General features: G+C 65.0%; 388 protein-coding genes, 13 pseudogenes and 2 riboswitches (1 of these 403 cut by a window edge). Of the genes and pseudogenes, 187 read left to right on the forward strand and 214 right to left on the reverse strand.

Annotated features, from left to right (window positions below):
* The first annotated feature begins 5 nt into the window (after positions 1-5).
* The 6 genes and pseudogenes from paaE to K5H97_RS14330 all read left to right on the forward strand — a co-directional run bounded on the left by paaE (position 6) and on the right by K5H97_RS14330 (position 7,081).
* Positions 6-1,082 (forward strand): 1,2-phenylacetyl-CoA epoxidase subunit PaaE, encoded by a 1,077-nt coding sequence (gene paaE, locus K5H97_RS14305; protein WP_028688888.1) that lies wholly within the window; start codon positions 6-8, stop codon positions 1,080-1,082.
* A gap of 205 nt (positions 1,083-1,287) precedes the next feature.
* The gene (locus K5H97_RS14310) at positions 1,288-1,596 is read left to right on the forward strand and encodes a DUF485 domain-containing protein (RefSeq protein WP_028688889.1); all 309 of its coding nucleotides are present in this window, start codon (positions 1,288-1,290) and stop codon (positions 1,594-1,596) included.
* Positions 1,587-3,155 (forward strand): annotated as a pseudogene (locus K5H97_RS14315) (cation acetate symporter); the annotation flags it as partial. The gene K5H97_RS14310 and the pseudogene K5H97_RS14315, both read left to right, overlap by 10 nt.
* Positions 3,156-3,190: 35 nt before the next feature.
* Positions 3,191-4,423 (forward strand): OprD family porin, encoded by a 1,233-nt coding sequence (locus K5H97_RS14320; RefSeq protein WP_028688891.1) that lies wholly within the window; start codon positions 3,191-3,193, stop codon positions 4,421-4,423.
* Positions 4,424-4,448: 25 nt separating this feature from the next.
* Complete coding sequence (paaZ, locus tag K5H97_RS14325) at positions 4,449-6,497, forward strand: phenylacetic acid degradation bifunctional protein PaaZ (RefSeq protein ID WP_028688892.1); 2,049 nt, start codon at positions 4,449-4,451, stop codon at positions 6,495-6,497.
* Between the two features lie 272 nt (positions 6,498-6,769).
* Complete coding sequence (locus tag K5H97_RS14330) at positions 6,770-7,081, forward strand: hypothetical protein (RefSeq protein WP_051555612.1); 312 nt, start codon at positions 6,770-6,772, stop codon at positions 7,079-7,081.
* Between the two features lie 3 nt (positions 7,082-7,084).
* Here the strand turns inward: K5H97_RS14330 and K5H97_RS14335 are convergent, their stop codons facing one another.
* Positions 7,085-8,716, reverse strand: coding sequence for an ATP-binding response regulator (locus K5H97_RS14335; protein ID WP_028688894.1), 1,632 nt, complete (start codon positions 8,714-8,716; stop codon positions 7,085-7,087).
* A gap of 107 nt (positions 8,717-8,823) precedes the next feature.
* On the opposite strand from K5H97_RS14335, the gene K5H97_RS14340 reads away from it, so the two are divergent.
* Both K5H97_RS14340 and K5H97_RS14345 read left to right on the forward strand, forming a co-directional pair.
* Positions 8,824-9,438, forward strand: coding sequence for a LuxR C-terminal-related transcriptional regulator (locus K5H97_RS14340; RefSeq protein WP_028688895.1), 615 nt, complete (start codon positions 8,824-8,826; stop codon positions 9,436-9,438).
* A 111-nt stretch (positions 9,439-9,549) separates the two neighbouring features.
* Positions 9,550-9,723, forward strand: a complete 174-nt coding sequence (locus tag K5H97_RS14345) for a hypothetical protein (RefSeq protein WP_155952653.1) — start codon at positions 9,550-9,552, stop codon at positions 9,721-9,723.
* Between the two features lie 56 nt (positions 9,724-9,779).
* Here the strand turns inward: K5H97_RS14345 and K5H97_RS14350 are convergent, their stop codons facing one another.
* The gene (locus K5H97_RS14350; RefSeq protein WP_028688896.1) at positions 9,780-10,001 is read right to left on the reverse strand and encodes a DUF6555 family protein; all 222 of its coding nucleotides are present in this window, start codon (positions 9,999-10,001) and stop codon (positions 9,780-9,782) included.
* 331 nt (positions 10,002-10,332) lie between these two features.
* On the opposite strand from K5H97_RS14350, the gene K5H97_RS14355 reads away from it, so the two are divergent.
* Both K5H97_RS14355 and K5H97_RS14360 read left to right on the forward strand, forming a co-directional pair.
* Positions 10,333-10,563, forward strand: a complete 231-nt coding sequence (locus K5H97_RS14355) for a hypothetical protein (RefSeq protein ID WP_051555613.1) — start codon at positions 10,333-10,335, stop codon at positions 10,561-10,563.
* Between the two features lie 76 nt (positions 10,564-10,639).
* Positions 10,640-14,764 carry a CheR family methyltransferase gene (locus K5H97_RS14360; RefSeq protein ID WP_028688897.1) on the forward strand — a complete coding sequence of 1,375 codons (4,125 nt, stop codon included), beginning with the start codon at positions 10,640-10,642 and terminating at the stop codon, positions 14,762-14,764.
* 52 nt (positions 14,765-14,816) lie between these two features.
* On the opposite strand, the gene K5H97_RS14365 is transcribed toward K5H97_RS14360, so the two are convergent.
* The 3 genes from K5H97_RS14365 to K5H97_RS14375 are packed head-to-tail and all read right to left on the reverse strand — an operon-like array spanning position 14,817 to position 15,924.
* Complete coding sequence (locus tag K5H97_RS14365) at positions 14,817-15,368, reverse strand: ATP-dependent Clp protease proteolytic subunit (protein ID WP_028688898.1); 552 nt, start codon at positions 15,366-15,368, stop codon at positions 14,817-14,819.
* Between the two features lie 14 nt (positions 15,369-15,382).
* A complete protein-coding gene (locus K5H97_RS14370; protein ID WP_028688899.1) occupies positions 15,383-15,778 on the reverse strand; it encodes a low affinity iron permease family protein in 396 nt (131 codons plus the stop codon).
* Entirely contained in the window at positions 15,775-15,924 is a 150-nt protein-coding gene (locus tag K5H97_RS14375; protein ID WP_155952654.1) for a hypothetical protein, read from the reverse strand. The genes K5H97_RS14370 and K5H97_RS14375 overlap by 4 nt, the downstream gene beginning before the upstream one ends.
* Before the next feature lie 231 nt (positions 15,925-16,155).
* On the opposite strand from K5H97_RS14375, the gene K5H97_RS14380 reads away from it, so the two are divergent.
* The 8 genes from K5H97_RS14380 to K5H97_RS14415 all read left to right on the forward strand — a co-directional run bounded on the left by K5H97_RS14380 (position 16,156) and on the right by K5H97_RS14415 (position 22,564).
* Positions 16,156-16,440 carry a hypothetical protein gene (locus tag K5H97_RS14380; RefSeq protein WP_028688900.1) on the forward strand — a complete coding sequence of 95 codons (285 nt, stop codon included), beginning with the start codon at positions 16,156-16,158 and terminating at the stop codon, positions 16,438-16,440.
* A 323-nt stretch (positions 16,441-16,763) separates the two neighbouring features.
* Positions 16,764-17,306: a type 1 glutamine amidotransferase domain-containing protein gene (locus tag K5H97_RS14385; RefSeq protein WP_028688902.1), complete on the forward strand. Its 543-nt coding sequence runs from the start codon at positions 16,764-16,766 to the stop codon at positions 17,304-17,306.
* 561 nt (positions 17,307-17,867) lie between these two features.
* Positions 17,868-18,785, forward strand: a complete 918-nt coding sequence (locus K5H97_RS14390; RefSeq protein ID WP_028688903.1) for a DUF72 domain-containing protein — start codon at positions 17,868-17,870, stop codon at positions 18,783-18,785.
* Positions 18,782-19,555 carry an endonuclease/exonuclease/phosphatase family protein gene (locus K5H97_RS14395; RefSeq protein ID WP_028688904.1) on the forward strand — a complete coding sequence of 258 codons (774 nt, stop codon included), beginning with the start codon at positions 18,782-18,784 and terminating at the stop codon, positions 19,553-19,555. The genes K5H97_RS14390 and K5H97_RS14395 overlap by 4 nt, the downstream gene beginning before the upstream one ends.
* Positions 19,552-20,754 (forward strand): cardiolipin synthase ClsB, encoded by a 1,203-nt coding sequence (gene clsB, locus K5H97_RS14400; protein WP_028688905.1) that lies wholly within the window; start codon positions 19,552-19,554, stop codon positions 20,752-20,754. The genes K5H97_RS14395 and clsB overlap by 4 nt, the downstream gene beginning before the upstream one ends.
* Positions 20,754-21,713, forward strand: a complete 960-nt coding sequence (locus tag K5H97_RS14405) for a lysylphosphatidylglycerol synthase domain-containing protein (protein WP_028688906.1) — start codon at positions 20,754-20,756, stop codon at positions 21,711-21,713. Before clsB ends, K5H97_RS14405 begins: the two co-directional genes overlap by 1 nt.
* Before the next feature lie 27 nt (positions 21,714-21,740).
* Positions 21,741-22,169: a hypothetical protein gene (locus K5H97_RS14410; protein WP_028688907.1), complete on the forward strand. Its 429-nt coding sequence runs from the start codon at positions 21,741-21,743 to the stop codon at positions 22,167-22,169.
* 17 nt (positions 22,170-22,186) lie between these two features.
* A complete protein-coding gene (locus tag K5H97_RS14415; RefSeq protein ID WP_028688908.1) occupies positions 22,187-22,564 on the forward strand; it encodes a Rho termination factor N-terminal domain-containing protein in 378 nt (125 codons plus the stop codon).
* Positions 22,565-23,463: 899 nt separating this feature from the next.
* On the opposite strand, the gene K5H97_RS14420 is transcribed toward K5H97_RS14415, so the two are convergent.
* Together K5H97_RS14420 and K5H97_RS14425 are read right to left on the reverse strand one after the other, a co-directional pair.
* Complete coding sequence (locus K5H97_RS14420; protein ID WP_081791518.1) at positions 23,464-23,694, reverse strand: metallothionein; 231 nt, start codon at positions 23,692-23,694, stop codon at positions 23,464-23,466.
* The gene (locus K5H97_RS14425) at positions 23,694-24,155 is read right to left on the reverse strand and encodes a hypothetical protein (protein ID WP_028688909.1); all 462 of its coding nucleotides are present in this window, start codon (positions 24,153-24,155) and stop codon (positions 23,694-23,696) included. The genes K5H97_RS14420 and K5H97_RS14425 overlap by 1 nt, the downstream gene beginning before the upstream one ends.
* Positions 24,156-24,311: 156 nt before the next feature.
* Here K5H97_RS14425 and ligD point away from each other — a divergent pair, with 156 nt between their 5' ends.
* Genes ligD through K5H97_RS14450 form a run of 5 tightly spaced genes read left to right on the forward strand, consistent with a single transcriptional unit; the run spans position 24,312 to position 29,824 of the window.
* Positions 24,312-26,780, forward strand: coding sequence for a DNA ligase D (ligD, locus tag K5H97_RS14430; RefSeq protein ID WP_028688910.1), 2,469 nt, complete (start codon positions 24,312-24,314; stop codon positions 26,778-26,780).
* Positions 26,780-27,802 carry an acyl-CoA/acyl-ACP dehydrogenase gene (locus tag K5H97_RS14435; RefSeq protein ID WP_028688911.1) on the forward strand — a complete coding sequence of 341 codons (1,023 nt, stop codon included), beginning with the start codon at positions 26,780-26,782 and terminating at the stop codon, positions 27,800-27,802. Before ligD ends, K5H97_RS14435 begins: the two co-directional genes overlap by 1 nt.
* A complete protein-coding gene (locus tag K5H97_RS14440) occupies positions 27,799-28,569 on the forward strand; it encodes a PIG-L deacetylase family protein (protein ID WP_028688912.1) in 771 nt (256 codons plus the stop codon). The genes K5H97_RS14435 and K5H97_RS14440 overlap by 4 nt, the downstream gene beginning before the upstream one ends.
* Positions 28,566-29,165, forward strand: coding sequence for a class I SAM-dependent methyltransferase (locus tag K5H97_RS14445; RefSeq protein WP_028688913.1), 600 nt, complete (start codon positions 28,566-28,568; stop codon positions 29,163-29,165). Before K5H97_RS14440 ends, K5H97_RS14445 begins: the two co-directional genes overlap by 4 nt.
* Entirely contained in the window at positions 29,162-29,824 is a 663-nt protein-coding gene (locus tag K5H97_RS14450; RefSeq protein ID WP_028688914.1) for a glycosyltransferase, read from the forward strand. Before K5H97_RS14445 ends, K5H97_RS14450 begins: the two co-directional genes overlap by 4 nt.
* 16 nt (positions 29,825-29,840) lie before the next feature.
* Here K5H97_RS14450 and ku read toward each other — a convergent pair whose 3' ends face one another.
* The 5 genes and pseudogenes from ku to K5H97_RS14480 form a co-directional block, all read right to left on the reverse strand.
* Positions 29,841-30,677 carry a non-homologous end joining protein Ku gene (gene ku, locus K5H97_RS14455; protein WP_028688915.1) on the reverse strand — a complete coding sequence of 279 codons (837 nt, stop codon included), beginning with the start codon at positions 30,675-30,677 and terminating at the stop codon, positions 29,841-29,843.
* Between the two features lie 9 nt (positions 30,678-30,686).
* The gene (locus tag K5H97_RS14460; RefSeq protein ID WP_169740496.1) at positions 30,687-30,824 is read right to left on the reverse strand and encodes a PSPA7_2676 family Cys-rich small protein; all 138 of its coding nucleotides are present in this window, start codon (positions 30,822-30,824) and stop codon (positions 30,687-30,689) included.
* 82 nt (positions 30,825-30,906) lie between these two features.
* Positions 30,907-31,812, reverse strand: a complete 906-nt coding sequence (locus tag K5H97_RS14465; protein WP_028688916.1) for an SDR family oxidoreductase — start codon at positions 31,810-31,812, stop codon at positions 30,907-30,909.
* A gap of 97 nt (positions 31,813-31,909) precedes the next feature.
* Positions 31,910-32,221: pseudogene (locus K5H97_RS14470) on the reverse strand (carboxylate-amine ligase); the annotation flags it as partial.
* A 465-nt stretch (positions 32,222-32,686) separates the two neighbouring features.
* Positions 32,687-32,878, reverse strand: coding sequence for a con-10 family general stress protein (locus tag K5H97_RS14480; protein WP_028688918.1), 192 nt, complete (start codon positions 32,876-32,878; stop codon positions 32,687-32,689).
* Positions 32,879-33,119: 241 nt separating this feature from the next.
* Between K5H97_RS14480 and K5H97_RS14485 the strand changes: the two genes are divergently transcribed.
* Both K5H97_RS14485 and K5H97_RS14490 read left to right on the forward strand, forming a co-directional pair.
* Positions 33,120-34,331, forward strand: coding sequence for a multidrug effflux MFS transporter (locus tag K5H97_RS14485; RefSeq protein WP_028688919.1), 1,212 nt, complete (start codon positions 33,120-33,122; stop codon positions 34,329-34,331).
* Between the two features lie 5 nt (positions 34,332-34,336).
* On the forward strand, positions 34,337-34,933 hold the full coding sequence (locus K5H97_RS14490) for a TetR/AcrR family transcriptional regulator (protein ID WP_028688920.1): 597 nt from the start codon (positions 34,337-34,339) through the stop codon (positions 34,931-34,933).
* Positions 34,934-34,990: 57 nt separating this feature from the next.
* Here K5H97_RS14490 and hpaR read toward each other — a convergent pair whose 3' ends face one another.
* Together hpaR and hpaA are read right to left on the reverse strand one after the other, a co-directional pair.
* Positions 34,991-35,413: a homoprotocatechuate degradation operon regulator HpaR gene (hpaR, locus tag K5H97_RS14495; RefSeq protein ID WP_028688921.1), complete on the reverse strand. Its 423-nt coding sequence runs from the start codon at positions 35,411-35,413 to the stop codon at positions 34,991-34,993.
* A 171-nt stretch (positions 35,414-35,584) separates the two neighbouring features.
* Positions 35,585-36,487, reverse strand: coding sequence for a 4-hydroxyphenylacetate catabolism regulatory protein HpaA (hpaA, locus tag K5H97_RS14500; RefSeq protein WP_028688922.1), 903 nt, complete (start codon positions 36,485-36,487; stop codon positions 35,585-35,587).
* Positions 36,488-36,627: 140 nt separating this feature from the next.
* On the opposite strand from hpaA, the gene K5H97_RS14505 reads away from it, so the two are divergent.
* The 8 genes from K5H97_RS14505 to K5H97_RS14540 all read left to right on the forward strand — a co-directional run bounded on the left by K5H97_RS14505 (position 36,628) and on the right by K5H97_RS14540 (position 43,648).
* Entirely contained in the window at positions 36,628-37,302 is a 675-nt protein-coding gene (locus K5H97_RS14505) for a fumarylacetoacetate hydrolase family protein (RefSeq protein ID WP_028688923.1), read from the forward strand.
* On the forward strand, positions 37,299-38,078 hold the full coding sequence (locus K5H97_RS14510; protein WP_028688924.1) for a fumarylacetoacetate hydrolase family protein: 780 nt from the start codon (positions 37,299-37,301) through the stop codon (positions 38,076-38,078). Before K5H97_RS14505 ends, K5H97_RS14510 begins: the two co-directional genes overlap by 4 nt.
* Positions 38,075-39,535 (forward strand): 5-carboxymethyl-2-hydroxymuconate semialdehyde dehydrogenase, encoded by a 1,461-nt coding sequence (hpaE, locus tag K5H97_RS14515; protein WP_028688925.1) that lies wholly within the window; start codon positions 38,075-38,077, stop codon positions 39,533-39,535. The genes K5H97_RS14510 and hpaE overlap by 4 nt, the downstream gene beginning before the upstream one ends.
* A gap of 66 nt (positions 39,536-39,601) precedes the next feature.
* Positions 39,602-40,525 (forward strand): 3,4-dihydroxyphenylacetate 2,3-dioxygenase, encoded by a 924-nt coding sequence (hpaD, locus tag K5H97_RS14520; RefSeq protein ID WP_028688926.1) that lies wholly within the window; start codon positions 39,602-39,604, stop codon positions 40,523-40,525.
* 9 nt (positions 40,526-40,534) lie between these two features.
* A complete protein-coding gene (locus tag K5H97_RS14525; protein WP_028688927.1) occupies positions 40,535-40,945 on the forward strand; it encodes a 5-carboxymethyl-2-hydroxymuconate Delta-isomerase in 411 nt (136 codons plus the stop codon).
* A 7-nt stretch (positions 40,946-40,952) separates the two neighbouring features.
* Complete coding sequence (gene hpaH, locus K5H97_RS14530; protein WP_028688928.1) at positions 40,953-41,756, forward strand: 2-oxo-hept-4-ene-1,7-dioate hydratase; 804 nt, start codon at positions 40,953-40,955, stop codon at positions 41,754-41,756.
* Positions 41,757-41,765: 9 nt separating this feature from the next.
* The gene (hpaI, locus tag K5H97_RS14535) at positions 41,766-42,566 is read left to right on the forward strand and encodes a 4-hydroxy-2-oxoheptanedioate aldolase (protein WP_028688929.1); all 801 of its coding nucleotides are present in this window, start codon (positions 41,766-41,768) and stop codon (positions 42,564-42,566) included.
* Positions 42,567-42,688: 122 nt separating this feature from the next.
* Positions 42,689-43,648 (forward strand): ribonuclease Z, encoded by a 960-nt coding sequence (locus K5H97_RS14540; protein ID WP_028688930.1) that lies wholly within the window; start codon positions 42,689-42,691, stop codon positions 43,646-43,648.
* A 64-nt stretch (positions 43,649-43,712) separates the two neighbouring features.
* Here K5H97_RS14540 and K5H97_RS14545 read toward each other — a convergent pair whose 3' ends face one another.
* Positions 43,713-45,281 carry a sensor domain-containing diguanylate cyclase gene (locus tag K5H97_RS14545; protein WP_028688931.1) on the reverse strand — a complete coding sequence of 523 codons (1,569 nt, stop codon included), beginning with the start codon at positions 45,279-45,281 and terminating at the stop codon, positions 43,713-43,715.
* Positions 45,282-45,364: 83 nt separating this feature from the next.
* Entirely contained in the window at positions 45,365-46,243 is an 879-nt protein-coding gene (locus K5H97_RS14550) for a LysR family transcriptional regulator (protein WP_028688932.1), read from the reverse strand.
* Between the two features lie 108 nt (positions 46,244-46,351).
* On the opposite strand from K5H97_RS14550, the gene K5H97_RS14555 reads away from it, so the two are divergent.
* Complete coding sequence (locus K5H97_RS14555; protein ID WP_028688933.1) at positions 46,352-47,326, forward strand: polysaccharide deacetylase family protein; 975 nt, start codon at positions 46,352-46,354, stop codon at positions 47,324-47,326.
* Between the two features lie 9 nt (positions 47,327-47,335).
* On the opposite strand, the pseudogene K5H97_RS14560 reads toward K5H97_RS14555, so the two are convergent.
* Positions 47,336-47,641, reverse strand: a pseudogene (locus K5H97_RS14560) (ester cyclase); the annotation flags it as partial.
* 30 nt (positions 47,642-47,671) lie between these two features.
* Between K5H97_RS14560 and K5H97_RS29670 the strand changes: the two are divergent.
* Entirely contained in the window at positions 47,672-47,908 is a 237-nt protein-coding gene (locus tag K5H97_RS29670; RefSeq protein ID WP_232853805.1) for a winged helix-turn-helix transcriptional regulator, read from the forward strand.
* A gap of 15 nt (positions 47,909-47,923) precedes the next feature.
* On the opposite strand, the gene K5H97_RS14570 is transcribed toward K5H97_RS29670, so the two are convergent.
* The 19 genes from K5H97_RS14570 to mnxG all read right to left on the reverse strand — a co-directional run bounded on the left by K5H97_RS14570 (position 47,924) and on the right by mnxG (position 69,418).
* Positions 47,924-48,775 (reverse strand): CsgG/HfaB family protein, encoded by an 852-nt coding sequence (locus K5H97_RS14570; protein WP_028688934.1) that lies wholly within the window; start codon positions 48,773-48,775, stop codon positions 47,924-47,926.
* A 32-nt stretch (positions 48,776-48,807) separates the two neighbouring features.
* Positions 48,808-49,227 carry a curli assembly protein CsgF gene (locus tag K5H97_RS14575; protein ID WP_028688935.1) on the reverse strand — a complete coding sequence of 140 codons (420 nt, stop codon included), beginning with the start codon at positions 49,225-49,227 and terminating at the stop codon, positions 48,808-48,810.
* Positions 49,224-49,619 (reverse strand): curli production assembly/transport protein CsgE, encoded by a 396-nt coding sequence (gene csgE, locus K5H97_RS14580; RefSeq protein ID WP_028688936.1) that lies wholly within the window; start codon positions 49,617-49,619, stop codon positions 49,224-49,226. Before csgE ends, K5H97_RS14575 begins: the two co-directional genes overlap by 4 nt.
* On the reverse strand, positions 49,616-50,134 hold the full coding sequence (locus tag K5H97_RS14585) for a type II secretion system protein (protein ID WP_028688937.1): 519 nt from the start codon (positions 50,132-50,134) through the stop codon (positions 49,616-49,618). The genes csgE and K5H97_RS14585 overlap by 4 nt, the downstream gene beginning before the upstream one ends.
* Entirely contained in the window at positions 50,109-50,483 is a 375-nt protein-coding gene (locus tag K5H97_RS14590; RefSeq protein ID WP_028688938.1) for a type II secretion system protein, read from the reverse strand. The genes K5H97_RS14585 and K5H97_RS14590 overlap by 26 nt, the downstream gene beginning before the upstream one ends.
* Before the next feature lie 5 nt (positions 50,484-50,488).
* On the reverse strand, positions 50,489-50,962 hold the full coding sequence (locus K5H97_RS14595) for a type II secretion system protein (RefSeq protein WP_028688939.1): 474 nt from the start codon (positions 50,960-50,962) through the stop codon (positions 50,489-50,491).
* On the reverse strand, positions 50,959-52,836 hold the full coding sequence (locus K5H97_RS14600) for a secretin N-terminal domain-containing protein (RefSeq protein ID WP_028688940.1): 1,878 nt from the start codon (positions 52,834-52,836) through the stop codon (positions 50,959-50,961). Before K5H97_RS14600 ends, K5H97_RS14595 begins: the two co-directional genes overlap by 4 nt.
* Complete coding sequence (locus tag K5H97_RS14605; protein WP_028688941.1) at positions 52,833-53,327, reverse strand: hypothetical protein; 495 nt, start codon at positions 53,325-53,327, stop codon at positions 52,833-52,835. Before K5H97_RS14605 ends, K5H97_RS14600 begins: the two co-directional genes overlap by 4 nt.
* Entirely contained in the window at positions 53,327-53,878 is a 552-nt protein-coding gene (pilO, locus tag K5H97_RS14610; protein WP_028688942.1) for a type 4a pilus biogenesis protein PilO, read from the reverse strand. Before pilO ends, K5H97_RS14605 begins: the two co-directional genes overlap by 1 nt.
* The gene (locus tag K5H97_RS14615; protein WP_028688943.1) at positions 53,865-54,407 is read right to left on the reverse strand and encodes a PilN domain-containing protein; all 543 of its coding nucleotides are present in this window, start codon (positions 54,405-54,407) and stop codon (positions 53,865-53,867) included. The genes pilO and K5H97_RS14615 overlap by 14 nt, the downstream gene beginning before the upstream one ends.
* 1 nt (position 54,408) lies before the next feature.
* Complete coding sequence (locus tag K5H97_RS14620; RefSeq protein ID WP_028688944.1) at positions 54,409-55,191, reverse strand: hypothetical protein; 783 nt, start codon at positions 55,189-55,191, stop codon at positions 54,409-54,411.
* Positions 55,172-56,863 carry a GspE/PulE family protein gene (locus K5H97_RS14625; RefSeq protein WP_028688945.1) on the reverse strand — a complete coding sequence of 564 codons (1,692 nt, stop codon included), beginning with the start codon at positions 56,861-56,863 and terminating at the stop codon, positions 55,172-55,174. The genes K5H97_RS14620 and K5H97_RS14625 overlap by 20 nt, the downstream gene beginning before the upstream one ends.
* Before the next feature lie 54 nt (positions 56,864-56,917).
* Positions 56,918-57,451 carry a response regulator gene (locus tag K5H97_RS14630; RefSeq protein WP_028688946.1) on the reverse strand — a complete coding sequence of 178 codons (534 nt, stop codon included), beginning with the start codon at positions 57,449-57,451 and terminating at the stop codon, positions 56,918-56,920.
* Between the two features lie 239 nt (positions 57,452-57,690).
* The gene (locus K5H97_RS14635) at positions 57,691-58,332 is read right to left on the reverse strand and encodes a SurA N-terminal domain-containing protein (RefSeq protein ID WP_028688947.1); all 642 of its coding nucleotides are present in this window, start codon (positions 58,330-58,332) and stop codon (positions 57,691-57,693) included.
* 21 nt (positions 58,333-58,353) lie between these two features.
* Positions 58,354-59,841, reverse strand: a complete 1,488-nt coding sequence (locus tag K5H97_RS14640; RefSeq protein WP_028688948.1) for a cytochrome c/ABC transporter substrate-binding protein — start codon at positions 59,839-59,841, stop codon at positions 58,354-58,356.
* A 37-nt stretch (positions 59,842-59,878) separates the two neighbouring features.
* Positions 59,879-60,535, reverse strand: coding sequence for an SCO family protein (locus K5H97_RS14645; RefSeq protein ID WP_028688949.1), 657 nt, complete (start codon positions 60,533-60,535; stop codon positions 59,879-59,881).
* Positions 60,532-61,185 (reverse strand): SCO family protein, encoded by a 654-nt coding sequence (locus K5H97_RS14650; RefSeq protein WP_028688950.1) that lies wholly within the window; start codon positions 61,183-61,185, stop codon positions 60,532-60,534. Before K5H97_RS14650 ends, K5H97_RS14645 begins: the two co-directional genes overlap by 4 nt.
* Positions 61,182-63,161: a cytochrome D1 domain-containing protein gene (locus K5H97_RS14655; protein WP_028688951.1), complete on the reverse strand. Its 1,980-nt coding sequence runs from the start codon at positions 63,159-63,161 to the stop codon at positions 61,182-61,184. The genes K5H97_RS14650 and K5H97_RS14655 overlap by 4 nt, the downstream gene beginning before the upstream one ends.
* A 404-nt stretch (positions 63,162-63,565) precedes the next feature.
* The gene (mnxG, locus tag K5H97_RS14660; RefSeq protein WP_028688952.1) at positions 63,566-69,418 is read right to left on the reverse strand and encodes a manganese-oxidizing multicopper oxidase MnxG; all 5,853 of its coding nucleotides are present in this window, start codon (positions 69,416-69,418) and stop codon (positions 63,566-63,568) included.
* Positions 69,419-70,161: 743 nt separating this feature from the next.
* Here mnxG and K5H97_RS14665 point away from each other — a divergent pair.
* From K5H97_RS14665 to K5H97_RS14710, 10 genes are all read left to right on the forward strand, one after another.
* Positions 70,162-71,223 (forward strand): 3-deoxy-7-phosphoheptulonate synthase, encoded by a 1,062-nt coding sequence (locus tag K5H97_RS14665; RefSeq protein WP_028688953.1) that lies wholly within the window; start codon positions 70,162-70,164, stop codon positions 71,221-71,223.
* A gap of 79 nt (positions 71,224-71,302) precedes the next feature.
* Positions 71,303-71,584 (forward strand): peptidylprolyl isomerase, encoded by a 282-nt coding sequence (locus K5H97_RS14670; RefSeq protein ID WP_028688954.1) that lies wholly within the window; start codon positions 71,303-71,305, stop codon positions 71,582-71,584.
* A 13-nt stretch (positions 71,585-71,597) separates the two neighbouring features.
* A complete protein-coding gene (locus K5H97_RS14675; protein ID WP_028688955.1) occupies positions 71,598-73,523 on the forward strand; it encodes an extracellular solute-binding protein in 1,926 nt (641 codons plus the stop codon).
* Entirely contained in the window at positions 73,520-74,578 is a 1,059-nt protein-coding gene (locus K5H97_RS14680; protein ID WP_028688956.1) for a microcin C ABC transporter permease YejB, read from the forward strand. Before K5H97_RS14675 ends, K5H97_RS14680 begins: the two co-directional genes overlap by 4 nt.
* Positions 74,578-75,594, forward strand: a complete 1,017-nt coding sequence (locus K5H97_RS14685; RefSeq protein ID WP_028688957.1) for an ABC transporter permease — start codon at positions 74,578-74,580, stop codon at positions 75,592-75,594. Before K5H97_RS14680 ends, K5H97_RS14685 begins: the two co-directional genes overlap by 1 nt.
* A gap of 91 nt (positions 75,595-75,685) precedes the next feature.
* Entirely contained in the window at positions 75,686-77,071 is a 1,386-nt protein-coding gene (locus tag K5H97_RS14690; protein ID WP_028688958.1) for a sigma-54 interaction domain-containing protein, read from the forward strand.
* A 264-nt stretch (positions 77,072-77,335) separates the two neighbouring features.
* Entirely contained in the window at positions 77,336-78,727 is a 1,392-nt protein-coding gene (locus tag K5H97_RS14695; protein ID WP_028688959.1) for a GntP family permease, read from the forward strand.
* An 11-nt stretch (positions 78,728-78,738) separates the two neighbouring features.
* Positions 78,739-79,509, forward strand: coding sequence for a 3-hydroxybutyrate dehydrogenase (gene hbdH / locus K5H97_RS14700; RefSeq protein WP_028688960.1), 771 nt, complete (start codon positions 78,739-78,741; stop codon positions 79,507-79,509).
* 191 nt (positions 79,510-79,700) lie between these two features.
* The gene (locus K5H97_RS14705) at positions 79,701-81,650 is read left to right on the forward strand and encodes an acetoacetate--CoA ligase (protein WP_028688961.1); all 1,950 of its coding nucleotides are present in this window, start codon (positions 79,701-79,703) and stop codon (positions 81,648-81,650) included.
* Between the two features lie 53 nt (positions 81,651-81,703).
* Positions 81,704-81,979, forward strand: coding sequence for a peptidylprolyl isomerase (locus tag K5H97_RS14710; RefSeq protein WP_008095636.1), 276 nt, complete (start codon positions 81,704-81,706; stop codon positions 81,977-81,979).
* Here K5H97_RS14710 and K5H97_RS30015 read toward each other — a convergent pair.
* From K5H97_RS30015 to K5H97_RS14720, 3 genes and pseudogenes are all read right to left on the reverse strand, one after another.
* Entirely contained in the window at positions 81,967-82,425 is a 459-nt protein-coding gene (locus tag K5H97_RS30015; protein WP_371349964.1) for a CZB domain-containing protein, read from the reverse strand. The two genes, K5H97_RS14710 and K5H97_RS30015, sit on opposite strands and share 13 nt — an antisense overlap.
* Positions 82,426-82,461: 36 nt before the next feature.
* A pseudogene (locus tag K5H97_RS30020) lies at positions 82,462-82,701 on the reverse strand (methyl-accepting chemotaxis protein); the annotation flags it as partial.
* A 523-nt stretch (positions 82,702-83,224) separates the two neighbouring features.
* Positions 83,225-83,848, reverse strand: coding sequence for a LysE family translocator (locus K5H97_RS14720; RefSeq protein WP_028688962.1), 624 nt, complete (start codon positions 83,846-83,848; stop codon positions 83,225-83,227).
* A 136-nt stretch (positions 83,849-83,984) separates the two neighbouring features.
* On the opposite strand from K5H97_RS14720, the gene K5H97_RS14725 reads away from it, so the two are divergent.
* On the forward strand, positions 83,985-84,800 hold the full coding sequence (locus tag K5H97_RS14725; RefSeq protein WP_028688963.1) for an AraC family transcriptional regulator: 816 nt from the start codon (positions 83,985-83,987) through the stop codon (positions 84,798-84,800).
* A 63-nt stretch (positions 84,801-84,863) separates the two neighbouring features.
* Positions 84,864-85,484: a LysE family translocator gene (locus tag K5H97_RS14730; RefSeq protein WP_028688964.1), complete on the forward strand. Its 621-nt coding sequence runs from the start codon at positions 84,864-84,866 to the stop codon at positions 85,482-85,484.
* Here the strand turns inward: K5H97_RS14730 and K5H97_RS14735 are convergent.
* Positions 85,462-86,157 carry a metallophosphoesterase gene (locus K5H97_RS14735; RefSeq protein WP_028688965.1) on the reverse strand — a complete coding sequence of 232 codons (696 nt, stop codon included), beginning with the start codon at positions 86,155-86,157 and terminating at the stop codon, positions 85,462-85,464. The two genes, K5H97_RS14730 and K5H97_RS14735, sit on opposite strands and share 23 nt — an antisense overlap.
* 74 nt (positions 86,158-86,231) lie before the next feature.
* Between K5H97_RS14735 and K5H97_RS14740 the strand changes: the two genes are divergently transcribed.
* On the forward strand, positions 86,232-86,738 hold the full coding sequence (locus K5H97_RS14740; protein ID WP_028688966.1) for a DUF3016 domain-containing protein: 507 nt from the start codon (positions 86,232-86,234) through the stop codon (positions 86,736-86,738).
* A gap of 3 nt (positions 86,739-86,741) precedes the next feature.
* Here the strand turns inward: K5H97_RS14740 and K5H97_RS14745 are convergent, their stop codons facing one another.
* The gene (locus K5H97_RS14745) at positions 86,742-87,251 is read right to left on the reverse strand and encodes a DUF2867 domain-containing protein (RefSeq protein ID WP_028688967.1); all 510 of its coding nucleotides are present in this window, start codon (positions 87,249-87,251) and stop codon (positions 86,742-86,744) included.
* A 156-nt stretch (positions 87,252-87,407) separates the two neighbouring features.
* On the opposite strand from K5H97_RS14745, the gene K5H97_RS14750 reads away from it, so the two are divergent.
* Positions 87,408-87,650: a hypothetical protein gene (locus K5H97_RS14750; protein ID WP_028688968.1), complete on the forward strand. Its 243-nt coding sequence runs from the start codon at positions 87,408-87,410 to the stop codon at positions 87,648-87,650.
* 3 nt (positions 87,651-87,653) lie between these two features.
* Here K5H97_RS14750 and K5H97_RS14755 read toward each other — a convergent pair whose 3' ends face one another.
* A complete protein-coding gene (locus K5H97_RS14755; RefSeq protein WP_028688969.1) occupies positions 87,654-88,154 on the reverse strand; it encodes a methylated-DNA--[protein]-cysteine S-methyltransferase in 501 nt (166 codons plus the stop codon).
* Positions 88,155-88,304: 150 nt separating this feature from the next.
* On the opposite strand from K5H97_RS14755, the gene K5H97_RS14760 reads away from it, so the two are divergent.
* A complete protein-coding gene (locus K5H97_RS14760) occupies positions 88,305-88,814 on the forward strand; it encodes a GNAT family N-acetyltransferase (protein WP_028688970.1) in 510 nt (169 codons plus the stop codon).
* Here K5H97_RS14760 and fos read toward each other — a convergent pair.
* The 4 genes from fos to K5H97_RS14780 form a co-directional block, all read right to left on the reverse strand.
* Positions 88,805-89,215, reverse strand: coding sequence for a fosfomycin resistance glutathione transferase (gene fos, locus K5H97_RS14765; RefSeq protein WP_028688971.1), 411 nt, complete (start codon positions 89,213-89,215; stop codon positions 88,805-88,807). The genes K5H97_RS14760 and fos overlap by 10 nt on opposite strands.
* Before the next feature lie 78 nt (positions 89,216-89,293).
* Entirely contained in the window at positions 89,294-89,641 is a 348-nt protein-coding gene (locus K5H97_RS14770) for a hypothetical protein (protein ID WP_232108862.1), read from the reverse strand.
* Positions 89,642-89,778: 137 nt separating this feature from the next.
* Positions 89,779-90,318 (reverse strand): GNAT family N-acetyltransferase, encoded by a 540-nt coding sequence (locus tag K5H97_RS14775; RefSeq protein WP_036985747.1) that lies wholly within the window; start codon positions 90,316-90,318, stop codon positions 89,779-89,781.
* Between the two features lie 942 nt (positions 90,319-91,260).
* A complete protein-coding gene (locus tag K5H97_RS14780) occupies positions 91,261-91,500 on the reverse strand; it encodes a YceK/YidQ family lipoprotein (protein ID WP_028688974.1) in 240 nt (79 codons plus the stop codon).
* Between the two features lie 103 nt (positions 91,501-91,603).
* On the opposite strand from K5H97_RS14780, the pseudogene K5H97_RS29685 reads away from it, so the two are divergent.
* Positions 91,604-91,817 (forward strand): annotated as a pseudogene (locus K5H97_RS29685) (site-specific integrase); the annotation flags it as partial.
* Between the two features lie 194 nt (positions 91,818-92,011).
* On the opposite strand, the gene K5H97_RS14785 reads toward K5H97_RS29685, so the two are convergent.
* Positions 92,012-92,865 (reverse strand): IS5 family transposase gene (locus K5H97_RS14785; protein WP_155952655.1). Its coding sequence is split into 2 segments (ribosomal slippage): positions 92,012-92,521 and positions 92,524-92,865, totalling 852 coding nucleotides; the frame shifts between segments, so codons are not numbered across the junction.
* A 221-nt stretch (positions 92,866-93,086) separates the two neighbouring features.
* Between K5H97_RS14785 and K5H97_RS14790 the strand changes: the two genes are divergently transcribed.
* Complete coding sequence (locus K5H97_RS14790; RefSeq protein ID WP_028688977.1) at positions 93,087-93,305, forward strand: hypothetical protein; 219 nt, start codon at positions 93,087-93,089, stop codon at positions 93,303-93,305.
* A gap of 24 nt (positions 93,306-93,329) precedes the next feature.
* On the opposite strand, the gene K5H97_RS14795 is transcribed toward K5H97_RS14790, so the two are convergent.
* Positions 93,330-93,626 (reverse strand): hypothetical protein, encoded by a 297-nt coding sequence (locus K5H97_RS14795; RefSeq protein WP_028688978.1) that lies wholly within the window; start codon positions 93,624-93,626, stop codon positions 93,330-93,332.
* Between the two features lie 870 nt (positions 93,627-94,496).
* A complete protein-coding gene (locus K5H97_RS14800; protein ID WP_028688980.1) occupies positions 94,497-94,826 on the reverse strand; it encodes a hypothetical protein in 330 nt (109 codons plus the stop codon).
* Positions 94,827-95,241: 415 nt separating this feature from the next.
* On the opposite strand from K5H97_RS14800, the gene K5H97_RS14805 reads away from it, so the two are divergent.
* Positions 95,242-95,970, forward strand: a complete 729-nt coding sequence (locus tag K5H97_RS14805) for a site-specific integrase (RefSeq protein ID WP_081791522.1) — start codon at positions 95,242-95,244, stop codon at positions 95,968-95,970.
* Positions 95,971-96,125: 155 nt separating this feature from the next.
* Here K5H97_RS14805 and K5H97_RS14815 read toward each other — a convergent pair whose 3' ends face one another.
* From K5H97_RS14815 to K5H97_RS14890, 16 genes are all read right to left on the reverse strand, one after another.
* Positions 96,126-96,437 (reverse strand): hypothetical protein, encoded by a 312-nt coding sequence (locus tag K5H97_RS14815; protein ID WP_248691133.1) that lies wholly within the window; start codon positions 96,435-96,437, stop codon positions 96,126-96,128.
* Positions 96,427-96,720, reverse strand: a complete 294-nt coding sequence (locus tag K5H97_RS14820) for a hypothetical protein (RefSeq protein ID WP_028688982.1) — start codon at positions 96,718-96,720, stop codon at positions 96,427-96,429. The genes K5H97_RS14815 and K5H97_RS14820 overlap by 11 nt, the downstream gene beginning before the upstream one ends.
* Positions 96,721-96,794: 74 nt before the next feature.
* Entirely contained in the window at positions 96,795-96,983 is a 189-nt protein-coding gene (locus K5H97_RS14825; RefSeq protein ID WP_028688983.1) for a hypothetical protein, read from the reverse strand.
* 25 nt (positions 96,984-97,008) lie between these two features.
* A complete protein-coding gene (locus K5H97_RS14830) occupies positions 97,009-97,515 on the reverse strand; it encodes a DUF2514 domain-containing protein (protein WP_081791523.1) in 507 nt (168 codons plus the stop codon).
* A complete protein-coding gene (locus K5H97_RS14835; RefSeq protein ID WP_028688984.1) occupies positions 97,512-98,150 on the reverse strand; it encodes a glycoside hydrolase family 19 protein in 639 nt (212 codons plus the stop codon). The genes K5H97_RS14830 and K5H97_RS14835 overlap by 4 nt, the downstream gene beginning before the upstream one ends.
* A gap of 58 nt (positions 98,151-98,208) precedes the next feature.
* Positions 98,209-98,805, reverse strand: a complete 597-nt coding sequence (locus K5H97_RS14840; RefSeq protein ID WP_282718687.1) for a tail fiber assembly protein — start codon at positions 98,803-98,805, stop codon at positions 98,209-98,211.
* Positions 98,805-99,659: a hypothetical protein gene (locus K5H97_RS14845; protein WP_028688985.1), complete on the reverse strand. Its 855-nt coding sequence runs from the start codon at positions 99,657-99,659 to the stop codon at positions 98,805-98,807. Before K5H97_RS14845 ends, K5H97_RS14840 begins: the two co-directional genes overlap by 1 nt.
* Positions 99,660-99,671: 12 nt before the next feature.
* Complete coding sequence (locus tag K5H97_RS14850) at positions 99,672-100,496, reverse strand: hypothetical protein (RefSeq protein ID WP_051555615.1); 825 nt, start codon at positions 100,494-100,496, stop codon at positions 99,672-99,674.
* Positions 100,497-100,505: 9 nt separating this feature from the next.
* Positions 100,506-100,811, reverse strand: coding sequence for a hypothetical protein (locus K5H97_RS14855; RefSeq protein ID WP_028688986.1), 306 nt, complete (start codon positions 100,809-100,811; stop codon positions 100,506-100,508).
* A 12-nt stretch (positions 100,812-100,823) separates the two neighbouring features.
* Positions 100,824-104,297, reverse strand: coding sequence for a host specificity protein J (locus K5H97_RS14860; RefSeq protein ID WP_028688987.1), 3,474 nt, complete (start codon positions 104,295-104,297; stop codon positions 100,824-100,826).
* 56 nt (positions 104,298-104,353) lie between these two features.
* Entirely contained in the window at positions 104,354-104,974 is a 621-nt protein-coding gene (locus tag K5H97_RS14865) for a tail assembly protein (protein WP_028688988.1), read from the reverse strand.
* Entirely contained in the window at positions 104,971-105,726 is a 756-nt protein-coding gene (locus tag K5H97_RS14870; protein WP_028688989.1) for a C40 family peptidase, read from the reverse strand. The genes K5H97_RS14865 and K5H97_RS14870 overlap by 4 nt, the downstream gene beginning before the upstream one ends.
* A gap of 2 nt (positions 105,727-105,728) precedes the next feature.
* On the reverse strand, positions 105,729-106,478 hold the full coding sequence (locus K5H97_RS14875; RefSeq protein WP_028688990.1) for a phage minor tail protein L: 750 nt from the start codon (positions 106,476-106,478) through the stop codon (positions 105,729-105,731).
* A 9-nt stretch (positions 106,479-106,487) separates the two neighbouring features.
* Positions 106,488-106,826: a phage tail protein gene (locus tag K5H97_RS14880; protein WP_028688991.1), complete on the reverse strand. Its 339-nt coding sequence runs from the start codon at positions 106,824-106,826 to the stop codon at positions 106,488-106,490.
* Positions 106,826-110,245, reverse strand: a complete 3,420-nt coding sequence (locus K5H97_RS14885; RefSeq protein WP_028688992.1) for a phage tail tape measure protein — start codon at positions 110,243-110,245, stop codon at positions 106,826-106,828. The genes K5H97_RS14880 and K5H97_RS14885 overlap by 1 nt, the downstream gene beginning before the upstream one ends.
* A gap of 61 nt (positions 110,246-110,306) precedes the next feature.
* Complete coding sequence (locus tag K5H97_RS14890) at positions 110,307-110,741, reverse strand: superinfection immunity protein (RefSeq protein ID WP_036985749.1); 435 nt, start codon at positions 110,739-110,741, stop codon at positions 110,307-110,309.
* 306 nt (positions 110,742-111,047) lie between these two features.
* Between K5H97_RS14890 and K5H97_RS14895 the strand changes: the two genes are divergently transcribed.
* The gene (locus tag K5H97_RS14895) at positions 111,048-111,242 is read left to right on the forward strand and encodes a hypothetical protein (RefSeq protein WP_028688993.1); all 195 of its coding nucleotides are present in this window, start codon (positions 111,048-111,050) and stop codon (positions 111,240-111,242) included.
* 41 nt (positions 111,243-111,283) lie between these two features.
* Here the strand turns inward: K5H97_RS14895 and K5H97_RS14900 are convergent, their stop codons facing one another.
* Positions 111,284-111,565, reverse strand: coding sequence for a DUF4236 domain-containing protein (locus K5H97_RS14900; RefSeq protein ID WP_028688994.1), 282 nt, complete (start codon positions 111,563-111,565; stop codon positions 111,284-111,286).
* A gap of 200 nt (positions 111,566-111,765) precedes the next feature.
* On the opposite strand from K5H97_RS14900, the gene K5H97_RS14905 reads away from it, so the two are divergent.
* Positions 111,766-112,029, forward strand: a complete 264-nt coding sequence (locus K5H97_RS14905) for a hypothetical protein (RefSeq protein WP_028688995.1) — start codon at positions 111,766-111,768, stop codon at positions 112,027-112,029.
* Between the two features lie 134 nt (positions 112,030-112,163).
* On the opposite strand, the gene K5H97_RS14910 is transcribed toward K5H97_RS14905, so the two are convergent.
* From K5H97_RS14910 to K5H97_RS15055, 31 genes are all read right to left on the reverse strand, one after another.
* Complete coding sequence (locus K5H97_RS14910) at positions 112,164-112,550, reverse strand: DUF1799 domain-containing protein (RefSeq protein WP_390898244.1); 387 nt, start codon at positions 112,548-112,550, stop codon at positions 112,164-112,166.
* Entirely contained in the window at positions 112,478-112,861 is a 384-nt protein-coding gene (locus K5H97_RS14915) for a phage tail assembly chaperone (protein ID WP_222577987.1), read from the reverse strand. Before K5H97_RS14915 ends, K5H97_RS14910 begins: the two co-directional genes overlap by 73 nt.
* Before the next feature lie 9 nt (positions 112,862-112,870).
* Positions 112,871-113,524, reverse strand: a complete 654-nt coding sequence (locus K5H97_RS14920) for a phage tail protein (protein WP_094011945.1) — start codon at positions 113,522-113,524, stop codon at positions 112,871-112,873.
* 36 nt (positions 113,525-113,560) lie between these two features.
* Positions 113,561-113,989, reverse strand: coding sequence for a phage tail terminator-like protein (locus K5H97_RS14925; protein ID WP_222577988.1), 429 nt, complete (start codon positions 113,987-113,989; stop codon positions 113,561-113,563).
* Positions 113,986-114,639, reverse strand: a complete 654-nt coding sequence (locus K5H97_RS14930; protein WP_248691163.1) for a hypothetical protein — start codon at positions 114,637-114,639, stop codon at positions 113,986-113,988. Before K5H97_RS14930 ends, K5H97_RS14925 begins: the two co-directional genes overlap by 4 nt.
* Positions 114,640-114,659: 20 nt before the next feature.
* Positions 114,660-115,046 carry a hypothetical protein gene (locus K5H97_RS14935; protein WP_028692263.1) on the reverse strand — a complete coding sequence of 129 codons (387 nt, stop codon included), beginning with the start codon at positions 115,044-115,046 and terminating at the stop codon, positions 114,660-114,662.
* Between the two features lies 1 nt (position 115,047).
* Complete coding sequence (locus K5H97_RS14940) at positions 115,048-115,416, reverse strand: hypothetical protein (RefSeq protein ID WP_028692264.1); 369 nt, start codon at positions 115,414-115,416, stop codon at positions 115,048-115,050.
* Entirely contained in the window at positions 115,416-115,712 is a 297-nt protein-coding gene (locus tag K5H97_RS14945; RefSeq protein ID WP_028692265.1) for a hypothetical protein, read from the reverse strand. The genes K5H97_RS14940 and K5H97_RS14945 overlap by 1 nt, the downstream gene beginning before the upstream one ends.
* A gap of 42 nt (positions 115,713-115,754) precedes the next feature.
* Positions 115,755-116,723 (reverse strand): major capsid protein, encoded by a 969-nt coding sequence (locus tag K5H97_RS14950; RefSeq protein WP_222577989.1) that lies wholly within the window; start codon positions 116,721-116,723, stop codon positions 115,755-115,757.
* Positions 116,724-116,732: 9 nt separating this feature from the next.
* A complete protein-coding gene (locus tag K5H97_RS14955) occupies positions 116,733-117,656 on the reverse strand; it encodes a DUF6651 domain-containing protein (protein WP_261401118.1) in 924 nt (307 codons plus the stop codon).
* Positions 117,631-118,707: a hypothetical protein gene (locus K5H97_RS14960; protein ID WP_036986369.1), complete on the reverse strand. Its 1,077-nt coding sequence runs from the start codon at positions 118,705-118,707 to the stop codon at positions 117,631-117,633. The genes K5H97_RS14955 and K5H97_RS14960 overlap by 26 nt, the downstream gene beginning before the upstream one ends.
* Positions 118,707-120,113, reverse strand: a complete 1,407-nt coding sequence (locus K5H97_RS14965) for a DUF4055 domain-containing protein (RefSeq protein ID WP_036986367.1) — start codon at positions 120,111-120,113, stop codon at positions 118,707-118,709. The genes K5H97_RS14960 and K5H97_RS14965 overlap by 1 nt, the downstream gene beginning before the upstream one ends.
* Positions 120,114-120,115: 2 nt before the next feature.
* A complete protein-coding gene (locus tag K5H97_RS14970; RefSeq protein WP_028691918.1) occupies positions 120,116-121,414 on the reverse strand; it encodes a terminase large subunit domain-containing protein in 1,299 nt (432 codons plus the stop codon).
* Entirely contained in the window at positions 121,401-121,862 is a 462-nt protein-coding gene (locus K5H97_RS14975) for a DUF2280 domain-containing protein (protein WP_028691917.1), read from the reverse strand. The genes K5H97_RS14970 and K5H97_RS14975 overlap by 14 nt, the downstream gene beginning before the upstream one ends.
* A 31-nt stretch (positions 121,863-121,893) precedes the next feature.
* Complete coding sequence (locus K5H97_RS14980; protein WP_028691916.1) at positions 121,894-122,502, reverse strand: putative metallopeptidase; 609 nt, start codon at positions 122,500-122,502, stop codon at positions 121,894-121,896.
* 47 nt (positions 122,503-122,549) lie between these two features.
* Positions 122,550-122,852, reverse strand: a complete 303-nt coding sequence (locus K5H97_RS14985; RefSeq protein WP_023379912.1) for a phage holin family protein — start codon at positions 122,850-122,852, stop codon at positions 122,550-122,552.
* Complete coding sequence (locus K5H97_RS14990; protein WP_051555722.1) at positions 122,849-123,238, reverse strand: putative holin; 390 nt, start codon at positions 123,236-123,238, stop codon at positions 122,849-122,851. Before K5H97_RS14990 ends, K5H97_RS14985 begins: the two co-directional genes overlap by 4 nt.
* Before the next feature lie 10 nt (positions 123,239-123,248).
* Positions 123,249-123,638, reverse strand: coding sequence for a hypothetical protein (locus tag K5H97_RS14995; protein WP_028691915.1), 390 nt, complete (start codon positions 123,636-123,638; stop codon positions 123,249-123,251).
* The gene (locus K5H97_RS15000) at positions 123,628-124,317 is read right to left on the reverse strand and encodes a hypothetical protein (protein WP_028691914.1); all 690 of its coding nucleotides are present in this window, start codon (positions 124,315-124,317) and stop codon (positions 123,628-123,630) included. The genes K5H97_RS14995 and K5H97_RS15000 overlap by 11 nt, the downstream gene beginning before the upstream one ends.
* Positions 124,314-124,436, reverse strand: a complete 123-nt coding sequence (locus K5H97_RS29690) for a hypothetical protein (protein WP_261401119.1) — start codon at positions 124,434-124,436, stop codon at positions 124,314-124,316. The genes K5H97_RS15000 and K5H97_RS29690 overlap by 4 nt, the downstream gene beginning before the upstream one ends.
* The gene (locus K5H97_RS15005) at positions 124,433-125,035 is read right to left on the reverse strand and encodes a recombination protein NinG (protein ID WP_028691913.1); all 603 of its coding nucleotides are present in this window, start codon (positions 125,033-125,035) and stop codon (positions 124,433-124,435) included. The genes K5H97_RS29690 and K5H97_RS15005 overlap by 4 nt, the downstream gene beginning before the upstream one ends.
* The gene (locus K5H97_RS15010; RefSeq protein WP_028691912.1) at positions 125,017-125,367 is read right to left on the reverse strand and encodes a hypothetical protein; all 351 of its coding nucleotides are present in this window, start codon (positions 125,365-125,367) and stop codon (positions 125,017-125,019) included. Before K5H97_RS15010 ends, K5H97_RS15005 begins: the two co-directional genes overlap by 19 nt.
* Positions 125,364-125,834 (reverse strand): hypothetical protein, encoded by a 471-nt coding sequence (locus K5H97_RS15015; RefSeq protein ID WP_028691911.1) that lies wholly within the window; start codon positions 125,832-125,834, stop codon positions 125,364-125,366. Before K5H97_RS15015 ends, K5H97_RS15010 begins: the two co-directional genes overlap by 4 nt.
* The gene (locus tag K5H97_RS15020; RefSeq protein ID WP_028691910.1) at positions 125,827-126,048 is read right to left on the reverse strand and encodes a hypothetical protein; all 222 of its coding nucleotides are present in this window, start codon (positions 126,046-126,048) and stop codon (positions 125,827-125,829) included. Before K5H97_RS15020 ends, K5H97_RS15015 begins: the two co-directional genes overlap by 8 nt.
* Positions 126,045-126,806 (reverse strand): replication protein P, encoded by a 762-nt coding sequence (locus K5H97_RS15025; protein WP_028691909.1) that lies wholly within the window; start codon positions 126,804-126,806, stop codon positions 126,045-126,047. Before K5H97_RS15025 ends, K5H97_RS15020 begins: the two co-directional genes overlap by 4 nt.
* Positions 126,803-127,558 (reverse strand): hypothetical protein, encoded by a 756-nt coding sequence (locus tag K5H97_RS15030; RefSeq protein WP_028691908.1) that lies wholly within the window; start codon positions 127,556-127,558, stop codon positions 126,803-126,805. Before K5H97_RS15030 ends, K5H97_RS15025 begins: the two co-directional genes overlap by 4 nt.
* Positions 127,555-127,908, reverse strand: coding sequence for an HNH endonuclease (locus tag K5H97_RS15035; RefSeq protein WP_036986364.1), 354 nt, complete (start codon positions 127,906-127,908; stop codon positions 127,555-127,557). The genes K5H97_RS15030 and K5H97_RS15035 overlap by 4 nt, the downstream gene beginning before the upstream one ends.
* Entirely contained in the window at positions 127,905-128,582 is a 678-nt protein-coding gene (locus K5H97_RS15040) for a hypothetical protein (protein ID WP_028691907.1), read from the reverse strand. Before K5H97_RS15040 ends, K5H97_RS15035 begins: the two co-directional genes overlap by 4 nt.
* On the reverse strand, positions 128,579-129,370 hold the full coding sequence (locus K5H97_RS15045; RefSeq protein WP_028691906.1) for a Rha family transcriptional regulator: 792 nt from the start codon (positions 129,368-129,370) through the stop codon (positions 128,579-128,581). Before K5H97_RS15045 ends, K5H97_RS15040 begins: the two co-directional genes overlap by 4 nt.
* A gap of 302 nt (positions 129,371-129,672) precedes the next feature.
* The gene (locus K5H97_RS15050) at positions 129,673-129,873 is read right to left on the reverse strand and encodes a hypothetical protein (protein WP_028691904.1); all 201 of its coding nucleotides are present in this window, start codon (positions 129,871-129,873) and stop codon (positions 129,673-129,675) included.
* A gap of 14 nt (positions 129,874-129,887) precedes the next feature.
* On the reverse strand, positions 129,888-130,091 hold the full coding sequence (locus tag K5H97_RS15055) for a transcriptional regulator (RefSeq protein ID WP_081791610.1): 204 nt from the start codon (positions 130,089-130,091) through the stop codon (positions 129,888-129,890).
* Positions 130,092-130,213: 122 nt separating this feature from the next.
* Here K5H97_RS15055 and K5H97_RS15060 point away from each other — a divergent pair, with 122 nt between their 5' ends.
* From K5H97_RS15060 to K5H97_RS15125, 14 genes are all read left to right on the forward strand, one after another.
* Complete coding sequence (locus K5H97_RS15060) at positions 130,214-130,891, forward strand: LexA family transcriptional regulator (RefSeq protein WP_248691157.1); 678 nt, start codon at positions 130,214-130,216, stop codon at positions 130,889-130,891.
* 718 nt (positions 130,892-131,609) lie between these two features.
* Entirely contained in the window at positions 131,610-131,882 is a 273-nt protein-coding gene (locus tag K5H97_RS15065; protein ID WP_169740509.1) for a hypothetical protein, read from the forward strand.
* Positions 131,883-132,213: 331 nt separating this feature from the next.
* A complete protein-coding gene (locus K5H97_RS15070; RefSeq protein WP_028691901.1) occupies positions 132,214-132,453 on the forward strand; it encodes a hypothetical protein in 240 nt (79 codons plus the stop codon).
* Positions 132,450-132,752, forward strand: coding sequence for a hypothetical protein (locus K5H97_RS15075; protein WP_028691900.1), 303 nt, complete (start codon positions 132,450-132,452; stop codon positions 132,750-132,752). The genes K5H97_RS15070 and K5H97_RS15075 overlap by 4 nt, the downstream gene beginning before the upstream one ends.
* Positions 132,749-133,000: a hypothetical protein gene (locus tag K5H97_RS15080; RefSeq protein WP_248691156.1), complete on the forward strand. Its 252-nt coding sequence runs from the start codon at positions 132,749-132,751 to the stop codon at positions 132,998-133,000. The genes K5H97_RS15075 and K5H97_RS15080 overlap by 4 nt, the downstream gene beginning before the upstream one ends.
* Positions 132,997-133,248, forward strand: a complete 252-nt coding sequence (locus tag K5H97_RS15085) for a DUF551 domain-containing protein (RefSeq protein WP_036986362.1) — start codon at positions 132,997-132,999, stop codon at positions 133,246-133,248. The genes K5H97_RS15080 and K5H97_RS15085 overlap by 4 nt, the downstream gene beginning before the upstream one ends.
* A gap of 95 nt (positions 133,249-133,343) precedes the next feature.
* On the forward strand, positions 133,344-133,526 hold the full coding sequence (locus K5H97_RS15090) for a hypothetical protein (RefSeq protein WP_248691158.1): 183 nt from the start codon (positions 133,344-133,346) through the stop codon (positions 133,524-133,526).
* Complete coding sequence (locus K5H97_RS15095; RefSeq protein ID WP_028691897.1) at positions 133,519-133,965, forward strand: hypothetical protein; 447 nt, start codon at positions 133,519-133,521, stop codon at positions 133,963-133,965. The genes K5H97_RS15090 and K5H97_RS15095 overlap by 8 nt, the downstream gene beginning before the upstream one ends.
* A 262-nt stretch (positions 133,966-134,227) precedes the next feature.
* Positions 134,228-135,352, forward strand: a complete 1,125-nt coding sequence (locus K5H97_RS15100) for a hypothetical protein (RefSeq protein WP_028691896.1) — start codon at positions 134,228-134,230, stop codon at positions 135,350-135,352.
* Between the two features lie 7 nt (positions 135,353-135,359).
* Entirely contained in the window at positions 135,360-136,136 is a 777-nt protein-coding gene (locus tag K5H97_RS15105) for an ERF family protein (protein ID WP_028691895.1), read from the forward strand.
* Positions 136,120-136,737, forward strand: a complete 618-nt coding sequence (locus K5H97_RS15110; RefSeq protein WP_028691894.1) for a lambda exonuclease family protein — start codon at positions 136,120-136,122, stop codon at positions 136,735-136,737. The genes K5H97_RS15105 and K5H97_RS15110 overlap by 17 nt, the downstream gene beginning before the upstream one ends.
* A 14-nt stretch (positions 136,738-136,751) precedes the next feature.
* Positions 136,752-137,240 carry a single-stranded DNA-binding protein gene (gene ssb, locus K5H97_RS15115; protein WP_028691893.1) on the forward strand — a complete coding sequence of 163 codons (489 nt, stop codon included), beginning with the start codon at positions 136,752-136,754 and terminating at the stop codon, positions 137,238-137,240.
* 2 nt (positions 137,241-137,242) lie between these two features.
* Positions 137,243-137,443, forward strand: coding sequence for a hypothetical protein (locus K5H97_RS15120; protein ID WP_036986357.1), 201 nt, complete (start codon positions 137,243-137,245; stop codon positions 137,441-137,443).
* A gap of 50 nt (positions 137,444-137,493) precedes the next feature.
* Entirely contained in the window at positions 137,494-138,006 is a 513-nt protein-coding gene (locus K5H97_RS15125) for a hypothetical protein (RefSeq protein ID WP_028691892.1), read from the forward strand.
* Positions 138,007-138,022: 16 nt separating this feature from the next.
* Here K5H97_RS15125 and K5H97_RS15130 read toward each other — a convergent pair whose 3' ends face one another.
* Both K5H97_RS15130 and K5H97_RS15135 read right to left on the reverse strand, forming a co-directional pair.
* Positions 138,023-138,211, reverse strand: coding sequence for a hypothetical protein (locus K5H97_RS15130; RefSeq protein WP_028691891.1), 189 nt, complete (start codon positions 138,209-138,211; stop codon positions 138,023-138,025).
* Between the two features lie 108 nt (positions 138,212-138,319).
* Complete coding sequence (locus K5H97_RS15135; protein WP_028691890.1) at positions 138,320-138,523, reverse strand: hypothetical protein; 204 nt, start codon at positions 138,521-138,523, stop codon at positions 138,320-138,322.
* Positions 138,524-138,638: 115 nt separating this feature from the next.
* Here K5H97_RS15135 and K5H97_RS15140 point away from each other — a divergent pair, with 115 nt between their 5' ends.
* Together K5H97_RS15140 and K5H97_RS15145 are read left to right on the forward strand one after the other, a co-directional pair.
* On the forward strand, positions 138,639-138,884 hold the full coding sequence (locus K5H97_RS15140) for a hypothetical protein (RefSeq protein ID WP_028691889.1): 246 nt from the start codon (positions 138,639-138,641) through the stop codon (positions 138,882-138,884).
* Positions 138,881-139,606 (forward strand): hypothetical protein, encoded by a 726-nt coding sequence (locus tag K5H97_RS15145; RefSeq protein WP_028691888.1) that lies wholly within the window; start codon positions 138,881-138,883, stop codon positions 139,604-139,606. Before K5H97_RS15140 ends, K5H97_RS15145 begins: the two co-directional genes overlap by 4 nt.
* Here K5H97_RS15145 and K5H97_RS15150 read toward each other — a convergent pair.
* Entirely contained in the window at positions 139,603-139,794 is a 192-nt protein-coding gene (locus K5H97_RS15150; RefSeq protein ID WP_028691887.1) for a hypothetical protein, read from the reverse strand. The two genes, K5H97_RS15145 and K5H97_RS15150, sit on opposite strands and share 4 nt — an antisense overlap.
* Positions 139,795-139,870: 76 nt before the next feature.
* Here K5H97_RS15150 and K5H97_RS15155 point away from each other — a divergent pair, with 76 nt between their 5' ends.
* The 13 genes from K5H97_RS15155 to K5H97_RS15215 all read left to right on the forward strand — a co-directional run bounded on the left by K5H97_RS15155 (position 139,871) and on the right by K5H97_RS15215 (position 148,569).
* The gene (locus tag K5H97_RS15155) at positions 139,871-140,143 is read left to right on the forward strand and encodes a hypothetical protein (RefSeq protein WP_036986355.1); all 273 of its coding nucleotides are present in this window, start codon (positions 139,871-139,873) and stop codon (positions 140,141-140,143) included.
* Positions 140,140-141,057 (forward strand): Lar family restriction alleviation protein, encoded by a 918-nt coding sequence (locus K5H97_RS15160; RefSeq protein WP_028691885.1) that lies wholly within the window; start codon positions 140,140-140,142, stop codon positions 141,055-141,057. Before K5H97_RS15155 ends, K5H97_RS15160 begins: the two co-directional genes overlap by 4 nt.
* Positions 141,054-141,206, forward strand: a complete 153-nt coding sequence (locus K5H97_RS15165; RefSeq protein ID WP_155952711.1) for a hypothetical protein — start codon at positions 141,054-141,056, stop codon at positions 141,204-141,206. The genes K5H97_RS15160 and K5H97_RS15165 overlap by 4 nt, the downstream gene beginning before the upstream one ends.
* 49 nt (positions 141,207-141,255) lie before the next feature.
* Positions 141,256-141,582: a hypothetical protein gene (locus tag K5H97_RS15170; protein ID WP_028691884.1), complete on the forward strand. Its 327-nt coding sequence runs from the start codon at positions 141,256-141,258 to the stop codon at positions 141,580-141,582.
* Positions 141,579-141,788, forward strand: a complete 210-nt coding sequence (locus K5H97_RS15175; protein ID WP_036986353.1) for a hypothetical protein — start codon at positions 141,579-141,581, stop codon at positions 141,786-141,788. Before K5H97_RS15170 ends, K5H97_RS15175 begins: the two co-directional genes overlap by 4 nt.
* The gene (locus K5H97_RS15180) at positions 141,788-142,273 is read left to right on the forward strand and encodes a hypothetical protein (RefSeq protein WP_051555721.1); all 486 of its coding nucleotides are present in this window, start codon (positions 141,788-141,790) and stop codon (positions 142,271-142,273) included. Before K5H97_RS15175 ends, K5H97_RS15180 begins: the two co-directional genes overlap by 1 nt.
* Complete coding sequence (locus K5H97_RS15185; RefSeq protein WP_028691883.1) at positions 142,270-142,563, forward strand: hypothetical protein; 294 nt, start codon at positions 142,270-142,272, stop codon at positions 142,561-142,563. Before K5H97_RS15180 ends, K5H97_RS15185 begins: the two co-directional genes overlap by 4 nt.
* Positions 142,560-142,943, forward strand: coding sequence for a phage protein NinX family protein (locus tag K5H97_RS15190; protein WP_028691882.1), 384 nt, complete (start codon positions 142,560-142,562; stop codon positions 142,941-142,943). The genes K5H97_RS15185 and K5H97_RS15190 overlap by 4 nt, the downstream gene beginning before the upstream one ends.
* A gap of 43 nt (positions 142,944-142,986) precedes the next feature.
* Positions 142,987-143,760, forward strand: coding sequence for a DNA-methyltransferase (locus K5H97_RS15195; protein WP_028691881.1), 774 nt, complete (start codon positions 142,987-142,989; stop codon positions 143,758-143,760).
* A 214-nt stretch (positions 143,761-143,974) separates the two neighbouring features.
* Positions 143,975-144,163 carry a hypothetical protein gene (locus K5H97_RS15200; protein ID WP_155952710.1) on the forward strand — a complete coding sequence of 63 codons (189 nt, stop codon included), beginning with the start codon at positions 143,975-143,977 and terminating at the stop codon, positions 144,161-144,163.
* 252 nt (positions 144,164-144,415) lie between these two features.
* Positions 144,416-145,630 carry a tyrosine-type recombinase/integrase gene (locus tag K5H97_RS15205; protein ID WP_028691880.1) on the forward strand — a complete coding sequence of 405 codons (1,215 nt, stop codon included), beginning with the start codon at positions 144,416-144,418 and terminating at the stop codon, positions 145,628-145,630.
* 32 nt (positions 145,631-145,662) lie between these two features.
* Entirely contained in the window at positions 145,663-147,249 is a 1,587-nt protein-coding gene (locus K5H97_RS15210) for an ABC-F family ATPase (protein WP_028691879.1), read from the forward strand.
* A 153-nt stretch (positions 147,250-147,402) separates the two neighbouring features.
* Positions 147,403-148,569 (forward strand): MFS transporter, encoded by a 1,167-nt coding sequence (locus tag K5H97_RS15215; protein ID WP_028691878.1) that lies wholly within the window; start codon positions 147,403-147,405, stop codon positions 148,567-148,569.
* Here K5H97_RS15215 and K5H97_RS15220 read toward each other — a convergent pair.
* Both K5H97_RS15220 and K5H97_RS15225 read right to left on the reverse strand, forming a co-directional pair.
* On the reverse strand, positions 148,528-149,577 hold the full coding sequence (locus K5H97_RS15220) for an alpha/beta hydrolase family protein (protein WP_028691877.1): 1,050 nt from the start codon (positions 149,575-149,577) through the stop codon (positions 148,528-148,530). The genes K5H97_RS15215 and K5H97_RS15220 overlap by 42 nt on opposite strands.
* Positions 149,578-149,725: 148 nt before the next feature.
* Positions 149,726-150,337 carry an FMN-dependent NADH-azoreductase gene (locus tag K5H97_RS15225; RefSeq protein ID WP_028691876.1) on the reverse strand — a complete coding sequence of 204 codons (612 nt, stop codon included), beginning with the start codon at positions 150,335-150,337 and terminating at the stop codon, positions 149,726-149,728.
* Between the two features lie 133 nt (positions 150,338-150,470).
* On the opposite strand from K5H97_RS15225, the gene K5H97_RS15230 reads away from it, so the two are divergent.
* Complete coding sequence (locus K5H97_RS15230) at positions 150,471-151,373, forward strand: LysR substrate-binding domain-containing protein (RefSeq protein WP_028691875.1); 903 nt, start codon at positions 150,471-150,473, stop codon at positions 151,371-151,373.
* Positions 151,366-151,737 (forward strand): MmcQ/YjbR family DNA-binding protein, encoded by a 372-nt coding sequence (locus K5H97_RS15235; protein ID WP_028691874.1) that lies wholly within the window; start codon positions 151,366-151,368, stop codon positions 151,735-151,737. Before K5H97_RS15230 ends, K5H97_RS15235 begins: the two co-directional genes overlap by 8 nt.
* An 18-nt stretch (positions 151,738-151,755) precedes the next feature.
* On the opposite strand, the gene K5H97_RS15240 is transcribed toward K5H97_RS15235, so the two are convergent.
* The gene (locus tag K5H97_RS15240) at positions 151,756-152,172 is read right to left on the reverse strand and encodes a VOC family protein (RefSeq protein WP_028691873.1); all 417 of its coding nucleotides are present in this window, start codon (positions 152,170-152,172) and stop codon (positions 151,756-151,758) included.
* Between the two features lie 222 nt (positions 152,173-152,394).
* Between K5H97_RS15240 and K5H97_RS15245 the strand changes: the two genes are divergently transcribed.
* Positions 152,395-157,422, forward strand: a complete 5,028-nt coding sequence (locus K5H97_RS15245; protein WP_028691872.1) for a dermonecrotic toxin domain-containing protein — start codon at positions 152,395-152,397, stop codon at positions 157,420-157,422.
* Between the two features lie 2 nt (positions 157,423-157,424).
* On the opposite strand, the gene K5H97_RS15250 is transcribed toward K5H97_RS15245, so the two are convergent.
* The gene (locus K5H97_RS15250; protein ID WP_028691871.1) at positions 157,425-159,929 is read right to left on the reverse strand and encodes a UvrD-helicase domain-containing protein; all 2,505 of its coding nucleotides are present in this window, start codon (positions 159,927-159,929) and stop codon (positions 157,425-157,427) included.
* 187 nt (positions 159,930-160,116) lie between these two features.
* Here K5H97_RS15250 and K5H97_RS15255 point away from each other — a divergent pair, with 187 nt between their 5' ends.
* Entirely contained in the window at positions 160,117-160,815 is a 699-nt protein-coding gene (locus K5H97_RS15255; RefSeq protein WP_028691870.1) for a pirin family protein, read from the forward strand.
* 131 nt (positions 160,816-160,946) lie between these two features.
* Entirely contained in the window at positions 160,947-161,681 is a 735-nt protein-coding gene (locus K5H97_RS15260) for a hypothetical protein (protein ID WP_028691869.1), read from the forward strand.
* An 82-nt stretch (positions 161,682-161,763) separates the two neighbouring features.
* Here the strand turns inward: K5H97_RS15260 and gntR are convergent, their stop codons facing one another.
* Entirely contained in the window at positions 161,764-162,783 is a 1,020-nt protein-coding gene (gntR, locus tag K5H97_RS15265; protein WP_028691868.1) for an HTH-type transcriptional regulator GntR, read from the reverse strand.
* Between the two features lie 207 nt (positions 162,784-162,990).
* On the opposite strand from gntR, the gene K5H97_RS15270 reads away from it, so the two are divergent.
* The 4 genes from K5H97_RS15270 to K5H97_RS15285 all read left to right on the forward strand — a co-directional run bounded on the left by K5H97_RS15270 (position 162,991) and on the right by K5H97_RS15285 (position 166,348).
* The gene (locus K5H97_RS15270; RefSeq protein ID WP_028691867.1) at positions 162,991-163,530 is read left to right on the forward strand and encodes a gluconokinase; all 540 of its coding nucleotides are present in this window, start codon (positions 162,991-162,993) and stop codon (positions 163,528-163,530) included.
* A 114-nt stretch (positions 163,531-163,644) separates the two neighbouring features.
* Entirely contained in the window at positions 163,645-164,997 is a 1,353-nt protein-coding gene (locus K5H97_RS15275; RefSeq protein WP_028691866.1) for a GntP family permease, read from the forward strand.
* Positions 164,998-165,102: 105 nt separating this feature from the next.
* Positions 165,103-165,399, forward strand: a complete 297-nt coding sequence (locus K5H97_RS15280; protein WP_028691865.1) for a hypothetical protein — start codon at positions 165,103-165,105, stop codon at positions 165,397-165,399.
* An 85-nt stretch (positions 165,400-165,484) separates the two neighbouring features.
* Complete coding sequence (locus tag K5H97_RS15285) at positions 165,485-166,348, forward strand: RHS repeat-associated core domain-containing protein (protein WP_169740508.1); 864 nt, start codon at positions 165,485-165,487, stop codon at positions 166,346-166,348.
* A gap of 140 nt (positions 166,349-166,488) precedes the next feature.
* Here K5H97_RS15285 and K5H97_RS15290 read toward each other — a convergent pair whose 3' ends face one another.
* From K5H97_RS15290 to K5H97_RS15305, 4 genes are all read right to left on the reverse strand, one after another.
* A complete protein-coding gene (locus tag K5H97_RS15290; RefSeq protein ID WP_028691864.1) occupies positions 166,489-167,916 on the reverse strand; it encodes a sigma-54-dependent transcriptional regulator in 1,428 nt (475 codons plus the stop codon).
* Positions 167,885-169,378 (reverse strand): sensor histidine kinase, encoded by a 1,494-nt coding sequence (locus K5H97_RS15295; RefSeq protein WP_028691863.1) that lies wholly within the window; start codon positions 169,376-169,378, stop codon positions 167,885-167,887. Before K5H97_RS15295 ends, K5H97_RS15290 begins: the two co-directional genes overlap by 32 nt.
* 289 nt (positions 169,379-169,667) lie before the next feature.
* The gene (locus tag K5H97_RS15300) at positions 169,668-171,113 is read right to left on the reverse strand and encodes a sensor histidine kinase (RefSeq protein WP_028691862.1); all 1,446 of its coding nucleotides are present in this window, start codon (positions 171,111-171,113) and stop codon (positions 169,668-169,670) included.
* A gap of 147 nt (positions 171,114-171,260) precedes the next feature.
* A complete protein-coding gene (locus tag K5H97_RS15305; protein WP_028691861.1) occupies positions 171,261-171,860 on the reverse strand; it encodes a lytic transglycosylase domain-containing protein in 600 nt (199 codons plus the stop codon).
* A gap of 185 nt (positions 171,861-172,045) precedes the next feature.
* On the opposite strand from K5H97_RS15305, the gene gspG reads away from it, so the two are divergent.
* The 3 genes from gspG (at position 172,046) to K5H97_RS15320 (ending at position 174,884) form a co-directional block, all read left to right on the forward strand.
* Positions 172,046-172,471 (forward strand): type II secretion system major pseudopilin GspG, encoded by a 426-nt coding sequence (gene gspG / locus K5H97_RS15310; RefSeq protein WP_028691860.1) that lies wholly within the window; start codon positions 172,046-172,048, stop codon positions 172,469-172,471.
* An 11-nt stretch (positions 172,472-172,482) separates the two neighbouring features.
* Entirely contained in the window at positions 172,483-173,661 is a 1,179-nt protein-coding gene (locus tag K5H97_RS15315; protein WP_028691859.1) for a type II secretion system F family protein, read from the forward strand.
* Positions 173,662-173,726: 65 nt separating this feature from the next.
* On the forward strand, positions 173,727-174,884 hold the full coding sequence (locus K5H97_RS15320) for a GGDEF domain-containing protein (RefSeq protein ID WP_028691858.1): 1,158 nt from the start codon (positions 173,727-173,729) through the stop codon (positions 174,882-174,884).
* A gap of 15 nt (positions 174,885-174,899) precedes the next feature.
* Here K5H97_RS15320 and K5H97_RS15325 read toward each other — a convergent pair whose 3' ends face one another.
* Complete coding sequence (locus tag K5H97_RS15325; protein ID WP_028691857.1) at positions 174,900-175,814, reverse strand: site-specific integrase; 915 nt, start codon at positions 175,812-175,814, stop codon at positions 174,900-174,902.
* 215 nt (positions 175,815-176,029) lie between these two features.
* On the opposite strand from K5H97_RS15325, the gene K5H97_RS15330 reads away from it, so the two are divergent.
* The 3 genes from K5H97_RS15330 (at position 176,030) to K5H97_RS15340 (ending at position 179,308) form a co-directional block, all read left to right on the forward strand.
* The gene (locus K5H97_RS15330) at positions 176,030-177,211 is read left to right on the forward strand and encodes an NnrS family protein (RefSeq protein WP_051555723.1); all 1,182 of its coding nucleotides are present in this window, start codon (positions 176,030-176,032) and stop codon (positions 177,209-177,211) included.
* Positions 177,212-177,280: 69 nt separating this feature from the next.
* Positions 177,281-178,528: an IS256 family transposase gene (locus tag K5H97_RS15335; protein WP_060489951.1), complete on the forward strand. Its 1,248-nt coding sequence runs from the start codon at positions 177,281-177,283 to the stop codon at positions 178,526-178,528.
* Positions 178,529-178,660: 132 nt separating this feature from the next.
* Positions 178,661-179,308 (forward strand): DUF1345 domain-containing protein, encoded by a 648-nt coding sequence (locus tag K5H97_RS15340; RefSeq protein WP_028691500.1) that lies wholly within the window; start codon positions 178,661-178,663, stop codon positions 179,306-179,308.
* Here the strand turns inward: K5H97_RS15340 and K5H97_RS15345 are convergent.
* Positions 179,234-180,463: a pyridoxal phosphate-dependent aminotransferase gene (locus K5H97_RS15345; RefSeq protein ID WP_028691501.1), complete on the reverse strand. Its 1,230-nt coding sequence runs from the start codon at positions 180,461-180,463 to the stop codon at positions 179,234-179,236. The genes K5H97_RS15340 and K5H97_RS15345 overlap by 75 nt on opposite strands.
* Before the next feature lie 298 nt (positions 180,464-180,761).
* Between K5H97_RS15345 and K5H97_RS15350 the strand changes: the two genes are divergently transcribed.
* On the forward strand, positions 180,762-181,025 hold the full coding sequence (locus tag K5H97_RS15350; RefSeq protein ID WP_028691502.1) for a DUF1652 domain-containing protein: 264 nt from the start codon (positions 180,762-180,764) through the stop codon (positions 181,023-181,025).
* Here the strand turns inward: K5H97_RS15350 and K5H97_RS15355 are convergent.
* On the reverse strand, positions 181,022-183,109 hold the full coding sequence (locus K5H97_RS15355; protein ID WP_028691503.1) for a putative bifunctional diguanylate cyclase/phosphodiesterase: 2,088 nt from the start codon (positions 183,107-183,109) through the stop codon (positions 181,022-181,024). The genes K5H97_RS15350 and K5H97_RS15355 overlap by 4 nt on opposite strands.
* A 284-nt stretch (positions 183,110-183,393) precedes the next feature.
* Between K5H97_RS15355 and K5H97_RS15360 the strand changes: the two genes are divergently transcribed.
* On the forward strand, positions 183,394-183,675 hold the full coding sequence (locus K5H97_RS15360; RefSeq protein ID WP_028691504.1) for a hypothetical protein: 282 nt from the start codon (positions 183,394-183,396) through the stop codon (positions 183,673-183,675).
* 55 nt (positions 183,676-183,730) lie between these two features.
* On the opposite strand, the gene K5H97_RS15365 is transcribed toward K5H97_RS15360, so the two are convergent.
* The 5 genes from K5H97_RS15365 to K5H97_RS15385 form a co-directional block, all read right to left on the reverse strand.
* Complete coding sequence (locus K5H97_RS15365) at positions 183,731-184,540, reverse strand: substrate-binding periplasmic protein (RefSeq protein WP_028691505.1); 810 nt, start codon at positions 184,538-184,540, stop codon at positions 183,731-183,733.
* 124 nt (positions 184,541-184,664) lie between these two features.
* Positions 184,665-186,668, reverse strand: a complete 2,004-nt coding sequence (locus tag K5H97_RS15370) for a MacB family efflux pump subunit (RefSeq protein ID WP_051555702.1) — start codon at positions 186,666-186,668, stop codon at positions 184,665-184,667.
* Positions 186,669-186,670: 2 nt separating this feature from the next.
* Entirely contained in the window at positions 186,671-187,825 is a 1,155-nt protein-coding gene (gene macA / locus K5H97_RS15375; protein ID WP_028691507.1) for a macrolide transporter subunit MacA, read from the reverse strand.
* A gap of 66 nt (positions 187,826-187,891) precedes the next feature.
* Positions 187,892-202,414 (reverse strand): non-ribosomal peptide synthetase, encoded by a 14,523-nt coding sequence (locus K5H97_RS15380; protein ID WP_028691508.1) that lies wholly within the window; start codon positions 202,412-202,414, stop codon positions 187,892-187,894.
* Positions 202,411-227,868, reverse strand: a complete 25,458-nt coding sequence (locus K5H97_RS15385; protein ID WP_222577990.1) for a non-ribosomal peptide synthase/polyketide synthase — start codon at positions 227,866-227,868, stop codon at positions 202,411-202,413. The genes K5H97_RS15380 and K5H97_RS15385 overlap by 4 nt, the downstream gene beginning before the upstream one ends.
* A 208-nt stretch (positions 227,869-228,076) precedes the next feature.
* Here K5H97_RS15385 and K5H97_RS15390 point away from each other — a divergent pair, with 208 nt between their 5' ends.
* On the forward strand, positions 228,077-229,132 hold the full coding sequence (locus K5H97_RS15390; RefSeq protein WP_028691509.1) for a tetratricopeptide repeat protein: 1,056 nt from the start codon (positions 228,077-228,079) through the stop codon (positions 229,130-229,132).
* An 8-nt stretch (positions 229,133-229,140) separates the two neighbouring features.
* On the opposite strand, the gene K5H97_RS15395 is transcribed toward K5H97_RS15390, so the two are convergent.
* Both K5H97_RS15395 and K5H97_RS15400 read right to left on the reverse strand, forming a co-directional pair.
* Positions 229,141-231,123 carry an ATP-binding protein gene (locus K5H97_RS15395; protein WP_081791597.1) on the reverse strand — a complete coding sequence of 661 codons (1,983 nt, stop codon included), beginning with the start codon at positions 231,121-231,123 and terminating at the stop codon, positions 229,141-229,143.
* Positions 231,124-231,190: 67 nt separating this feature from the next.
* Entirely contained in the window at positions 231,191-231,640 is a 450-nt protein-coding gene (locus K5H97_RS15400) for a nucleoside deaminase (RefSeq protein ID WP_036986263.1), read from the reverse strand.
* 145 nt (positions 231,641-231,785) lie between these two features.
* Between K5H97_RS15400 and K5H97_RS15405 the strand changes: the two genes are divergently transcribed.
* On the forward strand, positions 231,786-232,472 hold the full coding sequence (locus tag K5H97_RS15405) for a type 1 glutamine amidotransferase domain-containing protein (protein WP_028691512.1): 687 nt from the start codon (positions 231,786-231,788) through the stop codon (positions 232,470-232,472).
* A gap of 93 nt (positions 232,473-232,565) precedes the next feature.
* Here the strand turns inward: K5H97_RS15405 and hppD are convergent, their stop codons facing one another.
* Positions 232,566-233,642, reverse strand: a complete 1,077-nt coding sequence (gene hppD, locus K5H97_RS15410; protein ID WP_028691513.1) for a 4-hydroxyphenylpyruvate dioxygenase — start codon at positions 233,640-233,642, stop codon at positions 232,566-232,568.
* 314 nt (positions 233,643-233,956) lie between these two features.
* On the opposite strand from hppD, the gene K5H97_RS15415 reads away from it, so the two are divergent.
* Positions 233,957-235,552, forward strand: coding sequence for an EAL domain-containing protein (locus K5H97_RS15415; RefSeq protein WP_028691514.1), 1,596 nt, complete (start codon positions 233,957-233,959; stop codon positions 235,550-235,552).
* Positions 235,553-235,586: 34 nt separating this feature from the next.
* Entirely contained in the window at positions 235,587-236,474 is an 888-nt protein-coding gene (rarD, locus tag K5H97_RS15420; RefSeq protein WP_028691515.1) for an EamA family transporter RarD, read from the forward strand.
* On the opposite strand, the gene K5H97_RS15425 is transcribed toward rarD, so the two are convergent.
* Positions 236,437-238,008, reverse strand: a complete 1,572-nt coding sequence (locus K5H97_RS15425; RefSeq protein WP_028691516.1) for a TerC family protein — start codon at positions 238,006-238,008, stop codon at positions 236,437-236,439. The two genes, rarD and K5H97_RS15425, sit on opposite strands and share 38 nt — an antisense overlap.
* A gap of 260 nt (positions 238,009-238,268) precedes the next feature.
* Between K5H97_RS15425 and K5H97_RS15430 the strand changes: the two genes are divergently transcribed.
* Complete coding sequence (locus K5H97_RS15430) at positions 238,269-238,850, forward strand: LysE family translocator (RefSeq protein WP_028691517.1); 582 nt, start codon at positions 238,269-238,271, stop codon at positions 238,848-238,850.
* Between the two features lie 9 nt (positions 238,851-238,859).
* On the opposite strand, the gene K5H97_RS15435 is transcribed toward K5H97_RS15430, so the two are convergent.
* Positions 238,860-239,636: an AraC family transcriptional regulator gene (locus K5H97_RS15435; protein ID WP_028691518.1), complete on the reverse strand. Its 777-nt coding sequence runs from the start codon at positions 239,634-239,636 to the stop codon at positions 238,860-238,862.
* Positions 239,637-239,646: 10 nt separating this feature from the next.
* Positions 239,647-240,189, reverse strand: a complete 543-nt coding sequence (locus tag K5H97_RS15440; RefSeq protein WP_028691519.1) for a helix-turn-helix domain-containing protein — start codon at positions 240,187-240,189, stop codon at positions 239,647-239,649.
* Positions 240,190-240,343: 154 nt separating this feature from the next.
* Between K5H97_RS15440 and K5H97_RS15445 the strand changes: the two genes are divergently transcribed.
* The 3 genes from K5H97_RS15445 (at position 240,344) to K5H97_RS15455 (ending at position 242,728) form a co-directional block, all read left to right on the forward strand.
* A complete protein-coding gene (locus tag K5H97_RS15445; RefSeq protein ID WP_028691520.1) occupies positions 240,344-241,126 on the forward strand; it encodes an aldolase in 783 nt (260 codons plus the stop codon).
* Between the two features lie 33 nt (positions 241,127-241,159).
* Positions 241,160-242,050, forward strand: a complete 891-nt coding sequence (locus K5H97_RS15450; RefSeq protein ID WP_028691521.1) for a dihydrodipicolinate synthase family protein — start codon at positions 241,160-241,162, stop codon at positions 242,048-242,050.
* A 123-nt stretch (positions 242,051-242,173) separates the two neighbouring features.
* Positions 242,174-242,728, forward strand: coding sequence for an RNA 2'-phosphotransferase (locus K5H97_RS15455; RefSeq protein ID WP_028691522.1), 555 nt, complete (start codon positions 242,174-242,176; stop codon positions 242,726-242,728).
* 129 nt (positions 242,729-242,857) lie between these two features.
* Here K5H97_RS15455 and K5H97_RS15460 read toward each other — a convergent pair whose 3' ends face one another.
* The 5 genes from K5H97_RS15460 to K5H97_RS15480 all read right to left on the reverse strand — a co-directional run bounded on the left by K5H97_RS15460 (position 242,858) and on the right by K5H97_RS15480 (position 246,743).
* On the reverse strand, positions 242,858-243,130 hold the full coding sequence (locus K5H97_RS15460) for a DUF3077 domain-containing protein (RefSeq protein WP_028691523.1): 273 nt from the start codon (positions 243,128-243,130) through the stop codon (positions 242,858-242,860).
* Between the two features lie 27 nt (positions 243,131-243,157).
* Positions 243,158-243,421, reverse strand: a complete 264-nt coding sequence (locus K5H97_RS15465) for a hypothetical protein (protein WP_028691524.1) — start codon at positions 243,419-243,421, stop codon at positions 243,158-243,160.
* Positions 243,422-243,783: 362 nt separating this feature from the next.
* Entirely contained in the window at positions 243,784-244,242 is a 459-nt protein-coding gene (locus K5H97_RS15470) for an Imm42 family immunity protein (RefSeq protein ID WP_028691525.1), read from the reverse strand.
* Positions 244,243-244,402: 160 nt separating this feature from the next.
* Positions 244,403-245,788 (reverse strand): IS4-like element ISPen1 family transposase, encoded by a 1,386-nt coding sequence (locus K5H97_RS15475; protein WP_028691526.1) that lies wholly within the window; start codon positions 245,786-245,788, stop codon positions 244,403-244,405.
* Between the two features lie 101 nt (positions 245,789-245,889).
* A protein-coding gene (locus K5H97_RS15480) for an IS5-like element ISPsp10 family transposase (protein WP_155952702.1) occupies positions 245,890-246,743 on the reverse strand; the annotation gives its coding sequence in 2 pieces (ribosomal slippage) (positions 245,890-246,399 and positions 246,402-246,743; 852 coding nt in all).
* A 170-nt stretch (positions 246,744-246,913) separates the two neighbouring features.
* On the opposite strand from K5H97_RS15480, the pseudogene K5H97_RS15485 reads away from it, so the two are divergent.
* Positions 246,914-247,129 (forward strand): annotated as a pseudogene (locus K5H97_RS15485) (RNA 2'-phosphotransferase); the annotation flags it as partial.
* A 162-nt stretch (positions 247,130-247,291) separates the two neighbouring features.
* Here the strand turns inward: K5H97_RS15485 and K5H97_RS15490 are convergent.
* The 15 genes and pseudogenes from K5H97_RS15490 to K5H97_RS15550 form a co-directional block, all read right to left on the reverse strand.
* Positions 247,292-247,411: pseudogene (locus tag K5H97_RS15490) on the reverse strand (DUF3077 domain-containing protein); the annotation flags it as partial.
* A 64-nt stretch (positions 247,412-247,475) separates the two neighbouring features.
* On the reverse strand, positions 247,476-247,754 hold the full coding sequence (locus K5H97_RS15495; RefSeq protein WP_162175268.1) for a colicin immunity domain-containing protein: 279 nt from the start codon (positions 247,752-247,754) through the stop codon (positions 247,476-247,478).
* 107 nt (positions 247,755-247,861) lie between these two features.
* Positions 247,862-248,152: a contact-dependent growth inhibition system immunity protein gene (locus tag K5H97_RS15500; protein WP_051555704.1), complete on the reverse strand. Its 291-nt coding sequence runs from the start codon at positions 248,150-248,152 to the stop codon at positions 247,862-247,864.
* A gap of 216 nt (positions 248,153-248,368) precedes the next feature.
* Positions 248,369-248,764, reverse strand: coding sequence for a barstar family protein (locus K5H97_RS15505; protein WP_036986265.1), 396 nt, complete (start codon positions 248,762-248,764; stop codon positions 248,369-248,371).
* A 2-nt stretch (positions 248,765-248,766) separates the two neighbouring features.
* Positions 248,767-249,168, reverse strand: a complete 402-nt coding sequence (locus K5H97_RS15510) for a hypothetical protein (RefSeq protein ID WP_036986266.1) — start codon at positions 249,166-249,168, stop codon at positions 248,767-248,769.
* A 575-nt stretch (positions 249,169-249,743) separates the two neighbouring features.
* Positions 249,744-250,076, reverse strand: coding sequence for a hypothetical protein (locus K5H97_RS15515; protein ID WP_028691533.1), 333 nt, complete (start codon positions 250,074-250,076; stop codon positions 249,744-249,746).
* Between the two features lie 274 nt (positions 250,077-250,350).
* Positions 250,351-250,707, reverse strand: coding sequence for a hypothetical protein (locus tag K5H97_RS15520; RefSeq protein WP_028691534.1), 357 nt, complete (start codon positions 250,705-250,707; stop codon positions 250,351-250,353).
* Complete coding sequence (locus tag K5H97_RS30160) at positions 250,704-252,512, reverse strand: DUF637 domain-containing protein (RefSeq protein ID WP_456291301.1); 1,809 nt, start codon at positions 252,510-252,512, stop codon at positions 250,704-250,706. The genes K5H97_RS15520 and K5H97_RS30160 overlap by 4 nt, the downstream gene beginning before the upstream one ends.
* Positions 252,513-252,521: 9 nt before the next feature.
* Positions 252,522-254,210: pseudogene (locus K5H97_RS30165) on the reverse strand (hemagglutinin repeat-containing protein); the annotation flags it as partial.
* A gap of 1,593 nt (positions 254,211-255,803) precedes the next feature.
* Positions 255,804-262,661: pseudogene (locus K5H97_RS30170) on the reverse strand (hypothetical protein); the annotation flags it as partial.
* A 78-nt stretch (positions 262,662-262,739) separates the two neighbouring features.
* Positions 262,740-264,392 (reverse strand): annotated as a pseudogene (locus K5H97_RS30175) (two-partner secretion domain-containing protein); the annotation flags it as partial.
* A 23-nt stretch (positions 264,393-264,415) separates the two neighbouring features.
* The gene (locus K5H97_RS15535) at positions 264,416-266,125 is read right to left on the reverse strand and encodes a ShlB/FhaC/HecB family hemolysin secretion/activation protein (protein WP_028691536.1); all 1,710 of its coding nucleotides are present in this window, start codon (positions 266,123-266,125) and stop codon (positions 264,416-264,418) included.
* Positions 266,126-266,331: 206 nt separating this feature from the next.
* A complete protein-coding gene (locus K5H97_RS15540; RefSeq protein ID WP_028691537.1) occupies positions 266,332-267,750 on the reverse strand; it encodes a short-chain fatty acid transporter in 1,419 nt (472 codons plus the stop codon).
* Between the two features lie 137 nt (positions 267,751-267,887).
* Positions 267,888-268,544: a CoA transferase subunit B gene (locus tag K5H97_RS15545; RefSeq protein ID WP_028691538.1), complete on the reverse strand. Its 657-nt coding sequence runs from the start codon at positions 268,542-268,544 to the stop codon at positions 267,888-267,890.
* 35 nt (positions 268,545-268,579) lie between these two features.
* Positions 268,580-269,278, reverse strand: coding sequence for a CoA transferase subunit A (locus K5H97_RS15550; RefSeq protein WP_028691539.1), 699 nt, complete (start codon positions 269,276-269,278; stop codon positions 268,580-268,582).
* A 119-nt stretch (positions 269,279-269,397) separates the two neighbouring features.
* On the opposite strand from K5H97_RS15550, the gene K5H97_RS15555 reads away from it, so the two are divergent.
* Both K5H97_RS15555 and K5H97_RS15560 read left to right on the forward strand, forming a co-directional pair.
* Positions 269,398-270,303, forward strand: a complete 906-nt coding sequence (locus K5H97_RS15555) for a LysR family transcriptional regulator (RefSeq protein WP_028691540.1) — start codon at positions 269,398-269,400, stop codon at positions 270,301-270,303.
* Positions 270,291-271,112, forward strand: a complete 822-nt coding sequence (locus tag K5H97_RS15560) for an aldo/keto reductase (RefSeq protein WP_028691541.1) — start codon at positions 270,291-270,293, stop codon at positions 271,110-271,112. Before K5H97_RS15555 ends, K5H97_RS15560 begins: the two co-directional genes overlap by 13 nt.
* 90 nt (positions 271,113-271,202) lie before the next feature.
* On the opposite strand, the gene K5H97_RS15565 is transcribed toward K5H97_RS15560, so the two are convergent.
* The 8 genes from K5H97_RS15565 to K5H97_RS15600 all read right to left on the reverse strand — a co-directional run bounded on the left by K5H97_RS15565 (position 271,203) and on the right by K5H97_RS15600 (position 280,729).
* A complete protein-coding gene (locus K5H97_RS15565) occupies positions 271,203-274,277 on the reverse strand; it encodes an error-prone DNA polymerase (RefSeq protein ID WP_028691542.1) in 3,075 nt (1,024 codons plus the stop codon).
* Entirely contained in the window at positions 274,274-275,692 is a 1,419-nt protein-coding gene (locus K5H97_RS15570; RefSeq protein ID WP_028691543.1) for a Y-family DNA polymerase, read from the reverse strand. The genes K5H97_RS15565 and K5H97_RS15570 overlap by 4 nt, the downstream gene beginning before the upstream one ends.
* 6 nt (positions 275,693-275,698) lie before the next feature.
* Positions 275,699-276,319 carry a translesion DNA synthesis-associated protein ImuA gene (imuA, locus tag K5H97_RS15575; protein ID WP_028691544.1) on the reverse strand — a complete coding sequence of 207 codons (621 nt, stop codon included), beginning with the start codon at positions 276,317-276,319 and terminating at the stop codon, positions 275,699-275,701.
* The gene (gene lexA, locus K5H97_RS15580) at positions 276,319-276,927 is read right to left on the reverse strand and encodes a transcriptional repressor LexA (protein ID WP_081791599.1); all 609 of its coding nucleotides are present in this window, start codon (positions 276,925-276,927) and stop codon (positions 276,319-276,321) included. Before lexA ends, imuA begins: the two co-directional genes overlap by 1 nt.
* Before the next feature lie 70 nt (positions 276,928-276,997).
* Positions 276,998-278,596, reverse strand: coding sequence for a hypothetical protein (locus K5H97_RS15585; RefSeq protein ID WP_028691546.1), 1,599 nt, complete (start codon positions 278,594-278,596; stop codon positions 276,998-277,000).
* A 3-nt stretch (positions 278,597-278,599) separates the two neighbouring features.
* Positions 278,600-279,361: a hypothetical protein gene (locus K5H97_RS15590; protein WP_028691547.1), complete on the reverse strand. Its 762-nt coding sequence runs from the start codon at positions 279,359-279,361 to the stop codon at positions 278,600-278,602.
* 160 nt (positions 279,362-279,521) lie between these two features.
* Positions 279,522-280,049 (reverse strand): thioesterase family protein, encoded by a 528-nt coding sequence (locus tag K5H97_RS15595; RefSeq protein ID WP_051555706.1) that lies wholly within the window; start codon positions 280,047-280,049, stop codon positions 279,522-279,524.
* 269 nt (positions 280,050-280,318) lie between these two features.
* Complete coding sequence (locus tag K5H97_RS15600; RefSeq protein WP_028691548.1) at positions 280,319-280,729, reverse strand: acyl-CoA thioesterase; 411 nt, start codon at positions 280,727-280,729, stop codon at positions 280,319-280,321.
* A 159-nt stretch (positions 280,730-280,888) separates the two neighbouring features.
* Between K5H97_RS15600 and K5H97_RS15605 the strand changes: the two genes are divergently transcribed.
* Positions 280,889-281,557: an HAD family hydrolase gene (locus tag K5H97_RS15605; protein ID WP_028691549.1), complete on the forward strand. Its 669-nt coding sequence runs from the start codon at positions 280,889-280,891 to the stop codon at positions 281,555-281,557.
* Positions 281,558-281,569: 12 nt separating this feature from the next.
* Here the strand turns inward: K5H97_RS15605 and K5H97_RS15610 are convergent, their stop codons facing one another.
* Together K5H97_RS15610 and K5H97_RS15615 are read right to left on the reverse strand one after the other, a co-directional pair.
* Positions 281,570-281,989, reverse strand: coding sequence for a DUF1294 domain-containing protein (locus K5H97_RS15610; protein ID WP_028691550.1), 420 nt, complete (start codon positions 281,987-281,989; stop codon positions 281,570-281,572).
* A gap of 1 nt (position 281,990) precedes the next feature.
* A complete protein-coding gene (locus tag K5H97_RS15615) occupies positions 281,991-282,821 on the reverse strand; it encodes an undecaprenyl-diphosphate phosphatase (RefSeq protein ID WP_028691551.1) in 831 nt (276 codons plus the stop codon).
* Between the two features lie 390 nt (positions 282,822-283,211).
* On the opposite strand from K5H97_RS15615, the pseudogene K5H97_RS30025 reads away from it, so the two are divergent.
* From K5H97_RS30025 to K5H97_RS15670, 12 genes and pseudogenes are all read left to right on the forward strand, one after another.
* Positions 283,212-283,883: pseudogene (locus K5H97_RS30025) on the forward strand (cache domain-containing protein); the annotation flags it as partial.
* Between the two features lie 138 nt (positions 283,884-284,021).
* The gene (locus tag K5H97_RS30030) at positions 284,022-284,756 is read left to right on the forward strand and encodes a methyl-accepting chemotaxis protein (RefSeq protein ID WP_371877800.1); all 735 of its coding nucleotides are present in this window, start codon (positions 284,022-284,024) and stop codon (positions 284,754-284,756) included.
* Between the two features lie 95 nt (positions 284,757-284,851).
* On the forward strand, positions 284,852-285,418 hold the full coding sequence (pnuC, locus tag K5H97_RS15625; RefSeq protein ID WP_028691553.1) for a nicotinamide riboside transporter PnuC: 567 nt from the start codon (positions 284,852-284,854) through the stop codon (positions 285,416-285,418).
* Positions 285,415-285,966 carry an AAA family ATPase gene (locus K5H97_RS15630; protein ID WP_028691554.1) on the forward strand — a complete coding sequence of 184 codons (552 nt, stop codon included), beginning with the start codon at positions 285,415-285,417 and terminating at the stop codon, positions 285,964-285,966. Before pnuC ends, K5H97_RS15630 begins: the two co-directional genes overlap by 4 nt.
* Positions 285,967-286,264: 298 nt before the next feature.
* Positions 286,265-286,708 carry a hypothetical protein gene (locus K5H97_RS15635; protein ID WP_028691555.1) on the forward strand — a complete coding sequence of 148 codons (444 nt, stop codon included), beginning with the start codon at positions 286,265-286,267 and terminating at the stop codon, positions 286,706-286,708.
* A gap of 1 nt (position 286,709) precedes the next feature.
* A complete protein-coding gene (locus tag K5H97_RS15640; protein WP_028691556.1) occupies positions 286,710-287,282 on the forward strand; it encodes a hypothetical protein in 573 nt (190 codons plus the stop codon).
* A 136-nt stretch (positions 287,283-287,418) separates the two neighbouring features.
* Positions 287,419-288,621 (forward strand): ISL3 family transposase, encoded by a 1,203-nt coding sequence (locus tag K5H97_RS15645; RefSeq protein ID WP_003464938.1) that lies wholly within the window; start codon positions 287,419-287,421, stop codon positions 288,619-288,621.
* Between the two features lie 26 nt (positions 288,622-288,647).
* Positions 288,648-289,961, forward strand: a complete 1,314-nt coding sequence (locus K5H97_RS15650; RefSeq protein ID WP_028690808.1) for a hypothetical protein — start codon at positions 288,648-288,650, stop codon at positions 289,959-289,961.
* A gap of 63 nt (positions 289,962-290,024) precedes the next feature.
* On the forward strand, positions 290,025-290,705 hold the full coding sequence (locus tag K5H97_RS15655; protein ID WP_028690807.1) for a C39 family peptidase: 681 nt from the start codon (positions 290,025-290,027) through the stop codon (positions 290,703-290,705).
* 33 nt (positions 290,706-290,738) lie between these two features.
* Entirely contained in the window at positions 290,739-291,476 is a 738-nt protein-coding gene (locus K5H97_RS15660; protein WP_028690806.1) for a hypothetical protein, read from the forward strand.
* A gap of 45 nt (positions 291,477-291,521) precedes the next feature.
* Complete coding sequence (locus K5H97_RS15665; protein WP_028690805.1) at positions 291,522-292,802, forward strand: hypothetical protein; 1,281 nt, start codon at positions 291,522-291,524, stop codon at positions 292,800-292,802.
* 129 nt (positions 292,803-292,931) lie between these two features.
* The gene (locus K5H97_RS15670) at positions 292,932-295,127 is read left to right on the forward strand and encodes an LTA synthase family protein (RefSeq protein WP_028690804.1); all 2,196 of its coding nucleotides are present in this window, start codon (positions 292,932-292,934) and stop codon (positions 295,125-295,127) included.
* A gap of 6 nt (positions 295,128-295,133) precedes the next feature.
* Here K5H97_RS15670 and K5H97_RS15675 read toward each other — a convergent pair whose 3' ends face one another.
* Positions 295,134-296,459 carry a sigma-54 dependent transcriptional regulator gene (locus K5H97_RS15675; RefSeq protein ID WP_028690803.1) on the reverse strand — a complete coding sequence of 442 codons (1,326 nt, stop codon included), beginning with the start codon at positions 296,457-296,459 and terminating at the stop codon, positions 295,134-295,136.
* 333 nt (positions 296,460-296,792) lie between these two features.
* On the opposite strand from K5H97_RS15675, the gene K5H97_RS15680 reads away from it, so the two are divergent.
* A complete protein-coding gene (locus K5H97_RS15680) occupies positions 296,793-297,059 on the forward strand; it encodes a hypothetical protein (protein WP_028690802.1) in 267 nt (88 codons plus the stop codon).
* A 103-nt stretch (positions 297,060-297,162) separates the two neighbouring features.
* Here K5H97_RS15680 and K5H97_RS15685 read toward each other — a convergent pair whose 3' ends face one another.
* The 4 genes from K5H97_RS15685 to cobW form a co-directional block, all read right to left on the reverse strand.
* Positions 297,163-297,729 (reverse strand): vWA domain-containing protein, encoded by a 567-nt coding sequence (locus tag K5H97_RS15685; protein ID WP_028690801.1) that lies wholly within the window; start codon positions 297,727-297,729, stop codon positions 297,163-297,165.
* A gap of 101 nt (positions 297,730-297,830) precedes the next feature.
* A complete protein-coding gene (locus K5H97_RS15690) occupies positions 297,831-298,829 on the reverse strand; it encodes an ATP-binding protein (RefSeq protein WP_028690800.1) in 999 nt (332 codons plus the stop codon).
* A gap of 2 nt (positions 298,830-298,831) precedes the next feature.
* Positions 298,832-302,593, reverse strand: a complete 3,762-nt coding sequence (gene cobN / locus K5H97_RS15695) for a cobaltochelatase subunit CobN (RefSeq protein ID WP_028690799.1) — start codon at positions 302,591-302,593, stop codon at positions 298,832-298,834.
* A 3-nt stretch (positions 302,594-302,596) separates the two neighbouring features.
* A complete protein-coding gene (cobW, locus tag K5H97_RS15700; protein WP_028690798.1) occupies positions 302,597-303,664 on the reverse strand; it encodes a cobalamin biosynthesis protein CobW in 1,068 nt (355 codons plus the stop codon).
* Positions 303,665-303,764: 100 nt separating this feature from the next.
* A riboswitch (cobalamin riboswitch) is annotated at positions 303,765-303,964 on the reverse strand.
* Between the two features lie 61 nt (positions 303,965-304,025).
* Positions 304,026-304,247, forward strand: a riboswitch (cobalamin riboswitch).
* Positions 304,248-304,349: 102 nt separating this feature from the next.
* On the opposite strand from cobW, the gene K5H97_RS15705 reads away from it, so the two are divergent.
* The 7 genes from K5H97_RS15705 (at position 304,350) to K5H97_RS15735 (ending at position 310,801) form a co-directional block, all read left to right on the forward strand.
* Complete coding sequence (locus K5H97_RS15705) at positions 304,350-304,535, forward strand: CbtB domain-containing protein (protein WP_028690797.1); 186 nt, start codon at positions 304,350-304,352, stop codon at positions 304,533-304,535.
* Between the two features lie 10 nt (positions 304,536-304,545).
* Positions 304,546-305,241, forward strand: a complete 696-nt coding sequence (locus tag K5H97_RS15710) for a CbtA family protein (RefSeq protein WP_028690796.1) — start codon at positions 304,546-304,548, stop codon at positions 305,239-305,241.
* A complete protein-coding gene (locus K5H97_RS15715; protein ID WP_028690795.1) occupies positions 305,241-305,642 on the forward strand; it encodes a cobalamin biosynthesis protein in 402 nt (133 codons plus the stop codon). The genes K5H97_RS15710 and K5H97_RS15715 overlap by 1 nt, the downstream gene beginning before the upstream one ends.
* A gap of 29 nt (positions 305,643-305,671) precedes the next feature.
* Positions 305,672-306,424 carry a precorrin-4 C(11)-methyltransferase gene (cobM, locus tag K5H97_RS15720; protein ID WP_028690794.1) on the forward strand — a complete coding sequence of 251 codons (753 nt, stop codon included), beginning with the start codon at positions 305,672-305,674 and terminating at the stop codon, positions 306,422-306,424.
* A 64-nt stretch (positions 306,425-306,488) separates the two neighbouring features.
* A complete protein-coding gene (locus tag K5H97_RS15725) occupies positions 306,489-306,731 on the forward strand; it encodes a DUF1272 domain-containing protein (RefSeq protein WP_028690793.1) in 243 nt (80 codons plus the stop codon).
* Positions 306,732-306,904: 173 nt separating this feature from the next.
* Positions 306,905-307,519: a response regulator transcription factor gene (locus tag K5H97_RS15730; protein ID WP_028690792.1), complete on the forward strand. Its 615-nt coding sequence runs from the start codon at positions 306,905-306,907 to the stop codon at positions 307,517-307,519.
* A 3-nt stretch (positions 307,520-307,522) separates the two neighbouring features.
* Positions 307,523-310,801, forward strand: coding sequence for a transporter substrate-binding domain-containing protein (locus tag K5H97_RS15735; protein WP_028690791.1), 3,279 nt, complete (start codon positions 307,523-307,525; stop codon positions 310,799-310,801).
* Here the strand turns inward: K5H97_RS15735 and K5H97_RS30035 are convergent.
* Together K5H97_RS30035 and K5H97_RS30040 are read right to left on the reverse strand one after the other, a co-directional pair.
* The gene (locus K5H97_RS30035) at positions 310,776-311,270 is read right to left on the reverse strand and encodes a methyl-accepting chemotaxis protein (protein ID WP_371349979.1); all 495 of its coding nucleotides are present in this window, start codon (positions 311,268-311,270) and stop codon (positions 310,776-310,778) included. The genes K5H97_RS15735 and K5H97_RS30035 overlap by 26 nt on opposite strands.
* A gap of 42 nt (positions 311,271-311,312) precedes the next feature.
* A pseudogene (locus K5H97_RS30040) lies at positions 311,313-312,152 on the reverse strand (PAS domain-containing protein); the annotation flags it as partial.
* Positions 312,153-312,578: 426 nt separating this feature from the next.
* Here K5H97_RS30040 and K5H97_RS15745 point away from each other — a divergent pair.
* On the forward strand, positions 312,579-312,965 hold the full coding sequence (locus K5H97_RS15745) for a VOC family protein (RefSeq protein WP_028690789.1): 387 nt from the start codon (positions 312,579-312,581) through the stop codon (positions 312,963-312,965).
* Between the two features lie 91 nt (positions 312,966-313,056).
* The gene (locus tag K5H97_RS15750) at positions 313,057-313,626 is read left to right on the forward strand and encodes a hypothetical protein (RefSeq protein ID WP_028690788.1); all 570 of its coding nucleotides are present in this window, start codon (positions 313,057-313,059) and stop codon (positions 313,624-313,626) included.
* Positions 313,627-313,671: 45 nt separating this feature from the next.
* On the opposite strand, the gene K5H97_RS15755 is transcribed toward K5H97_RS15750, so the two are convergent.
* Positions 313,672-315,351 carry an MFS transporter gene (locus tag K5H97_RS15755; protein ID WP_028690787.1) on the reverse strand — a complete coding sequence of 560 codons (1,680 nt, stop codon included), beginning with the start codon at positions 315,349-315,351 and terminating at the stop codon, positions 313,672-313,674.
* 204 nt (positions 315,352-315,555) lie between these two features.
* Between K5H97_RS15755 and K5H97_RS15760 the strand changes: the two genes are divergently transcribed.
* Positions 315,556-316,242 (forward strand): helix-turn-helix domain-containing protein, encoded by a 687-nt coding sequence (locus tag K5H97_RS15760; protein WP_028690786.1) that lies wholly within the window; start codon positions 315,556-315,558, stop codon positions 316,240-316,242.
* On the opposite strand, the gene K5H97_RS15765 is transcribed toward K5H97_RS15760, so the two are convergent.
* The gene (locus K5H97_RS15765) at positions 316,225-317,118 is read right to left on the reverse strand and encodes a sterol desaturase family protein (protein ID WP_028690785.1); all 894 of its coding nucleotides are present in this window, start codon (positions 317,116-317,118) and stop codon (positions 316,225-316,227) included. The genes K5H97_RS15760 and K5H97_RS15765 overlap by 18 nt on opposite strands.
* A gap of 104 nt (positions 317,119-317,222) precedes the next feature.
* The gene (locus K5H97_RS15770) at positions 317,223-318,032 is read right to left on the reverse strand and encodes a DNA-binding protein (RefSeq protein ID WP_051555682.1); all 810 of its coding nucleotides are present in this window, start codon (positions 318,030-318,032) and stop codon (positions 317,223-317,225) included.
* 265 nt (positions 318,033-318,297) lie between these two features.
* Between K5H97_RS15770 and K5H97_RS15775 the strand changes: the two genes are divergently transcribed.
* The gene (locus K5H97_RS15775; protein WP_028690784.1) at positions 318,298-319,086 is read left to right on the forward strand and encodes a formate/nitrite transporter family protein; all 789 of its coding nucleotides are present in this window, start codon (positions 318,298-318,300) and stop codon (positions 319,084-319,086) included.
* A 56-nt stretch (positions 319,087-319,142) separates the two neighbouring features.
* Here the strand turns inward: K5H97_RS15775 and K5H97_RS15780 are convergent, their stop codons facing one another.
* The 5 genes from K5H97_RS15780 to K5H97_RS15800 form a co-directional block, all read right to left on the reverse strand.
* On the reverse strand, positions 319,143-319,439 hold the full coding sequence (locus K5H97_RS15780; RefSeq protein WP_028690783.1) for a DUF3144 domain-containing protein: 297 nt from the start codon (positions 319,437-319,439) through the stop codon (positions 319,143-319,145).
* Between the two features lie 28 nt (positions 319,440-319,467).
* Positions 319,468-320,103, reverse strand: a complete 636-nt coding sequence (locus K5H97_RS15785) for a LysE family translocator (RefSeq protein ID WP_028690782.1) — start codon at positions 320,101-320,103, stop codon at positions 319,468-319,470.
* Positions 320,104-320,193: 90 nt separating this feature from the next.
* Positions 320,194-321,531, reverse strand: a complete 1,338-nt coding sequence (locus tag K5H97_RS15790) for an MFS transporter (RefSeq protein WP_051555681.1) — start codon at positions 321,529-321,531, stop codon at positions 320,194-320,196.
* Positions 321,532-321,574: 43 nt separating this feature from the next.
* Positions 321,575-323,116, reverse strand: a complete 1,542-nt coding sequence (locus tag K5H97_RS15795) for a class I adenylate-forming enzyme family protein (RefSeq protein WP_028690781.1) — start codon at positions 323,114-323,116, stop codon at positions 321,575-321,577.
* Positions 323,117-323,118: 2 nt separating this feature from the next.
* Positions 323,119-324,297 (reverse strand): acetyl-CoA acetyltransferase, encoded by a 1,179-nt coding sequence (locus tag K5H97_RS15800; protein WP_028690780.1) that lies wholly within the window; start codon positions 324,295-324,297, stop codon positions 323,119-323,121.
* Between the two features lie 141 nt (positions 324,298-324,438).
* Here K5H97_RS15800 and K5H97_RS15805 point away from each other — a divergent pair, with 141 nt between their 5' ends.
* From K5H97_RS15805 to K5H97_RS15820, 4 genes are all read left to right on the forward strand, one after another.
* On the forward strand, positions 324,439-325,011 hold the full coding sequence (locus K5H97_RS15805; RefSeq protein WP_028690779.1) for a LuxR C-terminal-related transcriptional regulator: 573 nt from the start codon (positions 324,439-324,441) through the stop codon (positions 325,009-325,011).
* A gap of 129 nt (positions 325,012-325,140) precedes the next feature.
* Positions 325,141-325,641: a sigma-70 family RNA polymerase sigma factor gene (locus K5H97_RS15810; protein WP_028690778.1), complete on the forward strand. Its 501-nt coding sequence runs from the start codon at positions 325,141-325,143 to the stop codon at positions 325,639-325,641.
* Between the two features lie 10 nt (positions 325,642-325,651).
* On the forward strand, positions 325,652-326,587 hold the full coding sequence (locus K5H97_RS15815; RefSeq protein ID WP_028690777.1) for a FecR domain-containing protein: 936 nt from the start codon (positions 325,652-325,654) through the stop codon (positions 326,585-326,587).
* 111 nt (positions 326,588-326,698) lie between these two features.
* Positions 326,699-329,182: a TonB-dependent siderophore receptor gene (locus tag K5H97_RS15820; protein ID WP_028690776.1), complete on the forward strand. Its 2,484-nt coding sequence runs from the start codon at positions 326,699-326,701 to the stop codon at positions 329,180-329,182.
* 136 nt (positions 329,183-329,318) lie between these two features.
* On the opposite strand, the gene K5H97_RS15825 is transcribed toward K5H97_RS15820, so the two are convergent.
* The 5 genes from K5H97_RS15825 to K5H97_RS15845 form a co-directional block, all read right to left on the reverse strand.
* The gene (locus K5H97_RS15825; protein ID WP_028690775.1) at positions 329,319-330,242 is read right to left on the reverse strand and encodes an alpha/beta fold hydrolase; all 924 of its coding nucleotides are present in this window, start codon (positions 330,240-330,242) and stop codon (positions 329,319-329,321) included.
* A 163-nt stretch (positions 330,243-330,405) separates the two neighbouring features.
* Positions 330,406-330,693: a DUF3077 domain-containing protein gene (locus tag K5H97_RS15830; RefSeq protein WP_028690774.1), complete on the reverse strand. Its 288-nt coding sequence runs from the start codon at positions 330,691-330,693 to the stop codon at positions 330,406-330,408.
* Positions 330,694-330,833: 140 nt separating this feature from the next.
* Complete coding sequence (locus tag K5H97_RS15835) at positions 330,834-331,091, reverse strand: hypothetical protein (protein WP_028690773.1); 258 nt, start codon at positions 331,089-331,091, stop codon at positions 330,834-330,836.
* Between the two features lie 658 nt (positions 331,092-331,749).
* Entirely contained in the window at positions 331,750-332,463 is a 714-nt protein-coding gene (locus K5H97_RS15840; protein ID WP_028690772.1) for a tellurite resistance TerB family protein, read from the reverse strand.
* A 166-nt stretch (positions 332,464-332,629) separates the two neighbouring features.
* Positions 332,630-333,025, reverse strand: a complete 396-nt coding sequence (locus K5H97_RS15845) for a RidA family protein (protein ID WP_028690771.1) — start codon at positions 333,023-333,025, stop codon at positions 332,630-332,632.
* A gap of 140 nt (positions 333,026-333,165) precedes the next feature.
* Here K5H97_RS15845 and K5H97_RS15850 point away from each other — a divergent pair, with 140 nt between their 5' ends.
* Complete coding sequence (locus K5H97_RS15850; RefSeq protein WP_028690770.1) at positions 333,166-334,080, forward strand: LysR family transcriptional regulator; 915 nt, start codon at positions 333,166-333,168, stop codon at positions 334,078-334,080.
* A gap of 226 nt (positions 334,081-334,306) precedes the next feature.
* Here the strand turns inward: K5H97_RS15850 and K5H97_RS15855 are convergent, their stop codons facing one another.
* Both K5H97_RS15855 and K5H97_RS15860 read right to left on the reverse strand, forming a co-directional pair.
* Positions 334,307-335,341, reverse strand: a complete 1,035-nt coding sequence (locus K5H97_RS15855) for a GNAT family N-acetyltransferase (RefSeq protein WP_028690769.1) — start codon at positions 335,339-335,341, stop codon at positions 334,307-334,309.
* Between the two features lie 226 nt (positions 335,342-335,567).
* Entirely contained in the window at positions 335,568-335,996 is a 429-nt protein-coding gene (locus tag K5H97_RS15860) for a hypothetical protein (protein ID WP_028690768.1), read from the reverse strand.
* Between the two features lie 339 nt (positions 335,997-336,335).
* Here K5H97_RS15860 and K5H97_RS15865 point away from each other — a divergent pair, with 339 nt between their 5' ends.
* Positions 336,336-336,893 carry a GNAT family N-acetyltransferase gene (locus K5H97_RS15865; RefSeq protein WP_028690767.1) on the forward strand — a complete coding sequence of 186 codons (558 nt, stop codon included), beginning with the start codon at positions 336,336-336,338 and terminating at the stop codon, positions 336,891-336,893.
* A 76-nt stretch (positions 336,894-336,969) separates the two neighbouring features.
* On the opposite strand, the gene K5H97_RS15870 is transcribed toward K5H97_RS15865, so the two are convergent.
* From K5H97_RS15870 to K5H97_RS15890, 5 genes are all read right to left on the reverse strand, one after another.
* Positions 336,970-337,944, reverse strand: coding sequence for a 5-oxoprolinase subunit C family protein (locus K5H97_RS15870; RefSeq protein WP_028690766.1), 975 nt, complete (start codon positions 337,942-337,944; stop codon positions 336,970-336,972).
* Positions 337,941-338,813 carry a 5-oxoprolinase subunit B family protein gene (locus K5H97_RS15875; protein WP_028690765.1) on the reverse strand — a complete coding sequence of 291 codons (873 nt, stop codon included), beginning with the start codon at positions 338,811-338,813 and terminating at the stop codon, positions 337,941-337,943. Before K5H97_RS15875 ends, K5H97_RS15870 begins: the two co-directional genes overlap by 4 nt.
* Positions 338,810-340,183: an acetyl-CoA carboxylase biotin carboxylase subunit gene (locus tag K5H97_RS15880; RefSeq protein ID WP_028690764.1), complete on the reverse strand. Its 1,374-nt coding sequence runs from the start codon at positions 340,181-340,183 to the stop codon at positions 338,810-338,812. Before K5H97_RS15880 ends, K5H97_RS15875 begins: the two co-directional genes overlap by 4 nt.
* 10 nt (positions 340,184-340,193) lie before the next feature.
* Positions 340,194-340,439, reverse strand: a complete 246-nt coding sequence (locus K5H97_RS15885; protein ID WP_023629552.1) for an acetyl-CoA carboxylase — start codon at positions 340,437-340,439, stop codon at positions 340,194-340,196.
* A 94-nt stretch (positions 340,440-340,533) separates the two neighbouring features.
* Complete coding sequence (locus K5H97_RS15890; RefSeq protein WP_028690763.1) at positions 340,534-341,292, reverse strand: 5-oxoprolinase subunit PxpA; 759 nt, start codon at positions 341,290-341,292, stop codon at positions 340,534-340,536.
* Positions 341,293-341,417: 125 nt separating this feature from the next.
* Here K5H97_RS15890 and K5H97_RS15895 point away from each other — a divergent pair, with 125 nt between their 5' ends.
* The 4 genes from K5H97_RS15895 (at position 341,418) to K5H97_RS15910 (ending at position 346,449) form a co-directional block, all read left to right on the forward strand.
* Positions 341,418-342,335, forward strand: a complete 918-nt coding sequence (locus tag K5H97_RS15895; protein WP_028690762.1) for a LysR family transcriptional regulator — start codon at positions 341,418-341,420, stop codon at positions 342,333-342,335.
* A gap of 122 nt (positions 342,336-342,457) precedes the next feature.
* Positions 342,458-342,961, forward strand: coding sequence for a sigma-70 family RNA polymerase sigma factor (locus tag K5H97_RS15900; protein ID WP_028690761.1), 504 nt, complete (start codon positions 342,458-342,460; stop codon positions 342,959-342,961).
* Positions 342,961-343,959 carry a FecR domain-containing protein gene (locus K5H97_RS15905; RefSeq protein WP_051555680.1) on the forward strand — a complete coding sequence of 333 codons (999 nt, stop codon included), beginning with the start codon at positions 342,961-342,963 and terminating at the stop codon, positions 343,957-343,959. Before K5H97_RS15900 ends, K5H97_RS15905 begins: the two co-directional genes overlap by 1 nt.
* Positions 343,960-344,040: 81 nt before the next feature.
* Positions 344,041-346,449 carry a TonB-dependent siderophore receptor gene (locus K5H97_RS15910; RefSeq protein ID WP_028690760.1) on the forward strand — a complete coding sequence of 803 codons (2,409 nt, stop codon included), beginning with the start codon at positions 344,041-344,043 and terminating at the stop codon, positions 346,447-346,449.
* A 250-nt stretch (positions 346,450-346,699) separates the two neighbouring features.
* On the opposite strand, the gene K5H97_RS15915 is transcribed toward K5H97_RS15910, so the two are convergent.
* Positions 346,700-347,764 (reverse strand): SDR family oxidoreductase, encoded by a 1,065-nt coding sequence (locus K5H97_RS15915; RefSeq protein ID WP_028690759.1) that lies wholly within the window; start codon positions 347,762-347,764, stop codon positions 346,700-346,702.
* 73 nt (positions 347,765-347,837) lie between these two features.
* Between K5H97_RS15915 and K5H97_RS15920 the strand changes: the two genes are divergently transcribed.
* Positions 347,838-348,248, forward strand: coding sequence for a MerR family transcriptional regulator (locus tag K5H97_RS15920; protein WP_028690758.1), 411 nt, complete (start codon positions 347,838-347,840; stop codon positions 348,246-348,248).
* A 141-nt stretch (positions 348,249-348,389) separates the two neighbouring features.
* On the opposite strand, the gene K5H97_RS15925 is transcribed toward K5H97_RS15920, so the two are convergent.
* The 6 genes from K5H97_RS15925 to K5H97_RS15950 form a co-directional block, all read right to left on the reverse strand.
* Positions 348,390-348,899 carry a GrpB family protein gene (locus tag K5H97_RS15925; protein WP_028690757.1) on the reverse strand — a complete coding sequence of 170 codons (510 nt, stop codon included), beginning with the start codon at positions 348,897-348,899 and terminating at the stop codon, positions 348,390-348,392.
* Between the two features lie 89 nt (positions 348,900-348,988).
* The gene (locus K5H97_RS15930) at positions 348,989-349,507 is read right to left on the reverse strand and encodes an AAA family ATPase (RefSeq protein ID WP_028690756.1); all 519 of its coding nucleotides are present in this window, start codon (positions 349,505-349,507) and stop codon (positions 348,989-348,991) included.
* A 131-nt stretch (positions 349,508-349,638) separates the two neighbouring features.
* Complete coding sequence (locus tag K5H97_RS15935; protein ID WP_028690755.1) at positions 349,639-350,013, reverse strand: MerR family transcriptional regulator; 375 nt, start codon at positions 350,011-350,013, stop codon at positions 349,639-349,641.
* A 72-nt stretch (positions 350,014-350,085) separates the two neighbouring features.
* Positions 350,086-350,661 (reverse strand): NAD(P)H-dependent oxidoreductase, encoded by a 576-nt coding sequence (locus tag K5H97_RS15940; RefSeq protein ID WP_036986114.1) that lies wholly within the window; start codon positions 350,659-350,661, stop codon positions 350,086-350,088.
* A 244-nt stretch (positions 350,662-350,905) separates the two neighbouring features.
* Positions 350,906-351,292, reverse strand: a complete 387-nt coding sequence (locus K5H97_RS15945; protein ID WP_028690753.1) for a cupin domain-containing protein — start codon at positions 351,290-351,292, stop codon at positions 350,906-350,908.
* A 72-nt stretch (positions 351,293-351,364) separates the two neighbouring features.
* Complete coding sequence (locus tag K5H97_RS15950) at positions 351,365-352,186, reverse strand: AraC family transcriptional regulator (protein ID WP_028690752.1); 822 nt, start codon at positions 352,184-352,186, stop codon at positions 351,365-351,367.
* A 479-nt stretch (positions 352,187-352,665) separates the two neighbouring features.
* Here K5H97_RS15950 and K5H97_RS15955 point away from each other — a divergent pair, with 479 nt between their 5' ends.
* The 3 genes and pseudogenes from K5H97_RS15955 to K5H97_RS15965 all read left to right on the forward strand — a co-directional run bounded on the left by K5H97_RS15955 (position 352,666) and on the right by K5H97_RS15965 (position 358,151).
* Positions 352,666-355,389 (forward strand): AAA domain-containing protein, encoded by a 2,724-nt coding sequence (locus K5H97_RS15955; RefSeq protein ID WP_028690751.1) that lies wholly within the window; start codon positions 352,666-352,668, stop codon positions 355,387-355,389.
* Between the two features lie 281 nt (positions 355,390-355,670).
* Positions 355,671-356,993: an FAD-binding oxidoreductase gene (locus tag K5H97_RS15960; protein ID WP_236179858.1), complete on the forward strand. Its 1,323-nt coding sequence runs from the start codon at positions 355,671-355,673 to the stop codon at positions 356,991-356,993.
* 113 nt (positions 356,994-357,106) lie between these two features.
* A pseudogene (locus K5H97_RS15965) lies at positions 357,107-358,151 on the forward strand (GGDEF domain-containing protein).
* A 31-nt stretch (positions 358,152-358,182) separates the two neighbouring features.
* Here K5H97_RS15965 and K5H97_RS15970 read toward each other — a convergent pair.
* Positions 358,183-359,073 (reverse strand): serine hydrolase domain-containing protein, encoded by an 891-nt coding sequence (locus K5H97_RS15970; protein WP_028690749.1) that lies wholly within the window; start codon positions 359,071-359,073, stop codon positions 358,183-358,185.
* Between the two features lie 78 nt (positions 359,074-359,151).
* A complete protein-coding gene (locus K5H97_RS15975) occupies positions 359,152-359,553 on the reverse strand; it encodes a GFA family protein (RefSeq protein ID WP_081791567.1) in 402 nt (133 codons plus the stop codon).
* Positions 359,554-359,751: 198 nt separating this feature from the next.
* Here K5H97_RS15975 and K5H97_RS15980 point away from each other — a divergent pair, with 198 nt between their 5' ends.
* The 5 genes from K5H97_RS15980 to K5H97_RS16000 all read left to right on the forward strand — a co-directional run bounded on the left by K5H97_RS15980 (position 359,752) and on the right by K5H97_RS16000 (position 366,246).
* The gene (locus tag K5H97_RS15980; RefSeq protein ID WP_028690748.1) at positions 359,752-360,978 is read left to right on the forward strand and encodes an MFS transporter; all 1,227 of its coding nucleotides are present in this window, start codon (positions 359,752-359,754) and stop codon (positions 360,976-360,978) included.
* A 326-nt stretch (positions 360,979-361,304) separates the two neighbouring features.
* Positions 361,305-362,912, forward strand: a complete 1,608-nt coding sequence (locus K5H97_RS15985) for an ATP-binding cassette domain-containing protein (protein ID WP_028690747.1) — start codon at positions 361,305-361,307, stop codon at positions 362,910-362,912.
* Positions 362,913-363,029: 117 nt separating this feature from the next.
* Positions 363,030-364,049 carry a branched-chain amino acid aminotransferase gene (locus K5H97_RS15990; RefSeq protein ID WP_028690746.1) on the forward strand — a complete coding sequence of 340 codons (1,020 nt, stop codon included), beginning with the start codon at positions 363,030-363,032 and terminating at the stop codon, positions 364,047-364,049.
* A 156-nt stretch (positions 364,050-364,205) separates the two neighbouring features.
* Complete coding sequence (locus K5H97_RS15995; protein WP_028690745.1) at positions 364,206-364,886, forward strand: response regulator transcription factor; 681 nt, start codon at positions 364,206-364,208, stop codon at positions 364,884-364,886.
* Positions 364,864-366,246: a sensor histidine kinase gene (locus tag K5H97_RS16000; protein WP_028690744.1), complete on the forward strand. Its 1,383-nt coding sequence runs from the start codon at positions 364,864-364,866 to the stop codon at positions 366,244-366,246. Before K5H97_RS15995 ends, K5H97_RS16000 begins: the two co-directional genes overlap by 23 nt.
* A 70-nt stretch (positions 366,247-366,316) precedes the next feature.
* Here K5H97_RS16000 and cysS read toward each other — a convergent pair whose 3' ends face one another.
* Both cysS and K5H97_RS16010 read right to left on the reverse strand, forming a co-directional pair.
* The gene (gene cysS, locus K5H97_RS16005) at positions 366,317-367,699 is read right to left on the reverse strand and encodes a cysteine--tRNA ligase (protein ID WP_028690743.1); all 1,383 of its coding nucleotides are present in this window, start codon (positions 367,697-367,699) and stop codon (positions 366,317-366,319) included.
* Positions 367,700-367,708: 9 nt separating this feature from the next.
* Positions 367,709-369,412, reverse strand: a complete 1,704-nt coding sequence (locus tag K5H97_RS16010; protein WP_028690742.1) for a glutamine--tRNA ligase/YqeY domain fusion protein — start codon at positions 369,410-369,412, stop codon at positions 367,709-367,711.
* Positions 369,413-369,660: 248 nt separating this feature from the next.
* Here K5H97_RS16010 and K5H97_RS16015 point away from each other — a divergent pair, with 248 nt between their 5' ends.
* Together K5H97_RS16015 and K5H97_RS16020 are read left to right on the forward strand one after the other, a co-directional pair.
* Positions 369,661-370,161 (forward strand): peptidylprolyl isomerase, encoded by a 501-nt coding sequence (locus K5H97_RS16015; protein WP_028690741.1) that lies wholly within the window; start codon positions 369,661-369,663, stop codon positions 370,159-370,161.
* Complete coding sequence (locus tag K5H97_RS16020) at positions 370,158-370,880, forward strand: UDP-2,3-diacylglucosamine diphosphatase (RefSeq protein WP_028690740.1); 723 nt, start codon at positions 370,158-370,160, stop codon at positions 370,878-370,880. Before K5H97_RS16015 ends, K5H97_RS16020 begins: the two co-directional genes overlap by 4 nt.
* A gap of 177 nt (positions 370,881-371,057) precedes the next feature.
* Here the strand turns inward: K5H97_RS16020 and pvdQ are convergent, their stop codons facing one another.
* Complete coding sequence (pvdQ, locus tag K5H97_RS16025; RefSeq protein WP_390898226.1) at positions 371,058-373,364, reverse strand: bifunctional acylase PvdQ; 2,307 nt, start codon at positions 373,362-373,364, stop codon at positions 371,058-371,060.
* 198 nt (positions 373,365-373,562) lie between these two features.
* Between pvdQ and K5H97_RS16030 the strand changes: the two genes are divergently transcribed.
* Entirely contained in the window at positions 373,563-373,925 is a 363-nt protein-coding gene (locus K5H97_RS16030; RefSeq protein WP_028690738.1) for a fe2+ zn2+ uptake regulation protein, read from the forward strand.
* A 36-nt stretch (positions 373,926-373,961) separates the two neighbouring features.
* Here K5H97_RS16030 and K5H97_RS16035 read toward each other — a convergent pair whose 3' ends face one another.
* Complete coding sequence (locus tag K5H97_RS16035; protein ID WP_011533313.1) at positions 373,962-374,150, reverse strand: hypothetical protein; 189 nt, start codon at positions 374,148-374,150, stop codon at positions 373,962-373,964.
* Between the two features lie 443 nt (positions 374,151-374,593).
* On the opposite strand from K5H97_RS16035, the gene K5H97_RS16040 reads away from it, so the two are divergent.
* Positions 374,594-374,974: a Mor transcription activator family protein gene (locus K5H97_RS16040; RefSeq protein ID WP_028690737.1), complete on the forward strand. Its 381-nt coding sequence runs from the start codon at positions 374,594-374,596 to the stop codon at positions 374,972-374,974.
* Positions 374,975-374,992: 18 nt separating this feature from the next.
* Here the strand turns inward: K5H97_RS16040 and K5H97_RS16045 are convergent, their stop codons facing one another.
* From K5H97_RS16045 to K5H97_RS16055, 3 genes are read right to left on the reverse strand one after another with little or no spacing between them, the layout of a single operon-like run.
* Positions 374,993-378,667, reverse strand: a complete 3,675-nt coding sequence (locus K5H97_RS16045; RefSeq protein WP_028690736.1) for a translocation/assembly module TamB domain-containing protein — start codon at positions 378,665-378,667, stop codon at positions 374,993-374,995.
* The gene (locus K5H97_RS16050; protein WP_028690735.1) at positions 378,664-380,406 is read right to left on the reverse strand and encodes an autotransporter assembly complex protein TamA; all 1,743 of its coding nucleotides are present in this window, start codon (positions 380,404-380,406) and stop codon (positions 378,664-378,666) included. Before K5H97_RS16050 ends, K5H97_RS16045 begins: the two co-directional genes overlap by 4 nt.
* Positions 380,407-380,459: 53 nt before the next feature.
* A complete protein-coding gene (locus K5H97_RS16055; RefSeq protein WP_028690734.1) occupies positions 380,460-381,110 on the reverse strand; it encodes a GNAT family N-acetyltransferase in 651 nt (216 codons plus the stop codon).
* Positions 381,111-381,274: 164 nt separating this feature from the next.
* Here K5H97_RS16055 and xthA point away from each other — a divergent pair, with 164 nt between their 5' ends.
* The 5 genes from xthA (at position 381,275) to K5H97_RS16080 (ending at position 388,766) form a co-directional block, all read left to right on the forward strand.
* Positions 381,275-382,087: an exodeoxyribonuclease III gene (xthA, locus tag K5H97_RS16060; protein ID WP_028690733.1), complete on the forward strand. Its 813-nt coding sequence runs from the start codon at positions 381,275-381,277 to the stop codon at positions 382,085-382,087.
* Between the two features lie 196 nt (positions 382,088-382,283).
* Positions 382,284-383,162 (forward strand): formylglycine-generating enzyme family protein, encoded by an 879-nt coding sequence (locus K5H97_RS16065; protein ID WP_028690732.1) that lies wholly within the window; start codon positions 382,284-382,286, stop codon positions 383,160-383,162.
* Between the two features lie 130 nt (positions 383,163-383,292).
* On the forward strand, positions 383,293-384,957 hold the full coding sequence (locus K5H97_RS16070) for a cyclic peptide export ABC transporter (RefSeq protein ID WP_028690731.1): 1,665 nt from the start codon (positions 383,293-383,295) through the stop codon (positions 384,955-384,957).
* Positions 384,958-385,183: 226 nt separating this feature from the next.
* Complete coding sequence (locus K5H97_RS16075) at positions 385,184-387,628, forward strand: TonB-dependent siderophore receptor (RefSeq protein WP_028690730.1); 2,445 nt, start codon at positions 385,184-385,186, stop codon at positions 387,626-387,628.
* Between the two features lie 130 nt (positions 387,629-387,758).
* The gene (locus K5H97_RS16080; protein WP_028690729.1) at positions 387,759-388,766 is read left to right on the forward strand and encodes a GlxA family transcriptional regulator; all 1,008 of its coding nucleotides are present in this window, start codon (positions 387,759-387,761) and stop codon (positions 388,764-388,766) included.
* A 35-nt stretch (positions 388,767-388,801) separates the two neighbouring features.
* On the opposite strand, the gene K5H97_RS16085 is transcribed toward K5H97_RS16080, so the two are convergent.
* Positions 388,802-389,317: a thioredoxin family protein gene (locus K5H97_RS16085; protein ID WP_028690728.1), complete on the reverse strand. Its 516-nt coding sequence runs from the start codon at positions 389,315-389,317 to the stop codon at positions 388,802-388,804.
* Positions 389,318-389,336: 19 nt separating this feature from the next.
* Positions 389,337-389,612, reverse strand: a complete 276-nt coding sequence (locus K5H97_RS16090) for a DUF2790 domain-containing protein (RefSeq protein WP_028690727.1) — start codon at positions 389,610-389,612, stop codon at positions 389,337-389,339.
* 219 nt (positions 389,613-389,831) lie between these two features.
* Between K5H97_RS16090 and K5H97_RS16095 the strand changes: the two genes are divergently transcribed.
* The 5 genes from K5H97_RS16095 (at position 389,832) to K5H97_RS16115 (ending at position 393,825) form a co-directional block, all read left to right on the forward strand.
* Entirely contained in the window at positions 389,832-390,572 is a 741-nt protein-coding gene (locus K5H97_RS16095) for a response regulator (protein WP_028690726.1), read from the forward strand.
* Complete coding sequence (locus K5H97_RS16100) at positions 390,569-391,855, forward strand: sensor histidine kinase (RefSeq protein WP_028690725.1); 1,287 nt, start codon at positions 390,569-390,571, stop codon at positions 391,853-391,855. Before K5H97_RS16095 ends, K5H97_RS16100 begins: the two co-directional genes overlap by 4 nt.
* A gap of 130 nt (positions 391,856-391,985) precedes the next feature.
* A complete protein-coding gene (locus K5H97_RS16105; RefSeq protein ID WP_028690724.1) occupies positions 391,986-392,684 on the forward strand; it encodes an AzlC family ABC transporter permease in 699 nt (232 codons plus the stop codon).
* Positions 392,681-392,995, forward strand: coding sequence for an AzlD domain-containing protein (locus K5H97_RS16110; protein WP_028690723.1), 315 nt, complete (start codon positions 392,681-392,683; stop codon positions 392,993-392,995). The genes K5H97_RS16105 and K5H97_RS16110 overlap by 4 nt, the downstream gene beginning before the upstream one ends.
* On the forward strand, positions 392,992-393,825 hold the full coding sequence (locus K5H97_RS16115; protein WP_028690722.1) for an AraC family transcriptional regulator: 834 nt from the start codon (positions 392,992-392,994) through the stop codon (positions 393,823-393,825). The genes K5H97_RS16110 and K5H97_RS16115 overlap by 4 nt, the downstream gene beginning before the upstream one ends.
* Here K5H97_RS16115 and K5H97_RS16120 read toward each other — a convergent pair.
* Positions 393,785-394,594, reverse strand: coding sequence for an AraC family transcriptional regulator (locus tag K5H97_RS16120; protein WP_051555678.1), 810 nt, complete (start codon positions 394,592-394,594; stop codon positions 393,785-393,787). The genes K5H97_RS16115 and K5H97_RS16120 overlap by 41 nt on opposite strands.
* Before the next feature lie 108 nt (positions 394,595-394,702).
* On the opposite strand from K5H97_RS16120, the gene K5H97_RS16125 reads away from it, so the two are divergent.
* Together K5H97_RS16125 and K5H97_RS16130 are read left to right on the forward strand one after the other, a co-directional pair.
* Positions 394,703-395,854, forward strand: coding sequence for an MFS transporter (locus K5H97_RS16125; protein ID WP_028690721.1), 1,152 nt, complete (start codon positions 394,703-394,705; stop codon positions 395,852-395,854).
* 15 nt (positions 395,855-395,869) lie between these two features.
* Positions 395,870-396,097, forward strand: coding sequence for a hypothetical protein (locus K5H97_RS16130; protein ID WP_023630605.1), 228 nt, complete (start codon positions 395,870-395,872; stop codon positions 396,095-396,097).
* Positions 396,098-396,174: 77 nt separating this feature from the next.
* On the opposite strand, the gene K5H97_RS16135 is transcribed toward K5H97_RS16130, so the two are convergent.
* The 5 genes from K5H97_RS16135 to K5H97_RS16155 form a co-directional block, all read right to left on the reverse strand.
* Positions 396,175-396,657: a copper chaperone PCu(A)C gene (locus tag K5H97_RS16135; RefSeq protein WP_028690720.1), complete on the reverse strand. Its 483-nt coding sequence runs from the start codon at positions 396,655-396,657 to the stop codon at positions 396,175-396,177.
* On the reverse strand, positions 396,658-397,266 hold the full coding sequence (locus K5H97_RS16140) for an SCO family protein (RefSeq protein ID WP_028690719.1): 609 nt from the start codon (positions 397,264-397,266) through the stop codon (positions 396,658-396,660).
* 290 nt (positions 397,267-397,556) lie between these two features.
* Positions 397,557-398,141 (reverse strand): Fe-S biogenesis protein NfuA, encoded by a 585-nt coding sequence (nfuA, locus tag K5H97_RS16145; protein WP_023630602.1) that lies wholly within the window; start codon positions 398,139-398,141, stop codon positions 397,557-397,559.
* Positions 398,142-398,198: 57 nt separating this feature from the next.
* Positions 398,199-399,233 carry an acyltransferase family protein gene (locus tag K5H97_RS16150; protein WP_028690718.1) on the reverse strand — a complete coding sequence of 345 codons (1,035 nt, stop codon included), beginning with the start codon at positions 399,231-399,233 and terminating at the stop codon, positions 398,199-398,201.
* A gap of 190 nt (positions 399,234-399,423) precedes the next feature.
* Positions 399,424-401,724 (reverse strand): fatty acid cis/trans isomerase, encoded by a 2,301-nt coding sequence (locus K5H97_RS16155; protein ID WP_028690717.1) that lies wholly within the window; start codon positions 401,722-401,724, stop codon positions 399,424-399,426.
* Between the two features lie 175 nt (positions 401,725-401,899).
* Between K5H97_RS16155 and metH the strand changes: the two genes are divergently transcribed.
* The 5 genes from metH to K5H97_RS16180 all read left to right on the forward strand — a co-directional run bounded on the left by metH (position 401,900) and on the right by K5H97_RS16180 (position 409,835).
* On the forward strand, positions 401,900-405,607 hold the full coding sequence (gene metH, locus K5H97_RS16160) for a methionine synthase (protein WP_028690716.1): 3,708 nt from the start codon (positions 401,900-401,902) through the stop codon (positions 405,605-405,607).
* A 181-nt stretch (positions 405,608-405,788) separates the two neighbouring features.
* Positions 405,789-406,901, forward strand: a complete 1,113-nt coding sequence (locus K5H97_RS16165) for a saccharopine dehydrogenase family protein (RefSeq protein WP_028690715.1) — start codon at positions 405,789-405,791, stop codon at positions 406,899-406,901.
* 1 nt (position 406,902) lies between these two features.
* Positions 406,903-407,382, forward strand: a complete 480-nt coding sequence (locus K5H97_RS16170; protein ID WP_028690714.1) for a DUF2269 family protein — start codon at positions 406,903-406,905, stop codon at positions 407,380-407,382.
* 164 nt (positions 407,383-407,546) lie between these two features.
* Positions 407,547-408,701 (forward strand): cysteine desulfurase family protein, encoded by a 1,155-nt coding sequence (locus K5H97_RS16175; protein WP_028690713.1) that lies wholly within the window; start codon positions 407,547-407,549, stop codon positions 408,699-408,701.
* 276 nt (positions 408,702-408,977) lie between these two features.
* On the forward strand, positions 408,978-409,835 hold the full coding sequence (locus K5H97_RS16180; RefSeq protein WP_028690712.1) for a CAP domain-containing protein: 858 nt from the start codon (positions 408,978-408,980) through the stop codon (positions 409,833-409,835).
* Positions 409,836-409,873: 38 nt separating this feature from the next.
* Here the strand turns inward: K5H97_RS16180 and K5H97_RS16185 are convergent, their stop codons facing one another.
* Positions 409,874-410,875 (reverse strand): GlxA family transcriptional regulator, encoded by a 1,002-nt coding sequence (locus K5H97_RS16185; RefSeq protein WP_051555677.1) that lies wholly within the window; start codon positions 410,873-410,875, stop codon positions 409,874-409,876.
* A gap of 100 nt (positions 410,876-410,975) precedes the next feature.
* Between K5H97_RS16185 and K5H97_RS16190 the strand changes: the two genes are divergently transcribed.
* Positions 410,976-411,587, forward strand: a complete 612-nt coding sequence (locus tag K5H97_RS16190; protein ID WP_028690711.1) for a LysE family translocator — start codon at positions 410,976-410,978, stop codon at positions 411,585-411,587.
* A 12-nt stretch (positions 411,588-411,599) separates the two neighbouring features.
* Here the strand turns inward: K5H97_RS16190 and K5H97_RS16195 are convergent, their stop codons facing one another.
* The gene (locus tag K5H97_RS16195; RefSeq protein WP_028690710.1) at positions 411,600-412,796 is read right to left on the reverse strand and encodes an MFS transporter; all 1,197 of its coding nucleotides are present in this window, start codon (positions 412,794-412,796) and stop codon (positions 411,600-411,602) included.
* Positions 412,797-412,903: 107 nt separating this feature from the next.
* Positions 412,904-413,803, reverse strand: a complete 900-nt coding sequence (locus tag K5H97_RS16200) for a LysR family transcriptional regulator (protein WP_028690709.1) — start codon at positions 413,801-413,803, stop codon at positions 412,904-412,906.
* Between the two features lie 73 nt (positions 413,804-413,876).
* Between K5H97_RS16200 and K5H97_RS16205 the strand changes: the two genes are divergently transcribed.
* Positions 413,877-414,206, forward strand: coding sequence for a cupin domain-containing protein (locus K5H97_RS16205; protein ID WP_028690708.1), 330 nt, complete (start codon positions 413,877-413,879; stop codon positions 414,204-414,206).
* On the opposite strand, the gene K5H97_RS16210 is transcribed toward K5H97_RS16205, so the two are convergent.
* Complete coding sequence (locus tag K5H97_RS16210) at positions 414,197-415,564, reverse strand: MATE family efflux transporter (RefSeq protein WP_051555676.1); 1,368 nt, start codon at positions 415,562-415,564, stop codon at positions 414,197-414,199. The genes K5H97_RS16205 and K5H97_RS16210 overlap by 10 nt on opposite strands.
* Before the next feature lie 103 nt (positions 415,565-415,667).
* On the opposite strand from K5H97_RS16210, the gene K5H97_RS16215 reads away from it, so the two are divergent.
* The 4 genes from K5H97_RS16215 (at position 415,668) to K5H97_RS16230 (ending at position 421,783) form a co-directional block, all read left to right on the forward strand.
* Positions 415,668-416,261 (forward strand): TetR/AcrR family transcriptional regulator, encoded by a 594-nt coding sequence (locus K5H97_RS16215; protein WP_036986112.1) that lies wholly within the window; start codon positions 415,668-415,670, stop codon positions 416,259-416,261.
* Between the two features lie 232 nt (positions 416,262-416,493).
* Complete coding sequence (locus tag K5H97_RS16220) at positions 416,494-418,899, forward strand: glucose/quinate/shikimate family membrane-bound PQQ-dependent dehydrogenase (RefSeq protein ID WP_028690705.1); 2,406 nt, start codon at positions 416,494-416,496, stop codon at positions 418,897-418,899.
* Positions 418,900-419,007: 108 nt separating this feature from the next.
* Positions 419,008-420,258 (forward strand): carbohydrate porin, encoded by a 1,251-nt coding sequence (locus tag K5H97_RS16225; RefSeq protein WP_028690704.1) that lies wholly within the window; start codon positions 419,008-419,010, stop codon positions 420,256-420,258.
* Positions 420,259-420,391: 133 nt separating this feature from the next.
* Complete coding sequence (locus tag K5H97_RS16230; protein ID WP_036986111.1) at positions 420,392-421,783, forward strand: APC family permease; 1,392 nt, start codon at positions 420,392-420,394, stop codon at positions 421,781-421,783.
* A gap of 24 nt (positions 421,784-421,807) precedes the next feature.
* Here K5H97_RS16230 and K5H97_RS16235 read toward each other — a convergent pair whose 3' ends face one another.
* A complete protein-coding gene (locus tag K5H97_RS16235; RefSeq protein ID WP_028690702.1) occupies positions 421,808-422,821 on the reverse strand; it encodes an AraC family transcriptional regulator in 1,014 nt (337 codons plus the stop codon).
* Between the two features lie 172 nt (positions 422,822-422,993).
* On the opposite strand from K5H97_RS16235, the gene K5H97_RS16240 reads away from it, so the two are divergent.
* From K5H97_RS16240 to K5H97_RS16250, 3 genes are read left to right on the forward strand one after another with little or no spacing between them, the layout of a single operon-like run.
* Positions 422,994-424,178, forward strand: coding sequence for an acetyl-CoA C-acyltransferase family protein (locus K5H97_RS16240; RefSeq protein WP_028690701.1), 1,185 nt, complete (start codon positions 422,994-422,996; stop codon positions 424,176-424,178).
* Between the two features lie 14 nt (positions 424,179-424,192).
* Entirely contained in the window at positions 424,193-425,041 is an 849-nt protein-coding gene (locus K5H97_RS16245; protein ID WP_028690700.1) for a 3-hydroxybutyryl-CoA dehydrogenase, read from the forward strand.
* Between the two features lie 12 nt (positions 425,042-425,053).
* Positions 425,054-425,641, forward strand: a complete 588-nt coding sequence (locus tag K5H97_RS16250) for a TetR/AcrR family transcriptional regulator (RefSeq protein ID WP_028690699.1) — start codon at positions 425,054-425,056, stop codon at positions 425,639-425,641.
* 1,123 nt (positions 425,642-426,764) lie between these two features.
* Here the strand turns inward: K5H97_RS16250 and K5H97_RS16255 are convergent.
* The 5 genes from K5H97_RS16255 to K5H97_RS16275 form a co-directional block, all read right to left on the reverse strand.
* Complete coding sequence (locus K5H97_RS16255) at positions 426,765-435,407, reverse strand: amino acid adenylation domain-containing protein (RefSeq protein ID WP_028690698.1); 8,643 nt, start codon at positions 435,405-435,407, stop codon at positions 426,765-426,767.
* Between the two features lies 1 nt (position 435,408).
* Positions 435,409-445,107 carry a non-ribosomal peptide synthetase gene (locus tag K5H97_RS16260; RefSeq protein WP_222577991.1) on the reverse strand — a complete coding sequence of 3,233 codons (9,699 nt, stop codon included), beginning with the start codon at positions 445,105-445,107 and terminating at the stop codon, positions 435,409-435,411.
* Between the two features lie 15 nt (positions 445,108-445,122).
* Entirely contained in the window at positions 445,123-456,075 is a 10,953-nt protein-coding gene (locus K5H97_RS16265) for a non-ribosomal peptide synthetase (RefSeq protein WP_222577992.1), read from the reverse strand.
* Positions 456,072-459,476: a non-ribosomal peptide synthetase gene (locus K5H97_RS16270; protein ID WP_028692200.1), complete on the reverse strand. Its 3,405-nt coding sequence runs from the start codon at positions 459,474-459,476 to the stop codon at positions 456,072-456,074. Before K5H97_RS16270 ends, K5H97_RS16265 begins: the two co-directional genes overlap by 4 nt.
* Before the next feature lie 214 nt (positions 459,477-459,690).
* Positions 459,691-460,674, reverse strand: a complete 984-nt coding sequence (locus K5H97_RS16275; protein WP_028692199.1) for a TauD/TfdA family dioxygenase — start codon at positions 460,672-460,674, stop codon at positions 459,691-459,693.
* A 238-nt stretch (positions 460,675-460,912) separates the two neighbouring features.
* Between K5H97_RS16275 and K5H97_RS16280 the strand changes: the two genes are divergently transcribed.
* Positions 460,913-461,373, forward strand: partial view of a PepSY-associated TM helix domain-containing protein gene (locus K5H97_RS16280; RefSeq protein ID WP_028692198.1) — the beginning only. The gene runs 733 nt beyond the window's last position; only the first 461 of its 1,194 coding nucleotides appear in the window; it begins with the start codon at positions 460,913-460,915; its stop codon lies off the right edge, out of view.

Genomic DNA, 461,373 nt, shown 5'->3' on the forward strand with positions numbered 1-461,373 from the left:
ACGCCATGAGCCAGTTTCACAGCCTGACCGTCCGGCAAGTGCGCCAGGAGACCCGCGACGCGGTGTCCATCGCCTTCGACGTGCCCGCGCACCTGCGCGAAGAGTTCCGCTTCACCCAGGGCCAGTACCTGGTCATGCGCACCCGACTGGATGACCAAGAGGTACGCCGCTCCTACTCGATCTGCAGCGCGGTGCAGGACGGCGAATTGCGCGTGGCGGTCAAACGCGTGCCGGGCGGTCGTTTCTCGGCCTTCGCCAACGAAGTGCTCAAGGCCGGCCAGCAGTTGGAGGTGATGCCGCCATCGGGCAGCTTCTTCGTGCCGCTGGACCCGGCGCGCCGGGGTCATTACCTGGGCGTGGCCGCCGGCAGCGGCATCACCCCCATCCTGTCGTTGGTCGCCACTACCCTGGCCAGCGAGCCCCGCAGCCGCTTCACCTTGCTGTACGGCAACCGCGCCAGCAACAGCGCGCTGTTCCGCGATCGCCTGGAAGACCTGAAGAACCAGTACCTCGACCGCCTCAACCTGATCTTCGTGTTCAGCCGCGAGCAGCAGGACGTCGACCTGTACAACGGCCGCATCGACGCCGACAAGTGCGACCAGCTGTTCGCCCGCTGGCTCGACGTGCAGTCACTCGACGCGGCGTTCATCTGCGGCCCGCAGGCGATGACCGAGACCGTGCGCGACAGCCTGCAGGCCAACGGCCTGGCCAGGGAGCGCATCCACTTCGAGCTGTTTGCCGCCGCCGGTGTCGAGGCCCGTCGCGAAGCTCGCGAGGCGGCGCGCCAGGTGGATTCGGCGGTCAGCCACGTGACCGTGATCAGCGATGGCCGCGCCCTGGCCTTCGACCTGCCGCGCAACACCCGCAGCGTGCTCGAGGCCGGCAATGCCATCGGCGCCGAACTGCCCTGGTCGTGCAAGGCCGGGGTGTGCTCGACCTGCAAGTGCAAGGTGATCGAGGGTGAAGTGGAGATGGACAGCAACCATGCCCTGGAGGACTACGAAGTGGCGGCCGGGTATGTGCTGTCGTGCCAGACCTACCCGCTGAGCGACAAGGTGGTGCTCGATTTCGATCAGCTTTGAGATCGAGGCGCCTGCATCCCTGTAGGAGCGGCCTTGCGTCGCGAAAGGACCGCAAAGCGGTCCTCGGGATCTGCAACATTGCAAAGATTGCCGGGGCTGCTGCGCAGCCCTTTCGCGACACAAGGCCGCTCCTACAGGGACGGTGCAAGCAGCAATACCGCGTGACCTGAAAAAACAATTACAACAGCCAGAGAGAACGCTCCCCATGACACCCGAACACCTCGAATCCATCAGCAAGCACCCCGCCTTCGTGCAACTGATCCAGCGCAAGCGCCGCCTCAATGGCTCGCTGACCCTGACCATGCTCGTTGCTTACTACGGCTTCGTCCTGCTGGTGGCCTTCGCCCCCGGCGTGCTCGGCCAGTCCCTCAGCGGCGGGGTGACCAGCGTCGGCATGCTGGTGGGCGTGCTGATGGTGCTGCTGTCCTTCGCCCTCACCGGCGTCTACATGCACCGCGCCAACCGCGTCATCGACCCGCTCAACGAAGTGGTCAAGCAGGAGTGCGCGCGATGAACTGGACTGCCATCTCGATGTTCCTGGTGTTCGTCTGTTTCACCCTGCTGGTGACCCGCTGGGCCGCCCTGCGCACCCGTTCGGCCAGCGACTTCTACACCGCCGGCGGCGGCCTGACCGGCATGCAGAACGGCCTGGCGATCGCCGGCGACATGATCAGCGCCGCGTCCTTCCTCGGCATCTCGGCGATGATGTTCATGAACGGCTACGACGGCCTGCTCTACGCCCTGGGTGTGCTGGCCGGCTGGCCGATCATCCTGTTCCTGATCGCCGAGCGCCTGCGCAACCTGGGCAAGTACACCTTCGCCGACGTGGTGTCCTACCGCCTGGCCCAGGCCCCGGTGCGCCTGACCTCGGCCTTCGGCACCCTGGCCGTGGCGCTGATGTACCTGGTGGCGCAGATGGTCGGCGCCGGCAAGCTGATCGAGCTGCTGTTCGGCATCAGCTACCTGTACGCGGTGATGCTGGTGGGCGTGCTGATGGTGCTGTACGTCACCTTCGGCGGCATGCTCGCCACCACCTGGGTGCAGATCATCAAGGCGGTGATGCTGCTGTCGGGCACCACCTTCATGGCCTTCATGGTGCTCAGGCACTTCGGTTTCAGCACCGAGGCGATGTTCGCCAGCGCCGTGGCCGTGCATGCCAAGGGCCAGGCGATCATGGCGCCGGGGGCGCTGCTGTCCAACCCGGTGGACGCCATCTCCCTGGGCCTGGGCATGATGTTCGGCACGGCCGGCCTGCCGCATATCCTCATGCGTTTCTTCACCGTCAGCGACGCCAAGGAAGCGCGCAAGAGCGTGTTCTACGCCACCGGTTTCATCGGCTACTTCTACCTGCTGCTGATCGTCATCGGCTTCGGCGCCATCGTCATGGTCGGCACCGAGCCGTCCTACCGCGATGCCAGCGGGGCGATCATCGGCGGCGGCAACATGGTCGCGGTGCACCTGGCCCAGGCTGTGGGCGGCAACCTGTTCCTCGGCTTCATCTCGGCGGTGGCCTTCGCCACCATCCTCGCCGTGGTTGCAGGCCTGGCGCTGTCCGGCGCCTCGGCGGTGTCCCACGACCTGTACGCCTGCGTGGTGCGCAAGGGCCAGGCCAGCGAGCAGCAAGAGATGCGCGTGTCGCGCCTGGCCACGCTGGGGATCGGCCTGTTCGCGGTGCTGCTGGGGTTGCTGTTCGAGTCGCAGAACATCGCCTTCCTTTCCGGCCTGGTGCTGGCGGTGGCCGCCTCGGTCAACTTCCCGGTGCTGCTGCTCTCGATGTTCTGGAAAGGCCTGACCACCCGCGGCGCGGTGGGCGGCAGCCTGGCCGGGCTGGTCTCGGCGATCGTCCTGGTGGTGCTGGGCCCGGCGGTGTGGGTCAACGTGCTGCACAACGAGCGGGCGCTGTTCCCCTACAGCAACCCGGCGCTGTTCTCCATGTCGCTGGCCTTCCTCGCGGCCTGGGCCTTCTCGGTCACAGACAGCTCGGAGCGGGCGCGCGAAGAACGTGGGCGCTACCTGGCCCAGTTCATCCGCTCGATGACCGGTATCGGCGCCGCTGGCGCCAGCAAGCACTGACCTAAAGAACAATAACAATGTCGGGTACAACCACAATGAACCGCACGCACCTCACGTCAGCCGCCTGGCTGGCCACCCTTGCCCTGCCCTTGCCAGCCATGGCGGACTTTATCGCTGACAGCCACGCACGCCTGGAACTGCGCAACCACTACATCAACCGCGACTTCCGCCAGGGCAACGCCCCGCAGAGCAAGGCCGAGGAATGGGGCCAGGGCTTCACCGCACGCTTCGAATCGGGTTTCACCGAGGGGCCGGTCGGTGTCGGGGTGGACGCCATGGGCCAACTGGGCATCAAGCTCGACTCCAGCCGCGACCGACGCAACACCGGCCTGCTGCCTTACGGGCCGCGTAGCCTGGAGCCGGTGGACGACTACAGCGAACTGGGCCTGACCGGCAAACTGCGGGTGTCCAAGAGCACCCTGCGCCTGGGCACCTTGCAGCCGGTTTTGCCGGTGGTGGTGTACAACGACACCCGCCTGCTGGCCTCGACCTTCCAGGGCGGCCTGCTGACCAGCCAGGAGCTGGACGGCCTGACCTTCAACGGCGGCCGCCTGACCAAGGCCAATCTGCGCGACTCTTCCGGGCGCGACGACATCGGCTACGGCGCCGCCAGCAGCGACCACTTCGATTTCGGTGGCGGCAGCTACGCCATCACCCCGCAGGCCAGCGTCAGCTACTACTACGCAAAGCTCGAGGACATCTACCGCCAGCAATACCTCGGTTTTCTGCATACCCAACCCTTGGCCGAAGGTGTCAGCCTGCGCAGCGACCTGCGCTACTTCGACAGCCGCGGCGACGGCGCCGAGCGCGCCGGGCGCATCGACAACCGCAACTTCAACGCCATGTTCACCCTGGGCGTGAAGGCCCACAAGTTCACCGCCACCTGGCAGCAGATGTCCGGTGACAGCGCCTTCCCGTTCCTCAATGGCGGCGATCCCTACACCGTCAACCTGGTCACCTACAACACCTTCACCCGCGCCGGGCTCGACTCCTGGCAGGTGCGCTACGACTACGACTTCGTGGCGATGGGCATCCCCGGACTGAGCTTCATGACCCGCTACACCGACGGCCGCCACGCCGAAACCGCCACGCTCAGCAACGGCCGCGAGCGCGAGCGCGACACCGACATCACCTACGTCATCCAGAGCGGCCCGTTCAAGGACGTCAGCCTGCGCTGGCGCAACGTCACCTTCCGTTCCGGCAACGGCCTGACCAACGCCGTGGACGAGAACCGCCTGATCATCGGCTACACCCTGGCGCTCTGGTAACCGCGCCCCTTTATAGGAGAACAGCATGTCCGCCGCCCCTACCCTGCAAAGCTTCATCGCCGGCCGCTGGATCGGCCAGCACGGCGCCCAGGCCCTGCGCAGCGCCCTCGACGGCCAGGTCCTGGCCTATAGCCACGAAGAGCGCCCGGACTTCGCCGAAGCCGTGGATTTCGCCCGGGCCCAGGGCCTCAAGCAGCTGCTGGCCATGGATTTCCAGCAGCGCGCCGCCCGGCTCAAGGCCCTGGCGCTGTACCTGGCCGAGCGCAAGGAGCAGCTCTACGCCCTGTCCCGCCATTCCGGCGCCACCCGCGCCGACAGCTGGATCGACATCGAGGGCGGCAACGCCACGCTGTTCGCCTATTCGAGCATGGGCCGGCGCGAGCTGCCGTCGGGCAACCTGGTGCATGAAGGGCCGGCGATCCCGTTGGGCAAGCAAGGCCACTTCGCCGGCAGCCATATCCTGGTGCCGCGCACAGGCGTGGCCGTGCATATCAACGCCTTCAACTTTCCGATCTGGGGCATGCTGGAGAAGTTCGCCCCGACCTTCCTCGCCGGCATGCCGTGCATCGTCAAGCCCGCTACCGCGACCAGCTACCTGACCGAAGCCGTGGTGCGCCTGATGAACGAATCGGGCCTGTTGCCGGCCGGCAGCCTGCAACTGGTGATCGGCAGCACGGGCGATCTGCTCGACCGCCTGCAGGGCCAGGACGTGGTGACCTTCACCGGCTCCGCCGACACGGCGGCCAAGCTGCGCGTGACCCCGAACCTGATCCGCCATTCGGTGCCCTTCACCGCCGAGGCCGACTCGCTGAACTGCGCCATCCTCGGCCCGGACGTCAGCCCCGACAGCGAGGAGTTCGAGCTGTACATCAAGGAAGTGGCGCGGGAGATGACCACCAAGGCCGGGCAGAAATGCACGGCGATCCGCCGCGCCATCGTCCCGGCCAGACACCTCGACGCGGTGGCCAGCCGCTTGCGCGAGCGCCTGCGCAAGGTGGTGGTGGGCGACCCTGCGGTCGAGGGCGTACGCATGGGCGCGCTGGCCTCCCACGACCAGCAGCGCGATGTCGGCGAGCGCGTGCGCCAGTTGCTGGACAGCTGCGACCAGTTGCTGGGCGCCAGTGACGGCTTCACCCCGGTCGGCGATGGCGTGGCCGAGGGCGCGTTCTTCGCCCCGACCCTGCTGCTGGCCCGCGACCCGCATGCCAAAGGCGGCGCCCATGACATCGAGGCGTTTGGCCCGGTGAGCACGCTGATGGCCTACGACGACCTCGACGAGGCCCTGGCCCTGGCCGCGCGAGGCAAGGGCAGCCTGGTGGCATCGCTGGTGACCGCTGACCGCTCTGTAGCGGCCAAGGCCATCCCGGTGGCGGCGGCCTGGCACGGGCGGCTGCTGGTGCTCGACAGCGAGGCAGCCAAGGAATCCACCGGGCATGGCTCGCCATTGCCGCAGCTCAAGCACGGCGGCCCCGGCCGAGCGGGTGGCGGCGAGGAGCTGGGTGGCCTGCGCGCGGTCAAGCACTACCTGCAACGCGCCGCCGTGCAAGGCTCGCCAAGCATGCTGATGGCGGTGACCGGTGAATACGTGCGCGGCGCCGAGGTGATCGAGACCGAGGTGCACCCGTTCCGTCGCCATTTCGACGACCTGCGCATCGGCGAATCGCTGCTGACCCACCGCCGCACCGTGACCGAGGCCGACCTGGTCAACTTCGGCTGCCTGTCGGGCGATCACTTCTACATGCACTTCGACGAGATCGCGGCGAAGCAGTCGCAGTTCGGCAAGCGCATTGCCCACGGTTACTTCGTGCTGTCGGCGGCGGCCGGGTTGTTCGTCAGCCCGGGCGAAGGGCCGGTGCTGGCCAACTATGGCCTGGACACGCTGCGCTTCATCACCCCGGTGGGGATCGGCGACACCATCCAGGCGCGCTTGACCTGCAAGCGCAAGATCGACCAGGGCAAGACCAGCCCGCAAGGGCAGGCGCAAGGGGTGGTGGCCTGGGATGTGGAGGTGACCAACCAACTGGGTGAGCTGGTGGCCAGTTATGACATCTTGACGTTGGTGTTGAAGCGGTAAGCGAGATTGGGTGGCGATTCGCGCTCCCTGAGCGGCCTTGCCGGGGCGCCGGACCGGTCGGAAAGGGCTGCAAAGCAGCCCCGGCATGTCCAAGCCTGACGTCACTACTCAACACATTGAATGACCCGACACTAAAGGCAATATGCCACCTCGCACATCCGCCCTACATCGTGCAACGCCCCTCGGCGCTATAGTCGCCCCACCGCCCCACCGCCAGCCCCCTTCCTGGCGGTGGGTGCGCCGTACCGAGAACAATGCCAAGGAAGCCCGCGATGATTTCCATGTCCCTCCCCTTCAAGTCCCTGTTCCTGCTCGCCGGCCTCGCCGCCCTGACCGGTTGCCAGACCGCCAGCCCCAGCGCCGACACCCTCAAGCAGCGCGCCGAAGTCACCCTTGGCGTGCCGGTGAACAAGGTCAGCAACCTGCGCAGCGACTCCAACACCACCTACTTCAGCGCCAGCACCGCCAAGGGCCAGTATGACTGCCAGGTGGCCAGCGGAGGCCTGGTCGCGGTCGCTGGCATGGGCCTTATCACCCCGTCACCGACCTGCTGGAAAGAAGGCCAAGCCCCCGTCTTCCAGTGACGCTCAGGCATCAGCCTGAACCACCGGTGCCGTTCCCCTCTCGCGCAGGGCGCGCAACGCCGCGCGCAACTCGGCAGGTCGCACCGGCTTGGCCAGCACCGCGATGCCCCGTGCCTGCAAGGCGCCCTGCAGCCTGTCGATGTCGTGACCGGTCATGATCAGCGCCGGCACATCGGCGCCGCGCTGCGCGCGTAGCTGGTCGATACAGTCGATGCCGGTGGCCTGCGGGCCCAGGTCGTAGTCGGCGACGATCACATCGCAGTCACTGATCAGGCCAAAGGGCGAACACTCGGCCTGCACCTCGCATCCCCAGCGCTGCAGCAAGGCGCTAGTGGCCTGCAGCACGTTGTCGTCATCCTCCACCAGGCACACCCGCAGCCCCGTGAGCAGGCCCGCCTGCACGGCCTGGTCGACCGTGGCCCGCGACACCTGCGCGCAGGCTCTGGACAGCCCCTTCAAGGTCACGCAGGTGCCATGCCCCAGGCGCGAGCGCAGGCTGACCTCCAGGCCCATCAACCGCCCCAGCCGCTTGACGATGGCCAGGCCGAGGCCAACGCCCTCAACATCCTTGTCGCGCACTTCGCGCACCCGGTAGAACTCCTCGAACACTCGGCCCTGGTGCTCCTCGGCGATCCCTCTGCCCTGGTCGCAGACGACAATGGCCAGGCCCTGGCCGCGAGGCCGCACGCCGATCAGCAGCGGGCGTCCGGCGGCGTACTTGAAGCTGTTGGACAGCACGTTCTGCACCATGGTCGCCAGCATGCCCGGGTCGGCGCGAATCCAGTGATGGCTGGGCACCAGGCGCATCTCGACCCCGGCCCAGCGCGCCGCCTCGCTGTTCTGGCGCAGCAGTTCGCGCAGAAAGCCGTCCACCGCGAAAGCCTCCCACTTCGGCTGCACCCGGCCGTTGTCCAGGGTGTACAGGTCGAGGATCGAGCGGAACAGCTGCGAGACATTGAGCAGCGAACGGTCGATGCTGTCCACCAGGCGCCGCTCCTCCTCACCCAGGCGCGCCTCGCGCAGGCAGGCGGTGAACAGGCCGATGGAGTGGATCGGCTGGCGCAGGTCATGGCTGGCCTGGGCCAGGAAGCGGGATTTCTCGCGGGTCGCGGCCTCGGCCAGGGCCGTGGCCTTGCGCGTGCGCTCCAGTAGCAGGTGGGCGTAGAACGGGATCAAGGTGCTGGTGGTCAGCAGCATCGGCAGCAGGAACGGCTGTTCCTGCCAGTAAGGCGTCAGCCGCCACACCACCAGCAACGCGGCCAGGGCCAGCACCGTGGCGATGGCCAGGTAGCGCGAGCCGAAGCGCATGCCATTGCCCAGGTTGATCCATACCATCACCGCATACAGCGGCAATGCGGTCTCGCCGCCGACCACCAGGCCGAAGCAGGTACCGGTGTAGTCGCCGAGCATGCCGAAGATCCGCCGCGCCGGGTAATGCCCCGGCCAGCGCTTGATGGCCTGGCGCATGCCGATCGACACCACTACAAAACCTGCGTAGTAGAGCAGTACCGGCAGGTAGGTGGCCGGCGAGCGTCCCGGCAGGAAGCCCAACAGCGCCACGTAGCTGATCGCGCAGGAGGCGACGATGATGCGCAGGTTGGCCTGGTCCAGTTCGTTGTTCTTCTCGAACCTCATGGGGTAACGTCCTTGTGCGCCAGTCGGCATTTGCGGCATGCATCATAAGAAAATGCCGCAGTTGACTGCTAAATTAGCATGTGCCGGACGACAGGGAGTTCCTCGACGTGAGTTGCCGCATCATCGTGGCGGATGACCATCCGCTGTTCAGGGAAGCCATGGTCAACACCGTGCGACGCATCCTGCCCGACGCCCGGTTGGAGGAAGCCGGCAGCCTGGCCGATGTGCTGCGCCTGGCCACACTGGGCGAGACGCCCGACACCCTGATCCTCGACCTGCGCTTTCCCGGCCTGACCTGCATCGGTCGCCTCGCCGAGCTGCGCCTGCAGTTGCCGCGCACCACGCTGATCGTGGTGTCGATGGTCGATGACCCGCAGGTCATCTGCGAAGTCATGGCTGCGGGTGTCGATGGCTTTATCGGCAAGAGCGTAAGCCCTGGGGAAATCGGCGCGGCCATCCTCGCCATTCGCGCCGGCGAGGTGGTGGTCAACTATGTGCCCAGCGGCCTGCTGCCGCAACGGGAGGCCTCCAGCGAACTGGAACAGCTCACCGACCGCCAGCAGGACGTGCTGCGCCTGATTGCCCAGGGCAAGACCAACAAGGAGATCGCACGGGCGCTGGATATCTCGCCGTTTACCGTACGCATCCATGTGTCGTCCCTGCTCAAGACCCTCAACGTACCGACCCGCACGGCGGCGGCCGTGAAGTATTCCGAAAACTGAACGACCGCTTGTCGCCAAGCAAGGGATGAGATAGACCTTCCCACCCCCCTGCACGATCCCAATGCATGAGCAGCGAATGTTCCGCCGCACGCGTTGAGGGAGGATGCCGGCATGAACGAGAAACACGGGATGGGTTGTGGTGACGTGCAGAGCGACTGGCCGGAACTGGAGCCAGACCGACGCAACGACCAGCCCGATCCCGATGATGCGGATGCCGCCCCTGACCTTACCGAGGAAGAAAACCGCCCCGGCGTGCCGGCCAGCGATCCGGAATCCGGGGCCTAGGGCCTGGCGCGGACTTGCCCGCTGGCCAAGGGCATGTGCACTATCAAGGGCGCGAATCAGACCCGCCAGTGCACATCGGTGATGCCGTGCCGCTCGGCCAGCGGTCGGCTGACCTTTTTGATCTTTTCCCGCCCGAACTTCGGAATGATCCCCAACCCCGCATCGCAACTGGCCCAGTGCCAGGCTTCGGCATTGTCCATGTGTTCCTGGCGGATGATGAACCGCCGTGGCTCTCCGTGCAGCCGGTATTCAATGGTGTACAGCTGGGGACTAGGCATCGCCGCAGGCCCTCCTCTTCTCCATGGATGACTCTTTGACTGATCGTGGTGCGCCATGAAAATTCAAAAAAAATGCCAGACACGGTGAAGGAAGGGCCAGCCCATTACGCATCGCCGCCGCCCCATGGCTGGGTTGGAGGTGGAGGCCGTGTCACCGTGCAACCGTTTTGAGCCGTCGCAATCCGCCACAGCGCACCCATTGTTGCCCTGCTCTGGCCAACGTTAACCAGCGTGCGGGGTGCATGGGCTCGACACCGGGCAAATCATTTGCACTTATTCGCGTGGCCGGCGGTCACACCACTGAATGCCCACTTCGCACAACGGAGCTCCCATGCCCATGATACACAGCTGCCAGGCGCTCGCGCTTGAGCAGAATCGCCGGCTGTTCGCCAGCGCCTACCAACTCGAGCATGCCGCCATTGTCCTGCTCGAAGGAGATGGGCTCGACGCCAATCGCTTCGACCATTATCATCAGAAACTACGACGCAAGGCTGCTGTACGCTATCAGGAAGCCATCGAACACCTTGCACTGATTCAAGGTACCCGCTCGTCGCCAAAGTGAGCGGCAGCCTATAATCTGCGCCCAGTGCCCGGCGATTCACCCTGGGCCATTTCCAGGTCCGTACAAGGCTGATGCCATGAAGTCGTCCAGCAAATCGCCCCTCGCCTCGCCGCACAATCCGGCGCTCAGCCCCAGCCACCTGGACTTCCCCGTGGTCGGCATCGGTGCCTCGGCCGGCGGCCTGGAGGCGATCCGCCGGTTCTTCCAGCACACCCCGGACAATTCCGGCATGGCGTTCGTCGTCGTGCTGCACCTGTCCCCGGACCACCAGAGCCAAGCCGACCGGATCATCCAGGCCGTCACCCGCATGCCGGTGCGCCAGGTCAGCGAGCCGGTGCCGATCGAACGCAACCATGTCTACGTGATCTCGCCGGCCAATCGCCTGTCGACCAACGACGGCTACCTGCGGGTCAGCCCGGCCAAGCGCAACCGCGGCGATCATGTGGCCATCGACCTGTTCTTCCGCGACCTGGCCGACGTGCACAAGGATCACGCTTTCTGCGTGGTGCTCTCGGGAACCGGCAGCGACGGCGCCGTAGGCCTGTCGCGCATCAAGGAGCAAGGTGGCCTGACCCTGGTGCAGGCACCCGAGGATGCCGAATACCCCGACATGCCCCGTGCGGCGCTGGCCACCGGCATGGTCGACCTGCTGCTGCCGGTGGATGAAATGCCTGCGCGCCTGGTCGAGTTGTGGCGTACGGCGCGCCAGGTGAAGTTACCGGAAATCGAAGACGACAGCCTGCCGCCACCACTGGGAGAGCGAGAGGGCGACCCGGCGGCGAGTGACCCGCTGCTGGATGAGATCCTGCTGACGTTGCAAGGCGAGACCGGCCACGACTTCAGCCATTACAAGCGTGCCACCGTGCTGCGTCGCCTGGAGCGCCGGCTGCATGTGACCGGCCAGACAGACCTGGCCGGCTATCTCGATTTCCTGCAATGCCACCCTGAGGAATCGCGGGCGCTGCTGGCCGACATGCTGATCGGGGTGACCAACTTCTTCCGCGACCGCGAGGCGTTCGAAGCGTTGCAGCGCCATGTGATGCCCGGCCTGGTCAACATGGATGCCATTGAAGAGGCGGCGCACGAAGTGCGCATCTGGTCGGCGGGCTGCTCTACCGGCGAGGAGGCCTACAGTTTGGCGATGCTGGTGGCCGAACAGTTGGCGGTGGAGCAGCGTAGCGTCCAGGTGCAGGTATTCGCGACCGACCTCGACGAACGCGCCATCGGCCTCGGCCGTGCCGGGCAGTATCCAGACGCCATCGCCACCGACGTGTCGGCGGCGCGCCTGCGCCAGTTCTTCATCAAGGAGGATCAGCACTTCCGGGTGCGCAAGGAAATCCGGGAAAAGGTTCTGTTCGCCCGTCATAACCTGCTATCCGATCCACCGTTCTCCCAACTCGACCTGATCGTTTGCCGCAACCTGCTGATCTACCTGGACCGCGATGTGCAACGCGACATCCTGCGCCTGTTCCATTTCGCCCTGCGTCCAGGCGGCCATCTGTTCCTGGGCAGCTCCGAGTCGACGGACCTTGCGGCCGACCTGTTCGTCGCCGTGGACAAACGCAACCGCATCTTCCGCGCCCGGGAGGTGCAGACCACCAGCCATCCGGCGCGCCTGCAGGCCCCGGAACCTGCGCTCGCGTCACCTGCCCGGGCACGTAGCAGTCGCCGCTTGTCCTACGCCGAGATCCATCACCGTGCCCTCGCCCGCTGCACGCCGCCCAGCCTGGTGGTCGATACCGAGGGCAATATCCTGCACATGAGCGAAGGCGTCGGACGCTTCCTGCGTCACGCGGGTGGCGAGCTCAGCCACAACCTGCTCAACCTGGTCATCGCCCCGTTACGGCCCGCCCTGCGCAGCACCTTGCTGCAAGCGCAAGGCAGCGGCCAGGCGGTGACCTCGCGCAGGGTCGAGGTCAACCTCGACGAATACTCGACCTCGGTGCAGATCCTGATCCAACCCCACCAGGATGACCCCAGTGGCACCGACTGCCTTCTGGTGGTGTTCCAGAGCATCGAAGTCGACGGCAATGCAGGCCCCAGCCCTGCTCTCGAGCAGAGCGAAGGCATGTTGTTGACCAACCTGGAGCGCGAACTGCATCGCACACGGCTGCAATTGCAGGAAACCATCGAGCAATCGGAGTTTTCCAGCCAGGAGCTGACCGCTTCCAACGAGGAAATGCAGGCGATCAACGAGGAGCTGCGCTCGGCCAGCGAGGAGCTGGAAACCAGCAAGGAAGAGCTGCAGTCGATCAACGAAGAGCTGCTGACGGTCAACTACGAGCTCAAGACCAAGGTCGAGGAAACCGACAAGGTCAACGACTACCTGAGCAACCTGATCGCCTCGACCGACATCGCCACGGTGTTCGTCGACCGCAACCTGTGCATCCGCTGGTTCACCCCCCGGGCCACCGACATCTTCAGCATGTTGCCGGTGGACACCGGCCGTTCGCTGCTCGACATCACCCATCGCCTGGACTACCCAGGCCTGGCTGACGATGCCCGTGCGGTGGTCGAACGCGAGACCACCATCGAACGCGAAGTGCTCGGCCACAACCAGCACTGGTACCTGGCCCGCCTGCTGCCCTACCGGGCCAGCGAGCGCCACGTCGACGGCACCGTACTGACCTTCATCGACATCAGCCAGAGCCGCGCCGCGGAGGAACGCCTGCGCCAGGGCGAGGAACGCATGCGCCTGGTGGCGGAAAGCACCCATGACTTCGCCATCATCCTGCTTGACGAACAAGGCCTGATCACCGACTGGAACACGGGGGCCGCGCTGATTTTCGGCTATGGCAAGGACGAGGTCCTCGGCCGCCACTACCAGCTGATCTTCACCGAACAGGACCAGGCCAGCGGCGTGCCGGAGCGTGAACTGCGCAGCGCCCGCCTCCATGGTCGTGGTCAGGACGAGCGCTGGCACGTACGCAAGGATGGCAGCCGTTTCTATTGCAGCGGCGAGGTGTCGCGCCTCAAGGGCAGCAGCTTGCGGGGCTACGTCAAGATCGCCCGCGACCTCACCGGCCACAAGCGCCTGCACGACGAGCAGAGCAAGCAACTGGCCGAGTCGCAGAGCACCAGTCACATGAAGGACGAGTTTTTCGCCGTCATGTCCCATGAACTCAAGCACCCGCTGAACCTGATCCAGCTCAACGCCGAGATCCTGCGGCGGTCGCCGTCGGTGAAAGCCGCCAGCGCTGCCAGCAAGGCCATCGGCGTTATCTGCGACGCGGTCTCCAGTCAAGCGCGGATCATCGACGATCTGCTTGATGTCGCTCGCATCCGCACCGGCAAACTCAAGCTCAAGACCCAGGTGATCGACCTGGGCACGGTACTTCAGGGGATCCATGCTGTGGTGCTTAACGAACAGCATCTTTGCGCCGTGCGCCTGGCACTGCCTGCGGATGGCGCGCCTGTTCACGTGGAGGCCGATGGCACGCGGCTCGAGCAGATCATCTGGAATCTGCTGAACAACGCATTGAAATTCAGCCCCGCAGGCAGCGAGATTCGCGTGGTACTCGCCAGACAGGACGCCCATGCCCGCCTGGAGGTGATCGATCAGGGTGTCGGCCTGACCGAGGACAGCCTGGAGAGCGTTTTCGACCTGTTCACCCAGGCCGCCCCACAGCTGTCCGGCAACCGCGACGGCCTGGGTATCGGCCTGTCACTGGTGCGCCAGCTGGTCGAGGCCCATGGCGGGACGGTGGCGGCGTATTCCCCGGGGCTGGGTTGCGGCACGACCTTCACGGTCTGCCTGCCACTGTGCGCGCCCGGGCGTCAGGCCCCGAACGAGGCATCCGGGCAGACCAGCGACGGCCGCCTGGACGGCGTCAAGGTGCTGCTGGTGGACGACTCGGTGGAAATACTCGAGGTCATGCAGCAGTTGCTGGAGATGGAAGGCGCGCAAGTCGAGGCCTATAGCTATCCGCAAGCGGCGCTGGAGGCCGCCGCCAGCGGGCGCTACGATATCATCCTGTCCGATATCGGCATGCCGGTGATGGACGGCCACGCCCTGATCAAGGCGCTGCGTGCCCTGGGGCACCTGCGCTACACGCCGGCCATTGCCCTGACCGGCTATGGTGCCAGCGCCGACCAGTACCGCTCACGCCAATCAGGCTTCGACCGGCACCTGAGCAAACCGGTGGGGTACGACGACCTGGTCGAGGCCATAGAGACATTGTGCGGATCGGAGCCCTATTGAGCTTGGGCTGGCACAGCGTCGTCAAGACGCATTCCATCGCCCCCTGCCCCACTCATGCATGCACGCTCCATTGCACCGCATCCGCAGCGATGGGCAATTCGTCGATGGCGTGGATCATCCCGCTGACCAGGGCCTCCTCCGGCCCCAGGATACGCGGATAGGCCATCAAGTAACGCGGCACGTCCAGCACGTCGCTGGCGCCTTCGGTTCGTTCGGCGACGATCTGCGCATACAGGCGCAGGTCGTAGTCCAGGCTCATGGCGTATTCGGCCATGCGCGCATGGTCCACCGAGCCGTGCAAGGTCCAGTGGAAGGGATGGAACAGGAACTTGCTGCAGGCACAGGCGGTACGGTGAACACCGGCCAGAAACAGGATGTTGCCCATCGACTCGACCGTGCCCAGGTTGTGGGTATGCACCGGCACCGGCAAGGCGCGCAGGAAGTTGTACAGGGTAAAGCCGTAGCTGCATTCGCCGCCCATGGTGGCGATGTTCACTTGCAACAGCTCGGCGCCCTGCTGCAGGGCCTTGGAGCAGGTATTGATCAGATTGCCGCAGGTCGCGGAGTTGATCGGGCCGGTGTAGTGGATGATATGTCTGGCCATGTCGTCCTCCAGGGTCAGTCAGGCGTGTGCTTTTGCGCAAGGTCACTGCCCGGCGCCGCCAGGTCGTGCTCGCCGATCTGCTGGTAATGCTTGCGCAGCGCATGCAGTTCGGCCGGCCCCATGTCTTCGAGGTCGAGCAGGGCCTTGTGCGCCCGCTTGGTGGTGCGCAGCAGCTCGTCGATCTTGATGTGCAGCTCATCGTTGTCGCGGTTCTGGGTGTTCTGGATCAGGAACACCATGAGGAAGGTGATGATCGTGGTCGAGGTATTGATCACCAGTTGCCAGGTGTCGTTGAAGTGGAACAATGGCCCGCTGACGCCCCAGGCGATGATCAGCATCAATGCGATGACGAAGGTCACCGGGCGTCCACTGTGGCTGGCCAGCCATTGGGCAAACCGGTCGAATTTCATGCGTTGGGTCTACTCCAGGCCGGTGGCCTGGTTTCACCGGGCAGTCCCTCGATGTCCGGGTCGTCCGGCTGCACTTGCGGTTGTCCCTCACCCGGTTGCACCGTGGCTTGCGGTTGATCGTCGTCAAAAGCATTTTCGCTGTTCATGGCTCACCTCGGTTTGCGCGCCGGCATGCGGTGGAGGCGCGCAAGGCGAGCAAAGTTCCAGTTTTTCTCGCCAACCACGCGCTGTACCGCGGTTGTTCACCCGCTAAATGTTTGCCTCGCAGTCCTTCAGGCAACCGGTCCGAAAATCGGAAAATCATTGCAGTGCGATGACTCACGGCCCAGTCATAACTGAACACAGACCTTCCTGTGTTCGACCAGAGGTAAGCCATCATGGCTAACAATCAAGACAAGGGCGGCGACCGTAGCGCCGACACCAACGTGGGCAACGCCGGCCAGCAAGGGGGCCACGGCTCGGCGGGCGACATGACCGACCGGCAAAAAGGTGGCCAACGACCTGATGACAAGACCGACAAGGAGTGGGCGCAATCCCAGGACACCGGGCGACAAGGCGGGCAATCGCTGGAGCAGCCTGAGGACAAGGAAAACCTCTCCGACACCGGAACAGTCGGCGGCCAACAACGTGACCCAGGCCAACGCATGGACAAGGAACGCTGATTGCAAAGGCGTTCCCCAGGGCGACAGCGTTCGCCCTGGGGAGGTATTGGACAGTTGCGGTACAAGCACGAAGCAAGGCCGCGCTTTAGCTGACGAGGTAAAGCCCATGATAGGCCCCGATCATCCAGATCCTTATGTCGATGAAATACCGCACGACCCCGGCGACAAGGTACCGCCGCCCGATCCGAAACACGAGGCACCCGACTGGCCGGAAGGCCAAGTGGCACCCGAGGAACAATCTGACGGATGACCGCACCTTGACCTTGGGCGGCAGGAGCACAGCCCTTCGCCTCCCAGGGCCCATCGAAAACGGAGATCGAAAAATGACTGCTCAACTGAATGGCAAGCGCGTTGCCTTCCTGGTCACTGATGGTTTTGAACAGGTGGAACTGACGGGGCCTCGCGAAGCGCTCGAAACAAATGGAGCGGTAATCGACATTCTGAGTGACAAGGAGGGAACCGTTCGCGGCTGGAACCATGACAAGCCTGCCGATGAGTTTGCGGTGGACGCCACCTTCGAGAGCGCCCACCTTGATCTTTACGATGCCATTGTGGTGCCGGGGGGCGTACAGAACTCCGATACCATTCGCCTGATGCCTGCAGCGCAGAAATTGGTGAAAAGCCACGACTCGGCAAGCAGACCCTTGGCGGTCATTTGCCATGGCGCTTGGCTGCTGGTATCGAGTGATCTGGCCAAAGGCAGACGGATGACCAGCTACAAGACCTTGCAGGATGATATTCGCAACGCTGGCGGCAACTGGGTAAATGAAGAAGTGGTGGTGGACGGCAATCTGATTACCAGTCGCCAGCCAGACGATATTCCGGCCTTCAACGAGCAGTTGATCAAGGCGCTGGCCGGTAGCTAGGCAGTCCTTCGTTCCGTCAGTGGGAAGCGGCATCGGAAGAGGATTGAGAACAGGCCAGCTCACGCGCCCTGGCAACACCCCATAGCAGGGCGGTCGTCATGGACTGCCCCGGGCGCGTCCCATAGGCTTCTTCGTGGATCAATGCACCGTCCTGGCGATAGATGCCCATGAACAACTGTGTGGTTCCAACACGTGAAAGGCGCACCTGGACATCTATAGTCCAGCCGGTATCAAGTATTTCAGTGTGCGTACGGCAATGTAGCTGCGCATCCATCCAATCCCAATACGTCTGACCTCTTTCTCTCATCACGTTCTCCCACGGTGAGATCTAAGTAAGACACATTGTCGGAAACTAGGCTGACCACCGATCGTTTTTTTGGAACCCTTTCAACACGTTGAGAGGCTGATCGCTGACTTATCAGTCATAGAAAGAACCAAACGGCGGTGCCTTGTCGCCAACAAAGCTCCGCCAGGGCCGCCAGCGCCACTCGTCAATCCTGATGAACCCTCTCGCGCCGCTACCAGTCGCTACTGATAAGTACACGAACACAGGGGGCTCTCGTGAGCGAGATCCGTATTGGTATTTCCGGTTGGCGCTATGGCCCATGGCGCAAGGACTTTTACCCCAAGGGGCTACGCCAGGACGACGAACTGGCCTTCGCCTCGCGAGCGGTCAACAGCATCGAGATCAATGGTTCGTTCTACGCGCTGCAGACACCGGAACGCTATGGTCATTGGCGTGACCAAACACCCCAGGGCTTCGTGTTCTCGGTCAAGGCGCCGCGTTATATCACCCATGTGCGCAGGCTTCGAGAGATCGACGAGCCGCTTGCCAACTTCTTCGCATCGGGCCCGCTAATGCTGGGCGACAAGCTGGGGCCATTCCTGTGGCAGTTTCCGCCGAGCCTGAAATTTGATGCGCAACGCTTCAGCGATTTCCTGGCCAAGCTGCCGCGTGATCGCAACGCTGCCCGCCTCCTTGCCCGCCAGGCGGCCGAGCGCCTGCAAGACAACGGCGGCACGGCCATCCGCGGCAACCAGCGCCTGCGCCACGCCGTGGAAATTCGCCACCCCAGCTTCCTCTGCGACACCTTTATCAACCTGCTGCGCAAGCACAAGATTGCCTTGGTGGTCGCTGACAGCGCGGGCAAATGGCCTTATGTCGAGGAGATCACGGCCGATTTCGTGTACCTGCGCCTGCATGGCGATGTCGAGCTCTACAGCAGCGGCTACACCGCCAGCGCACTGCGCCGCTGGCGCCTGCGCATCCAGGCCTGGGCTGCGGGCGGCCAACCGGAAGATGCCCGGCGCGTCGTACGCCGGGCCCCTGCAAAACGCGCATCCCGTGACGTGTACTGTTACTTCGACAACGACCAGAAAGTGCATGCCCCCTACGATGCCCGCCGCCTGCTGGCCAAGCTCGGCCTTGACGGCGAGCTGGTGACCGAGCCTGGCGTCGAGCCGCAGGAGCCTCTATGAACGGGACCCTGCCCACTCCCCGCTGCATCATCGACAAGGTGACCGCCGTGCACCGCCTGACGGTGCTGACCCTCAACGTGCACAAGGGCTTTACCCTGTTCAATCGCCGTTTCATCCTGCCAGAGCTGCGCGAGGCGGTGCGCGCCACCGGGGCCGACCTGGTGTTCCTGCAAGAGGTGCATGGCAGCCACCACGGGCATGCCGAACGCCACCCGACCTGGCCGACGACGCCTCAGTACGAATTCCTCGCCGACAGCATGTGGCCGCAGTTCGCCTACGGGCGCAACGCGGTCTATCCCCATGGCGACCATGGCAACGCCCTGCTGTCCAAGTTTCCGATCCGCGCCCACGACAACCTCGACGTGACAATCCACGGCAACGAGGAACGCGGCCTGCTGCATTGCCTGCTCGAAGTGCCTGGCCATGAGCAGGTACACGCGATCTGCGTGCACCTGGGGCTGCGCGAGGCCCATCGCCAGCGCCAGGTCGGCCTGCTGCTGGCATTGCTCGACAGCCTGCCGCCGGACGAGCCGGTCATCATCGCCGGTGACTTCAACGACTGGCGCCTGAAAGTGGATTCGCGGCTCTCAGAATACCTGGTCGAGGCCTTTGGCAGGCCGGCGCGCAGCTTTCCCGCCCGCCTGCCGCTGCTGCGCCTGGACCGCATCTACCTGCGCAATGCGCAAGCCTGCCAAGCGCGGGTGTTGTCCCGATACCCCTGGTCACACCTCTCCGACCATGCCCCACTGGTGGCGCAGGTGACGCTATGAAACAGTCCTGGAGCAACGGCAACCGTGTCGAACTGTTGATCAACGGCGAGCAGTACTACCCACGTGTGTTCGAGGCCATGGGCCAGGCACGCGAGGAGATCCTCCTGGAGACCTTCATCATCTATGACGACAAGGTCGGCCAACCTTTGCGCCAGGCCCTGATCGACGCCGCGCGGCGCGGGGTGCGGGTCGAGGTGGCGGTGGACGGCTATGGCACCGCGGACCTGCCCGACGACTTCATCGCCTCGATGACCGAGGCCGGGGTGCGTTTCCATGCGTTCGATCCGCAACCCCGGCTGGCCGGCATGCGCACCAACCTGTTCCGCCGCCTGCACCGCAAGATCCTGGTGATCGATGGGCAGCGCGCGTTCATCGGCGGCATCAATTACAGCGCCGACCATCTCGGCGACTTCGGTCCGCAGGCCAAGCAGGACTACGCCGTGGAGGTCGCCGGCCCGGTGGTTGCCCAGGTACATGCATCCTCCTGCCGCCTGCTTGCACCGGTGCTGGACACCGCCAGCCAGGTCCGGCCGACCGGCATTGATGCGGGCCCGGCCAGCGCCGTGCTGGTGGAGCGCGACAACCGGCGGCATCGCAACGATATCGAGGTCTGTTACCTGCAGGTCTTCCGTGAAGCCAGGCAACGTATCGTCGTGGCCAATGCCTACTTCTTCCCGGGCTACCGTCTGCTGCGCGAGCTGCGCAACGCCGCTCGGCGCGGGGTCGAGGTGACCCTGATCCTCCAGGGGCAGCCCGACATGCGCTGGGTGCGCGCGCTCTCGCGGCTGCTCTACAACTACCTGCTGCGCGATGGCGTGCACATCCACGAGTACTGCCAGCGCCCGCTGCACGGCAAGGTGGCATTGGTGGACGACGAGTGGTCCACCGTAGGCTCGAGCAATCTCGACCCACTGAGCCTGTCGTTCAACCTGGAGGCCAACCTGCTGGTTCGCGACCGTGCGTTCAACGATGTGCTCTACCAACACTTGAGCGAGCTCACCCGCGAACACTGCAAGACCGTGACGCTGGAGCGCATGGTGCGTGGCTACTGGTGGCGCGCACCCTTGATCTTCCTGGGCTTCCACATCACCCGCTATTTCCCGCGTATCGCCGGCTGGTTCCCGGCGCACCGGCAACGCCTGCAGTCGTTGCAAGCCGACAGCGAGGCCCCGGCCGGCTACCACGGGGGTAAGACCTGATGGCCACGCCACGCTGGAAGACCTGGGGCAAACGCCTGCTGACCGTGCTGTTCCTGGTGCTGGTCCCGGTGCTGCTGTTCACCCTGGCGCGTAACCTGGACTGGAACGAAGTCCGCCAGTCGCTGCTGGCCTACCGACCCTCGACCCTGGCCCTGGGGTTGCTGCTGGCCCTGTGCAGCTACCTGGTGTTCGCCAGCTACGACCTGCTCGCCCGGGCCTACACCGGCCATCGCCTGCCGGCCCGCCAGGTGCTGCCGGTGGCGTTCGTGTGTTATGCGTTCAACCTCAACTTCACCACCTGGGTCGGTGGCGTGGCCCTGCGTTATCGCCTGTACGGCAGGCTGGGGCTCGACACGCCAACCATCACCCGCATCCTCACCCTGGGTCTGTTGACCAACTGGATGGGCTACCTGTTGTTGGCCGGCACCGTGTTCGCCCTTGGCATGGTCAAGCTGCCGGAAAACTGGGCGGTGGGGGCTGGGGGTCTGCGCCTGATCGGCGTACTGATGATGGCGGTCGCGTTGACTTACCTGTTCGCCTGCGCCTTCGCCAAGCGGCGAACGTGGGACCTGCGCGGGCACGAAGTCACCCTGCCGGGCCTGCGCCTGGCGCTGTGCCAGGTGGCCCTGGGCGCGAGCAACTGGGCACTGATGGCAGCACTGATCCACCTGCTGCTGCCACCAGACCTGTTCTATCCGTCGGTATTGGGCGTGCTGCTGATCAGCTGCGTGGCGGGCGTGGTCGCCCATATTCCCGCAGGGCTCGGCGTGCTGGAGGCCGTGTTCCTCGCCCTGCTCCATGGCCAGCTCGGTCAGGGCGAGCTGGTCGCCGCGCTGCTGGGTTATCGAACGTTGTACTACCTGATTCCGCTGTTGTTGGCGGTGTTCACCTACCTGATCCTCGAGAAGCGCGCCAAGGCCTTGCGCCAACAGACCGGGCCGGCCCTCGACAAGCGCTGATGGGCCATCGGGCCCGGGAGGTACATCATGCGGTTCATTCTGTACATGGCACTGCTGGGCACCTTGGCCAGCGGGCAGGTGCTGGCCGAAGGCTGTGATGTGGTCACCCGCTCCTCCAGCGAGGCGGTCAAGCCGGTACAGCAGCACACGTGCTACAGCTACGGCAACATGCCGGCCGAAGCGATCGCCTGGTCGTGCAGCAACGAAAGCAAGGAAATGCTCAACAGCCAGAAGCGCCGGGTCGAGCGTTGCGCCGACGGCAGCGTCGGCAGCTGCATCGCGCCGCTGACCCAGGAGACCCTGGCCAACCCCGATGCCGCCGGACGTGGTGGGCCCTCTACCCGCCCAGCCGTGCCCAAGGATGCGCGGATCATCACCTATTACTACGACACCCCGAGCCTGGGCCAGGCGCGCAGCGATTGCGAGCGCAACAACGGGGTCTGGCAGACTCACTGACGCAGAGGAGAACGACCATGCCACGTGGAGACAAAGACAAGTACACCGACAAGCAGAAACGCAAGGCCGAGCACATCGAGCAGAGCTACGAGGACAAGGGCGTGTCCAAGGACGAAGCCGAAGCCCGCGCCTGGGCCACGGTCAACAAGCACTCAGGAGGCGGCGAGCGCAAAGGCGGTTCCGGGCAGAAGAAAAGCCCGGCGGCCAAGGCCCAGGCGCGGGCTTCATCGGCCCGGCGCGCGGTGGCGACCAAGCATGGCGTGCCTCGCCCCGGACAGCGGCTGGAGGACATGACCAAGGCTGAACTGATGGACCGTGCGCGCAAGCGGCACATTGCCGGGCGCTCGAGCATGCGCAAGGGAGAATTGATCGAGGCCTTACGCAAGGTGGCTTGAGACGCGCCGGCGTCCCCCCGAGGCAAGCTCGGCGCTGTGCCGTTGCCGTTGCCGTTGCCGTTGCCGTTGCCGTTGCCGTTGCCGATCAAGAGTCTAGCGCCATAGCCCGCTAGCGACAGCTGCGTCAGCCCAGGCGCCGCCCGTAACTTCGCGACTTCAGGAGGCCGAACGCAGGCCTTGCGAAGGGAGGTGACGGGCATGGATGCCCGTCAAGCGCTGGGGCCCAGGATGGGCCCTGCAGCGCGGTCCTCCCGGGAGCAAGGCCGGAGTGAGGGGACCCGGAGCGAAGCGTAGGGCCGGATGAATGGAGCGAGGATTTTTTGGTTCCTTTTTGATCCTTCAAAAAGGAACTCGCCGTAAGGGCGAAAAGGTGACTTTGCGTCGACATCGCAAATGAATGCACTTACAACTATTAAAACCGACTCCGACCGCATTTGACTTTGACTTTGACTTTGAGAGAGTTTGTTTTGAAAGTTATATGCGCATTCATTTGCGATGGTGACGCAAAGTCACCTTTCCGCCCTTACGGCGGGTAACTTTTTGAAGGATCAAAAAGTCACCAAAAAATCCTCGCTCCATTCATCCGGCCCCTACGCTTCGCTCCGGGGTCCCCTCGCTCCGTTCTTGCTCCCGGGAGGACCGCGCTGAACGCCCCATCCTGGGGCGCAGCGCTTGACGGGCATCCATGCCCGTCACCTCCCTCCGCAAGAACTCCGCTCGGCCTCCTGAAGTCGCAATTGGCGGCGTCTGAACTATTGTGCACTTAGAAGCAAGATCAAGATCAAGATCAAGATCAAGATCAAGATCAAAAGAGCTGCTATTGAATGGTGCGCATGTTGATATAATAACTCCCCTTCACCGGAGATTCTAACGAAACAGCCGTCGAGAATGAAAGAACTTTATGGCGATATAGGATCACTCGCCGGGAATGTTTCATCCAAAGCGTTATCGACATTGCTCTCCTTCGGCTGGGTTATCTCTCCACATTTGCAGTCCGCCATACGACAAGCCTCCCCATTGCTATGCCCCGTCGCGCAGGCTTCGCAGCAATAGGCCTTGCCATCCTGGACCAGGGCATTGGCATCTACGGTGCAGGAACAGTGGTTGCAGGAACAGCGTTGCTCATTCATCACGGCTCTCTCCTGTCGTCATCAGGCACCACCTCATCGGTCCACGGCTCACCGTCCAATGGCGCCGAGCGGGCGAGTTCGGCCTCGTCCAGGCCGATGCCGCCACCGATCTCGTGGGCGTCCACCTGGCGCAGGTCCTGGTCGGCAGGCCCGCCGCCTGTGCCAGGCTCATGCGGGTCGCGAGCGCCGGTTTCATCAAACAGCGTGTCTGGGCTCAAATCGTCGAGGGTGACATTGTCCTCGTGCAGGCTATCGCTCAGGGCCTCGCCGCCGGTCATGCCGCTTTCGGCGACACGTCGGGGCGGGTAATCCTCGGCGATTTCGCGCGCCGGACGCTCGTCGCCGACACGCCCCTGGCGTTCATCGCGGCGCTCGCTGAAATCCAGTTCGTGGACACTGCCCATGCGGTCCTCGGTGTCGTCGATATCAACCTGCGGTCTTGGGTCATCGGGTCTAGGCATGAACGTTCTCCATCAGTGGGCTTCACACGGTCGACTGCCCCCACGAAGCAATAATTCAGAGTTTCTTCACAAAGCACCGCCCCACGCTTTTTTTGAACTCCACGCCGCGCCGCCACCTCCCAATCTTGAGACCCGCGAACCCTCCCGGAGCCCGCCATGGCCAAGCCCCTGCAGGAATACCAGCGCAAGCGCGACTTCAACGCCACGCCCGAGCCGGCTGGCAAGCGCGCCAAGCCACACTCGGCCCACGCGCTGCAGTACTGCATCCAGAAACACGATGCCAGCCACCTGCACTACGACTTCCGCCTGGAACTCGACGGCACCCTCAAGAGCTGGGCGATCCCCAAGGGCCCCTCGCTCGACCCCAAGGTTCGGCGCCTAGCAGTGCACGTGGAGGATCACCCGCTGGACTATGCCAACTTCGAAGGGCACATCCCCGAAGGCCATTACGGCGCCGGTGATGTGATCGTCTGGGACCGGGGTGTCTGGGAGCCCGAGGGCGATCCGCATGAAGCCTATGCCAAGGGCAAGCTGCGCTTTCGCCTGCAGGGCGAAAAACTATCTGGAATCTGGAACCTGTTCCGCACCCACCTGGCCGGCAAGAAAGAGCAGTGGATGCTGGTCAAGTCCCATGACGGACAGGCGCGCAGCGAAACGGACTACCGCATCGTCGAAGCCCTGCCGGACAGCGTGCTGAGCGACCGCACCCTGCCACCACGGCGCCCAGCCAAGGCAACCGCTTCCACGCGCAAGCGCAAGGCCGGTCGCAAGTCCCTGCCGGCGCTTCTTACGCCACAGCTGGCCACGTTGGTCGACTCCCCGCCCAGCGGCGACTGGCGTTACGAAGTCAAATTCGACGGCTACCGGATCCTGGCGCGCATCGACGGTGACGACATACGCCTGTTCACCCGCAATGGCCACGACTGGAGTACTAAGATGCCCCGCCAGGTCGAGGCGCTCAAGGCGCTGGGGCTCGATGCCGCATGGCTGGACGGCGAGATGGTGGTGGTCGACGACAACGGCGTGGCCGACTTCCAGGCCTTGCAGAACGCCTTCGACACCGAGCACGACGAACACATCACCTACTACCTGTTCGACCTGCCCTGGCTGGGCGATGAGGACCTGCGCGAACTGCCGCTACAGGCACGTCGCAACACCCTGGCCAAGCTGCTGGATGACCACGCCTCGCCGCTGCTCAGGTACTCCGCCGATTTCAATGAGCCGATCGATTCGCTACTCGACAGCGCCTGCCAGCTGGAACTCGAGGGGCTGATCGGCAAACGTGCCGACAGCCCCTATGTCGGCCGGCGCAGCAGCGACTGGATCAAACTCAAGTGCAAGCAGCGCCAGGAATTCGTGATCGTCGGCTATACCGACCCAAAGGGTAGCCGCCACGGTTTCGGCGCCCTGCTGCTGGCCCTGCACGACCACGACAGCGGCCAGCTGCGCTACGCCGGCAAGGTCGGCACCGGCTTCAGCGCCGCCACCCTGGACAGCATCCTCGCTCGCCTGAAACCGCTGCAGACCGCCAAGTCGCCCTTGGCCAGCCCCCCCACCGGAGCAGAAGCCCGCGGCGTGCATTGGCTCAAGCCGCAACTGCTGGCGGAAGTCGCCTACGCCCAGATGACCCGCGAAGGCATCGTGCGCCATTCGGTGTTCCACGGTCTGCGCGACGACAAACCCGCCACCGCCATCGACCTGGAGCGAGCGATGCCCGCCAAGCGCGCAGCACAGACACGACCCGAGGGCCTGGTCAACCTGCGCCTGACCCACCCCGAGCGCGTGGTCGACGCGACCACCGGGGCCACCAAGCGCCAGGTCGCTCAGTACTACGCCCAGGTCGCCGACCGGCTGCTGCCGCAGCTCAAGGATCGGCCTGTCGCCCTGGTCCGGGCACCGGATGGCCTGGGCGGCGAGCTGTTCTTCCAGAAGAACGCCGGCCATCTGCACATTCCCCACGTGCTCAGCTACAGCAAGGCCCAGGCTGGCCAGGCGGCCATGGTGCTCAACCGCGCCGACAGCCTGCTGGGCGCGGTGCAGATGAACACGCTCGAATTGCACACCTGGAATGCCACCACCAAGGACTTCGACAAGCCCGACCGCTTCGTCCTCGACCTCGACCCTGATCCCGCACTGCCCTGGAAAGCCATGCTCGAGGCCACCCAACTGACCCTCACCCTGCTCGATGAGCTGGGGCTGAAGGTGTTCCTCAAGACCAGCGGCGGCAAGGGCATGCACCTCGTCGTGCCGTTGACCCGGCGCGCCGGCTGGGACGAAGTGAAGGACTTCAGCCATGCCTTGGTCGAGCACATGGCCGGCCTGTTCCCTGATCGGCTCAGCGCCGTGTCCGGGCCAAAGAACCGGGTCGGGCGGATCTTCATCGACTACCTGCGCAATGGCAAGGGCGCCACCACCGTCGCCGCCTATTCGCTGCGCGCCCGCGAGGGCTTGCCGGTGTCGGTGCCGATCTGGCGTGAGGAACTGACCCAACTCAAAGGCACGAACCAATGGAACATCGGCAACCTCCAGGCCCGGCTTGCCGAGGTGGACGATCCGTGGGCCGACATGGCCAAAACCCGCCAGTCGATCACCGTGCGCATGCGCAAGCAATTGGGGATCGCCTGATGGAACCGACCCCCTTCGATCAACTGCTACACCGGCTATCTACCCGGGCGCAGCCCCTCGAACTCGAACCCTTGCTGCCGGAACTGCTGCAGGCTCTGCAGCGCGAACACCTTGACCTGCTCCCCTTGCCCGGTCAGGGGCGGACCCTGGAGCGCTGGCGGGCCCTGGCGCGGGTCGCTGCTTGCGATCTCAGCCTGGCCAAACTCTACGAGGGCCATACCGACGCCCTGGCGATCCTTGCCGAATGCGGCGCAGCCCATCATGCCGGCGAAGGGACCTGGGGCGTGTGGGCTGCGGAGCCGCCGGATGCCCGCGCCCTCATCGTCGAACGGAACGCCGAGCAGGTTCGCCTGCGAGGCCGCAAGGCCTGGTGTTCGGGAGCGTTGCAGATCGACCGTGCGCTGCTGACCGCCTGGCAAGACGACCAGCCTCAACTGGTGGCCATCGAGCTTGGCCACCCGAGCCAGCGTGTCCAGGCCGACCACTGGCAGGCTGTTGGCATGGCCGCCACCGCCAGTGTCGCCATCGTGTTCGACGATTCGCCCGGGCTGGCCATCGGCGAACCCGGCCAGTACCTGTCCCGCCCAGGTTTCTGGCACGGGGGCGCGGGCATCGCCGCCTGCTGGTACGGCGCGGCCGCAGCCTTGGCGGACTACCTGCGCGAACACTGTCGCAAACCCCGGCCCGACCCACACGCCGACGCACACCTGGGCGCCGTCGATGCGGCCTTGTTCGGAGCCCGCGCCGCCCTGCGAGAATGCGCCGCCTGGATCGACCGCCACCCAGGCGACGATGCCAGTTACGAGGTACGCCGCACCCGCGCCCAGGTCGAGCAGGCGGTCGAGCAGGTCATCCAGCATGTCGGCCGGGCATTGGGCGCAACGCCGTACTGTCGCAACAGCCATTTCGCCCGGCTCAGCGCCGACCTGCCGGTATACCTGCGGCAAAGTCACGCTGAACGCGACCTGGCCGAGCTGGGACGGCAACTGACCGATAGGCCTGAAGGAGCATGGAAACTATGAGCCAGAATCTGATCCAGGCCGCTCACGGCACGCCTTGGAGCGCCTGGCAACAGTCCGCGTACCTGGCCCGTGCAACCTGGCTGACGCCCGACCGACTGTGCCCGCCCGGCAGACGCCTGGTGCTGCTGGCGCCGCATCCGGACGACGAGATCCTCATGGCCGGCGGTCTGTTGGCCAGCTTCCACGGCCGGGAACAGGACCTGGTACTGATTTCCGCCACCAACGGCGAGGCCAGCCATCCTCACTCCAACCAATGGACCGAGCACCGCCTGCGCCATCAGCGCCCTCTGGAGAGCCGCCATGCCCTGCAAAAGCTGGAGCTGGACCTCAACCGCGTCGAATGGCGACGGCTCAACCTCAAGGACGGCGCCCTGCCCCGCGATGAGGCGTTCCTGGTCGCGCACCTGGAGCAATTGCTGCAGCCCGACGACCTGCTGCTGACCACCTGGCGGGGTGATGGGCACTGCGATCATGAAGCGGCCGGCCGCGCCTGCGCCAGGGCGGCGCAATCGTGTCGCGCGCAACTGGCCGAGGTGCCGGTCTGGGCGTGGCACTGGGCCGCACCCGACGATCCTAGGCTGCCGTGGCCCCGGGCACATCGCCTGTCGCTCGACGAGGCGCGTCTGGCGCGCAAACGCGAAGCCCTGGCCGCCCATGCCAGCCAGTTGCAGCCCGATGGCGACCATCCGCCGGTACTGCCCGAACACCTGCAGGCCTGCCTGCTGCAACCCTTCGAACTGGTCTTCCTGTCAATGGAGTCGCCATGAGCCTCGACGCGCAGTATTTTGCCGACCTGTATGCCGACAACGACGACCCATGGGCCTTTCGTACCCGCTGGTATGAACGGCGCAAGCGCGACCTGGCCCTGGCCAGCCTGCCCCGCCAATACTACGAGCGCGTCTTCGAGCCGGCCTGCGCCAACGGTGAACTGAGCATCCTGCTGGCCGAGCGCTGCGCCGAGCTGCTGTGCCAGGACATCGACCCCACCGCCGTGGCCCTGGCCCGCCAGCGGCTGGCGGGCGCGAGCCATGCCCGCGTCGAACAGGGCCACCTCCCGGGTGACTGGCCGGGCGGACAGTTCGACCTGATCGTGCTCAGCGAGATCGGCTACTACCTGGCACCCACCGAGTGGCTGCAGGTGATCGAGCAATCGGTGGCTAGCCTGAGCCATGACGGCGGCCTGCTGGCCTGCCACTGGCGCCATCCCATTGCCGCTTGCCCGCAGGAGGGTGGCGAGGTCCATGCCCTGCTGGCCCGACACCTGCCACTTTACCCGCTGCTGCGCCACGAGGAGGCGGATTTCCTGCTCGAGTACTGGTCGTGCCAGCCCAGCGCCGTGGACCTGAACGAGACCTGCCCATGATCGCCGTCATCATTCCGGCCCACAACGAGGCCCGCCGCCTCGGGCACTGCCTCGCCGCCGTCAAGCTGGCGGTAGCGCGGGCCGAGGCGGCGGGCCTGGTGGTCGAGGTGCTGGTGGTCCTCGATCGCTGCGTCGATGCCAGCGCGCGAATCGCCCGCCGCCATGGCGTGCATACCATGGTGTTGGAGGCCGGCAACGTCGGCATTGCCCGGCGCCTGGGCGCGGCATGGATGATCGACCGCGGCGCCCAGTGGTTGGCGTTTACCGATGCCGACAGCCGCGTACCCGTGCACTGGCTGGTGTCGCAACTGCAATGGCATGCCGACGCGGTCTGCGGCACGGTGCACATCGAGCGCTGGCAACCCTGGCAAGGCGCCGCTCTGCGCCAGTTGTACCGCAGCCGTTACCAGGCCCGGGACGGCCATCGGCATATTCACGGCGCCAACCTGGGCGTCTGCGCCAAGGCCTATGAGCGCGTCGGCGGATTCCAGCCATTGCCGGCCCACGAAGATGTGCAACTGGTGCTGGCCCTCGAGGCCAGTGGCGCGCAGATTGTCTGGACGGCGGCGCACAGCGTGGCCACCAGCAGTCGCCGGGACAGCCGCGCCCGCCAGGGCTTCGGCGACTACCTGAATGGGCTGGAGGGGCAACTACCGTAACCTCTGCGCAACCGCGCTAAGATGCTTTGCGCGGTCGCTTGGCCGCCGGTTTCTTCGCCTTGGTCTTGCCACCCAGGCTGCGCTTGAGCAGCTCGGTGAGGTCGATGATGTCCGCGCCCTTCTCCGCCGGCGCGCCCTCGCCTTTGTCCACGGTCTCGATCTTGCCCTTGCTGGCCTTCTCTTGCACCAGCTCGAGGATGGTCTGGCGAAAGGCATCATGGTACTCGTCGGGCGACCATGGCCCGCTCATGTCTTGCACCAGCTTCCTGGCCATGTCCAGTTCGCGCTTGTCCAGCTTGCTGTCGGTCACGCTCTTGTCCAGTTCCAGCGACGCCAGGCCTCGCACCTCCTCGGGCCAGCGCAGGGTAATCATCACCAGCGCGTCTTGCAGCGGGCGCAGCAGCGCCAGATGCTGGCGGGTGTGCAGCACGACGGTGGCCAGGGCGACCTTGCCGGTACTTTCCAGGGCCTCGCGCAACAAGGCGTAGACCTTGCCGCCGCCGCGGTCGGGGCTCAGGTAATAAGGCGTGTCGAACTGTTGCAGCGGTATCTCCCGGGCATCGACGAACGAGAAGATATTGATGGTCTGGGTCGCCTCGGGCCGGGCCTTGCGAATCTCCTCCTCGCTGATCACCACGTAGCGACCCTTCTCGTACTCCACGCCCTTGACGATGTGTTCCTTGTCGATCTCCTTGCCGGTGACCTTGTTCACCCGTTTGTAACCCACCGGTTCCATGCTGCGCTTGTCGAGCCAGTCGAAATCCACCCGCTCGCTGCGCACGGCGGTATTGAGGGAGACGGGGATGTGCACGAGGCCGAAGCTGATCGCGCCTTTCCAGATTGCCCGGGCCATGGTCAGCTCCTACGCGTCGAACGGTTGGCCGGGCTGGCTGTAGCGCAACGCGCCGCAGCGTTCGCAGCACTGGCAATGGAGCCCGGCGATTTCACGGACCAACAGACTGCGCCATTGGCAGCCACGCAACAGGCAGAAGAGTTTCATCAGCCACCTCCCTGGCCCGCATGAATAGGGGCTCTTACAAGGACTGACTGCGCGGCGCGGCCAAGGTTTATTCGACTTTGCCCTACGGCAGTGGATTCCCCCCCGTGACGCCGAATACCTCCCCAGTGATATAGCTCGACTCCTGGCTGGCCAGCAGCACATACAGCGGCGCGCATTCGGCAGGTTGGCCGGGACGTTTCATCGGTGTGTGCCCACCGAAGTCGGGAATCTTCTCCGGCGGTTGGCCGCCGCTGGGCTGCAACACGGTCCAGATCGGGCCCGGCGCCACTGCGTTGACGCGGATGCCGCGCTCGATCACCTGCTTGGCCAGCGCCTTGGTGAAGGCAACGATCGCCGCCTTGGTGGTGGCGTAGTCGAGCAGCGTCGCCGATGGCTGGTAGGACTGGATCGAGGCAGTGTTGATGATCGTGGCCCCGGCCGGCATCAGCGGCACGGCAGCCTGGCACAACCAGAACAACGCGTAGACGTTGGTCTTGAGGGTGTGATCGAACTGCTCGTGGGTGATCTGGCCAATGTCCTTGCGCGCCACCTGCTTGCCGGCGACGTTGACCAGGATGTCCAGGCCGCCGAGCTGTTCGTGGGCCTGGTCCACCAACTGGCTGCAGAAGCGCGGATCCTTGAGATCGCCAGGAAGTGCCACGGCCTTGCGCCCTTCGGCCTCGATCAGCTGGACCACTTCTCGGGCGTCACGCTCCTCCGTGGGCAGGTAGTTGAGGGCGATGTCGGCGCCCTCGCGGGCGAAGGCGATGGCCACGGCGCGCCCGATTCCCGAGTCGGCGCCGGTGATCAGGGCGCGGCGACCGACCAGGCGGCCGAAGCCTTTATAGGTGGCTTCACCGTGGTCGGGCTTGGGTTGCATGTGGGCATCCAGGCCAGGGGCGGGTTGGCCCTGGGCCGCAAAGGGCGGATGGGGATATTGGGTCAGGGGATTTTGCAGGGTGAATTGGTCCTGGGGCTTGCCGGGCATGGGTGGGGCTCCTTCTGTTTTGGCTGCATGTTGTCGAATTGTGGGGCACACAGCTTTCGAGGCTGGCGACCAGCGAATGGTTTACTCAATGAGTCCCGAGCACCGACAGCTGGTGATCGGCACTGGTGCCGTCGCGCAAGATGCGCCGGGCCTGGATGAAGGCGCGTTCGGCATCGGCGGTGTCGGCCGGGCATTGCAACTGCAGTTGCGTCAGCCAGCCTTCGGCGCTCACCGGCTGTTGCTCGTACACGCCGATGAAGGTGCCTAGGCGGCCCTGACGCAGGGCACGCCAATAGTTTTCCTGGGTGACCCAGCGCATCTCGCGGCTGGCGACGGCCAAGGCATCGTCCAACCGGGGGCAGCCATCGCAGATACGCAGTTCGACTGTCGCAAACCGCCGCGAAGGCCTGCTCCCACTGCCAGCGCGGATCGCCGTCCCCCTGTTCCTCGAGAAAGATGCGGATCAACCCGTGAAAACGCGGTTCCCGCCAATGGCACAGGGCGCCGTGCAACCATGCGCCGTCGACCGCCTTGGTCGGCGCAACCTGTTGCAGGAACCACAAGGCATGGGCCCGGTTGGTGAAGTAGCGGCGCGCGGCCCCTGGCGCCGTTGTTCAAGATAAGCCATGTGTTCACTGGCGACCCGCTGGGCATGGGCGGCTGACCATTCCAGCAATCGCCCGGGATCATCCGGCAGGTCGTCCGCAAGCGTACGCACTTGGCGCAGCGGCTGCTGCAGCCAGGCCTCGCCTAGCGGATCAGGGCCCTTGAGCAGGGCCCGATAGCGATGCTCAAGGCCATCGGTCGCCACGCATGGCGCCTCCTGGGTGGGGTATGCGCGGTGCCAGGCAAGCCCGGCACCGCGTGCCCTCACTTACGTGCGGCCACCCTTGCGGCCAGACTCGGTCTGACGGTGGTCGCCGCCACTGCTCTGACCGCCCTTGCGGCCGGCTTCGGAGGCCTTCTCGCGGTCGTTGGCGAAGTTGCCCGGGTTCTTCGATCCACCCTGGCTGCCGGTCTTGTTGCTGTCCTGGCGACCGGTCATGTTGCTGTCTTTGTTGGCCATGGTTGCAAAACCTCGTGTGGCTAAGGGATGCACGGCTGCATGCCGTACAGGATTGGGAGTACGGCGATAAGGCGGGATTCGGATTATTCCGGGGGGATCGGACCGGTGGCGCTAAACATGCCGCTGCCCTGTATCTGGGACGCAAGCGGACGCGGGCAGGGTTGACCCCTTCAGGCACTCTGGCATAATTCTCGCGACCTACCGGTCGGTAGGCTTATTTTCGTCAACGGATTTCCCAGTCATGCCTGCTTCCCACCTGCGCTTCGCCGCCTCCCTCGCCCTGATCGGCGCCCTCGGCCCTTCGGCCATCGACATGTACCTGGCCAGCCTGCCGGAAATGGCCCGCGACTTCGCCACCGGCTATACCCAGGTGCAGCTGACCCTGACCGTGTTCCTGCTGGCGATGGGTGCCGGCCAGTTGCTGTTCGGCCCCGTGGTCGATGCCCTGGGCCGCCGTCGTCCGCTGCTCGCGGGGTTGGTGGTGTTCAGCCTGGCCTCCCTCGGCGCGGCCGCCGCGTCTTCGTTGGACCTGCTGCTGATCGCACGCCTGGTCCAGGGCCTGGCCAGCGCGCTGACGCTGGTGGTGATCATGAGCATGGTCCGCGACAGCGCCGACGGCGCGCGGGCGGCGCAGATCTTCGCCCTGCTGATGACCATCGAAGGCCTGGCGCCGATCCTCGCCCCGGCGTTGGGCGGGATGATCGACGCGGCCTATGGTTGGCGGGCGATCATGCTGGTGCTGGCCGGTCTGGGCCTGCTGACCTTGCTCAACTCGATGCTGACGCTCGGCGAGACCTTGCCGCCGGGGCAGCGGGTACGCCTGGCGCCGGCCCGCGCATGGCGCACCTATGCGCGCATCGCCGCCGATGGCGCGTTCCTGCGACCGGCCCTGGCGTTGTCGGCGGTGTTCTTCTTCCTGTTCGCCTACATCGCCGGCTCCGCCTACGTGTACCAGCAGCATTTCGGCCTTTCCAGCGCCCACTTCGGCCTGCTGTTCGGGGCCTGCGGCGTGGCCATCCTGCTCGGCGCGGCGCTGTCCGGCTACTGGGTGACGCGCCACGGCGTGGCTCGCGTGGCCTGGTGGGGCGCGCTGTGCATGGGCGGTGGCGCGCTGCTGGCGGTACTTGCCGGGCTGAGCGGCGCGGGCCTGGCGCTGCTGCTGGCGGGCGTCGTGCTGGCGCTGTTCGGCCTGGGCATTTGCGAGGCCACCTTGATGGCCCTGGCGATGTCGTCGCAGCAACGTGACGTCGGCTCCACCGCAGCCCTGCTCGGTGCCCTGCAACTGGTGATTTCATCCAGTGCTACACCCTTGGCCGGGCACCTGGCAACGCTGGGGCCGCTGGCCTGGGCCTGGCTGTTGGCGGCCGCTGCCCTGATCATCGTCGGTTTGACCCGCGCCGCCGTGGCAAAGACAATCAGCGCCTCGCCCTGCCCCAGCGTCAACCCGGAGTGACCGCCTTGAAAGCCCTGACCCCATCCGCCGCGCGCATCTGCGACCATGCCGTCGTGCATTTCGCCGAACATGGCTACGACGGCTCGTCATTGAGCGAGATCGCCGCCTTGGCGGGCATGCGCAAGGCATCGCTTTATGCCCATTTCGCCAACAAGGATGCGTTGTTCGTGCGCGCCTTCGAACGGGCGCTGGCGGACGAAACCGCCTACGTCGAGGCAGGGTTCGGCCACGAGGCGGCGGGCCGCGAGGCGCCGGGGCACTGGCACCCGCTGCACCTGGCCGAGCGCTACGCCGCCTCGGCCAACCTGCGCTTCGTGCTGCGCACGGCGTTCCTGCCGCCGACGCCGATCCGCTCGGTTGTCACCGGCGGCTTCGAGGCCTACCTGGAGCAGATCCGCCTGGGCTTCTGCCAGGCCCTGCGCGAGCGCCACGCCTGGGCCCGCAGCGATGGCAACAAGCTGGAACTGTATGGCGATGCGTACCTGGGGATCATCGACAGCCTGCATGTGGAGCTGCTGTATGCGAACCCGGCTGTGTATGCGCGGCGGGCGGCTTCGTTGCTGAAGATTCTCGATGATTCGCTGTATCTTGCCGGTCTGTAGGGGGACCCTGTACACGATTCAAGGGCCCCGCGATGGCGGTGGTCAGCGCTCGCGGCATCAGGGCCTGACCTTCTTGAGCTCGTTCAACAACTCCATCAACTTCTCCAACTTGTCCTCGCCGAACTGGCGCTGGATCTCCTGGTAATTGCGCTCCATCTCCTCGCTCATGGCCAGGAATGCCTGCTGGCCACGCACGGTCAGGCTGATGAATATCCGCCGCTGATCCTCCGGCGACTTGCGCCGACCCACCAGGCCGTCGCGTTCCAGGCGCTTGAGGACGCCGCTCATGCTCGGTTTGAGGATGCAGGCCATGTCCGCCAACTGGTGGCTTTCCAGCTCGCCCTGCTGGCGCAGGATGCGGATCACCCGCCACTGCTGCTCGGTCAGGTCGTGGGCATTGAGGGCCGGGCGGAAGAACGCCATGGTCGCTTCGCGGGCCTGCAACAGGGTCAACGTCAGGGAAGGTCTTGGATTGGTCATCAGGATAAGCGGCTGGTTTTATTAAGATATTAATAAAGTGAAAACCATTTTCACCGGTGCTGTCCAGCCCCAGTGAAAAGTACCAGCGCTCCCGGCAAACGCGCATTTTCCAAGCAGCGCCTTCGTTGCACGATCAGGTGAAGCCTGCAGCCCGGAGCTGATCGCCTCATGTCAACGCAATCCCGCCTGGCGCTGACGGTACTCCCCCGGCGTCATCTGCGCATGGCGCTGGAAGAAACGGCTGAAATACGCCGGATCCTTGAACCCCAGCCGGTAGCAGATCTCGTTGGCCGAACCGCCGGTGTACAGCAGCAACCGCCGCGCCTCCTGCATCAGCCGTTCGAACACCAGGCGCTTGGACGGCAGGTCGGCCATGCGCCGGCACACATCATTCAGCCGCGCCTCGGTCACCCCCAGCGCCGCCGCGTAGGCCGGCAGCGTCCAGTGGTCGAGGTAGTGGCGCTCGATCAGCTCGTTGAAGCGATGGAACAACTGCAAGTCCTCGTGCCGCGCGGGCGTTGCCTCCAGCGAATTGGCGCCCAGGCGCAGCAGGCTGATCATCACCAGCCGCGCCAGGTCCTGCACGGCGGTGCCCTGCCCGGCCTGGCCATGGCCGATTTCGTCGCCAAGCAGGTCGAACAGCTGCTCCAGGCGCCGTACCTCGCCGGCCGCCGCGCCCTGCAGGTGCCCCAGTGCAACGCAGGCCGGTTGCAGCCGCGGTCCCAACGCCAGCCCGGGCTCGGCCTGCAGCAGTTGCCAGACCAGTTGCTGGCGCACGGTCAGCACATGGCCGTCGGCGTCGGCCTCGGTGACGAAGGCATGGGGAATGGTCGGCGGGGTGAGGAAGAACATCGGCCCGGACTCGTGGTAGCGCTGTTCGTCCAGGTACACCCGCACACTGCCGGTCTTGACGTAGTGCACCTGGAAGAAGCGGTCGTGGCGGTGCACTGGCATGTTGCGACCGAAAAAACCGGCCAGGTTGCCCAGGCGGTCGTAGTGCACCTCGCTGTCGCTGTAGCGCTGGTCATAGACCTGACCGATGTTGATATTGGGGATCGGCTGTCGTTCTTTCATTGTTGTTCTCGCAGCGGTGAAACGCGCCGGGGAAACCATCCTAGCACCACCGGCCAGCGGTGGACGCCTTGACGATCGTTAACATATTAAATATAACGTTAACACATTAACAAAAACACCACGAAGCGCAGGAGAAAAGCATGAGCCGTGCCTTGCACGAGGTCGCCAGCGGCAGCTTGTTCGGCGTCGCCCTGAACTACCATGGCCTGCTGCAGCAGCATCTGGCATCCTTCCATGAAGCGCCGTACCAGCAGCCGCCGGTCAAGCCGGTGCTGTTCATCAAGACCCCGAACACCCGCAACGGGCATGCCCAGCCGGTAACCTACCCCTCGGCAGTCGAGCGCCTGCAACCCGGCCCCGCGCTGGGCGTGGTGATCGGCAAGGACGCCAGCCGCGTCAGCATCGACGACGCCCTCGCGCATGTGGCCGGCTACACCATCGTCAACGAGTTCAGCCTGCCCGAGGACAGCTACTACCGCCCGGCGGTCAAGGCCAAGTGCCGCGACGGCTTCTGCGCCATCGGCCCGCAGCTGGTGCCGGCCGCGCAGGTCGACAACCCCGACGCGCTGGGCATCCGCCTGTGGGTCAACGGCGAGTTGCGCCAGCACAACAACACCGCCAACTGCGTGCGCGGCGTGGCCCGGCTGATCGCCGAGATCAGCGAGTTCATGACCCTGCATGCCGGCGACGTGCTGATCACCGGCACCCCCGAAGGCCGCGTCGATGTGCTGCCCGGCGACCGGGTGACGGTCGAGATCGACGGCCTTGGCCAGCTGACCAACCCCATCGTCGCCGAACAAGGACTCGCCCCATGAAGCACGCCCGTATCCAGTTCGACGGCCAGGTCCATCAGGTCACCGTCGAGGACGACCAGCAACTGCGCCTGGCCGATGGTCGCCTGGTCCAGGCCGACCAGGTTACCTGGCTGCCACCGGCCACCGGCAACATGTTCGCCCTGGGCCTGAACTATGCCGACCACGCCGCCGAGCTGGCCTTCACCCCGCCCACCGAACCGCTGGCGTTCATCAAGTCGCCGGGCACCTACACCGGGCACGAGCAGGTGACCTGGCGCCCGGACAACGTCAAGTACATGCACTACGAGTGCGAGCTGGTGGCGGTGATCGGCAAGCCGGCGCGCAACGTCAGGCGCGAGGACGCCCTCGACTACCTGGCCGGCTACACCGTGTGCAACGACTACGCCATCCGTGACTACCTGGAAAACTACTACCGCCCCAACTTGCGGGTGAAGAATCGCGACGCCACCACCCCGGTAGGCCCGTGGATCGTCGACGTCGCCGACGTGCCGGATCCGTCGAACCTGACGCTGCGCACCTGGATCAACGGCGAGCTGAAACAGCAAGGCAGCACCGCCGACATGATCTTCGACATCCCCTACCTGATCGAATACTTCTCCAGCTTCATGACCCTGCAGCCCGGCGACATGATCGCCACCGGCACCCCGGAAGGCCTTGCCGACGTGGTCCCCGGCGACGAAGTGGTGGTGGAGGTGCAAGGGGTCGGCCGCCTGGTCAACCGAATCGTCAGCGAAGCCGAGTTCTTCGCCCACAAAGCACACGAGGCAACAGCATGATCAAGCACTGGATCAACGGCCGTGAAGTCGAGAGCCGCGACACGTTCATCAACTACAACCCGGCCACCGGTGAAGCCATCGGCGAAGTCGCCAGCGGCGGCGCCGAGGAAGTCGCCCAGGCCGTGGCTGCGGCAAAAGAGGCCTTCCCGAAATGGGCCAACACCCCGGCCAAGGAACGCGCCCGCCTGATGCGCCGCCTCGGCGAGCTGATCGAGCAGAACGTACCGCAGCTGGCCGAACTGGAGACCCTGGACACCGGCCTGCCGATCCACCAGACGCGCAACGTGCTGATTCCCCGCGCATCGCACAACTTCGACTTCTTCGCCGAGGTGTGCACGCGCATGGACGGGCACACCTACCCGGTGGACGACCAGATGCTCAACTACACCCTGTACCAACCGGTGGGCGTGTGCGGGCTGGTGTCGCCCTGGAACGTGCCGTTCATGACCGCCACCTGGAAGACCGCGCCGTGCCTGGCGCTGGGCAACACCGCGGTGCTGAAGATGAGCGAGCTGTCGCCGCTGACCGCCAATGAGCTGGGCCGCCTGGCAGTCGAGGCCGGCATCCCCCATGGCGTGCTCAACGTCATCCAGGGCTACGGCGCCACCGCCGGCGATGCCCTGGTGCGCCACCCGGACGTGCGCGCCATCTCGTTCACCGGCGGCACCGCCACCGGCCGCAAGATCATGCAGACGGCGGGCCTTAAGAAGTACTCCATGGAACTGGGCGGCAAGTCGCCAGTGCTGGTCTTCGAAGACGCCGACCTGGACCGTGCCCTGGACGCCGCGCTGTTCACCATCTTCTCGCTCAACGGCGAGCGCTGCACCGCCGGCAGCCGCATCTTCATCCAGGAAAGCGTGTACCCGCAGTTCGTCGCCGAGTTCGCCGCCCGCGCCAGGCGCCTGATCGTCGGCGACCCGACCGATCCGAAGACCCAGGTGGGCTCGATGATCACCCAGCAGCACTACGACAAGGTCACCGGCTATATCCGCATCGGCCTCGAGGAAGGCGCACGCCTGGTGGCCGGTGGCCTGGAGCGTCCGGCCGGGCTGCCAGCGCACCTGGCCAAGGGGCAGTTCATCCAGCCGACGGTGTTCGCCGACGTGAGCAACACGATGCGCATCGCCCAGGAAGAGATCTTTGGCCCGGTGGTCTGCCTGATCCCGTTCAAGGACGAGGCCGAGGCGCTGCAACTGGCCAACGACACCGAATACGGCCTGGCGTCGTACATCTGGACCCAGGACATCGGCAAGGCCCACCGCCTGGCCCGCGGTATCGAGGCGGGCATGGTGTTCATCAACAGCCAGAACGTGCGTGACCTGCGCCAACCGTTCGGCGGGGTGAAAGGCTCGGGCACCGGGCGCGAGGGTGGGCAATACAGCTTCGAGGTCTTCGCCGAGATCAAGAACGTGTGTATATCCATGGGTAGCCATCACATTCCGCGCTGGGGCGTGTAGAACGGGGCTGCTGCGCAGCTCTCGCCATGGACACCAAGAACAACAACCTTCAACAGGAGACATACCATGGGCAAACTCGCTCTCGCCGCCAAGATCACCCATGTGCCCTCGATGTACCTGTCCGAACTGCCCGGCCCGCGCCAGGGCTTTCGCCAGGCGGCCATCGACGGGCACCACGAGATCGGCCGGCGCTGCCGCGAACTGGGCGTGGACACCATCGTCGTGTTCGACACCCACTGGCTGGTCAACGCCAACTACCACATCAACTGCGCCGCGCACTTCGAAGGCCTGTACACCAGCAACGAACTGCCGCACTTCATCGCCAACATGAACTACGGCTTCCCCGGCAACCCCGAGCTGGGGCGAATCCTCGCGCAAGAATGCAATCGACTGGGCGTGGAGACCATGGCCCACGACGCCACCACCCTGGCCCCGGAATACGGCACCCTGGTGCCGATGCGCTACATGAACGCCGACCGCCACTTCAAGGTGATCTCGGTCTCGGCCCTGTGCACCTCGCACTACCTCAACGACAGCGCGCGCCTGGGCTGGGCCATGCGCAAGGCGGTCGAGGACCACTACGACGGCACCGTGGCTTTCCTCGCCAGCGGCTCGCTGTCACACCGTTTTGCCCAGAACGGCCAGGCCCCGGACTTTGCCACCAAGGTCTGGAGCCCGTTCCTGGAAACCCTCGACCACCGCGTGGTGCGCATGTGGCAGGACGGCGACTGGGCGGACTTCTGCGCGATGCTGCCCGAGTATGCGGTCAAGGGCCATGGCGAAGGCTTCATGCACGACACTGCCATGTTGCTCGGTGCGCTCGGCTGGTCGCGATACGACGGCAAGGCCGAGGTGGTGACACCGTACTTCGGTTCTTCCGGTACCGGCCAGATCAACGCGATCTTCCCGGTCACCCCGCAGGACGGCAGCGCGATCCCCGCAGCCCAGGCCTCGAACCCGGCTGGGATCACCTCCACCAGCCGCCTGTAAGGAGCCCCCATGCCCCATCTGGTCCTGCTCTATAGCCCGGATATAGAAGCCGACGCCGATATGCCCGGCCTGTGCCGCGCCCTGGCCGACTGCATGCTCGCCCAGCGCGACGAACATGATCGCCAGGTGTTCCCCACCGGCGGCACCCGCGTGCTGGCCTACCCGGCAGCCCATGCCGCGATCGCCGATGGTCGTGGCGACTACGGTTTCGTCTACGCCAACCTGCGCATGGGCAGCGGCCGCAGCGCCACGGTGCACCGGCAGGTCGGCGATGCGCTGCTGGCTGTCTTGCGCCAGCACCTGGACGCGCTGCTGGGACGTCGCCCGGTCGGCGTGACCCTGCAGATCGATGAGAGCCAGGCACAGGTGTACGACGCCAAGCACAGCAGCCTGCATCCCCTGTTCACCCGTCAGCCCTGAGGTCTCCATGCTCGACGCCCGCATCATCCAGCAAGCCGCCGCCCGTCTAGACCAGGCCGAACGCACCCGCGAACAGGTCGGCCAGTTCTCCTTGGAACACCCCTCGATCAGCATCGAGGACGCCTACGCCATACAGCGCGCCTGGGTGGCACGCAAGATCGAGGGTGGCCGCAAGCTGGTCGGCCACAAGATCGGCCTGACCTCCAGGGCCATGCAAGTTTCCTCGAACATCACCGAACCGGACTACGGTGCGCTGCTCGACGACATGCTGTTCGACGAAGGCAGCGACATTCCCTTCGAGCGCTTCATCGTGCCCCGGGTCGAGGTGGAGCTGGCGTTCATCCTCGGCAAGCCACTCAAGGGGCCGAACGTGACCCTGTTCGACGTGCTCGACGCCACCGAATGGGTGATTCCGGCCCTGGAGATCATTGATGCGCGCATCCAGCAGGTCGACCCGCACAGCGGCGTGACCCGCAAGGTGTTCGACACCATCTCCGACAACGCAGCCAACGCCGGCGTGGTCATGGGCGGTCGCGCGGTGCGCCCGGGCGACGTCGACCTGCGCAAGGTGCCGGCGGTGCTGTACCGCAACGGCGTGATCGAGGAGTCCGGCGTGTCGGCGGCGGTGCTCAACCACCCGGCCAAGGGCGTCGCCTGGCTGGCCAACAAACTGGCGCCGTACGACGTGGGGCTGGAGACCGGCCAGATCATTCTCGGCGGTTCGTTCACCCGCCCGGTAGCCGCCCGCCCCGGCGACACCTTCCACGTCGACTACGACCAGCTTGGCTCGATCGCCTGCCGATTCGTCTGAGGATCCACCATGGACATGCCCATCAATACCTTCAAGCAACGCCTGCGCACGGGCCAGGCGCAGATCGGCCTGTGGCTCGGCCTGGCCGATCCGTACTGCGCGGAACTGGCGGCCAACGCCGGCTTCGACTGGCTGCTGCTCGACGGTGAGCACGCGCCCAACGACCTGCGTGGCCTGCTCGGCCAGTTACAGGCGGTGGCGCCCTACCCGGCTCAGCCGATCGTGCGCCCGGTGATCGGCGACACCGCGCTGATCAAGCAATTGCTGGATATCGGCGCGCAGACCCTGCTGGTGCCCATGGTCGAAAGCGCCGAGCAGGCACGCCAGTTGGTGCGTGCGATGCGCTACCCGCCCCACGGAGTGCGCGGCGTAGGTAGCGCGCTGGCACGAGCATCGCGCTGGAACAGCGTGCCCGGCTACCTGGACCAGGCTGACGAACAGATGTGCCTGCTGGTACAGGTGGAGAACCGCGAAGGCCTGGCCAACCTCGACGCGATCTGCGCCGTCGAAGGTGTCGATGGCGTGTTCATCGGCCCCGCCGACCTCAGCGCCGACATGGGCCACCGGGGCAACCCGGGGCATCCCGAAGTACAGGCGGCCATCGACGATGCCATCGTGCGCATCGGCCGTGCAGGCAAGGCGGCGGGGATCCTCAGTGCCGACGAAGCGCTGGCGCGCCGGTATATCGAGCTAGGGGCGGCGTTCGTCGCTGTGGGGGTCGACACCACGGTGCTGATGCGCGGCTTGCAGACGTTGGCGGGCAAGTTCAAGGAAGGGGCCGCTACCAGCGCCCAGGGCGGTGTCTACTAGTCCGGCCTGGTAGCGCGTAAGCTCGATGTTGGGAGCGTACTGGCCCCTGCGACAGTGCCATGCTAGCCTCCGCGCGCCCCGCCCTGCGGGGTCGCAACAACATCGAACCAAGGAGTCAGGCAATGGACCTGCAGTTTCTGGGCACCTCTTCCGGTGTGCCCACCAAGGCCCGCAACGTCAGTGCGACTGCGGTCATCGAGGCATCCGGCACTGGGTGGTACCTGGTCGATTGCGGCGAAGGCACCCAGCACCAGCTGCTGCACAGCCCGCTGTCGGTGCGCGACCTGCGCGCCATCCTCATCACCCATGTGCACGGCGACCACTGCTTCGGGTTGCCGGGGCTGCTGGCCAGCGCTGGCATGTCAGGGCGCAAGGAGCCGTTGCAACTGGTGCTGCCGGCCGACCTGCAGACCTGGGTGCGCCAGAGCCTGGCGGTCAGCGATACCTACCTGCCTTTCGAGTTGCAGATGCAGCCGGTCGAGACCTTCACCGGGCTGGAACATGGCAATGTGCAGATCGGCGTGGTCGAGCTGTCGCATCGGGTACCGTCCTACGGTTTCGTGTTCGAGGAACGTGACCCCGAGCCCCGGCTCGACACCCAGCGCCTGCAGGCCGACGGCATCCCCGCCGGGCCGATGTGGGGGCAACTGGCCCGTGGCAGGACTGTCGAGCACGAGGGGCGTCAGCTCGATCCGCAGACTTACCTGCAACCGACACGCCCGGCGCAGCGGATCATCGTCTGCGGCGACAACGACCGCCCGGAGCTATTGAGCACGCTGGCGGCGAATGTGGATGTACTGGTGCATGAGGCCACCTTCACCCAGCCGGTGGTCGAACGTACCCAGGCCACCTTCGGCCACAGCACCGCCGCCGCGGTGGCGCGCTTCGCCGAAACGGCGGGTGTCAGGAACCTGGTGCTGACGCATTTCAGCGCCCGCTACCAATCCGGCGGCGGGCGCGGCGGCTCCATCGAGGAAGTGCGCGAGGAGGCGCAAGCGCACTACAACGGGCACCTGACACTGGCCCGGGACCTGCAGCGTTATCGGCTTGGCCGTGATGGGGTGGTGGTCGAGGTGGAGTAACGCCTAAGGGGGGATCCTGGCATGGGCGCGCAACGCTGGTGATGGCTGAATGATCCCTGGGGCCTCAATGCGCCGGATGCTGCTCCACACTGCCCGCCAGGCAGTAGCGATCCCGCCCCTGGCGCTTGGCTGCATAAAGCGCCGCATCCGCCGCTGCCATCAGGTTCTCCGGGGTCACCGTCTCCAACGTCGGCGCGCCCACCGCGATACCGGCACTGGCCGTGACATGCCCCAACGGGCTGCCGGCATGCTCGATGGCCAGCCGGCGCAACAGCTGCAGGATCTCCTGGACGATCTGGCTGGCACCCTGGACATCGGTATCGGGCAACAACAGGGTGAACTCCTCGCCGCCATAGCGCACCGCCAGGTCTGCGGGGCGCTTGAGCGCCTGACGTAGCAGCTCGGCGAAACGCCGCAGGCACTGGTCGCCCGCCGGGTGGCCGTAGCGGTCGTTGTAGGCCTTGAAGTAGTCCAGGTCGAGCATGACCAGGGCCAGCGGCCGGCCCTGGCGCCGCGCCCGGCGGATCTCCGGCTCGAACACCGCGTCCAGCCGTCGACGGTTGCCCAGTCCGGTCAGGCTGTCGCTCAGGGCCAGCGCCTTGAGGGTCTGGTGGGCCTGGTGCAGCGCGCGCTCGATGGCGATGCGCTCGCGCAACTGGCGCAGGACAATCCAGCCGAAGCCGGCCAGGCCGACCAGCAGCAGAACCAGCACCGCCAACGATTTGATCATGTCACGCCGCCAGGGCCCGACAATCGACTCGAGGGACAAGCCCGCCTGCACCACCAGCGGGTAACTGGACAGCGCGCGGAACGCATACAACCGCGTCGTGCCATCAACCACTGCCACTGCCTCGGTCACCCCTTCATTGGCGTAGGGCAGGTAGTGTCGGAAGATCTCGCTGCCCGCCAGGCTGCGGCCGATGACCTGCTCGACGAAGGGCCGGCGCACGAGGATGGTGCCGTCGCGCTTGGCCAGAACCAGGGCGCCACGCTCATCGATCTTGAAGTCGCCGTAATAGCGCACGAACCAGTCGACCTTGATGGTGCCCAGCAGCACCCCGGCGAAGCGTCCATCGGGCAGGTCCAGACGCCGCGAGATGGGGATGATCAGGTCGCCCGTGGAACGGCTGCGCACCACCGAGCCGATGCGCACCTGGCGGTCGGCATGGGTCTGGTGGTAGAGGAAATAGTCGCGGTCGGCGTTGTTGGCCCCCGGCGGCACGGCATCCTTGTCGGTGACGATCCAGCTGCCATCGGCGCCATAAACGAACAGGCCGTGCAACTGCGGCATTATCTGCGCCTGTTGCTTGAGCAGGGCGTGCAGGCGCGGTCGATCGACGTGGGCAAAACCATCGCCTTCCAAGCGCTCGGCCAGGACGGCGGTGATCGCGTCCACCTGGCGGATGGCGTCCTCGGCGTGCTGGGCCGTAGCTCGGGCCAGGTTGGTGACCGCGTTCTCGGCGTCGCCGAACGCCTGCCGGTAATCGCGCCAGATCCGCCAGCCCTCGATCAGCACGAACGCCAGCATCACCACCGCCATGAAACCCAGCACCAGGCGGAACAACGACACGGCGCGGCCCTCGCCGGTCACCGCGAAGAGGCCGTCATCAGTGTGTTTCCTGGCTGCTGCCATCGAAGTCCCTTGTCGTCACGCACTGGCCGCTCATCACTATAGTTCAGCCAGGCAACTGTCTATCCCCTGTAGGAGCGGCCTGTTCAACCAAGCTGCGCCACGATCGCCTCCATCAGCGCCCGCACCCGCCTCGGTTGCACCCGGGTCGGCGGATAGACGATCTGCAGCGCCACCGGCCCGGCGCTGAAGTCACCCAGCACCTCCACCAGCCTGCCTTCGTCCAGGTCATCCTGCACATCGCGCAGCGACTTCAGGCACAGGCCATGCCCGGCCAGGGCCCAGCGCCGCACCTGCTCGCCGTTGTTGGCGACGCGCCGGCCGCGCACGCTGACCGGATACGCCGCCGCGCCCAGACGGAACGGCCAGACCCGCTCGGTGTGGATGCCGAAGCGCATGACGATGCAGTCGTGCCGCGCCAGGTCGTCCGGGTGCAGCGGTATGCCATGCCGGCGCAGGTAGTCGGGCGCGGCGCACACCACCCGGCGGTTGTCGCCCAGGGGTCTGGCGCGCAGGGAGCTGTCGGCCAATGTGCCGTAGCGGATGGCGAGGTCGATGCCCTGCCCGACAAGGTCGACGTAGCCGTCGGTCAGGTCCAGGTCGATCGACACGTCGGGGTGCTCAGCAAGGAAACGGTCGAGCAGCGGCACGATGCAGTGCTGGCCGAGGTCCACCGGCGCGCTCAGGCGCACCAGCCCGGAGATCTTCTGTTGGCCGTCCTGCAGCTGGCTCTGCAACTCCTCGGCCTCTGCCAGCAGGCGCCGGGCGCCGTCGGCCAGCAGGCGACCGGCGTCGGTCAGGCTGAGCGAGCGGGTGCTGCGGGTCAGCAGCGTCACCCCGTAATGCGCCTCCAGCGCCGACAGGCGCTCGGACACCGTGGCCGGTGACAGCCCGCGGTCACGGCCCGCCGCCGACAGACTGCCCTTTTCGATGATGGTAAGGAACAACGCCAGTTGATCCAACATGGCTTTCGATTTTTCCGAAATATGATTTTGCCTTTAGGCTAATTATTAGCGATTTTTCCGCTAATTACACTGCCCGGTATCGAAACCCACGCACTCAGGAGCGAACCGATGACCAGCAGAAGAGACTTCGTGAAAGGCACCCTCGCCGGCGGCATCGCCGTGGCGGCGGGCGCGGCACTGGCAAGCCAGCCCGGCAGCAGCAACGGGACGACGCCCGGCAACGGCGGTGGCAAGGCGTTCTGGCCCAACGGCGCGCAACTGGTGATCTCGGTGTCGTTGCAGTTCGAATCAGGTGGGCAGCCGGAGCATGCCGAAAGCCCTTTCCCGCCACTGGACCCACGCTACCCCGACACCATAGCCCCCAGCTGGTACCGCTACGGCCCGCTGGAAGGCGTGCCGCGCCTGCTCGCGCTATTCGACCGGCACGGCATCAAAGTCACCTCGCACATGGTCGGCAAGGCTGTTGAAGCCTACCCGGAGCTGGCGGCCGAGGTGGTCCGGCGCGGTCATGAGGCCGCCGGGCACGGCCTGCACTGGGCGCCCCAGTACAGCCTGACGCCCGCAGAGGAACGCCGCCAGTACGAGCAGGCCAGCGCTATCATTGAACGCGTTACCGGGCAGCGTCCGCTGGGCTTCAACGCGTTCTGGATGCGCCACTCCCGCGAGACCCTGAATATCCTCCAGGACCTGGGCTTCCTCTACCACATCGACGACCTGGCCCGTGACGAGCCCTCGATCACCCCGGTGCGCGGCAAGCCGTTCGCCGTGGTGTCCTACACCCTGCGCAACAATGACATCGGCCGCATCGCCGGATCCACGGCGATGACCGGCGCCGCCTTGCTGCAGGAGCTCAAGGACGAGTTCGACGTGCTGTACGCCGAAGGCAGCCAGCGCCGCCGGCTGATGTCACTGTCGGCCCATGACCGCATCGGCGGCACGCCCACCGTGGTGCGGGCGCTGGACCAGTTCTTCGCCTACGCCCGCAGCCATGCCGGGGTGGCCTTCATGCGCAAGGACGACATCGCTCGCTGGACCCTGGCCCAGGACGACGCGCCGGTCAATCCGCCTCGGGGGTTTAGCTGATCACAGGGTTCAACGCCCCACCAGGCCCGCCTGGTGCATGAACGCCAGGTTGTCCTCCAGGTGCCAGTCCTCGGCGATCCGGCCATCGGCAATGCGGTAGATGTCCATGGCGATGAAGTCGATGGCTTGGCCCTGGCCTTGGTGCTCGCCCAGCGTGCCGGTGAAATGGCCGGTGAAGCGCAGCGCCGCGGTGACCCGGTCGCCCGCGACGATCATCTGCAGCACCTCACAGCGCAGGTCCGGCACCGCCGCGCGGAATGCCCGGGAAGCCTTCAGCGGCCCTTCAACGCCCTGCGCCCGCCCCGGCGGCAGGGTCGACGGGATATCGCCGGCGTCTCGCAGAAGGTGCTGTCGCAGACCCTGAAGAAGCTCGAGCGCGATGGCCTGGTGGAACGCCAGGTACACCCGACCGTACCGCCCACCGTCGAATACGCCCTGACCGAACTGGGCGCGACACTGGGTAGCACGGTGGAGCAACTGGCGCATTGGGCGGAGTCGAACATGCCAGCGATTGTTCAGGCTCGGCAACGCTATGATATGAAGCCGGATCCAGGATCCTCACGCAATGCGTTTCCCCTGTAGGAGCGTTACCTCGGCTTACGGCTGCTGATACTGACTCAGATATTTGTCCAGCACCGCCTTGTCCCCCGCCCCATCCCCCGCTACCTGCCACAACCGCCGCTCGATCCCCTGGGCCAGCAGGTGCCCCACCGCGGCTTCGATGGCCGACAGCACGCACAGCTGCGCCGGCTCGTTGGTGGTATAGCCCACCTCGGCTTCGAGCAGCTTCTTGAACTCGATGAACTTGAACACCCCGGCGTTCTGCCCGACCGAGTAGATGGTCTTGCTGGTCATCACATTGGCCAGCACCTGGCCGGTGCGCACGTCCACCGCCCGCAGGTTGACCGTAACCTGGTCGACCCGGTATTCACGGGACAGGCCGATGCCCAGGTAGCGGGCGCCCTCGCCGCCGCTGCGCACGTTGGTGTCGTAGGCGATGATGCCGCCCTCGAGCATCAGGTTGGCCGCCTGCAGCGGCGGCAGCTCGCCCTGGATGTTTTCCGCCACATCGGGTTTCTTCTGCGAGGCGCGGATGATCTTGCGCTCGGTCAGCAGGTTCTGCAGGCCCTCGCGCTCCAGCACCACGAACCAGCCGCTGGCGTTGAGCGCGTCCATCAGCATGCTCGCCGCCCCCTGGGTGACGCTGGTGGAGAACGAGCTGGCCGGGGTCGGCTTGTACTGCCCGGTCTGGTCGCGGAAACCGTACACCACCGCCATCAGCCGACCGCGGGGCCGCGGCATGTTGACCAGGTCATAGTAGGTCGAGGCCCGCGGCGTCAGCGTCGGGGTCTCGGGGTCCTGTTCGGCGGGCATCGGCTCGCGCAGGCCGCAGCCGTGCAGGCTACCCAGGGCGGCGAGGACCAGCAGTGTGCTCAGCAGGCGTTTCATGGCGTTCTCTCCCCAGTAAAGACCCGTCCCTCTCAGGGGTTCAGGCCGCTGACCTCGATGATCGAGACTTCCCCGGTGGCCCGGTCGGTGACCTTGATGCTCAGCGCCCCCGAATCGTCGATGACGTCGATCAGGAAGGCGTCGGTGGACATGCTGCCGGTGTTGCCGTTGCTGATGGTGTCCAGCAGTTGCCCAAGCAAGCGCGATTCGAGCTGGTTGCTGAAGCGCTCCAGGGCCGAGGTCCCGGCGAACGCCGAAGTGCGGTCCTTGAGGTCGGGATCGTCGTAGTCGTTCTGCGCCTGGGCGTTGTTCAACAGCCAGGTGCCATTGATCGGATTGCCGCCGAAGGACGGATTGACCGGGGTGTACACCAGCTCCGTGGCCAAGGCCTGGCCACCGAGGCCGGCAGCCAGCAGGCAGGCGGCGATGCGTCGTGCAAGGTGGGTGCTCATAGCTCGTCCCTCTCAAGATCAGTTGTGTCCTGCAGCAGTCGTTGCAGCTTGCGCTGAACGATCTGTTGCCTGACCAGGTCGGCGGCCGCGATGGCCTCGTCGTTGAGTTGCGTGGTATTGGGCGGCAGGAAACGCCGGTACAGCACCTCGCGCTCGTACTCCACCGTCACCAGGCTGCCCCAGCGGGCATCCGGGCGTTCGCGCACCACCAGGTTGAAGTCGAGCCGGCTGGTGGCGCGCAGCCGGTCGCTGAAGGCGTGATAGAAGTCGTGGCCGATGTGCGAGATGGTGTTGTCGACGATAAATCCCATCATCTCGTCCTCGGCGCCCGCCCGGGCCTGGCCCTGCAGCAGCGCCAGGCACAGGCACAACAACGCGGCCAGGCGTTTCATGGCGCTTCTCCCGGGCCTGCGTGCTGGCGGGCGCCGCCGGCGCTTTCGGCAAACGCCTGCTCGGCGACGAACTGCCAGTCGCTGTAGTGCTCCAGCCCCTCGAAACCGCTCCACTGGGCATCAAAACCGCTGCGTTTGAGCGGCGTGGCCTCGGAGCGGCTGTACACCCCGGTGATGCGGCCATCGGCCGCGCGCAGCAGGCCCCATTCTTCACCGCCGATCGGGTCTGGATAGAGCCTGCGCAAGTGACGCTGCGGTGCCGGGAAACGGTTGTCCTCCACCAGTTCACCCAGGTCATGTGGGTACTGGGCCAAGCCCGGCGAGGCGCGGTAGTAGCTGCGCAAGGCCTGGGCATACTGACCGCCCACCCACAGCAACTGGCGCTCACGCTCGCGCTGCACGCTGGTGGCCCACAGGGTGCCGGTGGCCGCCAGGGCCACGCTGCTGACGGCGATCAGCAGCAGCACGCCCAGGTAGGTGAAGCCGGTTTCACCATTCGGCATAGAGGCTGCCATCACGCGCCCTCCCGCTGGCTCCACTCTTGATGTCGGCCACCCCGCCGGCCACGCCCTCAGGCGGTGGCACCACTTGCCAGGCATCGCGGCGCTCGGTGATCGGGTCGACCGGGGTGTTACGCAGGTAGCGCTGCTCCACCAATTGGTCGAGGGAATCGGGGTAGTGCCCGGTGTCGCCGTAGTAGTGGTCCAGGGCCTCGCGCAGCACCGCCAGGCTCTGGCGCAGGGTGGCCTCGCGGGAGGCCTCCAGGCTGTTGAAGTAGCGCGGCATGGCGATGGTCATCAAGGTGGCGATAATAGCCATCACCACCAGCAGTTCGATGAGGGTGAAGCCTTTGCTCGGTTTCATCGCCGTCACCATTGCCCGTAGGGAACGTTGTTGAGGCCCTTGCCGGCGGCCTTGGAATAGACGTCGAACACGTCCTCGCCCTCGCGCGGATTGTCGGCAGCGCTGTCATAGGCGCGCAGGCCCCAGTCGCCCTGGTCGTCGGCCTTGACCGCGCGCAGCGGATCGTGGGGGATGCGCCGCAGGAAGTAGAACTTCGCGCCCTTGGCGCTGCGCACATCGCGCACGCCGTCTACCAGCACCTGCAGGTTCGGCGGATAGCCACTGGCGTTCAGGCGCTTCTCGATGTAGCCGGCGTCGAAGGCGCGCTTGTAGGCATCGATGGCGTCGCGGATCTGGTACAGGGCCTCGCGCAGCTGCTGCTCCTTGCCCCGTCGCACCACGGTTTCGGTCAGTGGCGCGGCCATGCTGGCGAGCAGCCCGAGCAGCGCCAGGGTCAGCACCACCTCGATCAGGCTGAAGCCCTGCTGGCGGGGTGTCATGGCCGTGGCCTCGGGCTGGCCGGCACTACCGCCATCTGCCCTTCCACCCGTGGCGCCCCCTGCGACTCGTCGTCCGGGGCCTCGGTGGGCACGGCGCTGGCCGGCACCGGCTGGGCCAGCTGGCGCACCTGCAGGGCCGACTCGGTGCCGGTGGCGAACTCCATGTCCGACGGGCTCTGGTACGGCAGGTTGCGCACGATACGCGGGGTGATCGCCAGCACCAGTTCGGACTTGCTCATGTCGTCCTTGTTGCTGCCGAACAGCCGACCCAGGCCGGGAATGTCACCCAGCCCCGGGATCTTGTTGCCGCTGGCGTTGTGGTCGTTGCGCACCAGCCCGGCCAGCACCTGCGTCTCGCCGTCGTGCAGGCGCAGGCTGGTCTGGGCATTGCGGGTGTCGACCTGGACCGGAATGGTGCCCTGGCGGGTCGCTTCCAGGGGCGTGGCGTTGCTCACTTCCAGGGCCACCTTGATCGCCACCTCGTTGTTCAGGTGCACGGTGGGCTGTACTTCGAGCTTGAGGCCGACGTCCAGATAGGTGACGCTTTCGGTGATCACCGGGCCTTGGGTCGAGGGCACCGAGGTGGCGCTGATGATCGGCACCCGCTGGCCGATGTGGATGCGCGCCTGCTCGCGGTTGCTGACCCGGATCACCGGGCTGGCCAGGGTGTTGATGTCCTTGTCCTGGGCATTGATCTTGGCCTGTGGCGCCGGCGAGATGCTGATGCGGCTGGAGTCGATGCCGCGCAGCTGGTCGAGCACGCTCACCGACTTGCCATCGCTGGTCAGCACGCCGAAGGTGTTGGGCCATTGCAGGCCGAGGTCGAGGATGCGCGAGGTGGCCACCTCCATCACCTCCACCTCCAGCACCACCTCGGGGTTGGACTGGTCCTGGGACTGCAGCAGCTTCTCGGCCATGCGCACGGCGTCGGGGGTGTCGCGCATGGTCAGGGTGTTGAGGCGCTCGTCGACGAACACGTCACGGGTCTTGAGCATGGTCTTGACCATGTTCAGCGCGGTATTGGCGTCGATGCTGGTCAGGTAGAAGGTGCGCATGACCAGTTCCTGGTAGTCCTTGGTCTTCTGCGGTGAGTCCGGGTAGACCAGCAGGGTGTTGTCGTTGACGATCTTCTGGCGCAACTGGTTCTGCTCCAGCAACAGGGCCACGGCGTCCTCGATGCGCACCTCGCGCACGAAGATGGTGGCCTTCATGTCCGGGCGCAGGTCCTTGTCGAAGATGAAGTTGATTCCGGCGACCTGGGCCAGCACCTCGAAGATGGTCTTGAGATCGGCATCGCGAAACTCCAGGGTCACCGGGCGCTCCAGCTTGCTGCGCAGCTGCGGGTACGGCGTGGCGGTACGCGCCTGGACGTTCTCGATGTCGCTGCGCAGGGTCTGGCCCTTCTGGTTCTGCGGATCCAGGCGCAGCACTTCGCGCATGTAGCGTTCGGCGCCGAACAGGTCGCCCTGGCGCAACGCCGCCTGGCCGAGGGCGACGCGATCGTCTAGGGTGCGGATCAACTCCAGCTGGCGGATGCCTTCCTGGGCGCGGCGGTTGTTGGCCTCTATGGTCAGCACCCGGCCGTAGCCCATGCGCGCGCCGGCGAAGTCGTGGCGCGCGCGGTCGCTGTCGGCCTGGGTCAGCAGCGCCTCTACCGCCGCCTGACGGCCATGGGCCAGGGCGATGTTCAGTTCGGTGTCGCGCGGGTCCTCGCGCAGGGCCTCCTCCAGGCGGGCGATCCCCGCCTCGTACTGGCCTTCCTTGATCAGTTCCTGGCTGTCCTTGCGCACGGCGCTCGAGCCGCATCCGCCGATGGCCACACACAGGGCCAGGAGCATGAACGGCGCAGGCTTGCACAACTTCGACGATTTCATGGTGCGCTCCCGACAGACAGGGTCTGTGGCTGGTGCAGTGGCAGGTAGACCAGGCCCAGCTCGGTGGCCGAGACGTGGTCCAGACGGTAGGTGTCATCGATCACATCGCCCTGGCGCACGACGTAGAGCTTGTCGCCGCTCTGCAGGAAGATCTGCAGGTCGTCGCGCTCGCCCATGCGGCCGATGAAGCGAAACGGCAGCGTCGGGGCGGTGGGCGCGACGGTCACCGGGGCGGTGACCACGGGTTGTTCGGTGACGGTGGCCAGGGCCTGGGGTGGGGTCCATTGCTGGCTGGGGAACAGGTCGCGTGAGGGGCTTACCGCCTCATCGCGGGGCGAGCCCGCTTCCACATGGGTGGAAGTTGCGAGGAAGCGGGCTTGCCCCGCGATCGGACCAGCCTCCTCCAGGCCGAACCAGTGACCAGGCGCCCACGCCAGCGCGGCGCTCAGCCCCAGGAACCCTGCCCACATCACCGCACGCTGAGTGTTCATCACGACCTCGACAGGTAAAGGGTCATGCGCACACGACCGGTCAGTTCCCGGTCACCGATCCGCTTGCGTTGCAGCTCCAGGTCTTCCAGCACCAGGGTCGGCAATTGGCCGATCAGCGCCTTGAGGAAGCCGCGGATCTGGGGGTAGCTGCCGCGTACCGGCAGGACGATCTGATAGCGCGCCAACTGGGTCTTGGGGTCCACCCCCAGGGCGTATTCACCGCGGGACAGGCTGATGCGCTCGGCGCTGGCCAGGTGGTACAGGCGCTCGATCAGTTCGCTGGCCTGAGGCTGGCCGGGCAGCTGCTGGCGCAGTTCGTCCAGCGCCTGTTGCTCGGGCCGGGCCTGGACCTTCAGCTCGCCACGCGCCAGACGCTGCACCTGGGCGCTGGCGTCGGCCTCGCTGGCGCGCAGCTCGCGCACTGTCTGCCACTGTGGCAGCACCCCGGCCAGGCAGACGGCCAGCGCCAGGACGCCGACCAGCAGTGCGGCCAGCCCTGCCCGGCCCAGGCGCCGCAGCGTTTCATGGACGATCAGGCTAGGGACGCGCATGGCCGGTCTCCCAGGTGGCAGTGAGGTTGAAACGCACCGGATGCTCGGCTTGCCCGGCCAGCACCTCATGGTTGAGCAGCGACACATCGGACAGCTCGCTGCTGCGTTCCAGGCGCTGGTGGTACTGCAGCATCGCTTCGAGGTTGCGCGCCTCGGCACTGATGCGAACCTGGCCCTTGCGCGCGTCAGGGGTGAGGCTGAGCAGCGCCACGTCTTCCTGCGGCATCGCCTCGAGCATGGCAAACAGCTGCTGCCAGGGCCGCTGAAGCTGCTGCGAGACGCTGCGCATCTGTGCCAGGCGCTCGGCCTGCTCGCGGATCACCGCGCTGCTTTGCACGGCAGCGGTGGCCGGGCGCCGGCCGAGCTTGAGTTCGAGCTGATGCACGCGGCCTTCCAGGTCCACCTGCTCGCTCACCAGTTGCTGCTGGGCCAGCAGCAGCACCGCCAGCACGGCACCGCCCAGGGCCAGCAGCGACCAGGCCAGGGGGCTGCTGTGACGGGGCTGGAATTCCAGGTCGAGGCGGCGCATCTCAGGCCACCGCCCGCCACATGGCGCACAGCGGGTCGGCCTCGGCGCTCGGCGCGCACAGCTGCACCGCCACCAGGTGCGAGGCCGTCGTGCGCCCCGGCGCATGCAGGTACACCCGCGGCGGCTGCTCGCCGTACAGCTCGCACGTGCGCTCGATCAGCGCCTGCAGGGCCTGGTCGCTGTCGGCACAGCCCTGGGCCAGCACCTGTTGCCAAGCGCCGCCGGCGGCCAGCAGCAGCACGCTGCGGCGCGGCTCGGCAAGCACGAAGAGGAAGTCGCCCTGGGCCAACTGCGCCGAGCAGCGGTTGTAGGCGGCCATCAGGTAAGGCTGCACCGAGCGCAGGCTCAGGCGGCTTTCCCGGCCCAGGGCCTGCAGGCCCTGAAGGAGCGCCTCGGGCAGCGCGGTGGCGATGCGCGCGGCACCCGCCGGCTCCGGCGACAGCACGATGCGCCAGTCGTCCAGGGCCTGGCCGTAGAGGTGTTCGAAGCAGGCCCGGGCGTAGGTGTCCAGCTCGCCCGGGGTGCCGATGGCGTCGCTCCAGGGCACCAGGCAGAAGCGGCTGTAGCGGGCCGAGAGCAGCACCCGCAGTTGCGCACCGCGTGCCGGGTGCTCGCCGAGCAGGCCGGCCAGGGCCTCCAGGGCCGGGGCCCAGGCGGGTTGGGTGGCGTCGCAACTGAAGGCGCGGCTGCCCAGCCACTGGTGTTGATGACCGTGCCAGCGACCCAGGCCGACACTCTCGGCGCCGAGCACGGCGCAGTACCGATCAGGCGATAAATGTGACACGGTTGATCTCCTCGAGTGTGGTGCGGCCGTCACGGACCAGGTCCAGGGCCGAGGCGCGCAGCTGGCGCAGGCCACGTTGGCAGGCCAGCTGCTTGATCTGCGCGAGCGGGCGGCGTTCGACGATCATCTGCCGCAGGTCGTCGTCCAGGTGCAGCAGCTCGGCGATGGCGTTGCGCCCGCGGTAGCCACTGCTACGGCACTGGCCGCAACCCTGGGCGCGCACGAAGCGCCAGCCGGCCACCGCGTCACGGGCCAGGCCCGAGGCGGCGAGCAGTTCGTCGTCGGGCTCGCAGGGCACCGCGCAATGCACGCAGGCCAGGCGCACCAGACGCTGGGCCAGCACGGCGTTGAGCGCCGAGACAAAGCTATAGGGGTCGACCTGCATCTGGCTGAAACGGCCGATCACGTCGAACACGTTGTTGGCGTGGATGGTGGTGAACACCAGATGCCCGGTGAGCGCCGACTGCACGGCGATCTGCGCGGTGTCCGGGTCACGGATCTCGCCGACCAGGATCTTGTCCGGGTCGTGGCGCAGGATCGAACGCAGGCCGCGGGCGAAGGTCAGGCCCTTCTTCTCGTTGACCGGGATCTGCAGCACGCCGGGCAGCTGGTACTCGACCGGGTCCTCGATGGTGATGATCTTGTCGACGCCGTGGTTGATCTCGCTGAGCATGGCGTACAGCGTGGTGGTCTTGCCGCTGCCGGTGGGCCCGGTGACCAGGATCATGCCGTAGGGCTCGCTGGCCAGCCGGCGCAGGGCGCGCAGGGTGTGTTCCTCGAAACCCAGGGCCTGCAACTGCACGCCGCTGACCTGGTCGGACAGGTCCTGCTTGTCCAGCACCCGCAGCACCGCGTCCTCGCCGAAGATGCTTGGCATGATCGAGACGCGAAAGTCGATCTGCCGCTCGCCGATGGCCACCTTGAAGCGCCCGTCCTGGGGGACGCGCTTTTCGCCGATGTCCAGTTCGGCCATGACCTTGATCCTCGAGATCACCTGCTCGGCGAAGGCACTGCCGCTGGCCTTGCCGGCACCGTTGAGCACGCCGTCGATGCGGTACTTGATGGTCAGGCCCTGGCCGGTCATGCCTAAGTGGATGTCGCTGGCGTGCAGCTTGAGGGCGTCATACAGGGTCGAGTTGACCAGCTTGACCACCCGGCTCTGGTCTTCGCTGATGCTGGTCAGCGACAGGCGCTGCAGCGGGTCGGCCTCGCCGCCGGCCTCCGCGTCGTGGCCGAGGGCGTCGACGGCGTGGAAGCTCTCTTCGTGGCGGGCCAGGAATGCGGCCAGGTCGGCGGCATGGACCAGGTACAGCGGCGCGCCCTGCAGGCAGTCGTCGATCCAGGCCAGGCGGGCGCTGTCGAAGGGGTCGGCGAACACGCCGAGGCGCTCGCCATCGTGCTCGACCAGGGCGAATTCACGCTTCAGGCATTGCGCCAGGCTGACCAGGTCGAAGGCCGGGGCGCAGGCGAACAAGGTCTGGGTGGCGAGCACCGGGTAATGCAGGGTGATGGCCAGGCGCTGGGTGAAGGTGCTGGGCGTGTCGCGGGAGAGCCGCTCCAGGCAGGCCAGCAAGCGCTCTTCGCCGGCTTGCTGGCGGGCCTGGGCCAGGAGGTCACGGGGGTAGCCAGCGATCGTGGGTAGCGATGAATCTGCATCGAATGCCTGGGACATGGCCTGCGACTCCGCTCAGGGGCGGCGCCGCAGGCTGGGGGACCTTGGGCGCCGCTATTCCCCGGTGAGCAGTTGTTCGTCGTCAGGTTCGCCTGGCTTGGCGCCGTTGCGTCGGCGGTCGGCCAGCACCCAGCTGCCATCGTACAACTGCAAGGGGAACGATTCGTTCCTGTTCTGGCGTCGTTCGACGAACCCCGCGGCCGGCTGGTCGGTGCTCCTGCGCTGGCGCTCGATGCCCATCAGGTCGAAGACGGCGCGGGCCAGTTCCATCAGCGGGAACGGCTTGAACAGGACATGGGTCACACCCAGCTCGGCGGCGCGCTCACGGACCTCGGCGGTCGGGTGGGCGGTAATCAGCACGAAATGACACGACCTGTTCCTGCGCACGGTCTCCAGGACCTGAAACCCCTCCATGTCGGGCAAGCGGTAATCCAGCACGATCACGTCCGGTGCCAGTTGCTCGGCCAGTTCGATACCCGCAGTACCGTCGTGGGCGAGATGGACCTCCAGGCCTTGCGCCTGCAGATACGCTTGCAGGTTCTGCGCAAGGGTCTGTTCGTCATCGACTACCAATACTCTGTTCACCAAGGTCCACTCCCATGAACTGCCCGGTTCCCCGGTCTGCGAAGTGCGGCCTTGTAGAGGCTTGAGCAGGCTTCGTGCCAGGCATGAAAAGTCATTGCGCACCGCTTTCAAGTCATTGATATCGTTGTAGCTTTCAATCCATTTCAGGTCGTGCCGGCAGACCTTCCCCCACAACCGGGGAAGCTGATGGCACTTTGCCTTTGGGGCATTCCCCAACAATGGGGAAACGCCTTGGCGTCCCTTCAGTCGGCGCGCTCCACTGTAGCGGAATCACGCAAACGTTGGCGCACTGCTTGCCGCGCCTGGGCCTGCAATTGCGCGACAAGCGCATCCCTGGCCAGGCGCAGGCCGTGTTCAGATGAGACAGAAGTATTATCACTTTGGTTCTGCATCCCTTGCAGTCTTTGCCCATTGGCCTGATGGAAGGCCGCCACCTCGGCTTCGCTGGGCGACGCCACCGCCGTCAAACGGGCGTAGACCTGCTGGGCGGCCATCTCCTGTCGAGTGTAGTCAGCGAAGCTGCGCCGATCGAAGCCCGCCTCCTCCAGCCGCCGCTCGAACACCGCCGGGCTGCCGAAGGCCGCCTCCACCTCGCCGACCCGCGCCGTCACCTGCGCGTCACTGACCTCGATACCCTGGCGCTGGGCCTCCTGCCACAGCAGCTCCTTGTCGATCAGCTCATCCAGGGCCTGCTCGCGCAGACGCTGGTACAGGTTGGGGTTGCGGATGCTCGCCACCGCCCGCCCCTGGGCCTGGAGGTATTCGCTGAAGTAGTGCTCCAGGCGCAGCACGCCGATATCCACGCCATTGACCCGCGCCACTGGCGTGTCGGCGTGGCTTGCCAGGGCAAGCAATGACAGCAGGCAGGCAATCAGTACGCGCATGGTGATCCACTCCTGAAAGGGTCATGGTGTGTCCGGTACCGGACGGTACGGCGCCACCTCGGCAAAGCTCGGCCCCGGCAGGCTCACCGCCACCACATGGGCGCCGGCCATGCCCTGGCGACGTCCGGGGCCGAAGCCCAGCAGCGGTGTCAGGCCGGTGTCGACGTCATGCAACTGTTCCAGGGCGCCGAGCAGTTGTTCGCGGCTGGCGTCGCGTCCCACCTGTTTCAGCGCTTCGACCAGCAACTGCCAGGCGCACAGCGTGCTGACCTGCAATGACGCCTGACGTGGCTCCAGCCCCTGGCGCTGCTGCACGCCGGCCAGGGTCTCCCGGCCACGAGCGGTCCAGTCGCCGGGCACGAACGGATAGGCCAGCAGCACCCGCCGCGACCAAGCCGGTGCCAGCCCCGGCACGGCACCGGCCACCTGGCTCGACGCGGCAAGCAGGTAGGGTTTGCGCCCGCCGGCCTGCAGACTGGCGGCCAGCTCGGCAAACCCCTGGGCGCGCCCCAGGAAGACGATGCCCTCGCCCGCCAGCGCCTGGCCCGTGAACGCTTGCGCGGATACGCCGGTAAAGCCCAACTGGCGCAAACGCTGCTGTACGACCTGCGCCGCCTCGACCTGGTCTTCGCCGGCATAGACCAACTGCACGGCATCGCGGGCCAGGCCAAGGCTATCGCGGGCATGCAGGGCCACGCTGAGCAATTGCTCGGGTACGCCCGGTAAAGGGTCGAATACCTGAGCGCTGCCGCCACTGCGCGGCGTGGCGCCGATCAGCGGCAGGCCCGCCTGTTCCAACTGGCGACTGTCGAGCTGCGGTGCCACGGGCGCAATCAGGGCGAAAACCCGCTCACGCTGGATCAACTGGTCCAGCGCCTGCGCGGTACTGGCCGAATCCGGTCCCGGGTCCAGCGCAATCAGCTGCAAGCGGCGGCCATGGATGCCCCCCGCCTGGTTCAGCTGTGCGACGCCATCCTCCAGCACCGCCCTCACCGTCCGTCCGGTCTCGGCCAGCGGGCCCTGTTCGGGGAGCAAGGTACCCAAGCGCAAGGTGCTCTCCTCCACGCCCGGATCGCGGTCTTCGCCCAAGCGCTTGAGGTAGGCCGCCAGGTTGCGCTGGTCGGCCAGGCTCAGCTCGAAGCGCGGCATGGCCGGGTCCAGCCGATTGCCGGCAGGATCGACCCCACTGCGCACGACCCGCGCCAGGCTGGCTTCGGTATAGGCCGGATAGCGTCGGTTGTTGGCCTCGCGATCGCCCGTGCCGAGGGCCAGGCGCTGCCAGTCCAGGCTCGGCGGGCGCACCCCGCCCTCACTGCGGCCGCGCCCGTCGTTGCCGTGGCAACTGGCACACGGCAGCACGCTGGCCGGCACGCTCATGTCCCCCGGCCCCACCCGGGCCAGCAACTGGGCGTCGCTGCTGGAGACGCCTTCGCGATAGAGGCGCTTGCCGGCGAGTTCCTGTTCGCTCAGTTGCACCGCCCCGCACAGGCACCACCCCATCATGAGCATGACCAACGTGGGAGCGACGGTGCGCCTGTTCATGCGCTCACCGCCCCGCCAGCGGCTGAGCCAGCAGCTGCATGCGCTGGGCAATCGCCGCCGGTGGCGCGTCCGGGCGGATCTTGCTCCAGCGCTTGCCTGCCACGTCGCCGGCGATCAACTGCGTCGAATGCTGCTCGGGGCTGGGCAGGAACTGCCCCAGGCGCCCGAGCACCAGGTCGACGCTGGCCTTGTCGCCGGTCAGGAACAGCCAGTTCGGCCCCTCCACCCCTTGCTTGCGGGCAAACGCCTTGAGCACCTCGGGCGTGTCGTTCAAAGGATCGCTGCTCACCGAGACGAAGGTCACCTGCGCCGCAAGCTCCGGCCCCATGGCCTCGCGCACCTCGCGCAACTTGCGGGTGATCAGCGGGCAGGCGTCGTTGCAGTGGGTGAAGATCACGTTGAGCATCACCACCTTGTCCTTGAGCACATCGCTGTAAAAGCGCAGCTCGCGGCCGTCCTGGTCCTTGAGCACGGTGTCGGTGAACCAGGCCTGCGCATCGCGGGTGCCGCTGCCGCTGACCATCGGCTGCGGCGCGGGTTGCGGTGCCGGCGCGTGACCTTCGTGGGCGAACGCGACCGAGGCGAGGATCCACAGGCAGCCACCAAGCACCAGCCAGTCGAGGCTGCGCATGCCGGCGTGGCGAGAAGTCTGCGCCCTCATGGCTGTGCCTCCTGCCCGGCAATGGCTGTGCTTTTGGCGTGCACCCGGCGTGCGCTCAGGCGGTTGATCTCGCCGATCAGCACGTTGGGGTCGGTGAAGCCGTAGTAACGCGTCCAGTGCCCGCTGCGCCCGTCACCGACCAGGATCAGCGGCGGGTGCTCGCTGAGGTTGGCGCTGAAGCTGCCAAGCCCCTTGAGCGTCTCGCTGATGGCATAGGGCGAGCCGGTCAGCCAGCTCCACCCCGGCCCGTGCTGGAACGCCCGGGCATACCCGGCCAGGCGTTTCGAATCATCGCGCTGCGGATCGATGCTGATCGACACCAGGCGGATCTCCTCGCCCACCCGCCCGCCCAGCTGCTGCTGGACCTTGCTCATGATTGACGAGACCACCGGGCACACCGTGGTGCAACTGGTGTAGATGAAGCCCATGACCACCAGGTGATCCCCCACCAGATCCTTCTCCAGGCGTATCGGCATGCCGTCCTGATCCAGCAGCGCCACGTCGGCGAAGCGCACACTGGCCTTTTCCTGGTGGGCGGCCGGTGGGGCTTCGGGCTGGCCGCCATGGTCGTGGCCGGCATGCGCCAAGGCCAGGTTGCTGGCCAGCAGCAGGCTCAGGCCAAACAGTTTTCCACCCTGCGGACGGTTCATCGCACACTCCTGGGTTCCCCTTGGGAAGCGGTTGGTGCCGTTGCGGCCGGCAGGACGCGCAGGCTGGTGTAGTTGTCTTCTGCGAAGCTGCGCCCGAGGGTGGGCGACTGCACATGCAGGTACCAGGCGCCAGCCGTGGCCAGTTCCAGCGGCGCCTGATAGAGCCCCTCGCCCACCTCGACCAGCGCTACATTGCGCGGCAGCGACGAAGGCGCCAGGAAGTAGCGCAGGCTCAGGTCTTCAAGCCCCTGGCGCGGCTTGCCGTCCTCACCGAGGATGCGCACTTGGGCCATGTAGGGCGCGTGCTGGCGCAACGGCCGGGCGGTGCCGATGAATTCGGCATGGGCCCGCTTGCGCAGGCTCGACTGCGGCAGCGCCGCGACCTCGGTGCTGAAGCAGTGGATGATCTGCGGCTGGTTGAGCAGGAACGCCACGTCGAAGGTGCCGGCCGCCGGCAGCTTGACCGTCGAGCCATATACCCCCGGGGCCACCTCGCGCAGGCTACGGTCGATGACCAACGCGGCGCGGGCCTGGTGGCCGCGGTTGTTGTAGCCCGACATCGGCGCGTTCATGCCCTCGGCGTAGAAGTAGGTGGTGTTGTCCACCGGGTTGACCACGAACACCGAGTTGTCGTCGCGGGAGCTGCTCACGCCCTGGGCCAGCGGCAGATCACCGGCCTGGCGCGGCGCCGCCGGGCCGGCCTCGAAGCCCTGGACGATCGGCGTGCGCCCCTGCCCCAGGCTTGCCAGGTTGATCATGCTCACCTTCGGCGAGGCTAGGCCGCGCACGTAGGCGTAGGCCTTGGTAAAGGTCAGCTGGTAGGGCTCGGCGGCCACCGGGATGCGGTGGATCAGTTGGTCGGTGCTGGCGTCGATCACCAGCGCCTGGTTCTCCAGGGTGTTTAGCACCACGCCGTAGCGGCCATCGTGGCTGAAACGCATCGGCCCCAGGCCCCGCTCGGCCTGGACCGTGTGGCGCAGGCTGAGGCTGCGCGCGTCGATCACCCGCACCGTGCCCTCCTGGCCATCGACCACGTACACCGCCTGTGACAAGGGCGAGTAAGCCACCGATAGCGGATGCGGACCGACCTCAAGCGTCTTCACCAGGCGCATCTGCGCGGTGTCGATGACACTCAGGGTGCCGCCGTCGCGATTGCTGACGAAGGCGAAGCGCGAATCGGCGCTGAAGGCGATCTCGTGGTGGCCAGAGCCGGTGACGAACGACTTGAGCATGGTCCGGCTGGGGACGTCGATCACCGTCACCCCGCCCTTGGCCGGGTCCTGACTGTTGTTGCCCACCCACAGCAGGCGCTGGTCGGGTTGCAGCGCCACCCGCAGCGGCTGCTCGCCGGCCTCCAGGGTGGCCACGCGGGTGAAGGTCTCGGTGTCGATCAGCGCCACCTGGTTGCGATCGGGCATGGACACGAATACTTGCTTGTCATCGCCCGTGGCCACCCAGTCCATGGGCCGTCCCGGCAGGTCGATGCGCGCCAGGGTGCTGGTGACCCCGCCTACCGACACGGTCGGGTCGATCACGGTAAGGCTGGCGTCCTTGTTCAGCACCAGCAGGAAGTAGCTGTTCAGATCGAGCAAAGGACGCGCGCCGATGCTGCTCTTGAGGAACAGCGCCACCCGCGCCTTGCAGCTGCTGTCGCGGTCGCCCACCGGTGCCGACTGCGCGGGGTCGAGCCAGGCGCCGGGAGCCATGCCCGACAGCGGCTGGCCACTGCTCTGGTCGCTGACCTTGAAGCGAATATTGGCAAAGTCGCCCTCGCGCAGTTCGCCGCCGCTTAAGGGGCGCGCCTCGAACTCCACGGTCACGCCGTCGCGGCTGAGGGTGTGCAGGGCCTGGGGATCGGCGGCCTCCTGCAGCAGTTCGCGGGGGTCGCACCAGAGCTTTTCGTAGGCCACGCCGAGGCCGATCAGCGCGGTGCCCAGCAGCAGGCCCAGGTAGGCTGGGCGTAGCTTGCGGTTCATGTCCGTACTCCGTTGGCGGGTATGGGCGCGCACGGGGCAGCGCCTTCGAGCGGGATGACCATGCTGCACCTCCACGGGGCTCAAGGGTTCTGTGGAGGGTGGAAGCAAGCGCTATGCCATCAGTAAAATTGTTTTAAATCAGGGTTTTGGAGAAACAAGCGGAGAGTATTGGGGAGGCTGCCCCAAACACGGGGGCGCTTTGCGCCCCCCTTCATGCTCAATGCGCGATGCGTGTAAGACGAACGCCTTGTAGCGCCTATGAAATCGAGCGCCGCCCGCATGGCGCGTCGCCGGCAAGCTGGCAACGCGCCGTGCGGGCGGCGCTCGATCTCATAGGCGCTGCATCCTTGTCGCCAGAGAGCTGGTGGCCTCCCCCACTCCCAAGCCAGGCCACCAGCCCCCTTTTACTGCGCCGGCGCCGTGGCCGGCGGCGCCTCGTTGGTCACCCGCAGGATGCCCCACAACCCCGAGGTATTTCCGTACGCGGCATAATCCCGGAACAGATAGTCTCCCGGAACCGCATTGGACCCACCGGCGCTGGGCAACATGAAGCTGAAGTGCGCCGCCGGCAACACGCTCTCCTGCGCACCGATGTACATGGCCATAGGGTTGTAGCCGAACCGCACCGAGCCGATGCCTGGCATCCCCATGGGGTAGCCGTCCACATCGCTCTTCTCGGCCTGGTAGTTGTGCAACGGCCACAGGTGCCCGTCCAACTGATAGGTCATGCCGCGGCTGCCGCCACTGGGCATGACGATGTGGTTGCGCACCGGTTGCCCAGGCTTGGCGTACAGCACAGGTGTCTGCGGATCACCGCCGACCAGGGCATTGCTGTAGGCCATGTGCGCGTTGGGGATGTCGGCGAAACCCAAGCCGTCGGCATGGCCGAACGGCGAGTCCGGGGCCATGCCGAAACGCAGCCACAGCGGCTCGGTCTTGTAGTTGACCGCCATGTTGCCGTTGTCCTGCGGATCGCCCGCCGCACCGTTGCCCTCGGTATTGATACCCGCCACCGGCGCGCCGTCGGCCCAGCGCATGTTCAGCGCCCGCTGCCACACGGTGACGAAGTCACGGTAGTCCGCCTGACCACTGACCTTCACCGTGGCCTGGGCACGGCTGGCGGTGTCCTCGGTCCAGGTGGCACTCTGCGGCAAGATGCTCATGGCGCCCACCAGGCCCTTCTGCGGCTGCTTGATGACATCGGCCGGGGTCAGGTTGAGGCCGCCGAACTCGATGGCGGTTGTGTTGATGTTGTCCACTGTACGACCCAGTTGCAGGGTCGGCTTGCCCTCGCGCTCCAGATGCCCGGCGTAGTACTGGTACACCTTGGTCGGATACGCGCCGCTGCCGCCGGTGCGCGGCGGCACGGTCTGCACCGGGTTGAGCCCGACGTTGACGCCGTCCGACTTGGTGATGTCGTACGCCAGCAACTGCGCGTGCAGGCCAACATGACTGGACGGGCGCATCAGGTTGTTGGCGAAGGCCGTGGCGCCTTCACTGGCGAAGCGATCGCGTTTGACCACGTTGTGCATCACCGCAGTGCTGGGCAGGTCGGGCATCACCAGCGGCAGGCGGTTTTCCAGGGTGACGCTGATGCAATCGCCGGCGTTGGCGCGCAGGATCAATGGCTCCACCGGCACGCCTGCCTTGAGCTTGCCGCTGCTTGGGTCGAGATCGGCCTTGCGCACATAGAGGATCGCGGTCGGGTCGTGCAGCGGCGCGCCATGGCCCCCGATGGTGAAGGTCTCGCCATCCTCCGGGTCGACCCCGCTCACCAGCGGGATGCTGGTGCGCCGACTGTTGAACACCAGCGTGCCACCATTGGCCTTGAGCGGGCCGCCGACATGCTGGCCGACGCCGTTCGGGTCGCTGATGGTCACGCTGTTACGGTTCTCGAGGATATCGTTGGCCAGCGCCGCGACCACTTCATAGCTCCGTTTGACCGTTGGCCGTGTGCCGATGCCATTGGCGTTGGCCGTGGTTTTCGGGCAGATGCCGTCGAAGTTCACGGTGTTGCGCATGGCTACCGGCTGCGGGTTGTTGGGCAGCGGGAACAGGTCGGCACGCTGAGCGGTGTAGTTGCGCATGATGCCCCAGATGCCGTTCCAATAGCCCTCAAGTGCCGCGTCCAGCGAATACAGGTAGTCGCCGTTGGTGGCGGCGGAGCTGGAGATCATCGATACCGGTGCCATGAAGCCCAATTGTTCGGAGATGCCGATCATCTGCGACGACTTCCATCCCGAATTGGAACTGTTGCCGAAGCCCGAGCCGTTCTGCAGCCACTTGACCCCGTGCAGGGTGACGTTGTGCTCCTCTTCATGTCCACCGGCATGCATGCGCAGGCGCACGTTGTCGCCTGAATAGGTACGCAGCATGGGTGTGAACGGGTCGCCCGGCTCGCTGCCGGCCTTGTTGATGTGCGGTGGGAACAGCGTGGTGCCGCCGGTGGGACCCACCGCCTGGGTAATCGCCGACGGTGCCAGGTTCATCGCCGGAATGGCACGGTCGGTACGGGTCTGCAAGGCGTAGCCCAGGTCGCCACCTAGGCCGTCGGCCTGCATGCCGCGCTTGCCGTCGGGACCGACCTTGTCAGGATCGAACACCCGCAGCGCCAGGGGCTCGTTGCGGTAGTTGACGACGAACATCCCAGGATCATCCACCGAAATCGCCTGCGGGCATGGCCTGCTCGGACAGCCGGGGTTGATGCCACCGCGTTCCTCGACAATGGCCTCCAGCAGGGTGGACGCCTTGCCCCGCACCGGCGGATTGATGGCATAGCGGAAACTGTCGGCGGTCGGCGGGTACGCCTGGCCATCAGGTACGCCGTTAGGCCCTGCGCCGACATATACACCCGCCTCGTAGGCGTGCTGGAAGCCGCTGTACTCAAGGAAGAACTCGCGATAGCTGTCGTTTTTACCATCGCCGTCGTGGTCACCGGTCTGGATGACCGCCTGCCACGAAGTCGGGCCGCCGTCCTGGCGGGTGGCCGGGTTGTACAGCTGCTCGCCGGTCTCGGCGTGGTACCAGGTGGAACCGGCGGGCTCGGCCAGCACGGTTGCATACAGCCCCAGCTGTTGGTGGGTCGATGGGCCGAGGTGGTCATGGGTGAAGATGGTGCCCAGGCCACGATCGACGTTGTACACGTTCACCAGCGGGTCGGCGAACCAGCGTTGCATGGCGCTGCGCGCGCCGAGCCAATCGGCCCGGCCAAAGCGCCCGAAATACGGATGCTGCTTGGCTTTCGGGCAGGCGGCGGTGCCGTCGCGGGTGTCGCCCTCGGTGCAGTTGTTGAAGCTGCGGATGGCATGCACACGCTCGACCACGCTGCCGGGCGAGAGGATACCGTCCTCGTAGTTCCAGCCGTTGGCAGAGCCGTCGGCGGCAGTCAGGTCCCATTTGGGCAGGTGGATATGCTGGCCGATCACGTCGGTTGGCGTGCGCACCTGGTAGTCGTCCATCTCATAGAACGACGGGATCAGGTTGGTATGCACGTACTGGGTGCAGTCGAAGGTGTTCATGCGCATCACCAGCGGCTCCGGCGGGCGCTGCTTGGTGATCACCGGCCAGGCGTCTTCCCACAGGGCGAGGATGCGCGCCTGCGGGAAGTGGTAGCCAACCTTGTTGTACACCGCGTCGAACTGGATGTTGGCCGCCTTGTAGATGCGCGGGCGGTCGGCGGTGAACGTGGACGAACCGCGGAAACTCATGCCGGTGAGGTTTTCACCGCTGAAGAACTCGCCGACGCCCGAGGACTGGGTCAGGCGCTTGCCGCGGTCGTCCATGCACGGCTCGTAGAACGGCGCGCCCGCCGTGGGCAAGGCGCCGTTGGTGCGAAAGGCCTTGGCCACCGGCGCGCCGCCGGGGATCAGGGCAAAGCTTGGATGTTCGGCCTTGGCGTGGAACTGCATGGCAGCCTGCTCGACCTCGGTGCCCTCCTCGGGCAGGTAGATCGGCTTGGCCTTGTGCACCACCTTGGAGAAATCCAGCTTGGTGGTGGTGGTCACGGCATCGCCACCGGCAGACACACCGTCAAGGGTGTGCCGGCCCAGGCCGCCGTCCCAGCCGTCGACTTGGTTGGGGTCGAGGTTGGCCCACAGCGCCTTGCCGCTGTCCTTGAGCTGGCGGGCCAGGGCCGGGTCGAGCATGTCCAGCGGCGGGGTCGGCGGGCGCTGGCCGACGCTGCTTTCCATGCCGCCAATCCAGAACGGGTAGCCGGGGTTCTTCAGGCTGCCGTCGGCGTTGCGATTGGTCTCGCTGCGGTCAACCAGGGCCAGGGAACCGACGGCGCGCGGGATGGGCGGTTGATCCGGATGGTCATCGCCCTCCTCCTTTTCATCGTCATCTTCATGCCCGGCGACCAGGGTCTCGGACAGCTTGGGCACCACGGTGACCTTGCCCGGCATCGGCGCCATGGCCTTGCCCGGCAACGGCACGATGGCCGGGATCGGCGTGCCGGCGATGATCTCGCCGTCCGGCAGCGCACGGGCGCCCTGGGCCGGCTTGCCATTGCGCAAGGCGAACGGCGTGCTGTGGAAGCCGTTGGCGCCCTCGCCACTGACCTCCAGGCGGGTACCCGGTTCGAACACATCGTGCACCCGCCACATGGCCCACATGCCCTGGGCGAAGTGCGGATAGAAATGGCAGTGATAGATGGCATCGCCCGCCACACGGTTGCGGTTGCCCGAACCGCCGTTGGCGATCTCGTAGGTGTAGCCCACGCCAGGGCCAATGCCCTGGGCGTCGATGTAGTCGGAATTGTCGTCGTTGGGATTGAACAGCCACTGGTGTCCGTGCAGGTGGAAGATGTGCTGCTCGTGGCCGTTGTGGGTGTTGCGGAACTTGGTGAAGTCGCCGATGTAGCTGTGGTGCACGTTGGCAGGCTCGGCCGGGTACAGGGCCATGGTTGCCTTGACCCCGGTGGCGCTGGCCGGCGGCGTTTCGCCAGGACGGATGTGCTCCAGCCCAACGTTGGCCGGGATATCCACCAACGTCCCGACATCGCCGACGGTATGGGCGCTGAGGAAGAATTCCTCGTAGGCGCACGACAGGCAATCGTGCATCGGCCCGACGCCGAGTCGGTTGGCCACCACCTCCGCCCCCATGCCGCCGGAGCCATAGTTGATCATGAACGAATCGCGGGTCGGCTCCAGCACATGCCCCATTACCGGGTCTGCCCAGTAGCCAGGGAATGCCTGGGTGCCTGCCACTTCGTCGGCAAACTGCGAGGCGAAGTCGCGAAACGCCTCGAGCCGGTTGGGCAACGCAGGGTTGCGCTTGCCGACGCTTTCCAGCGGGTAGGTGGCTTTCGGGAAACTGCCGTCGGGATTCGGCCCCATGACGATGGCGTCAGTCTCGCTGTTGAGGATCTCGTTGCCGTCGACCATGGCGATGATCGGCCTGCCGGCCTTGCCCTCGGCGACCCACGGCTGGGCCTGCGGATAGCGCGCCTCGTAGTCGATCACCGGCTGACCGGTGGCGGTGCGGCCAGTGGTGGCCAGGCGCATTTCCTCCTCGGTCAGGGTGTTGCGATAGGTGCGGCCGGCCTTGGGCACCACCACCACCTGGCCGAACAGGCCGTTGGCGACGTTGCCGGCATTACCTTCGCCGCCGAACGGCGCACCGCGACTGGACACGGCGAAGGCACCCTCGCGTTCGGCGTACAACGTGTAACTGCGGGTGCTGCCGGGGGCCACCAGAAAGTTGCCGTTGCGCCCGGTGTTGGCCGAAATATCAGCGATGGTGTTGACCGCCTGCATGCCATTCACCTGGAAGCCCACGTGACGGTCGCGAACCTGTTCGTCGGCAACCAAGTGCTCGCCGCCTTCGTTCTCGACCTCGGCGCCCTCTTCTTCCTCCCCTTCGCCCCCGGTTTCGTCATGGTCGATGCCGTGCTTGTTGGGGTTGGCCTGGTAGGCCAGCAGGTTGGTCAGGTTGACCGTCAGGCAGTCACCGGCGGCCACCCGCAGCACGATCGGCCGCGGGCGCTTGTCCGGGCGCAGGGTGACCTTGCCCGGCACCGCGGCGCCGCCCTTGCCCAAGGGCACCTGGTGCTCATCCACCACGTCCTGGCGCAGGGCGTACATCATGCCGTTGGCGTTCTGCGCGCCGAGGCGGTTGAACATCAGCGGCTGATCCAGCGCCACCACGTTGGCCACCAGCGTGCGCTGGCACTGCACCGCGGCCTCGCTGGAGACCTGCCAGCCCAGCAGGGCCAGCAGGAAAGTGGACAGGACCGGGCCTTTGCGAGGGGTCGACATGGGGCACCTCCGGAAACACAGGAATATGCACAAAGGTGAGCAAGGGCCATGCCAGCCAATTAACTGCTATTTTTCAATAGGTTATGAATTATGACGATGCGATTCGGGGAAAATCACCCAGTGGTATGCCCCGGATCAGGGGCTGCTACGCAGGCCTTTGCCAGCACATTCCCGTGGCAGCCAGCTTGCCGGCGATAAGGCCAGTACAGGAACACAATGACCCCAATAGCATTTAGTGATTGAACGCCAACGCAAAGGTGCAGTAAGCTCGGTCCCAATCACTGGAGAGCAACATGTCGAAACAATCCCGCAACCACGCCAACCACACCGGTCGCTCCGCGCACCGCGTGCTGGCCGTTGCCGGTCGTAACGCCGTTGCCAGCTTTTATTTCGGGTATTGGTTTAGCCACTAGGCGCCGATGACCCATCCGGCGCCCACCTTCGAGGGGCCGCCGAACATGAGAATACTCAAACCCCCGGTCGGCTCCCCGACCGGGGGTTTTGCTTTTCCGGACCCAAGAAACATACCGATTACCTTGAGGACAGCGACATGAACTACACCACCTATTACCGCACTTTCGCATGGCGATTTAGCCAGTTCCGTTCGGGCCAGCCTGCCGCCTCCGTTCGGTCGATTTCCGGTGGCAATGCCCCACAGACACCCCATTTGACGATCAGTCGAACACCTCGATAGGGCCGACGACGCGGGCCATAACCCGCCGTCCGCCCAGGGAAAAAACGCCATGCAAGCCTCGAACCTCGCCCTGCCCCTGACCCAACCGCACGCTGCCAACACCACCGTCAGCCAGCGCCTGCCCAGCCCGCACCTGCTCAAGCAGCAGATGCCGCTGTCCTGCGAACTCACCCAGCAAGTCCACGCTCACCGCCAGGCAATCCGCGCCATCCTCGAAGGCCGCGACGCACGTCTGCTGGTGGTGGTCGGCCCCTGCTCGATCCATGACCCGCGCTCGGCCCTCGAATACGCCGACCGCCTGGCCGCACTCAGCCGTGACGTCGACGACAAGCTGCTGCTGGTGATGCGCGCCTACGTGGAGAAACCGCGCACCACCGTGGGCTGGAAAGGCCTGGCCTACGATCCGCACCTTGATGGCAGCGACGACATGCACGCCGGCATCGCCCTGTCCCGCGGCCTGATGCTGGGCATGCTCGAACGCGGCCTGCCGATCGCCACCGAGCTGCTGCAGCCGATGGCCGCCGGCTACTTCGACGACCTGCTGGGCTGGGCCGCCATCGGCGCGCGCACCACCGAGTCGCAGATCCACCGCGAGATGGTCAGCGGCCTGGAGCTGCCAGTTGGCTTCAAGAACGGCACCGACGGTGGAATCGGCATCGCCTGCGACGCCATGCGCAGTGCCGCCCACCCGCACCGTCACTTCGGCATGGACGTCCAAGGCCACCCGGCGATCATCGAGACCCTGGGCAACCCTGACACCCACCTGGTGCTGCGCGGCGGGCACCAGGGCCCGAACTACGACGCCCAGAGCGTCGCCCTGGCCCGCCAAGGCCTGGCCAAGGCCGGGCTGGCGCCACGGATCATGGTCGACTGCAGCCACGCCAACAGCGGCAAGGACCCGGCTCGCCAGCCGGCGGTGTTCGAGGATGTGCTTGCCCAGCGCCTGGCCGGCGACCGTTCGCTGGTCGGGGTAATGCTCGAAGGGCACCTGTTCGATGGCTGCCAGGCCCTGGGCAAGGGCGCGCTGAAGTACGGCGTGTCGATCACCGACGGCTGCCTGGGCTGGGAGGCGACCGAGGCCTTGCTGCGCGAGGCCGCCGCTCGCCTGTAGGCCTCTATGGCAAGCCTTGCGAGACACGGCACGAACAAGTGCGCTAGGCTTGCCTTTTCGATCCCAAGGAGCAGTACCCATGGCCCGTGCCACCGCCCGCCACATCCTGGTTGCCACCGAAGACAAGTGCAACGAACTCAAAGCACAGATCGAAGGCGGCGCCGACTTCGCCGAAGTCGCCAAGGCCCACTCTACCTGCCCGTCCAGCCGTCAGGGCGGCGACCTGGGTTCGTTCGGCCCGGGCCAGATGGTTCGCGAGTTCGACACCGTGGTCTTCAGCGCGCCGCTGAATGTCGTCCAGGGTCCGGTGAAGACCCAGTTCGGCTACCACCTGCTGGAAGTGACCAGCCGTCAGGACTAAGTCATCGCAGCCGATGACGTACCCTGTGGGAGCGGGTTCACCCGCGAATACGCCGGTCCATGCAACATCGTTGCCTGAGCTGACGCATTCGCGGGTAAACCCGCTCCCACAGTTGTTGTGTGGGTTCATGCTGTTGTGCCTGACTGCCACCTCCCATGCCGCCCCCACCCACGCCCTCACCGTCTACGCCGAAGCCCCGCGCTATCCCGCGAATTTCCACCATTTCGACTACGTCAACCCCGACGCCCCCAAGGGCGGCAGCCTGCGCCGCTCGGCCATCGAGATCGGCCAGTTCGACCATGTCCTGCCCTACATCGACAAAGGCATCGGCGTCAGCCAGGTCGATGGCTGGTTGTACGCACCGCTGGCCGTGCGCTCGCTTGATGAGCCCTACACCGTATACGGCCTTGTCGCCCAGCGCATGGAGCGCGGCCCCGATGACGCCTGGCTGCGCTTCTACCTCGACCCCCGCGCCACCTTCGCCGACGGCAAGCCGGTACGGGCCGAAGACGTACGCTTCAGCTACGAGCTGCTGATGAACCAGGGCAGCCTCAAGTTTCGTACCCAGTTCGCCGATGTCGCCGCGGTCACGGTCGAAGGCCCGCGTCAGGTGCGCTTCGACTTGAAACAGCCCCATGGCCGTACGCTCCCCCTTGAGCTGGCCGGCCTGCCGGTGCTGCCCGAGCACGACTGGCAGCAACGCGACTTCGCCAACGGCGCCGGCTTCGACAAGCCGGTGGGCAGCGGCCCTTACCGCATCAGCAGGATCGACAACGGCCGCAGCATCACCTTCGAGCGCGATGCGACCTGGTGGGCGCGGGATTTGCCGGTCGTCCGCGGGCTGTACAACTTTGACCGCATCGGCGTCGAATTCTTCGGTGACACCGAGGTGGCCCGCCAGGTGCTCAAGGGTGGAGGCTACGACTACAACCGCGAGTATTCCGCCACCGCCTACACCCTCGGCTACAACGGTGCCCCGCTGGATGACGGGCGCCTGCAGCGCGCCCACCTGGCTCCGGCCAAGCCGCAGATCGCCCAGGGCTTCGTGTTCAATCTGGACCAGCCGCAGTTCAAGGACCGCCGCGTGCGCCAGGCCCTGGCCATGCTCTGGGACTTCGAATGGAGCAACCGGCAGATGATGCGCAACATGTACATCCGCCAGCAGAGCCTGTACTCGAACACCCCCCTGGCTGCCCGCGCCCTGCCCGACGCCGAGGAGCTCAAGCTGCTCGAACCGCTGCGCGGCCAGGTGCCGGACCAGGTGTTCAGCCAGGTATTCAACGCACCGGTCACCGATGGCTCCGGCATCATCCGCCAGCAGCAACTGAAGGCCCTGGCCTTGCTGCAGGACGCCGGCTGGCATCCCCAGGGCGATCGACTGGTCAATGCCCAGGGCCAGCCGTTGAGCTTCACCTTCCTCAATGGCCAGTCGGGGATGGAACGCCTGCTGCTGCCGTGGAAGCGCAACCTGGCGCAGATCGGCGTCGAACTGAACATCCGCAACGTCGACTCTGCCCAGTACGTCAACCGGCTGATGGCCCGCGACTACGACATGATCGTCACCGGCTACCCGGTGACCCTGTCGCCGGGCAGCGAGCAGTACAACTACTTCGGTTCCGCCGCAGCCAATGATCCGGGCTCGAACAACCTGATGGTGCTCAAGGACCCGGCGGTGGACCGCCTGCTCGACGGCCTGGTACGCGCCACCAGCCAGGCCGACATGCAGCGCCACGCCCGCGCCCTGGACCGGGTGCTGCAATGGAACTACTACTGGATTCCCAACTACTACCCGCCGGGCAGCTCGACGGTGTGGTGGAACCGCTTCGGCCTGCCCAAGGTACAGCCGGCCTATGACGAAGGCCTGGACACCTGGTGGGAAGTCAGCCCCCGGGCCCTGACCAACCCGCGGATGGCCGAGCGCTTGCGGAGCATGCCATGACCACCTACATCCTGCGCCGCCTGCTGCTGATCATCCCCACCTTGCTGGCCATCCTGCTGGTGAACTTCGCCATCGTCCAGGCCGCGCCCGGCGGGCCGGTGGAACAGGCCGTGGCGCGCCTGCAGGGCATCGGCGGCGGCGCGCCGGGTGCCCGCGTCGAGGCAGTACAGGGCGAGTCCCGCGCCACCCGCGGTCTGGACCCGAAGCTGATCGAGGAGATCAAGCGCCAGTACGGTTTCGACAAGTCCGCGCCCGAACGGCTGTGGCTGATGCTTGGCCAGTATGCACGGCTGGACTTCGGCCAGAGTTTCTTTCGCGGCGCCACGGTCACCGAGCTGATCGTGCAGAAACTGCCGGTGACCCTGTCGCTGGGCTTCTGGGCCACGCTGATCACCTACCTGGTGTCGATCCCGTTGGGCATTCGCAAGGCGGTGCGCCATGGCAGCCGCTTCGACGCCTGGAGCAGCGCGCTGATCGTGATCGGCTACGCCCTGCCCTCGTTCCTGTTCGCCCTGCTGCTGATCGTGCTGTTCGCCGGCGGCACCTCGCTCAACTGGTTCCCGGTGCGCGGCCTGGTGTCGGAGGACTTCGACCAGCTCAGCCTGCTGGGCAAGGTCGCCGACTACTTCTGGCACCTGGTGCTGCCGGTTGGCGCCCTGGTGATCGGCGGTTTCGCCACCCTCACCCTGCTGACCAAGAACGCCTTCCTCGACGAGATCGCCCGCCAGTACGTGGTCACCGCACGGGCCAAGGGCCTGAGCGAGCGCCGGGTGCTGTACGGCCATGTACTGCGCAACGCCATGCTGCTGGTGGTGGCCGGCCTGCCCCAGGCATTGATCACGGTGTTCTTCGCAGGATCGCTGCTGATCGAAGTGATCTTCTCCCTCGACGGCCTCGGGCGCATGAGCTACGAGGCAGCGGTGTCGCGGGACTACCCGGTGGTGTTCGGCACGTTATTCATCTTCACCCTGGCCGGGCTGCTGATCCGCCTGCTGGGCGACCTGTGCTACACGGTGCTCGACCCGCGCATCGACTTCGACGCGAGGGGCCGCTGATGTTCTCGCCCATCGCCCGGCGGCGCCTGCGGCGCTTTCGCGACAACCGCCGCGGCTGGATCTCGCTGTGGCTGTTCGCCGGGCTGTTGCTGTTGAGCCTGGGCGCGGAACTGGTGGCCAATGACAAGCCCTTGCTGCTGGGCTACCAGGGCGAGCTGTACACCCCGGCGCTCAAGCGCTACACCGAGCAGCAGTTCGGCGGGCAGCTGCCGTTCCAGCCCGACTACCGCAGCCAGTACGTGCGCCAGTTGATCGAGGGCCAGGGCGGCTGGATGCTGTTCGCGCCCATCCCGTTCAGCGCCGATACCCCCAACTACGACCTGCAGGTGCCCACCCCCAGCCCGCCCAGCGCGAGCAACTGGCTGGGCACCGACGACCAGGGCCGCGATGTGCTGGCGCGGGTATTGTATGGCACACGGGTTTCGCTGTTGTTCGCCTTCGCCCTGACCCTGCTCAGCGTGCTGATCGGCGTGACGGCCGGTGCCCTGCAGGGCTACCACGGTGGCTGGGTCGACCTGTTCGGCCAGCGCCTGCTGGAAGTGTGGTCGGGATTGCCGGTGCTGTACCTGCTGATCATCCTGTCAGGATTCGTCGAGCCGGATTTCTGGTGGCTGCTGGGGATCATGGCGCTGTTCTCCTGGCTGACCCTGGTCGATGTGGTGCGCGCCGAGTTCCTCCGTGGGCGCAACCTGGAATACGTCAAGGCCGCTCGCGCACTGGGACTGTCCGATACCCAGGTGATGCTGCGGCATATCCTGCCCAACGCCCTCAACGCGACCCTGACCTATGTCCCCTTCATGCTCACCGGGGCGATCACCACCCTCACCGCGCTGGACTTTCTCGGCTTCGGCATGCCCGCCGGCAGCGCTTCGCTGGGCGAGCTGGTGACCCAGGGCAAGCAGCACCTCGAGGCGCCGTGGCTGGGCTTTACCGCGTTCTTTGCCCTGGCGCTGATCCTGTCGTTGCTGGTATTTATCGGCGATGCGCTGCGCGAGGCGTTCGATCCCCGCTCATAGCCTTACCTCGGTCACTGCAGGAGCGGCCCTATCGCGACACAAGGCCGCTCTACAGGGGCGCACGACACTTGTCTCAACGGATACGTCTTCCATGCACGACAACCTCAAGGACTACCCCCAGGTCCGCCAACTGGCCATCCGCTCGCTGTTCGAGATCATCGAGCAATCCAGCGAAGGCACGGTGATCGTCGACCGCCAGGCGCGCATCGTCTGGATGAACGAGCGCTATGCCCGACGGTTCGGCCTGCAGGACGCCGCCAGCGCCATCGGCCAGCCCTGCGAGGCGGTAATCCCCGGCAGCCTGATGCGCGAGGTGGTGAGCAACGGAAAGCCGATCCTGCTGGACATGCTCGACACGCCGAACGAGCCGCTGGTGGTGATGCGCCTGCCGATCCACGACGACCAGGGCGCGCTGATCGGCGCCATTGGCTTTGCCCTGTTCGACGAGCTACGCAGCCTGTCGCCCTTGCTCAAGCGCTATGCCAGCATGCAGCAGGAACTGGCCTCGACCCGCTCGCAACTGCGTGCGCGCCAGGCCCGCTACAGCTTCGCCCAGTTCGTCGGCAGCAGCCCGGCCTGCCTTGAAGCAAAGCGCCGCGCCCGCCGCGGCGCGACCAGCGACTCACCGGTGCTGCTACTCGGCGAGACCGGCACCGGCAAGGAACTGCTGGCCCACGCCATCCACGCCGCCTCGGCGCGCGCGCACAAGGCGTTCGTCAGCATCAACAGCGCGGCGATCCCCGAAGCGTTGCTGGAGGCCGAGTTCTTCGGCACCGCACCCGGGGCCTTCACCGGCGCCGACCGCAAGGGCCGCAGCGGCAAGCTGCAACTGGCCGAAGGCGGCACGCTGTTCCTCGACGAGATCGGCGACATGCCCCTGGCCCTGCAGAGCAAGCTGTTGCGCGTGCTGCAGGAGAAGGAATACGAGCCTGTGGGCAGCAACCAGATGCTGCGCAGCGATGTGCGGATCATCGCCGCCACCTCCATCGACCTGCAGGCGGCGATGGCCCGGGGAGCGTTTCGTACCGACCTGTACTACCGGTTGAATGTGCTGCCGGTGCAGGTGCCGCCGCTGCGCGAACGCCTGGAGGACCTGCCGGCGCTGTGCGAGGCGATTCTTGCCGAATTGGGCAGCCAGTATGAGCTGGAGGCCGAGGCCCAGGCACTGTTGGGGCGCCATGCCTGGCCGGGGAATATCCGAGAGCTGCGTAATGTGCTGGAACGGGCGACCCTGCTGGCCGACCAGCCACGGCTGGGCGTGCATGATCTGACAAACGCGCTGGGACCATTGAGCCCGGTGGCCGAGACGGCACCGCAGTTGGGGTACCGGGAGGCCTGTGCGCAGTTTGAACGCGGGCTGATTGTGCGGGCCTTGGGGCGCACTGGCGGGAATGTGCCGGAGGCAGCGCAGGCATTGGGGCTGGGACGGTCGACCTTGTACAAAAAGATGGTTGCGCTGGATATCGAGTCTCAATAAGGAGATATGTATCTCTTTATTGAGACCAGCGCGATGGTTGCGCCCGCGGCCGCCGACAAGGCGCCTGCCACATGGCGTACCGCAATCCACTGTGGGAGCCGGCTTGCCGGCGATGGGCCGCAACGCGGCCCCACTTTCTCAAATTCGAGACATCGATCTTTATAAATTCAAGATAATTCAATAATTTCAATGACTTAACAAGTTGGCACAATTCCCGCTACTGGTATTCCAACCATAAAAACAACAGTTGGAGATCCCCTTAGGATGACCGTGCTCATCGCCCTCGCTGCCCTGGCCCTGCTGATGCTCGCCGCCTACCGCGGCTACAGCGTGATCCTCTTCGCCCCCATCGCCGCCCTTGGCGCCGTGCTACTCACCGACCCCGCCGCCGTGGCCCCGGCCTTCACCGGGGTGTTCATGGAGAAGATGGTCGGCTTCATCAAGCTCTATTTCCCGGTATTCCTGCTCGGCGCCGTGTTCGGCAAGCTGATCGAGCTGTCGGGCTTCTCACGCTCGATCGTCGCCGCCGCCATTCGCCTGCTCGGCACCCGTCAGGCCATGCTGGTGATCGTGCTGGTCTGCGCCCTGCTTACCTACGGCGGCGTGTCGCTGTTCGTGGTGGTGTTCGCGGTGTACCCGTTCGCCGCCGAGATGTTCCGCCAGAGCGACATTCCCAAGCGGCTGATCCCGGCGACCATCGCCCTGGGCGCGTTCTCCTTCACCATGGACGCCCTGCCCGGCACCCCGCAAATCCAGAACATCATCCCCAGCACCTTCTTCAACACCACCGCCTGGGCCGCGCCCTGGCTGGGGCTGATCGGCACGCTGTTCGTGTTCTGCGCCGGCATGCTCTACCTGCAACGCCAGCGTAACAAGGCCCAGCGCAAGGGCGAAGGCTACGGCAGCAACCTGCGCAACGAGCCGGAAACCGCCGACGACATCGCCCTGCCCAACCCGTGGCTGGCCCTGGCGCCGCTGCTGCTGGTGGGGGTGATGAACCTGCTGTTCACCCACTGGATCCCGCAGTGGTACGGGGCCAGCCACACCCTGCAGTTGCCGGGCATGGCCACGCCAGTGCAGAGCGACGTGGCCAAGCTCACGGCGATCTGGGCGGTGCAGGCGGCCCTGCTGGTGGGCATCCTGATGGTGCTGGTGTGCGCCTTCGGCAGCATTCGCCAGCGCCTGGCCGAAGGCACCAAGAGCGCCGTGAGCGGCGCCCTGCTGGCGGCGATGAACACCGCCTCGGAATACGGTTTCGGCGCAGTGATCGCCTCGCTGCCGGGCTTCCTGGTCTTGGCCGACGCCCTGCGCGGTATCCCCAACCCGCTGGTCAACGAAGCCATTACCGTCACCCTGCTGGCCGGCATCACCGGCTCCGCTTCCGGCGGCATGAGCATCGCCCTGGCGGCCATGAGCGACAGCTTCATCGCCGCCGCCAACGCGGCGAACATCCCGCTGGAGGTGTTGCACCGGGTCGCCGCCATGGCCAGCGGCGGCATGGACACCCTGCCGCACAACGGCGCGGTGATTACCCTGCTGGCGGTGACCGGGCTGACCCACCGCGAGGCCTACAAGGACATTTTCGGAATTACCCTGATCAAGACCCTGGCCGTATTCGTGGTCATCGCCACGTTCTACGCCACCGGCATCGTATGAAGGAGAACAGCATGACGCTCAAAGGCAAGACCGCACTGGTCACCGGTTCCACCAGCGGCATCGGTTTGGGGATAGCCCAGGTGCTGGCCGAGGCCGGTGCCAATATCCTGCTCAACGGCTTTGGCGACCCGGCGGGCGCCATTGCCGAGATCAGGCAGCACGGGGTCAAGGTGGCCCACCACCCCGCCGACCTGTCCGACGTGGCGCAGATCGAGCAGATGTTCGCCTTGGCCGAACGCGAGTTCGGCGCGGTCGACATCCTCGTCAACAACGCCGGCATCCAGCATGTGGCGCCGGTCGAGCAGTTTCCGGTGGAGGCCTGGGACAAGATCATCGCCTTGAACCTGTCGGCGGTGTTCCACGGCAGCCGCCTGGTCCTGCCGGGCATGCGCGCGCGGGGCTGGGGGCGGATCGTCAACATCGCCTCGGTGCACGGCCTGGTGGGCTCCACCGGCAAGGCCGCCTACGTCGCCGCGAAGCACGGCGTGGTCGGCCTGACCAAGGTCATCGGCCTGGAGACCGCCACCAGCAACGTCACCTGCAATGCCATCTGCCCGGGCTGGGTGCTGACCCCGCTGGTGCAGAAGCAGATCGACGACCGCGCCGCCAATGGGGGCGACGCGCAGCAGGCGCAGCACGACCTGCTGGCCGAGAAGCAGCCCTCGCTGGCCTTCGTCACGCCCCGGCATCTCGGCGAGCTGGTGTTGTTCCTGTGCGGCGAGGCCGGTAGCCAGGTGCGTGGCGCCGCCTGGAACGTCGATGGCGGCTGGCTGGCCCAGTAAGCGGCTAAAGTGGAGTAAGGACACCCTGACGCCGGATGATCAGGGTTACACGTTTTTTGTAGCAGCCCCGCCGATTGGTGCGTCAACGCTGAAACCCTGGGGCCGCTGCGCGGCCCTTTCGCGACGCAAGGCCGCTCCAGGGATTGCGCTTGCCTGTTATCAGACCAGTAGCCATTACCGAGGGTCCCGGCATGAACGACGTCCTCTGGCGCCCCTCCACCACCCGCATCGAAGCGAGCCGGATGGAAGCCTTCCGCCGCCGGGTCAACCGGCGCTTCAACCTCCAGCTCGACAGCTACGCCGCCCTGCACCGCTGGAGCATCGAACAGCGCCCACAGTTCTGGCAGGCCCTGGCCGAGTACTTCCATGTGCGCTGGCACACGCCACCGGCAAGCATCCTCGAGGAAGGCGAGCACATGACCGAGGCCCGCTGGTTCCGCGGCGCCACCCTGAATGTCGCCGAGCACCTGCTGCTACGCCGCGACGACCGCCCGGCCGTGGTGGCCCTGCGCGAGGACGGCGCCCGCCACAGCCTCACCCACAATCAACTGGCCGCCCAGGTCGCCGGGCTGCAACAGGCCTTCAGGCACGCCGGCATCCAGCCCGGCGACCGTATCGCCGCAGTGATGCCCAACACCTGGGAAACCCTGGTGGCCATGCTCGCCGCCACCAGCCTCGGCGCGGTCTGGTCCAGTTGTTCACCGGAGTTCGGCACCCATGGCATCATCGACCGTTTCGGCCAGATCGCGCCCAGGCTGCTGGTGGCGTGCGCCGGTTACCAGTACGCCGGAAAGACCATCGACCAGGTGGAGAAGATCAACCAGGTCGCGTCCCAACTCCCCAGTGTCGAGCGGTTGCTGGTAGTGCCCCACACCCGACCGCAGACCCGCGCCGATGAGTTCAGCACCCAGCAGACCGTGCTGTGGGATGACTATTTCACCCCGGGCGGCACCCCGGACTTTACCGCCCTGCCCTTCGACCATCCGCTCTATATCCTTTACTCCAGCGGTACCACCGGCGTGCCCAAGTGCATCGTCCACCGTGCCGGTGGCGTGCTGCTGCAACACCTGAAAGAACACGGTCTGCACAACGACCTCAAGGCCGACGACGTGCTGTTCTACTACACCACCTGCGGCTGGATGATGTGGAACTGGCTGGTCAGCGGCCTGGCGGTCGGCGCCACCCTGGTGCTGTACGACGGCTCGCCGTTTCATCCGGGCCCCGAGCGCCTGATCGACCTGATCGACGCCGAAGGGATCCATGCCTTCGGCACCAGCGCCAAGTACCTTGCCGCACTGGAACAGGCGAGCGTCGAACCGGCAAGCTCCCACCGCCTCGACAGCCTGCGGCTGATCCTCTCCACCGGATCGCCCCTGTCACCACACAGCTACGACTATGTATACGCCAAGGTGAAGCCCGACGTGTGCCTGGCGTCCATGTCCGGTGGCACCGATATCGTCGCCTGCTTCGTGCTCGGCAACCCGCTGCTGCCGGTGCGCCGCGGCGAAATCGCCGGCAAGGGCCTGGGCATGGCGGTGGACGTGTGGAATGAACAGCGGCAATCGATCACTGGCGAGAAAGGCGAGCTGGTCTGTACCCAGCCCTTTCCTTCGATGCCGCTGGGGTTCTGGGGGGACGACGATGGTAGCCGCTACCATGACGCCTATTTCAGCCAGTTCGAGGGTATCTGGTGCCAGGGCGACTATGCCGAGCAGATCCCGGGCGGCGGCCTGGTGATCCACGGCCGCTCCGATGCCGTGCTCAACCCCGGCGGCGTACGCATCGGCACCGCGGAGATCTATCGCCAGGTGGAAAAGGTCGAGGAGGTACTGGAGAGCGTGGCCATCGGCCAGGACTGGCACAACGACGTGCGCGTGGTGCTGTTCGTGCGCCTGCGCGACGGCCTGCAACTGGACGACGCCCTGCGCCAGCGCATCCGCCTGGTGATCCGCCAGTACACCACGCCGCGCCATGTGCCGGCGGTGATCGCCCAGGTCGACGATATCCCGCGCACCCTCAGCGGCAAACTGGTGGAGCTGGCGATCCGCAACGTGGTGCATGGCCTGCCGGTGAAGAACACCGATGCGCTGGCCAACCCCGAGGCGCTGGAGCAGTTCCGCGACAGACCGGAGTTACGCTGATGACGCCATCAGGCATAATGTCGACCTTTTGCCCCCGAAGCACAGGTAAGCCCATGAAAGCCCAAGCCCGCCACATCCTGGTCAAGACCGCTGACGAAGCCGAAAAGCTCAAGCAGCGCATCGCCAACGGCGAGGCCTTCGACGTGCTGGCGAAGAAATTCTCCACCTGTCCGTCCGGCAAGCGCGGCGGCGACCTGGGCGAGGTGCGCCCGGGCCAGCTGGTCGGCGCCATCGACCAGGTGATCTTCAAGAAGCCCCTGCGCGTGGTACACGGGCCGATCAAGAGCAAGTTCGGTTATCACCTGGTGCAGACGTTCTACCGCGACTGAGCCTCATCGGCGCGGCGCCTTTGCAGCAGCGCCGGCGATTGTTCGCCACTGGCGACCACGCGCTCCAAGCCTTCCTGCACGGCCAGGCTGGCGCTTTCCATGTCGGCCACTGCCTTGAGCATCGCTGCGGTATTGCCGCTGGCATGGGCATCAATGGCGTCGAATGCGCAACGGTGCACGGCGGCATGGGGCGCGTCGATGTCCTTGTATCCTGCAAGATGTGCATAGTGCAGGGCCCCGTCCCCCTCGCGATACCACTTGCCCAAGCGGCAAAGGGTATGGTCGGTAAAGTCCGCGCCGCGCTCCTGCGAGACCCCGAACAGCACCTTGTAGACGCGGAACTTGTAGATCAGGTGGTCGAGCTTGGCCAGCTCGCAGAAACTGCGCAGCGCCGACACCGATGCCGAACCCTCCGCCACCGTCGACATGTCCAGCAACTGGCGCATGGTACTGGCCGCCGTCTGGCCAACACCGCTGTACGATGACGAATGCTCGGCCAGGCTGGCGATATGCCCGCGGCTTTGCGCACTGTCGGCTCGAATGGCCGAGACCAGCGTGCCGATTTCGGCAGTGGCGTCCGCCGTGCGCCTGGCCAGGGTCCTGACTTCATCCGCGACCACGGCAAAGCCGCGCCCGGCATCCCCGGCCCGCGCCGCCTCGATGGCCGCATTCAGGGCCAGCAGGTTGGTCTGGTCCGCCACCTCGCGGATGATCTCCAGCACACCACCGACCTGCTGGGCTTGGTGATCGAGCCTGCCAACCTTCTCCGACGCCTCGCCGGAGGCATCGGCCAGTTGCTCAAGATTGGTCGCGATGGCATCAATGCTGGCCTGGTTGCTGCTGGCGATACCCTGGATGCGGATGGCGTACTGCCTTTCCTGCTCCATGCTGTGGGCGAGGCTGGCGAACGAGGTCTGGGTCATTTCCAGGGAATGCGAGAATGCCGAGAGGTTGCCGGCCAGGTGGGCGAACACCTGGTTCTCCCGTGCCAGTTCCGTGGCCTTCGATTCTGCCTCGCGGGCGCGCTGCTCCCACGCCACCAGCTGTGAGCGGCTACGTTCGAGCGCGAGGTTCAGCTCCTTGATCTGCGGGTCTTGCCGACCTGCCTTGCTCCACCACTTCACACCACGCTCCCGGGATAGACCCACCACTTGTCACCCGGCGCAAAAGCGCCGGGCAGAAACAGGGAAAGGTGTCAGCAAGCGCACAGTGCGGCAATACTCAGCTGCACTGAAAAACAGCGGATCAGCGACGAGCCGCGAGCAGGCCAAGCCCCGCGCACCCCAGTAGCGAGGCACTGACCCGGTTGAACAGCCGACGTGGCCCGGGCCGTTCGAACCAGCGCTGCAGGTAGGCGCCGAGCCCGGCGTAGATGGCGATGGCCGCCCACTCCAGCAGCAGGAACAGCACGCCCAGCTGCAGGAACTGCTCGCTCACCGGCGTGGCGCTGCCCACCGAGACGAACTGCGGCAGGAAGGCGGTGAAGATAAGAATGGCCTTGGGGTTGCCCGCCGCCACCCAGAACTCCTGGCGCGCCAGCTTCCAGGTGCCGCGCGGCTGCTCGCCGGCCACCACCGCCTCGCCGACCGGCGCCCGCCACAGCTGCCAGGCGATATAGAACAGGTAGCCAGCGCCCAGCACCTTGATCGCCAGGAACAGGTACTCGCTGGTGTGCAGTACCACGGCCAGGCCCATGGCAGCCAGGGCAATCATGCCGCTGAAGGCCAGCAAGCGCCCGGCGCCGGCCACGCAGGCGGTGCGCAGGCCGTAACGGCTGGCGTTGTGCAGGGACAGCAGGTTGTTGGGGCCCGGCGCCATGTTCAGGGCGAAACAGGCGGGGATGAACAGCAGCAGGCTCGACAGGTCCATTATTCTTCTCCAGCGGTGACCGTCGCAGCGTCGCGCCCGGCGGGCAGGCGCGTCAAGCACAGTGGCACGGTAAATGGCCGGAACAGCAGGCACGCGCTAGACTGGCGCCCTGCGCTCCCCTCCAGGCCCTCTCGCCATGACCCCATCGAGCAGCGAAATCTGGCACGACCCGGCCCTGCCCTACGTCGAGAGCCGACGCGCCTGCCACAGCCGTGCCTGCTACAAGGCCCACAGCCACCCGAGCTTTTCCATTGGTGCGGTGGATGCCGGTCATAGCCGCTTCACCGGGGCCGGCGACGGACAGGTGCGGCTGGCACCCGGCACCTTGGTGTTCGTGCCGGCCCAGCGGGTGCATGCCTGCAACCCCGAAGCCGGACAGGCCTGGAGCTACCAGATGCTGCACCTGGACGCCGATTGGCTGCGTTGCCTGCGCCTGGAGTCGGGGATTGCCGCCGACCAACCCAGCGCGGCGGCCCGGATCAGCCGTTCGGCAGCTCTGTACCGGCGGTTTTGCACACTGAACACCCTGCTGTTTTCCAGGGCGACGGCGTTCGAGAAAGAGGCGGCACTGGTGGCCTTTCTCGGCGACAACGACTTCTCCATCCATCCGCACCTGCCACCTGCGCCGCCCTTGCCACCTTCGACACTCCGCGACCTGCTGGGCCATGCCGAGGAGCAGACGCTGGCCGAACTGAGCCTCGACCGCCTGGCACGGTTGGCCGGCATGGGGCGCTATCAATTGATCCGCGCCTTCAGCCTCGCCACCGGCATGACGCCCCATGCCTACCTGCTCAACGCCCGTGTAAACAAGGCTCGGCAACTGTTGCGCCAGGGCCAGCCGCTGGCTGAAGTCGCCTACGGCCTGGGCTTTGCCGACCAGAGTCACTTCCAGCGGGTGTTCAAGGCGCATGCCGGGGTAACACCGGGGACATACCGCGCAGCCTTGCAATAATCTTCAATACCCGCCCTGTCACCCCGCCACAGACTGCGGCTTCCTCTCCCTGGAAGCCCGACCATGCAACTGTTCCTGCTCATCGCCACCGCCCACTTCCTCGCCCTGCTCTCGCCAGGACCGGACTTCTTCCTGGTGGCCCGAACCTCGGCCAGCGCCGGCTGGCGGGTGGCCAGTGGCGCCTGCGCCGGCATCGCCCTGGCCAATGGCGTGTTCATTGGCGCGGCGTTCGCCGGGGTGTCGTTCCTGCGCGACGGCAGCCCGCTGTTCGTCGCCCTGCAACTGGCCGGCTGCGGCTACCTGCTGTACATCGGGCAACTGTTCCTGCGCCATGCTGGAAAGAGCGGCCTGACGGGTTCCGCCGCCCATGCTTCATCCCACGCCGGCAGTTGGCTGAACAGCCTGGGCATGGGCTTCGCCTCGGGCATCCTCAACCCGAAGAACGCACTGTTCTACGCCAGCCTGGCCAGCATGACCGCCAGCAGCGGCGCCCTGGCCAAGCTGGCCTATGGCATGTGGATGTTCGCCATCGTCCTGGCCTGGGACCTGCTGGTGGCCTTGGCCATCGGCAATCAGCGGGTGCTGCACCGCTTCGCCCGCGCCCTGCCCTGGCTGGAACGGACTTCGGGGGTGATGCTGATCCTGCTCGCCAGCGGCGTGCTCATGCACCTGGCCTTGGGCTGAGCAACGTCAGCCCCCGCAGCTCGAGCAGGCTGAAGTGACCACGGCTCCAGCCGCCGGTGTCCAGGTGCCAGACGTTGCCCAGCACTTTCACCTCCAGCACTGGCGTATGCCCGACCAGCAAGGCACGCAAGCCCTTCACCGGTCGGCTGTCGCCCTCCTTCAGGCGCCGTCGCGACCACTGGCACACCTCCCGCACCTCGGGGTCATCCCCAGCCTGCAGGTTCACGCATAGATGCTCCCAGTCATCGAACGGGCTGTCGGCGTGCAGCAGCCCGACCGGACCGTTGGGTGTATCGATCTGCAACGCGATCGGTAGCCGCTCGAACGCCTCGACGAAACGCGCCTGCTCCGTTTTCGGCAGGTCGAGGAACCAGCCGCCGCCGGCCGCCCGGTACATGTCCAGGTCAACCCGTCCGCCGCGCAGGTGATTGACCGCCAGTGACTCGTGGTTGCCCTGCACCGCGTGGAACCAGGGCTTGGCCAGCCATTCCAACGCCTGCGGGCTGGCCGGCCCGCGGTCGACCAGGTCACCGACGCTGAACAGGCGGTCCACCGCCGGATCGAATTCGACGGCCTCGAGGCATTCCTGCAAGCGTTCGAAGTGCCCGTGAATATCACCCACGGCCAGGTCACGCCCGCGGGTATTGGCGGTCATCCGCCGAAAAGCGCTCATTGCATCAGTCCTCTGCTTATGCCCCGTACCGGCGTAAAATAGGCAGGCAAGCCGCCCCACCCCGGAGGTGCATCATGCGTACCACCCTGGCCAGCGCCCTGTTGCTGGTGCTGGCATTCGACAGCATGGCACAGGGCACCCCGACCGCGCAGGTCGAGGTGCGTTTCGACCACCCGGAAAAATTCCGCGATGCCAGCCTCGACAACCGCGGCTATCCCCAAGGCGCCGACCCGCAAGTGATGAAGGCCCTCACCCAGCACCTGCAGAAGCTCGGCCAGCGCTACCTGCGACCCGGCCAGCAACTGGTCATCGACATCCGCGACATCGACCTGGCCGGGCGCTTCGAGCCCTGGCACAGCCAGGCCTACGATGTGCGCTTCATGCGCGAGGTCACCTGGCCCAGCATCGACCTCGACTACACCCTTCAGCAGCCAGGGCAGGCCGCGCTCAAGGCCCAGGAACACCTGAGCGACAAGATGTACCTCAGCCGCCCCGGCCGCCTGGGCAGTAACGACCGGCTGTATGCGGAAAAGGCCATGCTCGGTGATTGGTTCCGTCAACGCTTCGCGCCGCCGTCCTGATCGTCACCGCGCCAGCCGGCGCAGGGCGATGGGCGCGATCAAGCGATGGAACGGCGCCACCGGCAGCATGTACAGGCGGCCCAGCCAGTTGTGCGTGCGCACCACGGTGCTGACCAGCACCTCGCACCGCCCCGGGGCCGTCGGGCGACGCATCAGGGCGATGTGTACGTCCAGATGATGATCGCGGTCGACCAACAGCACCTCATTCGCGCTGTTGCTGATCAACGTAAAGATGCCCACCCGCTCTCCGGGCTGGTAGCTGTCCGGGGCGCGGGCTGGATCGATGGCGGTCAACCGGCCCAGGTTCTTCAGCCCAAGCAGCCCGACCAGGCGATTGCGTAGGACCATCAGTTCGTCGATCCAGCCGGGCATGCTCGCCATCAGGCGCAGGAAGTGCGCCATGGCGGGCTGCCCGTCGTCCGCCAGGTCGATCGCCCGGCAATGACGGAAGCCCGCCTGCGCGGCGTGGGGGGCGATCAATGAGTCGGCGGGTATGGCTGCGGCATGGGTCATTGCGGTCTCGTCCGTGAAATCGACACATCGGCGCTGGGAGTCAGCGCCCATCGATTGTATCCTCGTCAGCCGACGACATGCCAAGGACGGATGCACCATGAGGAGCCGCATGCTACGACCGGTCTCACCGGCAGGCACTGCCGGGGTATCGCCCCTATGAAGTATGTGCTGGTGATCCTGGCCAGCTATACCAGCGCCTGGTATCTGGTGGGCACCCTGATTCGCGGGCGCTTGGCCGATATTGCCGAAGGCCTGCGCCATCGCCCGGACGCCCCGCCTCCAGGGCAGTACCTGCGAGAAGTCGAAGCCCACGCCCGCCGCGCACACCGCCACTACAGCCTGTTTGCGGGCACGCTGTTGGCCCTCGTGTTGGCGCTGCTCTGTTTCTGGCTCGACTGACGCCTAGAAATCCAGCGCCAGGCTCTGCCGCCCTTCCAGTGCCAACAGGAACTGCTTGGCCGGCAGGCCGCCGGCAAAACCGGTGAGACTGCCCGAGGCTCCGATCACCCGGTGGCACGGTGCGATGATCGAGATCGGGTTGCGTCCGTTGGCCGCGCCTACCGCACGGACCGCATCGGGCTTGCCGATCTGCCGTGCGATATCGCCGTAGCTGCGGGTCTGGCCGAAGGGAATGGTCAACAGCGCCGCCCAGACCTCCCGCTGGAACTCGGTGCCGGCGAAATCCAGTTCCAGCTCGAAACGCTGGCGTTGCCCGGCAAAGTACTCGCCCAGCTGGCGGGCGGTCTCGCGCAGCACGCCGTGCCGGTCGTCGCGGTGCAGGTCGCCCAGGCGCACCCGGTTCTCCCGCTCGTGCTCCCACAGCACGGCGGCCAGCCGCTCGCCCCGCGCCACCAGGGTCAAGGTGCCGACAGGCGATTGCATGAGGGTGAAGGCACAAGACATGACAGGCTCCGGCAAGACGACGATCGCTGCACTCTACCCATCGCGGCACGACGGCGCATCCGCTTTCTTGCCCGGCCATCGCCACTGGCCAGCTTTGGCCTGCGCCTCGTACACTGAGGCGCCACTCGTTTTTCAAAGGATGGAAACACAGTGAACGACCCATCGCCCGACATCGTCATCGAACGTTTTGCCGAGCAGCATCTGCAGGGCATCACTGCGCTCTACAACGAACCTGCCGTGTGCCGCCAGGTACTGCAGATGCCCTATCAGTCCGTCGAAGTCTGGCGTGAGCGCCTGGCCACCTACCATGAGCGACAGGTCCGCCTGGTGGCGGTGCACCAGGGCCAGGTGATCGGTAACATCGGCCTCGACCAGAGCACGCGCATCCGCCAGGCGCACCTGGGCGAGCTGCTCATGGGTGTTGCCCAGGCCTGGCAAGGCAGGGGCGTCGGTTCGCGGCTGATGGCCGCCATCCTCGACATTGCCGACAACTGGATGAACCTGCGCCGGGTCCAGCTCACCGTCTACGCCGACAATGAGCCGGCGCTGGCGCTGTATCGCAAGTTCGGCTTCGAGACCGAAGGCCGGCTGCGCGATTACGGCGTGCGTGACGGGGTGTATGTCGATGCGCTGTGCATGGCGCGGATGCGTCAGCCGTAGAACACCATGCCCGCGTAGGGCTTGGCCCGACAGGCCGCCAGCCGCGACTGCAGATCGCCGACATGGGCTTCGAGCTGGTGGCCGTCCGGGTCGAGGAAGTACAGCGAATCGCCCTCGCTGCTGTCCTGTTTCCAAAGTTGCACGGCATGCTCATGCAAGCGCTGGGCGAATGCCACGAAGTCGGCCTGGCGGATGGAAAATGCGTAGTGCGTGTAGTTGCGCTGTAAGTCGCCTGCCTCGATCTGGTCGACCGACAGGCACAGCCAAAGGTCGCCCAGACTCAGATAGGCACCGCGGTCCCAGCGCGCATCAAGCTTGAAGCCCAGGACCTGCTGATAGAACACGATGCTGTCCGGCAGGCTGGAAACCGCCAGGGTGAGATGGTTGAGTCCGTTCAACATGAGGGGCACCTGAGGTGAAGTGAGGCGGGATCGCTTCACGGAGCGCGATGGAAACGAGCGCGCCCCGCTACGCTGCGATCATACCCGCGAACACATCAGCGCGGCATCGAGCAGACGCCCCTTGTCATACCAGGCATCACGCTGGTACGCCGAGAACTGATGCTGCCCGGCGGCGCCTTGAACCTTGACCAGCCCCTCGGCCTTGTTCGGGTCGGTGCTGGCGACAAACAGCTCCAGGGCGTCCTGGTTCTGCATGACATAGGTCGTGGCCGTATCGGGAAGCTCGGCCTTGACGCAGTTCAGGTACTCCGGCGGGCTTTTCGAGGTCATGCCGAAAGTGTTGTCTCGGCCCGCGCGGATATCGGGATCATGTGCGCAGCCGGCAAGCAACAGGCTGGCCACCACTGCCATCGTCAAACGGCTCATACAGACTCCAACCACCCCAGCAGCAAGCCCTGGACAGGGTCATACACCCACCACCCTTTTTAATAGTCTGCTTACGATCTACAAGACTAGCCCGGGGTGACGGGCACGGTAGGCCGGTTCGCTATATCGCCAGGCTTTCAGGTCGGCTTGTCGATTCGGTAGAGCACATGCGGGCGCAATGCATTGCCTTCAGGCACCGTTGGGTCGGGGAAGTCCTCCGCCGGGTCCGAACGCATACCCAGCCGCTCCATCAATGCCCGTGATGGGGTATTGATGCTGGAGGTGTAGCCGATGACTTGCCTTAATCCAAGCGTCGACCAGGCGTGCTCCAGGCATGCGCTGGCCGCCTCGAATGCGTAGCCCTGCCGCCAGTGGCTGCGTCCGAGGATCCAGCCGATTTCGACCTGCGGGCCGCCCGGGATCTCATCCCCGGTCAGGGACAGCCCAAGCCCACCGACCAATGCGCCATCGGCCTTGCGCTCGACGGCGACGAAACCGAACCCGTGGACCTGCAGATGTTGATCGCAGTCCGCGAGCATCGACCGGGTTTGATTGGAAGACAGTATCGCAGGGTAGTAGTAGCGCCTGACTTCGGGGTCGGCATTGACGAGGGCAAAGGCCTCGATGTCCCGATCGGCCCAGGGGCGCAGGACAAGACGCGGTGTTTCGATGAACATGGGTAAACTAAAACTCCCTTCTACCAGGCACTCCTCGCAACAAGGAGGTTGCCATGCCACGACTGGATCTTGAGTCAATAGCGAAGGTTTGCCCCACGCGTGGAAATCCACCGTGCTGGGATAGGTGGGGTGTTCGAACATCAAGGTGCTGCGCATGGACCAGATGCCCGTCGAGGCAGAGGTGCATGACTACACCGAGGGGTTGCTGGTCATTTCGCAGAGCAGCGTTGCCGAGCGCTGATCCGCTCTCTCGTTGACCTCATACGATCCAACCATCCCATCAGAACTCCCCTGGCCGGCAAAGACTGAATCATATTCGATACCCGGCTGCTGGGTCGATGTTGCCGTGGCGTGCAGGCACAAGCGCCAGTTCAGGGGCCGTATCCCCAGGAATGGGGATCAGGCACCGGCCTGGAGAAACACAAAAACCGCCACCACATCCAAAGCCAGCACGGCAGCCACGACGAAGCTCATGAAATCGAAATCATTCTGGAACATGTCCGCTCTCCCCGCATGATCGCTTTCCTGGGTTCAAGCAACTCCCATTCCAGCCTGCCCGCGCCGGGGCCATGTCCATTGGTCAGGCGAGACGGGCGTTTCGGGCAAACAGGCGTTTACTGATGATCATGCCCCTGGCTCGCGCAAGGATGCCCATCAAGGTGTGCCCCCATGAGACGCATCCAGAAGATCATCCAGCAGCGCCGTCGGCAGCTGCATGTCCACATTCCGCCCAGCGAATTGAAGGGAATGCAGTGTGGCGATGGGCCCAGCGCGGCGAAACCGCTGCCACCGCGAGAGGTTCGTCAGGCAGGAATGAGAAGAACCGCACTCGAAGGGGCAGCCACTGACTGAGCAGGCCCTGCCCGAACCGTCAGCGAGCGCCAGCCGGATGCTGCGCGCTGCACTTGCCGTTGGAAGGCTCAGCCAATGACTGGCCCATGATCAGAGGTTGCAGGTGTATTGATACTCAAAGGGAAAGAAAACGGTGTCCACCACCAGGGAAAACGGCGCATCAATCAGTAAAAAAGGGATCAGCTTGCCTTTGGAGGTGCCGACCAGCCACCAATCGAACCTGAGGCCGATGTAGGGGCATCGGTGCTTGTCATAATCCATGCGCATGGCGGTAGCCATGCACCCACTCAAGCTGGCGATCAGCACCAGTAAAATCGCCTTGCAAATCACGTAACGTCCTTTTTGCTTCCTTGCACAGACCTCTATAGACGCCGTTGCGTGGCGTGGGTCACCCGCTGGCGCCGATGGTGAAGAGGCTGAGTGAACTGGGATCAGGAGAGCCCCATGCAACTGTCGTCACACCTACGCGACAATAGCCGCAATGTCTGGCCTCAACTCCCGCATTTATCACCCAACAGCTGGGTTACAGCGTGCGCATGCTGCTGTCGACGCATGCGCGTTGGCTCAACTCAAGCTCCGACTGGAACGAGCTGGACACGCTCAGGATTGGTATCAGATCGGTATCAGCTGAAAATCCAGCCACGTAAGTTACTGATAGGTAAGCGCTTTGATCTCCACCGCTAATATCACCATGCGCTATACGATGGGATTTGGCGGGTGGGGATGTGTCGATTTTGTTGGGCCAAATCCCCCTCAATCCCCTACCGGAACGCATCCGCTGGTTCGCAAATTGGTCCGAATCTGGTCCGAGATGCCCCATGCCGAATGTGCATAAGGCTTTCTAGGCTCTGTACGAAAAGTAATGTCGTAAACACCGCCGCCAGCAAGCCAGCGTGAGCATCGCAGCGAAGCTTTCCGCTAGCTTGCAATAGCGTGTACCCAGGCGGCGGTGCTCCTTCAACCAACCAAATAGGCGTTCGATAGCGTTCCGCTGCCGATACTTGGGCTTGTCAAATAGCCACGGCAAGCCCGGCTTCGGCTTGCGTTTCATGTCACGCAGCGGAATCACCGGCTGCATCCGATAGCGGTCGCAGTATTGCCGCAAGGATTCTGCGTCATAGCCTTTGTCGGCCAGGAGCCAGCGGCAGCGCTTGCGTGGCCTACCTCGATTCGAAGGGATGTGGACACCGTCCAGCAGGCGCTGAGCATGGGAGATGTCGCTGGCATTACCACCAGAGAGCGTGAAGTGGAGTGGGATGCCACGGGCGTCACTGACCATGTGAATTTTCGTCGTCAACCCGCCCCGGCTTCGTCCAAGTGCGTGGTCCGTTGGTTCTTCAGCCCCCCTTTTTTGCCTGCTCCGGCAGAGGCTCGGGTGGCCCTCACGGCGGTTGAGTCGATGCACCAGGTGGTCAAGTCAATCTGGCCCTGTGCATTGAGTTTGAGGTGTAACCGCTTGAGCATTTTGTTGAAGGTTCCTTGGTTTCGCCAGTCTCGAAATCGTTGATAGACCGTCGACCACGGCCCGAATCGTTCAGGCATGTCCCGCCAGGTTGCGCCTGAGCACAGCACCCACAACACGCCGTTGAGCATCAAGCGATCATCGACTCTTGGGCGTCCTGTACGTCGATGTGCGGTGAAGAGGTCCGCGACTATTTCCCATTCTGCATCGGAAAGTTCGTATCGCTTGGACATGGCAGAATCCTTCGCCTAAAAAGCGAGAACTCTACGGAAAATCAGGCCGCCAGAGACTCCGGTGAGGTTTCAAAGGTTTTCATACAGAACCTAGGGCCTTCGAAGACAGCCACCTCCGCGACAAGCATGGTAGCGAGGCGCCGACTTTCATTGTCGAGAAAGGCACGGGCTACTCGTTCACCTCCGAATACTGGCACCTCTATGCCGATGCCAACGAGGGGGTGGACAAGTATTCCTGTCAGGTGCAGATGGCGTTCACTGGTGAAGGTGAGTGCTACTCCCTGCGTGTTGGCGAAACCGACATGAAGAAGTCGCTGATTCTTGGCAGCGCGTACGGCGCCGAGGCCTTGGTACTGAACCTGTACACGGGCGGCACCAAGGTTGAATACGAGCAGATGTACGTTGGTAACATCCGCTACAGCGAAGAAGCCTACGACTGACTTCACTGCACAGCCGGCAGCGCTTTAGGAGTCCGCACCCTTTACCTGGCAGACCCCGTTGGCTCGGTTCTTACCGGTATATGAAACATCAGGCGAGCCATCCGGGTTGATCGACAGCGAGATAGTCACATCGCTGCCCTTGGCTTCGAAGTAGTTGTCGTTGAACTTCTTCAGCTTTGCTTCCTTGCCATTGATGTAGATCGGGCCGCCCTTGTCGGCGTGAACCTCGATGTTTCCTGGGCATGTGGCGTTCACCAGCGGAATACCGGCTTGGGCCGCGCCAGACACCACCAACAATGTCCCCAACACTAATCTCTTCATCTCACACTCCTTGGTGGATTGACCGAGAAGGAAGCAATAGCCCAATTTGGAGCTGCCCACCAGTACCTCAACGATTATCGTGCAGCTCAGGCGGCCATGCGCTGAAGAAGATGTAGACGCCTGGTCCACCGATCCAGGCCCAGCTGATGCTTGGCCACACTACCGCCGCAGCGATCCAAGCGACGATCAGAGTTGCCCCAGTGCGCCGCCGGCGCCTTGGAGTGAGCCACTCCTGCAAAGCCTTATGCCTCTCCCGCAACCCCATTACCACGCTCCTTGTTTGGTAAGCGGCGAAGCATACCACTCGCTTAACTGAGCCACATACGGCGTTGCCCGCCAGCGCCTTCCCCTATTCAACGATAACGCCGACCCAGAGGAGATGACCATGCCAACAGAAAACCGATCCAGCAACATGCACAGGGCAAGCTGCGCGCCCCTAGAGGACGGCTCGATTGCCAGATCTGTATTACAGGAAAGGTCTGAGCAGGGATCGAGGCTGAAAGTCGCAGATCCTCTGCGACTTCGGATCAACCTGACAACGGAGCTTGAGCTTTCTGGCTGAGGAAGATGACCCAAGCGTCATATGACTTCTGGTGCCAGGCCACCGCATCGTCCCAAGGGACGCCTTTAATCTCGCCGCTAGAAACCAGGTACCTGAGCCTGGAACTTGAGGCATCCAGTTCGAGGAGGTGCCGATGAGCCATGTATCGAAAATCATCATTGCTTAGCATTGGACTGATGTCCTAAAGGGCTGGCCCGAGAATACGTGCCGATGTCCCTGCGCCGTCATTGTGACACTAAATTGAAGCGATCACTTAGGGAATCCGTACGGAGCACATTTGTACTCCATCCAACTGTACCTCTCTCCCTCTACTTTGCGAGTCGCGATCCCTTCCTCGGCAAGGGTTGTCTCGCTTGAACGGGTATCGCCGGAAAGGTGGTTGCAACCCATTCCTTCGCATGCTGCAGCGCCCATGCCATTGCCGCACTCATGGTCTGCCCCTTGCAGTCTGCATAGCTCTCTTCGACCAGCATTTCACCCTTCTCTTTGTAGATACCAAAGAAGAGCTGGGTAGCCCCGAGAGGCGAAGTGCGCACTTGTACATTGATCAGGGTGCCGCAGGACAGACGCTCATCGCAGTTGCGGAAATGCAGCTGCGGATCGGCCCAATCCCAGTACACCTTCCCGCGATTACGCATGGTCGGGCCTTCGAGAAGAATGGAAGAAAGTTGACGTAACAGTCAGCGTATAGAGCTTCCTCAGCTTATCCAGAAATAAATTGAATCGGTTACGAACTTTCACAACTGCCGCGATATGGCGGCCAAGGAATCGTCATGTCTGAAATACTCAAACTGGAGCGCGGCCGCACCTATCGCGGCAAGAAGCCCGCATGCGTGCGCAGCTGCGGCTTGGTGAACGATCGCACCGTTATCTATATCGGCGTGGACAAGGTCCAGTACGACGGACCATCAGTGGCCCCTGGGCGCCACTATCCGCGCATGCCGATAGACAGGTTCCTACAGTGGGCCGGTCGCGATGTGACCGACGAACTGCCGCCAGGGGAATACGCATCCTGGCCACCAGCAAAGCAGGCAGCATCTGGAAGGCGCCGCAATGAGCGCAAGGATCGTCTGCCAGTTCAGTTGCGGCGCCGCTTCGGCGGTGGCCACCAAGCTGGCCTTGGCAGAGTACGGCAGCACGCACGACGTGCAGATCATCAATGCGTTCCTTGCCAATGAGGAATCCGACAACCGCCGATTCGCCCAGGACTGCGAAACATGGTTCGGCCAGCCGATCACCGTCCTGCGGGACGAGAAGTACGGCGCCGACGCCCACGAGGTGTTTCGCCGCGAGCGCTACATGAAAGGCCGAACCGGGACGCCGTGTACCAAGATCCTCAAGCGGCGCTTGCTCGACTCGTGGAAACAGCCAGGTGATGTGATGGTGTTCGGTTACACCGCCGAGGAAGCCGACCGCCTGGAAGACTTCAGGGAGCGAAACCCAGACCGCCCAGTGATCGTCCCGCTGATTGACCGCAGCTTGGGCAAGGATGACTGCAAGGCCATCCTGCTGCGTGCGGGCATCGAGCTGCCCCTGATGTACCGGCTACTCCGACGACTAGGGATTCGATACCGGCCGCCATACAACTGCCGCCACACCTATGCGACAATATGTTTAATGTCTGGTCTCAACCCCGCATTTATCGCCCAACAGCTCGGGCACAGCGTGCAGATGCTCTTATCGACGTATGCACGCTGGATCAACTCGTCCAGCGACTGGCAGGAGCTCGAAAAGCTCCAAATTGGTCCGAAATTGGTCCGAAGCTGCGAAGACTCCACGTAAGTTATTGATAGGTAAGGCACTTGATCTCCACCGCTAACATCACCATGCGATGAAAATCGCGGTTTTGGGCGGTGTGTAGTGCAATGTTTTCGGGGGTTTCAGCCTCACTACACCGCACCAAAACGCACGCATTGGCCCAAGAATTGGCCCAAGCCTTACCCCTCCTCCGGCGTCCTGCCGACCACGATCCGTCCTGGCTCGTCCCTCTCCCACTCCTCTGCAGATTCATACCTGAGCAAGCCGATGGCCCAGGCCTCTTCATGCTCTAGTAACGCCCAGGTCCTGGCTGCTTCGGTCAGCTCCAACATGTCGGAAAGCACGCCGGCATCTACCTCTCGGCGGCGTCTGGCCGCATAGGCCATTTCTGCCAGCACCGCAGCTCGCCCATCTGGATCTGTGACCAGGGCCGACTGGTCCCCCAGCTCATCAAGCCACGGCTGCGGTATCCCGGCCAGGCTACTCAACACGGCACCACCACGACTGCGAGTACAGCACGCCGTCGACCTCTTCGAAGCCGGTAATGTTCATGCCCATCTGGGCCATGCCGTTGACGCAGGCATCGTGAAGGCGCGGGATGATGTCGCCGCTCGGCGTCGGGTTGAACACCCAGGCCTCAATGCAAGGGCGCCCGAGCACTTTGCTGTGGCCGTACTCGATGTGCACGTCTGCGCGCAGCGGCTTGACCTTGGCGAGCTTTTCGTTGGGGATGGCGACACCGCGCACACGGCGGCGAACGAGGAGAAAGTACATACGGCACCAATACTGTATATCGATACAGTATTTGACCATTCAAACGGAAGATGAGACCACTACCGTCCGGCGCCTCAGTGTCGGACCAAAGGCTGGTGCCCGAGCGTATAGAGTTGATAGTCGGTCACGGCCTGGTAAGAGGATTCTGCGATGAGCCTGAGGCGCTCGACCTCTTCTACCGGGGCTCCGACGTCCTGAGCGTTGTGGTAGGCGCGCAAGGCTTCAATGGCCTCACGAATAAGTGGCTCACCAGCCTCTATCATGCCCTCTATGGTTCGCTTCACGGCTCTATCCTGCAGGATTGACGAGGGCATTATAGGACGCCTCACACGCGAGGCCAGCTACTCGGGCTCGGTCATACGCTGCCGCCAGCTCTCCCGCTCGAGCATCAGCCCGTGCGAGCAGGTCGGAGAGCACCATGGCGGCGCGGCGGGCTGCCTCGCTTCGAGCGGCAACGGCGGGATCCTGGCCGGGGCAACCGACGGTGGCAGCGAGTTTGCCGGCTTCGTCGTGCAGCCGCTGGCCAGCAACATCAGCCCCAGCAGCAGCGCCTTCAGCGTTCGTTCTTTGTTCCTGAGCATGCGCCCTCACCTCCTCCAGCGCGTCGGCGCGCTGTTGCTCCTTTGCCCGTTCCCCGCGCTCGCCCAGCGCTTCAGCCAAGCGATCGCCGCTGTCCCGGGTCGCTGACGCGGCTTCAGCCTCGGTGCGCTCAACTGATCGCCCGTGCTGGTAGACGAGCCAGTACGACCCGACCACAGCCAGCAGCGCGACCACCCGAACGCCCAAGCCGTTCACGCCAGCACCCGCACGGCCAGGTCATACAGCGCTTTCCGCTCAGCTGCGCCGTGCGGCACCCGGCCAGGTTGCCCGGTATTGATGATGCTGCCGATATCGCTGAAGCGGCCGGCGTCGGCCAATTCGTTCAGGCCATGGGTGGCCCACCACCAGGCGGCGGACTGGGCCGCATGCTCGGGCTGTTCGAGCAGTTCGGGGTTCTCGAGTAGCGGTAGGCCCAGGGCCTGGCCGGCGCTGCGGTAGTTGTCGCGGCCGGTCAGCTGGATCAGACCGCGACCCCGGTACCGCCAGCCGTCGCCCTGCTGGGAGTTACCGTTGCGGCCGGCATAGGCGTCGTTCGCGATCGCTTCAGGCTTCCGCGCCAGCGCAATGGCCTTAGCGTTCGGCTTGCCATCCGGGCCGCGGTACCGGCTCTTCCAGGTGGCCGCCAAGCCCTCGGCGCTGTAGTTCAGGTTCTCCACCAGGCAGCGCAGCTGGCCAGACTCATGGCCGACCTGTGCAAGGAAAGCCGCCTGGCGCACTGGGCTGTCGATCTTCCAGCGCGCCATGGCGCGGTTCAGCGCGGGTACAAAAATGCCCGCGACTGGGCGGGCATTGGGGAGGATCTGCAGCAGCTGCTGCTCGGTAATCGGCATGCGTGTTTCTCCAGGCAAAAAAATACCGCCAGGCGGCGGTCGGCGGTCTCGGCAAAGGTCAGGCCGGCGGCGCGGGCCAGTCAATCGCCGCGGGATAGCCAGGCTGATCAGGCACCCGGTTCAGCGCTACGCGATAACGCTTCCAGTCTTTCAGCAGCGCAGCCTCGGCCTCAGTTGCTTCGTCAAGGTCGACTGCATCCTGCAGCGGGGCAATAGCCTGGTCGGCCTGGGCGCGGCGGCGAGCGATCTCACCCACTGCCTCCAAACGCTGCTGCTCGAGCAGGTTCGCCGCCTTCTGCTCTGCTGTGATGACCTGGCTCCAATCGATGACGCCTGTAGCTGCTGGCTCTGCTTCCCGCACCTCCTGCCCTGGCAGTTGCACTGCTCCTTCAGCAGGATCAACGATATCGACCGGGAATCGGGCCGACTCCGGTGCATCAGCAGCGTGCGGCAGGCGCAGCGTGACGATCAACTTTCCGTCGTGACGCTCGATAGGATCGTGCATGAAAGGGCTGCCAACCGCAGATGCAGGGAGCGAGGCACCCTCGGGCAGCCGCGCGAAGTCCAGCGCGACGTTGTTGATCGTCAGCATGTCGCCCAGGCGGAACACTGCGAGCTGCGCATCGGAGCGCACAGGTGAAAGCTTGATGATCATCAGAACCACCTCCCCTTGGCGAACAGATACACACTCATTGAACTGGATGCCTGGACAGCCGGCGCGGTGTACACGTATGCGCAGGATGCAGCGCTCGATGCGTTGATAGCGGCGCCCGTACACGACGTGAGGAAAGGTGTGGCAACGCACCGAGGCAGCGCAGAGAACGCGATCGGAAACGTCCAGATGAAGCCACCGGAACGGAACCCCGACCCAAGGGCCGCGTTGATAGCTGTCGTGTCAGAGGCCATGAACCAGCACTCCTGCGTACCATCTGCATATCGGGTGTACTCGCCATTCGCATTGCTGCCGCGCTCGATGATCGCCCCTGTCGGCACTCCGCCGGCCTGGCTTACGGTGCCGACGATATCCGCAACAGCGGCCGTCTTGAGCCCAAGCGCTGTACGGGCGGCCGCGGCTGTCTTCGCGCCCGTGCCGCCCTGGGCGATGCTGAGGGCAGTAGTCAGGCCGGTAATCGACGTGATGTCGCCGTTCGCCCCACGCGCCGCTGCGCCGATGTTGGCGCGAAGGGCTGCAACGTCGGCTGGGTTGCCGAGCAAAGCTAGTGTGCTACCGAACTGATCGACGAGCTCGCGGAATCGGTCTGCGAGATCCTTCGGGTACCCTTGCACTGGCTTGATTGCATAACTACCGGCCGAAGCCGTTGGCCCAAGATAGGCAGGAATGATCCCGAGCGCCGTGGCGCTTGCGATGTTTCCTACTTCATACTCTCGGCCATCTGGACCAATGAAACTGTCCCCGACTCGTGCATTCAGCGTGAAGCTTGTGCCGGTTCCGGTCACCGTGGTCTGGCCATTCGTGACCGCCACCGTGCCTTGTCTGTACCATGGCATCGGAAAACACCTCTAATTGAACGGAAATGGATACTTCGAAGTTGAAATTACAAGTGCTGTTGGCTTGAGTGCTGGTATCTGTCGCCAGTAGTTGTATGGGTAACTACCCACGATCATCTGACGGGCGCCTGCGGCAATCGTGAACATGAAACGCACGCCGCCAGAGTATCCGAATGCACCTTCTTGAGAGTCATACTCGAATCCACCCATGCCAGAGGCAGACCCGTTACACCCAGCGCTTCTAGTGAAGTTGATGTAAGCGGCATGCTCTCCGGCGGCTATTGGGACATCCACATAGGACTTCATAACGATGCCGCCGATGCTGTTGTATCCTCCGGCATATGCTGTGTAATAAAAGTCCCCGCCCGGCCCGCTGCCATTCCCAGGCGGCTGAATGGCTGTAAGAATGTTCAGCGGCGGCTGTCCTGAGTTGAACGTCAGTTCACCATCACTCTCTCGATAGCATTTGAATCCAGCTGCCAGCGGGGCGTCATACATCAAGTCAAAGACATAGCACTTTGTTGAAGCGCTCGCACCAACGAAGAGGAGTGTCTTCTCCCCATTTACAATGGCCTCCCCGCAGGGGCTTCCGTCTCCGACGAGGAAAGCAATAGGCGAACGCCAGCTTGGCAGAGTGATGCCGTAGATCGGTTCTATTGGGGTACCCTGGTTATAGTTAGCACCATTGTCAGGATCAAGTTGAATAGACTTAAGCGTGTAACGAGGCCAGTATGCGTAGAACGTTAGATATGCGCTCTTGGTGAGCCCGTAACACATAAGGCTAGTATCGATGAATTGCGTTCCATCTTCCTTGAACGCTTGGAATCCTGTAGCCATCTAGTCCACCTAGTAGTAGCCGTAGTAGATCCTGCAGTTCGCAGAGAAAAAGCCCCAGTTGTTTGTGTTGTAGGAGTACACCCAGGACATCACATTTCCTGAGATAGAAACTCCCGGCCTTTTACCGAGCCAGGCGTTTCTATCAACTAGTGAGGTGATCATGTAGAACCGTGTCTTGCCAGGCGGAAGCGACGCCATCGTGCCACTTCCGTTTGCCGAGCCAGTAACAAAGCTGCCCTGCATCTGGCTGAAGTTCACGGTCATATCGACCATGAGAGTGCCGTCTTCGCGATATGCTAGAAAGCCAGTCGCCATCTAAGTTACCTATCAGATGTTGATGCCCATCTTCGTGGCGACTTGGCCATTCGCGTAGTAGGTGTTCACCGAGCTGTTCGTGATCGTCAGCCGTTCGCCACTGGCGCCGGTACCATTGATCTCGATTGCCCCGCTCTTCTGGATGCGCCAACCGCGCTGGCCGGTAATGAAGTCGTTCGACTGGATGGTGTCGCCGATCATTGCGTTCGTGATCCAGCCGGTGCCGATCAGCGCCTGACTGATGAACACCTGGCCGCCCTGCACCGTGAACGGCGAAGTGAGTGTGCCGTTGATGTTGTTCACCACAGCGAACCGGTCGGCTGAAACCAGGAAGGTGCTCTGCAGGCCGGCTGGTCCGTTCTCGATGCCGAGACCTATGCCAGCGGCAACGTATTGCCCCTGAGCATTCAGCTGCATCTTGACCGACCACATCGTGCTGGCCTTGCCTTCGAAGTTCGCCTGGGCCTGGCTTACCGTCTGCACTGCTGCGTTGGTCTCGCCAACCTTGGCTTCGAGCGTTTCCGAGCTGCGCGCCAAAGCATCTGTCTCGGTGGCCCGCACGAGCTGCTCGCGGGCGATCGCTGCGGTCGAGTCCCAGAGCTTCAGGGCGCCGGCAAGCTCTCCCTCCGCGTCATCGTCGCGAGCAGATGCGCGCAGGACCTGCACGCTCTCAGCTGTTGACGTGACCTTGCCGTCGACTTCCTCGATCTTGGTCGTGTTGGTCTGGACCTGCTGGGCCAGGCCGTTGGCTGCCTCCAGCGATTGCCCCACGTCGATCCAGAACGCCACGTTGGGCGGGGCATTGGCGCCGCCCGGGTCGGCCGGAACATCGTGCACCGCCTGGTAGATCCGGCCGTCGACCACGACCATCTGGCCTTCCTCGTAGGGCTCGTTCTTGTCGTAGGCCTTCAAGCCGTCCAGGGCGTCGATCTGGTCCTGCAGCCCGTCGATCTTGTTCTTCAGATCCTCGCCGAGCATGGACTCGTCGATTTCGCCGGAGATCATGTCAAGGATGGGGCCAGGGTCGGTCTGGGCGATACCCTGCACAGCCGTCGGCGGCACCGGGAAGAACGGCCCAATGTTTCCGGTCCGGTCGACCAGACGCGCCCAGAAGAAGAACGCTGCGCCGGCGGCTAGGCCAGACATCACGTGTTCCGACTGCGGGTAGGCCAGGTCGGCCAGCTTGGTGGCACTGGTCAGGTCGTTGATCGCGTTGCTCCAGATCTCCGTGCGCTGGGTGTCCTCGGCGCCTGGCGGCAGCCCCCACTTCAGACGAATCGCGAAGATCTCGCTGGTCGCCGTGAGGAACGTCACGGCTGGCGGTGTGCCCTCCTTCCCTTTCAGGTCGGTGAGCACAGAGCTGCGCCAGGTCGACGTGATATCGAAGGCGCTGACCGCTCGCACGCGCGCCAGGTACTGGCCGGCGTAGATCCCAACCACGTCTACCGACGCAGTACCGGTACGCTGCAGGCGGATCCAGTTGCCGCTGTCCTTGCGCCACTCGACGTCGTAGGCCACGGCCCCTTCCACAGCCGGCCAGGCGATGGTCATCGTGCTGACCGCCAGGCCTTGGGCAATCGCGTAGTCGGACGTCAGGGTCACGCTCACCGGCGGCGGGACGGTCGTTACCGGGATGACGCTGATCGGCCGCTCCTCGAGCTTTGCCCCAGTATCGATCGCGGCGAACTTGCTCGGGTTGAACTCCAGCGCGGTAATCTCGTACTCGCCCTCGGCGGTGCGCGAGGTCTTCAGGACCCGGAACAGCTGGATGGCCAGGTCATCGGCATCGATCGCCCACTGCAGCTCGGGCTCCGGCTGCACGCTGTAGGCCGTGGTCACGGTCACGGCACGACCGGCAACCGACTGCACGGTGCGGCCCTGGGCGCTGCCGTTGGGCAGGTTGATGATCAGCCGGTCGCCGGCCTTGATCTGCGTGTCACGGTCCAGGGTCACGACCTTGCCAGCGGCCGCAGCGATCCGGCCGCCATTGGGCCGACCAGACAGCAGCTCATCAGCCACCGGGATGACATGGCCAGGCAGCGGAATGCGCCCCTCCATGCCGGTCTTGAAGGTGACGGTGCGGTCCTGGTTGTTGCTCAGCAGCGCCCACTTCCCGCGGCGCTGGGCCTCGCTGGCCCTGGTGCAACCGATGGCCGAGATCTCGATGGGCCGATCCTGGTACCGACGCTGCAGGGCCAGGTCGGTAACCGGAATGACATCGGTGTCGTAGTTGTTGGCCGGGTTGTCGTAGCTGACGACTGCGCGGCTGTAATGAGTGTTGCGCTCGGCCCCGAGGTAGGTGAACTCGCCGTCGATGACGTTCGCCCGGGTGAACACGTAGTCGAAGTCCTGCGCCCTGGGCATGTCGGCCTGCATGAACAGCGCGCCCTGCGCCCAGTACACCATGCCCCGGTAGATGGCCGAGAGGTCGCGCAACAGCGTCCAGGCCTCGGCCTTGCCCTGCAGGTTCATGTCGCACAGGAACCGCGGCTCTTGGCCCCCTACCCCGTCAGGCACCAGCTGGTCGCAGTACTGGGCGATGCGGTACATCTCCCACTTGTCGACCATCCAGGGCTTGATGCGCTTGCCCAGGCCGAACCGGTCCTCGACGCACAGGCCATAGGTGACGAAGGCCGGGTTGTTGGTCCAGGCCTGCTTGAAGGTACCGTCCCAGGTGCCGGTGTAGGTGCGGGTGATCGGGTCGTAGTTGGTCGGTACCGGCCAGCGCCGGGCCTTGCACTTCACGGTCACCGACGGGATGTTCTGGAACTGCTCGGCGTCGAACTCGATGTAGAGCAGCGCTGTGTTCGGGTACCGCAGCTTCTGGTCGATGATCTCGGTGTAGGCCGCGATCGTCATCGTGTCAGCGATGGTGCCGGTGTTGGCGTTCGGCGTGAGGCGCCGCGCACGGATAACCCATCCCGATATGGCAGCCGGCAGGTCGACGCGCACGGAACGCTGATAGCCGTTGCTGGTCTTGCCGCTGACCGCGTTCCGGTGTGCCTCGACGAAAGCACCGCCGTCGGTGGCGATGTCGATCGCATACTCGATGGTGTAGCCGGTCGTGTCGCCGTTGGTTGGGTTTTGCTGGAGCAAGCGCGGCCAGCTGAAGCGCAGGCGCACAGCCGACAACTTGGTGTTGCTCAGCGCGCGGGTCCACGGCTGATCACTGCGCAGCTCCACGCCGATAGATGTCTCGCTCTCGACAGCTGGAATGCCCTGGATGTAGTCCTGCTCGACTGTGCCGCGGCGAAACTCCCACTTCACGCCCGGGAAATTGACATTGCCGCTGGCATCCTGGATGGGGGTGTTGTCGAGGTAGATGTCGCGATCAGTCGGGTTGCCGTCGAACTCCCCCTCTCCCACGGCCAACAGGATCTTGGCGATGTTCGTCGAGCGAAGGCTGTCGGGGGCCTCGTAGGGCGCCTTGGGCTTCTTCTCGCCGCCCTTGGCGCCGGTGACGGCAGGTTGAAGTGCTGCGCCCATGCTTTCCTCCGGGCAAGAAAAAACCGCCCGTAGGCGGCCTGGTGACAGTTCAGTTGCTACGCCTTGTCTTCGGCGTAGATTGATGCGGAGATGATCGCCCCGCCCCACCGGCGCTCGCCGATGCAGATCGGTACCGGATTACCGCTGGCGGTGGTGTTGTTCGCGCTGCCGAAGGCGTAGGAAGGTCGATTCTCCGGCGCGGCACTGGTGGACAACCCCTTTGGCTGCGGACTGAGCATCTGGATGACGCCGCCGAGCGCCAGAGAGACGCCAACCGCACCAGTTATACCCCAGGCACCGCCAGCACCAATGGCGCCGAGTCCGGCCGGCGCGAAGATGGCCACCGCGGCGATCAGCGCGATACCGACCACCGTTTGCAGCAGGCCGCCCCGCTTGCTCCCGCCGATCACCGGCACCAGGCGCAATTCACGGACGCCGCCACGGTCAAATTCTTCAGGCCCTACGTTCTGCCGGTTTCGGAAAACCGCGAAACGCAGACCCATGCCATCCAGGCGCCGGATCTCATCCTCAAACCCGTCCAAGGTGGCATTCAAGGCTTTGAACACCTCCCAGGTGTCGCCACTATCGAGTTGCCGCCGGTGCGTGCGGCCGAATTTCTGGGCCAGCGAGCCGGACAGCTTGATGGTCGTCATTGGCTTGTAGGCGATTGCGCTCATCGGGCCTCCTTGTGACGCAGGATCAGGCGGGCCCGGTCGTGCCAGGGGCCACCGTAGATGATGACCTCGGACGGCCTGCCGTACAGGTGGTGCAGCAGGAACGGACCGGGGCCGTACAGATCGGCTTGCTCGCCGGGCAGCTTGGGATCGCCGCCGAGGTAGATGCCAGCATGGTTCGGGTGCACCGTCCGCCCCACGGCCATGACGATCATATCGCCGCGCTCGGGCCGGTCGACCTGGTAGAACCCGGCGGCCTCGTATGCCTGTTCGTACAGGCTCGGGCCGGCGGCCTGCTCCCACCACCCGTCCTCCCGGGTGTAGGCCGGGAAGTCCAGGTCCCACTCCCGCTTGTACCAGTCGGCGCAAACCTGCCAGCAGTCCCAGGCGCCGTGCACGAAGGGCCGGCCCAGCAGCGGCGTTTCGCCGGTTGGCGTTATCGTCCGCAGGTCTCCCTCCGGCCACGAGAGTATGTGCCATGGCAGTCCCGTGGCCTCGCACATTGCCAGGTCGCGCGGCGAAGGCCTGCTGGTGGCGTCAGGGTGCGAGTGCACGATGCCGATTACCTGGCTCTGTTCTTCCGCCTCGGCATACTGCTCCGGCGCGATGCGGAACTCCTCGGTCGGCTCGGTGGCCACGTTGGCGCAGGGGAAGTACACCTGCTTGCGGCCCACGGCCAGGATCAGCCCGCAGCACTCGCGCGGGTACTCAGCCGCGGCGTGCCTCTGCACGGCAGCGAGGATGTGTTTCAGCATGATCAGCTCCTGGCGATCAGGGAGACGGCCGGGAAGCCGCCAAACGGCAGCTGGTTGCCCTGGCCGAAGCGCGCGACACAGCCGGTGTCCAGGCAGCCGTTGCATTGGTCCTCGACCGGGTCGTCTGTGGGGTTCCCGTCGAAGTCGAAGTACGGCCCGGTGTAGCCGCAGTTCGGCCCGCGGTATCCGTTGGTCATGGACCAGTGGCAGAGCTGGGTCATCTGCCGGCCGATGCTTTCGCCGCCGACGTCGCCCGGACTGGCCAGCTCCCACGAAACCGTGGTGCCGTTCTCCGAAACCTTCTGGTCGATGTACCAAACCTCGGTGCTCTCCTGGGTAGGGTCCGCCTCCGGGTTGCCGGCAGGGAAGTTCGCCGGATCCAAGTAGCGCTTCAGCGTCTGCCGGATGGTCAGCTTGAACTCGAGCAGGTTGTCGAAGGCCAAGCACAGAGCGGTGATCCTACCGTTGACGTTACCGACCGAGATCGTCGGACGCACCGCGGTACCGTCCGAGTTCGCCTCGATGCCCTCGATCTGCATCGGCCAGGCGTCGTACTCGTTGCCCTGCCACCAGATCGACTTGGCCGGCAGCTGATCGGCATCCGCGCCGGCCGCTGCCAGCTCTGCGGGCGAGTGTGGGATCGCGTGCCCATGGAAGCGCAGGATGTCGGCGCCCCAGTCCGAGCCGTCGAGCTCGAACAGCAGCACCTCGCTGCCAGGTTGAAGCAGCTGGATGTCTTTGATCAGTGACATGGTGATTCCTTACGGGTGGAAGGCCCGCTGGAAGGTGGCGGTGACCTTGAATTGCTCACCGCCCATGGGGGTCGGTTTGGGGTCAACGCAGGTGAACAGGCCCAGCTCGCCAAGCGGAGTGCTCCAGAGGAAGGCTTTCGCGCCGGCGTGCCGGTCGAAAAAGTCCATGACCTCCTTCACCCGGGCCTTCCTGCCGGTGATGGTCACCGGGTAGCTGTCTTCCTTGTTGTTCGGGCCGTCGCCAACGACCTGTCGGTATCCACCGCCGAAGCGAGACTCACGCACCCTGTACTGGATATCGGGGGTCTCGCCTCGCTCGGTGGGCCAACTAAAGGTTTCGATTGCCATCATCGCCTCCCTTGAATGGCTCGCCACGTTGCGCCGCCACTTGGACTCAACGTCTTGCGTTCGTTTGCCGCAATCTCGGCGCGGATCAGTTCGAGGAATTGCGGCGCCAGCCGCTGTCCCATCGCCGTGTCAGCGGACACATCACCGCCACCTTCCCGATTGATATTGATGGTGACCTCCATCTTCTGCTCCGCTCCAGCGCTGGACGCACCAGTCGCACCGCCCAGGGCACGCACCCCAAGGTTTCCATCCGGAGCCCGGGTCAGCGGCATGATTGCCTCCGGGCCGGCCTCACCGAACACGCCCGCCCCCTTCGCGAAGGCGAAGAATTGGGGGGTGCTGTGCACCTGGTTGCTGAAGTGCGAGAGGCTCGGCGAGTCGTACACGCCGCCCTTGGCGTTTGGCACAAATGATCCCTCGCTGAACCCCGTCATGGTCCCCTCGCCGACCGCCGAAGCCCCGCCGCCAAAGAACCCACCGATGGCCGACCCAAACAGGCTGCCGGCAATGCCGGTGATCGCCTGCCTGGTCGCAATCCTGGCCATGTCTGCCAGCACCGACTTGGCGAAGTCGGAGAACGACAGCTTGCCGGTAATGGCGAAGTTCGCCACAGCGTCCTCCATGTTGGAGAAAGCGTTGCTGAACAGGGTACGGGTTTGGCCGGCGACGTCCCGGGCCTGCTCCAAGTAGCTACTGAATGCAGACGATGCCCCGTTGCGCCAATCGCCCTGGGCTGCCGTCATGGCGTCGTAGTTGGCGATGGTGGTTTCCTGCAGGTCCCGCTCGGTCTTGTTCAGTGCCGCCAGCTTCTGGTTGTACTCGTCGAGGCTCATGCCGCGGGAGCCATCGCCGTACTGATTGGCCAGATCCAGCCGCTGCTGATTCATCCGGTCGGTGATGCCGTTCTGCTGGTCCTGCAAGGCGCGCTGGCGATCGCCAAGGCCTAGACCATCTGCAGCTCGCTGCCCCTGAAGTCTCAGGGTCTTGACCTGCTGATCAAGGGCATCAGTGTAGGTCTGCACCGCCCTCGCCTGCTTGGCCGGGCGGCCCTGCTCATTGGTGGCGAGCACGGCCAACTCCGAGTCAGCATCCTTCTGCGCCTTGACCATTGCGGCCCGCGCGTCGGCGATCTTCTGGTCAAGCTGAATGCGTTGCTGTGCGCTGGTGCTGCTCCGACCTTTGGCGTCTTCCAGGGCCTTGATTTCGGCCTCGTAGGCGTTGGTGACCTCAGCCTTCTGCTGCTCGATGATCGCGGCGCGCTGAGAGGCGTACGACTCCTGGGAGATGATCCCGGCCTTCTGCGCCGCATCCAGCTCCTTCTGGTGATTCTTGTACTCAGCCAGGATGGCGCTCAGCGCGTTTTTCTGGTCGTTGAAGCCGGAGAGGTCTACCGATGTGGTGCGCCCGGCAGGATCCTTGAACTGCCTGGCAATGTTCGCTTCCGTCCTTGCGATCCGGTCCGGTGCGAGCCTTTCATCGTCAGGATGTTTTTTGCGGATGTCGTCGAGTTCTTTCCTGTACTCCTTGAGGGCATCGGCACGCTTCTCAGCGTTAGTTCTGGAGGACTTCTCCCGAGCATCGACCTTGTCCATGGCAAGTGTTGCCGCCCTCTGTTGCCTGGCGTCCAGCTCCCGGGCCTTCGCAATCGCATCCAGGGTGTCCCGCTGCTGAATCAGCCCTTTCAGCTCGAGGCTGGCGTTAGTGAGTTTCGTCTGGGCATCGGTGTCGTCAGCGTCAGCATTCACAGCGCTCTGCGCCGCAGCGACCTGGTGCTGCATGTCGACGATCCGACTCGCGATGTCCTGATCCCGGCCAACATCCCTGAGCGCGTCGACAGTTGCGGCGACCTCGCCTTTAAGCGACTTCCACCCGCGCTCCCACAGAGACAGGCTCTCTGTGACCTCTTTGCTGCGGTTCTTGATGGTGTCGATGTAGGTGTCGGTTAACAGCTTGGCTGCCCCGATGGTGTCGCCTTGCTCCTTCAATACCAAGATCTGCGAGTAGGTTGTAGCGGTCAGGAAGTTGTACTGCTCGTTGAGGTCCTTCGCGGCCGCCACCGGATCTTTGCCGATCTTCACGAATTCAGCGACGGTCTCCTCCACAGCCCGGCCAGTTGCCGAACGCCACTCGAGAGCAGCCTCTGTGATCCCGACGAAACTCTCGGAAGCGACTTTTCCGCTGTCCGCCAGCTTGGTGAGTACTTCGGACGCAGCGCCGGTGGTGCCGACAGTCGCCGCAACCTCGCGCGCCATACCGGAAAGACGGTCGGAGGTTGTGCCAGCGGCGTTCCCGGTCGTGATCAGCGCTTTCTGGAACCTGACAGCCTCCTCGCTTCCCGAGTAATAAGCGTATCCCAGTACGCCCGTCGCTGCTGCTGCCACTGTGAACGGGTTCACCAAGCCCAAGATGTAGCCACCCAGCGCCTGAGCCGCTGGCCCGATACCGCCGAACATGTCCTTGAGCTGACCGCCCTGTTGCAGCAGCACCTGTAGCGGGGCCTGGCCACCCTGCAGGGACACCACGATATCGGTGAACTGAGCTGGCACGCCGCGCAACGCATTGGCCGTAGCCTTGGCTGTCATCCCTGTCTTGCTCAGCGCCGTATCGGCGCCGCCCAGGGCTGTGCGCGCCTGGTCGATCTTCATCTGGTACTCGCCGAAGGTCTCTGCATCGAGCGCACCACTGGCGCGGAAGCTCCTCAACTTCTGTTCCATCTGGTCCAGCCGGCCCATAGCAGCCACGGCCGGGTCGATCTTGCCGAGCAGCTCTTCGAGCGCCTGGCCTTCTTCCCGATGGGCGCCAGCGGCCTTCTTCGCCGCCTCCGCCTGGCGCTCTTCCGTGGCGATGAGGGCCTGAGCTCGGCTATTGATGGACGCCTGACGGCTGGCACTGTCCGACAGCACAGCATTCGCCTTGGCAGTGACCTCGGCGCTCTGCTCGGTCGCCCGGTTCAGCGACTGGACGTACTGGCTGGCCTCCAGTGAGGCCTTGGCCACGGCCAGAATCCTGGCCTGCTGCTCGTCGGCAGATTCGGCGGCGCGCCGTCCAGCCTGGGCGCCAGCGTCCGTGGCGCTCGTGAGTGCCTCCTGCACCTTGCCCGCCTGCGCGGCTTCAGTCCGAAAAGCCCCCATGTTCGCCGCGGCGCTGCTGAACGCCGTAGATGCGCTGGTGACAGCACGTCCCACGGTGGCCATCTGCTGCGCCAACTCGGTCTGCTTGGCATTGAGAGCTTGCAGCTCCTGAACGATCTGCCGGGTGTCACCTTGCAAATTGCCCAGCGCTGCCTCCCAGGCGCGCCCAGTTCGTCCAGCCGACTCCTCGCTGCGCTTGCCGGCGTCCGTTAGCTGATCAAGGTTGTCTTTCGCCTCAACCGCATCGCCGGAGTCGATCTGTAGGCCAAGGGAGGCGATGGTAGTCATGATTTTCTCCAGGCAACAAAAAACCGCCAGAAGGCGGTTTAATTATTCATGCTGCGCTCTGCTACCCCGTCTGGAGGTCGCTGCCGCAGTGCTTGCATTTGATGGCAACGGCCAGGATTTCTTCGCCGCAGAGCGGGCAATCTTTTTTTGGTTTCGTCCCGCTCAAGCTCTCTGAAGCCGTTACAGATTCTGACCGAGGAAAACCTGAAGCTTCAGCACATTCCAAAGGAGTGGGCCTCTTGAACGCCCATACCAGAGCAGCTACCCAGCCGAGCAAGCTCCATCCCAAAAAGAAATTTAGTGCAGCGATAGCTGGCAGATTTTTGCTTTTGCGCAGCCAGGCCTCGATCGTCGGAAGCATATAAAAAGCGGGTATGAACACTGCTCCACTGAACGCCACTAGAGTACCAAAAGCATTTAATCCTCCACGCTCCGCTCCCATTGCGTAGCTATAGAAGGCTAGAAAGCCCAGAACGAGTAGTCGGACGACAAACATTCGAACCCCTTATTCGCTGACCATGGCCTATCCATGGCTAATGACAGGATGCTATCACCATCCGCATGGCCTAGGGCAAGCCAGCGCCAAAACCCCGCATGGGCGGGGTTCGGCTTTGATCTAATGCTTATCGCGTCAAGCCGCGCGCAACGACCTCTGGCATGGTCGGATGGGATTCCTGGACTTAAGCCCAAGCCCGGCCAAGCGCCGGGCTTTTCGTTCCTGTCCGCCGACAAGCGCCACCCTCTCCACCTCCCAGTTGGTCTACCCTTACCCTCCCCAACCACTCACATGAAGGGTGCGAAGATGCCCGACGATGAGAAGCGGAGATTTGCCGAGGCGCTGGAGCACTGGGCGGAAGCTGTGGATGCGATCCGCGCCCGGGATCGGGCCGAGGCCATAGCCCAGGTCGAAGAACTACGGAGCATGCACCTGATGCGGGCTTTTCACACCAGCGCGCTATGGGAGCACTATGCATGGAAGCGCCGGGACCAGGGGTGAGCCCAAATGCAAAAACCCAGCGCGACGGCTGGGCTATACAGTCAGCTGAAAATCCACCAGAGGACTCCTGCGATAATCAGCCAGGTCACGACATGCGCCCACATTGGCGTCGGCGCAGCCTGGACGGCGCCTTTCTTGCCAGAGCTGTAGAGCTTGGACGCCGATAATCCCGAGCCAGGAATTCCGGCAGTCACCCGCGTGCCGCGCTTGCTGAGATTGGCGGTTAGACCCTTGCCACCAACCGAAGTACTGAAACCGCTCTTGCTAAGGTTGATACGCACGCCTGGCGCGACCTTGAAGCTTTTCCGGAACCGCAACGCCATGACTCGACTCCTTGAGGAAGGCAATGAGCCATCATCCCCGAAAGCTGCGGGAACCGCCACCCTGTCCACCCATCCACCCTGGACGGAAAGCCAGTACGTGGCCATGGCCGGGGCGTAGTAGCGTTGTGCGTCCCAACGAACCGCCCCGGTCCGTTGCCGGAAAGCCCATGGACTGGGGCACGACGACCTAGGAGGTTACTATGCGTGATGATGGCAAGCTTGATCCACTTGAAGGCCTGAGTTCGCCTTTTGCACTTGGCACCCTTTCCGCGCTCTTGGCCCTGACACGGGTCGTACAGATCCTAGCCGGCAAGGACAACGCCCTGATCGATAAGGCGATGGAGGCTGTGAAAGCACCCGACAACTTCACAGACCCTCAAACGAAGCGTGTTTTCGAAGGACCAGCCCAGCAAGTTGCTGCTATTGCCAAGGAGACTAGAGAGGCGATGAAGCAACGGTCTTGACGATATTGCTTATCATCGCCTCATGTGCATCAATCTGGCGCGCAACCTTTTTCTCTCTTTTCTCTTTGCGCGCCGGCTTACGTCGTTTTCTTTGCATATCCCTCTCCTGCGGCCTGGCCGCGTCAGTCGTTGCCCTACTCCGACGCTTCAGCCATCACGGCCAGAGCTTCGTGCTCCATGATGCGGAGATCGGGGAAAATTTCGGTGAGTTCTCGGCGCTTGATTCCGAGCATCGACGCGACCGAGGGAATGGCTGTGTAGTCCAGACCCGAAGGTCCGCCCTGCCCCAAGCGCCACTGCGTGCCCAATGCCTCGAATACTCGGATGGCCTGCCAAGCGTCTGGCCAAACCTCCACCTCTTCCTCGAGGAGGTCCGCCAGGGTCAGGCCAATGGCCGCCAGCTGCTCTGCGGACGGGCCGCGCTCATACAGCGCCCGAGCCGCCGCCCTCAGTTTCCCAAGCGGGCCGGGTTGTAGGCCGCCTGGTAGGCATCGGTCACCGCCTTCGGCGCGCCGGTGCAGGTGCGCACGAGTTCGACGATTGCCTCCTGGCTGAACTCGTCCTCCAGATCCCAGCCGGTGATGATCTCGCCCAGCTGCTCGGCCTGCAGGGTGATTTCACCAGCGGTGACTTCCTCCCAGCTCGCACCATCCTTCTGGGCCTTTTCTGCCCAGGTGTCGCGCGCTTTGTTCCAGCGGTCGAACATGCCGGCCAGTGTCACCCGGTCCATGTACCGGAACTGGAACTCAACCGGCACCGGCTCGCCGCCGATGCGCGGAACATGCACAACCGCGGTGAACGTCGGGTTCTGGGCAATCTTGATCTTCGCCATGACGGATCCTTAAGCGCTGTAGCGGGTCGGTCGGCCAGACAGGCCTACCGAGATGGTTCGGGTCATCAGCTGGTTCCGCTCCATGGTCGGCGTGCTGGTGATACTGACGTAGCCAGGCATCAGGATCTGACCGCCGCCGGGCAACTTCAGGCGGATCACCGTCAGCTCCTTGGAATCGTCGTAGCCCTCCACGACCGGCACGTACAGCGCGGTCGGCTGGTCCTCGACCGTCACCGACACGCTGATCGGGTTGCGGTTGGTTGGGAACTGCAGATCGTCGTCGTTCTCGAGGTAGCCGACAGTGAGGAACTGCTGCTCGCCGCCGGAGACGGTGAAGCCGGTCACCTTCGAGATCTGCGTCCAGCCCGAGACAGGGACAACCGAGCCAACGCCGGCGCCGGCGGTGTACCGGTCGGTGTTGGTGGTGTCCAGACCAGCCAGAGAGAATGCGTCGGTAGTGACGTTGGCTGCCTTGGCTGTGCGGTCGTTGATGAGGGCCCAGCCGGAGCTGATCAGCAGAATGTCGTCGGCATCGATGCTGTGGCCTACCGCGCTCGCCACTGGCGGCTTGGCATTGGTCAGGGCAGTGAAAGGCACAGCGGTGCCCAGGGTGCTGGCAATCTCCAGCACAGAACCGTTCGGCAGCGGGATGCGTGCGGCCATGTGTGTTTCCTCTTGGTAGCCCGCCGGGCGGCGGTGTTATGCCCCAGCGGGCGGTTGGTCCGCGATGCCGCGGTAGGTGAAGCTGGCCGGGACTGTGTAAGTCGACGGCTCGGGGATGGTGGGGCCCTGCTCTACCGGCGCGACGACCAGGCCTTCGAAGCCGTTGCGGCTCAGCTCGCTGTCGACACGGAAGACACTACTGAGCTCGTCAATTACGGCCTCGGCAGTCGCCAGCGCCTGTCCGGCCGGAGAAACGATGCTGACCTGGTAAACGCCTGTGTATTCGTATGCCTCACCGTTCAGATAGCGACAGGTGGTGCTGGCCGGGAGCAGAAAGGCGCGCAGGAAGGTTTCGTCGGGGTCTGGCTCGAAAGCCTGCTCGAAGTTCGCGACCCGGATCGGGCGCGCCGCGGCCCAAGTCATCAGCTTGATCTCGATGGCCTGTCGTGCTCTTGCGTGGCTCATGCTCGGTGGGTCCTGATGGCTTCTTCAACGATGCGCTGGAAGTCGGCAACAGTGACTCGCACCATACCGCTAGGCGCCTGTGAGCTGTGGCCGTACTCCAGAGGAATGGCATACGGCAGGTTGTTGACGATGTAGGCGACCTCGCCGGCGGAAAGATCACCTGCAGCCACGAGAAGCCTGTCCAGCCTCTCGCCGGCGCTCTCGATGTCCTCGATCTCGCCTGCGGCTGGAGCGCCGGTGGTAAGCTGCCAGTTACTGCGGAAGCGGCCGCCCACGTAGCCCTGGCCAGCCCTCCGAACGCCGAGCCCGAAGTTCTCACGCTGCTCGCGCTTGGTCAGCGGCTTGCGCAGTCGCAGGCCGCCTTTCAGGTTGCCGCTTTTGGTGTAGTTGGCCTGGTCGGCAGTGATGCCGACATTGATGGCCGCTGCCTTGGCGTTGTAAGCCGCGATCTGCTCAGCCGCGCTGCCCTGGGCCTCAACGTTCACCTTCCAGAGATCCGGGTTGCCGACCGGCGACATGGTCACCAGTCTCCGGCCGACCATGATCACGACCTCACGGAAGGTTAGGTCCATCGCCTCCTTGGCGGCCTCTGCGAACTGCTCCAGCTGCGCGGCAAAGCTGCCGTCCAGGCCGCCGTAGCGGCTGGTCATGTGTGAGCCGCGGGCCATGTTTACTTCCTCAACTGGATGGTCCAGGTGACCTTGGCCGCGTCTTGCCCTACGTCCATGACTCGATAGCCGCTGATGCGGTCACCGATGGCGGGGATGGCAGGGACTTCCGTGACCGCGTCGCCATCCTTCACGAACAGCTCGTTCTGCAGCGCCTTGAGGCGTAGGTCTGACGCCAGGATGCGCGTACCGTCGATCTCCCGGACCTTGTACTGGCCGAAGACACCGCGACCGGCGTAGTGCAGCGTTGTCGCCGGCGTACTGCCGCCCTTCTCAGGGTCGTAGGTGCCAGGCACAGTCCGGCTGCCATCGACCGCCGCCACTGCGTCGGCTAGGTCCGTATCGAAGGCCTGGGCCAGCTCGGCCTGTAACTCGCGTCGAAGCCCCATGTCACCCCCTGACGATCTTGATCTGGCCGGTGCCCAGATACCGCGCCAGCAGGGCCAAGGCGAAGGACTCACCCGCGCTTATGACCTTGGACGTTGCCGAGTAGGTCTTGCTGCTCGACACACCGTCAGCATCCACGGATTTGCTCAGCACACCGGTTTCCTTCGCCTGGTACAGGTTGCCTGCCGCCGCCTCCACAGCCACTTCCGCGCCCGCCTGCACGACATCGGCGGGAACCGTGTCGAACTCGGGCAGGCCCTGGTTGGTGAGCCAGGTGTTGGCCATCAGCACCGCCCGGGCCTTCTGGTCGTCGGGCGCCCAGGTCGGCCCAAGCAGGGCGTCTACCTGCTCGACGGTGATGTAGATGGTCATTACGCGGCCTCGTCCAGCAGCTTCTTGAGGTCTTCCAGGCTGGCGTCAGGGCTGAATTGCACGCCCTTTTCGTTCAGGGCGGCCTGCAGCTTTGCCTTCAGCTCGGCTTCTTCGGCAGCCTTCTTGTCGGCAGCGGACTTGCCAGTCTTCGAGCCTTTGGCCTCCTTCAGCGGCTCCGGGTGCTCGTAGTCATCGGGCGCGAAACGGGCATCGATGATCTTGTACCCCTTCTGCCGCAGCTCGGCTTTACGCTCAGGGCTGACCGGGTGCTTCTCGTAAATAACTTTCTCGCTCATGGCGATCTCCTGGGGAAGGCGCCCCGGAGGGCGCTGTACCGGTTACTTGGTGGCGTCACCGATGGTCAGCACGCCGGCCGAGGCCTTGATGCTGTTCGCCACCAGGTCCCAGTTGGTGCCGGTGGACAGCTCGGCGTTGGTCGGCGACTTGCCGCCGTTGGCGGTGTCCCAGGTGTAGCCCTTGAGGCCCAGGCCGAAGGCGTAGTCGGCCTGCATGGTCGTCTCGATACGCTCCTTGCCGTTGGAGGTCTCGATGTTGGTGATCAGGTCGGAGCCATCCATCACCACCGCGGCGCCGTCGGCCAGGCTGAGCACCTTCTGCTTGTTCGGGGTGCCGGCCTCGTACAGCGCAGGGGCGTCGGTGATGATCACGGCTTTGCCGAGGATGTCGACCACCTGCACGCCGGAGAACTGGAACAGACGCTCGGCGTTGGCGAGGTTCTGGCCGACCAGCTTGTGGTACATGGCACCGGTCATGACCTGGGCCACCAGGCGCTGGGAAGCGTCACCGAACAGCGCGTGGGCGTTGTTGATCGCGACGTAGGTCACGCCAGCAGTCGCCGAAACGTCGTTGGTGGCGCTCGGTTGGTTGCCGATGGCGCCGGCCAGGGCCGAGATGGCGGTGTTCAGCTGATCCGCCATGATGGCTTCGGACAGGTTGCGGCTGATGACTTCCAGCGCTTCTTCCGGGTTCTTCTGGATCCAGGAGAGCTGGGAAGGCTCCCACAGGATCGGGCCGAAGCCGCCGGCGATCTTCACCGAGTCGTACTGCTTCTGGGCCAGCGGGGTGGACGCCTGGGCGCCGTTGGCAGCGTAGCGGTCGACGCGACGCTGGGCGCCGTGCAGTCCGGCCCAGAACGATTCCTGCAGGAAGTCGCCGTCGATGCCCTGGGTGGTCAGGCGGATGGCACCGGCCGAGGATGCGTTGAACTTCTCGACATCCTGAGCCAGGGTCTCGATGGTGGTGCGCTTGAGGTATTCGTTGAATACCTTCATGTTCGAAAGGGCCATTGGGCCTCCTTATTCGCTTGCGGTCAGGCCCTTGATGGCCTCAAGACGTTCAGCCTTGGTGCCACCGAAGTTGCCCTTCGTGGTTTTGTGCTGGCCACCGCCGTTCGGCGCGCCGCCGCCATTGGCGCCGGAGCTCTTCAGGATGTGGTCGCGATGGGGGTACTGCGAGACGAGGGTTTCGAGCGCTTCGTTGAAGTCGGCCAGTTCGCCCGGGCGAGCGCGGCTGAAGATCTTCTGGCCCTGGGCGTCGTACGCGACGACCTTGCCTTCCTCGATCTTGAAGTTGCTGCCGAAGGCGGCCTGGACCATGTCAGCGGGAACAGCCATCTTCTCGGCGATGAACTGGGAGCGCGCGAAGCTGCCGCCGATCTTCTCGGCATACAGCTGCTGCTCGAAGGTCTGCGCCTTGCCGTTGGCTTCATCCAGCTGGGTTTGGAAGGCCTTGCTGATTTCGCCCTTCACCTTCTCGATCTCGCCGGCATCCACCAGCTTCTTGGCGTCGAGGTTGGCGACGATCTCCAGGGCTTTCTTGGCGGCCGCAGCATCTTCGATGCCTTCGAACGCCTTCGCAGTTTTTTCGAAGCTGTCCGCGCGTTCACGGTGCGACTTCGCCTCGGCATTCAGCCGGGTGATGGTGTTGCGAGTGCCGACCGCATCGAAGGCGACGTCCTTGCCGTCGTCATCGGTGTAGACGGGCTTACCATCTTCGATAACTGCGTACTGCTTGCCATCCACTTCAACAGTCTTGAGTTTCATTTCGTCTCTCTGGGCCATCCGGCCTGTTGGTGAGCCATCCGGCCCCAGGTCGCCCCGTCCATCCGAACCGCAGGCATGAAAAAGCCCCGCACTGGGCGAGGCTTTACAATTGCGCGCCACGAAATGGCGCTTTGGTGTTTTGTGGCGCGGGCTACAACAGCCGATCCCGCAGCTCATCGAGCGTCAGGAACTTGCCCTTGTCGTTGTAGAAGTCCTGCAGCTTCAGCTTGTCCTGGCGCAGCAGCTTCCCCCGCTCCGGGCCGAGGATTTCGTCCTGGCGGGCGGCAGGCTGGCGTGCAAGCCATTGAGCGTACGTGGTCTGCTGCGGCACCTGCCCGTCCATGCTTGCCCGGGTCGCGGCGTCGCTGATCCCCAGCGCTAGGGCGCTTTTGAGGATCGGCAGTTTGGTCGAGCGGCAGCAGAAGTGGATTCGGCCAGGGCCGGCGAGCCACGGCACCTTGTGCCCGATGGGTCGGTACGTGCCCAGCGTGTACGGCAGGCGGTCACGGATTCTGCAGGTCGTCGATGTCCGGTTATCCAGCGTGCTCAGCCACTCAACATGGCTGATGATGTCGCTGTTGGCCTCGAATGCCTTGTCGCTGGCCGTCTCTGCTGTGCTGGACACTGCCGACCGGACAACCGCCTCCACCTCCCGGCGAGACTTCTGCAGGATGCCATCAGCGTACTTCTCCGCCTTGGTACCCATGATCTGCCTGACGATCTCCGGCGTCGTGCGTCCTTCAAGCACGCCAGACCGCACGGCATCGCGGATTGACGCAGCACGTTCAGCCTCAATGCCGGCCATCCACTCGCTGAGCAGCCGCCCCTGGAAGGGCCTTGCCAGCGCAATGGCGCGTACCTGACTGAACTGTGCCACGGCAACCGGGAATCGCGCCTGCACAAGCTCAGGAACAGCCGCTGTAAGCGCAGTGGCCTGAAAGGCAATCTCGTAACTGGCCACGCCGTCGATGACGCCTGTGAGCGCCTGCTGAAGGCTAAAGAACGTCGATTGATTGATCCGCAGCACGGGCGCCAGAGCGGCATCGATCGCTGCAACGGACGCGCCGGCATCCAGGCTGTCGATGGCAGCAATGAGCGCTGCCCGCAGCTCAGGGTCAGAACTGTTCAGGATCCTGATGATCGCCACGACCTGGCTGTTGCTCAGCCTGGAGAGATCAACTTCATGGCCGATCAGCTCGTCCAGCAGCTTCTCGTTGGCGGTCTTCATCACAGCGTACCGAGAGCCGGGCCCTGGGCCTCAATCTTCGCCAGCTCCTCTTCCCATTCGTATTCGTCACTGATCACACCGCGCCGCTGCATCTCGGCGAACAGCGTCTCCTTGCTGATCATCCCGGCATTGGCCATGGAAACCAGCGTCGGCAGCGACACCTCAGGCATGTAGTCGACATCGAAGTTGCCACGCATCTCAACCGTACCGCCCTCGCCCAGGCTTCGATAATCGGCCATGAACTGAAGCAGCTGCGCCAGGCAGTCGGCGAAGTGGTGCGCCATACGTGCCAGCGGGGACAGTTCCTGCGCCGCCTCCTCCTCCGCCTGGGTGGCGGTCTTGGTTGCCGTTTTGTCTGGCGTCAGAAGCTTGGCCCCGGCCATGCGCATCTCGTTGATCAGGTCCTGCAGCGCGGTGCGACCAGCATCGACGGCCTGGCCGGTGTGCTCGACGTATTTGAGGTCACCGTCCTTCGGCAGATCGGTAAGCTGGCCTGTGCCAACCTTGAACTCTGGCGGGATCACTTTCCCCTGGTTGTCGTACTGGGCCTGGATGCCGATGCGCACCAGGATCGGCACGCGGATGACGTGGAGGATGTTGTCCTGGTCGCTCTGGCTCTGCCAGTGCTTCACGTTCAGGTGTGCCAGCTCGATCAGCGGCGGCTTGGCAGTCATGAAGCCGGTACGGCCGGTGTAGAAGGTTACCCAAGGGATAGCGGTCAGGCTGTTGGTGCCCTCATCGTACTGCTCCCAGGTACCTCCAGCTGTGGCCTGCTTGCCCCGTACGGCCTTGGCCGACCTGCGATAGGTTCGCCATGATCCAGGTTCGAGCACGCGAATCTGCTCGACGCATTTCGCGCCGAACTCGCCATCTTCCTCCTCGACCACCTCGATGTAGCGGACCATAGTCAGCACGCCGCCCTTGGAGCGCCAGCCCAGTACCTGCTCAGGCCTCACCATCACCACATAGGGGCGCACGCCAGCGGCCTGCTCGTCTGCCTGGGTCTTCAGCTCACCCGCTGGCGGGTGATCGACGAAGGCATGGCACAGGCCATGGCTCAACCCCTCGGTGAAGAACCCGACCGACCAGGAGTTGAGGTCATTGCCGGCGTGGTCGATGTCCTTGGTCATCTCGACAATGGCCTCTGGCACATCGTCACCCACCTGCAGCGGCTCGGCGAACACGCGGGAGGTCATGTTGCCCACGGTCTCGGAGTACGCCGGCAGCAGGGTCGAGAGGCGCAGGCGCTCTTTGTAGGCCTCGTCGTCTTCGGCTGGGTACTGCGGCAGCAGGACCTTCCCCGCCGCCCGCATCGCCATGGTTCCGCCCATGAGTGGCGAGATCACGGCCCAGTAGGCGCGCATCGCGTCGACAGCGGGCAGCGTGATGCTCGGGTTATCGCTCATGGTCACATTCTCAGGGATTGGGTCGTGAAGACCGGTCGTTCAATTGGGTAGTCGTGGTGGATGAAGTAGCCACCCGCGTCGTTCGCATGGTCCACGCCAGATTTCTTGTCTGGCTCACCGTTGGCAGCCCATACCTGCTGCTCCAGGCCGTCCGCATAGGTCGGGCAGCGCAGCGGGTTGATCAGGTAACGCCGCTCGCCATTCGCGTTGCAAAACATCGCGTTCATGGCGTTGATGCGGTCCTTCACCGGAGGGTTGGCGTCTGGGGCGATAACGCTGAACCCGGCCTGGCGCAGGATGGCGATGTCCGTCTCGCTGGCGTTCACCGACTTGCGGGAGCCGCCCGAGGCGTCGGGGTAGATCCGGATCTCGCAGGTCTTCTCGTAGTCCCTGCCGTTGTGCCGCCAGTAGCGCTCCTTGATGCGCCGGATCATGTCCGGGGTATCGAAGCCGTCGATCAGCTCATCCACGGCCCTGGGCTTTCCGTCAGGCCTTTTGACATGGACGATCGCCGCCATCTTGCCGACGTTGAAGTCCATGCCGATGAATAGGGGCTCTCCAGGCTCTACGGTGTCGAAGCAGGAATTCAGCTTCCGGTCGTAGGCATGGTAGATCGACCCGGAGTTCAGGTTGACGAACTGGCCGTTTAGGTAGGCCAGGATCAGCTGGGCTGGATACGACTCCATCAGCGACGGGATGTAGTCGGGCGGCAGGTTCAGCTCGTTGTCGAACGTGCTGGCCTGCACCAGGCCGTACATGCCCTGCATCGCTGGCTTCTCGCGCAGCTGCTTCACGAACTGCTGGTAGACGAACTTGAACCCCTCGGGGGTCGTGGTCACGTCTACGCCGTTCTTCAGTCCGGGCACGTTGTAACGCATCCGGGCAATAATCTTGCGCCAGGCGTGCTCAGCCTTCAGCGCGGGCAAAACGTCGAGTTCATCGACCAGGGCGTGCCCGATCTTGAAACCCACGATGGTCTGTGGCTTCTCCATCGAGCGGCAGATGGTCGTGCTGCGGTACTGACCGCCGCTGTAGAACTCGACCTCCTTGTCGCTCTCCTTCGTCTTGACCTTTAGGCCCCAGTCGAAGGCGACCTCCTCGATGGTCGGGAAGAAGATGTCGCGGATCTGCGGGTAGGTCGGTGCGAAGTAGCCGGAGTTGATCCTTGGCCATTCCCATACATGCTTACAGATGCCTGCGCATCCCACCCAGGTCTTGCCAGAGCCGAACCCTGCCACGAAGCCGCGGAACTTGTGCTCCATCTGGAGGAAGCGCGCCTGCGGGACGTTAAGCGTCGGCATCTGGCTTCCTCGCGTTCACTACCTCGACCCGGATGCTGGTCGGCACCTGGTTGTCCTGCGGTACGTCTGTCTTGGTCTGCCGATTCACGTAGACATCGCCGACCTCTTTGGCCGCCTGCTCCAGCAACTGGGCAGTCAAGGCCATGTTCTTCATCGACTCGGCTTTCTCGGCCATCCTGCCCAGCGCGCGGAGGCGAAAGGCACGGTTGGCGATGGGTATCTCTGCTGTCTCCTCACGGAAACGCTTGCGGGTGTCTTCAAACATGATTACCCAACGCTTGGCCAAGCCCTTGCTACAGGCCTTGGTTGGGTCGTGACTTTCCACCTGCTGGCGGGTCACCACCTGGCCGAATTCACTCTTGACGGCCTCCACTACCTGGGTTGGTGTGTCGAAGCACGCAAGGGCCTGAACGATGAAGCCCTTCACCTCATTTGTCAGGGCTGCCATATGGTGTCATCCGTCTAGGGCCTGTCTGGAATCAGGCCGACCTCAGTAGACAGGTTCCGCAGGCCCTCGAAATGTTGATCTTGGCCACCTCAGGCGGCCGGCTTGCAGCGTCTATCAGCTGCTGTACGTCGTGGCTTGCACCGTAGCGCCTCACCACTCCGACGAACTCTTCGACGTCATGGCCACGCATCTCGAGCTTGGGCATGCCGTCATCGCCGAACGCTGGGGAGCCGTACTTATCGAGCTTGTGCCCGATGTGATACAGCTCGTGTTCGACCAGCGAGCAGAACTCGGCCTCGCTGCACTGGGCGCAGTAGTCACCCGCCAGCGTGATGAGGAACTCAGGCTCCCCTCCAAACCAAGCGCGCATCTGCTGCTCCTGGCGAGCCTTCTGCCATCCCCCGGCACGGATCATCAGTTGCTCGGCCTGGCCAAGAACGCTGCGACCCTTCTTGCTGAACGAGGAGGAAGCCCAAAGCACGCCGATGTTGGCGTCGATGAGGTGAGCATGCTCTTCGTTGTGGATGCTGCCAGTAGCGGAGAGGATCTCCGCCTGTATCCACTCCCACACTTCTGGAGCCGGCGCGAGGATCAGGAATGGCGATTCAAGCAGCTCAGCCGGCGGCATCGGTCTGCTCATGCTCACTCCCGCGCCACGAAAAGGCGCACCTCTGTTTTGTGGCGCGCTTACCGCCGCCGCGACTGATCGAACAACCTGGCCACGTTGCCCTTCGAGCGCAGCGCCAGGATGAACAGGATCCCGAAGATCAGCGTGCTGGGCACGGATGTGACCGGCCACTGCCCATACAGCAGGATCGCGCCGATGATGCTCAGCCACTCCTGGCCAAACAGGGAGGCCAGGCAGAAGGCGCACAGGCTGGGCAAGAACTTGTAGCTCGAGCCGCCCCGCCGGTACATGAACGCGATGACGAAGCAGATCCCGCCGCAGAACCCGGCATGAGCCAGGGTGATGGTTTGGTCTAGGGTCATTGGCCCCCTCGCTTGGGGAACAGGCTGCCAATCGCTGCTGGCAGCTCGGTTACCCACTTCGGCAGTTTGCCGGTGTTGAACGACTCCAGAACGCTGATACTCACCAGGACCGTCACGAGGCCGCAGCCGAATGCCGCGATACCGCTGGTCTTCGTCCAGGCCTGGGCCAGGATCTCGGCAGAGCCGTAGTACCCGCCGATCCAGCCGACCAGGAGGTAACCCAGGCGCTGCCATAGGGTCAAGTCCTTGGCCCAGAGGACAAAGAGCAGCGAGCTCCCGAAGGCGCAGACAACGGCATTCAGGTCAATCGTTGGCAGGCAGCTGGCAAGGGCGATACCTCCAGCCCCTACAACCGCACAAGCTGCTGGGGTAGCGGCATCGGCCATGTTCAATCCCTTAGTGTTTGTAGCGGAATGGCGCCGGGCCGCGGATGTCGAGGCCGGTGGCGAGTACCCATAGCGCGAAAAGGAGGATGCCAGCGCTCAGTGCGGCAGCCAGGAATGTAGCCCGGCGCTCTTGGGCCGAACCGTCGGGCCTTTTGAGGCCCTGAATGATGAAGACGCAGCCAAGGAAGACATTGGCGCTGATGTCGCGGTGTAGGGCGTAGCTGGCCAGGGCCATGGCGAATGCCAGGAGGCTCCATGCGGTTGATGGCTTCATGCGCTTTCCTACGGGCAACAAAAAGCCCGACACGATGGCCGGGCTTTGTGCGTCAATCCTCAACACGCGCAGGAATGACAGGATTAGCAAATAATGTTGCATCGTTGCACGGGTGTCAAGCGGCATCTGCCATCAAAATGCCTTCGTCCTCCAGAATCTTGCCAGCGGCTACCAGAGCCTCGGCCACCATCTCATCCAGCACGCTCTCGATAGCCTTCTTCCAACGCCAGTACGTGGTCCGATTCAGGCCCTGTCCGTCCCAGGTGTTGATGTCGTAGAACTCGGCCGGCAGCACGATCATGTCGGTGGAGCGCTTCACGTACTGCTCGCGGCGTGCCCGGTCTTCACCATCCGCCACCGACTCGCCGGCCAGTTGCTTCCGCACGGCATCGGTAAGTGCATCAAAGTCAGCGCGATCACGGGCAGATCTGCTTGCCACCTCTCGGCCCGACTGCGCCTGCACGCCCTTCACCGGCGGAATGGCCCAGGCCGTTACCGCCTTGTACCGAAACAGGTTCGGCGCCTGGGTAGCGATCAGCGGCACCAGCTTTCCGATAGCCTCCACCTTCTTGGCTTTGTGGGTCGAGAACCTGGCCGTCAGTGCGTTCCAGTGCCGAGGAATCAGCTTGCTGTGCAGGCGGGCGTGCACCCAGCAGTCCACGAGCATTGCCGCATCCTTGCCGGTGATCTCCCCCTTCAGCTTCGAGGCCTGGACCTTCGGCTCAAAGTCGCCACCACCTACACCGCTCATGGTATCCGCCGCCAGGGCGCGAACCACTGCTGCCAAAACGCTTTGGTATTTCATTGGCCGTTCTCCTTCTTCCGGCGGTTCGCGATGAGCTGGCCGCGCGTGACGCACCAGGTGGAGCTGATGAACATGGCCAGCAGGAGCAGGCCGACGATTTGTTCGATGGTCCAGGTCATGCTGCTGCCCTCTTGAGGTCACGGAGTTTCTGGCGGTACAGGGCCTTGATGGCCTGCAGGTCTTCGATGGCCAGGCGCTGGGGCTTATGAGGCCCTTCGAGCCAGTCGACTCGGTCGGCGCCGATGCGCTTCACCAACCGGATGCGGTACTCGACCGCGTTACCCGACAGGTTCCGGTTGCACTTCACGCACTGGCGGTGGACGTTGAGCGGCTCGAAGCGCAGCTCCGGGCAGGCGCCCACGGACCGGTAATGGCCGGCGTCCCAGCGGCTGCCGGTGATGAGGTTGTGGTCGCTTGGCAGCGAATCGCAGCTGATGCACGGCAGCCCGGCGTCGCGCTCACGGATGTAGGCGTTGAACACCTTCTGCGCTTCGGCTAGATGCTCGCGCCGATCTTTCAGCTTCTCCCGGCGCTCCTTGAGGTCTTCCCGGGCCTGCCGGGTGATGGCCTTGGCCGCGATCTTCTGCAGCTTGGGATCCTTGGCCATGGCCTTGGCGCAGGCGATGCTGCATACCTTCTGCGTGGTCATGGTCGGTTTGAAGTGCTTGCCGCAGCCTGGCGCCTTGCACTTCTTCGGCTTCACTTCTGCTGTGCGCATGGCTTGTCCTCCGTGGCGGGAAACACCGTCCAGTTGCCGATCCCTCTCCAGGCGCCAGCCCCACCCATGCAGGAGGTGGTGTTGCGCGGAGCACCGAGCTCGGTGATGAAGAATTCAAACCAGACCTGCGGGGCATACACCCACGCCGGAAGTCGGCGGGCGCGGAAGCCATGGGCCCGACCGCATGCCCAGCAGAACCGAGTGAACGACGTGGCCGCAGCGCAGGCATACAGAACCCGCCCGAGTACTCGACCACCCTTGAGCGCGAGCCATACGTTGAACAACAGGCCGCCCCCCATAAGCCAGAGCGCATAGAGATCAAGCGTGCTCATGCCGCTTCCTCGCTCAGCAGATCACTGAAAACCACGCCCTTGGCCGAGAAGTCCGCCACCACCCGTTCGGTGTAGGCGATGCCTTGGGCGCGATTGAATAGACTGGTCACCGGCATGCCGTCCGGCCCGAACAGCTTGCAGTCGCCCATCATGTCCAGCTTCTCCTCGTAGGACAGGTGACGCATGACCCGGTACCAGGCCGCCTGAAAGTCCTGATCTTCGTTCAGCAGGATCTGCACGCCGTGGTGCAGCTTGCAGTACTTGCGGGCCTCGGATGCCTCGCCGATCTGGGTCATCTCGGCAATGCGCTTATAGAGCGCGAACCACAGAGCGTTCTGGTCAAGGGTGCGGTCTTTGCCAGGTCGCAAGCTGACCACGACGAACTTCTTCTCGCGGAACATGCCAGTTAGCATGGTCACTGCCTCGGACAGCTTGGCTTGACTGTTGACGCTGATGCGCTCAGACACTGGCCACCTCCTGCAGCTGCTTCTCCGCGGCACGTACCCGGGCGGTCAACTGGCTGATCTCTTCCAGCAGGCCCAGCGCGACCTCCTCAACCGTCGTCTCGCCGAGGAACTCGTCCAAGGCGTCCGTGTGGCGCTCGAGGGCATCACTGCCGGCGCGCCAGGAGGCCACTACCGACCACAGCAGGGGCTGGAGCTTTTGCTTGTCGATGGTCATACACCCTCCCCGGCCGGCTTCCCGGCGCGCTTGATGTTCAACTTGGCCAGCAGGCTGGCGCGGCACTGGGCGGCGCTGGTTGGGATCTGCTGGATCTCCAGCAGCCGTACCTGGCGCTGGGCGGCGTACTCGTCAGCGAGCTGGGCCAGGCCCTTCTGGCTGTCGTGGCCGATGCCGGTGGCGATGTCCCCCAGTGGCTCCCCGGCCACCAACATGCGGATGGTGATGTCGTAGGCCCGGGCGAACACCTTCTCGGCCCGCTCCACCTCCATCGAAGCCAGGTTTTGCGCCTCGCACTGCAGGGCCGCGTGGCGCACCGCTGCATGCGTCCAAACACGTGACCCTGCCCTGCTGGGGTGGAAGTTCTCCAGCGCCTCTGCCAGGGCCCGCGCAAGCGGCGGAATGCCCATCTCTTCCGGCGTCGGCTGGCACAGCTTGATGAACTTGCCACTGCTCGGGGCGAAGTCAGTGCCCAGCACACGGCACTTCTGGATGCCGAAGCGGATCTGCTCGAGCGTGTTGATGCCAGCGGCGACGAAGGACTTGATCCAGCTGCGCTTGGCAGCCTTCAGGGCCTCGTCATCCGGCCAGGCCTGCTTCCACGCCGGGAAAATGGCCTGCAGCTCCTTGAACAGGGCGTTGACCACTTCGGTGGTGCCCGGGTCGAGCTGCTTGGCCGGGGCCTGGACCTCGGCCGGCAGGTTGCGGGCCGTGGCCATGATCTGCGTCACGCTGCGCAGTTTCGGTTGTGCGCTCATAGGTCCCCCAGGTCATCAGCCCAGCTGGTGTCGTTGAAGTCGGGGCCGCTGGCCGGGCGGCGGGATGCGAACGGGGCGGCGCCTGCCGGCTGCGGCAGTTCGTCTTCCCAGCGCTTGCCGTTCAGCCAGGTTGATGCGTGTGGGATGAACTGGCCGCCGTCCTTGGTCCAGTCGGTCGAAACGGTCCAGGCAGCCAGGGAGGCGGCCATCAGGTCGAACAGGTCAGCGGTGACCTTGAGCTTCGCCCAGGCCTTCTTGGCGTCGGCCTTGCTCACCTTGCGCGGGTAGAGCTTCCAGAAGCGTTCGAAGTCGACCAACTCGCCTTCGCGAGAGTCAGTCCTTACTCCCTTCAGTTCTTGCTTACCTTCAATACTTACTAGTGTCGGATTTGCCGGATACGGCTGAGCCGGAAGCGGTTCAACCGTATACGGCAAAGCCGGAAGCGGTGTTTCCGATACGACGTAGTGGGTTTCGCCCAGCAAACCAGACTCACCACGGTCCTGACGGCGCTGGACGTAGCCGGCGGTGATCAGCTCTTGCAACAGGCCGTACACGCCGTCACGACCGGTCGGCTTAGAGGACTTGGCGGTCTCGTTGCGCAGGTGGGTGACGGATACGGCCCAGTGATCAGGCTTGCCGAGCAGGAAGACCAACAGGCCACGGGCAGCCCAGCTCAGGCGCCCGTCCTCGCTGATCGACTTGTTGAGCATATAGAAGTTGGCCTCGGGACGAGGCGCACGGATGATGCTCATGCCATCACCTCGAAGTGGAATCTGTGCTCCTTGTCGAAGCCAAGCACCGGGAATGCACCGGCATCCTTCAGGTACATCAGCTGGGAATGGCCGAAAATCGCCACGCCAGTGACTTTCTTGGCGGTGAGGTACATGCGGTAGTGCTCGAGCGTCTTCGTGCCCTTGGAAGCGTTGCATGAGTGACAGGACGGCATGAGGTTGCCGAGATCGTTCGAGCCTCCCAATGACTTAGGGAATACGTGGTCGATGTGGAAATCTTCTTCGCACAGGTTGTCGCCGCAGTAAGCGCAGTGCCCGTTGGTTTTGGCGTACACCTTGACGCGCTTGAATGGAGAGATGGATTTGCTCATTGGCCGCGCTCCTTGGCCATGAACTCGTCCACGACTGCATCCGCCATGCCGCTGAACAAAGGCATCTTCCCCTCATTCCAGATAGCCAGCGGCGACGTGGTGCCAATGGGGTTGCGAATGAAGCGGTACCGCTCGGCATCCTTGCGCAGCTCCTGCGCCAGGCCCTCAATAGCGCTGCCGTCGTCGTCAATGTCAGCGCCAAGGGCCTCGCCGATAGCGCCGATGTCACAGGCAGCGGCCAGCAGCATCCGCTTGTGCGACTCCAGGTCAGCACTGAGAGCGCTCTCGCGCGCTTGGGATTGCTCCAGCTTGTGGTTCAGAGCCCAGACCTCGCCCTGCATCTGGGTTTTCTCAGACAGCAACTGCTCAAGACGGGTGTGCGCCACCTGCAAGGCAGCAGACGATCGCCCGTCGCCATCGCAGGTAGTGCAGCCACCCAGCCGCTCGAACGACTCAGGGCCTTGATAGGAGACGTGGATCTCCTCGCCGTAACCATTGCAGGCTGGGCAGTAGTAGCCGAGCGCTGCCTTCGCGGCATCCCAGCCATTCCAGGCCGAGCCAACGTCAGGAATGGCATCCCAAACGATATGGCCAGCGTCGGATATGGCGTCATCCAACCACTTGTTGAAGTCGGGGTCTTGCCACTGCTGGCGATCCTGCTCACGGCTTCTCATGCTGCACCTCGCACTGCCTTGTCGTGGGTGTGCAGGCCGTCCCAGTTCTTCTTCATGGGCAGCTCGCCGGCCAGGTACAGCTCGTACAGGCGCACGGCGCCCTTGCGCAGGAGGATCGGTGTGTAGCTGATGAACGCCTCTTTCCCGTGCGGGGTGATCTCCTGCTGGTGTTCGGTCATGTACTTGTCGCGGGCGTAGGCGGCGACGCGGTAGCGGGTGCCCGACTTGCTCTCGTTGTAGAGCCAGTTGCGACCCTCAAGGAAGTGACCGACCTGCATCACGTTGACCCCATTGAGGCCCTTGCAGAACTGGACGTGGCTCATGCCTTCCTTGAACAGGTTCTCCAGGTGGCCGATCTTCTTGGCCTGGGCCTCGACCTGGACAGTGAGCAGAACGCGGGCTTTCTCCGACTCCAAGGCCATCTGGAGGATTTCCAGCTTGCTGAGGTCGGCGGGAGCGGACGGGGCTGCTTTTGCTTCCAGCTCCTGCCAGCGGTCGATAACCCTGGCTCGGTGCTCGTCGCTGTAACCGGCCACCACCAGGTGGGTGTCGCGCTCAATCAGGTCGTAGACCTCGATCGGTCGACCGCCCGTGGCCTCGCGACGGCTTTTACGACTTGATCGCAAAAGGTTTTTTGAGAAAAGTCGTTCGATGGTGGCCACCACGTCGTTGTGGCGCGCCTCTACCAAGTCAGCGATTTCACGCGATGACATCGTGCGCGCCACGAAATCGTGGTTCGCGTTTTGTGGCGCGAGGGCCACGGTATTGATTTGGCTACCAAGGTGCATATATGATTGCCTCGCACATGTGTTACGAATGCAGCACAAGAAACCGGGCGGCCACCCGGTTTTTTTGCGCCTGCGGTTTAGGTGTCACTTTTGAGGCCCTCTTTAGGGACTAATTGGTACACCTGCGCTTTGGGTCTTCCGAGCCGAGTCGGTCCCCCCATGGCCAGGAACTCGATCGCTACATCCTCAAGAACCTGGTCAATGCTCTGCCCCTTGCTCAGGGCTAGAGCACTGATCCTTCTCTTCGCACCATCACTCAGGTGCTCGTAGTCAATTTCAGCCACGTGACCTCCATAGGGCCTCTAGGCCGCGCTATGCTGCTTTTCTTCCTTGCTCAGCGCTTCGATGGCGCCGTTTTCCACGGCCCACTCGATCATTTCGTAGAGGTAGGTGGCGTGCTGCATTTCGGCCCGTTCCGCGGCTCGCGCCAGTAGACGGTCCAGGGTCTTGTTGAAACGAACCTTCCTTGGTGTATCCCGTTTGTGGGACTGATCTGCGTACATGCGGGTACTGCTCCTTATGCGGCTTCAGATGGGTAAAGATCTGGGCGAAGCTCGTGGCGCGAAACGCCAGTGGCTTTCTCGATAGGAAGCGCCTGGCGGGCCGGCACGCCTCTGGTTTTCCAATAGGAAACAGCCATCGGCGTAACGCCCAGCAGATCGGCAAGGGCCTTACCCGAGCCGGCGGCATGGATTGCGCGTTCCAGAGGTGTGGGATTCATAAACATTCCGCCTTGGGCGAATAAACACATCTCAACGATACGTTTATTTTATAAACATAGCAAGGCCGGTAAACTTGGTGTTTATGACTACTCAACATTCTGGTGACCGCCTACGTGCGCAGATGCAGCTGCAGCGCGTCTCTAACACCGAGCTGGCGGCACGTCTTGGCACTAGGCTGCAGAACATCAACAACTGGTTCATCCGGGGTGTGCCGGCATCAAAAATGATGGCTGCCGCTCGATCCCTTGGGCTGCGCTATGAATGGCTTGAAACTGGAGAGGGCTCACCGAGGGAGCCTGACCAGAATGAACACCCTGACGCCGGGCATATGCGGCTGTGGGACGACGAAACCCCAATGGAAGATGATGAGGTGGCAGTGCCGTTCCTGCGCGAAGTTGAGCTGGCTGCTGGGTCTGGTCGGTTTGCGATCGAGGAAAGCGAGAAGGCCACGCTTCGATTCGGGAAGCGCAGCTTGCGCAACAACGGCGTTCAGTACGAGAACGCTCGATGTGTGACGGTGCGCGGCAACAGCATGATGCCGATCCTTCGTGACGGGGCTACGGTCGGGGTAAACACTGGCAGGACCTCGTTTGCCGACATCGTCGATGGTGACCTCTATGTCATCAATCACAACGGCCAGCTGCGTGTGAAGCAGCTGTATCGACTTCCCACTGGTATCCGCCTGCGCAGCTTTAACCGGGACGAACACCCAGACGAGGATTACAGCTACCAGGACATGCAGGAGGAGAACATGGTTATCCTTGGGCATGTTTTCTGGTGGGGCATGTATGCCAGGTGAAGCCCCGCGGCGCGGCGCTCTGAACCGGATTTGCGGCTGGCTCTTTATTGCGGGCATTGCCATGCTTGCCTTGGAGGTTCTTGCCTACGTTCTGGGAGCCAGAACCTCTGGAGTAGTTTTCGCCTCAGGGATGGCGGTCGTGCTTGTGAGCGCCCTTATTGGCGCCGCTGTCGATCGTTGCAAGCCGAAAGCTGAAGACCTTGTGACAATCGCTGTAGGGGCCGGATTCTTCATCTGGCTTGCCTGGAAAGCTCTGAGTTAGACAGCATGAGAAGCCAATGGCCCGCCTAGTGCGGGCCTTTTTGTGCTCGCGAAATAAACAAAAATAAACATTAGGTGTTGACGCGTTTATAAACATGGCGTTTACTGTGCACATCGAGGCGCTACACAGTCCCTCGCCAGGCCCTCACAGGCCGCCGCTCTTTCACATCGATGGGAACCTCGCGGATCGATCCCGGCAACGGCACAGCGCGAGCAATAAATTCGATCCCCATGCCAGCTCTGGAACTGGCCAGCTCGAAATCAGGCGGAACGTCAGCGCGGCAGGAACACAGGCCGGGCCACGGAAAGCGGATGGAGGGTTGCGCTGCAAACGCTCCCTGCCGGGATGCCCTTAGAACGGGCGTCGGTGCCTGGCACAGCGCGAGTAGTGAGGAAACACCACGAGATTAACTGAAGCACCTGGGCGACCGGGTGCTTTGGGAATCCACTGGAGGAAATGAAGATGCGACCAGTTATGACCATGGCGGCAGTGCACGATGATCGTGGCCGCCGCACAGGGCTCGAAGACGCCACCGAAGGCAAGTTCCACGGCTGGGGCGTCGAGTACGAAGAGTTCGAGAACGGCCCAGGCAACTACAGCGTCGCCATCGTTGAGATGCCAGACGGCACGGTTCAGACGTTTATGCCGTGGGCGATCCGCTTCTTGGATGGCGAAGATGCCAAGCAGCAGGCGCTGAATGACTTCCTTGCCCGTCCAGCAATTGGTTGACTGATTCCCTGACAGCCGGAAAGACGGCCCGATGCCCTGCTCCCCATCGCAGGCTGCATTGGAGATTGATCGGAGCGTGCTCAAGCGAGCTGCAGCGCTAGGATCGCAAAGACCCGTGAACCTCCTGAGCCGGTATATGCGAGACGGCCAATACCAGAAACGCGGCGGGAACCAAGCAGGGGTAGCGCCCTGGTGTTCCGATCAATCTCCGATGCATCCCGCATCTCCTTCCCTTCACTTCGACCGCATTAGACAGGTGCCAGCGAGCTTCACGGCTCGGGTTTGGTCACCTGCGCTGGCATCTTCCTAATGCGGTCCAGAGGATCACGCCATGTGCGATTGCAGACAGAAATTCGAGCAGGCAGCAGTTGAACGGTACCCGGAAATCATCGGCGCCAAGGCGACCTTGCAGGGTTACATGCTCATTCCTGCCGGCCGCCAGTACGCGGAATGCGAAATCGTTGGAACCCGCACCACCGCCAAAGGCAAGGAAGTGAAAGCAAAGGCAACTATCAACGTGCTTGGCAACTACTGCATGTTCTGTGGCGAGAAGCACCCGGAGGCGGCATGAGCAAAGACACAGGCGGGCCGGCTTTCCCGGTGTCGTATGACCACCAAACATTCGAGCCGCGCCATTTTGATGAGGCCAAACGGCTGATGTCCGGCATGACCCTGCGCGACTATTTCGCAGCTCACACCGCTGAAGTTTCCGATGAGATCGGCATCCAATATGCCGAGAAAATAGTCGGCCGCAAGATGCCGGATTTTGCTGCTATGCCTTTGGACAATGCAGCTTTCTGGGCGGAATACCGGGCCATCATGCGCTATATCGAGGCCGACGCCATGCTCGCCGCCCGGGTGAAGCCATGAGCGGAATGAGCATTTCCGGCCAGATCATGATTCAAGAACCTTCGAGCAGCGGGTTCTCGGCCAATGTCTACCCGACGCGCCTTGATGCGGCCATTCAGTTGCTGCGCGTGATGATTCGCCGCGCCCCTGACGAGCAGCAGGCCATGGACCAAATCGAAAAGGCCGTAGCTGAGCTGATCAGCGAGGAGCGGCATGACTTGGACATGGATATGGCAACCGAGCGCCGGCGCCGTGGAGAAGAGCCATGAGCGGCTGGCAGGCGATCGACTCAGCGCCGCGTGACGGCACCGAGATCATCCTGCGCAAAGGGGATCGAGTCACTGCCGGCGCTTGGATTGAGTGGAGCAAGTCCGAAGCCTCATTCAACAGTCGCGGCGACTATCTCGGCCAAGACGAATACGACTCTGGCGCGCACTGGGCGTCTTGGGATGGCGGCTTCTGTGAAGACGACGAGCCAACCCACTGGCAGCCCCTCCCTTCCCCACCCACCGAGTAACCAACCACCTGGAGGCGACCATGCACCCCAGCATTCAAGCTCGTCGCGACATTCTTACCACTCTTCGCCTGCGCTCTGTGATTGCCACGGCGGAAATGTACAGCCTGATCGGCCTGGCAATGCCGGTGATCATGTTCCGCTTCCAGGTGAGGCCTGCGGGCCGTGACTTCTTCCATGTGGTGGATGCCCGTGACGGCAAAGTCCGTGGATTCCGCCGCAACCACAACGAGGCCTGCGCCCTAGCGCGCAGCCTGGAGATGGAGAAAAGCCATGACTGACTTCCTCGAAACTGTCGACGGATCCGACTGGCTCTACGAATCGATCAACTCACTGATCTGTGGCGAGAACGTCACGGCGCCGCGCGCCCACGGCAAGGCTGTATCGCTGGTCACGCCGCAATCGCTGTACGAGGCCCTGGCCGAGCACCTAGGCGCGCAAGAACACATCGCTCCGCTACTGACCGACAACCGCGAGTACCCGATCGAGAAGATGATCTGCGAAATCATCGCCGATGGCCGCGGCGTACACCGAAAGGCATACGACCTGGCAGTCGAAGCTGTAGGTCAATCCAAGAATGGACGCCCAACCGCTCTTCACGATGTTGCAGAAGCGCTTATCCGGCCCTGGGCCCAAGAGTACGCAAGAGCTCGAGCCGAAGAGGTTGCAGCTGATCTTGCTGCCGAGCGCGCCGAACACTTCAAAGCTGACGCAGCATGAGCTACTGGCGCGGCTCCTTCTCCATGCTCTTCGCCTGCACCTTCTTCATGCTCGCCAGCGCACTGGCCGGCAGCATCACTTCCTGAACAACGCACCCGAGCACGGCGGGCCCCTAGGGGATAACCGTACCCCTTCGGGAGCGTAAGCGGCGAGAGCGCGCAACCATCCACCGCAGCCAGGGCCTGGAGCGTAACTCCGTGCCTGGGTGACCTGGCATTTCCCTATCCCAACTGACGGCGCCGGCCTGGCGCGAGGTTTTCTAATGTCCGCAGAACAGAAACTGATCAAGATCGAAGAGATCAGCGAAGCGAACGCCCCGGCCATCTACGTGGCCGGCGGCCTGCAGCAATTCATCGACCTGGTGAAGGGTGAGGTACTGGGCGAAGTGCCTGACCTGAAAACCCGCAAGGGGCGCGAGCGCATCGCCAGCCTTGCCGCCAAAGTCAGCAAGTCGAAGACCGCTGTAGAGAAGCCGGGCCGCGACTACCTGCGCCGGCTCAAGGAAATGCCGAAGGTCGTTGAGGCCGAGCTGCGCGAGTTCGTGACAAAAATGGACGCGCTACGGGACGAGACGCGCCGGCCACTCACCGAGTGGGAAGCCGCCGAGGATGCGCGCATCGATCGACACAATGACGCCATCAACCGCATGAAAGACCTGGCCACCGATCTGGGCGCGCTGGATGCAGAGCAGCTGCAAGGCCGCATCACCGAGCTCACCGCGTTCGTCCTGGGCGATGCCTGGGAGGAATTCGAAGCTGAGGCCGCCCGCGCCAAAGAAGCGTCGATGAATGCCTTGCAGGCTGCCCAGGCCGCCCGGCAGAAGTACGACGCCGAGCAGGTCGAGCTGGCCCGCCTGCGCCGCGAGGCAGAGGAGCGCGCCGAGCAAGACCGCATTCGGGCAGCACAGGAAGCCGCCGTCGAGCTGGAGCGCCAGCGAGTAGCCCAGGAGCAGCAGGCCGAACGTGACGCGGCCGCCCGCCGCGAGCAGGAGCTGATCGACCAGGCTGCAGCACAAGAGCGCGAAGCCGAGAACCAGCGCCTGCAGCTCAAGTTGCAGGCCGAGCAAGCGGAACGCGCCCGCGCTCAGGCCGAAGTCGACCGCGTTGCCACCGAGCAGCGGATGGAGCAGGAGCGCCAAGACGCCGCACGCCGGCAAGAGGAGGCAGCCGAGCAGGCCCGCCAGGAAGAACGCCGCCGGGCAGATGCAGCTGCCGCCGAGATCGTGCGCCAGCAGGAAGCCCGCGAAGCCGACAAGGCACACCGCCGCAGCATCAACCGCGCCGCCCTGGACGCCTTCCTCGCCGGCGGCATGACCGAGGAATGCGCCAAGCAGGCAATCACCCTGATCGCCGAGCGCAAGATCCCAAGCATCACCATCCAGTACTGAGGTCACCATGAGCCAAGTAGCCAGGGTCGATACCCAATCCCAGTCGCCGGCCATCGCCGCCGAGTCGGTGACCATCCTGCAGATCATCCAGCAGGTGGCCATGTCCCCAACCGCTGACATCGACAAGATGGAGCGCTTGATGGTGATGCACCAGAACATCCAGGCTCTGCAGGCCAAGCAGCAGTTCGACGAGGCGTTGGCCTCGATGCAGGAAGAGCTGCCCGTCATCGGCGAGCGCGGCGGAATCAAGGACAAGAACGGCCGCATCCAGAGCACCTACGCACTCTGGGAAGACATCAACGAGATGATCAAACCGGTTCTGGCCCGCCACGGCTTCGCCCTCTCCTTCCGCACGCCGCGCAATGAACGCGGCATCGAGGTTGAAGGCGTCCTGAGCCATCGTGCCGGGCATCGCGAGACCACTTCTCTGCTCCTGCCGGCAGACACCAGCGGCAGCAAAAACGGCGTCCAGGCTGTGGCCTCGAGTGTGAGCTATGGCAAACGCTACACCGCCGGCGCCCTGCTCAACTTCACCACCACTGGCGAGGATGACGACGGCAACGGCGCCGTAGTGACGCCGCGGGTCACCTCAGTGCAGGCCACCCAGTTGGCCATGCTGCTGGAGCGCTGCAGCGACAAGGCCAAAAAGGCATTCGCCAGCATCCACGGCACGCCGTCGGCGGTAGAGAAAGCCGCGTTCGACCAAGTGCTGGGCATGCTCAGCAAGTCCGTCAAGCAGCATGAATCGGCACCACGGGAGGCTCAAGATGCAGATCATCACTGACGTCGAACAGGGTACGCCGGAATGGCTCGCCCTTCGCCTGGGGATCATCACCTGCTCCGAATTGGACTGCCTGCTGGTCGCCGGCAAGGGTGAAGCGGGCTTCGGAGTGGCCGCATTCACCTACATGGACCAGCTGATCGGCGAGCGGATCACCGAAGAGGCCGCCGAGATTCCATTCAAGACCGTGGCTACGATTCGCGGCCACGAACTGGAGGGCGTCGCCCGAGGCCTGTACGAGGACCGCGAAAGCATCAAAACCCGATCGGTCGGCATCATCCTCAACCACGGCATCGGCTACTCCCCTGACGCGCTGGTAGGCGAGCAGGGGCTTACCGAAATCAAGACCAAGCTCCCCAAGTTCCAGGTCAGCGTCATCCTGAACGGTGAAGTGCCCAAGGAGCACGTCGCTCAGTGCCAGGGCGGCCTGTGGGTATCCGAGCGCGAGTGGCTGGACTTCATCAGCTACTGGCCCGGCATGCCCCTCTTCGTCAAGCGCGTGTACCGCGACGAAGTAATGATCCGCAAACTCACCGAACGGGTGAAAACATTCTACGAAATCCTCGACGAGCGCATGAACAAGGTGCTCGGCGCGGCCGCATAATCCAAGGAATCACGATGCCTACTCTTACCGATATCGGCCGTATTGGCCGCGACGCTGAACTGCGCTACACCCCAAACGGCGATCCCGTCTGCAACTTGGCTATCGCATGCGATTACGGCCGAAAAGGGCAGGACGGCAAGCGACCTACCCAGTGGGTGGATGCCACGCTGTGGGGCAAGCAGGCCGAATCCATGGCCCAGTACCTGGTCAAAGGTCAGCAGGTGCATTTCACCATCGATGACGCGCATGTTGAGGTTTTCACCAAGTCTGACCAGACACAGGGCGTGAAGCTCACCGGCCGGGTGATCATCATCAAGTTCGCCGGCAGCCCGCCGCAGCAATCGCAGAGCGGCCAGCAGGCCCAGCAGCCGCGCCAGCAACAGCGCGCTCAGCAGCGCCCGCCCGCCCAGCATCAGAACCAACAGGGCAGCAACGGCCCGGACTACGAAAGCTTCGACGACGACATCCCATTCGCCCCGCTCCCCCATCTCGCAGGTACGTAGCCATGTTCCCGCGCAAACCCAAGCAGATACACCCGCTGCCCTACTCCCAGGGCCGTACCGCCCGGGCCGCCAATCGATGCCGCCTGGCCCAGCCCTACCCCGAAATGACGATCGACAGCGCCTGGCGGCTTGCCGGCTGGCATGACTGCGATATGGAGCAATCCGATGAACCGAAAAATCCTGCGCTCGCTGCAGCTGCATAGGCGCCGCGATCAGTTCAACTTGCCGCCCAGCGGATTGAAGGAGGTGCTGCATGGCGATGACCCAGCAGCAGCGCGACGAGAAGCGCCGCGCCAAGGCCGAGCGCCTGCAGGAAGAAGACCTGCGCTTGAAGGTTCGACCAGGGACTAAACAGGCCCTGCTGGAACTGATGGAGTGGGCCGGGATAGAGGAACAGGGCGAGGCGATGACGCTGATGATTCATCACATCGAAGCGCTCGGGCATCACGCATTGTTCAGAATCGCGCGCCACGAAATCGAAGGTAACCGATCCGTGGCGCGTACTGAGCCGCTGCGGCTATCAGCCAGGAAGCGAACAGGACAGCACCTGCGAGCGATATGCGGCTGGGCTGACGCTACCTACAGCCAGATGATCGAGGCGCTGATTCACGGCATCCGCGCACTAGGCAGGCTGCACGCGGCGAAGTTTCTCACCCCGCCGCGTCACAAGATCAGCATCTCACCGCGCCTGGCCCTGGCTTTCGACCGGAAGAGCATGCTGATGATTCAGCAGGATCCGGGGGATGAAGTCATCGCCCCGGCCTGATGTGACGCGCCTCAGATTACTGTTGAGCAGCCAGCTTCTCAGCTTCACTGACTGCCGATTCCAGGCTATGCAGCCAGGTGGGGTCCGACCTCGGACCAACTACGCTGTAGCTCTCCACTTTAGTTTGATTGTTCATGTACGTTGTGACCATTTCATACACCTTGTAGTCGCCGACTGTGTGAACAACATTTCCACGACGTTTCATGTAGACCTCCGGATCCGGCCCCGTGCCGGTACTTCTTCATATCCCGGAAAGCGTGTCACTTAAAAGTCTTTTTAGGCTGATCGCCCTCCGGCGCTGCCCGCCAGCGCCTCAACGCTTCTCGTGAAGCTCCGGCGGCCAAGCGCTGATAAACCAGAACAGCCCTAGTCCACCGATGTTGGCCCAGCTCCAGTGAATAGTCGGGTTGATGATCAGCCCGATAGCCCAGATTGCAACCATCGCACCGCCAACCCAGCGCCTGCGCTTCGGTATGAACCACTCCTTCAAAGCTGCACGACTTTCCCGCAACCCCATTACCACTCTCCTTGTTTGGTAAGCGGCGAAGCATACCAGCAAGAATAACTGCCCGGCGCTGCCCGCCAGCGCCTTCCCCTAATCAACGATAACGCCGACCCGGCGAGGATCGACCATGAACATCTATCGCCACACATTCACCGCGGCCTGCCCAAGCGACGCCGAGGTGATCGTCTACAGCCTGGAAATCCGTAGCCTGGCGATGATCCGTGTCGAGCACATCAAAACCGCCACCGCACTGATCAAGCAGGGCTGGCACGAACAGATCGCCGATCAGCTGGCAGAGCGATTCGGCGGTGACCAGGTGATCAAGGCCGTGCACCAAGGCGTCGAGATCGAAACGGTGAGGTTGAGCGGATGATCCATTACCACGGCACGCCGATAGGCGGCACGCGGCAGGATGCAGCAAGGCTGCTGGCAGGCAGGCACGCATTGGTGCCGTTCCCGCGCCAGGATGACATGGGCATCGTCGCCGAGGTCTGCCAGTCCTTCGTCTTCGACAACGGCGCGTTCACGGCCTGGAAGAAAGGCGGCCGTGTCGATGTCGATGGGTACACCCGATGGGTGGATGACTGGTGCCGGCACCCAGGCTTCGACTGGGCGCTCATCCCTGACGTGATCGACGGCGACGAAGATGCCAATGATCGTTTGCTCGAGCAATGGCCCAGCCACCTGCCAGGCGTGCCGGTCTGGCACATGCATGAGTCGATCGAGCGGCTGCAGCGTCTAGCACAAGCCTGGCGAACCGTTGCCCTCGGCAGTTCCGGGCAATGGCGATCACCCGGCACCGCAGCCTGGTGGAAACGCATGGGCGCCGCGATGGATGCCATCTGCGACGACCAGGGCCGCCCCCAATGCCGACTGCACGGCCTGCGGATGCTTGACCCAGCGATCTTCCAGAGCCTACCCCTGGCATCAGCCGACAGCACCAACGCTGCGGTCAACGGCGGAAGCATCAGCCGGTTCGGCATGTACACCCCGCCATCGGCAGGCCAGCGCGCCAGCGTGATTGCCGACCGAATCGAGGCACATACCAGTTCCCCGATCTGGGCTCGGGAGAAACAAGTGGAAATGGCGCTCTAGGGCAGGATTGCATCCCTATCAAGGATTCGCCAAGTGCGCCCAGTGCGACCTTCATCCTCAACAAGTAAAACCTTCTCGCCGACCTCATCCTGCTCTATCGCGATGACAAAGCCTACCCGTCGCGCAGCATCGGTATGGTCGGTAACAGGGTCGCCGACTTCAAAGATGAACTGTCCGTCGATGATCATTGCTCACTCCTTTGCGTGAATTGGATGACATCAATACCCCAACCAATGCCAAAGCGCTATCCGGCGAGGTATCCCCATGCCCACAGAAAAACCGTTCGTGTTCACCAAGACCTTCGACCAAGAGGGCACATTCCAAGCGCTGTACGCCGCGCAAAACTGGCTCCGGGAAAATGGTTACAGCTACGGCTCGACCTGCCGAGACGAGCCAATCGGCGTGATGAAGGGTGAATGGGGTATCGCCAAGTGGCGGAACCTCAGCCGCCAGGATGTCGCCGGCCTGGATGGCGTACTGCTTGGTTCGCCTCGTAATGGCCCCATGGAGCTGAAGCTGAAGGAGATCCCAGCGTGAACAGTGTTCCCATGCCCACAGAAAACCGATCCAGCAACACAGAGATGGTCAGCGAACTGCTGCCCTGCCCCTTCTGCGGTCAGCAGGACTTCCTCATCGAGCGCCTAGACAGCGATGCTTCAGTGGTGATCTGTCAGGGCCTGACCGGGCCGCATGAGGCCTGTCTGGCCCGTGGCCCGGTGGGCGTGGAGCAGGATGAAGGTGAGGAGCAGCCAGGCCGCGACAAGGCGGTCGAGCTGTGGAATGCGAGAGCCGAGCAGCACCAAGGCGAGCCGGTGGGCTATCAGCAACGCACAATGACCGACAGACCAGGTTCACAATGGACACCGTGGCGCGAATGTTGCGACGCCACGCGAGCCAGGTACTCGCAGGAGGTTGGACAGTTCAACCAGCACGGGATCATGCGCGAGATCCGACCTGTGTTCGCCAGCGCTGCCGATCCTGGCGAGCTTGAGCGGCTGCGCGCTGAGCTCGGGGAAGTAAAAGGCGAGTACGACCGATCTGCCAACAAGGTGGCTGCCCTGCGCGCCCAGCTGGCCGAGGCACACGGGCTGCTGCGTGACCTTGGCGTTGAGCCGGACGACGTGAGCGATATGTACTCTGGCGTTGCAAAAGATGCTGAACGTTACCGCCTTTTGCGTGAGCGCATGCACGTTGACGACTTTCCGCCGCCACATCCTGACTGGTCTATTCCTTCCGAGATCGAAAGCAAGCGCATTGATGAGCTCTGCGACACCGCCCTATCCGCCAGCGCAGAGCCTAGCGCGCCGGTTGAGCGCGATGACTTCTGGTCGTGGCTTGATTCCGCTTATCGAGACGGCAGCGAAGGTGAAGCGCCCAAGTTCACGAAATACAACATGGAGGTTGCTTACCGTGCCGGGCAAGCCCGCGCCGCCCTGGAGCGCAAGCCATGAACTGGGAGCAGTGGTGGGCCGAACTGGTGGCTTTGGCCGCAAAGCAAGGCCACACGCCCGGCATGCCAGAGCTCTGGAAGGAATACAACTGGGCGCGTGGACAGACCCCGCAAGAAGCCTACCAGGCTGAATACTCTCTCGATTTCTAACCCCTCTCCCCTCTATTCACTGCCGCGATATGGCGGCCAAGGAATCGTCATGCCTGAAGAAATCAAGCTGATCCAGCGGGCGCCTGTCGTGCGCGACGAAAACGGGATGTTCCAGCATCCGGACCTTCCCGACTTCGACGAGGGTGATGGCGACAAGTGCAAGGCCTGGATTGCCGAGCAGGGCCTGCAGGTTTGCATGGTCAGCCTGGAATACGCCGATGAGGCGATTGCCAACCGCTACTTCGAAAGCCATGACCCAGATTGCAGCTATTGGGAGCCGGAACGGCTTACCGGCGACGACTGGTTCTGCCTGGCCATCCACGACACCGACGACGGCCCGGTGTGCTGGTGGGCTCGCCGCGAGGCGAAGCCATGAAGCGCCATCTGGTCGTCATGGGCGCCATCGTCGGCGCCTTCACCTTGGTGCAGGTCTTCTGCGTGGGTATGTTCGTCGGTCGGGAGACCAAGGTCTGCCAGGTCCAGGCCGGCAACGAGCGCCAGTTCTCACCGCACGAAACCCAACCCGAACCTACACCTGCTGCCGCGCCGGCGGCCTGGAATGATGAGAGGTATCAGCTGTGATGGAAGCCAATAAGATGCGCCAGCACCTGCTGGTCGAAGAAGGCGAACTGCTCGACCTGGCGAGTAGTGCATGCCAGGAAGCGCTGGCATTCGGCGTAAACGAACATGCATTTGAGCGCCTGGCCAGGGCCGTGGAGTACAGGTGCCAGGACAGCACAACCGTTGCTGGGCTTGCTGTCTTGGCTGAGCGCAAACGTCAGGTCGAAGCGGAGGGCTGGACGGCGGAGCATGACGACCAGTGTGGCAGCCTTGAACTGGTCAAAGCCTCCGCCTGCTACGCGCTCGCGCCCCCATGGCTGGATATCTGGGACGAAGAAAAGCAGGCCATGAAAAAGTGGCAGCCAACTTGCCCGCCAGCCTGGCCGTGGGCGCTCAGCTGGTGGAAACCTCGCGGCCGACGCGAAAACCTGGTTCGAGCTGGGGCGCTCATACTCGCTGAAATCGAGCGCATCGACCGCGCAATGGCCCAGCAGGTGGCGCCATGAGCCAGTTCATCATTGCAGGGGCGGTTATCGTCGTCGTGTTTGTTGTCTTGATCGCCGTATCGGTGAAGGCGATGGACGATCTCAGTGATGGCCGGTTCTTCGCCGCGTGGCCTGGTGCAGCGTTCTGCGCCTGGGTGACTGTCATCGCTTTCTTGCTCTACGCGGCCAAGGCAGAAAGCGACAAGGGCCCTTGCCTGCACTACGAGACGCAGATGCACTGGAATGCTGCCACGAAAACGATGATGCCTGCGCGTGTGTGCGTAGATCGCGGCGAATGGGTGGCGCCATGACCGACCTGATCGAAGTGAAGACGGCGGACCTGGCCGGCGAGGCGCTGGGGTGGGCCGTCGGGATTGCTGAAGGCCTGGACCTGATCCTGGTACCGCCGCAGTACGGCAATCCGTGGCGCGTTTTTATGCGCGTGACTGGCAAGGCATCAACTTGGCCTAAGCGATTCAATCCGTGGGAAGACTGGGCGCTGGGCGGGAAGCTGATCGAGAAGTACCGCGTCGGCTTCGGCCTCTACTCGGACTATTTCTTTGCCGTCACCGGCCTGGATGACCTGCCGGGCGATGCGGACGGCTCAACCCACTTGGTTGCCGCCTGCCGCGCCATAGCCGCCGCCAAGCTCGGCGATGCCGTCAACGTGCCAAAGGGGCTGATGCAATGATCGCCCTCGCCTACATGGCCTACCTGATCTATCGGGGGCCGCGATGAACGATGCCAGCCTTTACCGCGGCGACTGCCTGGAGGTCATGCAGTCGATCCCCGAAGCCAGCGTCGACCTGGTGTTGGCTGACCTGCCCTACGGCACCACCCAGTGCGCATGGGATGTGGTTATCCCCTTCGCCCCCCTGTGGGAGCAGTACTTGAGGATCGCCAAGCCCGAGGCGGCTATCGTGCTCTGCGCGGCGCAGCCTTTCACATCAATGCTGGTTGCCAGCAACCCGGAAATCTACAAGTACGAATGGATATGGGAGAAAGGCGCAGCGACCGGGTTCTTGAACGCGAAGAAGCAACCGCTACGCGCGCACGAAAGCGCCCAGGTCTTCTATCGGCGCCAGCCCGTATACAACCCGCAGATGACCACCGGCCACGAGCGCAAGACATCTAAGCGCAAGTCGGTGGAGTCCGAGTGCTACGGCAAGGCCCTACAACTTACCGAGTACGACTCGACAGACCGATACCCGCGCTCGGTGCAGTTCTTCTCGAGCGACAAGCAGAAGGCCAACTTCCACCCGACTCAGAAGCCCGTAGCGTGGATGCAGTTCCTGATCACCACATACACTAACCCGGACCAGGTGGTGCTCGACAATACCATGGGCAGCGGTACCACCGGCGTCGCCTGCGTGCAACTGGGCCGGCGCTTCATCGGCATCGAACAGGACGAAGCGCACTTCGCCACCGCGCAACAGCGCATCGCTGAGGCCATCACCATTCGCGACACCCCGGAAGCGCAGATCGAGCTGTTCGAAGCGCGGGCCTAACCCCTCCCCAACTACTCAAGCCCGCCGACATGCGCGGGCATGGAGAGCTATTGCCATGACGAAACACAAACACACGCCAGGCCCCTGGCACATTGAAGGGGTCGTCCAAAACACCGGATCAATATCGGTCTGCGCAGGCAGGATGGGTATTGCCGACGTCGTGAATGGCGTCAGCATTTTCCAGGCGCTCACCGGCGAAGAGCCCAGAACGCAGATGGCAAACGCCCAACTGATCGCTGCGGCGCCCCTGCTGCTGGACGATCTGATCGACGCCGCCGCCCAGCTGCGCAAGTACGAAGCCTTGCACCGCGCCAAGGGCACCGCTGACAACCTGGCCAAGGCCGAGGTCAACGCCGAACTGGCCTCGCGCTTCGAGCAGACCATCGCCGCGGCAACGGCCTGACCACCAACCTGCCGCCACCGGCGGCGTGGAGACAAACATGCATTCAAAAAGGAAGAAGCCAGGCGATGAACACGCCGGGCAGGAACAGGCCGTTGCCCAAGAAATGGACAAGGTGACGGAGGAAAGGATGGCCGAACTGCTGGGGATCACGCTGCGAGCGCTCCAGACCAGGCGCCAGCGGGGGAAAATCCCCGAAGGCGTCTGGAACAAGAACGGCCGCAACATCATGTACAGCAGATGGAGATATGAGGAATGGCTCGAAAGCCTGTGGGTCTGCCCCCTGGAATTGAAATCCGAGGAGACTCGCTCCGAATCCGTTTCACTTGGAACGGTGAGCGTCGCGGCGAAACCCTCACCCATCCCCCGACGGCGCAGGGCATCCGCGCTGCCAGCCGTGTACGTGATCAAGTAGTCAACCTGATCCGCCACAACCTGCTGGATGAGGAGAAGTACGCAGAGATCTTCCCGGGCTCGGAGGTGGCCAAGCGCTCCGCCGAGACCATACCGAGCCTGGGTGACTACTCGCAGATGTGGCTCAACAGCAGGCACATCGTGAAGGGAACTCGCGACAACTACGTCAGCACCTTGAATCTGTACTGGATGCCCTACCTGGGTCTACGCCGAATCGACATGATCACACCGACGATGCTGCGGGGAGTCATCTCGCAAATTCAGTGGACTTCGGCAGGCGTTAAGCGCAATGCGATCATCAAGCTGGCCAGCATTTTCAAGACAGCCGTGCTTGACGGCCTGATCACCAAGAACCCAACGGCCTCGCTCGACAAGCCAACGGCGGTGAAAAAGGTAGTTGATCCTTACACCCGCGCTGAAGCGGAGGCGATCATCGAGCATCTCTATGCTACGTGCCAGAAGTACGCGCAGATCTATGCCGCCTTCTTCGAGTTCAGCTTCTTCACCGGCGTGCGCCCTGGTGAGGCAATGGGTCTGCAATGGCAGGACATCAACATCGAGGAGCGCACAGCAACAATCCAGCGCATCATCGTTGATCGCCAGCCTGCAGACAGGACGAAGACAAAATATCACCGGGTGGTGCTGCTGAATGACCGAGCGCTAAACGCCTTAAGACAAGCGCAGCGCCTGGCCGACTTGAGGCGGATGGCTTCAAAGTCGGCCTACCCTACAAGCCCATTTGTGTTCCAGCCGAGCAAAGGTGGGCTGTGGATCAACGAACCAAGTGTTACAATCCGCCACTTCAAATCAGCGCTCAAGGCGCTGGACATCCGTGAACGCCGGCAGTACGACACCCGCCACACCTACGCAACCATGTGCCTGATGGCTGGGATGAACCCCGCGTTCATCGCGAACCAGCTCGGCCATAGCGTCGAGATGTTGCTCTCTACCTACGCGAAATGGATCAGCTCCTCCTCGGACTGGAGGGAGCTGGAGAAGCTGCCGCCCCGAGTCGAATTGGCCCAAAATTGGCCCAAAACTGACGAGAGGGCCTAAATACACCTCTGGAACCCCCGCAGGACAAGCACTTGATTTCCACAGCTAACATCACCATGCAGTTCGGCTCCAAGCCCCTGTTCGAAAACGTCTCGGTCAAATTCAACAACGGCAACCGCTACGGCCTGATCGGCGCCAACGGTTGCGGCAAGTCGACCTTCATGAAGATCCTCGGTGGCGACCTGGAGCCATCCGGTGGCCAGGTGATGCTCGAGCCCAACACCCGCCTGGGCAAGCTGCGCCAGGATCAGTTCGCCTATGAAGAATTCACCGTGATCGACACGGTGATCATGGGCCACGAGCAGCTGTGGAAGGTCAAGGCTGAACGCGACCGCATCTACTCCCTGCCGGAGATGACCGAGGAAGACGGCATGGCCGTCGCCGAGCTGGAAACCGAATTCGCCGAGATGGACGGCTACACCGCCGAGTCCCGTGCCGGCGAGCTGCTGCTGGGCCTGGGCATTCCGCTGGAGCAGCACTTCGGCCCGATGAGCGAAGTCGCTCCCGGCTGGAAGCTGCGCGTGCTGCTGGCCCAGGCGCTGTTCTCCGATCCGGACGTGCTGCTGCTCGACGAGCCGACCAACCACTTGGACATCAACACCATCCGCTGGCTGGAAACCATCCTCACCGCGCGCAACAGCACCATGGTGATCATTTCCCACGACCGCCACTTCCTCAACAGCGTCTGCACCCACATGGCCGACCTGGACTACGGCGAGCTGCGCCTGTTCCCAGGCAACTACGACGAATACATGACCGCGGCTACCCAGGCCCGCGAGCAACTGCTGTCGGACAACGCCAAGAAGAAAGCCCAGATCGCCGAGCTGCAGACCTTCGTCAGCCGCTTCTCGGCCAACGCCTCGAAAGCCAAGCAGGCCACTTCGCGCGCCAAGCAGATCGACAAGATCCAGCTGGCCGAGGTCAAGCCGTCGAGCCGGGTCAGCCCGTTCATCCGCTTCGAGCAGACCAAGAAACTGCACCGCCAGGCGGTCACCGTCGAGAAGATGGCCAAGGCCTTCGATGACAAGGTGCTGTTCAAGGACTTCAGCTTCACCATCGAAGCCGGCGAGCGCGTGGCCATCATCGGCCCCAACGGCATCGGCAAGACCACCCTGCTGCGCACCCTGGTCGGTGAAATGACCCCGGACAAGGGCGAAGTGAAGTGGACCGACAGTGCCGAGGTGGGTTACTACGCCCAGGACCACGCCCACGACTTCGAAGACGACATGACCCTGTTCGACTGGATGGGCCAGTGGACCAGCGGCGAGCAAGTGATCCGCGGCACCCTGGGGCGCATGCTGTTCTCCAACGACGAGATCCTCAAGTCGGTGAAGGTGATTTCCGGTGGTGAGCAGGGCCGCATGCTGTTCGGCAAGCTGATCCTGCAAAAACCCAACGTGCTGGTGATGGACGAACCGACCAACCACCTGGACATGGAATCGATCGAGGCGCTGAACCTGGCGCTGGAGAACTATCCGGGCACCCTGCTGTTCGTCAGCCACGACCGTGAGTTCGTGTCGTCGCTGGCCACCCGCATCATCGAGCTGACAGCCGATGGCGTGGTGGACTTCAGCGGGACCTATGACGACTACCTGCGCAGTCAGGGCGTGGTGGTCTGAGCCAACGCTGAGTAACCTTCATCGCGGGGCAAGTCGCGGCGGTACGCCGATGCGACTTGCCCCGCGACACGTTTAATTAGTTAGCCTGCTTTCTTTTCCGTCGCGCGGCAGCCATGATGGGCACAGCCCCACCGCCCGCCCGCGAACGAGCCCATGACCGCGCCACACGCCTCCAGCGTCACCCTGCAGATTCTCTCGATCGTCCTCTACACCTTCATCGCCTTCCTCTGCATCGGCCTGCCGATCGCGGTGCTGCCTGGCCATGTGCACGACCAGCTGGGCTTCGGCGCGGTGATCGCCGGCCTGACCATCGGCCTGCAGTACCTGGCCACCCTGCTCAGCCGGCCCTTCGCCGGGCGGGTGGCGGATACCCTTGGCGGCAAGCGCGCGATCCGCTACGGCCTGTACGGCATCGCCGGCTGCGGTGTGCTGACCCTGCTGTCGGCCTGGGCCCTCGCCCTGCCCTGGCTGAGCCTGGCGCTGCTGTTGGGCGGCCGGCTGTTGCTGGGCATCGCCCAAGGGCTGATCGGCGTCGCGACGCTGAGCTGGGGCATCGGCCAGGTGGGAGCGGAACATACCGCGCGGGTCATCTCCTGGAACGGCATCGCCTCCTATGGCGCCATCGCCATTGGCGCGCCCGCTGGCGTGCTACTGGTGGACGGCCTGAGCTTTGCCGTGCTCGGGCCTGCACTGCTGGGCCTGGCGCTGCTGGCCCTGCTGGTGCTGCGTACGCGGCCGGACGTGGTGGTGGTGCGCGGCGAACGGTTGCCGTTCTGGTCGGCGTTCGGCCGCGTGGCACCTTGTGGCGTGGGATTGACCTTGGCGTCGATCGGTTATGGCACCCTGACCACCTTCGTCACCCTGTATTACCTCGAGCGCGGCTGGGTCGGCGCCGCCTGGTGCCTGAGCGCCTTCGGCCTGTGCTTCATCCTCTCGCGACTGCTGTTCGTCAATGCGGTCAACCGCTACGGCGGCTACAACGTGGCCATCGCCTGCATGGCCACCGAGGTGCTCGGGCTGAGCCTGCTGTGGCTGGCGCCGTCGCCGTTGTGGGCGATGGTTGGCGCCGGGCTGACCGGCTTCGGCTTGTCGTTGGTGTACCCGGCCCTGGGCGTCGAGGCGATCCGCCAGGTCCCCAGCAGCAGCCGTGGCGCCGGGCTGGGCGCCTACGCGGTGTTCTTCGACCTGGCGCTGGCCATCGCGGGCCCGGTGATGGGCGCGGTGGCGGTGCACCTGGGGTACGCTTCGATCTTCTGCGTCGCCGCCCTGCTCGCCCTGTCAGGGGTGGGCCTGACCCTGTTGTTGGCCCGCCGCGGCTGAACGCTCAGCGGGCTCCGGCGCGCCCAGAGCCTGGCTAAAGAAGGCGGTGGTCTCGCTGCGTAGCGAGCGGTGGATATGCTGACGGTCGACGCCCTCGGCGTCCTTGCACAGCACCGGCATGCGCTGATGCTGCTCATCGTCACAAGGGGCCATGAACACGAAGTGCCCGGCGCCGGCCAGCAGGCGGTAGTCGGGGGTGACCGGCAGCTTGCGCGCCAGGGCATCGGCATTGTGCTCCAACACCAGCAACTGGTCGTTGTCACCGCTGTAGATCAGCGCCGGCACCTGCACGCCGGCCAATGCGTGACGACCGAACATCAGGCTCAGCGGCGCCATCAGCATCACCGCGCCCACCCGGGGATCGGCGCGGGGCGCCAGCTCGCTGTGGTCGGCGATCAGCACGCCATGGGTCTTGCAGGCGTCGGTGTCGGTGGGGCGTTGCTCGCAATAGCGGCGCAGGCGTTCGAGGTCGGGCCGTGCGCCGGACAGGATCAGTGCGGTCTCGCCGCCGGCGGAATAGCCAATCACCCCGACCTTGCCGTCATTCAGATACGGCGCGAGCAGCCTGTCGTTGCGCGCCGCGGTGATCGCGGCGCTGATTTGCAGTGGCCGGCCATAGAGGTTGCTGAGGGTACCCAGGCGGCTATGGTCACGGTTGTTGTCCCCGGGGTGGACCACCGCCACCACCACGAAACCCTGGCGAGCCAAGCCATTGGCCAGGTCATGCAAGGCCATCGGGCTGCCGGTGTTGCCGTGGGAGATCACCAGCAGCGGGAACTGGCCCATGGCCACCGGCGCCTCTTCGGCGACACGGGTCTGGTAGCCCTCGATGCGCACCGGGCGCGCTTCGCCGCTGGAAGGATAGAACACCAGCGCCTGCATGGGCCGGGCGTCCACCGGGTCAGTGAGCGTCAGGCGGTGCAACCCGGCCACCCACGGCGCCGCGTCGGCGCGCGCCAGCAGGCCGCCGAGCAGCAACAGCGCCATCAGCATACGGGTTCGTTTCATCGCAGGGCACTCCTCGTCGCAAGGCACTGCGCAGCACTCGGGAATGGATGCCAGCATAGAACCCGTCTCGCAGCCAGCACATGAAAACTGGATGAAAAAAGCCGACTGGCGCGCTGGGCGGCAGTCGGCTTTGGTCAAGCAGTCGCAATCAGGCGGCGGCGAACAGCTCACCGGCAATATGCGCCTGGGCGGCGTCGATGGCCTTGGCACGGTGCTCCGGACCATATGCCAGGCCATGGGCGCGGACGATTTCCAGGTCGGTGATGCCGATGAAGCCGAGGAACACCTTGAGGAAGTCCTCATGGCCGACACCGGTCGGCTGGCCCTGGTGCAGACCACCGGCGGTGGACACCAGGATCACCTTCTTGTCGCCGCACAGGCCTTCAGGGCCGGCCTCGGTGTAGCGGAAGGTCTTGCCGGCCACCGCCACGCGGTCGATCCATGCCTTGAGCTGGGTCGGCACGGTGAAGTTGTACATCGGCGCGCCGATCACAACGGCGTCGGCGGCGAGGAATTCTTCCAGGGTCTCGGCGCTCAGCTTGGCCTCGTGGGCCTGGGCGGCATCGCGCATCTCCTCCGGGGTGCCGGCGGCGACCAGGGTGGCGGCGGAGAAGTGGCTGATGGCATCGGCAGCCAAATCGCGGTAGACCACTTCGAGGCTCGGGTCGGCGGCTTTCCAGGCCTCGACCACTTCGCGGCTCAGCTGGCGGGAGGCGGAATTGTCGCCCAGGATGCTCGAATCGATATGCAACAGTTTCATGGGACTCTCCTGTGAATGAAGACCGCGGCGGTGGGCGATCACGATGGGAGCAATCCTATCGGCACATCGAATAGCTGATAAGTCGGTAAAAACGCGTTAGTTTGTTCCACTGATGGAACAATGAGACTGTCAAATGCAAGACCTCAACGACCTCTTCTACTTCGCCCGGGTGGTCGAAGCCGGTGGTTTCGCCGCCGCTGGGCGCCAGCTGGGCATCCCCAAGTCGCGCCTGTCGCGGCGCATCGCCGAGCTGGAGGAACGCCTGGGCACCCGCCTGCTGCAGCGCACCACCCGGCAGCTCAAGCTCACCGCCGTGGGCGAGCGCTACCTGAACCATTGCCAGGCCATGCTGCTGGAGGCGGAGATGGCCGACGAGGTAGTGGCCAGCATGTCCAGCGAGCCCCGGGGTCGCCTGCGGGTGTCCTGCCCGGTGGCCCTGGCCCACGCCTTCCTGCCGGATGTGATCAGTCGCTTTCTCACCCAATACCCCCAGGTGCAGCTCGACATGGTGCTGCTCAACCGCCGGGTCGACTTGATCTCCGAGGGCATCGACGTCGCCCTGCGGGTACGCGACCTGGGCGACGAGGACCCGGCGCTGGTCACCCGGCGCCTGCGCCAGGCGCAGATGCAGCTGGTGGCCGCGCCGGGCTTCGCCGATCATATCCGCGAGCCCGCCGAGCTGGCGACCCTGCCGGTGCTCGGCGCGGCCGAAGCCGACCGCCTGGTGCACTTCCGTCTGCACGGGCCCCATGACCGTCAGGAGGAAGTCGCCCTGGAGCCGCGGCTGGCCATCGACGACTTTGTCGTGCGCAACGCCGCGGTACGTGCAGGGCTGGGCTTCACCGCCCTGCCGTCGATGTTCTGCGAGGAAGAACTGGCCCGTGGCGAACTGGTGCGCCTGCTGCCAGACTGGTCGCTGCCCGGCGGCTACCTGCAGGCGGTCTACCCGCACCGCCGGGGCCTGCTGCCAGCGGTACGCGCATGGATCGATCACCTGGCGGCTTCATTCGAAGCCTGTGGAGAGCGTTATGTCTGAGAAAAGGCTGTCCGAGGAGCAGGTGGCGGCGCTGTGCCTGGCCCTGCCTGGGGCGCGGGAAGACTACAAATGGGGCGGCATCCGGGTGTTCTCGGTGGCCGGCAACAAGATGTTCGCCGTGCAGGACCTGGGCGGCGCCGGCTTGTCGTTCAAGGTGGCCGACGAGCTGTTCCTCGGCTACTGCGACCGCCCCGGCATTCGCCCGGCGCCTTACCTGGCGCGGGCGAAGTGGATCAGCATGTTGCCGCCCTACCCGATGGGCCGCGACGAGCTGAGCGACCTGCTTAAGCGGTCGCACCAACTGGTGGTGCAGCGCTTGCCCAAACGTCAGCAGGCGGGGTTGCTGCTTGGGTCTACAAGCTGAGTGCGCATCGCAGCACCTTTATGCCTGAATGGGCGGCCCTTTGAGTTCGACGCGGTTGCCATCGGGGTCGTAACAGTACAGCGAGACACCCTCACCTTCAGCGCCGTAGCGTTTCTCTGCGGCCTCGACCCTTACCCCGGCCTCACGCAGCCGTGCGCTCAGCGACGGTTCGTCGAACGGCTCGATGCGCAGGCAGAAATGGTCGACATTGTGCCCGCTCGGGCCGGGCAGCGGGCCGCCCTGGCGCCCCAGCGGACCATCGACAGCCACCAGGTCGATCAGGCCGTCGCCGGCCCCCAGATGGATCATCCCCAGCGAATCCCTGCGTTTGCGCACCGGACAGCCAAGCAGTTCATGGTAGAAGGCCAGGCTGCGCTGCAGATCGCCGACGCGCAGGACCAGGTGGTCAATATGCAGGATGGTGAAAGCTGGCATGGCAGTGCTCCACGTTCAGGCTTTGTCTAGACCATAGCAGCGTCCCCGCCGGCTGACCTTAGGCCGACGCCGTCAATGGCCGACGGTAGGTCCGCCGCAGGTGCTGTGGGCCAAACGGCTCCTGACATGTCAGCCATCGCCCTGGAAGCGGCTCAACTATGTACCGCCTCAAGCCCTTCCCACTGTCCTTGAATGGTCGCTCCCCCTTATTGGAATGCGACCATGCACAGCCTCGATCCTCCCTACCACCAGCAACAGATCTTGCGCAGCCTGCCGGGCTGGACCAGGCATCTGCATCCAACCCACACTCAAAGGCTGTTGCGTCGGGCACACCGGGAACACATCAAGCCGGACGGACAGTTCGCGGACTGGTTCGTCCAGGCCTCGCCGGTCCGCCAGGCAGAACTGCGCGAGGCCATCAAGCAGCGAACGACCAGTAGCAAGGCACTGGCCAAGGCCTTACAGGCTCTGCGGGGCATCACCGAGTTCTGCGAACCTTTGCTGAAGGCGCGACTGGGCGTGCAGGTCTCCCTTACACAAGCGCAGTTCAACCGTCAGCCATTTACGCAGGGCCAGATGGGTGGGTTTCCCGATCCGGACGCATCCCATGTCATGCCCCGCCCGGTGATCCTGACCGAGCAACCGACCGGCGCCGCCACGCTCACCAGCCTGCTGGAAGCCGCTCTGCACAATTTCGAAGGCATGGCTGAGGTTGGCCCCTTCAGCACCTTGCAGCTCAGTGTCGAAGACACCACACCAATCCCTGGCTTGAGTACAAACGCTTTTGTCAGCCACTGCCGTGCACTCGACCTGGGCAAGCGCTATCAGCAGCACCTGCAAAGCCTCTATGGCGGCACGCGAAAGGCCGTGCTGCAACCGCTATGGAGCCAAGCGCGGCGCGATGAGCTTGCCGTGCAGGCGCTGATCGCCCATATGCGCAGACACCTGACGGATGAAGGCCTCCAGGCATTGCTCCAGCTCTGTACCACCGACCAAGCGCCAAGTTACGGGACGGCAACGGCCTCGGTGCTGACCTTGAGCATGCTGGGCACGCAATTGCACGACCTGTGGCTGTTGAAAGTAAACAGCCAGCCCGCCCCCGCCTGTATCGCCTACCTGCCCTTCGACGACGATCAACCTGTACAGGAGTTCATCAACCTGCTCGCCTTCGGCAGGTACCTACGGCGCCGGCTGCTGGAGCCCGGCTATCGCGAACGTTTTCTGGAACATGTCGCCCTGAAGGATCGCCCCGAGATGGCAAGAAAACTCAAGGCCAGGCTGTTCGAAGGCCCCCGGGCGCAGGTGATCCCCCTCGAGACGCCTTCCCCCGCGTTTGCCGAGACCGAACCTGGCACGCATCCCTGGCAAGGACAGGAAACGGCCAGCGAAGCAGATGAGCCACCAACACCGCGCCCCGTCCGCTTCCCGGTGCTGGCGATCCATGAAACCCCCATCGCCTTCCCGGTGTGGCCCAAGCTGTTCAACGACCATGTACAACGCCTGCAGGACGACGCGCGCGGGGTGGCGGTACCGACGGCCGATGTCGACGCCAAGGCACGGCGTGAGCGCCTGATGCTGTGGGGCGAGCGCGGCTTCAACCTGCTGGGGGTGGCGGCCATGTTCGTCCCCGGCCTGGACGTCGCCATGCTGGCAGTGGGCGCAGGCCAGGTCATGAGCAGTATCTTCCACGGTTTCGAAGCCTGGTCCGAAGGTGACAACGCCCAGGCCGCAGGGCAGGTCGAGTCGCTGCTCATCAACCTCGGCAGCGTGATCGCCATCGCTGGCGTCGCCAAGCTGGCCAGGGCCAGCGGCTTTGTCGACGGGATGGAAAGCCTCTGGATCAATGGCGAGCAGCGACTGTGGCACCCGCAGTTGCAGCCCTACCGCAGCCCGGTCGAACTGCCGGCGGACCTGCAACCGGACAACCAAGGCATCCTGCAGTATGACAATCGGCATTTCATCGAACTGGACGATTCGCTCCACGAGGTGCGAAAGCACAGCGATGAAGACTGGCGCATTGTCCATCCGGAAGATCCACAGGCCTATCAGCCACGACTGCGTGGCAATGGCGAAGGGGCTTGGCGCTTGTCGCACGAGCGGCCGCAGGACTGGAGCCGGGTCAAGTTGATGCGCCGCCTCGGTCCGCTCTGCAAGGGCTTGAACGATGAAGAACTGCTGGCAGCACTCGACAGCAGCGGCCTGGACCGTGGCGTGCTGGAGCAGGTCCACGCCGACGGCAGGCGCCCTCCGGCGCTGCTCGAGGACGCCCTGCGCCGGCTCAAGGCCGACAGCACCGCCGACGAGATCATCGCCAGAACCCGCCAGGGCCGCCCGTTGGCAGCCTACAAACAATTCGCCATCAGTGTGCTCGGCGAACTGCCCGGTTGGCCCGAGGATGTGGTGCTGGAGGTTTTCGAGGGGGTCGAGCCGATGGGCAGCGCCACCCGCTATGGGCGCGATCGGCTCGGTGACCAGGTAATCCAGTTGACCCGCAGCGACCTGGACAACGGCGACCTGGCCAGGATCGTCCTGGAAAACCTGGACGAAGAAACGGTAAACGCCCTGCTGCCCGAGGGTGCCTCAGCCGGGCAACGCCAACAGGCCTTGCAGACGCTGATGGCCGACCGGTTGAGCGCAAGTCGGTCGGCGCTGTTCGACAGCCTCTACAACGCTCATACCAGCGCAGCCACGCCCACGATCTTGGCCATCGGTCGACAGTTTCCCGGCCTGCCCCGGCAGGCACTCGACGAACTGGCCAGCCAGGCCAGCAGCGCCGAACGCAACAGCCTGCTTGCAGGCCGGGTTCCCCTGCGTATTGCCGAGGAAGCACGGCTGCTGCAAGCCCGTGTGCGACTGGACCGGGCAATCCTGGGCCTGTACCGCAACAGCCTGGCCAACGCCGATAGCCAGCTGATCAGCGACAACCTGCTGGCCCGCTACCCACAAAGGTCCGCGCAACAGCGCTATCACGCGGCGCTTGCCGACCGTCCCGCAGCCGCCAGGCTGATCGGCCAGCAACCGGTGAGCCCCGGCTTTCGCTCGCCCCTGCGCCTGAGCGATGGCAGGTATGGCTACCCGCTGAGCCCAGGCGTATTCGCCTCCCGGGCCGAACGCGAGCTGCATGCCTTGTACCCCGGGCTCGGTGATCGCGAGGTCAGGCAATTGTTGGTTACCCTGCGCGTCAGGGGCAGCGCTACTGAACAGATTCAGGCATTGCGTGCTCAATTGGCAACACTGCGTGAACAGCTCGGCGCCTGGGCCAGCAAAGGCGCCGACGACTGGGGCGAAGAAGTCGGCGCCTACTTCACCAGGACCGCCGACCAACTGGTCCGGGCCTGGCAGCGCCTGGACGGCGAAGTACTCAGCCTGTCCAATATCACCCTCGATGCGTTGCCGCCGCTAGCGGCGCGTTTCGATCACATCGCCACGTTGACGCTGGAGAACCTCAACGTGATCGAAATGCCCGCCGACTTCCTGCAGGCCTTTGTGTCATTACGGCGAATCGATGTGCGCAGCAGCCCGCAGTTGAGCGCCGCTTCGGTCCTGCGGGCACTGCGCAATGCTCCGCAATTGCGTGAACTGCGTCTGAGCGGGGCACGCCTGGGGGAGCTGCCAGCTGTCGCCCACGAGGTATTGCCGACACTGGACAATCTGCGCAGCCTGGAACTGCCCCGCAACCGCCTCACCCTGACCCTGCCGGACCTGCAGATGATTGCGGGCCTGCGCCTGGAGACCCTGGATCTGCGGGTCAACCGCATTGCGCTGGATGCGCAAATGGCGGGGGCCTTTGGCTCGATGCGTGCGTTGCGGCACTTGCACCTGAGCCTGAATCCGCTGGGCCTCGGCCCTGACGTGGGCAACCTGGAGAACCTGGCCACCCTGCGTCTGGACAGCACCCAGTTGCAGCACTGGCCATCCGGGCTCGGCACCTTGATGCAGCGCACCCCATGCATGCTGCGCGAAGTGGACCTGAGCATGAATCGCATCACGCAGATTCCCGATTTCGACTCGCTGATCTACTCAGCCTATTCAGACGCACTGCTGGCCAGACGTCCTGGCTATCGCTGGCGCTTCAACTACAACCCGTTGGATGAACGCACCCGCACAAGCCTGAGGGTCATCGGCGCCTCCGCCGAGGAAGAAACGATCGAGGCGCCTTTGCCTGCACCTGCGCAGCGAATCGACTGGCTGAGCGGTGCCAGCGAAGCCCGCCAAGCCACCTGGAACGCATTGTTTGACGAGGACCGCAACACCAGCTTGCGCGAGGTCATCGAACAGGTCGGCATGTCAGCCAGCGCGCTGCGTCAGCCCAGGGCCTTTGCCCGTCAGGTCTGGAGACTGCTTGATCGGGCTGCCGCCAGCACTCGCTTGCGCACCCGCCTTAACGAGGTGGCCAGCGAGTTCCCGGTGACCTGCGGCGATGCCGGTGCCGATGGTTTCGATACCTTGCAGGTCGAAGTAATGGCCTACGATGAGGCCGCAGAGATCAAGGCCGACTATGGAATCGCCGGTGACGAGGTTGCCACGCCACCACTGTTCCAGTTCTTTAGGCGCCTGTTCCGACGAGACCAGGTGAACGCCCTGGCCCAGGACCTGTTCAACGCCAGGCTTGCGCGACGCGATGCCCTACGTGCAATGGATGCCTGGCATGCCCAGCCATTGGACGAGCGCGGTGCCAGGCCCGCAGTACCCGAGCTGCATCGCTTCGATACGCTGTCGGACGACGTGCTGCACAATGGCCTTGGCGAAGGCCTGGACCTGATCGAGATTCGCCTGGCCCTGCGCACTCGCCTGTCGAGGAGACTGGACTTCCCCGAGTTCCAACAGGACATGCTGTACCGGCAAACCGCCGAAATCTCGGCGCAGACCGAAGATGCGGTACGCAATGAGGTCGAGACACGGGACACTAGCGCCGACAGGCGTCGCCAGTGGATCTCTCGACACCCGACCTGGCGCCGCTTGCTGCACCGGGAATTCATTACTCGCTTCAATGTGCTCAGGCGTCGCTGGGATGTCGGCATGGACTTCCTGGAGGGCAATGACCTGGACGGCACACTCGAACCCCCGGTGATCGAAGCGCTGACCCAGGCGCTGGGGCGCAGTCCCCTTGGCGAAGATGGCCAGCCCCTGCGCCAGCCCCTCACCAGTGAACAGTATGTCGCGGGCATGAACCGCATGGCCCTGGGCCTGGAAGCGGACGAAGACGCCCTCTACCTTGGCCTGACCGCACGCCGCGACCCCAACAACTGAGCCTACTGGCCGCGCAGGTCTTCGAAGAAGACCTGCCGGCCGTGTACCTGGCTCGACGCGCGCGGCTGCCCGGCCACCTCGCCACTGGCCTTTTCCACATGCCAGTAGCAATGCCGGACTGCTCGCGTGACAGCCACATAGGCCAGTCTTTGCACCTCTTCCTTCTGCGCCGTGTCGAACGCCTGGGCATCACCCGGCTTACCCAGGCCGGCCAGACGGTAGACCTGGTTCTTGTAGGGCGAGCTGGTCAGGTACTGGCAATCGCCCAGCATGAACACCGTGTCAGCCTGCAGGCCCTTGGCACTGTGATAGGTCAGTTGGCGCAGGCGGCGCTGGCCGATCGGCAAGCTAGAATCAACTTTAACAATCGATGATATATATTGCTCTATCAATAGTTTATCGCTGGATTTTCGAAACAGTATCATGACTGTTTCGCCACGTTGATAGTGCTCGATCACGGTCTCGGCCAGTGCCGCCTCGTCCCGGTCGAAGACCCTCACCGGTGCCAACGGCAATTCAGTCGCCAGCCCTGCGGCCTTGGCCTTCTTGCCAGTGATGGCCGGGGCGCCTTTGACCAGATGCTCGGCGGCATCGATGATGTGCTGCTGGCTGCGGTAGTTCTCCACCAGCATCACCCGCGTGTTGGCGGGTGACGGGAACGCCTTGGTGAACTCCATGAAGTACTTCGGCGAACTGCCGCGCCAGCCGTAGATCGACTGCCAGTCATCACCGACGCACATCAGCGACGAATGCTGCGCCACCCGCCCGACATGCAGGGCCGGCCCACGGCGGCGGATCTCGGCCAGGCTCGCGCGCAGCCAGCTGACGATCTGCGGCGAGACGTCCTGGAACTCGTCGATCATCAGGTGCGCCAGGGGGCGCAGCAACGGGTCGGGCAACAGCCCGAGGTTCTCCGGGTTGTTCTCGCCGAACAGGGCGAACATGCGGTTGTAGGTCATCACCGGCGGTGACTGGGCCAGCAGGTGTGCCTCCAGCGCCTTCCAGTACAGGGCCAGGGCTTCGAAGAAGGTCGCGTCGGTGTCGCCGGACGGGAAGCTCATGGCCGCCACCGCCGCATTCACGTCCAGGCCTAGGTTCTCGATGAAACTGGCCGCAGTGACGAAGGCGTCGAGCAACGGCGCCGGGGCCAGCTCGCCCTTGACCTTGTACTCGAAGCCCGGCCCCGCCACGGCATCACCCGCCAGAGACGCCGCCAGCCGTTTTGCAGAAGAATAGTTATCCAACCATATCAATGGCTTGTCGCAGAAGGCTTGAAACAGGGTTCGCTTGACCGCCCACTCCGCACGCACCGCCAGCTTGGCGCCCGGGCGTTGGTACTGGCCGCTCTCGGCCGGGTCGAAGCCCAACACCACCCAGGCATCCAGCCCTTCCAGGCGTCCGTGCACATGAAAGCGGCTACCACGGATCTGCACCGTGTCCCGGCAAGGTTCGATACCCTTGATAGGCCAGGCCCCGGCGGCAAACCACAGGTCCTCGATCACATCGCACAGTTCTTCGTCGCGCTGGGCCGCCAGCTGGGTCACCTGGGCGCGTTTCTGCACATCCGGGTGATCCGGATCCAGCGGCTTGAGCAGCAGGGCTTCCTGGCGCAGCGCGGCGATCAACTCGGCGAAACGCGGGCTCTGCCCCATCAGGTCGCGGTAACACAGGTTGAGCTGCTGGCGCTGGGCGTCGTTCAGGCGCAGGTCGAAAGGGTTGCTGTCGGCGTTGGCTTCGCCCCCGACAGGCATCTCGCTGCCCAGCGTCTCGAACGCCCGCACCTGGGCAAAGCCCGGCAGGCTGCGTACCAGCGGCAGGATGCGCGAGTGGAAGGTGCGCACCAGCTCGCGCCCCTGGGCCGGCGACAGTTCGACCTGCCACTGGGCGAACACTTGCAGCAGGCGCTGGATGAAGTCCTTGCGCGACTCGCGGGTAAAGGTCACCACGGTGAGGGCATCAAGCTCGAAGCCCAGGTAATGGCGCAGCAACAGGATGCGCAGCACCAGCGAGGTCGACTTGCCCGCCCCGGCGCCGGCCACCACACAGGTGGACGGGGTATCGCTGAAGATCAGCTTCCACTGCGCCGCGCTCGGTTGCGCCTCGGCCGGCAGGCGCTGGGCGACGTCGGCCTTGAAGCGCTTCTTCAGCTCGGCTGTCAGCGGCAGGCGCCAATCGTCGAACAGGTTGTCGTCCTGGCCCGGCACAGCGACATGCTCGGGGCGGGTATCGCGGATCACCAGGACTTGGCGCCCGGCCTCGTAGCCGTCCACCCGGCCCCGCTCGTAGCCTTCGCGCAGGCCATCGGCATGGCCGTTGCGCTGGCCCGTGGCGTGGCCCAGGAACCAGGAGTCACGGTGCTGCGCCTTCAGGCGCGACAGGCCGCGCCCCAACAGGCGGGCCGCCAGGCGGCGCAGCCACGGCAACTGGGCGGGCGGGGTCAGGTCGGCCGGGGCCTGGGGATGCTCGTGAGGCACGGTCACTCCATTGAGAATCAGAACAGCGGGCATGTTCACCTCATCCGCAAGAAAGTGCCAGCGAATGCTTGTGTATCAGTCAATTAGGCGATGAAGCGCATGTTGATTCGCATCCATTCGAATCGAATTAATAGATCATATAAAGCCGATATTTACGCTTTTTATCGATCTTTCAAAACCGCATCATGGCACCATTCCACCGAATCAGAGGAGCAATATCATGCTGCAACTGCGACCCTTCGAGAGCCTTGGCCACGCCAACCACGGCTGGCTGGACGCTCACCATCACTTCTCTTTCGCCGAGTACCATGACCCGGCACGTGTGCACTGGGGCAACCTGCGGGTCTGGAACGACGACCTGATCGCCGCCGGCGCAGGCTTCCCGCCCCATCCGCACCGTGACATGGAAATCATCACCTACGTCCGCGAAGGGGCTATCACCCACCAGGACAGCCTGGGCAACAAAGGCCGTACCGAGGCCGGGGACGTACAGGTGATGAGTGCCGGCAGCGGCATCGTCCACAGCGAATACAACCTGGAGAAGGTCGACACGCGGATCTTCCAGATCTGGATCATTCCCGAGAAGGTCGGCGATGCGCCGTCCTGGGGCACCCGGCCGTTCCCCAAGGGTGAACGTGGCGAGGGCTTCGTGACCCTGGCCAGTGGCCGCGAGGGCGATGAGGACAGCCTGCGCATCCGCACCGACGCACGCCTGGTGGCTGCCACTCTGCGCGCCGGCGAAAGCGCCGAGTACCGCCTCGATGCTGGTCGACGCGGCTACCTGGTACCGGCGAAGGGGCTGATCGAGGTCAACGGGCTCCAGGCCAAGGCGCGCGACGGCGTCGCGATCGAGCAGGAGACGGTGCTGAAGGTGACGGCAGTGCAAGACAGCGAGATCGTGCTGGTCGATGTCGCCTGACCCGCGCAGCCCTTGACCACGGCTTATCGTGAGTCAAGGGTCGCGATATTGCACTTTTTCGCCTTACTGCGCTCTATCCATGGCCAGGCTCCGCCGATCCCCGGCAGAACCGACGACTCCCACCGGTGCCGATGGCCGTACGACAACCCGCCGAGCTTCACCACCGCCTGCTGTTGGCCGCTGCCCTCGTGTGCCTGACAGCCTGCACCCAACAGCAGGGGCGCGACATGCTCACCCAGATCGGCAACGGCAAGCCAGACGAGTTGTTCCAGACCAGTGTCGACCGCATGGCTACCCTGGCCATGCGCGACAACCTGCAAAGCTTGTACCTGCTGATGGACAAGCTGTACCTGCGCAACCCCAGCCAGTGGAGGCTGTCGGGCTACCTCGACGCCACCACGGCGGCGCGGCAGATTCGCATCGCCATCGAACAGCGCCAACCACTGCCGCAGTTGGGCGAGCGCCGCGACCTGGCAGCCTTGAGCTACGCCCTGAGCCCGGAGTTTCGCGGCGACCGGGTCGGCGCATTCATCTACGCCATCGGCAGCATGCTGGTCACCGCCCATGGCGGACGCACCGCGTTCTACATGACGGACACCCTGGACCCCTTGTTCATCAACAACGCTGCCCGCAACATCGAGAAAGCCACCTGGATGCTGAGCCAACGCCAGGATGCCAATGGCGTGCTCCTGCTGTTTTCCAACGAAATTTCCGAACAGGGCAGCAACCTGAGCTTCGCAGTGGAGTTCGGCAAGGTCGTCGCGCGCCTGGACCTGGTGGCGCAGATGCTCGACGAACGCTACCGGCGAATCGGCCTGAACTATGCGCAGAGCCTGCTGCTGATGAACTTCCTGCCAGTGCAGTGACGCGTGTCCGCTGATCGCACGCGCCAGCCCTGGAGCTGTGGTTGAGACAGGGATATCCGGATCGTGCAGTGCCTGTAGCGGCTCAGGAACTCTCCCTCACCATCAGCTCGAACCCCAGGTCCTGTTGCCCGGTGGCCACCCGCTTGCCATCGAGCAATGCCAGCAACGCCTGCGCCGCGCCGCGGCCGACCGCCGCGCGCGGGGTGCGGATCGAGGTCAGGCGCGGGACCATGTGCGCCGAGGCCGGCAGGTCGTTGAAGCCGACCATCGCCACTCGCCGCGGCACCTCGACGCCTTCGCGCAGCGCCTGCAGCACCGCGCCCTGAGCCAGGTCGTCGTTACAGAAGAAGATGCCATCGACATCCGGCGCCTTGGCCAGCAGGCGGCTGAACAGCGTGCCGCCCAGACCGATGGACGACGGCTGCGGATCGAGCATTTCCAGCTCGGGCGCCTGCAGACCGGCCTCGGCCAGGGCCTGGCGGAAGCCCTCGGCGCGTTGCATCACCCGCGGGTCGAGCTGCGCGGCGATGAAGCCCAGGCGCCGCCGACCGCGCTCGATCAGGTGGCGCGCCGCGGCGCGTCCTGCCTCGTGCTGGGAGAAGCCCACCGACAGGGCGTCGGCCTCGCCGCCCAGCTCCATCATATGTACGCACGGCACCCGACTGGCGGCGAGCATCTGCCGCGAAGCGTCGCTGCGCTCGAAGCCGGTGAGCAGCATGCCGCACGGCTGGTAGGCCAGGTAGTTGCGGATGAGGTTCTCTTCCTCGGCAATATCGTAGTGATAGTTGCCGATCAGCACCTCCAGGCCACGGGGGCGCATCACCTCGTGGATGGCCTCAAGGGTGTCGATGAACAACTGGTTGGACAACGATGGGATCAACACCACCACCGACTGGCTGCGCGCCGAAGCCAGGGCGCGTGCCGCCGGGTTGGCGACATAGCCCAGGCTGGCCGCTGCGGCCATGACCTTCTGCACCAGCTCCGGCGCGACCGTGCTGACGCCGCGCAGCGCGCGGGAGGCGGTGATGGGAGAAACCCCGGAAAGCCTGGCGACTTCCGCCAGGGTGGGACGACCGGTAGTGCGCGAGCCAGTGCGGGACATGAGTGTTGTAATTTTACCGCTTGCAGGAATGGGGAACGGTCACTAAGGTAGCGCTGTCTCTGAATGCAGGCAATGCAATCTTGGTAGCAGGCATGCGTTCAGCGTCCATACTGCCAAAGACAAGATCAATAACACCCGGGAGGGTGGCGCATGACGCTCGGTCCGTCCCGACCGAGACAGCGCTATCTCACCCAGCAGGAGGTACAGATGAACCCTTCCCTGTCCGCGATCGTGGTCATGGGCGTAGCCGGCTGTGGTAAAAGCAGCGTCGGCGCCGCCATCGCCACCCGCAGCGGCGGCCGCCTGATCGAAGGCGATGCCTTCCACCCCGCCGCGAACATCGCCAAGATGAGTGCCGGCATTCCCCTGGACGACGACGATCGCGCCGGCTGGCTGGTGCTTCTGGGCCAGGCGCTGCAAGACACCCTGGCCGCCGGCGAGCGCCCGATCCTGACCTGCTCGGCCCTCAAGCGCCGTTACCGCGACACCCTGCGCCAGGCCGTGCCCGAGCTGTGCTTCGTGTTCCTCGAACTGACCCCGCAAGAAGCCGAGAAGCGCGTGCTGGCCCGCCCCGGCCACTTCATGCCGGCCAGCCTGATCGACAGCCAGTTCGCCGCACTGGAGCCGCCGCACGCCGAACCCCTGACCCTGGCCCTGGATGCCACCCGCCCGCTGACCACGCTGGCCGAGGACGTGCACCAATGGCTAAAGCCTTGCGGTGAGCAGGCGCTGGCGCGGACTGCCTGAACCGGCGGTTTTTCCGGCTCACCAAAGACAGCGCTGTCTCCCTGCTTCTCAAGACGCAATGACGCAAGACACGCGACACCAAAACAACAACGAAAAGACCGAGGTTCACGAACCATGTTCGGACTGGCTACCGATACCTTCCTGTTGCTCGACGCACTGGTCACCATCGTCGGGCTCATCCTGCTGATCACCCATTTCAAAGTCCACCCCTTCGTCGCCCTCACCCTGGCCGCGGGCTTTCTCGGCCTGACCTCCGGCATGCCGGTGGCCAAGGTGATGAAGTCGTTCCAGGACGGCTTCGGCGGCGTGCTCGGCTTCGTCGGCATCGTCCTCGCGCTGGGTACCATGCTCGGCAAGCTGATGGCCGACTCTGGCGGCGCCGACCAGATCGCCCAGACGCTGATCCGCGCCTTCGGCAAGCAGAAGGTGCACTGGGCGATGATGTTCGCCGCCTTCCTGGTGGGCATCCCGCTGTTCTTCGAGATTGGCTTCGTGCTGCTGATCCCGCTGGTGTTCATCGTCGCCCGCCGCTCCGGCGTGTCGCTGGTGAAGATCGGCATCCCGCTGCTGGCCGGCCTGTCAGTGGTGCACGGCCTGGTGCCGCCGCACCCGGGGCCACTGCTGGCGATCGGCATCTTCCACGCCGACATCGGCAAGACCATCTTCTACGGCCTGCTGGTGGCCCTGCCGACCGCAGTGATCGCAGGCCCGCTGTTCGGCAACTTCATCTCGCGCTATATCCCGGGCAACCCGTCCCAGGAGCTGATGGACCAGATCGCCCGCGACTCGAACCAGCAGAACCTGCCGAGCTTCAGCGTGACCCTGATCACCGTGCTGCTGCCGGTGGTGCTGATGCTGCTGAAAACCTTCGCCGACGTGGTACTGCCGGCCGAGCACATCGTGCGCCAGTGGATGGACCTGATCGGCCACCCGATCACCGCCCTTCTCGCCGCCCTGCTGCTGGCCTTCTACACCTTCGGTTCGGCCCGCGGCTTCAACCGCCAGCAGATCATGAAGATGCTCGACCAAAGCCTGGCGCCCACCGCCGCCATCGTGCTGATCGTCGGCGCCGGCGGCGGCTTCAAGCAGATGCTGGTGGACACCGGCGTCGGCAACGTGATCGGGCAGATGGCGGTGCAGGCCGAGATCTCGCCGATCCTGCTGGCCTGGCTGGTGGCGGCGGTGATCCGCATTGCCACCGGCTCCGCGACCGTGGCCACCATCACCGGCGCCGGCATCGTCGCCCCGGTGATCGACCTGGTGCCAGGGGTGAACCGTGAACTGCTGGTGCTGGCCACCGGCGCCGGTTCCTTGATCCTGTCCCACGTCAACGACGCCGGGTTCTGGCTGGTCAAGCAGTACTTCAACATGACCGTGGCCGAGACCTTCAAGACCTGGAGCATGATGGAGACCATCCTTTCGGTGGTCGGCATCATCTTCATCATGTTGCTGTCGATGGTAGTGTGACCGTTGGTCGCCGTCATGGCACCTTGCTGACGGGACACAGGCCCAAGTGAGACAGAGGCCCTGCGCAGGCAGGGCCGCTTTCTCCGTCGCAAAGGAGCCTGCCCCATGAAACACGCCTTCCTCCTCGCCGCCCTGCTCGCTTCGCCCCTGGCCTTGGCCGCCGGTACCGGCGCCACCTACCCTGACGATCCGCACAATCCGGCGCCACAGCCGGGGGTCGACAGCACCCTCAACCCGATCGAGAAGCCCATGCCGCGGGACACCGACCCCCGGATCAAGGGCAATGACCCGGAAAGTCCGCCAGCCGAGCAGAACGATGATCGTGATCTGCCGGGGATGGGTAGTAGTGGGTCGGAGGGGATGGGGCGTGACGGGGGAAGCTCAGGGAGCAGCAAGCCCTGAGTCCCTGCCACCTGACATTTTTACCAGTTGTACAGCACCCAGTGGCGCACCAGTATTACCAGGGAATACTGGTCGGGGGCGACACATGGACAAATCAAACCGGGGCCGTTCAGCAGCACCGGGAATACTGGCTGTCGACCGGCAGGCCACTGTATTGAGGAGAAGCCATGTATCACAGCCCTCCATATTCACCTATTGCCCTTACGGCTACCTGCCAGAACGTAACGACTCAACGTTGTTGAGGTTCAACGGACAGCCTCTGGAGCTACCCATCCCCCTCTACCTTCTGGGCAATGGCTATCGCGCCTTCAATAGCGTCTTGATGCGCTTCCACTCCGCCGATAGTAAAAGCCCGTTCGGTGATGGAGGCATCAACGTCTATACCTACTGCGCGGGTGACCGGGTCAACAATACTGACCCATCCGGGCATATCTTGGAGAAAGTCCGTAATGCTATTACCGGAAGGGTCGAGTTCGAAGGGCCATACCAGGTGCTATACAAAGGCACTGACAAGATTGCGCCAACCGTGTTCCATAAAGAGGTACTACTTAGTGGGATGGCAGGTTTCGTTACACACTCCAAACTAGACCGCCCGCTATTATTAGATGAGTTCGGTAACTTAAACAATGCGAAATTAGTGGCGAAGGAGGAAATCGGTCCCAGACTAAAGGGGTTGAAAGCCTACCGCAAAGACCCAAACAAGCCTTTCATGTTGCTCGGATGCTATGCAGGGACCGCCGCTGCGCAGATTGTTGCCAATACATTGAATAGACCAGTTATTGCAGTCATGGGAAAGCTCAAAGCACCCAAGGCCCACCTAATCAATCAACCGTTAGAGAATGGTAAGCCCAGGCCTCTGCGTGAGTATGACCCTGAAATCGATGGCAAGCTGATAACAGCAGTGCTTCATACGTTTTATCCTATGGCTCAAGTCCGTAGCGCCTCATAGGTACTGGGGCACCCCCACTTTCGTCTTTAACATCAGCCCTTTCAAGGTGTTGATAATTGACGTCCGACTTGGGCCTGCCGGGGCCGCTGTGCGGCCCTTTCGCGGCACAAGGCCGCCACACATCGATCGCGCTGGGCTGGTCACCACTGCCGCTTGTCCGGTCGGGTCAGGCCGAGTTTTTCGATCTTGTAGCGCAGCATGTCCCGCGACAGTCCCAGCAGCCGTGCCGACTTGGTGACGTTCCAGTCAGTGCGATCCAGCGTGCGGCAGACCATGTCGCGCTCCATATCCGGCAGGCTGGCGGTACCCGGGGGCTCGTGGCGCGGCGCTTCGAACGCCAGCACCTGCGCAGGTTGCGCCTGGGGCTCGTCGACCAGGGTCAGGCACAGGTTCAGCTGATGAGCGCCGATTACCTCGCTGGGCGCCAGCAGCACCGTCTGCTCGAGCATGTTGCGCAGTTCCCGCACATTGCCCGGCCAACCGTAGCCCAGCATCAGCGCCTCGGCCTCGGCCGAGAAGCGCAGGTTGGGCTTGCCGTAGCGCCGCCCGTGGTGGGCCAGGAAATGCCGCGCCAGGCGCAGGATATCCTGCCCGCGTGCGTACAAACGCGGCACTTTGAGGGCAATGATGCGTAGGCGGAAGAACAGGTCGCGGCGGAACTTGCCCTGCTGGACCATCTGCTCGAGGTTGCAGTTGGTGGCGCTGATCACCCGCAGGTCGACCTTGCGCTCCTTGACCGCGCCGATCCGGCGGATGGTCCGATCCTCCAGCAGCTTGAGCAGCTTGGCCTGCAGCACCAGGTCCATCTCGCCGATCTCGTCGAGGAACAAGGTGCCGCCATCGGCCGCCTCGACCAGGCCCACACGACGCTCCTTGGCATCGGTGAAGGCGCCCTTCTCATGACCGAATAGCTCGGCCTCCAACAAGTTGGCAGGAATCGAGGCGCAGTTGAACTCGATAAATGGCCCCTTGGCCCGACTGCCGTCGAAATGCAGGGCGCGGGCCACCAGTTCCTTGCCGGTGCCAGTCTCGCCCTCGACCAACACCGGCGGCAGGTCGCCGCTGGCCATGCGCCGCTCGGCGTCGAGCAGCTGGCGCAGGGTATGCTTGAGCTCGAGCATGGCCGGCGACTCGCCGATCAGCGCCTGCAGCCCGGACTTCTGTGCTTCGCGTTCCTGGTAGAACGACAGCGTGCGTTCCATGCGCTCGGCCGCCAGGGCCTTGTCCAGCATCAGCTTGAGCTCGGCCAGCACCACCGGTTTGGTCAGGTAGTGGAACGCCCCCTCCTTCATCGCCAGCACCGCGTCCTCGACGTTGCCGTAGCCGGTCATCATGATCACCTTGAGCTCCGGCGCCTGCGCCACCAGCGTGCGCAGCAGGTCGTGTCCGCTCATGCCGGGCAGCGAGTTGTCGGTCAGCACGGCGTCGGGCCGGGCGCGCTTGATCTGCTCCAGCGCCAGTTCCGCACTGTGGCACACCGTGACCTCGAAGCCTTTCAGGCCCAGGTAGGTGCGAATGTTGTCGGCGAGGATTTCATCATCCTCGACCACCAGGATGCTGTGCTCCATGGTCCCCTCCCGCTGCAATTTTGAAAGTCAGGCTGACGCGGGTTCCTTCCTCTTCGCGGCTGGTCAGCTCGACCGCGCCGCCAAAGCGCTCCATGATCCGCTTGACCAGGGCCAGGCCGACACCCAGGCCGCCCTGCTTGGTGGTGAAGAACGGCTTGAACACCATGCGCCGTTGCTGCTCGTTCATGCCCCTGCCGGTATCACTGAGCTGCAACAGGGCCTGCTGGTCCTCCAGCTGGCGCACCTCGGCGCGCAGCTCGCCGCCCTGGGGCATGGCCTCCAGGGCGTTGGCGAACAGGCTGTTGAGAATCTGCGTCAGTTGCAGCGGCTGGCTGGCCACCCATTGTGTTGACGGCCCCTCGAAGGCGAAGCGCACGCCGTTGCGCTCGATCTGCGGGGCGAAGGTCTGTCGCGTATCCTCGATGGCCGCCACCAGGTCCACTGACTCGGGCTCGTCGCTGGCCGGGCGCAGCGATACCAGCAGGTCGCGGACCCAGCGCGACATGCGATCGACCTGGGTGATGATATCGCCGATATTCTTCTGCGCCGCCGGGCTGGCGATGTCCTGCGCAAGCTCCGCGCTGGAGCGGATATTGGCCAACGGGTTGCGCAGGCTGTGGGCCACCGCCGAGGACATCTCGCCCAGGGCCACGTAGGTCTCGCTGGCCACCAGGCGGTCCTGCTGGTGGTGCAGCAGGCTGGCGGCGCGGCGCACGATCCAGAACAGGCCGAAGTAGATCAGCGCCCCGCCGACCAGGGTCGAGGCCCAGATCAGCACGTAGCCGCGGTGGATGCGCCGCACCAGGTCCTGGGGTTCCTTGTAGATCTCGACCATGGCCAGCACCTGCTCGCCCTGGCTGTCAAACAGCGGTATGTAGTTCTCGATGAACAGGTGCCGGGGCTCGCGCTGAAACTTCTGCTCCTCGCGCTCCTCATCGGCCTTGTGGTAGCTGGCCGATACTGACTTGCGCGAATGGAAGGCGCGCTCCAGGTCCGCGTCCTCGTCGATGCGCTTGCCAATCAAGTTGGAGTTGGTCGACCAGACCACCAGGCGGTCGCGACCGTAGACATTGGCCAGCAGGGTGTCGGGCAGGTGTTCGATGTGGTCAAGGAACTCGACCCGGGTCGACTCGGCCAGTTGTGGGGTGAACTGCAGGTGTTGCTGGTCCATACGCGGGTCAAGCAGCTCGCCCATGGTGATGCCGGGCGGCAGTTGCGAATGGCGCACCTCCGCCTGGGCCATGGCCTGGATGAACTGGGCAGTGAGCATGGCGTCGCGTTCAACGCTGTCACGCACCACGAAACGCGTCGAGACATATCCCAACCCGCCGGCGACCGAGGCGATAATCAACAGGCTGACCAGCGAGAACCAGCGCAGCAGGTTGAACTCGCTCAGCGGCGCGGCCAACCCAGAAGCGATACTGCCGGGCTTGTCAGAGGCATCATTGTCGAGCGTCTGCATTGCGTCGCTCCCGCCTGGGGCCGATGAAGGCTATCGGCATGCCATCGCTACCGATGGTAGCAAAGTGACTCCATTGAGGCCGGGCGGACGGTGCCGCCTCAGGCTTGTATCAGGTGAAGCAAAAACTCGGCCAGCCTATAAATTATTTTAATTTACCTTATAAATCATATACTTGAATAGATTTATTAATGTTAAATATAGAAAAATCCCCCACTTCTGGGGAACCTTCACCTAGAAAAAATAAATACTTATAAAACAATAGGTTAATAGGCATTCCTACAGTTGATAATCACATAACTGCGACACGAAAATTCAATAACACCCGTGTCCCCATCCCCTCGCGACTGCTCAACCGCACCGAACCACCAAAGCACTCCATGATCCGTTTGACCAGCATCAGCCCCACGCCCACGCCACCCTGCTTGGTGGTGAAGAATGGCCGGAAGGCCATGCGCTGCTGCTGCTCATTCATGCCCTTGCCGGTGTCCGAGAGGCGCAGGCTGAGGGTGCGGCGGTCGTGGCGCACCACCTCCACGCGCAGCTCTCCACCCGCCTCCATCGACTCCAGGGCGTTGGCAATCAGGCTGTTGAAGATCTGCCCGAGCAAAGCCGGTTGGCCCAGCACCCGGGCCGTCGGCAGCTCGTCCATGACCAGACGCACCCCCCTCTGCCGCAGCGCCTGGTCATGGGCCAGGAAGCTGTCGCGCACGGCTTGGGCCACATCCACCGGCACGGCCTCGTCACCGAGCGGGCGCAATGACTGCAGCAGCTCACGCACCCACTGCGACATGCGGTCGACCTGGCTGATGATGTCGCTGATGTTCTTCTGCGCCGGGCCATCATCGAACGCCTGGGCCAGTTCGGCGCTGGAGCGGATGCTCGCCAGCGGGTTGCGCAGGCTGTGCGCCACCGCCGACGACACCTCGCCCAGGGCGACGAAGGTTTCATTGCCGATCAGCCGCTTCTGCTGCACCGCCATCAGCCGCGCCGCGCGGCGCATGATGCCGTACAGGCCGACGTAGACCAGCCCGGCGCCCACGGCGATGGCCAGCCAGATCAGCAGCAGGCCGTGCTCGATGCGCACGATCAGGTCGTGGGGCTCCTTGTAGATCTCGACCATGGCCGTGACGTTTTCGTCGTCGGCATCGAACAGGGGAATGTAGTTCTCGATGAACAGCTCCTCGGGCGGGGTGACGAACTTCTGCTCGCTGCGCGCCCGCTCGAAGTCGTGGTAGCTGGCCGACACCCGCATCTTGTACGCGAAGGCCCGGTCGAGGTCGTCGTCGGACTCGATCAGTTTGCCGATCAGCGCCGGGTTGCTCGACCAGATCACCGTGCGATCGGGGGCGTAGATGTTGGCCAGGAGTATATCCGGCAGATGGGCGATATGGTCGAGGAACTCACCCCGGGCACGGCGCCGGGCCTCGGGGTCGACGTCCGACAGGGCCTTGTCGGTACGCGGGTCGAGCAGTTCGCCCATGGTCCGCACGTTGGGGATCGACACATGACGTACTTCGGCATCGGCGATGGAGGTGATGAACTGCGCGGTAAGCAAGGCGTCGCGCTCGACACTCTCATTGATGATGAAGCGGCTGGAGATCAGGCCCAGGCCGACACCCACCGAGACGATGACAGCCAGGCTCACCCAGGCGTACCAGCGCAGCAGGTTGAACGGCTTGCGCGCCGGGGCGGTCTCGGCGGGCAGCAGTGTGTCGGGACGGGGGGCGAGGTCCATGGCGGGCTCCGCGGCTGGGCACCTTTAGAGGTTATAGCCCAGAGTTGGGGAAACCATGGTGTGTCGGTCGGGCTAATAGTCGCATGAAGGCTGCCAGGTGCTCGCCGCGAGCCTTGCAGCGCCTTTGAGATCGAGCGCCGGCCGCCCTCAAAGCGGCGCATCCTCAGCCAGTCCGCGCAGCAACCGATACTCTCGCAAGACCGCCGGCACATACCGCCGCGTCTCGGCAAACGGCGGCACCACCCGCCCCCGGCTGAGCACCGCGTCGGGCCCGGCATTGTAGGCCGCCACCGCCAGGGTGATGTCGTTGTCGAACAGCTTGAGCATGCGTTTGATATAGCGCGCCCCGCCCTGCACGTTGGACGCCGGGTCCAGCACATCCGCGACACCCATCTCCTTCGCCGTGTCCGGCATCAGTTGCATCAGCCCCGCCGCCCCCTTGGCCGAACGGGCCTTGGGGTTGTAGCCGGACTCGGCCTTGATCAGCGCATGCAAGAGCGCAGGCGACACATCGTTGGCCAGGGCCGCGGCCGCCACCAGGTCGGCATAGGGCCGCCCGGTGACCAGCTGGGCGTTGACCGGCCCGCCAGCCAAGCCGCTCTCCTTGATGACCCGCTCATAGTGCCGTCCTGGCCGATGCACGTTGGACAGCACGAAGCCGCCCTTGCCATCACTGGCGATGTAGATGTCGGCCTGGGCGCCGAGCGCCATCAGCCCCGCCGCCAATCCCAGGATCAGCCCACGCATGTCGATCACCTCCCGCCGCACAAGAACAACAGTGGCCCCCGATGTGGGGAAAATGGCCCGTCGAATCGGGCTTTTCGGCTATGACGCAAGCGCCGTGCCGCCCGCCAGCGCTCATGGCGCAAGGGCCCGGCGCAGACGTGCACGGCTGTTGCATGGCAGGGGTAAACGCACTGGAGGATTTCACCATGCAGCGCAACATCCACAGCCAACGCGGCTTCACCCTGCTCGAACTGTTGGTGGTGCTGGTGGTGCTGGGCCTGCTGGCCGGCATCGTCGCGCCCAAGTACTTCAGCCAGCTGGGCCGTTCCGAGGCCAAAGTGGCGCGGGCGCAGATCGAAGGCCTGGGCAAGGCCCTGGACCTCTATCGCCTGGAAGTCGGCCACTACCCCAGCAGCGAACAGGGCCTGCAGGCCCTGGTGGCCGCCCCCAGCGGCGAGGCGCGCTGGTCGGGGCCATACCTGCAAAAAGCGGTACCCCAGGACCCCTGGGGACGCCCCTACATCTACAAGCAGCCCGGCGAGAACGGCGGCGAGTACGACCTGCTGTCGATGGGCAAGGACGGCCAGCCCGGCGGCGACGGAGAAAATGCCGAGATCACCAGTTGGCAGTGAGGAGCCCGACCATGCGCTACCAGCTCAAGGCCCTGGGCAGCCAGGGCGTGGTGCAAATGCAGGTCGAGGCCGAGGACAGCGACCAGGCCCGGCGCCAGGCCGAGGACCAGGGCCTGCGCGTGCTCAGTGTGCGTAGCCGGGGCCTGGCCCTGCGCCGACGCCCGGCAGCGTTCGACCTGATGCTGTTCAGCCAGGAACTGGCCACCCTCCTCGGCGCCGGCCTGCCGCTGATCGACGCCCTCGAAAGCCTGGCCGAGAAAGCCCCCGGCGGCGCCACGCGCAAGACCCTGGCGCAACTGGTGGGCCAGCTGTACGAGGGGCGTTCGCTGTCCCAGGCCCTGGCCCAGCAGCCACGGGTGTTTCCCGCCCTGTACGTGGCCCTGGTGCAGTCGAGCGAGCGCACCGGCGCCCTGGGCGATGCGCTGAACCGCTACATCGGCTATCGCCAGCGGCTGGACCTGGTGCGCCAGAAGCTGGTCGGCGCCTCGGTCTACCCGCTGCTGCTGTTGTTGGTGGGCGGCGGCGTGGTGCTGTTCCTGCTGGGCTATGTCGTGCCGCGCTTCAGCCTGGTGTTCGAGGGCATGGGCAGCGAGCTGCCCTGGTTGTCACGGGTGCTGATGCAGATCGGCCTGTTCCTGCATGCCCAACAACTGCCGTTGGGGCTGGGCACCCTCGCCGGCCTCGGCGCGCTGGTCGCCCTGCGCCGCCATCCGGCACTGCGCCGTGGTGCCGGTCGCCTGCTGCGCCGGCTACCGGCCCTGCACCAACGCCTGGTGATGTACGAGCTGGCGCGTTTCTACCGCTCGCTGGGGATCCTCCTGCAAGGCGGCATTCCCATCCTCACCGCCCTGGGCATGGCCCGGGGGCTGCTCGGCAGCAGTGCGGCCGAAGGCCTTGAGCAGGCCAGCCGACGGGTCGCCGAAGGCCTGCCATTGTCCGATGCGCTGCTGGCCGGGCAACTGGTCACGCCGGTTTCGCTGCGCCTGCTGCGCGCCGGCGAGCAATCGGGCAACCTGGGCGAGATGCTCGAGCGCTGCGCGGATTTCCACGACCAGGAGATCGGCCGCTGGGTCGAATGGTTCGTCAAACTGTTCGAACCCTTGCTGATGACCTTCATCGGCCTGCTGATCGGGCTGATCGTGATCCTGATGTACATGCCGATCTTCGAACTGGCGTCGAGCATTCACTGAGCGAGGTAGCAAATGGCCATGCGCATGGCTTAGCATCGCCGGTTTGCCCCTAGAGCCCTTCAATCGTGCCGCTTAGCCTGCCGACCCTGATCCTGGTCGCCGTTTTCATCCTGGCCCTGATGGGCATCCTGACCCTGCACGCCTGGCGGCGCTGCGCCAGCGACCCGAGCCTGGGCTACCTGGGCGCGATGCTGCTGATCTCGGGCCTGGGAGTCTGCCTGAACGCCCTGCGCGGGTTTGGCGCGGACTACCTGGCCCTGGTACTGGGTAATATCGTCCTGCTGGTCGGCACCGGCCTGGGCTGGACGGCCATGCGCGTGCTCGGCGGGCGCAAACCGCACTGGCCGCTGCTGCTGGCCGGCGCCGTGTTCTGGGGCCTATTCAGCCTATGGCCGGGCTTTTACGGCGATCTCGGCCTGCGGGTGAAGGTGTATTCGCTGCTGACCCTGGGCTATACCGGCCTGAGCATCGGCGAATTGCTGCGCCCACGGGTGCGCCTGCAGGTGTCCTATACCCCGGCGCTGATCCTGACCACCCTGCATGCAGCGCTCTACCTGATGCGCACGCTGCTCGAGGACGGTGTCGCCCTCGACCAGGCGATCAACAACGGCGGCGCCAGCCCGGGCTTCTTTGCCTTCATCCTGTTCGAGTCGATGCTGTTCGCCATCGGTATTTCCTATGTGACCCTGGCAATGGTTCGCGAGCGCGCCGAGATCCTGCTCCGCGCCGCGGCCTACAGCGACCCGCTGACCGGCATCGACAACCGCCGGGCGTTTATGGAGCGTGGCAACCAGTTGCTGCATGACTGCGCAACAAGCCAGGTGCCGGTGGCTTTGCTGCTGTGCGACCTGGACCATTTCAAACGGATAAACGACCGATTCGGCCACCCCGCCGGGGATGAGGTGCTGTTGGCGTTCGCCCGGGAAACCGCTCGCCACCTGCGCCGCGACGACCTGTTTGCGCGCATCGGCGGTGAGGAGTTCGCCTGCCTGCTGCGCGGCGCCAGCGAGGCCGAGGCCGAACAGGTGGCGCAGCGGATTTGCGCCGGATTTTCCGGGCTGGCGTTGCTGGAACCGGGCCTGCTGGGTGTAAGTATCGGCATAGTCAGCCAGCCGGCCGCGCCAGGGGAGCTATCGCGGCTGCTGTCGATGGGCGACCGGGCCTTGTACGCGGCCAAGCATCAGGGGCGTGGCCGGGCGTTGCGCTATGCCGAGGTGTGCTGAGGCCCGCGCTCGCTCTCAGTAGTCGAACCGTTCCACCGCCCGCCGCCGCTCGTTGTCGTCGCGCCGGTCATAGCTCGCCGTGGTCTGAATGTTGGCATGGTGCGCGAGCTTCTGCGCGATCGACAGGTCGTGCTCCTCGATCACCCGGGTGATGAACGCCCGGCGAAAATCATGGGGCATGATCTTGGCCCCCACCTGCGCCCCACGCTGGCGGGCAATGTAATAGATCGCGTGCTTGGTGATGCGCGCACGGGTGATATGGCTGCCGCGACGGATGCGGTTGAACAGGAAGCTGTCGTCGCGCTCGCCGGCAGGCAGGTGCTGGCGGCGCAGGTCGAGCCAGGCCTGCAGCTTGTCGAAGGCCCAGGCTGGGGCGTACTTGACCAGCTGGCGGTTGCCCTTGGCCAGCACCTGCACGCTGCGCTCCTGGAAGTCCACCTGGTCCAGGTCGACATCCACCGACTCCGACTTGCGCATGCCGGTGCCGTAGAGCAACGCCAGGATCGCCGCGTCGCGCACGCCCTGGGGGCGCGGGTCGGCGGCGCACACGTCCATCAGTTCACGGATCAGGTTGCGCCGCAGGTTGCGTCCCGGCGGCAGGCGGCTGCCGCCGGCCGGCTTGACCTCGCGGATCATCAGCAGTTGCTCGTGGTCGATCAGCCCCTGGCGCCAGGCCTCGTTCATCACCCCCCGCACCGCATTGACGTACAGCGACGAGGTATTGGGCGCGTAACCATCGGCGCGCAGCGCCGCCACCAGGGCGATCACATGGCCGGGCTCGAGACGGTGCCAGGGCACATCGGCGATATCGCCATCGGCGAAGCCCAGGCGGTCGGCGGCATCCTGCAGGATGTAGCGCATGGTCAACTGGCTGGACGGGGCCAGGCGGGCGAGGTACTGCAGCAGCGGATTGCGCAGGAGGTCGGTCACAGCGGGGATCCTGTAGCAAAGCCGAATGCGCGGCGAGCGCAAGACGGCGTAAAGCGAGTCATTTCAACCCTGACCAAGGTCAAAAAGACTACAAACAAAAAGAGTCATAATGACCTTAAGCAGTGCCATCACCTTGATATTCAAGGCCTTTGAACGCTGGCATGGTTCGTGATGGTACCCCATTCAACCGCTCCGATCGAACCAAGGTCCCCGCCATGCTCGTCCAGCCGATCACCGCTCGCCCACGTCAGGCCCTTTGGGCCCTGGGTTTTCGCCCGTTCTTCCTCGGCGGCAGCCTGTTCGCCCTGCTCGCCCTGCTGCTGTGGGCCGGCGAGCTGGCCGGCGCGCTCCAGCTCAACCCGGCGGGTGGCATGCTGGCCTGGCATCGCCATGAAATGCTGTTCGGCTTCGCGGTGGCCATTGTCGCCGGCTTTCTGCTCACCGCCGTGCAGAACTGGAGCGGTATCCCGGGCCTGAGCGGCCGGCCGCTGCAGGGGCTGTTCCTGCTCTGGCTGCTGGGTCGGGTCAGTTGGTTCCTGCCCTTGCCGGCCTGGCTGCTGGTCTTGATCGAGGGTACCTTCCTGCCGCTGGTGGCGCTGGCCCTGGCGCGACCGATCGTGCAGCGGCGGCTGCGCAACAACTATCCCATCGTCGCACTGGTGCTGCTGATCGCCGCCTGCCAGTGGCTGACCTTGGCCGGCGGGCTGCAGGACAACGAGCTGTGGCAACGGCGCGGCGTGCTGGCCGGGCTTTGGCTGGTGGCGGCGATGATGAGCGTGATTGGCGGGCGGGTGATCCCGTTCTTCACCCGTCGCGGCCTGGGCAACATGAGCCCTGCACCGGCCCGCCCCTGGCTGGACCGCGCCTGCCTGCTGGGCAGCGTGGCGCTGCCGCTCACCTACGTGCTCGGCTTCAACGATGCGCCGCAGCCGCCAATGGCCTTGCTGTTCGCCACCCTGGCGGTGCTGCACGGCGTGCGCCTGGTGCTTTGGCATGACCGTGGCCTGTGGCGGGTGCCGCTGCTGTGGTCGCTGCACCTGGCCTACGCCTGGCTGATCCCGGCCTGCCTGGGCCTGGCGCTGTGGCATGCCGGGGTGGCGATCAATCCGAGCCTGGCCGCCCACGCCTTGACGGTCGGCGCCATGACCGGACTGATCGTGGCGATGATGGCCCGGGTCAGCCTGGGGCATACCGGGCGGCCGCTGGCGGTGCCGCGCAGCATTGGCTGGGCGTTCGCGCTGATCCAGCTGGCGGCGCTGGCCCGGGTCGTGGTAACGCCGTTCACGCCGCTGGGGCTGGGGGTATCGGTGCTGTTCGGCAGCGCCGCGTTGCTGCTGTTCCTCCGGCACTACCTGCCGATCCTGCTACGGCCGCGGGTGGACGGCATGCCGGGCTGAACGAGGTGGAGCAGGCTGAGGGTGTCAGAAATTTTGTGTTCGGGCATAACATGAGTAAGAGGTGCATGTATGCCAACCAAAAAGAAACCCTTGCGTGACCTGCCCAAAATCCCCAAAGAGCTGCTGGAGCAGTTCGGTGAGGGCCTGATGACCGCAGAGGCTATCGAGGATGCCTCTGCGGCGTTCAAGAAGGCCTTGATCGAACGCGCTCTGCACGCCGAACTTGGCCACCACCTGGGTTATCCGCCGGGCGCGCAGCGCCCAGAGGATGAAACCAACCAGCGTAACGGCAAGAGTGGCAAGACGGTTTTGACCGGCGATGGCCCGCTGCGGCTGGAAATTCCTCGTGACCGAGACGGCAGTTTTGCGCCCATTCTCATCCCCAAGCATGAGCGGCGGTACACCGGTTTCGATGACAAGATCATCGCCATGTACGCCCGTGGCATGACGGTCAGAGAGATCCGAGCCTTTCTGTCCGAGCAGTATGGAACAGAGGTCTCACCCGACTTCATCAGCTCTGTGACAGACGAGGTCATGGAAGAAATTGGCGCGTGGCAGCAGCGGCCACTGGAGCCCATGTACCCGGTCATTTTCTTCGATGCACTGCGGGTGAAGATCCGCGAAGAAGGCTTGGTGCGCAACAAGGCCATTTACTTGGCGCTGGGCGTTCTACCCGACGGGACGCGCGATATCTTGGGCATCTGGATCGAGAACACCGAGGGTGCGAAGTTCTGGATGAAGGTCTTTAACGATCTCAAGACACGTGGTGTCGAGGATGTGCTGATTGCCGTGACCGATGGCCTCAAAGGCATGCCAGAGGCTCTCAGCGCCGTGTTTCCAGAGACGACGCTGCAGACGTGCATCGTGCACCTGATCCGCAACAGCCTGGACTTTGCAGCCTGGGACAAGCGGCGGGCACTGGCCAAGGCGCTCAAGCCGATCTACCAGGCCATCAACGCCGAAGCGGCTGAGCAGGCACTCGATGAGTTTGAAAACGGGCCCTGGGGCAAGCAGTATCCAACGGTCGTTGCGGCCTGGAGACGCGCCTGGGATCGAGTGATTCCCTTCTTTGTCTTCCCACCAGCCATCCGGAAAGTGATCTACACCACCAACGCCATCGAGAGTATCAATGCCCAGCTGCGCAAGATCATCAAGACCCGAGGCCATTTCCCGAACGATGATGCAGCTACCAAGCTGATCTGGCTGGGGCTGCGAAACATCACGGCGAACTGGGGCTCAGCGGCGCATGATTGGAAAAGTGCGATGAATCAATTCGCGATTTTGTACGGAGATCGGTTCATCAGGCCGACCTGGTGAAAGTCAGGGCCTGCCTGACGGCAGGCCGTTACCGGCCCGCACACAAAAAATCTGACACTTCCAGCAGGCTTGCCCCGCGCCAGGGCCGCATCTGGTCTACAGTTCACCCACGCTCATCCACCAAGGGACCGCATGGCCTTCCACCACCTCACCCGCACCCACCCCCGTCTCAGTATCGCCACCCTGGCCGGCCTGCTCGGCGGCTGGCTGATCCCCGCCGGCGACACCGTGCAGCACATCCTTGCCGGCTGGAACCTTGGCGTCTGGCTGTACCTGGCCATGGTCCTGTGGCTGAGCCTGCGGGCCAATGCCGAGCGGGTACGCAAGGTCGCCCGCATCGAGGATGAAAACGCCGGTCTGGTGTTGATCACCGTCTGCGTCTCGGCCATCGCCAGCCTGGCCGCCGTCACCCAGCAGTTGGTATCCAGCCGCGGCCTGGAGGGCGGCGCCCTGGCTCTGCACTACCTGTACACCGGCCTGACCGTGGCCGGTTCATGGCTGCTGATCGGCTGCATCTTCAGCCTGCACTACGCCCGGCTGTTCTATACCGGCGACCGCCATGAACCGCCCCTGCGTTTTGCCGACGGCGAGCGTAACCCGGACTACTGGGACTTCCACTACTTCTCGTTCACCATCAACGTCGCCGTGCAGACCTCGGACATCGGCGTCGCCGGCCGAGCCATGCGCCGGGTGGTGCTGGCGCACTCACTGGTAGGTTTCGTGTTCAACACGGCGATCCTCGGTTTTACCATCAACATCGCCGCCGGGTTGCTCGGCTAGCACCCGCAGCGCGCAGGCGGCGATGCGCCGACACACCTGCTCTAGCACCGCGGCCTCCAGCACCAGCCCCAAGCGCAGATGTCCCGCCGCGCTCGGCCCGAACCCATCCCCCGGCAGCAGGGCCACGCCCTCCTCGTCCAGCAGGCGCTGGGCGAACGCCTGGGCGCCGAGCCCGCTGCCGCGAATATCAAGCATCACGAACATGCCGCCGACCGGCCGATGGACATGAATGCCCGGGCAGCCCCCCAGCGCCGCGCAGACCCGGTCACGCCGCTGTCGGTAGACCTCACGCATCCGCCGTACGTCTACCCCAGCCTGGTCCAGTGCCACGCAAGCCGCATGCATGACGAACTCCGGCAGGCCGAACAGCATGCTCATCACCAGTGTGCCGAGGTGCTGCGCGAACAGCGGCGGGCCGATCACCCAGCCGACCCGCCAGCCACTCATCGCATGGGACTTGGACAGGCTGCCGATCGACACGCAGCGCTCGGCCATGCCTGGCAGGCTCAACGGACTGGGCGCCTCACCTTCGTACAGCAGCGACTGGTAAACATCGTCGCAGACCAGCCACAGATCATGCTCCCGACATAACTGCGCCAGGCGCTCCAGGTCGGCCTGGTCGATCATCGCGCCCGTCGGATTGTGCGGACTGTTGAGCAGCAGGCCCCGGGTGCGCGGAGTGATCACCCTGGCCACCGCGGCAGGATCCAGGCGAAACCCCTGCTCCGGCCGCACCGCGACCTGTACGACCCGTGCACCGCAGGCACCGAACACGCCGTGATAGGTCACGTACATGGGCTCGGCGACGATCACCTCGTCGCCGGGCTCGAACAGGCACTGAAAGGTCGCGAACAGGCCGCACTGGGCTCCGGCGGTCACCACGACCTGCGCGGGATCCAAAGATAACTGGCTGTGGCGCACCACAGCCTCACGCAAGGCGAGACTGCCACGTACATCGCTGTAATGGGTATCGCCGCGCCGCAAGCTGGCCACAGCGGCCTCGACCACCGGGCCCGGGGTATCGAAGTCCGGGTCGCCCACCGATAGCAGAAAGATTTCGCGCCCCAGGCGGCGTTGCTCCAGGGCCTGGTAATGAATGTCCCAGGCGGCGACTGCATGGCCGGCAATACGTTGGGTAAGCGTGGAAAAACGCATGACTGTCTCCCTGTCTGCCCGGCCGACACCGTTGGTCCGAAAAGCGCTGCCGATAAACATAGCAGAGCAACTCTCGCTGCCAGCCGCCCGCCCACAGGGAAAACGTTTGCCCCGGCGGATAGACACCCACCGTTCATCGTGACAGGACTGTGACCGCCGTCATGCATTAGTACATCTGCCTTATTTTCTGGCGATTACTGCCATGGCAGGTGCTATGGTTAGAGTCCCGACTGCCAGGAAGGCCACAGTGTTACCGCTACGAAATCACCGCGTTCAGGACACGAACAAGGAGGCTGGCATGAACAAGATGACGTTCCCCAACGCCTGCCAGGTGATGCGTTGGCATTTCCATCCGCTGGGCTTCGAGGCCAGCATGGATGCCCCGCGCAGCATGGTCGCCCGGCTGTTCGACCGGGTCACTGGCGAGACCCTGCTGGCAATCGCCGGCATCCCCTGCGCCACCATCATGCCCGCCGCCGATGTCGAGCGGATCATCGAGGCTGTGGAAGCCGAGATGGAAATCTTCGACCTGCTGGCCAGCCCCATGCGCAGCGCCGTCTAGATTGCCTGTTCCTGGCGCGCCTTCAACGTCTGCAACCCTTTCATGAACTGCTCGGGCGGCACCGGCTGGCCAAGCAGGTAGCCCTGCAGCGAATCGCAGCCCAGGCGGGTGAGGAAGTCCTGCTGGCGGTCGGTTTCCACCCCTTCGGCGACAATCCGCAAGCCCAGCGCCTGGCCCAGGGCGACGATGGCCGAGACAATCGCCGCATCGTCGCTGTCCTGTTCCAGATCGCGCACGAAGCCGCGGTCGATCTTCAGCTCGTTGGCTGGTAGACGCTTGAGGTACATCAGGCTGGAATACCCGGTGCCAAAATCGTCGATGGACAGGTCCACGCCCATGTCCGACAGACGCTGCAGCACATGCAGGCTGGCGTCGGCATCGCGCATGGCGGTGGTTTCGGTGATTTCCAGGGTCAGGCGGTTGGCCGGCAGGCCGTTCTCGTTCAGGGCCCGGGCCACGCTGTCGACCAGCCCGGCATGACAGAACTGAATGGCCGACAGGTTGACCGCGATGCGCCAGTCTTGGTTGCCCTCGTCCAGCCACTGGCGCATCTGCCGGCACGCTTCGCCCAGCACCCACTCGCCGATCGGAATGATCAGGCCGGTCTTCTCGGCCAGGCCGATGAAGCGGTCCGGCAGTATCAGGCCATGTTGCGGATGCTCCCAGCGCAGCAGGGCCTCGGCGCCGATGGGCTGGCGCTGCACGGCGTCGAACTTGGGCTGGTAATGCAGGCGGAACTGGTTGTGCTCCAGGGCCGTGCGCAGGTCCTGCAGCAGTTGCAGTTGCTGGCGGGCGTTGCTGTTCATCGAGGCGTCGAAGAAACTGTAGCCGTTCTTGCCGGCGCTCTTGGCGTGGTACATGGCTGCGTCGGCATTGCGCAGCAGCTCATGCTGGTCCAGGCCGTTGCCCGGGTACAGCACGATGCCCAGGCTCGCCGACAGCTGCAGGTCGTGTTCGGCCACGCGGAATGGCCTGGCCATCAGGTTGACCTGCTTGACCGCGACGTTCATGGCGTCGTCCGGCTCGTCCAGCTCCACCAGCAGCACGAACTCGTCGCCGCCGATCCGCGCCAGGGTGTCCTGGCTGTGCAGATGGCCGCGCAGGCGTGCCGCCACGGCCTTGAGCAACAGGTCGCCAACATGGTGGCCGAAGGCATCGTTGACCGGCTTGAAGCCGTCCAGGTCGATGAACATCAGGGCGAAGCAGCCGCCCTGTTCCGCCACCCGGCCCATGGCCTGGTCGATACGGTCGGCCAGCAGCGTGCGGTTGGGCAGGCCGGTCAGGGTGTCGTGCAGGGCCAGCTGGGTCAACTCCTGGTTGGCCAGGGTCAGCGAGCGGGCCAGTTCCGCCGTGCGCGCCTCCAGGCGGGCGTCCAGCACCGAGGTCAACAGGGCAACCGCCAGCACCGCCAGGGTGGTGATCAGCACCAGGTAGTCCAGGCCGTCGCCGGCCAGGCCCGTGGTCAGCGCGCCGCAGAAGCTGCCCGCCGGGAAGCTGGCCGCGGCCATGCCGGTGTAGTGCATGCCGACGATGGCGATACCCATCACCACCGCCGCGACACCGCGGATCTGACGCACATAGGGGGTGTGCTGACGCAGGCGGAAGGCGATCCACAGCGCCGCCGCCGACGCCCCCACCGCGATGGCCAGCGACACGCCGAACAGCGTCGAGTCGTAGTCGATGCCCGGCTGCATGCGCAGCGCGGCCATGCCCATGTAGTGCATGCAGGCGATGCCGGTGCCCATGATCAAGGCACCGAACACCAACTGCAGCCACGGCAGTCGCGGCTGGCTCACCAGCCATAGCGCAAAGCCTGAGGAGGCCACCGCGATCAGCAGCGACAGGACCGTAAGCGTGGTGTCATAACCCAGCTCGATCGGCAGGCTGAACGCCAGCATGCCGATGAAGTGCATCGACCAGATACCGATGCCCATGGCAAACGCCCCGCCGCCCATCCACAGGTACACCGCGCGCGCCTTGGCCGTGGCGATGCGCCCGGTGAGGTCCAGGGCCGTATAAGAGGCAAGGATGGCCACGCACAGCGAGATCAACACCAGCGAGGATGAGTAACTACCGATCAGCATTAGCACTTCCAGGAACAGGCCGGGGGACGGCCCGGAAAAAGCCGATGATTGTACTCAAGCTTTGGCGAAACGCACGGGGTTTTCGCGAAGCTCAATGGATCCAATGAACGGCAGGAGGCGCCGCAGGGACTGGGCTAGAGCGCATTGCCCAGCAATTGAAGGCATATTGCCACTTGTCGTTTCGGGCCTCATCGCGTCACGACGAAACCCAAGCCAAACGAAGCGACTCCAGCTAATCTCAACAGGCCGCCCCCCCTGCAAACTTGCTGCCCCAGGAGCTCGCAATGGCCACCCCACCCAACCAGGCAGCGTTGCTCACCCTGCTTGTCTTCGCGCTGTGTCTGACTGCCGGCTGTTCAAGCAAACACGCCACCACCCGCTACGCGGCCCAAGGCGCATACTGCTACGCCAAGTCTCTGCCCAGCAGCGGCGAAGGCGGCCTGGCCTTCGGCCCCACCCTGGCCATGGCCAGCAAGAAGTCACTGGACAGCTGCGTGCGCTACGCCGGCAGGTCGGGCGGCGCCCCGCACACCTGCAAGGTGGTCGTGGCCAGGTGCAAAGGCTAGCCTAGCGCTCGCTCGATCAACGCGGTGACCTTCCTGCGACAGGCAGGCGGATGCGTTATTGGCCCGTCTGCTGACGCTGCCAGCGCTGCAGGTTCTCGGCCACCAGTTGCTCGGGCAATGGCCCGCCGACCAGCGCCTTCATCTTGCGCGCCAGCTGCTCGCGCAGCGCCGGCTTGTTGCAGCCCGACTTGTGCGACAGCGCCAGGTACAACCCCTCGCTGGAGACCGGTGGGTCGAGCACTTCAAGCGCCTGTTCCTTGCCCAGCATGCGGGCCAGGGCCAGGCCTGGGTAGTGTTCGAAGATCACATAGTCGCTGCGTTTGAGCAGCAGTTTCTGGAAGGCCTGGGTGACGCTGGGCACGGCCTCGAGCACGAGCTGCGCCCGCGCATAGTCGTCAAAGGCCTGGCCGTGGCTGTTGTTGACCAGTGTTCCGCCACGCCGCCCCTTGAGGTCGGACCAGTCGCTGTAGGCGAAGCCCTCGCCCTTGCGTACCCAGACCACGCTGGAGTTGAACAGGAACGGCGGGCTGACGAAGTCCACCAGTTGCTCCCGCGCCTGGGTGCGAAAATACCCCGCGAGCATGTCGACACGCCCGGTATTCACCTCTTCCTGGGCTCTGGACCACGGCCCGACATACACCACGTCCACCACCAGCCCCAGTTCCTTGGCCACCTGCTTGAGCAGGTCGGCGTTGGCGCCGATCAGCCGCCCGGGGTCATGCGGATCACGCCACAGGTAGGGTGGATAGTCCGGATTGCCGGTGGCGGTCAGGTGCTGGCAGGCGTCAGCGGCAACGGCAAGCTTGGGCGCCACCGCCAAGGCGAACGACAACAACACAGACAGGCCCAGACAATGTCCGCTCATTGCGCTCCTCGTACCATGGATTACGCCACTGACAGCATGGCCCTACACAGTGTGCACGAGAAACGCACGAATGCCATATGCGACATGATGAACCATTGTGCCGCGCCGGCAGGCGCAACACCGTCTAATCCCGCGCCAACGCCTCGATCGGGTCCAACCGCGCCGCATTCCTCGCCGGCACGAAGCCGAACACGATTCCGATCAGCGTCGAACACACGAACGCCGTGACGATCGATCCCAGCGAAAACACCATTTCCCACTGCTTGACGAACAACGCGAACAAATAACCGATCCCATAGGACAACCCGATCCCGATCACCCCACCGATCAGGCAGACCATCACCGCCTCCACCAGGAACTGCTGGCGGATATCGGACTGCCGCGCCCCCACCGCCATGCGAATGCCGATCTCCCGGGTCCGCTCGGTGACCGATACCAGCATGATGTTCATCACCCCGATCCCCCCGACCACCAGTGAAATCACTGCGATCAGCGACAGCAGCAAGGTCAGCGAGCGGCTGGTCTTCTGCACGGTCTGCATGATGCTGTCGAGGTTGTTGGTGAAGAAGTCCTTGGTGCCATGGCGCTGCAGCATCAGCTTGTTGACCTCCTCCTCCACCCGCCTGCTCGGCATGCCGTCCTTGATCCGCACACTGATGCTGTCCAGGTGGCGCTGGCCGAGCACCCGCCCGGCGGCGGTCTCGTAGGGCATCCACACGTTGAGCGTGTTGCCGGCGACGAACAGGTTCTTGTTCTCGGCGGTCACGCCGATCACCGTGCACGGCAGCTTGCCGACCAGGATAACCTGCCCCAGCGGGTTGACCCCGTCGCCGAACAGGCGCTTGCGCGTGTTGTGGTCGATCACCACCACCTGCGCCTGGCGCCGGGCGTCGTCGGCGCTGAACACGATCCCCGAGGCCAGCGGAATGTTGCGCACCTGGAAGTACTGCTCGCTGACGCCGTTGAGCTGTACGTCGGCGTCGATGTTGCGGTAGCGCACCAGCGAGCTCTGGCCGATCACCGGCGTGGCGCTGTCGACGTAGTAGAGCGCGTTGAGCGCCGTCACATCGGCCGGCATCAAGGTCTCGATGGCCTTGGCCCGGCTGTCGCCGAAACTGGTGCCCGAATAGATGTCGATGGTGTTGCTGCCGATCGCCTGGATGTCCTTGAGCACGTAGCCCTTGGCGCCTTCGCCGATGGCCGAGATCGACACCACCGAGGTGATGCCGATGATGATCCCGAGCATGGTCAGCAAGGTGCGCATGCGGTGCGAGACCAGGGCGATCCAGGCCATCTTGAACGCCTCGCGGAACAAACCCAGGCTGGCCACCAGCCGTGGCCGCGCCTGCTCGACAGTCGGCGCGGCCGCGGCGGTCGGCGCCGGTGCCTCGGGCCGGGTGCGGCGGTCGCTGACGATCTGCCCGTCGCTGACCTCGATGATCCGCTCGGCGTGGGCGGCGACCTTGGGATCGTGGGTCACCAGGATTACCGTGTGCCCGGCAGCGTGCAGTTCCAGCAGGATGTTCATCACCTCCTTGCCGCTGGCGGTGTCGAGGGCGCCGGTGGGTTCGTCGGCGAGGATCACCTCGCCGCCATTCATCAGCGCCCGACAGATGCTCACCCGCTGCTGTTGGCCGCCGGACAGCTGGCTCGGGCGGTGCGCCAGATGGCTCGCCAGGCCCAGCCGGCCGAGCAGTTCGCGGGCGCGGGCATGGCGCCCGGCCTGGGACACGCCGGCATACACCGCCGGGATCTCGACGTTGCGCAGGGCATCCAGGTGCGGCAACAGGTGGTAACGCTGGAAGATGAAACCAAAATGGTCGCGCCGCAGCGCGGCCAGGGCGTCGTCGTCCAGGTCACGGGTTTCCTGGCCGCTGACCTGGTAGCTGCCGGCGCTGGCATGGTCCAGGCAGCCGAGGATGTTCATCAGGGTCGACTTGCCCGAGCCCGAGGCGCCGATGATCGCCACCAGCTCACCGGCATGAATCTGCAGGTCGATGCCCTTGAGCGCCAGGAACTCACGGTCGCCGGCCATGAAACTGCGGCTGACACGCTGCAGGCGCAGCAACGGCTGTTGCTGGTCAGCAGGCCGCGCCAGGTGCGGTGAAAGCTCGACGGTCATGTTCATGCTCACGCCCCCGCCTCGCCCGACACCGGCTCGCCGATCACCACCCGATCGCCTTCGGCCAGGCCATCCTTGACCTGCACCTTGACGTTGTTGTTGATCCCCGCCTGGACCTTGCGCACCTGGGCGAAGCCCTTGGCGTCGATCACCCTTACCGGGAAACTGCCGTCGGCGTCGCGCGGCCCCAGCGCCGCCACCGGCACGGTGAGCACGCCCTGGGCGGTGTCGAGTACGATGCGCACCTGGGCGGTCATCGAGATGCGCAGGCGGTGCTCGGGGTTGGGTACCTCGAACAGTGCGTTGTAGAACACCGCGCTGGCCTGCTTGGCCGCGCCGCTGTTCTTGTCGCTGCTCTCCAGGTAGTTCTGCGGCGCGGGCTCCGTGCCGCGCAGCTTTGCGTAATAGCGCTGGTCATCGCCGAGGATGGTGAAGTACACCTGCTGGCCGGGGCTGATATGGATCACGTCGGCCTCCGACACCTGGGCCTTGATGGTCATGGTGTCGAGATCGGCCAGTTTGAGGATCACCGGCGCCAACTGGTTGGAGATCACCGTCTGGCCTTCCTGGGTGACGATGCCCACCACATGGCCATTGATCGGCGCGACGATGCGGGTGTAGCCGAGGTTGACCCTGGCGGTGTCGATCTGTACCCGGGCGCTCTTGATCTGCGCGTCCAGCGAGCGCAGGTTGGCCTGCTGCACCTCGAACTCGGACTCGGCGCTCTCGAAATCCTGGCGCGAAATCGACTCGTCGTCCTGCAGCACCTCGTACCGCTCGTAGACCCGCCTGGCCTGCTTGAGCTTGGCCTGCACCGAGCGGCGCTCGGCCTGCAGCTTCTCCTCGTCGACCTCGGCCTGGCGCAGGGTGTTCTGCGGCACCAGCGGGTCGATCTCGGCCAGCCACTGGCCCTCGCTGACCTTGTCACCGAGCTTGACCTTCAGCGACTTGAGCTGCCCGGAAACCTGGGCGCCAACGTCCACCTGGCGGATGCCCTCCAGGGTGCCGGTGGCCAGCACCGCGTTCTCGATGTCGCCACGTTCGACCGTGGCGGTGATGTACTGCGGCGGCTTGGCCGGGGCCTGCACCGCGTACAGCACGATGCCGGCGACCAGGACCGCGGCGAGCCCAAGGGTGATCTTGCGAAACTTCGTCTTTTCCATAAAACCGTTCTTCCAGAATCCGCTGAGGTCCCGTGGGCGCGGGCATGGCCCGCGCCCACGACGGTGTTACTGCTTCACCCTGCCGTGATACAGGGCCTGCCCGTCATGCCACCACGCCGCCAGGCTGAACACATCCGGCACCTTGAGGATGCTGAAGTGGTTGCCCGGCCCCTGCCATACCTCCAGTTGCGGCAGCCACTCGCGCCAGCCCTGCTCCATGGCCTGCTGTTCACGCTGGTTGCCGGCGAGATCCAGGCTCGGATCAGCCACCAGTACCAGCCGCGCCAGACCGTTGAACCCGCCGTCGGGACGGTACACCGTGCGCAGGGCCGTGGCGAAGGTCCGCACCACGCCCTCGAGCGCCTGAGCCGAAGAACGCGACGGCATCAGGCCGACCCGCACCATGGCCGCGTGCAACTGGCGCAGTTGCTCCTGATCGTCAGCTTCGGCAAAGGCCGCAGGTTCGATGCCCAACGACTTGCCGGTGGACAGCTGCAACGACTCGATCAGCCGCTGCAGGGCCTGGGTAAAGGTGTACGGTTTGCCGCAACTGCCCCCCGCGCCCGGCGCCTCGCTGTCGATCAGGGTCAGGGAGCGCACTTCACGCCCCTTGGCCTGCAGGCGTAGCGCCATGGCATGGGCCACCCAGCCACCGAACGAATGCCCGACCAGGTTCAACGGGCCTTCGGGGTACAGCGCCTCGATGGCCCGGACATGGCAGTCGGCGGCGGCCTCCACCGCGCTGTGCGGCACCTCACCCACGGCAAGGCCCCGGGCCTGCAAGCCATGCACCGGCCAGTCCGGCCCCAGCGCCTCGGCCAGGCCGATAAAGCTGGTCACGCTGTCACCGGCCCCCGGCACGCAGAACACCGGCACATGGGACGGCGTACCGCTCTGGATCGCCAGCAGCGGCTGGTGCGCCGGCGGCAACAGACCGGGAGCGGCCTGCATCGCCTGCGCGATGGCCTGGCCCAACACCGCCGCCTGCGGATCCTGCACCATGCTCTGGTGGTCGCCCGGCACGCTCAGGCAATGCAACGCCTGCCCCGGCAAGGCCTCGGCCCAACCCAGGGTCGGGCTGTCGGTGACGATGCCGGCGCTGCGCTGCTCGGCCAGGAACAGGTGCAGTGGCACCGGCAACGGTGCCAGGCGGTAATGCGCCAAGGCATGCCCATGGGCCAGGTGACGCTCGAAGAAGTGGCGCAATTGCCCGTCGCTGGCCTGGACCAGCCCGGGCACCAGGAGCTGGCGCTCACGGCAGTGGGCGAGCAGCGCATCGAAGGCCAGCGCCCCGGGCTGCAATGCCTCGATTTCGGCCAACTGCGCCGCCCCCGCCTCGCCCTGCGCCTGCCAATGCACCCGGCAATGCAGCAACAGCTGTCCTTGCAACAGATGCGGCCCTTGCCAGCGCGCCTTGCCCTGGTCGCTCAGGCGCGGCACGTAGGTGTCGATGAGGCCGACGAAGGCCACCGGCTCGTCCGCGCCCAGCAACTGCGCGGCCACCTCGTAGGCCAGCACGCCGCCGAACGACCAGCCCGCCAGCCGATACGGCCCGTGGGGCTGCACGGCGCGGATCCGCTCTACCAGGCGCGCCGCCAGGCACTCCATAGTGTTCAGCTGCGCTTCCCCGGGGGCGACGCCAGCCAGGCCGTAGACGGGGAAATTACCTTCGATATGCCGCCCCAGGACCGGGAAGTACAGGTCCAGGCCACTGAACTCGTGGATCAGGAACAATGCCGGCTGACTGCCTGCGGCGCGCACCGTGACCAGGCCTTCGTCCTCGTCCGCGCCCTCGCCCAGGCGCGCTGCCAGGGTGGCGATGGTCGGGTGCTGGAACAACTCCGCCAGGGTCGTGTGCAGGCCTGCCTGGCGCATCTCGCCCACCAGGCGGATCGCCGACAGCGAATGCCCGCCCAGTTCGAAGAAGCTGTCATGGCGCCCCACCCGCTCGACTTCCAGCACCTGCGCCCACAGCGCGGCCAACGCCTGCTCGACCGGCGTTGCAGCGGCCTCGAACACCGCCACTGCAAGGTCCTGGGCACCTGGCAGTGGCAACGCCCGGCGGTCGACCTTGCCATTGTTGGTCAACGGCAGCGCCGCAAGCGCGACGAACGCCGCCGGCAGCATGTACTCCGGCAGCCGTTCGCGCAGGAAGCCACGCAGCGCCACACCATCGAGGGCCGTGTCGGTGCGGGTGTACCAGGCCACCAGGCGCAGCGGCCCCTGTTCCAGGCGCAGGGCCATGACCACGACTTCGTCGACGCCCGGGCACTGGGCCAGGTGCTGCTCGATCTCGCCCAGCTCGATGCGGAAGCCACGGATCTTCACCTGATCGTCGGTGCGGCCCAGGCATTCCAGCTGGCCGTCATCACGCCAGCGGGCCAGGTCGCCGGTGCGGTACAACCTCGCGCCAGGCCCAGCACCGAACGGGTCGTCGAGGAAACGTTCGGCCGTCAGTTGCGGGCGATTCAGGTAGCCCAGCGCGACGCCGTCGCCGCCAATGTACAGCTCGCCAGTCACGCCTTCGGGCAACAGCCGCCCGTGTGCATCGAGGACATAGGCCGTGGTATTGCCGATCGGGCCGCCGATCGGCACGTGCTCGGCGCCGTCGGCCACGGCCCGCACGGTGCAGGCGGTGGCGAAGGTGGTGGTCTCGGTGGGCCCGTAGCAGTGCACCAGGCGCAGGCTCGGCGCCCGCGCCAGCAACGCCCGGAAACTGGCGGGCTCGCCGCGCTCGCCGCCGCACAGCAGGACCCGCAGCCCTGCCAGGGCCTCGGGGATCAGCTGCACATACTGGTTGAACAGCGCCGTGGTGACGAACATCACGCTGGCGCCGCCCTGGCGCAACGCGCTGGCGAACTGCGCCGGCTCGACCAGGGTCTGGTGATCGATCACCAGCACCTGGCCGCCGTTGAGCAGGCCGCCCCAGACATCCAGGGTGGCGGCGTCGAACGCCGGGTTGGAGACAAAGGCGAAACGGTCGCTGGCGTCGAAGTCGGCATAGCCGTTGTTCAGCACCAGCCGGGTGATGCCGCGATGGGTCACCCGCACTCCCTTCGGCGTGCCGGTGGAGCCCGAGGTGTACATCACGTAGGCCACCGCGTCGGCCTCCTGCGCGAGGTTTGGGTTGTGCGCCGGCTGGTCGTCGAGGGCCAGGCAATCCAGATCGATGCGCCGCGCCTCGCATTCCGCCGCCAGGCTGCCGAGGGTCAGCAGCGCCACCGCCTGGCAGTCCTGAACCATGAATGCCTGACGCTCGGCCGGGGCGTTGATGTCCAACGGCACATAGATGGCCGCGCACTTGAGCACGGCCAGTTGCGCCACCAGCAACGGCAACGAACGCGGCAGCAGGATCGCCACCGGGTCACCTGCCGCCACGCCCTCGCCGATCAGCCAATGGGCCAGGCGGTTGGCTTGCTCGTTGAGTTCGCCATAGGTGAGTTGACGTTCATCATGGCGCGCCGCCAGCGCAAGCGGGTGCCGCGCCACTTGCTGCTCGAACAGACGCTGCACGGGCAGTTGCCGCGGGTAGTCACGCTGCGTGGCGTTGTAACCCACCAAGAGCCGCTGGCGTTCGTCGGCCGGCACGATGTCCAGCTGTTCCAGGCCTCGCTCGGGATCCTGCGCCAGGGCCTCGACCAGGTTTTCCAGCGCCTGCTGCAGATAACCGCACAGGCGCCGCGCATCCAGGCCCGGCGCGCACTGCGCGGTCAGGCCGAAGCCTTCGCCCAGGTCGTCGATGCTCAGGGCCAGCGGGTAGTTGCTGCGTTCCTCGGCATGCAGCAGCTCGATGCCTTCCCACGCACGCCCGGCCGCGCTGTCGCGGACCAGGGCCGTGGCACTGTGGCGGTAGTTGAGCAAGGCACTGAACAGTGGCGCGCCAGGCGGCAGCGCGCTGCAGCGCTGGGCCAGAGCCAGTTGCGCATGCTCGTGCACCAGCAGCCCGGTGAGCCGGCGGTGGGTGTCGAGCAACGCCTCGCGTACCGGCAGGCGGCCCACCTCCAGACGCAGCGGCAAGGTGTTGATGAACACGCCCAGGGCGCGCTCCACGCCTTCGCCACCCTGCAGGCGACCGAGCAGCACGGTGCCGAACACCACGCTGTCGCGCCCCGACAACTGCCCCAGCACCATCCCCCAGGCCAAGTGCATCAGGCTAGCGGCACCGACACCCAGCAATCGCGCTTGCTCGCGCAGGCATCGCGCCAGCCCGTCGTCCAGCAGTATCCGAGCTTCGGCCTCGGCGCCCTGATGCGCCAGCGGATGCGGTCCGTAGGGCAAGGTTGGCTCGTCAATGTCGCCCAGTTGTTCGCGGAAGAACGCCTCGTGCCCGGCCTCGTCCGCGCCGTGCAGCACCTGGGCGATGTAGTTGCGGTACGGCACCGGCGCGGGCAACCGGTGCTGCTCGCCAAGCAGGCAGGCCTGCAGTTCGGCGCGCAGCACATCCTGGGCCACATGGTCCATGACCAGGTGGTGGAACAGCAAGGTCGCGGTGATGCGACCGCTGGCCGGGTCCTGGCTGTGCAGCAAGCGCAGCATGGGGGCGCGGGTCAGGTCCAGGCGCAAGACCGGCGGCGTCTGCGGGGTCACCTCCTGTACCGGCAGCGATGCCTGGCGCCACACCACCTGCACCGGTTCGGCGAGGCCGTCCCAGTACAGCGAGGAACGCAGGATATCGTGACGGGCGATTACCTGGTCCAAGGCCCGCTGCAGCGCCTCCAGCCGCGCGCGGTCGGCCACGGCGAAACGCGCCTGCAACAGGTACGGATCATCACCCTCGCTGGCCAGGTGGTGGTAGAGAATCCCCGCCTGCAGCGGCCCCAGCGGGTAGATGTCCTGCACATTGGCGGCACCACCCGGGACCTGGGCGACGATGCGGTCGATGGCCGCCTGGTCCAGCGCCACCAGCGCCAGCAGGTCCGGGGTGATGCGTCGGCAGCCGGCGCCAATACGGTTGGCCGGCACCCGGGGCCCGCCATGCTGGCCCAGGGTCGCGGCCAGGGCGGCCAGGGTCGGCTCGGCGAACAACACGCGGATATCCGCCTCCAGGCCCTCGGCACGCAGGCGGGCAATCAGGGTCACCGCCAGCAGCGAGTGGCCGCCCAGTTCGAAGAAGTGGTCCTGGCGCCCTACCCTCGACACGTTCAGCAGCTCGGCCCAAAGCGCTGCCAGATGGGTTTCGGCCTCGCCTTGCGGCGCCTCGTAGGCACGGCTGAGCACAGACTCGGCGCCGGGCTCGGGCAGCGCCTGGCGGTCGAGCTTGCCGTTGGCGGTCAGCGGCATGGCCGGCATCGCCACATAGGCCGACGGCACCATGTAGTCCGGCAGCTGCGCCAGGGCATGCCGACGTAGTGACTCGATTCCAGGCGCCTCATCATGGGCGGTAAACCAGGCGACCAACCGTTCGCCACGCAGCAGCACCGCCACTTCACGAATGGCCGGATGACTGGCCAGGCAGGCCTCGATCTCGCCCAGTTCGATGCGCAGGCCATGCAGCTTGACCTGGAAATCGTCGCGGCCGAGGAATTCCAGCTCGCCGTCGGCGCGGCGGCGCACCAGGTCGCCGCTGCGGTATAGGCGCTCACCGACCACGAACGGGCTGTCGCCGAAGCGCTCGGCGTCCAGTTCGGGCAGGCCCAGGTAGCCACGGGCCACGCCGACGCCGCCGATGTGCAGCTCGCCCACTACGCCACGGGGCACCGGCAGGCCGTTGCGGTCGAGCACGTACAGCCGGGTATTGGCGATCGGCCGGCCGATCGGTGGCGCGCTTACAGGCAGCGCTTGCCCAGGCTCCAGGGTCCAGACGCTGCAATCGACGGTAGCCTCGGTCGGGCCATAGACGTTGTGCAGCCGCACCTGTGGCAGGCGCTCGCGCACCTGTTGCAGCAATGCCGTGGTCAGCTCGCCGCCGCCGCAGACGATATCGGTGAGGCTGTCGCAGGCCGCGCTGGCCTCCAGGGCAAGGAACTGCTGCAGCAGCGCCGGCACGAACTGCACCACGCTGACCCGCTGGCGCTGGATCAGCGCCGCCAGGTAGGCCGGATCGCGCTGGCCGTCCGGACGCGCCAGCACCAGGCGCAGGCCGGCGCACAGCGGCCAGAACAATTCCCACACCGAGGCGTCGAAGCTCACCGGGGTCTTGTGCAGCAGCGCGCCCTCGACGGTCGGGGCGATCAGCCGCGAGCTCCAGTGCACCAGGTTGCACAGGCTGCGGTGCTCGACCATCACCCCTTTCGGCGTGCCCGTGGAGCCGGAGGTGTAGATCACGTAAGCCAGGTGGCGGGCCCCCAGCCCCGGGACTTGCGGATTGTCCGGCGACTGGCCGGCCCAGGCCGGCTGATCGAGGTCCAGGCGCGGTACCCGGCTGTCGGCGAAGCGCCCGCGGCTGCCGGCATCCACCAGCAACGCCAGCGGCGCGCTGTCGGCAAGCATGTAGGCCAGGCGTTCGTCGGGGTAGCCCGGGTCCAGCGGCACGTAAGCGCCGCCGGCCTTGAGCACCGCCAGCAGTCCGACCAGCAACTGCGGCCCACGGGCCAGGCACACCGCGACCCGGCTGTCGGCGACCACGCCCTGGGCGATCAGTTGATGGGCCAGGCGGTTGGCCGCCTCGTTCAGTTGCCGGTAGCTCATCTGGCCGTCCTCGGCCTGCACCGCCAACGCCTGCGGCATGCGCGCCACCTGCGCCTCGAACAACGCCTGCACCGGTTGCTGCAAGCCGCCGACCAATTCGCTGGCATTGCAGGTCACCAGCTCCTGGCGACGCTCGGCGGCGCCCAGCAGCTCGACCTTCGCCGGCACCGCCTGGTCACTGCCGGCCATCGCCCATAGCAGTTGTTCCAGGTAGCCGACATGGCGCTCGATGGTCGCCCGGTCGAACAGCGCCGTGGCGAACTCCAGGGCACCGCCGTAGCCGTCGGCGGTCTCGCCCAGGCTCAGGGTCAGGTCGAACTTGGCGAAGGTCTGCGCGCCGCCCAGCGCCTCCAGTTGCAGGTCGCCCAGTTGCAGGGCCTCGGCCGGGACGCCGTTCCAGGCCAGCGACACCTGGTACAGCGGGGTATGGGCCAGGCTGCGCGGCGGGTGCAGCAGTTCCACCACCTGTTCGAACGGCAGGTCCTGATGGTCCTGGGCCTGGCTGACGCAGGCCTTGACCCGCGCCAACAGCGCGCCGACGTCCGGCAGTCCGGCGGTATCGATGCGCAGGGCCAGGGAGTTGACGAACAGCCCGATCAGCCCTTCGACCTCGACCTGCCGACGGTTGGCCACCGGCGTGCCGATCACCACCTCGGCCTGGCCGGACAGCCGCGCCAGCAGCGCCGCCCAGGCGGCGCCGAACAGCATGAACGGGGTGACCCCGTGGCGCAGGCACAGTGCCTTGAGGTCTTCGCTCAGACGCCGGTCCAAACGTATCTCGACCCGGTCACCGTGATAGTCCTGGCGGGCCGGCCGCGGCCGGTCGGTCGGCAGGGTCAGCAGCACCGGCGCGCCGGCCAGTGCCTGTTGCCAGTATTCGCCCTGGCGCTGCAGCGCCTCGCCGGCCAGCCAGCGGCGCTGCCACAGGGCGTAGTCGCCGTACTGGATCGCCAGCGCCGGCAGTGGGTCGTCGCGCCCTGCGCTGAAGGCCTGGTACAGCGCCGCCAGCTCCTGGGTGAACACCCCCATCGACCAGCCATCGGCGACGATATGGTGCAAGGTCAGCAGCAGCACATGATGCTCCGCCGCCAGGCACAGCAGGCGGCCGCGCACCGGCAACTGGTGCGCCAGGTCGAAGGGCAGCAGCGCTTCGGCGTGCATCAGTTCGGGCAGCTGCTGCTCGGCGCCGCGCAGGTCGTGCCAGACCAGGGCGAAGCCACCGCGCCCTGGGGCCACGCGCACCCGCGCCTCGGCGCCTTCCTGGGTGAAGTGGCTGCGCAGGCTTTCGTGACGCTCGATGATGCGCGCAAGTGCCCGCTCCAGCGCCGCACGGTCCAGCGGGCCGCGCATGACCAAGCCCAGGGGAATATGGTAGGCGGCGCTGGCATCGTCCATCTGCGCCAGGAACCACAGGCGCTGCTGGGCGAACGACAGCGGCAGGGACTGGCCACGGGGCGTCGGTTCGATGGCCGGCAGCACCTCGCCGCCGCGCTCGGCCAGGGTCGCCGCCACCGCCAGCAGACGGTCATCGGCGAACAGCTCGCCCAGCGACAACTCCCGGCCGAGGCGTGCACGCACCTGGCCGACCATGCGCATGGCCAGCAGCGAATGGCCGCCCAGTTCGAAGAAGCGGTCCTGGCGCCCCACCCGTTCCAGCTGCAGCAGCTCGCACCAGAGCTCGGCCAGGGCCGTTTCCAGGGCGCCTTCGGCGGCTTCGTGGGCCTGGCTGGCCGACGCCTCGCGCTCAGGCAACGGCAGCGCCCGGCGGTCGACCTTGCCGTTGGCGGTCAATGGCCAGGCATCCAGGCGCACCAGGGCCGCCGGCACCATGTAGGCCGGCAGGCGCTGCTGCAGGGCGGCGCGCAGGGCACCGACCGGCTGCGCCTCGGGGCCGGCAATGTAGTAGGCCACCAGTCGCGGCTGGCCGGGCTGGTCCTCGCGGGCCAGCACCAGCGCTTCGGCGACGCCGGGCAAGGCCAGCAGTTGTGCCTCGATCTCGCCCAGCTCGATGCGCAGGCCGCGCACCTTCACCTGGTCGTCGTTGCGGCCCAGGTAGTCCAGGGTGCCGTCGGCGTTCCAGCGGGCCAGGTCGCCAGTGCGGTACATGCGTGCGCCGGGCTGCTCGCTGAACGGGTCGTCGAGGAAGCGCTCGGCCGTCAGTTGCGCACGGTTCAGATAGCCCCGCGCCACCCCGGCACCGCCCACGTAGAGCTCGCCGGTCACGCCGCACGGTACCAGTTGCCGCGCCTCGTCCAGCAGGTAGACCCGGGCATTGGCGATCGGCCGGCCGATGTCCAGCGCCCCGCCCGGCAGCACCAGGCCGGAGGTGGCGACCACCGTCGCCTCGGTGGGGCCGTAGTTGTTGACCACCACGCAGCCCGGATCGCTGGTGAACTGGCGCAGGCGGTCGCCACCGATCAGCAGGGTGCGCAGGGTCGGATGGCGCAGCCCCTGGGTGAAGGCATATTCGGCGACCGGTGTCGGCAGGAAGGCCACCTTCAGCGGTTGCTCCAGCCACCAGGCCAGCAGCCCGTCGAGCTGCTCGTTGCCCAGCTCGGCCGGTGGCAGGTGCAGCACCGCGCCGGCGCACAGGGCCGGCCAGACCTCCCAGGCCATGGCGTCGAAGCCGAAGCCGGCGACGCTGGCAGTGTGCTCGCCGGCGCCCAGCTCGAAGGCCTTGCAGTGCCAGTGCACCAGGTTGGCCAGGGTACGGTGCTCGACCATCACGCCCTTGGGCTGCCCGGTGGAGCCGGAGGTGTAGATCACGTAGGCCAGGTGGCTGGCCAACAGGTCGTGCCGCCCGGGATTGTCCGTGCGCGCCGGCCAGTCCGCCCGGTCCAGTGCCAACACGGGCACGGCCAACCCCTCCAGGCGCGCCAGCAACACCTGCTGGGCCAGGACCACCACGGGGGCGCTGTCTTCGAGCAGGTAGCGCAGGCGCTCATCCGGATGCGTCGGGTCCACCGGCACATAGGCGCCACCGGCCTTGAGCACCGCCAGCAGCGCCACCAGGGTATCCAACCCGCGCCGGGCGACCACCGCCACCCGGTCGTCGGGCCCCACGCCCCGTTCGATCAGGTGATGGGCCAGGGCGTTGGCGCGCTGGTTCAGCTCGCAGTAGCTCAGGCGTGCATCGCCGGCCACGGCGGCCAGCGCCTGTGGGGCACGGGTGGCCTGGGCCTCGATCAGGGTCGGCAGGGTCTGGTCGACCGGGAATGGCCGGGCACTGCCGTTGAAGGTCTGCAGCAGGCGCCGGCGTTCGACGTCACCGACCAGTTCGACCTCGGCCAGGGAGGCCTGGTCGTTGGCGACCATCGTCTGCAGCAGGCGCTCGAAGTAACCGGCGAAACGGCGCACGCTGCTTTCATCGAACAGCGCCGTGGCGTACTCGAGGCTGCCGACCAGCGCCTCGCCCTGCTCGCCCATGCTCAGCGACAGGTCGAACTTGGCCACCTGGTTGGCCTGGGCCACGCCCTCCAGGCGCAATCCCGCCAGGCTCGGCGCGGCGCCCTCGGTGGCCAGCCAGTTGAGGGTGGTCTGGAACAACGGCGTATGGCCGAGGCTGCGCGCCGGGCGGACGATCTCCACCACCTGCTCGAACGGCAGGTCCTGATGCGCCTGGGCATCGAGCAGGCGGGCCTTCACCTGACCCAGCAGGCGCTCGCTGCTCGGCGCGCCCGACATGTCGATGCGCAGCGCCAGGGTGTTGACGAACAACCCCACCAGCGGCTCCAGCTCGGCATGGCCGCGTCCGGCCACCGGGCAGCCCACCACGACCTCATTTTGCCCGGACAGACGTGCCAAGGTCGCGGCCCAGGCACTGAGCAGCACCATGTACAGGGTCGCCTGATGCCGCTGGGCCAGCGCCCGCAGGCCGGCACCGAGACGCGCATCCAACTGCAGGGCCAGGCTGGCGCCGCTGAAGTCCTGGCGTGGCGGCCGTGGCCGATCACTCGGCAGGCTCAACAGGGTCGGCGCGCCATCCAGGGCCTGGCGCCAGTAGTCGGCCTGGCGTTGCAGCTGCTCACCGGCCAGCCAGCGCCGCTGCCACACGGCGTAGTCACCGTACTGGATCCCCAGGGTCGGCAACGGATCGTCCAGGCCCTGGCGCATGGCCGGGTACAGCGCGCCCAGCTCACGGGTCAGCACGCCGAGGGACCAGCCGTCGGCGACGATATGGTGCAGGGTCAGCAGCAGCACATGGTGCTGATCCTCCAGGCGCAGCAGGCTGGCGCGCAGCAAGGGCCCCTCGACCAGGTCGAACGGCGCGGTGGCCTCGGCCTGCAGGTGCGCGGCCAGGTCATCGGGCGCCAGCCTCAGGCGCCGCAGCCAGCCCGGTTGCGGTCTGTCGGCGATGTGCACCTCGGCACTGTCGCCTGCGGGCACGAAGCGGCTGCGCAGGCCCTCATGGCGCGCGACGATGCATAGCAGGGCACGCTCCAGTGCGTCGGCATCCAGCGAGCCGCGCAGGCCCAGGGCCAGCGGCACGTTATAGGCCTGGCTGCCGCCCTCCAGCTGGGCCAGGAACCACAGCCGCTGCTGGGCGAACGACAACGGCAGGGGCTGCTCGCGGGACACCGCAACGATGGCCGGCAGCGCGCTGTGCCCGGCGCTGGCCAGCACCTGGGCCACGGCGGCCAGCTCGGGATTGGCGAACAGCTCGGCCAGGGTCAGCTCGACGCCGAGCCGCAGGCGCACCTGGGACACCATGCGCATGGCCAGCAGCGAATGGCCACCCAGGGCGAAGAAATGGTCATGCCGCCCGACCTGTTCCACCTGCAGCAGTTCGGCCCACAGCTGGGCCAGGGCGCTTTCCAGTTCACCCTCGGGGGCCACGTAGCCACGCTCGAACAGCGCCGAACGCTCCGGTGCCGGCAACGCCCGGCGGTCGAGCTTGCCGTTGGCGGTCAGCGGCAGCGCCTGCAGGGCGACGAAGGCCACCGGCACCATGTACTCCGGCAGATGGGCGAGCAGTTGCGTGCGCAGGATCTCAGGCAAGGGCGCCTCGAGGCCGGCTTGCGCGGTGAAATACGCCACCAGCCGCGGCTGGCCAGGCTGGTCCTCGCGGGCCACCACCACGGCCTCGCCGATGCCCGGCAGGCTGTTCAGCCGGTTCTCGATTTCTCCCAGCTCGATGCGCACCCCGCGAATCTTCACCTGGTCGTCGTTGCGCCCCAGATAGTCGAGGGTGCCGTCGGCCAGCCAACGCACCAGGTCACCGGTGCGGTACATGCGCGCGCCCGGCGTTGTAGAGAACGGATCGTCCAGAAAACGCTCGGCGGTCAGCTGCGGGCGGCCGAGGTAGCCACGGGCGACGCCGGAGCCGCCGATGTACAGCTCGCCCGCCACGCCCAATGGCACGTGCTGCAGATCGGCGTCGAGCACGTACAGACGGGCATTGTCCACGGGGCCGCCGATGTGCAGCGCGCCCCCCGCCTCCAGCCCCCCGGAACTGGCCACCACGGTGGTCTCGGTCGGGCCGTAGTTGTTGACCACGGCGAAGGTCTGGGTGCGATTGAACTGACGCAGACGATCGCCGCCGATCAGCAGGGTACGCAGGGTCGGGTGTCCGAGCTGATGACTGAAAGCGTATTCGGCCACCGGCGTCGGCAGGAAGCTGATATCCAGCGGTTGCTCGCGCCACCAGGCCAGCAACGCATCGAGGTCCTCGTGGCCCTCGCCGACGGGTGCCAGGTGCAGGGTGGCCCCGGCGCATAGCGCCGGCCAGACCTCCCAGGCCATGGCGTCGAAGCCGAAACCGGCCAGGCTCGAAGTGTGCCGGCCCAGGCACAGGTCGAAGGCCCGGCAGTGCCAGTCCACCAGGTTGTTCAGGGTGCGGTGCTCGACCATCACCCCCTTCGGCTGCCCGGTGGAGCCCGAGGTGTAGATCACGTAGGCCAGGTGTTCCGGTCCCAGGGCGACGACGGGGTCGTCCAACCGCTGCGGCCAGTCAGGCTGATCGAGCACCAGCACGGGCACCGTGATCCCACCCAGGCGACCCCGCAAGCCGTGTTGGGTCAACACGGCCACTGGCGCGCTGTCGTCGAGCAGGTAGCGCACACGCTCGTCCGGGTGGGCCGGGTCCACCGGCACGTAGCCGGCGCCGGCCTTGAGCACCGCGACCAGGCCAATCAGCGTGTCCAGGCCACGGCGGGCGAACACTGCCACGCGGTCGTCGGGACGAACGCCCAGATCGATCAGGTGGTGGGCCAGGGCATTGGCGCGCTGGTTCAGGTGCTGGTAGGTCAGCGACTGCTCGTTGGCAGTGGCGGCCAGGGCATGGGGATGGACCTGGGCCACGGCCTCGATGCGCCGATGCAGCGGACCGTGCGGCTGTTCGATGCCCGGGGTCTGGTTGAAGGTTTCCAGCAGCTCCTCACGCTCGTCGGCAGGCAGCATCGGCAGCGCCCTGACTTCAGTGGCGGGCGTCGCCGCAAGCAGGCTGCGCAGGGTCTGCTCCAGATAGGCGCAGACGCGCCGTGCCGGCACCTCGGGACTGGCCAGCAGGGTCAGGCGGAAGGCTTCGCCGAAGTCGTCGACACTCAAGGTCAAGGGGTAGTTGGTGGCTTCGGCGGCATGCACGATCTCGATCCCGGCCCAGCCGGCGCGCAGCACCGCTTCGGAGCCCGAGGCCGCGCTGTGGCGGTAGTTGAGCAAGGCATTGAACAGCGGCGACGGCGCTGCCACGCCGCTGCAGCGCTGGGCCAGGGCCAGGGGCGCGTGCTCATGGCGCATCAGCGTGCTCAGGCGCTGGTGGGTGGCCTTGATCGCGCAGGCCAAGTCGGCGTCGTTAAGGTCCACCCGCAACGGCAGCGTGTTGATGAAGATGCCCAGCGCCCGGTCGGTAGCCTCGGCGCCTTGCAGGCGGCCCATCAGCACGGTGCCGAACACCACCTGGTCGCGCCCGGTCAGGCCGCCCAGCACCCGTGCCCAGGCCAGGTGGAACAGGCTGGCGACGCTCACCCCCTGGCTGCGGGCATGGGCGCGCAGCTCGCGACACAACGCCAGGTCGAGGTCCAGCGCGTGCTCGTTCAGCGCCGCGCCATCGCCCTGCACATCGGCCAGGCCATAGGCCAGGGTCGGCGCGTCCACGCCGCCGAGCATGTCGCGGAAGAACGCCTCGTGCTCGGCCTCGCCGATGCCCAGCAGGGCTTGGGCCACATGGTTGCGGAACGGCAGCGGGCGGCCCAGCCGGGCACTTTCGCCGAGCAGGAAGGCGAGCATCTCGTGGCGCACCACCTCAAGGGCGCTGTGGTCCATGGCCACGTGGTGGAACTGCAGGGTCGCGTGGACCTGCCCATCCGCCTCCGGCGCCTGGCATTGCAGGCGGATCAACGGTGCCTGGGTCAGGTCGAAGCCGCTGTCCGGCAGCTGGCCCTCGGCGAGCTGGATGACCCGCAGCCGGGCCCGGCGCCAGACCACCTGCACCGGCGTCTCCAGGGCCTTCCAGTGCACCGAGGTGCGCAGGATGTCGTGACGGTCGATCACCCCTTGCAGGGCCTGCGCGAAGGCCTCGACCCGGGCGCTGCTGGCGAACACGAAGCGCGCCTGCATCACGTAGGGATCGTGGTCGCCGGCGCTGGCATGGTGGAACAGCATGCCTTGCTGCAACGGCACCAGCGGGTAGATGTCCTGCACATTGACCGCGCCGCCGGGCACGCCTTCGACCAGTTGGTCGATGCTGGCCTGATCGAGTTCGACCAGGCTGAGCACGGCTGGGGTGATCCGAGTGCAGCCGGCCGGAATGCGGTTTTCCGGTACCTCGACGTTGCCCTGGCGCGCCGCCACGTACTCGCCACGCTCGAGCATCCCCAGCAGCGCCGGCTTGTGCTCGCGCAGCCGCGCCACCAACGCGGCGTCGCTCAGGGCCTGGCGATTGCCCTGGACTACCAGCTGGCCATCCTTGAGGGCCAGCTGGACATTGTTGGCGGCCAAGGTCGCCAGTAGTTCGTTGATGCTCACAGGACGATCTCCATTCTGTCTGTGATGGCGGCATAGCCTGCCAGCGTCGGGTGTTCGAACAGGCTGCGCACGTCGGCCTCCAGGCCCGCCTCGCGCAAGCGCGAGGTTAGGGTCACGGCCAGCAGCGAGTGGCCGCCCAGTTCGAAGAAGTTGTCGTGGCGCCCTATCCGCTCCACGCCCAGCAGCTCGCCCCAGATACGCGCCAGCAGCTGTTCGGTGTCGCCCTGCGGCGCCTCGTAGGCCCGCGCTGGCAGGTCCGGCTGCGGCAGCGCCTTGCGGTCAAGCTTGCCATTGGGGGTCAGCGGCATGGTGTCGAGGGCCATGAACAGCGCCGGGACCATGTACTCGGGCAGTTGCCCCAGCAGCGCTTCGCGCAAGGCCTCGGCGGGCGGCACGTCGCCGGTGACGTAGGCCACCAGGCGCGGGCCGGCCGGCTGGGCGTCGTGCACCAGCACCACGGCTTCACGTACCCCAGGCACCCGGGTGAGGCAGGCTTCGATCTCGCCCGGCTCGATGCGCAGGCCGCGCAGCTTGATCTGGTGGTCGGTGCGGCCGAGGAACTCAAGGCTGCCGTCCGCGCGCTGGCGCACACGGTCGCCACTGCGGTACAGGCGCTCCCCGTCGGCGAACGGGCTGGCGATGAAGCGCTCGGCCTGTTGCTCCGGCAACCCCAGGTAGCCACGCGCCACCCCGGCGCCACCGATGTGCAGTTGGCCGGCGACGCCCAATGGCACAGGCTGGTCGTGGCCATCGAGTACGTACAGACGGGTGTTGTCGATGGGCCGGCCAATCGGCAGCGCCCCCGGCGTCAGCGGATCCTGCGGGTGCAAAGTGCAGACGCTGCAATCGACCGTGGTTTCGGTCGGCCCGTAGACATTGTGCAGCCTTGCCCGTGGCAGGCGCTCGCGCACCTGGCGCACCAGGACCTCGGTCAGCTCGCCACCGCCGCAGACGATATCAGTGAGGCTGTCGCAGGCCGCGCTGGCGTCGTGTTCGAGGAACTGTTGCAACAGCGCCGGCACAAACTGCACCACGCCCACCTGTTGCTGGCGGATCAGCTCGGCCACGTACTGCGGGTCGCGGTGGCCGTCCGGGCGCGCCAGCACCAGGCGCACGCCGCTGCACAGCGGCCAGAACAGCTCCCACACCGAGGCGTCGAAGCTCACCGGGGTCTTGTGCAACAACGCACCCTCACCTGGGAACAACCCGGCGCTCCAGCGCACCAGGTTGACCACGTTGCGGTGCTCGACCATCACCCCCTTGGGCAGCCCGGTGGAGCCGGAGGTGTAGATCACATAGGCCAGGTTGGCGGCGGTCAGGCCCGGCACCTGTGGGTTGTGGCTTGGCTGACGGGTCCAGTCCGCCTGGTCGAGATCAACCTGCGTCAGTGGCAGATCCCCCATCAGCGCCCGGGTGGCCGTCTGCACCAGGACCGCCCTTGGCTGGCTGTCGACCAGCATGTGGCGGATCCGTTCGGCTGGATAGTCGGGGTCCAGCGGCACATAGGCACCACCGGCCTTGAGGATCGCCAGCAGGCCGACCACCAGCGACAGCCCGCGCTCGACACAGATCGCCACCCGGTCGTCGGGCCGCACACCCAGCGCGATCAGGTGATGGGCCAGGCGGTTGGCCTGGGCATTGAGCTGCTCATAACTGAGTTCACCCTGCTCGGCGCTGAGCGCAACGGCCTCGGGCCTGCGCAAGGCCTGGGCCTCGAACAGTTCCTGGAGGGTCCGATTCAGGTCGTGGGGCTGCGCCGTGCGGTTGAAGTCGTGCACCAGCTGATCGCGTTCCTCGCCCGACAGCACTGGTAGTTGCAGCAGCGCTTGCCGTGGCTGATGGGCCAAGGCCTCGGCCATGGCCTCCAGCACCCGGCGCATCTGCTCGCAGACACGCGCGGCGCCGACCGCCGCCGGGGCCAGGGTGACCAGGCGGAAACGCTCGCCAATATCGTCCACGCTCAGGCTCAGCGGATAGTTGCTGCGCTCGTTGCTGTCGAGGGTCTCGATGCCTTGCAGGGCCTGGCGCTGCTCCTCGTCCGCCTGGCTGCCGTGGCGGTAGTTGAGCATCGCGCTGAACAGCGGCGCCGGGGCCGGCACGCCGCTGCAACGTTGGGCCAGGGCCAGCGAGGCATGTTCATGGGCGAGCAAGGCGCTCAGGCGCTGCTGGGTCTGACGCACAGCGTCCTGCAGGTTGATGCCTGCAAGGTCCAGGCGCAGCGGCAAGGTGTTGATGAACATGCCCAGCGCCTGGTCCGCTCCCGCGCCGCCTTCCAGGCGACCGAGCAGCACGGTGCCGAATACCACGCTGTCACGGTCGCTGGCGGCGGCCAGCAAGCGGGCGTAGGCCAGGTGGAACAGGCTGGCGACGCTGATGCCCAGCTGCCGGGCCTGCTGACGCAGAGCGGTGGCCAGGGGTTCGTCCAGCCACAGCTGGGCCTCTTCGATACCGAGCCCATCGACCTGCACATCACTCAGGCCGAACGGCAGGGTCGGCTCGTCGATATCCCCCAACTGCTCGCGGAAGAACGCCTCGTGCTCGGCCTGGCTGACGCCCAGCCGCGCCTGGGCCACGTAGTTGCGGTACGGCGCGCCCTGTTCGGCGGGCACCGACGCACCTTGCAGATAACCGACCAGTTCCCGGCCGAGCACATCCAGCGCGGTATGGTCGAGGACGATATGGTGGAACTGCAGCACAGCCTGCCGTCCGGCGCCCTGCGCGTCCGGCCAGTGGTACAGGCGCACCAGTGGCGCCTGATCCAGGGCCAAAGCGTGGGGCACCGCTGCCTCTTCAGCCACCTCGAGCAACGCCAGGTCAGCCTGGCGCCAGACCACTTGCAATGCCTGCGGCAGGCCGTCCCACAGCACTGAAGTACGCAGCACGTCATGACGGGCGATGACCTTGCCCAGCGCATCGACGAAGGCGTACAGCCGGTCACGGCTGGTGAAGGCCATGCGCGACTGCAGCACATAGGGATCGTGCTCCGGCGAGCTGAGGTGGTGGTAAAGGATGCCTTCCTGCAACGGCGCCAGCGGGTAGATGTCCTGCACGTTGGCCGCGCCGCCCGGCACCGTGGCGACGATGCGCTCGATGGCAGCCGGTTCAAGGTCCACCAGTGGCAGCATGTCCGGAGTGATCCGGGTGCAGCCGGCCGGGATCCGGTTGGCCGGCACCTCGACCTGGCGGCCATGGCCCAGGGTCGCCGCCAACGCCGCTACCGTCGGCTGGCCGAACAACGTGCGCACGTCGGCCTGCAGGCCGGCATGGCGCAGGCGCGCGGTGAGGCTTACCGCCAGCAGCGAGTGGCCGCCGAGTTCGAAGAAGTTGTCGTGGCGACCGACCTGTTCGATGCCCAGGACTTCAGCCCAGATCGCGGCCATCGCCTCCTCGGTCGCGCCGATTGGGGCGACATAGACCTCGCGTGCCACCGCCGAAGGATCAGGGTCCGGCAGCGCCTTGCGGTCCAGCTTGCCGTGGCGGGTCAGTGGCAACTCGTCCAGGCGGACGAAGGCTTGCGGTATCAAGTGGCCAGGAAGGCGGGTTTGCAGGCCTTGGCGCAAGGTGTCGAGATCGACCACGGCAGCTTCGGTGAACCAGGCCAGCAGGCGTTCGTTGCGCACCAGTACCACGGCATCCGCGATACCCGACTGAGCCTTCAGCGCGGCCTCGATCTCGCCCAGCTCGACCCGCACGCCACGGATCTTCACCTGGTCGTCATTGCGGCCCTGGTAGTCCAGCGTGCCGTCGGCATTCCAGCGCACCAGATCGCCCGTGCGGTACATCCGGCCGCCGTTGAACGGATCGTCGACAAAGCGCTCGGCGGTCAGTTCAGGACGGTTGAAGTAACCTCGGGCGACCTGCGCACCACCGATGTACAACTCGCCTATCACACCCACCGGTACGGGTTGGCGTTGCTCGTCCAACACATAGACGCAGGTGTTGGCGGTCGGCTTGCCGATATGCAGCGCACCGCCCGGTTGAAGTTGCCCCGACGTCGCCACCACGGTGGTTTCGGTCGGGCCATAGTTGTTGACCAGCGCAAAGCCCGGGTCACGGTCGAACTGGCGCAGGCGATCACCGCCGACCAGCAGCGTGCGCAGGGTCGGGTGCTGGCGTTCGCGGCGCAGCGCCTGCTCGGCGACCGGTGTCGGCAGGAAGCTCACGTGCAGCGGCTGCTCCAGCCACCAGTCGAGCAGTTCATCGACATGCTCGCCGCCGATGGACGCCGGCGGCAGGTGCAGCACCGCCCCGGTGCACAGGGCCGGCCAGGCTTCCCAGGCCATGGCGTCGAAGCCGAAGCCGGCGACGCTGGAGGTGTCGCTGCCTGCGCCCAGATCGAAGGCCTGGCAATGCCAGTGGATCAGGTTGGCCAGGGTGCGGTGCTCGACCATCACCCCCTTGGGCTGGCCGGTGGAGCCGGAGGTGTAGATCACATAGGCCAGCTGATTCTCGTCCAGCCCCACAACCACTGGGTTGCTGGCAGGTTGGTCGGCACAGGCATCAGCATCCAGAACAGCCTTGGCCACATCCCCTGCCAACGCTTCGGTGGCCGATTCGACCAGCACCAGCGCCGGCGCACTATCGCTGAGCAGATAGGTAATCCGCTCCGACGGATAACCCGGATCGACCGGCACATACGCCGCGCCGGCCTTGAGCACGGCCAGCATCGCCACCATCCGTTGCGGACCACGTTCCAGGCACAGTGCCACGCGATCCCCCAGGACCACGCCACGCTCGATCAGGTGATGAGCCAGGCGGTTGGCACGCTGGTTGAGCTCGCCGTAGCTCAGGCCCAGTTCACCCTGTACAACGGCCAATGCTTCGGGCGATTGAGCCTCGACCAACGCGTGCACGGTCTGCCCTTGCGGGTAGTCCACGGCCGTGGCATTGAAACCTTCAAGCACCTGGCCTCGCTGCGCACCGTCGAGGATGGGCAGCCTGTCGACCTGCGCCGCGCCACCCTGCTCCAACGCCTGGATCAATTGGCTCACGGCAGCGGTCATCCAACCTGCGACCCGTTCGGCACCAATCCCCAACTGGGCCAGCACGCTGAGGCTGAAGCCTTCCCCGTGGTCGTCCACGCTCAGGGTCAGCGGGTAATTGCTGCGTTCTTCACCGCCCAGCTGATGCATGCCCTGGAACCCTGAAGCATCCACACCGGCCTTATCCGTCGGGCTGTGACGGTAGTTGAGCAAGGCACTGAATAGCGGCGCCGAGGCCGGCACGCCGCTGCAACGCTGGGCCAACGCCAATGACGCATGCTCATGCCCGAGCAGCGCCGACAGCCGCTGGTGGGTGGCCTGCACCGCGGCGCGGGTGCCCTTGGCGGTGTCGATGCGCAGCGGCAAGGTATTGATGAACACCCCCAGCGCCCGGTCGGCGCCCTCGCCGCCTTGCAGGCGGCCCATCAGCACGGTGCCGAACACCACGTCGCGACGCCCCGCCAGCACACCCACCACGCGTGCCCAGGCCAGGTGCATCAGGCTCGCGGCGCTGACCCCAAGGGCCCTTGCCTGCTCGCGCACCCGGCGCGACAAGGCCGGATCCAGCGGCAGGCGCGACTCCTCGATATCGCGCCCGTCGCCCTGCACATCGGCCAGGCCCATCGGCAGGGTGGGCTCGTCGACATCGCCGAGCATGTCGCGGAAGAACGCCTCGTGCCCCGCCTCGGCGGCGCCCAGGCGTACCTGGGCCACGTAGGTGCGGTACGGCACGGGCGCGCTCAACAGGTGCTGGCGACCGGAGAGAATCGCCTGCAGCTCGTGGACGATCACCTCCATCGCCGTGTGGTCCAGGGCCAGGTGGTGGAAGTGCAGGACGGCCACCACCCGCTGCAGGGCCGGGTCCAAGGCGTACGTCAGGCGCAGCAGCGGCGCCTGGGTCAGGTCCAGGCGTTGCAGGCGGGCATCGAAGTGCGCGTGCAACCGCTCGATCACCGCCTCTTCGCCGAGCCCGGTGACTTCGTTGACTGCAAGCTGGGCCTGGCGCCAGACCACCTGCACCGGCTCGCCCAGCCCTTCCCAGACCACCGAGGTGCGCAGGATGTCGTGGCGGTCAATGACCTGTTGCAGGGCTTCGGCGCAGGCCTGCAACCGATCCAGGCTGTCGAAGGCAAGGCGGGTCTGCAATAGGTATGGGTCACCCTGCTCGGCACTGAGGTGGTGGAAGAGGATGCCTTCCTGAAGCGGCGCCAACGGGTAGATTTCCTGCACGTTGGCCGGCCCCCCCGGCACGGTGGCGACGATACGATCGATGCTGGCCTGGTCCAGGTCGATCAGGCTGAGCATGTCCGGGGTGATCTGCGTCGCACCTTGCGGCACACGGTTCTCAGGCACTGCCACTTCACGCCCGGAGCCAACAGCAGCCGCCAGCGCAGCCAGGGTCGGCTGGGCGAACAGCACGCGCACGTCGGCATCCAGGCCGGCCTTGCGCATGCGCTCGATCAGGCTCACCGCGAGCAGCGAATGGCCGCCCAGCTCGAAGAAGTGGTCATGGCGACCAACCTGCTCGACCTTGAGCACTTCGGCCCAGATCGCGGCCAGCGCGGTTTCGATCTCACCTTGCGGCGCCTCGAAGGCACGGCTGACCAGCGCCTCGCTGCCCGGCTGCGGCAAGGCGCGGCGGTCAAGCTTGCCGTTGGCGGTCAGCGGCAGCGCATCCAGCTGTACATAGGCCGACGGCAACATGTAGTCCGGCAGTTGGCCTTGCAGTTGCTGGTGCAGTTCGGCAATTGCCTGATGGCCAGTGAAATAGGCCACCAGGCGCTTATCGCCCGGCGCGTCCTCCCGCACGATCACGGCGGCATCGCGAACCCCCGGACACTCGCCCAGACGCGCCTCGATCTCGCCCAGTTCGATACGGAAGCCACGCAGCTTGACCTGCTGGTCGGCACGGCCCAGGTAACGCAGGGTACCGTCGGCCTGCCAGCTCACCAGGTCGCCGCTGCGGTACATCGTGCCGCCGTTGAACGGATCAGGCAGGAAGCGCTCAGCCGTCAGTTCCGGCTGGCCCAGGTAGCCCAGGGCCACGCCGTCACCGGCGATATACAACTCGCCCACCGCCCCCACTGGCAGCAGTTGCTGGCGGGCATCGAGCACATAGCAGCGGCTGTTACCGATCGGCTTGCCAATCGGGATGCTGCCCTCGCCCACCACGGTGATTTCGTGGGTGGTGCTGAAAGTAGTGGCCTCGGTCGGGCCGTAGCCATTGAGCAGGTGTTGCGGCGCACCATCGCGCAGTACCCGGGCGATCACCGCCGGGTCCAGCACATCGCCACCGACCATCAGGTAGCGAAGCGCTCGGAACGCTGGCAGCAGGTCGTCGGCGAACTGGTGGAACAGGCCGGCGGTCAGCCACAGTACGGTGACGCCCTGCTCCAGCAGCACTTCGCGCAGGCCCTGGCGCGACAGGACCGTGTCCTGGTCGATCACCACCACCGCGCCGCCGTTGAGCAGTGGCGCCCAGACTTCCAGGGTGCTGGCGTCGAACGCCGGGTTGGAGGCGAAGGCCACGCGGTCCTGGCTGTTGAAATCGGCAAAGCCGTTGTTGATCACCAGGCGCACGATGGCCCGGTGCGGCACCTGCACGCCCTTCGGCGTGCCGGTGGAGCCAGAGGTGTACATGATGTACGCCACGCTGCCGGCGTCCACCGCCAGGCCCAGCGGCGCATCGGTATATCCGCTCAGGTCGAGGCGGTCGAGTTCGACCCGGCGCGCGCCCTCCACTTGCGGCTGGTCGCTGTGGGTCAACAGCAGTCGCGCCTGGCTGTCGGCCACCATGAACGTCTGGCGCTCGGCCGGGGCGTTGCCGTCCAGCGGCACGAACACCGCCGCGCATTTGCTCACCGCCAGCTGGGCCGCCAGCAGGTCGAACGAACGTGGCAGCAGCAAGGCTACCCGGTCACCCGCTTGTACGCCCTGCTCCAGCAGGTACCCGCCCAGCCGGTTGGCCTGCCGGTCGAGCGCCTGGTAGCTCCAGCGCCGCGTGCCATGGGCCACCGCCAGCGCATCCGGGCAGGCCTTGGCCTGCGCCTCGAACAGGGCATGCACGGGCAGGTCGCGGGGATAGTCGCGACGGGTCGCGTTGAACTGCCGCGCCACGCGCTCGCGCTCGGCGTCCGGCAAGGCGTTGATACCGTTCAACGGCGCCGCCGGCGTGTCCGCCAGGGTATCGGCCAACCGCGCCAGGGCCGTCTGCAGCAGCTGGCAGACCAGTGCCCCCTCCACTTGCGGCACCGCCTGCACGGTCAGGATGAAACCGTCACCCAGGTCGTCGACGCTGACCACCAGCGGGTAGTTGCTGCGCTCATGGGCGGCCAGCAGTTCGATGCCCTGCCAAGCCTGTGCGCGCTGCGCCCCGGTCGCCGCGCTGTGGCGGTAGTTGAGCAGGCTGGTGAACAGCGCCTGGGAGGCCGGCACACCGCTGCAACGCTGAGCCAGGGCCAGGGACGCTTGCTCGTGGGCCAGCAGACGCGCCAGACGCTGATGGGTCAGGCGCACGCCGTCGACCACGTCCATCCCGCCCACGCTGACCCGCAATGGCAAGGTGTTGATGAACATGCCCAACGCGCGCTCGGCGCCCTCGCCGCCCTGCAGGCGACCGAGCAGCACGGTGCCGAACACCACTTCCTCGCGGCCGGACAGTTGCGCCAGCACCTGCCCCCAGGCCTGGTGCACCAGGCTGGCGACGCTGATGCCCAGCAACCGTGCCTGCTGACGCAGGCGCAGGGCCAGTGGCTCATCCAGGCGCTCGCGGTGGTCGAGCACGTGGCTGCCGTCGCCCCGCGCCCCGCGCAGGCCGAACACTTCGGTCGGCTCGTCGATATCGCCGAGCAGTTCGCGGAACAGTGCCTCCTGCGCCTGGCTGTCGTCGCGCAGGCGAGCCTGGGCCACATAGTTGCGGTAAGGGACGCTGTCACCCTCGGGCATGCGCCCCAGCAGCGCGTCGCCGACCTCGGCCACCAGCAGCTCCATGGCGGCGTGGTCGAGGAGGATATGGTGCAGCAGCAGGGTCGACTGCAAGCGGCCCTTTTCCACCTGGCGGCTCAGGTGCATCAATGGTGCGCGGCCCAGGTCCAGGCGCGGGCTGTCCAGTGCCGGCTCAAGGTCCAGGCGCGCCTCGCGCCAGACCACCTGCACCGCTTCGTCGAGCCCCTGCCAGTGCACGCTGGTGCGCAGGATGTCGTGGCGGGCGATGACCTGGTTCAGCGCCGCGACGAAGGCCTCCAGCTCGGTCTGGCCGGCGAAGGCGAAGTTCAGTTGCAGTACGTAGGGGTCGACCTCGGCGCTGGCCAGGTGGTGGTAGAGAATGCCCTGCTGCAACGGCGCCAGGGCGTACAGGTCCTGGATGTTGGCCGCGCCGCCGGGGATTCTCTGCACCAGGCTGTCGAGCGCGGCCTGCTCCACCGTCGCCAACGGCAGCATGTCGGGGCTGATGCGTGTGCAGCCCGCCGGGATACGGTTGGCCGGCACCTCCAGCGTCACCTCGCCGCCCACCGCCGCCGCCAGCGCGGCCAGGCTCGGCTGACCGAACAGCACCCGCACATCCGCCGCGAGGCCGGCTTGGCGCATGCGCGCGGTCAGGGTCACGGCCAGCAACGAGTGGCCGCCGAGCTCGAAGAAGTTGTCATGACGACCGACCCGGTCCACGCCCAGCAGTTCGCTCCACAGCTGCGCCAGCAGGGTCTCGACTTCGCCTTGCGGCGCCTCGTAGACCTGCTGCGTGGCTTCCGGCTGTGGCAGCGCCTTGCGGTCGAGCTTGCCGTTGGGGCTCAGCGGCAGCGCCTCGAGGTAGGTGAACGAAGCCGGCACCATGAACTCCGGCAACTGGCCCAGCAGCGCTGCGCGCAGCGTGTCCGGCGCCTGCCGGGCACCGGTGTAGTACGCCACCAGGCGCTGCTCGCGGGCCAGCACCACCGCCTCCTTGACCCCTTCGATACGGGTCAGGCAGGCCTGGATTTCGCCCAGTTCGATGCGCAGGCCGCGGATCTTCACCTGGTCGTCGTTGCGCCCGAGGTACTCCAGGTTGCCATCGGCCAGGTAGCGGGCCAGGTCGCCGGTGCGGTACATCCGGCCACCGGTCCTGAGCGAGAACGGATCATCAAGGAAGCGTTCGGCGGTCAGTTGCTCGCGGTTGAGATACCCCCGCGCCACCTGCACGCCACCGATATACAGCTCGCCGGCCACGCCCACCGGTACCGGCTCGCCCTGGGCGTCCAGGACGTACAGCGCGGTATTGGCGATCGGCTTGCCGATCGGCGTGTTGTCCGGTGCCGTCACGCAGTGCCAGGCGCTGACATCCACCGCCGCCTCGGTCGGGCCGTACAGGTTGTGCAGCTCGACCGTCGGCAGCTGTGCGTGGAAACGCCGTACCAGGCTGCCGGGCAAGGCCTCGCCGCTGCACAGCACGCGCTTGAGCTGGTGCGGCAGGACTTGGCCATGGGCGAGGAACACATCGAGCATCGACGGCACGAAGTGCAAGGTGCTGACCTGCTCTTCACGGATAACCTCGCGCAGGTACTCGGGGTCACGATGTCCTCCAGGGCGTGCCATCACCAGACGGGCGCCGGTCTGCAGCGGCCAGAGGAACTCCCACACCGATACGTCGAAGCTGAACGGGGTTTTCTGCAACACCACGTCACCGGCGCCCAGCCGGTAGGCGTCCTGCATCCACAGCAGGCGGTTGACCACCCCGGCGTGCTCGTTCATCACGCCCTTGGGCAGGCCGGTGGAGCCGGAGGTGTAGATCACATAGGCCAGGTGTCGCGGGGTCAGCCCGGGCACCTGTGGGGCCTGCGCCGGCTGCGCCTGCCAGGTTGGCCGGTCGAGGTCGATCAACGTCGCCCGACTCGCCTGCGGCACGTCGCGGGTGGCGCCGTGCACCAACACCGCCCGCGGCGCGCTGTCATCGAGCATGTGACGGATGCGCTCGGCCGGGTAGTCCGGGTCGACCGGGACGTAGGCGCCGCCGGCCTTGAGGATGGCCAGCAAGCCGACCACCATCGACAGGCCGCGTTCGACGCAGATCGCCACGCGATCGTCGGGTTTTAACCCCAGCGCAATCAGGTGATGGGCCAGGCGGTTGGCCTGCTCGTCGAGCTGGCGATAGGTCAGCTCGCCTTCCTCGGACTTCACTGCAATGGCCTGCGGCATGCGTCGCACCTGGGCCTCGATCATGCCGTGCAGGGTCTGCTCCAGGTCGTACGCCACCGTCGTGTCGTTGAAATCGACCAGCACCTGGCGCCGCGCCTCGGCATTGAGCACCGGCAACCGGTTCAGCGCCTGCTGCGGCTGTTGCTCAAGCGCCAGCAACAGGCCGTCCAGCACCTGCAGCATCTGCGCGCAGACCCGCTGCGCGCCCACCTGGGCCGACACCTGCACGCCCAGGCGCAGGCCATCGCCGAAGTCATCGACGTTCAGGCTCAGCGGGTAGTTGGTGCGCCCTTCGCTGCCCAGGGTCTCGATCCCCTCCCAGGCCTGTGGCTGCGGCGCGGCGCGGGTGCTCTGGCGGTAGTTGAGCATGGCGCTGAACAGCGGCAGCGGCGCGGCCACCTGGCTGCAGCGCTGGGCCAGGGCCAGCGAGGCGTGCTCGTGGACCAGCAGCGCCGACAGCTCGCGGTGGGTGGCCAGCACGCCGTCGCGCACGCCCAACCCGTCCAGCTCGACCCGCAACGGCAGGGTGTTGATGAACATGCCCAGTGCCCGCTCGCTGCCCTCGCCGCCCTGCAGGCGGCCCAGCAACACGGTGCCGAACACCACGCGGCCCTTGCCGCAGGCCACCGCCAGCAGGCGCGCCCATGCCAGGTGCACCAGGCTTGCGGTGCTCACCCCCAGCTGTCGAGCCTGGTCGCGCAGGCGAGCATAGCGGGCGCCCTCGAACGCTACCTCGGCCTCATCGAGGGCGCGGCCATCGCCTTGCACCTCGCGCAGGCCGAACGGCAGGCTCGGCTCGTCGATATCGCCCAGGCGGTCGCGGAAGAACGCCTCGTGCTCGGCCTCGCTGACGCCAAGGCGCGCCTGGGCCACATAGTTGCGGTACGGTACCGAGGCCGGCAACGGCTCGCTCTGCCCCAGCAGGTAGCTGCGCAGTTCGGCCTGCACCGCCTGCATGGCGATATGGTCGAGCACGATATGGTGGAACTGCAGCACCGCCTCGACCCGCTGGCTGCCCGGCTCGGTGCGGTGCAGCAGGCGGATCAGCGGCGCCTGACCAAGGTCCAGGCGCGCCAGGTGGGCGTCGTCGAGCGGCGCCAATTGCAGCGGCGCCTGGCGCCAGACCACCTGCACCGGTTGCGGCAGACCGTCCCAGAGCACTGCGGTGCGCAGGATGTCATGCCGGGCGATGACCTGCTCCAGGGCCTGGGCGAACGCCTGCAGACGCGCCGGGCTGTCGAAGCGCAGCCGCGCGCGCAGGGCATAGGGATCGGCGCCTACGGCGCTCAAGTGCAGGTAGAGGATGCCCTCCTGCAACGGCGCCAGGGGGTAGATATCCTGGACATTGGCCGCACCACCCGGCACTGCGGCGGCGATACGCTCGATGGCGGCCGGCTCCAGACTCACCAGCGGCAGCATGTCCGGGGTGATCTGGGTGCAACCCGCCGGGATCCGGTTGGCCGGCACTGTCACCGCGCCACCCTGGCCCAGGGTGGCCGCCAGCGCTGCCACGCTCGGCTGGCCGAACAGGGTGCGTACATCCACCTGCAGGCCGGCCTGGCGCAGGCGCGCGGTCAAGGTTACGGCCAGCAGCGAGTGACCGCCCAGTTCGAAGAAGTTGTCGTGTCGCCCTACCCGCTCCACGCCCAGCAGTTGCGACCAGATCTCGGCCAGCAGCACCTCGGTCTCGCCCTGTGGCGCCTCGTACTGGCGCGCCTGCAGGTCCGGCAACGGCAGCGCCTTGCGGTCGAGCTTGCCGTTGGGGGTCAGCGGCCAGCTGTCGAGGTGGATGAACAGCGCCGGCACCATGTACTCCGGCAACCGCGCCAGCAATGCCTGACGCAGCGCGTCGGCCGGCTGCGGCTCGCCACGGTGGTAGGCGACCAGGCGATCACCGCCGTGTGGATGCCGCTGGACCAGCACCAGGGCCTCACGCACGCCGGCCAAGCGGTTCAGGCAGGCCTCGATCTCGCCCGGCTCGATGCGCAGCCCGCGCAGCTTGATCTGGTGGTCGGTGCGACCCAGGAACGTCAGGCTGCCATCGGCTGCCTGGCGTACCAGGTCGCCGCTGCGGTACAGGCGCTCACCCTCGACGAACGGGCTGGCGATGAAGCGTTCGGCCTGTTGCTCCGGCAACCCCAGGTAGCCACGCGCCACCCCGGCGCCGCCGATATGCAGCTGGCCGGCGACGCCCCAGGGTACCGGCTGGTCGTGGGCATCGAGGACGTACAGGCAGGTGTTGTCGATGGGGTGGCCAATCGGCAACGCGCCAAATGGAATCGGTTGTCCGGGTTCCAGGGTCCAGACGCTGCAGTCGACCGTGGTTTCGGTGGGACCGTAGACGTTGTGCAGGCGCACTTGCGGCAAACGCTGGCGAACCTGCCGGGCCAAGGCCTCGGTCAACTCGCCGCCGCCGCAGACGATATCGGTCAGGCTGGCGCAGGCGGCGCTGTCGTCCTGGTCGAGGAACTGCTGCAACAATGCGGGCACGAATTGCACCACGCCGACCTGCTGCTGGCGGATCAGCCCGGCCAGGTACTGCGGGTCGCGCTGGCCATCCGGCTTGGCCAGCACCAGGCGCAGCCCGCTGCACAGCGGCCAGAACAGCTCCCACACCGAGGCGTCGAAGCTCACCGGGGTCTTGTGCAGCACCGCGCCGCCGGCCGGGAACCGGCGCGCACTCCAGTGCACCAGGTTGGCCAGGTTGCGGTGCTCGACCATCACCCCCTTGGGCAGGCCGGTGGAACCAGAGGTGTAGATCACATAGGCCAGGTGCGCGCCGTTAAGCCCGGGCACCCGCGGGTCGCTGTCCGGCTGTCCGGCCCAGCTCGGTTGATCGAGATCGACCTGCGGCAACGCCGCTTCGCCGACCAGCGTCCGCGTGCCTCGTTGCACCAGCAGCACTCGCGGCTGACTGTCGGCGAGCATGTGGCCGATACGATCTGCCGGGTAATCCGGGTCCAGCGGCACATAGGCCCCGCCGGCCTTGAGGATGGCCAGCAGGCCGACCACCAGCGACAGGCCGCGCTCGACACAGATCGCCACCCGGTCGTCAGGCTGCACGCCCAGCGCGATCAGGTGGTGGGCCAGGCGGTTGGCCTCGGCGTTGAGCTGGCGATAGCTCAGTTGTCCTTCCTCCGACTGCACCGCGACCGCCTCGGGATCGCGCGCCACCTGCTGCTCGAACAATGCCTGGATGGGCTGTTCGACATCACCGGCCTGGGCCGTCGCGTTCCAGGCCTGCAACAGATGCCCACGCTCATCGTCCGGCAATACCGGGACCGACAGCAGCGCGTGCCGTGGCTGAGCCTCCAGACCTTCCACCATGCCCTGCAGCACGTGCCGCATTTGCCCGCAGATCCGCTGGGCGCCAACGCTTGCCGGGGTCATCGCCACCAGACGGAAGCCTTCCCCCATGTCATCCACGCTCAAGCTCAGTGGATAGTTGCTGCGCTCCTGGCCATCGAGGAACTCGATGCCCTGCCACTGCTGGCGCCGATCTTCGCTCGCCGCCTGGCCATGGCGGTAGTTGAGCATGGCGCTGAACAGCGGCGCCGGGGCCGGCACGCCACTGCAACGCTGGGCCAGTGCCAGCGACGCGTGCTCATGCACCAGCAAGGCACTCAGGCGCTGCTGGGTCAGGCGTAAGGCGTCCTGCAGGTCGAGGCCTGCAAGGTCCAGGCGCAGCGGCAAGGTGTTGATGAACATGCCCAGGGCCCGCTCGGCGCCCTCGCCGGCCTCCAGGCGGCCCAGCAACACGGTGCCGAACACCACACGATCGGTGCCGCTGACGGCAGCCAGCAGGCGGGCGAAGGCCAGGTGGAACAGGCTGGCGGGGCTGATGCCCAGCTGCCGGGCCTGTTGCCGCAGCCGCGCGGCCAGGGTTTCGTCCAGCCACAGCCAGGCTTCCTCGACGGCCTGACCGTCGCCCTGTACATCGCTCAGGCCGTAGGGCAGCGTCGGCTCGTCGATATCGCCCAGTTGCGCACGGAAGAACGCCTCGTGCTCGGCTTGGCTGACGCCCAGGCGCGCCTGGGCCACATAGTTGCGATAAGGCACCGGGGCCTGCACCGGCGCGGCGCTGCCCTGCAAGTAGCCCAGCAACTCAGCGCCGATGATCTCCAGGGCGGTGTGATCGAGGACAATATGGTGGAACTGCAATAGCGCCTCGATGCGCTCGCTGCCGGTCACGCCGCTATACAGCAGGCGGATCAGCGGTGCCCGGGCCAGGTCGAGGCGTTGCAGGTCTTGCCCATCCAACGGCGCGACCAGCAGCGGCGCCTCGCGCCAGACCACCTGCAACGGTTGCGCCAGGCCTTCCCAGAGCACGGCGGTACGCAGCACGTCATGACGGCTGATGGCCTGGCGCAAGGCCCTGGCGAACGCCTCCAGGCGTGCCGGGCTGTCGAACGCCATGCGCGACTGCAGCACATAGGGATCGTGCTCCGGCGAGCTGAGGTGGTGGTAAAGGATGCCCTCCTGCAACGGCGCCAGTGGGTAGATGTCCTGCACGTTGGCCGCGCCGCCCGGCACCGTGGCGACGATGCGCTCGATGGCAGTCGGTTCAAGGTCCACCAGTGGCAGCATGTCCGGAGTGATCCGGGTGCAGCCGGCCGGAATCCGGTTGGCCGGCACTTCGACCTGGCGGCCATGGCCCAGGGTCGCCGCCAACGCCGCTACCGTTGGCTGGCCGAACAACGTGCGCACGTCGGCCTGCAGGCCGGCCTGGCGCAGGCGCGCGGTGAGGCTTACCGCCAGCAGCGAGTGGCCGCCGAGTTCGAAGAAGTTGTCGTGGCGACCGACCTGTTCGATGCCCAGGACTTCAGCCCAGATCGCGGCCATCGCCTCCTCGGTCGCGCCGATTGGGGCGACATAGACCTCGCGTGCCACCGCCGAAGGATCAGGGTCCGGCAGCGCCTTGCGGTCCAGCTTGCCGTGGCGGGTCAGTGGCAACTCGTCCAGGCGGACGAAGGCTTGCGGTATCAAGTGGCCAGGAAGGCGGGTTTGCAGCCCTTGGCGCAGGGTGTCGAGATCGACCACGGCGGTTGCTGTGAACCAGGCCAGCAGGCGTTCGTTGCGCACCAGTACCACGGCATCCGCGATACCCGGCTCAGCCTTCAGCGCGGCTTCGATCTCGCCCAGCTCGACCCGCACGCCACGGATCTTCACCTGGTCGTCATTGCGGCCCTGGTAGTCCAGCGTGCCGTCGGCATTCCAGCGCACCAGATCGCCCGTGCGGTACATCCGGCCGCCGTTGAACGGATCGTCGACAAAGCGCTCGGCGGTCAGTTCAGGACGGTTGAAGTAACCTCGGGCGACCTGCGCACCACCGATGTACAACTCGCCAATCACACCCACCGGTACAGGCTGGCGCTGCTCATCCAACACATAAACGCGGGTGTTGGCGGTCGGCTTGCCGATATGCAGCGCACCGCCCGGTTGCAGTTGCCCCGACGTCGCCACCACGGTGGTTTCGGTCGGGCCATAGTTGTTGACCAGCGCAAAGCCCGGATCACGGTCGAACTGGCGCAGGCGATCACCGCCGACCAGCAGCGTGCGCAGGGTCGGGTGCTGGCGTTCGCGGCGCAGCGCCTGCTCGGCGACCGGTGTCGGCAGGAAGCTCACGTGCAGCGGCTGCTCCAGCCACCAGTCGAGCAGTTCATCGACATGCTCGCCGCCGATGGACGCCGGCGGCAGGTGCAGCAACGCCCCGGCGCACAGCGCCGGCCAGGCTTCCCAGGCCATGGCGTCGAAACCGAAACCGGCGACGCTGGAGGTATGGCTGCCCTCGCCTAGCGCGAACGCCTGGCAATGCCAGTGAATCAGGTTGGCCAGGGTGCGGTGCTCGACCATCACCCCCTTGGGCTGGCCGGTGGAACCGGAGGTGTAGATGACATAGGCCAACTGATGCGCGTCCAGCCCTGCAACCACAGGGTTGCTGGCCGCCTGGTCGAGCCAGTCATCGCCATCCATCAAGACTTTAGCTACATCGCCGACCAAGGCTTCGGTGGTCGATTCGACCAGCACCAGCGCTGGCGCGCTGTCGCTGAGCAGATAGGCAATCCGCTGCGCCGGATAGCCCGGATCGACCGGCACATACGCCGCGCCGGCCTTGAGCACGGCCAGCATCGCCACCATCCGTTGCGGACCACGTTCCAGGCACAGCGCCACACGGTCGCCCAAGACCACGCCACGCTCGATCAGGTGATGAGCCAGGCGGTTAGCACGCTGGTTGAGCTCGCCGTAGCTCAGACGCAACTCACCCTGTACAACGGCCAATGCTTCAGGCGCTTGGGCCTCGACCAGCGCGTGCACGGTCTGCCCTTGCGAATAGGCCTCGGCTGTTGCGTTGAAGTCCTCCAGCACCTGGCGCGAAGCTTCGTCATCCAGCATCGGCAAGGCTTCGACCACTTGCCCCGGGCACTGCTGCAGGGCCTGCACCAATTGGCCGAGAGTATTGACCATCCAGCCGCCGATCTGCGCCGCCGGCAGCCCTTCGGCGGCCAGCACGCTCAAGCTGAAGCCCTCACCCAGGTCGTCGACGCTCAGGGTCAGCGGGTAGTTGCTGCGCTCCTCGCCACCCAGCAGGCGCACGCCCTGCCAGATGCCCTCACCGTCGCGAGCGACACCCTCGGTACTGTGGCGGTAGTTGAGCAAGGCACTGAACAATGGCGCCGAAGCAGCCACGCCGCTGCAACGCTGGGCCAGCGCCAGGGGCGCGTGCTCGTGACCAAGCAGGGCCGACAATCGCTTATGGGTGAGGCGCAGCGCCTGGTCCACCGGCAACGCGGTATCCACCCGCAATGGCAGGGTGTTGATAAACATGCCGAGCGCCCGGTCGGCGCCCTCGCCTGCTTGCAGGCGGCCCATCAGCACGGTGCCGAACACCACGTCACCGCGCCCCGCCAGCACGCCCACCACGCGAGCCCAGGCCAGGTGCACCAGGCTGGCGGCGCTGACGCCGCGCTGCCGCGCTTGCTCACGCAACCCATGGGCCAGGGTGGCCGGCAGCAGCAGCGCGGCATGTTCGACCTGCCCCCCGTCCCCCTGCACATCGGCCAGGCCATACGGCAGGGTCGGCTCGTCGATATCACCCAGTTGCGCACGGAAGAACGCCTCGTGGCCGGCCTGATCGTCGCCCAGGCAAACCTGGGCGACATAATTGCGATACGGCACCGCTGCATGCAGCGTGGTGCCACGTCCGTCCAGCAGCGCCTGCATCTCCTCGCCGACCACGGCCATGGCGGCGTGGTCGAGGGTCAGGTGGTGGAACTGCAGCAGGGCTACCCACTCGCCCTGGCGCGGATCCTCGGCATAGGCAAGGCGCAGCAAGGGCGCCCGGGTCAGGTCCAGACGCTGCTGACGGGCATCGAAACGGGCCTGCAGTTGCTCGATCACCGCCGCTTCGCCCAGTCCGGTGACCTCACTGACTGCCAGCTGGGCCTGGCGCCAGACCACCTGCACCGGCTCGCCCAGCCCTTCCCAGACCACCGAGGTGCGCAGGATGTCGTGGCGGTCGATGACCTGTTGCAAGGCCTCGGCCCAGGTACGCAGCCGCTCCAGGCTGTCGAAGGCCAGGCGCGACTGCAGCAGGTACGGGTCGCCCTGCTCGGCGCTAAGGTGGTGGTAGAGAATGCCCGATTGCAACGGCGCCAGCGGGTAGATTTCCTGGACGTTGGCCGCACCACCCGGCACGCTGGCGACGATGCGGTCGATGCTGGCCTGGTCCAGCTCGATCAGGCTGAGCATGTCCGCGGTGATCTGCGTCGCACCTTGCGGCACACGGTTCTCAGGCACTGCCACTTCACGCCCCGAACCCACCGCCGCCGCTAGCGCCGCCAGCGTCGGCTGGGCGAACAGCACGCGCACGTCGGCATCCAGCCCGGCCTTGCGCATACGCTCGATCAGGTTCACCGCCAGCAGCGAGTGGCCACCGAGTTCGAAGAAGTGGTCATGGCGACCAACCTGCTCGACCTTGAGCACTTCGGCCCAGATCGCGGCCAGCGCGGTTTCGATCTCACCTTGCGGCGCCTCGAAGGCACGGCTGACCAGCGCCTCACTGCCCGGCTGAGGCAAGGCGCGGCGGTCGAGCTTGCCGTTGGCGGTCAGCGGCAGCGCATCCAGGCGCACATAGGCCGACGGCAGCATGTAGTCCGGCAGCACGCCTTGCAGACGCTCATGCAGCTCGCCGATGGTCGGCACCTGGCCGGTGAAGTAAGCGACCAGGCGCCTATCGCCCGGCGCGTCCTCCCGCACGATCACGGCGGCATCGCGAACCCCCGGACACTCGCTCAGACGCGCCTCGATCTCGCCCAGCTCGATACGGAAGCCACGCAGCTTGACCTGCTGGTCGGCACGGCCCAGGTAACGCAGGGTACCGTCGGCCTGCCAGCTCACCAGGTCGCCGCTGCGGTACATCGTGCCGCCGTTGAACGGATCGGGCAGGAAGCGCTCAGCCGTCAGTTCCGGCTGGCCCAGGTAGCCCAGGGCCACGCCGTCACCGGCGATATACAACTCGCCCACCGCCCCCACTGGCAGCAGTTGCTGGCGGGCATCGAGCACATAGCAGCGGCTGTTGCCGATCGGCTTGCCAATCGGGATGCTGCCCTCGCCCACCACGGTGATTTCGTGGGTGGTGCTGAAAGTAGTGGCCTCGGTCGGGCCGTAGCCATTGAGCAGGTGTTGCGGCGCGCCATCGCGCAGTACCCGGGCGATCACCGCCGGGTCCAGCACATCGCCACCGACCATCAGGTAGCGAAGCGCTCGGAACGCTGGCAGCAGGTCGTCGGCGAACTGGTGGAACAGGCCGGCGGTCAGCCACAGCACGGTGACGCCCTGCTCCAGCAGCACTTCGCGCAGGCCCTGGCGCGACAGCACCGTGTCCTGGTCGATCACCACCACCGCGCCGCCGTTGAGCAGTGGCGCCCAGACTTCCAGGGTGCTGGCGTCGAACGCCGGGTTGGAGGCGAAGGCCACGCGGTCCTGGCTGTTGAAATCGGCAAAGCCGTTGTTGATCACCAGGCGCACGATGGCCCGGTGCGGCACCTGCACGCCCTTCGGCGTGCCGGTGGAGCCAGAGGTGTACATGATGTACGCCACGCTGCCGGCGTCCACCGCCAGGCCCAGCGGCGCATCGGTATATCCGCTCAGGTCGAGGCGGTCGAGTTCGACCCGGCGCGCGCCCTCCACTTGCGGCTGGTCGCTGTGGGTCAGCACCAGCCGCGCCTGGCTGTCGGCCACCATGAACGCCTGGCGCTCGGCCGGGGCGTTGCCGTCCAGCGGCACGAACACCGCCGCGCATTTGCTCACCGCCAGCTGGGCCGCCAGCAGGTCGAACGAACGAGGCAGCAGCAAGGCCACCCGATCGCCAGCCCGCACGCCCTGTTCGAGCAGGAAATAGGCCAGGCGATTGGCCTGGGCCTCGAGCTGGGCGAAGGTCCATCGACGCTGACCCTGGACCACCGCCAGCGCATCCGGCGAATTCACGGCCTGGGCCTCGAACAATCGGTGCACGGCCAGTTCACGCGGATATTCACGCGCCGTGGCGTTGAACTGCCGCAGGACGCGTTCGCGCTCTGCTTCCGGCAGGCGATGGAGGCTATTCAGCGCGCTCCTCGGCGTCTGTTCCAACGCCGTGACCAGTTGCAACAGCGCCATGCGCAGCAGCTGGCAGACCCGACCACCGTCCACGGGGGCCACGGCCTGCACCGTCAGTCTGAAGTCATTACCGTAATCGTCGACACTGACCACCAGCGGATAGTTGCTGCGCTCTTGCGCGCTCAGCAGTTCGATCCCGTCCCAAGCTGGCCCCTCGGCCGGTTTACCGGCACTGTGGCGATAGTTCAGCAAGCTGGTGAACAGCGCCCGGGACGCCGGTACGCCACTGCAACGCTGGGCCAGGGCCAGGGACGCCTGTTCGTGCGCCAGCAGGCGCGCCAGGCGCTGATGGGTCAGGCGGACCCCGTCGGCTACGCCCGCAGCCCCCACGCTGACCCTCAGCGGCAAGGTATTGATGAACATGCCCAGCGCCCGGTCGGCGCCCTCGCCGCCCAGCAGGCGACCAAGCAGCACGGTGCCGAACACCACGTCCTCGCGGCCGGACAACTGCGCCAGCACCTGGCCCCAGGCCTGGTGCACCAGGCTGGCGACGCTGACCCCGAGCGCCCTGGCCTGGCCACGCAGACGAGCCCCCAGTTCCGGCTCCAGCGGCTGGCGGCTTTCACTGACCAGGCCCGTATCGACCTGGGCCTCGCGCAAACCGAACACCTCGGTCGGTTCGTCGATATCGCCCAGCAGCTCGCGGAACAGCGCCTCGTCGGCCTGCGGGTCGGCGCCCAGACGCGCCTGGGCCACGTAGTTGCGGTACGGCACGCTGTCCGGCAGCGCCGTCTGCCCTTGCAGCAAGGTACCGATTTCGGCCACCAGCTGCTCCACGGCAGTGTGGTCGAGGAGGATATGGTGCAGCAGCAGGGTCGCCTCCAGGTGACCGGCCTGGACCTGGCTGCTCAGGCGCAACAGTGGCGCCTGCCCCAGGTCGAGCCGCAGTGTCTCCAGCGCCGGGCTCGGCACCAGCGGCGCCTCGCGCCAGACCACCTGCACCGCCTCGTCCAGGCCCTGCCAGTGCAGGCTGGTGCGCAGGATATCGTGGCGGGCGATGACCTGGTTCAGCGCCGCAACGAACGCGTCCAGCTCGGCCTGACCGGCAAAGGCGAAACGCGCCTGCACCACGTAGGGGTCGGCGCCTTCGCTGGCCAGGTGATGGTAGAGAATGCCCTGCTGCAACGGCGCCAGGCCGTAGATGTCCTGGACATTTTCCACGCCGCCGGGGATCTGGCGCACCAGCGCATCGATGGCGTCCTGGTCGAGGCTGGCCAGGGGCAGCATGTCCGGAGTGATCCGCGTGCAATCGACGGGGATGCGGTTGGCCGGCACGGCGACAGTCGCCCGAGCACCCACCGACGCCGCCAGCGCCGCCAGTGTGGGCTGGCTGAACAGCACCCGCACATCGGCTTGCAGCGCCTGCTGGCGCATGCGTTCGACCAGACGCACCGCCAGCAGCGAATGGCCGCCCAATTCAAAGAAGTTGTCGTCACGCCCCACCGCCTCGACACCGAGCAGATCCGTCCAGATCGCCGCCAGGGCGGTCTCGACCGGCCCCTCGGGAGCCTGGTACTGCCGCATCGGTGCTTCGGGCGCCGGCAGGGCCTTGCGGTCGACCTTGCCATTGGGCGTCAACGGCATGGCCTCGAGGTGAATGAACAGCGCCGGCACCATGTACTCGGGCAATTGGCCCAGCAGATGCTCACGCAGGTCTTGCGCGACCTGGGCCTGACCGCTGTGGTAGGCCACCAGGCGTGGGCCGCTGTGCGGATGCTCGTGAACCAGCGCCAGCGCCTCGCGCACGCCAGGCAGGCGGTTCAGGCAGGCCTCGATCTCGCCCGGTTCGATGCGCAGGCCGCGCAGCTTGATCTGGTGGTCGTTTCGGCCAAGGAACGCAAGGCTCCCGTCCGCGCGCTGACGCACCAGGTCACCGCTGCGGTACAGGCGCTCACCCTTGACGAACGGACTCTCGATAAAGCGCTCGGCCTGCTGCCCTGCCAGGCCCAGATAGCCCCGCGCCACCCCCGCGCCACTGATGTGCAGGTGCCCGGCCACGCCCCACGGCAGTAGCTGGTCGGCGTCGTCCAGGACGTACAGACGGGTATTGTCGATGGGCCGGCCGATCGGCAGTGCGCCGTGGGGCACAGGTTGTCCTGGCTCCAGGGTGAAGACAGTGCAGTCGACCGTGGTTTCGGTGGGTCCGTAGACGTTGTGCAGGCGCACCTGAGGCAAGCGCTCGCGCACCTGGCGTGCCAGGGATTCGGTCAGCTCACCGCCACCGCAGACGATATCGGTCAGGCTGGCGCACTGCGCGCTACGCGTCTGCTCGACGAACTGCTGCAACAGCGCCGGCACGAACTGCACCACGCTGACCTGCCGTTCAATGATCTCCCGTGCGACATAATCCGCGTCGCGCTGGCCGTCCGGTCGCGCCAGCACCAGACGCAACCCGCTGCCCAGCGGCCAGAACAGCTCCCACACCGAGGCGTCGAAACTGATCGGCGTCTTGTGCAGCAGCGCGCCGTCGGCGCGGGTCGGGCACAGCCCCGCGGCCCAGCGCACCAGGTTGACCACGCTGCGGTGCTCGACCATCACCCCCTTTGGCATTCCGGTGGAGCCAGAGGTGTAGATCACATAGGCCAGGTGCCGTGGGGTGAGCCCGGTCACCCGTGGGCAGGTGGCCGGCAAGGCTTCCCAGGTCGGCTGGTCGAGGTCGATCCGTGGCACCGCCACCTCGCCCGGTACCTCGCGGGTAGCGCTGTGGACCAGCACCGCCAATGGCGCGCTGTCTTCGAGCATATGACGGATACGCCCGGCCGGGTAACCCGGGTCGAGCGGCACGTAGGCGCCACCGGCCTTGAGGATGGCCAGCAGGCCAACCACCATCGAAACGCTGCGTTCGACGCAAATCGCCACCCGGTCGTCGGGCTTGACCCCGAGTTCGATCAGATGGTGGGCCAGGCGGTTGGCCTGCTCGTCGAGTTGCCGATAGCTCAGTCGCTCGCCATCGGTCTCCACCGCGACGGCTTCGGGGCGCAGCTGCGCCTGGTGTTCGAACAGGGCGTGCAGCGGCAGGTCCAGGTCATGGTCGACCGCCGTGTCATTGCAGTCCACCAGCAGGTGATGGCGTTCCTCGACGGTCAGCACCGGCAGGTCCAGCAATGGCCGCTCGGGCTGCTGTTCGAGCGCTTCCACCACCCCTTCAAATACCTGCCGCAACTGCCCACACAAGCGCTCTGCGCCCCACTCGGCAAGGGCTTGGACCGTCAGGCGCAGGTCCTCGCCGAGGTCGTCGACGGCCAGGTTCAAGGGGTAGTTGGTGCGCTCCTCGGCCCCCACCACATCAATGCCCGGCGCCACCGCGATCACCTCGGCCGCATCGCCCGCCGCACTGTGGCGGTAGTTGAGCATGCTGTTGAACAGCGGCGTCGGCGCCACCACGCCGCTGCAGCGCTGGGCCAGGGCCAGGGGCGCCTGCTCATGGCCGAGCAACGCCGTCAGTTGTCGATGGGTGACCAACAGCGCCTCACGCACACCCTGCCCGCACAGGTCGACGCGCAGTGGCAAGGTGTTGATGAACATGCCCAGGGCCTGTTCAGCGCCCTCACCCGCCGCCATACGCCCGAGCAGCACACTGCCGAACACCACCGACTCGCGTCCGGACAGCGCCCCAAGCAGGCGCGCCAGCCCCAGGTGCATGATGCTCGCCGGGCTCACGCCGAGCAGCCGGGCCTGGGCCCGCAGGCGCTGGCTAAGGCTGGAAGCCAGGGTCAGCCTGGCTTCCTCCATGGCCTGGCCGGCCACCTCCTGGATACCGAAGGCCAGGGTCGGCTCGTCGATATCGGCGAGCATGGCGCCGAAGAAGGCCTCATGGGCCTGTTCATCCTGGGCCTGCCGACTTCTGGCCAGCAGGTCGCGGAACGGCACCGGGGCCGGCAGTCGCTCACCTTCACCCGTCAGGTAGGCCTGGATCTCGCGGCGCACGATATCCAGCCCGGTGTGATCCATGACGGTGTGATGGAACAGCAGCAAGGCCATTACCTCGCCGTCGCGGGTCTGGGCATGCACCAGGCGCAGTAGCGGCGCCTGGCCCAGGTCCATGCGGTAGTGATGAGTGTCGAAACGCGCCCGCAACTGGCCCCGTACATCCTCGTCGCCGTTCAGCTCGACGGCCTCGCAGACCAGCGGCGCCTTGCGCCACACCACCTGCAGCGGCTGGTCGAGGTATTCCCAGGCCAGCGCCGTGCGCAGGATGTCATGGCGCTGGATCACCCAGTCGAGGGCCTCGGCGAACGCCTGCAGGCGCTCGGGGCTGGCGAAGCGCAGTTGGGCCTGCAGCACATAGGGGTCGCCATCGGCCGCCGTGAGGTGGTGGTAGAGCATGCCCTCCTGCAGCGGCGCCAGCGGGTAGATATCCTGCAGGTTGGCCGCGCCGCCGGGCACAGTGGCAACAATGCGGTCGATGGCCGCCTGGTCGAGACCAGCCAGGGGCAGCATCTCGGGCGTGATGCGCAACGCCGGGCTCAACCATCCATGATCCAGGCCGGCAAGCATCTGCAAGAGCGCCGGCTTGTGGGCCGCCAACGCGTCCCACAGGGCGTCATCGAGCGTGTCTTCATCGCCTTCGACGATCAGGTCGGCCTCCTCGCGCTGGAGTCGGATCGCACGGGTGGAGAGCGCTGCCATGAGTTCGCTGAAGAGCATTGGTAAGCATCCTGCTTTAGCCAGTCGGAAATGCTCGGAACGCTAATGGATCGTGGGGAGGCGGGCTGACATGGGAAGGGGGGACAATACGGCGCCCTGGGTGTCCGGCCGGCGATGCGCGCCGCCAGGAGGATCAAGCGCCGGGCGAACATTGCAATTACCCCGCGCCTGCCCCAAGCTCTGCCGTACCGCCCCCACGGACCGCCCGATGCAACGACGCCACCTTCTCCTGATCGCCCTGCTGCTTGTGCTGATGCTGCCCATCGCGATCGGCTATCTGTGGCGTGACCAGCAGCCCGCGGTGCCCAGCCTGCCGGCGCACAGCTACAGCAAGGCGCTGCGCCAGGCCCATGACGGCCTGCCGGGCGCCGCCAGGGTGCTCTACCAGCAATTGAAACGCGACGACCTGCCACCGATCCGACGCGCCGCGCTGTATGCCGAACTGCCCAACTATCCGTCGCCACTAGCACTGAAGCTGGCCCAGCAGGACTTGGAGCACGCCGACCCGCTGGTTCGGCGTGCCGCCATCGCCAGCATCCACCGCCTGCTGCCTGCCGCCCAGCGCAGCCTGGTGCTGGGCCCGCTCCTGGAAGATGACGAGCAAAGCGTACGCTTCGCCGCGGTCGACGCCCTGCTCGGCCTCGACCCCGACGCCATCGGCTTGTACTTCGGGCCGTTGCAGGATGCCCTGGAGCAGTACGAGCAGACGCTGGAACAACAGCCCGACGACGCCGCGGCGCAGGTTCACCTGGCCCGGCTGTACATGCATGAGCAAGCCTACGAGTCCGCCACGCGGGCCCTGCAGCGCAGCCTGGCGGTGGCTCCCGAAGGCCTGGACGCCCTGGCCACCCAGGTACGCCTGCTGGAACAGCAAGGCCGTCACGACGCCTCCCGCGAAGTGCTGGCCAAGGCCCTGTCACTGCGCCCGGACTCGGCGTTCCTGCAATATGAACTGGGGCTGTGGCTGACCCGCCACGAGCAACAGGCATACGCCCTGCTCGCCCTGGCACGCGCGGTCGAATTGGAGCCGGAAAACAACGACTATCGCTACACCCTGGCCGTCACCCTGCACCAGCTAGAGCAGGTGGACGCCGCGCAGAAGCAGCTGGAGACCGTGCTCAGTCGCCAGCCGGCCAACCGCCGGGCTCGGGTGTTGCTGATCGAGTACTGGAAGGAAACCGGCCAATTGCAGAATGTCCAGGTCCTGCTGGCCGAGCTGGAGCGGCAAAACCCGGACGATCCGTTCCTGCAGCAAGGGCTCTGACGACAGCCTCAGGCCTGCAACATACGCTGAACCTGCGTGACCAGCGTCTGCAACGAGAACGGCTTGAACATCAACGCCGTGCCCGGTTCGTCGAGCAATGCCTGCTCGACCGGGTCGCTGGTGAAGCCGGTGATGAACAGGATCTTCTGCTCCGGCTTGACCATGCGCAGTGCCTTGGCCACCTGACGCCCACTGAAGCCTCCTGGCAAACCGATATCGGTGATCACCAGGTCGAACGGAGCGCCCCGCCTGAACTCGGCCAGCGCGCCATTGGCATCGGCCACGTCGCACACCTCAAAGCCGCACTCGAGCAGGGCCTCCTTCATCAAAGCACGCAGGTTGACTTCGTCATCGATCAACAGCAGCCGCATGCCCTGCGCCTGAAATGGCAACGCGCCCAGGACGACGGTCTCAGGCTCCAGTCCCGTATGGCGAGGAAACATCAGCACCACTCGAGTCCCTTCTTCCAAGGTGGATTCGATCCACACCTGTCCCCCCGACTGGTGCACAAAACCGTGCACCATGGGCAGCCCAAGGCCGGCTCCCTGTCCCAGTGACTTGGTGGTGAAGAACGGCTCGAAGGCTCTGGCCAAATCATTGCGCGACATGCCGTGGCCATCGTCCTCGATCTGTAACATGACGTAGTCACCTGCCGGCAAGCTGGCCGACTCCCCACTGTTCAGCGCCAGCCGCTCGTTGGAGGTCCTGATTGTCACCTTACCCTTGCCAAGGCAGGCATCGCGAGCATTGCTGCACAGGTGCAGGAGGGCGTTGCGCAACTGGTCGGGATCGACTTGCAACAGCCACGGCGCAACGTCCATCTGCCAGTCCAGGTGCATTTCGGCTCCTAGGGTCTGGCGCAGCATCGGCTCCGCCTCCAGCAACAGGCGGTTGATATTCAACGGATTAGGCGACAATGGCTGGCTGCGGGCGAAGGCCAGCAGGTTTTGGGTCAGGCCGATGGCGCGCTGGGTAGATTCCCGAGCCATCTGCACGTACTCCTCGACACGCTCCAGCCGCCCCTGCGCCAGTCGCCGCTCGAGCAACTCAAGGCTGCTGCCGACACCGGACAACACGTTGTTCATTTCATGCGCCAACCCACCTGCCAGCTTTACCACGCTCTCCATGCGCTGGCCGTCCCGCACCGCGGCATCGGCCAAGCGCTGGACCGCGTCGCGGTCCTCGGTGATGTCTCGCCCTACCAGCGCGGGCAGCGCTGCATCGGCAGCCCCCGTCCAGCGGAACCAGCAATAGTGGCCTTCGTTGTGCCGAAGCCGTGCGTCAAACGGCGCCATGCCCTGCCCCTGCACAAGCGCCGTCAGCGCCAAGCGGGCCTCGGTACGGTCGGCGGGGTGAAACAATTCGGGCAACGGCAGCGGATGCGACGCCCCGCACCAGCCCAACAGCCGCTGCCAGGCCGGGTTGGTCGAGCGTACGCGCAGATCGGCATCGAGCATCAGCATCACATCGGGTGACAGGTGCCAGATATGCTCAGGATCGCTCAGGTACTGATCCAGGCGCGCCTCGAAGGAAAGGGCCAATTCGCGCCATTCACGACCGGTCTCCACACTGGCGGTAGTCTCGATCAGGGCGTGAAGGAAACCGGCGACCTGGCCCTGGTCGTCACGGATCGGCGAATAACAACCCGTCACCCAGACTTTCGTCATGACGCCTGCTCGATAGACAGGCAGCAGCGCGTCCTCGATCAGGCTGCCCTGTCCCTCGAGCGCCTTGAATACCGCTGCACCCATGTCCTCCCAGTTATGCGCCCAGAGCGCGTCGAAGGCGCAGCCCTGGTGACCAGTGCTACCGCCAAGCAGGATCTGGTAAGGTTCATTATGGATGACCGTCAATGTCGGGCCCCAGACCAGCGCACTGGGAAACGGCGACAGCAGCACCATATCGACGGCGACGCGCAGGGTAGGCGGCCAGGATGTCAGCGCTCCCAGCGATGTCGCGCTCCAGTCGAAGTTGCCAACGACAGCCCCCATCATCGCCATAGGGCTCGCCGGAGACGCCAGGTGAATGACCTGGATATCACCACCGGCGACATTCAAGTCAGCGGCCAATATCTTCGTCCCACAGCTCGGGTTTTTCCTCGATGAACCGGCGCATCAACGCCTTGCAAGTCTCATCGTCATGTACCTCCAGGCGCACGCCGCGGCTGCCGAGCAGTTGCTCCTCACCCATGAAGGTGGTGTTTTCACCGATGACCACATGCTTGATGCCATACAGCAGGATAGCGCCGCTGCACATGGCACAAGGCGACAAGGTGGTATAGAGGGTGGACTCCTGGTACACCCAAGCCGGCTGTCGGCCGGCATTTTCCAGGGCGTCCATCTCGCCATGCAGGATGGCGCTGCCTTTTTGCACCCGGCGATTGTGTCCGCGGCCGATAATCCTGCCGTCGTGCACCAATACCGAGCCGATCGGGATGCCGCCCTCCTCGAGCCCCTTTCGGGCCTCATCAATGGCAGCCTGCAGGAAAGCGGAAGTGTCCTGTTCCATGGTTTCTCCCCGGTAATACGTCGGCTTTGCTGGAGACTAGCACAGCGCCAGCCACCGTGGCGCATTGCGTGACGAGGGCTATGCTGATAGGGCTTTAGATCTTGCTGGCCAACCGTTTTCCCATGGATTCGACGGGCATGCGCACATGAACAAGAAGCTCCTGGTCGTGCTGACCAATACTGCCAAGTACCCCTCCATCCCGCGCGCCACAGGGCTGTGGCTGGGCGAGGCCGTGCACTTCGTCGACAAGGTGCAGCAGGCGGGCTTTGTGGTCGACTACGTAAGCCCCGCGGGTGGCTACGTGCCCATCGACCCGCACAGCCTGCGCATGGCGCCGGAGCTGGACTGGCAGTGGTACGACGACAAGACTTTCATGAACCGTTTGGGCGCCACACTGAGCCCCGGCCAGGTGAAAGCCGATCAGTACAGCGCGATTTACTACACCGGTGGGCACGGCGTGATGTGGGACTTCCCCGACAACCAGCCGCTGCAAGAACTCGCACGGCGCATCCATGAGCGCGGCGGTGCGGTCGCCGCGGTCTGCCATGGCGTGGTCGGTCTGCTCAATATCAAGCTCAGCGACAACAGTCTGCTGCTCAAAGGGCGCAGGGTGACCGGTTTCTCCAACACTGAGGAGAAACTGGCGGAACTGGACGAGGTGGTGCCGTTCCTGACCGAAAACGAGCTGGGTGCCCGTGGCGGTGAGTACAGCAAGGCGGACGATCCCTGGGCCCCCTTCGTGGTGGAGGATGGCAGCCTGATCACCGGGCAGAATCCTGCGTCCACCGCCGACGTGGCCGAGGCGGTCGTTCGCTACTTACGCAACCGCTAGCCGCCACAAAAGCATCGCGGGGCATGCCCGCTCCTACGCCATGACGGTGTGGGAGCGGGCATGCCCCGCGGTGGGTCTTGCGGCCCAAGCGCGTTATTCGACGCTCAACACGCCGCGACGCACCTGATCACGCTCGATCGACTCGAACAACGCCTTGAAGTTACCCTCACCGAAGCCGTCGTCACCCTTGCGCTGGATGAACTCGAAGAACACCGGTCCCAGCAGGGTTTCCGAGAAGATCTGCAGCAGCAGACGCTTGTCGCCTGCCTCGGAGGCGCCATCGAGCAGGATGCCGCGGGCCTGCAACTGGTCGACCGGCTCGCCGTGCCCTGGCAGACGCTCCTCGAGCATCTCGTAGTAGGTCTGCGGCGGTGGGGTCATGAAGCGCATGCCCAGGCCCTTGAGCGCATCCCAGGTCTTGAGCAGGTCGTCGGTGAGGAAAGCCACGTGCTGGATGCCTTCGCCGTTGAACTGCATCAGGAACTCTTCGATCTGCCCTGCGCCCTTGGACGACTCTTCGTTGAGCGGAATGCGGATCATTCCGTCCGGCGCGGTCATCGCCTTGGAGGTCAGGCCGGTGTACTCACCCTTGATATCGAAGTAGCGGATCTCGCGGAAGTTGAACAGCTTTTCATAGAAGTTGGCCCAGTAGGCCATGCGCCCGCGATAGACGTTATGGGTCAGGTGGTCGATGATCTTCAGACCCGCGCCGACGGGGTTGCGGTCCACGCCTTCGATGAACTTGAAGTCGATGTCGTAGATCGAGCTGCCTTCCTCGTAGCGGTCGATCAGGTACAGCGGCGCGCCACCGATCCCCTTGATTGCCGGCAGACGCAGTTCCATAGGGCCGGTTTCGATTTCCACCGGCTGGGCGCCCAGCTCCAGGGCACGGGCGTAGGCTTCATGGGCATTGCGCACGCGGAAGGCCATGCCGCATACCGATGGGCCATGCTCGGCGGCGAAATACGAGGCGATGCTCTTGGGCTCGTTGTTCAGGATCAGGTTGATGCCGCCCTGACGATACAGGTGCACATCCTTGGAGCGGTGGCTGGCCACCTTGGTGAAACCGAGAATCTGGAATACCGGCTCCAGCACGCCGGGGGTTGGCGAAGCGAGCTCGATGAATTCGAAGCCTTCCAGGCCCATCGGGTTGTCGAAGATATCTGCCATGTGGGTGTCCTCATCTATAAGCGAAAAACGGTTGATTACAGGCTTTGGATGTGGAGATGGCGTGGTGGTGAGCAGGGGATACCGCGCACGCTGCGGGCCAGGAAGTCACCAATGATCAGCTTGAACCCATGGTATGTCATATGGACCCATTCTCGGCGGGCTTGATTCCCCGGGAGGCGGAGAACCTTATTGTTGTATTCGTAAATCGATTCTACAGGGCGTAAATTTGTTTGTCGCGCTTTAGTTCGCAGATTGTTCCGACAAACGGCTATTCTCAACAGCATCTTGTCGCCTCGCAGAAGGTTCGCCCGCACATGCCCCTGACCGCCAAACGCCCCGCCCGCTGGAGCTGGCGCGCCCTGCTGCCCTGGGGCATCGGCGTGCTGCCGCTGCTGTGCGGGCTGGTGGTGATGCGCTGGCAGACGGAACAGGAACTGCAAGCCAGCAGCCTGGCCACGGCCCGCGAAGTGGGCATCCATGTCGAGGAGATCCTCGACAGCCTGTCCACCGCCGCCCATGAGCTTCTGCCCAAGGCGGGCCTGCCCTGTGACCAGGTGCAACTGGCACTGCGCATCGAGGTGACGCGCAACGCCTTCGTGCGTTCGACCAACCTGTTCGATCATGATCGGCTGTACTGCACCTCGCTGTACGGCGACTTCGACGAGCCGGTGAATGCCAAGGACTATACCAATGGCCAGCTGTGGCTGATGAACGGCAACTCGGTCACCCCGGGACATGCCCTGCTGGTCTATCGGATCAGCCAGGAAGGCCGTGGCGACCGGGGCGCGATCACCACGGTGGATGGCCGCCATCTGCTCACCGCGCTCCACCTGATCGGCGCCGACAACCTGGTGAAGGTGCATGTCGGCAATCACTGGATGGGCAGCGATGGCCAGGTTCATGACGGCAAGCCACCGCGCGCTGCCTCCGCCGCCACGCAGTATGCGTCCACCCGTTATCCGTTCGATGTGCACGCCGGCTACGAAGAAGGCACGCAGGCCGCGCTCATGCGCTCGCGCTACCCCGCCCTGCTCAGCCTGTTGCTGGTGCTCGGCGTCGCGGCCGGCGCAGCCTGCCGCTGGCAGATCCGCCGCTCCAGCTCACCCCTTGGCGAGCTGGAGCGGGCCCTGGAGGCTGACGAATTCGTTCCGTATTTCCAGCCGGTGGTGCGCAAGGGCGACTACCGCTGGGCCGGTATCGAAGTGTTGATGCGCTGGCAGCATCCCCGCGAAGGGCTGGTGCGCCCCGATCTGTTCATCCCCTACGCCGAACACAGCGGCCAGATCGTCGCCATGACCCGTGCCCTTATGCTGCATACCGCCCAGGCCCTGGCCCCGCATGCGGCCCTGCTGGAGGACGGCTTCCACATCGGCATCAACATCACCGCCGACCATTGCCGCGACCTGCGCCTGCTTGACGACTGCCAGACCTTCCTCCAGCACTTCCCACCCGGACGCGTGGTGCTGACCCTGGAGCTGACCGAACGCAAGCTGATCGAGCCGACCCCGGTGACGCTTGAGTTGTTCGAAAAGCTGCACGTCATGGGCGTGATGATCGCCCTGGACGACTTCGGCACAGGCCAGTCCAGCCTCAACTACCTGCGCCAGTTCCAGGTCGACTACCTGAAGATCGACCAGAGCTTCGTCGCCATGATCGGCGGCGACGCCCTGTCCCAGCACATCCTCGACACCATCATCGAGCTCTCGGCCAAGCTGGGCCTGGGGATCGTCGCCGAAGGCGTGGAGACCGAGGTGCAGCGCGACTACCTGGCACGCCACGGGGTGGATTTCCAGCAGGGCTACCTGTTTGCCCGACCGATGCCCGCCGGCGAACTGCTGCTGGCCCTGGCCGCCCGGCCGGGCAGCCCGCAGTTGCCGCCGGGCAACGCCCCTGAGATCATGCGCGGCTGATCCACCCGCTCACTTCCCGTTTTCCGAGGCATTCGTGTCAAAAGGCATTCTTTCGTCGGTCATGGCGTCCTGTCTGTTCGCCGTGATGTACTTCTATACCTCCTTCCTCAAGCCCCTGGACGGCGAGGAGATCTTTGGCTGGCGGACCCTCCTGACCCTGCCCTGCCTGACGCTGTTCATGCTGGTCTCGAAGGACTGGAATCGGGTCGGTGAGTTGCTCGGTCGGGTGCGGCGCACACCGCTGCTGCTGCTCGGCATGGTTGGCACCTCGTGGCTGATGGGCGTGCAGCTGTGGTTGTTCCTCTGGGCGCCGCTGCACGGGCGCAGCCTGGAAGTGTCGATGGGGTATTTCCTGCTGCCGCTGGCCATGGTGCTGACCGGACGGCTGGTGTATGGCGAGCGCCTGTCGCGCCTGCAGAAGATCGCGGTGGGCTTTGCCACGCTGGGGGTTGGCCACGAGCTCTACCAGCACGGCAGCTTCGCCTGGGAAACCCTGCTGGTGATGATCGGCTACCCGATCTACTTCGTCCTCAGACGGCGCTGCCGCACCGACCACCTGGGCGGGCTGTGGTGCGACATGTGCCTGCTGCTGCCCTGGGCCCTGTACTTCGTGATCCAGGGCCCGCTGTCGGCGACGGACCTCGCCGAGCACCCGGGCCTGTACGGGCTGATCCCGCTGCTCGGGGCGATCAGCGCCTGCGCCCTGATCGCCTACGTGCTGGCCAGCCGCCTGTTGCCGTTCAGCCTGTTCGGCCTGCTCAGCTACGTCGAGCCGGTGCTGCTGGTGGGCGTGGCCCTGCTGCTGGGCGAGACCATCGGCCCCGACCAGTGGCTGACCTACCTGCCGATCTGGGCCGCCGTGCTGGTGCTGGTGCTCGAAGGCATCAAGCACCTGCTGCGTCAGCGTCGGCGTTCGGTGTAAGACGTACCTGGCGCACCCGACGCTCCTCCACCGCCACCACGGTCATGGTCCAGCCGTTCCAGGCCAGCTGATCGCCCACCACCGGCAGGCGGTCCAGCAGGCTCATCACCAGGCCCGCCAGGGTCTGGTAGTCCTCGGTGGCGCGGGCGGCGAAGCCGGTGCGCGACTGAACCTGGGCCAGGTTAAGAGCGCCACTGACCACGAAGCCGCCTGCCTCCTCCACCACGCCTGGCCCTTCAACTTCGCTCGCATCCGGCAGTTCACCGGCAATCGACTCGAGAATGTCGGTCATGGTCAGCACCCCGGTGAAGTCACCGAATTCGTTGACCACGAAGGCGATGTGGGTGGACTGGGCGCGCATCTGCTCCAGGGCATTGAGAATGCTGAAGCTCTCCAGCAGGTTCAACGGTGCTCGCGCCAGGTGCTCCAGCGCCGGCTGGTTGCCGGCCAGCAGTTCCTTGAGCAGCTCCTTCTTGTGCACGTAGCCCAGCGGTTCCTCGATGCGCCCGTCGCGAATCAGCGGCAGGCGCGAGTAGGACGAGTTGACCAGCATCTGGGTGATCGCCTCGGCCGGCTGCGACAGGTCGATGGCATCGACCTTGGCCCGCACCGTCATCACCGTGCGGATCGGCCGCTCGGCCAGGTTGAGCACACCGCTGATCATCACCCGCTCACGGCGATCGAACACCACCTGCTCGTCGCCACCGGCCACCAGGTCGGCGATCTCCTCGCCCACCTCGTCGGCTTCTACCCGGCGTCCGCCCATCAGGCGCAGCACCGCGTGGGCCGTGCGCTCACGCAATGGCCGGTGCTGATGCAGGCTGCGCTTGCGGCGAGCACGGGCCAGCTGGTTGAACAGCTCGATCAGCAGCGAGAAGCCGATGGCCGCGTACAGGTAGCCTTTCGGGATATGGAAGCCCAGGCCCTCGGCAGTCAGGCTGAAGCCGATCATCATCAGGAAGCCCAGGCACAGCATGATCACTGTCGGGTGTTCGTTGACGAAGCGGGTCAGCGGCTTGCTGGCGACGATCATGATACCGATGGAGAAGATCACCGCGATCATCATCACCGATAACTGCTCGACCATGCCCACGGCGGTGATCACCGCGTCCAGCGAGAACACCGCGTCGAGCACCACGATCTGCGCGACGATCGGCCAGAACGCCGCGTGACGGGTAACGCCGCCGCTCTGGGCGACATGGCCCTCCAGACGCTCGTGCAGCTCCATGGTGGCCTTGAACAACAGGAACACACCACCGAACAGCATGATCAGGTCACGGCCGGAGAAGGTCTTGCCGAACACGTCGATCAGCGGCGCGGTGAGGGTCACCATCCACGAGATGCTGGCCAAAAGGCCCAGGCGCATGATCAGCGCCAACGACAGGCCGATCACCCGGGCGCGATCGCGCTGATGGGGTGGCAGTTTGTCGGCGAGGATGGCGATGAACACCAGGTTGTCGATACCCAGCACCAGCTCGAGGACGATAAGCGTCAACAGGCCCAGCCAGGCCGTGGGGTCGGCTAGCCATTCCATTAGCGGGTACTCACGAGGGCGGCGTCACAAGGACGGGGGAAGGAAGGCCGGGATGGCCAGGGACTGGGGGGCTCCGCGAAGGTGCTCATATAGACCTTGATAGAAAATAGGGAAGTCGATCCTACAATCGAAGCAGATTTCTCTGATAGCGCAAAACTATTACAAAAGCTGTAACAGGTGTGGCGGGGCATTTTTGTTCAATACACCCGTCTCACCCTCGGCCAGGATGGCCACACCTTCCCCCTTCAAGGAAACCTTCAATGAGCCTGACCTTGTCCATGGCGGCCTTCGCCCTGGCCGCCTCCATCTCCCCCGGCCCGGTCAACATCGTCGCCCTCGGCAGTGGCGCGCGCCACGGCCTGCGGGCCAGCATTGGGCATGTGGCCGGTGCCACGCTGGGTTTCTGCCTGCTGCTGGTGCTGGTGGGGCTGGGCGTGCACGAGCTGTTGCTGCGCTGGCCGTTGCTGGGCCGGCTACTGCACTGGGGTGGCGTGCTGTTTCTGCTGTACATGGCCTGGAAACTGGCCAGCGACGATGGCGCACTGGGCACCGCCGATACCCGGCAAGCGCCCAGCGCCTGGCACGGCGCGGCCATGCAGTGGCTGAGCCCCAAGGCCTGGCTGGCGGCGGTCGCCGGTATCGGCGCCTATACCGGCGGCGAGCAGCAGTTGCTGTGGCTGTTCACCTGGATCTACGGGCCGATCTGCTTCGTCTCGGTGGCCTGCTGGGCCTGGGCCGGCAGCATGATCCGCCAGTATCTGGGCGAGCCGTGGCGGATGCGCCTGCTCAATCGGGTGCTGGCGGGGTTGCTGGTGGCGAGTGCGTTGTACCTGATGGTGTGATCCTGGCTTTCAGCCATTGCGATAGTGCCCCGGCGTGGTCGCCAGGTGACGCTTGAAGGCCCGCTGCAGGTGCGCCTGGTCGGCGAACCCCGCCTCCAGCGCCACCTCGGCGATCGGCCTGCCAGCGCGCAGTAGCGCCCGGGCATGCTGCACCCGCTGGTCGAGCAGGTAGCCATGGGGTGTCAGGCCGAAGCGCTTGCCGAACGCGCGGATCAAATAGGCCCGCGACAGCCCCGCCGCGGCGCAGATGTCCTCCACTGTCAGCGGGTCGAGGCGATGGGCACGGATGAACGCGGCGGCCAGCTCAAGGCGTGGATGGCCTGCGGGCTGGCCGCCCGCGTCGGCCTCCAAAAGCTGCGGCAAGCCCTTGAAGAACGCCTCCAGCTGCGCCTCCCGGCGTTCGTTGCCGGGCTCGAACAGCCCGGCGAACAGCGCCAGCAACTGCCCATACAGCGCCGCCGATGTGCTCAAGGTCGCCGAGGGCAGCGCAAAACCTCGCGCCAGCAGCCAGGGCATGTCGACGAACAGCATCAGGTACGACCAGGGTTCGCCCTGGACCGGGTTGCAGGTGTGCACCACCCCCGGGTTCATCAGCACCGTGGTCCCCGCCGCCACCTCGTGTCGGGCGTTGCCGGTCAGGTAGGTGCTGCGCCCGCCGGTGATCACGCCGATGGAGAAACTTTCGTGGGAATGGGCGGCGTAGCACACCTGGCGGCCGTCCCCCACGCGTCGGGCCTCGACGAAGGGCAATGCCGGATCACGCCAGAACCGCGAGACCTCGATCATCGCCCCGCCCTCACCCTTCGCCGCCCTGCACCACCACCAGCAACTGCGCCTGGTGCTCGCCGACCGAGCGCAGGCGGTGCGGGGTCTGGGCATTGAAATGCAGGGCGTCGCCCGCCTGCAGCAGCACCCGCTCGCTCATGAAGTCCACCTCCACCTGCCCCTCGTGGACGAACAAAAACTCCTCGCCTTCGTGCTCCTTGAAGGTCGGGTCGCTGAACGCGGTCGGCGGCTGGATCAGGAACGGCAGCAGGCTGCGCTGGCCGACCTGCGAAGTCAGCACCGCATACCCCGGCCCGTCGCCGCCACCCACCAGCGCCTGGCGTTCGCCGCGGCGTACCAGGCTGTAGCGCGCCTGGCCGTCGTGCTCGCCGTCGAACAGCTCCTCGACATTGACGTTCAGCGCCCGCGCCAGCTTCAGCGCGGCGGCGATCGACGGCGTGTTGAGGCCGCGCTCGACCTTGGACAGGTAGCTCTTGGTCATGCCGGACTTGTCGGCCAGCTGCTCAAGGGTAATGCCCAGTTTCTTTCTCAGCAGTTTCAGTCGGATAGACATGTGACGCGGGTTTCCCGAACAAACGCACTTGCTTATGACACTTTGTGTCATATAGGATTATTTGTGTCATCTGATGGCTCACCCCCTCACCGTCCAAAGCTCGGGGGCGAGCCAGCCCTGACATCCGTCATCACGCCACAGAGGAAAGCTCCCCATGGCCAACACCCTTACCCTCAGCAAAGACCAGCTGGTGCAAAAGGCACTGACACAGATGCAAGGCTCGCTTGCCGATAATACGTGGACTGTGCGCGAAAAGCTGGCCCTGACCTGCCGAATTCTCTTCGACAACGGCCACGACTCGGGCCTGGCCGGGCAGATCAGCGCCCGTGGCCCGCAACCGGGCACCTTCTACACCCAGCAACTGGGCCTGGGCTTCGACGAGATCACCGCCACCAACCTGCTGCTGGTCAACGAAGACCTCGAAGTGCTCGAAGGCCAGGGCATGCCCAACCCGGCCAACCGCTTCCACAGCTGGGTGTACCGCGCCCGCCCCGACGTCAACTGCATCATCCACACCCACCCGACCCATGTCGCCGCGCTGTCGATGCTCGAAGTGCCGCTGCAGGTCTCGCACATGGACCTGTGCCCGCTGTACGAGGACTGCGCGTTCCTCGAAGCCTGGCCGGGCGTGCCGGTGGGCAACGAGGAAGGCGAGATCATCAGCGCCGCCCTGGGCGACAAGCGCGCCATCCTGCTCTCGCACCATGGCCAGCTGTCCACCGGCACCAGCATCGAGCAGGCCTGCGTCTACGCCCAGTTGATCGAGCGCGCCGCGCGCCTGCAACTGCTGGCAATGGCCGCCGGCACCATCAAGCCGATCGCCCCGGAGCTTGGCCGCGACGCCCATGACTGGATCGACCGGCCCAAGCGCCACGGCGCCGCCTTCAACTATTACGCCCGGCAGGCCCTGCGTCAGCACGCCGATTGCCTCGCCTGACCCCACCTTGCCTTGCTTGCGGAGCCACACACCATGACCACCCGATTCCACGGCATCATCGGCTACACCATCACCCCGTTCGCCCAAGACGGTGAAACCCTCGACCTGCCGGCCCTAGGCCGCTCCATCGACCGCCTGATCGACGGCAACGTCCACGCCATCGCGCCGCTGGGCAGCACCGGCGAAGGTGCCTACCTGAGCGACGGCGAATGGCAGCAGGTCGCCCAGTACAGCCTGGAGCGCATCGGCAAGCGCGTGCCGAGCATCGTCAGCGTCTCCGACCTGACCACCGCCGGCGCCGTGCGCCGCGCCCGCTTCGCCCAGCAACACGGCGCCGACGCGGTGATGGTGCTGCCGGCGGCCTACTGGAAGCTCAGCGAGGCCGAGATCGTCCAGCACTACCGCGCCATCGGCGCGGCCATCGACATCCCGATCATGCTCTACAACAACCCGGCCACCAGCGGCACCGACATGCCGGTGGAGCTGATCCTGCGTATCGTGCGCGAAGTCGACAACGTGACCATGGTCAAGGAGAGCACCGGCGACATCCAGCGCATGCACAAGCTGCACTTGCTTGGCGAGGGCCAAGTGCCGTTCTACAACGGCTGCAACCCGCTGGCGCTGGAGGCCTTCGTGGCGGGCGCCACGGGCTGGTGCACGGCGGCGGCCAACCTGATTCCCGAACTGAACCTGCGGCTGTACCAGGCGGTGCAGGCCGGTGAACTGGAGCAGGCCAAGGCGCTGTTCTACCGCCAGCTGCCGTTGCTCGATTTCATTCTCAAGGGGGGCTTGCCGGCGACCATCAAGGCTGGCCTGGAGATGACCGGGCTGCCGGTGGGCGAGCCACGGCGGCCGGTGTTCGGGCTGGATGCCCAGGGTCGCGGCCAGCTGAAGGCGCTGCTCGACGCCTTGCGTCAGGGCTGACATCAGCGGCGTACCTGTGGGAGTCCACTCCCACAGGTCATCCACACACTTGAGAACTCGACCCCGAACCCGGAGAATGCCCCCGACCCAAACGACCAGAAGCCATGGAAAAGGACCTTTCCAGTGAACCAGAAACAACGCGACGCCCTCAGCAAGTTCCTCAGCTACGTGCTGCGCCACGCCCCCGAATCCATCGAACTGTCCCTGGACCGCGACGGCTGGGCCGATGTCGACGCGCTGATCCACTGCGCCGGCCGGCAAGGCCATGCCTTCGACCTGCACGCCCTGCGCGAAGTGGTCGAGACCAATGACAAGCGCCGTTTCACCCTCTCCGACGATGGCCGCCGCATCCGCGCCGCCCAGGGCCACAGCAGCGCCCAGGTCGAAGTGCGCCACATCGCCAAGACACCACCCGCCCTGCTCTATCACGGCACCGCCAGCCGCTTCCTGGCCTCCATCGAAGCCCAGGGCCTGATCCCCGGCAGCCGTCATCATGTGCACCTGAGCGAGGACCCGCAGACCGCGCTGGCGGTGGGCAAGCGCTATGGTCAGCCGGTGCTGCTCACGGTCGATACCCAGGCCCTGTGCGCAGCGGGAACGGTGTTCTATCAAGCCGACAATGGTGTCTGGCTGGTAGACCAGGTGCCGCCGGCCCATCTGTCACGCCAAGCCCTGTAGGAGCGGCCTTGTGCCGCGAAAGGGCTGCGAAGCAGCCCCGGCGATATCTGCTTGATGCACCAATCCTGGGGGCGCTTCGCCCCCCTTTCGCGGCACAAGGCCGCTCAGGGGAATGTTCAAAGCCTGGGACTAATGCGCCATCCCCAGCTCCGCATCATCCATCAGCGCCTTGGCCAACGCACTGAGGTAATGCGCCGCCCAGACCATCCGCGGATCTTCATCCATCACCCCGACCAAGGTCAGGTGCCGCACATAGTCCATCAATTCCGACGCCTGCTCGCGAGCGTGCTGACAAGGAATGCCGGGCTCGATGCAGAACAGCGGCTGGGCATCCTTGCCCTCGCCCTGATAAAAACGGGTCTTGCCCGGCGTGACCTGGGTCTTGCCATCGTCTGTGGTCATGATCGATCTCCCTGAAAACGTCGTCGGCTAGTGCAGCGTGCGGGGCTCGCCCGGCGCTTGGACCGAGTGCTGCACCTGGGTCAGGGCGGATTCGAGCAACGTGCGCACCGCCTCCATCTCGTGGGCGGCGGCCAGCATAAGGATCGCGCCGGGCGACCGGGGCTTGAGCTGGACGGCCTGGTTGGCCACCGTGAGGGCGCAGAAGGCGTACTCGATGGCGCGTACCAGGGTGTCTTCGAGGAAGTGGGCGTGATCCTGGGGGGAAGGTGGATCGGGGACAATCTTCAGCATGCTCGTACTCCAACAATGGTTGAGGGTTGAGCTGTCAGCTGAACTGCTGTCAAACAGTCGGGTGGCAGCTGTACGCGGGTTGACAGACCGAGATTGTTGGCACTCGGCGCACACAGGGTGCCCGCACGTACAGCCGCCATTGAGCGTATGCACACGTGGACAACAATCAACGGTCTGTCAAAACCGACCGCTGAATTGGCAGCGGCAGGCCGAGACTAGAAGGCGAGTTGACCTGGAGCAAGGGCTGAAAGGCGGTAAAAGCATGCTTCGGAAATGGACTACAAGGAATAAGGAAATTCCGATTCTTATCCTTGCTCCAGATGCAAAAACCAGGACGGAAGGCTGCCTTTCTCGGGCGAACACTACAATCTGCAGGTCTTGAGCTGTTCAATGACCGCAGCCACGGTACCTGTCTCAAGCTTTAAACCTTCTGCTGTATGGCCATCATCCCGCGACCAAACCAGTCGATCGCCATCCCGTTCCATTTTGAAGTACAGAATGAATCCAGAATCTTCAGCTTCAGTAGCCGAAAAGTCCGCGATGCCTGGTAGCAAATCGCCTACCTCCCTCGAAAAGTAGGCCCTGGCATTGTCGAAAACTTCTCGATCCTCATAGATTAGATCCGCAGTAGAGTCAGGCAATCGGATACCGGAGAAGAAACTCAGCACTGAACGCAGCTCCAACGCTTCTACAGCATCAAAAATACGTACTCCACCGGCATACACGCAAAGCAAACCATTTTTCCAGCTGTCACCCTGCACATTCCAAGCGTCAACGACCTGGAACTGCACGGCGAACCTATCCGGATCACCTGCAATCATTAGATTTTCACTCCCAAAAGTTTCTGTATATCCGTAGGTATCTGGTTACCGCGAAGAGGGCTTCGGCTGTCGCCGGCACTACCGTTCCAGTGGTATTCGCCATTACTGCCCATGAATTGTAAAAAAGGGACTGTAAAAAGGGGACAGATTTGAATGGCACTTACTTAACATGCTTCGGATGCCCATGTTTCCTGATATCTGCCCTTGCTGATCGACGTGGTTTGGTCAGCAAGGGGTAGGCCTGAGGCCTTCGCTTTATCGCCCGAGGCTCGACACGGCCAGGCCGGTTGCCTACACGCCTTTGAGCAATCAGCATCAGCAAATCTGCCAACCGATCCTCCCCCTCGCCGTAGCTGCGCTGTCGTAGCGCCAGCCATAGCTGGAGGCTGTGCTTGAAACTCAGTTCGCGGGGCAAGCAGTCGGCCATTAACGCCGATTGTGACATGAGCATTCGGATCAGGTTGTGTGCCAGCAGATAGACCCACAGCTCCTTGACGGCCATCCCTGGTGTTTTGCAACTCAGTTTTCCCAGTCCCAACGTTGCCTTCAGGTTTCGTAAATCCAGTTCGACATGCCAGCGCCCTTTGTAGAGCGACCTGAGGGCTGATTTGGGTGTTTGCTTTGGGCATTGCAACGTTGTCACCAGGATCTTTCCACCGGCCTTCAGCTCTCTCACCGCCAGCCTCTCCGGCGCCTGTTCATACTGCGGCATGCTCATCCAAGGCGGCCTGCATCCAGGCTTTTTCAGCTCGATCAAATGGTCTTCCGATCCGAGACGTTGCCCTAAAGCAAAATCCGTACTGCGCCGTCGCGCTCCGTACTGCTCAAACACCCCATCGACGCCCCTTCGCTGCAGCTCACACAACAGAAAGTAGGTGGCGTAATACGCATCACCCAACAGAATATCGCCTGTTTTCAGCACATTGAGCATTGACCTGAGCAGGGTCTGTTCATCACCACCTTTACCTCTGAAGCGGCCCAAAGCAGCGTCCAGAACGGCACCGCTACATAGACAGACAATGCCAACCATTCGGCAGAGTGGGAAACCCAGGCCGACCTTCTGCCCCCGTGATTGTGGATATGCAACCTGATTGGCAGCCGTGTCGGGCATCGAAACGGTTGTTCCATCAACAAGACGCACGGGCCGTCCCCTCCAACGCCACGACGAGGGGGCTTGATCACTGATCGATGAAGCCGTGTGACGAACCAGTGTTGAGACCATTTCCACCGGTAGGCGCTGCCTGGCTCTGCAGAAGGCGCCTGTACGAGTGCTGTTGGGCTTCATACCGTTGCAGGATCGCTTGATGGAAAAGTCATTGACCGCCTGCTGGCAGGAGCGATCAGCATTCATTGCTTGAGCCAGGAGCATCGAGAGCGTTTCAGTCGGTGAGAATAGGCGCTCTCGATGTGCTGGCAACAATGACTCGACACGCTTTAGCAGTTCGGGGGCCATGAGGAGATCGAAAAATGCCTGAGCGTCACTGGTCGAAGCATGGTGGCGGAAACGCTGCTGTTGATGCTGCAGGATTTGACGTCTACGATCCATTCAGGGCTGCGTCCTTGGCTTAATGGTGTGTGTTCGCAACTATCACCGTAGACCAAGGCCAGCCCTTCTTCATTTTTTCTTGTGGATCAAAGGGTTGGCTGTTAGGCACTGTACGAAAAGTAATGTCGTAAACACCGTCGCCAGCAAGCCAGCGTGACCATTGCAGCAAAGCTTTCCGCCAGCTTGCAGTAGCGTGTACCCAGGCGGCGGTGCTCCTTCAGCCAACCAAATAGCCGTTCGATGGCGTTCCGCTGCCGATACTTGGGCTTGTCAAACAGGCGCGGTAAGCCCGGCTTCGGTCTGCGTTTCATGTCACGCAGCGGAATCACCGGCTGCATCCGATAGCGGTCGCAGTATTGCCGCAAGGATTCTGCGTCATAGCCTTTGTCGGCCAGGAGCCAGCGGCAGCGCTTGCGTGGCCTACCTCGGTTCACAGGGATGTGGACACCGTCCAGCAGTCGCTGAGCATGGGATATGTCACTGGCGTGACCACCTGAGAGCGTGAAGTGGAGTGGGATGCCACGGGCGTCACTGACCATGTGAATTTTCGTCGTCAACCCGCCCCGGCTTCGTCCAAGTGCGTGGTCCGTTGGTTCTTCAGCCCCCCTTTTTTGCCTGCTCCGGCAGAGGCACGGGTGGCCCTCACGGCGGTTGAGTCGATGCACCAGGTGGTCAAGTCAATCTGGCCCTGTGCATTGAGTTTGAGGTGTAACCGCTTGAGCATCTTGTTGAAGGTTCCTTGGTTTCGCCAGTCTCGAAATCGTTGATAGGCCGTCGACCAAGGCCCGAACCGTTCAGGCATGTCCCGCCAGGTTGCGCCTGAGCAAAGCACCCACAACACGCCGTTGAGCATCAAGCGATCATCGACTCTTGGGCGTCCTGTACGTCGATGTGCGGTGAAGAGGTCCGCGACTATTTCCCATTCTGCATCGGAAAGTTCGTATCGCTTGGACATGGCAGAATCCTTCGCCTAAAAAGCGAGAACTCTACGGAAAATCAGGCTTCCAGAGGCTCCGGTGAGGTTTCAAAGGTTTTCACACAGAACCTAAGTAAGTGCCATTCAAATCTGTTCCCTTTTCTCTCGTCCCCCTTTTCTCTCTTTTCTCTGTCCTTTTCTCTGAAGCCCAGGGCCTGATCCCCGGCAGTCGCCACCATGTGCACCTGAGCGAGGACCCGCAGACCGCGCTGGCGGCGGGCAAGCGCTATGGTCAGCCAGTGCTGCTCACGGTCGATACCCAGGCCATGTGCGCAGCGGGAACGGTGTTCTATCAAGCCGACAACGGTGTCTGGCTGGTAGACCAGGTGCCGGCAGCACACCTGTCACGCCAAGCAGAGAAATAAGCCCAACCCGTCCCCTTGAGCGGCCTTGTGTCGCGAAAGGGCCGCAAAGCGGCCCCGGCGATCTTTGCATCAATGCTGAAATCCTGGGGCTGCTACGCACCCCTTTCGCGACACAAGGCCGCTCCTACAGGGGAATGTGCAAAGCCTGGGACTAATGCGCCATCCCCATTCCGCATCATCCATCAGCGCCTTGGCCAAGGCACTGAGGTAATGCGCCGCCCAGACCATCCGCGGGTCTTCGTCCATCACCCTGACCAAGGTCAGGTGACGCACATAGTCCATCGCAGCAATTTCCAGTGTTAACCTGGCCCTGCCCTTGCCCCTTCGTCCTCCGGCGAGATGAACATCAACACCCCTTCAGTGCCTCATATGCACACCAGATGCAATCGCGAACTTGCTCTGCGCCAAGATAGTAATCTGGATCGCTCTGAAGCAAACGCTCACTCTTCGTAAACGCATCAAGATCGCCGAACAGCTTATCCAGCACGCCATAGGTCTCCTCCAGAAGAGGGGACTGCTCGCGCTTGAAACGCTCAAAATATAATTCGGAGAATTGCTCAAGCGAATACTCCCCGTCCAAACACCCCTTGATCAGGGTCATATAAGGCAATATTGCCTCATCCATCTTCATCACCATAAACAAAGGGGGCCGACAGACTTAATCCATCACCGCTTCGCAAGGCAGGATTACCGCTGTGAAAGCGGGCTTGCTGCGCCCCAACTTCCCCGCCCTCAGCACCCAGGGTGCCCATCAGCCAGCACCTCCCGTACCTTGCGCAACCAACCAGCATAATCCAGACCCTCTGAATCTGGCGCAAAGAAGCAACCTATTTCCTGTACCACGAGTTGTTCAAGCGCTTTTTCAGAAAGATTGAAGCTTAGCACCTCATCAATCTCTCGCACGCCTGCTACATGCATTTCCCTTGGTTCATCCACAAGCATGTTGCGCAACGCTTCAGCGCTGTCGGAATATTCTTCTGGCCAGTCCTGATGAAAATAACAGCCCAGCAAGTGAGAGAGCATGGGGAGCTTCATAAATACCTTAACTCGAAGAGGTGAAAGACAGACCCAAAAGAGGAAAGTTTTATTTCCCGCACTCATTTTTGACACATCCGCTTCCAATGCTCGACTACATCAGTACTTTCTCAGCACCAGACTTCGCAGTCATCTTGGTCATTCAACAGCATGACATTAGAGTAGAGCAAATAAACCTGCCCTTCTCATTTTCTCCTTTGCGACTCAAGCGCCGGAATCCAAGAATCGCTCTATCATGCCCCTATCGACTTCCCTGAACAAAATTTCAAGCTTATGTTCGCGCCCCTCCCCCCAATTAAGAGTTGCATCTCGTAAAACTTCTAAATAGACCCTCAACTCACTGTCCGCCAAGGCAGGCATTCCCTCATGAGCGATGATCACTTTTCGACAGGAAATCCACTCAAGGTCTGTCAAGCAATCATACAACGCATTCCAGTTAAACCCAAAATATCCAGGAAACCAAAGTCCATAATAAAGCGCCCTCAGCAATTCGGCTGGTAACGCTATTCCGGGGTCTATACGCACATAGAAAGCTTTGGCTGTATCGTAGCCCCTATGACTATCGAAGAACACAAACGGTGCTTGCTTATCCGAATTCATTTTTAGTCGCAAGAGCCAACCTCACTCAAAAAACCTCTTACCAACAGTCGATCAGATTCATTTTTTGCGGCCTTACCCAGAACAGGAGTCAGATAGTAGAGCAGCAACGCCCTATCAGAAGTGTTAGCTGGAAGGTTGTCCCTGACACACTCAATAAATGTCTTTACTGACATAAACGAGGAAAACACCTCGTACCCTCTCGCGCTGGAAAACGGTATCTTCTTAAAATAGTAGCTAGCCAATCGCCTTTGATCGGATCGCTTCCAAGAACGGTGAGGAATCAGCAACAGCGCCTCACCATATTCCATGGATTCTAACGAATAGGTCTTCATTAGCCATTCAACAGCCTGCTCTGAGCTCAGCGCCGCAAGCTGTTGACACAGCTGCTTCTGCTGTGAATTCATAACACCACCTACCTTGGTTTCAATACATCCTGCGGCAAGCCCGAATCTCTACTCAGCGTAGCAGGAGGCTGATGATAGCCAGAATTGTTAGTCCATTGGGTTACGGCCCCGCGAACCTGCCCGTCATTATTACCAAAGCGTATAAAACCTGCATAACTTACCTTTCCTCCGCCACTTCAAACCAAGATGGGTTGAGAGGTCCTGATTCACATTTAGCCTGTATCCAACGCACCCCATCATGCCCACTGATATTCGCCCCGTGCGTTGGAGCATCACTCACGACAGAACCCACGGCCCGCCATTGCCATCAGGTGCCTTACCTTGGGTACGCACCAACCTGCGGGGGAGTCGCCATACACATCGGTATTGGTGGTTACACGTACCGACGCCATGTCGGCAGGCATACCCGCATATCTATAGGGGACAGAGGTAAAACCAGAGCAACCAGCGAGCAAGCTCGCCAGCAAGAGCGTCGCACTACGGCACATGAAACGTCCTTGAATACGTGGAATCAGGTCCGTCTAGGCATGAACAAATGTTCCGCCCAGCGCGCAAATTTCAAAAATGCCCCCTGATCACACCTGTGGATCGGGCGAGCTACCCGGGCCGTAGCTGAAGAAGGTCCTGACCTGCTCACCTCGTCGGTAGGAGAGCGTGAACGCGGTCCAGTGGTCTCCTCGCTGGGCGCCACTTTGTCGCAGTTGCTTTACCAGCTTGAAGATCACCGCGTTACTGAAGTCCGTTTCAACATCCGTGATCTCAACGCCATTTCGCTCAGCCGTGAGCTGTGTCTCAACCCAGCCCTTTCCTACTTTGACCTCGTACTGAAACGCGTCATAGCCGTCAACAATACCTTGATCAAGTATCGAGAAAAGCTCTTTAACAATGGCTAGATCTTCAGTAATCAAATTTTCTACCAGCGATGTATTGGATTAATTGTCAAACATTCGCACCGTCTTGCGCCAAGCTTAAAGGGGAAAGATTTATTATCCACACTCTAATGTTGAAGCCCCCGCGCCAGCGTTCGACGCCCTCATCGATGCCTTAAGCACAAGGCCTCGCATTGACTACACAACAGCAGAAATTAGAGCAGAAAAATAAATCCGTCATCCTCCTAAATCTGCCAATTTTTCCTCGCCCAAAGGCGATACACAAAGGCGAAAGATTTATTCTCCATGAGATTCATTCCTCATCCCAAAAATTTCCCGGCGTTACGTAAGCGCCGTCCTTTAGGACCTCACACCAACCAAAATACCGATGAAACATTTTCAGATCGACTATTAAGTAACGATCTTCCTCAAGTAGTGCCAAGCTGATTTCTGAGAGCGCATAGTGAGAGTACTCTCCACCTGTCCCTGGGATAACCCGCTGTTCGAGTGCCGCTCTCTCCCATTCCGTCACCGTTCCGCTGGCGACTGGCAAAGGATCGAAAAACTCCACTTCAAAAGTCTCCGAAACTCTACAGAGGCAAGGAAGATACCGCAACTCCAGCAGCCTTTGACTTATAAGGTCTTTCTCAAAACGAATCGTCAAAATCATTTTTTCAACGCGCTCCTTGGCACGACAACGTCACCAGAGAAATTCTTCTCAAACGTTTTCACTGGGCTGAAATATTGAACACCATGCGGGTCGCGTACCGCTACCACCGCAACGCCGTTTCTCGTGGTAACACCGTCCACCACAACAAAATGAGAAAACCGCGTGCCGTTCGTGTTGTCAACAATCCGTGCAATAACAGGCGTTCCTGAGGTGGTATACCGCTCAAGGTCAGCAACGTTCCGGCTACCGAAAGCCTGGGCGGGAACACCCTCGCTTCGCAGGAGCGACGCGACATCATGGGGATAGATCCCGTCCTTTTGCGGCTTCAATTTCTGTATGAGGCTGTCTATATCAACTTTCTTACCCAAGGTGTCCAACACCATACCGCATGAATTATGACCGCAAGTTGGATTAGGGCCTTGGTTGACAACCAATCGCTCCCCATTACGCGTTATATCATCCTTTGACAGCGGGTTACGCGGATCAATCACGCCTGCTCTGGATTGCGCCATCCGCTCGATTGCAGCCTGAACCCTCGGCGAATCCAGCGCGCCCCCCGAAACTCCTGGCGGGCGCAGTCCATTGATGCGCTGCCCGATAGGCAACATGGCAATCATGTTGAGCATCGGCGCCCATTGCCCGGAGACATCCGCCAGCTTTTCGAGGCTCAGTACCGCGCGTTCGGTCAACACCTCCTTGAACTCAGTACAGGTCGGCGTCAGGCAGTTGAGTTTTTCCAGGTCCGCCAAGCCGGAGGCGATCTGCCCCATCAGGTCCCGGGCGCGGACCACGCCTCCGGTTTCCTTGGCCCACTCGAAGTTCTCCTCGCTCTTGAGCTTGTGCTCGTTGGCAACCCACAGCTTTTTCTGGCATCCCTCGTCAAGACCACAGATGTTCATGTCGTCCACGAAGTCCGGCATGTCGTTGTGGCTGAGGTTGTTGTACTGCGTGGCATTGCCCGCCACCCAGCTGCCGGCCTGAAGACTGCCGGCATTACCGCCATCAACTGCTGCCGCCGCCACCACGCCCAGCAACTGCGAAGACATCAGCATCAGATAGTCGCGCTGCTTCGGATTCATCGCCGTCGCCATGCGTCGCAACTGATTGGCGAACGCTTCGTTTACCCCCGCTGCCATGGCTCCGACGGCGAAGTCGCTGCCCGACGCTTCGGCGATAAAGCCGCCGACCAGGGCATGCAGGGCGATCTTTTCCGGGCTGCCAGTCTTGAGGTTGAGGTTGCCAACCTGATCGAAGGACACCGCTGCCAAGGAGTTGTAGATCGTCGACTGGAGTATGCCCGCGAGCGTGACATCGCGTCCGAAGGCCTTGGCGACCAAGGCGGCCGATGTGTTGCTGATCAGTTGCTGTCCGGCAAAGTGACCAATGGCCTCCATCGAGCCGAGGTCGACAACCGTCTTGCCATTGACCTGCTTGGTCATGGTCATGTCGCCAAGGTAATGATCGGCTATGCCAGCCGTGATCGTGGCGATCGCGGCGTTGGTCAGGCCGTCCTTGCTGGCGACAGCCTTCAGGCCTGCGCCAAGATCTCCCTTGTTGTTGATCGTGCCGACCGCACCGGTAGTGGCCAGGCTCGCAGCACCGGCCAACTGCATACCGGACAAGCCCGCACCCGCAGGTCCGAGCATCACCGTCATCAGGATGGCGATCACCATCTGCGCTGCCGGACCAAGGCCCGAGTTGGCGTATTTGAAGCTTGTGTGCACCTCCTGGACCTGGCGCCAGTCGACGCCGCCTTGCTCCTCCAGTTCCTTAAGCCAAGCCAGCTTGGGATCGGCCTTGACCATTGCATCAATGGACTCGCGCACCGTCTGCTGATTGACCTGACGTACATCGGCACGAATGCTGCCTACGGCAGAGATCGCGACGTCGCCCGTGGCCACCAGTTCGCTCTGACGCAACGTCTCGTCGGTGCGCCCCTTGCCCTTCATGCTGAACCAGCCAGCGTCTGACTTGCTTTTCTCGTGACTCTCCTGATGCAGGTCCTTGACCCCTTCGAAGGTGATGTCACCCCCGCTTTCCAGGGTCAGGTCGTCGCCGCTGGTGAGCTTGGCCACCTGGTAGCGTTGGTCGCCATCACTGACGAGGGTCAGGTCGCCACCACTGGTGATCTCACTACCGACATGACGCACATCGGTGACTTCATCGCGCCTGGTCTTCTTGCTGCCGAAGCTGCCCTTGCTCTTTTTCTGGTACAGCGAGTAATCGCTGTCGGTCTCGGCCAGCAGTTCGAGCTGGTCACCGGCGTAGAGGAAGGCCTCGTCGCCCGCGCTGACACGGCTGGAGATAAGCCTGAGGTCCTCGCCTGCCGTGAGCGAGACATCGCCGCCAGCCTTGAGGTCGGTCGCCACCTGGCGGACATGGTCCTCCTGGCGCGTGACTTTTTTGCTCTTGGCGTAGAAATGCTCCTCGTTGGCCGCGGAGGCCAGGGTCAGGTCGTTGAGGGCATCGACGGTGATGTTGCGCTTGGCCTCCAGTTCGCTGCCGACAGCGGTGAAGTCGTGGCCGGCGAACATGCCCAGGTCGCGGCCCGCGGTAACCTGCGAGCCGAACTGGGTGATGCTCTCGCTGCTCTGGCGCCCGTTGCGGTACTGGGTGCTCTGCTCGGCCGAGCCGATCAGCAGGTCACGGCCCGTGCGCATCTCCAGGTCGCCGCCGGCCTGCAGCACGCCGCCGACGTTGACCATGTCGCGACCGGTGGACATCGACAGGTCGTTGCTCGCCTCGATGCGCGCGGCGCTGTCCAGGGTCGCCCAGGTGGTGTAGCGGCCCTGCTCCTGCGACTGGGTGCGCTCGTTGACCACGTCGCCCAGCAAGGTGGAGAGGTTGACGTCACGCCCTTTGATGATGCCGCCGGCACCGTTGTACAGGGTGTTGCCCGCCAGCAGGTCGACCCGCCCACCGGCTTCGATCAGCCCGGTGTTGACCAGGTTCTCGCCCGCGCTGGCCGACAGGTTGTTGCTGGCACGCACGGTACCGGGGTTGATCAGGTCGGTGCCGGCGATCAGGGTCACGTCCTTGCCTTCGATCAGGGCGCCGTTGGGTGCCAGCCGGTCATTGGCGTTGGCCAGATACAACACTGGCACCAGCACTTTCTCACCCATCACCTGGTGCTCTTCGAGCCAGACGATGTCGTGGGTCAGTGCCGCCACTTGCGCTGCCGTCAGGCTCACCCCGACGGACAGGTTCAATTGCTGCTTGCTGGCCAGCGCGTTGTCCATCAGGTGGCGATACAGCGCCTCGTCGGAGGTCTGCCCGTCGATGTAGCGCTTGCCGGTGCGGGCCGTGACCGCCTGCTGGATCAGGCGCTGCTCGTAGAAACCGTCGCCCAGGCGTTTCCAGCTCTTGTCCGGGTCGTAACCAAGGTTGCCGAGCAGGTAATCCGAACTCATGAACTGCTTGAGGTCGGTCAGCACCGGGTCGGTTTCGATCAAGTACTTGTGCGGCTGGGCGCCGGTCGTGGCGGCGGGTACGCCCTGCACCCGGGGGATGCTCTGCGGGTTGATCGCGCTGGCCCGGCTGGAAACGCCGGCGGCCACGCTTGGGCTGACAGCCGCGACCGTCGGCAGTACCGGAGCCGGTTGCGTGATCGTGGCGCCACCGCCCAATCCGCTGGCCAGGCGCGGTGCCTCCACTTGTACAGGAGTAGCCTGGTGGCCGGCGCCCAGTTCGCTGCGGCCTGGCAGCGTCTGTGGCCCCTGCCCCGCCGCGATCGCCTCGACCCTGACGGTGTCGATCCGTGTATCCAGGTCGATGCCCTGGCGCTGACGCTCGCCCAGTTGACGCTCGCTGGCGCTGCTCGGCGCCAGCGCCGCGATATCGACAGCGCGCCCCTGCATCTGCGGCAGCGGTTGCTGGCGCTGTTGCAGGTCGATGCTGGCGCCGCCCAGCGTCCAGCTGGCGGGGGCCGGATCGGCCACCGACACGCTGGCCTGGCTGGCGGCCTGGCTGCTCAGGCGGAACAGGCCATTGCCGCTGGTGGGCAGGCTGAAGCCGGGCAGATCCAGCGGGTTGACCTGGCGCTGGGCCAGGTCAGGCGGCAACTGCCGGTTCGGCGCCACCACCGTGCGGGTGAAGGTGGCGGCCGTGCGCGTGTCCAGCGTGCGCCCGGCGTTGGCGCCCGGTGCGTTCCAGGCTTGCTCGACCCCGTTGCTCAACCGCGTGGCGGCCGTGATCGAGACATTGCCACCGGCCTGGATGATTGCCGGCAGGTAGGTCGGCGCTTCGCCGGCAATGATCTTCTCGGCAAAGACATTCGCGCCGCTGGCGCCTGCGGGTAATGCAGTACGAATACCCGGAACATACATCGACGGAGCCAGGTAATTCTCGTAGTAGATATCACTTTTCGCCGAAACCTGAATGGCTACGGAACCAAAACGCAACCACGGACGCTGCTCGCGGCCTGGACCACAGCAACTGAAGCTTGTCGGACGCAGTCGTGAAGCCTGGCCATCGGCGTTCAGGAACCAGAAGTCATAGTTGTATTGGGCATCGTTGTAGCGGTTGTAGGCATACATCTCCTGCGTTCTGACCGGGGCATCGAGATACTTTGCGCTGGTATAGTTGCCAACCGCGCTCCCCTGGTTTTCGAAGGTGTCCACCGTGATTTGAATATTGCCGGTGGCTGCCACTGTAGAGTTGCTATTGCTGAACCGACCACCTGTCACCATCAGGTCTTTCCCAGCGGTGATATTGGAAGCCACCGTGTCAGAGCCGGATGGCGCCGATGTGCGAATCTCCTCCAGCAGCACGTAGTGGGAAGGATCTGAATAGGTACTGGCGTATTGGCGTGGCCCGGTGCAGCTGTAACAACGAATCCCCAGCGCCGAGGAAATGACCTCCCGGTTCACGTTGAAGTTGTTGCGCTCGTTGACCACCTGCGTCGCATTCAGGCTGAAGTTGCCCAGGCTCTGCATCTGCCCCGACAGGTTGCGGATCAGCGTCGCCCGGCTACCCGGCAGCAGGCCGCCGATGGCGATGTCGCCGATGCCGTACAGGTCCGCCAGGGTGTTGTTCAGGTTGTCCGTGGCCACTTGCATGGCAGCGCCTGAGAAAATCAAGCCGCCGCCCTGGTTGGTGATGCCGCTGGCAGTCAGCTGCAGGCCGCCCGAGCCTGCCAGCGTGCCGCTGTTGAGCAACTGCCCGGCGTTGATCTTCAGCGTCTGCCCGGCCGTGACGCGGCCCAGGTTGCCCAGTGCCGCAAGGCTGCCCGCGCCGCCCAGGGTCACATTCCCGGCGCCGGCGAGCGTGCCGCCGCTGGCCAGGTCGATGCTGCCCGCATCCAGCGACAGCGCCCCCAGGCTGGTCGCGCGACCGCCCGCGGCGTAACGGCCGGACAACGCCAGCGCCAGGCTGCCGTTGCTGGCGATCAGGCCCTCGTTGCTCCAGTTGGTGCCCGTGCCCACCAGGCTTTCGCTTGCCAGCAACTGACCGCTGCCGGTCTGCACCAGCTCACCGACATTGACCGTCAGGCGCGCCGCCTGGATCACGCTGCTGTTGGTCCAGCTCGCGGCGTTCAGGGTCAGGCCGCCAAGGGTGACGATTTCGCCGCCGGCCCCGCCGAGGTTGGCCAGGCCAATATCGAACGTGCCGGCCCCACCATGCACCAGGCGCCCCCCGGCATTGAGGAAGCCCGCCGACTGCAGGCTCAGGTCCTGGTTGGCGATTTCCAGCACGCCGCCACGGTTGTCCAGCGCCCCCGTCAACTGTAGGCGCGTGCCGCCGGCACTGCCCAGGGTACGCAGTTGGCCGCCCTGGTTGTTCAGGCCGGCTGCGCTCAAGCCCAGGCGGCTATCGCTCTCGATGATGCCGCCTGTGTTGATGAGGTTGCCACGCAACCCGAACTCCACGGACTGGCCGGCGATCTGGCCGTTGCCGCCGTTGTCCAGGTCGATGGCGTCGATGCCTAACTGCCCCAGGGCAAACATGCCGCCACCGCGGTTGTTCAGGTTGGCGGTGCGTACGTCCAGGGCGCCGGCCTGGGCGGCCAGGCGGCCACCGCTGTTGTCCAGCCCGCCGAGGGCGATCAGCTTGAGCTGGCGCGCCTGAATGATACCGTTCTGGGCATTGCCCAGCAGACCGCCGACCTTGGCATCGAGCAGCCCTTGCAGGCTGGCGAGCACTCCGCCACGGTTGTCGACGCTGTCAGCCTCGAGCAGCAGGTTGCCACCCTGCGCGATCAGCTTGCCGCCCTGGTTGTCCAGCGAGCCGAGGCTGGTCAGAGTGACAGCGCTCTTGGCCTGGGCGGCGCCCCCTTGGTTGCTCACGCGTGCGGCGTGCACCACGAGGCTGCCGGCATCGGCGTGGATCAGGCCGTCACGGTCGTTGAGCATGGCGCCCGTGAGGTCCAGCTGAACGTCGCCCTTGGCGGCCAGCGTGCCCTTGTCGCTATTGTCGAGGCTGGCCCCGGCCAGGCGCAGCCCGGCCTGGCTGACCAGTTGTCCTCCCCGGTTGAGCACCACGGTGGTGCCCCGCACCTGCAAGCCCGCGCCGCTGAGCAGCTTGCCCTGGACGTTGCTCAGCTGGCCGGCAAGGTCCAGTGTCAGGGTGTCCAGCCCGACCAGCGTGCCGCCTGAGTTGTCCAGGCCGGCGGCGCGCAGGCTGAACGCCGCCCCGCTGTCGATCCGCCCGCCCTGGCGGTTGTCCAGGGTGCCGCTGCCAAGGTCCAGGTGCTGCGCCGCGGCGCTGGCCAGAAACCCGCCACGGTTGTCGAGGCTGGCCGCCTTGACCTGGAGCAGGCCCTGGCTGACCAGCGCGCCGCCCAGGCTGTTGTCCAGCGCTGCGCCGAGCGTGATCGTCAGGTCGCCCTCCCGGCTGGAGAGCGTGCCGCCGTTGCGGTTGTCCAGGCTGCTGGCGGTCACCTCCAGGCCTTGGCTGCCGGACACCAGGCCGCCCTGGTTGAGCAGCCGGTCGGCGCCCAGCGTCAGGCGCCCGGTACTGATCAGCCGCCCGGCGCCGTTGTCGAGTGCGCGCGCGCCCAGGCTGAAGCCCTGCGCGCTGGAAATTTCGCCCTGGCGATTGTCGAGGTCGCGCAGGTTGGCCAGGGTCAACGGACCTTTGCCGTGAATCAGCCCCGCACGGTTGTCGAGATCACCGGCCAGCCCCTCGAACAGCAAGGCCAGGCTGCCCTCGCTCAACAGGCGTCCGCCTTGCTGGCTGAGGCGGGTGGCCTGCACCTGCAGCGCGCCCTTGGCGGAAATCTCGCCGGCATCGTTGCGCAACTGGCCGGTGCTCAACACCAGGCTATCCTTGCTGCTGATCAGGCCCTTGGCGCTGTTGTCGATTTGGCCGGCCTGCACTGTCAGGCGTTGCTCGGTCAGCACCTGGCCGCCCTGGTTGTCCAGGTTGGCGGCGTTCAGATCGAGCAGCTGGCGGGCGTTCACCAGGCCGCCGGCCTGGTTGCCGAGCAGGCCGGCGACGTCCAGGCGCAGGTCACCCCGGCTGTTGATGTGGCCGCCGGCATTGGCCAGGCTCGCCGCCTTGAGCGCCAGGCCTGCGGCGGCGATCTGCCCCTTGAGGTTGAGCAAGGCGCGCTCCACCACCAGATTCAAACCCTGCTGGCCGAGCAACTTGCCGTTGCCGTTGTCCAACTCGGTCGCCGCCAGGCTGAAGGCGCTGGCGCTGGAGATTTCACCGCCACGGTTGTCGACACGCGCCAGGCGCTTGAGCAGCAGCTGGCCAGGGGTATTGATCAACCCCTGCTGGTTATCCAGCTCGCCGTGGTCGAGGTCCAGCTCGATGCGCTGCGCGCTGTACAGGGTGCCGCCCTGCTGACGCAGGCTGGTGACGTTGGCGACCAGGGCCTGCTGGCTGGTGATGCGGCCGCCGCTGTTGTCCAGTCGGGCCGCGTCGAGGTTCAGGCTGGCGCCACTGGTCAGGCGCCCGCCCTCCTGGTTGTCGAGATTGCCGGTGGCGATGCGCAACTCATCCTTGGCACTGATCGTGCCGGCCCGGCTGTCGAGGCTGGCGCCGGCCAGGTCGAGACGCCCGTTGGCTATCACCTGGCCGCGGCGGTTGGTCACCGCCCCCTGGCTTTCTAGCCACAGGTCGCCGGCGCTGGACAACAGGCCAGCGTTGTTGCCCAGCAGGGCGCCGACCAGACGCAAACCGCCTTCGCTGGTGATGCGTCCCTGGTCGTTGAGCAGGTCGCCCTCGACCTCCAGGTCCTGGCCGGTGTCACCACGCAACTCACCGCCGCGGTTGTCCAGGCTGGCACCGCGCAGGTGGACACTGCCGGCACCGATCAAGCCTTGCTGGTTGAGGGTCACCCGCTGTTCGAGCGTCAACAGGCCCTTGGCCAGCAGCAGGCCCCCGGTGCTGTTGTCCAGGTGTTGCCCGATAAGCGTGACGCTGCCTTTGCCGTTAACCTCGCCGCCGCGGTTGTCCAGGGTCGCGGCCTTTAGCACCAGGGCGCCCGTGGCCCCGAGCAGCCCCGCCGCGCGGTTGTCGACCTGGTCGGCGTCCAAGGCCAGCGCCCCCTCGGCCTGGACCTTGCCTTGCCGGTTGTCCAGCGCACCCAGGCGTGCCTGCAAGTCACCCTTGGCCGACAGCTTGCCCTCGGCATTGAGCACGGTGACAGCGCCAAGGCCGAGATCGCCATCGGCCTGCACGGTGCCACCTTGGTTATCCAACGCTGCGCCGACCTGAAGCCGCAAACCGCCGAGACTGCCCAGCAATCCGCCTTGGTTGTTCAAGCCGGCGGCACTGAGCTCTAGCCCTCGGGCACTGACCTGGCCGCGCAGGTTGTCGAGCTGGCGGGCGATGCGCACGGTCAGGTGCTCGCCGCCCAGCAGTTTGCCGTCGGTGTTGTCCAGGCTGTCGGCAAGCAACGTGTAGGCCTGCAGACTGGAAATCTCGCCACGCTGGTTGACCACCTCGCCGAGGTTGCGCAGCACCAGCGGGCCGGGCCCACGAATCAGGCCGCCGCTGTTGTCCAACCGGCCGTGGTTCAGGTCCAGTTCCAGCCCCTGCAGGCTGAACAGCTCCCCGCCCTGCTGGTCAAGGCCGGTGACACTGGCATTGAGCGTGCGCGCGGAAATGCTGCCGGTGGCCTGGTTGCCGACCTGCCCGGCCGTGAGCTGCAGACGCTCGCCGCTGCGTACGACACCCGCCTGGCCATTGTCCAGGGTGCCGGTGTCGAGGTTCAGGTTGGCTTCGGCGGTGAGTCGACCGCCGTTGCGGTTGTCGACGCTGGCACTGGCCAGCACCAGGCTGGCGTCAGTCTCGATGCGGCCGCCCTGGTTGTTCAGCCCCTGCGCGACGGTGGCGCGCAGGTCGCCCTTGGCCGATAGCGTGCCTTGCTGGTTGAGCAGGGACGCGCCATCGAGGCCCAGGCTACCATCGCTGTACAGCCGCCCCGTGCGGTTGTCGAGCAGTGTCGCACCTAGGCCCTGGCCGCTGGCGGACCGGCCAAGCTGCAGATGCTGGCCCGCGCCGATGGTCCCACCCCGGTTATCCAGCTGTGCCATGTGCAGCTCGACCTGCTGACCGAACAGCAGCCCTTTGCTCTGGTTGATCAAGCGGTCCAGCACCAGCGCCAGGCGCGTGCCCGCCAGCACCTTGCCGCCTTCGCTGTTGTCCAGCCTTTCGCCTGCGATGTCGACCCTCGCCAGGCTGGCCAGCCGGCCGCCACGGTTGTCGGTGTCGGCAACCTGCAGGTCGAGCCCCGCGTTGCCGGAGACCAGCCCCCCACCGCTATTGTCGAGCGCATCACCGCGCAGGGTCAGACGCCCTTCGGCGACGAATTCGCCGCCTTGCTGACGCAACTGACGGACATCCGCGCTCACCTCGTCGCGGCTGGCCATACGGCCCTTGCCATTGTTCACCTCGCTCGCGTCCAGGCGCAGCAAGGCACCGGCGGTGAGCAGGCCCTCGCGGTTGTCCAGGTAGCGACCGGCGAACGTCAGGCCCTCCTTGCCACGCAACAGGCCCTTGCGGTTGTCGAGACTGTCGACGGTCGATTGCAGCTGGCGGTCGGCATGCAGGGTACCCTGCTGGTTATCGACACTGGTGCCGCGCAACGTCAGCAGGTCGGCGCCGCTGACCAGGCCGGCGTGGTTGTCCAGACGCCCGAACGCCAGGTCGATCAGCCCCTTGGCGCGGATCTGCCCACCCTCGCGGTTGTTCAGCAAGGCGCCCGTGCCGACCCGTAACGCGCCATCGCTGGTCAGGCTGCCACGGCCGCTGTTGTCCAGGCTGCCGGCCTCGACCCGCAGGTCCTGGCCGGTGCTGAGGACCCCGGCACGGTTGTCCAGGGCCCCGGTGATGTTCACGTGGGTAGCCACATCGCCGAGGATTTCACCCCCTCGGTTGTCCAGGGACGCGGCATGCACCTGGGTCAGGCCACCGCTGGATATTTCGCCCTCGCCGTTGTCTACGGTGCCGGCGACGTCCAGGTCCAGGTCCCGCTCGGCACCCAGGGTCCCGCCATGGTTGGCCAGGCTGGCGGCACGCAACTCCAGGCTGGTCGCCGAGACCAGGCCATGGGCGTTGGCCAGGGCATGCTCCACCAGCACCTTCAGCGCCTGGTCGCTGTGCAGCGTGCCATCGCCATTGTCGAGGCTGTGGGCGGCCAGGGTGAATCCCCTGGCGCTGGATATCTCGCCACCACGGTTGTCGACACCGGCCAGTTGCCGAAGCACCAGCTGCCCAGGGGTGTGGATCAGGCCGCCGCGGTTGTCCAATGCGCCGAGCGACAGGTCGAGCGTCAGGTCGCCATCGCTGACCAGGTGCCCGCCCGCCTGCTGGTCCAGGCGCCCAAGCTCGGCCAACAGCCCCTTGTGGCTGGCGATACGGCCGCCCTGGCTGTTGTCCAGCTCTTTTGCCTTCAACACCAGGAGGTCACCGCTGCGCAGTTGACCAGCCTGGCGGTTGACAAGCACCTCGCTGGTGATCGTCACGGCCCCTGTGCTTTCGAGCACGCCGGCATCGCCGTTATCCAGGCGCTGGCCCGTGAACGCCAGGCGCCCCGCGCCCTTGATCTGCCCGGCCCGGTTGTCCAGTGCCTGCAGGTCGAGGTCGATATCACCTGTGGCCAGGAGCTTGCCAGTGTTGTTGTCCAGGCCCGCGCCGACGAGCGACAGCGCGCCACCGGCGCTGATCAGCCCTGCGCGATTGAGCAGTTCGGCGTCGATGCGCGCGCTCAGTCCGGCGTTGCTGACCAGTTCTCCGGCAGCGTTGTCCAGACGGCTTGCATGAACATCCAGCGCCTGTGCGGCAATGCGCCCCCGGGCATTGTCCAGGGCCTGGGCAATGCGCACGGTCAGCGCCTGTTCGGAGAGCAGCTTGCCATCCTGGTTGTCCAGGCTGTCGGCAGCCAGGCTGAAGCCCTGCTGGCTGGAGATCTCGCCCCGGCGGTTGCCAACCGTGGCCAGGTTGCGCAGCAGCAAGGCGCCCGGGCTCTGCAGCGTGCCGCCTTCGTTGTTCCAGTGACCACGGGAGAGATCCAGAGTCAGCCCCTGGGCGGCGCTGATGCGCCCCTGGCGGTTATCCAGGCCGTTGCTGGTCAGTAGCAGGCTGCCGTTGCCGGCGATGTGCCCCTGCAGGTTGACCAGGCTGCCGGCCTGCAGCACGAAAGCCTGCTCGGCCAGCAACTTGCCACGGCTATTGTCCAGCTGACCGGCGACCTGCAATTGCAAGCCACCACGGGCCTGCAGGGTGCCGCCCTGGCTGAGCAGGGTCGCGGCGTTCAAGGCCAGGTCGTGGCCGGCGATCAGCCCGGCGGTATTGGCCAGCTGCCCGGCGATGCGCACCTGCAGGTCGTTGCCACCGAGCAGTTTGCCGGAGCTGTTGTCCAGCTGCCGCGCCACCAGCGCATAGGCCTGGCCGGCGGAGATCTCACCGCGCTGGTTGTTGACCGTCCCCAGTCGTTGCAGGGTCAGTTGGCCCGGGGTGGTGAGCAGGCCGCCTTCGCTGTTGTCCAGGTGGCCGTCGGCCATGTCCAGGGTCAACGCCTTGGCGCCGTGCAACTGGCCCCCGCCGCGCTGGTCGAACTGGCCGAGGCGCGCCGTGGCCTGACCATCGCTGGCGATGCGCCCGGCATTGCGGTTGTCGACGCTGGCGGCCTGCAGTTGCAAGTCCTGCCCGGCAGCCAGGGCGCCGGCGCGGTTGTCCAGGCGCCCGGCGACGGTGATGTCCAACGCCTGCCCGGCGCTCAGCCGGCCGCCTTGGTTGTCCAGCTGGTTGGCGCTCAGCGTGTTGCGCTGCCGCGCCGACAGCTCGCCGCCGCGATTGTCCAGGGTCTGCGCGGTGACGCGCTGGGCCTGGCCGGCGCTGATCAGGCCGTTCTGGTTGCCCAGGGTCTGTGTCGCCTGCACGGTCTGGTCGCGCCCCGCCAGCACCCTGCCCTGGGCGCTGTTGTCCAGGGCGGCGCTGGTGATCCGGCTGTCCTGCCCGGCACTGAGGGTACCGCTGCGGTTAACCAGCTGCCCTTGTACCGCGAGGTCCAGGTCGCGGCTGGCGACGATGCTCTTGCCGCTGTTGAGCAACTGCCCACTGGCGATGCTCACGTCACCCTGGGCGTTGCGGCTGCCATCGGCATTCACGCCGGCCTCGATCACGCCCTGGTTGGCCAGTGTGCCTGTGGCCTGGACGCTGATTCGGTTGCCGGCAGTGATCGCCTGGCGAGAGGTCAGGTCGGCACTGCTGCGCACCTCGACCTGGCTGGCGCCATGCACCGGCCCTTGCAAGTCGACGCCGGCGGCCTGCAGCTTGACTGCACCGCTGGCGCTGGCCTGGGCCAGGCTCAGCTGGCCGTTGGCGTCCAGGCGGATATCGCCGCCACTGGCCGCCACGTCCCCGGCCAGGCGCACACCGACGCCCGCCTCGGTACCTACCAGGCGAATGGCGCCGGCGTACATGCCACCCAGGGCGCTGGAGTCGATGGCCAGGGCCGGCGCATCGGCCGCGTTGCCTGCACGCGGTGCCGCGGCCAGGGTCTGGGCGTCGACGTCGTTGCGCCCGGTGATGACGTTCAGTTCACGGGCGCGCAACTGCGCGTTCAGGCGTGCCGAGCGGGTAATGATGTCGAAGCGTTCGACGTTGTCGGCATTCAACCCCGCCCCTTCCAGGGCCACGCTGCCGCCATCGACTTGGTAGCCGCTGACCGCGCCACGGCCATCGAGCACCGGCTTGCCGGTGCTCAGGGTCACCTGGGGCGTGTTGATGAAGCCGCAGCCATCGCAGGTGATACCGTGAGGGTTGGCGACGATGACCTTGGCCGCATGCCCGGCCACTTCGGTATAGCCGCGCAGCTGGCTGGCGTTGGCACCGTTGACCTCGTTGAGGATGACATTGGCCGCCGCCCCCTGCAGGTTCGGGTTGCCAAGGATGATCCCGCCCAACTGGGTAGCCTAGGTGCGCTCGGTGGCATTGTTGAGGATCAGCCCCTGCTGGCCGACGTTGTAGTCGCTGAACTGGTTGTGCGACAGCCCGCTGCCGTTGGGCGCGGCAATGTTGACGATCGGCACACCGTTGCCCGCCTGGCCGAGGCTGGTGCCCGGCCCGCTGACCACCACGCCTTCTGCGGCCTGCGCCCACAGCGGCTGCCAGAACATGGCGTTGGCCAGCAGGAAGGCCAGGCCACGCTTGGGCAACCCGCAGAAATGCTCACGGGGCTGAATTTCGGCCGAGCGTTGGCGGGCCAGGAAGGCAAACAGGCGGACGTCCATGTCAGGTCTCGTGAATCAGGCGGTCAGATGAAGAAGTCCAGGCGGAAATACACCGGGCGTTCCTTTTCGGTCAGCACGTCGGGGCGTTCCAGGCTGTGGGCGAAGGTCACGCTGGCGGCCATGTGCTGGCCGCGGGCGAACAGCTCCAGCGAATGGCTGCTGGCACGGCCGTGGTACTCGCCGTTGTAGCGATCGTTGCGGATTACCCCGAGGTCGTAACCCAAGCTCAGGCCGTACTCGGCCACCAGCGGTTGCAGCAGCGGCCAGTTCACCGGGCGGGTCCAGCGCAGGTCGTTGCGCCAGTAGCCGCCGCTGTCGCCGGACAGCGACTGGTCCTTTAGGCCGCGCACCGACGACAGCCCGCCAAGGCTGATGCGCTGCGGGCTGAACAGCACGTCCTCGCTGCGCTGGCCGGTGGCCAGGCTGCTGAAGCTCAGGCGCTCGCCGAGGAGCTGGAAGCCCTGCACGTAGCTGAGCGTGGCGCTGTACTTGCGGTAGCGCGCCACCGGCTGGCCCGGGCGTGGGTGGCCATTGTCCTGGGCGTCGAAGGCGCCGATGCCCTCCTGGGTGCCCAAGTCGAGGTTGACGAAGGCATTGCCCAGACGCCGGCCATGGTTGATGCCGAACTGCGCCTCGCTGAGACGGTTGCTGCTGCCGGCCAGGCGGCTGTCCTCGATGTAGTTGTTGGTGCGCAGGTGGGCCATGCCGGCATTGAGCGAGGTCTTGCTGGTGGCGTCGCGGTGTACCACGCGCTCGGCGCGCAACTGGTGGTTCTGGCTGTCGCCGGTCTGCTTGAAGGCAAAGCCGTTGGCCTGGGCCAGGGAGCGGTATTCGCTCTCGCTGTAGCTGTAGGTGAAGTTCCACCAGCCCCAGGGCAGGTTGTAGAACAGCACGCCGTTCTTCGAGCCCTGGGTGTGATCGCTGACCACGTCGTGGCCGCCGCGCAGCATCAGCTGGTCGGCCAGGCCCAGCGGGCTGTCCCATTCCAGGCCGAGGTTGAGCATCTGCTCGCCGGTGCTGCGTTGGCCTTCGTTGTTGCGCGACAGCGAGGCGCGCCAGGGTTTCTGTTGGGTGTTGCGCACCAGCACTTCGCTGCCGCCGACGGCCTTGCCCGGGGTCAGCTCCATCTGCGCCTTGTTCGACGGCAGGCGGTTGAGCTGGTCGACCATCTGCTCGATCTCGCGCAGGTTCAGGCGCTGGTCGATATCGCCGGGAAAGGCCATGCCCAGCTCACGGTCGCTCAGGCCGCTGGCCGGGTCCGGGCGCAGCCCTTCCAAGCGCCCTTCCACCACCAGTACCTGCAGATGACCCGAGGACAGGTCCTGCTGCGGCAGGTACGCGCGGCTGGTGACCAGGCCGCGACCCAGGTAATGGTCGGTGATGGCCTTGAGCAAGGCGTTGAGCTGGGTGACGCCCAGGCACTGGTCGATAAAGGGCTTGAGCAGGCGGTCGCGGTCGGCGGCGGACAGGCTGTCGGCGCCCTTGAGTTCGATGGTGTGGATGGTGAAGCAGCGGCTGTCGGCCGCCGGTTGCGACTCACCGGGTTCGGCGGCCTTGCCGGGCAGGTTGCGCAGTTCTTCGAGGCGGCGCTGCTGCTCTTCGAGCAGACGGTCCTGGCGGTCGCGGATCAGGTCCTGGTCGCCGGGTGAAACGGCCCAGGCCAGAGGGCTGCATAGCAGGCCGACAAGCGCACAGAGGGCCGTTTTGCGCCCTGAAACTAGACATCCCGCCATGACCAATCCCTGGTGAACAGTGCAAAGTGGCGGGCATACTATTTTGCCATCATATTGGCGTCAATTTGCCATCATCCGGTTTTTTGTAACACCGCTCTCCGTGTTGAATGAAACCATTGAGATAGAGCTGTTGCGCTACAGAGAAAAATTTTTGCCCTGTCGCCGTGAACGATGTGGAGCTGCCGTGCAGCTCCACGACTTGGGCCTTACGGCATCACCGGCGGCACATACTGCAAGGTCGTGCCCAGCGCCCACAGCAACACCAGCACCAGCGGCACATGCACCAGCAACTGCACGAACGAGAAGCCGATCAGGTCGCGCGCCTTGAGCCCCAGCACCCCCAGCAGCGGCAGCATGTAGAACGGGTTGATCAGGTTCGGCAGCGCCTCGGCGGCGTTGTAGATCTGCACCGCCCAGCCCAGGTGGTACTGCAGGTCGTTGGCCACCAGCATCACGTACGGCGCCTCGATGATCCACTTGCCGCCGCCGGACGGGATGAAGAAGCCGAGCACCGCCGAGTACACGCCCATCAGCAGCGCATAGGTGTCATGGGTGGCGATCTGGGTGAAGAACACCGAGATATGGTGGGCCAGGGTCTGGGCGTCCGCGCCCTTGACCTGGGTGAGGATGGCGGCGATCGAGCCATACAGCGGGAATTGGATCAACACCCCGGTGGTGGTCGGCACGGCACGCGTCACCGCGTCGAGGAAGCTGCGCGGACGCCAGTGCAACAAGGCGCCGAGCATGATGAACAGCAGGTTGTAGGTGTTCAACCCGGAAATCGCGGTGATCGCAGGCTTGGTGGCGAACTCCTGGTACAGCCAGCCGGCGGCCAGGGCAACCAGCAGCAGGATCAGGATCGGGCTGTATTCCAGCCACTCGCCCGGGCGGGTGCGCTGTGACGAAGGCGGCGCGCTGAAGCTCGGGTCGACGCCGCAGTCCTGGGCGCTGCGGGCGCTGTTCGGCCCGGGCGCGGTGGCATAGGCCACGACCAGCGAGACGACCACCAGCGCGGCAAGCATCACCCCGGACTGCCAGAGGAAGATGGTCTCGGTGAACGGGATCACCCCGGTGATCGACAGGATCGATGGCGGCAGGCTGGCCGGGTTGGCCTGCAGCTGCGCGGCCGACGACGACAGGCCCAGCGCCCACACCGCGCCCAGGCCCAGGTAGGCGGCGGCACCGGCGGCGCGGTAGTCCATCTTCAGGTCGCTGCGACGGGCCAGGGCGCGTACCAGCAGGCCGCCGAACACCAGCGACAGGCCCCAGTTGAGCAAGGACGCGAGCATCGAGATCAGCGCCACCCAACATACCGCCGAGCGGCCGTTCTTCGGCAGGCGCGCCAGGCGGTCGATCAACCGGGCAGCGGGTGGCGAGCTGGCCACCACATAACCGCCGATGACCACGAAGGCCATCTGCATGGTGAACGGAATCAGGCTCCAGAAGCCGTCACCGAAGGCCTTGGCGGTGTCGGTGGGCTTGCCGCCCATGGCCAGGGCGCCGAGGGACACCAGCATCACCGCCAGGGCGGCGAACACCCAGGAGTCGGGGAACCAGCGTTCGGCCCAGTTGGAGCAGCGCAGGGCAAAGCGGGCGGAGCGGCTGTCTTGGATATCAGCGGCCACGATGTTTTCCTTTTTCTGATTTTTATAGGAATGAAACGGCGTCGCCCCATCGCGGGGCAAGCCCGCTCCCACGAGGGATGCGTGGTCCTTCGTGGGAGCGGGCTTGCCCCGCGATGGGGCGCTTGCAACGGTGCTGCTTAGAAAGTCATTTCCTGCACATCGTCCGGCACGATCAGCTTGCCGGCGGTCTTCTCGATGATTTCCTCGATGCTCACGCCCGGGGCGGTCTCGCGCAGGATGAAGGCGCCGTTTTCGATCTCAAGGTAGGCCAGGTCGGTCAGCACCTTGCGGATGCAGCCGGCGCCGGTCAGCGGCAGGCTGCACTTGGGCAGCAGCTTGGACTCACCGTCCTTGGAGGCGTGGGTCATGGTGACGATGATGTTGTCGGCACCGGCCACCAGGTCCATGGCGCCGCCCATGCCCTTGACCAGCTTGCCGGGGATCATCCACGAGGCGATGTTGCCTTCCACGTCCACCTCGAAGGCGCCAAGCACGGTGAGGTCGACATGGCCACCACGGATCATGGCGAAGGATTGCGCCGAATCGAAGATCGACGCGCCACGGCGGGCGGTGACCGTCTGCTTGCCGGCGTTGATCATGTCAGCGTCGATCGTGGCTTCGGTGGGGAACTCGCCCATGCCCAGCAGGCCGTTCTCCGACTGCAGCATCACTTCCATGCCGTCGGGCACGTAGTTGGCCACCAGGGTGGGGATGCCGATGCCGAGGTTGACGTAGTAGCCGTCCTTCAGTTCACGGGCGACGCGTTGCGCCATTTGTTCGCGGGTCAATGCCATGGTCAGGATCTCTTTGTTGTTCTTGAGGGCGGCGCTCAGGCCTTGACGGTGCGCTTTTCGATGCGCTTCTCGAAGGTGCCGACGATGACCCGGTCGACATAGATGCCCGGGGTGTGGATCTCGCTGGGCAGCAGCACGCCGGGCTCGACGATCTCTTCGACCTCGACCACGGTGATCTTGCCGGCAGTGGCGGCCAGCGGGTTGAAGTTCTGCGCGGTGTTGCGGTACACCACGTTACCGTAGTGGTCAGCCTTCCAGCCTTTGACAATGGCGAAGTCGCCGGTGATGGATTCTTCGAGGATGTATTTGCGGCCGTTGAACTCGCGTACTTCCTTGCCTTCGGCAACCGGGGTGCCGTAACCGGTGGCGGTGAAGAAGGCCGGGATGCCGGCGCCGCCGGCACGCATCTTCTCGGCCAGGGTGCCTTGCGGGGTGAGTTCCACTTCCAGTTCGCCGCTGAGCAGCTGGCGTTCGAACTCGGCGTTCTCGCCGACGTAGGAGGCGATCATCTTGCGGATCTGCCGGTCCTCGAGCAGCACGCCCAGGCCGAAGCCGTCGACGCCGCAGTTGTTGGACACCACGGTCAGGCCCTTGACGTCGCGGCGCTTGATCTCGGCGATGAGGTTCTCGGGGATGCCGCACAGGCCAAAGCCGCCGGCCAGCACGGTCATGTCGTCGGTCAGGCCCGCCAGGGCCTCTTCATAAGTTGCTACACGCTTGTCCAGTCCGGCCATGCTCAGTCGCCTTTTGTAGTTGTTGGAACCGTACGGTCATCTTCACTGTAGTCGACTGATTTGTTAATTTTGTTTTCGTCATCGATTGATAATTTTTACAAAACAAAAGGCCACTCCTCATGAACGTCAAGCAGCTGCGCGCCTTCGTCACCGTGGCCAAGTACCAGAGCTTCGCCCAGGCCGGCGAGCATCTGCACGTCTCGCAACCGGCCCTGAGCCTGACCATCAAGGCCTTGGAGGACAACCTGGGCGGCGCCCTGCTCACCCGCACCACCCGCAGCGTCAGCCTGACTCCCGAGGGCGAGGTGCTGCTGCCCCTGGCCCGGCGCCTGCTGGCCGACTGGGACGACACCGAGGAGATGCTGCGACAGCGTTTTACCCTGCAGCTGGGGCGGGTCTCGGTGGCGGCCATGCCGGCCTTCGCCGGCAACCTGCTGCCGCAATCGCTCAAGGTGTTCCGCCAGCGCTACCCCAAGGTCAACGTCACCGTGCACGACGTGATCAACGAGCAGGTGCTGGAACTGGTACGCCACCGTCGCGTCGAACTGGGCATCGGCTTCGAGCCTGAAAGCAGCGAGGCGCTGCGTTTTCACCCGCTGTACATGGACCGCTTCGTCGCCGTGGTACCGGCCGACTCGCCCCTTGCCCACCAGCCTCAGGTGCGTTGGCAGGAGCTGCTGGCCGAGGATTTCATCGCCCTGCAACGGCCTTCGGCGGTGCGCCTGCTGCTTGAGCAGCACCTGGCCGCCAACCATGGCAAGCTGGCAGTGGCCTTCGAAAGCCACCAGCTGTCGACCATCGGTCGCATGGTCGCCAGCGGCCTGGGCGTCAGCGCGGTGCCGGCGCTGTGCATCGGGCAGATGCAGGAGCTCGGCGCCCGTTGCGTGCCGTTGGTCGAACCGACCGTGGAGCGGCGCATCGGCGTGATCGCCCTGGGCGATCACAAACTGTCCAAGGCCGCCGAGGCGCTGCTCGATGTGCTGCTGACCCATACCCATCCACAGGAGGTGACATGCGTTACGTGAATCTGGCGGGTTCCCGCGTTCCGGCCATCGGCCAGGGTACCTGGTACATGGGCGAAGATCCGGGCCGCAGGGCCGCCGAGGTGGCGGCGCTGCAACAGGGTATCGAGCTGGGCCTGGGCCTGATCGACACTGCTGAAATGTACGCCGAGGGCGGCGCCGAGCAGGTGGTCGGCCAGGCCATCGCCGGGCGTCGCGACCAGGTGTTCCTGGTCAGCAAGGTCTACCCGCACAATGCCAGCCGACGCGCTGTGCCGGCCGCCTGCGAGCGCAGCCTCCGGCGCCTGGGCACCGACTGCATCGACCTGTACCTGCTGCACTGGCGCGGCCAGTATCCGCTGGAGGAGACCGTCGAAGCGTTCGAGCGCCTGGTCGAGCAAGGCAAGATCCGTCGCTGGGGCGTGTCCAACTTCGACCTTGACGACCTGCGCGAGCTCGACAACCCCGCCTGCGCCACCAACCAGGTGCTGTACAACCCAGCCGAGCGCGGCATCGAGTTCGACCTGCTGCCGTGGAGCCGCCAGCAGGGCTTGCCGACCATGGCCTACTGCCCGCTGGCCCAGGCCGGGCGCCTGCTGCGCCATCCGGTGATGACGCAGGTCGCTGAGCGCCACGGTGCTACGCCGGCCCAGGTGAGCCTGGCCTGGGTGACGCGGGGTGAAGGGGTAATCGCGATTCCCAAGGCGGTCAATCCAGAGCATGTGCGCCTGAATGCGGCGGCGGCCGACCTGGTGCTTGCCGAAGAAGACCTGCAAGACATCGAGCAGGCATTCCCCGCTCCGACACGCAAGCAGCGCCTGGCGATGGTCTGAGTTGCCTGCACGAGGGGCCGCGCCGCGGCCCTATCGTAGGCAAGCCGGCTCCCACACCGACCGTGCCACCTTCAAGCCAAGTGCCAATGACTAGTGGAAGTCCCGGCTGCGCACATCCAGCCCCTGCAACAGGGGGCTGATGTCCTCGAGACGCCGGGCGATCAGGTGCCGTACCCCGCTCTCCTGCTCCAGGCGCCCGCTCACCTTGAGCAACTTCGAACCCACCAGTGCCCGCCGCTGGCGCTCGGCCAGGTCGCGCCAGACCACCACATTGACCATCCCGTGCTCATCCTCGAGGGTGACGAAGGTCACACCGCTGGCGGTCTGCGGGCGCTGGCGCCCGACCACGATGCCGGCCACGGCGACAGTGTCGCCATGCTCGACCCCCGCCAGCTCCGTCGAGCTGCGACAGCCCAGTGCCCGCAAGCGTGAACGCAGCAGGGTCAAAGGATGCGGCCCGAGGGTGGTGCCCAGGGTGCCGTAGTCAGCGGCCAGGTCCTCGGCGACACTCGGCACCGGCAACGCCACCGCCTGCTCGGACACCGGCTCGAGCCCGGCGAACAACGGCAACTGCGATTGCACCGCCGCCACCTGCCAACGTGCCTGGTGACGGTCACCGACCAGCCCGCGCAACGCCCCGGCATCCGCCAGGCGCGCACGGGCACGAGCATCGAGCCCGGCGCGCAGGCACAGGTCCTCGACGTCGCGCCACGGGCGCTGTGCCCGCGCCTGTGCCAGGCGGCAGGCATCGCCTTCACCAAAGCCACGGATCTGGCGCAACCCCAGGCGGATGGCCAACGCCCCCTCGCCCACGGCCTCCAGGGTGCAGTCCCAGTCGCTGTGGAACACATCCACCGGGCGCACCTCGATCCCTTGGCGGCGGGCCTCCTGCAACAACTGGTCGGGACTGTAGAAGCCCATCGGCCAGCTGTTGACCAGTGCGCAGGTGAAGATCGCCGGCTCATGGCACTTGAGCCAACTGCTGGCATAGCACAGCAGGGCGAAACTGGCGGCGTGGGACTCGGGGAAACCGTAGCTGCCAAAGCCCTTGATCTGCTCGAAGATGCGCTCGGCAAAGGCCAGTTCGTAGCCATTGCGCAGCATGCCCGCGATCAGCCGCTCGCGGTGCGGCTCCAGCCCGCCATGGCGCTTCCAGGCGGCCATGCTGCGGCGCAGCTGGTCGGCCTCGCCCGGGCTGTAGTCGGCGGCGACCATGGCCAGCTCCATCACCTGCTCCTGGAACAACGGCACCCCCAGAGTGCGCTCGAAGACGGCCTGGAGTTTTTCCGATGGATAGGTGACCGGCTCCTGCTTGAGCCGGCGCCGCAGGTACGGGTGGACCATGTCGCCCTGGATCGGCCCGGGACGGACGATGGCCACCTCGATCACCAGGTCGTAGAACTTCACCGGCTTGAGCCGGGGCAGCATGGCCATTTGTGCCCGCGACTCGATCTGGAACACACCCATGGTCTCGGCGCGGCCGATCATGGCGTAGGTGGCCGGGTCCTCCTTGGGCAGGGTCGCCAGCGTGTACTCGCGTCCCCGGTGCCGGGTGATCAGGTCGAAGCAGCGGCGCAGCGCGCTGAGCATGCCCAGCGCCAGCACATCGACCTTGAGCAGGCCGACCATGTCCAGGTCATCCTTGTCCCACTGGATCACCGTGCGCTCGGCCATTGCCGCGTTCTCCACCGGCACCAACCGGTCCAGCGGCTGCTCGGAGATGACGAAACCACCGGGATGCTGCGACAGGTGCCGGGGAAAGCCGATCAGTTCCCCCGCCAGCACCAGGATGCGCCGCAGCGAGGGACTGTGCGCATCAAAGCCGGCCTCGGCCAGGCGCCCGGCATCGGGAATGCGATCGCTCCAGCGTCCGCAGCACTTGGCCAGGGCATCCACCTGGTCAGCTGGCAGGCCAAGCACCCGGGCCACATCGCGCACCGCGCCGGCGGCATGGTAGCTGCTGACCACCGCAGTGAGTGCCGCCCGGTGTCGGCCGTAACGGCGGAACACGTACTGGATCACCTCTTCGCGGCGATCATGCTCGAAGTCCACGTCGATGTCCGGCGGCTCGTTGCGCTCGCGGGAGAGGAAGCGCTCGAACAAAAGGCGGTGCTCCATGGGGTCGAGCTCGGTGATGCCGAGCACGAAACACACCACCGAGTTGGCCGCCGAACCGCGCCCCTGGCAGAGGATACGCTGGCGGCGGGCGAAGGCGACGATGTCGTGGACAGTCAGGAAGTAACTCTCGTAGCCCAGCTCCTCGATCAATGCCAGCTCCCGTTCCAGCACCGTGCGCACCTTGTCGCTCGGGCCCTGGGGCCAGCGTTCGGGCAGGCCGCGCCGGCACAGTTCGCGCAACCAGCTGGCCGGGGTCTGCCCTGCGGGCACCAGTTCCCGTGGATACTGGTAGTTCAGCTGGGACAGGTCGAAGGTGCAGCGCCCGGCAATCCGCAGGGTCGGCGCGAGCAGATCGTCCGGGTACAGTTCGCGCAACTGGTCGAGCGAGCGCAGGTGACGCTCGCCGTTGGCGAACAGGAAACGTCCCGCCTCGGCGACCGCGCACTGTTCGCGGATGGCGGTCATGCAGTCCTGCAGCGCACGCCGCCCGCGCACATGCATGTGCACATCGCCGCAGGCCACCAGCGGGATCTCCAGCCGAGTCCCAAGCGCGCGCAGCTGTGCCAGACGCCGGGTGTCGTCGGCCCCGCGATGCAGGTGCACCGCCAGCCACAGGCGCTCGCCGAACAGCGGCCGCAACCAGGCCGCGTCGCCGTCGTCGGGCTCAGCCACCCACAGCGCCAGCAAGCCCTGGTGATGGGCCTCGAGGTCCTCGACGAGCAACTGGTAGCTGCCCTTCTCCGAGCGCCGCCGGGCGCGGGTGATCAGCGCGCAGAGATTCTGGTAACCGACAAGGTCTTCCACCAGCAGCACCAGCTTCGGCCCCTGGTGCACCCGCACCTCGCTGCCGACGATCAGCTTCAACTGATGCTGCTTCGCCGCCTGCCAGGCCCGGACAATCCCCGCCAGCGTGCATTCGTCGGTGATCGCCAGGGCCTGGTAGCCCTGCTCGCGAGCGCGGCGAAACAGTTCGTCGGCACTGGAAGCACCGCGCTGGAAACTGAAGTTCGACAGACAGTGCAGTTCCGCATACGCCGGACCGTTCATGCGAACCAGCCCTGCAACCACAGTGGCCCCGGGGCCGCCAGGTCGCGGAAGGCCCAGCCGCACAGGCCATCGCGGGTCTCGATGCGGTAGTAGTCACGGCGCACGTCGCCACCGTCCCACCAACCGGACTCGATGCGTTCGGCGGCCCCCAGCAGTTGCAGGCCGGCCTCGCTCAAGAGCTGGGGCGTGGGCAGCAGCCAACCGGGACGACGACCAGGGGCCATCACCCGTTGGCCTTGGGCGCCCTGCTCCACGCCTTGCCAGGCGCGCTCGGGGCGATGGTCGGCTTCGGCGCGCAGCCCCCTGACCGCCTCGTCACCGAGCCGCGCCCGCAGCCGTTCACGCAACTGCTCCCAGGGCTGGACCTGCTGCGCGCGCGGGTCGAACAGCGCCTGGCGTTGAGGCACGAAGGGCGGCAGGTCGGCGGCCAGCAGGCGCAGGTTGCGCACCGGCGCCGGGATACGCAGCGGCTCCAGGCGGCCACGGGCCAGCTCGAACAGCAGCGAAGCGTCGCGCTCGGCGGCCAGCAGGCCAACCTTGAGCACGGTGTCCGCGCCTTCGGCGTGCTCCAGGTGCAGCTCGAAACGCTGCACGCCGCAGTCGCGCCCGGCGAGGAAGGCCGCCAGGTCACTGATGAGGCGACGCAAGGGGAACAGCAGCGCCTGATGCGACTCGACATCGAAGTTCAGCTCCAGCCGCGCCTCGAAACGATCGGGCGGCTGGTAGAAGTCCAGCCCCAGGTTGCGCAGGCCGAGCAACTGGTCCAGGTGCAGTTGCACCTGGGCGCTGAAGCGCCTGGCCAAGGCATCGCGCGGCAGCGCCAGCACCTGCTCGAGCCGGTGCAGCCCCATGCGGGCGAAGGCCTCGACTGCGTCGACCGGCAGGCCGACACGGTTGACGGGCATCTCCAGCAAGGCGGCGCGGGTCGCCTGCGGGCAGGTCAGCGCCAGGCCGTCATGGCCGTTGGCGAGCATCCTCGCCGCCACCGGGTTGCTGGCCACGACAATGCGCTGGCGCAGCCCCAGCGCCGCCAGTTCCTGGCGCAAGCGCGCCTCGAACAGCGGCCAGGGGCCGAACAGTTGCAGGCTCGAGCCCACCTCCAGCAGCAACGCACGGGGATAGTAAAGACTGACTTGGGCGCTGAAACGGTAGGCCCAGGCCGCCAGCAACTGCTGCAACTGCTCGATACGCGCCGGCTCGACCTCGACGCAGGTGAAACCGTCGGCCAGGGCGCGGGCGGCGGTCAGCGTCTGCCCTGCGCGCAGCCCCAGCTCACTGGCCGCCGGGTTGACCGCCCGCAGCACACGGCGCTGGGGCGGACCGCCCAGCAGCACCAGCGGCGCCTCGGGGTCGTCGCGTTCGCGCAGGACGGTGTCCAGCGCCAGCTGTGGCAACAGGATGCAGGCCCAGAGCATGGCGCATTACTCCCGCCCGGGGCAGGCGATGGGCGTGACCGGCGCCAGGCCGCCCCGGCACTTGAGCACGCGCCACTGCGCCGGACGCAGGTCGAGGGCAATGCGCAGGGCGGCGGGCGAAGGGTTCAGCGCGGCCTGGTGCGGGCGACAGGCGAACGCCAGCGCATCGCCGGTCTCCGCAGCCACCTGCAGGCGCCGCAGGGCACGGTCGTCGGCACGCTCTGGCCAGCACAGCACGGCGGCGCAACTGCCCGAGCGCAGGCACTGCTCGGCGGCCCACAAGGCATCGATCGCCTCGGCGTCGACCTGCACCAGCCAGCGCAGGTCCACCCCGGCGGCCTGCCAGGCCGGCGCATAGGGGATGAACGGCGGCGCCACCAGCACCACCCGCTGCCCCTCGCCCGTCAGCCGGGCTAGCGTCGGCCAGAGCAGCTGCAGTTCGCCGCAACCGGGGCTGGCCAGCAGCAGTTCGCTCAGCGCCGCCGCCGGCCAGCCGCCTTCCGGCAGGCGCTGGTCGAGGCCGGCATGCCCGGTGGGCTGCAGGCCCTGCGGACGTGCCTGGGCCTGCCGCCCGCGCCATACCTGGCGCTGGTCGAGCAAACGGTCGAGGTCGACCACGGCGCCCATCAGTCACGCCTCAGCAGGCCGCAGAACACGCCTTCGATGAAGAATTCGTGCCCTGGGGTCACGTCGATGGGGGCATAGGCCGGGTTGCGGGGCAGCAGGCGATAGCCATCACGGGTGCGCTGCAGGCGCTTGATGGTGACTTCGCCGTCGAGCCGGGCGACCACGATCTGCCCGTCACGGGCCTCACCCTGCTGGCGAATGCCGACCAGGTCACCGTCGAAGATGCCGTCGTCGACCATCGAGTCGCCGCGCACCTTGAGCAGGTAGTCGGGGGTGCGTCGAAACAGGCTGGGGTCGAGCAGCAGTTGCTCGTGGATATCGAGGTCGGGGCCGATCGGCGCACCGGCGGCGACCTGGCCAAGCACCGGCACCTCGAGGATCTCGGGCCGGCGCAGGGGCTCGGCCAGGCGGATGCCACGCGCCTGGTTGGGCGTGACGTCGATGAACCCGGCCTGGCTCAGGGCGGTGATGTGCTTGCGCGCCACGCTGCGCGAGGCGAAACCGAAGCGCTCGGCGATATCGGCCAGCGACGGTGGCTGACCTTGATCGGTGATGCGCTCGCGGATGAACGCGAGGATGGCGCGGCGTTTGGGGGATAAAGTGTCCATGGAGCACATTTGTACTCTTTTTTCATAACACTGAACAGCTCCCTTCGTCGCCGGCCCTCCCCACCCTGCCTCAGTAGCGAATGGACAGGGCGATCGCCTCGCTCGGCGTCTGGTGTTTTTCCAGCAGCCCCAGCACGTCCTTCTTCAACTGCTCCTGCCTGTCGATCAGCGCCAGGTCGCGGAACTTGTAGTCCAGGTCGGCATAGCTTTCCGATACGCCGGCATTGAGGTGGTTCTTGCCGAAGGTGTGCACGATGTGCTTGGACTTCCAGATGTCGTACTGGCTGAACACCTGGTCCCGCGGCAGGTGCCTGGCAACCGAGAGCGGCACCCGGGTCAGCAGGCAGTAGTTCATCTTGTACTTGTGGAACTGGTAGTGCTCCAGGGAGTGGACGAACGACACGTACCAGATATAGGTGGCGATCACTTCGATGTTGAAGTCCCTGTCGCCGGACTGGCACGGCAGGTTGACGTAACGGCACAGCTCGGCAACCCAGTTGTTGATGTAGGGCTCGGAGCCGTCACGCAGCAGGTCGTCGTAGCTGGCCGAGACGAACTTCAGCACCGCCGCGTAGTAGTCGCGGTACTGGGCATTGAGCACGTGCTGGCCATTGAGGTACTGGTCGAACGGTATGGCGAACCTGATCTCGAATTTCTGGGTCAGCGCCTGGTCCTCGGTCTGGCGTTTGTTGTACATGTTCAGGGCGTTTTCATAGCCGACCTTGTAGAAGGTCTGCGCCGAGTAGTAGCCGATGCAGCTGTAGAGGAACTTGTCGGCGATGCCGGTGGTTTCGCGCAGCGACAGCGGCGACTCCTTGAACTGGTGATTGAGCATCAGGATATAGGCGGTGTGCGGGTCCATCAGCTTGTGGAAGTTGCAATCCTTGGGCACCAGGTTGAACAGGAATGCCGCGCCCATTTCGGCGAAGAACAGATGGTGGTGCAGGTGCGCGCCAAGGATGAAGAACACCATGGTGTTGGACATGAAGTACACCTTGGCCAGGTCCCAGTCCGGCTCGCCCGGGCCGACGCTGAAGCCGTCGCGCAGGGTGATGCGCATGCTGTCGGCGGCAAAATCCTCGGCAATGGCGATGCTGGCCACGTCGAACACCGAGCTGGACAGGCGGATCTCCCGGGTGAAGTCACGCATGTCGAAGGTCGACACGCCATCGACCGTCTGCAGGTAGTGGGTGATCTGCGACGACATCAGGAACACCCGCAGGTCCTCGTCCGAGATGGCCGTCGGCTGTGGGAACTGACCCAGCGGTACCTTGTAGTAGTCGCGGTTGGCCTTGATGATCGACTGGATGTAGTTGTGGTAGACCTTGTCCTTTCTCCAGCGGTAGACCAGCTCGGCGGGCAGCTTCTTGGGGATGTAGCCCATGTGGTAGTCGGTGCCCGGGATCGGCGTGCTTTCCATCGAGATGGAATCGCGGTTGTAGTGGCGATAGCCGAAGTAACGAGGCAGCAGCCATTTCAGCTGAACCCACTTCCAGGTCAGGAAGCTGGTGCCGAGATTGACCGCGTACAACGCCAGCAGCAGCGGTACGAACTTCACGTAGTACAGGCCCACGTACACATGCTTCAACGGCTCGGCGCGGGTTTTGCTCATCAGTATGATCACGGGGCTGACGGTGATGAAAAACGCCAGCAGGATGACTTCCAGCATGCTTCAAACTCCTTGTTCGATCGCTTTGTTCTTGTTGCGGCTTGCGCCGTAGCTGTACAGGCAGGCGCCTGTAAAAATCACGTTGACGACGCTCCAGGCGAGCGCCGCGTCAGGGCTGTACCAGCCCGTCAGGTCGAAGGCCGGCAGGTTCATCAGGGGTGTGTCGCCGGCCAGCGTGCGCACGAACAGGTAGAAACCGAAGGTGTAGGCACGGGCCTGGAAGTACAGGTCCGAGCGTCGCAGCAGCAAGGCGTAGGCCACCGGCGCCAGCAACAGCGGCAGGGCGTAGCCGAAGGTGGTGATCCGCGCCGAGTACAGGAAACACAGGTTCCAGGTGGTGTAGAGGTAGGGCCAGTAGGCCGGGACATGCACCACGAAATCACTGTGTCGCCCGGAAACCTCCCAATGCTTGCGCGAGTACGGCAGGCAGACGATCAGCCCCACGGCGGCGACGATGTTGAGGATGTTGCCGGTCTGCCAGTCGATCACCGAGGCCTCGATGATGTTCAGCACGATCACCAGGTAGATCAGCTTGTAGATGAAGCCTTCGATCCTTGGCTTGTAGCGGGCATAGGCCAGGAAACACATGGGCAGCAGCACGCTGATGGTCTTGATGCGCATGAACAGGTTGGCGTTGGGCACCAGCAGCGCCGGCAGCGACAGCACGAAGAAGGTCAGGCCCACCAGGCGGTAGCGCCTGAACAGCTCGGCGACCAGCAGGAAGGCGGCGAAGAAGGCCAGCATCAACAGCAATGTGTTCGGCATGAGGGGTTTCCCTACTCGTTCATGGATCGATGTGCGGCGTGAACGCCGGGCACGGCAAAGCCTGCCGCGCACGCCCGGGCCAGAGGCCGGGGACGGTGGAGCAATGGACAGGCGTTGCAGGTATCAGGTGGCTGGCAAGAGGGCCGCAATGCGGCCTGGCTCAGGCCTTGCCGAGGACGTGGGCTTCAGCTTCCAGCCATTTCCTCACGGCTTCGGGCATCGCCGCGGTGGTGGGCTGCACCTTGAGCTTCTCGGCGATCACCGCGTTGGCGACCAGGCCCTTGCGGCCAACCCAGGCGCCTTTGGAGTAGCCAGTCACGACCACGTCGCCTGCGCTGTTGAAGAAGCTGTACTGGAAGTAAGTCCAGTTCTCGTCGAGGCAGCAGATGCTGAATTCAGCTGTGTACTTCTCGAAAATTGAAAGTTGCTTCTTGTAGACGACCAAGTTGCCGCCGAGCATCGGCTTCCAGCCCAACTTGAAGGCTGGAATGAGGATTTTCGCGCGCAGACAAAGTTCCAGCATGAACAAATCGGCGATGGTCATGTAACGGCCATTGTTCATGTGCTTGTTGATGTCGATATCGTTCGGCCAGACCCGCAACGTGCGGTGCAGCGTGTCGGTCAGGGCCATGGGCGGCTTGAAGAAACCACGCAGAACAGCCAGCAACAGGCGGATGTAAAGGTTCATCCGGTTATCCCTCCCTAGGATTTTTTATTATCGTTCCCTGTTCAACCAACCGTTGATTAATCGGTTGGCTGCAAGCGGCGCATTGCAGGCCTGCTTGTTTGCCTCTCAGCGGTGGCGAAACTAACAGCTTTCACCGGGAGCAACCAGAGGCCAACACCTTAATTACTCTAAAAACGCCAACTGAATAACCGGTCACGTTCGGACTTTATATTCAATTGATGCTGAAACGTTTGTTCTTTTATTGGAAAACTATTCGTCGCGGTGCTCCGCTAGTCCATGTGCTTGCACAATGCCTGGCGTAATGCCTCGGGCACTGCAACCGGCTGCTTGCTCTCAGGGCAGACGCACACCTGGGTCATGCTGGCGCGAAAGCAGACTTCGCCACCGGCGCCGCGCGCCTCGACGGCAAAACTGAACGAAGTGGTACCCGGCTCGCCACTGCTGACCTGCACGCTGATCAGATCATCCCAAGCCATGGGTGCCAGGAACTCGATGGACAGGGCCCGCGCCGGCGGCATCACGCCCATGGCGAACAACCTGCGCAGGCCTTCGCCGCCCAGGCAGTGGGAGAGAAACTCGTGGACCGCCTCGATGACGAAATAGGAGATACGCGGTGTATAGACGATCCCGGCGGGGTCGCAGTCGCCGAACAGGATCTTGCGGGTGGTGACAAAAGGCATGGCGTTGGGTGCTCCGTGCTAGGAATGCCTGGCAGGCCATACTAACGCACACGGTAAAACGGCTGGCACCTTGACTTACCCCCGCACTGCCCGCCAAGTACATTTTCCAACCCTGATCCCTTATGATGCTGAATGGTTTCTCCAGCCTCAGGATGCCCAATGCTGACCGCCCTGCTGTTCGACCTCGATGGGACCCTCACCGATACCGACACCTTGCACCTGCAAGCCTTCCGCAAGCTGCTGTTCGACCATGACGGTCGCGAGCTGACGCAGGAGCAGTTCAACACTCAGGTCAGCGGCCGCGCCAACGGCCTGTTGTTCGCCGAACTGTTCCCACAGGCCGATGCCGCCAGCCGCCAGGCCTTGGCCGAGCGCAAGGAAGCACTGTTCCGTGAGCTGTCACCGACACTGGCGCCGATGCCCGGCCTGCTGCGCCTGCTGGACCACGCCGAACGACAGGGAATCGGCATGTGCGTGGTGACCAACGCGCCGCGCCTGAACGCCGAACACATGCTCGGGGCCATGAGCCTGGGCGCACGTTTCGAGCATGTGCTGGTAGCGGACGAACTGGCCCGCCCCAAGCCCGATCCCCTGCCCTACCTCACCGGGCTGCAGCGCCTGGGAGCCAAGGCCGGGCAGGCGCTGGCGTTCGAGGATTCGCTGCCGGGGGTCAAGGCCGCCGTCGATGCCGGAATCTTCACCGTGGGGCTGGCGACCACCCAGCCTGCCGAACGGCTGATGGAGGCTGGGGCTAGCCTGGTGATCGAGACGTATGATGATCCGCGGTTGTGGGATCTGATCGAACGGATGCAGCGACAGTGTGATTGATCGGAAAATCCCTCATATCACGACCTTGCTCCAACGCCCCGCCAGGAACAGGTAGTCGACCCAGAACACCTGGTGCAGCAGGACGATCCCCCAGAACACCACCTGGTAGGAGACCTTCCGGGTCTTGTGCCGAAACAGCTGCTGCGCCACCAGCGCGCCCGGCCAGCCGCCCAGCAGCTCACTGGCGTGCAGCACCTTCTCGGGGGTACGCCAAGCCTGGCTGCGGGCTTGCTGTTTGTCCTGCCAGTACAACAACAGGCTGACCAGGCTCGCCGCCAGGTACATTGCCAAGGGCAGCCATGTTCGGCCGCCCAGGCCCATTTGCACACCGCCGAAAAGCGGCAACAGGCATAGTACCACCAGCATCAGCATTTTCAGGCGTAAATGGCGTATGCCCGCCTCGCCCGTGGGCGCGTTATGCCTGCGCGCCATGTCAGCCGTGCGCCGTCGACCAATCGACCCAGCCGAATTCCCAGGTCGCCAGGATCAGCAGGCCGAAGGCGATCCGGTACCAGGCAAACACCGCATAGCTGTGGTTGGCGATGAACTTGAGCAGCCCGCGCACAGCGATCATGGCGAAAATGAACGACACCACGAAACCGAGCGCGAACACCGGCAAGTCACCCGGCTGGAACAACTCACGGTACTTGTACCCCGAATACACTGCCGCACCGACCATGGTGGGCATCGCCAGGAAGAACGAGAACTCGGTGGCCGCCTTGCGCGACAGGCCGAACAACAGGCCACCGATAATGGTCGAGCCCGACCGAGAGGTGCCGGGGATCATTGCCAGGCACTGGACGAAACCGATCTTCAGCGCATGGCTCCAGCGCATCTCGTCGACATGGTCGACCTCCACGCGGTGCTGGCGACGCTCGGCCCACAGCATGATCACCCCGCCCACCACCAGCGCGGCGGCGACGGTAACGGGGTTGAACAGGTACTCGTGGATCAGGTCGGCGAACAGCACGCCCAACACCACCGCCGGGAAGAACGCGATCAGCAGGTTGGCGGTGAAGCGCCGCGCCGGCCCCTGCGTGGGCAGGCCCAGTACCACGTCGAGGATCTTGCGCCGGAACTCCCACACCACCGCCAGGATGGCCCCCAGCTGAATGATGATGTTGAACGCCATGGCGCGTTCGCCGCCAAAGCCGATCACGTCGGCAACGATGATCTGGTGCCCGGTGCTCGAAATGGGCAGGAACTCCGTCAGCCCCTCGACCACGCCCAAGATGATTGCCTGCAAGGCACTCCAAAAATCCATCCTTCCCCCAAGTGCGACGCTGCGCATGGCAGGCCGCTTGTTTTGATTGACTCAATGATGCCGCACGCGGCGCGTGCTTTTTACAGTGACTGTAGCTGCCAAGGCCAGCTGAAAAACGCGGTTGCCTAAAGGTTTCATCTGACGCGGCCGAAATCCTAGCAGAGCCTGTGTTTCAAGGCTTGCGTTAGCTGCTACACGGGATGTCAAGAAAGACTCATTAGCCGTTGGTCGAGTGGGGGCCGGCGGCAAAGCATGCTTGGATGCCCTGGATAAAAAGAACAAAGACTGGAGTAACGCATCATGAAGACCCTGAGGTCGATGTCGATCAGCCGCCGCCTGTGGCTGATCCTGCTGGTGGCCGTGGCCATGCTGCTGGTGCTGGGCCTGCTGATGCTGCGCCAGCTCCACGGCGACCTGTACCAGGCCAAGGCCGAAAAGACCCGCCACGTGGTGCAGACCGCCGCCGGCATCCTGACGTATTACCAGGGCCTGGAGGCCGCCGGCACGCTCACCCGCGAAGCCGCGCAGCAACAAGCCCTGCAAGTGGTGCGCGGCCTGCGCTACGACCAGAACGACTATTTCTGGATCAACGACCTGCAACCGAAGATGATCATGCACCCGGCCAACCCCAAGCTCGATGGCCAGGACCTCTCGGCCATCCGCGACCCGGATGGCTTTGCTGTGTTCAACGAAATGGTCGCCCTGGCCCGCAGCCAGGGCGCGGGGCCGGTCGACTATCGCTGGCCCAAACCGGGCGCCAGCGAACCGGTGGAGAAAACGTCCTATATCCAGTTATTCAAGCCCTGGGGCTGGATCATCGGCTCGGGGGTGTACATCGACGACGTGCAGGCCGAGTTCGCCCGCCAGCTGCGTGACGCCTCGCTGTTGGGCCTGGGCATTGCCCTGCTGATGGCCCTGCTGGTGATGCTGATCGCCCGCAGCATCGCCCGTCCGCTGCAGGAAGCCGTGCAGGCCATGGGCACCATCGCCAGCGGCGAAAGCGACCTGACCCGACGCCTGGACACCCATGGGCGTGATGAAATCACTCACCTGGGCGAGCACTTCAACCGCTTCAACGGCAAGTTGCAGGGCGTAATCGGCCAATTGCAGGGCGCCGCCCATGCCCTGGCCGAGTCGGCCGGCCATGTCGGCGACAACGCAGGCGCGGCCCAGGCCCGCAGCACCCAGCAATCGCTGCAAATGGACCAGGTGGCCACCGCCATCAACGAGGTTTCCTACGCTGTGCACGACGTGGCCAAGCACGCCGAACAGGCCTCCAGCGAGATGCGCAACGCCCAGACCCAGGTCGGCCACGGCCAGCAGGCGATCCACGGCAGCCTGCAGCAGATCGACCGGCTCTCGGCGACCATCGAGCAGGCGGTGCAGGTGATCCGCGAACTGGCCAGCCACAGTACGAAGATCGGAGGTGTTCTCGAGGTGATCCGCTCGATCGCCGAACAGACCAACCTGCTGGCGCTCAACGCCGCCATCGAGGCCGCTCGCGCCGGTGAACAGGGCCGTGGTTTCGCCGTGGTCGCCGACGAGGTGCGCCTGCTGGCCCAGCGCACCGCCCAGTCGACCGCCGAGATCCAGACCATGATCGAGCATCTGCAAGGGCAGTCGGAGGCCGCGGTACGAGCCATCGACACCAGCAGCGAAGCTTCGCGCCAGACCGTTGAGCAGGCCCGCGAGGCCGGCAGCAGCCTGGATGCCATCAGCCAGGCGCTGGGCAACCTGGGCGCGCTCAACGCCTCGATCGCCAGCGCCACCCTGCAGCAGTCCCATGTGGTCGAGGAAATCAACCGCAACGTCACCGAAACAGCCGACCTATCGCAGCAGACCGCCGAGGCGGCGCGCCAGTCCAGCGACGCCGGGGTGGCCCTGGCGCGGCTGAGCGAAGAGCTGGAGCAACTGTTGCGCCAGTTCAGGGTCTAGCGGCGGCAAGCGGCGGGCTGATACGTCCGCCCGCTGCTTGAAGCGTCCCGCTCGAAGCGGTTAGCATCCCGCCTTTCCCCGCCCAAGGATCGCCGATGTCCGGCCTCGAACTCTTCGCCGCCGCGCTCGGCGTCATCGCCGTCTGGCTCACCGTCAAGCAGAACCCCTGGTGCTGGCCGATCGGCCTGGTGATGGTGGTGCTGTACAGCTGGATCTTCTACGAGGTGAAACTGTACTCGGACATGCTCCTGCAACTGGTCTACGCGGTGCTGCAGCTGTACGGCTGGTGGCAGTGGACCCGGCCGGACCGCATCGAGGACGCCCGCCAGGTGACCCGCCTCGCCCCCGCGCCAATGCTCAAAGGCCTGGCGGCCGGCCTGCTGGCCAGCCTGCTGCTGGGCGCGGGCATGGCGCACTGGACCGACGCCGCCCAGCCCTGGCTGGACGCCGCCCTCACAGGTTTCAGCCTGGTGGCGCAGCTGTGGATGGCGCAGAAGCGTCTGCAATGCTGGGCGTTGTGGGTGGTGGTGGACGTGATCTTCGTCGGCCTGTTCCTGTACAAGGGCCTGTACCTCACCGCCGCGCTCTATGCCCTGTTCACCCTGATCGCCGTGCGCGGCTGGCTGGAGTGGCGCCGCGATCCGGCGCTGGCGGCGGCATGAAGGTCCTGGTGCTGTGCGGCCCGGAGTCCAGCGGCAAGAGCTGGCTGAGCGGCGAGATCCAGGCGCATTTCGGCGGCGTGCTGGTGGGGGAATATGTCCGCCACTTCATGGACTGTGAGCAACGTGACACCTGCTACGCCGACATCCCCGCCATCGCCCGCGGTCAGCTGGCTTGGGAAGACCAGGGCCGAGAGCAAGCGCCGGAACTGCTGATTCTCGATACTCACCTGCTCAGCAACATCCTCTGGAGCCGGGCACTGTTTGGCGACTGCCCTGCCTGGATCGAGGAGGCACTGAAGGCGCGCCACTACGACCTGCACCTGCTGCTACGCCCCGAAGGCGTCGAATGGGTCGGTGATGGACAACGCTGCCAACCACGACTGGAAGAACGCCAGGCGTTTTTCGACGACAGCCTGGCCTGGTTGCAAGGTCACCGGCAGAATCTACAGGTCATCGACGGTGACTGGCCGCAACGTAGCGCCAAGGTGCTGAGCTCGGTGCAACGCTTGCTTGACGGAAAAGCACCGGTTTTCCCCACTGAATGTTAAGCCGCTGATACACATCGAACGGCCATAGCCCCCGGATTTGCGCGTAATCCCACAGTTTCGGGGGCAGTGTCACACCGTTGATACACCTGCGGCGAATTCCCCTCGAAGCCCAGTATTGCAGGGTTTGACCCTCTCCTCACCCGAGATCTGTCTCAGCCCTGATACAACAATTCTCTGACGCACCAGCACTTCCCACCCAAGATCCTGATTCTTAAGCAATAACCAAAACCGGCACAGCTTCTGCTCTTCTTCTGGCAACGCGGCCCCTGGCCCAAACGCCGAAGAAGGAATTGCCATCGTGGGGAAACCAGAAAAAGGCAAGATCTGTCACCTCCTGCTGCTCGGTTGCGCGTTGGGGTCCAGCTTCAGCCTGCCTGTCCAGGCAGACAACGGCATCGTCGTGATCACTCGCGAGGTGCAGACCCGCAGTGCGATCCGCGCGCCCATGATCCCCGACCCGAATCCAGTCACCGTCAACACTAACCCGTCCGCGCACATTCTCAGGCAGACCAGTGAGCTGAGCGATGGCGACTTCGCCGGCATCACCAGCGGTGCAGGGATCAACTCGCTGATCACCCAGCAGACCAATACCATCGGCGCCAACATCGGCAACCAGACCCAGTTGCCCAACATCGCCGGCGGACGTGGCTCGGGCTCGGGCGGCAACGGTATCGCCAACATGGTCAATTCGAACGTCCAGCAAGGCCTGGGCGCCCTGAAGATCCTCAACGGGGGCCAGTAACATGAGGCATTCGCTGCTGATCCTGGCCACGCTGTGCAGTGCTTCGGCCTTCGCCCAATCCCCCGTGATCAACAACGCCACCATTGACAGCTCGGGCGCGCAATACCAAGGCAACCTTGGGGTCAACCAGGCGGCCGGCGACCAACAGCAACAGGTCAACGCCCGGGCCATCGCCATTGGCCACGACGCCAACGCCAGCACGCAGATCCGCCAGCGCCTGCGCACCCAGGTCGATCCTTCGATGGACGCGCAGTCCAGCATCCAGGGCACGGCCTTCAGTCACGGCAACGGCATCCTCGGTGTCAACCAGAGCGCCGGCGCCAGCAACCAACAAGCCAACGCACTGCGCATCAGCGTCAGTGCCCAGCCGCAAAGCATCGACGACAGCGTCCTTCTGCAACAGAACGTGGCGCTGATCAACAACTCGGATCCAACTGCCCAGACACCCGGCCATCGCCAGGTCAGCATCAGCGACCAGGCATTCACCGGTAGCCGTGGCGTGGTGCAGTTGAATCAGAGTGCAGGGGTGGGAAACCGAACGGCCAACACCCTGAGCATCCGGGTCGCGGATTGACCCAAACAGGTAACAACAACACTTAACCTAAAATAAAGGTTCTTCGCGGAGTCTGGGGGAAGAGCGAGTTGACAGTCAGGGAAGCAGGTAAATTGGCAGTCGCCAAACACACCCTTCACCTGTCCCTGCTGTCGCCGTGCATCCTATTGATCTTGCCGCTTTCTGGCCAGGCTACGACGCCGTTACCTGTCGCCCATCTACCGATAACACCCTCCTCATTGAGCTTGAACCTCAAGCCGGCTCTCTTCCTAAGTGCGGGCGTTGTGGCCAGTTCAGCCCGTTGATTCACGATCGCCGGATTCGTCTGGTGCGTGATCGTGATCTGTTCGATCAGCGCGTCCTGCTTCAACTACCAGTGCGCCGAGTCGATTGCCTGAGTTGTGGGCGGGTGACCGAGCGGATCGACTGGTTGGAGCCAGCATCTCGGCTGACCCAGCGGTTACGGATATGGCTCGAAAGCTTGCTGCGGCTGCTGCCGATCAGCCACGTCAGCCAGCTCACCGGCCTGCATTGGCACACCCTCAAAACGCTCGATAAACGACGCCTTCAAGCCGAGGTAGGCAACTTCGATTCAACCGGTGTCCGCCGCCTGGTGATGGACGAGTTCGCCCTGCACAAAGGGCATCGCTATGCCACGGTCATCATGGATGCCGAGCGAACGCGGGTATTGTGGGTCGGCCACGGCAACAGCCGCGAGGCGGTCCGCCCGTTCTTTGAATTGCTCGGCAAGCACTGCCAGCAGATAGAGGCGGTGGCCATGGACATGAACACGGCTTTTGATTTGGAGGTGAAGAAGCATTGCCCGCAAGCCGAAGTGGTGTACGACCTGTTTCACGTCGTCGCGCGCTACGGTCGGGATGTGATCGACCGTATCCGGGTTGACCAGGCCAACCTCCTGCGCGAAGACAAGCCGGCACGAAAGGCGGTCAAGCAAAGCCGCTGGCTGCTGCTGCGCAATCGCAACAACCTGAAGGACGGACAAGCCGTGCAGCTTCAAGAACTACTCGCGGCCAACCAGCCGCTGGCTACGGTCTATGTCCTCAAGGATGCGCTGAAGGATGTCTGGTTCGCCCCCAGCGTACGAGAGGGCTGGCGCCGCTGGCGAACCTGGTTGCGGCACGCCCGGGACAGCGGCCTCGCGCCGCTACAGCGCTTCGCTCGCAACCTGCGCAAATACGCCCGAGGCATCCTCGCCAGTGCCAACTTCCATATGCATACCAGCGTCCTTGAGGGCGTCAACAACCGCATCAAGGTGATCAAGCGTATGGCCTATGGTTTTCGGGACTCGGAATACTTTTTCCTGAAAATCAAGGCTGCCTTCCCCGGGAAAGCGCGATGAACCAAAATAAAGTACGGAGAACCACCATGAAACCCTCGATGGCACTCAAGCCTCTGGTTTTCGCAATTGCTGCGATCATGGCTGTGGCTGTACAAGCTGGGCAGAATGATCCGCGTGGCCATGGACACAATAATGGCCACGGCCACAACAACGGTCATCACACCCCTCCTCCTACCAAGATCCCGGTGTATGCAACCGCCAATGCCTGGGACAAGCAAAGCAGCACCAACAACCGCATCAACAATGAAGGCACCGTGAACGAAGCCGAAATGAGCAGCTCGGCTTCCGGCACCAGCGGCAACGTCGGTGTCAACGTGGCAGCCGGCGCCGGCAACCAGCAGGACAACGCCGCCGCCATCGCCAATGCCGGTGCCGACTCGAGCCTGGACAACAGCTTCGTGTTCGGCTCCGCCTCGGCCACCGCCGACGTGCGTCAGTACAGCAACAACAACAAGGTCAACAACTACGGTGTCACCAACTCCGGCGTCATGAGCGGCTCGGGCAACAACGGCAGCGGCAACATGGGCATCAACATTGCCGGTGGCGACCTGAACCAGCAGAAAAACACCATGGCCATTGCCAACTCCAATGCGCCCCTGGGTAACGCCACCGCCACCGCCTCCGCCGACCAGAACGGCCCTGGCCTGGTCGTGAACAACCAAGCCGATCGCACCTACCGGGTCGATACGCTCACCTTCACCACCACGAAAAGTGGCAGCGCCTCCCACAACAAGGACTCCAGCTACAGCAAGGAAGGCAGCTCCTCGTCGAGCTGGGAGGCCGCCGGTGCCAACAGCTGGAGCGCCAGTGGCTCGAAGAGCTCGAACGCCAGCGGTTCGCGGAGCCATGAGTCGAGCTCCTCGGCCAGTGGTTCTCTGAGCGCTTCGCTGGATGCCTCGGCAAGCGGCAGTGTGACCCACTCCACCGACTATGGCCGCCACGAGCGCAGCCGCACCGACTCGTTCGATGCGTCGCTGAACGCCTCGATCGACGCTTCGTATGACAAGTCGCACGAGAAGTCTTCCAGCTCCTCGTTCGAGAAGGCTTACGACTCTTCGTTCGAGAAGGCCTACGACTCTTCGTACGAAAAATCGGGTAGCAATGCCTCCGAGTACGCCAAATCCGGCTCGAAGAGCTTCAGCGAGTCCAGCTCGTACGACCTGAGCAACACCGTGTCCTTCCAGGTGCTGACGCCTACTGGCTGGGCCAACCCTGTAACCAACACCGCCACCCTGAGTGGCTCGGTGAATGGCGGCAGCGGCAACCTCGGTGTCAACGTGGCAGCCGGTGTGGGCAACCAGCAGAGCAACTCGCTGGCCATCTCCAACACCTCGTTCTGACAGCTGTGACCTTGAGGCCCCCTTCGGGGGGCCTTTTCCTCAACAGGATCGGGGGGAACGACCATGCGTATGATCGCCTTGGCGTTTTTGCTGTGCATGGCCAGTTACAGCGAAGCGGCGCAGATGCCGCTTTCGGTTTTGCCGGGGGGCGCGGTGATCTACAAGCCCATCCAAAGCATCCGCGAGCGCAAGTTCGCCGACCTGGTGCAACAGAAGACCGATTTCAGTTGCGGCGCCGCGGCGCTGGCAACCATCCTGCGCCAGGCCTACTGGCTGGACGTGGACGAACACACGATCATCGAGGGCATGCTGGCCCACGCCGACCAGGACCTGGTCAAGGTCCAGGGTTTCTCGATGCTCGACATGAAACGCTACGTGGAAAGCCTCGGCATGCGTGCCCGCGGCTACCGGGTCGCCGCCGACACCCTGAGCAGCGTGCGCATCCCCGTGGTGGTGTTGATGGACATCCGTGGCTACAAGCACTTCGTGGTCATGCAACGGGTCGACAAGGGCTGGGTCTACATCGGTGACCCGGTGCTCGGCCACAAACGCTACAAGGTCGAAGACTTCCTCAAGGGCTGGAACGGCATCATCTTCGCCGTGATCGGCCAGGGCTACGACAAGACCAATGCCTTGCTCGACCCGCCCCTGCCACTGAGCGCCAAGGATCGCATCAATTCCTTCACCCCGGTCAAGGACGCCGAACTGATGGACTTCGGCTTCATTCGCAGCGACTTCTTCTAACGATAATCGAGCGCAACGCGTCGGGAGCATCCCATGAAGACTGCAGCCTGGCTTACCCTGATCTGCCTGGCCACCGCCTTGCCCATCCAGGCAGAGACGTTCAAGCCCATTGAACTGAAGGATCAGGAGTTGGCGAACCTGCGCGGTCGCTATGTGTTGCCAGGGCGCATCATCAGCTTCGGCGTGGTGATGACCAGCACTTGGCAGAACGCCAACGGCGATGTCATCGGCGCCAGGACCTCGATGCAGGTGCAACAGTCGACCATCAAGCCGCAGTTCTATGTGTCCATGATCGACGAGAAAGGCACCGGCTCGTCCAGCGCCAAGGGCACCGGCACCATTACCGGTGGCGCAGGCCTGAACACCACCGTCGGCGTAACTCAGGTCGTGCGCGCGGCCGGGGACAACAACACGGCCAACAACAACGTCGACATCAGCGTCACCAAGGCCAACCAGGTGCCCGAAACGCCGCAGCAAGGCCAACTGCTTGCCGCCGGTTCCACACTGGTCGGCAGCAACGCTGCCGGCTCCCTGAGCGTCTCTGCGAGCGGAACGGGCGTGCAGCTGAACGTGGTGGCCAACAACAACCAGGGCAGCACCCTGCAGCAGATCGCCCAAGGCGGCTTGATGCAAAACGCCACGCTGCTCGGCAGCGGCAACCAGGTCAGCAACCTCACCTCGCTGAACGTCGTGCTGCGCGACCATGTGCCCGCCGCCGCGCTGAACGGCAATCTTGACCAGCTCAAAGGTCTTCGCGCACTCGGATACTGATCTACGCTGAGTCTCATCTTTGTAGTCAGAAGGGACGGCTAACCCATGCAACGATCGTTGACGTTCAGAGCTGTAGTTTGTTTGAGTACATTGGCCCCTGCGACAATGCTTTACGCAGCTCCGGACCCTCAGGTCGAGGCACTGAAGCAAGAACTGCGCGAGCTGAAACAACGTTACGAAGCCCAGCAGAATGCCTTGATGGTGCTTGAGCAGCGCGTCCGTCAAGTCGAGGAAACCCCGGCGGCACCCCCGCCCAAGCGACTGACCAAGTCACCCTCGACACCGGCCAAAGGCGCGCAGACCGTGGCTTCCGGTGCTCCGGGGAGCAGTGGCAGCTCCTACGGCCAGTCGCTCAAGGATGATTCGGAGCCCGCGCAAAGCGTTTCCAACCTGTATGACGAGGCCAGTGGATTCTTCGGTGGCGGCAAGTTCAGCGTCGAGACCGGGATTACCTACACGCACTACGATACCCGTGCGCTGACGCTCAATGGTTTCCTCGCCCTCGACTCGATCTTCCTCGGCAACATCAACCTCGACCGGATCAAGGCGGACAACTGGACCCTGGACCTGACCGCCCGCTACAACATGGATCAACGCTGGCAGTTCGATATTAACGTACCCATCGTTTATCGCGAATCGACCTATTCCTCCGGCGGCGCCGGTGGTGCCGGGCCGGTCACCTCCGATGCAACGGTCACCCGCGACCCGACCATCGGCGACGTCAACGTTGGCGTGGCCTACAAGTTCCTCGACGAGTCGGAGAACCTGCCCGACGCAGTCGTCACCCTGCGGGTCAAAGCCCCTACCGGCAAGGACCCCTATGGCATCAAGCTGGTCGAAGACCCTACCAACAACAACCTGTCGGTGCCCGAGAGCCTGCCGACCGGCAACGGCGTCTGGGCGATCACGCCGGGTATCTCGCTGGTCAAGACCTTCGACCCGGCCGTGCTGTTCGCCAGCCTGTCCTACACCTACAACATGCAGGATTCGTTCAGCGACATCAGCCCCCAGGTCAACAGCAAGGTCAAAGGTGACGTGAAACTGGGTGACTCCTGGCAGATCGGCGGCGGTATCGCCTTTGCCCTGAACGAACGGATGAGCATGTCGTTCTCGGTCACCGACCAGTTTGCCCGCAAGAGCAAGATCAAGCCCGATGGCGGCGACTGGCAGTCGATCACCAACAGCGACTACAACGCCGCCAACTTCAACGTCGGCCTGACCTTCGCCGCCACCGACAACCTGACCATCGTCCCCAACCTGTCCATCGGACTGACCGAGGATGCACCGGACTTTTCGTTCAGCCTGAAATTCCCCTACTACTTCTGAGCCACCAACCGGGCCCGATCCAGGGCCCGGGATTTGGTTACCGGTTTTGTAGCGTCCAACTTTCCCGGCATCGGCCTGTTATCATCGCGCACAGTTTTGTGACGATTTAATGGCAATAAGGAAAGTTTCGTGAACAACCTGCTCGGTCACCCTCGCGCCCGCCTTGCCACGCTGGCAATCCTGGTGCTGGTGATTCCGCTGACCGCGCGCGCCCTGCTGGGCTGGTCCAACCCCTTCGGCTACCTATCGGACCTCGCCATCGGCAGCCTGCTTTTGCTGCTTGCCCATCGTCGCTCCTGGTGGCTGGCCTTGCCGCTGCTGTTGGCCTGGGGTGGCCTGTGGGTGGCATCCGCCGAGCTGGTCAGTGCCGTCGGCCGACTGCCCACGGTCGACGACCTGGCCTATCTGGTCGACCCGCAGTTCATGGAGAACTCCACCGCCGGCGCCCTGGCCCATGCCTGGCTGCCCGCCCTGCTGGTCGCCGGTCTTGGCGCCTGGCTGGCGAGCGTATGGCGATCCCCCGTCGGCACGCCATTGCCACGGCGACTCTGGGCCGTGCCCCTGGCGTTGTTCGGGCTGCACTGGGGCGGCCAGCAGTTGGCCCCTTCGGACGCCGACCAATGGCGTCAGTACGGTCTCACCCACCAGGCGCTGTCGGCGGCGGTGGGCAAGTTCCAGCACCAGGCCTTGAGCGGCCTGGGCCATGTGCCGGCGGTCACGGCGCTGTCCACTGCCGGTCTGACCCAGTCTGATCTCAATGGCGTCAAGCTGCTGGACGCCCCGGGCAAGGCGCGCAACCTGCTGATCATCACCGTCGAGGGCATCCCCGGCGCCTACCTGCGCCCCAACCGCGAGGCACTCGGCAGCCGCTTCCAGCAGGAGCTGATGCCGCGGCTCAGCCAGTGGGCCGAGCGCGGCATGAACACCCCTGACTATGTGCTGCACACCCACCAGACCATTCGCGGGCTCTACGCGATGCTCTGCGGCGACTACGACAAGCTGGCCAACGGCACGCCCAAGGGCGTCGAACTGCTGACCCAGCAGCAGCGCAACCAGGCGTGCCTGCCGGCCCAGCTGCGCGAGGCCGGCTTCGCCACCCATTACCTGCAGGGCGCTGGGCTGCGCTTCATGGCCAAGGACCGAATCATGCCGCATATCGGCTTCGACGCGGTGCATGGCCAAGAGTGGTTCGCCAACGACAACTACCTGGAATTCCCCTGGGGCAAGGACGACCGCGCCTTCTTCGAAGGTGCGCTCGACTATGTCGGCGAGCTGCGCAAGCAACCACAACCCTGGATGCTCACCCTGCTCACGGTCGGCACTCACCAGCCCTACTCGGCGCCTGATGCCTATCTGCAACGCTTCGATACGCCCAAGCAGGCCGCAGTGGCCTACCTTGACGATGCACTGGGTGGCTTCCTCGACAGCCTCGAGAAACAGGGCGTGCTGCAAGACACCCTGGTGATCGTCACCTCGGACGAGTCGCACGGCATCGATGGCGTGCGCCTGGCCTCGGCCTGGGGCTTCAACCTCACACTGGCGCCGGAGCAGGCCCAGCTACCCAGGCTCAAGCAGGGCACCTACGGCCACATTGACCTGAGCACCTCCCTGCTCGACTATTTCGCCCTGCCGATTCCGGCAGCCCTGGGCGGACGCTCGCTGTACCGCGACTACGACAGCGGCCGCGAGATGATCTCCTACACCAACGGCATGCTGCGCTACCACGACGGCCAGGGCACCCTCAGCGAGTGCGACTTCCAGCAACGCTGTCGGCGCTATGCCAGCAGTGGATTCATTGCGGACCAGGCCCAGTTCCTTGGCCGTGGCGAGGACAGCCTAGGACCGCAACTCAATCTGCTCGCCGCCAACCTCGACCAGTCGCTGCTGCAGACCCCGCTCAACCTGCGCTACCAGTTCGGTGGGCCCTCGCCCATCGCCTTGGCTGAGCGCATCAAGGATGACTGGGCGGACAACCTGATCGGCGCGCAATACCTGGAGATGCCCGAGGGGTCGCGTACCCGTGTGCGACTGAAGGTGCGGGCGCTGGATCCCCGCCATGCGGCGTATATCCGCCTCAAGGCCAAGGAACTGGAGCAGGACGTGCAGCTCGGGCTGCCCGAAGAGATCCGCGTGACGGCTGATGAACCGTTGGAAATGGCGTTCGACTTCGACAACCCAACCGTGCGCAAGGCGTTTTCCTTCCATCTGCTGGGGTATGGCGGGGGCGAGGTGGAAGTCAGCGATTTCAGCGTGATTACCGCGCTGCCAGATGAGCCGGAGATGGTGGATGAGCTGGCGGACGGGCATCTTGCCCAGTCGAGCTGAGGTCAGCTAGCGAATCTGGTGCTTGTGCAACAGCCGATAGAACGTTGGCCTGGAAACGCCCAACACCTTGGCCGCGATGCTCAGGTTGTCGCTGTGCCGGTTCAGCACATCGCACAGCGCCTGTCGCTCAGCCCGATGCTTGTAGTCCTCCAGCGTGCCCAGCGGCTGGTCCTGCTCCTGCAGCTCCTGCAGGCCCAGGTCCTGCGCCTCGATCTGCCGGCCCTCGGCCAGCACCAGGCCGCGGCGCACCCGGTTGGCCAGCTCACGAACATTGCCGGGCCAATCGTGGCGCCCCATGGCCGCCAAGGCGCCCTCGCTGAACGAGCGCGGCCGGCGCCCCGTCTCGGCGCTGTAGAACTGGGAAAAATGGCTCGCCAGCATCGACAGGTCGCCATGCCGGTCACGTAGCGGCGCGGTCACCACCTGCAGGACATTGAGCCGGTAGTACAGGTCCTCGCGAAAGCGTGCCAGCGCAATGGCCTTCTCCAAGTCCACATGCGTCGCCGCCAATACCCTGACGTCCACCGCGATGGGCTGATTGCCCCCTACCCGCTCGATGTGCTTCTCCTGTAGAAATCGCAGGAGATTGGCCTGCAACTCCAACGGCAGGTCACCGATCTCATCAAGGAACAGGGTGCCACCATTGGCCGCCTCGATACGCCCCACCTTGCGCTGGTGCGCCCCGGTGAACGCGCCTTTTTCATGGCCGAACAACTCGGACTGGATCAGGTGCTCGGGGATGGCGCCGCAGTTGATGGCGATGAACGGTTTGTCGCGCCGTTGCGATTGTCGATGCAAGGTACGCGCCACCAACTCCTTACCCGTGCCGCTTTCACCCCGGATCAACACCGGCGATTCGGTCGGCGCCAGCTTGCCCAGCAACTTGCGCAGCTCACGGATCGGACGGCTCTCTCCAAGCAGTTCGTGTTCGGGCTCGTCCACCCGCACCGTGCCCTTGCCGCGCAGCCGCGCCATGCCGAAGGCGCGGCCCAGGGTAACCTGCACTCGCGAGACGTCGAACGGCAGGGTGTGGAAATCGAAAAACCACTCGCAGACGAAATCGCCGACATTCTGCAGGCGCAATTCTTCGGCGCTGAGCACGGCGATCCATTCGGTGTTGCTGCGCTTGATCAGGTCCTTGACCGCCTCGGGGTGCAGCAGGTGCGAGGCTTGCAGTCGTACCAGGCCCACATCGCAGGGCTGCTCCATCGCAGCCTCGAGCGTGCAACTTCGCACATCCCAGCCGACGCTGCGCAGGCCCGGCAAGAGGCGGTGGCAATCATCGCAGGGGTCGACGATCAGCAAGCGGCGCAGGGATGCGGTATCGAGCATGACCTTTCCTTGGCGCCAGATTTTGGTTTTTTATCTATAAACAGTCAGTTGCGACGCCCGAATTAACAGTAGCAATGAACTTGACGCTCCCCACTACCGTTGGTCAGCCCGGTAAGAACTGCGCATGCCACGCCGGGAATTTTCCAACTCGATTACCGTCATAGGCGCGATGGACAGGTAGGGAAACATCGCCGATTTAAAAAATTTTCAACGGTCATGTGACTTGAACCCTGACCTGGAGCATCAGTACGAATAACCCCGCGCTGTACACTTTTGTGGAATAACACCGCGGCACTTTATTTCGCTGTTTGGGACCATGAGAGAGACCGAACCATGAACGCCCCGCTCCGTGTCAACGAAGCACTGCTGATCGCCGACCACGCCTTCGAACCCTTCCAGTGCGTAGCCTGGGATGCCCCTAACGGTACTGGTGAACTGAGCCTGGCAGTGATCGACCGGACCAGCACCCGTATCGGCAGCAAGCAAGTGTCCTCGCGCGTCTATTCCGACCCCGCGCAATGGGCCAGCCTGATCGAGGAAGTGCGCGCCGAACTGTCCGGCAAAGGTTACGACCTGCAACCCTGGTCGATGCCGAAGTAAAAGAGCACGGTACTGCAAGTGCGTGGCCACCACGCACTTGTGCAAGTTTCCCCACATTCGGGGATAACTTGGTCAATTGCGACATCCTGTCGCAGTTACATCCTTATTTGATCACCGCGAACTGCTCGATATGCCGATAGTCGGCCTGCAGTTGTTCGGCAAGTTGGCGTGCCCGGCCAATGCGCACCGCCGCTGTTTCCATATCCACCAGCAATGTGCTGCAAGGTAGCGGTTGCAACGCCGCACCCTGTTGCAGGCGGCCATCGGTCAACACCAGGCAGCGCTGGGTTTCATGGGGAAAGCGCTTGCGCCGGGCCAACAACCACTGACGTGCCTCCTCCAGTGCCGCCGGCAACGGTGTACCACCGCCCGCCCCCAGCGCCTGCAACCAGGGCTGTAACGCCGCCGAGGCTTTCAGGCCATGGCGTTGCCATTGCGGTCGGTTGCCACTGGCTGTCAGCAAGGCCAGCCGTGCACGCTGACGGTAGGCCTCATCGAACAACCCGGTCAGCAGCCCCTTGGCCTGGGCCAGTGCCTGATTGCGCCGGGTCGACGCCGAGGCATCGACGATCACCAGCCACAATTCCGGCGCCTGGGCTTGGCGCTGCTGCCAACACAGGTCGCGGCGCTGGCGTGGCCGGCCCTTGAGCAAAGTCGCCAACCAGGCGATACGCCCGCTATCGCTGGTGCGCGGGCGGCCCCGGGAAGACCCCGTCAAATGGCCGACGCGAGGTCTGGCATCCGCCACCCGATCATGGCGCGAGCGGATGCTCAGGGCTTTTTTGCCCAGTTCGGCACCTCGCGCCGAGCCCCCGTGGCCACCGGCTGGGCAGGCAATGCCCCCCAGTCGCCCTGACCGCCCGGCGCCTCCTGCGCACTCGCCTGCCCGCCAGCCGACGTGGCCTGGGGTGGCGGCGCCTCGGTGCGGCGCCGATGACGCAGGGCAAACTCGGCAACCGCCTGCACATCCGCCTCCTCGATCACCGTGTTACCCCGCCAGGCGGCATGGGCCCGCGCTGCGCGCAACCAGACCAGGTCGGCGCGCAGGCCGTCCACGCCAGCGGCGAAGCAGCGTTCGGTAATCCAGGCCAGGGCCTGGTCGTCCAGGGCGATCGATGCCAAGCGCTCACGCGCCGACCGACAGCGCTCGCGCAACGCCGCCTGCTGCTCGGCCCACAGTTCGCAGAACGCCTGCGAATCGCTGTCGAAGGCCAGCCGGCGCCGAATGATCTGCTGACGCGCCTGCGGCGCTGGCAAACCTTCCAGGGCCACGTTGAGGCCAAAACGGTCGAGCAACTGCGGACGCAGCTCGCCCTCCTCCGGGTTCATGGTGCCGATCAGCACGAAGCGGGCGGCATGCCGATGGGAAATGCCGTCGCGCTCGATGCGGTTGGTGCCGCTGGCGGCCACATCCAGCAGCAGGTCCACCAGGGGATCGGGCAACAGGTTGACTTCATCGACGTACAACACCCCACCGTCAGCATGGGCCAGCACGCCCGGCGAGAACCGTGCCTGGCCCTGGCCGAGGGCGGCATCCAGGTCGAGGGTGCCAACCAGGCGCTCCTCGGTGGCTCCCAGCGGCAGGGTCACGAACGGACCGTCGCCAAGCAGATCGGCCAAGCCCCGGGCCAGGGTGCTCTTGGCCATGCCACGCGGGCCTTCGATCAGCACGCCGCCGATCTTCGGGTCGATGGCGGTCAGGCACAGGGCCAGCTTGAGGTCGTCGGCGCCAACCACGGCGGCCAGGGGGAATTGCACGGGTTCACTCATGTTCAGCTGTCTTCCTCGCCGGCGAGCAACTGCTGCTCGAGACTTTCACGATAGTCGCCCGGCTCCTGCCACAACCCGCGCTGCTGGGCTTCCAGCAGGCGTTCGGTGAGGTCGCGCAGGGCTTCGGGGTTGTGCTCGCGCATGAAATCGCGGGTGGTCGGGTCGAGCACATAGGCATCGGCCAGCCCTTGGTAATGATGATCGTCGATCAGGTGGGTGGTGGCGTCGAAGGCGAACAGGTTGTCGACCGTGGCCGCCAGCTCGAACGCGCCTTTATAGCCGTGACGCTTGGCACCGTCGATCCACTTGGGGTTGAGCGCCCGGGCACGGATCACCCGGTTGAGTTCTTCCTTGAGGGTGCGCACCCGGGGCCGGTCGGCCTGGCTGTGGTCGCCGTGGTAGCTGGCCCGCGAGGTGCCGGCCAGGGTTTCGGCAGCCGCCAGCATGCCGCCTTGAAACTGGTAGTAATCGTTGGAGTCAAGCAGGTCGTGCTCGTGGTTGTCCTGGTTCTGCAGCACCGCCTGGACCTGGGCCAGGCGCTGGACGAACGCGGCGCGGGCCGGGGTGCCTTCGTCAGCGACGCCGTAGGCGTAGCCACCATGGTTGAGGTAGACCTCGGCCAGATCGTCGCGACTGTGCCACAGGCGACCATCGATAGCGTTCTGCACACCCGCCCCGTAGGCGCCAGGTTTGGCACCAAACACCCGCCAACCGGCCTGTCGCGCTGCCTGCTCGGCCTCGACTCCGGCCTCGAGCAGCGCTTGGCGCTCGGCGCGCACCCGCGCGGCCAGTGGATTCTGGTCGTCCGGTTCGTCCAGCGCCGCCACCGCCTGCACGGCGGCGTCGAACAGGCGGATCAGGTTGCCGAAGGCATCGCGGAAAAAACCCGATACCCGCAGCGTCACGTCCACCCGCGGCCGGTCGAGCAGGCTCAGCGGCAGGATCTCGAAGTCATCGACCCGTTGGCTGCCGGTGGCCCACACCGGGCGCACGCCCATCAGCGCCATGGCCTGGGCGATATCGTCGCCGCCGGTGCGCATGGTCGCCGTGCCCCACACCGACAGGCCCAACTGACGCAGGTGATCGCCGTGATCCTGCAGATGGCGCTCAAGGATCAGGTTGGCCGAGGCGAACCCCAGGCGCCAGGCCGTGGCGGTGGGCAGGTTGCGCACATCGACGGTATAGAAGTTGCGCCCGGTGGGCAGCACGTCCAGGCGGCCGCGGCTGGGCGCGCCGCTGGGCCCGGCCGGGACGAAACGCCCGGCCAGGGCCGCCAGCAGGCCATCGATCTCGGCGCCGCCGCAGGCATCGAGGTCGGGCGCGACCTGCTCGATGAGCGTGCGCAGCACCGCGCGCACCGCCTCCCATTGCGCCTCGTCCGGCAGCGCCACCGTGCCCATCTGGGCCTGCTCGATCAATGACAACGCCAGCAACTCCAGGCGCTCGCGAGTATCGCCACAGGTTCGCCAGAGGCTGGCGTCGAGTTGCGTCAGCAGGTCCGGGCGCGGCCCTTCCCAGGCCTGCCCCAGGTCGCAATCCAGCGGATCGAAGCCCAGCGCCAACGCCTTGGCCAGCTCGCGGATCAGGCTGGCGTTACCGCCCCTGCCATCGCCCCGCGCCACCCGCAGCAACGCCAGCAGCGTATCGCTGCGCAAACGCCCCTGCGGCGACTGGCCGAACACGTGCAGGCCGTCGCGGATCTGCGATTCCTTCAGGTCGCACAGGTAGGTGTCCAGCCGCGGCAGCCAGACCGCCGCGTCCTCCATCTGGCCTTCGAGCTGCAGTTCGCGGTCGATATGGTGGGTCTTGACCAGTTCGAGGATGTCACGTTGCAGCTCGCGGGCACGGCGTGGGTCGAGCAACTGCGCCTCGTAGTATTCATCGGCCAGTTGCTCCAGGTGGCGCAGCGGGCCGTAGGTCTCGGCACGGGTCAACGGCGGCATCAGGTGGTCGATGATGACCGCCTGGGTGCGGCGCTTGGCCTGGGCGCCCTCGCCCGGGTCGTTGACGATGAATGGGTAGATGTTGGGCAACGGGCCGAGCAAGGCATCCGGCCAGCACTCGGCGGACAGGCCCACGCCCTTTCCCGGCAGCCATTCCAGGTTGCCATGCTTGCCCACATGGATCACCGCGTCGGCGGCATAGCCGTTGCGCAGCCAGAAGTGGAACGCCAGGTAGCCATGGGGCGGCACCAGGTCCGGGTCGTGGTATACGGCGCTGTGGTCCACCTGGTAGCCCCGCGCCGGCTGGATGCCGACGAAGGTCAGGCCGTAGCGCAGGCCGGCAACCATCATGCGCCCACTGCGGAACATCGGGTCCTGCTCGGGCGGCCCCCAGCGCTCCAGCACGGCGCGTTGGTTGGTCTCGGGCAAGGCGGCAAAGGCGCGCTGGTAATCGGCCAGGGCCAGGCTCTGGGCGCAGGGGCGCTGGTCGAGATGGTCGAGGTCGTTGGTGACCCCGCCGAGCAACTGGTGAATCAGCTCAGTGCCGGTTTCAGGCAGGCCAGCCACTGGGTAACCCTGCGCCTGCAGGGCCTCAAGGATATTGAGCGCCGCGCCCGGCGTGTCCAGGCCGACGCCATTGCCGATGCGCCCGTCGCGGGTCGGGTAGTTGGCCAGCACCAGGGCCACGCACTTTTCCTGGTTGTCCAGGCGCGCCAGGGTCACCCAGCGCCGTGCCAGTTCGGCGACGAAGTCCATGCGTTCGGGGTGGGCCCGGTAGCAGACCACATCGGACTGGCTGCGCTCGCTGCGCCAGGCCAGGTCCTTGAAACTCACCGGCCGGGTGATGATACGCCCGTCCAGTTCCGGCAAGGCGATGTGCATCGCCAGGTCGCGGGCGCCCAGGCCCTGCTCGCTCTGCTCCCAGCCAGGCTGGTTGTCCTGGGCGCAGATCGCCTGCAGCACCGGCACATCGCGGCGCAGCGGACGCAGGTTGGGTTGCTCGGGGCTGGACAGGGCAAAGCCTGTGGTGTTGATCACCACCTCGGCCTGCACCTCGTCGAGCCAGGCCTCGACCTGGTCCAGGCAGGCGCGTTCCTTTAGGCTGGCCACGGCAATGGGCAATGGATTCAGCCCGCAGGCCTGCAGGCGCTGGCAGAACACATCGATGAACGCCGTGTTGGCCGCCTGCAGGTGCGAACGGTAGAACAGCAACGGCGCCACCGGATGCTCCGGATTCCACTCGGCGTACCAGTCCTCTAGGCGCGCCGTGGCCTTGGCCGGGTGATAGACCGCCGTGCGCGGCAAGGGCTGCGGCTCATCCCACGGGTAATCACAACCCAGCCATTGGCTGGCCAGGCAGTTGAACAGGTTAACGGCGTTGGCCTTGCCGCCCTGGCGCAGGAAGTGCCAGAGGCGCTCGGCCTGTTCGCCGCGGACCGTGCCCAGGTCGGTAAGCTCAGGATCGGGGCGGTCGTCGCCGGGCACCAGGATCAGCTCGACCCCACGCTCCGCCAGTTCGACCAGTTGCTCGACACCATAGCGCCAGTAGCCGACGCCGCCATGCAGCGACACCAGGATCACCTTGGCATGGCGCAGCACCTGGTCGACATACACGTCGACCGAGGCATGGTTCTGCACCTGCATCGGGTTGGCCAGGCGCACGCTGGGAAAGTGCGCCGGCAGCTGCTCGGCGGTTTCGGCGAGCAGCGCCAGGTGTGAATCACCGCTGCAGAGGATCACCAGGTCGGCGGGGGTCTGGCCGAGGTCGGCGATGCTGTCGTCCGGCACGAAGCCGCCGGGTTGGGTCCGCAGCAGGTGCATGGATCAGGCGCCCAGGGCCTGGCGCAGGCGCGCTTCCAGCTGTGCGGCGTCCAGCGCCTGGCCGATCAGCACCAGGCGGGTGATCCGTGGTTCATCGCTACGCCAGGCGCGGTCGAAATGCTTGTCGAAGCGGGTGCCCACCCCCTGGATCAGCAGACGCATCGGCTTGCCGGGAATCGCGGCGAAGCCCTTGGCGCGCAGGATGCCGAACTCGGTGACCAGCTGGGTCAGGGCGTCGAGCAGCAGGCTCTCGTCGGACTCGGGCAGATCGATGGAGATCGAGTCGAAGGCGTCGTGGTCATGGTCGTCATGGTCATCGCCGTCGTGATGCGAGTCGTGATGGGTACGGCGACCATCGATATGCACCTCGGACTCGGCGCCCACGCCCAGCAGCACTTCCAGCGGCAGGCGGCCGCTGCTGGCCTCGATCACCTTGACCGCCGGCGGCAGCTCCTCGGCCACCTCGGCACGGACCTTGGCCAGGCCCTCGGCGTCGATCAGGTCGGCCTTGTTCAGCACCACCAGGTCGGCACTGGCCAGCTGGTCGGCGAACAGCTCGTGCAGCGGCGACTCGTGGTCGAGGTTGGGGTCGAGCTTGCGTTGGGCATCGACCTGCTCCGGGTAGGCGGCAAAGGTGCCGGCGGCCACGGCCGGGCTGTCGACCACGGTGATCACCGCGTCGACGGTGCAGGCGTTGCGGATTTCCGGCCATTGAAAGGCCTGTACCAGCGGTTTGGGCAAGGCCAGGCCGCTGGTCTCGATAAGGATGTGGTCGAGGTCGCCGCGACGGGCCACCAGCTCGCGCATCACCGGGAAGAACTCTTCCTGCACGGTGCAGCACAGACAACCGTTGGCCAGCTCATAGACGCGGCCGTTGGCCTCTTCCTCGGTGCAGCCGATGCTGCACTGCTTGAGGATCTCGCCGTCGATGCCCAGCTCGCCGAATTCGTTGACGATCACCGCGATGCGGCGGCCCTGGGCGTTGTCGAGCATATGGCGCAGCAAGGTGGTCTTGCCCGAGCCGAGGAAGCCGGTAACGATGGTGACGGGAAGCTTGGCCAGTGTTTTCATGTCGCGATGCCCTTGGCAGCAATGGCGCGGGCATGCAGGACGACAGCCACGGCCCTGCCGGCCTGGCGCGTTCGCCACCGGATCACCCCGCCCGGTTGAAAGTCGAAAACGTCACGAGGCAGGTCTCCTGGCTCGCACCGCTGCGGCTCGCTGGCCGGTGGGCCGGCGCCTTCCCGCGCGCCTGCGCAGTGGCTGTGCCGAACCCTTCAGTGCTTACAGTTGCGGGGGCAGCCGCGGCTTGTACCGCGTTCCCGTCTTAGCTCGGGCCAACGCCCGAGAACCTCGCAGCGGCAAGGCTACGCAGTGCCTGCCTGGCGGTCAACCGCCATGGCGATTGACGCGGGCCCGGCCCCGTGATTTGCTAGCGCATTGCGTTCAGGTGCCCCCGACGGGGGTGAAACGGGAAACCGGTGCGTCGCGCCTCCATTGCTAAGGAGCCGACAAGGCCGGTGCTGCCCCCGCAACGGTAAGCGAGAGAAGCGTCCGAACCACTGTGCCAACAGTAAGGCATGGGAAGGTGACGCCCCACGGAGTCCTGCTCCACCTCGCCAGCCCGGAGACCGGCCTGACACGTGCTCACAGTACACCCCGCGGTGGGCGGGCGTCGTCGTATCACCTGGGCCAATCGTGCCCGGGGTCGTCGCGCATGTCCGTTGCCACAACAAAAGCAGCAGAGGAACGCGTCATGCCCATCACCAGCGCCAAACACAGTATCGCCACCCCCGTCAGCCTCAGCCAGCGACTGATCGTCGCGGTCGGCGCCAGCCTGCTGGGCCTGTGCCTGGTGTACTTCGCCGGTTTCTCGCACATCGAGGCAGTGCACAACGCTGCCCACGATACCCGCCACAGCGCCGCCTTCCCTTGCCACTGAGTAAACCCGCATGATTACGCGCATCGCCCGTACCGCGGGCTTCAGCGGCCTGCTCGCGGCCCTGCTGCTGACCCTGCTGCAAAGCTTCTGGGTCACCCCACTGATTCTCCAGGCGGAAACCTACGAGTCCGCCGCCCCGGTCGCCGAACACCATGAACACGGCGACGCCACCGCGCCCCACGAGCATGAGCACAGCGCCGAAGCCTGGTCGCCGGAAGACGGCTGGCAGCGCGTGCTGTCCACCACCGGTGGCAACCTGGTGGTCGCCGTCGGTTTCGCCCTGATCCTGGTCGCTCTCTACGGCCTGCGTGAACCGAACCGCGTGGCCACCGGCGCGCTGTGGGGCCTGGCCGGCTTTGCCGTGTTCTGCCTGGCGCCGACCCTGGGCCTGCCACCGGAACTGCCCGGCACCGCCGCCGCCGACCTCGGTCAGCGCCAGACCTGGTGGATCGGCACCGCAGCGGCCACCGCCGCCGGCCTGGCATTGCTGGTGTTCGCCCGCCACTGGCTGTTCAAGGCGCTGGGTGTCGCTCTGCTGGTAATCCCGCACCTGATCGGCGCGCCACAGCCGGCCGTGCATGAAAGCCTGGCGCCGCAAGCCCTCGAGACCCAGTTCAAGATCGCTTCCTGGCTGACCAACGCCGCGTTCTGGCTGGCCCTGGGCCTGCTCAGCGCCTGGCTGTACCGTCGCTCCAGCCAGGCCTGATGCGCGATCTGCCTGCTCAGCCGGCGTTGTACGCCGGCTTTGGCTGTCGCCGCGGCTGCCCGGTCGAGACCCTGGCGGTATTGCTGCGCCAGACCCTCACCCGCAACGCCCTGCCCCTCTCGGCCCTGCGCGGCATTGCCAGCATCGAGCCCAAGGCCCGAGAGCCCGGCCTGCTGGCACTGGCCGAACGCCTGGGGCTGCCGTACATCTGTTTCGATGCCGCGCATTTACTGGCTTTCGAAGCGCAGCTCAGCCAGCGTTCGCCCACGGCGTACGCGCAGACCGGCTGCTGGGGCGTCGCCGAAAGCGCCGCACTGGCCCTGGCCGGCGATAACGGCCGCCTGCACGTGCCGAGGCAGGTCCTCGGCAGCGCTACCCTGGCTCTGGCCATCGGCGGATAATCCGCCACTCTTCTATACAAGGAACCCCCATGACGGTCTATTTCATCGGCGCCGGCCCCGGCGATCCCGAGCTGATCACGGTCAAGGGCCAGCGCCTGATCCGCCAGTGCCCGGTGATCGTCTATGCCGGCTCCCTGGTCCCCGCCGCCGTGCTGGAAGGTCACCAGGCGCACACGGTAATCAACAGCGCCGAACTGCACCTGGAGCAGATCGTCGAGGCGATGCGCCAGGCTCACGCCAACGGCGAGGACGTGGCGCGCGTGCACAGCGGCGACCCCAGCCTTTATGGCGCCATCGGCGAACAGATCCGCCACTTGCGCGAACTGGATATCGACTACCAGATCGTCCCCGGCGTCACCGCCACCGCCGCCAGTGCCGCGCTGCTCGGCTGCGAGCTGACCTTGCCCGATGTGGCGCAGACCGTGATCCTCACCCGCTTTGGCGACCGTTCGCCAATGCCGGCCGGTGAGCAACTGGCCGACCTGGCCCGCCACGGCAGTACCCTGGCCATCCATCTGGGGGTGCGCCACCTGGCCCGCATCGTCCAGGAGCTGCTGCCACACTATGGCGTCGACTGCCCGATAGCGGTGGTCCATCGCGCCACCTGGCCGGACCAGGACTGGGTCAAGGGCACGCTGGCCGATATCTGCGAGCGCGTTGCCGCCAAGGATTTTCGGCGTACCGCGCTGATCCTGGTCGGTCATGTGCTGGGAGACGCGCCATTCGCCGACTCGGCCCTGTATCGCGCTGGTCACGCCCACCTTTACCGTCCAGGCACGTGAAGCGATTGCCGACCGGGGCGCGGCGTAGCACACTGGGTTTTCCAACTGGAAGGAAACCAAGACCATGCTCGAATTGCGCCCCAACTGCGAATGCTGCGACGCCGACCTGCCGGCCGAAAGCCCAGATGCGCTGATCTGCTCGTTCGAGTGCACCTTCTGCCGAGCCTGCAACGACCGGCACTTCCACCACCGCTGCCCGAACTGCGGCGGCCAGCTGGTTGCCCGCCCCTCCCGCGCCGGCAAGGTGCTGGACAACAATCCCGCCTCGACACAGCGTGTGCACAAGCCGCACGCGCCCTGCGCCTGAACCTCGTTTGTAGGACTTTTCTACAGGTTTGTGCAGGTTTTTCAACACACCTATACTCGCCTATTACCAAGGCTCCTGAATATCCGTAAGGTGCGCGCTGCCCAGCAAGTCCGCTGCTCAGCGCCTTTGATCATAGGCTGGAAGCGGGCTGCACTTTGACAGGAGCTACCTGAATGACATCCGTGCTGTTGGTCGATGACCACCACATTGTTCGACTCGCCGTACGCATGCTGCTCGAACGCGAACGCTTCACCGTCGTGGGGGAAACCGGTAAAGGCAAGGAGGCTGCTCGCCTGGCCGAGCAGACCAAGGCGGACGTGGTCATCCTCGACATCGGCCTGCCGGACCTCGACGGCATGGAGGTGATCAAGCGGCTCAAGCTGATCGACCCACCGCCCCGGATCATGGCCCTCACCGGCCAGCCCGCCGACCTCTACGTGCGGCGCTGCATGGACGCTGGCATCTCGGCCTTCGTCAACAAGGACGAAGACCTCGATGCCCTGGTCTTCGCCCTCAAGGCACTGGTCAAGGGTTACTCGACCTTCCCGCAGATGGCGGTCAACAGCAACACCCTGGAAAGCGAGACCGAGCGCCTGGCACTGCTGTCCAACCGGGAAATGGAAGTGCTGCGCCGGCTCAGCGCCGGCCAGAGCAACAAGCTGATCGGCGAGCAGATGAACCTCAGCGCCAAGACCATCAGCACCTACCGCGGCCGGATCATGGAGAAGCTCAAGGTCGAGTCGCTGGTCGAAATGGTGGACCTCGCCAAACGCAACAACGTGGCCTGAACCATGACTAAGGGGGCATCACTGTGCCTGCTGCTGGTCGCGTTGCTGTCGCCATCCGCACTGAGCGAGGTGCACAGCGAGCCCCGCCACCTGCTTGCCCGTGCCCTGAGCGCGGCGCCACCGCTGGCGTTGGCAGCGACCGACCGACAGTGGCTGAACCAACGCAAGCGCCTGGTGCTGGGCAGCTCGCGCCCGGACTATCCACCCTTCGACATCAACATCAGCCAGGCTGACTACGAAGGCCTCAGCGCCGACTATGCCGGCCTGATCGGCGAACAGCTCGGGCTACCCATCGAGGTGCGACGCTATGCCAGCCGCGCCCAGGCGCTCGATGCCTTGCGTGCCGGCGAGATCGACCTGCTGGGCAGCTCCAATGCCTTCGAGGCCAACGATGCTGACCTTACGCTGAGCCTGCCCTATGCCGACGACTTGCCGGTTATCGTGTCCCGGCAGAACCGAAGCCTGCGCGTAGAGGACAAGCTTGAGGGTCTGCGCCTGGCCATGGTCGACCATTACCTGCCCATTCGCACAGTGCAGCAACTCTACCCCCACGCTCAGCTCAGCCTCTACCGCTCCACGCTCGCCGGTGTGACCGCGGTGGCGCTGGGGCAAGCCGATGTCTACCTGGGTGATGCCATCAGCGCCGACTACGTGATCGCCAAGGGCTTCCAGGAAAGGGTCAAGGTCGATCATTTCGTTCAGATGCCGGCCAGCACTTTTGCGTTTGCCCTGGCTCGAGACAACCCGCGCTTGCTGCAACTGGTCGACCTCGCCCTCGGCCGCATCTCCGACAGCGAACGGCTGAACATCCTTCGGCGCTGGACGGGCGGCAGCACCAGCTTCCTGCTCGACCGCCGCCTCGACGCCCTGACCCACGAAGAACGCGAGTGGATCGCCCGGCACCGGCAGGTCAAGGTGATGATCAACACCACCCTCGCCCCCCTGAGTTTCACCGACGCCCAGCAGCAAGCACGGGGGATTGCCCTGGATTTGCTGGAGCGCATCGGCCTGCGCACCGGCCTGCAATTCCAGATCGTCGAGTCGGAGTCATTCGAGGACATGGTCGAGCAAGTCGCCCAAGGCAAGGTGGACATGATCGGCGCTATCGGCTACGGCGTGCATCGTGCCCAACGCCTGCGCTACACACGCCCCTACATGATCAGCCCGCGAGTGCTGGTCACCCGCCAGAATGCACCGCCACTAGACACCAAGCAGCCGCTGCAGGGGTTGCGCGTGGCACTGCTGCGCGGCTCGCCATTGCTCGACGACCTGGAACGCCAGGTCGTCGGCCTGCGTACCGTGGAGGTCGAAAATCCCTTGCAGCTCATGGAGGCGGTGGCCAACGGTGATGCCGACGTCGCCATCAACTCGCACGTCAATGCCGCCTACTTCATCAACCAGGCTTTCAGTGGTCGCCTCAAAATCGCCGGGTTACTGGGCGATGAACCCGCCCTGGCGACCTTCGCCGTCAGCCCCGCGCTGCCACAACTGCAGGCGATCCTCGACAAGGCGTTGCTGAGTATCCCACCTGATGAGCTGGAGCAACTGGTCAATCGCTGGCGCACCAACGCAGTGGCCAGTGACAGCCCCTGGCGCAATTACCGCACGCTGGCGCTGCAGGTCCTGGTGCTGGCCACGCTGCTGCTGGCCGGCGTGGTGTTCTGGAACAGCTACCTGCGTAAACTGATCCAGCAACGCAGCGAGGCCCAGCGTGCCCTGCAAGAACAGCTTACGCTCAGCCGCGGGCTGCTCGAACAGCTGCGTCAGGCCAAGGACGACGCCGAGCAGGCCAGCCGGGCAAAAAGCACCTTTTTGGCGGTCATGAGCCATGAGATCCGCACACCGATGAACGCCGTCATCGGGCTGCTCGAAATGGCCCTGGAGGACAGCCGCCACGGCCACAGCGACCGCCAGGCGCTGGAGGCGGCCCACGATTCAGCGATCGGCCTGCTCGAACTGATCGGCGATGTACTGGACATCTCACGCATCGAGGCCGGCCACATGACCTTGCAACCGGTGGCCACCGACCTGGTCGAGATCGTGCGCACCACCCTGAGGGTTTTCGAAGGCAACGCCCGTCTCAAGGGGCTCAACCTGCGTGCTGTACTGCCCGATACCTGCGCCTGGGCGCTTGCCGATCCGTTGCGCCTCAAGCAGGTACTGTCGAACCTGCTGAGCAATGCGATCAAGTTTACCGACCAGGGCCAGGTCGATGTGTCATTGGTGGTGACCCCGCTCGACGGCGACCTGCAGCACGTCACGCTGCAGATCAAGGACAGCGGTGTAGGCATCAGCTCCAGCGACCAGACACGGCTGTTCACCACCTTCTCCCAGGTCGATGGCCGCCAGGCGCGCCAAGGCGCAGGGCTGGGACTGGTGATCAGCCGCGAGCTGTGCGAGCTCATGGGCGGCGAGCTGCGCTTGCACAGCATCGAAGGCCTGGGGACCCAGGTCGATGTCCACCTCACCCTGCCCGCTGCCGAACCCGCCACCCGGGAGTCGCTCGACCGCGCCTCGATCGAAACCGGCAGCGGCCCCCTGCGCGTCCTGGTGGTCGACGATTATCCGGCCAACCTGCTGCTACTCGACAAGCAACTGCGTTCGCTGGGCCACCAGGTGACTCTCGCCGATCACGGCAAGACGGCGCTGGCACTCTGGCAAGTCGGTCGTTTCGACGTGGTGATCACCGATTGCAGCATGCCGGTCATGGATGGCCATACGCTGGCCCGCAGCATCCGTGCCGAGGAACGCGAGGCTCGATCACCGGCCTGTCGCATCATTGGCGTCACCGCCAACGCCCAGGCCGAAGAGCGTCAACGCTGCCTGGACAGCGGCATGGACGAATGCCTGTTCAAACCGATCGGCCTGCAGGCGCTCAGGGCATGCCTGCCACTGGCCACCACCCTGCCCGAGCAGGTCGACATGATGCCACGGCCCAGCGGCTTCGACCTGGCCGAACTGCGCCACCTCACCCAGGACGACACTCAGTTGACCCGGCGCCTGCTGGAACAACTGGCGCAAAGCAGTGCCGAGGACCTGCAGGCATTGCATGCGCTCGGCGCAGATCCGTCACCCGAGGCCCTGGTGCCCGTTGTCCATCGGGTCAAAGGTGGCGCGAAAATGCTCAAGGTCAGAGGTGTCAGACAGGACTGCGAAGCCTTGGAGCAAGCCATCGCCCTAGGCCTGCCCGTGGATCAATTACTCGCCCGGTTGCGGGCGAGCCTGCAAGGCCTGGAGCTGGAGCTTCGCCAGAGCCTCAGTGCAATTGAAGGGTCGAACTGATCTGACTGATGGCGTCCACCACGTGCCGTGATCCCTGCTGGATCTCCATGATCACCGTGCCGGCCTCGTTGGCCAGCTCCACGCCCAACCCCGTGCGGGTCAGGCTCGACTGCATGCTGGCCACCGCGGTCAGTGACAGGTCGTGATTCTGCCGCACCACCTCGACGATCTCCAGGGTCGCCTTACTGGTGCGCGCCGCCAGGTTGCGTACTTCGTCGGCGACCACGGCGAAGCCTCGGCCATGCTCGCCGGCCCGGGCCGCCTCGATAGCGGCGTTGAGCGCCAGCAGGTTGGTCTGGTCGGCGATGCCGCGGATGGTGAGGACGATCTGCCCGATCACCTCGGACTGCTTGCTCACCGCATCGATGGTACGGGCGGCGTCGTTCAACTCGGAGGAAATCTGCTCGATCACCTCCACCGCCTGCTGCACCACCTGGGTGCCCTTGCGCGCGCAGGCGTCGGTCTGCATCGAACTGGCATGGGCAGCATCGGCGGCGGTCTGCTGGGTGCTGATCTGCCGGGTGATGTCGCTGGCGAACTTCACCACCTTGTACAACCGGCCCTTGTTGTCGAAGATCGGGTTGTAGGACGCCTCCAGGTACACGGTCTGGCCCTGCTTGTTGATGCGTTCGAAGCGGTGCGAGTGGTACTCGCCGCGGTTGAGCGAGGCCCAGAAGTCGCGGTACTCGGCCGACTCGCGCTCATGGGGCAGGCAGAACAGCCCATGGTGGCGCCCGACTACTTCCTCCAGGCGATAGCCCATGGTATCGAGGAAATTCTGGTTGGCCTTGATTACCCGCCCGGCCGGGGTGAACTCGATTACCGCCATGGAGCGGCCGATGGCCTTGAGCAGGCTTTCGCTCTCATGCTCCTCGATCACATGGCGGGTGATGTCGGAGGCCACCTTGATCACGCTGGTGACCTGCTGGCGCTCGTCGATCACCGGCATGTAGCTCGCCTCCAGCCATACTTCGCGGCCCGCCTTGTCCAGGCGCTCGAAGGTACCGCTGATGGCCTTGCCCTGACCCAGCTCACGCCAGAGTTGCTGATACTCGGCACTCTTGGCGTAGGTCGGGTCACAGAAGATCCGGTGGTGCTTGCCACGTATCTCATCGGCACTGTAGCCCATGGTCTTGCAGAAGTGCTCGTTCGCTTCGAGGATCGTGCCATCCGGCGCGAACTCGATCATCGCCATGGAACGGCTGATCGCCGCCAGCTTCGCCTCCATGCCCGCCAGGGCTTGCCGGGCGCGCTGGATTTCGACCAGATCGGACTTGCGATGGTATTCGAACATGGGCCGGGGCTCCTGTATCCACGGGATGTCCTGAGCATAGATCGGCCCAAGCACCATGCAAGCGATCTGATATCACTTTTGGATTATGCATTTGTACCGTCTGTCTGCCCGATGCCTCAACGCCTACCAGTCGAGCCCAGGCGACCTCCTCCGGCGGAGCCATGCGTCCAAGCGAAGTGTCTTGCCATAGTGATTCAGCGCGGCCTTGAGCCAGGGCAGCGCCGCCGTCACCATACCGACCGTGCCCAGCAGGTCGGTTTCGAAGGCCTGGCGCCATAGCGGCACAACGCCTGCAGGCGCCGGTGATGCGGCGCATGGCGACACGGGCAATGCGCTTGCTGTTCGACCTGGTGACGTGCCGACACACCACAAGGCTCAGCGATCTCCGGTTGAAAGTCTGCGAACCAATCCACCCGGTGCAGGCGGCCCTTCTATAATCCCCAGGTACCCGCAGCGCGATGCTGCCCCTTCAGAGGGATACACATGAAGATCGTGGTCACCAGCATCCTCGTCGACGATCAGGCCAGGGCCCATGCCTTCTACCACCATGTCCTGGGTTTCGAACCCAAGCACGATATCCCCATGGGCAAGCACCGCTGGCTCACACTCACCTCCCCCAACGACCCCAACGGCGTCGAGCTGCTGCTCGAACCCGACGCCCATCCCGCGGCAAAAATCTACAAGGCCGCGCTCAAGCAGGACGACATTCCCGCCACCTCCTTCGGCGTGCGCGATATCCAGGCCGAGTATGAGCGGCTGTGCAAGGCCGGCGTGCAGTTCACCCAGCCGCCCACGGCCATGGGCCCGGTCACCGTGGCCGTGTTCGACGACACCTGCGGCAACCTGATCCAGATCGCCCAGCGGCATTAGCCGGCAGGCCCGCACCTTATACTCGCGTGGTTTTCCACGTGGACTGCTACATTGCTGAACTAACCCGGCGCAGCCAGAACAAGGACAACCCATGCGCTTCGAATTCAGCGAAGTACTCAACGACCTGATCGACTATTTCCTGCTCGGCGATATCCAGTTGCTCGAACAGTTCAAGGAAGACCACGACCTGCCCGACGACCTCGCCCGCGCCTTCACCCGCGGCGACAGTGGCGACCTGGCGGTGGCGCAGGGGGTAATCCTGCCCCTGGCCGGAATCGACAACCTGCCCTACCGCATCCTGTTCACCCTCGACGAGCCCACGCCGGCACTGCTGGAGCCCGGCAGTCGCCTCAAACATCGGCGCGCAGGGTATGTGCTGCGGATCGAGAACCGTGCGCTGATGCTGTTCACCTGGCGCATCCTGCAGCACTTCACCAACAAGGCCTTGGGCGACCTGCTGGCACGCTACCAGGAGCCGGGGCGACCGATCATCGAGCTGGATAACGGCTGGTACACGGTGGAAGTACTGGCGGGTGCCGTGGTGCGCGATGGATTGTATGAACCGGCGTTCGAGTTCGTGCTCAAGAAGGCGTATGCCAAACCGCAGACCTCGGCGGTGGATGTCGGGTACCGGTATACCTTGCGTGGATACTTCGACTGACCGACAAGCCCGCTCCGCGTATGCGGGGAGCGGGCCAGCAGGCAGTCAGGTGTGGTTGATGTCGCGATCCTTGGTCTCCGGCAGGAAGAAGATCCCCAGCACCGCCGTCATCACCGCGATCACGATTGGGTACCACAGCCCGTAGTAGATATCCCCGGTCGCCGCGACCATGGCGAAAGCCACCGTTGGCAGGAAACCGCCGAACCAGCCGTTACCGATGTGGTACGGCAGCGACATGGAGGTGTAGCGGATCCGCGCCGGGAACAGCTCCACCAGCCAGGCGGCGATCGGGCCATAGACCATGGTCACGTAGATCACCAGGATGCTCAGCAGCAGCAACACCATCGGGTAGTGGATCTTCGCCGGGTCGGCCTTCTCGGGGTAGCCGGCCTCCTTCAGGGCCGCCGTCAGGGTGGCGGTGAAGGCATCGCTTTGGGTCTTCAGGTCAGCCGCGGCCAGGCTGCTGCCCTCGAAACTCGGAATCACCCGCTCACCGATGCGGATCTGCGCCACGCTGCCGGGCTCGGCCTTCTCGTTCTCGTACGGGATCGCCCGCTTGGCCAGCAGGCTCTTGGCGATATCGCAGGAGCTGGTGAACCGGGCCTTGCCCACCGGATCGAACTGGAACGCGCACTGCCCGGGGTCGGCCACCACCACCACCGGGTTCTGCTCCTGGGCGACGAACACGTCCGGGTTGCCGTACTCGGTCAACGCCTTGAAGATCGGGAAGTAGGTCAGCGCGGCGATGATGCAGCCGGCCATGATGATCTTCTTGCGCCCGATGCGGTCGGACAGACTGCCGAAGACAATGAAGAACGGCGTGCCGATCAGCAGCGAGCCGGCAATCAGCAGGTTGGCGGTCTGCGGGTCGATCTTCAGGGTCTGCAGCAGGAAGAACAGCGCGTAGAACTGCCCGGTGTACCACACCACCGCCTGCCCGGCGGTACCGCCGAGCAACGCCATGATCACCACCTTCAGGTTGTCCCAGCGAGCGAACGACTCGGTCAGCGGCGCCTTCGACGCCTTGCCTTCGGCCTTCATCTTCATGAACACCGGCGACTCGTTGAGCTGCAGGCGGATGTACACCGAAATCGCCAGCAGCAGGATCGACAGCAGGAACGGGATGCGCCAGCCCCAGGCCTCGAACGCCTCGGTGCCCATGGCAGTGCGGCAGGCCAGGATCACCAGCAGCGACAGGAACAGCCCGAGGGTCGCGGTGGTCTGGATCCACGCGGTGAAGAAGCCGCGCTTGCCCTTGGGTGCATGTTCCGCCACATAGGTGGCGGCGCCGCCGTACTCGCCGCCCAGCGCCAAGCCCTGCAACAGGCGCAGGGTGATGAGGATCACCGGCGCGGCCACGCCGATGGTCGCGTAGCTGGGCAACAGCCCCACCACGGCAGTGGACAGGCCCATGATCACGATGGTGATGAGGAAGGTGTACTTGCGCCCGATCATGTCGCCCAGGCGGCCGAACACGATGGCGCCGAACGGCCGCACGGCAAAGCCGGCGGCGAAGGCGAGCAAGGCGAAGATGAACGAGGTGGTTTCGTTGACCCCGGCGAAGAAGTGCTTGGCGATGATCGCCGCCAGTGATCCGTAGAGGTAGAAGTCGTACCATTCGAACACGGTACCAAGGGAAGAGGCAAAGATGACTTTGCGCTCCTCCCGGGTGATGCCACGTTGGGGCGCGCTACTGCCCGTGGATGCGCTGTCAAGGACCGCCATGGGTCGCCTCCGTCTGGTTGGGGTAGACCGGAGTGCTCCAGCAGATCCCAAAGCACGCACCCAGGCCCAAGGGCATTACAGGCTGCGCGAAACACGACGAGGCATCGGCCCCGAATCGCGGCAAGTCACTTCAAGCATAATCGGCCTTTGAACGATATCCACTCGCATGAGTGCTTATGGACCAATACGGATAGGAAGCCTGGGATGAACGAACGACAGGACAGCGCTTGGCGAGGTCGACTCTGGCTGGCCGATGACCACTGCCTGTTGCTCGGCACGCCGGGCCGAACCAGCGTCCACGCCCATTATGCCCACCAGGTGCTGCTGTCCCTCGAGGGCGAGCTGTACGTAGAAATCGCCGGCGAAAAGCGCTGCGGCCGTTCGCTGGCCATCGAGTCGCTGCAGCCCCACGCCATCCCCGAGCGTCAGGCGCCCTGCATCACTCTGTTTGCCGAGCCCCTGGCGTTTACCCTGGAAACCTTGCTCGACGTCTGCCAACAGGCGCCGCGTGATATCCCCGGTCTCGCCCAGGCGTTGCGTCAGGCGCCGCGCCGCCCATTGGACCCGCGTCTGGCAAGATCCCTTGCGCGGATCCGGGCGTTGGACGAGCAGCGTCTGCCAGCCACGGCACTGGCTCAGGAAGCCGCACTGTCGATCAGCCAACTGGAGCGCCTGTTCAGCGGCAGCCTCGGCCTGTCGGTACGACGCCTGGTGCTGTGGCAGCGTCTGCGCCAAGCCCTGCGCCAGGCGCTGGCCGGTGCCTCCCTGACCGAGGCGGCCATGGCCGCGGGCTTTTCCGACTCGGCGCACCTCTCCCGCAGCCTGCGTCAGCAGTTCGGTATTCGCGCCAGCGACGCCCTGCGCCACCTGCGTTCAGACGCGCTGATCTAGGGCCTGGCGCAGGCCGCGTGGCAGCGGCGCTGGCGGCTGCGCCGTGGCCGCCGGTCGAAACGGCTCACACAGCTGTGCCAGGTAGGTTTGCGGGTAGTCCGGGCGATCGCCGATACCCATGTCGTCATCGGCCAGCCCATAGTCCGGCAGGTGCAGCGCGGTCCCCAGCAGGCGATCCCACAGCGGGAAGAACAGGGCGAAATTGACGTCGCCCAGCCTGCCGTACTTCAGGTGGTGCAGCCGGTGCACGGGCGCCCAGGCGAACAGATGGCGCAGGCCACCGATGCGCATGTCGACATTGCTGTGCTGCAGCAGCAACTGCACCGAGATACTGAAAGCCAGCAGCGCCGCGACATCCTGTGGCAAACCCAGCAGCAACAATGGCACCACACCGCCCAGGGCCTCGGCCAACTGGTGCAGCGGATGCTTCATCAGGCCATTGAAACCGTACAGCCGGGTCACGCTGTGATGCACCGCGTGCAGGCGCCAGAGTAACGCGCTGCGGTGGCTGGCGTAGTGCACAAGGGTGATGCCTAGGTCGGCCAGTGGCAGCGCCAGGAGCAATTGCCACATTACCGGCCAGTGGCTGGGCCACAGGCTGCTGGCCGGCAGCCAGCCGGCAAACAGAGGAATGACGGCGATACTGGCGACATTGAGCGTTTCGTTGACCAGCGCGTGCAGGCCATCGCGTCCGCCCTCCCCGCCGGCCTCGCTCCAGGCGGGCTTGTAGGGGTACAGCGCTTCGCAGGTGAATGACAGCAAGATGGCAACGCCGAGCAGGGGCAACAGCCAGAGGATGTCGGCACCGAGGTTGATCAGCCATACGGCGGTGGCGATGAACCCGAGGAAAAAGCATGGGGCATAGAGGATGCGCATGGAAGGCTCCGAACATGGATGGAGCCCCAGTGTTGCCCGGCAACTGAATCAGGCGCTTGAACGAACGGCGCATCCGCTGCCTCAGGCCAGCAGGCAGCCTGCGATCATTCGCCTTTTCGCGTCGCCAACTGACGGCGCATCTCGTCATTGGCGCCCTGGGCCTGCGCCAGTATCGCTCGCAAGCCCTGCACCTGGGCGTCACGCTGCTGCAGTTGTTCGTCCAGCAACCGGCTCTGGGCCGTTGCCTGGCGCTGCTCGGCGAGCAGGCGCTCATTGTCGCGGTGCAGGCGGGTGACCTCGTCCTGACGAGCGATGGCCCCCTGTTGCAAGGTCTGCAATTGTCCCTGCAACTGTCGCACCTGGGTCTCGTTCCGGCGTTGCTCCTGCTGGCGCTGTTCGAGGCTGGCGCGCAGTTGCTCGTCCTTGTCTGCCAAGCGCGCTTGCAATTCGCCCTGGGACTGGCTCAGACCAGCACTGCGCAGTTGTTCGGTTTGCAGGCTGGCCTGGCAGGAGGCCAGGCGTTCTGACTCGGCGTGCAGCGCACCACTCAAGCGCTCCACCTGGCGCAACGCGTTGGCCAGGTCACGCTGAGCCAGTTGCAACTCAGCCTGCATCGCCGCGCAACGGGCCTCTGCGGCGGCCTCAGCGGCGTCGATGCGCGCCTGTCCTTCTTCCTGCAATTGCGCCGCCAGTCGCTCGACCAATCGCCCCAGGGGCTCACTTAGCGCCGCCGTGCTGCCTAGCATTTGCGCCGGCTGGCGATCAAGCTCTTTCAGGTAGCGGTGAATGGTGGTCTTGGACCCGGTATTGCCCAGTTCGATACGTACCGCATCGATACTAGGGTGTTCACCCCGGGCCATCAGCGCTTGCCGCGCTTGGTAAACAGCTGCCTTGTCGATGCCTATACGCGCCATTGCTCACTCCACCGTTACATACCATGGAATGTACCATGTAATTTCGGTGAATACTGCCTGCTCCACAGTGCCTTTTCAAGCGCGTCGATAGCAATCCGCTTGGATACCCAGCCCTCATAGATGAGATCTATCACCTCATCCAGCCTATCGATTTGACCGCGTCAAATTGCCTCAGCTAACGTGCCGCCCGCTTCGCAGCTGCCCCCCTGCTGCCAAACCCCGACCCGCGGCCTGAGCCACCGTCCTTGCGTTCGAGTTGTTGATAATGTCTGTGAATACCCCCTCCCGGATCACCGAGCTGGTCATAGAAGCCGGCACCCGCAAAGCCCATCTGCCCACCCGCGCCACCCTGATCCTCGGATTCCTGGCCGGGGCATTCATTTCCCTGGGCTTCCTGCTGGCAATCCACGTCAGCACCATGATCCCCACGCCATGGGCCTCGTTCGGCACCCTGCTGGGCGCCGCGGTGTTCCCCATCGGCCTGATCCTGGTGATCCTGGCCGGAGGTGAACTGCTCACCGGCAACATGATGAGCCTGCCCCTGGCGATGTTTGCCGGGCGTATCCGCCTGTGGGCGGTCGCGCGCAACTGGGCCCTGGTGACCCTGGCGAACTTGCTGGGCGCGCTGTTCGTCGCCTATTGCTTCGGTCATCTGCTCGGGCTGACCGAGGGAGCGTACCTGGGCAAGACCCTGGCGGGCGCGACCAGCAAGGTCAGCGCCGACTTCCTTCATGCCTTCGTCTCCGGCATCGGCTGCAACTGGCTGGTGTGCCTGGCGGTGTGGCTTTCGTACGCCAGCCGTGAAATGAGCGGCAAGATCCTCGGCATCTGGTTCCCGATCATGGCCTTCGTCGCCATCGGTTTCCAGCACGTGGTGGCCAACATGTTCCTGATCCCGGCGGCAATCTTTGCCGGTTACCTGAGCTGGGGACAGTTGCTGGAAAACCTGGCGGCGGTATTCCTGGGCAACGCCGTGGGTGGCGCGATCTTTGTCGGCCTGGCCTACTACGTCTCGTTTGGTGTACCGGCGCAGGAACAGGGCGCGCTGCAGTAACCGACTTCAGCCCTCGCGGCGCCGGCGAAGCGCTGCACGGCCTGGCGACGGATGACTCAGCTGTCCTGGCCCAGCACGTAGCGGTCGAAGTGCTGGATATGCTCATCGAGGTTGTCCTCGAGCATCATCCGGTACTGCTCGCAGAAGTACTTCAGCAGTTCCTCCCGCGCAGCGGCCATTTCCTGTGCGGACTTGAAGCTGCGCGCGGTCATCCAGGCATTGAAGCGACTGGCGGCGAAGGTCAGCGAAGCGCTGACCTTGCCAAGATCCTCAAGCTTTTCGATCTGCTGGTTGGCCAGTTCGATATGCGCGTCGGCGCGGTCGTAGAAAGCCTGGTCGGTGGCTTGTGCCATGGAGATCTACCTATTGGAAAGGTTGAATTCAGGCCGTCTTGGCCTGAACGGTGAACAGGCTGGCACCCAGCGTCATGAACGAGACGCCGAACAGGCGATTCATCAAGCGCGCGCGGCTTGGCGCGGCCAGCTGGTTTTTCAAGGCCTGGGCCAGGGTGACGTAGAAAGCGTGGGACAGCATCGAGCACAGGGCGAAGGTGACTACCAACAGGGCGAGCTGGCCCTCGGCGCCGTGGCCGGTGCGCATGAACTGCGGCAGGAAAGCGGCGAAGAACAGGATCGCTTTCGGATTGGTCAGCGCCACCGTCACGCCATTGAGCAGCAGCCGGCGATTGCTGGCGATAGCCTTGGCCGGCTGCTCCAGCTGGTCGAAGGCGCTGCTGCGGCTCTTCCACTGCTTGATGCCCAGGTAGATCAGGTAGCTCGCGCCCAGCACCTTGAGCAGCAGGAAGGCCGTGGCCGATGACTGCAGAAGCACCCCAAGGCCGGCACTGGTGGCGGTTGAGACCACCAGCAGGCCGAAGGCGTTGCCAAGTGAACCGAGCATCGCCCGCCTCGGCCCGTGGGACAACGAATTGGACAGGGCCATGATGACCCCGGGTCCTGGCGACAGGGTCACCAGCATCGAGACAACGACAAAACCGAACCAATCGTGAAGCGACATCCTTGTACATCCCCGGAGCGATAACGTGAGGCGGCGACTGTAACAGGATGCTGCGCCCAGCGGAAAGGCGAAGGACAGGTGTTCCGTGTGTCAGCTCAAGGCTGGGGATCGGCCCGTGGCGTCCCCGCCCCGCTGTTGCGCATCAATGCTACAGGCCACGAAATCCTCCTGACGCAACACCACCAGCGCCACCAGCGACGCCACGCCGGTGCCCACGTAGAAATACCACGGCGCGGTGATATCTCCGGTCACCTTGATCAGCCAGGTGGAGATCAGCGGCGCGCTGCCGCCGAATACCGCCACCGGAATGTTGTAGGCCATGGCGATGCCGGTGGAACGGATGCGCGTCGGCAGCAGCTCGCTCATCAGCGCGTAGGTCGACGAAGCGTACAGCCCGAACAAGATCGCCACCGCCATCAACGGCCAGAACAAGGTGGCCGGGGTGGCGCCGGGCGCGGTCTTGAAGAACCAGTACATGGCCAGGGTCGCCAGTGTACCGATCACCATCAGGAATGGCTTGCGCCCGTAGCGGTCGGTAAAGGCGCCGCCGAATGGCATCACCAGCGCCGCCGACAGGCTGGCGACGAACACGTAGAGCAAGGTGGTGCCGCTGTCGAACTTCAAGGTGTTGGACATGTAGGTCGAGGCGAAGGTCAGCACCAGGTAGAAGATCGAGCTGTGCAGGGTGATGATGAAGAACACCAGGGCGATCGAGCGCTTCCACTGCCACACCTCGCGCAGCGGCGCCTTGGAAGTCTGCCCGGCTTCCACCAGGGCGAGGAACTCCGGGCTGTCCTCGAGCTTGAGGCGAATGTACAGCGAAATGAAACCCAGGGGGCCGGCAATCAGGAACGGAATCCGCCAACCCCAGTCCTGCATCAGTTCGGCGCCCAGCGCCCAGGTCATGCCATTGGCCACGGCGCCGCCCAGCAGCAGGCCAAGCACCGCGGTGACCATCAGCCAGCAGGTGGCGAAGCCGCGCCGACCAGGGCCGGCGTACTCGGAGATGAAGCTGGTGATGGTGCCGATCTCCCCCCCGGCGGAAAAACCCTGCACGCAGCGGATCAGCACCAGGATCACCGGTGCGGCGATGCCGATGCTGGCGTAAGTCGGCAGCAGACCGAGCAGGAAGGTAGAGCCGGCCATCATCACCAGCACCGTGATCAGCGTGCGGCGGCGGCCGATCTTGTCCGCCAGCGGACCGAAGAACAACCCGCCCAGCGGGCGGATGAAGAAGCTCAGGGCGAAGGCCGCGAAGCTCGCCAGCAGGCTGCTGGTGGGGTCGTCGGAGACGAAGAAGGCCTTGCCGATATACAAGGCCAGGAAGCCGTAGACGCCGTAGTCGTACCACTCGATCAAGTGGCCGGTGGTGGCGCCGATAAAGGCGCGGCGCCGCTGGCGCTGGGTGTTGCCGGGTGACATGCCCATGTCGGGAACTCCTGTCGTGGTGCTTTCCATGAAAAGTGGCGGGTCAGTGGCGGGCGAACGCCCCGTCGGGCTCCTGCAGCCACTGGCGCACCTGGGTCTTGAGAATCTTGCCGTAGCTGTTCTTCGGCAGCTCGGCGCAGAACAGGTACTTCTTCGGCTTCTTGAACGAGGCCATGCGCGCCAGGAACCACTGGTTGAGCGCCTGGGCATCAAGGCTGCCTGGCGTGCGCGGCACGACGAAGGCTACCACCGACTCGCCCCATTCGGCGTCAGCCTCGCCCACCACGCAGGCCTCGAACACCTCGGGGTGCTGGACCAGCACTTCCTCGACTTCGCGCGGGTAGATGTTGCTGCCACCGGAGATGATCACGTCCTTGCTGCGGTCGGTCAGGGTCAGGTAACCGCGCTCGTCGAGGTAACCGATGTCGCCGGTACGCAGCCAGCCGTCCACCAGGGTCGCCTGGGTGGCCTGCGGATTGTCCCAGTACCCCTGCATCACCACCGGCCCACGCACGCTGATCTCGCCGGGTTCGCCGGCCGCCTGCGGCTGGCCGGCGCCATCCACCACACGCACCTCGACACATGACTGCGCCCGCCCCACCGAAGCGGCGATGGCGGGCCAGCCTGCTTGCGCGCGGTCGGCGATAATCTCACGCGACAGCGCGCTGATGGTCATCGGGCATTCGCCCTGGCCGTAGATCTGCACCAGCCGCGGGCCGAAAGTGTCCAGGGCCTCGGTGAGGTCGGCCAGGTACATCGGGCCCCCGCCATAGACGATGGTCTTGATACCCCCGCCGTCATAGCCCTGCTGGCGGGCCTGCTCGACCATGCGCTTGACCATGGTCGGCGCGGCGAACAGGCTGACCTGCCCCAGCGTCTGCGCCAAGCCGAACAGCTCGGCGGCCTGGAACCCCCGGGACAACGGCACCACGTGCCGGGCGCCGCAACGCACGTGGATGAAGTTGTACAACCCGGCGCCATGGGACATTGGCGCAGCGTAGACCACGGCATCGCCGGCGCTCACCGGGTCGACATCCAGCGGGTAGCACAGCGACATGGCGACCAGGTTGCCATGGGACAGCATCACACCCTTCGACCGCCCCGTGGTGCCGGAGGTATAGAACAGCCAGGCCAGGTCACTGTCCTGGCGCGGATGCGGCTGCGCCAGTTCATCGTTGTCGAGCGTGCCGGGCACAGCCAGGGCTGGCACGGCGAGCTCACGGCAACCGTCCGGCAGGGGCGCGCCGGCGAAGACCTCGCCCTCGTCGGTATGGATCAGGCGCGCTCCGGCGTTACCGACGATCCAGGCCGCTTCCAGAGCATGCAGCTTGCTGTTGATCGGCACCGCCACCGCCCCGCTCCACCAGATGGCGTAGAGCAGTTCCAGGTAGGCGCAGCTGTTCTTCAACAGCAGCGCCACCCGGTCGCCCGGTTCGATGCCATGGGCGTGACGCAGCTCCAGCGCCCGCGCCCGAACCCGGGCGGCGAACGTCCGGTAGTCGGCGACCTGGCGCGCCCCCTCGAACAGCGCCGGGCGCTCGGGCCAGCGCTGGGCCGCATCCTGCAGCCAATGAGCGATGTTCATCCTCAGACCCTGACGGCTTGCAGCACGCTGGCATAGTTGGCCACCGCCATGCCGCCCATGTTGAACAGCAAGCCGAACTCGGCGTTGGGCACGCCCAGGCCGATGGGCTTGCCGGTCAACTGGGCGAAGCCCAGGGCATGCATCGACACTCCGGTGGCGCCCACCGGATGGCCCTTGGCCTTGAGCCCGCCGGACAGGTTCACCGGCAGCCGTCCACCCTGGCGCACGATGCCGTCGTCCAGCGCTCGGTGCCCTTCGCCCCTTGGCGCCAGGCCCATGGCTTCGTAGATCAGCAGTTCGGCGATGGTGAAGCAGTCGTGCACCTCGGCGAAGCTAAGGTCGTTCAGGGTCACCCCTGCCTCGCGCAGCGCCCCGTGGATCGCCCGTTGCGGCCCCTCGAAGGCCAGCATGTCGCGGCGCGACAGTGGCAGGAAGTCGTTGACCTGGACCATCGAGCGGATCGCCACCTGGCGCCGCATCGACCGGGCACGCTCGGGCGAGGCCAGGATGATCGCCGCCGCGCCGTCGCTGATCAGCGAGCAATCGGTCAGGCGCAGGGGCGCGGCGATCAGCGGGTTGCTGGGTGACACCTGGTTGCAGTGCTCGAAGTCCATCACCCGGTGCATCTGCGCCAACGGGTTGCCCATGGCATTGGCGTGGTTCTTCACGGCGATGGCGGCCATCGACGCCAGCGGGCTGTGGTAGCGCTCGGTGTACTGCTGCGCCACCTGGCCGAACAGCCGGGCGAAGCTCAGCCCGGCTTCCGCCAGGGCGTTCTGGTAGCCGGCACCGGCCAGGGCCCGGGTGACCTCGACCGTGCTGTTGCCGGTCATCTTCTCCGCGCCGACCACCAGCACCAGGTCGGCGGCGCCGCTGCGGATTGCGTTGATCCCGGCCTGGATCGCCGCCGAACCTGAAGCGCAGGCGTTCTCGCAGCGGGTGGCGGGCTTGAAGCGCAGTTGCGGATCGGCCTGCAGCATCAGCGAGGCCGGGAAGCCGTCGGCCACCAGGCCCGAGTTGAAGTGGCCGAGGAACAGCGCGTCGATCTCGGCGGCGTCGATGGCCGCATCCTGCAGGGCATCGCGGGTGACCTGGACGATCAGGTCCTCGAGGTTCAGGCCATCCAGGCGGCCGAAGGGACTGTGCGCGGCGGCAACGATGGAGATGGAATCGTGGAGCATGGTGGTTTTCTTCTGTCCTTGAAGCGGGTATTGCATACAATGTGGCAGTACCCGATTCCCACGCTAGTTGGGGCAACTACGTACGCGAGTAAGTAGTGAGCCGTACGGGACATGCCCCCAAGCACCGAGGCAGGAAGCCTGATGACCGTACCCACCCACGCCTCCCCGGACCTGGAACGCCTGGCGTTCCAGGTTTCACCCGCGCCACAGCTGATCACCGGCCACCGACGCATGCTCGACTGCAACGAGGCCTTCGCCCGGCTGTTCGGCTATACCCGCGAAGAACTGCGCGGGCATCTGACCTTGCTGCTCTATCCCTCCCACGCCGACTACCAGAGCATCGGCGAACGCAGCGAGCACTGGCTGCGCAACGGGCTGGGCGCTTTCTATTCCGACGAACGCTTCATGCAGCACCGCAACGGCGAGGTGTTCTGGGCCAGGGCCCAGGGCTTCACGCTGACGGTGGACGATCCGTTCAAGCTGATGATCTGGCATTTCGAACGGCTCGACCGACAGCCGGCGCCGACGGTGCAACTGACACCACGGGAGCGTGAGATCTCGCTGCATATTGTCAACGGGCTGACCTGCAAGGAAGTGGCGCGGCAGCTGGGGATATCGCATCGGACGGTGGAAGTGCATCGGGCACGGTTGATGAAGAAGTTGCAGGCCAAGAACAGCGCGGAGTTGGTTTCGAAGATCATCTTCATCAGCTGATCAAGGGCCAGGAACCAGCTTGTGCTTCACAGCAGCCACTGGAGCTGCGTTGCAGCCCCAGCTATTGCAATCCCTTCACCACACCGAGACAATGCGAGCAATTACCATTTACATCATGGACCTCGCCCTATGTCGACGCTCGACCGCTCGGCGCTTCACCAGCTATACAGCGAAAACAACGGCTGGCTGAAAAGCTGGTTGCGCGCGCGCCTGGGCAATGCCGCCGATGCGTCCGACCTGGCCCACGACACCTTCCTGCGGGTCATGACCGCCCGCAACCAGACGCCCATCCGCGAGCCGCGCAGCTACCTCAGCGCCATCGCCCGCGCGCTGCTGATCGACAAGGTTCGTCGCCGCGCCATCGAGCAGGCCTACCTGCAGGCCCTCGCCCTGCGCCCGGAGCTGGTCGAAGTGTCGCCGGAGATTCGCCTGTCGATTATCGAGATGCTGGTAGCGGTCGATGCACTGCTCGACGAACTCGGTCCCAGGACCCGCGACATCTTCCTCGCGGTGCAACTGGAAGGGCTGACCTATGCGGCGGTCGCCGAACGCTTCGACGTCTCGGTAACCACGGTGAAGAACCATCTGATCCGGGCCATGACCCGCTGCCTGCTGGTGGTCGACAATTGAGCGCCGAACAGTGGACCTGAAGACCCTCGAGGCCGCCGCGACCTGGTACGTGCAACTCAATGACGGTGCTGGCGACACAGCACGGATCCAGGCCTGGCGCGATTGGCTGGCGGCAAGCCCTGCGCATGCCGAAGCCTGGTCGCGGGTGGAGAAACTCCAACGCCAATGGTCAACGGTGCCGCGCCAGGCTGCGCTGGCAGGCCTGGGCGCGGCTCAGGCGCAACGCCGCGAAGTGCTCAAGGTACTGGGACTGCTGCTGGCGGTCGGTGGCGGTACCTGGTTGGCCAGCGAACAGGTGCCCTATCGCGCCCTGCTCGCCCAGCAGCGCACCGGCAGCGGAGAGCGGCACTCACTGCGCCTGGACGACGGTTCGCAACTGGAGCTGAACGTCGACACCGCACTTGACGTGCACTTCGACGCCCACGTGCGGGCGATCCAGTTGTATCGCGGCGAGATCCTTATCAGTACCGCCCGTGACGCCGCCCGCCGCCCGTTTATCGTGCACACCGACAACGGCAGCGTGCGGGCGCTAGGCACGCAGTTCAATGTGCGCCAAACAGCGCAGCAGACACAGGTCGGAGTGTTGCAGTCCGCCGTCGAGATACGCCCGCAACGCCACCCCGACCAAGTGTTGCGCCTGGACGCCGGCCAGCAGGCCGGATTTGATCGCGACGTGATCGGCCGTACCCAGCCCCTGCCCGCTGATTCCGCGGCTTGGGTCCAGGGTATGCTCAGCGTCAACGACTGGCGCCTGGGGGATTTCATCGCCGAACTGGGCCGCTACCGCCCTGGCCTACTGCGTTGCGCGCCGTCCATCCAAGGCATGCGTATCTCCGGCTCATTCGCCATCGACGACACCGATATCGCCCTGGCGAACCTGCCCAAATCCCTGCCAGTGAAGGTGCGCTACCTGAGCCGCTACTGGGTCAGCGTGGAGCCTGCCTGAGCCCTGCACGAAAAAAAGTTTTCCGCAATCTTGCTGATTTCGATTCTCGTCCGTCCATGACACAAGCCGCGACGACAGCGACTTTCCGCCATGACACGCAAGGATCACCCAATGCCCGCTCCCCACCCCACCGCCCGCCTGCGCCTGGCCGTCCGCCGGTTCGCCTTTGGCCTGTCCCTCGCCAGCGTGCCCTGCGCGCTGCTCGCGCCGGCCCATGCCATGGCCAGCAGCCAGAACACCTACCATATCGCCGCCGGCCCCCTGGGCAATGCGATCACCCAGTTCGGCGTGCAGGCGGGGGTAACCATCTCGTTCGACACCGAGCAGACCCGCCACCTCAGCACCGCCGGGCTCGACGGCAGCTACAGCGTCGAGGAAGGCCTGCTGCGCCTGCTCGCCAGCAGCGGGCTGCAAGCCCAGCGCCAGGGCAACGGCGGCTATGTGCTGGTCCCGGCCGACAACGGAACGGCGATGGAACTGGGGCCGTTGACCATCGACGCCAATCGCCTCGATGCCACCAGCGAGGGTACCCAGTCCTACGCGGCGCGCGCGGTGACCATCGGCAAAGGTGTGCACAGCCTCAAGGAGACGCCGCAGTCGGTCACCGTGATGACCCGCAAGATGCTCGACGACCAGAACCTCAACACCCTGGAACAGGTGCTGGACAAGACCCCTGGCATCACCGTCTACGACTCGCCCATGGGCGGCAAGTACTTCTACTCCCGTGGCTTCAACCTCGATGGCCAGTACCAGTACGACGGCGTGCCGCTGGATGTGGGTGGCAACTATGTGCAGGCCAACAGCTTCTCCAGCGACATGGCCTTCTACGACCGGGTCGAGATCCTCAAGGGCGCGGCCGGCATGATGAAGGGCTCCGGCTCCTCCGCCGGCGGCGTCAACTTCGTGCGCAAGCGCGGCCAGGACAAGGCCCACACCACGCTGACCTTGTCCGCCGGCACCTGGGACAACTACCGTGGCCAGGTGGACGTGGGCGGCCCGCTCAACGAATCGGGTACCGTGCGTGGCCGCGCCGTGGCCACCCTGCAGGATCGCCAGTACTTCTACGACAACGCCAAGCGCCAGGACCAGGTGCTGTACGGCGCCCTGGACTGGGACGTGACGCCCGACACCACCCTGGGCGTGGGCCTTGCCTATGAAGACGTCGACGCCTCGCCCTGCTACCACGGCCTGCCCCGCTACGCCGACGGCAGCGACCTGAAGCTGTCGCGCTCCACCTGCCTGGGCGCCAGCTGGAACGACCAGCAAAGCCAGCGCACCACCGGCTTCGCCGACCTCAAGCATCGTTTCAACGACGACTGGACGCTGAACTTTGCCTCGGTCTACACCCACAACAACCAGAACATCGAGTACGGCTACGCCGAGGGCGCGGTGCCGGTGGGCGCCGGCAGCGCCGGGATCCGCCGCTATGCCGGGCGGTTCGACTACGACCAGGATGACTACGGCTTCGATAGCTACCTCGACGGCAAGTTCGAGGCGTTCGGCCTCGAGCACGAGCTGATCGTCGGCGCCAACGCCAGCCGCCAGCAGACCCACGATTACTTCGCGCTGATGGGCCTGAGCGGTACCCAGAACCCGTTCGATCCGTCCCCGGCCTTCCCCCATCCGTCCAAGGACGCGTTCCTGAGCGCTCCCAGCCGCGGCGGTAGCGTCCCCACCGACTCCACCACCACCCAGTACGGCACCTACGCCACCCTGCGCCTGAAGCTGGCCGAGCCATTGACCCTGGTGCTCGGTACGCGGGTGAGCTGGTACCGCAACAAGAGCGATTCCTACACCCAGGCCTGGGACTACTGGGTACACAACCGCAGCCAGGAAAACGGCCAGGTCACGCCCTTCGCCGCCGTGCTCTACGACCTCAACGATGAGTGGACCGTCTACGCCAGCTACGCCGACATCTTCCAGCCGCAGAGCAATCTGGTGAATGCCCAGGGCCAGGCCCTGCAGCCCAAGACCGGCGCCAACTACGAGCTGGGTATCAAGGGTGAGCTGTTCGGCGGTGCACTGAACACCGCCTTCAACCTGTTCCGCACGGTCGAGGAGCACCGCGCCGAAACCGACTTCGCCGACACCTGCCTGGGCTCGGGCGACCAGTACTGCTACACCGACAGCGGCAAGGTCCGCGCCCAGGGCTTCGAGGCCGAGGTCAGCGGCTCGCCCATCGAACGCCTGCAGTTGCTGGCGGGCTACACCTACACCCAGACCAAATACCTGAACACCATCAACCAGACCGACCCGACCGAGCTGACCTTCACCTCCAGCTTCATCCCGCGGCACATGCTCAAGGTCTGGGGTGACTACCAGCTGGACGGCGCGCTCGAACGCTGGACCGTCGGCGCCGGGGTTTCCAGCCAGAGCGACAACTTCCGCCGCCAGGGCAACCTGAGCATCGAGCAGGCGGGTTACACCCTGTGGAGCGGCCGCGTGCAGTACCGCCTCGACGAGCACTGGAGCCTGGCGCTGAACGGCAACAACCTGCTGGACAAGCGTTATTACTCGACCGTGGGGGCTACTGGCTGGGGTAACTACTATGGTGAGCCGCGCAACTTCATGGTGACGCTCAAGGGGAGTTTCTGATGGGGGCAGGATCGGCGTTGTAAGCGTCGGGTCTTTCAGGGTGTTCGCCGCAAGCCTTGCAGCGAACACCTGGAGGCCTTCACTCGGTCAACAGCCGCCGCAGCCAAAGACCTTGAGAGGGCTGCACGCCAACCACTCATTGTCCGCGCTCCGCCCCCGGTTCGAGGAAAGCCGCAACAGCGCTGGCAAATCGCTCCGGTTGATCGAGCATGACGAAATGAAAACTGTCATCGATGCGGGTGAAATGGATATCAGGTGTCGAGGCATAGGCCCGACGGAACGTTGCATCGACGCTGGATGCAGGCACACCGTAAAAAGCGTCGTAGGCATACACGACTTCGACCGGCGCGCTGATGCGACCGAGTTCGGGACGCAGATCGGTGATCATCAATTCATATACGGCGTCCGCCACAGTCTTGCGATCGGAGCTGATCCCCGCAGAAACCAGCCCTGGTCTGACCACCTCGGTCTTGGCGAGTCGGGCGATGGATGCCTTCTGCATCGCTTCACTCTGCTCCGGCGATGCCGCCAACAGCGAACTGCGCATTGCTGCAGCCTGCACGGTAGCAGTTTCGCTGGTGGCCAAAGGGTCAATCAGCAACGTATAGAACGGCAACGCATCGACGATCATCAAGCGCCCAACCTGATCGGGATGACGAGCCCCCAGCATCAATGCAACCTCTCCCCCCAGCGAATGCCCGATGATCACGGGGGCCTCGATATGCTGGGTGCGGATGTAATCAGCAATTGCCTCGGCCACTGGAGCGAGCACTTTCCCTTCGCTATCGGTCACCGCAGGCGAACCGGCAAAGCCTGCGAGCTGCACGAGGTGAAGGCGGTGGTCCTGGCGTAACCGAGTCGCCAGGTCAGCCCATACCTCACGAGACGATGCCAGTCCCGGAATCAGGATCACATCCCTGCCCTCGCCTTCGACCTGGACCGAGATACGCTGCTGATCAGTGGGTAATGGAGACGATGGCTGGCCGGGTGACGCCGATAGCGACACCGACATCAACGACAAGGTGGTCCCGACTGCCGCGAGGATCATTGCGATACGCATCGGACTCCCCTCTCCAGGCGATGTGCTGCTTGATTCATGGCCACTCCTTTGACTGATGAGAGCTAGGCACTATACGGACTTGTCGCCACGATAGAAGGCGTTGAGGGCACTCGAGCATGGTCTGGGTCGGCGCGGCTGCCCACCCAGACCACCGGCCTCTGTTTCACACCTTCTTCAATATCCCCATATGCGCATCATCCATCAAGGCCTTGGCCATATCGCTCAGGTAGTGCGATGCCCAGACCATCACCGGTTCGTTGTCCATCACCCCAATGAAGGAAGCCCGGCGGGCGCTGTCGAGCAGCACGGAAGCCTGCTCCATGGCGTGGCTTGCGCAGTTGCCGGGCTCGACGCGGAACAGACGCATACCTTTGGTGGCGCCTTCCAGGCAGGTGCAGCTGCCGACGGTCCAGCCGAGCTGGCCGTGGTCTGCTGGGGTTTCGTTGTCCATTTGCGAAATCCTCTCTCGTAGAACAAACCGTGACTCATTGATTTAGCTAACCCCTGAGCGGCCTTGTGTCGCGCAAGGGCTGCGCAGCGGCCCCGGCAATTTTGATTGCGGCGCGGAACCTGGGGCCTGTGGCAGCTCTATCAGTGCAATGTGTATGACAGCGGTCGCGCACTCATCTGGAGCTGGGCCAGTGCCGACTCCAGCAGCGTCCGGGTGGCATCAAGCTCGTGCATCATCGTCAGCATCACCAAAGTGGCCGGTGATTTGGGCAGGTGGCTGAACGACTGATGGGCGACGGCCAGCGCGCACATGACGTACTCGGTGGCTTGGACGAGGGTGTCCTCGAGGAGATGGGGGGATTCGGTGGACGGGGGTGGGTCCGGGACGATCTTGAGCATGATGAAATTCTCTAGTTGCGCTGATCGGACCGCAGCCCATCGCTTGCAGGCGATAGGGTGGCGGCTACGTACGGGCCTGCAAGACCGGGGCAACTAGAGTAAGCCCGGCTGACCCGAAGGCCACCCGTACGCAGCCACCATAACGCACTGCCAGTGGCTTGAGACCAATGGCAATAGGTGGCGCTGATCTAGTTGTCCCGCTCAGGCTTGCAGACCCGGCCGCTACTTTTTGCAGCGACCCAGCGAGACTAGACCTCTGTTGGAAGGCGTAAAAGCGGCTAAAGCATGCTTCGGAAACGGACTACTCGAAATAGGGAAAATCTGATTAATCCCTGTAGGACGCGACGCGGGGTCTCTCCCCTGCCCCTCTACCCAGCCGTGCCGTTGGGCGTGGGGCTGTTCGTGACGCGGCGTCGGTTCACGGAGGTGGGCTGAAGCCCAGGTCAAGCTCTTGCAGGAGATCGCCGTGCCCTATGGGCTACACAGTCGTGCAGGAAACAACGTTACAAGCATTACCAACGTGGGAGCGGGCTTGCCCCGCGATGCGGCGTATGGCACCGGCATTACCGGTGATCGCGGGGCCAGCCCGCTCCCACGCAGCCCAACAACCAGATTGCATTGAGAACAGCGCCTTGGGTCAATGTCCACTTCGGATCGATCAGGCAGCCCCCTTCGCCTGCTGTTCCAGATGTACCTGCAACGTCGGATCGATCCCCAACGCACTGGCCAATTCATCAAGGTAGGCCCGCTCCGCATCCTGCTGGTCATCCACCAGCATCACACTGGCCAGATACATTTCCGCAGCCATGCCCGAGTCCTGGGCCGACTGTGCCACTTCGGCAGCATCGAGGGGTTTGCTGACTTCCTCATCCAGCCATTGCTGCAATTGCGGGTCGCTGGTGTGACGTTTGATTTCGGCATAGATCAACTGTTCTTCCTGCGGGTCGATGCGACCATCAGCCTTGGCTGCCGCAATCAGCGCACGCAAGATCGCATGGCTGTGATCTTCGGCCTCGGGGCCGGACAGTTGATCCACGGTACGCACGGCCTGTTGCGGCGCGGCCGCCTGGCTGCGCTGCCAACTTTGATAGGCCTGGAACGCCATCATGCCCAATGACGCCAGAGCCGCGTAATTGACGCCGCCAGCAGAGCGTCCCTGAGCGGAAGCGCCGGCGTTGCCACCACCGCCACCCAAAAGGCCGCCCAGTAAACCACCAAGGCCACCACTGCCACCTGCGGTAATGCCGCCGCCAAGCAGCCCTCCCAGCAAGCCGCCCAGGCCATCCTGCGCTGACATGCCGCCGCGCCCTTGTTGTGCTTGCGAACCCTGCCCGGCCCGGAGCAACTGTTCCAGTAGATCACTCGTGTTCATCGCACCGCCCTCGGTCGGTAGTCGTCGCCCAGACAAGCAACGATAGCCCCCGCAAGGCGAACCGCCATTACCGTCTGGCCGACGGGTAAGCGGGGGCTTACCGAGTGCAGCGAAATAGCACGAATGCTCCCTGCGGCTTGAACCGGAAGCAGGGGCTGGACCGCCTCTATTGCGGCAGTTTCGCGATCACCTTGATCTCGAAGTCGAAGCCGGACAGCCAGGTCACGCCAAGAGCGGTCACCGTGGGATAAGGCGCTTCACCCCAATACTCAGCCGCCACCTCCCAGATGGTCTCAAACTTCGAGTCGGGGTCGACCATGAAGATGGTCGTATCAACCACATCCTGGAAACTACTGCCGGCCTCGGCGAGGATCGCATTGAGGTTGGCGAAGGCCAGGCGAACCTGCGCCGCGAGGTCCGGCTCGGCCGTGCCATCCTTGCGGCTGCCGACCTGACCGGATACGAACAGAAAACCGTTGGAGCGAATCGCCGGTGAGTAGCGGTGCAGCTCGTACAAAGCATGGCGATCGGGTGGGAAAACGACATCACGTTTACTGGACATTACCTACCTCGTTCTGGGCTATCGCGGCCCGTTGTCTACGGTGAGGCCACTTTAAAAAGGCTACCTACCTGGATAAACGGGCAGCACTGGCCAGGACTGTTTGTATAATCCAAACAATCCAGGTGCGAACGAGGCGTGGAATGGACCGATTCGATGCGATGCAGGCGTTTGCCCGAGTGGTGGAAACCGGCAGTTTCACCAAGGCAGCCGCCACCTTGCACATGAGCAAGACCACCGTGACGCAGCTCATTCAGCAGCTGGAAGCGAGGCTGCGCGTGCGCCTGCTCAACCGCACCACACGCAAGGTCAATGTCACCGCCGACGGCGCGGCTTACTACGAACGCGTTGTTCGGTTACTGGCAGACATGGACGACGCCGAGACCAGCTTGTCCAGCGCCTCGATGACGCCGCGCGGACGGTTGCGGGTGGATGTCCCCAGCCCGCTGGCGCGAATGCTGCTCATACCCGCCCTGCCGGAATTCTTTGCACGTTATCCGGAAATCCAGCTGACCGTGGGCGTGAGCGATCGCATCGTCGACATCATTGGTGAAAACATCGACTGCGTGGTACGTGGCGGCGAGATCACCGATCAGTCCCTGGTGGCAAGGCATGTGGGCGATTTGAAACTCGGTATCTATACCACGCCCGGGTACTTGCAGCGCTTCGGAACACCAGCACACCCGCGTGAGTTAGCGGAAGGCCAGCACAAAACCATCGGCTTTCTCTGGTTTCGAACAGGCAAAACCTTGCCCTACGTGATGCAGCGAGGTGAGGAGCGCATAGAGGTCCAGCCCCGTCCGCAACTGACGGTCGATGACGGCAATGCGTACCTTGCCGCCGGTCTGGCTGGCTTGGGGATGCTCTGGCTGCCGCAGTACATGGCCAAACCGCACCTTAACAGTGGGGAGCTACTGCCGCTGTTTGAAGACTGGCATATGTCGCCAATGCCGATGTACCTGGTTTTCCCGCCGAATCGCCATGTCAGCGCCAAGGTTCGGGTATTTATCGACTGGATAATCGAATTGATGGCCGAGCATGCGCCAGTGATTGGCTGAAACAGATGCAAGGCCGCTGCACCGAATTTCCGCTGTTGCCCGTTTCTGACAGTGCGGCAGAGGCCAACTATGGGTCGTTAGCGGCATTTCGTGACCGGCCGCTTCCGACCCATAGCAGTCCTTGGCGCAGGCCGTTTAACAATACATGGCTGACTTGTAAAGGTGCAGCAAACGGCGAGTAGACTGCCAGCAGCCAATCGATCTGCACGTTACTCTCCAATCAGGTCTAGTCACTGAACTCCCACTTAAGTATTGGGAGATGCCGGAGCTCGCCACATACTGGACGCGGTACATCGCGCACATGCTGTGCACCGAGCAGCTCGTAGAAGCCCCGTGCCGATGGGTCCGATTCCACCGCTAGCGTATTCACGCCCAGTCCACGCGCCACAGCCAGAGCATGCCCCACCAGGCGCCGTCCGTAACCGCTTCCCATCGACTGTGGGTCGACCCAGCAATGCTCCAACTGCCAGCCATCCTCGCCGCTCTCAAGCCCATAAAAGCCCAGTAGTTGGCCACCCGCTGCGACCAGCACTGCGTAGTGGAAGGTCATTTGCTCGGGGCGGAAAGTCAGCGCTGCCTGCCATGCCTTCATCCAAGTCTCGGGGTATCCCCAATGGGCCTTGCTGCGCTGAGCCAAAGCACTGAGTGCCTGCGCATCAGACCCGCGGGATGGGCGAAGGATCGGTGTGTCGTCCTCCAGCAGAGCTCGCCCCGCCGGGTCAGAGGCCAGCAGGCTGTACTGGTGCAGGCTGAGGAAGCGCCCGTTCTTGTATTCCACATCCCGCAGGGTTCCCTCAAACACGAAGCCGACCCGCTCCAGCAAACGAATACTGGCGGGGTTCTCCGGCTCAACATCTGCGTGAATGCGATGTACGCCGAGGGTGCCCAGGGCGAAGCGGAGGATGGTGGGCAGGCAGTCTTGCATCAGCCCTCGGCCCCAGTGTTCCGGCATCAGCCAATAGCCGATATCCAAGCTACGGTCGGAGTGTGACCAATCGTTGAAACCACAAGCGCCTATCAGTTCGTCCCGTCCCGGGAAGGTAATGCCCCACCAAATGCCCCGGTGCTCTTCCAGCAGAGCGTCATACCAGCGCATCTGCTCGTCCGTCGCTTCGAGGCTGTCGTAAGACACGCCGTAGTGGGCAACAACCTGCGGGTTAGAAAGCCCGGCAAAAATCGCCTCGGCGTCATTGCGATTAATCCGCCGCAGCGTGCAACTGGGCAGGAAGAACTCGGGAAACTCGATAGCAAGGTCCATCATAAAAAATCCGCAGGGCTGGGTCAGTGCAAAAATGGTCGCAGCAAAGGGCGCGGGAGTAAAAGGACAGTCAGGAAGCTATTAGGCGGAACAGTCCAATAAAGAGTAATTGAGTGATTACTGGCAGGGGGGGTAGCCAGTTGGTGCTATTGGTCACCGGCGGCTATGGGTCGATAGCTGCCACTCGCAAGTGACCACAGTCGACCCAAAGCGGCCCCACTGCCTTTCGTCATACTTGACTATGTGTTCTAGCCTTTCGTGAGGTCATAAGCGTTTGGCACATAGTCGCCACTTCTGGGATGGCCGCAGCCAGCGTGGACAATACTTGATGCATTTCCTGAGCATCTGGAAATGGATATACATCCAGGCTCATGGCAATCCTAAGCTTGCGCGGATCTTGCTGTTCTCTGAGCCACGTCTCGACCTCACGCGTCATTGCCGAACCGTTATCGTTTGTTTGCCAAGCCAACAAATTGAAAAGTTCGGCCACCAGCTCTTCGGGCACTGTTCGGGGTATTTCTGCGAAGAGACGATTGGCTAGGTCAAGCTCGCCAAATACGCTTACCACGTCATGCACCGCGTCAAACGCCTGGGTGTATTCGGCTACGTTGCGCTCGATTTTAATGATGTCGAGCGCTTGTTTTAGCGATGGGTGCATATAGTCATTCCATGGTGTTGCAGGAGTGTTTGACTATGCGGCCATGCAGACCCAAGGCATCGTCAGCGCGTTGAGCAGCGGTGTCGCAACGTCTCACACCTTAGAGGCAAGCGTTCAGGCCGAAAAGAATTATCTTATTACCTTTTTCAAGCGACCGCTTCTGGCCGACTTCTGCCTGTTCCCACCGTCTGCTCTGGGTCGAAAGCAGCCAGACACGGATAACTGCTCTCGTCCCATAGCTGCCCTTGGCGAAGCACAGATAACAGCCAGCAGCGGTCGACACAAACCAGCCCGGTACAGATAATCAACGTCTCACAGGGATGCCCGGGAACGAATGTCATGGACTGTCTATCGACGCTTATCACTGACCGGCTGGTTCTCACCCCCCTTCAGTTAGAGGATTCACCCATTATTCAGGAGCTGTTCCCCTGCTGGGAGGTGGTTCGCTATCTGGATCGTCGTGTCCCATGGCCGTATCCAGAAGACGGGGCGCTGATCTATGTCCGAGATATCGCCCTGCCTGCAATGGCAGCAGGTCGTGAATGGCACTGGATGATCCGCATGCGCGACGATGCTAGCTGCACCCTGGGTAGCATCAGTTTGTATGATCAGCCTGGAAACAACAGGGGCTTCTGGCTCGCACCACAGTGGTGGGGAAAGGGCTACATGCGCGAGGCATGCCGGATTATCAATGCCTATTGGTTCGAGACACTGTCGCGTCCGGTCATGCAGGTTCCCAAAGCTGTTGCCAATGACGCATCTCGCAAGGTCTCGACACATGAGGGTATGCGCTTGATAGACGTGCGGGCAGGAGATTTCGTATCTGGACGGATGGAGGTCGAAATATGGGAGATGACTCGTGCTGACTGGTTAGAAAGATCGACTGCCAGTCGCTAGTGCTTTACGTCAGAGGTTGAAGCGCGGGCAGCCGCCCCCGCACCGAAGTGCGGCGTTGGCTTGCCATTTTGGCTTTTCAGGAAGGGAACAGCTTGCTCAGACAGCTGAACTTTTTCTTATAGGAACGTCGGGCTTGCAGCGCCTCTTCCAGCGTCACCGCAACGAAGCGGGCCTTCTGGTTGGGTTGCATCTGGCCGACCAGGTCGAGGTCGGCGCTGATCACCGTGCCGATCATCGCGTAGCCGCCACCGGACACCGCATCGCGGTGCAGGATGATCGGCTCGAGCCCTGCCGGCACCTGGATCGAGCCGATCGGGTAGCAGCTGTCGACGATGTTCGAAGGGTCGGAGCCAGCGCCGAACGGCTGCTCGCGAGGCTGGAAGCTCAGCGGGCTGCCACCCTTGAAGCGGTAGCCGATGCGATCTGCCTCCGAACCGACGGTCCAGGCTTCGGCAAAAAAGCTGTCCGCCGCCGCCAGGGTCAGGCGGTCGTAGTACAGCCCCGGCACCACCCGCAGGGTGATCTCCCCTCCCAGAGACTGACGCAACGCCATGGGCAGACTCGCCCCGGCACTCCCCTTGCCGCTGGCGGTGCCGATCGGCAGTTCATCACCCATCACCAGCCTGCGCCCCTGAAAGCCACCCAGCGCCCCCAGTGCGTAGGTGGAACGACTGCCGAGCACCACCGGCACATCGATACCGCCGGCCACCGCCAGATAAGCCCGCGCGCCAGCCTTGGGGAAGTCGAAACGCAGCACTTGTCCGGCCTTCACTTCGAAGGCGGTGTCCAAGTGCATGTCCACGCCATCGACCTTCGGCGTCATCTGCGCACCACATACCGCTACCAGGGCGTCCTGCTGAAATTCCAGCTCCGGCCCCAGCAAGGTGCATTCCAGCGCCGCCGAATTGGCCGGGTTGCCCACCAACTGGTTGGCCGCGCTCAGGGCGTACTGGTCCAGCGCCCCGGAAGGCGGGATACCCAGGTGGTAGTAGCCCTCGCGGCCGAGGTCCTGCACCGAGGTGGCCAGACCGGGTTTGAGCACTTTGATCATGCCAGCACCTCCTGCAGAGACTTGGGATAACCGATCGGGTCGGCGAGGAACGCATCGAGCGAGAACTCCACTGGACGGATGCGCAGATCAAAACGCCCGGCTTCGACCTCGGCCACGGCGTGATCATAGGCATCGCGGTCCATTGGCTTGAACTGCACGATGTCGCCGGGGCGGAAGAACACCATGTGTTCCTTCAGGTACGCCAGGTTCTGCTGCGGGTCGTAGATCGGTGCCGGAGTGACGCCAAACATCTGGTAGCCACCGGCGCCACGTACCGAGTAAATGCAACCGAAGCAGCCGCCATGGCCCAGGGTCAGTTTCGGTGTGTCGGTGCGGGGTCGCAGGTACTTGGGCACCTGCAATTGCCGTTCGCGCTCGACCATCTGGAACATGAACGGCAGGCCCGCCACGAAGCCCACCATCGAAACGAACCACGGCGCGCCACTGTGGGCGGCGATGAACGCCTCGACGTCGGCCAAGCCATTGATGCGCGCAGCGTACTCCAAGTCCGTGGCATTCGGGTCCTGGTGGCGGTCGCGAAAGCGCATCAGGGTTTCGTGGGTCCAGGGATCGTTGTAGAGCACCGGGATCTCGATGATCCGGGTGTGCAGGGTGCGCTCGGCCACGGCCTGGGCCTCGGCCCCCTTCACTGCTTCAAGCAGATCTGCCGGCGCGATGCGATCCGGGTCAAAGCGGATCTGGAACGAGGCGTTGGCCAAGCACACGTCGAGCACGCCATCGAGGGCCAGACGCTCCACCGCGCGGGTGACCGCCATGCCCTTGAAGAAGGCCTCAAGGGACATGCTGTCGCTGACTTCGGCAAACAGATGTTCGTCGGCGCCAAAGCTGTAGCGAATCGGACTGCTCATGCTGCACCTCCACTGCGGCGCTCGGCCAGCCAGGTTTCCAACGTGCCGGTGTGGAAATCGGCGGTGTGCAACCAGGGTTGCTCCAGCAGTTCCCCATGCAACGACAAGGTGCTGGCCATGCCGGTGAGCGTGGTCTGCTCGACCGCCAGTCGCGCGCGGGCCAGGGCTTCGGCGCGGTCACGGCCATGAACAATCAGCTTGGCCAGCAGCGAGTCATAGTAGGGCGGCACCCGGTAGCCTTCATACAGATGACTGTCGACCCGCACGCCCTCGCCTTGTGGCCAGTTCAGCGCTTGCACAAGCCCTGGGCTTGGGAAGAAATCCCGTGCGGGGTCTTCGGCGTTCAGGCGCATCTGCAGGGCCGCGCCGTTGATTGCGATATCGCTCTGCTTGAGTCCCAGTGGCTCGCCACCGGCAATGCGCAGCATGGCCTGGACCAGATCGATACCGGTGATCAGCTCGCTGACCGGGTGTTCTACCTGGATCCGTGTGTTCATCTCGATGAAGAAAAACTCGCCGGTGGCGTCATCGTACAGATACTCAAGGGTGCCGGCGCCCTTGTATCCCAGCGCCTCGGTCAGGCGCACGGCGCTCGCGCACAGAGACTCGCGCTGCTGGGCATCGAGGATCGGTGACGGCGCTTCTTCGAAGATCTTCTGGCGGCGGCGTTGCAGCGAACATTCGCGCTCGAACAGGTGCACCGCCTGCTTGCCGTCGCCCAGCACCTGCACTTCGATATGCCGGGCCTTGCCGATGAAGCGCTCCAGATACACCGCGCCATTGCCAAAGGCGGCCTGGGCTTCGCGCTGGGAACGGGGGAATTCTTCGCGCAACTGTTGCGGGTTTTCCGCCAGGCGAATGCCGCGTCCACCGCCTCCGGCCGAGGCCTTGATCAGCAGCGGGAAACCGACGGATCTGGCGGCCTCGAGCGCCGACTCCACATCGAACAGTTCATCGGCAGAACCGGGCACCACCGGCACGCCCGCCGCTTGCGCGGTGCGCCGGGCTTCGGCCTTGTCACCCATGCGGCGGATGGTCTCGGGGCTTGGGCCGACGAAAATCGCGCCAGCGGCGAGTACCGCTTCGGCGAATTCGGCGTTTTCCGAAAGAAAGCCATAACCGGGGTGCACCGCAGTGGCCCCGGTGGCCTTCAGGGCACCGAGCAAGGCCTCGACATTGAGGTAGCTCTTGTCAGCGCGGGCCGGGCCAAGGATGTGTACTTCGTCGGCCATGCGCGCGGCCTGGGAATCGACGTCTGCTTCGCTGCACGCTGCCACGGTTGGAATCCCGAGCGCTTTCGCGGCACGGATGATCCGCACGGCGATCTCGCCACGGTTGGCGATCAGCAGTTTACCAATGCCTTGAGTCATGGTTGTGCCCTCACGCATCTTCGAGTGTCGCGATGACCTGACCCGGCTCCACCGGATCACCGTCTTCGACCAGAAATGCGTCCAGACGCCCTGCCGTACCCGCGGTCAGTTCGGAAAACTGCTTCATGACCTCGATCAGGCCAATCACCGTGTCGGCACTGACGTTGGCACCGGCCTCGACGTAGTTCGGCGATTCCGGGGTGGCTTTGCGGTAGAAAGTTCCCGGCAATGGGGTGATGACGGTGTGCTGCGCCATGTCTGTTCCTCTTGGAATAGTTGTAGAAAGGCAGGCAAAAAATCTGTGTATCGAGCAAACCCTGGCGTCTGCGTGCCAGGTGTCGTCGGTGGCTTTAGCGCGGTGCGCGCACCTCGATCCCCGCGCCATCGAGTGCTTTACGGGTGGCCTCGACCAGTGCCAAGGCACCGGGTGTATCGCTGTGCAAGCAGATGGAGTCGAACTCGATCGCCAGGTCTTCACCTTCCACCGTGCGCACCACGCCCTCCTGACAGGCACGCAGGACCCGCGCAGCGACCTGCGCGGGGTCGTAGGCACGCACATTGCGGGTGAAGACGATGGAGCCGCTGATGTCGTATTCGCGGTCGGCATAGAACTCGCGGATCACGGGCTGGCCGAGCTCAGTGGCGATACGCCAGATCGTCGAGTCGGGCATGCAATACAGCAGCAGTTCAGGCTCGAGGCGCTGCAGGTTTTCCACCAGCAAGCGCGCCGCTTCTTCGTCCCGGGCCAGGTGCATGTACAGCGCACCGTGCGGTTTGATGTGCTGCAGGGCCACGCCTTGCGCTCGGGCGAGCTCACGCAGGGCCCCCAGCTGGTACAGCATGTCGTCCACCAGCTCCTGGGCCGATGCATGGATGTGGCGGCGGCCGAACCCGACCAGGTCGCGAAAGCCCGGATGGGCACCGACGGCCACGCCCAGGCGCTTGGCCTGCTCGACCGTGCGGCGCATGGTGCCGGGGTCGCCGGCATGGAAACCGGTGGCGATGTTGGCCGAGCTGATGAAGCCCATCAGTTCGTTGTCGACCCCGTCGCCGATCGTCCACGGACCGAAGCCTTCGCCCATGTCCGAATTGAAATCTACTGCCTGCATGACACGTGCTCCTGACGCTTGTGACTTCATGCAGAGCACGTTAAGTTCCAGCCACCCCCTTGGGAAGATCTATTATCTGAGGGGGCATCTTCTGAAAATCAGATACCTCATCAAGCGGAGTGTTCATGTCACTGACCCTGCGCCAGGTTCGCTACTTCGTCGCCACGGCCGAGATCGGGCAAATCTCCCAAGCTGCGATTCATCTGAATATTTCCCAGTCGGCGGTGACCACTGCAATCAAGGAACTGGAGGGCATGCTCGGCACGCTACTGTTCCAGCGCTCGGCCCAGGGCATGAGCCTGACCGATGCCGGACGGCACTTTCTCAATCGGGCCTACGTGATCTTGCGCAGCGTCGAGGACGCCCTCAACAGCCCACTGCCGGACGTTCGCGCCACCGGCCTGTTGCGGGTAGCGGCCAGTTACACGGTGATCGGTTACTTCCTGCCCCATCACCTGCAACGCCTGGAACACTGGCACCCGGACGTGGCCATCGAAGTGCACGAACGGGAGCGCCAGGCCATCGAGCAAGGCCTGCTCGAAGGCGAATTCGACATGGCGGTGGTGCTGACCTCGAACCTGACCCACCCGGACATCGTCTCGAAAACCCTGTTCAATTCCGAGCGCCGGCTGTGGCTGCCCAGCCATCACCCGCTGTGCGAGCGCTCGGCCGTGAGCCTTGCCGACGTCACACAGGAGCCGTTCATCCTGCTTACCGTCGACGAAGCCGAACAAAGCGCCATGCGCTACTGGGAACATGCCCAGCAGCAGCCCAACGTGCGAATCCGCACCAGCTCTGTGGAGGCAGTGCGCAGCATGGTGGCCAACGGCAGCGGCGTGGCGATCCTCTCCGACCTGGTACATCGCCCCTGGTCGCTGGAAGGTAAACGCATCGAAACGGTGACCATCACCGACAAGGTCACCCCCATGAGCGTCGGCCTGGCCTGGCATCGCGAGCGGGAATTCAGCCCGGCGATGCACGCGTTCCACCATTACTTCCACGATGCATTCCTGGCGCCGCAACAACTTTCCGCACGGCGTTGAAAGCAAGCAAATGCCCCTCATCCATCAGGCCAATCATGCCCCGCGCCCTCCTGCATTCTTGTCGCTACCCAATTAATCCCATATGATACTAAGTCTCATTTGCACCAATTTCGTGACAGCTCATGGCATCTATCGATACCGCTCAGCTCACTGCTCTTTACCAACAGCAACACCGCTGGTTGCGTAGTTGGCTGTATCGGCAATTGAGCTGCTCACACCGCGCCGCTGATTTGATGCAGGACACCTTCATGCGCCTGTTGGCCAGCAACGAGGCGCTTGAGATCCGCCAGCCTCGGCCTTTGCTGGCCAAGGTGGCACGCAGTGTCCTGTCCAACCACTACCGCCGCGCACGCCTGGAAAAAGCCTATCTGGATGCGCTCCAGACCGAAGACAAAAGCGTGCTGCCGGACCTAGCGACCCAACTGATTATTTTCGAGACGCTGGTTCGACTCGACGAAGCACTGTGCGAACTGGATGTCGCCGTCAAAAAGGCTTTTCTCTGGTCACAACTCGATGGGCTCAGCCACGCAGATATTGCCGAGCGACTGGGTATTTCAATCGCTACCGTCAAGCGCCATATCATCAAGGCGGGTGCGCGATGCATGCTGGTGACGGAAGCACTGTAATGACTATCACCGCCAACGCCTTTGGCCGAGAATCCTCGCTATCGCCAAAAATGTGTGAGGAGGCGATGGAGTGGTGGCTCGATATGCAGGAGGCCAATTTCGATTCACCCGCACAGGCCGCATTCATGGCGTGGCGTAGTGAACACCCCTTGCATGAACTGGCCTGGGAAAAAGCCTTGGAGTTGGGGGCGCAGTTCGATTCATTGCGCACCCAAGGCGATCCAGACCTCGCCCGACAGGCCCTGTTGCTTCCCTCCCAGGAAGGGCTGAGCAGGCGTCGGGCAATAAAGGGCCTGGCCTTGCTGTTGGCTGCAGGTACCGGTGCCTGGCTGAGTCGAGACAGCGAGTTGATGTCGCGCATGAGTGCCGACTACACCACGGGCGTGGGCGAGCGCCGACGTGTTGCGCTGGCCTCGGATCTGTCGCTTGAACTCAATACCCGTAGCGCAATAAATGCTCGCACGGCTGACCAGCGCTGGCACCTTCGATTACTCAGCGGCGAGGTCCTGATCAACACCGCCTTGAACCCGGCGCTGTTTATCGAAACCGCACAGGTTCGGGCGCAGGCGTCCTCGGCGCGTTTCACAATGCGGCAGTTTGACAATGGCTCAACCCAGCTGGCGATCTATCATGGCTCGCTTGAAATAAGCCCGACCCAAGCCAACCTCTGGACCACTCTGCAAGCCGGGCAGCTGGCGCGTTTCGGGCCGTTCGGGATACTCGATCAGGGGGCAATGCAAGCATCCTCTCCCGCCTGGGCCGAAGGCATGATCGTCGCCAACGGCCAACCGCTCAAGGCGTTTCTCGACGAACTTGGCCGGTATCGCCATGGGCATCTTGGGTGCGACGCCGCCCTGGCCAACCTGCGCGTATGGGGCACCTACCCGCTGGCAGACAGCGATCGAATCATCGATGCCGTCGCCCACACACTGAAACTGGATGTACAGCGTTTCACTCGCCTGTGGGTCAACTTGCGTCCCCTGCCCGCTAACGTTTGAAATTTTTTCGTCCTCGATGAGCCGTTTTGATTTCTGGCGAGACTCATAGGCCATACATCAAAAATCATCGGGAAACTTCACATGCACCACCGCAGTTTTTCCTCGTACTCCGTTACCTCGCTCGCCACTACCCTGGGTTGCACCGCAGCGGTTCTGCTCGCCACCTCATCGCCAGCCTGGGCAGCCACCGACAGCCGCGTGCAGCACTACGAAATTGCCCCGGCGCCACTGGGCGCTGCGCTCAATCAGCTGGGCCAGCAAGCCCATTTGTTGTTGTCGTTCCCCAATGAGTTGATTGCCGGGCAAAACAGCCCTGGCTTGAGTGGCGATTACACGGTCGACGGTGCCTTACAGGCGCTACTTGAGGGCAGCCAACTCCTTGCGGTTCGCCAGCCGGATGGGCGATACCCCCTCCAGCGTGCACCGGCCTCTGCCGTCCTGGAGCTTCAGAGCATTTCCATTTCGGGCAAGGCTCCCGGGTCGACTACAGAAGGCACTGGGCTCTATACCACCTATTCATCCAGCAGCTCGACCCGCTTGAACCTGACCCCCAAGGAAACCCCGCAGTCGCTGACCGTCATGACCCGCCAGCGCCTGGATGACCAGCGCCTGACCAATCTCAGCGATACCCTCGATGCCACACCAGGCATCATCGTGCTGCGCGACGGACAGGGTGCCGAATCCGACGGTTACTTCTCCCGGGGCTTCGAGATCCAGAACTTTGAAATCGATGGCGTGCCCACCGTCAAGCGCATGGACAATTACACCCAGAGCATGGCGATGTACGACCGTGTGGAGGTGGTACGCGGTGCTACCGGCCTGATCAGCGGCCTGGGCAGCCCTTCAGCGACGATCAACCTGATCCGCAAGCGTCCGACCGCCGAGGCTCAGGCCAGCGTCAGCGCTGAAGCCGGCAGCTGGGACCGCTACGGTACCGGCTTTGATGTGTCTGGCCCGCTGACCGAAACCGGCAACGTACGCGGTCGCCTGGTCGCCGACTTCAAGACCGAGCAGTCCTGGATCGACCGCTACAAGCAGGACTCGCAACTGATCTACGGCATTACCGAGTTCGACCTGACCGAGGACACCCTGTTGACCATGGGCTTCAGTTATCAACGCACAGACGTCGACTCGCCCATGCGCTCCGGACTGCCGACCCGTTTCACCGACGGCTCTCGCAGCAACCTCAAACGCTCGCTCAATTCGGCACAGACCTGGTCCTACAACGACCATGAACAAACCAGCTTTTTCACCTCGATCGAACAGCAGTTTGCCAATGGCTGGAGCGGGAAGATCGAACTGACCCACTCCGAAAACAAGTTTGACGAAGTCTTCAACTACGTCAACGGCAGCCTCAACCCGGACGGAAGTGGCACCACGCAGTTGCCAGTGCGCTTCTCCGGTGTTCCCCGCCAGAACAACATCGATGCCTACCTGACCGGCCCATTCGATCTGTTGGGTCGCGAGCACGAGCTGATCGCCGGCGTGACCTTGTCCAACTACTACGAGAATGTGCCAAGCTACGGCGGCTGGAAATACGACTATTCCGGCTCCCCGGCCGGCGCAATCGACAACCTGCTGAACTGGAACGGCGCCTCGGTGAAACCGCAATTCGACGTCACGGGCAAGTCCACTGTCGACGAAACCCAATATGCCGCCTACCTCGCCACGCGCCTGCACGCCACCGACGATCTCAGTATCTTGCTGGGTAGCCGCGTGATCGACTGGCATCGCGAGATCGAGGATAAACCCTACAACGCTGAACACACCAAGACCAAGGAATCGGAAACCGGCGTCTACATTCCCTATGCTGGCGTGGTGTATGACGTCAACGATACGTGGTCGCTGTATGCCAGCTATACGAAAATCTTCAACCCTCAGTCGTCCTGGGTTCGCGACATCAACAACAAGCCACTGGATCCGATGGAAGGCACCGGCTATGAAGTCGGTGTCAAGGGCAGCCACTTCGACGGCAAGCTGAACTCCAGCATCGCGCTGTTCAAGATCGAGCAGGACAACCTGGCGATCTGGATCGATACCCCAGGCGGCAATACCTACAAGTCGGAACAGGGCACCACCACCAAGGGCGCTGAATTCACCCTGGACGGAGAGCTGGCCGAAGGCTGGCAGGCCTCCGCCGGTTATGCCTATGCGGTGAGCACCGACGCTGACGACCAGCGTATCGTTACCACCCTGCCCCGCCACAGTCTGAAGACCTTCACCAGCTATCGCCTGCCGGGCATTCTGGACAAGGTCACCCTCGGCGGTGGTGTGAACTGGCAGAGCAAGACCGGTGCCGACCTGCACACTTTCACCCAGGGCAGCTACGCCGTCACCAACCTCCTGGCTCGCTACGACTTCAACCAGCATCTGAGTGCGTCAGTCAACCTGAACAACGTGTTCGACCGCGAATACCTCAGCTATGCCGGCGACCACGGTATGTACGGTGCTCCAAGGAACATCATGACGGGTATCAAGTACACCTTCTGACGTTCGCACGCGCCGTGCTGAAGCAGGGCCATCGGTTTCAATCCAGCGCAGCCCTTGAACCACACCATGACGAAGCAGTAGCGTCAGCAGCACCTGGAGAAAATACGCCTGGGTCGATAGCGGTCAGATGCAACCGACAGTTTTCGCCCCATGGCTGCCTTTGGTGAAAAGCAGCCATAGGCCGTAATCGGCAGCATGGCGAGCGTCATGGCATGGGCATGGCCCAGCCTATTGCCTGAGGGGGGGTGTTTCAATGGGTCAAGTAACCATTGACGTAGCGCACTGTCTTTTCCAAAGCTCGCGCCATGTCCGGATGTGTCAGCTGATACTTCAGTTCCAGTTGCCGGCTATGACACATGTCAAAGCGTTGCGTCTGAATAAAGTTCAATGACTCGGCGCTGATCGCGAATCGGGACGCCAGTCCGGGAATTGTCAAAAGCCATCTCAGCAACCCTATCGCTACATGGCGACGGGGTGCCTTTATATTCAGCGTTTTGGCTATCTGCCCCAGCATCTCCTGCAAGTTCGGTGTATGTTCATAAAGCGTCAGGACCTGCTGGTTGGCCATCGAGGGGTCGAACGCCGCGCAAGTTATCATGGTCACCAGGTAATCGACGCTGACTAAGGGCAACCAGTGCCTGGTGGAGCCGGGGACAGCCTTGAACCGGCCTTGTGCCAGATTTCGAATGAGTTCGGCCAAAGGTTGTCCTTCGACAATGTGCCCGCTCTCGCTGTGGCCACACACCGTAGCCGGGTGAACGATTGTGTAATCCGCGCCCACCTCCTGCATGTAACGGATGACCGCAAAATGAGCCTCGAGCTTGCTGCCTTCGTAGCCACCTGCACGGGCGTAGACGGAGGGCCAGTTCGTGTTTTCAGGGCGCTCATTGTCCACCCCGATACTGGCCAGGTGGCAAAGGTTTTGCAGCATGAAGCCACCCACCATCAGCAAGCGGATGCGCTGGCTCGCCGCAAGCCTGGCGACTCGCAGCGCCCCTTGCACATTGACTTCGCGGGCGCGCTCCATTGTCAGCCCCCAGGAAAATTGTGTCGCGAGGTGGAAGGCCACAGAGGCCGACGACACGCGCTGCTTGTCTGCCTCGCTGAGCCCAAGCCCCTCTCTGCTGATATCGCCCTCAACGGCATGGATACAGGCAGGGTTACCACCCAGTCGGCTTACCTGCTCCCTGAGGCGCTCAAGGTTTGCAGGGGTGCGCATAAGCACCCAGACCTTGTGCCCTGTCGCAGTAAGACGAGCCAGTAAATGCTGACCGATAAACCCACTGCCGCCTGTGACGAAACATTCCGCGCTCATGCCTGAATCCTTGTTTGGATGATGGGGGCAGGCTAAGGTGTAGAGTCTGCTCTACAGTCAAGGAATTTTTACTGTGAACATTGGAGAGTTGGAGCGCCGTAGTGGAGTTGGCCGCCATGCATTGCGCTATTACGAACAACTCGGGCTTATCGTGGCCCATCGACAAGCCAACAACTATCGCAGCTACAGCGATCAGGCCGTTGTTGACCTGGCCTTCATTCAGAGTGCCCAGGGCGTGGGCTTTTCGCTCGCCGAGATTGGCGACATTCTTGCTGCCAAGCGGGGTAATACGATCAATTGCGCGCAAGGCGCGGCCTTGGTCGCCAGCAAGATGGCCGAAATTCAGACGAAGATCACCACCTTGCAAGCCACGTATGTTTTTCTGGAAGCAGAGCGTGTGAAGCTTGAAACCAGTGCCATTGCCCTCGGGCAAACTATTCCTCACCTTCCTGTACAGGGGCATGGCGCAACGCATCCTGAGTAAAACCCTGCCGAGGGTAAGCACTGAAATGAGCCTTCACGTGCTCACCTACAACCTCAAGCGAATGATGAGCATCTTCGGCATCGCAGGGCTGCTTGAGGCGATCAGGGCGTAAACCCCGCTTGAGTCAACGAATCGCCCTCATCACCGTCTGATGCCCACCTCAAGCAACGCCGTGATGATAAATGGCCCCTTCTTCTCCAGATATTCAGCCATCCCCCCGGTGTTGGTGGCCTCCAGCTCGATCTTGAGGTCTTGATATCGCTGGCGCAGGGAGGCGTCGTTCCTGAGCAGTTCCCTGAAGGTCAGCATCTGGATGATTGAAGGGTGACCACATCTGCAGATGTGGACCTTGTGGGTGCGCACCTCGCCAATATTGCGGCGATAGAAGTGGTGCCCTTCGGACAGGTCGCTGCCGCGTACATACCCCAAGCTAAGCAACACCTCGTCTCGGGCTGCTGCATTGCAATGCTCTGAAACCTCGATCAGCACATCGATCTCGGGCTTGGCGGCGAGTTGCGGGACAGCCGTGCTGCCCACATGGTGCATGGCGATAAGCTCATCACCGAATGCCGAGACGAGCAGCATTTTGTCCGCCTCGTACCGTTGTGGCCATTCAGGGTTGTAGGTCGTGATCTTGCTGGTCAGCGCCATGGGCCATCCTTGCGCAGGTTAAAACGTTCTGACACGCCTTCACGGCAGGCGCCTGCCGCCACGAGATCTAATAACCTTGCGCAGCCTGATCAGCCTGTGCCCAGACTCGCGAGAAATACCTCGGTATCCCGGTTGGACCGCAGGCAGACCACGCGAAATCCCGACGGGACTGTCGCCACGAATCGCTTGATTGCCTCCCGGGACGAGGTTTTCGTCCGCCACATGAAGCCGAGAAACTCCGGCAAGTTGGCCAGCAGTTCCGGGCAGTCGTCCGGCAGGTCAGGCCGGGATCGGCCGCGGTTCAGCATCGTTCTGAGGAACACGCGCCAGAATCGAAGCGGCGCCGAGCGATCGATCCATATCAGCATGTCAGCGCGGGCCAGCCGATTGTTCCATGTGGTCGAGTGCCCACCTTCGAAAATCCAGCGCTCACGGGCCTCGACCTCATGGCAAAGACGCGTCTTCTCGTCCCGGCTGCGTTCGACCCACCCTGGCTGCCAGTGAATCGTGTCGATATGCACGACCGGCAAGCCCGTGCGCTCACCGAGCTTGCGCGCCAAGGTACTTTTCCCAGAACCTGGCTGGCCAATGATCATCACCCGTTGCATTGAAGCTCCCTGCCGGCTGGATTTTGGGCGCGCGATTTTACGGCAATGGCCGACATGGTCAACCGCAAGCACACTCTCGAAGCCGTTTGGACGCAGGTCCCGTATTCTGTTCCCTGCCGCTCTCACGGAGCTTATGGCAGACGTTTAAGCCCGCACTGATACCTGGCACCTGCAAGGCTTGCTTCAAACGCTTCGAGCCCTGCGTATATCTTCTGCAGCCCAGTGATTTGCCCCAGCACTTCGCGTTTCTTGTCGGCAATGACCTTGCCCGCCAAGTCCCACGGCAAATCAGCACCCTGATGCCTCAGCAGAATGGCCTGCAGTTCTTTCAGTTTGAAACCCAACTGCTGCGCGCATTTGATGAACGTCAGCAACTCGACACTCTGCTGATTGTAAACGCGGTACTGCCCTTGGCGCTTGGGCGGTGGCAGCAGGCCAATCGCTTCGTAGTGGCGGATGGTCTTGACCGTGGTGCCCGACAGTTGGGCGGCTTTGCCGATATACATGAATGTCCTTTTCATCAGGGAGCGGGGCATCATTGCATGGCGCCAGCGGTTCTGGAACCACGTAGCCGCAGGTCAGCTGGCGATGCCTCGTGCCTGTTCGAGCCAGGCTCCACGCCGCAGCGCGCTGGAGCCGAGCAGTGGCCCGAACATCAGGGTACGCAGCGTTCTGATACCGCAGAACTGCAACGTGGTCTTGCGCACTTGGTGAAGGCCAGGCATGCGATACACCCAGCGGTAGTACCACGGCGGTGTATCCATCGTCACCAGCAGATGCGCTGTACGACCCTTGAGCAGTTGCTCGGGGAAAGCCTTGCCTGCCCTATACTGAAACGCGAAACCGGGCAGGAACACGCGGTCGAAAAAGCCTTTCATCAGTGCAGGGATACCGCCCCACCAAATGGGGTAGATAAAGACTAGGTGCTCGGCCCAGGTGATGTCGGCCTGGGCCCTGAGCAGATCGGGTTCCAGTGGCTGCGCTTGCCGGTAGCCGCTGCGTAATACCGGGTCAAAGCTCAAAGCATCAAGCCGTAACACCCTGACATCATGGCCGGCACTTCTGGCCGCCTCGACATAGCTCTCGGTCAGCGCTGCGCAGAAACTCTCGCTTGACGGGTGCCCCAGCACCACCAGTACTCGTTTGCTCATCATCACTTCATCCTGAACATGAAGCGTGCAGGGTAAAGCCTGACCATAACGGGAGAGTCAACTGCTCAGGCTGCTCTGGGGCCGTTTCAGTGCGCGGCATCCAGCGGCCAAAGCTAGAAATCCTGCCGTTGGTGAATGGCAGCTATGGCTCGAAAACGACCGCTCGTGAGCTCCCGCTTCCGACTCAAGGCGCACATCGATCCAAGGCCATTTAGTGAGTACCGGCCTCATCGCCTGCATCGTCAACTCAGATCCAGACGTCATTCACCGCAGTTCGCCCCCCTCCTTCATGACCGGTATTCAGAACGCCTCGCGGCTCGATCATCATCAGTTTCGTTTCCGCCTGGGCCGCTGTTCTGTGCGCTACACCACGCGGCACGACATACAGCTCACCCGGCCGCACATACACGCTGCCCTCTGGCAGATCGATACGCAAGGTGCCTGCAAGCACCAGGAACGCTTCATCCGTCTCCGGGTGCGAGTGCCAGATGAATTCCCCTTCAATGCGCACGACCTTGAATTGGTAGTCGTTCATTTCCGCGACCACCCTTGGGCTCCACTGCTGCTCGATCAGTGCAGCCTTCTGAGCCAGGTTCACAGGTTGCGATGCGCGTTGCGGGTGTGAGTCGGTCATGACAGATCCTCTGTAGTTAGAGTGATCAGGCTACCGAATAGAAAGCAGGCGGCTCTTGTACGATCCTGCAAGTCAGCGGGCAGGCCGCAAGCGTTCCAACCAGCGCAGGGGCGGCACGCCGTAGGTGCGAGTGAAATGTCGGGTCATGTGGCTCTGGTCGTGAAAGCCTGCAGCGAGGGCGGCATCGACCAGGGTGAAGCCCTCCAGGATCAGCCTGCGAAAACAGTCCAGGCGTCGTAGCGTGACAAAACGGTATGGGCTGGTGCCGTAAAGGGCTCGGAAGTCCCGTGACAAGCTCCATTGCTCACGCCCGCTGGCCTGCTCGAGCATTTCCAGCGTGATGCCGTGGTCAAGGTGCTCCATGATGAACGCCCTGGCGCGCTCGGCCGAGCGGTAGTCCAGGCGTTTGCGGCCGCGGGGCTTGCCGCCGACTGCACGCAGCGCCATGGCCAGGTCATAGACGGCGTCCTGCTCCTCCAGTGTTTCCAGCGGATGATCCAGTGCCTGCACGAAGGCCTCGCTGGCGCGATAGAGGCGCGGGTCGCGGGACATTCCGCCGGCAATGAACGGCAACGGTTCGCCGCCGAGCACGCTCTGGATCAGCGAAGGATCGATATAGGCCATCCGGTAGCGAAAGCCGATATCCGTGCCGGCCATGCCGTCATGGACTTCGTCCGGGTGCAGCACCAGGGTGTTGCCCGGCACGCCGTGGCACAGCGCCCCTTTGTAGTGAAAGCTCTGCACGCCGGCAAGGGTACGGCCTATCGAGTAGGTATCGTGCCGATGGGGGTCGTAGCCATGGCCGCCAAACCACGCCTCAATACGCTCCACGCTGCCAGGCGTGGCACTGCGTATGACCCAATCAGCGCAGGACGGGCTTGCTTTTCGTTCCATGGATAAGCTTGCTGCTAGTGCGCAATGGTGGATGAGGATGGCCCATCCTATTTCAGATTTGCGCGGACACCCAATCCATTTCCGCTGAATGTCCGCTATGGGTCGAAAGCGGTCATCCGGGAACGGCTGCTATCGACCCATAGCGGTCCTGCGCTGAGAGCAGCAAACAGCCAGAGGTGAACCGCCGTAATAGACTCATGCATCTATGAAAGCAACCGAGCGCTTCTGACCGATAGGCACTTATGTTGAGGGACCGCCATGGATTGGATAACGACGGTCATGCTTCAACCGGCGACGCATCGCTTCAGACCTCAGTCTGCTCCGCCATCTCCAAGGCGTCATCGACCTCAATGCCCGCAGGAAAACGCACACACCAGCTATCGAACCTGCACCCAATAATGGCACTATGGCACCAATCAGGGAAAGCAGTATCCGGTACACGACGTAACCGAATGTCCTGCGCACAGGAATAAGGGAATATGGCTTCGATTCAGGTGGATGGTGAGGACAAGACCGCAAAGATCAGCGACTGGGCGATTCACTGGAGCGAAAAGTACGAAGCACTGGAACTGACCTGTCATTTCCCCTCCAGTAAAAAATACACCCGCCCGCTCAGTAACTGCCGAGTATCACCTTCCCGCGAGTTGAGCAATGTACTGCTGACTAAACCTGGCAGCACGATCGTCAAACCCATCGACAAAGCGGTGATCTACGGCGAGCGATATGCCGTGGTGCACTATCCGGGCGGCACCAGGCCCTATGTCCACAAGATGGACGGCATCGTCTTCACCGCCCCTACCTCGATCAAGGACACGCCGGTCTTCGGTTATTTCACTGCGGTCGCGAGTGCCCGACACGCTCAAGCGCATTCGAAGGCTGATCGTGACATAGCCAGCAATGTCGTAACTCAGCTTGGAAAACTGCCCTCCATCGCCAGCACTGCCTTGCAAGCCTATTGCACCGGGCGCAACGGCACGCTCGCCCCGGGTCAGGGACTCATTTATCCGTTCGGGTTGAACGAAAGCCAGTACCAGGCCGTCGAGCGGGCATTCAGCGCGCAAATCAGCGTGATCGAAGGCCCACCGGGAACCGGCAAGACCCAGACCATCCTCAACATCCTCGCCAATATCCTGTTGCGCGGGCAGACGGTTGCGGTGCTGTCCAACAACAATGCGGCCGTGGCAAACGTCTACGAAAAGCTTGAGAAATGCGGCCTGGGCTACCTGGTCGCAAAGCTTGGCAACAAGGAAAACCGCGAAGCCTTCTTCGACGACATGCCTGCATGGCCCTCCAGCGCACCCGGGCCGGCACCGTCCCTGGAAGAAATCCAGGGCTTGCTTACCCGCCTGAAGCAGCACCTGCACGACCACAACCGGGCGGCACAACTGCAGATCGAACTGGACGAGCTGGTCATCGAGCGGCGCTACCTGCAGCAGTGGCAGCTAGAAAACGGTGTGCAGGCCACAGGCTCGTTGGACAAGTACGGGCTGACCCCTCGCAAGACTACCGACCTCATGGCCTACCTGGCGCATTTGGGCGAGCAGCGCGTGAAGCTCAAGGACCGCATCGAGCTGCTGCTCCAATTCAGAGTCTTTCGCACCAAGCCGTTCGCCGAGGGCGAGACGCGCATGGCCGCATTCCATGCCCTGCAGATGCATTACTACGACAAGTCGCTGCAGGATAAGGAAACCGAGCTGCGGGCGTGCCGTGAATCCTTGGCGCGCGCAAATTTCACGGCGTTGCTCAAAGAGCTGACAACCGCATCAATGCACCATCTGAAGCAGCATCTACAAGGTAAGGTTCCCCCGCGAGACAGCTTCGATGTCAAGACCTACCGCAGGGACTTTGATGCCTTCGTGCAGCGTTTCCCTATCCTGGGCAGCGGCACGCACTCGATCGTCAACTCGATCGCGCCGGGGGCGATCCTCGACTACGTGATCATCGACGAAGCTTCCTTGCAGGACATCGTGCCGGGCATCCTGCCGCTGGGTTGCGCCAAGAATCTGATCGTCGTCGGCGACAACCGCCAGTTGCCGCACATCCCCGTGAAACTGGGGCTGCAGGCGCCGGTCGAGGCCTACGATTGCGAGCACTACAGCCTGCTGGATTCGTGCATTGCCGTGTTCCAGAACGCACTGCCAAGGACGTTGCTGAAGGAGCATTACCGCTGCCACCCCAGGACCATCCAATTCTGCAACCAGCAGTTCTATGACAACGCACTGGTGCCGATGACCGTGGACAACGGCGAGGAGCCCCTGCGCCTGGTGGTGACCGCCAAGGGAAACCACGCACGCAAGAACACCAACCTTCGGGAGCTGGATTCCTTGCTCAAGGTGCTCGAAGACGAGAGGCAATCTGTTGTAGTGGACGGTGAAGGCCGCGGCTACATCGCCCCGTTCCGGGCACAGGTCAACCTTTGCGACAAGCACCTGCCGGCGGACTTCATCAAAGACACAGTGCACAAGTTCCAAGGGCGCGAGTGCGACGAGATCGTCTTTTCCACCGTGCTAGACAAGAAGCGCTACAACCAGACGCAAGGACGCCTGGATTTCGTCGACGACCCGCGCATGATCAACGTGGCAGTGTCGCGGGCCAAACATCGTTTCACCCTGGTGACCGGTGACGAGGTGTTCACCGAGAACAATGGCCACATTGCCGCGCTGATCCGCTACATCAGCTATTACGCACAGGACGAGCAGATCGTGCGTGCACCAGTGGTGTCGGCATTCGACTTGTTGTACCACGAGTACGATCAGTCCCTGGAACGCCTGAAGGCCCGACTGCGGCCCGAGGATTCACGCTACAAGTCCGAGCAGATCGTGGCGCAGTTGCTGCGCGAAGCGCTCTTGGCCCCGGCGTGCCATGCGTTGACGTTCCACACGCAAATCCACCTGGATAAGCTCGCATCGCCGAGCAAGCCCGAGTGGACGCAAACCCAGCGGGCGTTCATGAGGCGCGCCAGTTGCGATTTCGTCATCTATTTCAAAGTAGGCAAGACCCCGGTTGGGGTGATCGAGGTCGATGGCGGGTATCACGACCACCCCGTGCAGGCCGCTAGGGACGCCAGGAAGAATGAGATTCTAGCGGCCAGTGGCCTTCCCATTCTGCGGCTGCGGACGGTGGAGAGTGGTATTGAGCGCAGAATTGCCGAGTTTCTGGCGCAGTGGGCCAGGCCTGCTCCGAGTGTCCTGTCTCGGAATTAAGCTGTTCACTTCTGGCGGCGCCTTGGCCGGACACCCAAGCCACTCGCCAAAAGAGAACGTATTTCCGAGACAGGACACTAGTCTGCTTTGAAGTCCGAAGGCGCAGGTTAATTTTGATTCACCGCGAGGGAGCGCAATTGATCGACAGTACACAACAGCATGCCGTTTCAGAATCGTCGCCTAATCTCACTCGGCGCCATCTACTCCAGGCTGGGATGACCGGGATTGCCGTTAGTGTGCTTTCACCGTGGTCATCATGGGCGGCACCATCGGGCGTCCTGGTGAACGATGTGACGATGCTCAATCCGATTTGGGTCAATCGTTTGCTCGCACCTCGCACCACGCGCGAAATACAGCGGGCGCTCGCGATGTCGTCAGGCCCAGTCAGCATCGGTGGTGGCCGCTATAGCATGGGGGGGCAGATCGCTACCGAAAACAGCCTGCACCTCGATATGCGTCAGTTTAATCAGGTGATCCGATATTCGCCTGAGAGCAGAGTCATACGCGTGCAAACAGGGATGCGTTGGCGTGACCTGCAGTCGGTCATAGACCCGGACGATCTCTCGATAAAAATCATGCAGAGTTATGCCAACTTCACCGTCGGCGGTTCGCTGTCAGTCAATGCTCATGGACGCTATGTCGGCGCAGGTCCGGTCATCAACTCGGTGCGTTCTCTGCAACTGGTGCTTGCGGACGGTTCGGTAGTAGAAGCTTCCCGCAGCGCAAATTCCGACCTGTTCTACGCTGCTATCGGTGGCTATGGTGCAATGGGGGTGATCACTGAGGTCGAGCTGGACCTCGCGTCCAACATCACAATTGAACGTCAGACCCGCCGCATGCCAGTTGCTGATTACCCGCGTTTTTTCAATGACCAAGTCCGCGAGAACGAACAGGCTATCCTGCATAATGCCGATTTGGCCCCCCCTTATTTCGACATGGCTACTTCCGTCACTTGGCGTGCCTCGGACAAAGCGCTGACCGTCGAAGAACGACTGGTGGCACCGGGGCAGTCGTACAAAATCAACCAGACCGTCATGTGGAGTGTGACCAAGCTTCCCGGTGGTCCAATGATTCGCAAGGATGTGGTCGATCCACTGCGCTATCTCAATCAACCGGTCGTACGGCGCAACTACGAGGCCAGTGCGGATGTCGCTTCGCTTGGCCCCATTGCAACCCGAAACAGTACCTATGCGTTGCAAGAATATTTTGTGCCAGTGACACAGTTCAATGCGTTCGTGAAGCAAATGGCCGCCATCCTTCAGACGCACAGCGTTGACGCCGTCAATATCTCCATCCGACACGCTCCGGCCGACCCCGACTCGTTTCTGTCCTGGGCACGCGAAGAAGTCTTTTCATTCGTGCTCTATTATTGGCAGCGCGTCGGGGTGGATGATCGCGAGGCAGTTGGCGTGTGGACACGCGAACTCATCAACGCTGCGCTGTTGCTTGGCGGTACCTACTATCTTCCCTACCAACTGCATGCAACGCAGGAACAGTTTTCAAGGGCCTACCCAAACGCGCGCCGTCTGTTAGCACTCAAAGCGCAAGTCGATCCAGAGGGGCGATTCCGGAACAAGCTCTGGGACAAGTACCAAACGGGATAACCCTTGGCGACTGATGGTTTCGACCTTATCCGTTCAACTGTCTAGAGTAGTTTCAGTCTCGGCGTCAAACCTTACCTTTTGGGAGACGCTACCCCATGGACTGGAGAAACGACATGCCGGCTTGTCCCATACCGACTGACGAAACGTTGCGCCAGCGCACCCTCGATGAAATGAATGTGCTGGATACACCGGCTGAGCATTACCTCGATACGCTGGTGCGGCTCACTCAAGAAGTGGCGCACGTGGATACTGTGCTGATCAGCCTGATTGATCACGATCGGCAATGGTTCAAGGCCAGGATCGGGCTAGACGTAAACGAGACTCCGCGCAATGTGTCCTTCTGCGGCTACGCCATTCTGGGTGAAGACACCCTGCTGGTGGCCGACGCCGAGTGCGATTCTCGATTCGCCGACAATCCGCTGGTACTTGGCGCACCCTACATCCGCTTCTACGCCGGTCACCCCTTGCGTGCCGGAAACGGCAAAGCGATCGGAACGCTATGCATGTTCGACCCTCGCCCACGCCTGCTAAGTGAGGCCCAGCAGGCCAACTTCAGAGACTTGGCCACGCTCGCGGAGGGTTATCTGCAACTGCGCAGCATGATACAGGCCAACCACGACTTACGCCTTGAAATGGACCGTGAGCAACGCAAGGCTTTGCTTGATCCGCTAACACAGCTATGGAACCGCGGCGCGTTGGCCGCCTTCCAGGATCGTGAACGCCGTTTGGCAAAAGAGAAAGATCTGCAGTTGGGTACTCTGTATGCGGACCTTGACCACTTCAAGTCTGTAAACGACAAGTACGGTCATGCTGACGGTGACCAGGTGCTTTGCGAGTGTGCGCGTCGTCTGCGAGCTGCCCTTCGCCCGGAGGATTTGCTGGTACGCCAGGGCGGTGAGGAGTTCGTCGCATTGCTGCGGGTAAAGGACCGTGACGAGCTGGTGCGGATCGCGGATCGCGGAGCGCGTGCGCCTGATCGTTGGCAGCAGACCGATGCAACTCTCCAGCGGTCCGCTGAGGGTGAGTCTCAGTGTGGGATGTACTTTGGTCGCCGATAGCGAGCAGATCGATGATGCACTACGGCGCGCCGACAGCGCACTTTATGCAGCCAAACAGGGAGGGCGCGACCAAGTTGTCTATGCACCGCCGATCTTGTGAGAATCCAAGGCGGAACAATTAACAGGCAGCCTCAACGCACAGCCTCAAGCGCCTTGCGTACCTCCTGAGCGACCAGCGCCTCAATACGTCCCTCATCTGAGGCCGTCGAAAATACCGCGCAACACGCGACGGCCTCCCCAACCGCGCATCGATAGACCGCCACCACACTGCCGGGGCCACACCCGGTATGCCCGGCCAGCGTCAAGCCGCCCTCGATCGTCCCGCGCATCAGGCCCAGGGCATACCCAGGCGCAATCCACGGTCGGCCAGTCATTGGCCCGCCCAACACCTTTGTTGCCTGCATTTCCTGGAGCAGGTCGGCCGGAAGCAGTGTCCCGGCGAGCAGGCTTTCCAGGAAAAGGGCAGCCTGCGAAACAGGGCCGATCAGCAATCCGTGATAGACCCAGCCAGGGTCGTAGTTCAACGAATGGCCGAGGTAATCCCCGTTCAGATCTGCGCGTTGGGTTGCCAAGCGAACCGCCGAGATACCGAGTGGAGCCAGGACTTGCTGGCTGATCGCATCTTCAAGCGGTAGGCCTGTGGCACGTTCGATAAGCCTGGCGACCAACATGTAGCCCACATTCGAGTAACGCCACCCCGCTCCAGGGTCATAGCGAAGCCGAGCGCCATCCAGGCGCTGCATCATCTCGTCCACGGACCACGCGGCTTCATGATTGGCAACCGCCGCGTGGTACTCGGGAAGCTCGCCATAATCCGCGAGGCCCGCTTCGTGACGCAGTAGCTGACGCAAGGTGCACGTGGTTTCAGGAAGCGCGGCATCCAGGGCGAGTCGTCGGTCGCGCACCAGAGTCAGGGCGGTCGCGGCCAACACCGTCTTGGTGAAACTCCACCATGGCACACAGGGTTCGGCCTGGAGCGATGGCGTAATGAATCGACCGTTGGATAACGTGGAAATCAGCATCGAATACTCAAGCAGTCATGACAGGCCAGTAAGCAAGCGCAGAGGCAAGAACATACCCCATTCCGGCGATGCCAGCCGTCAGTCGGCCTCGGGACAATTACTGGATGGCGTATACCAGGGCACCGCAGAATCGATGTAAACGTGCTTTTGCTTGCGTGGCTGGAACGGTGTATCAAGTGTACCCAGCGCGATCGAGATCCAGCCGGCGAACTCACCTTCGGTTCGTGACCAGAACAACGTCGAGCCACACGCCCCGCAGAACTCGCGTAACACTGTCTGCGAAGAGGCGTAGGCCTTGATGCTGTCGGCCCCACGAAGTAGGCGAAGTGCGCTGCGCGGCACGCTGCCATATGACGCGAATGCAGCCCCGTGCCCTTTGCGGCACTGGCTGCAGTGACAATGACTCACGGCCTTGGGTGGCGTGAGCAGCTCGTAGCTGACCGCTGCGCACAGGCAGCTTCCTTGGTATGCCTCTGTCATATGCCCTTCTGTGCAGGTGAAAAACTTTGAGAGGGATGGCCAAACGCTCTATCCCAGGCCACCCATCGATCCCACTGATGATTACTATCAAGCCGCCCGCCTGTCGAGCGGCAAAATCCACCCCCTATAATCGCCTCCCCGTTTTCCCCTCGCTGCAGCGCCTGTCCCAGGCGACAGTCCCCTATGGAAGCCCGCACCATGCCAAGCCCCAATACGTCCCCCCACAGCCCACCCGAACACAGCCAGCAGAGCGTCCGTCAGCAGTGGCTGGCGATTCTCTCGGTCGCCGTGGGCGCCTTCGCCCTGGTGACCAGCGAGTTCCTGCCGGTGGGCGTGCTCAACGATGTCGCCTCTGATCTTGGCATCAGCGCCGGCCAGGCCGGCCTGATGGTGACCCTGCCCGGCATCATGGCGGCCCTGGCCGCGCCCTTGCTGTCGGTGGGCATCGGCGCCCTCGACCGACGCTACCTGCTGATCGCCCTGACCCTGATCATGATCGTCGCCAACGCGGTGGTGGCCTACGCCACCGACTTCGGCCTGCTACTGTTCGGCCGGGTGCTACTAGGCATCAGCATCGGTGGTTTCTGGGCGACCGCGATCGCCCTGAGCGGCCGCCTGGCGCCCAAGGGCGTGGGCGTGGCCCAGGCCACCTCGATCATCATGGTCGGCGTGACGTTGGCCACCGTGCTCGGTGTGCCCGTGGGCACCTGGTTGAGCGAGCTCATGGGCTGGCGCATGACCTTCCTGGTCACCGCACTGGTGGGCGTGCCGGTGCTGCTGGCGCAGGTCCTGCTGCTGCCGCGGCTCAACCCGGAGAAGGCCATCCGCATCAGCGACCTGCCGGCGCTGTTTATCAATCCGCAGGCGCGGGTCGGCCTGATCGCGGTGTTGCTGATCGGCCTGGCGCACTTTGCCGCCTACACCTACGTCGCGCCGTTCTTCAAGCACAACGCCGGCTTCGACGGGCCGATGATCGGCTCGCTGTTGCTGCTCTACGGCGTGGCCGGGGTGCTGGGCAATGTCTTCGCCGGTTTCGCCGCCAACCAGAGCGTGCGCTACACCCTGATGCTGGTTGCCTTGATGATCGGCGTCGGCACCGCGCTGTTCCCCTACTTCGCCACCAGCCTCACCGGCGCGGCGATGCTGATCGCGCTCTGGGGCTTCGCCTTCGGCGCCTTCCCCGCCTGCGCCAGCATCTGGATGTTCGTCGTGGCACCCAAGGATGTGGAACGCGGCATGCCGCTGTTCGTCGCCATGTTCCAGGTGATCATCGCCCTGGGCTCGTTCTTCGGCGGGCGAATCGTCGACCAGATGGGCAGCGCGGTGCTGTTCAGCCTGGCCACGGCGCTGGTGGGCTGCGGCTTTGTCACGGTGCTGGTGCTGGGGCGCAGCGTCAGCAATCGCCTGGCGGCCCAGCCTTCCTGAAATACCGATCTCGCGTGGGAGCGGGCCAGCGGTGTCCGCCCCACGCTTTATCAATTCTTTACGCCGACGAGCCACGAACCGGCAGCAACTTGATACGCAACTCAATTTCCTTGGCCGCATCTGCGGCGTATCGACCTGTTGCCGACGAAGAATTCCCTGCACGCTTGCACAGGTGTTGCCCAGCGCTTTCTGCTGGGCTAGCCTTTACACCCAACTCCCCCTGCGAGGTGTTCGTCCAATGCGCCATTGATGCCGCCGTCTACCTGACGGCCAGTCTTCAGCCTCCGGCCCGTACCGGAGATGTCGCGGCATGAGTGGAGTTGTGCATGACGAGCTCGTCGATCCTGACGCTGGACAGCGTCACCTTGGTCCTGCCCGATGGCAGACCGCTTTTCACCGACCTCAACGAATCCTTCGACCTGCGCCACACCGGGCTGGTCGGGCGCAACGGCGTGGGCAAGAGCCTGCTCGGGCAACTGCTGGCCGGCCTGCGCGAGCCCAGTGAGGGATACTGCCTGCGCCTTGGCCGAGTCCATCATCTCGACCAGCAGGTGATCGCCAATAGCACCACCGTCGCTGACCTGGCCCAGGTGGGTAGTACGCTGCGCGCCCTCGAGCGGATCGAACGTGGCAGCCTCGACCCGGAGGACTTCGACGCGGTCGGCGAGCGCTGGGACATTCGGGCGCGATTACAGGCGCAACTGCAACACCATGGCCTGGGCCATCTCGACCCACACTACCCGGTAGAGCACCTGAGCGGCGGCCAGGCCATGCGTGTCGCGCTGCTCGGTGCCTGGCTGAGCGAGGCCGACTACCTGATCCTTGACGAGCCGAGCAACCACCTGGACAGCAGCGCCAGGACCCTGCTGCTGGACATGCTCCAGGGCTGGGACAAGGGCCTGCTGGTGATCAGCCACGACCGGGCGCTGCTCGGGCACATGGCACGTATCGTCGAACTGTCGCCCCTTGGCTTGCGCGCCTATGGCGGCGATTTCGGCTTCTACCGTCAGCAAAGCACCGCACAGGCCGAACGGGCCGCGCAGGCACTGCTGCGCCTCAAGCAGCAGCGCCAACGCCAGGTTCAGACATTGCAACGTCAGCGTGAGAACTTCGAGCGTCACCAGGCCTGCGCCGGGCGCCGGGCCAGGCAAGCGAACCAGGCGCAGATTCTGCTCGACCGCCAGCAGCAGCGCAGCCAGGCCACCGCCGGGCGCCAGCGCCGCGAACTGCGGGATGCCAAGGCGGCCCTGGACGAACAGGTACGCCAGGCGGCGCGTCAGGTCGAACGCGAGGTGCCGATCGTGCTGCACGCCCCCACGCCGCAACGACATGCCGGACGCGAGGTGCTGGCGCTGGAAAGGTTGTACCTGCCACGGGGCACGACCACGGCGCTGGACCTGCGCCTGTGCCTGGGCCAGCGGCTGGGGGTGGTGGGCGACAACGGCAGCGGCAAGTCCACCCTGTTGCGGGTGCTGGCCGGTGAACTGGCGCCGCGCGCGGGCAGCCTGCGGTTGACCGGCGAAGTCGCCCTGCTCGACCAGCATGGCAGTTGCCTGGGGCCACGGCAGAGCGCCCTGGAACATCTGCGCGCCGCCAATCCACGCCAGCCGAGCGACGAACTGCGTCGTCGGCTGGCGCAGCTGGGCATCGACGCGGCACGCATCACCCTGCCCGGCGCCCTGCTCAGTGGTGGCGAACGGCTCAAGGTCGCGTTGGCTGCCGTGCTGTACCGGGAACGGCCATTGGACCTGCTGCTGCTCGACGAGCCGAACAACCACCTCGACCTGCCGTCACTCGAGGCGCTGGAGCACTTGTTGCACCAGTTCAAGGGGGCGTTGCTGGTGGTCTCGCATGACCAAGTGTTTCTTCAGTCCCTGGTACTGGAAGGCTGCCTGCATTTAAGTCCAGATAGTTTGTCGCCCACCACGCCCTGATGCTCGCCCGGCGGATTGTGTGACTGGCCGTTCCCGATCCGCGCCGGATGTATTATGGTGGCGGGGTGCGCATATAAAAGCAGCCCGCCGTGTTCGGGCCAGAGCAATGAGGGTGTCATGAGTAACGAAAGCATTAACTGGGACAAGCTGGGTTTCGACTACATCAAGACCGACAAGCGTTACCTGTCCGTATGGCGTAACGGCGAGTGGGACAAGGGCACCCTGACCGAAGACAACGTACTGCACATCAGTGAAGGCTCCACCGCCCTGCACTATGGCCAGCAGTGCTTCGAAGGCCTGAAGGCCTACCGCTGCAAGGACGGTTCGATCAACCTGTTCCGCCCCGACCAGAACGCCGCGCGCATGCAGCGCAGCTGCGACCGCCTGCTGATGCCACGGGTCTCGACCGAACAGTTCATCGAAGCCTGCAAGCAAGTGGTCAAGGCCAACGAAAAATTCGTTCCGCCGCACGGCAAGGGTGCGCTGTACCTGCGTCCGTTCGTGATCGGCACCGGTGACAACATCGGCGTGCGCACCGCCCCCGAGTTCATCTTCTCGGTCTTCGCCATCCCGGTTGGCTCCTACTTCAAAGGCGGCATGACCCCGCACAAGTTCCTGATCTCCGACTACGACCGTGCAGCCCCGCAAGGCACCGGCGCAGCCAAGGTCGGCGGCAACTACGCGGCCAGCCTGCAACCAGGCTACGAGGCCAAGAAAGCCGGCTTCGCCGACTGCATCTACCTCGATCCGTTGACCCACAAGAAGATCGAGGAAGTCGGCTCGGCCAACTTCTTCGGTATCACCGCCAACAACGAATTCGTCACGCCGAAATCGATCTCGGTATTGCCGGGCATCACCCGCCTGTCGCTGATGGAACTGGCCGAATCGCGCCTGGGCCTGAAAGTGATCGAAGGCGACGTGGAAATCGACAAGCTCGACCGCTTCGTCGAAGCCGGCGCCTGTGGCACTGCCGCGGTGATCACGCCGATCGGCGGCATCCAGTACAACGGCAAGCTGCACGTGTTCCACAGTGAAACCGAAGTCGGCCCGGTCACCCAGAAGCTCTACGCCGAGCTGACCGGCATCCAGAGCGGTGACGTCGAAGCCCCGGCGGGCTGGATCGTCAAGGTCGCCTGAGGCTTCAGCCTGCAGTGAAAACGGGGCATGCCAGCAATGGCATGCCCCGTTTTTCTTGGCTTTCACGGCCCTGGGCAGCCAGATGAATTTTTCTTAAATCGCCGGTTGTCTATTCTTTGGCACAATCAGGTCTCCACTCGCCGCCCAGGAACCAGCATGCCTCGCGTACTGACCATCGAAGACGACGCCGTCACCGCCCAGGAAATCGTCGCCGAACTGTCCAGCCACGGCCTGGAAGTCGACTGGGCCGACAATGGCCGCGAAGGTCTGGCCAAGGCCATCGCCGGCGGCTACGACCTGATCACCCTCGACCGCATGCTGCCCGAGGTCGATGGCCTGACCATCGTCACAACCCTGCGCAACCTGAAGATCGCCACGCCGATCCTGATGATCAGCGCCCTGTCGGACGTCGACGAACGCGTGCGCGGTCTGCGCGCCGGCGGCGACGACTACCTGACCAAGCCGTTCGCCTCCGACGAGATGGCCGCTCGGGTCGAGGTGCTGCTGCGCCGTAACAGCGTGCCGATGACCCAGACCCGCCTGCAGGTCGCCGACCTCGAGCTGGACCTGATCAGCCACGAGGCGCGCCGCGGCGAACAGGCGCTGAACCTGCTGCCCACCGAATACAAGCTGCTCGAGTACCTGATGCGCCACTCCGGCCAGGTGATCACCCGGATGATGATCTTCGAGGAGGTCTGGGGTTACCACTTCGACCCCGGCACCAACCTGATCGACGTGCACATCGGCCGCCTGCGCAAGAAGATCGACTCGCCCGGCCAGAGCCCGCTGATCCGTACCGTGCGGGGCTCCGGCTATGCCATTGCCGAACCCGTCTAAGGGCTGGAGCTCCTCCACCAGCCGCCTGCTGGCGCTGTACAGCTTCCTGTTCGTGGCCTGGAGCAGCATCCTCATGGGGGTGCTGTACTTCGAGGTCACCAGCTACCTGAACAAGCTCACCCGCCACTCCATGCTGCAGCGCCAGCACCTGTTCGCCCACATGAGCGGCAAGCAGCTGGACGACGCGCTGATCGCAAGCCAGGCCTTCGAGGAGCGCAGCTTCGACGCCTACGGCCTCTTCGACCCCCAGCTGAACCCGATTGGCGGACGCATCCGCACCATCCCGCCGGAGCTGGGCCTGGACGGCACGGTGCATGAGCTCAAGCGCTGCCTGGACGCCGACGATCCGCACCTGCCCCGCGATAGCTGCGATGCCGTGGCGATCAAGGTCCAGGACGGCCGCTGGCTGGTGCTGGTGCGCGACAACGGCTCGCTGTTCGTGGTCACCCGGATCATTCTCGACGCGCTGCTTTGGGGCATTTCCCTGACCCTGATTCCAGGCTTTGCCGGCTGGTACCTGCTGCGCCGCCGACCGCTCAAACGCATCCGGGCGATCCAGGCCCAAGCCGAACTTATCGTCGCCGGCGACCTGACCCACCGCCTTCCGGTGTCGGTGCGCCGCGATGAACTGGACATGCTGGCCGCCATCGTCAACGCGATGCTCGACCGCATCGAAAGGCTGATGCATGAGGTCAAGGGGGTCTGTGACAACATCGCCCACGACCTGCGCACGCCCCTGACCCGCCTGCGCGCGCAGCTCTATCGCATTCGCCAGCAGAGCGGCGCCGATTCTGCCGAAGGCGCGGCGCTGGACCAGGCGATCGGCGAGACCGACACGCTGATGGCTCGCTTCCGAGGCCTGCTGCGTATCAGCGAACTGGAAGACCGCCAACGCCGAGCCGGCTTCGTGCAACTCGACCCACAAGGCTTGCTGGTTGAACTGCACGACTTCTACCTGCCACTGGCCGAGGATGGCGGCATCCATCTGCAACTGAGCCAGCCCGCGCAACTGGCGGCCCTGCATGGCGATCGAGAATTGCTGTTCGAGGCCCTGGCCAACCTGGTGGGCAATGCGATCAAGTTCACCCCGCAAGGCGGCCAGGTGCGCATGGTCGCCAGCGAGGACGATCAAGGCGTGCACATTGCAGTCGAGGACAGCGGGCCGGGGATTCCAGCGGATGAGCGAGAGGCGGTGTTGAAGCGTTTCTACCGCAGCGAGGAAGGCCATCGCCACCCGGGGTTCGGGCTTGGGCTGTCGATCGTCGCGGCGATCGTCGACCTGCATGGGTTCGGCCTGGAGGTGGGGGCCAGTGAGCTGGGTGGGGCGAGATTGGTTCTGCACTGCACCAGCGCGGCCTGAAAAGCATCGCGGGGCAAGTCGTATCGGCGCTGCGCCGATGCGACTTGCCCCGCGACAGGGCTTGAGCCGATCAGTCAGCCAGGCGCCAGGTGGTGGTGCCCTTGCTGTCTTCCAGTACCACGCCCATGGCGGTCAGCTGGTCGCGGATGCGGTCGGACTCGGCCCAGTTCTTGTCGGTGCGCGCCTGCAGACGCGCCTGGATCAGCGCCTCCACTTCGGCAGCATCGACCTTGCCCTCGGCACCGGCACGCAGGAAGTCATCGGCCTCGAGCTGCAGCACGCCCAGCACATCCCCCAGCTCGCGCAGACGACCCGCCAGGCCAGCGGCGGCCTCAGGGTCGCTGTCGCGCAGTCGGTTGATCTCGCGCACCAGGTCGAACAGCACGGCGCAGGCTTCCGGCGTGCCGAAGTCGTCGTTCATCGCCACGGTGAAGCGCTCGACGAACGCCTCGCCGCCCTTGGCCTCGACCCGCGGCAGGCCGCGCAGCGCGTGGTAGAAGCGCTCGAGCGCGCCCTTGGCATCGCGCAGGCTGTCCTCGGAGTAGTTGATCGCGCTGCGGTAGTGGCTGGCCACCAGCAGGTAGCGCACCACTTCCGGGTGGTACTTGTCGAGCACGTCGCGGATGGTGAAGAAGTTGTTCAACGACTTGGACATCTTCTCGCCATTGATGCGGATCATGCCGCAGTGCATCCAGGCGTTGGCATACTGCTTGCCGGTAGCCGCCTCGCTCTGGGCGATCTCGTTCTCGTGGTGCGGGAACTCCAGGTCGCTGCCGCCGCCGTGGATGTCGAAGCTCTCGCCCAGGCAGCAAGTAGACATCACCGAGCACTCGATGTGCCAGCCCGGACGGCCCGGGCCCCACGGCGACTCCCAGCTCGGCTCGCCGGGCTTGACGCCCTTCCACAGGACGAAGTCCAGCGGATCCTGCTTGGCCTCGTCGACCTCGATGCGGGCACCGATGCGCAGGTCTTCGATCTTCTTGCGCGACAGCTTGCCGTAGCCGACGAACTTACCGACGCGGTAGTACACGTCGCCGTTGCCCGGCGCGTAGGCATAGCCCTTGTCGATCAGGGTCTGGATCATCGCGTGCATGCCGGGGATATGGTCGGTGGCACGGGGTTCCAGGTCCGGCGGCAGGATGCTCAGGCGGCGCTCGTCCTCGTGCATCGCGTCGATCATGCGGGCCGTCAGCGCGTCGAACGACTCGCCGTTTTCGTTGGCCCGGTTGATGATCTTGTCGTCGATGTCGGTGATGTTGCGCACATAGGTCAGCTCATAGCCGCTCTTGCGCAGCCAGCGGGTGACCAGGTCGAAGGCCACCATGCTGCGGCCGTGGCCCAGGTGGCAGTAGTCGTACACGGTCATGCCGCACACGTACATGCGCACCTTGTTGCCGTCCAGCGGCTTGAAAACTTCCTTGGTCTTGCTCAGCGTGTTGTAGATGGTAAGCACGAAGGTTCCTCAGCTGCCCCACGAATCGCGCAGGGTCACGGTCCGGTTGAATACCGGGCGACCCGGCTGGGAGTCTTTCAGGTCGGCGCAGAAGTAGCCTTCGCGCTCGAACTGGAAGCGGTCTTCTGGCTGGGCCTGGCCCAGGGAAGGTTCCGCGCGACAACCGCTGAGTACCTGCAGCGAATCGGGGTTGATGTTGTCGAGGAAGCTGCCGCCGTCTTCGGTCTTCTCCGGGTTGGCGGAGCGGAACAGGCGGTCGTACAGACGCACTTCGCACTCGACGCTGCCTTGCGCCGGCACCCAGTGGATCACGCCCTTGACCTTGCGGCCCTCGGGGTTCTTGCCCAGGGTGTCCGGATCGTACGAGCAGCGCAGCTCGACGATGTTGCCGTCGGCATCCTTGATCGCCTCGTCGGCGCGGATCACGTAGCTGCCACGCAGGCGCACTTCACCGGCCGGCTCCAGGCGCTTGTAGCCCTTGGGCGGCGCTTCCATGAAGTCGTCGCGGTCGATGTACAGCTCGCGGGCGAACGGCAGCACGCGCACACCCATGTCTTCCTTCGGATGGCGCGGCAGTTCGAGTTGCTCGACCTGGTCCTCGGGATAGTTGGTGATCACCACCTTCAGCGGGCGCAGCACGCACATGGCGCGTGGCGCGGTACGGTCGAGGTCGTCGCGGATGCTGAATTCGAGCATCGCCATGTCGACCACGCCGTCGGAACGGTTGGTGCCGATCATCTCGCAGAAGTTGCGGATCGAGGCCGGGGTGTAGCCACGGCGGCGGTAGCCCGACAGGGTCGACATGCGCGGATCGTCCCAGGCCTCGACATGACCTTCGTCCACCAGCTGCTTGAGCTTGCGCTTGGAGGTGATGGTGTAGTTCAGGTTCAGGCGGCTGAACTCGTACTGGCGCGGGTGCGCCGGCACCGGCAGCTTGTCCAGGAACCAGTCGTACAGCGGACGGTGGCTTTCGAACTCCAGGGTGCAGATCGAGTGGGTGATGCCTTCGATAGCGTCCGACTGACCGTGGGTGAAGTCGTAGTTGGGGTAGATGCACCACTTGTCACCGGTCTGGTGATGGTGGGCATGGCGAATGCGGTACAGGATCGGGTCGCGCAGGTTCATGTTCGGCGAAGCCATGTCGATCTTGGCGCGCAACACGCGCTCGCCGTCCTTGAACTCGCCGGCCTTCATGCGCGCGAACAGGTCCAGGTTCTCCTCGACGCTGCGCTCGCGGAACGGGCTGTTCTTGCCCGCCTCGGTCAGGCTGCCACGGTATTCCTTGGCCTGCTCGGGGGTCAGGTCGCAGACATAGGCGTTGCCGGACTTGATCAGCTCCACCGCCCAGGCATGCAGCTGCTCGAAGTAGTCCGAGGCATAGCGCACCGGGCCCGCCCACTCGAAGCCCAGCCACTTGACGTCACGCTGGATGGAGTCGATGTACTCCTGGTCTTCCTTGGCCGGGTTGGTGTCGTCGAAACGCAGGTGGCAGACGCCGCCGAACTCCTTGGCCAGGCCGAAGTTGACGCAGATCGACTTGGCGTGGCCGATGTGCAGGTAACCGTTGGGCTCCGGCGGGAAACGGGTGACGATGCTCTGGTGCTTGCCCGAGTCCAGGTCGGCCTGGACGATCGGCCGCAGGAAGTTCACAGGGACGGCGGGTGCGCCTTTGGCAGCGGCGTTTGGCGCGTTGTCGGCAGTGGGCTTGCTCATAGTGTCCTTGAATGCAGGTAGCCGGCCCGGGTAGGCCGATTGAATCAAAGGGCCTATCATAGCCGAAGCAGTCAAGCTGCTGACAGCCGGAGCACCGACAAAGTGGCGCGTTTTGTCGCCGCAGCGGTCTACAATCCGGCAGAATGTCGACCCAGTGGCGTGTGCCGCGGCTGCCTGATCCTGCGTCAGGTTATCCGAGCGCACCGCGCACCCTATTTCCCGAATGCCTTGAAAGAGCGAGTTTCAGCATGTCCAAAGTCAAACTGAGCACCAACCACGGCGATATCATCCTGCAATTGAATGCCGAAAAAGCCCCGCTGACCACTGAGAACTTCGTTCAATACGTCAAGGATGGCCACTACAATGGCACCGTGTTCCACCGCGTGATCAAGGGCTTCATGATCCAGGGTGGCGGCTTCGAGCCAGGCATGAGCCAGAAGAAGACCCGCGCCAGCATCCAGAACGAAGCCGACAATGGCCTGAAGAACGCCAAGTACAGCATCGCCATGGCCCGTACCATGGAGCCGCACTCGGCCTCCGCGCAGTTCTTCATCAACGCCTCCGACAACGACTTCCTCAACCACAGCGGCAAGAACGTTCAGGGCTGGGGCTACGCCGTGTTCGGTGAAGTGATCGAAGGCAAGGAAATCGTCGACGCCATCGAGAAAGTCGCCACCGGTTCCAAGGCCGGCCACCAGGACGTGCCGAAAGACGACGTGATCATCGAGAAAGCCGAGATCATTGAGTGATCCTGCTGATCTCCGATCTGCACCTGCAAGAAGAACGCCCGGACATCACCCGGGCGTTTCTTGATCTGCTCGACGGCCGCGCCCGTCACGCCAAGGCGCTGTACATCCTCGGCGACTTCTTCGAGGCCTGGATCGGCGACGATGCGATGACACCGTTCCAGCAGTCGATCTGCCAGGCCCTGCGCCGGCTGAGCGACAGCGGCACGGCGATCTACCTGATGCACGGCAACCGCGACTTCCTCATCGGCCAGGCGTTCTGCGACGCCGCCGGCTGCACCCTGCTGGCCGACCCCAGCGTGGTCGAGCTGGGTGGCGAGGCGGTGCTGCTGATGCACGGCGATACCCTGTGCACCCGCGACTTGGCCTACATGAAGCTGCGCCGCTACCTGCGCAACCCGCTGACCTTGTGGATCCTGCGGCACCTGCCGCTGGCCACGCGGCACAAGCTGGCGCGCAAGCTGCGCAGCGAAAGCAGTACCCAGGTGCGCATGAAGAGCACCGAGATCGTCGACGTCACCCCCGAGGAAGTGCCCAAGGTGATGGCCGCCCACGGCGTGCGCACCCTGGTCCACGGCCACACCCACCGGCCGGCGCTGCACAAGCTGGTGGTCGATGGCCAGCCGGCGCGGCGTATCGTGCTGGGGGACTGGGACCGCCGGGGCTGGGCGTTGCAGGTGGACGAACAGGGCTTCCAGCTGGCGCCGTTCGAGTTTTCCTGAGCGACCGCCCATGCGCGCTCCCTGTGGAGCGGCCTTGCCGAGGCGTCGGACCGGTCGGAAAGGGCTGCGAAGCAGCCCCAGCGGTTTTTGCGTAAATGCTGAAATCTGGGGCCGCTTTGCGGCCCTTTCCGACCGGTCCGACGCCTCGGCAAGGCCGCTCCTACAAAGAGCCCGCAGTTACTGGGCGCTGACCACCCGCCCCTTATCCCGCTCACTGATCACATACCGTCGATACTGTGGATCAGCCTTGATCTGTGCCTCGGTGAACGGGATCGGCGCCAGTTGCTTGGCCGCGAAGGCCCGCGTCTGATCGGCGGCATGCGCCGATGCCTGCTCGCTCGACTGGGAGAACGCCAGCAATCCCCGAGCCTTTGGCCCCTGCTCGGTGAAGCTGACCACCTGCAGATAGCTCGAACCACTGACCACCAGGCGCTTGCCCGGCCCCACCGGCACACTGACCATCGCGTTGTAGACGCCCAGGCCCTGCGGACCACCAGGCACCGGCGTGCCATCGGCAGCCTGCTGGATCTGCCCCCAACGCTGATCAGCGGTGATGCCCGCCTCGCCCACCTGCGCCAGGGACGCCAACGCCGCCTCGCGCAGCAGCTTGCCTACCGCGGCCTGCTCCACCGCCAGGCCACGCGGCGTGTGCTGCGGGTCGGCCGGGTCGAACGGCACGCGCCAGCTTTGCGGGTGCTCGGCCAACGCGTCGGCAATGTTCATGAAATGGAGCAAACCGACTCCGCTGTCCAGATCGGCCTTGCCGTTCCAGTCGCGCAGGCTGGCGCACACTGATTCCAGATCCGCCTCCACGCCCTTGCACCACTGCAGCAGGTCCGGCAGCAGCAGGCTGGCCTGGTACACCTCGTCATCGAACACCATGCGCCGCAGCTCGGCGACACCCAGCTTGCCCCGGCCCTGCAGGCGCTGCAGGGCAAAACGGCTGCGCATGCCCAGGGGCTGGTCAGCACGACTCACCAGCGGCGAGAAGCCGGTCAACGGTTGGGCTGGGTTGGCCATCCATGCCGAATCGTTGGCGTGCTGCACATAGTCACGCCGCTCCAGGCTCGGCAGCAGGCTCGCCGGGAAGATCCCCGGTTGGGCGGCCTGCGCATCGACCTTCCACTGGCAGGCGCTGCGTGAGCCATCGAGCACCACCAGCGGGCCGGAAGCAGCCGGATTGCTGCACTGCGCCAGCAGCGCCTGGTCGACATAGGGCACCACCGACTGATTCAGGTACAGGGCCTGGCCAGCGGCATCCACCGCCAGGGTGTTGACCCAGGGGATACCCTGCAACCGCCCCACCGAGGCCTTGAGCGTTTCCAGGCTATCGGCGCGGTTGATCCGGTACCACTGCTGCAGGACCCGGGTATTGTCCAGGTTGGCGTCACGCAGGCTGTAGGCCGCCTGGTTGTCCCAGTCCAGCCGCCCTGGCCACTGCACCACCGGGCCGAACTTCGACAGGTGGATCGTGCGCTCCACCTCGCTCAGCGTGCCGTCCTTGCCCTTTACCATGACCTTGAGCTGTTTACGTTCGAGCGGCAGCGACTGGCCGTCAACCAGGTAACGGGTCGCGTCCTTGGGGTCCAGTTGCAGGCGGTAGAGGGTGAAATGCTTCGAGGTGTCGACAGTGTGGGTCCAGGCCAGGTGTCGGTTGAAGCCGATATTGACCACCGGCAGCCCCGGCAGGGCCGCGCCCATCACATCCAGCTGCCCGGGGATGGTCAGTTGCATCTGGTAGAAGCGCATCCCGCCGACCCAGGGGAAATGCGGGTTGGCCAGCAGCAGTCCGCGACCATTGGCCGAACGCTCGCTGCCTACCGCCACGGCGTTGCTGCCACGCTCGGCGGCGAACTGAGCCTGGCGCGCCAGGGCCACGCTGTAGTCGGCCACCGGGCGTTGCGCCGCCAGCTTCGGCGGGGTCGCGGCCACCACCGCCTCGACAAACTGACCGACACCGCCTTCGGCCAGCAGGCGCCGGGTCAGCTTGACCAAGTCACGGCTGCTGATAGGCCGCACCCAGTCTCCTGCCCCGCACTCGGCCGGCAGGCCTTCGGCGCGCCGCTCGCCCAGGGCACGGTTGTAGCCGCTGGCATAGCCGTCGAGCAGGTCGCGTACCGCCACCGGCTGCGCCTGCAGGAAGTCGTCCACTGCCGCTGGCTCGTTGAGCCAGGTGAAGAACAGATCGCTGGACAGGTTGTCGCGCTGCTCGACGGTTTTACCGTCGCCACCGAAATAACGCGAGCGCTCGCCATTGACCGTCAGCACCTCGCTGGCCAGCAGGCACAGGTTGTCCTGGGCGTACGCGTAGCCGATGCCGTAGCCCAAGCCGCGTTCGTCCTTGGCCAGGATATGCGGCACGCCAAAGCTGGTGCGGCGGATCTGCGCAGAGGCCTCATTGGCGACCTCCCGTGCCTGGACGGCCAGGCTGGAGGCAACCAGGGCGGCGGCAAGGCCCAGGCGAAACAGGGGAAGAGGGATCACAGGCACTCCTCGTGCTATCGGGGTCATCCCGAACAGACGAATGGCCAGATGAAAATTTTACGGTCGAAGCAAGGCTGCAACGTTCTCAACAGAACGTGTCAGATTTTTTCACCGAGGGTTGCAGTTTTGTCGATCTCATTCGTCTTTAGATGTGAGGCAACCATGATTTCGGGACAGTCCACGAAAAGGAGCATTCACATGTACAACCCGCAACAGTCGCTATCGGCGCCGCCCGCCCCTGACCAGGCCGCCGCCCACCAGGAGGAACGCGTGGGCAACGAACAGATCCGCGAGCTGCTGCGCGCCTACGGCCTGCGCACCAGCCTGATCCGCCTGAAGGTCATCGACGCGCTGCACACCGCCGGGCGCAATGGCCGCAGCATCGGCGTGCGCGGGGTGCATGCGCAACTTGAGCAACTGGATATTCCACTGTCGTTCCTGAGTGTGCGCGAGGTGCTCAAGCGCCTGTGCAGCGAAGGCGTCATCAGCCTGGGCAGCGACAAGTGCTACAGCCTGAACCCCCAGGCCTGGGCCGTGCTCGAGCAACCCGCTTCGCGTTGAGCGCCTGGCCGGCAAGGATATGCCGGCCCGCCCGTTTCAGGGCTTGACCTTGCGCCGCAGGATACCGTTGATCACCACCACGACCACCGCGATGGCGATAGCGATGTACTGGAATGTCTGCTCGCTGATAGTGCCCTGCTTCTGCAGGTAGCTTAGGCCGAGCATGATCCCCAGGACCACCAGGATGATCAGGATCGAGTATTTGAGGCGCTGCACGTGGGTCATCGGTAATTCCTTGCGACATCGGGGACATGAGGCTCCAGCGGAGCCGACGCCATGATACCTCGCCCGCTTTACCCCCGCTGAAGTTCCTGCCCGCCGCCATTCCCGGCACGCCCCTCCTCCAGGCCCAACCGCATCGCCCCGGGATATGCCTTTGCGCCTACGCTTGGGTCATCCACCCAAACCGCCATCATGGAACCCCTTCACTAGACGGTTTGGGGCCTGCAGCCAAAGGGCGGAGGCGTTTCCTACTTCACGCTATCAGGTTACCTGCAAACAACAGGCAGCTGCGACTACAAGCTCCGGTCCGCTTCGCACCTAGCGACCCTTTCCGCTGCTGTTCGAAAATCGGACCACGCCACTCGTACCGCCACCCGTGGCCCACCACGCCGCAGCCATTCGGGCCTCGGCGCCTGCCAAACCTACATGACGGAAGGAACCATTTCGTGGAACAGCCAGACCTGAGCAATATCGACATCACCCAACTGCCTCAATCGCTGCAGGCGCTGATCGAGTGCGTAGGCCTGGACAGCGCCTACCGCCTGACCTGCGTATTCGGCGGCCGCCCCAAGTACATTCCCAAGCATCGTGACCGCAGCAAGCTGGCCGACGTGCTGCCAGCCGAAGCACTCGATGCGCTGATCGAGCGCTACGCCGGCCTGGCACTGGAAATCCCCAAGCCGGATCACTTCCAACGCCAGTTGCGCAACCAGCAGATCCAGAAGGAAAGCGCCAGCGGGCTGTCGCGCAGCCTGCTGGCCAACAAATATGGTCTGAGCCTGCGGCAGATCGGCAATATTCGTCGCCAGGAGTGCCATGCCCGCTGAGCAGGCACTCCACCTGGTTTAGAAGTCGCGCTTGTAGAAGATATCCAGCGAGCTGGCCAGGCCGCTGGCGGCCTCGAGGTAGACCTTCTTGCTGAGTTTGTAGCGCAAGGCGATGGTGTTGGCGGGCTCGAACACGCCGACGCCATAGCGCAGGCTGAGCCGCTCGGTGAGGTTGCCGCTGGCCACCACGCTGGTCTTGTTGCCCGTGCCCTGGGTGTCGAGTTGGAAGTCGTCGATGCCCAGATTGGAAGCCAGGCCGCCGGTGAGGCCGGCACTGCCCATCAGGCCCAGGCCCAGCGCCGCCTCGGCGAGCATGTTGTTGTCCTCGCCGGAGCTGTTCAACGGACGGCCCAGCACCAGGTAGGACAATGCCTGCTCCTGGCTCATCGCCGGCTCCGAAAACACCTTGGTGGTCGGCTGCTCGGCACTGCCGCTCAGGCGGATGCCGGCAATCACGTCATCGACCTGGCGGATGGCCTCGATGTCCAGGTACGGCTGGTCGATGGGCCCGGCGAACAGTAAGCGAGCGCGGCGGATGGTCAGGTTCTGCCCGTATTGCCGGTAGCGCCCGTCAGCCAGGCTCAGTTCACCGCGCGTGTCGAGGTTATCGCCGATATGCACATGCCCCAGCAGGTTGGCGGTGAGGCCGAAGCCCTTGAACGACAGTTTTTCGCTGCCGACCTCGACATCGATGTCCATGGCCACCGCCATCGGCGGCGTGCCCTGTTCGGTCTGGTGACCGACGATCACCGTGTCATCCGAGACCTTGACCGTCGACGGCGGCAGTTCGCGCACGGTGATCTTGCCTTTGGGCACCAGCACCTTGCCGGTCACCGCCAGGCGCTCGTCCAGCAGACGGATGGTCAGGTCGGGCGCCACTTCCAGCGCTGCGTACGGCTCGACGCTGACCGGCAGCTGCTGGCCCTGCAGGCGCAGGTCCATGCCCAGCGCCTGTCCCCAGGTGAGGTGACCGGCCAATTGCCCACGGCCGGCGGCGCCGCTGCGCCAGTTGCCGTTCAACTGCACCTGCTCGCCGGCGATCAGTGCCTGCAGCGACAGGTCCTCGAGACTGATCGGCAGTTCCGCGCCGCTGACTTCGCCGCCGCTCAAGGCCAGGTTGCCATTGACCTGGGGTGCGAGCAGGCTGCCCGACAGGCGCCCGCTGCCGTTGAGCTGGCCGGCCAGACGCTCGACCATGGGCAGGAACGGGCGGATGACCGACAGATCGAGCCCGGCCAGGCGGAAGTCGCCGGACAACGGCTTGTTGCGGCCCAGCGGGTCGATGCGGGCACTCAGGTTCACCTCGCCCAGGCGCTCGCCACGGAAATCCACGCGGGTGTCGACCCGGCGCGGCGCCAGGGTGCTGTCCAGGCGCAACACCTGGTAGGGGAAATCGATCCAGCGGTCCTTGTCGCGCACGCGCAGGGTACCGCCGCCGGCATCGATGCGGATGCTGCCCTTGGGTCCGCTGGCCGGGATATCGAGGTTGATGTCGGCGTTGAGCAGGCCCTGCCAGGCGAAGTCCTTGGGCAGCCACTGCGCCAGGCTATCCAGCGGGAACTGCTTGAGGTGGTAACGCAGGCGCGGCTCCGGCGCCAGGCGCTGGTCCTCGCCGCACAGGCTGGCCTGGCCGGAGCGCCAGCAGTGGGCGCCAAAGTCGAGCTGGCCGCTGGCCAGGCGCTGCAGACGCGCCGGCGCCTGCAACTGCCAATCCTGGCCGCCGGCCTGGATGCGCCCGCTGGCCAGGCGGCCACGCCAGTCGCCCTTGTTCAGCGCACCGTCCAGCGCCAGATCGAGCTTGAGTTGCGGGCCGTCGAGGGCCAGCGTCACGGCCTGCTGGCGGATATCGCCCTTGCCTTGCACCTCGAGGCTGCCCAGGGCGGTATCCCCCAAGCGAATCCCACCGGCCTTGAGCGCCAGCTGGCCGCGCTGGGCGTTGTCCAGCCGTGCGTCCAGGTCCAGGCGCTGCACACGGTTGTCGGCCTGGCCCAGTTGCTGCCCCTGCAGGGCCAGGGTGCCCTGGGGCGCGGCCAGTGTACCGGCCAGGTCCAGGCGGCCCTTGGCCTGCCCTTGCAGCTGCGGCCAGAGCTGACCCAGGCGCGGCAGGTCGAGGTCGATGCGCCCGGACAGGCGTTGCTGCAGACTGGCGCTGCCGGTGATGCGGTTGTCTCCCAGCTGTACCGCCAGGCTACCCAGGGTCCAGCGCTCGCCGGCGCCCTCGGCGTCTACCTTGACCAGCGCCGGCTGGCCACGCAAGCGGCCCTTGAGGTCCAGTTGCGCCTTGAGCGCCAACTGCTCGTGCTTGAGCTCGCCCTGGCTGCGCAGCGGACCGGCCAGGGTGCCCGGCAGCTCCGCCAGCCAATAGGCCGGATCCAGCGCCGACAATTGCAGGTCGACATCCCAGGCCAGGGTGTCGGCAAAGCGCAAGGCGACACTGCCCGCGGCCTTGCCCTGCCCCGCGCTGAGCAGCAGCTGCGGCAGGCGTACCTGGCCCAGGTCGCCCTCGAACGGGCTGGCCAGGGTGAAGGCCCCCGCCGGGCCGTCCAGATCGCCGTTGAACGCGCCCTTGTAGTTACCGCCGCGGTACTGCACCTGGGCGTTGAAACGCTTGAGGGTGACCTGGGGCGCCTGCTCCAGCGGATACAGGCGCAACCAGGGGAAGTCCAGCCAGTCGAGGCTGGCGTCGGCGCTCAGGTCCTGCTGCCAGTCGGCGCTGGCCTGCAGCTTGAGGCGCTGCGTGTCGCTGGCATTGAGGTCAAGGGCATCGATTCGGGCGCCCTTGGCGTCCACCTTGCCGGCCAGCACCAGGCCCACCGGGCCTTGCTCGGCGGGCAAGGTGGCGGAGCCTGAGAGTTGATAACCCTTGAGCAGGTCGCCCTGGGCGTCAAGCTTGAGCTGGTTCAGTTGCAGGGTGTCGGGCAACTCGCCGGCCGGCTTGAAAGCCTGCGAACGGATGCTCAGGCGGGCCGGCAAGTGCTCGGCCAGGGCCTGCAATTCGCCGTTCAGCCGGGCGTCCAGGTAGCCGCTGCTGGTGGCCTCGATGACGAGGGTCTTCTGCAGCTCGCCCTTGGCGTTCAAGGCCAGTTGCCACGGCTTGCCATCCACCGTCGGCAGTTGCAGCGTGCCCTGCAGCTGCAGTGGCCAGTCACCCCGTGGCGTCAGGTCACCTTGAACGTCCAGGTGCAGATCGTCTCGGCGCAGTTGCAGGCTGTCCACCCGCAGCCCGCTGGCGGTCCAGTGGGCCGCCAGGCTCAGGTCGCCCAGCAGGTCGCTGCCATCCAGGCGCAACTGGCCCACCTTGACCTCGCCCAGCTCGATGGCCAGCGGCAGGTTCAATGCTGGCAATTGCAGCGGACCGCTGTCGGGCTGGTCTTCGCCCGGCGCAAAGGCCATGTCGATGCGCTCGGCCTGCAAGCGTTCGACGCACAGGGTCGCACGCAGCAGGCAGGCCGGCGACCAGGCCAACTGCGGCGCCAGCAGCTCGACCCGATCGTCGCCAGAAGACCAGCGCAACAGGCTGGCCTGCCAGCTGCCGCCAAGGCGGCCGGTAAAATCGCTGACCTCGAGCCCCGGCACCCGCGCCAGCGCCCAGCGGCTGCCCGCCTGGGTGCCGAGCACCAGCCCCAGCGCCAGGACGATCAGCACCAGCAGGCCCGCCAGTACCAGCAGGATCGGTTTGAACACACGCATCAAAGCTCGGGCCCCATGGAGAAGTGCAAGCGAAAACCACCGTCGTCATCCAGTGCGCGGGCCAGGTCCAGGCGCAGTGGCCCCACCGGCGACACCCAGCGCACGCCGATGCCGACGCCGGTCTTGAGGCTGGGAAACTCCAGCGAGTTGAACGAGTTGCCTTGGTCGACGAAGGTCGCCAGGCGCCACTTTTCCGCGATCGAGTACTGATACTCGGCACTGCCGGCCACCAGGTAGCGGCCGCCGATGCGGTCGCCCTGGTTGTTCTTCGGCGACAGCGACTGGTAGTCGTAGCCGCGCACGCTCTGGTCGCCACCGGCGAAGAAGCGCAGCGACGGCGGGATGTTCTGCTGGTAGCCGTTGGTGGCGCTGCCGCCGAACTGCACGCGACCCAGTAAACGATGGCGCTTGCCCAGCGTGGTCAGGCCCTTGAGCAGCACGTTGCCATGGACCAGGTTGGTATCCGAACCCAGGCCTTCCTTGGCCGCCTGCAGGTCGAACTGCAGGCGGTAGCCGTTGTGCGGATCGATGCGGTTGTCGCTGCGCAGGTACGAAAAGCTGACACCTGGCATCAACAGGTTGCTCAGCCCCGAGTCGTCGCCCAGGCGGTACTCCTCACGCTGGTACTTGAGCGAGATCACGCGCTGCCAGCCACTGGGCAGCTTGCTGTGCCACTCGGGGCCGACGGTGAGCAGCTTGCTCAAGGTGTCGGTACCGGAAATCTCCTCGTTCTGGTAGCCGCCAGCGAAGCGCAGCTTGTCGGTGAGCGGCGGATCCAGCGGGATGTCATACCACAGCCCGACGTTCTGCCGGGGCGCCGACAGTTCGGTTTCCCAGCCGTAGCTGTGGCCCTGCGGGTTCACCCAGTGACGGGTCCAGTTGGCCTTGCCACGCGGCCCGACGTCGGTGGAAAAGCCCAGGCCCAGGCCCAGGGTACGCGGCTTGCGGGTATCGAGGCGCACGTCCACCGGAATGTCCTCGCCCACCGCGGCGGTGGGCGCGGCATCCACCCGCACGCTGTCGAAGTAGCCGCTCGATTGCAGGTCGTTGTTGAGTTCGGCGATCAGCTCTGAGTCATAGGGGGTACCGGGCTTGAACGACACCATGCGCTGCAGCAGGTCGTTGTCCAGCGGCGCGTCGCCGCCGAAGGTCACCGCGCCGAGACGGTAGCGCGGGCCGCTCTGGTAGACCAGCTCGATGTCGGCCACGCCGGCCTGCGGGTCCACCGCCAGGCGCTGGCGCTCGAAGCGCCCGGCGAAGAAGCCGTAGCGCGACGCCTGGTTCTGGATCAGCCGCTTGGCATCCTCGTAGGTGCCGTGGTTGAGCTGCTCGCCCGGGCGCAGCGCCTTGCTGTCGGGGATGCGAAAGACCTTGAGCTCGCTGGCCGGCCCGTCGATGCGCACGGTCACGTTGCGCAGACGCACAGGCTCGCCGGGCTCGACCCGGATGATCAATTGCGCGGGTTTGTCCTTGTCGCCTGCGGGCTTGACCTCGGTCTCGACCCGCGCCTGGTAGTAGCCAAGGGCCTGGGCCGCCTTGCGCGTCTGCTCCTCGGCGCCCCGGCTGAAACGCAGCAGCGCTTCTTCGTCGCGGTCGCCCAGGCTGCCGATATACCCTTCGATATTGGACTTGAGCGCCTTGTTGGCGGGTTTGACCCGCACCAGCAATTCGCTCTGCGCCCATGCCATGGAGCTGGCGGCCAGCAACAGCAGGCCCCAGCCAAGTCTTCCTGAATACGTCATGCGCGGCATGCTACCAGAGCAAAGGGGTCAAGAGGGCTGTCGGCAAACGCCTGTCACAGGTTCGTCACCCTCGACGAGCGCGGATTGGGATGGAAGAACACCCGTTCGCGGATCGGCCCTACGGCGATCTCGCCGATCTCCTCATAGCCCTGGCGCTGGTAGAACGCCAGGTAGTGCGCATTGCCGGTGTCCAGCACCACACCCTCGGTGCTGGCGTCCTCCGCGCACCAGTCGTGCACGGCCTGCAGCAGTTGCTCCCCATAATGCTGGCCCTGGAACTGCGGGTGCACGCCCAGCAACGGCAGGACGTGGACATTGTCGCCCGGCAGGCAGCCGGCCAGCGCGGCCTGGTAGTCCAGGTAGCGCCGGGTACAGCGCAGGCCGGTACCGAGGATCATGCGCAGGCGCCAAGCCCAGCTGTCGGCCACGCCCAAGCGCCGCTGCGGCGGCACGATCAGCGCCAGGCCGATCAGGCGGTCCTCCAGCAGCAGGCCGATCGCCGGCAGTTGCAGATAGAAGTGCTGGCGCACCCACTCGCGCACCATCACCCGCAGGCGGCGCTCGTAGCCGGGACGCTGGCCCTCGAACAGCCAGGCAAAGGTCGGCTCGTGACGATAGGCATGGTAGAGCAGCGAACGCGCCTCACGGGCGTAGCCGGCGTCGAGCAGGCAGGTCCGGGCCGGGGCGGCGATGACGTCGGGCATTGCGGGCAGTCCTCCTGGAATGGGCGTACAGTGCCTTGGAGCCAGATTCCGGCGCTGGGTTCACCTCCTCCAGCACGTTAGCAGCGCCCGCCGCGCGGCGCCATGCTGGCCGTGGCCGGCGATGTCGGCTAGCATCCGTGGCTTTTTACCAGGATCATCTTTCCATGAAGATCGTCTCGTTCAACATCAATGGCCTGCGCGCCCGTCCGCACCAGCTGGCGGCGCTGATCGACAAACACCAGCCGGACGTGATCGGCCTGCAGGAAACCAAGGTCAGCGACGATCAGTTCCCGTTGGCCGACGTCGAGGCGCTCGGCTACCACGTGCATTACCACGGCCAGAAAGGCCACTATGGCGTCGCCCTGCTCTCGCGACAGGCGCCGCTGTCGTTGTCCAAGGGCTTCGCCGGCGATGAAGAGGACGCCCAGCGCCGCTTCATCTGGGGCACCTTCGCCGATGCCGACGGCACGCCGATCACCATCATGAACGGCTACTTCCCCCAAGGCGAAAGCCGCGACCACCCCACCAAGTTCCCGGCCAAGCAGCGCTTCTACAGCGACCTGCAGGCCCTGCTCGAAGGGCAGTTCAAGAATGACCAGCCCGTCGTGGTGATGGGCGACCTGAATATCTCGCCCCAGGACTGCGACATCGGCATCGGCGCAGACAATGCCAAGCGCTGGCTGAAGACCGGCAAGTGCAGCTTCCTGCCCGAGGAGCGCGAGTGGATGGAGCGGCTCAAGGGCTGGGGCCTGGTCGACAGCTTCCGCCACCTGCACCCGGAAGTGGCCGACCGCTTCAGTTGGTTCGACTACCGCAGCCGCGGCTTCGAGGACGAGCCCAAGCGCGGCCTGCGCATCGACCTGATCATGGCCTCCCAGGGCTTGCTGCCACGGCTCAAGGCCGCCGGGGTCGACTATGAACTGCGGGGGATGGAGAAGCCTTCGGACCATGCGCCGATCTGGCTTGAGTTGGGTTGAGCCGACAACAGGCGCTGGACGATAGCCTTGCAGCGCTCTCGAGATCGAGCGCCGCCCGCGCGGCGCTCGATCTCATAGGCGCCACACCTCTCTCGTCAAACACTTACACAAATCCCCCTTAAACATCGCCTCGTTCATTTCGTCCATCAGCACGAACTCCCGCTGTCTGCCCAGCAACCCTGAACAAGGCTTCCCCATGACCGCACCCCTGAACCGCCTCACCCTGGCCGCCCTGCTGGTCGCCTGCAGCCTGCCGGCCCTGGCCGCGGCGCCCGCGCACAAACCCGGCACGGTGTTCCGTGACTGCGCCAAGACCTGCCCGGAAATGGTGGTGCTGCCCGCCGGCAGTTTCATGATGGGCACCCCGGATGACGAAAAAGGTCGCCAGGACGACGAGGGCCCACTGCACGAAGTGACGTTCAAGAAAGCCTTTGCCGTCAGCCGCTACCAGATCACCAACGGGGAATGGAAGGCCTACCTCAAGGCCAGCGGCTACAAGGTCCCCAACGGCGACACCCGCCCGGGCCGCGAATGCATCGCGGGCGTGCCTCGCTACCAGCAGGGTGACCGCCAGCCCGCCGTGTGCCTGAACTTCCACGAGGCCGAGGCCTACGCCACCTGGCTGTCGAAGAAGACCGGCAAGGTCTACAAGGTGCTCAGCGAATCCCAGCGCGAATACGCCGTGCGCGGCGGCAGCACCGGGCCATTCCCCTTCCCGCTTGATGACAACGACGAGCAGAAGTACCAGATCTCCAAGCACGCCAACACCTACGGTCCCACGGACGGCTTCTCCTTCACCTCGCCTGTCGGCAGCTTCCCGCCCAACGCCTACGGCGTCTACGACGGCCACGGCAATGTCTACGAGTGGACCCGCGACTGCTACGTCGACAGCTACGCCACCGCCCCCACCGACGGCAGCCCGCAGACCAACAGCAGCGAATGCGAGGACCGCCGGGTGATCCGCGGCAACGACTACACCGAGGCGCCGATCTTCTCCCGTTCGGGCAATCGCAACGAGCGCAGCTCCACCCTGCGCGGCGACTGGATCGGTTTCCGTGTCGCCCGCGAGCTGTAACGCCCGCCCTGCCTCCGGCGCCCCGGCGCCGGATCCGCCTCGCCACTAAATCCGCGCAAAACCCTCTCGTCTACCAAGATCAGGGTCTGGTCCGCCGCCCTGCGCCAACGAATACTCACGAGATGACTCCATGACGTCCACGACCCCCAGCCTCGCCCAGGAAACCCTGCGGATACTCAAGCCGTTCTGGATGCTGGTCGCGCTTTCGGCGGCCCTCGGCGTGGTCAGCGGCCTGAGCGTCACCGCCCTGCTGGCCACCATCAACAGCGCGATGAACGCCGCAGGCGGGCCGGACACCCGCACCGCCCTGCTGTTCGGCGGCCTGTGCCTGCTGACCCTGGCCTGCTCCACCGGCTCGAACCTTCTGACCAACTACGTCGGTCAGAAGGTGGTGGCGCGCCTGCGCCGCGAGCTGGCCGCCAAGGTGCTGGTGGCGCCGATCGCGCAACTGGAGCGCTACCGCGCCCACCGCCTGATCCCGGTGCTGCTCAACGACGTCAGCACCATCAGTGCCTTCGCCCTGTCGGTGGCGCCGATGGTCATCGCCTTCACCGTCACCCTCGGTTGCCTGTCCTACCTGGCGCTGTTGTCCTGGCAAATCCTGCTGGTCACCGTGCTGACCGTGGTGATCGGCACCGGCGCGCAGTTCCTCGCCCACCGTTACGGCATGAAGAACATCCTTACCGCGCGCAACAACGAGGACGAGCTGCAGAAGCACTACCAGGCCCTCTCTGGCGGCGCCAAGGAACTGCGTATCCAGCGCAAGCGCCGCCAGCACATGCACGACCAGCTGATCCACGGTGCCACCGAGCGCATCAGCAAGGCCAACATCCGCGCGGCGAACATCTTCGTCAGCGCCGAGACCTTCGGCTCGATGCTGTTCTTCGCCGTGATCGGCATCGCCATCGCCTTCCAGGCCCTGTGGCCGAGCACCGACCGCACCGTGCTGGGCGGCTTTGTGCTGGTGATGCTGTATATGAAGGGACCACTGGAACAACTGATCAACAACCTGCCGAGCATCAGCCGGGCGCAGATCGCCCTGCGCCGCATCGCCGAGTTGTCCCAGCGTTTCTCATCGCCCGAGCCGCACCTGCTGGTCAGCGACCGCGTACCGCAAGTGACCGAGGTCGCCTCCATCGAACTGCGCCAGCTGCGCTACGACTATCCCCAAGTCGAGGGCAGCCAGCCGTTCCATCTCGGCCCGGTGGACCTGACCATCCGCCAGGGCGACATCGTCTTCATCGTCGGCGAGAACGGTTGCGGCAAGACCACCCTGATCAAGCTACTGCTGGGCCTGTACACCCCACAGCAGGGCGAGGTCCGCCTCAACGGCGAGACGGTCACGCCGCAGCACCTGGACGACTACCGCCAGCTGTTCACCACCATCTTCGCCGACTACTACCTGTTCGACGAACCCTTGCCGGGCCTCGCCGAGCTGCCACCGGAGGCCGCCAAGTACCTCGAACGCCTGGACATCGCGCACAAGGTCGGGATCCGCGACGGCAGCTTCACCACCACCGACCTGTCCACCGGCCAGCGCAAGCGCCTGGCGCTGATCAACGCCTGGCTCGACCAGCGTCCGGTGCTGGTATTCGACGAGTGGGCCGCCGACCAGGACCCGGCCTTCCGCCGGGTGTTTTACACCGAGCTGCTGCCGGAGCTGAAGCAGCAGGGCAAGACCATCATCGTCATCTCCCATGACGACCGCTACTTCCCGGTGGCCGACCAGCTGGTGCGCATGCACAGCGGCAAGATCCTGGTGGAGCGCAACCAGGAACCCGCCCTGCCCGCCTGACGCCCTCTCACGGGCGGCGCCCTGGCGCCGCCCGCCGCTTAAATTCCCCGTCGCACCGCTCGTTCCCCTATTGCCGCACGCCGAATCAACCCTGCCCACAGGGAAGTCGCAGGTCACGCCTCTACCAACCGTAATAATTATTTTTCCGGTTTTGGCATTCGCATGCGTCCTACTCGCAACGGAATAATTTTCATTTACTTTGCGTACCTTGAGCCAGAGCATAAAAATGCCAATACCAGCCAACACCCTGACCCCTTTGAGCAAAGCGTTGATGCTGCGCCGGATGCTGCGCTCTTCCCCGGCCATGGCCACCCTCGGCCTGGCCTTGTCCCTGCCGCTGGCCGCCCAGGTGCAGGCCCAGGAGCAGGACTTCGACATCCCGGCCCAGTCGCTGGCCAGTGCCCTGCAAGAGCTGGGTCGCCAGGGCAACCTGCAGGTGCTGTTCAGCCCCGAGACCGTCCAGGGTCTGCGCAGCAGCCCGGTCAAGGGCCGCTTCTCGCCAACCCAGGCAGCTGGGGAGCTGCTCCGGAACAGCGGGATTCGCTACAGCGTGCAGGACAACACCCTGATCATCAGCGGTGCGGCGGAGTCCGGCTCGGCCATGACCCTGGACGCCACCACCATCAACGGCCAGGTGCTGGGTGCCACTACCGAAGGTACTAACTCCTACACCACCGGCGCGGTGACTATCGGCAAGACCGCGCAGTCCCTGCGTGAAACCCCGCAGTCGGTAACCGTGGTCACCCGCAAGTTGATGGATGACAAGAACCTGGTATCGCTGGACCAGGTGATGGCCCAGACCACGGGTATCACCCGCGCCAACCGCGGCTACGGCAACCACCACTTCAGCTCCCGTGGCTTCGACCTCACCGACGACAGCTACATGGTCGATGGCGTGCCTGGCCAGGCGTACGCCTACACCGGCTGGATGACCCCGGACATGGCGGTGTTCGACCGCGTCGAAGTGCTGCGCGGCGCCTCCGGGCTGCTGGTGGGTGCGGGCAACCCGGGTGGCGCGGTGAACCTGGTGCGCAAGCGCCCGACCGCCGATCCACGCTTTTCCGTCACCACCCGTGCCGGCTCCTGGGACAACTACCGCCTGGACCTGGACGCCAGTGGCCGGCTCAACCCCGAAGGCACCCTACGTGGGCGCATGGTCGCCTCCTATGAGGACCGCGGCTACTTCACCGACGTGACCAAGTCCAAGCGGCCGCTGCTGTACGGTATCGTCGAAGCCGACCTGAGCGATGCCACCACCGTTGGCCTGGGCCTGCGCCGCCAGACCTCGCGCATCGACGGCTACAGCGTACTGGGCATCCCGAACAATCCCGATGGCAGCAACCCGCACCTGAAGCGCTCGACCTTCCTGGGGCAGGACTGGGCCACGCTGCAGACTGATATGGACGAGGTGTTCGGCGACATCACCCACCGCTTCAACGACAACTGGAGTGGCAAGCTGGCGCTGTCGCACTCCGAGGGCGGCTACAACCGCAGCGCCATCGAGTGGAGTGCGGATGACACCCTGGAGTACGGCGCAGCTGGCGGGCCGGTGGTCAAGGATGTCAGCTACCACAAGTTCGACGTCACCTCCAACGCCGTCGACGGCCATCTGGACGGTACCTTCGAAGCTTTCGGCCTGACCCATCAGGTGACCTTGGGCGCCAACTGGTCCAAACGCAAGATGAACGACAAGGACCGTACCGAATACCTGCCGACACCTATCCCACTGAACGTGTTCGATCCCAGCCACAGCAACATTCCCAAGCTGGCACGCCAGGGCTGGGACTACAAGGACGACACCATCGACACCCGTTACGGCACCTACCTCAGCACGCGCCTGCGCGCGACTGAGGACCTGAGCTTCGTACTCGGTGCGCGCCTGAGCTGGTACAAGACCGAGGCCTGGGATGGCGACCTGGTCACGACCAACGAGCAGAAACACGAGTTCACTCCCTTCGCTGGCGTGATCTATGACCTGAACGACCAGTGGTCCTGGTATGCCAGCTACGCCGATATCTTCCAGCCGCAGGCCAACTACCGCACCGCCGCCGGTAGCATGCTGGACCCCTCCACGGGTACCAACTCCGAAACCGGTATCAAGGGTGAGCTGTTCGACAAGCGCCTGAACGTGTCCTTCGCCGTGTTCTACATCGAACAGGAAGACGTTGCCGCACGCGACTGGGAAAACGACGGCAAATGCCAGAACGACGTGGCCGGTCGCTGCTGGGTCAACAGCGACGGCATCAACCGCAGCAAGGGCTTCGAAGCGGAGGCCAGCGGTGAACTGCTGCCGGGCCTGCAGGTGGCTGCCGGTTACACCTACAACACCACCAGCTCCTCCGACGGCGGCCCGATCTCCGCGCAGACGCCGAAACACATGCTGCGCCTGAACACCAACTACACCCTGCCGGGCGAGTGGAGCCGCCTGAGCATCGGTGGCGGCGTCTCGGCGCAGAACTCCTACGTCGACAAGGGCAACGAAGCCTACAACAGCGGCCGGGCGATCTTCGACGCGCGCGCCGCCTACAAGCTCGACGAGCACTGGACCGTGGGCGTGGACGTCGAGAACCTGTTCGACCGCAAGTACTTCGACTCGATGGGCTACTGGACCCGCGGCACCACCTACGGTACGCCGCGCAGCTACATGTTCACCCTGCGCGGCGACTTCTAAGTCCCGCGTTGCATGACCGGCGCCCCCTCCGGAGGGGGCGCTGTGCTTTCGGCGCCAGCCAGCGCCCCTGTTGTCTTTCCCCGCGCCTCACCGCACACTCGTCCCCGCCAGCCAGGAAGCGGAGTCCGCAGTGCCCACGCCACGCCAGTTCAGCAAGAAGACCAGCACCAGCAACATGCTGCGGCTCAAGTCCGGTGACGCCGGCAGCCAGCGCCCCTATCGCGTGGACTTCGTCCTGCTCGAGCACTTCTCCATGGCCAGCTTCACCGTGGCGATGGACGTGCTGGTCACCGCCAACCTGCTGCGCGCCGACAGTTTCACCTCCACCCCGCTGTCGCTGGCGGGCGATCGCGTGCTCAGCGACCTGGGCCTGGAGCTGGTGGCCAGCCCGCTCGAACCGCGCAGCCTGCAGGACCTCGACCTGCTGGTGATCTGCGGCGGCCTGCGCACACCGCTGAAATACCCCGACCTCGACCGCCTGCTGGCCGACTGCGCCAGCCACGGCATGACCCTCGCCGGGCTATGGAACGGCGCCTGGTTCCTCGGGCGTGCCGGGGTGCTCGACGACTACGGCTGCAGCGTGCACCCCGAGCAGCGCGCCAGCCTGGCCGAGATCAGCCCGCAGACGCGCATCACCCCGGCCAGCTTCACCCTCGACCGCGACCGCCTGAGCGCCGCCAGCCCCAACGGCGCCATGGAGCTGATGCTCGGCCTGGTGCGGCGGCTGTACGGCGATGCCCTGGCCGAAGGCGTCGAGGAGATCCTGTCGTTCTCCGGAGCGCGCTATCGCCAGGTCGGGCCCGGGGCGAAGAAGTCCATGAGCCTGCACCTGCGCACCATCGTCGAGCTGATGGAGAACAACCTCGAGGAAACCCTGAGCCTCGATCAGCTGGCCGTCTACTCCGGGCGCTCGCGGCGGCAGATCGACCGGCTGTTCCAGGCCCAGCTGGGCACCTCGCCCCGGCGTTACTACATGGAACTGCGCATCACCAAGAGCCGGCGGCTGCTGCAGTATTCGGACCTGTCGGTGATGGAGGTGGCGGTGGCCTGCGGGTTCGTCTCGGTGTCGCACTTCAGCAAGTGCTATGCGGCGTATTTTGGTTATCCGCCGTCGCGGGAGCAGCGGCTGGGCGAGTGATCCGGCCCCGCGACAGGGCCGGAGCAGGCAACGGATCACCCCTGCTCATCCAGCAACGCCTGAATCACCCGCTCCTGCCCCGCGTAATCCCCCTCGCCAAAGTGCACATGACGCACCTGCCCCTTGCGATCGACAAAGTAATGCGCCGGCCAGAACTGGTTGCCCCAGGCGTTCCAGATCCGGTAGCCATTGTCCACCGCCACCGGGTACCCGATCCCCAACTGCTGCACCTGTGCCCGTACATTGCCCACATCGCGCTCATAGTCGTACTCCGGCGTGTGCACCCCGACTACCACCAGGCCCTGCTCGCCGTAGCGCCGCGCCCAGTCGTTGACATGGGGCAGGCTGCGCCGGCAGTTGATGCAGTCGTAGGTCCAGAAGTCCACCAGCACCACTTTGCCCTTGAGCGCCGGGCCATCCAGCGGCGGCGAGTTGAGCCATTGCTCGGCCCCCGCCAGCGACGGCATGGGACCGTAGCTGTCGCGGGCCAGCAGGTGGCCAGCCAGGCCCAGTCCGAGCAGGGCCAGGGCCACGCCGCCGGCCTTGAGCAGGCGGCGCTTGCCGCGCGCCTTAGTTGTCATGGCAACCACTGGTGGCGTAGGAGCGATACTCGACACTCTGCGGCTTGCCTTGGGAATCGAGGTAGTCCATGCGGGTCTGCACCGGTCCGCAGGCATTGCTGCGCTCGTCCTTGACCGACAGCACCTTCTTGACGTCCAGCCGGTCGCCGTAGCGGTATTGCATCACGCTGGCGTCATTGAGCGAGCTGCTGCTGGCCTGGGCAGCCAGGGAGCCAAGGCCGAGCACGGCGAACAGGGCGGCGCTGGCGAGGGTCTTGATAGTCATGGCGTGTCTCCTGATACGAGGTCTTGTGTGGGGAGGCTTCACTCCCCGGTCGAGAGCCATTTCACGCCTGCCAGGTATCCCGCTTGTGTCCGCCCAGTGCCCTTCGTGCTTCTTCCTGTATCTGTGCCGCCAACAGATACACTGCAATACAAACCTGGGCAGGCAAGTCCGGATCCGCTCGGTACACTGCGCCCATTCCCCACGTACAAGGACATCCCGATGGAACACGCCGATCACATCCTGGTCGTCGACGACGACCGCGAGATCCGCGAACTGGTCGGCAACTACCTGAAGAAGAACGGCCTGCGCACCAGCATCGTTGCCGATGGCCGGCAGATGCGCGCCTTCCTGGAAAACAACGCCGTCGACCTGATCGTCCTCGACATCATGATGCCCGGCGACGACGGCCTGCTGCTGTGCCGCGAACTGCGCGCCGGCAAGCACCGCAACACGCCGGTGCTGATGCTCACCGCGCGCAACGACGAGACCGACCGCATCATCGGCCTGGAGATGGGCGCCGACGACTACCTGACCAAGCCGTTCTCCGCCCGCGAGCTGCTGGCGCGGATCAACGCCGTGCTGCGCCGCACGCGCATGCTGCCGCCGAACCTCACCATCAGCGAAAGCAGCCGGCTGATCGCCTTCGGCCAATGGCGCCTGGACACCACCGCCCGCCACCTGCTCGACAACGAAGGCACCCTGGTGGCGCTGTCGGGCGCCGAGTACCGCCTGCTGCGGGTATTCCTCGACCATCCGCAGCGGGTGCTCAGCCGCGAACAGTTGCTCAACCTCACCCAGGGCCGCGAGGCGGACATTTTCGATCGCTCCATCGACCTGCTGGTCAGCCGCCTGCGCCAGCGCCTGGGTGACGACGCCCGCGAACCCACCTGCATCAAGACCGTGCGCAGCGAGGGCTACGTGTTCTCGCTGCCGGTACAGCTGCTGGAGTCGCCGGCATGAAATGGCCGCGCACCCTGGCCTCGCGCCTGGCCCTGATCTTCTTCACCGGGCTGGTGCTGGCCTACGGCCTGTCGTTCAGCCTGCAAGCCTACGAACGTTTTATCAGCAGCCGCTCGATGATGCTCAGCAACCTGGAGCTGGACGTCTCGACCTCGGTGGCCATCCTCGACCGCCTGCCCGCCGCCGAACGGCCGGCCTGGCTGTCGCGCCTGGAGCGGCGCACCTACCGCTACCGCCTGGACGGTGGCCTGCCCGGCGAAGCCATGCCCAGCGCCGACCCACCCATGGCCGCCGAATCCATCGTCAAGGCCATCGGCGACCGCTACGCCCTGACCTTCCAGGAGATTCCCGGCCCCAACGCGCACTTCCAGGCCCACCTGCGCCTGGCCGACGGCGCGCCGCTGACCATCGACGTCACCCCCGCCCCGGTACCGGTGGCCACCTGGCTGCCGGTGGTGCTGCTGATCCAGCTGGCGGTGCTGCTGGCCTGTACCTGGCTGGCGGTGCGCCTGGCCATCGGCCCGCTGACCCGCCTGGTCCAGGCGGTGGACAACCTTGATCCGAACAGCCCCGGCCCGCAGTTGGACGAAAGCGGCCCGCGCGAGGTGCGCTACGCCGCCGTGGCCTTCAACGCGCTGCAGGCGCGCATCGGCGCCTACCTCAAGGAACGCATGCAGCTGCTCGCTGCCATCTCCCATGACCTGCAGACGCCGATCACGCGCATGAAGCTGCGCGTCGAACAGATGGACGACGGCCACGAGAAGGACAAGCTGGCGCACGACCTGGACGCCATGGAGCACCTGGTGCGCGAAGGCGTGGCCTATGCCCGCAGCATGGACAGCGGCACCGAGGCGCCATGCCGGGTCAACCTCGACGCCTTCCTCGACAGCCTGGTGTTCGACTACCAGGACAGCGGCGCCCGGGTGGACCGCCACGGCAGCGCCCAGGCTACCCTGCAAACCCGCCCCCATGCCCTGCGCCGGGTACTGGTTAACCTGGTGGACAATGCTCTCAAGTTCGCCGGCGCCGCGCAGCTCGAGGTGGGCTGCGAGAACGGCGTGACACTGATCCGTGTGCTCGATGATGGCCCGGGGATTCCCGAGGCGGAGCTCGACGACGTGCTCAAACCGTTCTACCGGGTCGAAGGCTCGCGCAACCGCAGCACTGGCGGCACCGGACTGGGACTGGCGATCGCCCAGCAACTGACCCAGGCCATGGGCGGCAGCCTGACCTTGCGCAACCGCGCCGAAGGCGGGCTGTGCGCGCAGGTCGAGCTGCGCTGAAGCCACAACCGCGGTCTCATACAGGGATTGCGCAAAGCTTGGGGAGCGGCGACAACAAAGCAAGATCGTTCAAGCCACCCTCGGAGCTGTCTGTCATGCTGGCCTGCCCTGTCGATTCGTTGTCGTTCCCATGTCCAGCCCTCCGCTCGCCCGCCACGCCTTTCTCCATGGCGCCATCGCCATCCTGCCGCTGTCCTTGGCCGTCGCGCCCTGGGGCCTGCTGGCCGGCTCCATGGCCATCGAAGCCAACCTCAGCGCCTGGCAAGGCCAGGGCCTGTCGGCCATTGTCTTCGCCGGTGCCGCGCAACTGGTGGCCATCGGCATGCTCAAGGGCGGCGCCAACCTGCTGTCGATCCTGCTCACCACCCTGCTGCTGACCTCGCAGCACCTGCTCTACGGGCTGTCCATGCGCCCGGTGATGTCCGGCTTGCCGACCCGCTGGCGCCTGGGCCTGGGCTTTCTGCTTACCGACGAGTTCTTCGCCCTGACCAGCCACCACGACCAGCAGCAGTTCAACCGCTGGTACGCCCTTGGGGTCGGCCTGACCTTCTACGTGGCCTGGAACCTGTTCACCCTCGCCGGCATCATCCTCGGCCAGAACATTCCACATCTGGACCAGCTGGGCCTGGACTTCTCCATCGTCGCCACCTTCGTTGCGCTGATCGCGCCGCTGGTGCGCAACCTGCCGACCGTGGTGTGCGTGGCGGTGTCGCTGTTCTGCTCGGTGCTGTTCAGCTACTGGCACTGGGAAACTGCCCTGGTGGCAGCCGGCCTGCTGGGCATGGCCGCCGGGTTCGTCTGCCAGAAATTCTCCGGAGGCCGCTCATGATCTGGCTGCTGATCGTCGCCATGGGCGCGGCGGTGTTTCTCAACCGCTACGCCTTCCTCGAACCACGCCTGCCGCTGCGCCTGAGCTCCAACGCGCGGCAGTTCCTCGGCTTCGCCGTGCCCGGCATGCTCACCGCGATCTGCGGGCCGATCATCTTCCTGCCCGGCCACCAGCTTGAGTTGAGCCCGCTCAACCCTTACCTGCTCGGCTCGGTGGTGGCGATCGCCCTGGTGCTGTTGACCCGCAGCGTATTGCTGAGCATGCTGGCGAGCATGCTGATCTTCTTCCTTCTGCGCAGCTGGCTGGCATGAGCACGCCCCTGCGCGAACAGGCCCACCTGTGGCAGGCGCCCGCCCTCGGCGACGTCGAGATGCTGCACGCCCGCTACATCCAGCAGCGCTTCGCCCCACATGTGCACGAAGGCTACGTGTTCACCGTGATCGAGTCCGGCGCCCAGCGTTTCTGGCACCGCGGCAGCGAGCATTTGGCGCCGGTGGGCAGCATGGTGCTGATCAATCCCGACGAACTGCACACCGGCGCCACCGCCCACGAGGCCGGCTGGCGCTACCGTGGCTTCTACCCCGAGCACGAGCGGGTCAGCGGCGTGCTCGACGAACTGGAGCTTGGCCGCCACGGCCTGCCCCGGTTCAAGGACAGCGTGATCCAGGACCCGGCCCTGGCCGCCGCCTTCAGCCAGCTGCACAAGCTGTCCGAGTCCTGCGCCAGCGCCCTGGAGCAGCAGACCGCCTGGCGCCAGGCGGTACTGGCGCTGGTGCAACGCCATGGCCACTGCGCCGAACCCGCCGCCCCCGGCAACGAGCCACTGGCCGTGGCTCGTGCCCGCGAGCTGCTGGAGAGCCAACTGGCCGAGCCGCCCTCGCTGGAAGCCCTGGCGGCGGCGGTGAACCTGTCGCCGTTCCACTTCGCCCGGGTGTTCCGCCAGGCCACCGGCCTGCCGCCCCACGCCTGGCTCAAGCAGCGCCGCCTGGCCCGCGCCCGCGAGCTGCTGCGCAGCGGCCTGCCGGCACTGGAGGTCGCCGTGACCCTGGGCTTCGCCGACCAGAGCCACCTCAGCCGCCAGTTCAAGCAGGCCTATGGCGTTACGCCGGGGGCCTATCGCCAGGCCTGTCTGGGCCTGTAGCCGCGCCACGGTTCCAGGCCCCTGGCGTGGTGCCGGTCATGCCGCGGAAGAAGGCAATGAACGCACTGTCGCTGGCGAACCCCAGGTCGTCGGCGATAGCGCCCAGTGGCCGCTGCAATGCCAGCTGCTCCAGCGCACGCAACAGCCGCCACTGCTGGCGCCATTGCTGATAGGACATGCCAGTGTCCCGGCGCAGCAGGCGGCTGATGGTCTTCTCGCTGGCACCGACTTGTTGCGCCAGTTCACCCAACGCCGGCGGCAGGCGCTCGAGTCGCTCGACCAGCCCGGCCAGGCGCCTATCGCCAGGCAATGGCAGGAACATCGGTTGGTGAGGTGCAAGGCGCAACTCACCCAGACACAGCGCCAGCAAATGCGTTTGGTCGCCTTGGTCCCAGGCCGTGTCGAACGGCGCCTGGGCGATGCGTTCGAGCAGTTCGCGCAGCATCGGGTTGACGCTGATGATCGTCACCTCGTCGGGCAGCCCCACGCTGAGCGCGGTGCTGAAGTAGAGCGAGCGATAGTCCACCGTTTCGCGCATGCGCGCGCGGTGCTCCAGCCCTGCCGGAATCCACGCTGCCTGGGTCGGCGGCAACAGGCACAGGCGCCCGGGCGTCTGGATACGCACGCAGCCCTGACGGGTGAACAGCAGCTGTCCGCGGCCATGCCGGTGGCGCCCGGAGTCGTGGTCGCCCAGGGCCGAGCAGATGCCCACTACCGACGCATCGAATGCATCGGGATCGAAGTGGGCGTCGGGGGCTAACCAGGCCATGGCAGTAATTGTCCGATTTCAACGATAGATCAGCAGAGTCGCGATAATAGCCCACGGCACAACGTCCCTACCATGACCATTCGTTTGTGCTGCAAGGCATTCACTCCCATGCTTTCCCGTTCCTGGTTGGCCCTGGCCACCGCCCTGCTGATGTTTCCTCAGGTTGCCGAAACCCTCTACAGCCCTGCCCTGGTCTCCTTGGCCGAAGCATTCGCCGTCAGCCCTGCCCAGGCTTCGCTGACCCTGTCGCTGTATTTTTTCGCCTTTGCCGCCGGGGTGCTGGCCTGGGGGCGTGCCTGCGACCTGTGGGGGCGGCGCCCGACCATGCTTGCCGGGCTGCAGCTCTACGCTGGTGCAGCACTGGCAGCGCTGCTGGCGACCGACTTCAGCCAACTGCTGCTGGCGCGGATCGTGGCGGCGTTCGCCGCAGCGGTGGGCTCCGTGGTGACCCAGACCGTCCTGCGCGATCGCCATGCCGGCCCTGATCTGGCCCGGGTGTTCTCGTTGATCGGCGTATGCCTGGCGCTCAGTCCAGCGCTGGGGCTGATGAGCGGCGCCTGGCTGGACCGGCTGTTCGGCTATCACGGCGTACTCGCCAGCCAGTTGCTGATGGCCGCGCTGCTGCTGGGCTGGAGCTGGCGTGGACTGCCCGAGACACGCCCCGCCACGCAGGCAACGCCCGCGTTCGGTCAGGTGCTGCGGCGCCTGCTGCGTGACCGTCGTGTGCTGTTGGCCAGCGCCCTGGTGGCGGTGTTCAACATCAGTGTGTTCAGTTGGTACAGCTTGGCGCCGTTTGTTTTCGAGCGCCTCGGTGCCAGCCCGTGGATGGGCTACTCCGGCGCGGCGCTGGCGCTCGGCTCGCTGCTGGGCGCGCGCCTCAATGCATGGTTGCTGCAACGCGGGGTGGCCATGGCGTGCCTGTTGCGCCTGGCGTGCCTGCTCGACCTGCTGGCGGCGCTGGCACTGTTGGGGCTGGGCGACAGCCTGTGGACGGTGCTGGCCATGGCCTTGGTGATGTTCGCCTTCGCCATGGCGATTCCGCTGGTGCTGGGCTCGGCGCTGGTCGACTACGCCGACTGCCGTGGCACGGCGGGTGCGTTGTTCGGCTTGTTCTACTACCTGCAGATCGGAGCGGGACTACTGCTGGCGGGTGCTTGCCAGGCTATGGGGGGGACGCTGTTTGTCTGTGCGATGGCGGCCTGGGCACTGGCCATCGGCTACGAGCAGCCTGGCCGGGCGCTGCTACACTCAAGGGGCTGAATGGAGGATCGCGTCATGTCCGAACGAGAAATCACCACGCTCCTGTCGCTGATGAGCCAGCGCCAGGCCTGCCTGAGCAGTGCCTGCAAGGAGATCGCCGACTGGATCGACCGCCAGGGCGATGTGCCTGCCGCCGGGAAGATCCGCGCCAGCCTGAAGGCGCTGGAGGCCGAGGATGCGCAAGTGCGCAAGACCCTGACTTCGCTGAACATCGAGCGGCCGCTGCCACGTTTTCGTAGCTGACCGCCGAAAACCATCGCGGGTCAAGCCCGCTCCCACCGATCGCGTGGAAGCGGGCTTGACCCGCGATGGTGGCTGTATCAGTGGTTCATGTGCATATGGTCATGCCCGCCGCCAGCCTCGGCGTTGAGCGCACGCACCGGCGCCTGCACCTGCAGGGTTTCCTTGGCGCCCTTGGCATCCTCGATGGTCAGGGTCAGCGGCACCTGCTCGCCTTCCTTCACCTGCTGGTTCAGGCCCATCAGCATCACGTGGTAGCCGTTCGGGTCCAACTTCACCGCCTTGCCCGCCGGCAGATCGACCGCCTTCACTTCACGCATGCCCATCACATCGCCGTTCATGGTCATCTCGTGCACCTGCACGGTCTTGGCCACGGGCGAGGCGACGCTCACCAGCTTGCTGTCGCTGCTGGCGGTCAGGGTCATGAAGGCGCCGGTCGACTGCTGGTGCGGCACGCTGGCGCGGACCCAGGCGTCGCTCACGGTGGTCTGGGCGAAAGCCGGCAGGGCCATGCCCAGCAGGGCCAGGGCGGCCAGGCCGCGTTTGATCGGTTGCATCGACATTCAGCAGATCTCCATCAGGGTGACCAGATCTTCGGCGCATTCCTTGGCATTCAGGGAATGGCCCAGGCTCAGGCGCAGGGTGCCACGCGTATCGTAGACGTAGCTGGTGGATGAGTGAGAGATGGTATAGGTGTCGCCGGCCGGGACCTTTTCGTAGAACACCTTGAACTCGCGGGCCACCTCGGCGATTTCCTCGGGGGTGCCGGTCAGGGCGACGATCGACGGGTCGAAGGCCTTGGCGTAGGCGTCGAGCACTTCGGGGGTGTCGCGCTCCGGGTCCAGGGTGATGAATACCGGCTGGAACAGCTCGCGGTCACGGCCCCTGAGGATCTTCCTGATCTGGACGATCCGCGCCAGCGCGGTCGGGCAGACCGCCGGGCACTGGGTGAAGCCGAAGAAGATCATCGGCATCGAGCCGTAGAAGCTCGACAGGGTGCGCTCGTTGCCTTGAGTGTCCTTGAGCTTGAATTTGCGCCCTAGGATCTCGTTGCTCATGTTCTTGCCGTACTTGAAATCCAGACCCCGGGCCGGGTTGCAACCCGCCAGCAGGCCAAGCCCCAGTACGCCCATCCCGGCGACAACCGCGCGCCGGGTCAACAGATCATTCATGGAACCATCCTTTACAGGGAAGGTGCCGACCCCTGGGATGGGCCGGCCAGAAAACCGGGGCATTCTGTCACGCTCCCCCCGCACCATCCACCCGACATCCGACCAATCGGGCTGCAGCCCTTTGTTTACGGGGCGCGACCGGTTGTCGCAGGGGTTGAATCCGTAACACTTTGTTGCTAGGGGTCAATGCACACACCTGAAAAGCATCGCGGGGCAAGCCCGCTCCCACGCTGTGCCCCAGGTATGCCCTAGGCGTGGGAGCGGGCTTGCCCCGCGATTGGAAAGACGCCTTAGTAGTAGGCGTTTTCCTTCTGGCTGTGGTCGGTCACGTCACGTACGCCCTTGAGCTCCGGAATGCGCTCGAGCAGGGTACGCTCGATGCCTTCCTTCAACGTCACGTCGGCCTGGCCGCAGCCCTGGCAGCCGCCGCCGAACTGCAGCACGGCGATGCCGTCGTCGACCACGTCCACCAGGCTCACGGCGCCGCCGTGGCTGGCCAGGCCGGGGTTGATCTCGGTCTGCAGGTAGTAGTTGATACGCTCGTTGATCGGGCTGTCTTCGTTGACCATCGGCACCTTGGCGTTCGGCGCCTTGATGGTCAGCTGGCCGCCCATGCGGTCGGTGGCGTAATCGACCAGCGCGTCCTCGAGGAACGGCACGCTGACCGCGTCGAGGTAGGCGGTGAAGCTCTTCAGGCCCACCGGCTGGTCGTCGGGCTTCTCCTCGCCTGGCTTGCAGTAGGCGATGCAGGTCTCGGCGTAGGTGGTGCCCGGCTGGGTGATGAAGATACGGATGCCGATGCCAGGCGTGTTCTGCTTGGAGAGCAGATCGGCCAGGTAATCATGGGCGGCGTCGGTAATGGTTATAGCGCTCATGGAAGTTCCTCACAGACTTGCCAGCAGTGTACGCCAACCCGGCCCTCGAACAAAGTCCTAGTATTTGACTCGGGATAGCACCAGCGCAGGCTCCACGGCGCCACGCCCCGCGAATCCGGCCTTGAGCCGCCCGTACAGGCCACGCTCCAGCCAGTGGTAACTAAGCCACGACATTAGTCCGATTGACGGTACGCACAAGGCGAATACCAGGTACGGGTTCAAGTGCAGGTGTTCGCTGGCGAACAGCCCGCCGTACAGCACCAGCACATGCACCAGGTACACCGAATAGGAGCAATCGCCCAGCGCCTTGAGCACCCGGTTGCCCTTGAAGTAGCGCTCCAGGGCGATGAACGCCAGTACCACCAGGGCGCTGGGCAGGCCCCAGTGCAACAGGCGTTGCGAGGCGTCCAGGTGATACAGCGCATACCCCGCCACACCCAGCAGCCCCAATGGCAGCCACAGGCCCTGGCGAATCAGCCCGCGGCGGCACAGCACGCCCAGGCCGATGCCCAGCAGGAACTCGTAGACGATGTCGTTGCTGTAGAAGCGGCTGAGCACGCCGAGGCGGGCCAGCACCTCGCTGACCAGCAGCAGCGCCCCCGTCACCAGCAGCAGGTGATGACGCTGGCGCACCAGGAACGCCAGGCCGAACAGCAGGTAGAAGAACATCTCGAAGTTCAGCGTCCAGCCGACGTTGAGGGTCGGGTACAGGCCGTAGCCGCCCGGATTCTCTGCCGGGATGAACAGCAGCGACAGCAGCAGGTGCTGCCATTCGAACACCTGGTGCGGCATCCAGCGGCTGGCGACCAGCATCAGCGCGGCCATCAGCAGGGTGTAGAACCAGTAGGCAGGCACGATGCGCAGGACGCGATTGAGCAGGAACTGCGCGGGCGCGATGTCCTTGTCGCGGGTCGAAAGGTAGATCACCAGGCCGCTGATGACGAAGAAAATGTCCACCCCTACCGCGCCGCGATCGGCGAGCAGTTGGCCGACAGGGCCGGTAGCGTTGAAGTCGAAGAAGATCTGCATGAAGTGGTGGCAGACCACCACCCAGGCGGCGAATGCCCGGAGAGCCTGAAGCGAGTACAGCATGAAAAACCCTGCGATCGTCGATGCATTGAGGCCCGGCGAGCGCTTCGCGCTCGTTTCGCCGGCAAGTCGGCTCCCACTGGGATAGCGCACGTCTGTGGGAGCCGGCTTGCCGGCGATGGGCTGCAAAGCAGCGCCAGGGCCTACCCATCGATTCCGACCGCATGGGTGCCGAAAAGATCAGGCCAACCGATCAGAGGTTCTCGTAGCGGTTCATGTCCAGCACGCCGGCCTCTACCGGCTCGGTTTCCTTGATGTAGCTGTTCAGGTCATGGAAGTAGCGCCAGAACTCGGGGTGGCTGCGGCGAACGCCCCAGCGCATGACGATGCGCTCGAACTTGGCCGTGTCGTCCCGCGCCGCCTCCATGTCCTCGACGAACTCCGGCACATCGGCCACCGGGATGTTGAAGATGAAGTTGGGATAGCTGCTGAGCACGCCCGGGTACAGGGTCAACGTGTCCAGCCCCGGCTGGTAACGGTAGGCCTCGCCAAGCAGGAACGCCACGTTGCTGTGCGCGCGATTGCGCAGCAGGCTGTAGACCTGGCGCTGGCCGCCCTGCCCTTCGATGCGCAGCATGGTCGCCTCGGGCAGTTGCCCGATCACCTTGAGCCCTGCCGCCGGGCGCGACACCAGGCGGCTCAGCGACTGCTCGGCGTCACGGAACTCCGTGGGCAGGCCGGACCGCGAGCAATAGGCGCCCTGGCAGCGGTTGATCGGATCCGGCGCGGCGTTCAGGCTGCCGGTGCGTTGCAGCAGCTTGAGGCCGAAGTCGCGCTTGGGATCGTGCTTGTCCAATTTCAGCGCGCTCGGAGTGCTGGTGTCGATGTCCTCGTAGTCCATCCACATCTTCACCTTGCCGCTGTTCTGGTACCAGTCGCCGAGGATCTCGCCACGCTTGCCCGCAGGCATCAGGCGCAGGAAGTTGATCTCGGCGCCGTTGCGGATCAGGTCGAAGTACAGCCGTGTCTGCAACTGGTGCGAGACATTGCCGAACACATCGAAGTTCACCGCCAGCTGGTAGTAGGTGCGCTCGAACAGCGGGTAGTCGAACAGCCACATGGTCAGCGGCACGTCACCGATCAGGCCCTTGGTCACCGAGGCGCTGTCGAAGTGGCGGAAAATGCTCAGCAGTGCGTTGTCGTTGCCGGCCCACAGGGTCGACCAGCTTGGCGCCGGCTGCTCGGCATAGGCTTCGCGACGCAGCGCCTCGTACTCGTTGCGCTTGTCGCGGTAGGCGTGCCACAGGCTCAGCACGCTGCCAACGTCATCGATCTGCCCGGGCATCGCAAGCAACGGCGTGGCCTCGCCCCGGTACTTGGCGTCGGTGATGTACAGGTCGTGGGCCGGCTCCTGGAACAGCGCCCAGAAGTTGTCGCGGATCACGTCGGTGGCGATCTGCCCGCGGCACACCGGGCCGCGAATGAAGGTGCGGACGAAGTACTCGGCGTTGTCCAGCATGAACTGGTAGCGGGCCACCGCCGGGATCGCCTCGAAGGTCTCGAACGGGTTGGCGCGGTGGCGCGGGCCATAGCCGGGCAGCGACGAGGCATGCCAGTCGCCGCTGTAGAACAGCTGCTTGACCCGCTTGAGCTTCTGCGGCCCCATCGGGTAAGTGATGTGGGTCTTGTGGACGATCACGCCCTGCACCGGAATCAGCCGGTAGTAGAAATCGGTGCCCGGCGGGTCGTTGGGCCGGCGGGTGGCGATCAGGTCCACCGGCTGGCCACTCGGCGTGCGCGAGCGCACCCATTGGAAGAAGTGTCCGGGCTCACCGCCGACGAAGTGGATGTGCGCGAGGAACAGGTGCTCGTACAGCCAGCGGCCGACCAGCGCCTCGGTAGAGCCCGGGCGGTTGAGCAGCTCTTCCCAGTCGGCGATCTGCTTCGCCTCGACCGCGCTGGGCTGGATTGGCGTCTTTTCGACCGGAGCCCCGGCTGCCAACCAACGCTGCAGGGTCTGATACTCCTGGTCGGTCAGGCCGGTGACCGCCAGCGGCATGCCCTCTTTCGGGTGGGCGCCGGCGTAGGCGTCGAACTCGTGGGGCAGCGGGCACATGTTGTTGCGGTTGAGCCCCAGGACGATCTCTTCGGGCAGCTTGGCATTGGGCGTGAGCGGGGTCTTGTGGCCCAGTTCGAGCATGCGCGCCATCAACGCCGCCTGACTGCCCTGCTTGTCCAGCACCGAGTAGAAACCCTGCTTGCGCCAGCCGGCTTCGTCGCGGGCATCGTAGAACAGCCGCGTGGTGGGCACCGCCTGGCTGCGTTCGCCTTGGTAGACCGGCACCTTGGAAGCGCCGCGCTCGGCGCCCTCGGCGCTGCCCAGGTTGAGTTGGCAGGCTGCATCGTTGCAGGCGTGGCAGGCCACGCACTTCTCGGTGAAGATCGGTTGGATATCCCGGGTATATGAAATCGTCGGGCTCGATTGGGGGGCCTGCCCGAACGCCGCGCCACTGAGGAGCAGGGCGAAGGCGCTGGCAAGTATGCGATGCAACATGTGCCGAATGTCCTGGTTCTTGAAAGCCATCACGATGTGCCTGGCGGGTCCTGAGGTGTTGGGGGGCGCCGCGCCAACATGAGGGAAATTCATGCAAATGGGCGATACGCCTAAAATCCGTGCAGCTTTGTTATTATTCGGCACCTTCTGATATTCGCCCGACCAGGTAGTTCCTATGTCCGACCGCAGCGCTCGTTACCAAGCACTCCAGAAAGCACTCAAAGAGCGCATCCTGATCCTCGACGGCGGCATGGGTACTATGATCCAGAGTTACCGCCTCGAGGAACACGACTATCGTGGCACGCGCTTCGCCGATTGGCCAAGCGATGTTAAGGGCAACAACGACTTGCTGCTGCTCAGCCGCCCGGATGTCATCGCCGCAATCGAGAAGGCCTACCTGGACGCCGGCGCCGATATCCTCGAGACCAACACCTTCAACGCCACGCAGATTTCCCAGGCCGACTACGGCATGGAGGCGCTGGTCTATGAGCTCAACGTCGAGGGCGCGCGCGTCGCCCGCCAGGTGGCCGACGCCAAGACCCTCGAGACCCCGGACAAGCCACGCTTCGTCGCCGGCGTGCTCGGCCCGACCAGCCGCACCTGCTCGATCTCCCCCGACGTTAACGACCCGGGCTATCGCAACGTCACCTTCGACGAACTGGTAGCGAACTACATCGAGGCCACCCGTGGCCTGATCGAGGGCGGCGCCGACCTGATCCTGATCGAGACCATCTTCGACACCCTCAACGCCAAGGCGGCGATCTTCGCCGTGCAGCAGGTGTTCGAAGAGGACGACGTCGAACTGCCGATCATGATTTCCGGCACCATCACCGACGCGTCCGGCCGCACCCTGTCGGGCCAGACCACCGAAGCCTTCTGGAACTCGGTACGCCACGCCAAGCCGATCTCCGTCGGCCTGAACTGCGCCCTCGGCGCCAAGGACCTGCGCCCTTACCTGGAAGAGCTGGCGACCAAGGCCGACACCCATGTGTCCGCCCACCCCAACGCCGGCCTGCCCAACGCCTTCGGCGAATACGACGAGACCCCGGCGGAAATGGCCGCGGTGGTCGAGGAGTTCGCCGCCAGCGGCTTCCTCAACATCATCGGCGGCTGCTGCGGCACCACCCCGCCGCACATCCAGGCCATCGCCGAGGCGGTCGCCAAGTACAAGCCGCGCGCGATTCCGGACATCCCCAAGGCCTGCCGCCTGTCGGGCCTGGAGCCGTTCACCATCGATCGCCAGTCGCTGTTCGTCAACGTCGGCGAGCGCACCAACATCACCGGCTCCGCCAAGTTCGCCCGGCTGATTCGCGAGGAGAACTACACCGAGGCCCTGGAAGTCGCCCTGCAGCAGGTCGAGGCCGGGGCCCAGGTGATCGACATCAACATGGACGAAGGGATGCTCGACTCCCAGGCCGCCATGGTCCGCTTCCTCAACCTGATCGCCGGCGAGCCGGACATCTCCCGGGTGCCGATCATGATCGACTCCTCCAAGTGGGAGGTGATCGAGGCGGGCCTGAAGTGCATTCAGGGCAAGGGCATCGTCAACTCGATCTCGATGAAGGAAGGCGTCGAGCAGTTCAAGCACCACGCCCGCCTGTGCAAGCGCTACGGCGCCGCCGTGGTGGTGATGGCCTTCGATGAGGTCGGCCAGGCCGACACCGCCGCGCGCAAGAAAGAGATCTGCCAGCGCAGCTACGACATCCTGGTCAACGAGGTGGGCTTCCCGCCGGAAGACATCATCTTCGACCCGAACATCTTCGCCGTCGCCACCGGCATCGACGAGCACAACAACTACGCCGTCGACTTCATCGAGGCCTGCGCCTACATCCGCGACCACCTGCCGTATGCCCTGAGTTCGGGCGGCGTGTCCAACGTGTCGTTCTCGTTCCGCGGCAACAACCCGGTGCGCGAGGCGATCCACTCGGTGTTCCTCTACCACGCGATCCAGAACGGCCTGACCATGGGTATCGTCAACGCCGGCCAGCTGGAGATCTACGACGAAATCCCCGCCGCCCTGCGCGAGAAGGTCGAGGACGTGGTGCTCAACCGCACCCCGCACGGCACCGACGCCCTGCTGGCGATTGCCGACGACTACAAGGGCGGCGGCGCCACCAAGGAAGTCGAGAACGAAGAATGGCGCTCGATGCCGGTGGACAAGCGCCTCGAGCATGCGCTGGTCAAGGGCATCACCGCCTACATCGTTGAAGACACCGAAGAGTGCCGCCAACAGTCGGCGCGCCCGATCGAAGTCATCGAAGGCCCGCTGATGAGCGGCATGAACGTGGTCGGCGACCTGTTCGGCGCCGGCAAGATGTTCCTGCCCCAGGTGGTGAAATCCGCCCGGGTGATGAAGCAGGCCGTGGCCCACCTGATCCCATTCATCGAGGCCGAGAAAGGCGACAAGCCCGAGGCCAAGGGCAAGATCCTCATGGCCACGGTCAAGGGCGACGTGCATGACATCGGCAAGAACATCGTCGGCGTGGTGCTCGGTTGCAACGGCTATGACATCGTCGACATGGGCGTGATGGTCCCGGCCGAGAAGATCCTGCAAACCGCCCGCGAGCAGAAATGCGACATCATCGGCCTGTCCGGCCTGATCACTCCGTCGCTGGACGAGATGGTCCACGTCGCCCGCGAGATGCAGCGCCAGGACTTCCACCTGCCGCTGATGATCGGTGGTGCCACCACCTCCAAGGCGCACACGGCGGTGAAGATCGAGCCCAAGTACGCCAACGACGCCGTGGTCTATGTCACCGACGCCTCGCGCGCGGTGGGCGTGGCCACCCAGTTGCTGTCCAAGGAACTCAAGAGCGGCTTCGTCGAGAAGACCCGCCAGGAATACGTCGAGGTGCGCGAGCGCACCGCCAACCGCAGTGCCCGCACAGAGCGCCTGAGCTACGCCCAGGCCATCGCCGCCAAGCCACAGTACGACTGGGCCGCCTACCAGGCCGCGGTGCCCTCCTTCACCGGCGTCAAGGTGCTGGAGGACATCGACCTGCGCACCCTGGCCAAGTACATCGACTGGACGCCGTTCTTCATCTCCTGGGACCTGGCCGGCAAGTTCCCACGCATCCTCACCGACGAAGTGGTCGGCGAGGCCGCCACGGCGCTGTACAAGGACGCCCGCGAGATGCTCGACAAGCTGATCGACGAAAAGCTGATCAGCGCCCGCGCGGTGTTCGGCTTCTGGCCGGCCAACCAGGTCGAACACGACGACATCGAAGTGTACGGCGACAACGGTGACACTCTGGCCACCCTGCACCACCTGCGCCAGCAGACCATCAAGCCCGACGGCAAGCCGAACTGGTCCCTGGCCGACTTCGTCGCGCCGAAGGACAGCGGCGTGACCGACTATGTCGGCGGTTTCATCACCACCGCCGGCATCGGCGCCGAGGAAGTGGCCAAGGCCTACCAGGACAAGGGCGACGACTACAGCTCGATCATGGTCAAGGCCCTGGCCGACCGCCTGGCCGAAGCCTGCGCCGAGTGGCTGCACGAGCAGGTGCGCAAGGAGCACTGGGGTTATGCCAAGGACGAGCACCTGGACAACGAGGCGCTGATCAAGGAGCAGTACAGCGGCATCCGCCCGGCGCCTGGCTACCCGGCCTGCCCGGACCACACCGAGAAGGAAACCCTGTTCCGCCTGCTCGACGGCACCGCCATCGGCGAAACTGGTCCGAGCGGCGTGTTCCTCACCGAGCACTTCGCCATGTTCCCGGCGGCGGCGGTCAGCGGCTGGTACTTCGCCCACCCGCAGGCGCAGTACTTCGCCGTGGGCAAGGTGGACAAGGACCAGATCGAGCAGTACAGCGCCCGCAAGGGCCAGGACATCAGCGTCAGCGAGCGCTGGCTGGCGCCGAACCTGGGCTACGAGGGCTGACGCCAGCCCTGCACTACCCCTGTAGGAGCGGCCTCGTGTCGCGAAAGGGCTGCATGGCAGCCCCAGGATCTCAGTGTTGATGCAAATATCGCTGGGGCCGCTGCGCGGCCCTTTCGCGACACGAGGCCGCTCCTACACAGGGAACGCGTGAACCTCCCGACACATGCACAAGGACCCCCGCATGTCCCGCACAATCCTGGTGATCGGCGCCTACGGCAACTTCGGCCGGATCATCTGCCGCCACCTGCAGCAGATGCCCGCCGTGCAACTGGTGATCGCCGGCCGTAACGCCAACAGCCTTGCCCAACTGGCCACACAGCTTAGTGGCAGCGAACGCTGGTGCGGCGACGCCATGGCTCCCGGTTTTGCCGACGCCCTGCGCGCGCTGCGCATCGACTGGGTGATCCACACCGGCGGCCCCTTCCAGGGCCAGCCCTACAGCGTGGCCGAGGCCTGCATCGAGGCGGGCGCCAACTATTGCGACCTCTCCGACTGCCGGGTGTTCGTCAACGGCATCGAGCGCCTGGACGCCCGCGCCCGAGCGGCCAATGTCGCGCTGCTCAGCGGCTGCAGCTCGGTGCCCAGCCTGTCGTCGGCGATCCTCGACGAGCAGCGCCATCACTTCAGCCGCATCGAGCGCATCGAGCACGGTATTTCCTCCTCGGCGAAGATGCCCGGCCTGTCCACCATCGAAGGCGTGCTGGCCTACGCTGGCCGGCCGATCCGCCAGTGGCGCGACGGGCGCCCGCACGCCGTGGACGGCTGGCTCGGCCTGCAACTGCGTCACCTGCCCGGCCTGGGCTGGCGCCTGTTGAACAACGTCGATGTGCCGGACATGGACATCTTCGCCGAGCGCTACGGCGCCCGTGACCTTGCATTCAAGGCAGGCTCCGGGCTCATGGCCGGCGGCCTGGCCAATGCCGCGCTGGCGTTGCTGGTCAAGCACGGCCTGGTGCGCGACCCGCTGCCCTGGGCGCGGCGCCTGCATCGCCTGGGCGGCCATTTCGAGCGCTTTGGCGATGGCATGAGTGCGATGTACCTGGATGTCCGCGGCCTGGACATGCAGGGCCAGCCACTGCGCCTGCAGGCCCAAGTCAGCGCCAGTGACGACAAGGGCCCGGAAATCCCCAGCTGCGCGGCGGTGGCGCTGATGGCCAGGGTGATCGAGGGCTACACCCCGGCCCCGGGCGCCCGCCCCTGCGTCGGCGAGATCAGTGTCGAGCAGTACCTGGCGGCCATCGGCGAACCGGACAAGGTGCGCTACAGCGTCAGCTTCCAGCACGGGCGAGGCTGAGATGAGCTACCTGCTGCTCAAGTACCTGCATGTGATCGCCGCGGTGTTCCTGTTCGGTTTTGGCATGGGCTCGTACCTGTACCTGATCGCCGCGAACCGCAGCCGCGATCCACGGGTGATTGCCGCCGTGGCGAGGATGGTGGTGCGCTTCGATGCCTGGATCACCACGCCCGCCGGGGTCCTGCAGTTGCTGACCGGCTACGCCATGGTCAGCATGACCGGCATGCCGTGGTCCGCCGACTGGCTGCAGGGCGCGCTGCTGATCTTCTTCACGGTGGGCGCCCTGTGGCTGCCGGTGCTGCTGTTGCAGACGCGCATGCAGCGCCTTGCTGCCCAGGCCGTCAAGCATGACACCGCGCTGGGTGAAGACTATCAGCGGCTGTACCGCCCCTGGCTGTGGATGGGGGTGGCGGGGTTTGCCGGCATGTTCCTGATCGTGCTGGTGATGATCACCAAGCAGGCACCGTGGCAATGGCTCTGACCCTCGCAAGAAAAATATTCTAAGTACATAGCGAAAAAGCATAGAATTTTTTTCGAGTATCGCCTTGATACGGGAAAAAGGAAAAACATTCATATCGGCAATTGCCTAGGATGATGTCCATGGATGCCGACAGGCGGCGTCCACGCACGGACCCGCCCGCGATCATGCCCAGCACCCCGCTCTACTTCGATTACGCCGCCACCACTCCGGTCGATGACCAGGTCATCGCTGCCATGCTCACCTGCCTGGGCCGCGAAGCCAACTTCGGCAACCCCGCCTCCAGCGGCCACTTCCATGGCCAGGCCGCCCGCGAGGCCGTCGAGCAGGCCCGCCGCCAGGTGGCCGAGCGCGTAGGCGCCCAGCCCGATGATCTGGTCTGGACCTCCGGCGCCACCGAATCCAACAACCTGGCACTCAAGGGTATCGCCCAGGGCTTCGCGCAGCCGGGCCACCTGCTGACCAGCCAGCTCGAACACAAGGCCATCCTCGACACCGCCGCCGAACTGGAGCGCCAGGGCTGGACGGTGACCCGCCTGGCGCCGGACGCCCATGGCCTGATCCAGGCCGAAGCCGTGCAGGCCGCGCTGCACCCGGATACGCGCTTGGTGTCGCTGATGGCGGTGAACAACGAACTGGGCACCGTGACCGACTTCGCCCGCATCGGCGAGCTGGTCCGCGACCATGGCGCCCTGTTGCATGTGGACGCGGCGCAGGCGGTGGGCAAGGTCCGCATCGACCTGGCGCACCAGGCCGTCGACCTGATGTCGTTCTCGGCGCACAAGGTCTATGGCCCCAAGGGCATCGGCGCCCTCTACGTCGGCGCCCGCGCCCGCCCGGCCATGCGTGCGCAGATGCACGGTGGCGGCCATGAGCGCGGCCTGCGCTCCGGCACCCTGGCCACCCACCAGATCGTCGGCATGGGCAGCGCGTTCGAGTTGGCCGGCCAACCCGGCGAGGCCGAATACCAGCGCCTGGAGCAGCTCGCCCGACGCCTGCGCGACGGTCTGCTGGCCCTGCCTGGGGTCACGCTCAACGGCTGCGCGGTGCAGCGCATTCCCCACACCCTCAACCTGTGCATCGACGCCAAGGGCTTCAACAGCCTGGCACTGGCCGGCGAGTTGGCGCTGTCCACCACCTCGGCCTGCAACTCGGCAAGCAACGCGGCGTCCCACGTGCTGCTGGCCCTCGGCCTCGACGAGCGCCAGGCGCGCAACAGCGTGCGCCTGAGCCTCGGGCGCTACACCAGCGAGGCGGACGTGGACACGGCGCTGGCGGTGTTCGGCCGGGTTGTTGGAGCTGCCGCGGTGGCACTCTGGTAGGCACGCAGCAACCCCTGCTGATCAACAGGGTGCCGGTGATACGGCCGGTTCTCCCTGTTGACCGCAGGGTCACAACCTTCTTCCGTACCTTCAAGCGATAGCGCGCCAACAACGATCGCACTTTTTTGCCGACCGGCGGTCTACTCCCTCTTTTGCCAACCGCATTCGATTGCCAAGGCCCGCTTTTTCACGCTGCACATGGCCAGGCCAAAAGCCTTGCCGTTGTGTAGGATGGGCAGCGCAGATCCAGACGCTGCCAGTTACAGGGAGATCCACATGCGCGTCCCATCCGTTGCCTGCCTCATCGGCCTGACGCTGGGCCTGCTCGCCGCGACCAGCGCCCAGGCCTTCACCGGTGAAGAGGCGCAACTGATCGATACGATCAACGTCTACCGCAGCCAAGCCCAGCGCTGTGGTGGCGAAGCCTCGCTGGAGCTGCCGCCGCTCAACAGCGACACCCGCCTGGCGCTGTCGCCCGAAGGCACCCGCGACCTGCAGCAGGCCATGACCCGCGCCGCCTACCCGATGGTCAATGTCCAGGCCATCAGCCTGTCCGGCCCGCGGGACGCCCAGGCGGCGATGAAGGCCATCGAGGAGAGCTTCTGCCAAGTGGTGCTCGACCCGCAGTTCGTCGACATCGGCGTCAGCCAGGAGGGCCGAGACTGGCGCATCGTCCTGGCCCGGCCGCTGCTCAGTGCCCGCCTGGGCGACTGGCAGGCCGAAGGCCAGAAGCTGCTGCAGGAGATCAACGCCGCACGCCAGCTGCCCCGCCAGTGCGGCGGCCAGCCGTTCGCCGCCGCCCCCGCGCTGGCCTGGAACGCCACCCTGGCGGGTGTGGCCGCCAACCACACCCGGGCCATGGCCAACCAGAACTTCTTCGACCATCTCGACCACGATGGCCGTACTCCGGGCGACCGGGCGGAGCTGGCCGGCTACCTGTACCGGCAGATCGGCGAAAACATCGCCGCCGGGCGCGACACCGCGCGCAAGGTGGTCGATGGCTGGCTGGCCAGCCCAGGGCACTGCGCCACCCTGATGAACCCGGACTTCCGTGAACTGGGAGCGGCGTATGCGGTGGATCCGAAGAGCGATGCCGGGATCTACTGGACGGGGTTGTTCGGTACGCCGCAGTAAACCTGCATCGCGGGGCTAGCCCGCTCCCACGCTGCGGGTCAAGGCGTGGGAGCGGGCTTGCCCCGCGATGAGTCCAGCTCGGACCTGCGTAACGCCAGCGCCGTGCAACCAAACCGCCGTCGCACCCACTTGCCCAGGTAGCTGGCATCCCCCATCCCCACTTCATCGGCGATCTGCGCCAGGCTGTGGCTGGAGTTGAGCAAGCGCCAGCGCGCCTGCTGCAGGCGTAGCTCCTGCCACCAGGCCTTGGCGCTCATGCCATGACAAGCCTGGAACTGGCGGTCGAGCTGGCGCCGGCTGATGCCCAGTTCTGCCGCCAATACCTCCACCGGCAGCTGCGTCGCCAGGTGATGGCGCATCAGCGCCGTGGCCCGCTGCACCTGGCGTGCCTGCCCGGCGCCGGCCTCCAGCGAACGCAAGGCGTGCTGGCTGTCCCGGCTTTCGTCCACCAGCATGTCGGCCAGGCCCTTCAGCGCCCGGGCACGGCCACTGGCGCGGGCGATCAGCTCCACCGCCAGGTCGATGGCCGCCGTGCCGCCGGCACAGGTGATGCGCTCACCGTCGAAGCAGAACAGCTGCCCGGTCAACAGGCGCACGCGGGGAAAGGCCAGGCGAAACTCCGCTTCATGGCGCCAGTGCACCACCACCTGATGACCGTCCAGCAGGCCGCAGGCCGCCAACAGGAAGGCCGCGTTGTCGACACACACCAGCTTCACCCCGGCCTTGCTCGCCTGCTTCAAAAGGGCCTTGTAGCGCGGTGCCAAGGCCGCCGTGGCACTGGCGTTGCGCCCGCCGAACAGCACCAGGTGGTCGTAGTCGCCCCAGCGGATCTGCGCAGGGGTTGCCTCGACCTGGACAATCGCTGCGCTGCTGGAAACCACCGGCTCCCGGTCCAGCCCGAGCACGGTCCAACGGCAATAGCGCTGACGGCTGTAGTCCTCGTCGTCGGCGGAGAAGCGCAGCTTGTCGAGGAACGCGCCGAACGGCAGCAAGGCGAACTCCGGTAAAGGCAGGATCAGCAGACGCAGGTCGGGTGTCATTCAGGAATGTCCAGATATAACCATTCAATGACCAGATACTACCCTGTATTTCCACTGCCCTGCCCTACACTGGCGCCCTGCACTTCCACAAGGCTCCCCCATGGCACTCGACACCTGGCTCATCTACCTGCTCGCCAGCATCGGACTGTCGCTGACCCCAGGTCCGAACAGCCTGCTGGCCCTGACCCATGGCGCGCTGTACGGCGCCCGCCGCACGCTGTTCACCATCCTTGGCGGCGTGCTGGGCTTCAGTCTCCTGATCGCCCTGACCATGTTCGGCCTGAGCGCCCTGCTGCAGGCCTCGGCCTCGGTGCTGACGGTGCTCAAGTGGATCGGCGGGGCCTACCTGGTCTGGCTTGGGATCCAGCTGTGGCGCATACCGGCGCTGCACCTGGAACAACCGCGCGGCGGTGTGGCGCTGAGCAATGCCGGGTTGTTCCGCCAGGGCTGCCTTTCGGCTGTGGCCAACCCCAAGGTGCTGCTGTTCTATGGCGCGTTCCTGCCCCAGTTCATCGACCCGCAGCGTGGCCTGCTGGTGCAGTTCGTGGTGATGGCGGCGACCTTCGCCAGTGTCGAATGCCTGGTGGAGTACCTGCTGGCACGTCTGGCGTTTCGCATCCGCCCGTGGCTGGCCAAGGGTGGCCGGTGGTTCAATCGCTGTTGCGGGAGCCTGTTCGCACTGATCGGCGTGGCCCTGCCGCTGGGACGATAGAAGCCCCGGGGATCATCGCCGGGAAACAACCAGGAACACCCCCAGCGCAACCGCCGGCAATCCCGCCCCCAGCAACGCCACGCCGCTCCAGCCGTACTGCGCGTACACCCCGCTGGCCAGCGCCGAGCCCAGCGCCCCACCGAGGAAGATGCTGGTCATGTAGAGGGCATTGAGCCGGCCACGGCTGGCCGGATCCAGCGCGTACACCTCACGCTGGCCGATGACCATGTTCATCTGCACGGCGAAATCCAGCAGCACCCCGGTCAACCCCAGGCCGATCACGCTTGCGCCCGGTGCGCTCAAGCCAAGCAGTAACGCCAGTGGCGCCAGGGCCATCGCCAGCAGCGAAGCGCGTCGCGCATGCCCGGCATCGGCCAGGCGCCCGGCCAGCGGCGCCGCCACCGCGCCCACCGCGCCCACCAGGGCGAACAGCGCGATCTGGCTCTGCGACAGGCCGTGCTCGCCAGCCAGCGCCAGCGGCACCGCCGTCCAGTACAGGCTGAAGGCGGCGAACATCAGCGCCTGGTACAGCGCCCGCTGGCGCAACACCGGATGGCGGCGCAACAGCACCAGCAACGAAGCCATCAGCCCAGCATAACTGGCCTTGTGCTCCGGCAGCCGGCGCGGCAAGGTCAACGCCAGCAGCAGGATGATCGCCACCATCACCCCGGCGGCGCCGACAAACACCGCGCGCCAGCCGAAGTGATCGGCCACCAGGCTCGCCAGCGGCCGCGCCAGCAGGATGCCCAGCAGCAACCCACCCATGATGTTGCCGACCACCCGGCCACGCTCGCGCTCCGGCGCCAGGTGCGCCGCCAGTGGTATCAGCATCTGCACCGCCACCGAGCTGAAGCCGATCAGCAGCGCGTACAGCAGGAACACCTCGCCCTGCCCGTGACCACTGGTGCCGGCCAGCAACAGGCTGCCGGTGGCCAGCACCGCCGTGGCGATCATCAGCCGGCGGTTCTCCAGCAGGTCGGCCAGCGGCACCAGGAACAACAAGCCCAGGGCATAGCCGATCTGGGTCAGGGACACGATCAGGCTGGCCCGCTCGGTGGACAGCCCCAGGTCCGGCGCGATCAGGCCGACGATGGGCTGGGCGTAGTAGATGTTGGCGACGATGGCGCCGCAGCAGAACGCCAGCAGCGTCACCAGGGTCCGGCTCAGGCCCGGGGCCGTTGCCTGGGCGACGGCGAGGGAGGGATTCATTCGAGGGTACCTCGGCTTGCGAAAGGATGTGCGCGAAGGGTGACGGACATCCGCCCCGGCGAGAATCCATCGCCCGCGCAACGGGCCTTTGCGCGGCGCGCAACGCCTCAGCCGGCCAGAAGCCCCTCGCAGAAGGCGACGAACGCCATCACCCGGCGCGAGCCACGGTGGTTGGGCAGGTACAGGGCGTTGATGCTGGCGCTGGCCGCCCCCGGGCTCACCGTCCAGTCGGCGAACAGCCGCTGCAGGCGCCCGGCCTCGACATCCTCGCGCACCAGCCAGTCGGCCAGCAGCGCCACGCCGCTGCCGGCAATGGCCGCCTCACGCAAGAGGTCGGCGTTGGCGCTGCGCAACGGGCCGCTGACGTCCAGTTCCAGGCGCTGCTCGCCCAGGCTTAGCCGCCACGGCCGCGCCGATTGGCCGTAGCGAAAACGCAGGCAGGCGCACGCGGCCAGTTGCTGCGGCTCGCTGAGCACCGGCTGCTGGCGCAGGTATGCCGGGCTGGCCACCAACCAGCGCTCGAAGCGCCCCAGCGGGCGACACACCAGTTCATCACTGGGCGCCGGCTCGCCAAGGCGGATGCTCAGGTCGTAGCGGCCATCGAGCAGGTCGTCAAAGCGGTCGCTCAGGTCGATGTCCAGCTCCAGTGCCGGGTAACGGGCGAGGAACGCGCCCAGGTGCGGAGCGATGACCCGGCGACCGAACTCCACCGGCAGGCACAGGCGCAACACGCCGACCGGCTCTTCGCCGCGGTCGGCGACACTGGCGTCGGCCTCGGCCAGGGCCTCGAGAATCTCGCGGGCCCGCTGGTAGTAGCTGGCGCCGGCTTCGGTCAGGCTGACCTGGCGGGTCGAGCGGTTGAGCAGGCTGGCCCCCAGCTCGAGTTCCAGGGCGTCGACCTGGCGGGTCACCGAGGAGGTCGCCACCCCGAGCCTGCGCGCGGCGGCGGAAAAGCCGCCGGCCTCGGCGGTGGCCATGAACACCTTCAGAGCCAGCAGCTTGTCCATCGTCAATCTTCCAGGGGGCAAAGGCCAAAACCTTCCTACAATCACCGACTGGAATCAACCACACGAGACGCCCATGCCCGACAACCTGTTCAGCGCCCTGCCGCCGCTCGCGCCCGACGCCGACGAGCAGTTCACCGACCTGCTCCGGCGCCCGGGCCTGCGCATCGAGCGTATCGTCTCCAGCGGCCAGTCCAGCCCGCCGGGGTTCTGGTACGACCAGGCCGAGGGCGAATGGGTGGTCGTGCTCAGCGGCAGCGCCGGGCTGCGCCTGGAGCACGAGCCACATACCCGCGTGCTGCGCCCCGGCGACCATCTGGACATCCCGCCCGGTTGCCGCCACCGGGTGGAATGGACCGAGCCCGGCGTGGCGACGGTATGGCTGGCGGTGTTCTATCAGGGCTGAGCCAGTACCGCCGTGGCGGGCGTTGCCTGCAGGCGATAGAACCGCCACGGCAGCAGCACCGCCGCCACGGTCAGGCCGCAGGCGAAGCCGACCCAGACGCCCACCGCGCCCAGCGAGGAGTGCAAGGCCAGCCAGTAGCTCAGTGGCAGCGCCAGCAGCCAGTAGCTGACCAGGGTCACGCCCACCGGCCAGCGATAGTCCTGCAGGCCGCGCAAGGCGCCCAGCGCGGTGGACTGCAGACCATCGGCCACCTGCATGGCCGCGACCACCACGAACATCGGCACGGCGATGGCGATTACCTGCGGGTCGTCGCTCATGGCCTCGGCGATGGAGCGCCCGAACAGCGCCAGCAGCACGGTGGCCACCAGCATCCAGGCAGTGACGCTGGCAAAGGTGGCGCTGCCGATGGCGCGGATGCGTGCCGTCTCGCCGCGGCCCTGGGCCTGGCTGATGCGGATGCTGACCGCCGCCGCCATGCCCAGCGGCAGCATGTACAGCAGCGCGCCGATCGACTGCACCACCTGGTTGGCCGCCAGGGCTGCATTGCCCAGCCAGCCGAGCATCCAGGCAGCGATCACCACCGCGCCGGCCTCGGCAAGATACCCCAGGCCCAGCGGCCAGCCCTCGCTCAACAGCGTGCGCCAGGTCAATCGTGCCCCTTGGGCAGCCTGACGGTAACTCGCCAGCGAGGGCGCCAGGCGCCAGTAAGCCAGGGCCAGCAGCACCGCCAGCGATTCGGCGATCACACTGGCGATACCCGCTCCCAGCAGGCCCAGCGCCGGCAAGCCGAAATGGCCGTGGATCAGCCCATAGCTCAGCGGAATGTTGAACAACACCGCGCTCATCACCAGCAGCACGCCCACCCAGGGCCGGCCGATGGCTTCCAGCACGTCCTTGAACACCACCGCCAGGCAGTACGGGATCAGGAATACCGCCATGGCCTGCCAGTACGGCGTCAGCAGCGCCACGTCGGGCAGCGGTACGCCCAACCATTGCACCAAGGGCAGGCAGGCCAGCATCGCCAGGCAGCCGAGGATACCCACCAGCAGGCCATAACCCAGCCCGGCACGCAGCGTGCGTGCCACGGCGCCGGGGTCGTCGGCGCCATGGGCATGGCCGACGCGCACGCTGAGGGTGGCGAGCATGCCGTACAGCCCGGCATGGAAGATCAGCCCGGCGCTGCTGGTCAGCGCGACACAGGCCAGTACCACGGTGCCCAGCGAGGCCAGCAGCACGGTATCGGTCAGGCTGATCAGTTCGGCCGCCGACAGGCCCAGCACCAGCGGCAGCGCCAGGCGCAACAGGCCAGGCAGCTCGCCCAGCCAGGCAACATTCTTGGGTAAAGCGAGGGCAGTCACGGTAGCCACCTCCAATTGACATACGCCGCGTATGCTAATGCCATTTATTGACATACGCAACGTATGCTAATTTGCAGCCATCGTTTTTTACCCGGAGCCCTCCATGCCCACCCCTCGCCGCAGCCGCGCCGCCATGAGCGCGGACACCACCGAACGGCTGATCGCCGTCGCCCGCCACCAGTTCGCCGAAAAGGGCTTTGCCGCCGTGGTGATGGATGAACTGTGCGCCGAGGCCGACCTCACCCGCGGGGCCCTGCACCACCATTTTGGCGGCAAGGCTGGGCTGTTCACCGCTGTGGTGCAGCACCTGCTCGAGGAGATCAACCAGGCGATCGATGCCCGCTACGCCACGCATGACGACCCGTGGGAGGGCTATATCGACACCTGCCTGTACTACTACGACCTGCTGCACGAGCCGGCCCTGCGCCGCATCCTGCTGCAAGACGCCCCCGGGGTGCTCGGCCCTCGGCTGCGCGAACTGGAGGAAGCCAGCTACATCGGGCCCATGGCCCAAGGGCTGGTGGAGTTGCAGCAGGCCGGCAGGCTGCGCGCCTTCGACGCCGTGGCCATGGCCCACCTGATCAATGGCGCGATGGGCGACAGCGGCATGTGGGTGATTGCCCAGGACGATCCGCAAACGGCGGCGGAGCGGGTGAAGGGGGCGCTGCGCTGTTTGATGGAAGGGTTGCAGGCCTGAGTTCATTCTGGTTTTGGCGCGCGCTGCGTGGGAGCGGGCTTGGCCCGCGATGGCGTCCCCCAGCCAACCTGGTTGTAGCGACTGGCCTCATCGCGGGGCAAGCCCGCTCCCACGTGGACGGTTAATCGCCTGCTCTAATTGCGACAATCGGCCACAAATCAAAATGTACTAACTTGTTAATTAGCTTGCTAAGGGCTTAAACTTCTCGCATTCCACCTGCGAGATCCCTGGCATGAAAGACTCACCCCGCGCCTCCGGCGCCTCAACCTTCATCCTGATCGGCCTGGGCGCCGTCATCGCCCTGCTCGGCCTGCTCCTGGCCGCCGGCGGCGTCAAGCTGGCCGGCCTGGGCGGTTCCTGGTACTTCCTGGTCGGCGGCCTGGCCATGGCCATTGCCGGGATCCTCATCGCCCGTCGCAAGCCCGCTGGCGCCTGGCTGTACGCGCTGTTCCTCGCCGGCACCGCGATCTGGGCCGTGGCCGACACCGGGCTGGCGTTCTGGCCGTTGTTCTCGCGGCTGTTCATGTTTGCCACCATCGGCCTGGTGGTGGCGCTGGTGTATCCGCAACTGGTCCGACGCCCGGCGCGTGGCGCCTATGGCGTCGCCGGCCTGCTGGGCGTGGCGCTGGTGATCGCCGCCGGCAACATGTTCGTCGCCCATCCCAGCGTCGCCCCCACCGGCAAGGGCCCAGGCCAGACGCCGGTGGAACCCGGCCAGCAGCAGAAGGACTGGGCCCACTACGGCAACACCGAGGGCGGCAGCCGCTTCGCCGCGCTGGACCAGATCAACCGAGGCAACGTCGACCAGCTCAAGGTGGCCTGGACCTACCACACCGGTGACGTCGCCCTCAGCGACGGCAACGGCGCCGAAGACCAGCTCACCCCACTGCAGGTAGGCGACAAGGTGTTCATCTGCACCCCGCACAACAACCTGATCGCCCTCGACGCCGACACCGGCAAGGAACTGTGGAAGAACGCCATCAACGCCCAGTCCAAGGTCTGGCAGCGCTGCCGCGGCCTGGCCTACTTCGACGCCAGCGCGCCGATCGCCCAGCCGACCCAGCCTGACAGCACGCCGGTCAGCGTGAGCAGCGTGCCGGCCGGCGCCAACTGCCAGCGCCGCCTGCTGACCAACACCATCGATGCCCGCCTGATCGCGGTCGATGCCGACACCGGCGCATTCTGCGAAGGCTTCGGCGACAACGGCCAGGTCGACCTCAAGGCCGGCCTGGGCAACGTACCGGACTCGTACTACCAGCTGTCCTCGGCACCGCTGATGGCCGGCACCACCGTGGTGGTCGGCGGCCGCGTCGCCGACAACGTACAGACCGACATGCCCGGCGGCGTGATCCGTGGCTTCGATGTGATCACCGGTGCCCAGCGCTGGGCCTTCGACCCGGGCAACCCGCAGGACCGCGAAGCCCCGCAAGGCGACCGGACCTACGTGCGCAGCACCCCCAACAGCTGGGCGCCGATGTCGTACGACCCGGCGATGAACACCCTGTTCCTGCCGATGGGTTCCTCGTCCACCGATATCTACGGTGTCGAGCGCAACAAGCTTGACCACACCTACGGCGCCTCGGTGCTGGCCCTGGACGCCACCACGGGCAACCAAAAGTGGGTGTACCAGACCGTGCATAACGATCTCTGGGACTTCGACCTGCCAATGCAGCCGAGCCTGATCGACTTCACCAAAGATGACGGCAGCACCGTGCCCGCCGTGGTGATCGGCACCAAGGCCGGGCAGATCTACGTGCTCGACCGCGCCACAGGCAAGCCGCTGACCCAGGTCGACGAAGTCCCGGTCAAGCCGGGCAACATCCCTAACGAGCCGTACTCGCCAACCCAGCCAAAGTCGGTGGGCATGCCGCAGATCGGCGCGCAGACCCTGACCGAATCGGACATGTGGGGCGCCACCCCGTACGACCAACTGTTGTGCCGCATCGACTTCAAGAAGATGCGCTACGACGGCCTGTACACCGCGCCGGGCACCGACCTGTCGCTGAGCTTCCCCGGCTCGCTGGGCGGCATGAACTGGGGCAGCATTTCCACCGACCCGGTGCATGGCTTCATCTTCGTCAACGACATGCGCCTGGGCCTGTGGATCCAGATGATCCCGTCGCAGAACCAGGGCGCGGCGGCAGGCGGCGGCGAGGCGCTGAACACCGGCATGGGCGCGGTGCCGCTCAAGGGCACGCCGTACGCGGTGAACAAGAACCGCTTCCTGTCGGTGGCCGGTATTCCGTGCCAGGCGCCGCCGTTCGGCACCCTCACCGCCATCGACATGAAGACCCGGCAGATCGCCTGGCAGGTGCCGGTCGGCACCGTCGAGGACACCGGCCCTCTGGGCATCCGCATGCACCTGCCGATCAAGATCGGCCTGCCGACCCTGGGCGGCACCCTGTCCACCCAGGGCGGCCTGGTGTTCATCGCCGGCACCCAGGACTTCTACCTGCGCGCCTACGACAGCGGCAACGGCAACGAGATCTGGAAGGCCCGCCTGCCGGTCGGCAGCCAGGGCGGCCCGATGACCTATGTGTCGCCGAAAACCGGCAAGCAGTATGTGGTGGTCACCGCCGGCGGCGCGCGCCAGTCGACCGACCGTGGCGACTACGTGATGGCGTACGCCCTGCCGTAATCGCGTCGCCTGCATCGCCGGCAAGCCGGCTCCCACAGGGTCCATGCACTCAGTGTGGGAGCCGGCTTGCCGGCGATGAGGCCCTTTCAGACAACCCGAGACTCCGCAATGTCATCCGTTTCACGCCTCACGCCCACCCTGCTTCTTGCCCTCGCCAGCACTGCTGCATTCGCCGCCGACAATACCCTGACCGGCGACTGGGGCGGCCTGCGCCACCAGCTCGCGGCAGACGGCATCACCTTCACCGGCGACTACAGCGGCGAGACCGCCTACAACGCCCATGGTGGCCTGCACCGTTCGGCCCGCTACTCGCAGAACCTCAAGCTGGGCGTGCAGTTCGACCTGTCGAAGCTGTACGGCCTGGACAACGGCGGCAAGGTCCAGCTGACTATCAACGACCGCCGTGGCAACAGCGCTTCAGACGACCTGGTAGGCAACCGCCTGCCGATCCAGGAAAACTACGGCGGTCTCTACACCCGCCTGACCGAACTGAGCTACGAGCGCAACCTGTCGCCCGCGCTCAACCTCAAGCTCGGCTACATGGCCATGGGCAACGACCTCGGCGGGCTGGACAGCGGCATCCTGTGCAACTTCATGAACGCCGGCTTCTGTGGCCACCCGCTGAACATGTCCGGCGGCAGCGGCTGGACCAACTACCCCAACGCCCACCTCGGCATACGGGTGAAATATGACCTCGCGCCCGACTGGCAACTGCGGCTGGCGGCGTTCAATGTCGACCCCGAGAGCAACGGCAATGCCAGCCGCGCCTGGCACCTGGGACCCAAGCACACCACCGGCACCGTGGTCCCGGTGGAACTGGTGTACAAGCTGCGCGGTGAACTGCCGGGCGAATACAAGCTCGGTTACTACTACGACAGCTCGAACGTGAAGCGCATCGGCAGCAGCGAGGAAGTCGCCGGTCGTGGCGGACATTATCTGCTGGTCGACCAGGCCGTGTGGAACGACCCGGCATCGCCCGGGCGCAGCCTGCATGCATTCGGCCAGTACTCGGCCTCGAGCAAGGCCGCCTCGCCATTCACCCGGTGGTACGGCGCTGGCGTGGTGCTGTACCAGCCGTTCGCAAGCCGGCCACGGGATACCGTTGCCCTGGGGTATGGCCGCGCGGTACCGAACCCACGTAGCCGCGATGTGCTGGAAGAGGCGGCCGTCGATGCCGGGCAACCCTTCCCGAACCTCGACAGCGCCGAGCAACTGGTCGAGCTGAGCTATGGCTACCAGGCCACCGCTTGGCTGAACCTGCGCCCGGATGTGCAGTACATCGTCGAGCCGGGAGCGTTTTCCGGGAAGGACATCGACAATGCGCTGATATTCGGCTTGCAGGTCAAGGCGACGTTCTGAAAACAGGCCTGGCGGGCTCTGGAGGAGCGCCTAGCTTTTTCCTGCCTAGCAACCACATATTTACTAATTTCCCCGCCCCGCACCCTGTCCCAGTATCTGGCGCAACTACAACAACAAAGAGCGGGGAACTGTCATGAGTGCAAGTGCGTCCGTGCCTGCCAGCGTGCAGCACGATCAAGCCGGTTTTCGCCGGGTCCTGGGGCTGGGGTCGCTGCTGGCGGTGGCCGTGGGCCTGGTGGTGTCGCAAGGGGTGATGGTGATGATGCTGCAGGGGGTCGGTGCCGCCGGCCTGGGCTTCATCGTGCCGTTGGGGCTGGCCTACCTGCTGGCCCTGAGCTACGCCTTTTCCTTCTCCGAACTGGCCCTGCTGGTGCCCCGTGCCGGCAGCCTGTCGAGTTACACCGAGGTGGCGCTGGGGCACTTTCCGGCGATCCTGGCGACCTTCTCCGGCTACGTGGTGGTGGCCATGTTCGCCCTGTCGGCCGAACTGCTGTTGCTCGACCTGATCGTCGCCAAGGTCTACCCCGGGGTGTTCCCGCAATACTCGGTGGCCTTCGGCGTGCTCGCGCTGTTCACCGGCCTGAACCTGATGGGCATCGACATCTTCGCCAAGCTGCAGAGCGCCATGGCCGTGGTCATGGTGATCGTGCTGCTGATCCTCGGCGTCGCCGCGATCAGCGAAGGTCATGCCGAAGGGGTCACCACCACGCTGCTGCAGGGCGAGTGGAACCCGATGGGCGCCGGGGTGCTGGCCCTGACCGCCATGGCCGTGTGGGGCTTCGTCGGCGCCGAGTTCGTCTGCTCGCTGGTGGAGGAAACCCGCAAGCCCGAACGCAACATTCCGCGTTCGATGATCATCGGCCTGACCGTGATCTTCGCCACCATTGGCCTGTACGGCCTGGGTGCATTGTTCCTGGTGCCCCGCGAAGCCCTGAGCAGCGATGCCCTGCCCCATTACCTGTTCGCCACCACGGTGTTCGGCAAGACCGGCGAGGTGTTCCTGGTGATCGCCGCGGTGACCGCCACCTGCAGCACCCTCAACACCTCGCTCGCGGCCATTCCGCGCATGCTCTATGGCATGGCCTGCAATGGCCAGGCGTTTCCCCAGTTCAAGCAGCTCAGTCCGCGGGCGCGCACGCCCTGGGTGGCCGTGCTGTTCGTGGCGGCGATCACCGGCCTGCCGATCCTGCTGATGGGCCAGGACGCCGCCGCGATCAACCTGCTGCTGCTGGCCGCCGCCCTGGCCTGGCTGCTGGCGTACATCATCGTGCACCTTGACGTGATCGCCCTGCGGTTGCGCTACCCGCATCGGGCGAGGCCATTTCGCACCCCGCTCTATCCGCTGCCGCAGCTGTTCGGCATCGGCGGGATGCTGTATGCGATCTGGCATGCCTCGCCCAGCCCGGAGATGAACCTGAAGGTCTTCGGTACGGCAGGGATCGTGCTGGCGGTGGTATCGCTGATCGCGCTGGTCTGGATCAAGGGCGTGATGAAGAAGCCGTTGTTCAGGCCCGAACCGCTTTAGCGATAGCGGACCAAGCACGCCCCATCATGCCGAAGAGGCGCGCTTGGCCCGATAGCTGCCCGGACTCTGCCCGGTCCACTTCTTGAACGCCCGGTGAAACGCGCTGGGTTCCTGGAACCCGGTGTGCTCGGCGATCTCGGCGATGCTCAGGTGGCCTTCGCGCAAGAGTTCGAAGGCCATCGCCCGGCGTACCTCGTCCTTGATCTGCTGGTACGAGCGCCCTTCTCGCTCCAGCTGGCGGCGAAAGCTGCTGGCGCTGAGCCGCTGCCGTTCAGCCATGGCGTTGAGCGTCGGCCACTGCCCGTAGTGGCGGGCGCGCAGGTGACGATAGACCTCGGCCACCAGGCCGTTCTGGTTGCGAAAGCGGATCACCAGCCCTTGCGGCGCGCTGCGCAGAAAACCCTTCAGCGCCGTCAGGTCCTGCACCACCGGCAAGCGCAGCCAGGCGCTGTCGAACTCCACCTCGGTGCGTCCGCTGCCCAGGCGCAGGTCCGGCCCCCAGAGCAGCGCGTCATCCTCCTGCGCCGGGCGCCCCAGGGCCAGCTCGGTGCGGTCGATGGCGATGCGCCGACCGGCCAGCCAGCACAGCAGGCCGATCACCAGGACCAGGTAGGTTTCCTCGGCATAGACCCGGGTCAGCGGGTCGGCGATGTTCGATTGCACGCTGATCACGGTGCGCGCACCGCGCACCGTGACACTGCCGTTCAGGTCGCGCAAAAACAGGGCGAAACTGCCCAGGCACTGGCGCAGCGCCTTGCCCAGGGTCGGCTCCTGGATCAGCCCGCGGCAGATCAGGGCGAAGCTGCCCAGGGGCATGCCATGGCTGTCGAGGCGGAAGAACTCATCGTGCAGTTCGTCGATCAGCGCCAGCCACAGTTGGGCGAACGCCTTGGCCGGTACCCGCGCCAGCGGCTGGGACAGCACCTGCGGGTCGATGCCCACCGCCCGCAGGTGGGCATCGCGCGCCTGTGGCCGCTCACGCAAGGCGTGAAGCATGGCATTGAGGAAGTACACCGCGACCGTATCGCTATCGCGCATGGCAGAAGTCCGCTGTCTATGCTGAGTGGCAAAAAATGCCAGGTTGACTGAACAGATCCGGCATAGGCCGCCTGAGTGCCTTTGCCTAGACTCGATCCACCCCGGGAGGGTGCGGCCGCCATTCTCGCAGAGCCACTCCCACCCCGCCACGCCTTCGCAAACGGAGCCCCCCATGAGCAGCACAGAAATCTTCGTCGTCAGCGCGGTACGTTCGGCCATCGGCAGCTTCGGCGGTTCGCTCAAGGACCTGCCCCTGGCCGACCTCGCCACCCAGGTGACCCGCGCCGCCATCGAGCGCTCGGGCGTCGCCGCCGAGCAGATCGGCCATGTGGTGATGGGCAACGTGATCCCCACCGAACCACGCGACGCCTACCTGGGCCGGGTCGCGGCGATGAACGCCGGCATTCCCAAGGAAACCCCGGCCTTCAGCGTCAACCGCCTGTGCGGCTCGGGCCTGCAGGCCATCGTCTCGGCCGCCCAAGGCCTGCTGCTGGGCGACAGCGACATCGCCCTGGCCGCCGGCGCCGAGTCCATGAGCCGCGGCCCCTACCTGCTGCCGCAGGCCCGCTGGGGCGCGCGCATGGGTGACCTGCAGGGTATCGACTACATGGTCGGCATCCTCCAGGACCCGTTCGAGCACTTCCACATGGGCATCACCGCCGAGAACGTCGCGGCGGCCCACGGCATCAGCCGCCAGATGCAGGACGAGGTCGCCCTGACCAGCCAGCGCCGCGCCGCCCGGGCCATCGCCGAAGGCCGCTTCGACGGCCAGATCGTGCCGATCGAGATCAAGACCCGCAAAGGCCCCGTGCAATTCGCCGTGGACGAGAACGTGCGCGGCGACGCCAGCGCCGAACAGCTGGCGGCCATGAAGGCGGTGTTCAAGAAGGACGGCACCGTCACCGCCGGCAACGCCAGCAGTATCAACGATGGCGCCGCCGGCCTGGTCCTGGCCACCGGTGACGCCGTGCGCCGCCAGGGCCTCAAGCCGCTGGCGCGCATCGTCGCCTACGCCCACGCCGGTGTGGAACCGGCACTGATGGGCCTGGGCCCGATCCCGGCCACGCAGAAGGTGCTGGAAAAAGCCGGCCTGAAGGTCGCCGACCTGGACGTGATCGAGTCCAACGAAGCCTTCGCCTCCCAGGCCTGCGCCGTGGCCCGCGCCCTGGGGTTCGACCCGGAGAAGGTCAACCCCAACGGCTCGGGCATCTCCCTCGGCCACCCGGTCGGCGCCACCGGCGCGATCATCGCCACCAAGGCCATCCATGAACTGCATCGCGTCCAGGGCCGCTACGCCCTGGCCACCATGTGCATCGGCGGCGGCCAAGGCATCGCCGTCGTCTTCGAACGCGTCTGAAAGGAGTCAGCAACATGAACATCGAACACATCGCCGTGATCGGCGCCGGCACCATGGGCAACGGCATCGCCCAGGTGTGCGCCCTGGCCGGCTACCAGGTCCTGCTGGTGGACGTCTCCGACGCCGCGCTGGAGCGCGGCGTGGCGACCCTGGGCAAGAACCTCGAGCGCCAGGTCGGCAAGGGCACCATCGACGCCGACAAGGCCAGCGCCGCCAAGGCCCGGATCCGCACCAGCACCGATTATGCCCAGCTGGCAGACGCACAGCTGGTGATCGAAGCGGCCACCGAGAACCTCGCCCTCAAGCAGCGCATCCTGCAGCAGGTGGCCGCCAACGTCGGCGCCGAGTGCCTGATCGCCACCAACACCTCGTCGCTGTCGGTCACCCAGCTGGCGGCCAGTATCGAACAGCCGCAGCGTTTCATCGGCGTGCACTTCTTCAACCCGGTGCCGATGATGGCGCTGGTCGAGATCATCCGCGGCCTGCAGACCAGCGATGCGACCTACGCCCAGGCGCTGCTGGTCACCGAGAAGCTCGGCAAGACGCCGATCACCGCCGGCAACCGCCCAGGCTTCGTGGTCAACCGGATCCTGGTGCCGATGATCAACGAGGCGATCTTCGTATTCCAGGAAGGCCTGGCCAGCGCCGAGGACATCGACACCGGCATGCGCCTGGGCTGCAACCAGCCGATCGGTCCGCTGGCCCTGGCCGACCTGGTGGGCCTGGACACCTTGCTGGCGATCATGGAGGCCTTCCACGAGGGCTTCAACGACAGCAAGTACCGCCCCGCCCCGCTGCTCAAGGAGATGGTTGCCGCCGGCTACCTGGGGCGCAAGAGCGGTCGTGGCTTCTTCACCTACTGACGGAGTCGCGCCATGCCCCCGGTCAACGCGGCGCTGCGCTGCGCCAATTTCGAGGAGCGGCGTGACCGGGCCATGGCCCTGTTCGCCGAGAAAGGCTTCGGCCAGGTCAGCATGCGTGAGCTGGCGGCGCACGTGGGCTTGACCGCGGGCTCGCTTTATCACCATTTTCCCAGCAAGCAGGACCTCTTGTACGACCTGATCGAAGAACTGTACGAGGAGTTGCAGGCCACCCTGGACCTGGGCCGTCGGGCGCGGGCCCAAGGGCGGCCGGTGCTGGCCTGCCTGATTGCCGCGCACTGGCATTTGCATGGGGAGCGGCCGTTGCAGTTTCGCCTGGCCGAGCGGGATTTCTGCTGCCTCACCGGGGAGCAGCAGGTGCGCCTGGCGGACTTGCGGGAGCGCTATGAAACCGGGCTTTTACGGTTGATCGCGCCGCAGGCGCGGTTGGGGGCGCAGGCACTGGCGGCTAGCGGGCATGTGCTGGCTACGCTGTTGAATCAGTTGCCTGGGATGTTGCGGGGGAAGGGGCTGGGTGAGGTTGAGGGGGTTGGGTTGATGGAGAGTTTGGTGGTGGGGGCTGTGGAGAGGGCTTTGAGGTAGGGCTCCGGCTCTGGCTACTTGGTGATTTTTTTGGTTTTTGCATGCGCATTCGTAGGAGATAGCGACATTTAGTCACCTTTCCGCCTTTACGGCGGCCTTCTTTTCTCGTGGGAAAAGTAGGCAAAACCGTTCCGCTCCGTTCATCCGGCCCCTGGGCTTCGCTCCGGGGTTCCCTCGCTCCGTTCTTGCTCCTGAAGTCGCAATTGGCGGTGCCTGAACTATCGCGCGCTTAGAAGCAAGAGCAGGAGCAGGAGCAGGAGCAGGAGCAGGAGCAGGAGCAGGAGATGCGAAGTTAGTTTTTGATAATTAGTTATATATTGGCTGTTCCGGCCCTTTCGCGGGGCAAGCCCGCTCATACAGAGATCTATATAACGACGACTATCGCGTGGGAGCGGGCTTGCCCCGCGATGCGATCTAGAGATTAATTAAGTTCAAACTAGCGACAGCTGCGCCAGTTCAGGCGCCGCCCGTAACTTGCGCGACTTCAGGAGGCCGAACGCAGGACTTGCGGAGGGAGGTGACGGGCATGGATGCCCGTCAAGCGCTGGGGCCCAGGATGGGCCCTGCAGCGCGGTCCTCCCGGGAGCAAGGCCGGAGTGAGGGAACCCCGGAGCGAAGCGCAGGGGCCGTATGAATGGAGCGCAGCGGCTTTGGTTACTTTGGCCGCGGACGGCGAGTTAAGACCAAAGTAACCCGCCGTAAGGGCCAGCCCTTTCAAGGTCTTGAAAATTAGCGTTCGACTTGGAATTGCCGGGGTCGCTTTGCGACCCTTTCGCGACACAAGGCCGCTCCTACATGTGACCGCGCCCCTCGTAGGAGCGGCCTTGTGTCGCGAAAGGGCTGCAAAGCAGCCCCGGCAATATTGAGCTGGAAACGTCATATCTCAAAAATCGCAAGACCTTGAAAGGGCTGGCCGTAAGGGCGGAAAGGTGAATAAGCGTCGACATCATAAATGAATACGCATACAACTTTCAAAACCACCCAACAACAACAACAACAACAACAACAACAACAACAACAACAACAACAACAACACGCGCTCCCACACAGGCAGAAGCACCAGACTCACAATAAAGAACGGATAGGACCTAAAGCCCTACCCGCCCAAAGTCACCCATCAATCTCAAGCCTTACCAGCCAACCGCCCCACCAGCCCATCGACAAACGCCACGGCATTAATAACCCCCTCATGCCCATCAGCGATCACCGTCGAGCTAGCCAGCCCGTTGACCGAAGCCTGCGCCAGCAACCCCGCCTCCCCCATCCGCACCCGTTCCAAGCTACGGCTCTCGCTGGCCCACCAGCAATCCACCCGGACCGCCAGCGGCCGCAGGCGAAACGCCTGGCTCAGTTCGACGTTGCGATCGAGCACAGCGAAACCATCGACGATCTCCCGCTGCAGATGCACATCCTCATGAATGGCCCGCAGCCGCTCGGCACTGACGCCCCCGGCAGCGGCCACCTGCTCGATGACCCATTCGGTCCGGTCGACCTCGGCCGGCAGACGCCCGGCCTCGTCGATGAAACCGACGATACGGGCTTCACCCACACCCGGAGCAAACGCCAGCAGCCCACGCAGCAGGCTCTCGTCCGCCCGCGCTACCTGCACCACCTCGACGGGCTCGGCCTCGAGGCCGGACACGTCCTTCGGTAGCAGGGTATCGACCAGGCCGACGAAGCCCACCTCCTGACCGGCCTGCTCCAGGGCATGAGCCACCTCCAGCGCCAGGGCGCCGCCCAGGGACCAGCCCAGCAGATGGTAAGGGCCGCTGGCCTGGGTGCGGCGGATCTGCTCGACGTAGTAGCCGACCATCGCCTCCCAGGACTCTTCCACCCAGCCCGGCACGGCATAGCACTTGTTGACCAGGCCATACACCGGACGCTCGTCAGCCAGGCGGCTGGCCAGCGGGTAGTAAGCGTAGGCACCGCCGCCGCCCGGCGGCAGGCAGAACAGCGCCGGACGCTGGCGTTGGCAACCGTTGAGGTTGATCACCGACGTTTTCAGGCGATCCTTGCCGCCGCCGATGAAATTCGCCAGTTCCTCGAAGCTCGCCATCAGCATGAACTCATGCAGGCTGATGTTGATGGCGAAAGCTTCACGTACCCTGTTCACCAGCGTGATCACCAACAAAGAGTGGCCGCCGAGCTCGAAGAAGTTGTCGTGCAGGCCAACCTGCTCGACCTTCAGCACTTCGCTCCAGATTGCGGCCAGTTGTTGCTCCAGCGCCGTACGCGGGGCCACGTAGCCCTGTTGCAGCTGACTGGCATCCGGTTTCGGCAGGGCCTTGCGGTCCAGCTTGCCGTTGGCCGTCAGCGGCCACTGCTCCAGCACCAGGAAGTGGGTCGGGACCATGTAGTCCGGCAGGTTGGCTTTCAGGTGCTGTTTCAGCGTGTCGCGCAGGGCGGCGTGGTCGGTGGATGGGTCTTGAGCGATCAGGTAGGCCGCCAGTTGCTTGCCCCCTGCCCCGTCGATATCCAGCACCAGCACTTCGCGCACGGCAGCGTGCTCTTGCAGGCGCGCCTCGATCTCACCCAGTTCGATACGGAAGCCTCGGATCTTCACCTGGTGGTCGATCCGACCTACGTACTCGATCACCTCCTGGCCGCGATAACGCGCCAGGTCGCCGGTGCGGTACAGGCGCCCGCCTTCGCTGGAGAACGGGTCCGGCACAAAGCGTTCGGCGGTCAGCGAAGCACGGTTGTGGTAACCGCGTGCCAGGCCGGCATGACCGACGTGCAGCTCGCCCGTGCAGCCCTTGGCCACCGGGTTGAAATCGGCATCCAGTACATACATCGACAGGTCCGGGATCGCCGCACCGATCGGGCTGCCCGGCTGTTGCGTATCGGCAAAGCGGATCGGCCGGTAGGTCACATGGACCGTGGTCTCGGTGATGCCGTACATGTTGATCAGGTTGTCGCAGTCCTCGCCGAAACGCTCGAACCACGGTTGCAGTGCCGCAACGTCCAAGGCCTCGCCACCGAAGATCACGTAGCGCAGTGCCAGATTATCAGCACTGTCACAAGCCACCCGCATCAGCGGCTTGAACGCCGATGGGGTCTGGTTGAGCACGGTGACACCCTGCTCCACCAGCAGCTGGTGGAAGTCTTCCGGCGAACGGGTGTTTTCACGCGGCACGATCACCAGGCGACCACCGTGCAGCAGTGCACCGAAGATCTCCCACACCGAGAAGTCGAACGCGTACGAGTGGAACAGCGTCCACACATCCTGTGGGCCGAAGCCGAACCAGGCATCGGTCGCCTTGAACAGGCGCAGCAGATTGTGATGCGGCAGCAAGGTACCTTTCGGCTTGCCGGTCGAGCCCGAGGTGTAGATCACATAGGCCAGGTTGTCCGGCTGGGTCAGGTGATCAGGGTTCTGATCACTGTAACCGGCCAGGTCGTCTTCCAGCTTCAGGCTGCGAACCTGCGCCGGCACGGGCAGATCGGCCAGCAGATGACCTTGCGTCAGCAGCAGTTGAATGCCGCTGTCTTCCATCATGTAGCTCAGACGGTCCTGCGGGTACTCCGGATCCAGCGGTACATAAGCACCACCGGCCTTCAGGATCGCCAGCAGGCCGACGATCATCTCGAACCCGCGCTCCACCGCAATACCCACCAGCACATCCGGCCCCACGCCCTGCTCGCGCAGCTTGTGGGCCAGACGGTTGGCGCGGCGGTTGAGCTGGTCGTAGCTCAGCGATTGGCCGGCGAAGGTCACGGCGACCGCCTCAGGCGTACGTGCTGCCTGCGCCTCGATCAGCTCATGGGCACACGCCATGCTCGGATAGCTGGCAATCACCTGCTCCGGATCGGCGCTCAGGGCAATCTCGCCCAAGGCCCGTTGCGGTGCGTCCGCCAGCCCTTCCAGCAGCTCGACGAAGTGCGTCGCCAACTGCCCGACAGCCGATTCGGCGTAACGGGCGCGATCGAACTTGAAGCTGGCCGACAACCTGTCGCCCACCTGTGCCACCAGCGTCAGCGGATAGTTGGTCTGTTCCTGGCTGACCACCTCGCCGAACGCCAGCTCCTGGGGTGCACCGGCCTGCAAAGCCTCGGACACCGGGTAGTTCTCGAACACCAGGATAGTGTCGAACAGCGCCTCGCCGCTCCAGCCGGCCCAGCGCTGGATCTCGTACAGCGGCGTGTGCTCATGCTCGCGCAAGGCCAGGTTCAGTGCCTGGACCTGTTGCACCCACTCGTCAACACGCTGCTCGGAACGTGGGCTGGCAACCACCGGCAAGGTGTTGATGAACAGTCCCAGCTGCTCCTCGACGCCCGGCAGCTCGGTCGGGCGACCCGCCACGGTGGCACCGAAGGTCACGCTGGCCTGGCCGGTGTAGCGCTGCAACAGCAGCAGCCAGGCCGCCTGGACCAGGGTGTTGAGGGTGACCCGCTGCTCCCGGGCAAAATCGCCCAGGCGCTGGGTGCGCCGTGCATCGAGCGTAACCTCATGCTCGGCCTGCCCATGCCCCTGGGCGTCGGACCGCAAGGCCTGGGCCAGGCGCGTAGGCTCGTCCAGCCCGGCCAGGCGCTCGCGCCAGAAGGTTTCACTGGCCTGCTGGTCCTGATTTTGCAGCCACTGGATATAGTCGCGGTAACGGCTGGTCTTGGCCGTTGGCACGACACCGGCGTAACGCTGCAGCACCTCGCCGAACAGCCGCGAGCTGCTCCAGCCATCCAGCAGGATATGGTGGTTGGTCAATACCAGCTGGTAGTGCTGCTCGCCGGTACGGATCACCGCCAGGCGCAGCAGCGGACCGCTGGCCAGGTCGAAGCCGGCGCGCAGGTCGGCCTCGGCCCAGGCCTGCAACGCGGTCGGCAGGTCGGCCTGAGCGCGCCAGTCCAGTTCCACCAGCGGCAGGCGCACCTCGCGCAGGACAACCTGCAGCGACTGGTCGTAACCGCTGACGAAGCTGCTGCGCAGCACCTCGTGGCTGTCCAGGGTGGCCTGCCAGGCCGCGACGAAGCGTGGCACATCCAGGCCCTGCACCTCGACCCGCAGCTGGTTGATGTAGTTGCCCGCCGCCTGCTCGTAGAGGCTGTGGAACAGCATGCCCTGCTGCATCGGCGACAGCGGGTAGATGTCCTCGATATTGCCCGCCGCCACCGGCAACGCCGCCAACTGGCGCTGGTCGAGGCTGGCCAGCGGGAAGTCCGACGGCGTCACGCCCGCCACGCCCGGGGTGGTGCAGTGGGCGATCAGCTGGCGCAGTTCCTCGGCGTACTCGTCGGCCAGGCGCTGGATCTGCCCACGCTCGAACACGGCGCTGCTGAAACTCCAGTCCAGGGCCAGTTCACCGGCGTAGACCTGGCCATCGATGCTGAGCAGGCTGCCCAGCGGCGCCTCCGGGCTCTGCCCCTGTCCCGCGCCTTCCGGCGCCGGGACGAACAGGCCCTGCTCGATGTCGAAGCTGCCATCGAACTGCCCCAGGTAGTTGAATACGATGCTGCCCTGGGCCAGGGCGCCGAGGGCCTGGCGGGCCTGCTCGTCGCCCAGGTAGCGCAGCACGCCGTAGCCGATGCCCTTGGCCGGCACGGCGCGCAGCTGTTCCTTGACCGCCATGATCGATGCGCCCAAGTCGCTTGCCGGGGTCAGTTTCAATGGATACAGGCTGCTGAACCAACCGACCGTGCGGGTGATGTCGAGGTCGTCGAACAGGTCTTCGCGGCCGTGGCCTTCCAGGCGAATCAGCGCGTGCGCCTCGCCGGTCCAGCGGCGGATGACCCGGGCCAGCGCCGTCAGCAGCAGGTCGTTGACCTGGGTGCGGTAGGCGGCCGGCGCCTCCTGCAGCAGTTGCCGGGTCAGCTCGGCGTTCAGCTGGGTGCGCACCGAGATCTCATGTTTACGCTGCTGACCGCCCTCTGGGTTCGCCCCGGGCAGGATGTCGCTGACACCCTGCAACTGCGCCTGCCAGTAAGCCAGCTCGGCCGCCAGCGCGGGGCTGCGGGCATGCTCGCGCAGGTGCTCGGCCCAGGCCTTGAGCGAGCTGCTCTTGGCTGGCAGCACCGGCGTCTTGCCGGCCAACAGGGCCTGGCAGGCCGTCTGCAGGTCTTCGAGCAGGACGCGCCAGGACACGCCGTCGACCACCAGGTGATGGATCACCACCAGCAGGCGCTGCTGGCCTTCGGGCAGGTCGATCAGCACCACCCGCAGCAACGGGCCATGCTTCAGGTCCAGGCTGCGCTGGGCCTCGTCGGCCAGCTCCGGCAGGCGCGCGGCGTCGTCCAGCTGATGCACCCACAGCAACTGCTGCGCATCGACCGGCGCGAATTGCCCATGCCACTGCCCCTGCTCTTCGCTGAACCGCAGGCGCAGGGCATCGTGCTGCTCCACCAGCAGCTTGAGCGCCGCCTGCAGCAACGCCACGGTCAACGGCTGGCGTGGGCTCAGCATCACCGCCTGGTTCCAGTGGTGACGCTGGGGAATCGCAGTATCGAAGAAGCGCGCCTGGATCGGCAGCAACGCCAACGAGCCACTCACCAGCTCGACCACTTCGGCTGCCGGCTTCTTCTCGATCAGCTTGGCCACCGCCGCCAGTTGGCCGACGGTCTGCTTCTCGAACAGCTGCTTGGGGCTCAGCTTGATGCCCTGGCGCTTGGCCCGGGCGATGATCTGCAGGCTGAGGATGGAATCGCCGCCCAGCTCGAAGAAGTTGTCGGTGCTGCCCACTTGCTCGCGCTTGAGCACTTCGCACCAGATCGCGGCAAGTTTCTCCTCGATTTCGCCCACCGGCGCGGTGTAGCGCTGCCTGGCCACGCCCGGCTTGGGCAGGGCCTTTTTGTCCAGCTTGCCGTTGGCGGTCAGTGGCAGGCGCTCGAGCAGCAGCACCTGTGCCGGTACCAGGTACTCCGGCAGGCGCGCCTGCAAGGCCTGGCGCAGCGCCTCGGCCTGCAACTCGACGCCCGCCGCCGGCACGGCCCAGGCCACCAGTTGCAGACGCGACGGATCGCTGTCCAGGGGCAGCGCCAGCACCACGGCTTCGCCGACCCCAGGCAGGCCTTGCAGCACCTGGCCAACTTCGCCCGGCTCGACCCGGTAGCCGCGAATCTTCACCTGGTCGTCGCCGCGCCCCAGGTATTCCAGCACGCCCTGGTCCAGGCGCGCGCGGTCACCGGCACGGTACAGCCGCTCGCCGTTCTGGCCAAAGGAGTCGGGGACGAAACGCTCGGCGGTCAGCCCCGGCTGGCCGACATAGCCCTGGGCCAGGCCCTGGCCACCCAGGTACAAATCGCCTGCCACCCGCTCGGGCAGCGGGTTGAGGTAGGCATCCAGCACCCGCGCCTGACCGTTGTCCAGCGGCCGGCCCACCGGCACGCTGCGCCAGCCGGGCAGGCGTTCGCCGACTTCGTGGGTGAGGATGCCCACGGTGGTCTCGGTCGGACCGTAGTGGTTGATGATCCGGCAGCCGGGCTTCAGACGCCGGACCTGCTCGATCAGGGCCCAGGAGCTGGCCTCGCCGCCAAGGATCAGCAGCTGCTCGGGCAACACCCGCTCAGGCTGCGCGGCCTGCAGCAGGCCTTGCAGGTGGCTGGGCACGATCTTCAGCACATCGACCCGGTGCTCGGCCATGTAGCTGGCAAAACCGTCCGGATCGAAGCCCTGGTCGTGGCCCAGCAGGTGCAGCAGCCGGCCCGAGGCCAGCGCGCCGAACAGCACGGTGTGGCCCAGGTCCGCGGCCACGGTGGAGACCATCGCCAGGCTGGCGCCGGGTTGCAGGTCGAGGCGTTGCAGCACGCCCTGCAGGTAGTTGGCCAGTGCGCCGTGGCTGATCACCACGCCCTTGGGCTGCCCGGTGGAACCCGAGGTGTAGATGATGTAGGCCGCTTGCTGCGGATCGATGTGTACCGCCGGTGGCTGGTCGCTGCGGTCGCCGTGCTGCGCTGCGTCAAAAGCCAGCGCCGGGCACACGCCCAGCCCCGCCGCCTGGGCGTCGCCCAAGGCGTGCACCAGCAGGCGCGCGTCGCTGGCCTGCAGCAGCTGCTGCAGGCGTTCGGCGGGCTGGCGGCTGTCCAGCGGCAGGTACACCGCGCCCAGTTTGAGCACGGCCAGCAGGCTGGTCACCCATTCGATGGAGCGCTCCTGGCACAGCGCCACGGTCATGCCCGGGGCGATACCCTGTGCCTGCAGATAGTGAGCGAAGCGGTTGGCTTGCTGCTCCAGCTCCGCGTAGCTGACCATACGATCACCCGCGCGCAGCGCCGGCTGCTCGGCACCGGTGTTCAGGCCCTGGCGCCACAGGGCGAGGAAGTCCGCCTGCGGCCAGCTGTGGGTGCTGGCCTCGACCTGCGCGGCCTGGGCATCGGGGTGTTCGCACAGCACCGCCTCGGGGTGCTCGACGAGCGTGCGCAGCACCGCCTGGAACGAAGCGGCCAGGCGCTCGATGGTCGCGGCCTCGAACAGGTCCGTGCTGTAGTTGAAGTAGCCTTGCAGGCCCTCGGGGGTCTCGGTGAAGTCGTAGGCCAGGTCGAAACGGGCATCGTTGCCTTCGATCGGGAAACCGCTGACGCTCAGCTCGCCCAGTGTCTGCCGGGCTTGGGCGCCTGCCTCGGTGTCGGCCATGTTCTGGTTGATCTTCACCTGGAACAGCGGGTTGTGCCCCAGGTTGCGCTCCGGCGCCAGGGCATCCACCAGGTGCTCGAACGGCAGTTCCTGGTGCGACTGCGCGCCGCTGACCACCTGCTTCACCTGCTCCAGCAGGGCCGCGCCGCTCTGGCGCTCGTCCACCTGCACCCGCAGCACCTGGGTGTTGATGAAGAAGCCGATCAGGCCTTCGACTTCCTTGCGGTTGCGCCCGGCATTGGGCGCGCCGATGCGGATGTCGGCCTGGCCGCTGTAGCGCGCCAGGGTCACGGCCAGGGCCGCGAGGGTCAGCATGAACACGGTCTGGCCCTGGCTGCGCGCCTGGGCCTTGAGCTTGGCCGACAGCGCCGCCGGCACATCGCTGCGCAGGGTCGCGCCGCGGTAGCTGGGGTGCGCCGGACGCTCATGATCCAACGGCAGTTCCAGCACCGGGTGCTCGTCCCCCAGTTGCTGCTTCCAGTACTGCAACTGGCGCTCGCCCTCGCCGGCCTCGAGCCAGGCGCGCTGCCAGATCGCATAGTCGGCGTACTGCACCTCGAGCGGTGGCAGGTCGGCGGCGCGGCCCTGGGACAGCGCTTCGTACAGGTGCACGAACTCCTGCACCATCAGCTCGCCCGACCAGCCGTCGGAGACGATATGGTGCATGCACACCGTCAGCACATGTTCGGTGGGCGCCAGGCGCAGCAACCGGACCCGCAGCAGCGGCCCGTCGAGCAGGTCGAAGGGTGCATCCAGTGCCTCACGCACCTCGGTGCGCAGGCACTGTTCGATGTCCTCGCCCGGCCCGGCCTGTACCTCGCGCACTTCCAGGCTCACGCCGGACTGCTCAAGGACCTGCTGGTGAAACTCCCCCTCCTCGGAGACGAAACGCGTGCGCAGGCTTTCGTGACGCCGCACCAGCGCGTCCAGAGCCTCGGCCAGGGCCTGCTGGTTCAGCGAACCGCTCAGGCGCACCGCCATCGGCACGTTGTAGAAGCTGCTCTGCGGCTCCAGCTGCCAGAGGAACAGCATGCGCTGCTGGGCATAGGACAGCGGGATGCGCGGGCTGTCGTGGCGGGTGACGGCGATCGGCAACAGGCGGAAGCTCTGCCCGGTCTCGCGCATCTTGTCGAGGATCTGCCGACGCTGCTCCAGGGCAAGGCCGACAAAGCGCTTGGCGATACGTTCTGCTGTGCTCTTGTCCATCTCAGACGCCCGCCATTTCATTCATCATTCTTTCGATATCGGACAAGCCGTCCTCGCTCAACGACAGGCCGGTGGAGGCACAAGCCTGGGCAAAATCATTCAATTGCGGTTTCTCGAATAGCAGGCGCAGCGGGATGTCGATCCCCAGGCCCGAGTTGATCTTGGAAATCAGCTGGGCCGCCAGCAGCGAGTGCCCGCCCAGCTCGAAGAAGTCGTCATTCAGGCCCACCCGCTCGACCTCCAGCACCTCGGCCCAGAGCGCCGCCAACTGCTGCTCCAGTTCGCTGACCGGGGCCACGTAGGCCGACTGTGCCTGGCGGGTATCGGGGGCCGGCAGCGCCTTGCGGTCGAGCTTGCCGTTGGGTAGCAGCGGCATGCGCTCGAGCAGCACCAGGTACATCGGCACCATGTAGTCCGGCAGGCTGGCGCCCAGGTGAGCCTTCAGTTCGGCGCGCAGGCCGCCCTGCTCCTCGGGCATCGCGTTGGGCACCAGGTAGGCGGCCAGTTGCTTGCCGCCCGGGCCGTCGATATCGACCACCAGCACCTCGCGCACCGCCGGATGCTCACGCAGGCGCGCCTCGATCTCGCCCAGCTCGATACGGAAGCCGCGGATCTTGACCTGGTGGTCGATGCGCCCGGCATACTCGACCAGCCCCTGTTCGCGATAGCGCGCCAAGTCGCCGGTGCGGTACAGGCGGGCACCCGGCGTAGTGGCGAACGGATCGGGGATGAAACGCTCGGCGGTCAGCCCCGGGCGGTTGTGGTAACCGCGGGCCAGCAGCTCGCCACCCACCAGCAGCTCGCCGATGGCCCCTGGCAGGGCCAGGTCGCCGTCGGCATCCACCAGGTGGATCGAACGCCCGGCCAGGGCCTTGCCGATCGGGATCTGCACCGGCAGGGGCTGCTCGCCGGTGACATAGGCACTGCAGTCATGGCTCATGACGCTGACGGTAGCCTCGGTCGGCCCGTAGGTGTTGAGCAGGCGCACATGGCCGAGCCCGGCCTGTTGCCAGGCCAGCACGCCGTCGGCGGCCATGGCCTCGCCACCCATGTGCACCTGGCGCAGCACGCCATAGTCGCGCGGGCCCTTGGCTGCGAAGTCCTTGGCCAGCAGGTACCAGTAGGCGGTCGGCAGGTCGGCGAAGGTGATGCCTTGGCTCAGCACTTCGCGGTAGAAGGTCTCGCTGTCCCACAGTGTCGGGCCGCGCACCACCACACTGGCGCCGCAGATCAGCGCCGGGTACAGCTGCTCGACGAAGGCGTCGAAGTTGAAGGTGGAGAATTGCAGCACCCGGTCGGCCGCCGACAGCCCGCAGAAGCCCTTGGCGACATGGGCGTGCCGGCTCAGGGCGGCGGCGCTGATGCCAACGCCCTTGGGACGGCCGGTGGAACCGGAGGTGTACATGATGTACGCCAGGTTGTCGGGGTCGCCCAGTTCGGGCAATGCATGGCTCGGCCAGGCGTCAAGAGCCTCGCTGTCCAGGCACAGGCTGCGCACCTGCGGCGCCACGGCCAGGTCCTGCAGCTGCGCGCTGTGGCCGAGCAGCAGGACGATGCCGCTGTCCTCCATCATGTAGGCGAGGCGCTCGTGCGGGTAGTCGGGGTCCAGTGGCACATAAGTGCCGCCGGCCTTGAGCACCGCCAGCAGGCCGACCACCATGTCCAGGCTGCGCGGCAGGGCGATGCCCACGCGAACATCCGGGCCGATGCCTTCCTGGCGCAGGCGGTGGGCCAGCTGGTTGGCGCGCTGGTCCAGGGCCTGGTAGGTGAGCTGCTGCCCTTCGCAGATCAGCGCCGTGGCCTGCGGCGTGCGCGCGGCCTGGTCGGCAATCAGCTGCTGCACGGTGCGCTGGTCGGGGTAGACGGCCTCGTGCCGGCTCCATTGCTCAAGGAGGGTCTGGCGCTGCGCCGCATCCAGCAGCGGCAGTTCGACGATGCGCTGGGCCGGCTGGGTGCTGACCGCCTGCAACAGGTTCAGCCAGTGCCCGGCCATGCGCTCGATGCTGGCGTGCTCGAACAGGTCGCTGACGTAGGTCAGGGTCGCGCCCAGGCCGTCCTCGCTCTCAAAGGTGTCCAGGGCCAGGTCGAGATGCGCCGTGGGGTTGTCCCAGGCCAGGCCGGCGATGCTCAGCCCCGGCAGCTCGCGGACATTCTCCGCACGGTAGGCCTGGTGGTTGAACATCACCTGGAACAGCGGGTTGTGGCTCAGGCTGCGCTCCGGTTGCAGCGCCTCGACCAGTTGCTCGAAGGGCAGGTCCTGGTGGGCCTGGGCCTGCAGGGCGGTGTGCTTGACCTGCTGCAGCAGCTCGGTGAAGGTGGTCTGCAGGTCGAACTCGGCCTTGAGCACCTGGGTGTTGACGAAGAAGCCGATCAGCCCTTCGGTCTCGGCCCGGGTGCGGTTGGCGATCGGCACGCCGACGCGGATATCGGCCTGGCCGGTCTGGCGGTGCAACAAGCTCTGGAACGAAGCCAGCAGCAGCATGAACAAGGTCACCCCTTGCTCGCGCGCCTGCGCCTTGAGCGCCTGGGCCAGGGCCGCCGGGACCTTGAGGGTCAGGCTGCGTCCGGCATGGCTCTGCACGGTGGGACGCGGGTGATCGGTGGGCAGTTGCAGCACATAGTGCTCGCCACCCAGCTGCGCCAGCCAGTAGTCCAGCTGGCGGGCCTGCTCGCCGGCCTCCATCCACTGGCGCTGCCAGGCGGCGTAGTCGGCGTACTGCACGGCCAGGGCAGGCAGCTCGGGTTGCTGGCCCTGGCTCAAGGCCAGGTAGGCGTCGACCACTTCGTCGACCATGATCGGCATCGACCAGCCATCGGCGACGATGTGGTGCAGGGTCAGCACCAGCACGTGATCGTCCTCGGCCAGGCGTAGCAGGCGTACCCGCAGCAGCGGCCCCTGGCTCAGGTCGAACGGGCGCTGCACTTCGCGGGCCACGCGCTCGCGAACCGCCTCGGCGCGGGTGTCCTGGAGCGACTCCATGACCAGGGTGAAGGTGCTCGCCGGGTGAATGCGCTGCAGCGCTTGTCCGCCCTCCTGGTGGAAGGTGGTACGCAGGCTTTCGTGACGGGCCACCAGGGCCTCGAACGCCTGGCGCAGCGCTTCCAGGTTAAGCCGGCCTTTGAGTTGCAGGGCGGCGGGGATGTGATAGGCGGCGCTGCCCGGCTCCAGTTGCCAGAGGAACCACTGGCGCTGCTGGGCATAGGACAGCGCCAGCGGCTGGCCGCGGTCCACCGGCAGCAACGCCGGAGCCAGGCTGGTACTGCCTTGTGCGGCGAGCGCGGCGAAGCCTTGCAGGTCGGGGCACTCGAACAGACTGCGCAACGCCAGCTCCAGGCCCAGCCCCTGGCGCACTCGGGCAATCACCTGGGTCGCCAGCAGCGAGTGGCCGCCGAGCTCGAAGAAGTTGTCGTGCAGGCCGATTTGTTCGACCTTGAGCACCTCGGCCCAGATCGCGGCCAGGCGTTGCTCCAGCTCGCTGCGCGGCGCCACGTAGTCCGCTTGCGCCTGGCTGGCGTCAGGCTTGGGCAAGGCCTTGCGGTCGAGCTTGCCGTTCGGCGTCTGCGGCATCGCCTCGAGGAACACCAGGTACGCGGGCACCATGTACTCCGGCAGGCCGGCCTTCAGGTGACGCAACAGGTCGGCACGCAGATCGTCACCGGCCTGCGCGCTCGGCACCAGGTAGGCCGCCAGTTGCTTGCCGCCCGCGCCGTCGATGTCGATCACCAGCGCCTCGCGCACCCCCGGGTGCTCGCGCAGGCGGGCATCGATCTCGCCCAGCTCGATACGGAAACCGCGGATCTTCACCTGATGGTCGACCCGGCCGACGAACTCGATGACGCCATCGGCGCGCAAGCGCGCCAGGTCGCCGGTGCGGTACAGGCGCCCACCGGCACTGGCGCCGAACGGGTCGGGAATGAAGCGTTCGGCGCTCTGGCCCGGGCGGTTGTGGTAACCCCGGGCCAGCAGCTCGCCGCCCACCAGCAGCTCGCCGATCGAACCCGGCAAGGCCAGGTTGCCGGCCGCATCGACCAGGTAGACACTGCGTCCGGGCAGGGCCTGGCCGATCGGGATCTGGCCGGGCAAGGCGGCCTGGCCAGTGACATAGTCGCTGCAGTCATGGCTGGTGATGCACACCGTGGCCTCGGTCGGGCCGTAGGTGTTGACCAGCCGCACACCGGCCAGCCCCGCGGCGCGCCAGGCCAGTACGCCATCGGCGGCCATGGCTTCGCCGCCCATGTGCACGCGGCGCAGTTGGCCGTAATCCCGCGGCCCGTGGGCGGCGAAGTCCTTGGCCAGCATGTGCCAGTAGGCGGTCGGCAGGTCGCTGAAGGTCACGCCCTGCTCCAGCACCTGGCGGTACCAGGTCTCGCTGTCCCACAGCGCCTGGCCGCGCAGCACCACGCGGGCGCCGCAGACCAGCGCCGGATACAGCTGCTCGACGAAGGCGTCGAAGTTGAAGGTGGAGAACTGCAGCGCCCGGTCCGCCGCCGTCAGCCCGAAGCGGCCGACGAAGCCCAGCACGTGCCCGCGCAGGGCCGCGGCGCTGATGCCAACGCCCTTGGGGCGGCCAGTGGAGCCGGAGGTGTACATGATGTACGCCAGGTTGTCCGCCTGGGTCAGGTTGGCCAGGTCGTCCTCGACGCAGCCTTGCAGCCAGTCGTCGCCCTGGTCTAGGCACAGGTTGCAGACCTCTGGGGCAACGTTCAGGCGCGCCAGCACGCCCGACTGGGTCAGCAGCAGGCGCAGGCCGCTGTCCTGGATCATGTAGGCCAGCCGGTCGTGGGGGTAGTCGGGGTCCAGCGGCACATAGGCGCCGCCGGCCTTGAGCACCGCCAGCACGCTGACCACCATGTCCAGGCCGCGCTCGATGGCGATGCCGACCGGTACGTCCGGGCCGACACCGAGGGCGCGCAGCTTGTGGGCAATGCGGTTGGCGCGGCGGTTCAGCGCCTGGTAGGTCAGTTGCTCGCCCTCGCAGACCAGCGCCACGGCTTGCGGGGCCTGGGCGGCCTGCGCCTCGAACAGCTGATGCACACAAGGAGCGGCGCTGAAGTCGGCAAGTTTTTCGGACCCGCTCGCCAGCTGCCGCTGTTGCTCGAAGTCCAGCAGCGCCAGGTCGCTGATCGCCTGCTGCGGCTGCCGGGCGATGGCGCGCAGCAGGACCAGCCAGTAGCCGGCCAGGCGCTCGACGGTGGCGCGCTCGAACAGCTCGCTGACATAGGTCAGGCTTGCGCCCAGGCCGTCGTCGCTCTCGAAGGTGTCCAGGCTCAGGTCCAGCTGAGCGGTGTGGTTGTCCCAGGCCAGCCCTTCCACGGTCAACCCCGGCAGTTGACGGGCATCGCCTGCGCGGTAGGACTGGTGGTTGAACATCACCTGGAACAACGGGCTGTGGCTCAGGCTGCGCTCGGGCTGCAGCGCCTCGACCAGTTGCTCGAAGGGCAGGTCCTGGTGGGCCTGGGCCTGCAGGGCGGTGTGCTTGACCTGCTGCAGCAGCTCGCCGAAGGTGGTGCGCAGGTCGAACTCGGCCTTGAGTACCTGGGTGTTGACGAAGAAGCCGATCAGGCCTTCGGTTTCGGCGCGGGTGCGGTTGGCAATCGGCACGCCGACGCGGATATCGGTTTGCCCGGACACGCGATGCAGCAGGCTCTGGAACGAGGCCAGCAGCAGCATGAACAGGGTCACGCCCTGTTCGCGCGCCGTAGTCTTCAGGGCCTCGGCCAGCTCGCGCTCGAGGGTGATGTCCAGGCGCTCGCCGACATGGCTCTGCAACAGCGGACGCGGACGGTCGAGCGGCAGTTCCAGCACTGGCTGCTCGTCGCCCAGCTGTCCGCGCCAGTAGTCCAGCTGGCGGGTCTGCTCGCCAGCGGCCATCCACTGGCGCTGCCAGGCGGCGTAGTCGGCGTACTGGAACGCCAGGGCCGGCAGTGGCGCGGCAGCGCCCTGACAGTAGCCGGCATACAGGCGCACCACCTCGTCGACCATGATTGGCATCGACCAGCCGTCGGCGACGATATGGTGCAGGGTCAGCACCAGCACATGGTCGTCTTCGGCCAGGCGCAGCAGGCGGGCACGCAGCAGCGGGCCGTTTTCCAGGTGGAATGGCTGGCGGGCTTCTTCGGCCACCCGCGCTTGCAAGTCGTCAGCGCTGACCGCATCAACAGCCAGGTCGAAGTCGCTTGCCGGGTGGATGCGCTGCCAGGTCTGCTCGCCTTCCTGATGGAAGGTGGTGCGCAGGGTTTCATGACGGGCGATCAGCGCGGCGAAGCTGCTGCGCAGGGCCTCGATGTTCAGCTCGCCCTTCAGGCGCAGGGCCGAAGGGATGTTGTAGGCGGCGCTTTCAGGCTCCAGCTGCCAGAGGAACCACTGGCGTTGTTGGGCGTAGGACAGCGGCAGCGGCTGGTTGCGGTCCACGGCAGTGAATGCCGGCGCCTGGCTGGCCGAGCCCTGGCCGGCGGCCTGGGCGAAGGCCAGAAGGTCGGCGGACTCGAACAGGCTGCGCAGCGGGACTTCCAGTGCCAGGCGCTGGCGGATGCGCGAGGTCACCTGGGTGGCCAGCAGCGAATGACCGCCGAGTTCGAAGAAGTTGTCGTGCAGGCCAACCTGCTCGACCTTCAGCACTTCGCTCCAGATCGCGGCCAGTTGTTGCTCCAGCGCCGTACGCGGGGCCACGTAGCCCTGTTGTAGCTGGCTGGCGTCGGGCTTCGGCAGGGCCTTGCGGTCCAGCTTGCCGTTGGCCGTCAGCGGCCACTGCTCCAGCACCAGGAAGTGGGTCGGGACCATGTAGTCCGGCAGGTTGGCTTTCAGATGCTGTTTCAGCGTGTCGCGCAGCGCTACGTGGTCTGCACTTTCGTCTTGGGCGATCAGGTAGGCCGCCAGTTGCTTGCCCCCTGCCCCGTCGATATCCAGCACCAGCACTTCGCGCACGGCGGCGTGCTCTTGCAGGCGTGCCTCGATCTCGCCCAGTTCGATACGGAAGCCTCGGATCTTCACCTGATGGTCGATCCGGCCCACGTACTCGATCACCTCCTGGCCGCGATATCGCGCCAGGTCGCCGGTGCGATACAGACGTCCACCTTCGCTGGAGAACGGGTCCGGCACGAAGCGTTCAGCAGTCAACGAGGCGCGGTTGTAGTAACCGCGTGCCAGCCCGGCATGACCGACGTGCAGCTCGCCCGTGCAACCCTTGGCCACCGGATTGAAATCGGCATCCAGTACATACATCGACAGGTCCGGAATCGCCGCACCGATCGGGCTGCCCGGCTGTTGCGTATCGGCGAAGCGGATCGGCCGGTAGGTCACATGGACCGTGGTCTCGGTGATGCCGTACATGTTGATCAGGTTGTCGCAGTCCTCGCCGAAACGCTCGAACCACGGTTGCAGTGCCGCCACATCCAGGGCTTCGCCACCGAAGATCACATAGCGCAGTGCCAGATCATCAGCACTGTCACAGGCCACCCGCATCAGCGGCTTGAACGCCGATGGGGTCTGGTTGAGCACGGTGACACCCTGCTCCACCAGCAACTGGTGGAAGTCTTCCGGCGAACGGGTCACCTCACGCGGCACGATCACCAGGCGACCGCCGTGCAGCAGCGCGCCGAAAATCTCCCACACCGAGAAGTCGAACGCATAGGAGTGGAACAGCGTCCACACATCCTGCGGGCCGAAGCCAAACCAGGCGTCGGTGGCCTTGAACAGACGCAGCAGGTTATGGTGCGGCAGCAGCGTACCTTTCGGCTTCCCGGTGGAACCCGAGGTATAGATCACATAGGCTAGGTTGTCCGGCTGGGTCAGGTGCTCGGGGTTTTCATCGCTGTAACCGGCCAGGTCATCTTCCAGCTTCAGGCTGCGAACCTGCGCCGGCACGGGCAGAGCGGCCAGCAGATGACCTTGCGTCAGCAGCAGCTGAATGCCGCTGTCGTCCATCATGTAGCTCAGGCGGTCCTGCGGATATTCCGGATCCAGCGGCACATAAGCGCCACCGGCCTTCAGGATCGCCAGCAGGCCGACGATCATCTCGAGCCCACGCTCCACCGCAATACCCACCAGCACATCCGGCCCCACGCCCTGCTCGCGCAGCTTGTGGGCCAGACGGTTGGCGCGGCGGTTGAGCTGGTCATAGCTCAACGCCCGCCCGGCGAAAGTCACGGCAATCGCCTCAGGCGTACGCGCCGCCTGCGCCTCGATCAGCTCATGGGCGCACAGCGTGCTTGGGTAGCGCTCCACTTCGGCTTTCCACTCGCCTTGCTCAGCCATGTCGAGCAACGGCAATTGCGCCACTCGCTGCGCGTGGTCCTGGCAGATGCCCTGCAACAGGTTGCGCCAATGCCGGCCGATGCGCTCGACCGTGGCCGGGTCGAATAGCGAGGTGGCGTAGGTCAGTGCCGCGATCAGCCCGCCGTCGTGTTCGGCGGTGTTGAGGATCAGGTCGAACTGGGTGGTCTGCCCTTCCCAGCTCAAGCCCTCGACCTGCAGCTCACCCAGCTGACGGGCCATGCCCGGACTTTCGGCCTGGTGGTTGAACAGCACCTGGAACAGCGGGTTGTGGCTCATGCTGCGCTCGGGCTGCAGCGCCTCGACCAGCTGTTCGAACGGTAGGTCCTGGTGCGCCTGGGCCTGCAGCGCGGCCTCGCGGACCTGCTGCAGCAACGCGGTGAAGGTGATCTGCGGCGCGAACTCGGCCTTGAGCACCTGGGTATTGACGAAGAAGCCGATCAGCCCCTGGGTTTCGGCACGGGCACGGTTGGCCACCGGTACGCCGACACGGATATCGGCCTGCCCGCTGTAGCGGTGCAGCAGCGTCTGGAACGACGCCAGCAACAGCATGAACAGGGTCACTCCCTGCTGGCGAGCCAAGGCCTTGAGTGCCTGCGCCAGGGAGGCATCGATATCGATGGCCAGGCGCGCGCCGTGGAAGTTCTGCACCGACGGCCGCGGACGGTCGACGGGCAGCTCCAGCAGCGGTTGCTCGCCGGCCAGTTGCTGGCGCCAGTAGCCGAGCTGGCGTTCCTGCTCGCCGGCTTCCATCCAGTCACGCTGCCACACCGCGTAGTCGGCGTACTGGATCGGCAGCTCGGCCAGGGTCACTGGCGAGCCCTGGCGCAAGCCTTGGTAAAGACGGATCAGCTCGTCCACCAAAATTGGCGTGGACCAGCCATCGGAGACGATATGGTGCACGGTGAGGATCAGCACATGCTCTTCAGGCCCCAGCACCAGCAGCCTGACTCGCAGCAGCGGGCCCTGTTGCAGGTCGAAGGGTTGTTGCACCTCGACCTCCACCCGCGCGCGGATGGCCGCTTCCAGGCTGGCCGGATCGGCAACCGCCAACGGCTCCACCGCCAATGCCAGCGGCATCGACGGATGGACGATCTGCACCGCGCCGTCACCCTCCTGGCGGAAGGTCGTGCGCAGGGTCTCGTGGCGCGCCACCAGGCTGTCGAAGCTGCGCTGCAATGCTTCGATGTCCAGCGCGCCCTTGAGCCGCAGCGCCGCCGGAATGTTATAGGCGGCGCTGTGCGGATCGAGCTGCCAGAGGAACCACTGGCGCTGCTGTGCGTATGAAAGCGCTGCCCCGTCCGCAGATTCCCTTCTGAAGATCGGGGTGACCCCGTAGAGGTTGACACCCTGGCGCTTGAGCAAGGCTGCCAATGCCTTGCGCTCCCTGGTGGACAGCGACTTTACGGAGTCGAGCAGCTCTTGCACTTTGAATGTCTCCCGCTAAGCGATCAGATTATCTATTTCCTGTGCAGTAAGACGTTTCAAGGCCTCCAGGGATTTAGTCAGTTCGTCATGGGCGTTGGCGACCTGCCCCGACTTGCGTTCGACCACCTGGCTGAAATCGCCCAGGGTGGCCTGCTCGAACAGCTCGTTCAGGCTCAGATCGACGCCCAGTTGCTCACGCACCCGGCCGATCACCTGGACGATCAGCAGCGAGTGCCCACCGAGGTCGAAGAAGTTGTCCTGCAGGCCCACCCGCTCGACGTGCAGCACCTCGGCCCAGATCACCGCCAGCTTGCGCTCCAGCTCCGTGACCGGCGCCACATGGGCTGGCTGCAGTTGGCTGGCGTCCGGCAGCGGCAGGGCCTTGCGGTCCAGCTTGCCGTTGGGGGTCTGGGGCATGCGCGCCAGGCCCACCAGGTGGCCCGGCACCATGTAGTCCGGCAGGCCGGCCTTCAGGTGCGCGCGCAGCTCGCCGCGCAGCGCTTCCACGCCTTGCTGCGCGTCGTGCAGCACCAGGTAGGCCGCCAATTGCTTGCCGGCCGCACCGTCGATATCGATCACCGCGGCCTCGCGGATCGCCGGGTGCAGCAGCAGGCGCTCCTCGATTTCGCCCAGCTCGATACGGAAGCCACGGATCTTCACCTGATGGTCCAGACGCCCGACATACTCGATCACGCCGTCGTCGCGGTAGCGGGTCAGGTCGCCGGTGCGGTACAGGCGCGCGCCCGGCTCGCTGGCGAACGGATCCGGCACGAAGCGTTCGGCGGTCAGCCCCGGACGGTTGTGGTAGCCGCGCGCCAGGCCATCGCCGCCGATCAGCAGCTCGCCGCGCGCGCCTTGCGGCAACACGTCCAGCTCGGCGCCGAGCACATGCAGGCGGGTGTTGGCCAGCGGACGGCCCAGCCATACGTCGTCGCTGGCGGTCAGGTAGTGGCAGGCCGACCAGATGGTGGTCTCGGTCGGGCCGTAGACGTTCCACACATGCCCGGCCTGGGCAATCAGGCGCTGGGCCAGCTCGGCGCTCAGCGCCTCGCCGCCACACAACACCTTCTTGCCGGCGAAGGCCCCGGGCGCCGCGGCATCCAGCAGCATGCGCCAGGTCGATGGCGTGGCCTGGACGACGCTGACCGCCTGGGCCTGGATCACCGCCAGCAAGGCCTGCGGGTCCTTGTTCACCTGCTCGCCCAGCAGCACCACGCGGGCGCCGCGCAGCAACGGCAGGTACAGCTCAAGGCCGGCAATGTCGAACGACAGCGAGGTCAGCGACAGCACCTTGTCCGAGGCATCGATGCCCGGCTGGCGCGCCATGCTGCAGAGGAAGTTGACCAGCGCGTCGTGGCGGATGGTCACGCCCTTGGGCTTGCCGGTGGAGCCGGAGGTATAGATCACGTAGGCGAGGTTGTCCGGCAGTGCCAGCTGGCGCGGGTTGTCCTCGCCGTGCTCGGCCGGCAGCGGCCGGTCCAGGCACAGGCTGTGCACCTGCGGCGGAATCGGCAGGCGCTGCAGCAGGCCGGACTGGGTCAGCAGCAGCGCGATACGGCTGTCCTCCATCATGTAGGCCAGGCGGTCCTCGGGGAACTGCGGGTCTAGCGGTACATAGGCGCCACCGGCCTTGAGCACCGCCAGCAGGCCGACCAGCATGTCCAGGCTGCGCTCCACAGCGATCCCCACCAGCACATCGGGGCCGACGCCCAGGCTGCGCAGATGATGGGCCAGGGCGTTGGCGCGACGGTTCAGTTGCTCGTAGCTCAGCGACTGCTCGCCCAGCACCGCGGCGATGGCCTGCGGCGTACGCGCGGCTTGCGCCTCGATCAACTGCTGGACGGTCTGCCCGCGAGGGTAGTCGGCGGCGCTGTCGTTCCAGGCGCGCAGGGTGCGCTCGCGCTCCTCGCGGCTCAGCAACGGCAGTTCGGCAACCCGCTGCCCGGCGTCCTGGCAGATGCCCTGCAGCAGGTTGCACCAATGCTCGGCCATGCGCGCCACGCTGGCAGCCTCGAACAGGCTGGTGGCGTAGGTCAGGGTCGCGCTCAGGCCGCCTTCGTGCTCGGCAGTGTCCAGGGTCAGGTCGAACTGCGCGGTCTGCTTGTCCGAGACCAGCCCCTGCAGGCTGAGGCCCGCCAGTTCGCGGGACTCGCCCAGCACCTGGGTCTGATGGTTGAACATTACCTGGAACAGTGGGCTATGGCTCAGGCTGCGCTCCGGCTGCAGGGCCTCGACCAGTTGCTCGAAGGGCAGCTCCTGGTGCGCCTGAGCACCCAGGGCGGTGTGCTTGACCTGTTGCAACAATTCGTCGAAGCGCAGTTGCGGCTGGAAGCGGGCATCCAGCACCAGGGTGTTGACGAAGAAGCCGATCAGCCCTTCGGTCTCGGCCCGGGTGCGGTTGGCCACCGGCACGCCGACGCGGATATCGGCCTGACCGGAATGGCGATGCAGCAAGGCCTGGAACGAAGCCAGCAGGAGCATGAACAGGGTCACGTCCTGTTGCCCGGCCAGTGCCTTGAGCTGGGCGACCAGGCCCGGTTCCAGGCTCACCTGCAGGCGAGCACCGTCGTATTGCTGCACGGCCGGGCGTGGGCGGTCGGTGGCCAGTTCGAGGATCGGCTGGGTACTGCCCAGGCGCGCTTGCCAGTAGTCCAGCTGGCGCCGTTGCTCGCCGGCCTCCATCCACTGGCGCTGCCAGGCGGCATAGTCGGCGTACTGGAACGCCAGGGCCGGCAGCTGCGGGGCCTTACCCTGCAGATGGCTTTCATAGCCGCGCACCAGTTCGTCGACCATGATCGGCATCGACCAGCCGTCAGCGACGATGTGGTGCAGGGTCAGCACCAGTACGTGTTCGTCGGCGGCCAGGCGCAGCAGGCGGGCGCGCAGCAGCGGGCCGTGCTCGAGGTTGAACGGCTCGCGCACCTGGGCCTCGACCCAGGCATGCAGCGCCGGCTCATCCAGGGCAGCCGAAACGACCTGCAGCGGAACATCGAGCGTCGGGTGCACCACCTGCTGGGCACTGTCGCCCTGCTGCCTGAAGGTAGTACGCAGGGTTTCGTGACGGGCGATCAGCGCGGCGAAGCTGCTGCGCAGGGCCTCGATGTTCAGCTCGCCCTTCAGGCGCAGGGCCGAAGGGATGTTGTAGGCGGCGCTTTCAGGCTCCAGCTGCCAGAGGAACCACTGGCGTTGTTGGGCGTAGGACAGCGGCAGCGGCTGGTTGCGGTCCACGGCAGTGAATGCCGGCGCCTGGCTGGCCGAGCCCTGGCCGGCGGCCTGGGCGAAGGCCAGAAGGTCGGCGGACTCGAACAGGCTGCGCAGCGGGACTTCCAGTGCCAGGCGCTGGCGGATGCGCGAGGTCACCTGGGTGGCCAGCAGCGAATGACCGCCGAGTTCGAAGAAGTTGTCGTGCAGGCCAACCTGCTCGACCTTCAGCACTTCGCTCCAGATCGCGGCCAGTTGTTGCTCCAGCGCCGTACGCGGGGCCACGTAGCCCTGTTGTAGCTGGCTGGCGTCGGGCTTCGGCAGGGCCTTGCGGTCCAGCTTGCCGTTGGCCGTCAGCGGCCACTGCTCCAGCACCAGGAAGTGGGTCGGGACCATGTAGTCCGGCAGGTTGGCTTTCAGGTGCTGTTTCAGCGTGTCGCGCAGGGCGGCGTGGTCGGTGGATGGGTCTTGAGCGATCAGGTAGGCCGCCAGTTGCTTGCCCCCTGCCCCGTCGATATCCAGCACCAGCACTTCGCGCACGGCGGCGTGCTCTTGCAGGCGTGCCTCGATCTCGCCCAGTTCGATACGGAAGCCTCGGATCTTCACCTGATGGTCGATCCGGCCCACGTACTCGATCACCTCCTGGCCGCGATATCGCGCCAGGTCGCCGGTGCGATACAGACGTCCACCTTCGCTGGAGAACGGGTCCGGCACGAAGCGTTCAGCAGTCAACGAGGCGCGGTTGTGGTAACCGCGTGCCAGCCCGGCATGACCGACGTGCAGCTCGCCCGTGCAACCCTTGGCCACCGGATTGAAATCGGCATCCAGTACATACATCGACAGGTCCGGAATCGCCGCACCGATCGGGCTGCCCGGCTGTTGCGTATCGGCGAAGCGGATCGGCCGGTAGGTCACATGGACCGTGGTCTCGGTGATGCCGTACATGTTGATCAGGTTGTCGCAGTCCTCGCCGAAGCGCTCGAACCACGGTTGCAGCGCGGCCACATCCAGGGCTTCGCCACCGAAGATCACATAGCGCAGTGCCAGATCATCAGCACTGTCACAGGCCACCCGCATCAGCGGCTTGAACGCCGATGGGGTCTGGTTGAGCACGGTGACACCCTGCTCCACCAGCAACTGGTGGAAGTCTTCCGGCGAACGGGTGTTTTCACGCGGCACGATCACCAGGCGACCGCCGTGCAGCAGTGCACCGAAGATCTCCCACACCGAGAAGTCGAAGGCATAGGAGTGGAACAGCGTCCACACATCCTGCGGGCCGAAGCCGAACCAGGCATCGGTGGCCTTGAACAGACGCAGCAGGTTGTGGTGCGGCAGCAGCGTGCCTTTCGGCTTGCCGGTCGAGCCCGAGGTGTAGATCACGTAGGCCAGGTTGTCCGGCTGAGTCAGGTGCTCGGGGTTTTCATCGCTGTAACCGGCCAGGTCATCTTCCAGCTTCAGGCTGCGAACCTGCGCCGGCACGGGCAGATCGGCCAGCAGATGCCCTTGAGCCAGTAGCAGTTGAATGCCGCTGTCTTCCATCATGTAGCTGAGCCGATCCTGCGGATACTCCGGATCCAGCGGTACATAGGCGCCCCCGGCCTTGAGGATCGCCAGCAGGCCGACAATCATCTCGAACCCGCGCTCCACGGCGATGCCCACCAGCACATCCGGCCCCACGCCCTGCTCGCGCAGCTTGTGCGCCAGGCGGTTGGCGCGGCGGTTGAGCTGGCCGTAGCTCAGCGATTGCCCGGCGAAGGTCACGGCGACCGCCTCAGGCGTACGTGCTGCCTGCGCCTCGATCAGCTCATGGGCACACGCCGTGCTCGGATAGCTGGCCACCACCTGCTGGTCCTCCACCGGCAGGCTAAGCCCACCCAGTGCACGCTCACCGTCAGCCGCCAACTGCGCAAGCAAGTGCTGGAAGTGCCCCGCCAACTGGTCGATGGCCTGTTCGCTGAAGCACTGGCGATCGAAACTGAAACTCGCCTCCAGGCGCTCACCTACTTGCACCACCAGGGTCAGCGGGTAGTTGGTCTGCTCCTGGTTGAGCACCTCGCCAAACAGCAGCCCCCGCGGCGCGCCCTGTTGCAGCGCCTCGGCGACCGGGTAGTTCTCGAAGACCAGAATATTGTCGAACAGCGCCTCGCCGCTCCAGCCGGCCCAGCGCTGGATCTCGTACAGCGGCGTGTGTTCGTGTTCGCGCAAGGCCAGGTTAAGCGCCTGGACCTGCTGCACCCACTCGTCAACGCGCTGCTCGGAACGTGGGCTGGCGACCACCGGCAAAGTGTTGATGAACAGCCCCAGTTGCTCCTCGACACCCGGTAACTCGGCCGGGCGTCCGGATACGGTGGCACCGAAGGTTACGCTGGCCTGGCCGGTGTAGCGCTGCAACAGCAGCAGCCAGGCCGCCTGGACCAGGGTGTTGAGGGTGACGCGCTGGTCCCGGGCGAAGTCCGCCAGCTGCCGGGTCTGCTGCGCCTCGAAACGCAGCGCCAGCGCACCATGGCCCTGCCCCTGGGCCGAGGACTTGAACGCCTGGACCAGACGGGTCGGCTCTTGCAGCTCAGCCACCTGCTCACGCCAGAAGGTTTCGCTGGCCTGCTGGTCCTGGCCTTGCAGCCACTGGATATAGTCGCGGTAACGGCTGGTCTTGGCGCCCGGCGTCACACCACTGTAGCGCTGCAGCACTTCGCCCAGCAGGCGCGAGCTGCTCCAGCCATCCATCAGAATGTGATGGCTGGTGTAGATCAGGTGATGACTGTCATCACCCGTGCGGATCAGCGTCAGGCGCAGCAGCGGGCCGCTGGCCAGGTCGAAACCGGACTGGCGCTCGGCCTGGGCCACGGCATCCGGATCCTGGGGCGGGTCGAGTTCGACGAAAGGCACCTGTACCTGACGGCGCACCACCTGCACCGGCGCCGGCAGATCCTGCGGGAAGCAGCTGCGCAGCACTTCGTGGTTGTCCACCACCGCCTGCCAGGCCGTCCGGAAACGCGCCATGTCCAGCCCGCGCACATCCACGCGCAGCTGGTTGATGTAGTTGCCCGCCGCCTGCTCGTAGAGGCTGTGGAACAGCATGCCCTGCTGCATCGGCGACAGCGGATAGAGGTCCTCGATGTCCCCGGCCACCAGCGGCAGGCCATCCAGTTGCGCCTGGGTCAGCTCGGCCAACGGGAAGTCAGACGGCGTGACGCCCTGGTGTGGCGCCTGGGCGCAGTGCTCGACCAACTCGGTGAGCACCTGCTCGTAGCGACGCGCCAGGGCCTCGATGGTCTCGGGGCGGAACACCTCGCGGCTGAAGCTCCAGTCCAGTTCCAGCTCGCCCTGGTAGACCTGACCGGTGATGCCGAGCCAGTTGCCCAGCGGGCTGTCCAGATCCTGGGTGGCGCCGCCGCCCTCGCTGGCCGGGGTGAACAGGGCGCCTTCGGCCTCGGCGAAGCTGCCGTCGAACTGGCCCAGGTAGTTGAAGGTCACCCGTGGCTGTGGCAATGCCGCCAGGCGCTCGCGCAGGTCGGGCTCGCCGAGGTAGCGCAGCACGCCGTAGCCGATGCCTTTGTTCGGCACCGCGCGCAACTGCTCCTTGATCGCGCACAGCCCCGCGCCCAGCGCCCGGGCCGGCGTCAGGCGTACCGGGAACAGGCTGCTGAACCAGCCCAGGGTACGGCTGAGGTCCAGTTCCGGGAACAGGTCCTCGCGGCCATGGCCTTCGAGCTGGATCAGGATCGACTCGTCTTCGGTCCAATCGCACAATACCCGCGCCAGAGCCGCCAACAGCAGATCGTTGACCTGGGTGCGGTAGGCAGCGGGCGCCACCTGCAGCAGTTTGCGGGTCAGCGCGGTGTCCAGACGCGACGAGGCATGGGCGACGTGACGGTTGGTCTGGGCGCCCGACGGATTGTCCCGGGGCAATTCATCGCCAGCGGCTGCGAGGCCGTCCAGCCAGTAATCGGCTTCGGCCAGCAGTTCGGGGCTGCGGGCATAGGCGCCAAGGCGCTCGGCCCAGGCCTTGAGCGAACTGCTCTTGGCCGCCAGCGTCAGCGGCTTGCCCGCGGCCAGGGCGGTGTAGGCCAGTTGCAGGTCTTCCAGCAGCACCCGCCAGGACACCCCGTCGACCACCAGGTGGTGGATCACCAGCAGCAAACGCTGCTGGCCTTCGGGCAGGTCGACCAGCAACGCCCGCAGCAGCGGCCCCTTGGCCAGGTCGAGGCTGCGCTGGGCCTGCTCGGCCAGGGCCGGCAGCTCGGCCACATCATTCAACGCGCGAACCCAAAGCATGCCCTCGGCCTTGCCGGCCTGGAACTCGGCCTGCCAGGTATCGCGCTGGGTGAAGCGCAGGCGCAGGGCGTCGTGCTGGTCGACCAAAGCCTGCAGCGCGCCCGTCAGGCAGTCGGCGCGCAGCGCCTGGGTCGGCTTGAGCAGCAGCGCCTGGTTCCAGTGCTGGCGCTCGGGAATGTCGATTTCGAAGAAACGCGCCTGGATCGGCAGCAACGCCAGCGTGCCATTGACCTGCTCGAGCGCCGCGGCCTTTTTCTCGATGCGCTTGGCCACCGCCGCCAGCTGGCCGATGGTCTGTTTCTCGAACAATTGCTTGGGGCTGAGCTTGATGCCCTGGCGCTTGGCCCGGGCGATGATCTGCAGGCTGAGGATCGAGTCGCCGCCCAGCTCGAAGAAGTTGTCGGTGCTGCCGACCTGGTCGAGCTTGAGCACCTCGGCCCAGATCGCCGCCAGGGCCTGCTCGATCTCGCCGACCGGCGCGGTGTACTGGCGCCGGGCGACACCCGGTGCCGGCAGGGCGCGCTTGTCGAGCTTGCCGTTGGCGGTCAGCGGCAGGCGCTCCAGGACCAGGATCTGCGCCGGCACCATGTAGTCCGGCAGGCGGTCCTGCAATTGCTGGCGCAAGGCTTCACCCTGCAGCCCCTGCCCCACGCACCAGCCCACCAGTTGCAGGCGGCTCTCGTCACCGTCCACCGGCTGGGCCAGGACCACCGCTTCGGCGACACCGTCCAGCCCCAGCAGCACCCGCGCCACTTCGGCCGGCTCAACGCGATAACCGCGCACCTTGACCTGGTCGTCGGCGCGGCCGATGAATTCCACCTGGCCCGAGCGGTTGCGCCGCACGCGGTCGCCGCTGCGGTACAGACGCTGGCCCGCCTGCGTCGGGTCCGGCACGAAGCGTTCGGCGGTCAGACCCGGCTGGCCCAGGTAACCCTGGGCCACGCTGGCACCGCCGATATACAGCTCGCCCGCGACCTGGTCGGCCACCGGGTTGAGCACATCATCGAGCAGCAGCACATGGGCGCCCGGCAGCGCCGTGCCCACTGGCACGGCGCGGGCCTCGGCGGCGAGGGTCGAGACCTCGTGGGTCAGCACGCCGACCGTGGTCTCGCTCGGGCCATAGTGGTTGATCAGGCGGCAGCCCGGCTTGAGCCGGCGCACCTGCTCCACCAGGGCGGGCGTGCAGGCCTCGCCACCGACGATCAGCGCCTGTTCGGGCAGCACATCGGCGGGCGTGCCGGCCTGCAGCAGCGCCGCCAGGTGGCCGGGGACGATTTTCAGCACGCCGACCCGGTGTTCGGCCATGTAGCGAGCGAAGGCGTCCGGGTCGAAGCCCAGCGCCTCGGGCAGCACGTGCAGCAAGCGCCCGCCGCACAGGGCGCCGAACAGCACGGTGTGGCCCAGGTCGGCGGCGATGGTCGAGACCAGCGCCATGCTCGCCTCCGGCGCCGGCGCCAAGCGTTCGAGCAGGCCGGCGACGTAGCTGGCCAGGGCGCCATGGCTGACCAGCACGCCCTTGGGCTGGCCGGTGGAGCCGGAGGTGTGGATCACATAGGCCGGCGATTCGGCCCACAGCGTGATGGCTGGCGCGCTGGCTGGCAGGTGCTGCCATTGTTCGGGCACATAGGCCAAGCACAGGCGATCGGCGGCGGCCAGGCTGGTCAGTCGCGCATCGCCGGCGGCGCACAACAGTACCTTGGCCTGCGCCGCGTCGAGCATCTGCCGCAGGCGCGCCTCAGGCGCCTTGGTGTCCAGCGGCATGTACACGGCGCCGGCCTTGAGAATGCCGAGCATGCCGGTCAGCCAGTCCAGCGAACGCTCCATCAGCACCGCGACCGGCTGGCCGCGGGTCACGCCCTGGCGTTGCAGGTAATGGGCCAGGCGGTTGGCGGCCTGATCGAGGGCATCGAAGCTCAGGCTGTGCTCCAGGCTGCGGGCGGCGAGCGCCTCGGGCTGCCGTTGCACCTGCTGCTGCCACTGCTCCAGCACCAGTGCCGGCGCCTCGCGCTCCGGCGCCTGCCCGACACGCAGCGGCGCGGCCAGGCGATGCAGCGGCAGTTGCGGCGCGTCGAGCAACTGGCCCAGCAGCTCGATGAACGCCGGAATGAACGCCTCCACCGTGGAACGCTGGTAGAGGTCGCTGGCGAAGGTCATCTCGCCATGGATCAGCTGGCCGTCGTCGGTGATGTCCAGCGCCAGGTCGAAGTGGGTGCCGACCTTGTCCAGCGGGTACTCGGCGACGCTCAGACCCGGCAGGGCCAGCGAGCGCTGGCGTTGCATGCCGACGTTCTGGTTGAACTTGACCTGGAACAGCGGGTTGTGGCCCAGGTTGCGCTCCGGCACCAGCGCGTCCACCAGTTGCTCGAACGGCAGTTCCTGGTGCGCCTGGGCACCGAGCACCGCTTCGCGCACCTGGGCCAGCAGGTCGTCGAAGCTCAGGCGCTCGTCCACCTGGCAGCGTAGCACCTGGGTGTTGACGAAGAAGCCGATCAGCCCCTCGACCTCGGCGCGGCCGCGGTTGGCGTTGGGCACGCCGATGCGGATATCGCGCTGCCCGGCCTGGCGCGAGAGGAACAGCGAGAAGCCCGCCAGCACCAGCATGAACAGGGTCATGCCCTGGGCGCGGGCGTAGCCGCCCAGGCGTCGGGAAAGCTCGGCACCGAAGTCGAAGCTCAAGGTCTGGCCGTCGAAGCTCTGGGTCAACGGGCGGGCAAAATCAGCGGCCACTTCGAGCAGCGGCTGCTCCTGGCCCAACTGCTGGCGCCAGTAGTCGAGCTGGCGCTCGCCCTCCCCGGCCTCCAGCCAGCTGCGCTGCCAGATCGCATAGTCGGCGTACTGCACCTCCAGCGCCGGCAGATGCGGCGCCTGGCCCTGGCTGAAGGCCTGGTAGCTGTGCACGAACTCCTTGACCATCACGTCCATCGACCAGCCGTCGGAGACGATGTGATGCATGCTCACCAGCAGCACGTAGTCTTCAGCCGCCAGCCGGTACAGGCTGGCACGCAGCAGCGGCCCGTGCAGCAGGTCGAAGGGTTGGTGGCTGGCCTCGCGCACCTGCGCGGCCAGCTCGGCCTCGCGCCGCTCACTGGCGACCTGGGTGAGATCGACCTGCTCCAGCGGCACGACCTGGGTTTCGAGGATTACCTGGCGCGGCTGTTCGCCATCGACCTGGAACACCGTGCGCAGCGCCTCGTGGCGTGCCACCAGGTGCTCGAACGAGCGCCGCAGGGCCGCCACGTCGAGCCGGCCGCTCAGGCGCAGACCGGCGGCCATGTTGTAGGCCGCGCTGTGCGGTTCCAACTGCCAGAGGAACAGCAGGCGCTGCTGGGCGAAGGACAGGGGGATGCTGGCGAAGTCGTGACGCGACTCGACCACCGGCAACAGGCTGAAGTCCTTGCCGTCCTCGCGCAGCTTGGCGAGGAACTGCCGGCGCTGCGCCAGGGGCAGGCTGACGAACCGTTTCGCAATGCGTACCGCCATGTTGCCACTCATGCCTCAACCCCTTCCAACGAACTCATGAACGCATCCATATCCGACCAGTCGTCATCCTTATCGCCACCCTCCAGGCGGCCCAGCTCGGCGGCCAGGTCGCCCAGCGCCGGGTGTTCGAACAAGCTGCGCAACGGCAGCACCAGGCCCAGCTGGTCCTTGATCCGCGCCAACACCTGGGCGGCCAGCAACGAGTGCCCGCCCAGCTCGAAGAAGTGATCGTCCAGGCCAACCTTGGCCACGCCCAGCACCTGCATCCAGATCTGCGCCAGCTGCTGCTCGGTGGCGCTCTGCGGCGCCCGATACTCAGCCTGCAACGCGCTCGGGTCCGGTACCGGCAGGGCCTTGCGGTCCAGCTTGCCGCTGGGCGTCAGGGGCAGGCGCGGCAACAGCAGCAGGTGGCCGGGCACCATGTATTCGGGCAGGCGGGCCTTGAGCAGGCTGCGCACCTGCTGGCGGAAACGCGCCTGTTCGGCGGCATCCTGTTCGGCGGCGTCGGGCACCACATAGGCGACCAGTTGCAGGCCACCGGTCATCGGCAGGGCCAGCACCACCGCCTCACGCACGCCCGGGCACTGCTGCAGGCGCGCCTCGATCTCGCCAAGCTCGATGCGGAAGCCCCGCACCTTGACCTGGTGATCGACACGGCCGATGTACTCGATGGCGCCGTCGGCGCCCAGGCGCGCGCGGTCGCCGGTGCGGTACAGGCGCTCGCCATGGGCGAACGGGTCGGCGACGAAGCGCTGGGCGCTCAGCGCCGGCTGGCCATGGTAGCCGCGAGCCAGGCCCGGGCCACCGATGTACAGCTCGCCCACGGCGCCCTGCGGCAGCAGTTCGAGGTCATCGTCGAGGATGTACAACCGACGCTGCGCCAGGCCCTGGCCGATGGGGATACCGCGCCAGGACACCGCCTCGTGGCCGAGCCCGGTGCAGTCGTGGATGGTCGAGACCACCGTGGCCTCGGTCGGGCCATAGGTGTTGAGCAGGCGCACATGGCCCAGCCCGGCCAGTTGCCACAGGCGCAACCCGTCCACCGCCATCGCCTCGCCGCCGACGTGGATCTGGCGCAGCGCGCCGTAGTTGGCCGGCGGACGCGCCGCGAAGTCCTGTACCAGCCAGTACCAGTACGCGGCCGGCAGGTCGGCCAGGGTCACGCCGTGGCTGACCAGCACCTCGTGCAGGGCGGCGCTGTCCCACAGGCGGGTATCGCGCAGCACCACGCAGGCACCGTGGCACAGCGGCGGGAAGAACTGCTCGACGAAGCCGTCGAAGCTGCTGGTGGCGAACTGCAGGACACGGTCGCCTTCGCGCAGGTCGCTGTAGTCGATGGCGCGGGCGATGAACTCGCTCAGGGCGCCGTGGCTGATGGCCACGCCCTTGGGCCGGCCGGTGGAGCCGGAGGTGTAGATCACATAGGCCAGGTTGTCGTGCGTGACGGTAAGCGCCAGGTCGTCCGCCGGTACGTCGTCCAGCGCCAGCTGGTCCAGGCACAGGCAGCGCAGCCCATCCTGCGCCGGCAGGCCGGGCAACTGGGCGGTGGTGGTCAGCAGCCATTGCAGGCCGCTGTCCTCGAAGACATGGCCCAGGCGTTCGGCCGGAGCCTGCAGGTCCAGCGGCACATAGGCGCCACCGGCCTTGAGCACGGCGAGCAGGGCCACGGCCAGGTCCAGCGAGCGGTCCAGGGCCACGCCCACCAGCACATCGGGGCCGACGCCCTGGTGGCGCAGGTGGCGGGCCAGGCGATTGCTGCGGGCGTTGAGTTCGGCGTAACTCATCGACGGCGCCGCAGCGCCGTCGGCCAGGATCAGCGCCAGCGCCTCGCCGCTGCGGGCGGCCTGGGCTTCGAACAGGCGCTGCACCGGCACCCGCGGCGACACTTCGGACACCGGGCACAGCAGCGCCTGGCGCTCGGCCTCGGCCAGCAGCGGCAACTCGCCCAGGCGCTGGCGCGGCGCCTGGCAGACCGCGCGCAGCAGGTTGCGCCAGTGCCCGGCCAGGACGGCGATGGTGGTTTCGTCGAAGAGGTCGGTGGCATAGGTGAAGGCGGCGAACAATTGCTCGCCCTCTTCCCGCGTATCGAGCATCAGGTCGCTGGTGGCGGCATGCTGGCGATGGCTGCCGGCCAACTGCTCGGCGCTCAGGTAGCCCACGCGCAGACCGCAGTCCAGGCGCACGTCATTGAGGTCGGTAACCAGCGGCTGGTGGTTGAACATCACCTGGAACAGTGGCGTATGGCTCTGGCTGCGTTGGGGCTGCAGGGCCTCGATCAGCGCGTCGAACGGCAGGTCCTGGTGCGCCTGGGCACCGACCGAAGCCTGGTGCAGGCTGCGCAGCAGGTCGCTGAAAGGCGTCTGCGCGGTGAACTGGCTGCGCAGCACCTGGGTATTGACGAAGAAGCCGACCAGCCCTTCGGTTTCGCTGCGGTTGCGGTTGGCGATCAGGCCGCCGACACGAATGTCGGTCTGGCCGCTGTAGCGGTACAGCAGGGTCTTGAACACCGCCAGCAGCACCGTGGACAGGGTCACGCCGTGCTGCTGGGCCAGCTGCTTCAGGTCCTCGCGCAGGCCCGCGTCGAGCGTCAGCTCCAGGCGCTCGCCGAGGTGGCTGGGCTGGGCCGGGTAAGGCCGGTCGGTCGGCAGCTCCAGCAACGGGTGCTCGTCACCCAGCTGCTCGCGCCAGTAGTCCAGCTGGCGCTCGCGCTCGCCGGCCTCCAGCCAACTGCGCTGCCACAGCGCATAGTCGCGGTAGTGCACCTTGAGCTCCGCCAGCTGCGGCTCGCGCCCCGCCACCAGGGCGTCGTAGCTGCGCATGAACTCGTCGATCAGGATGTTCATCGACCAGCCGTCGGCGATGATGTGGTGCAGGGTCAGCAGCAGCACGTGCTCCTGAGGCGCCAGGCGCAACAGGGCGATGCCGAACAGCGGCCCGCCTTCGAGGTCGAAGGCCTGGGTGGCCTGGGCCGCCATCTGCTGGTGCGCGCGCTCCCAGCGCGTGGTCTCAGGCAGGTCGGCCAGGTCGAACAGCTGGATGCTCACCGGCGCCGGTTCCGCCACCTGCTGCAACGCCCGCTCGCCGTCCTGGGCGAAGGTGGTGCGCAGGCATTCGTGGCGGGCGACCAGCAGGCTGAACGCCCGCTCCAGCGCCTCGACCTGCAGCTCGCCGTCGAGGCGCACGGCCATCGGCAGGTTGTAGGCGGCGCTGTGGGGCTCCAGCTGCCAGAGGAACCACATGCGCTGCTGGGCGTAGGACAGGCCGTCGCGCTCGCTCAGGCCGACACAGGACGACATGGGCAGCTGCGCGAAATCAATGCCCTCGCGTCGCATCCCTTCGAGGAACAAGCGGCGCTTGTCCAGGGGCAACTCGATGAAACGGCGGGAAAGTTTCTGGGCGTCTGCGGCATTCATGTGTGAGGTCCTTGCTGGTCGGCGGCGCGACCGGAAGGTCCGGGCGCATCAACAAGAACGAATGGGCGCAGGGATGATTTAGCGGCAGGCGTTCTACGCTGGCGCCCCGGGGGCGCTGCGCGCCCCTTTCGCGACGCAAGGCCGCTCCCACAAGAATTCGCGCCGGCCTGCCGGAACACGAAAGGGCTGCGCAGCAGCCCTGGGGATCGGCAAATCAGGCCTGGCCCAGCGAATGCCCCTCGGCCATTGCCACGATCACCTTGCGCGGGCCTTCGAACGGCGCGCGGGCATGGGCGGCGAGCATGTTGTCGAGCATCATCACGTCGCCCTCCTGCCAGGGGAAGCTGATCTTGCAGTCCTCCAGCACCTGACGGATCTCGTCGAGCACCTCGTCCTCGATGGGCGAACCGTCACCGTAGTAGACGTTACGCGGCAGGTCTTCCTCGTCGACGATGTCCAGCAGGCTCTCGCGCACGTCGGCCGGCAGGTTGGAGATGTGGAACAGGTGCGCCTGGTTGAACCAGACCATGTCGCCGGTCACCGGGTGCCGTGCCACCGCCTGGCACACCTGGCGGGTACGCAGCTCGCCGTCATCCTTCCACTCGCAGGTGATGCCATGGGCCCTGCAGTAGGCCTCGACCTCCTCCTGGTCCTCGGTGTTGAACACCTGCTCCCAGGACACGTCCAAACCGTTGCCGAAGTTGCGCACGTACATCAGGCCCTTGCTGACGAAGCGCTCGCGGATATGCGCCGGCACGCGACGATAGACCTCGCGACTGTCGGCGATCGGCGTCTCGCCACCACTGCGGGCGGCAATCATGCTGTAGAACCAGATCTTCATCGGCCAGTCGCGGGAGTAGGCCTGCTCGTTGTGCAGCGGAATATGCTGGTGCGCCGGGTACTCGGTGGAGGTGTAGACCCCCTGGGTAACGTTGGTACGCGGTGTCGAGCCGAACTCGTAGTTGAGCAACGGATGACCGAAGCTGGCGGCGAACTGACGGAACTGCTCGGCGCCCTCCAGGCGGAATCCACGAAACAGGATGCCACCGTCGCGCGGCAGGTGTTCATCCACCAGCGCCTTGAGCTCGTCGAACACCTCCAACAGGTGGGTGTCGTCGTCACCCGCCTCCACCAGCAACGGCAAACGTCCCTGCTCCGGCAATAGCGGACGCACTGTAAATCCCACAGCAACACCCATGACGGGCCTCCTGTACACATTCGATGAAAGGGACCGGCGGCCCGTGGGCACGCTCGCGTCCGGTGATAGGAGGACGTTTCGAAGCGCGGGCAAATTAGTCGACCGTTCCCACACCCCGCAGGACTCCCTGGAAACACTTGCTTGCAATTGGCTCATCAGGTTTTGCCCTGCTCATGCGTCTCTTTCTGATACGGCCGGGCTTTTGCCCCTGAACTTCGCCATTGACACTGCGTACCCCATGTCGAAAAAGTCACGCTCGAAAATCTGGTTCCTCGTGCACAGCTGGCTGGCCCTGCCCATCTGGTTCTTCGTGCTGATCGTCTGCGTCACCGGCACCCTGGCGGTGATCAGCCGCGAGATCGTCTGGCTGGCCAACCCGGAAACCCGTGCCAACCCGCCTTCGGACGAGGCCCGGCGGCTTAACTACGACGAACTGCTGGTGGCCATGCAGCGCGATCAGCCCGGTATCGCCGTGGCCAGCCTGATGACCCTGAGCGAAGCGCACTTCGCCATGCTGTCGGACGTCACCTACCCCGACGGCCGCACGGTACGGGTCTACGTCAACCCCTACACCGGGCATATCCAGGGCGTCACCCCGTCGTTCAACTTCGAGGAGTTCACCCGCGCCCTGCACGGCTGGTGGCTGGTGCCACACACCAACGGCTACAGCTGGGGCTGGTACCTGGTGTCACTGCTCGG

It is taken from the genome of Pseudomonas mosselii, assembly GCF_019823065.1.
In the GTDB taxonomy this organism is placed as follows: domain Bacteria; phylum Pseudomonadota; class Gammaproteobacteria; order Pseudomonadales; family Pseudomonadaceae; genus Aquipseudomonas; species Aquipseudomonas mosselii.

Excerpts from the sequence above, each read along its gene's own strand:
- paaE (WP_028688888.1), top strand. The coding sequence starts at position 6 with ATGAGCCAGTTTCACAGCCTGACCGTCCGGCAAGTGCGCCAGGAGACC.
- K5H97_RS14310 (WP_028688889.1), top strand. The coding sequence starts at position 1,288 with ATGACACCCGAACACCTCGAATCCATCAGCAAGCACCCCGCCTTCGTG.
- K5H97_RS14320 (WP_028688891.1), top strand. The coding sequence starts at position 3,191 with ATGAACCGCACGCACCTCACGTCAGCCGCCTGGCTGGCCACCCTTGCC.
- paaZ (WP_028688892.1), top strand. The coding sequence starts at position 4,449 with ATGTCCGCCGCCCCTACCCTGCAAAGCTTCATCGCCGGCCGCTGGATC.
- K5H97_RS14330 (WP_051555612.1), top strand. The coding sequence starts at position 6,770 with ATGATTTCCATGTCCCTCCCCTTCAAGTCCCTGTTCCTGCTCGCCGGC.
- K5H97_RS14335 (WP_028688894.1), bottom strand. The coding sequence starts at position 8,716 with ATGAGGTTCGAGAAGAACAACGAACTGGACCAGGCCAACCTGCGCATC.
- K5H97_RS14345 (WP_155952653.1), top strand. The coding sequence starts at position 9,550 with ATGAACGAGAAACACGGGATGGGTTGTGGTGACGTGCAGAGCGACTGG.
- K5H97_RS14350 (WP_028688896.1), bottom strand. The coding sequence starts at position 10,001 with ATGCCTAGTCCCCAGCTGTACACCATTGAATACCGGCTGCACGGAGAG.
- K5H97_RS14355 (WP_051555613.1), top strand. The coding sequence starts at position 10,333 with ATGCCCATGATACACAGCTGCCAGGCGCTCGCGCTTGAGCAGAATCGC.
- K5H97_RS14360 (WP_028688897.1), top strand. The coding sequence starts at position 10,640 with ATGAAGTCGTCCAGCAAATCGCCCCTCGCCTCGCCGCACAATCCGGCG.
- K5H97_RS14365 (WP_028688898.1), bottom strand. The coding sequence starts at position 15,368 with ATGGCCAGACATATCATCCACTACACCGGCCCGATCAACTCCGCGACC.
- K5H97_RS14370 (WP_028688899.1), bottom strand. The coding sequence starts at position 15,778 with ATGAAATTCGACCGGTTTGCCCAATGGCTGGCCAGCCACAGTGGACGC.
- K5H97_RS14375 (WP_155952654.1), bottom strand. The coding sequence starts at position 15,924 with ATGAACAGCGAAAATGCTTTTGACGACGATCAACCGCAAGCCACGGTG.
- K5H97_RS14380 (WP_028688900.1), top strand. The coding sequence starts at position 16,156 with ATGGCTAACAATCAAGACAAGGGCGGCGACCGTAGCGCCGACACCAAC.
- K5H97_RS14385 (WP_028688902.1), top strand. The coding sequence starts at position 16,764 with ATGACTGCTCAACTGAATGGCAAGCGCGTTGCCTTCCTGGTCACTGAT.
- K5H97_RS14395 (WP_028688904.1), top strand. The coding sequence starts at position 18,782 with ATGAACGGGACCCTGCCCACTCCCCGCTGCATCATCGACAAGGTGACC.
- clsB (WP_028688905.1), top strand. The coding sequence starts at position 19,552 with ATGAAACAGTCCTGGAGCAACGGCAACCGTGTCGAACTGTTGATCAAC.
- K5H97_RS14405 (WP_028688906.1), top strand. The coding sequence starts at position 20,754 with ATGGCCACGCCACGCTGGAAGACCTGGGGCAAACGCCTGCTGACCGTG.
- K5H97_RS14410 (WP_028688907.1), top strand. The coding sequence starts at position 21,741 with ATGCGGTTCATTCTGTACATGGCACTGCTGGGCACCTTGGCCAGCGGG.
- K5H97_RS14415 (WP_028688908.1), top strand. The coding sequence starts at position 22,187 with ATGCCACGTGGAGACAAAGACAAGTACACCGACAAGCAGAAACGCAAG.
- K5H97_RS14420 (WP_081791518.1), bottom strand. The coding sequence starts at position 23,694 with ATGAATGAGCAACGCTGTTCCTGCAACCACTGTTCCTGCACCGTAGAT.
- K5H97_RS14425 (WP_028688909.1), bottom strand. The coding sequence starts at position 24,155 with ATGCCTAGACCCGATGACCCAAGACCGCAGGTTGATATCGACGACACC.
- ligD (WP_028688910.1), top strand. The coding sequence starts at position 24,312 with ATGGCCAAGCCCCTGCAGGAATACCAGCGCAAGCGCGACTTCAACGCC.
- K5H97_RS14435 (WP_028688911.1), top strand. The coding sequence starts at position 26,780 with ATGGAACCGACCCCCTTCGATCAACTGCTACACCGGCTATCTACCCGG.
- K5H97_RS14440 (WP_028688912.1), top strand. The coding sequence starts at position 27,799 with ATGAGCCAGAATCTGATCCAGGCCGCTCACGGCACGCCTTGGAGCGCC.
- K5H97_RS14445 (WP_028688913.1), top strand. The coding sequence starts at position 28,566 with ATGAGCCTCGACGCGCAGTATTTTGCCGACCTGTATGCCGACAACGAC.
- K5H97_RS14450 (WP_028688914.1), top strand. The coding sequence starts at position 29,162 with ATGATCGCCGTCATCATTCCGGCCCACAACGAGGCCCGCCGCCTCGGG.
- ku (WP_028688915.1), bottom strand. The coding sequence starts at position 30,677 with ATGGCCCGGGCAATCTGGAAAGGCGCGATCAGCTTCGGCCTCGTGCAC.
- K5H97_RS14460 (WP_169740496.1), bottom strand. The coding sequence starts at position 30,824 with ATGAAACTCTTCTGCCTGTTGCGTGGCTGCCAATGGCGCAGTCTGTTG.
- K5H97_RS14465 (WP_028688916.1), bottom strand. The coding sequence starts at position 31,812 with ATGCCCGGCAAGCCCCAGGACCAATTCACCCTGCAAAATCCCCTGACC.
- K5H97_RS14480 (WP_028688918.1), bottom strand. The coding sequence starts at position 32,878 with ATGGCCAACAAAGACAGCAACATGACCGGTCGCCAGGACAGCAACAAG.
- K5H97_RS14485 (WP_028688919.1), top strand. The coding sequence starts at position 33,120 with ATGCCTGCTTCCCACCTGCGCTTCGCCGCCTCCCTCGCCCTGATCGGC.
- hpaR (WP_028688921.1), bottom strand. The coding sequence starts at position 35,413 with ATGACCAATCCAAGACCTTCCCTGACGTTGACCCTGTTGCAGGCCCGC.
- hpaA (WP_028688922.1), bottom strand. The coding sequence starts at position 36,487 with ATGAAAGAACGACAGCCGATCCCCAATATCAACATCGGTCAGGTCTAT.
- K5H97_RS14505 (WP_028688923.1), top strand. The coding sequence starts at position 36,628 with ATGAGCCGTGCCTTGCACGAGGTCGCCAGCGGCAGCTTGTTCGGCGTC.
- K5H97_RS14510 (WP_028688924.1), top strand. The coding sequence starts at position 37,299 with ATGAAGCACGCCCGTATCCAGTTCGACGGCCAGGTCCATCAGGTCACC.
- hpaE (WP_028688925.1), top strand. The coding sequence starts at position 38,075 with ATGATCAAGCACTGGATCAACGGCCGTGAAGTCGAGAGCCGCGACACG.
- hpaD (WP_028688926.1), top strand. The coding sequence starts at position 39,602 with ATGGGCAAACTCGCTCTCGCCGCCAAGATCACCCATGTGCCCTCGATG.
- K5H97_RS14525 (WP_028688927.1), top strand. The coding sequence starts at position 40,535 with ATGCCCCATCTGGTCCTGCTCTATAGCCCGGATATAGAAGCCGACGCC.
- hpaH (WP_028688928.1), top strand. The coding sequence starts at position 40,953 with ATGCTCGACGCCCGCATCATCCAGCAAGCCGCCGCCCGTCTAGACCAG.
- hpaI (WP_028688929.1), top strand. The coding sequence starts at position 41,766 with ATGGACATGCCCATCAATACCTTCAAGCAACGCCTGCGCACGGGCCAG.
- K5H97_RS14540 (WP_028688930.1), top strand. The coding sequence starts at position 42,689 with ATGGACCTGCAGTTTCTGGGCACCTCTTCCGGTGTGCCCACCAAGGCC.
- K5H97_RS14545 (WP_028688931.1), bottom strand. The coding sequence starts at position 45,281 with ATGGCAGCAGCCAGGAAACACACTGATGACGGCCTCTTCGCGGTGACC.
- K5H97_RS14550 (WP_028688932.1), bottom strand. The coding sequence starts at position 46,243 with ATGTTGGATCAACTGGCGTTGTTCCTTACCATCATCGAAAAGGGCAGT.
- K5H97_RS14555 (WP_028688933.1), top strand. The coding sequence starts at position 46,352 with ATGACCAGCAGAAGAGACTTCGTGAAAGGCACCCTCGCCGGCGGCATC.
- K5H97_RS14570 (WP_028688934.1), bottom strand. The coding sequence starts at position 48,775 with ATGAAACGCCTGCTGAGCACACTGCTGGTCCTCGCCGCCCTGGGTAGC.
- K5H97_RS14575 (WP_028688935.1), bottom strand. The coding sequence starts at position 49,227 with ATGAGCACCCACCTTGCACGACGCATCGCCGCCTGCCTGCTGGCTGCC.
- csgE (WP_028688936.1), bottom strand. The coding sequence starts at position 49,619 with ATGAAACGCCTGGCCGCGTTGTTGTGCCTGTGCCTGGCGCTGCTGCAG.
- K5H97_RS14585 (WP_028688937.1), bottom strand. The coding sequence starts at position 50,134 with ATGGCAGCCTCTATGCCGAATGGTGAAACCGGCTTCACCTACCTGGGC.
- K5H97_RS14590 (WP_028688938.1), bottom strand. The coding sequence starts at position 50,483 with ATGAAACCGAGCAAAGGCTTCACCCTCATCGAACTGCTGGTGGTGATG.
- K5H97_RS14595 (WP_028688939.1), bottom strand. The coding sequence starts at position 50,962 with ATGACACCCCGCCAGCAGGGCTTCAGCCTGATCGAGGTGGTGCTGACC.
- K5H97_RS14600 (WP_028688940.1), bottom strand. The coding sequence starts at position 52,836 with ATGAAATCGTCGAAGTTGTGCAAGCCTGCGCCGTTCATGCTCCTGGCC.
- K5H97_RS14605 (WP_028688941.1), bottom strand. The coding sequence starts at position 53,327 with ATGAACACTCAGCGTGCGGTGATGTGGGCAGGGTTCCTGGGGCTGAGC.
- pilO (WP_028688942.1), bottom strand. The coding sequence starts at position 53,878 with ATGCGCGTCCCTAGCCTGATCGTCCATGAAACGCTGCGGCGCCTGGGC.
- K5H97_RS14615 (WP_028688943.1), bottom strand. The coding sequence starts at position 54,407 with ATGCGCCGCCTCGACCTGGAATTCCAGCCCCGTCACAGCAGCCCCCTG.
- K5H97_RS14625 (WP_028688945.1), bottom strand. The coding sequence starts at position 56,863 with ATGTCCCAGGCATTCGATGCAGATTCATCGCTACCCACGATCGCTGGC.
- K5H97_RS14635 (WP_028688947.1), bottom strand. The coding sequence starts at position 58,332 with ATGCGCGTACTGATTGCCTGCCTGCTGTCATTGCTTGCCCTGGCAAGC.
- K5H97_RS14640 (WP_028688948.1), bottom strand. The coding sequence starts at position 59,841 with ATGCTCATGATGGGGTGGTGCCTGTGCGGGGCGGTGCAACTGAGCGAA.
- K5H97_RS14645 (WP_028688949.1), bottom strand. The coding sequence starts at position 60,535 with ATGAGGGCGCAGACTTCTCGCCACGCCGGCATGCGCAGCCTCGACTGG.
- K5H97_RS14650 (WP_028688950.1), bottom strand. The coding sequence starts at position 61,185 with ATGAACCGTCCGCAGGGTGGAAAACTGTTTGGCCTGAGCCTGCTGCTG.
- K5H97_RS14655 (WP_028688951.1), bottom strand. The coding sequence starts at position 63,161 with ATGAACCGCAAGCTACGCCCAGCCTACCTGGGCCTGCTGCTGGGCACC.
- mnxG (WP_028688952.1), bottom strand. The coding sequence starts at position 69,418 with ATGTCGACCCCTCGCAAAGGCCCGGTCCTGTCCACTTTCCTGCTGGCC.
- K5H97_RS14665 (WP_028688953.1), top strand. The coding sequence starts at position 70,162 with ATGCAAGCCTCGAACCTCGCCCTGCCCCTGACCCAACCGCACGCTGCC.
- K5H97_RS14670 (WP_028688954.1), top strand. The coding sequence starts at position 71,303 with ATGGCCCGTGCCACCGCCCGCCACATCCTGGTTGCCACCGAAGACAAG.
- K5H97_RS14675 (WP_028688955.1), top strand. The coding sequence starts at position 71,598 with ATGACGTACCCTGTGGGAGCGGGTTCACCCGCGAATACGCCGGTCCAT.
- K5H97_RS14680 (WP_028688956.1), top strand. The coding sequence starts at position 73,520 with ATGACCACCTACATCCTGCGCCGCCTGCTGCTGATCATCCCCACCTTG.
- K5H97_RS14685 (WP_028688957.1), top strand. The coding sequence starts at position 74,578 with ATGTTCTCGCCCATCGCCCGGCGGCGCCTGCGGCGCTTTCGCGACAAC.
- K5H97_RS14690 (WP_028688958.1), top strand. The coding sequence starts at position 75,686 with ATGCACGACAACCTCAAGGACTACCCCCAGGTCCGCCAACTGGCCATC.
- K5H97_RS14695 (WP_028688959.1), top strand. The coding sequence starts at position 77,336 with ATGACCGTGCTCATCGCCCTCGCTGCCCTGGCCCTGCTGATGCTCGCC.
- hbdH (WP_028688960.1), top strand. The coding sequence starts at position 78,739 with ATGACGCTCAAAGGCAAGACCGCACTGGTCACCGGTTCCACCAGCGGC.
- K5H97_RS14705 (WP_028688961.1), top strand. The coding sequence starts at position 79,701 with ATGAACGACGTCCTCTGGCGCCCCTCCACCACCCGCATCGAAGCGAGC.
- K5H97_RS14710 (WP_008095636.1), top strand. The coding sequence starts at position 81,704 with ATGAAAGCCCAAGCCCGCCACATCCTGGTCAAGACCGCTGACGAAGCC.
- K5H97_RS30015 (WP_371349964.1), bottom strand. The coding sequence starts at position 82,425 with ATGCGCCAGTTGCTGGACATGTCGACGGTGGCGGAGGGTTCGGCATCG.
- K5H97_RS14720 (WP_028688962.1), bottom strand. The coding sequence starts at position 83,848 with ATGGACCTGTCGAGCCTGCTGCTGTTCATCCCCGCCTGTTTCGCCCTG.
- K5H97_RS14725 (WP_028688963.1), top strand. The coding sequence starts at position 83,985 with ATGACCCCATCGAGCAGCGAAATCTGGCACGACCCGGCCCTGCCCTAC.
- K5H97_RS14730 (WP_028688964.1), top strand. The coding sequence starts at position 84,864 with ATGCAACTGTTCCTGCTCATCGCCACCGCCCACTTCCTCGCCCTGCTC.
- K5H97_RS14735 (WP_028688965.1), bottom strand. The coding sequence starts at position 86,157 with ATGAGCGCTTTTCGGCGGATGACCGCCAATACCCGCGGGCGTGACCTG.
- K5H97_RS14740 (WP_028688966.1), top strand. The coding sequence starts at position 86,232 with ATGCGTACCACCCTGGCCAGCGCCCTGTTGCTGGTGCTGGCATTCGAC.
- K5H97_RS14745 (WP_028688967.1), bottom strand. The coding sequence starts at position 87,251 with ATGACCCATGCCGCAGCCATACCCGCCGACTCATTGATCGCCCCCCAC.
- K5H97_RS14750 (WP_028688968.1), top strand. The coding sequence starts at position 87,408 with ATGAAGTATGTGCTGGTGATCCTGGCCAGCTATACCAGCGCCTGGTAT.
- K5H97_RS14755 (WP_028688969.1), bottom strand. The coding sequence starts at position 88,154 with ATGTCTTGTGCCTTCACCCTCATGCAATCGCCTGTCGGCACCTTGACC.
- fos (WP_028688971.1), bottom strand. The coding sequence starts at position 89,215 with ATGTTGAACGGACTCAACCATCTCACCCTGGCGGTTTCCAGCCTGCCG.
- K5H97_RS14770 (WP_232108862.1), bottom strand. The coding sequence starts at position 89,641 with ATGAGCCGTTTGACGATGGCAGTGGTGGCCAGCCTGTTGCTTGCCGGC.
- K5H97_RS14775 (WP_036985747.1), bottom strand. The coding sequence starts at position 90,318 with ATGTTCATCGAAACACCGCGTCTTGTCCTGCGCCCCTGGGCCGATCGG.
- K5H97_RS14795 (WP_028688978.1), bottom strand. The coding sequence starts at position 93,626 with ATGAAGAGATTAGTGTTGGGGACATTGTTGGTGGTGTCTGGCGCGGCC.
- K5H97_RS14800 (WP_028688980.1), bottom strand. The coding sequence starts at position 94,826 with ATGCGTAATCGCGGGAAGGTGTACTGGGATTGGGCCGATCCGCAGCTG.
- K5H97_RS14805 (WP_081791522.1), top strand. The coding sequence starts at position 95,242 with ATGAGCGCAAGGATCGTCTGCCAGTTCAGTTGCGGCGCCGCTTCGGCG.
- K5H97_RS14820 (WP_028688982.1), bottom strand. The coding sequence starts at position 96,720 with ATGTACTTTCTCCTCGTTCGCCGCCGTGTGCGCGGTGTCGCCATCCCC.
- K5H97_RS14825 (WP_028688983.1), bottom strand. The coding sequence starts at position 96,983 with ATGATAGAGGCTGGTGAGCCACTTATTCGTGAGGCCATTGAAGCCTTG.
- K5H97_RS14835 (WP_028688984.1), bottom strand. The coding sequence starts at position 98,150 with ATGCCGATTACCGAGCAGCAGCTGCTGCAGATCCTCCCCAATGCCCGC.
- K5H97_RS14840 (WP_282718687.1), bottom strand. The coding sequence starts at position 98,805 with ATGATCATCAAGCTTTCACCTGTGCGCTCCGATGCGCAGCTCGCAGTG.
- K5H97_RS14845 (WP_028688985.1), bottom strand. The coding sequence starts at position 99,659 with ATGCCATGGTACAGACAAGGCACGGTGGCGGTCACGAATGGCCAGACC.
- K5H97_RS14850 (WP_051555615.1), bottom strand. The coding sequence starts at position 100,496 with ATGGCTACAGGATTCCAAGCGTTCAAGGAAGATGGAACGCAATTCATC.
- K5H97_RS14855 (WP_028688986.1), bottom strand. The coding sequence starts at position 100,811 with ATGGCGACTGGCTTTCTAGCATATCGCGAAGACGGCACTCTCATGGTC.
- K5H97_RS14860 (WP_028688987.1), bottom strand. The coding sequence starts at position 104,297 with ATGGGCGCAGCACTTCAACCTGCCGTCACCGGCGCCAAGGGCGGCGAG.
- K5H97_RS14865 (WP_028688988.1), bottom strand. The coding sequence starts at position 104,974 with ATGAGCGCAATCGCCTACAAGCCAATGACGACCATCAAGCTGTCCGGC.
- K5H97_RS14870 (WP_028688989.1), bottom strand. The coding sequence starts at position 105,726 with ATGCTGAAACACATCCTCGCTGCCGTGCAGAGGCACGCCGCGGCTGAG.
- K5H97_RS14875 (WP_028688990.1), bottom strand. The coding sequence starts at position 106,478 with ATGTCACTGATCAAAGACATCCAGCTGCTTCAACCTGGCAGCGAGGTG.
- K5H97_RS14880 (WP_028688991.1), bottom strand. The coding sequence starts at position 106,826 with ATGGCAATCGAAACCTTTAGTTGGCCCACCGAGCGAGGCGAGACCCCC.
- K5H97_RS14885 (WP_028688992.1), bottom strand. The coding sequence starts at position 110,245 with ATGACTACCATCGCCTCCCTTGGCCTACAGATCGACTCCGGCGATGCG.
- K5H97_RS14890 (WP_036985749.1), bottom strand. The coding sequence starts at position 110,741 with ATGTTTGTCGTCCGACTACTCGTTCTGGGCTTTCTAGCCTTCTATAGC.
- K5H97_RS14895 (WP_028688993.1), top strand. The coding sequence starts at position 111,048 with ATGCCCGACGATGAGAAGCGGAGATTTGCCGAGGCGCTGGAGCACTGG.
- K5H97_RS14900 (WP_028688994.1), bottom strand. The coding sequence starts at position 111,565 with ATGGCGTTGCGGTTCCGGAAAAGCTTCAAGGTCGCGCCAGGCGTGCGT.
- K5H97_RS14905 (WP_028688995.1), top strand. The coding sequence starts at position 111,766 with ATGCGTGATGATGGCAAGCTTGATCCACTTGAAGGCCTGAGTTCGCCT.
- K5H97_RS14915 (WP_222577987.1), bottom strand. The coding sequence starts at position 112,861 with ATGGCGAAGATCAAGATTGCCCAGAACCCGACGTTCACCGCGGTTGTG.
- K5H97_RS14920 (WP_094011945.1), bottom strand. The coding sequence starts at position 113,524 with ATGGCCGCACGCATCCCGCTGCCGAACGGTTCTGTGCTGGAGATTGCC.
- K5H97_RS14925 (WP_222577988.1), bottom strand. The coding sequence starts at position 113,989 with ATGAGCCACGCAAGAGCACGACAGGCCATCGAGATCAAGCTGATGACT.
- K5H97_RS14930 (WP_248691163.1), bottom strand. The coding sequence starts at position 114,639 with ATGACCAGCCGCTACGGCGGCCTGGACGGCAGCTTTGCCGCGCAGCTG.
- K5H97_RS14935 (WP_028692263.1), bottom strand. The coding sequence starts at position 115,046 with ATGGGGCTTCGACGCGAGTTACAGGCCGAGCTGGCCCAGGCCTTCGAT.
- K5H97_RS14940 (WP_028692264.1), bottom strand. The coding sequence starts at position 115,416 with ATGACCATCTACATCACCGTCGAGCAGGTAGACGCCCTGCTTGGGCCG.
- K5H97_RS14945 (WP_028692265.1), bottom strand. The coding sequence starts at position 115,712 with ATGAGCGAGAAAGTTATTTACGAGAAGCACCCGGTCAGCCCTGAGCGT.
- K5H97_RS14950 (WP_222577989.1), bottom strand. The coding sequence starts at position 116,723 with ATGGCCCTTTCGAACATGAAGGTATTCAACGAATACCTCAAGCGCACC.
- K5H97_RS14955 (WP_261401118.1), bottom strand. The coding sequence starts at position 117,656 with ATGAGCTGCGGGATCGGCTGTTGTAGCCCGCGCCACAAAACACCAAAG.
- K5H97_RS14960 (WP_036986369.1), bottom strand. The coding sequence starts at position 118,707 with ATGAAGACCGCCAACGAGAAGCTGCTGGACGAGCTGATCGGCCATGAA.
- K5H97_RS14965 (WP_036986367.1), bottom strand. The coding sequence starts at position 120,113 with ATGAGCGATAACCCGAGCATCACGCTGCCCGCTGTCGACGCGATGCGC.
- K5H97_RS14970 (WP_028691918.1), bottom strand. The coding sequence starts at position 121,414 with ATGCCGACGCTTAACGTCCCGCAGGCGCGCTTCCTCCAGATGGAGCAC.
- K5H97_RS14975 (WP_028691917.1), bottom strand. The coding sequence starts at position 121,862 with ATGGCAGCCCTGACAAATGAGGTGAAGGGCTTCATCGTTCAGGCCCTT.
- K5H97_RS14980 (WP_028691916.1), bottom strand. The coding sequence starts at position 122,502 with ATGAGCAGACCGATGCCGCCGGCTGAGCTGCTTGAATCGCCATTCCTG.
- K5H97_RS14985 (WP_023379912.1), bottom strand. The coding sequence starts at position 122,852 with ATGACCCTAGACCAAACCATCACCCTGGCTCATGCCGGGTTCTGCGGC.
- K5H97_RS14990 (WP_051555722.1), bottom strand. The coding sequence starts at position 123,238 with ATGGCCGATGCCGCTACCCCAGCAGCTTGTGCGGTTGTAGGGGCTGGA.
- K5H97_RS14995 (WP_028691915.1), bottom strand. The coding sequence starts at position 123,638 with ATGCCGCTTGACACCCGTGCAACGATGCAACATTATTTGCTAATCCTG.
- K5H97_RS15000 (WP_028691914.1), bottom strand. The coding sequence starts at position 124,317 with ATGAAATACCAAAGCGTTTTGGCAGCAGTGGTTCGCGCCCTGGCGGCG.
- K5H97_RS29690 (WP_261401119.1), bottom strand. The coding sequence starts at position 124,436 with ATGACCTGGACCATCGAACAAATCGTCGGCCTGCTCCTGCTGGCCATG.
- K5H97_RS15005 (WP_028691913.1), bottom strand. The coding sequence starts at position 125,035 with ATGCGCACAGCAGAAGTGAAGCCGAAGAAGTGCAAGGCGCCAGGCTGC.
- K5H97_RS15010 (WP_028691912.1), bottom strand. The coding sequence starts at position 125,367 with ATGAGCACGCTTGATCTCTATGCGCTCTGGCTTATGGGGGGCGGCCTG.
- K5H97_RS15020 (WP_028691910.1), bottom strand. The coding sequence starts at position 126,048 with ATGACCATCGACAAGCAAAAGCTCCAGCCCCTGCTGTGGTCGGTAGTG.
- K5H97_RS15025 (WP_028691909.1), bottom strand. The coding sequence starts at position 126,806 with ATGAGCGCACAACCGAAACTGCGCAGCGTGACGCAGATCATGGCCACG.
- K5H97_RS15030 (WP_028691908.1), bottom strand. The coding sequence starts at position 127,558 with ATGAGCATCATCCGTGCGCCTCGTCCCGAGGCCAACTTCTATATGCTC.
- K5H97_RS15035 (WP_036986364.1), bottom strand. The coding sequence starts at position 127,908 with ATGAGCAAATCCATCTCTCCATTCAAGCGCGTCAAGGTGTACGCCAAA.
- K5H97_RS15040 (WP_028691907.1), bottom strand. The coding sequence starts at position 128,582 with ATGAGAAGCCGTGAGCAGGATCGCCAGCAGTGGCAAGACCCCGACTTC.
- K5H97_RS15045 (WP_028691906.1), bottom strand. The coding sequence starts at position 129,370 with ATGCACCTTGGTAGCCAAATCAATACCGTGGCCCTCGCGCCACAAAAC.
- K5H97_RS15050 (WP_028691904.1), bottom strand. The coding sequence starts at position 129,873 with ATGTACGCAGATCAGTCCCACAAACGGGATACACCAAGGAAGGTTCGT.
- K5H97_RS15055 (WP_081791610.1), bottom strand. The coding sequence starts at position 130,091 with ATGAATCCCACACCTCTGGAACGCGCAATCCATGCCGCCGGCTCGGGT.
- K5H97_RS15060 (WP_248691157.1), top strand. The coding sequence starts at position 130,214 with ATGCAGCTGCAGCGCGTCTCTAACACCGAGCTGGCGGCACGTCTTGGC.
- K5H97_RS15065 (WP_169740509.1), top strand. The coding sequence starts at position 131,610 with ATGAAGATGCGACCAGTTATGACCATGGCGGCAGTGCACGATGATCGT.
- K5H97_RS15070 (WP_028691901.1), top strand. The coding sequence starts at position 132,214 with ATGTGCGATTGCAGACAGAAATTCGAGCAGGCAGCAGTTGAACGGTAC.
- K5H97_RS15075 (WP_028691900.1), top strand. The coding sequence starts at position 132,450 with ATGAGCAAAGACACAGGCGGGCCGGCTTTCCCGGTGTCGTATGACCAC.
- K5H97_RS15080 (WP_248691156.1), top strand. The coding sequence starts at position 132,749 with ATGAGCGGAATGAGCATTTCCGGCCAGATCATGATTCAAGAACCTTCG.
- K5H97_RS15085 (WP_036986362.1), top strand. The coding sequence starts at position 132,997 with ATGAGCGGCTGGCAGGCGATCGACTCAGCGCCGCGTGACGGCACCGAG.
- K5H97_RS15090 (WP_248691158.1), top strand. The coding sequence starts at position 133,344 with ATGTACAGCCTGATCGGCCTGGCAATGCCGGTGATCATGTTCCGCTTC.
- K5H97_RS15095 (WP_028691897.1), top strand. The coding sequence starts at position 133,519 with ATGACTGACTTCCTCGAAACTGTCGACGGATCCGACTGGCTCTACGAA.
- K5H97_RS15100 (WP_028691896.1), top strand. The coding sequence starts at position 134,228 with ATGTCCGCAGAACAGAAACTGATCAAGATCGAAGAGATCAGCGAAGCG.
- K5H97_RS15105 (WP_028691895.1), top strand. The coding sequence starts at position 135,360 with ATGAGCCAAGTAGCCAGGGTCGATACCCAATCCCAGTCGCCGGCCATC.
- K5H97_RS15110 (WP_028691894.1), top strand. The coding sequence starts at position 136,120 with ATGCAGATCATCACTGACGTCGAACAGGGTACGCCGGAATGGCTCGCC.
- ssb (WP_028691893.1), top strand. The coding sequence starts at position 136,752 with ATGCCTACTCTTACCGATATCGGCCGTATTGGCCGCGACGCTGAACTG.
- K5H97_RS15120 (WP_036986357.1), top strand. The coding sequence starts at position 137,243 with ATGTTCCCGCGCAAACCCAAGCAGATACACCCGCTGCCCTACTCCCAG.
- K5H97_RS15125 (WP_028691892.1), top strand. The coding sequence starts at position 137,494 with ATGGCGATGACCCAGCAGCAGCGCGACGAGAAGCGCCGCGCCAAGGCC.
- K5H97_RS15130 (WP_028691891.1), bottom strand. The coding sequence starts at position 138,211 with ATGAAACGTCGTGGAAATGTTGTTCACACAGTCGGCGACTACAAGGTG.
- K5H97_RS15135 (WP_028691890.1), bottom strand. The coding sequence starts at position 138,523 with ATGGGGTTGCGGGAAAGTCGTGCAGCTTTGAAGGAGTGGTTCATACCG.
- K5H97_RS15140 (WP_028691889.1), top strand. The coding sequence starts at position 138,639 with ATGAACATCTATCGCCACACATTCACCGCGGCCTGCCCAAGCGACGCC.
- K5H97_RS15145 (WP_028691888.1), top strand. The coding sequence starts at position 138,881 with ATGATCCATTACCACGGCACGCCGATAGGCGGCACGCGGCAGGATGCA.
- K5H97_RS15150 (WP_028691887.1), bottom strand. The coding sequence starts at position 139,794 with ATGATCATCGACGGACAGTTCATCTTTGAAGTCGGCGACCCTGTTACC.
- K5H97_RS15155 (WP_036986355.1), top strand. The coding sequence starts at position 139,871 with ATGCCCACAGAAAAACCGTTCGTGTTCACCAAGACCTTCGACCAAGAG.
- K5H97_RS15165 (WP_155952711.1), top strand. The coding sequence starts at position 141,054 with ATGAACTGGGAGCAGTGGTGGGCCGAACTGGTGGCTTTGGCCGCAAAG.
- K5H97_RS15170 (WP_028691884.1), top strand. The coding sequence starts at position 141,256 with ATGCCTGAAGAAATCAAGCTGATCCAGCGGGCGCCTGTCGTGCGCGAC.
- K5H97_RS15175 (WP_036986353.1), top strand. The coding sequence starts at position 141,579 with ATGAAGCGCCATCTGGTCGTCATGGGCGCCATCGTCGGCGCCTTCACC.
- K5H97_RS15180 (WP_051555721.1), top strand. The coding sequence starts at position 141,788 with ATGGAAGCCAATAAGATGCGCCAGCACCTGCTGGTCGAAGAAGGCGAA.
- K5H97_RS15185 (WP_028691883.1), top strand. The coding sequence starts at position 142,270 with ATGAGCCAGTTCATCATTGCAGGGGCGGTTATCGTCGTCGTGTTTGTT.
- K5H97_RS15190 (WP_028691882.1), top strand. The coding sequence starts at position 142,560 with ATGACCGACCTGATCGAAGTGAAGACGGCGGACCTGGCCGGCGAGGCG.
- K5H97_RS15195 (WP_028691881.1), top strand. The coding sequence starts at position 142,987 with ATGAACGATGCCAGCCTTTACCGCGGCGACTGCCTGGAGGTCATGCAG.
- K5H97_RS15200 (WP_155952710.1), top strand. The coding sequence starts at position 143,975 with ATGGCAAACGCCCAACTGATCGCTGCGGCGCCCCTGCTGCTGGACGAT.
- K5H97_RS15205 (WP_028691880.1), top strand. The coding sequence starts at position 144,416 with ATGGCTCGAAAGCCTGTGGGTCTGCCCCCTGGAATTGAAATCCGAGGA.
- K5H97_RS15215 (WP_028691878.1), top strand. The coding sequence starts at position 147,403 with ATGACCGCGCCACACGCCTCCAGCGTCACCCTGCAGATTCTCTCGATC.
- K5H97_RS15220 (WP_028691877.1), bottom strand. The coding sequence starts at position 149,577 with ATGAAACGAACCCGTATGCTGATGGCGCTGTTGCTGCTCGGCGGCCTG.
- K5H97_RS15225 (WP_028691876.1), bottom strand. The coding sequence starts at position 150,337 with ATGAAACTGTTGCATATCGATTCGAGCATCCTGGGCGACAATTCCGCC.
- K5H97_RS15230 (WP_028691875.1), top strand. The coding sequence starts at position 150,471 with ATGCAAGACCTCAACGACCTCTTCTACTTCGCCCGGGTGGTCGAAGCC.
- K5H97_RS15235 (WP_028691874.1), top strand. The coding sequence starts at position 151,366 with ATGTCTGAGAAAAGGCTGTCCGAGGAGCAGGTGGCGGCGCTGTGCCTG.
- K5H97_RS15240 (WP_028691873.1), bottom strand. The coding sequence starts at position 152,172 with ATGCCAGCTTTCACCATCCTGCATATTGACCACCTGGTCCTGCGCGTC.
- K5H97_RS15245 (WP_028691872.1), top strand. The coding sequence starts at position 152,395 with ATGCACAGCCTCGATCCTCCCTACCACCAGCAACAGATCTTGCGCAGC.
- K5H97_RS15250 (WP_028691871.1), bottom strand. The coding sequence starts at position 159,929 with ATGCCCGCTGTTCTGATTCTCAATGGAGTGACCGTGCCTCACGAGCAT.
- K5H97_RS15255 (WP_028691870.1), top strand. The coding sequence starts at position 160,117 with ATGCTGCAACTGCGACCCTTCGAGAGCCTTGGCCACGCCAACCACGGC.
- K5H97_RS15260 (WP_028691869.1), top strand. The coding sequence starts at position 160,947 with ATGGCCGTACGACAACCCGCCGAGCTTCACCACCGCCTGCTGTTGGCC.
- gntR (WP_028691868.1), bottom strand. The coding sequence starts at position 162,783 with ATGTCCCGCACTGGCTCGCGCACTACCGGTCGTCCCACCCTGGCGGAA.
- K5H97_RS15270 (WP_028691867.1), top strand. The coding sequence starts at position 162,991 with ATGAACCCTTCCCTGTCCGCGATCGTGGTCATGGGCGTAGCCGGCTGT.
- K5H97_RS15275 (WP_028691866.1), top strand. The coding sequence starts at position 163,645 with ATGTTCGGACTGGCTACCGATACCTTCCTGTTGCTCGACGCACTGGTC.
- K5H97_RS15280 (WP_028691865.1), top strand. The coding sequence starts at position 165,103 with ATGAAACACGCCTTCCTCCTCGCCGCCCTGCTCGCTTCGCCCCTGGCC.
- K5H97_RS15285 (WP_169740508.1), top strand. The coding sequence starts at position 165,485 with ATGGACAAATCAAACCGGGGCCGTTCAGCAGCACCGGGAATACTGGCT.
- K5H97_RS15290 (WP_028691864.1), bottom strand. The coding sequence starts at position 167,916 with ATGGAGCACAGCATCCTGGTGGTCGAGGATGATGAAATCCTCGCCGAC.
- K5H97_RS15295 (WP_028691863.1), bottom strand. The coding sequence starts at position 169,378 with ATGCAGACGCTCGACAATGATGCCTCTGACAAGCCCGGCAGTATCGCT.
- K5H97_RS15300 (WP_028691862.1), bottom strand. The coding sequence starts at position 171,113 with ATGGACCTCGCCCCCCGTCCCGACACACTGCTGCCCGCCGAGACCGCC.
- K5H97_RS15305 (WP_028691861.1), bottom strand. The coding sequence starts at position 171,860 with ATGCGTGGGCTGATCCTGGGATTGGCGGCGGGGCTGATGGCGCTCGGC.
- gspG (WP_028691860.1), top strand. The coding sequence starts at position 172,046 with ATGCAGCGCAACATCCACAGCCAACGCGGCTTCACCCTGCTCGAACTG.
- K5H97_RS15315 (WP_028691859.1), top strand. The coding sequence starts at position 172,483 with ATGCGCTACCAGCTCAAGGCCCTGGGCAGCCAGGGCGTGGTGCAAATG.
- K5H97_RS15330 (WP_051555723.1), top strand. The coding sequence starts at position 176,030 with ATGCTCGTCCAGCCGATCACCGCTCGCCCACGTCAGGCCCTTTGGGCC.
- K5H97_RS15335 (WP_060489951.1), top strand. The coding sequence starts at position 177,281 with ATGCCAACCAAAAAGAAACCCTTGCGTGACCTGCCCAAAATCCCCAAA.
- K5H97_RS15340 (WP_028691500.1), top strand. The coding sequence starts at position 178,661 with ATGGCCTTCCACCACCTCACCCGCACCCACCCCCGTCTCAGTATCGCC.
- K5H97_RS15345 (WP_028691501.1), bottom strand. The coding sequence starts at position 180,463 with ATGCGTTTTTCCACGCTTACCCAACGTATTGCCGGCCATGCAGTCGCC.
- K5H97_RS15350 (WP_028691502.1), top strand. The coding sequence starts at position 180,762 with ATGAACAAGATGACGTTCCCCAACGCCTGCCAGGTGATGCGTTGGCAT.
- K5H97_RS15355 (WP_028691503.1), bottom strand. The coding sequence starts at position 183,109 with ATGCTGATCGGTAGTTACTCATCCTCGCTGGTGTTGATCTCGCTGTGC.
- K5H97_RS15360 (WP_028691504.1), top strand. The coding sequence starts at position 183,394 with ATGGCCACCCCACCCAACCAGGCAGCGTTGCTCACCCTGCTTGTCTTC.
- K5H97_RS15365 (WP_028691505.1), bottom strand. The coding sequence starts at position 184,540 with ATGAGCGGACATTGTCTGGGCCTGTCTGTGTTGTTGTCGTTCGCCTTG.
- K5H97_RS15370 (WP_051555702.1), bottom strand. The coding sequence starts at position 186,668 with ATGAACATGACCGTCGAGCTTTCACCGCACCTGGCGCGGCCTGCTGAC.
- macA (WP_028691507.1), bottom strand. The coding sequence starts at position 187,825 with ATGGAAAAGACGAAGTTTCGCAAGATCACCCTTGGGCTCGCCGCGGTC.
- K5H97_RS15385 (WP_222577990.1), bottom strand. The coding sequence starts at position 227,868 with ATGCTCTTCAGCGAACTCATGGCAGCGCTCTCCACCCGTGCGATCCGA.
- K5H97_RS15390 (WP_028691509.1), top strand. The coding sequence starts at position 228,077 with ATGCAACGACGCCACCTTCTCCTGATCGCCCTGCTGCTTGTGCTGATG.
- K5H97_RS15395 (WP_081791597.1), bottom strand. The coding sequence starts at position 231,123 with ATGGGGGCTGTCGTTGGCAACTTCGACTGGAGCGCGACATCGCTGGGA.
- K5H97_RS15400 (WP_036986263.1), bottom strand. The coding sequence starts at position 231,640 with ATGGAACAGGACACTTCCGCTTTCCTGCAGGCTGCCATTGATGAGGCC.
- K5H97_RS15405 (WP_028691512.1), top strand. The coding sequence starts at position 231,786 with ATGAACAAGAAGCTCCTGGTCGTGCTGACCAATACTGCCAAGTACCCC.
- hppD (WP_028691513.1), bottom strand. The coding sequence starts at position 233,642 with ATGGCAGATATCTTCGACAACCCGATGGGCCTGGAAGGCTTCGAATTC.
- K5H97_RS15415 (WP_028691514.1), top strand. The coding sequence starts at position 233,957 with ATGCCCCTGACCGCCAAACGCCCCGCCCGCTGGAGCTGGCGCGCCCTG.
- K5H97_RS15425 (WP_028691516.1), bottom strand. The coding sequence starts at position 238,008 with ATGGAATGGCTAGCCGACCCCACGGCCTGGCTGGGCCTGTTGACGCTT.
- K5H97_RS15430 (WP_028691517.1), top strand. The coding sequence starts at position 238,269 with ATGAGCCTGACCTTGTCCATGGCGGCCTTCGCCCTGGCCGCCTCCATC.
- K5H97_RS15435 (WP_028691518.1), bottom strand. The coding sequence starts at position 239,636 with ATGATCGAGGTCTCGCGGTTCTGGCGTGATCCGGCATTGCCCTTCGTC.
- K5H97_RS15440 (WP_028691519.1), bottom strand. The coding sequence starts at position 240,189 with ATGTCTATCCGACTGAAACTGCTGAGAAAGAAACTGGGCATTACCCTT.
- K5H97_RS15445 (WP_028691520.1), top strand. The coding sequence starts at position 240,344 with ATGGCCAACACCCTTACCCTCAGCAAAGACCAGCTGGTGCAAAAGGCA.
- K5H97_RS15450 (WP_028691521.1), top strand. The coding sequence starts at position 241,160 with ATGACCACCCGATTCCACGGCATCATCGGCTACACCATCACCCCGTTC.
- K5H97_RS15460 (WP_028691523.1), bottom strand. The coding sequence starts at position 243,130 with ATGACCACAGACGATGGCAAGACCCAGGTCACGCCGGGCAAGACCCGT.
- K5H97_RS15465 (WP_028691524.1), bottom strand. The coding sequence starts at position 243,421 with ATGCTGAAGATTGTCCCCGATCCACCTTCCCCCCAGGATCACGCCCAC.
- K5H97_RS15470 (WP_028691525.1), bottom strand. The coding sequence starts at position 244,242 with ATGATTGCAGGTGATCCGGATAGGTTCGCCGTGCAGTTCCAGGTCGTT.
- K5H97_RS15475 (WP_028691526.1), bottom strand. The coding sequence starts at position 245,788 with ATGGATCGTAGACGTCAAATCCTGCAGCATCAACAGCAGCGTTTCCGC.
- K5H97_RS15495 (WP_162175268.1), bottom strand. The coding sequence starts at position 247,754 with ATGGATGAGGCAATATTGCCTTATATGACCCTGATCAAGGGGTGTTTG.
- K5H97_RS15500 (WP_051555704.1), bottom strand. The coding sequence starts at position 248,152 with ATGCTCTCTCACTTGCTGGGCTGTTATTTTCATCAGGACTGGCCAGAA.
- K5H97_RS15505 (WP_036986265.1), bottom strand. The coding sequence starts at position 248,764 with ATGAATTCGGATAAGCAAGCACCGTTTGTGTTCTTCGATAGTCATAGG.
- K5H97_RS15510 (WP_036986266.1), bottom strand. The coding sequence starts at position 249,168 with ATGAATTCACAGCAGAAGCAGCTGTGTCAACAGCTTGCGGCGCTGAGC.
- K5H97_RS15520 (WP_028691534.1), bottom strand. The coding sequence starts at position 250,707 with ATGATTTTGACGATTCGTTTTGAGAAAGACCTTATAAGTCAAAGGCTG.
- K5H97_RS30160 (WP_456291301.1), bottom strand. The coding sequence starts at position 252,512 with ATGGTCAAGGCCGATCCCAAGCTGGCTTGGCTTAAGGAACTGGAGGAG.
- K5H97_RS15535 (WP_028691536.1), bottom strand. The coding sequence starts at position 266,125 with ATGGCGGGATGTCTAGTTTCAGGGCGCAAAACGGCCCTCTGTGCGCTT.
- K5H97_RS15545 (WP_028691538.1), bottom strand. The coding sequence starts at position 268,544 with ATGGCATTGACCCGCGAACAAATGGCGCAACGCGTCGCCCGTGAACTG.
- K5H97_RS15550 (WP_028691539.1), bottom strand. The coding sequence starts at position 269,278 with ATGGCCGGACTGGACAAGCGTGTAGCAACTTATGAAGAGGCCCTGGCG.
- K5H97_RS15555 (WP_028691540.1), top strand. The coding sequence starts at position 269,398 with ATGAACGTCAAGCAGCTGCGCGCCTTCGTCACCGTGGCCAAGTACCAG.
- K5H97_RS15560 (WP_028691541.1), top strand. The coding sequence starts at position 270,291 with ATGCGTTACGTGAATCTGGCGGGTTCCCGCGTTCCGGCCATCGGCCAG.
- K5H97_RS15565 (WP_028691542.1), bottom strand. The coding sequence starts at position 274,277 with ATGAACGGTCCGGCGTATGCGGAACTGCACTGTCTGTCGAACTTCAGT.
- K5H97_RS15570 (WP_028691543.1), bottom strand. The coding sequence starts at position 275,692 with ATGCTCTGGGCCTGCATCCTGTTGCCACAGCTGGCGCTGGACACCGTC.
- imuA (WP_028691544.1), bottom strand. The coding sequence starts at position 276,319 with ATGGGCGCCGTGGTCGACCTCGACCGTTTGCTCGACCAGCGCCAGGTA.
- lexA (WP_081791599.1), bottom strand. The coding sequence starts at position 276,927 with ATGGACACTTTATCCCCCAAACGCCGCGCCATCCTCGCGTTCATCCGC.
- K5H97_RS15585 (WP_028691546.1), bottom strand. The coding sequence starts at position 278,596 with ATGCTGGAAGTCATCCTGCTGGCGTTTTTCATCACCGTCAGCCCCGTG.
- K5H97_RS15590 (WP_028691547.1), bottom strand. The coding sequence starts at position 279,361 with ATGCCGAACACATTGCTGTTGATGCTGGCCTTCTTCGCCGCCTTCCTG.
- K5H97_RS15595 (WP_051555706.1), bottom strand. The coding sequence starts at position 280,049 with ATGAACCTTTACATCCGCCTGTTGCTGGCTGTTCTGCGTGGTTTCTTC.
- K5H97_RS15600 (WP_028691548.1), bottom strand. The coding sequence starts at position 280,729 with ATGCCTTTTGTCACCACCCGCAAGATCCTGTTCGGCGACTGCGACCCC.
- K5H97_RS15605 (WP_028691549.1), top strand. The coding sequence starts at position 280,889 with ATGCTGACCGCCCTGCTGTTCGACCTCGATGGGACCCTCACCGATACC.
- K5H97_RS15610 (WP_028691550.1), bottom strand. The coding sequence starts at position 281,989 with ATGGCGCGCAGGCATAACGCGCCCACGGGCGAGGCGGGCATACGCCAT.
- K5H97_RS15615 (WP_028691551.1), bottom strand. The coding sequence starts at position 282,821 with ATGGATTTTTGGAGTGCCTTGCAGGCAATCATCTTGGGCGTGGTCGAG.
- K5H97_RS30030 (WP_371877800.1), top strand. The coding sequence starts at position 284,022 with ATGGACCAGGTGGCCACCGCCATCAACGAGGTTTCCTACGCTGTGCAC.
- pnuC (WP_028691553.1), top strand. The coding sequence starts at position 284,852 with ATGTCCGGCCTCGAACTCTTCGCCGCCGCGCTCGGCGTCATCGCCGTC.
- K5H97_RS15630 (WP_028691554.1), top strand. The coding sequence starts at position 285,415 with ATGAAGGTCCTGGTGCTGTGCGGCCCGGAGTCCAGCGGCAAGAGCTGG.
- K5H97_RS15640 (WP_028691556.1), top strand. The coding sequence starts at position 286,710 with ATGAGGCATTCGCTGCTGATCCTGGCCACGCTGTGCAGTGCTTCGGCC.
- K5H97_RS15650 (WP_028690808.1), top strand. The coding sequence starts at position 288,648 with ATGAAACCCTCGATGGCACTCAAGCCTCTGGTTTTCGCAATTGCTGCG.
- K5H97_RS15655 (WP_028690807.1), top strand. The coding sequence starts at position 290,025 with ATGCGTATGATCGCCTTGGCGTTTTTGCTGTGCATGGCCAGTTACAGC.
- K5H97_RS15660 (WP_028690806.1), top strand. The coding sequence starts at position 290,739 with ATGAAGACTGCAGCCTGGCTTACCCTGATCTGCCTGGCCACCGCCTTG.
- K5H97_RS15665 (WP_028690805.1), top strand. The coding sequence starts at position 291,522 with ATGCAACGATCGTTGACGTTCAGAGCTGTAGTTTGTTTGAGTACATTG.
- K5H97_RS15675 (WP_028690803.1), bottom strand. The coding sequence starts at position 296,459 with ATGCTCGATACCGCATCCCTGCGCCGCTTGCTGATCGTCGACCCCTGC.
- K5H97_RS15680 (WP_028690802.1), top strand. The coding sequence starts at position 296,793 with ATGAACGCCCCGCTCCGTGTCAACGAAGCACTGCTGATCGCCGACCAC.
- K5H97_RS15690 (WP_028690800.1), bottom strand. The coding sequence starts at position 298,829 with ATGAGTGAACCCGTGCAATTCCCCCTGGCCGCCGTGGTTGGCGCCGAC.
- cobN (WP_028690799.1), bottom strand. The coding sequence starts at position 302,593 with ATGCACCTGCTGCGGACCCAACCCGGCGGCTTCGTGCCGGACGACAGC.
- cobW (WP_028690798.1), bottom strand. The coding sequence starts at position 303,664 with ATGAAAACACTGGCCAAGCTTCCCGTCACCATCGTTACCGGCTTCCTC.
- K5H97_RS15705 (WP_028690797.1), top strand. The coding sequence starts at position 304,350 with ATGCCCATCACCAGCGCCAAACACAGTATCGCCACCCCCGTCAGCCTC.
- K5H97_RS15710 (WP_028690796.1), top strand. The coding sequence starts at position 304,546 with ATGATTACGCGCATCGCCCGTACCGCGGGCTTCAGCGGCCTGCTCGCG.
- K5H97_RS15715 (WP_028690795.1), top strand. The coding sequence starts at position 305,241 with ATGCGCGATCTGCCTGCTCAGCCGGCGTTGTACGCCGGCTTTGGCTGT.
- cobM (WP_028690794.1), top strand. The coding sequence starts at position 305,672 with ATGACGGTCTATTTCATCGGCGCCGGCCCCGGCGATCCCGAGCTGATC.
- K5H97_RS15725 (WP_028690793.1), top strand. The coding sequence starts at position 306,489 with ATGCTCGAATTGCGCCCCAACTGCGAATGCTGCGACGCCGACCTGCCG.
- K5H97_RS15730 (WP_028690792.1), top strand. The coding sequence starts at position 306,905 with ATGACATCCGTGCTGTTGGTCGATGACCACCACATTGTTCGACTCGCC.
- K5H97_RS15735 (WP_028690791.1), top strand. The coding sequence starts at position 307,523 with ATGACTAAGGGGGCATCACTGTGCCTGCTGCTGGTCGCGTTGCTGTCG.
- K5H97_RS30035 (WP_371349979.1), bottom strand. The coding sequence starts at position 311,270 with ATGCAGACCGACGCCTGCGCGCGCAAGGGCACCCAGGTGGTGCAGCAG.
- K5H97_RS15745 (WP_028690789.1), top strand. The coding sequence starts at position 312,579 with ATGAAGATCGTGGTCACCAGCATCCTCGTCGACGATCAGGCCAGGGCC.
- K5H97_RS15750 (WP_028690788.1), top strand. The coding sequence starts at position 313,057 with ATGCGCTTCGAATTCAGCGAAGTACTCAACGACCTGATCGACTATTTC.
- K5H97_RS15755 (WP_028690787.1), bottom strand. The coding sequence starts at position 315,351 with ATGGCGGTCCTTGACAGCGCATCCACGGGCAGTAGCGCGCCCCAACGT.
- K5H97_RS15760 (WP_028690786.1), top strand. The coding sequence starts at position 315,556 with ATGAACGAACGACAGGACAGCGCTTGGCGAGGTCGACTCTGGCTGGCC.
- K5H97_RS15765 (WP_028690785.1), bottom strand. The coding sequence starts at position 317,118 with ATGCGCATCCTCTATGCCCCATGCTTTTTCCTCGGGTTCATCGCCACC.
- K5H97_RS15770 (WP_051555682.1), bottom strand. The coding sequence starts at position 318,032 with ATGGCGCGTATAGGCATCGACAAGGCAGCTGTTTACCAAGCGCGGCAA.
- K5H97_RS15775 (WP_028690784.1), top strand. The coding sequence starts at position 318,298 with ATGTCTGTGAATACCCCCTCCCGGATCACCGAGCTGGTCATAGAAGCC.
- K5H97_RS15780 (WP_028690783.1), bottom strand. The coding sequence starts at position 319,439 with ATGGCACAAGCCACCGACCAGGCTTTCTACGACCGCGCCGACGCGCAT.
- K5H97_RS15785 (WP_028690782.1), bottom strand. The coding sequence starts at position 320,103 with ATGTCGCTTCACGATTGGTTCGGTTTTGTCGTTGTCTCGATGCTGGTG.
- K5H97_RS15790 (WP_051555681.1), bottom strand. The coding sequence starts at position 321,531 with ATGGGCATGTCACCCGGCAACACCCAGCGCCAGCGGCGCCGCGCCTTT.
- K5H97_RS15795 (WP_028690781.1), bottom strand. The coding sequence starts at position 323,116 with ATGAACATCGCTCATTGGCTGCAGGATGCGGCCCAGCGCTGGCCCGAG.
- K5H97_RS15800 (WP_028690780.1), bottom strand. The coding sequence starts at position 324,297 with ATGCTCCACGATTCCATCTCCATCGTTGCCGCCGCGCACAGTCCCTTC.
- K5H97_RS15805 (WP_028690779.1), top strand. The coding sequence starts at position 324,439 with ATGACCGTACCCACCCACGCCTCCCCGGACCTGGAACGCCTGGCGTTC.
- K5H97_RS15810 (WP_028690778.1), top strand. The coding sequence starts at position 325,141 with ATGTCGACGCTCGACCGCTCGGCGCTTCACCAGCTATACAGCGAAAAC.
- K5H97_RS15820 (WP_028690776.1), top strand. The coding sequence starts at position 326,699 with ATGCCCGCTCCCCACCCCACCGCCCGCCTGCGCCTGGCCGTCCGCCGG.
- K5H97_RS15825 (WP_028690775.1), bottom strand. The coding sequence starts at position 330,242 with ATGCGTATCGCAATGATCCTCGCGGCAGTCGGGACCACCTTGTCGTTG.
- K5H97_RS15830 (WP_028690774.1), bottom strand. The coding sequence starts at position 330,693 with ATGGACAACGAAACCCCAGCAGACCACGGCCAGCTCGGCTGGACCGTC.
- K5H97_RS15835 (WP_028690773.1), bottom strand. The coding sequence starts at position 331,091 with ATGCTCAAGATCGTCCCGGACCCACCCCCGTCCACCGAATCCCCCCAT.
- K5H97_RS15840 (WP_028690772.1), bottom strand. The coding sequence starts at position 332,463 with ATGAACACGAGTGATCTACTGGAACAGTTGCTCCGGGCCGGGCAGGGT.
- K5H97_RS15845 (WP_028690771.1), bottom strand. The coding sequence starts at position 333,025 with ATGTCCAGTAAACGTGATGTCGTTTTCCCACCCGATCGCCATGCTTTG.
- K5H97_RS15850 (WP_028690770.1), top strand. The coding sequence starts at position 333,166 with ATGGACCGATTCGATGCGATGCAGGCGTTTGCCCGAGTGGTGGAAACC.
- K5H97_RS15855 (WP_028690769.1), bottom strand. The coding sequence starts at position 335,341 with ATGATGGACCTTGCTATCGAGTTTCCCGAGTTCTTCCTGCCCAGTTGC.
- K5H97_RS15860 (WP_028690768.1), bottom strand. The coding sequence starts at position 335,996 with ATGCACCCATCGCTAAAACAAGCGCTCGACATCATTAAAATCGAGCGC.
- K5H97_RS15865 (WP_028690767.1), top strand. The coding sequence starts at position 336,336 with ATGGACTGTCTATCGACGCTTATCACTGACCGGCTGGTTCTCACCCCC.
- K5H97_RS15870 (WP_028690766.1), bottom strand. The coding sequence starts at position 337,944 with ATGATCAAAGTGCTCAAACCCGGTCTGGCCACCTCGGTGCAGGACCTC.
- K5H97_RS15875 (WP_028690765.1), bottom strand. The coding sequence starts at position 338,813 with ATGAGCAGTCCGATTCGCTACAGCTTTGGCGCCGACGAACATCTGTTT.
- K5H97_RS15880 (WP_028690764.1), bottom strand. The coding sequence starts at position 340,183 with ATGACTCAAGGCATTGGTAAACTGCTGATCGCCAACCGTGGCGAGATC.
- K5H97_RS15885 (WP_023629552.1), bottom strand. The coding sequence starts at position 340,439 with ATGGCGCAGCACACCGTCATCACCCCATTGCCGGGAACTTTCTACCGC.
- K5H97_RS15890 (WP_028690763.1), bottom strand. The coding sequence starts at position 341,292 with ATGCAGGCAGTAGATTTCAATTCGGACATGGGCGAAGGCTTCGGTCCG.
- K5H97_RS15895 (WP_028690762.1), top strand. The coding sequence starts at position 341,418 with ATGTCACTGACCCTGCGCCAGGTTCGCTACTTCGTCGCCACGGCCGAG.
- K5H97_RS15900 (WP_028690761.1), top strand. The coding sequence starts at position 342,458 with ATGGCATCTATCGATACCGCTCAGCTCACTGCTCTTTACCAACAGCAA.
- K5H97_RS15905 (WP_051555680.1), top strand. The coding sequence starts at position 342,961 with ATGACTATCACCGCCAACGCCTTTGGCCGAGAATCCTCGCTATCGCCA.
- K5H97_RS15910 (WP_028690760.1), top strand. The coding sequence starts at position 344,041 with ATGCACCACCGCAGTTTTTCCTCGTACTCCGTTACCTCGCTCGCCACT.
- K5H97_RS15915 (WP_028690759.1), bottom strand. The coding sequence starts at position 347,764 with ATGAGCGCGGAATGTTTCGTCACAGGCGGCAGTGGGTTTATCGGTCAG.
- K5H97_RS15925 (WP_028690757.1), bottom strand. The coding sequence starts at position 348,899 with ATGGCGCTGACCAGCAAGATCACGACCTACAACCCTGAATGGCCACAA.
- K5H97_RS15930 (WP_028690756.1), bottom strand. The coding sequence starts at position 349,507 with ATGCAACGGGTGATGATCATTGGCCAGCCAGGTTCTGGGAAAAGTACC.
- K5H97_RS15935 (WP_028690755.1), bottom strand. The coding sequence starts at position 350,013 with ATGTATATCGGCAAAGCCGCCCAACTGTCGGGCACCACGGTCAAGACC.
- K5H97_RS15940 (WP_036986114.1), bottom strand. The coding sequence starts at position 350,661 with ATGATGAGCAAACGAGTACTGGTGGTGCTGGGGCACCCGTCAAGCGAG.
- K5H97_RS15945 (WP_028690753.1), bottom strand. The coding sequence starts at position 351,292 with ATGACCGACTCACACCCGCAACGCGCATCGCAACCTGTGAACCTGGCT.
- K5H97_RS15950 (WP_028690752.1), bottom strand. The coding sequence starts at position 352,186 with ATGGAACGAAAAGCAAGCCCGTCCTGCGCTGATTGGGTCATACGCAGT.
- K5H97_RS15955 (WP_028690751.1), top strand. The coding sequence starts at position 352,666 with ATGGCTTCGATTCAGGTGGATGGTGAGGACAAGACCGCAAAGATCAGC.
- K5H97_RS15970 (WP_028690749.1), bottom strand. The coding sequence starts at position 359,073 with ATGCTGATTTCCACGTTATCCAACGGTCGATTCATTACGCCATCGCTC.
- K5H97_RS15975 (WP_081791567.1), bottom strand. The coding sequence starts at position 359,553 with ATGACAGAGGCATACCAAGGAAGCTGCCTGTGCGCAGCGGTCAGCTAC.
- K5H97_RS15980 (WP_028690748.1), top strand. The coding sequence starts at position 359,752 with ATGCCAAGCCCCAATACGTCCCCCCACAGCCCACCCGAACACAGCCAG.
- K5H97_RS15985 (WP_028690747.1), top strand. The coding sequence starts at position 361,305 with ATGACGAGCTCGTCGATCCTGACGCTGGACAGCGTCACCTTGGTCCTG.
- K5H97_RS15990 (WP_028690746.1), top strand. The coding sequence starts at position 363,030 with ATGAGTAACGAAAGCATTAACTGGGACAAGCTGGGTTTCGACTACATC.
- K5H97_RS15995 (WP_028690745.1), top strand. The coding sequence starts at position 364,206 with ATGCCTCGCGTACTGACCATCGAAGACGACGCCGTCACCGCCCAGGAA.
- K5H97_RS16000 (WP_028690744.1), top strand. The coding sequence starts at position 364,864 with ATGCCATTGCCGAACCCGTCTAAGGGCTGGAGCTCCTCCACCAGCCGC.
- K5H97_RS16010 (WP_028690742.1), bottom strand. The coding sequence starts at position 369,412 with ATGAGCAAGCCCACTGCCGACAACGCGCCAAACGCCGCTGCCAAAGGC.
- K5H97_RS16015 (WP_028690741.1), top strand. The coding sequence starts at position 369,661 with ATGTCCAAAGTCAAACTGAGCACCAACCACGGCGATATCATCCTGCAA.
- K5H97_RS16030 (WP_028690738.1), top strand. The coding sequence starts at position 373,563 with ATGTACAACCCGCAACAGTCGCTATCGGCGCCGCCCGCCCCTGACCAG.
- K5H97_RS16035 (WP_011533313.1), bottom strand. The coding sequence starts at position 374,150 with ATGACCCACGTGCAGCGCCTCAAATACTCGATCCTGATCATCCTGGTG.
- K5H97_RS16050 (WP_028690735.1), bottom strand. The coding sequence starts at position 380,406 with ATGACGTATTCAGGAAGACTTGGCTGGGGCCTGCTGTTGCTGGCCGCC.
- K5H97_RS16055 (WP_028690734.1), bottom strand. The coding sequence starts at position 381,110 with ATGCCCGACGTCATCGCCGCCCCGGCCCGGACCTGCCTGCTCGACGCC.
- xthA (WP_028690733.1), top strand. The coding sequence starts at position 381,275 with ATGAAGATCGTCTCGTTCAACATCAATGGCCTGCGCGCCCGTCCGCAC.
- K5H97_RS16065 (WP_028690732.1), top strand. The coding sequence starts at position 382,284 with ATGACCGCACCCCTGAACCGCCTCACCCTGGCCGCCCTGCTGGTCGCC.
- K5H97_RS16070 (WP_028690731.1), top strand. The coding sequence starts at position 383,293 with ATGACGTCCACGACCCCCAGCCTCGCCCAGGAAACCCTGCGGATACTC.
- K5H97_RS16075 (WP_028690730.1), top strand. The coding sequence starts at position 385,184 with ATGCCAATACCAGCCAACACCCTGACCCCTTTGAGCAAAGCGTTGATG.
- K5H97_RS16090 (WP_028690727.1), bottom strand. The coding sequence starts at position 389,612 with ATGACTATCAAGACCCTCGCCAGCGCCGCCCTGTTCGCCGTGCTCGGC.
- K5H97_RS16095 (WP_028690726.1), top strand. The coding sequence starts at position 389,832 with ATGGAACACGCCGATCACATCCTGGTCGTCGACGACGACCGCGAGATC.
- K5H97_RS16100 (WP_028690725.1), top strand. The coding sequence starts at position 390,569 with ATGAAATGGCCGCGCACCCTGGCCTCGCGCCTGGCCCTGATCTTCTTC.
- K5H97_RS16105 (WP_028690724.1), top strand. The coding sequence starts at position 391,986 with ATGTCCAGCCCTCCGCTCGCCCGCCACGCCTTTCTCCATGGCGCCATC.
- K5H97_RS16110 (WP_028690723.1), top strand. The coding sequence starts at position 392,681 with ATGATCTGGCTGCTGATCGTCGCCATGGGCGCGGCGGTGTTTCTCAAC.
- K5H97_RS16115 (WP_028690722.1), top strand. The coding sequence starts at position 392,992 with ATGAGCACGCCCCTGCGCGAACAGGCCCACCTGTGGCAGGCGCCCGCC.
- K5H97_RS16120 (WP_051555678.1), bottom strand. The coding sequence starts at position 394,594 with ATGGCCTGGTTAGCCCCCGACGCCCACTTCGATCCCGATGCATTCGAT.
- K5H97_RS16125 (WP_028690721.1), top strand. The coding sequence starts at position 394,703 with ATGCTTTCCCGTTCCTGGTTGGCCCTGGCCACCGCCCTGCTGATGTTT.
- K5H97_RS16130 (WP_023630605.1), top strand. The coding sequence starts at position 395,870 with ATGTCCGAACGAGAAATCACCACGCTCCTGTCGCTGATGAGCCAGCGC.
- K5H97_RS16135 (WP_028690720.1), bottom strand. The coding sequence starts at position 396,657 with ATGTCGATGCAACCGATCAAACGCGGCCTGGCCGCCCTGGCCCTGCTG.
- K5H97_RS16140 (WP_028690719.1), bottom strand. The coding sequence starts at position 397,266 with ATGAATGATCTGTTGACCCGGCGCGCGGTTGTCGCCGGGATGGGCGTA.
- nfuA (WP_023630602.1), bottom strand. The coding sequence starts at position 398,141 with ATGAGCGCTATAACCATTACCGACGCCGCCCATGATTACCTGGCCGAT.
- K5H97_RS16150 (WP_028690718.1), bottom strand. The coding sequence starts at position 399,233 with ATGCTGTACTCGCTTCAGGCTCTCCGGGCATTCGCCGCCTGGGTGGTG.
- K5H97_RS16155 (WP_028690717.1), bottom strand. The coding sequence starts at position 401,724 with ATGTTGCATCGCATACTTGCCAGCGCCTTCGCCCTGCTCCTCAGTGGC.
- metH (WP_028690716.1), top strand. The coding sequence starts at position 401,900 with ATGTCCGACCGCAGCGCTCGTTACCAAGCACTCCAGAAAGCACTCAAA.
- K5H97_RS16165 (WP_028690715.1), top strand. The coding sequence starts at position 405,789 with ATGTCCCGCACAATCCTGGTGATCGGCGCCTACGGCAACTTCGGCCGG.
- K5H97_RS16170 (WP_028690714.1), top strand. The coding sequence starts at position 406,903 with ATGAGCTACCTGCTGCTCAAGTACCTGCATGTGATCGCCGCGGTGTTC.
- K5H97_RS16175 (WP_028690713.1), top strand. The coding sequence starts at position 407,547 with ATGCCCAGCACCCCGCTCTACTTCGATTACGCCGCCACCACTCCGGTC.
- K5H97_RS16180 (WP_028690712.1), top strand. The coding sequence starts at position 408,978 with ATGCGCGTCCCATCCGTTGCCTGCCTCATCGGCCTGACGCTGGGCCTG.
- K5H97_RS16185 (WP_051555677.1), bottom strand. The coding sequence starts at position 410,875 with ATGACACCCGACCTGCGTCTGCTGATCCTGCCTTTACCGGAGTTCGCC.
- K5H97_RS16190 (WP_028690711.1), top strand. The coding sequence starts at position 410,976 with ATGGCACTCGACACCTGGCTCATCTACCTGCTCGCCAGCATCGGACTG.
- K5H97_RS16195 (WP_028690710.1), bottom strand. The coding sequence starts at position 412,796 with ATGAATCCCTCCCTCGCCGTCGCCCAGGCAACGGCCCCGGGCCTGAGC.
- K5H97_RS16200 (WP_028690709.1), bottom strand. The coding sequence starts at position 413,803 with ATGGACAAGCTGCTGGCTCTGAAGGTGTTCATGGCCACCGCCGAGGCC.
- K5H97_RS16205 (WP_028690708.1), top strand. The coding sequence starts at position 413,877 with ATGCCCGACAACCTGTTCAGCGCCCTGCCGCCGCTCGCGCCCGACGCC.
- K5H97_RS16215 (WP_036986112.1), top strand. The coding sequence starts at position 415,668 with ATGCCCACCCCTCGCCGCAGCCGCGCCGCCATGAGCGCGGACACCACC.
- K5H97_RS16220 (WP_028690705.1), top strand. The coding sequence starts at position 416,494 with ATGAAAGACTCACCCCGCGCCTCCGGCGCCTCAACCTTCATCCTGATC.
- K5H97_RS16225 (WP_028690704.1), top strand. The coding sequence starts at position 419,008 with ATGTCATCCGTTTCACGCCTCACGCCCACCCTGCTTCTTGCCCTCGCC.
- K5H97_RS16230 (WP_036986111.1), top strand. The coding sequence starts at position 420,392 with ATGAGTGCAAGTGCGTCCGTGCCTGCCAGCGTGCAGCACGATCAAGCC.
- K5H97_RS16235 (WP_028690702.1), bottom strand. The coding sequence starts at position 422,821 with ATGCGCGATAGCGATACGGTCGCGGTGTACTTCCTCAATGCCATGCTT.
- K5H97_RS16240 (WP_028690701.1), top strand. The coding sequence starts at position 422,994 with ATGAGCAGCACAGAAATCTTCGTCGTCAGCGCGGTACGTTCGGCCATC.
- K5H97_RS16245 (WP_028690700.1), top strand. The coding sequence starts at position 424,193 with ATGAACATCGAACACATCGCCGTGATCGGCGCCGGCACCATGGGCAAC.
- K5H97_RS16250 (WP_028690699.1), top strand. The coding sequence starts at position 425,054 with ATGCCCCCGGTCAACGCGGCGCTGCGCTGCGCCAATTTCGAGGAGCGG.
- K5H97_RS16255 (WP_028690698.1), bottom strand. The coding sequence starts at position 435,407 with ATGGACAAGAGCACAGCAGAACGTATCGCCAAGCGCTTTGTCGGCCTT.
- K5H97_RS16265 (WP_222577992.1), bottom strand. The coding sequence starts at position 456,075 with ATGAGTGGCAACATGGCGGTACGCATTGCGAAACGGTTCGTCAGCCTG.
- K5H97_RS16270 (WP_028692200.1), bottom strand. The coding sequence starts at position 459,476 with ATGAATGCCGCAGACGCCCAGAAACTTTCCCGCCGTTTCATCGAGTTG.
- K5H97_RS16275 (WP_028692199.1), bottom strand. The coding sequence starts at position 460,674 with ATGGGTGTTGCTGTGGGATTTACAGTGCGTCCGCTATTGCCGGAGCAG.